This is a genomic window from Vibrio sp. QJM3NY_35, from assembly GCF_057785915.1.
In genome coordinates this window covers 2592163-3053535 of record NZ_CM173507.1, presented here as the reverse complement: position 1 = coordinate 3053535, position 461373 = coordinate 2592163, and the positions used below count along the sequence as shown (strand labels likewise).

General features: G+C 44.7%; 408 protein-coding genes, 29 tRNA genes, 7 rRNA genes, 1 other RNA gene, 2 pseudogenes and 1 riboswitch (2 of these 448 cut by a window edge). Of the genes and pseudogenes, 263 read left to right on the top strand and 184 right to left on the bottom strand.

Features of this window, described 5'->3' with window-relative positions; all coding sequences use genetic code 11:
* The 12 genes from rplF to rplQ all read left to right on the top strand — a co-directional run.
* A protein-coding gene (gene rplF / locus AC3CH3_RS13830) for a 50S ribosomal protein L6 (RefSeq protein WP_017063712.1) crosses the window boundary here: on the top strand, positions 1–456 show its 3' portion. Its footprint begins 78 nt before the window's first position; only the last 456 of its 534 coding nucleotides appear in the window; its start codon lies beyond the left edge, outside the window; it ends in the stop codon at positions 454–456.
* A gap of 9 nt (positions 457–465) precedes the next feature.
* Entirely contained in the window at positions 466–819 is a 354-nt protein-coding gene (rplR, locus tag AC3CH3_RS13825) for a 50S ribosomal protein L18 (RefSeq protein ID WP_048605977.1), read from the top strand.
* A gap of 14 nt (positions 820–833) precedes the next feature.
* Complete coding sequence (rpsE, locus tag AC3CH3_RS13820) at positions 834–1334, top strand: 30S ribosomal protein S5 (protein WP_017061307.1); 501 nt, start codon at positions 834–836, stop codon at positions 1332–1334.
* A 7-nt stretch (positions 1335–1341) separates the two neighbouring features.
* Complete coding sequence (rpmD, locus tag AC3CH3_RS13815) at positions 1342–1518, top strand: 50S ribosomal protein L30 (protein WP_004736756.1); 177 nt, start codon at positions 1342–1344, stop codon at positions 1516–1518.
* 5 nt (positions 1519–1523) lie between these two features.
* Positions 1524–1958, top strand: a complete 435-nt coding sequence (gene rplO / locus AC3CH3_RS13810; protein ID WP_004736758.1) for a 50S ribosomal protein L15 — start codon at positions 1524–1526, stop codon at positions 1956–1958.
* A gap of 20 nt (positions 1959–1978) precedes the next feature.
* Positions 1979–3313: a preprotein translocase subunit SecY gene (gene secY / locus AC3CH3_RS13805; RefSeq protein WP_004738781.1), complete on the top strand. Its 1335-nt coding sequence runs from the start codon at positions 1979–1981 to the stop codon at positions 3311–3313.
* A gap of 41 nt (positions 3314–3354) precedes the next feature.
* Positions 3355–3468, top strand: a complete 114-nt coding sequence (gene rpmJ / locus AC3CH3_RS13800; protein WP_000868186.1) for a 50S ribosomal protein L36 — start codon at positions 3355–3357, stop codon at positions 3466–3468.
* 148 nt (positions 3469–3616) lie between these two features.
* The gene (gene rpsM / locus AC3CH3_RS13795; protein WP_004738779.1) at positions 3617–3973 is read left to right on the top strand and encodes a 30S ribosomal protein S13; all 357 of its coding nucleotides are present in this window, start codon (positions 3617–3619) and stop codon (positions 3971–3973) included.
* 19 nt (positions 3974–3992) lie between these two features.
* Positions 3993–4382: a 30S ribosomal protein S11 gene (rpsK, locus tag AC3CH3_RS13790; protein ID WP_004738778.1), complete on the top strand. Its 390-nt coding sequence runs from the start codon at positions 3993–3995 to the stop codon at positions 4380–4382.
* 31 nt (positions 4383–4413) lie between these two features.
* Positions 4414–5034 carry a 30S ribosomal protein S4 gene (rpsD, locus tag AC3CH3_RS13785; RefSeq protein ID WP_004738777.1) on the top strand — a complete coding sequence of 207 codons (621 nt, stop codon included), beginning with the start codon at positions 4414–4416 and terminating at the stop codon, positions 5032–5034.
* A 22-nt stretch (positions 5035–5056) separates the two neighbouring features.
* Positions 5057–6049 (top strand): DNA-directed RNA polymerase subunit alpha, encoded by a 993-nt coding sequence (locus AC3CH3_RS13780; RefSeq protein WP_004729813.1) that lies wholly within the window; start codon positions 5057–5059, stop codon positions 6047–6049.
* 24 nt (positions 6050–6073) lie between these two features.
* Complete coding sequence (gene rplQ, locus AC3CH3_RS13775; protein ID WP_004729812.1) at positions 6074–6454, top strand: 50S ribosomal protein L17; 381 nt, start codon at positions 6074–6076, stop codon at positions 6452–6454.
* 482 nt (positions 6455–6936) lie between these two features.
* Here the strand turns inward: rplQ and AC3CH3_RS13770 are convergent, their stop codons facing one another.
* Positions 6937–7431 (bottom strand): DUF2780 domain-containing protein, encoded by a 495-nt coding sequence (locus tag AC3CH3_RS13770; RefSeq protein WP_488537349.1) that lies wholly within the window; start codon positions 7429–7431, stop codon positions 6937–6939.
* A gap of 134 nt (positions 7432–7565) precedes the next feature.
* On the bottom strand, positions 7566–8186 hold the full coding sequence (gene bamJ / locus AC3CH3_RS13765) for a BamJ family beta-barrel-assembly machinery protein (RefSeq protein WP_017107729.1): 621 nt from the start codon (positions 8184–8186) through the stop codon (positions 7566–7568).
* 213 nt (positions 8187–8399) lie between these two features.
* On the opposite strand from bamJ, the gene AC3CH3_RS13760 reads away from it, so the two are divergent.
* Positions 8400–8984 (top strand): LysM-like peptidoglycan-binding domain-containing protein, encoded by a 585-nt coding sequence (locus AC3CH3_RS13760; RefSeq protein ID WP_488537348.1) that lies wholly within the window; start codon positions 8400–8402, stop codon positions 8982–8984.
* Between the two features lie 49 nt (positions 8985–9033).
* Here AC3CH3_RS13760 and AC3CH3_RS13755 read toward each other — a convergent pair whose 3' ends face one another.
* The 10 genes and pseudogenes from AC3CH3_RS13755 to AC3CH3_RS13710 all read right to left on the bottom strand — a co-directional run bounded on the left by AC3CH3_RS13755 (position 9034) and on the right by AC3CH3_RS13710 (position 18573).
* On the bottom strand, positions 9034–9882 hold the full coding sequence (locus AC3CH3_RS13755; protein WP_488537347.1) for a DMT family transporter: 849 nt from the start codon (positions 9880–9882) through the stop codon (positions 9034–9036).
* On the bottom strand, positions 9882–10334 hold the full coding sequence (locus tag AC3CH3_RS13750; protein ID WP_102340807.1) for a GNAT family N-acetyltransferase: 453 nt from the start codon (positions 10332–10334) through the stop codon (positions 9882–9884). The genes AC3CH3_RS13755 and AC3CH3_RS13750 overlap by 1 nt, the downstream gene beginning before the upstream one ends.
* 57 nt (positions 10335–10391) lie before the next feature.
* A complete protein-coding gene (locus AC3CH3_RS13745; RefSeq protein ID WP_488537346.1) occupies positions 10392–10958 on the bottom strand; it encodes a Crp/Fnr family transcriptional regulator in 567 nt (188 codons plus the stop codon).
* A gap of 71 nt (positions 10959–11029) precedes the next feature.
* Positions 11030–12784 (bottom strand): bifunctional lysophospholipid acyltransferase family protein/GNAT family N-acetyltransferase, encoded by a 1755-nt coding sequence (locus AC3CH3_RS13740; RefSeq protein ID WP_488537345.1) that lies wholly within the window; start codon positions 12782–12784, stop codon positions 11030–11032.
* Between the two features lie 12 nt (positions 12785–12796).
* A complete protein-coding gene (locus AC3CH3_RS13735; RefSeq protein WP_488537344.1) occupies positions 12797–13234 on the bottom strand; it encodes a YHS domain-containing (seleno)protein in 438 nt (145 codons plus the stop codon).
* Between the two features lie 12 nt (positions 13235–13246).
* Entirely contained in the window at positions 13247–13996 is a 750-nt protein-coding gene (locus AC3CH3_RS13730; protein ID WP_488537343.1) for an NRDE family protein, read from the bottom strand.
* A gap of 1 nt (position 13997) precedes the next feature.
* The gene (locus AC3CH3_RS13725; RefSeq protein WP_488537342.1) at positions 13998–14540 is read right to left on the bottom strand and encodes a hypothetical protein; all 543 of its coding nucleotides are present in this window, start codon (positions 14538–14540) and stop codon (positions 13998–14000) included.
* 19 nt (positions 14541–14559) lie between these two features.
* A pseudogene (locus AC3CH3_RS13720) lies at positions 14560–15693 on the bottom strand (D-alanine--D-alanine ligase).
* Positions 15690–16277 carry a DedA family protein gene (locus AC3CH3_RS13715; protein WP_135458563.1) on the bottom strand — a complete coding sequence of 196 codons (588 nt, stop codon included), beginning with the start codon at positions 16275–16277 and terminating at the stop codon, positions 15690–15692. The pseudogene AC3CH3_RS13720 and the gene AC3CH3_RS13715 overlap by 4 nt, the downstream one beginning before the upstream one ends.
* A gap of 319 nt (positions 16278–16596) precedes the next feature.
* Positions 16597–18573, bottom strand: a complete 1977-nt coding sequence (locus AC3CH3_RS13710; protein ID WP_017076317.1) for a bifunctional 2',3'-cyclic-nucleotide 2'-phosphodiesterase/3'-nucleotidase — start codon at positions 18571–18573, stop codon at positions 16597–16599.
* A 450-nt stretch (positions 18574–19023) separates the two neighbouring features.
* Here AC3CH3_RS13710 and cysD point away from each other — a divergent pair, with 450 nt between their 5' ends.
* The 4 genes from cysD (at position 19024) to cysC (ending at position 23816) form a co-directional block, all read left to right on the top strand.
* Positions 19024–19932, top strand: a complete 909-nt coding sequence (gene cysD, locus AC3CH3_RS13705) for a sulfate adenylyltransferase subunit CysD (RefSeq protein ID WP_017076318.1) — start codon at positions 19024–19026, stop codon at positions 19930–19932.
* Positions 19933–19950: 18 nt separating this feature from the next.
* The gene (cysN, locus tag AC3CH3_RS13700; RefSeq protein WP_488537341.1) at positions 19951–21381 is read left to right on the top strand and encodes a sulfate adenylyltransferase subunit CysN; all 1431 of its coding nucleotides are present in this window, start codon (positions 19951–19953) and stop codon (positions 21379–21381) included.
* 65 nt (positions 21382–21446) lie between these two features.
* The gene (locus tag AC3CH3_RS13695; RefSeq protein ID WP_488537340.1) at positions 21447–23171 is read left to right on the top strand and encodes an SLC13 family permease; all 1725 of its coding nucleotides are present in this window, start codon (positions 21447–21449) and stop codon (positions 23169–23171) included.
* A gap of 24 nt (positions 23172–23195) precedes the next feature.
* Complete coding sequence (gene cysC, locus AC3CH3_RS13690) at positions 23196–23816, top strand: adenylyl-sulfate kinase (RefSeq protein WP_017076321.1); 621 nt, start codon at positions 23196–23198, stop codon at positions 23814–23816.
* A gap of 149 nt (positions 23817–23965) precedes the next feature.
* Here cysC and AC3CH3_RS13685 read toward each other — a convergent pair whose 3' ends face one another.
* The 7 genes from AC3CH3_RS13685 to AC3CH3_RS13655 all read right to left on the bottom strand — a co-directional run bounded on the left by AC3CH3_RS13685 (position 23966) and on the right by AC3CH3_RS13655 (position 29576).
* Positions 23966–24874: a TIGR03899 family protein gene (locus tag AC3CH3_RS13685; protein ID WP_488537338.1), complete on the bottom strand. Its 909-nt coding sequence runs from the start codon at positions 24872–24874 to the stop codon at positions 23966–23968.
* A gap of 351 nt (positions 24875–25225) precedes the next feature.
* Complete coding sequence (locus tag AC3CH3_RS13680) at positions 25226–25741, bottom strand: DUF3299 domain-containing protein (RefSeq protein ID WP_488537337.1); 516 nt, start codon at positions 25739–25741, stop codon at positions 25226–25228.
* A gap of 14 nt (positions 25742–25755) precedes the next feature.
* Entirely contained in the window at positions 25756–27015 is a 1260-nt protein-coding gene (locus tag AC3CH3_RS13675) for an ABC transporter permease (RefSeq protein ID WP_488537335.1), read from the bottom strand.
* Complete coding sequence (locus tag AC3CH3_RS13670; RefSeq protein WP_488537334.1) at positions 27012–27728, bottom strand: ABC transporter ATP-binding protein; 717 nt, start codon at positions 27726–27728, stop codon at positions 27012–27014. Before AC3CH3_RS13670 ends, AC3CH3_RS13675 begins: the two co-directional genes overlap by 4 nt.
* Before the next feature lie 139 nt (positions 27729–27867).
* Positions 27868–28602, bottom strand: coding sequence for a zinc uptake protein ZrgA (gene zrgA / locus AC3CH3_RS13665; RefSeq protein WP_488537333.1), 735 nt, complete (start codon positions 28600–28602; stop codon positions 27868–27870).
* A gap of 41 nt (positions 28603–28643) precedes the next feature.
* Positions 28644–28934 carry a DUF2607 domain-containing protein gene (locus AC3CH3_RS13660; protein ID WP_019821420.1) on the bottom strand — a complete coding sequence of 97 codons (291 nt, stop codon included), beginning with the start codon at positions 28932–28934 and terminating at the stop codon, positions 28644–28646.
* A 90-nt stretch (positions 28935–29024) separates the two neighbouring features.
* Positions 29025–29576 carry a YtfJ family protein gene (locus AC3CH3_RS13655; RefSeq protein ID WP_017078800.1) on the bottom strand — a complete coding sequence of 184 codons (552 nt, stop codon included), beginning with the start codon at positions 29574–29576 and terminating at the stop codon, positions 29025–29027.
* A gap of 253 nt (positions 29577–29829) precedes the next feature.
* Here AC3CH3_RS13655 and AC3CH3_RS13650 point away from each other — a divergent pair, with 253 nt between their 5' ends.
* Complete coding sequence (locus tag AC3CH3_RS13650; protein WP_019821424.1) at positions 29830–30030, top strand: DUF1107 family protein; 201 nt, start codon at positions 29830–29832, stop codon at positions 30028–30030.
* Between the two features lie 110 nt (positions 30031–30140).
* Here AC3CH3_RS13650 and msrA read toward each other — a convergent pair whose 3' ends face one another.
* Entirely contained in the window at positions 30141–30770 is a 630-nt protein-coding gene (gene msrA, locus AC3CH3_RS13645; RefSeq protein WP_017058899.1) for a peptide-methionine (S)-S-oxide reductase MsrA, read from the bottom strand.
* A gap of 195 nt (positions 30771–30965) precedes the next feature.
* On the opposite strand from msrA, the gene tamA reads away from it, so the two are divergent.
* The 3 genes from tamA to AC3CH3_RS13630 all read left to right on the top strand — a co-directional run bounded on the left by tamA (position 30966) and on the right by AC3CH3_RS13630 (position 36854).
* Entirely contained in the window at positions 30966–32678 is a 1713-nt protein-coding gene (gene tamA / locus AC3CH3_RS13640; RefSeq protein ID WP_488537332.1) for an autotransporter assembly complex protein TamA, read from the top strand.
* Entirely contained in the window at positions 32675–36433 is a 3759-nt protein-coding gene (gene tamB, locus AC3CH3_RS13635) for an autotransporter assembly complex protein TamB (RefSeq protein ID WP_488537331.1), read from the top strand. The genes tamA and tamB overlap by 4 nt, the downstream gene beginning before the upstream one ends.
* Before the next feature lie 67 nt (positions 36434–36500).
* Complete coding sequence (locus AC3CH3_RS13630) at positions 36501–36854, top strand: gamma-glutamylcyclotransferase family protein (RefSeq protein ID WP_019821430.1); 354 nt, start codon at positions 36501–36503, stop codon at positions 36852–36854.
* Positions 36855–36943: 89 nt separating this feature from the next.
* On the opposite strand, the gene fbp is transcribed toward AC3CH3_RS13630, so the two are convergent.
* Positions 36944–37954, bottom strand: a complete 1011-nt coding sequence (fbp, locus tag AC3CH3_RS13625) for a class 1 fructose-bisphosphatase (protein ID WP_017097551.1) — start codon at positions 37952–37954, stop codon at positions 36944–36946.
* A 270-nt stretch (positions 37955–38224) separates the two neighbouring features.
* On the opposite strand from fbp, the gene mpl reads away from it, so the two are divergent.
* The 5 genes from mpl (at position 38225) to thiQ (ending at position 43855) form a co-directional block, all read left to right on the top strand.
* Positions 38225–39583 (top strand): UDP-N-acetylmuramate:L-alanyl-gamma-D-glutamyl-meso-diaminopimelate ligase, encoded by a 1359-nt coding sequence (mpl, locus tag AC3CH3_RS13620; protein WP_488537330.1) that lies wholly within the window; start codon positions 38225–38227, stop codon positions 39581–39583.
* 38 nt (positions 39584–39621) lie between these two features.
* Positions 39622–40245: a flavin prenyltransferase UbiX gene (locus tag AC3CH3_RS13615; RefSeq protein WP_488537329.1), complete on the top strand. Its 624-nt coding sequence runs from the start codon at positions 39622–39624 to the stop codon at positions 40243–40245.
* A 43-nt stretch (positions 40246–40288) separates the two neighbouring features.
* Positions 40289–40408: riboswitch (TPP riboswitch) on the top strand.
* Between the two features lie 53 nt (positions 40409–40461).
* Positions 40462–41454, top strand: a complete 993-nt coding sequence (thiB, locus tag AC3CH3_RS13610) for a thiamine ABC transporter substrate binding subunit (protein WP_488537328.1) — start codon at positions 40462–40464, stop codon at positions 41452–41454.
* An 83-nt stretch (positions 41455–41537) separates the two neighbouring features.
* Positions 41538–43151, top strand: a complete 1614-nt coding sequence (gene thiP / locus AC3CH3_RS13605; protein WP_488537327.1) for a thiamine/thiamine pyrophosphate ABC transporter permease ThiP — start codon at positions 41538–41540, stop codon at positions 43149–43151.
* On the top strand, positions 43151–43855 hold the full coding sequence (gene thiQ / locus AC3CH3_RS13600) for a thiamine ABC transporter ATP-binding protein (RefSeq protein WP_488538180.1): 705 nt from the start codon (positions 43151–43153) through the stop codon (positions 43853–43855). The genes thiP and thiQ overlap by 1 nt, the downstream gene beginning before the upstream one ends.
* Positions 43856–43963: 108 nt before the next feature.
* On the opposite strand, the gene yjgA is transcribed toward thiQ, so the two are convergent.
* Complete coding sequence (gene yjgA / locus AC3CH3_RS13595; RefSeq protein ID WP_017058909.1) at positions 43964–44488, bottom strand: ribosome biogenesis factor YjgA; 525 nt, start codon at positions 44486–44488, stop codon at positions 43964–43966.
* A 118-nt stretch (positions 44489–44606) separates the two neighbouring features.
* Here yjgA and pmbA point away from each other — a divergent pair, with 118 nt between their 5' ends.
* Complete coding sequence (gene pmbA, locus AC3CH3_RS13590) at positions 44607–45950, top strand: metalloprotease PmbA (protein ID WP_017058910.1); 1344 nt, start codon at positions 44607–44609, stop codon at positions 45948–45950.
* Between the two features lie 105 nt (positions 45951–46055).
* On the opposite strand, the gene mgtE is transcribed toward pmbA, so the two are convergent.
* The 12 genes from mgtE to AC3CH3_RS13530 all read right to left on the bottom strand — a co-directional run bounded on the left by mgtE (position 46056) and on the right by AC3CH3_RS13530 (position 55331).
* Positions 46056–47411 (bottom strand): magnesium transporter, encoded by a 1356-nt coding sequence (mgtE, locus tag AC3CH3_RS13585; RefSeq protein ID WP_017632278.1) that lies wholly within the window; start codon positions 47409–47411, stop codon positions 46056–46058.
* 148 nt (positions 47412–47559) lie between these two features.
* Positions 47560–47835, bottom strand: a complete 276-nt coding sequence (locus AC3CH3_RS13580) for an HPr family phosphocarrier protein (protein WP_017066670.1) — start codon at positions 47833–47835, stop codon at positions 47560–47562.
* Between the two features lie 2 nt (positions 47836–47837).
* Positions 47838–48707 (bottom strand): RNase adapter RapZ, encoded by an 870-nt coding sequence (gene rapZ, locus AC3CH3_RS13575; RefSeq protein WP_488537326.1) that lies wholly within the window; start codon positions 48705–48707, stop codon positions 47838–47840.
* A 1-nt stretch (position 48708) separates the two neighbouring features.
* Complete coding sequence (gene ptsN, locus AC3CH3_RS13570) at positions 48709–49170, bottom strand: PTS IIA-like nitrogen regulatory protein PtsN (protein ID WP_004738707.1); 462 nt, start codon at positions 49168–49170, stop codon at positions 48709–48711.
* 1 nt (position 49171) lies between these two features.
* Positions 49172–49459 (bottom strand): ribosome hibernation promoting factor, encoded by a 288-nt coding sequence (gene hpf, locus AC3CH3_RS13565; RefSeq protein WP_009847742.1) that lies wholly within the window; start codon positions 49457–49459, stop codon positions 49172–49174.
* Between the two features lie 62 nt (positions 49460–49521).
* Positions 49522–50982: an RNA polymerase factor sigma-54 gene (locus tag AC3CH3_RS13560; RefSeq protein WP_019821454.1), complete on the bottom strand. Its 1461-nt coding sequence runs from the start codon at positions 50980–50982 to the stop codon at positions 49522–49524.
* A gap of 54 nt (positions 50983–51036) precedes the next feature.
* A complete protein-coding gene (gene lptB, locus AC3CH3_RS13555; protein WP_004735304.1) occupies positions 51037–51762 on the bottom strand; it encodes an LPS export ABC transporter ATP-binding protein in 726 nt (241 codons plus the stop codon).
* Between the two features lie 2 nt (positions 51763–51764).
* On the bottom strand, positions 51765–52259 hold the full coding sequence (gene lptA / locus AC3CH3_RS13550) for a lipopolysaccharide transport periplasmic protein LptA (RefSeq protein ID WP_017058914.1): 495 nt from the start codon (positions 52257–52259) through the stop codon (positions 51765–51767).
* Positions 52240–52803, bottom strand: a complete 564-nt coding sequence (lptC, locus tag AC3CH3_RS13545; protein WP_004735306.1) for an LPS export ABC transporter periplasmic protein LptC — start codon at positions 52801–52803, stop codon at positions 52240–52242. Before lptC ends, lptA begins: the two co-directional genes overlap by 20 nt.
* Positions 52800–53357, bottom strand: coding sequence for a 3-deoxy-manno-octulosonate-8-phosphatase KdsC (gene kdsC / locus AC3CH3_RS13540; protein WP_017058916.1), 558 nt, complete (start codon positions 53355–53357; stop codon positions 52800–52802). Before kdsC ends, lptC begins: the two co-directional genes overlap by 4 nt.
* Positions 53357–54328 (bottom strand): arabinose-5-phosphate isomerase KdsD, encoded by a 972-nt coding sequence (gene kdsD / locus AC3CH3_RS13535; protein ID WP_017632284.1) that lies wholly within the window; start codon positions 54326–54328, stop codon positions 53357–53359. The genes kdsC and kdsD overlap by 1 nt, the downstream gene beginning before the upstream one ends.
* 34 nt (positions 54329–54362) lie before the next feature.
* The gene (locus tag AC3CH3_RS13530) at positions 54363–55331 is read right to left on the bottom strand and encodes a calcium/sodium antiporter (RefSeq protein WP_488537324.1); all 969 of its coding nucleotides are present in this window, start codon (positions 55329–55331) and stop codon (positions 54363–54365) included.
* Between the two features lie 264 nt (positions 55332–55595).
* Between AC3CH3_RS13530 and mlaF the strand changes: the two genes are divergently transcribed.
* The 8 genes from mlaF to AC3CH3_RS13490 all read left to right on the top strand — a co-directional run bounded on the left by mlaF (position 55596) and on the right by AC3CH3_RS13490 (position 61075).
* Positions 55596–56390: a phospholipid ABC transporter ATP-binding protein MlaF gene (gene mlaF / locus AC3CH3_RS13525; RefSeq protein ID WP_019821464.1), complete on the top strand. Its 795-nt coding sequence runs from the start codon at positions 55596–55598 to the stop codon at positions 56388–56390.
* Between the two features lies 1 nt (position 56391).
* Positions 56392–57171: a lipid asymmetry maintenance ABC transporter permease subunit MlaE gene (gene mlaE / locus AC3CH3_RS13520; protein WP_008220420.1), complete on the top strand. Its 780-nt coding sequence runs from the start codon at positions 56392–56394 to the stop codon at positions 57169–57171.
* A 2-nt stretch (positions 57172–57173) separates the two neighbouring features.
* Positions 57174–57665 carry an outer membrane lipid asymmetry maintenance protein MlaD gene (gene mlaD, locus AC3CH3_RS13515; protein WP_046224439.1) on the top strand — a complete coding sequence of 164 codons (492 nt, stop codon included), beginning with the start codon at positions 57174–57176 and terminating at the stop codon, positions 57663–57665.
* Positions 57666–57717: 52 nt separating this feature from the next.
* Positions 57718–58347, top strand: coding sequence for an MlaC/ttg2D family ABC transporter substrate-binding protein (locus AC3CH3_RS13510; protein WP_120459707.1), 630 nt, complete (start codon positions 57718–57720; stop codon positions 58345–58347).
* Positions 58347–58655 carry an STAS domain-containing protein gene (locus tag AC3CH3_RS13505; protein WP_019821470.1) on the top strand — a complete coding sequence of 103 codons (309 nt, stop codon included), beginning with the start codon at positions 58347–58349 and terminating at the stop codon, positions 58653–58655. Before AC3CH3_RS13510 ends, AC3CH3_RS13505 begins: the two co-directional genes overlap by 1 nt.
* 13 nt (positions 58656–58668) lie before the next feature.
* Positions 58669–58923, top strand: a complete 255-nt coding sequence (gene ibaG / locus AC3CH3_RS13500; RefSeq protein WP_017058924.1) for a BolA family iron metabolism protein IbaG — start codon at positions 58669–58671, stop codon at positions 58921–58923.
* 8 nt (positions 58924–58931) lie between these two features.
* Positions 58932–60197 (top strand): UDP-N-acetylglucosamine 1-carboxyvinyltransferase, encoded by a 1266-nt coding sequence (murA, locus tag AC3CH3_RS13495; RefSeq protein WP_017058925.1) that lies wholly within the window; start codon positions 58932–58934, stop codon positions 60195–60197.
* Between the two features lie 152 nt (positions 60198–60349).
* A complete protein-coding gene (locus tag AC3CH3_RS13490) occupies positions 60350–61075 on the top strand; it encodes a 1-acylglycerol-3-phosphate O-acyltransferase (protein ID WP_017058926.1) in 726 nt (241 codons plus the stop codon).
* Positions 61076–61199: 124 nt separating this feature from the next.
* On the opposite strand, the gene AC3CH3_RS13485 is transcribed toward AC3CH3_RS13490, so the two are convergent.
* The 5 genes from AC3CH3_RS13485 to arcA form a co-directional block, all read right to left on the bottom strand.
* Positions 61200–61589 carry a RidA family protein gene (locus AC3CH3_RS13485; protein WP_004735319.1) on the bottom strand — a complete coding sequence of 130 codons (390 nt, stop codon included), beginning with the start codon at positions 61587–61589 and terminating at the stop codon, positions 61200–61202.
* A gap of 137 nt (positions 61590–61726) precedes the next feature.
* Positions 61727–62188, bottom strand: a complete 462-nt coding sequence (gene pyrI / locus AC3CH3_RS13480) for an aspartate carbamoyltransferase regulatory subunit (protein WP_017058927.1) — start codon at positions 62186–62188, stop codon at positions 61727–61729.
* 12 nt (positions 62189–62200) lie between these two features.
* Positions 62201–63130, bottom strand: coding sequence for an aspartate carbamoyltransferase (gene pyrB, locus AC3CH3_RS13475; protein WP_012604860.1), 930 nt, complete (start codon positions 63128–63130; stop codon positions 62201–62203).
* A gap of 266 nt (positions 63131–63396) precedes the next feature.
* The gene (locus AC3CH3_RS13470; protein ID WP_488537323.1) at positions 63397–64401 is read right to left on the bottom strand and encodes an ornithine carbamoyltransferase; all 1005 of its coding nucleotides are present in this window, start codon (positions 64399–64401) and stop codon (positions 63397–63399) included.
* Between the two features lie 156 nt (positions 64402–64557).
* Positions 64558–65778 (bottom strand): arginine deiminase, encoded by a 1221-nt coding sequence (gene arcA / locus AC3CH3_RS13465; protein WP_010435019.1) that lies wholly within the window; start codon positions 65776–65778, stop codon positions 64558–64560.
* Positions 65779–66355: 577 nt separating this feature from the next.
* Between arcA and rraB the strand changes: the two genes are divergently transcribed.
* Entirely contained in the window at positions 66356–66772 is a 417-nt protein-coding gene (gene rraB / locus AC3CH3_RS13460) for a ribonuclease E inhibitor RraB (RefSeq protein ID WP_010435017.1), read from the top strand.
* A 124-nt stretch (positions 66773–66896) separates the two neighbouring features.
* The gene (locus tag AC3CH3_RS13455; protein WP_488537322.1) at positions 66897–67691 is read left to right on the top strand and encodes a glycosyl hydrolase 2 galactose-binding domain-containing protein; all 795 of its coding nucleotides are present in this window, start codon (positions 66897–66899) and stop codon (positions 67689–67691) included.
* Positions 67692–67740: 49 nt separating this feature from the next.
* On the opposite strand, the gene AC3CH3_RS13450 is transcribed toward AC3CH3_RS13455, so the two are convergent.
* The 5 genes from AC3CH3_RS13450 to pepA form a co-directional block, all read right to left on the bottom strand.
* Positions 67741–68235: a GNAT family N-acetyltransferase gene (locus tag AC3CH3_RS13450; RefSeq protein ID WP_488537321.1), complete on the bottom strand. Its 495-nt coding sequence runs from the start codon at positions 68233–68235 to the stop codon at positions 67741–67743.
* Between the two features lie 47 nt (positions 68236–68282).
* Positions 68283–68687 carry a DUF2061 domain-containing protein gene (locus tag AC3CH3_RS13445; protein WP_017058933.1) on the bottom strand — a complete coding sequence of 135 codons (405 nt, stop codon included), beginning with the start codon at positions 68685–68687 and terminating at the stop codon, positions 68283–68285.
* Between the two features lie 219 nt (positions 68688–68906).
* Positions 68907–71780: a valine--tRNA ligase gene (locus AC3CH3_RS13440; protein ID WP_488537320.1), complete on the bottom strand. Its 2874-nt coding sequence runs from the start codon at positions 71778–71780 to the stop codon at positions 68907–68909.
* 102 nt (positions 71781–71882) lie between these two features.
* Positions 71883–72332 (bottom strand): DNA polymerase III subunit chi, encoded by a 450-nt coding sequence (locus tag AC3CH3_RS13435; protein WP_171733228.1) that lies wholly within the window; start codon positions 72330–72332, stop codon positions 71883–71885.
* A gap of 99 nt (positions 72333–72431) precedes the next feature.
* On the bottom strand, positions 72432–73952 hold the full coding sequence (gene pepA, locus AC3CH3_RS13430) for a leucyl aminopeptidase (protein WP_017058936.1): 1521 nt from the start codon (positions 73950–73952) through the stop codon (positions 72432–72434).
* 192 nt (positions 73953–74144) lie between these two features.
* Between pepA and lptF the strand changes: the two genes are divergently transcribed.
* Positions 74145–75245 (top strand): LPS export ABC transporter permease LptF, encoded by a 1101-nt coding sequence (gene lptF, locus AC3CH3_RS13425; RefSeq protein WP_017058937.1) that lies wholly within the window; start codon positions 74145–74147, stop codon positions 75243–75245.
* Positions 75246–75248: 3 nt separating this feature from the next.
* The gene (gene lptG, locus AC3CH3_RS13420) at positions 75249–76319 is read left to right on the top strand and encodes an LPS export ABC transporter permease LptG (RefSeq protein ID WP_017058938.1); all 1071 of its coding nucleotides are present in this window, start codon (positions 75249–75251) and stop codon (positions 76317–76319) included.
* A 64-nt stretch (positions 76320–76383) separates the two neighbouring features.
* Here the strand turns inward: lptG and AC3CH3_RS13415 are convergent, their stop codons facing one another.
* Positions 76384–76860 (bottom strand): RDD family protein, encoded by a 477-nt coding sequence (locus AC3CH3_RS13415; RefSeq protein WP_488537319.1) that lies wholly within the window; start codon positions 76858–76860, stop codon positions 76384–76386.
* Positions 76861–77054: 194 nt separating this feature from the next.
* Between AC3CH3_RS13415 and AC3CH3_RS13410 the strand changes: the two genes are divergently transcribed.
* The 15 genes from AC3CH3_RS13410 (at position 77055) to AC3CH3_RS13340 (ending at position 92373) form a co-directional block, all read left to right on the top strand.
* Positions 77055–77139 (top strand) — tRNA-Leu (locus AC3CH3_RS13410).
* Between the two features lie 362 nt (positions 77140–77501).
* Positions 77502–77909: a VOC family protein gene (locus tag AC3CH3_RS13405; RefSeq protein WP_017055297.1), complete on the top strand. Its 408-nt coding sequence runs from the start codon at positions 77502–77504 to the stop codon at positions 77907–77909.
* Positions 77910–77992: 83 nt separating this feature from the next.
* Positions 77993–79246, top strand: coding sequence for a cyclic di-GMP phosphodiesterase (locus AC3CH3_RS13400; RefSeq protein WP_019822263.1), 1254 nt, complete (start codon positions 77993–77995; stop codon positions 79244–79246).
* Positions 79247–79906: 660 nt separating this feature from the next.
* Positions 79907–81461 (top strand): 16S ribosomal RNA (locus AC3CH3_RS13395).
* 356 nt (positions 81462–81817) lie between these two features.
* Positions 81818–84710: ribosomal RNA gene (locus AC3CH3_RS13390) — 23S ribosomal RNA — on the top strand.
* A gap of 97 nt (positions 84711–84807) precedes the next feature.
* Positions 84808–84923, top strand: a 5S ribosomal RNA gene (gene rrf, locus AC3CH3_RS13385).
* Between the two features lie 413 nt (positions 84924–85336).
* A 16S ribosomal RNA gene (locus AC3CH3_RS13380) occupies positions 85337–86891 on the top strand.
* A gap of 66 nt (positions 86892–86957) precedes the next feature.
* Positions 86958–87034 (top strand) — tRNA-Ile (locus AC3CH3_RS13375).
* A gap of 21 nt (positions 87035–87055) precedes the next feature.
* A tRNA-Ala gene (locus AC3CH3_RS13370) sits at positions 87056–87131 on the top strand.
* A gap of 302 nt (positions 87132–87433) precedes the next feature.
* A 23S ribosomal RNA gene (locus AC3CH3_RS13365) occupies positions 87434–90327 on the top strand.
* A 164-nt stretch (positions 90328–90491) separates the two neighbouring features.
* Positions 90492–90607: ribosomal RNA gene (gene rrf / locus AC3CH3_RS13360) — 5S ribosomal RNA — on the top strand.
* 39 nt (positions 90608–90646) lie between these two features.
* A tRNA-Thr gene (locus AC3CH3_RS13355) sits at positions 90647–90723 on the top strand.
* 42 nt (positions 90724–90765) lie between these two features.
* Positions 90766–90881 (top strand): 5S ribosomal RNA (gene rrf, locus AC3CH3_RS13350).
* Together the 16S, 23S and 5S rRNA genes with 4 tRNA genes alongside form the textbook arrangement of a ribosomal RNA operon.
* Before the next feature lie 30 nt (positions 90882–90911).
* Positions 90912–90988 (top strand) — tRNA-Asp (locus AC3CH3_RS13345).
* A 989-nt stretch (positions 90989–91977) separates the two neighbouring features.
* Positions 91978–92373: a DUF2391 family protein gene (locus tag AC3CH3_RS13340; protein ID WP_017079303.1), complete on the top strand. Its 396-nt coding sequence runs from the start codon at positions 91978–91980 to the stop codon at positions 92371–92373.
* A gap of 349 nt (positions 92374–92722) precedes the next feature.
* Here AC3CH3_RS13340 and AC3CH3_RS13335 read toward each other — a convergent pair.
* The 6 genes from AC3CH3_RS13335 to AC3CH3_RS13310 all read right to left on the bottom strand — a co-directional run bounded on the left by AC3CH3_RS13335 (position 92723) and on the right by AC3CH3_RS13310 (position 95108).
* Positions 92723–92798: transfer RNA gene (locus AC3CH3_RS13335), tRNA-Asn, on the bottom strand.
* Positions 92799–92827: 29 nt separating this feature from the next.
* Positions 92828–92903 (bottom strand) — tRNA-Thr (locus tag AC3CH3_RS13330).
* A 36-nt stretch (positions 92904–92939) separates the two neighbouring features.
* Positions 92940–93015: transfer RNA gene (locus AC3CH3_RS13325), tRNA-Asn, on the bottom strand.
* A 24-nt stretch (positions 93016–93039) separates the two neighbouring features.
* A tRNA-Thr gene (locus tag AC3CH3_RS13320) sits at positions 93040–93115 on the bottom strand.
* Positions 93116–93171: 56 nt separating this feature from the next.
* Positions 93172–93247: transfer RNA gene (locus AC3CH3_RS13315), tRNA-Phe, on the bottom strand.
* Positions 93248–93482: 235 nt separating this feature from the next.
* Entirely contained in the window at positions 93483–95108 is a 1626-nt protein-coding gene (locus tag AC3CH3_RS13310; RefSeq protein WP_146458292.1) for a methyl-accepting chemotaxis protein, read from the bottom strand.
* Between the two features lie 453 nt (positions 95109–95561).
* Between AC3CH3_RS13310 and AC3CH3_RS13305 the strand changes: the two genes are divergently transcribed.
* Complete coding sequence (locus tag AC3CH3_RS13305) at positions 95562–96884, top strand: IS4 family transposase (protein WP_488537318.1); 1323 nt, start codon at positions 95562–95564, stop codon at positions 96882–96884.
* 48 nt (positions 96885–96932) lie between these two features.
* On the opposite strand, the gene AC3CH3_RS13300 is transcribed toward AC3CH3_RS13305, so the two are convergent.
* The 10 genes from AC3CH3_RS13300 to mutY all read right to left on the bottom strand — a co-directional run bounded on the left by AC3CH3_RS13300 (position 96933) and on the right by mutY (position 100403).
* A tRNA-Asn gene (locus tag AC3CH3_RS13300) sits at positions 96933–97008 on the bottom strand.
* A 56-nt stretch (positions 97009–97064) separates the two neighbouring features.
* Positions 97065–97140, bottom strand: a tRNA-Phe gene (locus AC3CH3_RS13295).
* A gap of 7 nt (positions 97141–97147) precedes the next feature.
* A tRNA-Thr gene (locus AC3CH3_RS13290) sits at positions 97148–97223 on the bottom strand.
* Positions 97224–97293: 70 nt separating this feature from the next.
* A tRNA-Asn gene (locus AC3CH3_RS13285) sits at positions 97294–97369 on the bottom strand.
* 56 nt (positions 97370–97425) lie between these two features.
* Positions 97426–97501 (bottom strand) — tRNA-Phe (locus AC3CH3_RS13280).
* A 7-nt stretch (positions 97502–97508) separates the two neighbouring features.
* Positions 97509–97584 (bottom strand) — tRNA-Thr (locus AC3CH3_RS13275).
* A gap of 74 nt (positions 97585–97658) precedes the next feature.
* Positions 97659–97734: transfer RNA gene (locus tag AC3CH3_RS13270), tRNA-Phe, on the bottom strand.
* Positions 97735–97837: 103 nt separating this feature from the next.
* Positions 97838–98971, bottom strand: a complete 1134-nt coding sequence (gene mltC, locus AC3CH3_RS13265; RefSeq protein WP_017084369.1) for a membrane-bound lytic murein transglycosylase MltC — start codon at positions 98969–98971, stop codon at positions 97838–97840.
* A gap of 69 nt (positions 98972–99040) precedes the next feature.
* The gene (locus AC3CH3_RS13260; RefSeq protein WP_004735465.1) at positions 99041–99313 is read right to left on the bottom strand and encodes an oxidative damage protection protein; all 273 of its coding nucleotides are present in this window, start codon (positions 99311–99313) and stop codon (positions 99041–99043) included.
* A 28-nt stretch (positions 99314–99341) separates the two neighbouring features.
* On the bottom strand, positions 99342–100403 hold the full coding sequence (mutY, locus tag AC3CH3_RS13255; RefSeq protein WP_473576260.1) for an A/G-specific adenine glycosylase: 1062 nt from the start codon (positions 100401–100403) through the stop codon (positions 99342–99344).
* Between the two features lie 165 nt (positions 100404–100568).
* Here mutY and trmB point away from each other — a divergent pair, with 165 nt between their 5' ends.
* Together trmB and glsB are read left to right on the top strand one after the other, a co-directional pair.
* Positions 100569–101288 carry a tRNA (guanosine(46)-N7)-methyltransferase TrmB gene (gene trmB / locus AC3CH3_RS13250; protein ID WP_488537317.1) on the top strand — a complete coding sequence of 240 codons (720 nt, stop codon included), beginning with the start codon at positions 100569–100571 and terminating at the stop codon, positions 101286–101288.
* Positions 101289–101475: 187 nt separating this feature from the next.
* The gene (gene glsB / locus AC3CH3_RS13245; protein ID WP_488537316.1) at positions 101476–102396 is read left to right on the top strand and encodes a glutaminase B; all 921 of its coding nucleotides are present in this window, start codon (positions 101476–101478) and stop codon (positions 102394–102396) included.
* Positions 102397–102512: 116 nt separating this feature from the next.
* Here glsB and hemW read toward each other — a convergent pair whose 3' ends face one another.
* From hemW to AC3CH3_RS13210, 7 genes are all read right to left on the bottom strand, one after another.
* Positions 102513–103700 carry a radical SAM family heme chaperone HemW gene (hemW, locus tag AC3CH3_RS13240; RefSeq protein ID WP_019822388.1) on the bottom strand — a complete coding sequence of 396 codons (1188 nt, stop codon included), beginning with the start codon at positions 103698–103700 and terminating at the stop codon, positions 102513–102515.
* Positions 103700–104299 carry an XTP/dITP diphosphatase gene (locus tag AC3CH3_RS13235; RefSeq protein WP_019822386.1) on the bottom strand — a complete coding sequence of 200 codons (600 nt, stop codon included), beginning with the start codon at positions 104297–104299 and terminating at the stop codon, positions 103700–103702. Before AC3CH3_RS13235 ends, hemW begins: the two co-directional genes overlap by 1 nt.
* A gap of 48 nt (positions 104300–104347) precedes the next feature.
* Positions 104348–104779, bottom strand: a complete 432-nt coding sequence (locus AC3CH3_RS13230) for a DUF4426 domain-containing protein (protein ID WP_488537315.1) — start codon at positions 104777–104779, stop codon at positions 104348–104350.
* A 28-nt stretch (positions 104780–104807) separates the two neighbouring features.
* Positions 104808–105098, bottom strand: a complete 291-nt coding sequence (yggU, locus tag AC3CH3_RS13225) for a DUF167 family protein YggU (RefSeq protein ID WP_488537314.1) — start codon at positions 105096–105098, stop codon at positions 104808–104810.
* Between the two features lie 29 nt (positions 105099–105127).
* Positions 105128–105685 (bottom strand): YggT family protein, encoded by a 558-nt coding sequence (locus AC3CH3_RS13220; RefSeq protein ID WP_010435653.1) that lies wholly within the window; start codon positions 105683–105685, stop codon positions 105128–105130.
* A gap of 75 nt (positions 105686–105760) precedes the next feature.
* Positions 105761–106579: a pyrroline-5-carboxylate reductase gene (proC, locus tag AC3CH3_RS13215; RefSeq protein WP_017077774.1), complete on the bottom strand. Its 819-nt coding sequence runs from the start codon at positions 106577–106579 to the stop codon at positions 105761–105763.
* Positions 106580–106663: 84 nt separating this feature from the next.
* A complete protein-coding gene (locus AC3CH3_RS13210) occupies positions 106664–107368 on the bottom strand; it encodes a YggS family pyridoxal phosphate-dependent enzyme (RefSeq protein WP_176680466.1) in 705 nt (234 codons plus the stop codon).
* 26 nt (positions 107369–107394) lie between these two features.
* Here AC3CH3_RS13210 and AC3CH3_RS13205 point away from each other — a divergent pair, with 26 nt between their 5' ends.
* On the top strand, positions 107395–108432 hold the full coding sequence (locus AC3CH3_RS13205; RefSeq protein WP_017062242.1) for a type IV pilus twitching motility protein PilT: 1038 nt from the start codon (positions 107395–107397) through the stop codon (positions 108430–108432).
* A 14-nt stretch (positions 108433–108446) separates the two neighbouring features.
* Entirely contained in the window at positions 108447–109556 is a 1110-nt protein-coding gene (locus AC3CH3_RS13200) for a PilT/PilU family type 4a pilus ATPase (protein WP_488537313.1), read from the top strand.
* A 311-nt stretch (positions 109557–109867) separates the two neighbouring features.
* Here the strand turns inward: AC3CH3_RS13200 and ruvX are convergent, their stop codons facing one another.
* From ruvX to metK, 8 genes are all read right to left on the bottom strand, one after another.
* Entirely contained in the window at positions 109868–110290 is a 423-nt protein-coding gene (gene ruvX / locus AC3CH3_RS13195) for a Holliday junction resolvase RuvX (RefSeq protein WP_488537312.1), read from the bottom strand.
* Positions 110291–110350: 60 nt separating this feature from the next.
* Positions 110351–110914, bottom strand: coding sequence for a YqgE/AlgH family protein (locus AC3CH3_RS13190; protein ID WP_019822370.1), 564 nt, complete (start codon positions 110912–110914; stop codon positions 110351–110353).
* Positions 110915–111018: 104 nt separating this feature from the next.
* Complete coding sequence (gshB, locus tag AC3CH3_RS13185) at positions 111019–111969, bottom strand: glutathione synthase (RefSeq protein WP_017629553.1); 951 nt, start codon at positions 111967–111969, stop codon at positions 111019–111021.
* A 9-nt stretch (positions 111970–111978) separates the two neighbouring features.
* A complete protein-coding gene (gene rsmE / locus AC3CH3_RS13180) occupies positions 111979–112710 on the bottom strand; it encodes a 16S rRNA (uracil(1498)-N(3))-methyltransferase (RefSeq protein ID WP_019822366.1) in 732 nt (243 codons plus the stop codon).
* Positions 112711–112863: 153 nt separating this feature from the next.
* The gene (locus AC3CH3_RS13175; RefSeq protein WP_488537311.1) at positions 112864–113595 is read right to left on the bottom strand and encodes an endonuclease; all 732 of its coding nucleotides are present in this window, start codon (positions 113593–113595) and stop codon (positions 112864–112866) included.
* 97 nt (positions 113596–113692) lie between these two features.
* The gene (locus tag AC3CH3_RS13170) at positions 113693–114193 is read right to left on the bottom strand and encodes a SprT family zinc-dependent metalloprotease (RefSeq protein WP_004735485.1); all 501 of its coding nucleotides are present in this window, start codon (positions 114191–114193) and stop codon (positions 113693–113695) included.
* Between the two features lie 79 nt (positions 114194–114272).
* Positions 114273–115070 (bottom strand): DUF2189 domain-containing protein, encoded by a 798-nt coding sequence (locus AC3CH3_RS13165; RefSeq protein ID WP_488537310.1) that lies wholly within the window; start codon positions 115068–115070, stop codon positions 114273–114275.
* Positions 115071–115438: 368 nt separating this feature from the next.
* Positions 115439–116593, bottom strand: a complete 1155-nt coding sequence (gene metK / locus AC3CH3_RS13160) for a methionine adenosyltransferase (RefSeq protein WP_004735487.1) — start codon at positions 116591–116593, stop codon at positions 115439–115441.
* 357 nt (positions 116594–116950) lie between these two features.
* Here metK and tkt point away from each other — a divergent pair, with 357 nt between their 5' ends.
* The 4 genes from tkt to fbaA all read left to right on the top strand — a co-directional run bounded on the left by tkt (position 116951) and on the right by fbaA (position 122770).
* On the top strand, positions 116951–118945 hold the full coding sequence (tkt, locus tag AC3CH3_RS13155) for a transketolase (RefSeq protein ID WP_050644133.1): 1995 nt from the start codon (positions 116951–116953) through the stop codon (positions 118943–118945).
* Between the two features lie 213 nt (positions 118946–119158).
* Positions 119159–120208, top strand: a complete 1050-nt coding sequence (gene epd, locus AC3CH3_RS13150; RefSeq protein WP_488537309.1) for an erythrose-4-phosphate dehydrogenase — start codon at positions 119159–119161, stop codon at positions 120206–120208.
* A 166-nt stretch (positions 120209–120374) separates the two neighbouring features.
* Positions 120375–121538: a phosphoglycerate kinase gene (locus AC3CH3_RS13145; protein WP_017059064.1), complete on the top strand. Its 1164-nt coding sequence runs from the start codon at positions 120375–120377 to the stop codon at positions 121536–121538.
* Between the two features lie 155 nt (positions 121539–121693).
* Positions 121694–122770 (top strand): class II fructose-bisphosphate aldolase, encoded by a 1077-nt coding sequence (fbaA, locus tag AC3CH3_RS13140; protein ID WP_019826255.1) that lies wholly within the window; start codon positions 121694–121696, stop codon positions 122768–122770.
* Positions 122771–122827: 57 nt separating this feature from the next.
* Here the strand turns inward: fbaA and AC3CH3_RS13135 are convergent, their stop codons facing one another.
* On the bottom strand, positions 122828–124165 hold the full coding sequence (locus AC3CH3_RS13135) for an IS4 family transposase (protein ID WP_488537130.1): 1338 nt from the start codon (positions 124163–124165) through the stop codon (positions 122828–122830).
* Positions 124166–124600: 435 nt separating this feature from the next.
* Here AC3CH3_RS13135 and mscS point away from each other — a divergent pair, with 435 nt between their 5' ends.
* Both mscS and AC3CH3_RS13125 read left to right on the top strand, forming a co-directional pair.
* Complete coding sequence (mscS, locus tag AC3CH3_RS13130) at positions 124601–125467, top strand: small-conductance mechanosensitive channel MscS (protein ID WP_029405712.1); 867 nt, start codon at positions 124601–124603, stop codon at positions 125465–125467.
* Between the two features lie 468 nt (positions 125468–125935).
* Positions 125936–126457: a TetR/AcrR family transcriptional regulator gene (locus tag AC3CH3_RS13125; protein WP_132762079.1), complete on the top strand. Its 522-nt coding sequence runs from the start codon at positions 125936–125938 to the stop codon at positions 126455–126457.
* Between the two features lie 67 nt (positions 126458–126524).
* Here AC3CH3_RS13125 and AC3CH3_RS13120 read toward each other — a convergent pair whose 3' ends face one another.
* Entirely contained in the window at positions 126525–127154 is a 630-nt protein-coding gene (locus AC3CH3_RS13120; protein WP_081230752.1) for a LysE/ArgO family amino acid transporter, read from the bottom strand.
* A gap of 142 nt (positions 127155–127296) precedes the next feature.
* Between AC3CH3_RS13120 and AC3CH3_RS13115 the strand changes: the two genes are divergently transcribed.
* Positions 127297–128193, top strand: coding sequence for a LysR family transcriptional regulator ArgP (locus AC3CH3_RS13115; RefSeq protein WP_488537308.1), 897 nt, complete (start codon positions 127297–127299; stop codon positions 128191–128193).
* A 110-nt stretch (positions 128194–128303) separates the two neighbouring features.
* On the top strand, positions 128304–129017 hold the full coding sequence (locus tag AC3CH3_RS13110; protein ID WP_123301096.1) for an oxidative stress defense protein: 714 nt from the start codon (positions 128304–128306) through the stop codon (positions 129015–129017).
* A 117-nt stretch (positions 129018–129134) separates the two neighbouring features.
* Here the strand turns inward: AC3CH3_RS13110 and serA are convergent, their stop codons facing one another.
* From serA to zapA, 5 genes are all read right to left on the bottom strand, one after another.
* A complete protein-coding gene (serA, locus tag AC3CH3_RS13105; protein ID WP_488537307.1) occupies positions 129135–130364 on the bottom strand; it encodes a phosphoglycerate dehydrogenase in 1230 nt (409 codons plus the stop codon).
* Between the two features lie 261 nt (positions 130365–130625).
* Positions 130626–131282 (bottom strand): ribose-5-phosphate isomerase RpiA, encoded by a 657-nt coding sequence (gene rpiA / locus AC3CH3_RS13100; RefSeq protein WP_017629565.1) that lies wholly within the window; start codon positions 131280–131282, stop codon positions 130626–130628.
* A 143-nt stretch (positions 131283–131425) separates the two neighbouring features.
* Positions 131426–132025: a 5-formyltetrahydrofolate cyclo-ligase gene (locus tag AC3CH3_RS13095; RefSeq protein WP_488537306.1), complete on the bottom strand. Its 600-nt coding sequence runs from the start codon at positions 132023–132025 to the stop codon at positions 131426–131428.
* 6 nt (positions 132026–132031) lie between these two features.
* A non-coding RNA gene (gene ssrS / locus AC3CH3_RS13090) (6S RNA) lies at positions 132032–132214 on the bottom strand.
* An 11-nt stretch (positions 132215–132225) separates the two neighbouring features.
* Positions 132226–132534, bottom strand: a complete 309-nt coding sequence (gene zapA / locus AC3CH3_RS13085) for a cell division protein ZapA (protein WP_004735366.1) — start codon at positions 132532–132534, stop codon at positions 132226–132228.
* Positions 132535–132842: 308 nt separating this feature from the next.
* On the opposite strand from zapA, the gene AC3CH3_RS13080 reads away from it, so the two are divergent.
* The 3 genes from AC3CH3_RS13080 to AC3CH3_RS13070 are packed head-to-tail and all read left to right on the top strand — an operon-like array spanning position 132843 to position 135855.
* A complete protein-coding gene (locus AC3CH3_RS13080) occupies positions 132843–133418 on the top strand; it encodes a YecA/YgfB family protein (RefSeq protein ID WP_019826273.1) in 576 nt (191 codons plus the stop codon).
* A gap of 23 nt (positions 133419–133441) precedes the next feature.
* Entirely contained in the window at positions 133442–134620 is a 1179-nt protein-coding gene (gene ubiH / locus AC3CH3_RS13075; RefSeq protein WP_488538179.1) for a 2-octaprenyl-6-methoxyphenyl hydroxylase, read from the top strand.
* Between the two features lie 11 nt (positions 134621–134631).
* Positions 134632–135855 (top strand): FAD-dependent 2-octaprenylphenol hydroxylase, encoded by a 1224-nt coding sequence (locus AC3CH3_RS13070; RefSeq protein WP_488537305.1) that lies wholly within the window; start codon positions 134632–134634, stop codon positions 135853–135855.
* Positions 135856–135954: 99 nt separating this feature from the next.
* On the opposite strand, the gene AC3CH3_RS13065 is transcribed toward AC3CH3_RS13070, so the two are convergent.
* The 3 genes from AC3CH3_RS13065 to ygfZ all read right to left on the bottom strand — a co-directional run bounded on the left by AC3CH3_RS13065 (position 135955) and on the right by ygfZ (position 138161).
* Positions 135955–136161 (bottom strand): DUF1107 domain-containing protein, encoded by a 207-nt coding sequence (locus tag AC3CH3_RS13065; RefSeq protein ID WP_009847660.1) that lies wholly within the window; start codon positions 136159–136161, stop codon positions 135955–135957.
* Between the two features lie 562 nt (positions 136162–136723).
* Positions 136724–137185 (bottom strand): aminoacyl-tRNA deacylase, encoded by a 462-nt coding sequence (locus tag AC3CH3_RS13060; RefSeq protein WP_029405714.1) that lies wholly within the window; start codon positions 137183–137185, stop codon positions 136724–136726.
* 4 nt (positions 137186–137189) lie between these two features.
* A complete protein-coding gene (gene ygfZ / locus AC3CH3_RS13055) occupies positions 137190–138161 on the bottom strand; it encodes a tRNA-modifying protein YgfZ (protein ID WP_488537304.1) in 972 nt (323 codons plus the stop codon).
* Between the two features lie 167 nt (positions 138162–138328).
* Between ygfZ and AC3CH3_RS13050 the strand changes: the two genes are divergently transcribed.
* The gene (locus AC3CH3_RS13050; RefSeq protein ID WP_004735374.1) at positions 138329–138589 is read left to right on the top strand and encodes an FAD assembly factor SdhE; all 261 of its coding nucleotides are present in this window, start codon (positions 138329–138331) and stop codon (positions 138587–138589) included.
* Positions 138537–138956 carry a protein YgfX gene (locus AC3CH3_RS13045; RefSeq protein ID WP_311732326.1) on the top strand — a complete coding sequence of 140 codons (420 nt, stop codon included), beginning with the start codon at positions 138537–138539 and terminating at the stop codon, positions 138954–138956. Before AC3CH3_RS13050 ends, AC3CH3_RS13045 begins: the two co-directional genes overlap by 53 nt.
* A 118-nt stretch (positions 138957–139074) precedes the next feature.
* Here AC3CH3_RS13045 and nadB read toward each other — a convergent pair whose 3' ends face one another.
* Positions 139075–140691, bottom strand: a complete 1617-nt coding sequence (gene nadB, locus AC3CH3_RS13040; protein WP_019826282.1) for an L-aspartate oxidase — start codon at positions 140689–140691, stop codon at positions 139075–139077.
* Between the two features lie 389 nt (positions 140692–141080).
* Between nadB and rpoE the strand changes: the two genes are divergently transcribed.
* The 11 genes from rpoE (at position 141081) to acpS (ending at position 150369) form a co-directional block, all read left to right on the top strand.
* Positions 141081–141659, top strand: coding sequence for an RNA polymerase sigma factor RpoE (gene rpoE, locus AC3CH3_RS13035; RefSeq protein ID WP_008223963.1), 579 nt, complete (start codon positions 141081–141083; stop codon positions 141657–141659).
* A gap of 26 nt (positions 141660–141685) precedes the next feature.
* Positions 141686–142309 (top strand): RseA family anti-sigma factor, encoded by a 624-nt coding sequence (locus AC3CH3_RS13030; protein ID WP_488537303.1) that lies wholly within the window; start codon positions 141686–141688, stop codon positions 142307–142309.
* Positions 142306–143268, top strand: a complete 963-nt coding sequence (gene rseB, locus AC3CH3_RS13025; RefSeq protein WP_488537302.1) for a sigma-E factor regulatory protein RseB — start codon at positions 142306–142308, stop codon at positions 143266–143268. The genes AC3CH3_RS13030 and rseB overlap by 4 nt, the downstream gene beginning before the upstream one ends.
* The gene (locus AC3CH3_RS13020) at positions 143265–143735 is read left to right on the top strand and encodes a SoxR reducing system RseC family protein (protein WP_488537301.1); all 471 of its coding nucleotides are present in this window, start codon (positions 143265–143267) and stop codon (positions 143733–143735) included. Before rseB ends, AC3CH3_RS13020 begins: the two co-directional genes overlap by 4 nt.
* 137 nt (positions 143736–143872) lie before the next feature.
* Complete coding sequence (gene lepA / locus AC3CH3_RS13015; protein ID WP_017059045.1) at positions 143873–145666, top strand: translation elongation factor 4; 1794 nt, start codon at positions 143873–143875, stop codon at positions 145664–145666.
* A 97-nt stretch (positions 145667–145763) separates the two neighbouring features.
* Positions 145764–146660, top strand: coding sequence for a signal peptidase I (lepB, locus tag AC3CH3_RS13010; RefSeq protein WP_048659399.1), 897 nt, complete (start codon positions 145764–145766; stop codon positions 146658–146660).
* 26 nt (positions 146661–146686) lie between these two features.
* Positions 146687–147364, top strand: a complete 678-nt coding sequence (gene rnc / locus AC3CH3_RS13005; RefSeq protein WP_017059043.1) for a ribonuclease III — start codon at positions 146687–146689, stop codon at positions 147362–147364.
* Positions 147357–148328, top strand: a complete 972-nt coding sequence (era, locus tag AC3CH3_RS13000) for a GTPase Era (protein WP_017059042.1) — start codon at positions 147357–147359, stop codon at positions 148326–148328. Before rnc ends, era begins: the two co-directional genes overlap by 8 nt.
* 102 nt (positions 148329–148430) lie before the next feature.
* Positions 148431–149159: a DNA repair protein RecO gene (recO, locus tag AC3CH3_RS12995; RefSeq protein ID WP_019826299.1), complete on the top strand. Its 729-nt coding sequence runs from the start codon at positions 148431–148433 to the stop codon at positions 149157–149159.
* On the top strand, positions 149156–149893 hold the full coding sequence (pdxJ, locus tag AC3CH3_RS12990) for a pyridoxine 5'-phosphate synthase (protein WP_019826301.1): 738 nt from the start codon (positions 149156–149158) through the stop codon (positions 149891–149893). Before recO ends, pdxJ begins: the two co-directional genes overlap by 4 nt.
* A gap of 95 nt (positions 149894–149988) precedes the next feature.
* Positions 149989–150369 carry a holo-ACP synthase gene (acpS, locus tag AC3CH3_RS12985; RefSeq protein WP_488537300.1) on the top strand — a complete coding sequence of 127 codons (381 nt, stop codon included), beginning with the start codon at positions 149989–149991 and terminating at the stop codon, positions 150367–150369.
* 109 nt (positions 150370–150478) lie between these two features.
* On the opposite strand, the gene barA is transcribed toward acpS, so the two are convergent.
* Positions 150479–153292 (bottom strand): two-component sensor histidine kinase BarA, encoded by a 2814-nt coding sequence (gene barA / locus AC3CH3_RS12980; RefSeq protein ID WP_019826305.1) that lies wholly within the window; start codon positions 153290–153292, stop codon positions 150479–150481.
* Between the two features lie 165 nt (positions 153293–153457).
* On the opposite strand from barA, the gene rlmD reads away from it, so the two are divergent.
* From rlmD to rpoS, 13 genes are all read left to right on the top strand, one after another.
* A complete protein-coding gene (gene rlmD / locus AC3CH3_RS12975; RefSeq protein ID WP_488537299.1) occupies positions 153458–154777 on the top strand; it encodes a 23S rRNA (uracil(1939)-C(5))-methyltransferase RlmD in 1320 nt (439 codons plus the stop codon).
* A 134-nt stretch (positions 154778–154911) separates the two neighbouring features.
* Entirely contained in the window at positions 154912–157134 is a 2223-nt protein-coding gene (gene relA / locus AC3CH3_RS12970) for a GTP diphosphokinase (RefSeq protein WP_029405716.1), read from the top strand.
* 255 nt (positions 157135–157389) lie between these two features.
* Positions 157390–158187 carry a nucleoside triphosphate pyrophosphohydrolase gene (mazG, locus tag AC3CH3_RS12965; RefSeq protein WP_488537298.1) on the top strand — a complete coding sequence of 266 codons (798 nt, stop codon included), beginning with the start codon at positions 157390–157392 and terminating at the stop codon, positions 158185–158187.
* A gap of 150 nt (positions 158188–158337) precedes the next feature.
* Positions 158338–159978, top strand: a complete 1641-nt coding sequence (pyrG, locus tag AC3CH3_RS12960; RefSeq protein WP_017629586.1) for a CTP synthase — start codon at positions 158338–158340, stop codon at positions 159976–159978.
* 81 nt (positions 159979–160059) lie between these two features.
* Positions 160060–161358, top strand: a complete 1299-nt coding sequence (gene eno, locus AC3CH3_RS12955; protein WP_050711946.1) for a phosphopyruvate hydratase — start codon at positions 160060–160062, stop codon at positions 161356–161358.
* Positions 161359–161768: 410 nt separating this feature from the next.
* Positions 161769–162050 (top strand): cell division protein FtsB, encoded by a 282-nt coding sequence (gene ftsB / locus AC3CH3_RS12950; RefSeq protein WP_010435786.1) that lies wholly within the window; start codon positions 161769–161771, stop codon positions 162048–162050.
* A complete protein-coding gene (ispD, locus tag AC3CH3_RS12945; protein WP_019826314.1) occupies positions 162050–162751 on the top strand; it encodes a 2-C-methyl-D-erythritol 4-phosphate cytidylyltransferase in 702 nt (233 codons plus the stop codon). The genes ftsB and ispD overlap by 1 nt, the downstream gene beginning before the upstream one ends.
* A 16-nt stretch (positions 162752–162767) precedes the next feature.
* The gene (gene ispF, locus AC3CH3_RS12940) at positions 162768–163247 is read left to right on the top strand and encodes a 2-C-methyl-D-erythritol 2,4-cyclodiphosphate synthase (protein WP_004739053.1); all 480 of its coding nucleotides are present in this window, start codon (positions 162768–162770) and stop codon (positions 163245–163247) included.
* A gap of 22 nt (positions 163248–163269) precedes the next feature.
* Complete coding sequence (gene truD / locus AC3CH3_RS12935; RefSeq protein ID WP_488537297.1) at positions 163270–164316, top strand: tRNA pseudouridine(13) synthase TruD; 1047 nt, start codon at positions 163270–163272, stop codon at positions 164314–164316.
* Positions 164317–164391: 75 nt separating this feature from the next.
* Positions 164392–165135 (top strand): 5'/3'-nucleotidase SurE, encoded by a 744-nt coding sequence (gene surE / locus AC3CH3_RS12930; protein WP_488537296.1) that lies wholly within the window; start codon positions 164392–164394, stop codon positions 165133–165135.
* Positions 165136–165762 carry a protein-L-isoaspartate(D-aspartate) O-methyltransferase gene (locus tag AC3CH3_RS12925; RefSeq protein ID WP_019826319.1) on the top strand — a complete coding sequence of 209 codons (627 nt, stop codon included), beginning with the start codon at positions 165136–165138 and terminating at the stop codon, positions 165760–165762.
* A 35-nt stretch (positions 165763–165797) separates the two neighbouring features.
* Positions 165798–166712 carry a murein hydrolase activator NlpD gene (gene nlpD, locus AC3CH3_RS12920; protein WP_061038629.1) on the top strand — a complete coding sequence of 305 codons (915 nt, stop codon included), beginning with the start codon at positions 165798–165800 and terminating at the stop codon, positions 166710–166712.
* 98 nt (positions 166713–166810) lie between these two features.
* Positions 166811–167791, top strand: a complete 981-nt coding sequence (gene rpoS / locus AC3CH3_RS12915) for an RNA polymerase sigma factor RpoS (RefSeq protein WP_017059027.1) — start codon at positions 166811–166813, stop codon at positions 167789–167791.
* Positions 167792–167931: 140 nt separating this feature from the next.
* Here the strand turns inward: rpoS and mutS are convergent, their stop codons facing one another.
* Positions 167932–170493 carry a DNA mismatch repair protein MutS gene (gene mutS, locus AC3CH3_RS12910; RefSeq protein ID WP_019826322.1) on the bottom strand — a complete coding sequence of 854 codons (2562 nt, stop codon included), beginning with the start codon at positions 170491–170493 and terminating at the stop codon, positions 167932–167934.
* A 124-nt stretch (positions 170494–170617) separates the two neighbouring features.
* Here mutS and pncC point away from each other — a divergent pair, with 124 nt between their 5' ends.
* The 24 genes from pncC to luxS all read left to right on the top strand — a co-directional run bounded on the left by pncC (position 170618) and on the right by luxS (position 189692).
* Positions 170618–171112, top strand: coding sequence for a nicotinamide-nucleotide amidase (gene pncC / locus AC3CH3_RS12905; protein ID WP_029405721.1), 495 nt, complete (start codon positions 170618–170620; stop codon positions 171110–171112).
* Between the two features lie 139 nt (positions 171113–171251).
* On the top strand, positions 171252–172289 hold the full coding sequence (gene recA / locus AC3CH3_RS12900) for a recombinase RecA (protein WP_488537295.1): 1038 nt from the start codon (positions 171252–171254) through the stop codon (positions 172287–172289).
* A 332-nt stretch (positions 172290–172621) separates the two neighbouring features.
* On the top strand, positions 172622–175204 hold the full coding sequence (gene alaS / locus AC3CH3_RS12895; RefSeq protein ID WP_048615632.1) for an alanine--tRNA ligase: 2583 nt from the start codon (positions 172622–172624) through the stop codon (positions 175202–175204).
* Positions 175205–175424: 220 nt separating this feature from the next.
* A complete protein-coding gene (locus AC3CH3_RS12890; RefSeq protein WP_488538178.1) occupies positions 175425–176606 on the top strand; it encodes an aspartate kinase in 1182 nt (393 codons plus the stop codon).
* A 92-nt stretch (positions 176607–176698) separates the two neighbouring features.
* Complete coding sequence (gene csrA, locus AC3CH3_RS12885; protein ID WP_004415691.1) at positions 176699–176896, top strand: carbon storage regulator CsrA; 198 nt, start codon at positions 176699–176701, stop codon at positions 176894–176896.
* A gap of 473 nt (positions 176897–177369) precedes the next feature.
* Positions 177370–177462, top strand: a tRNA-Ser gene (locus tag AC3CH3_RS12880).
* A gap of 43 nt (positions 177463–177505) precedes the next feature.
* A tRNA-Arg gene (locus tag AC3CH3_RS12875) sits at positions 177506–177582 on the top strand.
* Positions 177583–177626: 44 nt separating this feature from the next.
* Positions 177627–177719 (top strand) — tRNA-Ser (locus AC3CH3_RS12870).
* Positions 177720–177808: 89 nt separating this feature from the next.
* Positions 177809–177885: transfer RNA gene (locus tag AC3CH3_RS12865), tRNA-Arg, on the top strand.
* A gap of 67 nt (positions 177886–177952) precedes the next feature.
* Positions 177953–178029 (top strand) — tRNA-Arg (locus AC3CH3_RS12860).
* An 80-nt stretch (positions 178030–178109) separates the two neighbouring features.
* Positions 178110–178186: transfer RNA gene (locus AC3CH3_RS12855), tRNA-Arg, on the top strand.
* A gap of 79 nt (positions 178187–178265) precedes the next feature.
* A tRNA-Arg gene (locus AC3CH3_RS12850) sits at positions 178266–178342 on the top strand.
* Positions 178343–178400: 58 nt separating this feature from the next.
* A tRNA-Arg gene (locus tag AC3CH3_RS12845) sits at positions 178401–178477 on the top strand.
* 57 nt (positions 178478–178534) lie between these two features.
* Positions 178535–178611 (top strand) — tRNA-Arg (locus tag AC3CH3_RS12840).
* A gap of 81 nt (positions 178612–178692) precedes the next feature.
* Positions 178693–178769 (top strand) — tRNA-Arg (locus AC3CH3_RS12835).
* A 375-nt stretch (positions 178770–179144) separates the two neighbouring features.
* A complete protein-coding gene (locus AC3CH3_RS12830) occupies positions 179145–179402 on the top strand; it encodes an oxaloacetate decarboxylase subunit gamma (protein ID WP_004741884.1) in 258 nt (85 codons plus the stop codon).
* 31 nt (positions 179403–179433) lie between these two features.
* Complete coding sequence (oadA, locus tag AC3CH3_RS12825) at positions 179434–181218, top strand: sodium-extruding oxaloacetate decarboxylase subunit alpha (protein WP_029405682.1); 1785 nt, start codon at positions 179434–179436, stop codon at positions 181216–181218.
* Between the two features lie 9 nt (positions 181219–181227).
* Positions 181228–182358 carry a sodium ion-translocating decarboxylase subunit beta gene (locus AC3CH3_RS12820; RefSeq protein WP_019825842.1) on the top strand — a complete coding sequence of 377 codons (1131 nt, stop codon included), beginning with the start codon at positions 181228–181230 and terminating at the stop codon, positions 182356–182358.
* Positions 182359–182530: 172 nt separating this feature from the next.
* Positions 182531–183484, top strand: coding sequence for an NADP-dependent oxidoreductase (locus AC3CH3_RS12815; protein WP_029405683.1), 954 nt, complete (start codon positions 182531–182533; stop codon positions 183482–183484).
* A 6-nt stretch (positions 183485–183490) separates the two neighbouring features.
* The gene (locus AC3CH3_RS12810; RefSeq protein WP_488537294.1) at positions 183491–183952 is read left to right on the top strand and encodes a YqaA family protein; all 462 of its coding nucleotides are present in this window, start codon (positions 183491–183493) and stop codon (positions 183950–183952) included.
* Positions 183953–183961: 9 nt separating this feature from the next.
* Positions 183962–186820 (top strand): M16 family metallopeptidase, encoded by a 2859-nt coding sequence (locus tag AC3CH3_RS12805; RefSeq protein ID WP_488537293.1) that lies wholly within the window; start codon positions 183962–183964, stop codon positions 186818–186820.
* Between the two features lie 99 nt (positions 186821–186919).
* Entirely contained in the window at positions 186920–188488 is a 1569-nt protein-coding gene (gene gshA / locus AC3CH3_RS12800) for a glutamate--cysteine ligase (RefSeq protein ID WP_102433040.1), read from the top strand.
* Positions 188489–188498: 10 nt separating this feature from the next.
* The gene (locus AC3CH3_RS12795; protein ID WP_488537292.1) at positions 188499–189149 is read left to right on the top strand and encodes a transglycosylase SLT domain-containing protein; all 651 of its coding nucleotides are present in this window, start codon (positions 188499–188501) and stop codon (positions 189147–189149) included.
* Positions 189150–189173: 24 nt separating this feature from the next.
* Positions 189174–189692: an S-ribosylhomocysteine lyase gene (luxS, locus tag AC3CH3_RS12790; RefSeq protein WP_017056597.1), complete on the top strand. Its 519-nt coding sequence runs from the start codon at positions 189174–189176 to the stop codon at positions 189690–189692.
* Between the two features lie 111 nt (positions 189693–189803).
* Here the strand turns inward: luxS and AC3CH3_RS12785 are convergent, their stop codons facing one another.
* On the bottom strand, positions 189804–191075 hold the full coding sequence (locus tag AC3CH3_RS12785) for an HlyC/CorC family transporter (RefSeq protein WP_017629424.1): 1272 nt from the start codon (positions 191073–191075) through the stop codon (positions 189804–189806).
* 127 nt (positions 191076–191202) lie between these two features.
* Positions 191203–191997, bottom strand: a complete 795-nt coding sequence (locus tag AC3CH3_RS12780; protein WP_019825854.1) for a cytochrome C assembly family protein — start codon at positions 191995–191997, stop codon at positions 191203–191205.
* Between the two features lie 200 nt (positions 191998–192197).
* Between AC3CH3_RS12780 and ffh the strand changes: the two genes are divergently transcribed.
* The 5 genes from ffh to rplS all read left to right on the top strand — a co-directional run bounded on the left by ffh (position 192198) and on the right by rplS (position 195811).
* Positions 192198–193592: a signal recognition particle protein gene (gene ffh / locus AC3CH3_RS12775; protein ID WP_010435884.1), complete on the top strand. Its 1395-nt coding sequence runs from the start codon at positions 192198–192200 to the stop codon at positions 193590–193592.
* A 211-nt stretch (positions 193593–193803) separates the two neighbouring features.
* A complete protein-coding gene (gene rpsP, locus AC3CH3_RS12770; protein ID WP_004410028.1) occupies positions 193804–194052 on the top strand; it encodes a 30S ribosomal protein S16 in 249 nt (82 codons plus the stop codon).
* A gap of 24 nt (positions 194053–194076) precedes the next feature.
* Positions 194077–194631 carry a ribosome maturation factor RimM gene (gene rimM / locus AC3CH3_RS12765; protein ID WP_048612338.1) on the top strand — a complete coding sequence of 185 codons (555 nt, stop codon included), beginning with the start codon at positions 194077–194079 and terminating at the stop codon, positions 194629–194631.
* A 26-nt stretch (positions 194632–194657) separates the two neighbouring features.
* Positions 194658–195398 (top strand): tRNA (guanosine(37)-N1)-methyltransferase TrmD, encoded by a 741-nt coding sequence (trmD, locus tag AC3CH3_RS12760; protein WP_017061056.1) that lies wholly within the window; start codon positions 194658–194660, stop codon positions 195396–195398.
* A 59-nt stretch (positions 195399–195457) separates the two neighbouring features.
* On the top strand, positions 195458–195811 hold the full coding sequence (rplS, locus tag AC3CH3_RS12755; protein ID WP_004735514.1) for a 50S ribosomal protein L19: 354 nt from the start codon (positions 195458–195460) through the stop codon (positions 195809–195811).
* 333 nt (positions 195812–196144) lie between these two features.
* Here rplS and yacG read toward each other — a convergent pair whose 3' ends face one another.
* From yacG to nadC, 8 genes are all read right to left on the bottom strand, one after another.
* On the bottom strand, positions 196145–196342 hold the full coding sequence (yacG, locus tag AC3CH3_RS12750) for a DNA gyrase inhibitor YacG (RefSeq protein WP_019823814.1): 198 nt from the start codon (positions 196340–196342) through the stop codon (positions 196145–196147).
* 81 nt (positions 196343–196423) lie between these two features.
* Positions 196424–197164 (bottom strand): cell division protein ZapD, encoded by a 741-nt coding sequence (gene zapD / locus AC3CH3_RS12745; protein ID WP_488537291.1) that lies wholly within the window; start codon positions 197162–197164, stop codon positions 196424–196426.
* 26 nt (positions 197165–197190) lie between these two features.
* Positions 197191–197805 (bottom strand): dephospho-CoA kinase, encoded by a 615-nt coding sequence (gene coaE / locus AC3CH3_RS12740; protein WP_488537290.1) that lies wholly within the window; start codon positions 197803–197805, stop codon positions 197191–197193.
* Positions 197806–197807: 2 nt separating this feature from the next.
* On the bottom strand, positions 197808–198677 hold the full coding sequence (locus AC3CH3_RS12735; RefSeq protein WP_004735439.1) for a prepilin peptidase: 870 nt from the start codon (positions 198675–198677) through the stop codon (positions 197808–197810).
* A gap of 67 nt (positions 198678–198744) precedes the next feature.
* The gene (locus tag AC3CH3_RS12730) at positions 198745–199974 is read right to left on the bottom strand and encodes a type II secretion system F family protein (RefSeq protein ID WP_237291070.1); all 1230 of its coding nucleotides are present in this window, start codon (positions 199972–199974) and stop codon (positions 198745–198747) included.
* A gap of 14 nt (positions 199975–199988) precedes the next feature.
* A complete protein-coding gene (pilB, locus tag AC3CH3_RS12725; protein ID WP_488537289.1) occupies positions 199989–201674 on the bottom strand; it encodes a type IV-A pilus assembly ATPase PilB in 1686 nt (561 codons plus the stop codon).
* Positions 201675–201678: 4 nt separating this feature from the next.
* The gene (locus tag AC3CH3_RS12720; protein ID WP_102572177.1) at positions 201679–202128 is read right to left on the bottom strand and encodes a pilin; all 450 of its coding nucleotides are present in this window, start codon (positions 202126–202128) and stop codon (positions 201679–201681) included.
* Between the two features lie 255 nt (positions 202129–202383).
* On the bottom strand, positions 202384–203274 hold the full coding sequence (gene nadC / locus AC3CH3_RS12715; protein ID WP_488537288.1) for a carboxylating nicotinate-nucleotide diphosphorylase: 891 nt from the start codon (positions 203272–203274) through the stop codon (positions 202384–202386).
* Between the two features lie 83 nt (positions 203275–203357).
* On the opposite strand from nadC, the gene ampD reads away from it, so the two are divergent.
* The 5 genes from ampD to lpdA all read left to right on the top strand — a co-directional run bounded on the left by ampD (position 203358) and on the right by lpdA (position 211526).
* The gene (gene ampD, locus AC3CH3_RS12710) at positions 203358–203957 is read left to right on the top strand and encodes a 1,6-anhydro-N-acetylmuramyl-L-alanine amidase AmpD (RefSeq protein ID WP_488537287.1); all 600 of its coding nucleotides are present in this window, start codon (positions 203358–203360) and stop codon (positions 203955–203957) included.
* A gap of 480 nt (positions 203958–204437) precedes the next feature.
* Positions 204438–205199 carry a pyruvate dehydrogenase complex transcriptional repressor PdhR gene (pdhR, locus tag AC3CH3_RS12705; protein WP_488537286.1) on the top strand — a complete coding sequence of 254 codons (762 nt, stop codon included), beginning with the start codon at positions 204438–204440 and terminating at the stop codon, positions 205197–205199.
* Between the two features lie 62 nt (positions 205200–205261).
* The gene (gene aceE / locus AC3CH3_RS12700; protein ID WP_017108719.1) at positions 205262–207925 is read left to right on the top strand and encodes a pyruvate dehydrogenase (acetyl-transferring), homodimeric type; all 2664 of its coding nucleotides are present in this window, start codon (positions 205262–205264) and stop codon (positions 207923–207925) included.
* A 26-nt stretch (positions 207926–207951) separates the two neighbouring features.
* Positions 207952–209853: a pyruvate dehydrogenase complex dihydrolipoyllysine-residue acetyltransferase gene (aceF, locus tag AC3CH3_RS12695; RefSeq protein WP_488537285.1), complete on the top strand. Its 1902-nt coding sequence runs from the start codon at positions 207952–207954 to the stop codon at positions 209851–209853.
* A 242-nt stretch (positions 209854–210095) separates the two neighbouring features.
* The gene (gene lpdA, locus AC3CH3_RS12690) at positions 210096–211526 is read left to right on the top strand and encodes a dihydrolipoyl dehydrogenase (protein ID WP_017059440.1); all 1431 of its coding nucleotides are present in this window, start codon (positions 210096–210098) and stop codon (positions 211524–211526) included.
* A 259-nt stretch (positions 211527–211785) separates the two neighbouring features.
* On the opposite strand, the gene AC3CH3_RS12685 is transcribed toward lpdA, so the two are convergent.
* The gene (locus tag AC3CH3_RS12685) at positions 211786–212391 is read right to left on the bottom strand and encodes a LuxR/HapR/OpaR family quorum-sensing transcriptional regulator (protein ID WP_019824386.1); all 606 of its coding nucleotides are present in this window, start codon (positions 212389–212391) and stop codon (positions 211786–211788) included.
* Positions 212392–212728: 337 nt separating this feature from the next.
* Here AC3CH3_RS12685 and hpt point away from each other — a divergent pair, with 337 nt between their 5' ends.
* Positions 212729–213259: a hypoxanthine phosphoribosyltransferase gene (hpt, locus tag AC3CH3_RS12680; RefSeq protein ID WP_017059438.1), complete on the top strand. Its 531-nt coding sequence runs from the start codon at positions 212729–212731 to the stop codon at positions 213257–213259.
* A 73-nt stretch (positions 213260–213332) separates the two neighbouring features.
* Here the strand turns inward: hpt and can are convergent, their stop codons facing one another.
* Positions 213333–214001: a carbonate dehydratase gene (gene can / locus AC3CH3_RS12675; RefSeq protein WP_019824387.1), complete on the bottom strand. Its 669-nt coding sequence runs from the start codon at positions 213999–214001 to the stop codon at positions 213333–213335.
* 286 nt (positions 214002–214287) lie between these two features.
* On the opposite strand from can, the gene AC3CH3_RS12670 reads away from it, so the two are divergent.
* The 3 genes from AC3CH3_RS12670 to AC3CH3_RS12660 all read left to right on the top strand — a co-directional run bounded on the left by AC3CH3_RS12670 (position 214288) and on the right by AC3CH3_RS12660 (position 217944).
* Complete coding sequence (locus AC3CH3_RS12670; protein ID WP_017063247.1) at positions 214288–215919, top strand: SulP family inorganic anion transporter; 1632 nt, start codon at positions 214288–214290, stop codon at positions 215917–215919.
* 335 nt (positions 215920–216254) lie between these two features.
* Positions 216255–217172 carry an ABC transporter ATP-binding protein gene (locus tag AC3CH3_RS12665; RefSeq protein ID WP_017059435.1) on the top strand — a complete coding sequence of 306 codons (918 nt, stop codon included), beginning with the start codon at positions 216255–216257 and terminating at the stop codon, positions 217170–217172.
* 1 nt (position 217173) lies between these two features.
* On the top strand, positions 217174–217944 hold the full coding sequence (locus AC3CH3_RS12660; RefSeq protein ID WP_488537284.1) for an ABC transporter permease: 771 nt from the start codon (positions 217174–217176) through the stop codon (positions 217942–217944).
* 105 nt (positions 217945–218049) lie between these two features.
* Here AC3CH3_RS12660 and panC read toward each other — a convergent pair whose 3' ends face one another.
* The 7 genes from panC to sfsA all read right to left on the bottom strand — a co-directional run bounded on the left by panC (position 218050) and on the right by sfsA (position 224189).
* Positions 218050–218940: a pantoate--beta-alanine ligase gene (panC, locus tag AC3CH3_RS12655; protein WP_488537283.1), complete on the bottom strand. Its 891-nt coding sequence runs from the start codon at positions 218938–218940 to the stop codon at positions 218050–218052.
* A gap of 8 nt (positions 218941–218948) precedes the next feature.
* Entirely contained in the window at positions 218949–219743 is a 795-nt protein-coding gene (gene panB, locus AC3CH3_RS12650; RefSeq protein ID WP_017059433.1) for a 3-methyl-2-oxobutanoate hydroxymethyltransferase, read from the bottom strand.
* Positions 219744–219765: 22 nt separating this feature from the next.
* The gene (gene folK, locus AC3CH3_RS12645) at positions 219766–220251 is read right to left on the bottom strand and encodes a 2-amino-4-hydroxy-6-hydroxymethyldihydropteridine diphosphokinase (protein WP_004735459.1); all 486 of its coding nucleotides are present in this window, start codon (positions 220249–220251) and stop codon (positions 219766–219768) included.
* Positions 220248–221603: a polynucleotide adenylyltransferase PcnB gene (gene pcnB, locus AC3CH3_RS12640; RefSeq protein WP_488537282.1), complete on the bottom strand. Its 1356-nt coding sequence runs from the start codon at positions 221601–221603 to the stop codon at positions 220248–220250. Before pcnB ends, folK begins: the two co-directional genes overlap by 4 nt.
* Positions 221604–221786: 183 nt before the next feature.
* Complete coding sequence (gene gluQRS, locus AC3CH3_RS12635; RefSeq protein WP_488537281.1) at positions 221787–222662, bottom strand: tRNA glutamyl-Q(34) synthetase GluQRS; 876 nt, start codon at positions 222660–222662, stop codon at positions 221787–221789.
* 219 nt (positions 222663–222881) lie between these two features.
* Complete coding sequence (gene dksA / locus AC3CH3_RS12630) at positions 222882–223328, bottom strand: RNA polymerase-binding protein DksA (protein ID WP_004738189.1); 447 nt, start codon at positions 223326–223328, stop codon at positions 222882–222884.
* A 135-nt stretch (positions 223329–223463) separates the two neighbouring features.
* Positions 223464–224189: a DNA/RNA nuclease SfsA gene (sfsA, locus tag AC3CH3_RS12625; protein ID WP_048605721.1), complete on the bottom strand. Its 726-nt coding sequence runs from the start codon at positions 224187–224189 to the stop codon at positions 223464–223466.
* 94 nt (positions 224190–224283) lie between these two features.
* Here sfsA and hrpB point away from each other — a divergent pair, with 94 nt between their 5' ends.
* The 5 genes from hrpB to AC3CH3_RS12600 all read left to right on the top strand — a co-directional run bounded on the left by hrpB (position 224284) and on the right by AC3CH3_RS12600 (position 232616).
* Positions 224284–226677, top strand: coding sequence for an ATP-dependent helicase HrpB (gene hrpB / locus AC3CH3_RS12620; protein WP_488538177.1), 2394 nt, complete (start codon positions 224284–224286; stop codon positions 226675–226677).
* 70 nt (positions 226678–226747) lie between these two features.
* Positions 226748–228241 (top strand): site-specific integrase, encoded by a 1494-nt coding sequence (locus AC3CH3_RS12615; RefSeq protein ID WP_488537280.1) that lies wholly within the window; start codon positions 226748–226750, stop codon positions 228239–228241.
* Positions 228238–230148, top strand: coding sequence for a site-specific integrase (locus AC3CH3_RS12610; RefSeq protein WP_488537279.1), 1911 nt, complete (start codon positions 228238–228240; stop codon positions 230146–230148). The genes AC3CH3_RS12615 and AC3CH3_RS12610 overlap by 4 nt, the downstream gene beginning before the upstream one ends.
* Complete coding sequence (locus AC3CH3_RS12605; RefSeq protein ID WP_488537278.1) at positions 230148–232190, top strand: hypothetical protein; 2043 nt, start codon at positions 230148–230150, stop codon at positions 232188–232190. The genes AC3CH3_RS12610 and AC3CH3_RS12605 overlap by 1 nt, the downstream gene beginning before the upstream one ends.
* A 6-nt stretch (positions 232191–232196) precedes the next feature.
* Complete coding sequence (locus AC3CH3_RS12600) at positions 232197–232616, top strand: hypothetical protein (protein ID WP_488537277.1); 420 nt, start codon at positions 232197–232199, stop codon at positions 232614–232616.
* 468 nt (positions 232617–233084) lie between these two features.
* Here the strand turns inward: AC3CH3_RS12600 and AC3CH3_RS12595 are convergent, their stop codons facing one another.
* Positions 233085–233255, bottom strand: coding sequence for a hypothetical protein (locus tag AC3CH3_RS12595; protein WP_488537276.1), 171 nt, complete (start codon positions 233253–233255; stop codon positions 233085–233087).
* Between the two features lie 457 nt (positions 233256–233712).
* Between AC3CH3_RS12595 and AC3CH3_RS12590 the strand changes: the two genes are divergently transcribed.
* The 4 genes from AC3CH3_RS12590 to AC3CH3_RS12575 all read left to right on the top strand — a co-directional run bounded on the left by AC3CH3_RS12590 (position 233713) and on the right by AC3CH3_RS12575 (position 234877).
* A complete protein-coding gene (locus tag AC3CH3_RS12590; protein ID WP_488537275.1) occupies positions 233713–233982 on the top strand; it encodes a hypothetical protein in 270 nt (89 codons plus the stop codon).
* A 55-nt stretch (positions 233983–234037) separates the two neighbouring features.
* Positions 234038–234340: a hypothetical protein gene (locus tag AC3CH3_RS12585; RefSeq protein WP_488537274.1), complete on the top strand. Its 303-nt coding sequence runs from the start codon at positions 234038–234040 to the stop codon at positions 234338–234340.
* 15 nt (positions 234341–234355) lie between these two features.
* Complete coding sequence (locus AC3CH3_RS12580; protein ID WP_488537273.1) at positions 234356–234517, top strand: hypothetical protein; 162 nt, start codon at positions 234356–234358, stop codon at positions 234515–234517.
* A 69-nt stretch (positions 234518–234586) separates the two neighbouring features.
* A complete protein-coding gene (locus AC3CH3_RS12575) occupies positions 234587–234877 on the top strand; it encodes a hypothetical protein (protein ID WP_488537272.1) in 291 nt (96 codons plus the stop codon).
* 218 nt (positions 234878–235095) lie between these two features.
* Here AC3CH3_RS12575 and AC3CH3_RS12570 read toward each other — a convergent pair whose 3' ends face one another.
* The 4 genes from AC3CH3_RS12570 to AC3CH3_RS12555 all read right to left on the bottom strand — a co-directional run bounded on the left by AC3CH3_RS12570 (position 235096) and on the right by AC3CH3_RS12555 (position 238141).
* A complete protein-coding gene (locus AC3CH3_RS12570) occupies positions 235096–235917 on the bottom strand; it encodes an RES domain-containing protein (protein WP_488537271.1) in 822 nt (273 codons plus the stop codon).
* 338 nt (positions 235918–236255) lie between these two features.
* Positions 236256–236690 carry a DUF2513 domain-containing protein gene (locus tag AC3CH3_RS12565; protein ID WP_488537270.1) on the bottom strand — a complete coding sequence of 145 codons (435 nt, stop codon included), beginning with the start codon at positions 236688–236690 and terminating at the stop codon, positions 236256–236258.
* A 26-nt stretch (positions 236691–236716) separates the two neighbouring features.
* A complete protein-coding gene (locus AC3CH3_RS12560; RefSeq protein WP_488537269.1) occupies positions 236717–237130 on the bottom strand; it encodes a hypothetical protein in 414 nt (137 codons plus the stop codon).
* Between the two features lie 132 nt (positions 237131–237262).
* The gene (locus tag AC3CH3_RS12555; RefSeq protein WP_488537268.1) at positions 237263–238141 is read right to left on the bottom strand and encodes a hypothetical protein; all 879 of its coding nucleotides are present in this window, start codon (positions 238139–238141) and stop codon (positions 237263–237265) included.
* Between the two features lie 671 nt (positions 238142–238812).
* Here AC3CH3_RS12555 and mrcB point away from each other — a divergent pair.
* The 9 genes from mrcB (at position 238813) to AC3CH3_RS12510 (ending at position 253154) form a co-directional block, all read left to right on the top strand.
* A complete protein-coding gene (gene mrcB, locus AC3CH3_RS12550; RefSeq protein ID WP_488537267.1) occupies positions 238813–241212 on the top strand; it encodes a penicillin-binding protein 1B in 2400 nt (799 codons plus the stop codon).
* A gap of 38 nt (positions 241213–241250) precedes the next feature.
* The gene (locus AC3CH3_RS12545; protein ID WP_488537266.1) at positions 241251–243584 is read left to right on the top strand and encodes a patatin-like phospholipase family protein; all 2334 of its coding nucleotides are present in this window, start codon (positions 241251–241253) and stop codon (positions 243582–243584) included.
* A gap of 272 nt (positions 243585–243856) precedes the next feature.
* Entirely contained in the window at positions 243857–246445 is a 2589-nt protein-coding gene (gene acnB / locus AC3CH3_RS12540; RefSeq protein ID WP_029405579.1) for a bifunctional aconitate hydratase 2/2-methylisocitrate dehydratase, read from the top strand.
* Between the two features lie 298 nt (positions 246446–246743).
* Positions 246744–247112 carry a YacL family protein gene (locus AC3CH3_RS12535; protein WP_019824378.1) on the top strand — a complete coding sequence of 123 codons (369 nt, stop codon included), beginning with the start codon at positions 246744–246746 and terminating at the stop codon, positions 247110–247112.
* 239 nt (positions 247113–247351) lie between these two features.
* Positions 247352–247690: a P-II family nitrogen regulator gene (glnK, locus tag AC3CH3_RS12530; RefSeq protein ID WP_004738200.1), complete on the top strand. Its 339-nt coding sequence runs from the start codon at positions 247352–247354 to the stop codon at positions 247688–247690.
* A gap of 27 nt (positions 247691–247717) precedes the next feature.
* Positions 247718–248947 (top strand): ammonium transporter, encoded by a 1230-nt coding sequence (locus AC3CH3_RS12525; protein WP_017059420.1) that lies wholly within the window; start codon positions 247718–247720, stop codon positions 248945–248947.
* 295 nt (positions 248948–249242) lie between these two features.
* Positions 249243–250256, top strand: coding sequence for a Fe(3+) ABC transporter substrate-binding protein (locus tag AC3CH3_RS12520; RefSeq protein WP_488537265.1), 1014 nt, complete (start codon positions 249243–249245; stop codon positions 250254–250256).
* 244 nt (positions 250257–250500) lie between these two features.
* Positions 250501–252126 carry an ABC transporter permease gene (locus AC3CH3_RS12515; RefSeq protein WP_488537264.1) on the top strand — a complete coding sequence of 542 codons (1626 nt, stop codon included), beginning with the start codon at positions 250501–250503 and terminating at the stop codon, positions 252124–252126.
* The gene (locus AC3CH3_RS12510) at positions 252126–253154 is read left to right on the top strand and encodes an ABC transporter ATP-binding protein (RefSeq protein ID WP_019824376.1); all 1029 of its coding nucleotides are present in this window, start codon (positions 252126–252128) and stop codon (positions 253152–253154) included. The genes AC3CH3_RS12515 and AC3CH3_RS12510 overlap by 1 nt, the downstream gene beginning before the upstream one ends.
* A 150-nt stretch (positions 253155–253304) precedes the next feature.
* Here AC3CH3_RS12510 and AC3CH3_RS12505 read toward each other — a convergent pair whose 3' ends face one another.
* From AC3CH3_RS12505 to hemL, 14 genes are all read right to left on the bottom strand, one after another.
* Complete coding sequence (locus AC3CH3_RS12505; protein WP_019824375.1) at positions 253305–254717, bottom strand: phosphoglucomutase/phosphomannomutase family protein; 1413 nt, start codon at positions 254715–254717, stop codon at positions 253305–253307.
* A gap of 74 nt (positions 254718–254791) precedes the next feature.
* Complete coding sequence (locus AC3CH3_RS12500) at positions 254792–257197, bottom strand: glycoside hydrolase family 94 protein (RefSeq protein WP_019824374.1); 2406 nt, start codon at positions 257195–257197, stop codon at positions 254792–254794.
* A 127-nt stretch (positions 257198–257324) separates the two neighbouring features.
* Positions 257325–259271 carry a beta-N-acetylhexosaminidase gene (locus AC3CH3_RS12495; RefSeq protein WP_488537263.1) on the bottom strand — a complete coding sequence of 649 codons (1947 nt, stop codon included), beginning with the start codon at positions 259269–259271 and terminating at the stop codon, positions 257325–257327.
* 12 nt (positions 259272–259283) lie between these two features.
* Positions 259284–260168 carry a glucosamine kinase nucleotide-binding domain-containing protein gene (locus AC3CH3_RS12490; RefSeq protein WP_488537262.1) on the bottom strand — a complete coding sequence of 295 codons (885 nt, stop codon included), beginning with the start codon at positions 260166–260168 and terminating at the stop codon, positions 259284–259286.
* A 2-nt stretch (positions 260169–260170) separates the two neighbouring features.
* A complete protein-coding gene (locus AC3CH3_RS12485) occupies positions 260171–261892 on the bottom strand; it encodes a glycoside hydrolase family 9 protein (RefSeq protein WP_488537261.1) in 1722 nt (573 codons plus the stop codon).
* Between the two features lie 98 nt (positions 261893–261990).
* Positions 261991–262986, bottom strand: a complete 996-nt coding sequence (locus tag AC3CH3_RS12480) for an ABC transporter ATP-binding protein (protein ID WP_019824366.1) — start codon at positions 262984–262986, stop codon at positions 261991–261993.
* A gap of 86 nt (positions 262987–263072) precedes the next feature.
* Positions 263073–264056 (bottom strand): ABC transporter ATP-binding protein, encoded by a 984-nt coding sequence (locus tag AC3CH3_RS12475; protein ID WP_019824365.1) that lies wholly within the window; start codon positions 264054–264056, stop codon positions 263073–263075.
* Between the two features lie 2 nt (positions 264057–264058).
* Entirely contained in the window at positions 264059–265084 is a 1026-nt protein-coding gene (locus tag AC3CH3_RS12470; protein WP_102428494.1) for an ABC transporter permease, read from the bottom strand.
* Between the two features lie 2 nt (positions 265085–265086).
* Positions 265087–266073 carry an ABC transporter permease gene (locus AC3CH3_RS12465; protein WP_017633262.1) on the bottom strand — a complete coding sequence of 329 codons (987 nt, stop codon included), beginning with the start codon at positions 266071–266073 and terminating at the stop codon, positions 265087–265089.
* 169 nt (positions 266074–266242) lie between these two features.
* On the bottom strand, positions 266243–267925 hold the full coding sequence (locus AC3CH3_RS12460) for an ABC transporter substrate-binding protein (protein WP_017056650.1): 1683 nt from the start codon (positions 267923–267925) through the stop codon (positions 266243–266245).
* 699 nt (positions 267926–268624) lie between these two features.
* Positions 268625–272014 (bottom strand): response regulator, encoded by a 3390-nt coding sequence (locus AC3CH3_RS12455; RefSeq protein ID WP_488537260.1) that lies wholly within the window; start codon positions 272012–272014, stop codon positions 268625–268627.
* A 216-nt stretch (positions 272015–272230) separates the two neighbouring features.
* A complete protein-coding gene (gene rsmC / locus AC3CH3_RS12450; RefSeq protein WP_019824362.1) occupies positions 272231–273253 on the bottom strand; it encodes a 16S rRNA (guanine(1207)-N(2))-methyltransferase RsmC in 1023 nt (340 codons plus the stop codon).
* Between the two features lie 110 nt (positions 273254–273363).
* Positions 273364–274449, bottom strand: a complete 1086-nt coding sequence (locus tag AC3CH3_RS12445) for an AI-2E family transporter (RefSeq protein ID WP_004734536.1) — start codon at positions 274447–274449, stop codon at positions 273364–273366.
* A gap of 343 nt (positions 274450–274792) precedes the next feature.
* Positions 274793–276088 carry a glutamate-1-semialdehyde 2,1-aminomutase gene (gene hemL, locus AC3CH3_RS12440; RefSeq protein WP_019824359.1) on the bottom strand — a complete coding sequence of 432 codons (1296 nt, stop codon included), beginning with the start codon at positions 276086–276088 and terminating at the stop codon, positions 274793–274795.
* Between the two features lie 296 nt (positions 276089–276384).
* Between hemL and erpA the strand changes: the two genes are divergently transcribed.
* The 3 genes from erpA to AC3CH3_RS12425 all read left to right on the top strand — a co-directional run bounded on the left by erpA (position 276385) and on the right by AC3CH3_RS12425 (position 281222).
* Positions 276385–276726: an iron-sulfur cluster insertion protein ErpA gene (gene erpA / locus AC3CH3_RS12435; RefSeq protein ID WP_004734539.1), complete on the top strand. Its 342-nt coding sequence runs from the start codon at positions 276385–276387 to the stop codon at positions 276724–276726.
* Positions 276727–276997: 271 nt separating this feature from the next.
* Entirely contained in the window at positions 276998–278122 is a 1125-nt protein-coding gene (locus AC3CH3_RS12430) for an efflux RND transporter periplasmic adaptor subunit (protein ID WP_488537259.1), read from the top strand.
* Between the two features lie 10 nt (positions 278123–278132).
* Positions 278133–281222 (top strand): efflux RND transporter permease subunit, encoded by a 3090-nt coding sequence (locus AC3CH3_RS12425; RefSeq protein WP_488537258.1) that lies wholly within the window; start codon positions 278133–278135, stop codon positions 281220–281222.
* 96 nt (positions 281223–281318) lie between these two features.
* Here the strand turns inward: AC3CH3_RS12425 and shyC are convergent, their stop codons facing one another.
* Entirely contained in the window at positions 281319–282608 is a 1290-nt protein-coding gene (shyC, locus tag AC3CH3_RS12420) for a peptidoglycan DD-endopeptidase ShyC (protein ID WP_488537257.1), read from the bottom strand.
* Between the two features lie 129 nt (positions 282609–282737).
* On the opposite strand from shyC, the gene tyrS reads away from it, so the two are divergent.
* Entirely contained in the window at positions 282738–283925 is a 1188-nt protein-coding gene (gene tyrS / locus AC3CH3_RS12415; RefSeq protein ID WP_017059402.1) for a tyrosine--tRNA ligase, read from the top strand.
* 380 nt (positions 283926–284305) lie between these two features.
* The gene (locus AC3CH3_RS12410; RefSeq protein ID WP_016768990.1) at positions 284306–285151 is read left to right on the top strand and encodes a magnesium transporter; all 846 of its coding nucleotides are present in this window, start codon (positions 284306–284308) and stop codon (positions 285149–285151) included.
* A gap of 110 nt (positions 285152–285261) precedes the next feature.
* On the opposite strand, the gene dacB is transcribed toward AC3CH3_RS12410, so the two are convergent.
* A complete protein-coding gene (gene dacB, locus AC3CH3_RS12405; RefSeq protein WP_488537256.1) occupies positions 285262–286695 on the bottom strand; it encodes a serine-type D-Ala-D-Ala carboxypeptidase in 1434 nt (477 codons plus the stop codon).
* A 117-nt stretch (positions 286696–286812) separates the two neighbouring features.
* Positions 286813–287853, bottom strand: a complete 1041-nt coding sequence (locus tag AC3CH3_RS12400) for a porin (protein ID WP_488537255.1) — start codon at positions 287851–287853, stop codon at positions 286813–286815.
* A gap of 513 nt (positions 287854–288366) precedes the next feature.
* On the opposite strand from AC3CH3_RS12400, the gene greA reads away from it, so the two are divergent.
* Positions 288367–288840: a transcription elongation factor GreA gene (greA, locus tag AC3CH3_RS12395; protein WP_017059397.1), complete on the top strand. Its 474-nt coding sequence runs from the start codon at positions 288367–288369 to the stop codon at positions 288838–288840.
* Between the two features lie 127 nt (positions 288841–288967).
* Here the strand turns inward: greA and yhbY are convergent, their stop codons facing one another.
* A complete protein-coding gene (gene yhbY, locus AC3CH3_RS12390; protein WP_017063275.1) occupies positions 288968–289264 on the bottom strand; it encodes a ribosome assembly RNA-binding protein YhbY in 297 nt (98 codons plus the stop codon).
* 114 nt (positions 289265–289378) lie between these two features.
* Here yhbY and rlmE point away from each other — a divergent pair, with 114 nt between their 5' ends.
* The 17 genes from rlmE (at position 289379) to AC3CH3_RS12305 (ending at position 307655) form a co-directional block, all read left to right on the top strand.
* A complete protein-coding gene (gene rlmE, locus AC3CH3_RS12385) occupies positions 289379–290008 on the top strand; it encodes a 23S rRNA (uridine(2552)-2'-O)-methyltransferase RlmE (RefSeq protein WP_017059396.1) in 630 nt (209 codons plus the stop codon).
* A 107-nt stretch (positions 290009–290115) separates the two neighbouring features.
* Positions 290116–292083, top strand: coding sequence for an ATP-dependent zinc metalloprotease FtsH (gene ftsH / locus AC3CH3_RS12380; protein WP_050651775.1), 1968 nt, complete (start codon positions 290116–290118; stop codon positions 292081–292083).
* A gap of 88 nt (positions 292084–292171) precedes the next feature.
* Positions 292172–293002 (top strand): dihydropteroate synthase, encoded by an 831-nt coding sequence (gene folP / locus AC3CH3_RS12375; RefSeq protein WP_488537254.1) that lies wholly within the window; start codon positions 292172–292174, stop codon positions 293000–293002.
* A 21-nt stretch (positions 293003–293023) separates the two neighbouring features.
* The gene (glmM, locus tag AC3CH3_RS12370; protein ID WP_019824349.1) at positions 293024–294364 is read left to right on the top strand and encodes a phosphoglucosamine mutase; all 1341 of its coding nucleotides are present in this window, start codon (positions 293024–293026) and stop codon (positions 294362–294364) included.
* Between the two features lie 278 nt (positions 294365–294642).
* Positions 294643–294975 carry a preprotein translocase subunit SecG gene (gene secG, locus AC3CH3_RS12365; protein ID WP_017059392.1) on the top strand — a complete coding sequence of 111 codons (333 nt, stop codon included), beginning with the start codon at positions 294643–294645 and terminating at the stop codon, positions 294973–294975.
* Positions 294976–294991: 16 nt separating this feature from the next.
* A tRNA-Leu gene (locus AC3CH3_RS12360) sits at positions 294992–295076 on the top strand.
* 53 nt (positions 295077–295129) lie between these two features.
* Positions 295130–295206 (top strand) — tRNA-Met (locus AC3CH3_RS12355).
* 234 nt (positions 295207–295440) lie between these two features.
* Positions 295441–295896 carry a ribosome maturation factor RimP gene (rimP, locus tag AC3CH3_RS12350; RefSeq protein ID WP_488537253.1) on the top strand — a complete coding sequence of 152 codons (456 nt, stop codon included), beginning with the start codon at positions 295441–295443 and terminating at the stop codon, positions 295894–295896.
* 35 nt (positions 295897–295931) lie between these two features.
* Positions 295932–297419, top strand: coding sequence for a transcription termination factor NusA (gene nusA, locus AC3CH3_RS12345; protein WP_017059230.1), 1488 nt, complete (start codon positions 295932–295934; stop codon positions 297417–297419).
* Between the two features lie 22 nt (positions 297420–297441).
* Positions 297442–300132 carry a translation initiation factor IF-2 gene (gene infB / locus AC3CH3_RS12340; RefSeq protein ID WP_065676714.1) on the top strand — a complete coding sequence of 897 codons (2691 nt, stop codon included), beginning with the start codon at positions 297442–297444 and terminating at the stop codon, positions 300130–300132.
* 134 nt (positions 300133–300266) lie between these two features.
* Entirely contained in the window at positions 300267–300680 is a 414-nt protein-coding gene (gene rbfA / locus AC3CH3_RS12335) for a 30S ribosome-binding factor RbfA (protein WP_017065964.1), read from the top strand.
* Positions 300680–301633 (top strand): tRNA pseudouridine(55) synthase TruB, encoded by a 954-nt coding sequence (truB, locus tag AC3CH3_RS12330; RefSeq protein WP_086712039.1) that lies wholly within the window; start codon positions 300680–300682, stop codon positions 301631–301633. The genes rbfA and truB overlap by 1 nt, the downstream gene beginning before the upstream one ends.
* 218 nt (positions 301634–301851) lie before the next feature.
* On the top strand, positions 301852–302121 hold the full coding sequence (gene rpsO, locus AC3CH3_RS12325; protein ID WP_010436144.1) for a 30S ribosomal protein S15: 270 nt from the start codon (positions 301852–301854) through the stop codon (positions 302119–302121).
* Between the two features lie 378 nt (positions 302122–302499).
* A complete protein-coding gene (gene pnp / locus AC3CH3_RS12320) occupies positions 302500–304620 on the top strand; it encodes a polyribonucleotide nucleotidyltransferase (RefSeq protein WP_019819855.1) in 2121 nt (706 codons plus the stop codon).
* Positions 304621–304744: 124 nt separating this feature from the next.
* Entirely contained in the window at positions 304745–305668 is a 924-nt protein-coding gene (gene nlpI / locus AC3CH3_RS12315) for a lipoprotein NlpI (protein ID WP_048605659.1), read from the top strand.
* Between the two features lie 153 nt (positions 305669–305821).
* On the top strand, positions 305822–306229 hold the full coding sequence (locus tag AC3CH3_RS12310) for a MarR family winged helix-turn-helix transcriptional regulator (protein WP_017056675.1): 408 nt from the start codon (positions 305822–305824) through the stop codon (positions 306227–306229).
* Between the two features lie 88 nt (positions 306230–306317).
* Complete coding sequence (locus AC3CH3_RS12305; protein ID WP_488537252.1) at positions 306318–307655, top strand: MATE family efflux transporter; 1338 nt, start codon at positions 306318–306320, stop codon at positions 307653–307655.
* Between the two features lie 85 nt (positions 307656–307740).
* On the opposite strand, the gene AC3CH3_RS12300 is transcribed toward AC3CH3_RS12305, so the two are convergent.
* From AC3CH3_RS12300 to AC3CH3_RS12290, 3 genes are all read right to left on the bottom strand, one after another.
* Positions 307741–308619: a U32 family peptidase gene (locus tag AC3CH3_RS12300; RefSeq protein ID WP_488537251.1), complete on the bottom strand. Its 879-nt coding sequence runs from the start codon at positions 308617–308619 to the stop codon at positions 307741–307743.
* 18 nt (positions 308620–308637) lie between these two features.
* The gene (gene ubiU, locus AC3CH3_RS12295; RefSeq protein ID WP_017068227.1) at positions 308638–309651 is read right to left on the bottom strand and encodes a ubiquinone anaerobic biosynthesis protein UbiU; all 1014 of its coding nucleotides are present in this window, start codon (positions 309649–309651) and stop codon (positions 308638–308640) included.
* 178 nt (positions 309652–309829) lie between these two features.
* A complete protein-coding gene (locus AC3CH3_RS12290) occupies positions 309830–311869 on the bottom strand; it encodes a sensor domain-containing protein (RefSeq protein ID WP_488537250.1) in 2040 nt (679 codons plus the stop codon).
* A 258-nt stretch (positions 311870–312127) separates the two neighbouring features.
* Between AC3CH3_RS12290 and ubiT the strand changes: the two genes are divergently transcribed.
* The 6 genes from ubiT to AC3CH3_RS12260 all read left to right on the top strand — a co-directional run bounded on the left by ubiT (position 312128) and on the right by AC3CH3_RS12260 (position 316842).
* Positions 312128–312655, top strand: a complete 528-nt coding sequence (gene ubiT, locus AC3CH3_RS12285; RefSeq protein WP_032545250.1) for a ubiquinone anaerobic biosynthesis accessory factor UbiT — start codon at positions 312128–312130, stop codon at positions 312653–312655.
* Complete coding sequence (locus tag AC3CH3_RS12280; RefSeq protein WP_488537249.1) at positions 312639–313142, top strand: GNAT family N-acetyltransferase; 504 nt, start codon at positions 312639–312641, stop codon at positions 313140–313142. Before ubiT ends, AC3CH3_RS12280 begins: the two co-directional genes overlap by 17 nt.
* A gap of 198 nt (positions 313143–313340) precedes the next feature.
* Positions 313341–313739, top strand: coding sequence for a DNA polymerase III subunit psi (locus AC3CH3_RS12275; RefSeq protein WP_488537248.1), 399 nt, complete (start codon positions 313341–313343; stop codon positions 313737–313739).
* The gene (gene rimI, locus AC3CH3_RS12270) at positions 313732–314187 is read left to right on the top strand and encodes a ribosomal protein S18-alanine N-acetyltransferase (RefSeq protein ID WP_488537247.1); all 456 of its coding nucleotides are present in this window, start codon (positions 313732–313734) and stop codon (positions 314185–314187) included. Before AC3CH3_RS12275 ends, rimI begins: the two co-directional genes overlap by 8 nt.
* 137 nt (positions 314188–314324) lie before the next feature.
* Positions 314325–315905, top strand: a complete 1581-nt coding sequence (prfC, locus tag AC3CH3_RS12265; RefSeq protein WP_237290382.1) for a peptide chain release factor 3 — start codon at positions 314325–314327, stop codon at positions 315903–315905.
* A 106-nt stretch (positions 315906–316011) separates the two neighbouring features.
* Positions 316012–316842 carry a LysR family transcriptional regulator gene (locus AC3CH3_RS12260; protein WP_488537246.1) on the top strand — a complete coding sequence of 277 codons (831 nt, stop codon included), beginning with the start codon at positions 316012–316014 and terminating at the stop codon, positions 316840–316842.
* On the opposite strand, the gene AC3CH3_RS12255 is transcribed toward AC3CH3_RS12260, so the two are convergent.
* Positions 316839–317552 carry a hypothetical protein gene (locus tag AC3CH3_RS12255; protein WP_488537245.1) on the bottom strand — a complete coding sequence of 238 codons (714 nt, stop codon included), beginning with the start codon at positions 317550–317552 and terminating at the stop codon, positions 316839–316841. The genes AC3CH3_RS12260 and AC3CH3_RS12255 overlap by 4 nt on opposite strands.
* 96 nt (positions 317553–317648) lie before the next feature.
* On the bottom strand, positions 317649–320150 hold the full coding sequence (locus AC3CH3_RS12250) for a hypothetical protein (protein WP_488537244.1): 2502 nt from the start codon (positions 320148–320150) through the stop codon (positions 317649–317651).
* A 277-nt stretch (positions 320151–320427) separates the two neighbouring features.
* Between AC3CH3_RS12250 and AC3CH3_RS12245 the strand changes: the two genes are divergently transcribed.
* The 7 genes from AC3CH3_RS12245 (at position 320428) to deoD (ending at position 327680) form a co-directional block, all read left to right on the top strand.
* The gene (locus tag AC3CH3_RS12245) at positions 320428–320583 is read left to right on the top strand and encodes a DUF5363 family protein (protein WP_157936365.1); all 156 of its coding nucleotides are present in this window, start codon (positions 320428–320430) and stop codon (positions 320581–320583) included.
* Positions 320564–321394 (top strand): TatD family hydrolase, encoded by an 831-nt coding sequence (locus AC3CH3_RS12240; RefSeq protein ID WP_488537243.1) that lies wholly within the window; start codon positions 320564–320566, stop codon positions 321392–321394. The genes AC3CH3_RS12245 and AC3CH3_RS12240 overlap by 20 nt, the downstream gene beginning before the upstream one ends.
* A gap of 204 nt (positions 321395–321598) precedes the next feature.
* On the top strand, positions 321599–322861 hold the full coding sequence (locus AC3CH3_RS12235) for a NupC/NupG family nucleoside CNT transporter (RefSeq protein WP_017058833.1): 1263 nt from the start codon (positions 321599–321601) through the stop codon (positions 322859–322861).
* Between the two features lie 520 nt (positions 322862–323381).
* On the top strand, positions 323382–324158 hold the full coding sequence (deoC, locus tag AC3CH3_RS12230) for a deoxyribose-phosphate aldolase (RefSeq protein ID WP_010436196.1): 777 nt from the start codon (positions 323382–323384) through the stop codon (positions 324156–324158).
* 111 nt (positions 324159–324269) lie between these two features.
* Positions 324270–325598, top strand: coding sequence for a thymidine phosphorylase (deoA, locus tag AC3CH3_RS12225; protein ID WP_029405256.1), 1329 nt, complete (start codon positions 324270–324272; stop codon positions 325596–325598).
* Positions 325599–325674: 76 nt separating this feature from the next.
* Positions 325675–326895: a phosphopentomutase gene (locus tag AC3CH3_RS12220; protein WP_017068223.1), complete on the top strand. Its 1221-nt coding sequence runs from the start codon at positions 325675–325677 to the stop codon at positions 326893–326895.
* A gap of 65 nt (positions 326896–326960) precedes the next feature.
* The gene (gene deoD, locus AC3CH3_RS12215) at positions 326961–327680 is read left to right on the top strand and encodes a purine-nucleoside phosphorylase (protein ID WP_488537242.1); all 720 of its coding nucleotides are present in this window, start codon (positions 326961–326963) and stop codon (positions 327678–327680) included.
* A 127-nt stretch (positions 327681–327807) separates the two neighbouring features.
* Here the strand turns inward: deoD and AC3CH3_RS12210 are convergent, their stop codons facing one another.
* Positions 327808–328419, bottom strand: coding sequence for a YtjB family periplasmic protein (locus AC3CH3_RS12210; protein WP_076655999.1), 612 nt, complete (start codon positions 328417–328419; stop codon positions 327808–327810).
* A 109-nt stretch (positions 328420–328528) separates the two neighbouring features.
* On the opposite strand from AC3CH3_RS12210, the gene serB reads away from it, so the two are divergent.
* Positions 328529–329509, top strand: a complete 981-nt coding sequence (gene serB, locus AC3CH3_RS12205; RefSeq protein ID WP_017058828.1) for a phosphoserine phosphatase — start codon at positions 328529–328531, stop codon at positions 329507–329509.
* A gap of 110 nt (positions 329510–329619) precedes the next feature.
* On the opposite strand, the gene AC3CH3_RS12200 is transcribed toward serB, so the two are convergent.
* Positions 329620–331965, bottom strand: coding sequence for a PilZ domain-containing protein (locus AC3CH3_RS12200; RefSeq protein ID WP_488537241.1), 2346 nt, complete (start codon positions 331963–331965; stop codon positions 329620–329622).
* Between the two features lie 161 nt (positions 331966–332126).
* On the opposite strand from AC3CH3_RS12200, the gene radA reads away from it, so the two are divergent.
* Complete coding sequence (gene radA, locus AC3CH3_RS12195; protein WP_017058826.1) at positions 332127–333506, top strand: DNA repair protein RadA; 1380 nt, start codon at positions 332127–332129, stop codon at positions 333504–333506.
* A 234-nt stretch (positions 333507–333740) separates the two neighbouring features.
* Entirely contained in the window at positions 333741–335828 is a 2088-nt protein-coding gene (gene fusA, locus AC3CH3_RS12190; RefSeq protein WP_019819832.1) for an elongation factor G, read from the top strand.
* A 223-nt stretch (positions 335829–336051) separates the two neighbouring features.
* Here the strand turns inward: fusA and AC3CH3_RS12185 are convergent, their stop codons facing one another.
* On the bottom strand, positions 336052–336264 hold the full coding sequence (locus AC3CH3_RS12185) for a VF530 family protein (protein ID WP_012604684.1): 213 nt from the start codon (positions 336262–336264) through the stop codon (positions 336052–336054).
* 39 nt (positions 336265–336303) lie between these two features.
* The gene (locus tag AC3CH3_RS12180) at positions 336304–337260 is read right to left on the bottom strand and encodes a LysR substrate-binding domain-containing protein (RefSeq protein WP_019819829.1); all 957 of its coding nucleotides are present in this window, start codon (positions 337258–337260) and stop codon (positions 336304–336306) included.
* Between the two features lie 103 nt (positions 337261–337363).
* On the opposite strand from AC3CH3_RS12180, the gene AC3CH3_RS12175 reads away from it, so the two are divergent.
* Positions 337364–337570: a DUF1127 domain-containing protein gene (locus AC3CH3_RS12175; protein WP_123301051.1), complete on the top strand. Its 207-nt coding sequence runs from the start codon at positions 337364–337366 to the stop codon at positions 337568–337570.
* 92 nt (positions 337571–337662) lie between these two features.
* Here the strand turns inward: AC3CH3_RS12175 and AC3CH3_RS12170 are convergent, their stop codons facing one another.
* Both AC3CH3_RS12170 and AC3CH3_RS12165 read right to left on the bottom strand, forming a co-directional pair.
* Positions 337663–339351 (bottom strand): AMP-binding protein, encoded by a 1689-nt coding sequence (locus AC3CH3_RS12170; protein WP_488537240.1) that lies wholly within the window; start codon positions 339349–339351, stop codon positions 337663–337665.
* A gap of 93 nt (positions 339352–339444) precedes the next feature.
* Positions 339445–340188 (bottom strand): helix-turn-helix domain-containing protein, encoded by a 744-nt coding sequence (locus AC3CH3_RS12165; protein ID WP_488537239.1) that lies wholly within the window; start codon positions 340186–340188, stop codon positions 339445–339447.
* 194 nt (positions 340189–340382) lie between these two features.
* Between AC3CH3_RS12165 and AC3CH3_RS12160 the strand changes: the two genes are divergently transcribed.
* From AC3CH3_RS12160 to AC3CH3_RS12080, 17 genes are all read left to right on the top strand, one after another.
* Positions 340383–340553, top strand: a complete 171-nt coding sequence (locus AC3CH3_RS12160; protein ID WP_004734461.1) for a Flp family type IVb pilin — start codon at positions 340383–340385, stop codon at positions 340551–340553.
* Positions 340554–340710: 157 nt separating this feature from the next.
* Entirely contained in the window at positions 340711–341241 is a 531-nt protein-coding gene (locus AC3CH3_RS12155) for an A24 family peptidase (RefSeq protein WP_488537238.1), read from the top strand.
* Positions 341242–341278: 37 nt separating this feature from the next.
* On the top strand, positions 341279–342628 hold the full coding sequence (locus AC3CH3_RS12150) for a P-loop NTPase family protein (protein ID WP_488537237.1): 1350 nt from the start codon (positions 341279–341281) through the stop codon (positions 342626–342628).
* Positions 342621–343370, top strand: coding sequence for a Flp pilus assembly protein CpaB (cpaB, locus tag AC3CH3_RS12145; protein WP_019824852.1), 750 nt, complete (start codon positions 342621–342623; stop codon positions 343368–343370). Before AC3CH3_RS12150 ends, cpaB begins: the two co-directional genes overlap by 8 nt.
* Positions 343371–343378: 8 nt before the next feature.
* Positions 343379–344833 (top strand): type II and III secretion system protein family protein, encoded by a 1455-nt coding sequence (locus tag AC3CH3_RS12140; protein WP_019824853.1) that lies wholly within the window; start codon positions 343379–343381, stop codon positions 344831–344833.
* A complete protein-coding gene (locus AC3CH3_RS12135; RefSeq protein ID WP_029405622.1) occupies positions 344823–345092 on the top strand; it encodes a hypothetical protein in 270 nt (89 codons plus the stop codon). Before AC3CH3_RS12140 ends, AC3CH3_RS12135 begins: the two co-directional genes overlap by 11 nt.
* A gap of 16 nt (positions 345093–345108) precedes the next feature.
* The gene (locus AC3CH3_RS12130) at positions 345109–346371 is read left to right on the top strand and encodes a pilus assembly protein TadG-related protein (RefSeq protein ID WP_019824855.1); all 1263 of its coding nucleotides are present in this window, start codon (positions 345109–345111) and stop codon (positions 346369–346371) included.
* 2 nt (positions 346372–346373) lie between these two features.
* Positions 346374–346802, top strand: coding sequence for a TadE/TadG family type IV pilus assembly protein (locus AC3CH3_RS12125; protein ID WP_019824856.1), 429 nt, complete (start codon positions 346374–346376; stop codon positions 346800–346802).
* Positions 346802–347299 (top strand): TadE/TadG family type IV pilus assembly protein, encoded by a 498-nt coding sequence (locus tag AC3CH3_RS12120; RefSeq protein ID WP_029405623.1) that lies wholly within the window; start codon positions 346802–346804, stop codon positions 347297–347299. The genes AC3CH3_RS12125 and AC3CH3_RS12120 overlap by 1 nt, the downstream gene beginning before the upstream one ends.
* A gap of 26 nt (positions 347300–347325) precedes the next feature.
* Entirely contained in the window at positions 347326–348546 is a 1221-nt protein-coding gene (locus tag AC3CH3_RS12115) for an AAA family ATPase (RefSeq protein ID WP_488537236.1), read from the top strand.
* A 33-nt stretch (positions 348547–348579) separates the two neighbouring features.
* A complete protein-coding gene (locus tag AC3CH3_RS12110) occupies positions 348580–350031 on the top strand; it encodes a TadA family conjugal transfer-associated ATPase (RefSeq protein WP_488537235.1) in 1452 nt (483 codons plus the stop codon).
* Positions 350032–350040: 9 nt separating this feature from the next.
* The gene (locus AC3CH3_RS12105; RefSeq protein ID WP_054547542.1) at positions 350041–351006 is read left to right on the top strand and encodes a type II secretion system F family protein; all 966 of its coding nucleotides are present in this window, start codon (positions 350041–350043) and stop codon (positions 351004–351006) included.
* Between the two features lie 3 nt (positions 351007–351009).
* Complete coding sequence (locus tag AC3CH3_RS12100) at positions 351010–351981, top strand: type II secretion system F family protein (RefSeq protein WP_171308113.1); 972 nt, start codon at positions 351010–351012, stop codon at positions 351979–351981.
* Positions 351978–352982 carry a tetratricopeptide repeat protein gene (locus AC3CH3_RS12095; protein WP_019824863.1) on the top strand — a complete coding sequence of 335 codons (1005 nt, stop codon included), beginning with the start codon at positions 351978–351980 and terminating at the stop codon, positions 352980–352982. Before AC3CH3_RS12100 ends, AC3CH3_RS12095 begins: the two co-directional genes overlap by 4 nt.
* A gap of 18 nt (positions 352983–353000) precedes the next feature.
* Complete coding sequence (locus AC3CH3_RS12090) at positions 353001–354782, top strand: hypothetical protein (protein WP_488537234.1); 1782 nt, start codon at positions 353001–353003, stop codon at positions 354780–354782.
* On the top strand, positions 354775–355695 hold the full coding sequence (locus AC3CH3_RS12085) for a glycosyltransferase family 2 protein (RefSeq protein WP_048658128.1): 921 nt from the start codon (positions 354775–354777) through the stop codon (positions 355693–355695). The genes AC3CH3_RS12090 and AC3CH3_RS12085 overlap by 8 nt, the downstream gene beginning before the upstream one ends.
* A 133-nt stretch (positions 355696–355828) precedes the next feature.
* Complete coding sequence (locus AC3CH3_RS12080) at positions 355829–356749, top strand: IS5 family transposase (protein WP_488537233.1); 921 nt, start codon at positions 355829–355831, stop codon at positions 356747–356749.
* A 159-nt stretch (positions 356750–356908) separates the two neighbouring features.
* Here AC3CH3_RS12080 and chrA read toward each other — a convergent pair whose 3' ends face one another.
* The gene (chrA, locus tag AC3CH3_RS12075) at positions 356909–358057 is read right to left on the bottom strand and encodes a chromate efflux transporter (protein WP_019824870.1); all 1149 of its coding nucleotides are present in this window, start codon (positions 358055–358057) and stop codon (positions 356909–356911) included.
* 101 nt (positions 358058–358158) lie between these two features.
* Here chrA and AC3CH3_RS12070 point away from each other — a divergent pair, with 101 nt between their 5' ends.
* Positions 358159–359085 (top strand): LysR family transcriptional regulator, encoded by a 927-nt coding sequence (locus AC3CH3_RS12070; protein ID WP_488537232.1) that lies wholly within the window; start codon positions 358159–358161, stop codon positions 359083–359085.
* Between the two features lie 270 nt (positions 359086–359355).
* Here AC3CH3_RS12070 and AC3CH3_RS12065 read toward each other — a convergent pair whose 3' ends face one another.
* From AC3CH3_RS12065 to ebgR, 8 genes are all read right to left on the bottom strand, one after another.
* Positions 359356–360696, bottom strand: a complete 1341-nt coding sequence (locus AC3CH3_RS12065; RefSeq protein WP_019824874.1) for an MATE family efflux transporter — start codon at positions 360694–360696, stop codon at positions 359356–359358.
* 390 nt (positions 360697–361086) lie between these two features.
* Positions 361087–363480: an alpha-glucosidase gene (gene ygjK, locus AC3CH3_RS12060; RefSeq protein ID WP_488537231.1), complete on the bottom strand. Its 2394-nt coding sequence runs from the start codon at positions 363478–363480 to the stop codon at positions 361087–361089.
* A 15-nt stretch (positions 363481–363495) separates the two neighbouring features.
* Entirely contained in the window at positions 363496–364554 is a 1059-nt protein-coding gene (gene ygjJ, locus AC3CH3_RS12055) for a protein YgjJ (protein ID WP_488537230.1), read from the bottom strand.
* A 406-nt stretch (positions 364555–364960) separates the two neighbouring features.
* Positions 364961–366394 (bottom strand): amino acid permease, encoded by a 1434-nt coding sequence (locus AC3CH3_RS12050; protein WP_488537229.1) that lies wholly within the window; start codon positions 366392–366394, stop codon positions 364961–364963.
* Between the two features lie 573 nt (positions 366395–366967).
* On the bottom strand, positions 366968–368392 hold the full coding sequence (locus AC3CH3_RS12045) for an amino acid permease (protein WP_048605567.1): 1425 nt from the start codon (positions 368390–368392) through the stop codon (positions 366968–366970).
* Positions 368393–368568: 176 nt separating this feature from the next.
* On the bottom strand, positions 368569–369021 hold the full coding sequence (locus AC3CH3_RS12040; protein ID WP_488537228.1) for a beta-galactosidase subunit beta: 453 nt from the start codon (positions 369019–369021) through the stop codon (positions 368569–368571).
* A 3-nt stretch (positions 369022–369024) separates the two neighbouring features.
* Positions 369025–372141, bottom strand: coding sequence for a beta-galactosidase subunit alpha (gene ebgA, locus AC3CH3_RS12035; RefSeq protein WP_488537226.1), 3117 nt, complete (start codon positions 372139–372141; stop codon positions 369025–369027).
* Between the two features lie 324 nt (positions 372142–372465).
* A complete protein-coding gene (gene ebgR / locus AC3CH3_RS12030) occupies positions 372466–373449 on the bottom strand; it encodes a transcriptional regulator EbgR (RefSeq protein WP_488537225.1) in 984 nt (327 codons plus the stop codon).
* A 393-nt stretch (positions 373450–373842) separates the two neighbouring features.
* Here ebgR and galE point away from each other — a divergent pair, with 393 nt between their 5' ends.
* From galE to galM, 4 genes are all read left to right on the top strand, one after another.
* Entirely contained in the window at positions 373843–374853 is a 1011-nt protein-coding gene (galE, locus tag AC3CH3_RS12025; RefSeq protein ID WP_123326368.1) for a UDP-glucose 4-epimerase GalE, read from the top strand.
* A 288-nt stretch (positions 374854–375141) separates the two neighbouring features.
* Positions 375142–376197, top strand: coding sequence for a UDP-glucose--hexose-1-phosphate uridylyltransferase (locus AC3CH3_RS12020; RefSeq protein ID WP_488537224.1), 1056 nt, complete (start codon positions 375142–375144; stop codon positions 376195–376197).
* Positions 376198–376492: 295 nt separating this feature from the next.
* Positions 376493–377653 carry a galactokinase gene (gene galK / locus AC3CH3_RS12015; RefSeq protein WP_488537223.1) on the top strand — a complete coding sequence of 387 codons (1161 nt, stop codon included), beginning with the start codon at positions 376493–376495 and terminating at the stop codon, positions 377651–377653.
* A gap of 113 nt (positions 377654–377766) precedes the next feature.
* Complete coding sequence (gene galM, locus AC3CH3_RS12010; protein WP_488537222.1) at positions 377767–378846, top strand: galactose-1-epimerase; 1080 nt, start codon at positions 377767–377769, stop codon at positions 378844–378846.
* A gap of 219 nt (positions 378847–379065) precedes the next feature.
* Here the strand turns inward: galM and AC3CH3_RS12005 are convergent, their stop codons facing one another.
* A complete protein-coding gene (locus tag AC3CH3_RS12005; protein WP_488537221.1) occupies positions 379066–380064 on the bottom strand; it encodes a substrate-binding domain-containing protein in 999 nt (332 codons plus the stop codon).
* 197 nt (positions 380065–380261) lie between these two features.
* On the opposite strand from AC3CH3_RS12005, the gene AC3CH3_RS12000 reads away from it, so the two are divergent.
* Complete coding sequence (locus tag AC3CH3_RS12000; protein WP_017060796.1) at positions 380262–380594, top strand: tRNA-binding protein; 333 nt, start codon at positions 380262–380264, stop codon at positions 380592–380594.
* A gap of 46 nt (positions 380595–380640) precedes the next feature.
* On the opposite strand, the gene AC3CH3_RS11995 is transcribed toward AC3CH3_RS12000, so the two are convergent.
* Positions 380641–381195, bottom strand: a complete 555-nt coding sequence (locus AC3CH3_RS11995) for a gamma-glutamylcyclotransferase family protein (protein WP_488537220.1) — start codon at positions 381193–381195, stop codon at positions 380641–380643.
* A 288-nt stretch (positions 381196–381483) separates the two neighbouring features.
* Here AC3CH3_RS11995 and AC3CH3_RS11990 point away from each other — a divergent pair, with 288 nt between their 5' ends.
* Positions 381484–382668, top strand: a complete 1185-nt coding sequence (locus tag AC3CH3_RS11990) for an NnrS family protein (RefSeq protein WP_248402273.1) — start codon at positions 381484–381486, stop codon at positions 382666–382668.
* Between the two features lie 68 nt (positions 382669–382736).
* Here AC3CH3_RS11990 and AC3CH3_RS11985 read toward each other — a convergent pair whose 3' ends face one another.
* Positions 382737–383744, bottom strand: a complete 1008-nt coding sequence (locus AC3CH3_RS11985) for an adenosine deaminase (RefSeq protein WP_488537219.1) — start codon at positions 383742–383744, stop codon at positions 382737–382739.
* A gap of 354 nt (positions 383745–384098) precedes the next feature.
* On the opposite strand from AC3CH3_RS11985, the gene AC3CH3_RS11980 reads away from it, so the two are divergent.
* Positions 384099–384416 carry a DUF3622 domain-containing protein gene (locus tag AC3CH3_RS11980; protein WP_017056240.1) on the top strand — a complete coding sequence of 106 codons (318 nt, stop codon included), beginning with the start codon at positions 384099–384101 and terminating at the stop codon, positions 384414–384416.
* A gap of 202 nt (positions 384417–384618) precedes the next feature.
* Here the strand turns inward: AC3CH3_RS11980 and AC3CH3_RS11975 are convergent, their stop codons facing one another.
* A complete protein-coding gene (locus AC3CH3_RS11975; protein ID WP_017060792.1) occupies positions 384619–385665 on the bottom strand; it encodes a succinylglutamate desuccinylase/aspartoacylase family protein in 1047 nt (348 codons plus the stop codon).
* A gap of 271 nt (positions 385666–385936) precedes the next feature.
* Here AC3CH3_RS11975 and AC3CH3_RS11970 point away from each other — a divergent pair, with 271 nt between their 5' ends.
* Complete coding sequence (locus AC3CH3_RS11970) at positions 385937–386476, top strand: DUF3332 family protein (RefSeq protein WP_048664552.1); 540 nt, start codon at positions 385937–385939, stop codon at positions 386474–386476.
* 142 nt (positions 386477–386618) lie between these two features.
* On the opposite strand, the gene AC3CH3_RS11965 is transcribed toward AC3CH3_RS11970, so the two are convergent.
* Positions 386619–388091: an aminoacyl-histidine dipeptidase gene (locus AC3CH3_RS11965; protein WP_488537218.1), complete on the bottom strand. Its 1473-nt coding sequence runs from the start codon at positions 388089–388091 to the stop codon at positions 386619–386621.
* Between the two features lie 456 nt (positions 388092–388547).
* Here AC3CH3_RS11965 and vcdP point away from each other — a divergent pair, with 456 nt between their 5' ends.
* The 15 genes from vcdP (at position 388548) to pgpA (ending at position 401947) form a co-directional block, all read left to right on the top strand.
* Positions 388548–388634: a small protein VcdP gene (gene vcdP / locus AC3CH3_RS11960; RefSeq protein ID WP_004734412.1), complete on the top strand. Its 87-nt coding sequence runs from the start codon at positions 388548–388550 to the stop codon at positions 388632–388634.
* 521 nt (positions 388635–389155) lie between these two features.
* A complete protein-coding gene (locus tag AC3CH3_RS11955; protein WP_017060789.1) occupies positions 389156–390445 on the top strand; it encodes an NCS2 family permease in 1290 nt (429 codons plus the stop codon).
* 84 nt (positions 390446–390529) lie between these two features.
* The gene (gpt, locus tag AC3CH3_RS11950; RefSeq protein WP_009847475.1) at positions 390530–390994 is read left to right on the top strand and encodes a xanthine phosphoribosyltransferase; all 465 of its coding nucleotides are present in this window, start codon (positions 390530–390532) and stop codon (positions 390992–390994) included.
* An 89-nt stretch (positions 390995–391083) separates the two neighbouring features.
* Positions 391084–392337, top strand: coding sequence for an esterase FrsA (gene frsA / locus AC3CH3_RS11945; RefSeq protein WP_050619967.1), 1254 nt, complete (start codon positions 391084–391086; stop codon positions 392335–392337).
* 144 nt (positions 392338–392481) lie between these two features.
* The gene (gene crl / locus AC3CH3_RS11940) at positions 392482–392871 is read left to right on the top strand and encodes a sigma factor-binding protein Crl (protein WP_065677578.1); all 390 of its coding nucleotides are present in this window, start codon (positions 392482–392484) and stop codon (positions 392869–392871) included.
* A gap of 76 nt (positions 392872–392947) precedes the next feature.
* On the top strand, positions 392948–394132 hold the full coding sequence (gene proB, locus AC3CH3_RS11935; RefSeq protein WP_488537217.1) for a glutamate 5-kinase: 1185 nt from the start codon (positions 392948–392950) through the stop codon (positions 394130–394132).
* 66 nt (positions 394133–394198) lie between these two features.
* A complete protein-coding gene (locus AC3CH3_RS11930; RefSeq protein ID WP_488537216.1) occupies positions 394199–395449 on the top strand; it encodes a glutamate-5-semialdehyde dehydrogenase in 1251 nt (416 codons plus the stop codon).
* A 156-nt stretch (positions 395450–395605) separates the two neighbouring features.
* On the top strand, positions 395606–396055 hold the full coding sequence (nrdR, locus tag AC3CH3_RS11925) for a transcriptional regulator NrdR (RefSeq protein ID WP_004734394.1): 450 nt from the start codon (positions 395606–395608) through the stop codon (positions 396053–396055).
* A 40-nt stretch (positions 396056–396095) separates the two neighbouring features.
* On the top strand, positions 396096–397172 hold the full coding sequence (gene ribD / locus AC3CH3_RS11920) for a bifunctional diaminohydroxyphosphoribosylaminopyrimidine deaminase/5-amino-6-(5-phosphoribosylamino)uracil reductase RibD (protein WP_488537215.1): 1077 nt from the start codon (positions 396096–396098) through the stop codon (positions 397170–397172).
* Between the two features lie 72 nt (positions 397173–397244).
* Complete coding sequence (locus tag AC3CH3_RS11915; protein WP_010436361.1) at positions 397245–397901, top strand: riboflavin synthase; 657 nt, start codon at positions 397245–397247, stop codon at positions 397899–397901.
* Between the two features lie 108 nt (positions 397902–398009).
* Positions 398010–399119: a bifunctional 3,4-dihydroxy-2-butanone-4-phosphate synthase/GTP cyclohydrolase II gene (ribBA, locus tag AC3CH3_RS11910; protein WP_019824919.1), complete on the top strand. Its 1110-nt coding sequence runs from the start codon at positions 398010–398012 to the stop codon at positions 399117–399119.
* Between the two features lie 295 nt (positions 399120–399414).
* Positions 399415–399885 carry a 6,7-dimethyl-8-ribityllumazine synthase gene (gene ribH, locus AC3CH3_RS11905; protein ID WP_004741508.1) on the top strand — a complete coding sequence of 157 codons (471 nt, stop codon included), beginning with the start codon at positions 399415–399417 and terminating at the stop codon, positions 399883–399885.
* Positions 399885–400352 carry a transcription antitermination factor NusB gene (gene nusB, locus AC3CH3_RS11900; RefSeq protein ID WP_004734399.1) on the top strand — a complete coding sequence of 156 codons (468 nt, stop codon included), beginning with the start codon at positions 399885–399887 and terminating at the stop codon, positions 400350–400352. The genes ribH and nusB overlap by 1 nt, the downstream gene beginning before the upstream one ends.
* Positions 400353–400466: 114 nt before the next feature.
* Positions 400467–401441, top strand: coding sequence for a thiamine-phosphate kinase (thiL, locus tag AC3CH3_RS11895; protein WP_029405628.1), 975 nt, complete (start codon positions 400467–400469; stop codon positions 401439–401441).
* Positions 401441–401947: a phosphatidylglycerophosphatase A gene (gene pgpA / locus AC3CH3_RS11890; RefSeq protein WP_029405629.1), complete on the top strand. Its 507-nt coding sequence runs from the start codon at positions 401441–401443 to the stop codon at positions 401945–401947. The genes thiL and pgpA overlap by 1 nt, the downstream gene beginning before the upstream one ends.
* A gap of 97 nt (positions 401948–402044) precedes the next feature.
* Here pgpA and dxs read toward each other — a convergent pair whose 3' ends face one another.
* From dxs to xseB, 3 genes are read right to left on the bottom strand one after another with little or no spacing between them, the layout of a single operon-like run.
* Positions 402045–403928, bottom strand: a complete 1884-nt coding sequence (dxs, locus tag AC3CH3_RS11885; protein WP_019824925.1) for a 1-deoxy-D-xylulose-5-phosphate synthase — start codon at positions 403926–403928, stop codon at positions 402045–402047.
* 21 nt (positions 403929–403949) lie between these two features.
* Positions 403950–404834, bottom strand: coding sequence for a (2E,6E)-farnesyl diphosphate synthase (gene ispA, locus AC3CH3_RS11880; protein WP_019824927.1), 885 nt, complete (start codon positions 404832–404834; stop codon positions 403950–403952).
* A 20-nt stretch (positions 404835–404854) separates the two neighbouring features.
* Positions 404855–405097, bottom strand: coding sequence for an exodeoxyribonuclease VII small subunit (gene xseB / locus AC3CH3_RS11875; protein ID WP_004734405.1), 243 nt, complete (start codon positions 405095–405097; stop codon positions 404855–404857).
* 298 nt (positions 405098–405395) lie between these two features.
* On the opposite strand from xseB, the gene pomA reads away from it, so the two are divergent.
* From pomA to rlmM, 7 genes are all read left to right on the top strand, one after another.
* Positions 405396–406160 (top strand): flagellar motor protein PomA, encoded by a 765-nt coding sequence (pomA, locus tag AC3CH3_RS11870; RefSeq protein WP_017060778.1) that lies wholly within the window; start codon positions 405396–405398, stop codon positions 406158–406160.
* 12 nt (positions 406161–406172) lie between these two features.
* A complete protein-coding gene (locus tag AC3CH3_RS11865) occupies positions 406173–407120 on the top strand; it encodes a flagellar motor protein MotB (RefSeq protein ID WP_017060777.1) in 948 nt (315 codons plus the stop codon).
* Positions 407121–407436: 316 nt separating this feature from the next.
* Positions 407437–408885, top strand: coding sequence for a tRNA uracil 4-sulfurtransferase ThiI (gene thiI, locus AC3CH3_RS11860; protein ID WP_488537214.1), 1449 nt, complete (start codon positions 407437–407439; stop codon positions 408883–408885).
* A gap of 671 nt (positions 408886–409556) precedes the next feature.
* A complete protein-coding gene (locus AC3CH3_RS11855; RefSeq protein WP_012604639.1) occupies positions 409557–410465 on the top strand; it encodes a transcriptional regulator GcvA in 909 nt (302 codons plus the stop codon).
* Positions 410458–411081, top strand: a complete 624-nt coding sequence (locus AC3CH3_RS11850; protein WP_488537213.1) for an alpha/beta fold hydrolase — start codon at positions 410458–410460, stop codon at positions 411079–411081. Before AC3CH3_RS11855 ends, AC3CH3_RS11850 begins: the two co-directional genes overlap by 8 nt.
* Entirely contained in the window at positions 411071–411469 is a 399-nt protein-coding gene (locus tag AC3CH3_RS11845) for a DUF423 domain-containing protein (protein ID WP_004734382.1), read from the top strand. The genes AC3CH3_RS11850 and AC3CH3_RS11845 overlap by 11 nt, the downstream gene beginning before the upstream one ends.
* Positions 411466–412557 carry a 23S rRNA (cytidine(2498)-2'-O)-methyltransferase RlmM gene (gene rlmM, locus AC3CH3_RS11840; RefSeq protein ID WP_488537212.1) on the top strand — a complete coding sequence of 364 codons (1092 nt, stop codon included), beginning with the start codon at positions 411466–411468 and terminating at the stop codon, positions 412555–412557. The genes AC3CH3_RS11845 and rlmM overlap by 4 nt, the downstream gene beginning before the upstream one ends.
* A gap of 78 nt (positions 412558–412635) precedes the next feature.
* On the opposite strand, the gene xni is transcribed toward rlmM, so the two are convergent.
* The 5 genes from xni to queF all read right to left on the bottom strand — a co-directional run bounded on the left by xni (position 412636) and on the right by queF (position 420022).
* Entirely contained in the window at positions 412636–413409 is a 774-nt protein-coding gene (gene xni, locus AC3CH3_RS11835) for a flap endonuclease Xni (protein WP_488537211.1), read from the bottom strand.
* Positions 413410–413567: 158 nt separating this feature from the next.
* Positions 413568–414932, bottom strand: coding sequence for a nucleotide 5'-monophosphate nucleosidase PpnN (ppnN, locus tag AC3CH3_RS11830; RefSeq protein ID WP_060982554.1), 1365 nt, complete (start codon positions 414930–414932; stop codon positions 413568–413570).
* Between the two features lie 243 nt (positions 414933–415175).
* Positions 415176–416741, bottom strand: a complete 1566-nt coding sequence (locus AC3CH3_RS11825; protein WP_488537210.1) for a sensor domain-containing diguanylate cyclase — start codon at positions 416739–416741, stop codon at positions 415176–415178.
* A gap of 118 nt (positions 416742–416859) precedes the next feature.
* On the bottom strand, positions 416860–419118 hold the full coding sequence (locus tag AC3CH3_RS11820; protein ID WP_019824941.1) for a tetratricopeptide repeat protein: 2259 nt from the start codon (positions 419116–419118) through the stop codon (positions 416860–416862).
* Between the two features lie 58 nt (positions 419119–419176).
* The gene (gene queF, locus AC3CH3_RS11815) at positions 419177–420022 is read right to left on the bottom strand and encodes an NADPH-dependent 7-cyano-7-deazaguanine reductase QueF (protein ID WP_017060768.1); all 846 of its coding nucleotides are present in this window, start codon (positions 420020–420022) and stop codon (positions 419177–419179) included.
* A gap of 131 nt (positions 420023–420153) precedes the next feature.
* Between queF and syd the strand changes: the two genes are divergently transcribed.
* The 3 genes from syd (at position 420154) to AC3CH3_RS11800 (ending at position 423088) form a co-directional block, all read left to right on the top strand.
* On the top strand, positions 420154–420699 hold the full coding sequence (syd, locus tag AC3CH3_RS11810; RefSeq protein ID WP_017089736.1) for a SecY-interacting protein: 546 nt from the start codon (positions 420154–420156) through the stop codon (positions 420697–420699).
* A gap of 4 nt (positions 420700–420703) precedes the next feature.
* Entirely contained in the window at positions 420704–421480 is a 777-nt protein-coding gene (locus tag AC3CH3_RS11805) for a Zn-ribbon-containing protein (RefSeq protein ID WP_017060766.1), read from the top strand.
* Between the two features lie 402 nt (positions 421481–421882).
* Complete coding sequence (locus AC3CH3_RS11800) at positions 421883–423088, top strand: carbohydrate porin (protein WP_446562904.1); 1206 nt, start codon at positions 421883–421885, stop codon at positions 423086–423088.
* Between the two features lie 91 nt (positions 423089–423179).
* Here AC3CH3_RS11800 and AC3CH3_RS11795 read toward each other — a convergent pair whose 3' ends face one another.
* From AC3CH3_RS11795 to metN, 3 genes are all read right to left on the bottom strand, one after another.
* Positions 423180–423989 carry a MetQ/NlpA family lipoprotein gene (locus tag AC3CH3_RS11795; protein ID WP_019824947.1) on the bottom strand — a complete coding sequence of 270 codons (810 nt, stop codon included), beginning with the start codon at positions 423987–423989 and terminating at the stop codon, positions 423180–423182.
* 81 nt (positions 423990–424070) lie between these two features.
* Positions 424071–424754 (bottom strand): methionine ABC transporter permease, encoded by a 684-nt coding sequence (locus tag AC3CH3_RS11790; protein WP_017060764.1) that lies wholly within the window; start codon positions 424752–424754, stop codon positions 424071–424073.
* A complete protein-coding gene (gene metN / locus AC3CH3_RS11785; protein WP_017060763.1) occupies positions 424744–425778 on the bottom strand; it encodes a methionine ABC transporter ATP-binding protein MetN in 1035 nt (344 codons plus the stop codon). The genes AC3CH3_RS11790 and metN overlap by 11 nt, the downstream gene beginning before the upstream one ends.
* A gap of 207 nt (positions 425779–425985) precedes the next feature.
* Between metN and gmhB the strand changes: the two genes are divergently transcribed.
* From gmhB to treC, 5 genes are all read left to right on the top strand, one after another.
* Positions 425986–426570 carry a D-glycero-beta-D-manno-heptose 1,7-bisphosphate 7-phosphatase gene (gmhB, locus tag AC3CH3_RS11780; RefSeq protein ID WP_488537209.1) on the top strand — a complete coding sequence of 195 codons (585 nt, stop codon included), beginning with the start codon at positions 425986–425988 and terminating at the stop codon, positions 426568–426570.
* 116 nt (positions 426571–426686) lie between these two features.
* Positions 426687–427022, top strand: a complete 336-nt coding sequence (locus AC3CH3_RS11775; RefSeq protein WP_176680313.1) for an MliC family protein — start codon at positions 426687–426689, stop codon at positions 427020–427022.
* 91 nt (positions 427023–427113) lie between these two features.
* Positions 427114–428058 (top strand): trehalose operon repressor TreR, encoded by a 945-nt coding sequence (gene treR / locus AC3CH3_RS11770; protein WP_019824953.1) that lies wholly within the window; start codon positions 427114–427116, stop codon positions 428056–428058.
* A 205-nt stretch (positions 428059–428263) separates the two neighbouring features.
* Positions 428264–429688 (top strand): PTS trehalose transporter subunit IIBC, encoded by a 1425-nt coding sequence (gene treB / locus AC3CH3_RS11765; protein WP_488537208.1) that lies wholly within the window; start codon positions 428264–428266, stop codon positions 429686–429688.
* Positions 429689–429829: 141 nt separating this feature from the next.
* Positions 429830–431515: an alpha,alpha-phosphotrehalase gene (gene treC / locus AC3CH3_RS11760; RefSeq protein WP_488537207.1), complete on the top strand. Its 1686-nt coding sequence runs from the start codon at positions 429830–429832 to the stop codon at positions 431513–431515.
* 144 nt (positions 431516–431659) lie between these two features.
* Here the strand turns inward: treC and AC3CH3_RS11755 are convergent, their stop codons facing one another.
* The 3 genes and pseudogenes from AC3CH3_RS11755 to AC3CH3_RS11745 all read right to left on the bottom strand — a co-directional run bounded on the left by AC3CH3_RS11755 (position 431660) and on the right by AC3CH3_RS11745 (position 434913).
* A complete protein-coding gene (locus tag AC3CH3_RS11755) occupies positions 431660–432568 on the bottom strand; it encodes a hypothetical protein (protein ID WP_019819872.1) in 909 nt (302 codons plus the stop codon).
* 135 nt (positions 432569–432703) lie between these two features.
* Positions 432704–434221: pseudogene (locus AC3CH3_RS11750) on the bottom strand (winged helix-turn-helix domain-containing protein).
* Positions 434222–434310: 89 nt separating this feature from the next.
* Positions 434311–434913 carry a YitT family protein gene (locus AC3CH3_RS11745; RefSeq protein WP_488537206.1) on the bottom strand — a complete coding sequence of 201 codons (603 nt, stop codon included), beginning with the start codon at positions 434911–434913 and terminating at the stop codon, positions 434311–434313.
* A gap of 346 nt (positions 434914–435259) precedes the next feature.
* On the opposite strand from AC3CH3_RS11745, the gene glyA reads away from it, so the two are divergent.
* On the top strand, positions 435260–436510 hold the full coding sequence (glyA, locus tag AC3CH3_RS11740; RefSeq protein WP_004738553.1) for a serine hydroxymethyltransferase: 1251 nt from the start codon (positions 435260–435262) through the stop codon (positions 436508–436510).
* Between the two features lie 476 nt (positions 436511–436986).
* Here the strand turns inward: glyA and AC3CH3_RS11735 are convergent, their stop codons facing one another.
* The 6 genes from AC3CH3_RS11735 to tsaA form a co-directional block, all read right to left on the bottom strand.
* On the bottom strand, positions 436987–437313 hold the full coding sequence (locus tag AC3CH3_RS11735) for a hypothetical protein (RefSeq protein ID WP_008222921.1): 327 nt from the start codon (positions 437311–437313) through the stop codon (positions 436987–436989).
* Positions 437314–437541: 228 nt separating this feature from the next.
* Complete coding sequence (locus tag AC3CH3_RS11730; RefSeq protein WP_488537205.1) at positions 437542–437733, bottom strand: DUF4250 domain-containing protein; 192 nt, start codon at positions 437731–437733, stop codon at positions 437542–437544.
* A 2-nt stretch (positions 437734–437735) separates the two neighbouring features.
* A complete protein-coding gene (locus AC3CH3_RS11725; RefSeq protein WP_008222923.1) occupies positions 437736–437939 on the bottom strand; it encodes a YaeP family protein in 204 nt (67 codons plus the stop codon).
* 168 nt (positions 437940–438107) lie between these two features.
* On the bottom strand, positions 438108–438788 hold the full coding sequence (locus AC3CH3_RS11720; protein ID WP_488537204.1) for a tellurite resistance TerB family protein: 681 nt from the start codon (positions 438786–438788) through the stop codon (positions 438108–438110).
* Between the two features lie 202 nt (positions 438789–438990).
* Positions 438991–440709, bottom strand: a complete 1719-nt coding sequence (locus tag AC3CH3_RS11715; RefSeq protein WP_008222926.1) for a proline--tRNA ligase — start codon at positions 440707–440709, stop codon at positions 438991–438993.
* A 101-nt stretch (positions 440710–440810) separates the two neighbouring features.
* A complete protein-coding gene (tsaA, locus tag AC3CH3_RS11710; protein WP_488537203.1) occupies positions 440811–441506 on the bottom strand; it encodes a tRNA (N6-threonylcarbamoyladenosine(37)-N6)-methyltransferase TrmO in 696 nt (231 codons plus the stop codon).
* 125 nt (positions 441507–441631) lie between these two features.
* On the opposite strand from tsaA, the gene AC3CH3_RS11705 reads away from it, so the two are divergent.
* The 3 genes from AC3CH3_RS11705 to AC3CH3_RS11695 all read left to right on the top strand — a co-directional run bounded on the left by AC3CH3_RS11705 (position 441632) and on the right by AC3CH3_RS11695 (position 443992).
* The gene (locus tag AC3CH3_RS11705; RefSeq protein WP_008222928.1) at positions 441632–441892 is read left to right on the top strand and encodes a type B 50S ribosomal protein L31; all 261 of its coding nucleotides are present in this window, start codon (positions 441632–441634) and stop codon (positions 441890–441892) included.
* Complete coding sequence (ykgO, locus tag AC3CH3_RS11700; RefSeq protein ID WP_010436457.1) at positions 441892–442017, top strand: type B 50S ribosomal protein L36; 126 nt, start codon at positions 441892–441894, stop codon at positions 442015–442017. Before AC3CH3_RS11705 ends, ykgO begins: the two co-directional genes overlap by 1 nt.
* Positions 442018–442405: 388 nt before the next feature.
* Complete coding sequence (locus AC3CH3_RS11695) at positions 442406–443992, top strand: AbgT family transporter (RefSeq protein ID WP_010436458.1); 1587 nt, start codon at positions 442406–442408, stop codon at positions 443990–443992.
* A gap of 105 nt (positions 443993–444097) precedes the next feature.
* On the opposite strand, the gene AC3CH3_RS11690 is transcribed toward AC3CH3_RS11695, so the two are convergent.
* The 3 genes from AC3CH3_RS11690 to AC3CH3_RS11680 form a co-directional block, all read right to left on the bottom strand.
* Positions 444098–444865, bottom strand: a complete 768-nt coding sequence (locus AC3CH3_RS11690; RefSeq protein ID WP_010436460.1) for a MipA/OmpV family protein — start codon at positions 444863–444865, stop codon at positions 444098–444100.
* Positions 444866–444983: 118 nt separating this feature from the next.
* Positions 444984–445427, bottom strand: coding sequence for a YaiI/YqxD family protein (locus tag AC3CH3_RS11685; RefSeq protein ID WP_010436462.1), 444 nt, complete (start codon positions 445425–445427; stop codon positions 444984–444986).
* Positions 445428–445481: 54 nt separating this feature from the next.
* Entirely contained in the window at positions 445482–445769 is a 288-nt protein-coding gene (locus tag AC3CH3_RS11680) for a hypothetical protein (RefSeq protein WP_010436465.1), read from the bottom strand.
* A gap of 776 nt (positions 445770–446545) precedes the next feature.
* Between AC3CH3_RS11680 and AC3CH3_RS11675 the strand changes: the two genes are divergently transcribed.
* Positions 446546–447064: a GNAT family N-acetyltransferase gene (locus AC3CH3_RS11675; RefSeq protein WP_019821601.1), complete on the top strand. Its 519-nt coding sequence runs from the start codon at positions 446546–446548 to the stop codon at positions 447062–447064.
* On the opposite strand, the gene AC3CH3_RS11670 is transcribed toward AC3CH3_RS11675, so the two are convergent.
* Positions 447030–447338, bottom strand: a complete 309-nt coding sequence (locus AC3CH3_RS11670; RefSeq protein ID WP_488537202.1) for a DUF3301 domain-containing protein — start codon at positions 447336–447338, stop codon at positions 447030–447032. The genes AC3CH3_RS11675 and AC3CH3_RS11670 overlap by 35 nt on opposite strands.
* A gap of 84 nt (positions 447339–447422) precedes the next feature.
* Entirely contained in the window at positions 447423–448466 is a 1044-nt protein-coding gene (locus AC3CH3_RS11665; RefSeq protein ID WP_488537201.1) for a DUF3549 family protein, read from the bottom strand.
* Positions 448467–448553: 87 nt separating this feature from the next.
* Between AC3CH3_RS11665 and AC3CH3_RS11660 the strand changes: the two genes are divergently transcribed.
* Positions 448554–448868, top strand: a complete 315-nt coding sequence (locus AC3CH3_RS11660) for a YqcC family protein (protein ID WP_488537200.1) — start codon at positions 448554–448556, stop codon at positions 448866–448868.
* Positions 448868–449617, top strand: a complete 750-nt coding sequence (gene truC, locus AC3CH3_RS11655) for a tRNA pseudouridine(65) synthase TruC (RefSeq protein WP_029405393.1) — start codon at positions 448868–448870, stop codon at positions 449615–449617. The genes AC3CH3_RS11660 and truC overlap by 1 nt, the downstream gene beginning before the upstream one ends.
* A gap of 153 nt (positions 449618–449770) precedes the next feature.
* On the opposite strand, the gene AC3CH3_RS11650 is transcribed toward truC, so the two are convergent.
* The 3 genes from AC3CH3_RS11650 to map all read right to left on the bottom strand — a co-directional run bounded on the left by AC3CH3_RS11650 (position 449771) and on the right by map (position 453975).
* Positions 449771–450154 carry a DUF3461 family protein gene (locus tag AC3CH3_RS11650; RefSeq protein WP_004734354.1) on the bottom strand — a complete coding sequence of 128 codons (384 nt, stop codon included), beginning with the start codon at positions 450152–450154 and terminating at the stop codon, positions 449771–449773.
* Positions 450155–450335: 181 nt separating this feature from the next.
* Positions 450336–452957 carry a bifunctional uridylyltransferase/uridylyl-removing protein GlnD gene (gene glnD / locus AC3CH3_RS11645; RefSeq protein WP_488537199.1) on the bottom strand — a complete coding sequence of 874 codons (2622 nt, stop codon included), beginning with the start codon at positions 452955–452957 and terminating at the stop codon, positions 450336–450338.
* A gap of 139 nt (positions 452958–453096) precedes the next feature.
* A complete protein-coding gene (gene map / locus AC3CH3_RS11640; RefSeq protein ID WP_488537198.1) occupies positions 453097–453975 on the bottom strand; it encodes a type I methionyl aminopeptidase in 879 nt (292 codons plus the stop codon).
* A gap of 457 nt (positions 453976–454432) precedes the next feature.
* Here map and rpsB point away from each other — a divergent pair, with 457 nt between their 5' ends.
* The 8 genes from rpsB to rseP form a co-directional block, all read left to right on the top strand.
* Positions 454433–455164: a 30S ribosomal protein S2 gene (gene rpsB, locus AC3CH3_RS11635; RefSeq protein ID WP_009847420.1), complete on the top strand. Its 732-nt coding sequence runs from the start codon at positions 454433–454435 to the stop codon at positions 455162–455164.
* A gap of 138 nt (positions 455165–455302) precedes the next feature.
* Positions 455303–456148 (top strand): translation elongation factor Ts, encoded by an 846-nt coding sequence (tsf, locus tag AC3CH3_RS11630; RefSeq protein ID WP_048606678.1) that lies wholly within the window; start codon positions 455303–455305, stop codon positions 456146–456148.
* Between the two features lie 150 nt (positions 456149–456298).
* Positions 456299–457030, top strand: a complete 732-nt coding sequence (gene pyrH, locus AC3CH3_RS11625) for a UMP kinase (protein WP_017630771.1) — start codon at positions 456299–456301, stop codon at positions 457028–457030.
* A 98-nt stretch (positions 457031–457128) separates the two neighbouring features.
* On the top strand, positions 457129–457686 hold the full coding sequence (gene frr, locus AC3CH3_RS11620; RefSeq protein ID WP_017060741.1) for a ribosome recycling factor: 558 nt from the start codon (positions 457129–457131) through the stop codon (positions 457684–457686).
* Between the two features lie 98 nt (positions 457687–457784).
* Complete coding sequence (gene uppS, locus AC3CH3_RS11615; RefSeq protein WP_017063364.1) at positions 457785–458537, top strand: undecaprenyl pyrophosphate synthase; 753 nt, start codon at positions 457785–457787, stop codon at positions 458535–458537.
* A 15-nt stretch (positions 458538–458552) separates the two neighbouring features.
* On the top strand, positions 458553–459395 hold the full coding sequence (locus tag AC3CH3_RS11610; protein WP_488537197.1) for a phosphatidate cytidylyltransferase: 843 nt from the start codon (positions 458553–458555) through the stop codon (positions 459393–459395).
* A 50-nt stretch (positions 459396–459445) separates the two neighbouring features.
* Positions 459446–460654 carry a 1-deoxy-D-xylulose-5-phosphate reductoisomerase gene (gene ispC / locus AC3CH3_RS11605; RefSeq protein WP_488537196.1) on the top strand — a complete coding sequence of 403 codons (1209 nt, stop codon included), beginning with the start codon at positions 459446–459448 and terminating at the stop codon, positions 460652–460654.
* A protein-coding gene (gene rseP, locus AC3CH3_RS11600; protein WP_488537195.1) for a sigma E protease regulator RseP crosses the window boundary here: on the top strand, positions 460651–461373 show its 5' portion. Its footprint extends 636 nt past the window's final position; 723 of the gene's 1359 nt are visible here — the first part of the coding sequence; it begins with the start codon at positions 460651–460653; its stop codon lies beyond the right edge, outside the window. Before ispC ends, rseP begins: the two co-directional genes overlap by 4 nt.

Genomic DNA, 461373 nt, shown 5'->3' with positions numbered 1-461373 from the left:
AAAGGTAGCAAAGGTGAGCTTACTCGCGTTCTTAACAGCGCCGTAGTTATTGCACAGGAAGAAACCAACCTAACTTTCGGTCCGAAAGAAGGTGTTACTAACGCATGGGCACAAGCTGGTACAGCTCGCGCTCTAGTTAATAACATGGTTGTGGGTGTTACTGAGGGCTTCACTAAGAAGCTAACTCTTAAGGGTGTTGGTTACCGTGCTGCTATGAAAGGCAACTCTGTAGCTCTAACACTTGGTTTTTCTCACCCAGTAGAGCACGCTCTACCTGAAGGTATTAAAGCTGAGTGCCCTAGCCAAACTGAGATCATCATTACTGGTTGCGATAAGCAAGTAGTAGGTCAAGTTGCGGCTGACATTCGTTCTTACCGTGCTCCTGAGCCTTACAAAGGCAAAGGTGTTCGTTACGCAGATGAAAATGTGCGTACTAAAGAAGCTAAGAAGAAGTAAGGTATCACTATGGATAAGAAAGCATCTCGCATCCGTCGTGCTACACGTGCACGTCGTAAGATTGCAGAACTTGGTGCAACTCGCCTGGTAGTACACCGTACTCCTCGCCATGTTTACGCACAAGTTATCGCGGCAAACGGCTCTGAGGTTATCGCAGCTGCTTCTACTGTAGAAAAAGCGATCCGTGAGCAAGTTAAGAACACTGGTAACGTTGATGCAGCTAAAGCAGTTGGTAAAGCTGTTGCTGAGCGCGCTCTTGAAAAAGGCGTAGCTTCAGTTGCATTCGATCGTTCTGGTTTCCAATACCACGGTCGAGTAGCGGCGCTAGCAGATTCTGCTCGCGAAGCTGGTCTGAAATTCTAAGGTAGGGTTGGAAGATGGCTAAAGAACAACAACAAGCTAATGATTTGCAAGAAAAGCTGATCGCAGTTAACCGTGTATCTAAGACGGTTAAAGGTGGTCGAATCATGAGCTTCACTGCACTAACAGTAGTTGGTGACGGTAATGGTCGTGTAGGTTTCGGTTACGGCAAAGCTCGTGAAGTACCTGCTGCGATTCAAAAAGCAATGGAAAAAGCGCGCCGTAACATGGTTACAGTATCGCTTAACGAAGGCACTCTTCACCACCCGGTGAAAGGTCGTCATTCGGGCTCTAAAGTTTACATGCAGCCAGCTGCAGAAGGTACAGGTGTTATTGCCGGTGGTGCAATGCGTGCTGTACTTGAAGTTGCGGGCGTACATAACGTACTTTCTAAAGCATACGGTTCAACGAACCCGATCAACATCGTTCGTGCAACGATTGGTGCTCTAGTAGACGTTAAGTCACCAGAAATGGTTGCTGCTAAACGTGGTCTAACTGTTGAATCTATTTCGGAGTAAGCACACGATGGCAACTATTAAAGTAACTCAAACTAAAAGCTCAATTGGTCGCCTACCTAAGCACAAAGCGTGTCTTAAAGGTCTAGGTCTTCGTCGCATCAACCATACAGTAGAACTTGAAGATACTCCGTGCGTACGCGGTATGATCAACAAGGTTTACTACATGGTTAAGATTGAGGAGTAATCAGAATGCGTTTGAATACTCTATCACCGGCTGCTGGCTCTAAACCTTCTAAGAAGCGTGTAGGTCGTGGTATCGGTTCTGGCCTTGGTAAAACAGGTGGCCGCGGTCACAAAGGTCAAAAGTCACGTTCTGGCGGCTCTGTTCGTCCAGGTTTTGAAGGCGGTCAAATGCCTCTAAAACAACGTCTACCTAAATTCGGTTTCACTTCTCGTAAGAGCCTAGTGTCTGCTGAAGTTCGTCTAGCTGAGCTAGCGAAAGTAACAGGTGACGTAGTTGATCTTAACAGCCTTAAAGCTGCTAACGTTATCACTAAGAACATCGAATTTGTTAAGATCGTTCTTTCTGGTGACCTAAGCAAAGCTGTGACTGTTAAAGGTCTACGCGTGACTAAAGGCGCTAAAGCTGCAATCGAAGCTGCAGGCGGTAAAATCGAGGAATAATCTCGAGGAACGAGGTACAGATGGCTAAGAAACCAGGACAAGATTTTCGTAGTGCTCAGAGCGGCTTAAGTGAACTAAAGTCGCGCTTATTATTCGTAATTGGTGCACTTTTAGTATTCCGAGCCGGCTCTTTTGTGCCGATCCCTGGTATTGACGCAGCTGTACTTGCCGATTTGTTCGATCAGCAAAAAGGTACCATCGTTGAAATGTTTAACATGTTCTCCGGTGGTGCTCTTGAGCGTGCATCTATATTAGCATTGGGTATCATGCCGTACATTTCGGCATCGATCGTAGTCCAATTGCTAACTGTAGTTCATCCAGCGTTAGCGGAACTCAAGAAAGAGGGTGAAGCAGGCCGTCGTAAGATAAGCCAATATACACGCTACGGCACGCTTGTACTTGCAACATTCCAAGCTATTGGTATCGCAACAGGCTTACCAAACATGGTCGACAATCTGGTTGTTATCAACCAAACCATGTTTACGCTTATTGCTACCGTGAGTTTAGTAACTGGTACCATGTTCTTAATGTGGTTAGGTGAACAAATCACTGAGCGAGGAATCGGTAATGGTATTTCCATTCTGATTTTTGCAGGTATTGTTGCTGGATTGCCTTCTGCAATCGGTCAAACAATCGAGCAAGCGCGTCAAGGTGAATTGCATGTGCTTCTTCTGCTGTTGATTGCTGTATTGTCTTTTGCTGTTATTTACTTCGTAGTTTTCATGGAGCGTGGTCAACGTCGTATCGTCGTTAACTATGCGAAACGTCAACAAGGTCGTAAAGTTTTTGCAGCACAAAGCTCTCACTTGCCTCTTAAGATTAATATGGCAGGTGTTATTCCAGCGATTTTTGCATCGAGTATTATTTTGTTCCCAGGAACATTAGCACAGTGGTTTGGTCAAAATGGTGAAAGCAGCGCGTTCGGTTGGTTAACTGACGTGTCATTAGCTCTTAGCCCAGGTCAACCTTTGTATGTAATGCTTTATGCAGCAGCTATAATCTTCTTCTGTTTCTTCTATACAGCGTTGGTGTTTAACCCACGTGAAACAGCTGATAACTTGAAGAAGTCTGGTGCATTCGTACCCGGTATCCGCCCAGGTGAGCAGACAGCGAAATATATCGATAAAGTGATGACTAGACTAACCCTTGCGGGCGCTCTATACATTACTTTTATATGTCTGATTCCTGAGTTCATGATGGTCGCGTGGAACGTTCGTTTCTACTTTGGCGGCACATCACTACTAATCGTAGTGGTAGTTATCATGGATTTCATGGCACAGGTACAGACTCATCTGATGTCACAACAGTATGATTCTGTGTTAAAGAAAGCGAATCTGAAGGGTTACGGCCGTTAATTCGGTGGTAACAATTTCGATTCCATTTACGGAGTTTAGCAATGAAAGTTCGTGCTTCCGTTAAAAAAATCTGCCGTAACTGTAAAGTTATCAAGCGTAACGGTGTCGTTCGCGTGATTTGCAGTGAGCCAAAGCATAAGCAACGCCAAGGCTAATTAGCAGAAATTTTTACTTGAAATACAAGGTAGAGTCGAGTATATTCCTCGGCCTACCTTTTGCGTGCAAAAGAAGTAGTATGCCGCAGCGTATCCATAACGGGCTTTGCTGCGGATAATTCTTTTATGAACCCCTTAGGAGTGAATAATGGCCCGTATAGCCGGCATTAACATTCCTGATCATAAGCATTCTGTAATTGCACTTACTGCAATCTACGGTATCGGTAAAACTCGCTCTCAAGCTATTCTAGCTGAAGTGGGTATTGCTGAAGATGCTAAGATCAGTGAACTAACTGAAGAGCAGATCGATCAACTGCGTGATGGTGTAGCTAAGTACACTGTAGAAGGTGATCTACGTCGTGAAGTATCGATGAACATCAAGCGTCTTATGGACCTTGGCTGTTACCGCGGTCTTCGTCATCGTCGCAGTCTACCACTACGTGGACAGCGTACTAAAACCAACGCTCGCACCCGTAAGGGTCCGCGCAAGCCGATCAAGAAATAGTCGGATAAGGTAGAGTACAATGGCAAAACAACCAACTCGCGCGCGTAAGCGCGTACGCAAGCAAGTAGCTGATGGCGTAGCGCACATTCATGCTTCTTTCAACAACACAATCGTAACTATCACTGACCGTCAAGGCAACGCTCTTGCATGGGCTACAGCAGGTGGTTCAGGTTTCCGTGGTTCTCGTAAATCTACTCCGTTCGCAGCACAAGTTGCAGCTGAGCGTTGTGGTGAAATGGCTAAAGAATATGGCCTAAAGAACTTGGAAGTTATGGTTAAGGGTCCAGGTCCAGGTCGCGAATCTACTGTTCGTGCACTGAACGCTGCTGGTTTCCGTATCACTAACATTGTTGATGCGACACCAATCCCTCATAACGGTTGTCGTCCACCTAAGAAACGTCGCGTTTAAGTTTCGTTTCTAGGAATATTGGAGAAAGATCATGGCAAGATATTTGGGTCCTAAGCTGAAGCTTAGCCGTCGCGAAGGTACTGACTTATTCCTTAAGTCTGGTGTCCGTGCGATCGATACCAAGTGTAAAATTGATAACGCACCAGGTGTACACGGCGCTCGTCGCGGTCGTCTATCTGAGTATGGCGTTCAGCTTCGTGAGAAGCAAAAAGTTCGTCGTATCTACGGCGTTCTAGAAAAACAATTCCGCAACTACTACAAAGAAGCTGCACGTCTTAAAGGCAACACAGGTGCAAACCTGCTTCAGCTTCTTGAAGGTCGTCTTGATAACGTAGTTTACCGTATGGGCTTTGGCGCTACTCGTGCTGAATCTCGTCAACTAGTTAGCCACAAGTCTATTCTAGTTAACGGTAAAGTTGTAAACGTTCCTTCTTTCAAAGTAGCGGCAAACGACGTTGTTTCTATCCGCGAGAAAGCTAAACAGCAATCTCGTATTAAAGCGGCTCTAGAAGTTGCTGAACAACGTGAAAAGCCAACTTGGATTGAAGTAGATGCTGGCAAAATGGAAGGTACATTCAAGCGTATGCCTGAGCGTTCTGACCTATCAGCTGACATCAATGAACACTTGATCGTCGAACTTTACTCTAAGTAAGGTTAAAAAAAGAGAGGACACAATGCAGGGTTCTGTAACAGAATTTCTTAAGCCGCGTCTTGTTGACATTGAACAGATCAATACGACACACGCGAAAGTAACTCTTGAGCCATTAGAGCGCGGTTTCGGCCACACTCTAGGTAATGCTCTTCGCCGCATTCTTCTATCTTCTATGCCGGGTTGTGCCGTAACAGAAGTTGAAATTGAAGGTGTGCTACACGAATACAGCACTAAAGAAGGCGTTCAGGAAGATATCCTGGAAATCCTTCTAAACCTTAAAGGTTTGGCTGTACGCGTTGCTGAAGGCAAAGATGAAGTGTTTATTACACTGAACAAATCAGGCTCAGGCCCTGTTGTTGCAGGTGACATCACCCACGATGGTGATGTAGAGATCGCTAACCCTGAGCACGTAATTTGTCACCTAACGGATGACAACGCTGAGATCGCTATGCGTATCAAAGTAGAACGTGGTCGTGGTTACGTTCCAGCTTCAGCTCGTATCCATACTGAAGAAGATGAGCGTCCTATCGGTCGTCTACTAGTTGACGCTACTTACAGCCCGGTTGATAAAATCGCTTACGCTGTAGAAGCGGCACGTGTAGAACAACGTACTGATTTAGACAAGCTTGTTATCGATATGGAAACGAACGGTACTCTAGAACCTGAGGAAGCAATCCGTCGTGCAGCTACTATTTTAGCTGAACAACTGGATGCGTTCGTAGATCTTCGTGATGTACGTGTACCTGAGGAGAAGGAAGAGAAGCCAGAATTCGATCCTATCCTACTACGTCCTGTAGACGATCTTGAACTAACAGTTCGCTCTGCTAACTGTTTGAAAGCAGAAGCGATTCACTACATCGGTGATCTTGTACAGCGCACTGAGGTTGAGCTACTTAAAACGCCAAACCTTGGTAAGAAATCTCTTACAGAGATTAAAGATGTGCTTGCTTCACGTGGTCTTTCTCTAGGCATGCGTCTAGAAAACTGGCCACCAGCGTCAATCGCTGAAGATTAATCGAAAAGTTAGAAGGATTAGGTCATGCGCCATCGTAAAAGTGGTCGTCAACTCAACCGCAACAGCAGTCATCGCAAAGCGATGTTCAGCAACATGGCTAGCTCTCTTGTTCGTCACGAAGTTATTAAAACTACCGTGCCTAAAGCAAAAGAACTACGTCGCGTAATTGAGCCATTGATTACCCTAGCTAAGACAGACAGTGTTGCTAACCGTCGTCTTGCATTTGCTCGCACTCGTGATAACGAAGTTGTGGCAAAACTATTTAATGAACTAGGCCCGCGTTTCGCGGCTCGCCAAGGTGGTTACACTCGCATTCTTAAATGTGGTTTCCGTACTGGTGATAAAGCTCCAATGGCTTACATTGAGCTTGTAGACCGCCCAGCTGCTGAAGAAGCTGCTGAGTAATCTATACTAGATTCTTAATACAAAAGCCGAGCGTTCGCTCGGCTTTTTTGTGTCTGTAGAACACGGAATAGATAATCGAAATTGCACCATGATGTTTGGCACTTTTTGCTTGTCTTGTCTGCGCCATTTTTCAAAAATATCTCGTATCTCGTATCTCGTATCTCGTATCTCGTATCTCGTATCTCGTATCTCGTATCTCGTATCTCGTATCTCGTATCTCGTATCTCGTATCTCGTATCTCGTATCTCGTATCTCGTATCTCGTATCTCGTATCTCGTATCTCGTATCTCGTATCTCGTATCTCGTATCTCGTATCTCGTATCTCGTATCTCGTATCTCGTATCTCGTATCTCGTATCTCGTATCTCGTATCTCGTATCTCGTATCTCGTATCTCGTATCTCAAATCCCTTTTCTTCCACGCACAAAAAAGGGCACCGAAGTGCCCTTATTAGATTTTGAGCTAGCTATTAATAACTAACGCTTATTGCCAAACAGCTGCAAGCGAATCCATCAGGCCGCTCGTCGCACCTTGTGACTGCAATGCTTGCAGAATGATTGGCGCAAATGTTGTAACCATTGATGGATCCATACCTAATCCAGAAAATGCGCTTTCAACTGCACCTTGTGAGCTTAATAGCGATGATAGACCTGTAGACTCAAGGCTCGACATACCCGGAATTAGTGTCGCGAGTTCTTTGTTGTCGGCCGAGCCAAGTGAGTTTTGTGCAAGGGCTAACATTGAACCGATACCGCCAATAGCTTGATCGCTGGTAACAGAAGCTTGGTCGGCAACGGTATCTGCAAGCGGCGTTGTTTCGTTTTGTTGAGACCACATATTCACTGCTGCCATTAGTGCAGTTTGGGATAGTTGGGAATAGTTAGTATCTGATGATGAACTGGTTTGTTCAGAGTCACTAGTGCTAGCGCAAGAGACAACAGCAAGGCTGCTTAAAACTGTGATGAGTACTTTCTTCATTATTCGTCCTTAAGTAATAAAGTAATTTACTCTTTCACTATAAACGAAAAACGGCGATGTAGTCACATCGCCGTTGAATTATTTCAATTTTATTTGCCTATAGTATTTTGTTTTACTAAAGGTTTTTATAAAAATTAAAGAATAGCTAGAAGTTCTACTTCGAATACTAGAGCAGCAAATGGTGGGATTGCAGCACCTGCGCCACGCTCACCGTATGCTAGATCTTGAGGGATGTATAGCTTCCACTTAGAGCCAACAGGCATCATTTGTAGAGCTTGTACCCAACCTTGAATTACGCCAGTTACTGGGAATTCAGCAGGTTGACCGCGAGATACAGAGCTGTCGAAAACAGTACCGTCAGTTAGTTCGCCGTGGTAATGAACACGTACTTGCTTGTCTGCAGTAGGGATTTCGCCAGTACCTTCAGTTAGTACTTCGTACTGAAGGCCAGACTCAAGAACTGTTACTTCTGAACGAAGAGCGTTGTCAGATAGGAAAGCTTCGCCGTCAGCAGCTGCAGCTTTAGCTAGTTCTTGACGTGCAGCTTCACCACGAGTGTGTAGCTCTTGTAGTGCGTTGTTGATTTCGTCAACTTCGATAGCTGGCATGTCACCAACTAGAGCTGTTGCGATACCAGCAGCGATTGCGTCAACGTTTAGGCCTTCAAGACCAGAACCAGCAAGTTGTTGGCCCATTTGTAGACCGATACCGTAGCTAGCTTTTTGCTCTACAGTTTCAAATTTTACTTCAGACATGAAAAGTCACTCTTTTTGTCAGTACGAAAAAGGTAAGAATACCAGTATTAGCAGCGTGAAGAAACGGCTAGTCCCTGATCACTTGCGCTTTACCGTGCCCAAATCACAGCCATGTCAATTTTCTCGCTTTGGGCCTTGTTGTGACGGAAAGATCTATACTGTTGGTACTTTGGTTTTTATACTGTAGTTATTCAATGTATAGGACGCAGTGGTATGAATCGTCGTCAAAAGAAAAAACAGAAAGTTGACCACTTAGCAGAATTCAAGGATCGACTGAATCAGGTCAAAGAGAAATTGAGTTCGATCGATGTGAAGAAAATGAAAACCTCGACAGCGCAAACTTGGGGCTCATTGCCGAAGTTACACCAAAGACTGTTGATGGTGATTTCTCCGATCGTACTGATATTACTTTTTGTGCCGCTACCAGAACCTAAAGTAGATGCTACGCCAGCAACATCGCGCGTTGAGCTTGAGATAAACACCGTTGGCTTAAGCGAACAGCAAAATGCCAAGAGCAACTCATCAGAGCTGAGTAACAATAATTGGCAAGAGTACCTTGTTAAGCAAGGTGATACCTTGGCTCAGGTTTTTCGAAACAACGATCTACCACTGTCTGATTTAAATGCGCTAGTGCGTATTGAAGGAGCAGACAAGCCACTCAGTCAGATCCGTAAAGGTCAGCTTGTTCGATTTAAGCTGGCCGAGACTGGGCAGCTTGATATCCTTCAGCTAGAAAAGGGCAATACATCAGTAATGTTCTTCCGCTTGTCCGATGGTGGTTTTGGTCGTAGTAAATAAGTGCAGGCTTGAGTGATGAACTCAACAGCAAGAACGTGATAGAAAAGAGCTAAGCATTAGCTCTTTTTTTTGGTCGCTTGAAAGGGGCGAGTGGCAAGATGATCAGCATGATACCGATAAAGGTTAATGTATCTGGAATCTCATCGAACCAAATGGCGCCAATTAACGCGACAAACACTAAGCCTGAATATTCTGCTAAAGCGATTTGGCTTGAGTGTGCTTTTTGGTAGGCGGCTACTGCCAGCCCGTTGTAACTCAGTATTAGTGCCGCACTCAAGGCTATGTATCCAAGGTGTTCTAAAGACACAGGCTGCCAATACAAAAAGCATAGAATTAATGATACAGGGATGGAAAAGAGTGTTGTCCACCACAACGTCGTGACTACGGATTGTTCGCTTGGAAGTTTCCTTACTAGTACATTAAACAGCGCAAGCGTCAGTGCTGTACCCAATGCAAACAGTGCTGCCCAGTGAAATTGCGATGGTCTCAAGACAATCAATGCGCCAATAAAGCCTATTGTCGTAGCGATAACCTTGCCGAGTGCCGGTTGCTCTTTCAATAGCAACATAGAGAGCGGCAGCATCAGTAAAGGCGCGACATAAAATACTGCATTGGCGGTTGCCAAAGACAAGTGAGTGATCGCGACCACCATACATCCACTGCCGATTAGAATTAACTGACCTCGAATGAAGGTTACCTTAGCCTGCTGTAAGCGCCGTTGTTCTTGTTTCTGTTGTAGCCACAAAGGGGTGATGATGAGCAGAGATATCAACTGTCGGAAAAAAATATACTGAAGAGGTGGCACTTCACCATTCAACAGTTTTACCGCTACGTCGGAAAGCGAGGCAAACAAGTTACCTGCAATCAGCAATAGGATACCGACAGTGATATTCGACATTACTTCTCTAATCTCATATCGACGTGCGGAATATCGTCTTCCAAGTACATCTCAGAGATCGTTTTGAAGCCGTGGCTCGCATAGAAGTTTTCTAGGTGTTGTTGCGCACCAATATCGATAGTCGTGCTAGGCCAAAGAGCCTCACAGCGTGTTAACGCTTCTTTTATCAATTGATGGCCTAAACCATCACCTCTTGCCGATTGCTTCGTCGCCACTCGGCCGATGCTGGTGTTGTCGTAAGAAGTTCCTGGTGGTAACAAGCGTGCACACGCCACCAACTCTGCATCAGCATAGCCAAGCAAGTGTTCAACACCTGCGAGTGTATCTTTACCGTCGAGCTCTGGGTAAGGGCAATTTTGCTCAACGACGAACACATCTACTCGTAATTTAAGTAGTTGATAAAGCTGTTGTGTTGAAAGTTCAGAGAAAGGAATTGAGTGCCAAGTGATCATGTTTACGTCCAGAGATTATCGATGCTCTGAATGTACTATGCGCGATGAATGTTGGCATTAACTATTGTTAATTCGACCTTTAATTCTGCTCAAGCTTATCGCGGTTATTCCTAAATAAGCGGCAATTTGATTGTCGTTGAGGCGCTGTTCAAGGTCTGGATAGTGCTCACAGAAAAGCTGGTAACGTTGCTCTGGGGTATAGAGCAACATGAAGCGCTCCTTATTTTCTTTGTGCATCAGCTGCGTTTCTAACAACTTTAAATACAAAGGATTATTAGATGCACGCCACTCGATAACCGCATTCATTGGTAGCTCTAACAGTGTAATCGGTGTCAGTGTTTCAAGTAGGTAAGGGGACGCTTGGTTTTTTATCAGACTCTCAAAGCCAATGATCCAATCTTGTTCCCAGTAGAACTCTTTGCTGTATTGCTTACCGTCGTCAGTGAGGTAGCAAGCATGACATAAGCCTTCAAGCACGAAGTAGATTGAACCTGCCATCTCACCTTGGTTAATAAGGATGTGTCTGGTTGGTAGCTCAAGAGGCTTGGCGACAGCGACTAGCGATTCAATCTGACTTTCTGAGAAGTCGAAGATTTGTAGTTGTTCGATAAAAGAAGTGTGCATGAAAATAACCTAACCCAAATAAGTGCTGAAATCATCGCACTTATTTGAGTGTAGGTACAGTTCGGGCTAAATCAGCGTTGGGCGTGCTGCTTTAGGTAATCTTGAGCAAGTTCTCTACCCATGTATTTACCTAAGGTTTTCAGTGGTACTTTCTTAAGGTTCACCACAATCAAACCATCTAACGCATCATTAAACGATGGGTCGACGTTAAAACACACCAGCTTGCCATTCATTCCAAGGTATTGGCGCAATAATACTGGTAGGCCTTTTCCTTGCTCCATGCGTGCTAACACTTTAGAGAGCAGAGGCACACTCGCCAGTGACGATAATAGATGATTCTGCCAGAACACATGACTACTGGTATTGAGCGGTGAAGAAGGGGAAACCAGACTTGCCTTTTCCTCATCATAGTGGTGAATCGATAAGGTGGTTGCGATCAACAGGCGGGCATTGTGGCTGTAATCATTACTGATACTGACCGGGCCAAATAGGTGGGTGTATTTAGGGTTGCGGGACACAAAGGTCGCGATGCCTTTCCACAGCAGCAGCAGTGAGTTAAGGCTCTTTTGATAAGGTTTACTCACCACGGAACGCCCAAGCTCAATGCTGTTTTCTAGAGTATCAATGAATTCCTGGTTGTAGTTAAACAGGCTACGAGAGTAGAGCTGATCAAGCCCGTGCTTTGCGATGAGTTTGTCGACTATACCGAGTCGATACGCGCCAACCAGTTGTGCCTTAGTTTTATTCCACACAAACAGTTGATGGTAGTAAAGGTCATACTCGTCCAAATCACAGGCAAGCCCACTACCTTCTCCAACTTCACGGAAACTCTCTTCTCTGACTCGGCCAATCTCGCGCATTAAGTTTGGAATAGATTGGCTTGGCGTGCAGTAGACCTCAAAGTCCCCTTGCTCAAGTAACCTCATCTCTTCCGGAAGAGAATCGACCTCTATTGCCAACACTTCTGGCGGAATAGGCGCAATCACTTGGTTATCAAAAGAGGGTGCGTGGATTGTCGTGGTCGGACTATCTTGTTGACTCATTAGGTAGGTATTGAGTCGTAGGTAGTTGACGATATCCATCTCTTTTTCAAATGATTTTATCTCTGGATACGGAATCGATGCTCCAATCGAGATAGAGATAGTCGTTGCCTGTTTATTAAGAAGTTCACGGCCGAGTAAAGCGGTTCTTAATAGTGGATGAACACGACCTGCTTGGTAGAACAGCTCGCTATTTTTACCATTGATAAAAATAGGCACAGTGGTGGCTTGGTGACGTTTGACGAATTTCGCTACCGACTTGCTCCACTCGATGTCTGTTAGTGTCTTGGCCCCTTTACGGTAGCTCGATACTTCACCTGCTGGGAATACAATCAATAGCCCACCATCAGCCAAATGACGATTGGCATCTCGAATCGCTTTGGCATTGGTGCGTTTCGACTCTTTACTGTTAAAGACATCGACACCGATGAAAAGATCATCCAATTCAGGCAGGCGCTTAAGTAACTCATTGGCCAGCACCTTAACATCCTTTCTTACTGATCCTACGAGATCGGCAAGGATCACGCCTTCGATGGCGCCAAGCGGGTGGTTCGCCACAATCACCACAGGCCCTTCTTCCGGGATATTCTCTGTGGTGCCAGATGAAACCGAGTAGTCGATATTGAGCGCCGACAGAGTGTAATTCATGAATTCGAAGCTAGATAACTCGTTTTTACGATCTTGGTAGAGTCGGTCTAGCTTAGATAGCCCAGTTGCCCACTCGACAACAGACTCACCTAAACCAAAAGGCGTGTAACGTGGTAAACGAAAAGGACTATCAATCATAATGAAGCTACCTTACTTAATCAGCTGCGGCCAAGCTTTATCGGCTTGTTGAATATGCTGTGCACGGTCTTTCTCCCAGGTCTCCTGAATCTCTTGGTCGTAGTTGAGGTACAGCTTGTTATCAACAATTGTCCATTGATTAGGGTCACCGGGTGCAAAGTCACTTTTTGCTGAAACAGCCCAAGCGCAATAGCCACCATATTGAGGGGCATATTTTTCAGGATTATTAACAAATAAAGTCAGATTCTTTTCAGAAGAGAAATACCAGTCCGCACCTTTGTACTCTGTGCTGAAGTCTTTACTGCCTTCAATAGGCTTACCTGAAGTGAAATAAGCGACGGTATCGTAGCCATCGAGCGCCTTGCTGCTAAAGAATCCGGTGTAGATTTCGTCTGCAGCAAATACGTAAGGGCTAACAAGTAGCATGACCATGGTTAATAGTTTTCTCATGATGGACTCCATCTATAGATTGATTGCTGGTGATAAATCGAAGGTAAAACGCTGTTGATTTATCTGGCATGGTTTAATGGGTTCACAAGGCGAGCCGGGTGCGTAAAACATAGAGGCTTGGCCGTGTAGATTACGTAAGTGTGTAAAGCTCACGGTGTGCGCGTCTTCACGATGCATACAGGTCGCTAAATGAGGCTGTTCGCTGTGATGGTGAGAGTGAAACCTAAGCAAATTCTGCTGATTCTTACCTGTTTCCATAAGCTGGTCGTACTTAGCTTGTCGGTAGGCTTGTACTCGCAATAGTTCAACACCTGATGAGAATAACGGTGAATCGGTGTCGGTTATTTTTTGTTGAATACCATCCCACATGTAGGCGATAACCAAACCATTGTTCTGAGTTAAATTCGGCGCGAAAGCCAACAAGGTAAATGGAGCAAAAGAGTGCAAGTCTAGTTGATGAAATGCCTCAGAAATCTGAGTAATGCTGTGACTCGATGATAAGTTCTTGAGCAACAAACCGCGGCTGATCAAAGGGCCAGCGGGCACGGTGCCTTGATAGTTGTTGAGCAGACATAGCGAAAGTCCGAACTCATTAATACTGATCCAGCTACCACCACCGGTTGGATCGAGTGGCATGATGATATCGACGCCGTTGACTCGATATTGTTTAGGTGGCATCGCCAGTGCTCGCGTCTTTTGTTCATCACGATTAAAGAAAACTTGATAGCCATTTTCTTCAAGCAGCCAAGATACTGAACACATTTTATTGCTCCCTCAGGTAGCTGCTAGTGGTAGGGGCATAACCAAAGGTGTTGCAGGTTTCGATATCTAAAAAGGTGGTGATCACCTTGATCATCGCATAGTGATGATTGGCATGCAGGGCTGCAAAGGTGACCTCTCTTTCTAACGTTGAAGGCAGGCTGGCGAATACCTGGGTATCCATTGAAACTTCGGTTTGGATCATGATAGGCGTTTCGAGATCTCTGCGGTCTAATCGTTCAAGCCAGTTGATTACATAGTGGATCTCTTTCAGCGCAATCGATCTGTCAAATTCGACGGGGTGACCACGACGACGAGTGTTGTAATCAACGGTCGCATTCTCTTTTAAAATTAAAGCGTGAAAAAGATCGAGCGTATGACGAGTATGCTCACCAATAGAGCTTGTGACGTGAGGCTTTGCTCGTGTCAGATAGTCGCTGTCAGATATCGCTAACAAAAATTCTAGACCCTGATTTAATATTTCTACCGCTCCTGTGATACTAGGAGAGAAAGAAGTGAGGGCGCTCGGTTGGGCTATGGGGTTCATTCATGGTCCTCGTACAAAGTTAGTCAGTGGTCGGATATTGTTGAACAAGACGTCGCTCTTCTTGCCACGCAGCGAATAAGCTCTTGAAAGAAGGAGTCTTATGGCCTCGTTGTTTTTGCTGAGCGCCAATATCAAAAAGAATGCGGTATTGCAAAAGTAGCGTAGAAAATATCTCTCGCAGTGGTGTGTTGCGATCCCAGATATGCCCAGCCTCACTGCTTGCGCCATTGACCTCAAGGATCGTGAAATCCTCGCCGTTCATTAGGCTGTGCATGTCCTTAAACTTGACGTCGAGTCGGCCAAAGTGGAAGCCATCGAAGTCGTCGAATATCTCATCTAAGCGTTCGGTCAAAGCTTGGGTGATGTATTGATTGCCGTCTCGGAAGATACAGCCACGGCTATGACTACCTGCAAACGCGAGTTGGAATTCTTCACCCTCTGCGAGCACTTGATCCAATTTATCTTCATGCCTTGGTAGATATAGGTGACTAAGTTGCCCAGCACGCGGGCTATTTTCAATTAACTGTTTGAGTGTCGAGGAACCATCACCCGTTACCATTGGCGAGTATTTGAGTGTGATCGAGATGATCTCGCCTTGCTTTTTATTTGGGTAGCGCACATAGAAAACGCCAGCTTCGGCTTGATAAGGCGCCTTTTCTTACAGTAGAAAGCGAGCATTATTTGGAAAAGATTCAACATATTGCTCAAGTTGATCTTGTGTGTTGATCAGCTTAACGCCAACGCCTCGACAGCCAAGATCCGGTTTCGCCACTATGGGGAAGTTAAGATCCGATTGTGTTAGCGCACTGAGTGCATCTTCGGTTTGTTTTTTACTATTAAGATCCGTTTTGGTTAGGGTAATAAACGGAGAGATCCAACGCTGACTTGATGAGCCAGCAAGGCTTAATATTTCGTGTTTTGATTCACCTACCATGCCACTTAACTTAATGCTTGGGTTGGCGATGAGCGGCAGTGCCCAGTCAAAGTGCCGTAACCCTTGCATCAAGCTTTGAACCACTACTGGAGTGTAGAAAAACCAAGTCGGAAGGAATTCATAAGGAGAGACACTACGCGCGGTATCTTTTTCAAGCAGAGGCATACCTGCATTGATTTGATGCGCAGGGATGATGCGAATATCTTTCGGTGAACTCATGATAATCCTCTAGAGTAGGTTTTATTCATTAATCGATTACCGATAAACAGTAAAGCGATGGCACACGGGATGACGATCCATTGATATTCAGAGGCTTGCAGCCACGCTGATGTCCCTAAATAGTAGATGGTAGAGAAGACAATGCCAGTCCAGATCGCAGTAGCACTAATGACAGCGAACAAAAAAGTAGGAAGTGGAATTGCGAAAAAGCCACTTAAGGTAAAGCCAACAGTGCGAAGCCCCGGGATAAAGCGGATGACAAAAAGGCTGCTGAACGCGTTCTGACGTAATTTAGTACGAAGCGAACGAAAGTACTTATTAGTGAGGGCTTTGTAACGAACGCCTCTGAAGTAACGTCCTGATTTTCCTAGGTAATAGAGTCCCAAGTCACCAGTGGCAATACCGATGAAAATGGCAAGCAACGCATATTGAGGAAGAATGAGCCCTTGAGTTGCTAAACCAGCTGCCGTAACAATCGCCAGATCTTCAAGCAGGTAAGAAAGCGCGATGATGCCAAACATCAGCCATAGCAACGACTCCTCCCCTGAATGTAACCATGCTTGAATGCTCTCGACGCTGCTCATTAAATATCCTTATCTATCCTATAAATGAATGGCTTAATGATCATTCATTGAGTGTAGTAAATTAAATAGACAGGAGGAGCGGGGAAAAACTTACAGGTGATGGAGGATTTTTTGTACTTGCTTTGTTCGACCAGTACTGTGGAATGCGTTGTTTAAGTCAAGATTGAAGCGAAATGTTTGATATTTTAAAAGTGGATTTAACGAGAGTTTGTAGTTAAAAAACCCGGGCTTGGAGTGGGGGATCTTACATAAGAAAAGAAAAAGGCTGAGTCGTTAAACTCAGCCTTTAATAACATTAACTATTGATTAATAAAGCTATCTATTTAGTTAAGTCAATTTGGTAAACAGCAAAACCAACATCGTCAGTCGCAACACGTTTCATCGGGTATTGACCTTTTTCTTTGATGAATTCAGCCGCTTTGTCACTTGGAGATGTTTCAAAGCGAATATCTAGCTTGTTATCCGTTTTGATTGGAGCAAATGACCAATTGTTATCTGCGCTTGGGCTAACTTGACCTTGCTCTTTGCTTACGCGAGAGATGTAGTTAGCAAGAACAGTGCGGTTTTCATCTGGTGCATCAAATGCGATGAAATCTTCGCCTGTACCCGGGAACTTAGCACTGTATGCACGGTAGTTGTTGGTTGCGATCAAGAAGTCTTGCTTCATGTCGATTGGCTTACCTTGGTAAGTTAGGCCAACAATACGTTGAGACTCAGGGTTAACCACTTTACAGTTTGCATCGTATTTCGCAGGTTGTGTTACGTCGATTTGGTAATCAACACCGTCGATAACATCAAAGTTGTAAGTACGGAAGTTATCCCACTCGATCAACTGTTGTGGTGCTGTCGAGTTAACATCAACTTGGTTGAACTGACCAGCTGAACACTCAAGCCACTCTTGTACTTCGTGACCCGTTACCTTCATCGCGACTAACGTGTTCGGGTAAAGGTATAAATCGGCTGCGTTACGGAACGTTAGTTGACCTGATTCCACTTCAGTGAAGTTAGCTGGGTCATTTTTACGACCGCCGGCTTTAAAAGGCGCTGCCGCTGACAATACTGGAATACCGTCTAGGTCTGGGTCACCTTGGATGAACTGTTCTACGTAATCTTTCTGTGCAAGGTTAACAATTTGTACTGTTGGATCGTCTTGTACTAGAGACAGGAAGCTGTACATCACGTCGTCTGCTTTACCAATAGGTTGGTTAACAAACTCACGAGTACCTGCATGGTCTTTTTCTAGTGCCGTTACGATACCTTCATCTGCAGCAGCAAGCGATTTCTTCTCGATCTTGTCGTAGATAGGGCGTGCTTCTGATTGGCCTTTAACGACTTCCCACTTACCGTCTTTTTGTGCAAGTGTTAGGTCCATAACACCAACGTGGCTACCCCAACGGCCAGGCATTACTGCCGCAACGCCATTCATTGTGCCCGTTTCGTTGTCGATGCCTTGAATGTCATCAAAACCTTTACCTGGGAATACTGCATGAGAGTGGCCGAATGCGATTGCATCGATACCATCTACTTCAGAGAGGTAGAACGTTGAGTTCTCTTCGCCATTTTTGTAAGGGTCAGTTGATACGCCAGAGTGAGGGATAGCAACGATAACTTCAGCGCCTTCTGCTTTCATTTGAGGCACTAGCTCGTTAGCTGTCTCAATGATGTCACGAGCGATCACTTTGCCTTCAAGGTTCTTCTTATCCCACGTCATGATTTGTGGTGGAACGAAACCGATGTAGCCGACTTTTACTTCATGCTCTACGCCAGCAGTATCTTCGAACGTATGCGTCTTGATGATATAAGGCGTGAAGTAGTGTTCTTTGGTTTCTGCGTCGTAAACGTTGGCACTGATGTATGGGAAATCAGCATCGTTGATAGACTCTTCTAGGAACTCAAGACCGTAGTTGAATTCGTGGTTACCTAGGTTTGCAGCGTCGTAGCTTAGTTGATTCATTGCTTTGTACGCAGGGTGAACTTCACCAGCTTCGATGCCTTTGTCTGCCATGTAGTCACCCATTGGGCTACCTTGCAGCAAATCACCGTTATCAACTAATACGCTGTTGGTTACTTCGCTTTGAGCTTCTTTTACTAAAGTTGCAGTACGTGCTAAGCCGATTTTTTTCGATGGCTTGTCTTTGTAGTAGTCGTAATCCATTAGGTTGGTATGGATGTCCGTCGTTTCTACGACACGTAGTTTAATCACTTCATCGGTATCTGGTGTTGTTGTGCAGCCTGCTAAAGTCAAACCAAGACCTGCAAGTACAGCCAATGATAAAGGTTTCATTGCAACTTTCATTTTGGAGCTCCAAAGTGGATTAGTAGAAAATTCGTTGCGTAATGTAACAAAACCGAATGAAACAATGATTACAACGAATGTTAATTCGTGACTTAGATCGATTACTTTATGGTGTTCTGCAAGACGCCTCCCAAAGCTGCTCAATCAATGTACAAATGACATCGATAATAATAGTCCATTCATTTCACCTGTTTATCGATAAATCCCATCCCTTATCAGCTTTTCGAATAAAAAATGAAATTTTAGAATTTCCAGTAATATGAGAGGCTCGTCATAATGTCTATATCAAGGACGTATCAGGCAGATGAATAGCAAGGATAGCTCAAACGTAGCTTCTGTTTTCTTCTAGTGCCAATACTCCCATTCACCCAAGTGAATGAGTTAAATCCCATGCTTGGCAAGACCAAGTAATGAATTGCTCGTAACGCGAGCCTTAAAGGAAGCACTGAAATGGACCAAGAACGTTTAACCCACCTAAAACAGCTCGAAGCGGAAAGTATCCATATTATTCGCGAAGTGGCGGCTGAGTTTGATAACCCAGTGATGATGTACTCAATCGGTAAAGATTCTTCTGTGATGCTTCATTTAGCTCGCAAAGCGTTTTACCCAGGCAAGATTCCATTCCCACTATTGCACGTTGATACGGATTGGAAATTTCGCGAGATGATTGAGTTTCGTGACCGCACAGCCAAAAAGTATGGTTTTGAGTTATTAGTGCACAAGAACCCTGAAGGTATCGAAATGGGGTGTAGCCCATTTGTGCATGGCTCTTCTAAGCACACCGACATCATGAAAACTCAAGGCCTAAAGCAGGCGTTAAACAAGTACGGGTTCGATGCCGCTTTTGGTGGTGCGCGTCGTGATGAAGAAAAGTCTCGAGCCAAAGAACGTGTTTACTCTTTCCGCGACAAGAACCACACATGGGATCCAAAAAACCAACGTCCAGAACTTTGGCATACCTATAACGGCCAGGTTAATAAAGGCGAAAGCATTCGTGTCTTCCCGCTATCTAATTGGACTGAGCTCGATATCTGGCAATACATCTACCTAGAGAGCATCGATATTGTTCCACTTTACCTTTCAGACAAGCGTCCTGTGGTTGAGCGTGATGGCATGTTGATCATGGTTGATGATGACCGTATGGAGCTACAAGAAGGTGAAGTGATTGAAGAGAAAAGCGTTCGCTTCCGTACTTTGGGTTGTTACCCACTGACCGGAGCCGTTGAATCTGAGGCGAACACGCTAACAGGCATTATTGAAGAGATGCTGGTGGCAACATCCAGTGAGCGTCAAGGTCGAGCGATTGACCATGATCAGTCGGGCTCAATGGAGCTGAAAAAGCGCCAAGGTTATTTCTAAGAATCTAAGGAAAGAAAAATGAATAGTGCAGTAGAAGCCGAATTGGCTGAACTAGGGATTGAAGGTTATCTAAGTCAGCATCAGCATAAATCTATGCTTAGATTTTTAACTTGTGGCTCGGTAGATGATGGTAAAAGTACGTTAATCGGTCGCTTGCTCCATGATACAAAACAGATTTATGAAGATCAGCTAGCAGCGGTTCACTCGGATAGCCAACGAGTGGGTACGACGGGTGAGAAACCTGATTTGGCACTGCTTGTTGATGGCTTGCAGGCTGAGCGTGAGCAAGGCATCACGATCGACGTGGCTTACCGCTACTTCTCGACTCAAAAACGTAAGTTCATTATTGCTGATACCCCAGGACATGAGCAGTACACGCGCAACATGGCAACAGGCGCTTCAACGTGTGATCTTGCTGTGATCTTGATTGATGCTCGTAAGGGCGTTCTGGATCAAACTCGTCGTCACTCGTTTATTTCGAACCTGCTTGGTTTGAAGCATTTTATTGTGGCAGTAAACAAGATGGATCTGGTGGAATACTCACAAGATCGTTTTGAAGAGATTCGTGATCAGTATTTAGAATTTTCTGAAAACCTCGAGGGTGAAACTAATATTCAAATTCTGCCTGTTTCCGCGCTTGAAGGCATTAACGTTGCTGCACCAAGTAAAGAGCTTGCATGGTTTGAAGGTCCATCTCTACTAGAAGTTCTAGAAAACGTAGATATTGATCAAAAGCGCTCTGCGGGTGAATTCCGTTTCCCGGTTCAATACGTGAATCGTCCTAATTTAGACTTCCGTGGTTTTGCAGGCACCGTTGCTTCTGGTCGCGTTAGCGTAGGTGATGAAATCAAGGCGTTGCCTTCAGGTAAAACCTCGAAGGTGGCAAGCATTGTGACCTTTGATGGTGAACTTGAATCGGCGCAAGCGGGTTTGGCGGTAACACTGACTCTTGAAGATGAAATCGATATCAGTCGTGGTGATTTGATTGTGTTGGAAAACGCTCAGATTGAATCAACTAACCATGTATTGGCTGACATCGTGTGGATGACAGAACAACCACTGCAACCGGGCAAAGCTTACGACATCAAAATCGCAGGCAAGAAAACCGTCGGTCAGGTTGAAACGGTTCGTCACCAATATGACATCAACAACCTGTCGACTCACGACGTGGATGAATTACCACTCAATGGTATTGGTTTGTGTGAATGGTCATTGAACGAGACTGTCGCGCTGGATAAATATCGTGAAAGTGCCGATACCGGTGGCTTTATCGTTATTGATCGTCTTACCAATGTAACGGTTGGCGCTGGCTTGATTCGAGACCGTTTGGACTCTGTTGAACAGCAAGTAGGTAACTTCTCTGCATTTGAACTTGAGTTCAACGCATTGGTACGCAAGCACTTCCCACATTGGGATGCCAAAGATCTAAGCCAATTACTGAAGTCATAAACGACTAAGTAACAGCTTATTGAATCAGGCGGAAACCCATCGTTTCCGCCATAAAGGACGGGTATATGTGGCAACAAGGATTTGTATTAGCGATTTTGCTCGGCATCATTACTTGCCTGCTCGTTACCCGTATTAAGCCAAGCTTTATCTTTGCTGGCGCGGCGTTTATTGCTTTTATGGCTGGCATGATCGATTTGTCGAGCTTAGCCAATAACTTCACTAACTCCTCGTTACTGACTTTAATTCTTCTTATCCTCGCATCAAGTGCGTTGGAAAAAACTCGCTTAATCAGTTGGGTTAGCTGCAATATCTCTGAAGGTCGGCTAGGTACCGTGGTTGCGAAGTTGGGTATTTCCACAGCGTTACTTTCATCTTTTACCAATAACACCGCGGTGGTGGTCTCTTTGATCGGGGCGATCAAACGTAATCAACAACATGCGCCGTCTAAGTTACTTATCCCTTTGTCATACGCTGCCATCTTAGGTGGCACCCTGACATTGATCGGTACTTCAACTAACTTGATCATCAATAGCTTTGTTGAAGATGCTGGATTGCCGAGCTTAAACTTTTTCACACCTACCTTGATCGGTTTAGCGGTTTTGGTCGGTGGCGTGTTGATCCTTATTCCTCTTAGCTATTTTCTACCAAGCTACGATGATGGATCGCAGGACGATCTGCCTTACTTTTTAGAAGCAAGAGTTGAACCAGGCTCGCCTTTAGTAGGCCGAAGCGTAAGCGAAAATAACCTCCGAGCGCTGAGAAAACTGTTTTTAGCTGAAGTGATTCGAGACGGTAAAACAACGGCGTCTATTGATCCTGATTTCATTCTTCAAGCTCGTGACCGACTGTTGTTTTGTGGTGACGTTGAGAGTGTTGCGACACTGCAGGAAATCCAAGGGTTAACCCTGTTTGGTCAACATCACCTAAACGGACAAAGTTTTGTTGAGGTCGTGGTGAGCTCATCGGCAAGCTTCTGTAATAAGACCTTAAAAACTAGCCAATTTAGAGATCGCTTCGATGCGGTTGTTGTTGCTATCCGCCGTGGCCACGAGCGCCTTGAAGGTGGGCTAGGGAATATCACATTGACCGCTGGTGATACTCTAATTTTGGTTCCTGGTAAACGCTTTGAAGAGCAACGTCAGCAACACAATAAAGAGTTTGTGTTGATGAATGACCTAGACTCAAGTGCCAAGCTTGATGCTGATAAATCGACGTTTGTTTTGCTTGGCTTCGCTAGTGTCATTGGCTTATCGCTTGTCGATGCAGTACCTATCATTAAAGGGTTAGCGGGTTTTTTATTACTGCTGGTGGCATTTGGTGTGGTGCAACTCGGTGAGCTTCGTCGCCGTTTTCCGGTTGATATTGTGGTGATCGTTGGCTCTGCACTTTCTATTGCTCAACTGATGATTTCATCTGGATTGTCTGAACGTATGGGGTTGATGTTCATAGAGGCCTTCAATGGTTGGGGCGTGTTTGGTGCCTTAGTAGCGACCTACTTCATGACTCTGGTTCTTACTGAACTTGTGACCAATAATGCGGCGGCAGCACTCTCATTCCCTATTGGTTATAGCATGGCAGTAGGCTATGGCGTTGACCCAATGCCATTTATCATGGCGGTGTTGTTTGGCGCCAGTGCTAGCTTTATCTCTCCTTATGGTTACCAAACCAATTTACTCGTATATAGCGTAGGTAATTATCATATTACGGATTATTTGCGCATTGGTATTCCAATCTCGATTGTCTATTCGGGCTTGGTATTGACCCTAATTCCTTATTTTTTCCCATTTTAATGCTGTTTATTTAAAGGACTAATTATGACCGCAGTACTCAAACCAAAAGATGAGAATGTTGTGTGGCATCAGCACTCGATTGATAAAACATTCCGCTCTGATCTGAAATCACAAAAGCCAGCCGTGCTCTGGTTCACGGGATTATCTGGTTCTGGTAAGTCGACAGTCGCTGGAGCATTAGAAAATCGCTTAGCACAGCTTGGTTACCATACTTACTTGTTGGATGGTGATAATGTTCGTCACGGATTGTGTAGCGATCTTGGCTTCTCAGAGCAGGATCGTCGTGAGAATATTCGTCGCATAGGCGAGTTGGCAAAGTTGATGGCGGACGCAGGATTAATCGTACTGTCGGCTTTTATTTCTCCGCATCAAGCTGAAAGACAGTTAGTGCGAGACTTACTGCCGGAAGGTGAATTTCTTGAAGTGTTTGTCAACACGCCGCTAGAGGTGTGTGAGCAGCGTGACCCTAAAGGTCTGTATAAGAAAGCTCGCGCTGGAGAAATTCCAAACTTCACGGGTATTAGTTCTGTTTATGAGGCGCCTGAGAATCCCGAGATTAATCTACCGGCAGGTGAGAAGACACTCGATGAACTGGTAGAGTTATGTATTGACGCATTAGAGAAGCGTAATATTTTAGCCAATTGAGATCGTTGGTATGACTAAAGCTGCTCACTTACTTACTGCTTATTCACGACTTATAAGTAGTGCAGCCTTGGTTTACCGAGACAAGAAACCTATCTTCTAATTTCTCTTTATTCTTCTAAATATACTTCATTACCTACACCGTTTATTACCTAGACGGTGTAGTTAACACTGCTTTTGACTTCTGTCTGTACTGTGAATTTGTGGTTCAATAATGCAATCAGTTGGTCGTAGTACTGCATGTTAGGTTTATTCCCAAGCAAGGTACAAAGTTCATTGCCTGTTGGGCTGAATCGGTAGTAAACCAGCTTAACCCCTTTTGATATAGGCGCCAGTGACATGCTCTTACCTTGGTAAGTCAAGTGTAACGCTGGATCGAAATCAATCTCACCAGACTCTAACTCAGTCCCCAAAATAATACCCAGTTCAATCAGGTGTAATAGGCTTGAGTAGGGCAGGTTGTGTCCACCAAGGTTGATGGTGTTGGTAGTATCTCTTTTGCCAAAGTTAAATATACCAGCATGGGTTTTAAAACCGAGTAATAGCTTTCTGCTGTTATCACTACCAAAGCTACAACCCAGTGACGCGGCTCTTTGTAGGGTGAGCGCTTCTTTTGGTGTCATGTCTTTTAAGATCTGAAGCGCCTTCATCGACGTCGAGCCTGGGTTGGTGACTTCTCGTTTCAGTACTTGAGCCCATAGCCTCTGCATCGATGTATTGTGGATCTCTTGCGCCATATCGAAAAAACGGTATAGCCAGTCCTGATCTGGATCTCCTGCTGCTTCATCCTTACATGAAGAGTGTGCCAGTTTAAGAATCTGCTCTAGGTTCTTTTGACGCAACTCTTTACGTTTCTTCTCACGTAATAGTGCCCGTTCGATTAGTGTACTTTCACTTTTATCGGTTGGCTTTGCACCATGACTGATTAAGGAATCTAAGCCGAAGATTTGCGCTATGTGTAACATTCTGCTGGCACTGTCGGCGATATGAGGCTTTTTCTCATGCTTATGCTGTGTATCGCTAGCATGATCAATGATTACTGGCTGTTTGATTTCTGACATAAGAGTACCGTTACGAGACGACTTAACTGTCTAAAATGTAACTCTTTATCTTAATGGTGGCTAGATTTTACGTGCAGAGTTGAAGGTTTAAACAAAATTTTACTTTTGCTAATGATAATAAAATGTTAAATTTGTTGTAATTCTCAAGGAGGAGTTATGAATCAAGTCAATGATAACAAGCTGAAGAAACAGCTTGGCATAGGGTTATTACTCGCTACATATGTGGCTGTGCTAGCTTATCTATCTAATTACATCGCGTAAATTAGATAAACAACATCGTTATGAAACTGTTATTGAATAAGATCATTTTTTCAGTGACGGCAGCTCATCCTTGAGCCACCCTTCTAATGACTACATGTCGTCATATTCTTCAATCGCAGTGCCTTCAATAAGATAACCTGTTTGTGCTAAGTCGTGGCTTATTGACTCAGTTTTCAGCGTACCTACTAAATAAACCACATCCCATAATTGCTGGATTGGTGCACCTTTTGGGAACTTCACGTAGATGATTTGATTCGGTGGTGGTGGTGGTACGTGAATACATGCGCCAAAATACGGGACTAGCAGAAATTCAGTGATCATATTCTCATCGCCTTCCAGTGGAATCACAAAACCAGGAATCTTTACTGTGCTGCCATTTAACTCTGGGCGAACAGCGCCAATTGTCGATTGTTGAGGTTTGTCCGTACTGTCGTGGTTAACCATCGGCATGCCAAATGAGTCTAGTTGAGCTCGTTCCGATTCTGGAATTAAGTCAATCCACTCAAGTGTTAATACCGATTCGTCATTCTGAGTTGTTTCAGCGTGAGCTGTGCTGATAAATGGGAATAAAAGTAGTCCAAGTATCAGTAGGAATTTGCGTTGCATCGTAGGTTCCTAATTTAGATTCGAATAGTCATGCCATCAGACAATGACTGACGGTAAGCCCGGAAAGCGGGAATAAAGCCGATAATGATCCCTGCAATTTGTACCAGCATAAGCAGTTTCCACTCATGAGGCGTGATTGCAGATATCGATATATTGATACCATAACTTTGTTGCACAATTGGAGCAACTACTGCGATCAGGGCAAACAACACGGCAACACCCAATGTGATACCGAGGAAGGTTAGGGCACTTGCTTCACTGATCAGTAAACCAAACACATGACGAGGCCTTGCTCCCATCGCGCGCAGGATAGCCATCTCGCGACGCCTTTCTTGCAAACTAGTGAGTAGGCTACTGAGCATGCCCAATAAACCGGCGACAACAACAAATCCTGAAACAATTAACAATGCTTGTTCTGCTACAGCCATCATTCCCCACAATTCGTGAAGGGCAATGCCCGGCATAATTGCGCTCAAAGGTTCTTGACGGTAGTTATTGATTTCTCTTTGCAGTGCGAAGGTTTGGATTTTCGAATTCAGCCCGAGCATCATTGCGGTAATCTGCTTCGGTTGGAAATCAAAAGTCTTTAAGGTTTCGGCATCCGGTGTGTGTCCTAGGTTGGCACCTGACTCCCAGCCAACATGAATCGCTTCAATAGCCTCTAACGAAACATGCACGGTCTTGTCTACCGGCGTTCCTGTTGGTGCAAGTATTCCTACAATCTTGAAGGGCAGATTATCGTGACGGCTGAACGCCACATCGCTGATACCGTGTGCAAGAATGATCTGGTCACCGATTTTGTAATCCAGTTTCTTAGCGACATCGGCACCAATCACTACATCGAATAGCTGTTCAAATTCTTTACCTTGTTGGAAAGTAAGTAACTGCTTACTTCCATAGCGATAGTTTTCAAAGTAACTATGATTTGTACCCATCACGCGGAAGCCTTTGTGTGAATCGCCCAATGAGATTGGGATCGCCCACTTTACTGCGTTGTGCTGGCTAAATTCTTGGTAGCTTTTCCAGTCGATGTTGTTGGTCGCATTACCGATTCTGAATACTGAGTAAAGCAGTAGGTTTACCTGACCAGAACGGCCACCGACGATAAGGTCTGTACCTGAAATGGTATTGGCGAAGCTGCTCTTGGCTTCGGTTCTTACGCGCTCTACACCGAGTAATAGAATGACAGACACCGCCACGGTAAGAATAGTCAGAATAGCTGTGGCTTTACGATTGAGTACGCTTTTTAAGGCTAAGTGAGTAATTACTTTCATACGACAACCTTAGCTTGGTTAACGGTTTTTAAATCTATGGTTCGAGTGAACAATTTTTCGAGTGTTGGATCGTGACTCACAAAGATGAGCGTCGAGCCCGCTTGATTGGCCTGTTCTAGCAACAGTTCGATAAAGGCTTCTCGGTTGTCATGATCTAAAGCCGAGGTTGGTTCGTCGGCAATAATGATTTTGGGTTGGCCGATCAAAGCACGAGCGGCAGCAACACGTTGTTGTTGGCCAATACTCAGCTCAGTAACAGGTTTATCCATTAAGGCTTGAGGTAGCTTTAGTCGTAATAATAAATCTTGAGCGGTTGCTTGCAGGCTGTTCTTACTTTCCGTTACTTGTTGCTTGCGAATAGCTGAAAACTGGCAAGGAAGCGTCACGTTGTCGATTACTGATAAGTAAGGGAGCAGGTTAAATTGTTGGAAGATATAACCTATATGGTCGGCTCTGAATTTGTCTCTTTGACGAGGTGTAAGCTGAGTCAGGTCTTGGCCTAAGATAGAGACTTCACCTTGTTCGGCTTGGTTGATTCCAGTCAGCAGGCCTAACAATGTTGATTTCCCGCAACCACTAGGCCCTTTGATGAAAAGGTGCTCTTGGGCTTGGATATGCAGTGAAGGGATCTCTAGCGTTGGGGGCAATTCAGGCTTCCAACGAAAGCTGATATTTTCGAGTTTGACGACAAGTGATGAACTGTCAGAAGACATATTAGCTCCAATAATTAAAGCGGTGTATCTACTGGACAGTTATTCGAATAATAAATTCCCAGAGCACACCGATTTGTACAGCCAAGTAAGTGAATACTTACTTGGCTGCTTATCTACGTTTAATTCAATCTAATACTGATTAGAATCGAAAACTAATACGATCTGCGTTAAGCACTTCTTGAATTTGAGCGCTGTCAGTTAGCAGGTTTACCGTCATTGATTTTGTGTTGCTGAACTTAGAGAACCATTGAGTGCTCACCGTATCTAGCTTCGCAATGTCTGAACATTGGTAGTGATACTCAACCGTGAATTCACCGTGGCCACCTTCTGAATGGTCATGGCCTTCGTGGTCATCATGACCGTGTTCCGCATGGTTATGGTCTTTGTGGTCGTCATGATCGTGCTCAGCGTGGTCATGACCTTCGTGGTCGTCATGTTCGCCTTCAGCGTGGTCATGGCCTTCGTGGTCGTCATGTTCGCCTTCAGCGTGGTCATGGCCTTCATGGTCATCATGGTCATCATGGTCATCATGGTCATCATGGTCATCATGATCGTCTTCTAGGGTGTTCGTCACTGACTTGAACTTCAAAGTACAGCTTGCATTGTTGAAACCAAATAGTTCTTCTGGCTTGTTCAGTTGCGCGATAGCTTGTTCAAACACTTTCTTTTGCTCGGCAGTTTCTGGAGCATGTTCAAAGCCAACCACATCCGCACCAGGAGCTGTTACTTCGATAAGCAGCTCTTGCCCATCTTGAGCGATGTTCACTTCAACTTTACCGTGCACGTGTGCTTCGTGAGAGCGGAATTCTTCGTTAGCTAGAACATTCGTTGAGACAGTCATGCCGATAACAACGGCTAAAATAGTAGGTTTCATGTTTTTTTCCTGGATAAAGGTTAGTTAAAAAGTAGTGGTAATTAAGCAATCTTTACAGGAGGTGAACGTGCTAAATAGGCAAAATACAGGCGCTGTAACGAAATGACTGACTCTGTGATAGCGACAGTAAATTCTGAATGGAACTCTGGAACTTGTGGCAGTGAGTGCCCTGTAATGAACTGATTTATCGAAAACAGCTCACAATGGTGTGAAGTGTGGTGTTCTGGTGAGATATCTACGATGTGTGTCGCGGCTAACACGCTTAACATAAGCATCAGCCCAAGCAAGAAGCCTGTTTTACGTTTCACATTGTTAGGTGTGTTTTTCCACATCAGGATGATTAACCACAGAATTAAAAAAGGATACTGTTATAATATAACAATATCCTTTGGTCAGGTCTCGAAAAAGACGCGAATATCTTATTAAAGGCTCGCTTTAATCAACTCAATGACTTGAGTGACTTCTGATTCGTTTAATGCCCCCTCTTTAACAAACAATATTTTACCTTGCTTGTCTTGAACGATAATCGCAGAGCTCTCTTCTTTTAGAGCCCATGATGACGCTACCGTGCCGTCTTCATCTAGCACCATAGAAGACCATGGAAATTCTTCTTTGCTACTTTCTGCTGACGATTTAACAAAAGACCCAGTACCCCAAATCGCATCATCTTGGTTGATGATGGTCGTGGTTTGGTAGCTGTCTTCTGAGAATTTCGATGCTGTAATTGCTGCCATCAGTGGTGCGTTGAGCTCTTTCGAGCTGCTACGGCCTGCAATAGCTTGAACGACGCGAACTTTACCTAGAAGATCATTGGTTGCCCAAGCTTGATATCCGGTATTTCCGTCGTTTAGTACGATTTCACCATAGTTGCTAACATCGACAGCAGGCAGAGTTGTACCTACAGATAGGTTGTGAGCATTGGCGAAGAGTGGAGAGGCTGCGGCTAGAAAAGCCAGTAGAGTTTTGTTTTTCATTATATTTTTGTTCCGCTTATTGGTTTGCACAGGAAGTATAATATGAAATTTGAAAAATGCCTCTTTAACTTTTTTATCGTACGACGTAGAAAGAAGTTGCAGGCTTGTTACCAAAAGGTATAATGCATCAATATCAAGATGAACAATAGATTATCTTGCTGTTTGCTAAAGGAATTAGCGATTAAATGTGCTTTGAACAGCGACGCTGTTCAGGTATGTGACTGTAGTACTCAAATGGAATTGAGGTTGTATTATGTTAAGAAAATTTTCTACTTACCGTCCACATCAGGTGGCGCGTTTCGTTAAAGTCCTGTTCAAAGGCCAATTTGCTATTGAAGGTGTTGGAGAGTTTCGCTTCGACCAAGGCAAGGTGCTACTTCCTGAAGTTTCAGACAAACAAAAGCTCACTATTTTTAAAGAAGTTAACGGCACCATTGCTGCGTTGCCGGTGTAACTGAGCTTTATCGATTTGTCTTGCACCGAATAGATTAACAATGAAAAGGGCTTCCTGATGGAAGCCCTTTTTTAATGCGTGTCGTTCACGATGGTATGTCGAACGGCACTTTATTGTGGAGGGAAGCACACACCTGTTCCACCCAACCCGCAATACCCATTCGGATTTTTAGCTAGGTATTGCTGGTGGTAGGTTTCTGCGAAAAAATATTTTCCAGCAGGCAGAACTTCCGTCGTGATCTCGTTGCCTAAAGATTCAGTCATTGCTCGTTGATATTCACGTTTAGAGTGCTCAGCGATAGATTGTTGTTCTTCACTGAAGGTGTAAATCGCAGAACGGTACTGAGTCCCTAAATCGTTGCCTTGGCGCATCCCTTGAGTTGGGTCATGACGCTCCCAAAAGGTTTCAAGTATTCGAGCTAGAGAGGTTTGTTCACTATCAAATATGACACGAACGACCTCGGTATGGCCGGTTTGCCCAGTACATACTTGTTCATAAGTGGGATTAACTGTGTATCCGCCAGCGTAACCAACGGATGTTGAAATAACGCCATCCAATTGCCAAAACAAACGCTCAGCTCCCCAGAAGCATCCCATACCAAACAGGACTTCTTGTTGAGAGCCCGTGGGTGCATCGAGCAGGTCGGTTTGATTGACGAAATGGCGCTCAGTGATTCGAATTGGGTCAGCATTTCCCGGTAGTGCGGTTGCTGCAGAAACCAGTTGTTGTTTGTTTAGCATGATATATTCCTTTTCGCATACGTTTACCGCGCTGGCTTTTATTTAACGTGGGTTCATATTAACTGTTGGTCAATATTGAATAAGTCTTTAAATTAGACCGTGTTATTCCAGGATTTATTACAGACTCAATGCCTATTTAGCGGTATTATTTCTTTTCACTTATTAACGTATTGATAACTTCTTCACCAATTAAACATGATAAGAAAAACTTTACCAGTTCTGATTGGCACTCTACTGTCATCGACGCTCGCTTTCGCTGACGTTTCCCTTGAAATTAAAGGGCTGGATGGAGCGCTTGAGGATAATGTTGATGCTTATCTGAGTGCGATCCCTGAAGAAGAGTATTCGGTTTCACTAAGGTTCCAATCTCGTTTGGAATCTATGATTAAAGAAGCCCTGAATGCGTTAGGCTACTACCACCCTAAAATCACATTTACTCACTCCGAAGATGATACCGAAATGACCGTTACGGTTGAGCCGGGAGAGCCTGTTGTTATTTATACTTCAGATATCGTTCTGACGGGTGAAGCCAAAGATGACCCAGACTTTTTAGCCTTGATAGCGAAGAGTAGCTTGTCTAAAGGTTCGACTCTGAATCATGGTAATTATGACTCTTTGAAATCGTCGATACGCAACCTTGGTTTAGCGAAAGGCTATTTCGATGGGGCATATGCTCTCAGTAAGCTAGAAGTCGCCCCTGAATTAAACCGAGCTTATGTTCGTCTTCATTATAACAGTGGTATACGCTACCACTTTGGTACCACTCAGGTTACTGGTAGCCAGATTGAAGAAGATAAGGTGCAGTCACTCAAACCATTTGAGGATGGCGAACCTTACTCGATAACCAAAGTCGGTGAGTACAACCAAAACCTGTCCAATACGGATTGGTTTTCTTCTGTTTTTGTTGAACCTGATTTAAGCCAATTGGGCGAAGGCCGTGAAATTCCGATGAAGGTCAGCCTTGCTCCGCAAGCGCGTAACCAAATCGAAACAGGTATCGGTGTATCAACAGACCTTGGTGTAAAAGGCACCCTAAAATGGAAGAAACCTTGGGTTAACGAGAAAGGTCATAGCTTTAATAGTAGCCTGTCGATCTCCAAGCCCGAGCAGACGATTACCGCGACTTATAAAATCCCATTGGATGACGTACTTAATGACTACTATCAAATTAAGTACGGTATGAAGAATTTGGATAATCGAGATACCAAAAGTTTGGAGTCAAACTTAGCCTTAGAAAGATATTGGCGTCTGGATAATGGCTGGCAACGTACTGTATTTATTCGATACTTGGTCGAAAACTATGAACAAGGTTTGCAAGATGACTTAGCGCAATTCGTGTTGCCGGGTATCTCTTTCTCGCGAACTCGAACGCGTGGTGGGTCGATGCCGATGTGGGGCGATAAACAAACCATTATGGTTGAGGCTGCTGATGACACCTTATTATCGGAAACTAAGGTGGTGCGTTTTCAAGGGCAAACAGCATGGATTCGCAGCATTGGTAATAATCACCGCGGTTTAACTCGCCTTCAATTCGGCGGTAACTTTGCCGACGAGTTTGAAAAGCTGTCTCCCTCTCTAAGATTCTTTGCTGGTGGTGATAATAGCATTCGTGGTTATGGCTATGAGTCTATCTCTCCTCGAGATGAAAGTGGCGCACTAACCGGCGCAAAATACATGGCAACCAGCTCGTTTGAATACCAATACCGCTTAGTTGGAAACTGGTGGGGTGCTGCATTCTACGATATTGGTGATGCATTCAATGATAAGCCAGAGTGGAAGCACGGCACCGGTGTCGGGGTGCGTTGGGCCTCTCCTGTAGGTCCTGTGAGTTTAGACTTTGCTTGGGGCCTAGATGCGAAGAAAGGCGATGAGTTCCAACTGCACTTTAGTTTAGGGCCTGAATTATGATTAACGTTGTGGGTAAGTGCATAAAATGGACTTCGATTTCATTGACGTCTATTTTGCTATTGTTGATAGCCTTGCTCGGTTTTGTTTTGTTCACCAATCCGGGGTTGAACACCGTGCTGTGGGGCGCTGAAAAAGCATTGCCACAACTTAAAGTGGAAAGTACTAAAGGCGCTCTTTTTCCAAGCTTTACGCTTAATAATGTCCAGTTCAAAGATGATAGCCTTCATATCGATACTAAGGTTCAAAAGCTGAACTTGGCTATTAATCCACGCTGTCTGCTCGATCCTAAGCTGTGTGTCGATCGTTTAGCTATTCAAGGGTTGGACTTCGCATTTACTGAATTACCGCCAGCTTCTACAGAAGAAGCAGAGCCTACACCGCCCGTAACATCGGTGAAATCACCACTACCAATAGTGATCAACCGTATTGCTTTGTCTGATATCAAACTGAATATCTTGGGGCATGAAATTGAATGGAGCTTGTTCTCCACAGCTCTGAGTATGCAGGGTGAAAAGCTGACGGTATCGCCAACCTTGTTCAATGACCTCAAAGTTAAGCTTGCTGAGTCGACAAAAGAACCGCAAACCGAAAAGGTAGAGCCAGAATCAACCGTTAAAACAGCGATCGAGCTGCCTGAAGTCTGGATTCCTTTACAGGTTGTACTGGAGCGTTTTGACCTCAACCGTTTCACCTTAGAACAAGAAACCCCAATTGTAGTGAACCACCTTGGGCTAGAAGCTCGCGCGGGTAAACATACGGTAGATGTTTCCACTCTCGAACTCGATATGCCACAAGCAAGCGCTAATCTTGCGGCTAAGGTTGAGCTTAAAGGTGGTTACCCGTTAGATCTTTCTTTAGATGCTTTGGTGAAAGAAACCGACCTTGCTGGCCAGAAACTGTCGCTGAAGGCGCAAGGCAGCGTGGCTAAACTGCATCTAGATTCTCAGTTTTCTGAATCGATTGAGGCAAAACTGTCTGGGGATATTCAACCCCTAGAGCCAACTCTACCATTTGACCTTCTTTTAGAGGGAGGTAAAGCGCAATGGCCTCTTACCGGAAAAAGCGATTACCAAGCTGCAATTGATAAATTCAAAGCCAATGGCTCATTAGATGGTTTTAATGTGCAGCTCAAAGGCGAAGCTAATGGTAAGGATATTCCTGCGTTAGCCATCGACCTACAGGGTAAAGGTACCACTGAGCAGATTGAGCTCGAGCGTCTAAAGCTGAACACGCTAGGCGGTGAACTTAACGGTGTCGTTAAAGCGAACTGGAAGAGTCTCGTTAACTGGCAAGCTGACGTGACACTCAAAGATATTCAACCGGGCCTACAGTGGCCAGAAGCCGAGGGTAACATTAGCGGAAGCATAGTCACCTCGGGTGAGTTGACGGAAGCGGGCGGTTGGGCGATTGAGCTACCTAAGCTTGATATCGAGGGTATCTTGCGTGATTACCCGTTGGACATCGAAGGTCAGTTGTCAGCGTCGGATCGTAGTGCAAGTGGTGAGCCTAAACTGCAAACCAGCGGCTTGAGCTTGGCTCACGGTGTTAACTCGATTAAGGCTCAGGGTAAGCTTGATAAAAAGTGGGACATGGGCGTTGAGATTTTCTTCCCTGAACTTGTAAAAAGTGTCCCTGATTTGAAAGGCAAAGTGATCGGTAATATCCAACTCAGTGGTCCAACGAAAAAGCCTGAAGTCGATCTAGCTCTAAATGTGGATAAGGTAGATTGGAATAACGAAGCAACACTAGAATCCTTGTCGCTTAATGGTTCTGTGGTTCCTCTGCCATTGCCTGAAGCTCAAGCTGATCTTGAATTAAAAGCTAACAACCTAACCTATCAAGATCAGAGCGTAAAAAGCATTGATCTCACGGTGAGTGGTGGTGAGAAGAAACACACAGTGACACTTGATGTGATATCCGACATCGTGTCTACAAGCTTAGCTATTTCCGGAGAGTTGATTCAAAAGCCTTCTATCATTTGGGATGGGTTGTTAGACAGAGTCAAAATCACCACTCAGCAAGGTCCTTGGGTATTAGACCAACCTGTCGCGATAAAGGCGGATGTTGATAAACAGTTTGCCGATGTTCAAGCGCACTGTTGGAAACAATCGGGTTCGAGCGTGTGTTTGGATGAAGACGTTCGTGTCGGAAAATCGGGTGAGGCCAAGGTAGCCATCAATCAATTCGATTTCGAGCAGATTAAAGCCTTTGTGCCTAAAGAGACGCAATTACAGGGCTTAGTCAATGCGACTGCTCATGCAAAGTGGTCTGAACAAGATGAGCCTGAAGTCACGGTAAGCGTTGATATGCCGAAAGGTCAGGTTGTTCAACAAGTGGGTGAGCCAATCACACTGGGTTGGGAAAGCGTTGCATTGAATGCCCAACTGAAAGACAACAAACTGGATGCCGATTTTAAGTTGGATGTTTCCGACAATGGTGACCTGTCTGGCACGGTGTCGTTACCGGATATTCTTGCCGAAGACAAAATGGTCGATGCGGCAATTAAGCTGACCACGTTCCATCTTGATTTCTTACAACCAATTCTAGGTGAATACAGCTTATTGAAAGCCGACCTTGAGAGTGATCTTCAAGTTAAAGGCTCTCTGATGCACCCTCAAGTCTTTGGCCAATTCTCTGTTGATGGTATTCAAGTCAAAGGCGATGTTACGCCTGTTGATGTGAAAGATGGCCGCATCGACCTCGACTTTGATGGTTATAGTGCAAAACTGGATGCGAATGTCGAAACGCCTGATGGTCACCTTGATATTGAGGGAACCGGAGATTGGCAAGATCTTAAAGCATGGCACTCTAACGTTAGAGTTTTCGCGGATGAGTTGATGGTTGATATCCCACAGATGGTTAAGGTCAAGGTCGTGCCTGATATGACCATTGATGTCACACCAGAACTGGCAAAAATTACCGGTGATATTGCATTACCATGGGGACGCATTGTTGTAGAAGACTTACCACCGTCAGCGGTTGGTGTCTCTTCTGATCAAGTTATCTTGAATAAAGATCTAGAGCCAGAAAACGAAGATACGATTCCATTTAATGTCATGACCAACATTAATATCTCCATTGGTGATGACTTTAAATTGTCTGCTTTCGGTCTTGAAGGTGATTTGGTCGGTAAGCTCAACGTGGCTCAAAAAGACCAAGGTCCATTTATTACAGGTGAAGTGAACATCGTCGATGGTACTTATCAATCATTCGGGCAAGACCTGTTGATCGAAGAGGGTAAGATCCTAATGAATGGACCACCGGATCAGCCATACGTAGCCATCAATGCGATTCGTAATCCTGATAATACTCAGGATGACGTGACCGCTGGTATTCGAGTGACAGGCCCTGCGACAGAGCCGACCATCGAGATTTATTCTGACCCTGCGATGCCACAAGCTAACGCGCTGTCTTATATTTTGCGTGGCCAAGATATCGACGGTGAGTCGAGCGGTTCGATGACAACGACCTTAATCGGTTTGAGTTTAGCGAAGAGTGGTAAGGTTGTCGGCGAAATCGGTGAAGCCTTTGGTGTACAGGACTTGCAACTGGATACCGCAGGATCTGGCGATGATTCTCAGGTGACGGTAAGTGGCTACATCCTACCTGGTTTACAGGTGAAGTATGGTGTGGGCATCTTTAACTCGCTCGGTGAATTTACGGTTCGTTATCGATTGATGCAGGATCTCTATGTTGAAGCTGTTTCTGGCCTAGACAGTGCTGTGGATCTTCTCTATCAATTTGAGTTCGAGTAGAGCGGTTTAGGTCGAGAGTGTTTAGCCATTCATCGAATTGCAGAGATGAACGGCTTATGGAGGGTTTATGCAACATCTTGTGTTCGTCTATGGAACCTTGAGACAAGGCCAATCGAATCACCATTATTTGAAGGGCTGTGATTTATTAGGGAAGTTTGATACACCTAAGGAATACGCGCTTTTTGATTTAGGTACCTATCCGGCGATGATTTTGGGAAAGAAAAGTGTCGCTGGCGAGGTCTATATCATTAACGACGAAATTTTAGAGTCGCTCGATCGGCTAGAAGATGTTCCTGTTGAGTATCGTCGCGAGCAAATAGAGACTATATTTGGATTAGCATGGGTATATTTGTATCAGCTTGATCTAACAGCTAATAAAGAAATACTTTCGGGTAACTGGTGTAAGCGGAATAACGCTTAGTCGCTATATATTCTGAGTTACCAAACAAAAAGCCAGCATGTGAATACTGGCTTTTTTAATGACGCTATTTTGAGAAATGAACGAGGGGTTTAGTCTCGGTTCAACTCAAGAAACTCTTCTACTTTACGAACCATGTCTGTTGAGCCAACAAAGAAAGGTACACGTTGGTGTAGCTCAGTTGGTTTGATATCCATGATACGTTGAGCACCGTCTGAAGCGATGCCGCCCGCTTGTTCCATAAGGAAAGCGATTGGGTTGCACTCATAAAGCAGGCGCAGTTTACCTTGAGGGTGACTTTGCGTGCTTGGATACAAGTAGATGCCGCCTTTCAGCAGGTTACGGTGGAAATCTGAAACTAGAGAACCGATGTAACGTGATGTGTAAGGGCGGTTGTCGCTTGGCTCATTCTCTTGGCAGTACTTAATGTACTTTTTCACACCCGTAGGGAAGCGGATGTAGTTACCTTCGTTGATTGAGTAAATCTTACCTTCGTCTGGAATCATCATGTTTTCATGAGATAGGCAGAAGGTACCCAGTGATGGGTCGTAGGTGAAGCCATTTACGCCAGCACCTGTTGTGTATACAAGCATGGTTGAAGAACCGTAAATCACGTAACCCGCGGCTACTTGCTTGTGTCCTGGCTGTAGGAAATCTTCTTGTGTTGGTGGCGTACCGATCGGTGATACTCGACGGTAGATAGAGAAAATTGTACCAACCGATACATTCACGTCGATGTTTGAAGAGCCATCAAGTGGATCCATCAGTACAACGTATTTTGCGTTTTTGTTGAGCTCTTTATTGAAGGCGACAGCTTCGTCTTCTTCTTCACTTGCAACACCACAAACTTGGTCACGAGCTTCTAGAGCCGCTTTAAATTTGTCGTTCGCGTAAAGGTCTAGCTTTTGCTGCTCTTCACCTTGCACGTTGTCTGTACCAACAGCGCCAGTGATGTCGACTAGGCCAGCCTTGTTGATCTCACGGTTAACAATTTTTGCAGCAAGTCGAATAGACGACAAAAGGGATGATAGATCACCGCTTGCATGGGGGAAGTCACTCTGTTTCTCAACAATGAACTCACCAAGGGTGCGCATCTCAGACATGTTATTTCCTTAAACTTCTCTCAATATTAGGGGGGATTTGAGCACTGTAGATTCGGCCTCTTGAGTGGGCTTTATTCATCTAGACGCTTACCTAAATTCTAAAGGTTAGATCTTTTTAATGGTAATGAACTAAGCGACACAGATCTCACTTACTATGTCGACTAAATTTGTTTTGCATTGCCGCTCGCTTTTAATCGCCATTTAATGATAATGAGTGCAAGCCGTTTTAATTAGGCATCGTTTATTTAGCCAAGCGTTTGGAAGTAATTTATGCATATTCATATCTTAGGAATTTGTGGCACCTTCATGGGGGGTGCTGCGGTATTGGCTCGTCAATTAGGTCACAAGGTTACGGGTAGCGACGCGAATGTTTACCCACCAATGAGCACCTTGTTGGAATCACAAGGGATTGAAATTATTGAAGGGTTCGACCCTAGCCAATTAGAGCCAAGGCCGGATCTCGTGGTTATCGGTAACGCAATGAGCCGCGGTAATCCGTGTGTTGAGTATGTGTTGGATAACAACCTTAGATACACCTCTGGTCCTCAGTGGTTGCAAGAGTTCCTGCTGCATGACCGTTGGGTGTTAGCGGTATCTGGAACGCACGGTAAGACCACGACATCAAGCATGTTGGCTTGGATCTTGGAAGATTGTGGCTATGCACCGGGCTTCTTAGTTGGCGGTGTGTTGGGTAACTTTGGTATCTCTGCGCGCCTTGGTGAAAGTATGTTCTTCGTGGTAGAAGCCGACGAATACGATAGTGCTTTTTTCGATAAACGATCTAAGTTCGTTCATTACCACCCAAGAACCTTAGTGATGAATAACCTAGAGTTCGATCATGCGGACATCTTTGACGATCTTGAAGCGATTAAGCGACAATTCCATCATTTGGTGCGTACTGTGCCAAGCAATGGTCGCATTTTCTCACCTAAGCAGGATATCGCTATTCAAGATGTTTTAGCTCGCGGTTGCTGGAGCGAAACTGAATCGAGTGGCGAGCAAGGCGATTGGGATGCCAAAAAACTGGTCAAAGATGGCTCTCAATTTGAGGTTTACTTCCAAAATGAATGTGTTGGAACCGTAGACTGGGATTTGGTTGGTGATCATAACGTAAGTAATGCCTTGATGGCGATTGCGGCGGCAAGACATGTCGGTGTGACACCCGACTTAGGATGTGAATCACTGGCGACTTTCATTAATACCAAGCGTCGCTTAGAGTTTAAAGGCGAGGTGGTAGGTGTTTCTGTTTATGACGATTTTGCTCATCACCCAACGGCGATTGAACTTACTCTGGGCGGATTACGTAATAAGGTCGACACTAAGAAAATCATTGCCGTTTTAGAACCTCGTTCTGCCACCATGAAACGTGGTGTGCACAAAGAAACCCTGGCTGATTCGTTGAAGCAGGCGGATTCTACCTACTTATTCCAACCGGATAACATTGATTGGTCAGTTCAAGATGTTGCCGATGCGTGCCATCAACCTGCACACGTGAGTGATGACATGGATGCATTCGTTGCTAAAATTGTCTCAGAGGCACAAGCGGGCGACCAAATCTTGGTAATGAGTAATGGTGGCTTTGGTGGCATTCACCAAAAATTGTTGGATGGATTGGCACTCAAAGGCTAACGGCATCCACGACCTTATAATTTGAAGTAATTGAGAACATGACAAAACACGATAAAGCGATAACTCTTGCTTTCACTGGCGCATCCGGTGCGCCTTATGGCCTGCGTTTACTTGAATGCCTTTTGGCAGCCGATTATCAGGTCTACTTGCTGATTTCATCGGCAGCGCGAGTGGTATTGGCGACCGAGCATGAACTTAAGTTACCTGCTGGGCCAGATGCGGCGAAACAAGCTTTAGTTAAACACCTTGGCTGCGACCCTCAAAAGCTGGTGGTGTGTGGCAAAGATGATTGGTTCTCGCCGGTTGCCTCTGGTTCAGCAGCGCCGAAGCAGATGGTCGTTTGCCCATGTTCCGCGGGAAGCTTGGCTTCGATTGCTCATGGTCTATCGGATAACCTGATTGAGCGAGCAGCCGATGTGGTCATGAAAGAGCGAGGCCAGCTGTTGTTAGTGGTTCGTGAGACGCCATTTTCGACGCTTCATCTCGAAAACATGCACAAGCTTTCGACCATGGGTGTGACGATCATGCCTGCAGCCCCGGGTTTTTATCATCAACCTAAGTCAATTGAAGATTTGGTCGACTTTATGGTGGCGCGTATCCTTGATCACTTAGGTATAGAACAAGGTTTAGTGCCACGTTGGGGCTACGATCAACGTAATTGATCCAAACTTGATAGCTTATTGTTAAAAATCAAATTACAATCCTGAACACTCATCGGGGAGCAAACCATTCAAATAATGAATGCGAGCTGAGATCAAGCTGATGCTTGGGACCCGTAAACCTGAACCAGATAATGCTGGCGTAGGAATTGAGTTAGGAACAACCTCAACCGTTCTCCTCCCTCAAACCTGTGCCGCTCAGACCATGGAGAGCGTCCAGTGAAATTCATATTAACTACCCTTGCTGTTACTACAGCTATTTCTTTTTCTGCCTTTGCTGCAGACAACACTTTGACTGTATACACCTATGACTCTTTTGCTGCGGATTGGGGCCCTCGTCCTGCCGTTAAAAAAGCATTCGAAGAGAAGTGTGGTTGTGATGTGAATTTTGTCGCTCTAGAAGATGGCGTCTCTATCCTGAACCGTTTACGTCTTGAAGGCGAAAACAGCAAAGCCGATATCTTGCTAGGTCTCGACAACAACCTGATGGCTGAAGCGAAAGCGACGGGCTTATTGGCTGAGCATAATGTTGATACTTCATCAGTAACGCTTCCTAATGGTTGGAACGACAGCACTTTTGTTCCCTATGACTTTGGTTACTTTGCTTTTGTTTACAACAAAGAGAAGTTAGCAAACCCACCGAAGAGCCTTAAAGAGTTGGTTGAGCAGCGTGATGATCTTAAGGTTATCTACCAAGACCCACGTACATCAACACCTGGCCAAGGCATGATGCTTTGGATGAAGTCGGTATACGGTGATGAAGCAACTACAGCATGGAAGAAGCTTGCCCAGAAAACAGTGACTGTAACCAAAGGTTGGTCTGAAGCTTACTCTATGTTCCTAGAAGGCGAGTCAGATTTAGTCTTGTCTTACACAACGTCTCCGGCTTACCACATTATTGCTGAGAGCGATTCTAAGTATGCAGCAGCAAGCTTCGAAGAAGGGCATTACACTCAAGTGGAAGTGGCCGCTAAAGTTAAAGGCAGTAAGAACGAGAAACTTGCTGATGAGTTTATGGCGTTTATCCTAAGTGATGAATTCCAATCGGCGATGCCAACAGGTAACTGGATGTACCCAGTGACGGATGTTGAGTTACCAAAAGGGTTTGAGCAACTTACGGTTCCTCAGAAAGCGCTGAGCTTTAGCTCAGAAGAGATCGCCGAGAAGCGTAAGCCTTGGATTCGTGAATGGCAGAGTGCACTTACTTTCTAACTTACTTTAAAGAAATAGGCTTTCTGTATTTAAAAGTTCGTTCGATATACTTTGAGTGAACTGTTTACGGTAAAAATCAATTTATGATAAAGAAAACACCTAAGGTAGGTATCTGGGTTGCGATACTCATTACCGCCTTCGTGGTTTCAGCAGTTGGGGCATTGCTTAGCAATGCCCCTTCTCTTGATATCAGCCAAGTATGGTCCGATCCCTACTATTGGCATGTAACGAAATTCAGTTTTTATCAGGCGACACTCTCAACGGTGCTGAGTGTTGGCTTTGCTATACCTATTGCTCATGCGCTGTGTCGTAGACAATTTTTTGGACGCGCTTTATTGTTAAGGCTGTTCGCGTCGACCTTAGTCCTGCCGGTGTTAGTCGGTGTATTTGGCTTACTTGCGATCTATGGCAATAGTGGTTGGTTAGCTAAATTTTTGGCGAACTTCGATATTGAACTGCCATTCTCCATATACGGATTGAATGGTATTTTGCTGGCACACGTTTTCTTTAACTTGCCTTATGCCAGTCGCTTACTTTTACAAGCCTTAGATACCGTGCCTGCCGAGCAACATAAGCTGTGTGCTCATTTGGGTATGAGTCATTGGAACAAATTCAGGTGGGTCGAATGGCCGCGATTGAGACAACAACTGCCTCATGTATGTGGCTTAGTCTTCATGTTGTGCTTTACTAGCTTTGCTACCGTGATGGCGCTAGGTGGAGGTCCGAAATCGACCACTATCGAACTCGCTATTTATCAAGCGATTAAATTCGACTTTGACCTTCAAGCTGGTGCCTTGCTCGCGATATGGCAAATGCTGCTGTGTGGTGTGCTAGCTGTGAGTATTCAACGGCTATCTAAACCTATTTCAGTGACGGCCAGTCAGCTGTCGGAAGAGAAATATTTGGTTAAGGACAGCTGGTGGTCAAAAGCTTGGGATAGCTTCTGGATCATCATAGTCTCAATGCTGGTATTGCCGCCATTAGCTATGGTTATCGTCAGTGGAATTAACTCGCAGGCATTAACCGTACTCAGCAGCGAGCCATTTTGGGCGGCGTTAATGACCTCGGTTAAAGTCGCGTCATTAGCAAGTGTTATCGCAGTTGGTATTGGTATCTCCATACTGCTGACTAGCCGAGCATGGCGTTTACAGAACAAGAATTTTCGAGCCGATAAAATCGAGCTGATTGGCACTATTATCTTAGTGACTCCGGGGCTTGTGATCAGTACGGGGATCTTCTTATTACTGCGTTCACTCACCGATGTCTTTAGTTTAGCTTTCTTTATCGTGATTGCCGTCAACAGTTTAATGGCGCTGCCTTACGTAATTAAAACCTTGGCTCAACCTATGCTGCATTTGTCTCAGCAGTACCAGTATGTGTGTGCAAGCTTGGGAATGACAGGTTTCACGCGTTTTAGGTTGGTGGAGTGGCGAGCACTGCGTAAGCCGATGGCGCAAGCCTTCTCGATCAGCTTTATGTTGGCGATGGGTGACTTAAGCGCGATTGCTTTGTTTGGTAGCCAAGATTTTAGAACTCTGCCTTTGTACCTATTCCAATTGTTAGGCAGTTATCAAATGGAAGCTGCGGCGGTAGTTTCTGTGAGCTTACTGTTATTGAGTGTCGGCAGCTTTAGCTTAATAGAATTCTTATTTACTCGAAGATCTAAGCTCGATGCTAAAGAATTAAGGAACCGATGATGTTAGTGATGAAAGATGTGGATTACCACTATCACAGAGAGTTGTTTAGCTTTGATTTTCAAGCTGAGCAGGGCGATATTGTTGCGCTTATGGGGCCGAGTGGTGCGGGTAAATCTACACTGTTGGCGCTAGTTGCTGGTTTCATCGAGCCTACATCGGGTGAGATCTCAGTGGCTGGGCAATCGCTTATTGGTAAAGAAACACATCAGCGCCCATTGGCGATGTTGTTTCAAGAGCACAACCTGTTTGCCCACCTCACGGTACGTGAAAATATTGGTTTAGGTCTGCACCCGGGTTTAAAGCTTACCGCAACCCAAAAGCAAGCTGTGGAGCAAGCCGCAGCACAAGTTGGTGTTGCTGAGTATTTGGATAGATTGCCTGAGCACTTATCCGGTGGTCAACGCCAGCGTGTCGCGTTAGCGCGTTGTTTTGTCCAACCTCATGATATTTGGCTGCTTGATGAGCCTTTCTCTGCGCTTGATCCTTTGCTGCGTGAAGAGATGCTTAGCTTAGTGAAGCGATTAGCGGCAGAGCGAAATATTACGGTCTTGATGGTGACTCACCATTTAGGTGACGCACGCAGTATCGCGAATAAGTTTGTGTTTGTGGCGCTAGGCAAGGTGTTGGTGGAAGACTCGATAGAGGCACTGACGGCGGATCATCCACAGACAGAATTAAGCTCATTTGTTAAAGCGGGTGAGTGACGACTCATCACTCCTGTTTAATCTCTCTGATATTGAGTACGTAGAAAACAAAAAGACCTAGCATGTGCTAGGTCTTTTATTCACTCTATGAGTAAAGCGAGATAACGATTAGTCTTCTAGCTTTAGCTCTTTTAAGATTTGGAAGATCTCACGAGAAGACTTTGCAGGCTTGTTCGCTGATTTCTCTTTGTTAGCTTGGCGAGCTAGCTGACGAAGACGCTGACGGTCTGCTTCAGGGTACATTTCCATTACTTCTGAAATAGCCGCATCACCTTCAGCAACAACACGATCACGCAGTTGCTCAAGCTTATGTAGCTCAGCTGTTGCTTGTGAGTGTTTGTTACGTACTTTATCCAAAGCCGCTTGAATTGGCTCAGGATCGACATTACGCATTACTTTACCAATGTATTGAAGTTGACGACGCTTCGCTTCATTTTTAAAGCGTTGTGCATCTTTAATCGCTTGTGCCAAATCTTCAGACAGCGGAAATTTGTCTAATACAGAAGGCTTTAGACCAACAAGCTCTTCTCCCAGCTTTTGCAGGGCATCCATGTCCGTTTTCATTTCTGTCTTACTTACCCAGATGATTTCTTCTTCTGGTTCCCATGGGGCTTTTTGGTTTTTGCGAGCCATCTTTTCTGCCTATGTCACTATCTCAAACGAATATATTGCCTATTTTAGCAAGAATCTTGGGGAGAAAGCGAAATTCTTGTTATCCTACGTAATATTGACCTAAAAAATTAGAATAGATATGGATGTAAAACAGCAAGTCGCCCAGCAAAGAGTTGAGCTAGAAGCCGCAGTAGCTAAAGCGTTGGATATGGCATCAGTGAGTGCAGACGCAGCTGAGGTCGCTATTACTAAGTCAACGGGTTTAAGTGTTTCAACACGTATGTGTGAAGTGGAAAACGTTGAATTTAATAGTGATGGTGCGCTAGGTATTACTGTTTATCGCGGCCAGAAAAAAGGCAGCGCATCTACATCTGATCTGAGTGAAAAGGCGATTGCTCAAACCGTCGCGGCTGCACTTGATATCGCTCAGTACACGTCTGAAGACCCATTTGCAGGTCCTGCAGCAAAAGAATACATGGTAAAAGAAATTCCAGACTTGGATCTTTTCCACCCTGATGAACCAAATCCTGATTATGCTGCTGAGATTGCGATTGCTGCTGAGAAGCAGGCGTTAGCTTATAGCGACAAGATCAAACAGAGTGATGGCGCAAGCTACGACAGCCACTATGGCGTTAAGGTTTATGGTAATAGCCATGGCCTACTAGCAAGCTACGCTTCAAGCCGTCATAGCACCAGCTGCTGTGTGATTGGACAAGGCGCCAACGGTGAGATGGAGCGAGACTACAGCTATACCGTTGCACGTCACCGTGATGAGCTATGGACGCCTGAGCGCGTAGGTCAAGAAGCAGCAGAAAAGACCATTAGCCGTTTGGATGCGAAAAAGCTACCAACAGGCCAATACCCAATTATGTTCGCTAACGATGTTGCTACTGGCTTGATTGGTCACCTTGTGATGGCGATCAGTGGCGGTAACCTTTACCGCAAGTCGTCATTCCTATTGGATCATCTCGGTCAGAAAATCCTACCTGACTGGTTTAACATTTCTGAGCGACCACATATCTTGCGTGGTTTGGCTTCAAGCCCATTCGATAGCGAAGGTGTGTTCACTCAAGATCGCGAAATCATCACTGATGGTGTTCTGGCGACTTATCTACTGACGAGTTACGCAGCACGTAAAATGGACATGACACCAACCGGTCATGCGGGCGGTATTCATAACTGGTTCGTTAAATCGACCGGCCAAAACTTTGAGCAGATGCTAAAAGAGTTGGGTACGGGTTTCCTAGTGACTGAAGTGATGGGCCAAGGCGTTAATACTGTAACGGGTGATTACTCTCGTGGCGCTGCGGGTTTCTGGGTTGAAAACGGAGAGATCCAATACCCAGTATCAGAAGTAACAATCGCCGGTAACCTAAAAGACATGTTTACTCAGATTGTTGCTGTGGGTAACGACGTAGAAACACGTTCGCAAATTCAAACGGGTTCTATCCTGCTTGAGTCGATGAAAGTCGCGGGTGAGTAATTTGCTTCAGTTTAAACTCCAAGTTTAAACATGAGATTTAAATCTGATGCATTAAAAAAGGGAGCCAATGGCTCCCTTTTTGTATTTACCGAGTCGCTAATCAAGCTAGATAAGTATGGTTGCTAAGCCTAAGAACACCGATAGGCCAATAACATCGGTTACTGTGGTCAGTGCCATACCGCCAGCAAGGGCTGGATCGATATTCATCTTCTTCAACATCACTGGGATGGTTACACCGGCGATACCAGCGACAATCAAGTTAGTCATCATCGCCGCTGAGATGATACCTCCCAGTATCCAGTTACCTTTCCAAGCTACCACGATACCACCAATGATAACGGCCCATAACACGCCGTTTAGGAAGCCGATCGCTGCTTCTTTGAGTAGTAGTTCGCGTTTGTTACTGTCACCGATATGACCAAGTGCTAAACCACGAATCACCAGTGCAACGGTTTGGTTACCAGCAACCCCGCCCATCGAAGGCACGATAGTCATCAGAACCGCAATCGCTGCCATTTGATCGAGCGTTGCTTCAAACATGTTTGATACAGATGCTGCCGCCAGTGCTGCGAGTACGTTAGCACCAAGCCACACACTACGACGACGAGCAGATTTTACGACCGGTGCGAAGGTATCTTCGTCATCGTCCATACCCGCCATACTCATCATTGAGTGTTCGGCATCTTCACGGATAACATCAACCACGTCATCGATGGTGATACGACCAACAAGGTGCTGGTTACTATCGACGACAGGCGCAGAAACCCAGTTACGACGTTCAAACAGGCTCGCGATATCTGACGCACTGGTTTCTACCGCGATCGCTTCGTCGGCATCATCCATCACTTCTGAAACAGGGACATCAGGTTGAGTCGTTACTAGCGTGGTAAGTGATAGGTTACCGATAAGACGTTCTTCTTCATCAATAACATACAGAGCATCAGTTGCATCTGGCAGTTCGCCACGCATACGCATGTAGCGCAATACAACGTCAACATCGACATCACCACGAATCGTGATTACGTCGGTGTTCATGATCGCACCCGCTGAATCTTCAGGGTACGACAGGGCAGTTTCAACTAATGCACGATCGACGGAGTCCATTTGAGAAAGGACTTCGCGAGAAACATCGTCGGGTAGGCTTCGAAGTACGTACGCGACGTCATCGGTTTCCATACCTTCGGTTGCTTCTGCCAAGGTCTCAGGTGCCATTTTCGACACAAGAGCATCTTTGACGTCTTCGTTTAGTTCATCAAGAATTTCACCGTAGTCTTCAGGATCGGTGAGTTGCCAGAGTACGTCACGACTTTTGCGAGGGGAGGCTTCTAAAAGGTGTGCAATATCTTCAGGCTCCATGTCCTGAAGTTGTCGGCGTACGTGAACAAATCGGCCGTTTTCTAGGGCTTCGCTGACTTCTTGGAGGGTTTGGTGAGCTTGGTCGAATTCTAATTGCTCTGCCATATTTTCCTCCTATCTCATTATTCTAACAATGGTTGGAATAGTAACTTAATTCTGGGGCTTATTTAAATCATAAACTTAGATAGAAATAAGATTTAATATTGGTTGGTTCGTTGTTTGAGTCTTAGGCGTTGTGAGTGAAGCGTTTTCGCTACTCCCCCTCATCAAACTTGTCTTCAATGAGATGACAGACGGCATCCAGTGCTTGCTGTGAATCGGTACCTGCAGCTTGAATCGTAATATGTTGCCCTTGCGCTGATTCCAGCATAAGTAGCCCCATAACGCTGTCTGCTGTTGCTGTTTTATCTTCTTCGCTATGGATAGTGATGGTTGCATCAAAGCTTTGTGCAAGCTCAACCAACTTTACGGCTGCTCTAGCGTGAAGACCCAAGCGATTTTGGATCAGTACAGTTCGAGTTAATTCCATGGTTAGCCCTGTTGGTGCTTCTCTAGGGAGGCGTGTCTGATTTGAACTTGATGGCCAAGTTGCTCAAAGTACTCACCAATTTTTTGAGTTAGATAAACCGAGCGGTGTTTACCGCCAGTACAACCAATCGCGACCGTTAGGTAACTGCGATTATTCTTCTCTAACATTGGCAACCACTGTTCAACAAAGCCTTGGATCTGTTGCTTGAGCTCAAGAACTTCTGCGTGTTTTTCTAGAAAAGAGTGAATTGGTGCATCAAGACCTGTTAAAGGCCGTAGTGCTGGTTCCCAGTGAGGGTTGGGCAAAAAGCGAACGTCGAACACATAGTCGGCATCACTTGGTAGGCCATATTTAAAACCGAAAGATTGAAAGACAATGATCAGCTCTTGCTTCTCTTTGCCTTCAACTTTAAATCGAACCTTTTCGCTCAATTCGTAGAGGTTACAGTCACTACTATCAATCACAATGCAGGCTTGCTCTACGAGAGGTGTCAGGAGTGTCTTTTCCAAACCAATCGCTTGCTCAAGAGATAATTTCTCTTGGCCGATTGATAACGGGTGGATTCTACGTGTTTCGCTGTAGCGTTTGAGTAACGTCTGCTTGCTTGCGTCTAGAAATAATACGTTCACATCAATGTTGGTTGCAGACTCTAGCTGCTCTAGCATTTCTGTTACTAGCTGAGGCTCTTTTGGAAGGTTACGAATATCAATGCTTACAGCAACGTTTTGATTGATCTCGCGTACCGATTCGACGAAGTCGTTGAGCAGGTTTACTGGAAGGTTATCGACACAGTAATACCCCAAGTCTTCAAGGACTCGCAGCGCAACACTTTTACCGGCTCCTGATTGGCCACTAACAACGATTAACCGCATGTTATTGCTCGCAAGTTGGCACTTGAATCATGATGTCGTAAAGCTCTTGATCGCTTTGAGCATTACGCAACTGTTTAAGAGTCTGCTTGTCGTTAAGTCGCTCTGCCATACAAGAAAGGGTTTTTAGATGCTCTTTGCACTGTTCACTTGGAACAAGCAGGGCAAATAGTAGGTCGACAGGACGGTTATCAATAGCATCAAATTCGATTGGGTCTTGGCATTGCAGTAATACAGCAATCGCTTTATCACTGACATTCATACGAGCATGGGGAATAGCGATGCCATTACCAATGCCAGTACTGCCCATTTTTTCACGGCTCAACATGCACTCAAACAGTTCTGTTGAATCTTGACCACAGCTTTCTGCTGCGATCTGACTGATGAGCTCAAGGGCTCTTTTTTTGCTTGTGCATTGGACTGCACTTTTGGTGCAGTCCAATGAAAGTACTTCGCTTAATTGCATGTTAGTGACTACTTAGCTTTTCTTTGTGCTTGTTGAGTTGGCGGACGAGTTTATCAACCAATGAATCAATCGCGGCATACATGCTTTCATCTGTTGCTGTCGCATGGATTTCCCCCTGATTTATATGCAGGGTAGCTTCTGCGATTTGATTGATTTTCTCAACTTTTAAAACAACCTGAACACTATTGATATGATCAAAGAAGCGCTCAAGTTTGTCGAATTTGGTGTGAACATAGTCTTGCATTGAATCGGTAAGATCAACGTGATGGCCTTGAATATTGATTTGCATAGACTTTCCTTTTCAGTTAGTTGCCTGATTATAGCTGCTGAGTAAATAGCGACTAAATTAGCTTATAGCAGGCGTTTACGCTGACTCGATGGGGCAATGCCCAGAGACTCACGGTATTTCGCTATGGTACGTCTAGCTACCTGAATTCCTTGGTCAGCCAGTAAAGCAGCAATCTTACTATCACTTAGAGGCTTCGCGGTGTTTTCCGCTGCGACAAGCTTCTTAATGAGTGCGCGAATTGCTGTAGATGAACATTCACCGCCATTGTCAGTGCTGACATGGCTTGAGAAAAAGTATTTGAGTTCGAAGATTCCACGTGGTGTGTGCATGAATTTTTGAGTCGTCACACGAGAGATCGTGGATTCGTGCATATCAACAGCTAACGCAACATCATTCAGAACCATTGGCTTCATCGCTTCTTCGCCATGTTCGAAGAAATCACGTTGATGTTCAACAATGCATCGCGCAACTTTGAGTAGCGTCTCATTTCGGCTCTCTAGGCTTTTAATTAGCCACTTTGCTTCTTGCAAATTTGAACGGATGTATTGATTGTCGGCGCTGTTGCCTTTACTACCCAGATCAGCGTACTGCTGATTCACTTTTAGCTTAGGCACGCTATCAGGGTTTATGGTCACTAACCATTTGCCAAGGTCTTTAAAGACAGATACATCCGGAACCACATACTCAGTTTCATCCGGAGTAATCTTACTGCCAGGGCGCGGGTCCAGTTGTTGAATCAGTTGCAAAACTTCACGTAGTTCTGCTTCTTTCAACTTGGTCTCTTTGATAACCAATTTGTAATCACGGTTACCAAGTTGGTCAATATGGCTAGTAAGTACTAACTTAGCTTCGTTGAGCCAAGGAGTATCTTGAGGAAAGGTTGCCAGCTGCAGTAATAAGCAATCTTGCAGATTGATTGAACCGACACCTAGCGGGTCAAATTGTTGAATTCGTTTACGTACGGCTTCAATTTCATCAAGCTCGATCTCTTCATTGTCGAAGTTTTCAAGGATGTCTTCACAAGTTACAGTGAGGTAGCCATAGTCATCGATAGCATCTATTAATGCAAAAGCTATGCTTCGGTCGGTGTCAGTGAATGGCGTTAGGTCGAGTTGCCAAAGTAGATAATCGTGCAGGCTTTGAGTGGTTTCACCTTGGTAAACAGGCATGTCGTCATCAACTGCGATACCTGTATTACCGGTGTTTGCGCTGTAGACGTCTTCCCAAGTTGTGTCGATTTCTAGTTCGTTGCCAATCTCTGATTTTTCGATTAAGTCTGAACTATCAGGTAAGTCTTGCTCTGTGGCTTCAACGGTTTCTTTTTCGTCACTGCTAGGTTTTTCTTCCGATGTTGGCGTGTCTTCATTGCCTTCTTCGACATCGAGTAGTGGGTTAGATTCAAGTGCTTCTTGAATCTCTTGTTGCAAATCTAAAGTAGACAATTGCAACAAACGAATCGCTTGCTGCAATTGAGGAGTCATTGCTAACTGTTGGCCTAGCTTAAGTTGTAATGAGGGTTTCATTCAGTGTGACTTACCTAGTTATTATTCTTAGAACTCTCGATACTCTCTATATAATCATAGACGGAATTGTTCGCCTAGATAAACTTGTTTAACTTGTTCGTTATTGAGAACATCTTCAGGAGTACCCTCAGCGATCAGGTGTCCTTGGCTTACGATGTAAGCTTTTTCACACACGTCTAATGTTTCACGAACGTTGTGGTCGGTAATCAAAACGCCCAAGCCGCGATCACGCAGGTGAACAATGATTTTTTTGATATCGATTACTGAGATCGGGTCAACACCGGCGAATGGTTCATCCAATAGAATGAACTGCGGGTTTGCTGCGAGTGCTCGAGCAATCTCAACACGACGACGCTCACCACCTGACAGAGCCATACCATTGCTGGTGCGGATATGTTGGATGTGGAACTCTTCTAGCAGGTCTTCCAGCTTATCTTGGCGTTGTTCGTTGGTCATCTCATCACGGGTTTGTAAAACCGCCATGATGTTGTTCTCTACAGACAACTTACGGAAAATCGATGCTTCTTGAGGCAGGTAACCGATACCAAGACGAGAACGGCTGTGCATTGGCAAGATACTGATGTCTCGGTCATCAATGCTGATGGTACCTTCATCACGCGCAACCAGACCAACAATCATATAGAAAGACGTGGTTTTACCCGCACCGTTAGGTCCAAGCAGACCGACGATCTGGCCTGACTCTACCTGTAAGCTTACATCGGTAACAACCTTACGCTTACTGTAGGTTTTCGCTAGGTTTTTTGCTTTAAGAACAGCCATCGTTACTTATTCACTTCCGTTGGTTGTAAAACCGTTGACACTCGTTTGTTTTCACCACTGTCAGCGACTAATTTCTGAGAACCGATCTGGTAAGTGATCTTAGAACCGCGAATGATGCTGCCATCTTGAGATAGCATCGCATTTTTGGTCATGATCAGTCGGTCGGCAACAAGCTGGTAATGTAGGTCATCAGCTTCGCCGTAGAGTGTCTTACCGTCGTCAGTAAGCTGAGAGAAGGTTGCTGGCTTACCGAAGCCTTGAATCTCTTCAATCTCACCATTTACGGCGTTACGAGTAACAATAACCTTATCGGCATTGATGTTGATGCTGCCTTGTTTAAGGTTCACATCACCAAGGAAAGTTACTTGGTTACTTTTCATATCCAATTGCTGGCTGTCTGAGTCAATGTAGACAGGTTGCTCGCTATCCGAAGACAGAGCATAGACATTAGGTGCCGCAAGGGTCAAAGCGAATAAACTAAGGTGTAAGAGTTTCATATCTACCTTGAACAGAATTAAAGAGGGTCGCATTGTTGGTACCGAAGTTACCTTTCATTGCTTGCCCCTCAGTTTCAAAAAATGTACCGATCATATGGACCGGAGTCTCTGAATAAAAATCTCGGCTAGGCAGCTCAACAACCATTTTATCTGTGGTCATTGTATCGAAGCTGGCTTCTGGCAACAGGTTCTTTGCCACGACGTTGTCATAAAAAGTGACAACTTGATTCTCATCCATAATCGCGCGATCAGCGGTGACTTGCCATTCAATCGTGTGCCCTTCACGGAATACCGAAAGAACTGGGTTTTGAAAGTGCGTATCGCCAACCACTGAGTAGTGTTCTAAATATGTCGATTCAACCTGATAGCTGCGAATACCGCTTTCGTCGTAGCTAATGTTGTTCAGGCTTTTGCCACTAAACGCGGGCAGCTCCAAATTGGGAGCCACTTGTATCGTTGATGTTTGCTCTTTGTCGTACAGGTAATAGGTCGACCAAGAGGCAATAAATATGAGTATTAAATAGATAATACGAGTAAAACTCATATGCTTAAACCTTTATGCACGTCGAGTTCATTTCTTGCTTGTAAAATAAGGTCGCAGACTTCACGTACCGCACCATGACCACCGTTAATGGTTGTCACGTAGTTTGCACGCTTTGCAAGTAGCGGGTGCCCATCTGCCACGCAGACCTTCAAGCCAACTTTTTCCATTACAGGCCAGTCAATCAGATCGTCTCCGATGTAACCTGTATTTTCAGGGTTTACAGAAAGCTTATCGCAAATATCTTGGTATGCCTTAACTTTATCGTCTTGACCTTGATAAATCAGCTTAATGCCTAGAGCGGTCATACGATTCTCAACAATTTGAGATTTGCGACCCGTGATGATCGCGATTTCAATGCCTGCATTCATCAGTGATTTGATACCGTAACCGTCACGAGTGTGGAAGGTTTTCAGCTCTTCACCGTTGTTGCCCATATAGATGCGACCATCAGAGAAGACACCATCGACATCGCAAATTAGCAGTTTGATCTCTTTTGCGATGGCAAATACATCTGAGTTAACAGTGCCGTATAGAGTTTCGACTGTCTGTGTCATTACATTACTCCTGCTTTCAGTAAGTCATGCATGTTTAACGCTCCGACTAATTTACCTTCTTGGCACAACATCAGGCCATTGATGCTCTTCGCTTGCATCAAGTTTAAGCCCTCAACCGCGAGCATGTTTGGCTCGGCTACTGTCGGGTTTAGTGTCATCACATCGCCGATCTGCGTGTTATGGATATCAACGCGTTTGTCTAAGATACGGCGTAAATCACCATCGGTAAAAATACCGGCCATTTGGCCATCTTCACCAACGATGGCTGTCATGCCTAAGCCTTTCTGAGAGATCTCTAACAGAGCGTCTCGAACTAGCGCATCCGGTGCCACAACAGGCAGTGCATCACCGGTGTGCATGATGTCGTCCAGTTTCAACAGCAGTTGACGACCTAAAGCACCACCAGGGTGAGACAGTGCAAAGTCTTGAGCGGTGAAACCTCGAGCCTGCAAAAGTGCAACGGCTAATGCATCACCCATGACTAACGTCGCCGTGGTGCTGGTTGTTGGTGCTAAGCCCAGTGGACAAGCTTCTTCCGGTACTGAAATTTGTAAATGGATATCAGACAAGGTAGCCATGTTTGATGCTGGCTTACCTGTCATGCTGATGATTTTGATGTTCAAACGCTTTAATACCGGGAATAGGCTGAGGATTTCTCCCGATTCACCTGAGTTGGATATTGCAATCACAATATCGCCAGGTTCGATCATGCCTAAGTCGCCATGCGCCGCTTCACCTGGGTGTACAAAGAAAGCCGATGTCCCGGTACTTGCCAATGTTGCTGCGATTTTGTTGCCAATGTGGCCTGATTTACCCATACCCATCACAACGACTTTGCCTTTGTTGTTCAGGATAAGGTCGCAAGCTTTACAAAAATCATCATTAAAATATTGGTCTAATTGAGTGAGACCTGCAACTTCGGTTTCCAAAACTTGTTTTGCAACGCTGCGGTAATCAAATGGCTGAGACATCAAATACTCCAAGTACGGGAAGTTAAATCAACAATTAAGCCGACATGTTCATTAGTAGGTAAGCTTGGTAGGCCACGAACGTCACAATTAACACGCCGCCTTCAATACGATTCACGCTACGAGATTTTCCTAGTGCCATAACAACAAGCAGTAGCGATACGCCTAGCATTACCCAGAAGTCACGACCCATAGCGAACTCGCTCAAGATCGAAGGGTTTAGAATGCCCGGGATACCCATAACAGCAAGGATGTTGAATACGTTTGAACCAATGATATTACCCACTGCCATATCATCTTCACCCTTCATAACGCCGGCAAGTGATGCTGCAAGCTCAGGCAAGCTAGTGCCTACGGCTATGATAGTTAGACCAATGACAAGGTCGCTCATACCGAAGTATTTCGCGATAACAACGGCATTATCAACCAGCATATCAGCAGCCAAAGGCAGGATGATCAGACCAATCACGACCCACATTGCGGCTTTAGGGTTACTTACGCCCTCTGGGATTTCTGATTCTTGCTCGTCAAGGAAGGCATCACCGTTCTTCTTCTCACTGCGGCTGATTTGCAGCATGGCAAATAAGAAAGCGGCGAAAAGAACAAACAACAACACGCCTTCATAGAACCCTAAATGGTTATCCCAAAGCAGTGCGCCAGCTAATAAAGTGACACCAATCATTAATGGTAGTTCACGGCGAATCACGCCAGAGCTAATAGATAATGGCTTAATCAGCGCTGTAATACCTAAAATCAGGGCAATGTTGGCGATGTTTGAACCGAGAACGTTACCTACAGCCGTATCTGTTTTTCCATCAAGAGCAGCTGTTGCTGAAACCATCATTTCAGGAGCCGAAGACCCCATTGCTAAGATCGTCATACCGATAACTAATGGCGAGATACCGAAGTTGCGAGCAAGAGCTGCGGCGCCGTATACCAGCTTATCTGCACTCCACACCAAAAAACCTAAACCGATAACGAGAAAAACAATCGCTTCAAGAAGCATAATGGTTCCTAAAAAATTAATAAAAACGGAGGATTAACCGCTAATTTTGACCTGTTGCTAGATAAAAGGGAAGTCACTCGGCAAATTAATTACCAGTTCGTCACCAAGAAAGAGAGCTCAATAGATAATTTTCTAATGCTTTCAAATCCCTGCATACATTCCTGTTTAATATGAATTAATTGAACAGTGCTTTTAATTCTAAAGTAGACTCATTATTATTGCAGCCATAATTGGCGTTTTTTAAAGCAAGGAAACAACAAAAATATGTTGAACACTGAGCTTGTGAAAGTTAAAAACCTCAGCTTCTCACGCGGTGAGCGCGTTATCTTTGACGACATCAGTTTAGAGGTGCCTCAAGGCAAGATAACCGCAATCATGGGGCCATCGGGGATCGGCAAAACGACTTTACTGCGTTTGATCGGTGGGCAACTGCCGCCAGATGAAGGCGAAGTTTGGTTTGATGGCGACAATATCCCTGCATTATCACGTCGAAAGCTGTATCAAGCACGTAAGAAAATGAGCATGCTATTCCAGTCGGGTGCACTTTTTACGGATCTCAATGTGTTTGATAATGTGGCGTTTCCATTACGTGAGCACACTGAACTGAATGAAAAATTCATTCGTACCATCGTATTACTAAAGCTTGAGGCAGTAGGGTTACGAGGGGCGGCACAGTTAATGCCGAGTGAATTGTCTGGTGGTATGGCGAGAAGAGCGGCGTTGGCACGTGCGATTGCCTTGGATCCAGAACTCATCATGTACGATGAACCGTTTGTTGGCCAAGACCCAATCACCATGGGTGTTTTGGTTGAGCTTATTCGTAACCTCAATCAAGCGTTGGGCTTAACCTCGATTGTTGTTTCTCACGATGTGCCAGAGGTGATGAGTATTGCTGATTGGGTTTACCTCATGGCGGATAGCAAGATCATTGCTGCTGGAACACCTGATGAGTTGTACAACAATAGCGATCCGAGAGTGCAGCAATTTTTGCAAGGCGAAGCTGATGGCCCCGTACCATTTAGATTCCCTGCGAAGAGCTTAGAAAAGGATTTGTTTTAATATGATTGCTAAAACTATTGCGGGTGTCGGTAAGCGCACACTTGCGATCTGTGAGTCATTTGGTCGAGCAAGCCTGATGTTATTTGGGGCTTTGTTTGGCATCCCGCGACTAAAAAACTTCCCTTTATTAGTAAAACAACTTTATAGCGTTGGCGTTCAGTCATTGGCTATTATTTTAGTTTCGGGTCTGTTCATTGGCATGGTGCTCAGCCTGCAGGGCTATGTCGTGTTAATTGACTACGGCGCTGAGGGTAACCTTGGCCAAATGGTCGCGCTTTCACTGTTACGTGAGCTGGGGCCTGTGGTGACTGCGTTATTATTTGCAGGTCGAGCCGGTTCAGCACTCACGGCAGAGATTGGTTTAATGAAGGCAACAGAGCAGATCTCAAGCCTTGAGATGATGGCCGTTGACCCTCTTAAACGCATAATTGCACCACGTCTTTGGGCCGGGCTTATCTCAATGCCATTGCTTGCTATGATCTTTATGGCGGTAGGCATTTGGGGCGGTCAGTTAGTGGGTGTTGATTGGAAAGGTATTGATCACGGCAGTTTCTGGTCTGCGATGCAGTCTTCAGTTGAGCTTGGCCGAGATATTGGTAACAGCATGATCAAATGTATGGTCTTCGCTATCACCGTAACTTGGATCGCACTTTTCAATGGTTATGACGCGGTACCGACTTCTGAAGGTATCAGTCAGGCAACCACACGCACTGTAGTGCACTCTTCTCTAGCGGTACTAGGGCTAGATTTTGTTCTTACCGCATTGATGTTTGGGAATTAATCATGCAACAAACTCGAAAATTAGAATTATGGGTCGGCACCTTTGTTATTGCCGGAATTTGCGCAATCTTAATCATGATCTTTCAAGTCGCTGACGTAAAAGGCATAGGTTCGAACCATACTTACAATCTAAAAGCGACCTTTGACAACATTGGCAGCCTAAAAGTTCGTTCTCCAGTGAAAGTGGGTGGCGTCGTTGTTGGACGAGTTAAAAGCATTGAGCTTGATACCGAGAGCTACCTTCCTGTCGTTGAACTGTCTATTGACGGGAAATACTCACAATTTCCAGATACCTCTAGCGCTCAAATTTTAACATCTGGCTTAATCGGTGAGCAGTACATTAGTCTGGTTCCAGGCTTCATTTTTGATGATGAAGAGATGCTGGTCGATGGTGATGCAATTGAAGACACCAAGTCAGCATTAGTACTAGAAGATTTGATTGGCCAAGTGCTGTATAGCGTTGGTGGTTCTAATGACAGCGAAGCTAAGGAATAAGATGATGTTGAAAACTATTAGTCATTTAAAAGCTATTGGTTACTTGAAATCAATGTTTATGGCGGCAATGGCGTTGCTTATTTCTACCCAAGCATTTGCTGCAGAATCGATTGATCGTACTCAGCCTTACCAGATGATGACTCAAGTTGCCGAAGTGGCATTTGAGCGTTTGAAGAGTGAACAAGACAACATCCATCAAGACCCTGAGCTATTGAAGGTCATTGTGGAAGAAGAGTTGATGCCTTATGTGAATGCTCAATATGCGGCACTTAAGTTATTAGGCCCAAACTTGAAAGGTGCGGATAGGAAAGACGTGGGCGTGTTTATCGATTCATTCCGTAAATACCTGGTTTCTTCTTATGCCCAAGTGCTGACTCAATACACAGATCAGACGATTGAATTTGGTCCAGAACCAAAAATCAAAGCGGATAGCCGCATTACGAGCATCAAGGTTGATATCATCGATACGCCGCGACCAAACATTAAGCTTGAATTTAAGCTTCGCAAAGACAAGAAATCTGGCGAGTGGAAAGCATTTGATATGGTTGCCGAAGGTATTAGCCTGTTGTCGAGCAAGCAATCGGAGTGGAATACTAAGATTCGTCAAGAAGGCATCTTACAAGTTGCTGACGAACTAGAGAAATTAGCCGCACAACCGATTCGTTTTGAGAGTAACAAATAATGAGCCATTCTCAATGGCAAGCACTAAGCTCTAAAGAGTATCAACTGCTCGGTGATCTAGACCGAGACAGTGTCCCTGCAATCTGGCGTATATTGGAAAAGTGGCAAACGACGGAATCGAGCGTTGAAATTGACCTTAGCCATATAAATCGCGTCGATTCAGCAGGAATGGTGATGCTAATTCACTTATTAGAGCATGCAAAAAATCAAAACTGTCATATAATGCTCAGTTTCGTGCCAGAACAATTACGAACGTTGTTCCAATTGAGCAATATCCAGCCAATGATGGCAGAACACATAAAAAATTAGGCAGGAGCTATTTGTGGACAGCACAAAAGTACAAGAATTATTAGCAGAAGCTCTGAACCTTCAGGAAATTTTCGTGAAAGGGGAAGGCAGTCATTACGAAGTTGTTGCGGTTGATCCATGTTTTGACGGCATGAATCGAGTTAAGAAGCAGCAACTAATCTACGGCCCACTAATGGAATACATTCAACGCAATGACATCCATGCTCTTTCCATTAAGGCTTTCACGCCGGAAGAGTGGGAACGTGATAAGAAACTGATGTCACTTTAAGGTTTATGATGGAAAAGTTTCGAGTTATTGGATCGGATAAGCCGCTAAGCGGTGAAGTGACGATCTCAGGCGCAAAAAATGCAGCGCTACCTATCTTATTTGCTTCAATTCTTGCTGAAGAGCCAGTGGAAGTAAGTAACGTTCCTCACCTACGTGACATCGATACTACGATGGAACTGCTTAAGCGTTTAGGCGCAAAAGTATCACGTAATGGTAGTGTTCATGTTGATGGCAGCGAAATTAATGAATTTTGTGCGCCTTACGATTTAGTGAAAACAATGCGTGCTTCTATCTGGGCTTTAGGTCCTCTAGTGGCTCGTTTTGGTGAAGGCCAAGTTTCACTTCCAGGCGGTTGTGCAATTGGTGCTCGACCTGTTGATCTACATATCCACGGCCTAGAGCAACTAGGTGCGACCATTAAGTTGGAAGATGGTTATGTGAAAGCAAGTGTTGATGGCCGTCTGAAAGGCGCGCACATCGTGATGGATAAAGTAAGTGTGGGTGCCACCATTACTATCATGTGTGCAGCAACGCTAGCGGAAGGAACAACAGTACTCGATAACTCAGCGCGTGAGCCTGAGATTGTTGATACAGCTGACTTCCTAAACAAACTGGGTGCTAAAATTTCTGGCGCAGGTACAGATACGATTACTATCGAAGGCGTTGAACGTCTTGGTGGTGGCCAACATTCTGTGGTTGCTGACCGTATTGAAACAGGTACTTTCCTGGTTGCTGCTGCTGTTTCTGGCGGTAAAGTGGTTTGTCGCAACACCAACGCTCATCTTCTTGAAGCTGCCTTAGCGAAGCTTGAAGAAGCGGGTGCGAAGGTTGAAACGGGCGAAGACTGGATCAGTCTTGATATGACGGGTCGTGAGCTGAAAGCGGTGAAAATCGTAACGGCACCTCACCCTGGTTTCCCAACCGACATGCAAGCACAGTTTACTCTGCTTAACATGATGGCGAAGGGCAGTGGTGTTATCACTGAGACTATCTTTGAAAACCGTTTTATGCACATTCCTGAGTTACAGCGAATGGGTGCAAAAGCGGAAATCGAAGGCAACACGGCTATCTGTGGTGAAACGGAAAAACTGAGCGGCGCTCAAGTAATGGCAACGGACCTTCGCGCATCTGCGAGCCTTGTTATTGCTGGCTGTATTGCTCAAGGCGAAACCATCGTTGACCGTATTTATCACATCGATCGTGGCTACGATAAGATTGAAGATAAATTGTCAGCCTTAGGCGCAAACATTACACGATTTAGTGAGTCGAACTAACCTAGGTTAGTGGATTCATGAATCAGTAAGATGAAAACATAAAAGTCGGAACCTTGGTTTCGGCTTTTTTATAGTTGTATTTACCGCGAGTAAATCTATTGCTTATTTTTGCGCGAATAGATGAATCAACTTGGCGGTCGGTGAGGAACAAAATGATAGCAATATTACGTATTTTCGCAGTGGCGATATTTGCGATTCTTATGTTTGTATTTGGTTGTGGTTACTGCCTATTAAGTCCACGCAATCCAAAACACGTATTTACCTTTGGCCGTTATTTCGGTCGAATGTCGAAGATCTTCGGCATGAAGTTAGAGCTTCGCATCCCAGAAGATGCCTACTCTCGCGGCCAACATGTTTATGTAGCGAACCACCAAAACAGCTGGGATCTATTCACGATTTCATCAGCGGTAACGCCCAAAGTAGTGACGGTTGGTAAGAAAAGCCTAGTGTGGATGCCTCTATTTGGTCAGCTTTACTGGTTAACGGGTAACATCCTAATTGACCGTGCTAACCGCAGCAAAGCGGTAGGTACGATTGATCAGGTCGTGACGAGTCTAAAAGAGAGCGATGTTTCAGTTTGGATGTTCCCTGAGGGCACTCGTTCTCGTGGCCGTGGTCTGCTGCCATTCAAAACAGGTGCATTCCATGCTGCGATTGGTGCTGGTTTGCCTATCATCCCTATCGTATGTAGCTCAACCGGTGGCGTGAAGCTAAACCGTTGGAACAATGGTCACGTGATTGTTGAAATGCTGCCACCAATCAGCACTGAAGGCTACGACAAGTCTAATGTTCGTGAACTGGCTAACCTAGCTCGTGAGCAGATGGCTGCTAAGCTTGAAGAGTTAGACAAAGAAGTGGTTGAGCTTAATAAAAAGTAATTATCTAAGCGAAACGATGAACAATGAAAAAGGTTGCCGAATGGGCAACCTTTTTTGTATCTGATAAACGTCCAGCATTTTGCCAATTCGTTTACTAGAAACCATTTCTTCTAGAGAGAAAAACCTATTTGCGAACCGCAATAGCTTCGATCTCGATACCTACATCTTTTGGTAGACGAGCTACTTCAACACATGAACGTGCAGGGTAGTTTGCAACGCCGTGCTCATCGAAGAATTTGCCGTAAACCTCGTTTACTGTGCCGAAGTCGTTTAGGTCTTTAACGAATACCGTTAGTTTTACGATGTCTTTTACAGTAAGGCCTGAAGCTTCAACAACCGCTTGAACGTTGTCTAGAGATTGGCGAGCTTGCTCTGCGATATCAGCAGATACTTCACCAGTTGCTGGGTTTACTGGGATTTGACCAGAAGTCAGTACCATGTTGCCAAGGTCAACGCCTTGTACGTATGGGCCGATTGCAGCTGGAGCAGATTCTGTGTGAAGTACTTTAGTCATTGGTTTATTCCATCAGTTATTAGATAAAAATCAATTTTCAGTGTGCCTTCAAACTTTGGATAGGTAAAGCGTAAAATACCCCGCACAGGCGAGGTATTTGATAGTTTTTACATTCGGTCTTCTTTGCCGTATTGACGTTATCTTTCTGTCACGATCTCACGAGAGAAGACTTTTTCGCAATACTTACACTTCAATCGAATATCTTCTTTCTTTTCAAAGATCTTAAAGCTGCTTTCAACCGGTTCATTGTGAGTAATACAGTTGGTATTTGGACACTCGAACACATCGTTGATCTGCTCAGGAAGTTCTAGTGGTAGCTTCTTAACCACTTCGTAATCTTCGATTTGATTCACGGTTGCGTGAGGTGCGTAAAGAGCCAGCTTGCTCGCCTGTTCTTCAGTGATAAACACATTCTCAATCTTGAGCAGGTCTTTTCCGCCTAGTGCCGAAGAGGGCAGGTTTAGGCCAATCGTCACGCGCTGATGAGAGTTGTGCATGTCGAACAGTTTTAGCACTTTGATCCCGATATTGGCAGGGATATGGTCGATAACAGTACCGTTTCTGATTGCTTCAACTTTTAATTGAGTCTCTTTAGACATGATATCTCTCCTCTACAGCGTTTCGTTAAGAACAAGGGCTAGCAATGCTTCACGAGCGTAAACACCATTCTCTGCTTGCTGGAAGTAGTAAGCGTAAGGTGTTTTATCGACATCGACAGTAATTTCATCAACGCGAGGAAGAGGGTGCAAAACCTTCAGGTTATCGCGTGCATTTTCCAGCATCGAAGCGGTCAGGATGTATGCGGATTTGATGTGCGCGTATTCTGACTCATCGAAGCGCTCCTTTTGAACTCGAGTCATGTACAAGACATCAAGCTCAGGAATCACATCTTCCATGTCGGTCAGTAGTTGGTACTTGATACCCGCTTCATCAAGTTCTTCACAAATGTAGTCTGGCATCGCCAACGCTTCTGGCGCCACAAAGTAGAAACAGATGTTGTCGAATTTCGCTAGTGCTTGCGTCAACGAGTGAACCGTACGGCCGTACTTAAGGTCACCAACGAATGCAACGTTTAGGTTGTCGAGGCGGCCTTGTGTCTCAGCGATAGAGAACAGGTCTAATAACGTTTGTGTTGGGTGTTGGTTTGCGCCGTCACCTGCGTTAATAACAGGTACACCGTTTGAGAACTCAGAAGCCAGACGCGCTGCGCCTTCTTGAGGGTGACGCATCACGTAAGCATCAACGTATGAAGAGATAACCTGTACCGAGTCCGCTAACGTTTCGCCTTTCTTTGCCAAAGAAGTGTTACCACCACTGTCGAAACCAATCACATCACCACCGATGCGTTGAATCGCAGTTTCAAAAGAGAGACGAGTTCGCGTAGAAGGTTCGAAGAAGCAGCTGGCAACAACTTTGTTCTTGATGAGTTCTGGGTTTGGTTCAGCCTTTAGCTGACCTGCCGTTTGAACAATTAATTCTAGCTCTTCACGAGAAAGCTCTGGAATTGAGATGATGTGCTTTTGATAGAGCGAATTCGCCATGATCTTCTTCCCCACAATAATGTATTGGCCATAAAAAAGCCCCCCATAATGGGAGGCTTTAAAAAAGTGCTGAAAAGCAGAATAGACGGCCTGGTAAGCATCTTAGCTTACGAGCAATATTTGGTGTTTTCACAATATTACTATGTGTTATCACAATATTGGTTGGCGTCATTTTCACTACTCTCAGACAAATTGCCGAGAATTATACGCTTTCAATTTGTGAGCGCAAGCGATTACATCAAGCTTTTGTTTACTTTCAATATTCGCTATTGACCCAGTGTCGCAACCATTACTGCTTTGATGGTATGCATGCGATTCTCTGCTTCATCAAACACAATTGAGTAATCCGATTCAAAGACTTCGTCTGTTACCTCTAAACCGTTCATTCCATACTTATCTGCGACTTGCTGGCCGATCACGGTTTCATTGTTGTGGAAAGCAGGTAAGCAGTGCATGAATTTCACTTGAGGGTTACCAGTGAGCTTAATAACATCCATATTCACTTGGTAAGGCGTCATAACTGTAACACGTTCGTCCCAAGCTTCTGGTGCTTCGCCCATTGAAACCCAAACATCGGTATAAAGGAAATCACAGCCTTTCACGCCTTCAGCAACGTCTTCCGTTAGAGTGATTTTAGCACCTGTGCTTTGCGCGATAGCTTGGCACTCTTCGACAAGTTGCTCTTCTGGCCAGAATGCTTTAGGCGCGACAAGGCGAATATCCATGCCCATCTTCGCGGCACCGACTAACAGAGAGTTACCCATGTTATTGCGAGCATCACCTAGATAAGCAAAGCTGATTTGGTGCAGATGTTTACCGCGACCATGCTCAAGCATAGTGAGGAAATCAGCTAAGATCTGAGTAGGATGGAATTCATCGGTGAGACCATTCCAAACCGGTACACCCGCATAAGCGCCTAGGTCTTCAACAATACTTTGACCAAAACCACGGTATTCAATGCCATCGTACATACGACCTAATACACGAGCCGTATCTTTCATTGATTCTTTTTGACCAATCTGAGAGCCAGAAGGACCTAAGTAAGAGACTTGAGCTCCTTGATCAAAGGCAGCCACCTCAAACGCACATCGAGTTCTAGTTGATGCTTTTTCAAAGATCAAAGCGATGTTTTTACCGTTGAGTTTCTTCTGTTCTGTTCCTGCATACTTTGCCTTTTTTAGGTCAGCAGACAAGTCGAGTAAAAACTGAATCTCTTTAGGAGTAAAGTCGAGAAGTTTTAGAAAGTTACGATTGCGAAGATTAAAGGCCATCTCTCGCTCCTTGTGTATATAGAATCAATGAAGAACTCAGTTAAACATAAAAATGCTGTATTTGTGAGTATTTATTTTATTAAATTGATAAAAAAGGCCAGTACAATGGTACTGGCCTAGATAAGTTAGTGTGTTCGCTTTATTAAATTTTGTAGCTTAGATACCGTCTCTTTCGATAGGACAGCTCATACAACGAGCGCCACCGCGACCACGACCCAGTTCATTGCCTGGAATCGTCAGAACTTCGATACCTGCTTTGTCGTATTTCTCATTGGTGTAAACATTACGCTCATAACCGATAACCGTACCTGGTTTCACGGTAAGCACGTTGTTTGCGTCATTCCACTGTTCACGTTCAGCTTCGTAGTTGTCACCACCTGTGGTTATAATCTTCAGTTGATCGAGTCCTAATGCACCTTCAATAGCAGAAAGGTAGTTGTCAGCCTTTTCTACACGCATCTCGCCATTTTCTTTTGGCGTTAAGCGCCAGGTGTCTAAGTCTTTGCGAACAATTTCTGGGTAGACTGAGAACGTGTCGATATCCATATGAGTCATAACCGTATCAAGGTGCATGCAAGAGCGGTGCTTTGGTAAATCAATTGCAATGACTTCTTTTGCTTGACCCGATTTGAATAAACTCGCTGCTAGGTTTTCGACACCCTGTGGTTTAGTTCGCTCTGAAATACCGATAAGCACGGCGCCTTTACCAATAACTAGGACATCGCCGCCTTCAATATTTGCGTTATCGTAGTGAAGATCCTCATCACCGAAATACTTAATAAAATCTTGGCCAGCGAAGACAGGATGCCAGCGGTATATTGCTCGTAAGTGATTTGTTTCTCGTTGACGAGCAGGCATCATCATCGGGTTAAGAGAGACGCCTCCATAAACCCAACATGAGGTATCTCGTGTAAATAGATGGTTAGGGAGCGGTTCGATAACGAAATCGAGTGGGCGATGCATCTTCGGTAGCATTGAAGATGATTTGATAGGAAGCTCAGAGTAAGCTAAACCACCAAGTAGGATGGTAGCCAAATGCTCATTGTCCATTTGAGCAAGATATTCTCTCAAATCACGCGCAAATGTTGGACCATAACGAAAATCAGATATTTGAGTATTAAGCAACCATTCACGAGCTGGAGCAACAGCAAGTGTCTCAACCAGTAGGTCATGCAGTAATAACACTTCAACGTCTTGGTTACGAAGTGTTGTCGCAAAGGCATCGTGTTCTTCACCTGCGGCTTCTACTGCAAGTACATCATCAAAGAGTAACTCATGACAGTTAGAAGGGGTGAGGTGGGTGAGTGCCCTTTCAGGTCGATTTAGGAGAACTCGTCTTAATTGACCGACTTCGGAGCCAACGTACAGCTTACTCATTTTGCATCCTTACTATTAATCCAGCGTCTATTTATGACAAGCTTGATCGTAATATGCAAGTTTTAAAGCTTGTGTTAATACGAGGTGTTTCTAGAATATTTAGTGTTAAATCCCATATATATTCTATTTATTTATATTTTAATCCAAATAACAGATGTAATTCCCCAACAACCTTTTTGACGATCTATGCTCAAAACCTTGTGAGTTTGGAGTCGACTTTTGTCTGATAATAGTGATTTTTTATTCACTATTATTCATTTTTTGATTTCAGGTCGAGATTTTATGCAACTCTAAAGTTGTCAGGAGTATGCATTTTGTGTGACTAAGCACGCAGTTTTTATTCACTTTCGGCAAAGAGCGCAATAAAAATGAAATGCTAAAACACGCATGGGTTAATAATATGTTGAAAATTTGTTTCTGTGATTTTGATTTCACTTTTTTATTGGTATTGCCTTTGTTATCCGGCGAGAAACTTAACTTTATAAGCCTGATCTAGGTGGCTTTTCTGGACGATCCATGACATATTTCGTGGCAATCAAATTTGATCTTTTCATAGTCAACACTCTGGAGCAGACACATGTCTCACGAAGATGAATATCTATCAGTAGCGGAATTAATTGAATTTCAAAAGGAAGAGACTCGCGACATCATTACAGCGTTAATTGAAGATGGTAGCGATCCTGAAGCTCTATACGATATCGAGCATCACCTATTTGCTGAAGATTTCGGTGTACTTGAGAAAGCGGTTGTTGAAGCCTTCAAAATGGGCTTTGAAGTTCTTGAAGCTGAAGAGACAGAAGACGAAGATGGCAATAAGCTACTTTGTTGTGATGCGACGATGCAGTGTACTCTGAATGCAGAAGCGATTGATGAGCAAGTTGAGAAGCTTGTGAATCTTGCAGAGAAGTTTGACATTATCTATGACGGGTGGGGCACTTACTACGAAGGTGAAGATGCTATCTACCCAGATGAAGATGATGAAGGCGAAGAGTAATCTCTCCCAGTTTTAAAGAATGCCAGCTTCGAGCTGGCATTTTTTTGTCCTCAGAAAAATAAATGTCTTTATATGCATTCATTCTTTATAATGCGTTCAAAATTGATCTAGCTCAAGGAATGACATGCGGCTACCTCTCGATGGTCTTTGGCAAATTTCGCCACTGACGGATCTCTCTATCCCACAAGATGACATCACTTTTCCGGCTCCGTTAAGCTCAAAGCTACCTGATAGCTTGAGTGAAAATGAAATTGTAGAGCAAGAGTGGCACCTGATGCACGACATCGAAGTAGATGACGCTATGTTGGCGTGTCCATTTGTTGAGTTAGTGATGGCTGGAGTCGATTACTTTGCTGAAGTTCGGCTTAATGGTGTGGCTGTGTTTGATTGTGATGGTAGCCAAGCTGAATACCGCAAAGATATCCGTCCTTATATGCAGTCCGGCCGAAACCGCTTCGAGATCCTTTTCCTTGAAGAAGAGGAGAGCCTATTGCTTGAAGAGGATATGGATGACTCTGTATCTTCACAGGCTATCGCTAAATCTGATTCACGTATCGGGATTTGGCAAGCGCCATACCTGCAGTTCGTTCGAAACGTCAAGCTAGAGCAAGTTGTCACAGAGCAGATATGGCACCACGGTGGTGGCTGTGAGTTTAAAGTGGATGTTATCTATCAAACGCTAAAGGCGGGGTTAGTATCGGCATCCATCAAATTTAATGGTATGACTCTCGTAATGCCGATCGATGTGCGCGCTGAACATACTGGCGTCGTGTTCCAGGTTGAGGCGCCTATCATTTTTGATATTGAGAATCCTAACCCTAAGCATCTATACCCATTAGAAGTGGTACTTGATGGGCAAGAAGAGAGTTCTTTTGTTGCCTTGAACCCAACCTCTTGCGTCAGTAACTTTCTACGTTAACTCCGTATATTTTAGCGCTATCTTCTTTCGCTATAGCGGCGCATTCTGCTTATAACGACTTGGCCATGACAACCTCACAAGCGTCGTGGCCTGTTTCTCCCCAAGCTGACTCAAGATGCTCAAACCCAAACTTCTCATAGAGTTTGACCGCAGCACCCAAGCACTCCGTCGTTTCTAAATACATGTGTTGATACCCAAGTTGCTTGGCTTGCTTTAAGCTCAAAGCGACAATTCGCTTGGCTAGGCCATGCCCTCGAGTTTGCGGTAAGAAGTACATCTTTTGTAGCTCACACACATTGGGTTTACCTGCTAGAGGGGCAAAGCCACCGCCTCCGACGATCTTTCCGTTGTGTTCGATAACCCAGTACATTGCATTCGCTTGGCTATAGACAGAGTACATATCATCGAGTGTTGGATCGGCCACGCCATAACCTTTATCTTCTGTGAGTCCATGCTCAGCCGAAACTTGGCGAATGACTTGTGCGATGCTTGGATTGTCTTGCGGTGTAATGGGTCTAAGGGTGAACTCAGTAATTTGTTCCATGATCTGCCTATGAAAGGGTCACTAATATGTGACCCAATATATGGTGACTAAGCATGTTGGTGCAAACAGAATTGTTGCTGTGCCATTTGGTCGCCTGATTTACGTAACCAGACTTTCTCGTGGAAGTAGTAAGCAACTGTATTTAAAGTTGGCTCTAGCAAGGCCATCACACCGCCGATGAAGGCATCGCCAGTCAACAAGTAGACAACGGTAAAGGCAACACTAAAGTGGATGGTAGCAAAGCTTGCTGTTTTTAATTTGGTCATCCACTGACGAGCTTTAAGAGCAGGAACTTGAGCCCACGCCTTTTCATGAAAATAGAAGGCAACAGTATTCACTGAGGGCTCAATCATAGCGATTAAGCTACCAATTAAGATGTCGCCTGTTAGTACATAAGCGACACTAAATGCGATAGTAAAATGTAATGCAGCAAAGGTTAGTGTCTTTTTCATGATAATTACTCAATCGTTGTGTTGTTTCGATAGACCTATTATTGAGAATTATTATCATTAAGTATAATGGGAAGTAGAGATTAATTTGATAGATGAAACCTATCAATAATTGAGGCTAGAGTGAGAAGCATAGTAGTCAGAGGTATAAAAAAAGGCTGGTCACGAAGACCAACCTTTCTATTTAGAGCGAGAAGTTCGAAGCCTCTCGTTCACTCGGTTTTAAAGCGCAGCGATGGTCGCTTTTTGCTCTTCAAGCTTAACAAGAGTCTCTTGATAGCCTTCAAGCTTTTCACGCTCTTTCGCGATAACCGCTTCTGGCGCTTTAGCAACGAAACCTTCGTTACCTAGCTTACCTTCGATACGCTTAATCTCGCCGTGAGCCTTCGCTACTTCTTTATCTAGACGAGCAAGCTCTGCATCTTTGTCGATAAGACCCGCCATTGGGATCATCAGCTCAGATTTGCCAACCAGTTTAGTTGCACAAGCCGGAGTCTCTTCTCCGTCTGCTAGAACTTTAATATCGTCTAGTTTAGCTAGAGAGTTAAGAACGATTTTGTTCGCTTCGATACGAGCTGCATCTTTCTCATCAGCCACTTTGATCATTACTTCTAAGCCTTGGCTTGGTGCAATGTCGTATTCCGCACGTAGGTTACGGATAGCTGTGATGAAAGTCTTAACCCATTCGATGTCTTCTACGATCTCAGCATTGAAGTTATCTTCGTTAAACTGAGGAAGCGCTTGAGTCATAATTGTCTCGCCTTCAACGCCGTCTACTAGCGGCTTAACGCTCTGCCAGATAGATTCAGTGATGTAAGGAAGAACTGGGTGAGCAAGACGCAGTGTTTTCTCAAGAACCGTGATCAAAGTGTAACGGGTCGCTTGTTGTTGAGCTTCAGTACCCTTCCAAAGAACCGGTTTAGTTAGCTCTAGGTACCAGTCACAGAATTGGTTCCAGATGAATTCGTAAAGCGTGTTTGCTGCCATGTCTAGACGGTAGTTGTCTAGGTGAGCATTAAATTCTTTCGCTGCAACTTCAAACTGAGATTCAATCCACTTATCTGCTAGAGAGAATTCCATGTTTGCACGGTCTTCAATAGACAGCGACATGCCACAATCGTGCTCTTCTGTGTTCATTAGTACGTAACGGCTTGCGTTCCATAGCTTGTTACAGAAGTTACGGTAACCTTCAAGACGCTTCATGTCCCAGTTGATGTCACGGCCAGTTGAAGCCATAGCAGCAAGAGTGAAACGAAGTGCGTCAGTACCGTAAGGTTCGATACCGTTTTCGAAAGTTTTACGTGTTGCTTTTTCGATCTTAGCAGCCAGTTTAGGTTGCATCATGTTGCCACAACGCTTCTCTACTAGCTCTTCAAGGCCGATGCCGTCAATCATGTCGATTGGGTCAAGTACGTTACCTTTCGACTTAGACATCTTGTCGCCGTTTTCATCACGGATAAGACCTGTCATGTAAACGGTTTTGAAAGGTACTTGAGCTTTGCCATCTTCGTCTTTCACGAAGTGCATGGTCATCATGATCATACGGGCAACCCAGAAGAAGATAATATCAAAACCAGATACTAGTACTTCAGATGGGTGGAATGTTTTCAGGGCTTCTGTATCTTCAGGCCAGCCTTGTGTGCCGAACGTCCAAAGTGCAGAAGAGAACCAAGTATCCAGTACGTCGTCGTCTTGCTTAAGCACAACAACAGGCGCTAGGTTGTTCTTTTCACGAACTTCTTCTTCAGTGCGACCTACGTAAACTTTACCATCGTTGTCGTACCATGCAGGGATACGGTGGCCCCACCAAAGTTGACGAGAGATACACCAGTCTTGCACGTCACGCATCCACGCGAAATACATGTTTTCGTACTGTTTAGGTACGAATTGGATTTGGCCATCTTCAACCGCTTTAACCGCAGGTTCTGCAAGAGGTGCTGTGCGCACGTACCATTGGTCAGTCAGCATTGGTTCGATAACCACGCCACCACGGTCGCCGTAAGGGACAGTCAGGTCGTGATCTTTGATCTCTTCAAGAAGACCAAGCTCATCGAATTCAGCAACGATAGCTTTACGTGCAGCAAAACGCTCCATGCCTTGGTATTTAGCAGGGATGTCAGTTGAGTAAACATCGCTTTCTTCGCCGTTGGTTGTGAAGACTTCAGCAGCATCACGGATATCAGCGTTGAACGTTAGGATGTTGATCATTGGTAGGTTGTTGCGTTTACCCACTTCGTAATCGTTAAAGTCGTGAGCTGGTGTGATCTTCACACAACCTGTGCCTTTTTCCATGTCAGCGTGCTCATCGCCTACGATAGGGATAAGACGGTTCACAACTGGAAGTAGGATTTCTTTACCGATAAGATCTTTGTAACGAGGATCTTCTGGGTTAACAGCAACGCCAGTATCGCCAAGCATGGTTTCTGGACGCGTCGTCGCTACAACGATGTAGTCTTTACCATCTGCCGTTTTAACACCGTTCGCTAGCGGGTAGCGGAAGTGCCACATGAAACCTTTTTTGTCTTTGTTTTCAACTTCAAGATCCGAGATTGCAGTGTGCAGTTTAGGATCCCAGTTTACTAGACGTTTACCACGGTAGATTAGGTCTTCTTCGTAAAGACGAACGAACACTTCTTGAGTCGCAGCTGATAGGCCGTCATCCATAGTGAATCGTTCACGATCCCAATCTACAGATGCACCAAGACGACGAAGTTGTTGAGTGATCGTGCCACCTGATTCGCCTTTCCATTCCCAGATTTTGTCGATGAAAGCTTCACGGCCGTAGTCGTGTTTTGTTTTGCCTTCTTCAGCAGCAATCTTACGCTCAACAACCATTTGAGTTGCGATACCAGCGTGGTCAGTACCCACTTGCCAAAGCGTGTTTTTGCCTTTCATACGTTGAGCACGGATAAGCGTATCCATGATCGTATCTTGGAACGCGTGACCCATGTGTAGGCTGCCAGTGACGTTCGGTGGCGGGATCATGATGCTGTAAGCTTCTTTTGATGTGTCACCGTGTGGCTTAAAGTAGCCTTTCTCTTCCCAAGTCTTATACAGAGCTTGTTCGATTGATGTTGGGTTGTATGTCTTTTCCATAGTGCTCTTAAACGGATACTGTGAATGGTTAATCGTGGTCAAACTTCATAAGTGAAGCTTCTTGAATCTAAATCCAAAGATAGCTTTAACTATGAGGTTTGACTATGGATGTTGAATCTCGATAGTTTGTAGCTGATATCCAGCCTGACGGTAAATTTTATACCTTTCTCGAGCGAGTTGCTTAGCTTTTTCTTCGCAAGGGACGAAGTCTATCACCTGAGCAAAGGCGTTCGCAAAGGTTGTATGATTATCGGCCAGATTAATTACTAGCTGACGATTCCAATTATGTTTTACGCCTTGATAGCCAATTTCGATGTTGGTTGAATACTTCGGGCCTTCGCCAACCAAGTTGTGCGCAATAAAATCACAGGGTTCGACTTGCCAGAAAACTTCAGCAATACGCTCGGCATGCTCTTTGTCATTACAGTTGAGATAAAGTTTAGCGCCTTGTTTTGCAAAGTGCTGAGCAAGAAACAGCACATAGTGAGCAAAACCATCTTCGCTGGCTTGCGGGCTGTCTGAAGGCACAATGTAAAATGTAGCAGTCTGCATACTTAATACTCGAACTGAAAATCGTGGATATCAATGTTACTTGGTTAACAGGGTCTAACAAATAGCGCTTATTAAAAAAGGGCCCGTAGGCCCTTTTTATTATTTTGAAGATTGCTCTTCAGTCTCTTGGCCGCTGCGGTTCAATAAGAATTGGACTAGCATTGAGACAGGACGACCTGTCGAGCCTTTCGCTGCGCCTGACTTCCAAGCAGTACCAGCACTGTCGATATGTGCCCAGTGGTACTTCTTAGTGAATTTAGACAGGAAGCAACCAGCAGTAATTGTGCCGCCAGGACGGCCACCGATGTTCGCCATATCAGCGAATGGGCTGTTTAGCTGCTCATGGTACTCGTCTGCCATAGGTAGACGCCATGCACGGTCACTTGCTTGCTCAGAAGCATTAACAAGTTCGTGAGAAAGTGGGTTGTGGTTCGATAGAACGCCACTGATGTGATGACCTAGAGCGATAACACATGCGCCAGTTAGCGTAGCAACATCGACAACACAATCTGGTTCAAAACGCTCAACGTAAGTTAGAGCATCACATAGAACCAAGCGACCTTCAGCATCAGTGTTGAGTACTTCAACCGTTTGGCCTGACATTGTCGTTAGGATATCACCTGGACGGTAAGCATTGCTGCCCGGCATGTTTTCACAACCGGCTAGGATACCAACCACGTTAATAGGCAGGTTAAGCTTAGCCAGTGCTTTCATTGTACCGAATACAGACGCCGCACCACACATGTCGTACTTCATCTCATCCATGCCTTCACCAGGCTTAAGCGAGATACCGCCTGAATCGAAAGTAAGACCTTTACCTACTAATACAATCGGCTTCGCATCTGGATCCGGAGCGCCTTTGTATTCCATGATAGACATCATAGATTCATTTTTAGAGCCACGGCCAACTGCTAGGTATGATGTCATACCCAGTTTTTCCATCTCTTCTTCGCCAATGATCTTAGTCTTCACTGTCTCGTAATCGTCGGCTAAACGACGTGCTTGAGAAGCAAGGTAAGCAGGGTTTGCGATGTTTGGTGGCATGTTGCCTAGATCTTTAGACGCTTTTACACCTGAAGCAATAGCAAGGCCGTGAGAGATTGCTTTCTCACCCAGGCTCAATTCGCGACGTGTTGGTACGTTGAATACCAATTTACGTAGTGGGCGACGAGTCTCTGGTTTGTTGCTCTTGAATTGGTCAAATGTGTAAAGACCATCTTTAGTCGCTTCTACTGCTTGGCGAACTTTCCAATAAGTGTCGCGACCTTTAACGTGAAGTTCTGTAAGGAAACATACTGCTTCCATAGAACCTGTTTCGTTTAGTGTGCTGATGGTTTTTTGGATAATTTCTTTGTATTGACGTTCGCCTAGCTCACGTTCTTTACCACAGCCTACCAGTAGAACACGTTCTGAAAGTACACCAGGTACTTGATGCAGTAGTAGCATCTGGCCAGGTTTACCCTCTAGATCACCGCGACGAAGCAGTGAACTAATGTAGCCATCGCTAATCTTATCTAATTGCTCGGCTACTGGAGAAAGGCGGCGCGGTTCGAATACACCGACAACGATACATGCGCTGCGCTGTTTCTCTGGGCTGCCACTTTTTACACTGAACTCCATGCGTACTCCTACATCCTGAAGACAAATCGAACTAAATGTTAGATAATGGGTTCTTACTTGTTGGATCCTATAATGGAACTAACCTTAAAGAAGAACGCTAACACTTAGCTAAAAATTTAAAAAAATAAAAGGTTCAACGGGAAATTATAGTGATTCAATCAAAAAAACAAGTTTTGTATAGGTAATTTGAGCGTGATTATTGTTAGATATTTGATCCGCGAGACAATCAAGAGCCAATTTGCGATCTTTTTTGTTCTCTTTCTCGTGTTTCTCAGCCAAAAATTCATCAGTGTTTTAGCGGACGCCTCTGATGGTGATATCCCTGCGAGTCTTATATTGTCGATTGTTGGCTTAAATATGCCAGCGATGGGCCTATTGATGCTTCCACTCAGTATCTATATTGGTATTTTGCTTACTTTTGGCCGCCTTTACGCTGAAAGTGAAATAGTGGTCATGAACGCCACCGGTATCGGTAATAAATTCCTGATCCAATCTGCGCTCTACCTCGCTTTGATTACGGCGTCTGTTGCAGCCTTTAACTCATTTTGGCTATCTCCTTGGTCACAAGACAAAGTTGAACAAATGTATGAAGAAGTAGCCGCAGAGAACAGCGTTGATTTACTACCAAAAGGTAAGTTTGAAGGTACGCCGGATGGTTCTTCTGTCGTGTTTATCGATGATATCGACGGTAATAAGTTAGAAAATGTGTTCGTTGCTCAAATGCGTCCGCGTGATTCTGTACTGCCAAGTGTGATGTTCTCGAAGTCAGGTGATGTAAAAGAGCTCAGTGATGGTCGCCAAGTGATCGTAATGTACGATGGTACTCGTCATGAAGGCATTCCGACTCGCCTCGACTACAGGGTGACGCACTTTGAAGAATACGAAGGCCTGATTGGTCAGCGTGAAGTTGAGAAGAAAGGTCGAGACTGGGAAGCGATCCCTACGCTTGAACTGATTGGTAACTCAAATAATAGTGCGAAAGCAGAGTTGCAGTGGCGTATTTCTTTGGTACTTTGTATTCCATTGTTGACCATGCTTGTCGTGCCACTGTCTGCGGTAAACCCTCGACAAGGTCGTTTTGCGAAAATCGGCCCAGCAATACTGATTTATCTCACCTATTTCTTAGCAATCAGTGCAACCAAGTCTTCAATTGAAGAGGGGAGCATTCCTGCGGTAATCGGCATGTGGCCAATCAATGCGTTATTGTTATTTGTCGCGATTGGTGCAAACTTTATGGATAGCGTGCCAGTAAGGCGTTTGAAAGAAAAATTCAAGAATAAGAGGTTGGCTTAAGCCGTGTTTAAGATTCTCGATTTATATATAGGCAGAACCATCATCGCAACGACGTCACTGGTATTGGTGACGTTTGTTGGTCTCTCTGGGATCATCAAATATGTAGAACAGCTGAGAAAAGTTGGCCGTGGTACATACGATCTATTACAAGCGCTGTACTTTGTTTTACTGAGTATCCCTCGTGATATCGAAATGTTCTTTCCAATGGCTGCATTGCTTGGTGCGTTGATTGGGCTTGGTATGCTTGCTGCAAGTTCTGAGCTTGTCGTTATGCAGGCAGCTGGTTTCTCTAAGTTAGATATCGGCCTATCGGTACTTAAAACGGCTATTCCACTGATGATCGTGGTGACGTTGCTTGGTCAGTGGGGTGCACCGCAAGCACAGAAAATGGCTCGTGATTTAAGAACCATCTCGATTGCTGGTGGTAATATTATTTCGACGCAAAGTGGTGTCTGGGCTCGTGATGCCAATGACTTCATCTTCATTGTCAAAATCGATGACCAGAAGCTATATGGAATGAACATGTGGCGCTTTGATGAAAACAAGGCACTTAAGACCGCTATTTATTCTGACGAAGTTGATTACGTTGGAGACAACGTTTGGACGATGAAGGATGTGGAGATCACGTCTTTTGAAAACGAACTTCAAATTACCAAAGAAAGCCTACCAACTTACTCCTGGGAAACATCATTAGCTCCAGATAAGTTGGCGATAGTAACGGTTAAGCCAGAAGAGCTGTCGTTAAGTGGGTTGTATGATTATGTTTCTTATCTGAAGGCGTCAGAGCAAGACGCATCACGCTATGAATTGGCGCTGTGGAGAAAGATAACCCAGCCAATTTCGATCGCGGTTATGATGTTGATGGCACTGTCGTTTATCTTTGGTCCTTTGCGTAGTGTGACCATGGGTGCGAGGATTCTGTCAGGTGTTATTGCCGGCTTTACCTTCTATATATCCAGTGAGTTCTTTGGCCCGGTGAGTTTGGTTTATCAAATACCGCCCGCCTTTGGCGCAATAGCCCCGAGCGTGGTGTTCCTTGGAATTGCCATCATGCTCTTGAGGCGGAAACTGTAAATAGAAAAAAGGAAGGCATAACGCCTTCCTTTTTTGATCTTGATTGGAGCTAACTTAAATCACATTATCGTGCTTGTGGTAACACAACGACTTCGGTCTTTGCCCAGATATCGTGAAAGCCACGTTTTTCAGGATCGAATGGAACACATAGGTTTGCCAATCCAAAACCTGAAGTACCTAAACGAATCAGCGCCTGAGTTATAGTGATAGCTGAGCCATCTTTGTTTTGAACGCGCAGCTTCCAAGCCCTCATACCGAGAGTTTGACCAGCTCTAGTCCAGAAGAACACGAAGAAATATACCCAAACGGCCACTAAGTAAAAGGTATATGCAGGGCTCCAAATCGGATGGTTGGTTAAGAAGTCACTAACATCGGCATATCCGCTGTGGTTAAAAATGCCGAGAGCCATGAGCGCGTGCAGTAGAGCGACAATGACGCCAGCCGCCAACATTTCAATAGCGATTACGATCAGAGCGTCGTAGAACAAGGCACCAAATCGGCGCATGACTCCTGCTGGTGGCAGAGTGTTTGTTGATGTCATGTGTTATTACTTCTTTAAAAATTGAGGCGTCAGAATATAGTTTAAGGCTTAGCGTGAAAAGAGACATGACGCACAGCTTATGACTTAGTGGCGAAATTATCGGCAAACACACATGAATTCAAGTTTTTATACTTGCCACATCAGTTCGCATACGTATAATGCCAAACATCGAAAGGGCAATGCCCCAAGATAATGCCGGTATGGTGAAATTGGTATACACGACGGATTCAAAATCCGTTGCCTTCGGGCGTGGCGGTTCAAGTCCGCCTACCGGTACCAAACATAGAAAGGTCGCTTTTATAGCGACCTTTCGTCGTTTTAGGCGTTTATGAATTTGAAATCCAGCGTGTCGGCTTGGATGCAAGCCCAGTCAAGTCGCCTACCGGTACCATATTTAGACAAAGCCTTGATCAGAAATGGTCGGGGCTTTGTTGTATCTGGAATATAGGAAGTGTTGCCTTCGCGGTGGCGGCAGGGCAGGAAAGCTTCTTAATCAGTCAGATCTTTATGCTTCATCCCTAAATCTCACCGTTTCCTTTCGTAATTCAAGTTCCTAGTGAATTATTCATCTTAAATCATGATGTTACCTGTCATTCTCTTTTCTATTGTCTATGTTTAAAGGACTAACAGAGGAGAGAGATATGCTGACAGTAACCCCTTACTTGTTTTTTGATGGTCGTTGTAATGAAGCGTTGGATTTTTATCATAAGTGTTTTGGCGGTGTTGTTTTATCGAAGCAACTCTTTAGTGATGCACCACAGGTAATAGAGGGAGCTCAACCTGATTGGGTTATGCATGCTGAGTTCGAAGCATTTGGCATGAAGCTCATGATGTCTGATGGTGTAAAGGCAAAAGAACTAGAAGGGAACAACCTAGCACTCTCTCTTGTAACTGAAGACACCGCGACTCAAGAGCAGATCTTTGAAAAGCTTAAGAAGGGAGGGCGGATAATGACTCCACTCGCAGATACGTTTTGGGGAGCTCGATTTGGCAAAGTAGAAGACAAGTTTGGTATACGTTGGATGGTGCACTGTGATTCTTTAAGTTGAGCCTGTGAAATTGGATAGTGAAATTGCTGCTTGGTTTTATTAGAATTATAAATAGAGATTAATCATCAATATTATATATAAAAATGGGCAGCATAAAGATTACCGTAGATCGCATTCAGCCCGGTCTGCATATACGACTCCCCGTAAAATGGAATGAACACCCATTTTTATTCAACAGCTTTAAAATCAAAGATGACGCTCAAGTAAAAGTAATTCGACATCTTGGGATTAAGCACGTCTATATAAACCTGAGTCAAAGTGATACCTCACCTTTACCTGTTAATCACGTAGGTGAACAAGAAGTCGATATTGATTCACAGGTAAGCCTTGAAACGGAAAGAATGTGGAAAGATAAGCATGAGCGTATCGAAACCCTTAGCTCTTACCGCCGCAGGGTGAGTCATTGTGAGAGAGAGTTTGAACGTTCGCTTGCTCGAATGCGATCTGTGATGACCAAGATCCGTAACAGACCTTTAGATGCGGTAGGGGAGGTTAAGGCTCTTGTTGATGATATCGTTGAAACTCTAGTGAGCGATGATAACGTCACCTTGCACCTTATGAATGCCAAAGCGGATTTCGAAGATATTTACTTTCATACTCTAAATGTTTCGGTTGTTGCACTGATGATAGGTAAGGCCAAAGGCTATAACACACAGCAATTGAAAGACCTCTCATTCGCAGCGTTGTTTCACGATGTAGGCAAGGTCAAAATACCAGTCGCGATACTAAGAAAGCAGAGTGCACTAACGGTGCCCGAAGAGAACTACCTGAAACTTCATACTAAATACGGTGCAGATATTGTATCGGCAATTGATGACTTTCCTGAAAGTGCCAAAAAGGTGATCGCTCAACATCATGAGATGAATGATGGTTCTGGTTACCCCGAGGGCTTAAAAGAACATGAGATTGATGAGTTTGCCAAGATAGTCGCCGTGGCTAATGCATTTGATAACCTTTGCCATGGTAAAACGCAATCTCAACAAATGATCCCGTATTTAGCATTGTCCCACCTATATAAGAGCTGCAAGCATCTATATAGCCAAGATAACTTGGGGCTGTTGGTTAAGTTCATGGGAGTCTACCCCCCAGGAACCGTAGTACAGCTTTCAAATGATTCGATTGGGATTGTGATATCCGTTAACGCTAAACATATGCTTTATCCAAATGTACTTATCTATGATCCTAGCGTGCCAAGAACCCAAGCTCCGATCATTGACCTCTTTATTAAAGAGATCAAAATCGTTAATGCCGTTCATCCAAGCAAATTACCTGAACAAGTTCGAGAGTATCTAAACCCTAGGGCTCGTTTATCTTACTTTTTTGATAGTGGAGAGTAGTTATCCACAGGTCGTTGTGGATAATTTGTTCGAAACTTGGGGTGAAAGTGGTATAAATAAGCCCTTGGTTGAAATGTCTTCGCTTAACCTCTTTTTTCAATAAAAAACGCATTTATTGCTTGCCAATATGAGCGGCATCTCTATAATGCCGCCTCACTGACACGGCAGACGCCACAAGGCTTCAGCGAGAAATGTTAGTAAGGCAACTAGCTTTAAGCGATGATTCGCTCCTACTTTTAGAAAGTAGGAATTAATTCAAAATAAGTGTTTGACACTGAGAATTAAATCGCTAGAATGGCCGCCTCTTCCGAAGTGATGTAAGTCACAACGAAGAAAAGCTCTTTAACAATTTAAACCTATCAATCTGTGTGGGCACTCGTTGATGAATATCAAAACGTTATTGGTTCTTTTTCGAAAGAGCGTAATAGCAGTTACTTCGGTAACAAATGATTTCAATGAGCTGAGTGACCAATACGTTTAACTACTTGTAGTTATTCGGCACAGTCAATTCATTACCATTCTGTTCCTATTTATTTAAGAAGAGAGGGGTAATAGCTTTAGAATTACATGTTTCTGTTCTTTTTCGAAAGAGCGGTAAATATTAGTTTTGAAGTCAGTATTCGTTGAGTCACACCTATTAATTTAGGTAATCAAAATCTTAAATTGAAGAGTTTGATCATGGCTCAGATTGAACGCTGGCGGCAGGCCTAACACATGCAAGTCGAGCGGAAACGACACTAACAATCCTTCGGGTGCGTTAATGGGCGTCGAGCGGCGGACGGGTGAGTAATGCCTAGGAAATTGCCTTGATGTGGGGGATAACCATTGGAAACGATGGCTAATACCGCATAATGCCTACGGGCCAAAGAGGGGGATCTTCGGACCTCTCGCGTCAAGATATGCCTAGGTGGGATTAGCTAGTTGGTGAGGTAATGGCTCACCAAGGCGACGATCCCTAGCTGGTCTGAGAGGATGATCAGCCACACTGGAACTGAGACACGGTCCAGACTCCTACGGGAGGCAGCAGTGGGGAATATTGCACAATGGGCGAAAGCCTGATGCAGCCATGCCGCGTGTATGAAGAAGGCCTTCGGGTTGTAAAGTACTTTCAGTTGTGAGGAAGGGTGTGTAGTTAATAGCTGCGCATCTTGACGTTAGCAACAGAAGAAGCACCGGCTAACTCCGTGCCAGCAGCCGCGGTAATACGGAGGGTGCGAGCGTTAATCGGAATTACTGGGCGTAAAGCGCATGCAGGTGGTTCATTAAGTCAGATGTGAAAGCCCGGGGCTCAACCTCGGAACTGCATTTGAAACTGGTGAACTAGAGTGCTGTAGAGGGGGGTAGAATTTCAGGTGTAGCGGTGAAATGCGTAGAGATCTGAAGGAATACCAGTGGCGAAGGCGGCCCCCTGGACAGACACTGACACTCAGATGCGAAAGCGTGGGGAGCAAACAGGATTAGATACCCTGGTAGTCCACGCCGTAAACGATGTCTACTTGGAGGTTGTGGCCTTGAGCCGTGGCTTTCGGAGCTAACGCGTTAAGTAGACCGCCTGGGGAGTACGGTCGCAAGATTAAAACTCAAATGAATTGACGGGGGCCCGCACAAGCGGTGGAGCATGTGGTTTAATTCGATGCAACGCGAAGAACCTTACCTACTCTTGACATCCAGAGAAGCCAGCGGAGACGCAGGTGTGCCTTCGGGAGCTCTGAGACAGGTGCTGCATGGCTGTCGTCAGCTCGTGTTGTGAAATGTTGGGTTAAGTCCCGCAACGAGCGCAACCCTTATCCTTGTTTGCCAGCGAGTAATGTCGGGAACTCCAGGGAGACTGCCGGTGATAAACCGGAGGAAGGTGGGGACGACGTCAAGTCATCATGGCCCTTACGAGTAGGGCTACACACGTGCTACAATGGCGCATACAGAGGGCAGCAAGCTAGCGATAGTGAGCGAATCCCAAAAAGTGCGTCGTAGTCCGGATTGGAGTCTGCAACTCGACTCCATGAAGTCGGAATCGCTAGTAATCGTGAATCAGAATGTCACGGTGAATACGTTCCCGGGCCTTGTACACACCGCCCGTCACACCATGGGAGTGGGCTGCAAAAGAAGTGGGTAGTTTAACCTTTCGGGGAGGACGCTCACCACTTTGTGGTTCATGACTGGGGTGAAGTCGTAACAAGGTAGCCCTAGGGGAACCTGGGGCTGGATCACCTCCTTATACGAAGATAGTCACGATGAGTGTCCACACAGATTGATGGTTTAGATTTAGTTAAAGCCAGAGCTTTAATTAATAACGTAAGTTATTGATTAAAGCTTTTTGCTTTATGCTCTTTAACAATTTGGAAAGCTGACTGATTGATTTACTTACGAGTAATTCAATCAAATTTAAAAGTTCTCAATGTTTATCTTTCATTAGATAAACACAACAAACACATTCAAGTGTCTTGTATTCGAATCAATGTTTACATTGATTCACAATTGAGTCCGGCAAACAGTCATTGAGAATTAACCCTTCTTAATGACAACCAAAAACCTTGGTTAGTTGCCATACGCTAAGACCCTTTCGGGTTGTATGGTTAAGTGACTAAGCGTACACGGTGGATGCCTTGGCAGTCAGAGGCGATGAAAGGCGTAATAACTTGCGATAAGCCCAGATTAGGTAGTAATAACCTTTTGAGTCTGGGATTCCTGAATGGGGAAACCCACTTGCATAAGCAAGTATCCTGTTGTGAATACATAGCAACAGGAGGCAAACCGGGGGAACTGAAACATCTAAGTACCCCGAGGAAGAGAAATCAACCGAGATTCCGAAAGTAGCGGCGAGCGAAATTGGATTAGCCCTTAAGCTTTTAATGAGACAGACGAAGGCTCTGGAAAGTGCCGCAGTAAAGGGTGATAGCCCCGTAGTCGACATCTCATAATCAGTGAAAACGAGTAGGGCGGGACACGTGATATCCTGTCTGAATATGGGGGGACCATCCTCCAAGGCTAAATACTACTGACTGACCGATAGTGAACCAGTACCGTGAGGGAAAGGCGAAAAGAACCCCTGTGAGGGGAGTGAAATAGAACCTGAAACCGTGTACGTACAAGCAGTAGGAGCACCTTCGTGGTGTGACTGCGTACCTTTTGTATAATGGGTCAGCGACTTAATTTTAGTAGCAAGGTTAACCGTTTAGGGGAGCCGTAGGGAAACCGAGTCTTAACTGGGCGTACAGTTGCTAGGATTAGACCCGAAACCAGGTGATCTAGCCATGGGCAGGTTGAAGGTTGAGTAACATCAACTGGAGGACCGAACCGACTAATGTTGAAAAATTAGCGGATGACTTGTGGCTAGGGGTGAAAGGCCAATCAAACCTGGAGATAGCTGGTTCTCCCCGAAAGCTATTTAGGTAGCGCCTCGGACGAATACTACTGGGGGTAGAGCACTGTTAAGGCTAGGGGGTCATCCCGACTTACCAACCCTTTGCAAACTCCGAATACCAGTAAGTACTATCCGGGAGACACACGGCGGGTGCTAACGTCCGTCGTGGAGAGGGAAACAACCCAGACCGCCAGCTAAGGTCCCAAAGTATAGCTAAGTGGGAAACGATGTGGGAAGGCTCAGACAGCCAGGATGTTGGCTTAGAAGCAGCCATCATTTAAAGAAAGCGTAATAGCTCACTGGTCGAGTCGGCCTGCGCGGAAGATGTAACGGGGCTAAGCTATACACCGAAGCTGCGGCTACGTACCTTAGGGTATGTGGGGTAGGGGAGCGTTCTGTAAGCCGTTGAAGGTGGTCTGTAAGGGCTGCTGGAGGTATCAGAAGTGCGAATGCTGACATGAGTAACGATAAAGGGAGTGAAAAACTCCCTCGCCGGAAGACCAAGGGTTCCTGTCCAACGTTAATCGGGGCAGGGTAAGTCGACTCCTAAGGCGAGGCCGAAAGGCGTAGTCGATGGGAAACGGGTTAATATTCCCGTACTTCTTACAATTGCGATGGGGGGACGGAGAAGGCTAGGTGGGCCTGGCGACGGTTGTCCAGGTTCAAGTATGTAGGCGGAAAGTTTAGGTAAATCCGGACTTTCTTAACGCTGAGATACGATGTCGAGCTACTACGGTAGTGAAGTCATTGATGCCATGCTTCCAGGAAAAGCCTCTAAGCTTCAGATTGTAAGGAATCGTACCCCAAACCGACACAGGTGGTCGGGTAGAGAATACCAAGGCGCTTGAGAGAACTCGGGTGAAGGAACTAGGCAAAATGGTACCGTAACTTCGGGAGAAGGTACGCTCTTATCAGTGAAGTCCCTTGCGGATGGAGCAGACGAGAGTCGCAGATACCAGGTGGCTGCAACTGTTTATTAAAAACACAGCACTGTGCAAAATCGTAAGATGACGTATACGGTGTGACGCCTGCCCGGTGCCGGAAGGTTAATTGATGGGGTTAGACTTCGGTCGAAGCTCTTGATCGAAGCCCCGGTAAACGGCGGCCGTAACTATAACGGTCCTAAGGTAGCGAAATTCCTTGTCGGGTAAGTTCCGACCTGCACGAATGGCGTAATGATGGCCACGCTGTCTCCACCCGAGACTCAGTGAAATTGAAATCGCTGTGAAGATGCAGTGTACCCGCGGCTAGACGGAAAGACCCCGTGAACCTTTACTACAGCTTGGCACTGAACATTGAACCTACATGTGTAGGATAGGTGGGAGACTATGAAATTGCGTCGCTAGATGTGATGGAGTCGTCCTTGAAATACCACCCTTGTAGTTTTGATGTTCTAACGTTGGTCCCTGAATCGGGATTACGGACAGTGCCTGGTGGGTAGTTTGACTGGGGCGGTCTCCTCCCAAAGAGTAACGGAGGAGCACGAAGGTGGGCTAAACACGGTTGGACATCGTGTGGTTAGTGCAATGGCATAAGCCCGCTTGACTGCGAGAATGACAATTCGAGCAGGTGCGAAAGCAGGTCATAGTGATCCGGTGGTTCTGAATGGAAGGGCCATCGCTCAACGGATAAAAGGTACTCCGGGGATAACAGGCTGATACCGCCCAAGAGTTCATATCGACGGCGGTGTTTGGCACCTCGATGTCGGCTCATCACATCCTGGGGCTGAAGTCGGTCCCAAGGGTATGGCTGTTCGCCATTTAAAGTGGTACGCGAGCTGGGTTTAGAACGTCGTGAGACAGTTCGGTCCCTATCTGCCGTGGGCGTTGGAAAATTGAAAGGGGCTGCTCCTAGTACGAGAGGACCGGAGTGGACGAACCTCTGGTGTTCGGGTTGTCATGCCAATGGCATTGCCCGGTAGCTAAGTTCGGAATCGATAACCGCTGAAAGCATCTAAGCGGGAAGCGAGCCTTGAGATGAGTTTTCCCTGACGCTATAAGCGTCCTAAAGGGTTGTCGTAGACTACGACGTTGATAGGCAGGGTGTGTAAGTGCTGCGAGGCATTGAGCTAACCTGTACTAATTGCCCGTGAGGCTTAACCATACAACACCCAAGGGGTTTTGTGGACTCAAAGAAATACCAAACGCTTGAATGAGTTTGAAAGAGACTTTTAAATCAGTTTTCCGAATTTTAAAATTTGCTTGGCGACCATAGCATTGTGGACCCACCTGATTCCATGCCGAACTCAGAAGTGAAACACAATAGCGCCGATGGTAGTGTGGGGTTTCCCCATGTGAGAGTAGGACATCGCCAGGCTTTAATTTCGACTTTGTCTATTGAATAGACAAGTCACCATAGAGTTCTAAGTTTTCTTAGTGTTTTATGTTGACTTTCAAAGTGGAAAGCGTATTATACGCGTCCTGCTTAAGTGCTAAGGTACTGAAAGCGTTCTCTTTTTAGAGAACACGCTCTTTAACAATTTAAACCTATCAATCTGTGTGGGCACTCGTTGATGAATATCAAAACGTTATTACTTAGGTAGTAACAGTTACTTCGGTAACAAACTTGATTTCAATGAACTGAGTGACCAATACAAAGTTAAGTTTACTTAATTTTGGCACAGTCAATTCATTACCATTCTGTTGGAATGGTAATAGCTTTAGAATTACATGTTCATTTTCGAATGAATATTAGTTTTGAAGTCAGTATTCGTTGAGTCACAAAATCTTAAATTGAAGAGTTTGATCATGGCTCAGATTGAACGCTGGCGGCAGGCCTAACACATGCAAGTCGAGCGGAAACGACACTAACAATCCTTCGGGTGCGTTAATGGGCGTCGAGCGGCGGACGGGTGAGTAATGCCTAGGAAATTGCCTTGATGTGGGGGATAACCATTGGAAACGATGGCTAATACCGCATAATGCCTACGGGCCAAAGAGGGGGATCTTCGGACCTCTCGCGTCAAGATATGCCTAGGTGGGATTAGCTAGTTGGTGAGGTAATGGCTCACCAAGGCGACGATCCCTAGCTGGTCTGAGAGGATGATCAGCCACACTGGAACTGAGACACGGTCCAGACTCCTACGGGAGGCAGCAGTGGGGAATATTGCACAATGGGCGAAAGCCTGATGCAGCCATGCCGCGTGTATGAAGAAGGCCTTCGGGTTGTAAAGTACTTTCAGTTGTGAGGAAGGGTGTGTAGTTAATAGCTGCGCATCTTGACGTTAGCAACAGAAGAAGCACCGGCTAACTCCGTGCCAGCAGCCGCGGTAATACGGAGGGTGCGAGCGTTAATCGGAATTACTGGGCGTAAAGCGCATGCAGGTGGTTCATTAAGTCAGATGTGAAAGCCCGGGGCTCAACCTCGGAACTGCATTTGAAACTGGTGAACTAGAGTGCTGTAGAGGGGGGTAGAATTTCAGGTGTAGCGGTGAAATGCGTAGAGATCTGAAGGAATACCAGTGGCGAAGGCGGCCCCCTGGACAGACACTGACACTCAGATGCGAAAGCGTGGGGAGCAAACAGGATTAGATACCCTGGTAGTCCACGCCGTAAACGATGTCTACTTGGAGGTTGTGGCCTTGAGCCGTGGCTTTCGGAGCTAACGCGTTAAGTAGACCGCCTGGGGAGTACGGTCGCAAGATTAAAACTCAAATGAATTGACGGGGGCCCGCACAAGCGGTGGAGCATGTGGTTTAATTCGATGCAACGCGAAGAACCTTACCTACTCTTGACATCCAGAGAAGCCAGCGGAGACGCAGGTGTGCCTTCGGGAGCTCTGAGACAGGTGCTGCATGGCTGTCGTCAGCTCGTGTTGTGAAATGTTGGGTTAAGTCCCGCAACGAGCGCAACCCTTATCCTTGTTTGCCAGCGAGTAATGTCGGGAACTCCAGGGAGACTGCCGGTGATAAACCGGAGGAAGGTGGGGACGACGTCAAGTCATCATGGCCCTTACGAGTAGGGCTACACACGTGCTACAATGGCGCATACAGAGGGCAGCAAGCTAGCGATAGTGAGCGAATCCCAAAAAGTGCGTCGTAGTCCGGATTGGAGTCTGCAACTCGACTCCATGAAGTCGGAATCGCTAGTAATCGTGAATCAGAATGTCACGGTGAATACGTTCCCGGGCCTTGTACACACCGCCCGTCACACCATGGGAGTGGGCTGCAAAAGAAGTGGGTAGTTTAACCTTTCGGGGAGGACGCTCACCACTTTGTGGTTCATGACTGGGGTGAAGTCGTAACAAGGTAGCCCTAGGGGAACCTGGGGCTGGATCACCTCCTTATACGAAGATACCACGATGAGTGTCCACACAGATTGATTAGGTTTAGAAAGTAAAAGAGACGATATTGGGTCTGTAGCTCAGCTGGTTAGAGCGCTCGCCTGATAAGCGGGAGGTCGGTGGTTCGAGTCCACTCAGACCCACCAATATCGACTAGATACAAAGATGGGGCTATAGCTCAGCTGGGAGAGCGCCTGCCTTGCACGCAGGAGGTCTGCGGTTCGATCCCGCATAGCTCCACCATCTTTAAGTGTTTTTATTTGAAAATATTTAAAAATGGTTCATTAGTTTGAATCAAGCTCTTTAACAATTTGGAAAGCTGACTGATTGATTACTTACGAGTAATTCAATCAAATTTAAAAGTTCTCAATGTTTATCTTTCATTAGATAAACACAACAAACACATTCAAGTGTCTTGTATTCGAATCAATGTTTACATTGATTCACAATTGAGTCCGGCAAACAGTCATCAAGAATTAACCCTTCTTGATGACAACCAAAAACCTTGGTTAGTTGCCATACACTAAGACCCTTTCGGGTTGTATGGTTAAGTGACTAAGCGTACACGGTGGATGCCTTGGCAGTCAGAGGCGATGAAAGGCGTAATAACTTGCGATAAGCCCAGATTAGGTAGTAATAACCTTTTGAGTCTGGGATTCCTGAATGGGGAAACCCACTTGCATAAGCAAGTATCCTGTTGTGAATATATAGCAACAGGAGGCAAACCGGGGGAACTGAAACATCTAAGTACCCCGAGGAAGAGAAATCAACCGAGATTCCGAAAGTAGCGGCGAGCGAAATTGGATTAGCCCTTAAGCTTTTAATGAGACAGACGAAGGCTCTGGAAAGTGCCGCAGTAAAGGGTGATAGCCCCGTAGTCGACATCTCATAATCAGTGAAAACGAGTAGGGCGGGACACGTGATATCCTGTCTGAATATGGGGGGACCATCCTCCAAGGCTAAATACTACTGACTGACCGATAGTGAACCAGTACCGTGAGGGAAAGGCGAAAAGAACCCCTGTGAGGGGAGTGAAATAGAACCTGAAACCGTGTACGTACAAGCAGTAGGAGCACCTTCGTGGTGTGACTGCGTACCTTTTGTATAATGGGTCAGCGACTTAATTTTAGTAGCAAGGTTAACCGTTTAGGGGAGCCGTAGGGAAACCGAGTCTTAACTGGGCGTACAGTTGCTAGGATTAGACCCGAAACCAGGTGATCTAGCCATGGGCAGGTTGAAGGTTGAGTAACATCAACTGGAGGACCGAACCGACTAATGTTGAAAAATTAGCGGATGACTTGTGGCTAGGGGTGAAAGGCCAATCAAACCTGGAGATAGCTGGTTCTCCCCGAAAGCTATTTAGGTAGCGCCTCGGACGAATACTACTGGGGGTAGAGCACTGTTAAGGCTAGGGGGTCATCCCGACTTACCAACCCTTTGCAAACTCCGAATACCAGTAAGTACTATCCGGGAGACACACGGCGGGTGCTAACGTCCGTCGTGGAGAGGGAAACAACCCAGACCGCCAGCTAAGGTCCCAAAGTATAGCTAAGTGGGAAACGATGTGGGAAGGCTCAGACAGCCAGGATGTTGGCTTAGAAGCAGCCATCATTTAAAGAAAGCGTAATAGCTCACTGGTCGAGTCGGCCTGCGCGGAAGATGTAACGGGGCTAAGCTATACACCGAAGCTGCGGCTACGTACCTTAGGGTATGTGGGGTAGGGGAGCGTTCTGTAAGCCGTTGAAGGTGGTCTGTAAGGGCTGCTGGAGGTATCAGAAGTGCGAATGCTGACATGAGTAACGATAAAGGGAGTGAAAAACTCCCTCGCCGGAAGACCAAGGGTTCCTGTCCAACGTTAATCGGGGCAGGGTAAGTCGACTCCTAAGGCGAGGCCGAAAGGCGTAGTCGATGGGAAACGGGTTAATATTCCCGTACTTCTTACAATTGCGATGGGGGGACGGAGAAGGCTAGGTGGGCCTGGCGACGGTTGTCCAGGTTCAAGTACGTAGGCGGGTGGTTTAGGTAAATCCGGACCGCTACTAACGCTGAGATACGATGTCGAGCTACTACGGTAGTGAAGTCATTGATGCCATGCTTCCAGGAAAAGCCTCTAAGCTTCAGATTGTAAGGAATCGTACCCCAAACCGACACAGGTGGTCGGGTAGAGAATACCAAGGCGCTTGAGAGAACTCGGGTGAAGGAACTAGGCAAAATGGTACCGTAACTTCGGGAGAAGGTACGCTCTTATCAGTGAAGTCCCTTGCGGATGGAGCAGACGAGAGTCGCAGATACCAGGTGGCTGCAACTGTTTATTAAAAACACAGCACTGTGCAAAATCGTAAGATGACGTATACGGTGTGACGCCTGCCCGGTGCCGGAAGGTTAATTGATGGGGTTAGACTTCGGTCGAAGCTCTTGATCGAAGCCCCGGTAAACGGCGGCCGTAACTATAACGGTCCTAAGGTAGCGAAATTCCTTGTCGGGTAAGTTCCGACCTGCACGAATGGCGTAATGATGGCCACGCTGTCTCCACCCGAGACTCAGTGAAATTGAAATCGCTGTGAAGATGCAGTGTACCCGCGGCTAGACGGAAAGACCCCGTGAACCTTTACTACAGCTTGGCACTGAACATTGAACCTACATGTGTAGGATAGGTGGGAGACTATGAAATTGCGTCGCTAGATGTGATGGAGTCGTCCTTGAAATACCACCCTTGTAGTTTTGATGTTCTAACGTTGGTCCCTGAATCGGGATTACGGACAGTGCCTGGTGGGTAGTTTGACTGGGGCGGTCTCCTCCCAAAGAGTAACGGAGGAGCACGAAGGTGGGCTAAACACGGTTGGACATCGTGTGGTTAGTGCAATGGCATAAGCCCGCTTGACTGCGAGAATGACAATTCGAGCAGGTGCGAAAGCAGGTCATAGTGATCCGGTGGTTCTGAATGGAAGGGCCATCGCTCAACGGATAAAAGGTACTCCGGGGATAACAGGCTGATACCGCCCAAGAGTTCATATCGACGGCGGTGTTTGGCACCTCGATGTCGGCTCATCACATCCTGGGGCTGAAGTCGGTCCCAAGGGTATGGCTGTTCGCCATTTAAAGTGGTACGCGAGCTGGGTTTAGAACGTCGTGAGACAGTTCGGTCCCTATCTGCCGTGGGCGTTGGAAAATTGAAAGGGGCTGCTCCTAGTACGAGAGGACCGGAGTGGACGAACCTCTGGTGTTCGGGTTGTCATGCCAATGGCATTGCCCGGTAGCTAAGTTCGGAATCGATAACCGCTGAAAGCATCTAAGCGGGAAGCGAGCCTTGAGATGAGTTTTCCCTGGCACTATAAGTGTCCTAAAGGGTTGTCGTAGACTACGACGTTGATAGGCAGGGTGTGTAAGTGCTGCGAGGCATTGAGCTAACCTGTACTAATTGCCCGTGAGGCTTAACCATACAACACCCAAGGGGTTTTGTGGACTCAAAACTATTTGTCTCCGCTTTTTAAAAGCAGAAACAAAGTACAAACGCTTGAATGAGTTTGAAAGAGACTTTTAAATCAGTTTTCCAGATTATTTTGCCTTCAGTTTTTAAAAAACTGAAAGTAAAAGCAAAATTTGCTTGGCGACCATAGCATTGTGGGCCCACCTGATTCCATGCCGAACTCAGAAGTGAAACACAATAGCGCCGATGGTAGTGTGGGGTTTCCCCATGTGAGAGTAGGACATCGCCAGGCTTTAAATTTTTAGAGTCGTTTTTAAACGGTTCTTGAATTGCTGATATAGCTCAGCCCGGTAGAGCGCACCCTTGGTAAGGGTGAGGTCCCCAGTTCGAGTCTGGGTATCAGCACCACTATTTAGTTGATTTGATTCATCAAGTTAACAACAGAATTTGTTTGACGACCATAGCATTGTGGACCCACCTGATTCCATGCCGAACTCAGAAGTGAAACACAATAGCGCCGATGGTAGTGTGGGGTTTCCCCATGTGAGAGTAGGACATCGTCAGGCTTAAATTGCATTATGCTGAATAGACACTGCGGAGTGGTAGTTCAGTTGGTTAGAATACCGGCCTGTCACGCCGGGGGTCGCGGGTTCGAGTCCCGTCCACTCCGCCACTTATTTAGAAGCCTCGCTAGAAATAGCGGGGCTTTTTTACATCTAAATTATAGTGTTTCGCCCTTCCATCTAATGACTTCCACATAAGGTTTCCCGTAAACCATAACTCCGTCACTTATCAGAAATCCCAATCCTACGACTAGAATCACATCATTTCTGATTCCAATTGTGGTTTGATACAAGAATGACTTCAAACGCACGCAGATCTTTAAGCTTACTAATTAAATACTCGAGCCATACGACGTTGTAAGTTAGTCTAATGAGACTGTTCTGACTCAGCGCCCCAATTCAATACCTGAAACTATACAAGCATTACAACCATCCTGCTTGATCATTGCTTGGAGCCCTCCTCAAGTATTAGTTAATAGATCTTTGTCTAGGAAACCTGACTTCTGTTCTATCTGTGAATCTAGAGGATAGTTCTGGTGTGTAATTAGGACTCCATCATGGGGACTTCTGCTAAGAACGCTAGAGCCCTTAATGATTCGATTTCATGCTCTTGCTATGCATTAAACTTAAACCAATCTTAATTGTATTGAGCACCCTGTTTGAAGCATCTCAAAGGGGGAAAGCGGACTAGATTCAGTTTGAAGGTGAGAGTCGCTAGGTTGAGCTCCCCAAGTGATGCTGGAAGGATATATAAGCTAAGAAATAGACTATCCCCCGATCCGTGCAGTGATGTTTATCACCCAACTGATTGAGGTTCTCTGGTTCTAGGTACTGGTATCTTAGGATGTTTGCCGGTATTTCTTCGATTCTGATGTGCTTGTTGACTCGATATGAATTAGTTGTTTCACCGCTTTTACTCTGAACATATTGATTTCTTGCTGGTTAGTTCAAGCTATGTTTAAGTTATTACGACTAATATTAAGCTAAGAATTGTCATTTCTGTTGCTTGGTAAGAATAGAAAATTCCCCAAATCATCGGCAGATAATTTTGTGATTATTTTAAAAATAGATAAAGCCTTAAAACCTAATGGGTCGAATTATGAAATTAAGCTTTAACTTTGAAGATGCGAGCCAGATCTTTGTAGGATCTTTTGCTTTGGCCGTGCCGATTTCTTTTTCTGAAGAAGCGTGGAAGTTAGGAGAGACTTTGCCCACAGCTAACTTGCTGTTGTTGTTTCTATTGTCTGCTGTATTCCTGGGCTTTTACACGTATGAGAGTGTATTTCAGAAAGATATTGTCGCTCGGTTGCCAGTGTTTATTTTCAGAATTGTTATTGCTTATGTGATGACTGCATTGGTTGTTGCTTTGGTGCTGACTTGTTTGGACAAGCTTCCTTTATTAAGCGATCCAATTGTATCTATCAAAAGGGTAATTGTTATTTCTATGCCAGCGTCTATGGGAGCGATTGTAGTGGATAGTTTCGATAAAGAGTGAGTCGTATGCCATTTCAATTTAAGTAACCAACAGAGCCTTTCTAGAGCTTATTTGAATTCATTATTTAGCTTTTAATTCCCGCCCCCATTACGACTAGAATTTCTCAGCAGAGCACTTCTATAGATAACGAAAGTAGCCCTTCGTGATGACTGGCTTCTTGCAAGAGTGACAAGTTTGTTCTTGTGATAGCTTGAGCGGAATTAAAGAGAAAAGTCTGATTGCTTTAGAAGAGCATTAAAAGTGTTGGTTTTCGAATTAAATGAGGTAGTAAAAGGTGAGTAGACTGGTATGGATGAGTTCGGATCTTTAAATGCAAAAAGGCCGCATCAATGATGCGGCCTTTTCTAATTGGCTCCCCTTGCAAGACTTGAACTTGCGACATACGGATTAACAGTCCGCCGTTCTACCAACTGAACTAAAGGGGAATTGATTGTTTAGTCTCTAATCAAGAGAATGGTGCCGACTACCGGAATCGAACTGGTGACCTACTGATTACAAGTCAGTTGCTCTACCTACTGAGCTAAGTCGGCATCATGAATCAAAAAGCTTATGCTTGATGATTAACTTGGCTCCCCTTGCAAGACTTGAACTTGCGACATACGGATTAACAGTCCGCCGTTCTACCAACTGAACTAAAGGGGAATTATTCTTAAAGCTTTAAAGAAATGGTGCCGACTACCGGAGTCGAACTGGTGACCTACTGATTACAAGTCAGTTGCTCTACCTACTGAGCTAAGTCGGCACATAATATTTCTTTGTGCTTTACTGTTGTTGTCTAGGACACCAACAAATAAATTGTGGTGCCCGGAGGCGGAATCGAACCACCGACACGAGGATTTTCAATCCTCTGCTCTACCGACTGAGCTATCCGGGCGACGAGGTGTATTAAACGTGTTTTCGCGTTCTGGGTCAACATTAAATTGCAAAAAAAGTATCGTTTGATGTTTTTCTATACTTAGTGGATTGTTTTTGTTCGTTTGGGGCTAAAAACCTAGGTCTAGCATGCTCTAAAAGATACTGAAACTACGGTTAACTGGACTGAATAGGCACCGAAACAAAAAAAGCACGTATGAAAACGTGCTTTTATATTTAAGAATTTACTCGAGAGTTTAGTGTTTTACTTCAAACCTATTAACCCAAGCTTCTAATTCGTTAGAAAGGGAGGTGAGAGTTTGAGTGCTGTTATGACTTTCTGTCACCACATTACTCAGTTGGTTGCCACTTTCTTCGATCATATTGATACGCTTCGAAATATCGTCACTCACCTGAGTCTGCTCAGCGGCGGCTGTCGCGATTTGATGACTCATCGATGAAATAGACTCTAATGCGATAACAATCTGTTGTAGAGCTTCAGAGGCATTCTGGGACTCTGTTACGGTGCTTTCACTGGTCGTCGCACACACTTCCATAGTTTTTATTGCGTTACGAGAGCCTTCTTGAAGGTTATTGATCATTAGCTGGATTTCTTTCGTGCTTGATTGTGTTCGACCTGCAAGGTTACGAACCTCATCAGCCACAACCGCAAATCCGCGGCCTTGTTCACCAGCGCGCGCAGCTTCAATTGCCGCATTTAGCGCTAGAAGGTTAGTTTGTTCTGCAATATCACCGATGACGTCTAAGACCTTAACGATGTTATGTACATCGCTATCTAGGTTAGCGACGGCTTCACTGGCAGTTCCTAGTTGGCCTGCTAGACCTTGAATGTTATCTACCGTGTTGTGAATTAACTGCTGAGTATGTTGGCTCTGTTTATCAGCTTCGTCAGTATTACGCGCAGTATCACCCGCTGAATCAGCAACATTGTTGGCTGAAGAGGCCATCTCGGTCATTGCGGTTGCGATCATCTCTGTTGATTGCTGTTGTGTCTCTGTTAGCTGAGCAATTGCCCCAGCACGATCTTCTACGCGTTGCAGTTCGCCCCTTAATGCCAGCATTGAAGCGTCAAGGTTTGATACCAACTCAGCCAGTGACTTACTCATTTGTTGTACGGCGTGGTAGATACTGCCGTCTGTTGCCTGAGTTTCGAAATAGGTTTGAATGCGGCCTTCTGCGACTGCTTGTACTGCTTCTCTTACATCCTTAGGCTCGCCACCAAGAAGCGCTAGCATGCGCTTTATGGATGCAATCAAGCTCGATAGGATAAGACCCGCAATTACCACACAAAGGAATAGCTGCCATTGAGCGGTAGACCAGAAACGCGCGTTAACTTCATTGAAGCCGATACCTGTGCCGACAACCCAACCCCAATGTGGCGTTTTCTCTGCCATTGAAAGTTTTTCTTCAATTGTTCCATCTGGAAGTTTTTGCGTCCAGGTGTACTCAATGATCTGGCCAGTACGACTGCCAAGTACTCGTTGAATGAGTTGGCCAACGCTATTCCCATCACCGTCTTTAAAATCATTAAAGCTGGTTCCGTGTAGTTGTGGATCCAGAGGTGTCGCAACAAAGGTCATGTTTTCATCCGCAACATAAACGTATTCATTATCTTTATAGATGTTGTTACGTAGTAGGCGAGTGGCAAGCTGTTTGGCCTGTTGTTCTTCTAGAGTGCCATCAATAGCCATTTTTTCGACTTCAGTAAGAATGCTGTATGCGCTCTTAAATAGCTCAGTCACACGAGCTTTGTTGTCCATGTTACTAGCGACTCTCAATGTCCATAAACCAGTAGCAGTTAGCGCTAGCAGAGCGATCAAGATGATGCCCGATAATAAGTAAGCTTGCGTTTTTAATTTCATATTTTCCTGCGTAGCGATTCAATAATTAGTATTAGATATAATTCATCGAATCTTAATCTAAGTCGTGTAGGGCAGATATCAGAAAGATATCAAAACATGATAGAGATTAAATTTACGAAGCAAAAAAAGTAACGAGTTATCATGCTGTTTATTTTTATGTGACGATACGCGGCTAAAGGTGCTTAATTTCAGAGGTGGTTTAGTTTGTATCGAGAGGGTTTGGACGAATTCAAGGATGGGTACTGTCGAGATAGGAAAGGGGATGCTTTAACTTTATGGGGGTGATCAGGGCTTGATGTTGAGCTGGCGGCAATACTGAATAGAGTTAGAGTTAGCGTTAGCTCAAACGAAAAAAAGCCAAGTCTTTCGACTTAATGCCGATCGTTTAAGAAGACTTGAACGATCTTGCAGTTAGCAGATAATCCCCATCAACAACGTTGATGGGGATTTTTTATGCTTGAACAAGAATTAGCAATGGCACACGAGACCATTGAAGATGCCGACAATTATGAATCTGTCGTCGACGCCATTCAGATTGAGTGGATAGAACAAGCTCTTCTTGAAACCAATAAAGCGAGCATAAGACGACGCCGACTTCCCGCTCAGCAAGCTGTCTGGTTAGTTATTTGGATGGGGCTGCAACGCAACATGTCTATCAAAGAAGTATGCAGTTCATTAGACATCGCACTTCAGCCTAAACCTGAAGATAGCTGGTCTCGTGTTGCACCCAGTGTCCTAACTGATTCACGTCGACGTCTAGATGAGAGTCCGTTAGCGGCTCTGTTTCACACAACGGTAAAGGCTTGGCGCGAAGATATCCTTCAACAAGACAAAGACTTAGGGCTTAATGTTCTTGCTGTCGATGGGACAACATTTAGGTGTCAAGATTCCACAGAGAACGCTGAAGAATTTGGGTTCATCTCTAAAAAATTAAAACCTTATCCTCAACTTCGTTTAGTCGCTTTGATGTCAACAGAAACTCGAATGATTATGGGGGCAGCTTTTGATGGTTGTCATGTCGGTGAAACGACCTTAGCTAAGCGTCTATTCAATGATGTCCCCGCACATTCATTGACCTTATTTGATCGTTGTTATTTCTCGGCAGACCTTTTGTTGTCGTGGCAAGAGAGTGCGGAAAATGCTCACTGGTTAATGCCTACAAAACGTAAGCTACGCTATGAAGTGTTGGAGAAATATGCTGAGAACGACATGCTCATTTCAATGCCTATCTCTCCTCAAGCTCAACGGCAGAACCCAAATTTACCCGCACGTTGGGAAGCCAGATTAGTCCTATATCAAGAGCCAAAAGGTGAGATAAAAGGTTTTATTACTTCACTTACAGACCCTAGTAGATACTCGTTAGAAAGCCTGCTGCGTATTTATTGGCAACGCTGGGAGATAGAAGAAGGTTATGGTGAAATTAAACAGACTCAACTGCAAAGTCACGTCACTTTACGAAGTCGTTTTTCTGCCGGAGTGAAGCAAGAGCTTTGGGGCGTATTACTTGCCTATAACTTAGTGCGATTAGAGATGGTTAATATAGCTTCAGAAGCCGGGGTTCGAGCTACTAGGGTCAGTTTTACCGCCGCAATTAACCTTATTGATGCGCAATTACGTTGGCTAGCTTTAAGTCCAGACGGAACCCTACCAGTCAAACTTAAAAGAATGAGAGAAAGTCTGAGTCACTTCATTCTTCCAGATAAAAGAAAGGACCGAACGTTTCCACGTTCAGTCCTCTTTGTTCCAGCCAAATATCCGTTTAGGTTCAAGCAGTAATGCTTATCCGAACGGCATTAAAGTCTTTCGACTTGGCTTTCTTGAATGTGGCTCCCCTTGCAAGACTTGAACTTGCGACATACGGATTAACAGTCCGCCGTTCTACCAACTGAACTAAAGGGGAATTACTTGTCTTAACATCAGGTCTATAAAGACCATTATTTGTTAAGTACCAAATAATGGTGCCTCGAGGCGGAATCGAACCACCGACACGCGGATTTTCAATCCGCTGCTCTACCGACTGAGCTATCGAGGCAAAAGAATGGTGCCGACTACCGGAGTCGAACTGGTGACCTACTGATTACAAGTCAGTTGCTCTACCTACTGAGCTAAGTCGGCACACTAAATTCTTTGCTTTAGAGAGTAAACTCTCTAATTAAAACCTCATATAAAATGAAGTTCTTTAAAATGGCTCCCCTTGCAAGACTTGAACTTGCGACATACGGATTAACAGTCCGCCGTTCTACCAACTGAACTAAAGGGGAATTACTTGTCTTAACATCAGGTCAATAAAGACCATTATTTGTTAAGTACCAAATAATGGTGCCTCGAGGCGGAATCGAACCACCGACACGCGGATTTTCAATCCGCTGCTCTACCGACTGAGCTATCGAGGCAAAAGAATGGTGCCGACTACCGGAGTCGAACTGGTGACCTACTGATTACAAGTCAGTTGCTCTACCTACTGAGCTAAGTCGGCACACTAAATTCTTTATGCTTTTGTTCGTGTTGCTACTCCCTGTTAAAGAGTAATGACACCAACAAATCAAATTGTGGTGCCCGGAGGCGGAATCGAACCACCGACACGAGGATTTTCAATCCTCTGCTCTACCGACTGAGCTATCCGGGCAACGGAGCGCTATTAAACGGATTTTCTGCATAACCGTCAACACCTTTTTTGAAAATAATTAAAAAAAACGTTCGTTAGTTGTTTTTTTATTCAAAAGTGAGGCTTACGTTTTACCTTGGTTAAAATCTTTCTTGAATTTTGTTACTTTTTCTAAGTATCGACGCGACTCTTTGTTTGGGTGTTTCTTTGTCAGTGCCCAGTAAGCTTGACTAGGTTGCAATGAATTTAAGTCACGCATTGCTCGCTTTCGGTCTTTGCTGAAGGTATTTAGTACCCCACCAGTGCCACCGTTGTATGCTGAGATCATGCTGTACTCAAGCGTTGTTGGGTGCTGCACGTCCTTCAAATAACGATTTTTAAGGATGTAAAAGTACGCAGTGCCAGCATCAATGTTGTTTTCTGGATTGAATAAGTACTCAGGACTTGGTTCTCCAGGTTTCTTTTTGACAAGCTTAAAGACATCTCGACCTGCGGTTTTTGGGACTACCTGCATAAGACCATAAGCGTTCGCCCAACTCACAGCGTATGGGTTAAAACTACTCTCTGTTTTGATGATCGCGTAAATCAAGTCTTCAGGGATGTCATAACGTTGGGATGCGCGACGAACGATATCGGCGTACTTATAGCTTCGTTTGCTGGCGTGATCGGCCACCATTGGGATTTCGACGTAGTAAGCTTTTTTAAAGTCGACTTCCTTGGTTTTTAAGTTATTAGCGATCAAGTAATCGGCAAACTTGTTCGCGCGCCATGTCCATTGGATTGGCTTCTTATCTTGATCAACGACTTGGTTATAAAGGAAAGGTTGACCTTCTAACTTGATGCTTTTGGAAGAGAATAGATCGACATTCGCAGGATCATCTGGCGTCAAAAGTGTCGTCATTATTGCATTTTTGAGGTGCTTTTTAGGATCCGTTGAGGAGACGGTTTCAACTGTGATCAGGCCTTGGCTAAAGTTTACTTCTGAACGACTCAGGTAATTATCTATGTATTTCACATAGTTACTCTTACCCGCCATCTTTACTTCACTGCTGCCCCAACGTTTTTGGATATTGCCAGAAAAGCTATTAATTAAAGAATCTAACGCCCCAGTGTCTTTTTCAAATTGACCGGGTAGCTCCGCTAAATTACTGACAAATCGGTTGGTTGGTTCGTAATTAACATCATAAATGCTTTCGACAAATTCACGACTGCAGCCAGTTAACAACATGGCTGTTAGGAAGTAACTTAGCTTTTTCATAGTTCCTCATACAAAAATGACATCGCAGCGTTAACCATGATGTCATTAAAATTTGCTTAAATAAATGTCTTATTCGCTTGGTGGAGTGTAGCCATCAATAACGACATCTTTACCTTCGAAAAGGAAGTTAACCATCTCAGTTTCAAGAAGTTTACGATGTTCAGGATCCATCATATTTAGCTTCTTCTCATTGATAAGCATGGTTTGCTTGCTTTGCCATTGTCCCCAAGCTTCTTTAGAGATGTTGTCAAAGATACGCTTACCTAAGTCACCTGGGTAAAGTTGAAAATCTAGGCCTTCAGCATCTTTTTGAAGGCGAGCACAAAATACAGTGCGGCTCATAGTGGTTCCTCTTATCGCGTTCGTTGATTCAAACGTCGTCGTTCAGTTCAAAGGGTAGGCTCTCAATAAGCTGCTTTACAGGAGCTGCTAGGCCAATTTCTTCCGGTTTTGATAAGTTATACCAGAGACCTTTAGTCCCTTCCATTATCAAATCTGGTTGTTTATCTAATTTTACTAATACAGGTGTGATATCTAAGTGGTAGTGGCTGAAAGTATGTCGAAACGCAATCATGGTCTTGATCGAATCGGTTTCGTTGTCTTTGATCGAACGAAGATCTAATTGATGTTCGATCTCTGCGTTTTCATTTTGAGGGAAACAGAACAGTCCTCCCCAGATACCAGACTGAGGGCGTTGTTCGAGCCATACTTGATTATCGTGGTACAGAATCACAAACCATGTTTCTTTTATTGGCTTTTCTTTCTTAGGCTTTTTGCCAGGGAAATCGAGCTGTCTATCGAGTTTCTTAGCTTCGCACATGCTTTCAATCGGGCACAACGTACATTTGGGCTTGCTACGAGTACAAACCATCGCACCCATATCCATCATGGCTTGATTGTACTTATCAACATCTTGATTGGGAGTGTGTGTTTCTGCGTGTTCCCAAAGCTGGTTCTCGACTTTCTTTTGTCCCGGCCAACCTTCTACTGCAAAGCTTCTCGCCAAGGTGCGCTTGACGTTGCCATCAAGAATCGCATGAGGGAGTTTATGCACAGAGGACAGCACTGCAGCGGCAGTAGAGCGTCCAATACCCGGTAGCGCGTTCATTTCTTCGATAGAAAGCGGAAATTCACCACCGTATTGCTCGGCAACAATCTTGGCAGCCTTGTGCAAGTTACGAGCTCGCGCGTAATAGCCAAGCCCTGTCCATAAGTGCAGCACCTCATCTTGTTCGGCGTTCGCTAGGTCAATAACCGTTGGAAAGCGTTCTAAGAAGCGCTGGTAGTATGGAATCACCGTGGCGACTTGAGTCTGCTGAAGCATGATTTCAGATAGCCAAACGGTGTAGGCGGTTTTGTTTTGTTGCCAAGGTAATTCTTTACGCCCAAAGGCGTCATACCACTTTAATATGGCGGTTGCGAAAGGAGTCACGACATGCTCTATGCTTTGCTATTATTAGGAGTGAAATTGCACCACACTTACGGTTGGATGTAAAACAGACAAATTGTGTGGGAATTTATCCACGGAAAGACTTGCACCGGAGGCAATTCTTTGGATAATCCCCGCTTTGATTAATCAATGTGCAGGCAAAAATCAATGAGTGAAGTGACCACTAACGAATATACTGAAGACGGCAAACTGGTTCGTAAGATCCGTAGTTTTGTTCGCCGCGAAGGCCGCTTAACAAAAGGCCAAGAAAACGCGATGAACGAATGTTGGCCAACAATGGGTATCGACTACAACCCAGAACTTCTTAATTGGAAAGAAGTGTTTGGCAACGACAACCCTGTTGTACTAGAAATTGGCTTCGGTATGGGTGCATCACTGGTTGAAATGGCAAAGAATACGCCTGAGAAAAACTTCTTAGGTATTGAAGTTCACAGCCCAGGTGTTGGTGCGTGTTTAGGTACAGCTCGCGATGCTGGCGTAACTAACCTGCGTGTAATGTGTCACGATGCAGTAGAAGTATTTGAACACATGATCCCAGACAGCAGCCTGCATACACTGCAACTGTTCTTCCCTGACCCATGGCACAAAGCTCGTCACCATAAGCGTCGTATCGTTAAGGCTGAATTCACCGAGATGGTTCGCGGCAAGCTTCAACTTGATACTGGTATTTTCCACATGGCTACTGACTGGGAAAACTACGCAGAACACATGATTGAAGTGATGAAGGTTGCTCCTGGCTTCGAGAATATCGCTGAAGATGGTGATTACATTCCTCGTCCGGATGAGCGTCCGCTAACTAAGTTTGAAGCGCGTGGCCACCGTTTAGGTCATGGCGTTTGGGACATTAAGTTCAAGCGTACTAAGTAATTCTGAATCAAATTAAGTGAAGGTGAATCCGACTTAGGATTAAACCCTACACTTTATGGGATTGATTAAAGCCAACATTATTGTAATGTTGGCTTTTTTGTCTTTAGGCTTTTATTGCGATAAAGGTTTAAGAACAGAAAGTAATGTCACACCCCCTACAAAAATAACAATAAAGAAGTAAGCACACATGAAACCAACTCAAGCTATTTTGGCCGATATTTTAGATGAAGTTCGTCCCTTAATTGGTCAGGGAAAGGTCGCTGATTATATTCCTGCATTAGCTCGCGTATCGAACCAGAAACTGGCGATTGCGGTATACACCAATGAAGGTGAAGTGATTCAAGCTGGCGATGCTGATGAAGCCTTTTCTGTGCAGTCAATCTCTAAAGCTTTAAGTCTGACGTTGGCGATGGTGTTGTATAAGCCTGAAGAGATTTGGCAGCGCGTAGGGAAGGAGCCTTCAGGACAAGCCTTTAACTCGATGATTCAGCTTGAGATGGAACACGGCATCCCTCGTAACCCGTTTATTAACGCAGGTGCGATTATTGTTGCTGACTTATTGCAAAGCCGCCTGTCAGCACCAAGACACCGTTTATTAGAATTTGTACGTCAGCTATCAGGTGATACTCATATTGTGTATGACAAGGTTGTGGCGGCTTCTGAAATGATGCACAGCGATCGTAATGCTGCCATCGCGTATTTGATGCGTTCATTTGGTAATTTTGAGAACGATGTGATCCCAGTGCTCAACAATTACTTTCACGCTTGTGCGCTTAAAATGACATGTATCGACTTGGCGAAAACCTTTAGCTACTTGGCGAATAAAGGGGTATCAGTTCAGACCAAGAAAGAGATTATCACGCCAGTTCAAACCAAGCAGTTGAATGCTTTGCTTGCGACATGTGGTTTGTACGATGGGGCAGGTGAGTTTGCTTACCGTGTTGGCATGCCCGGAAAGTCTGGTGTCGGTGGCGGGATTATTGCGATTGTTCCTGGTGAAATGACGATTGCAGTTTGGTCTCCAGAGTTGGATCCTTCTGGTAACTCACTTGCTGGTACTAAGGCGCTAGAGCTGCTTTCAGAGCGAATTGGTCGTTCTATTTTTTAGAAGAAAGATGCGAGATGCGAGCACGGACTTCGTCCTATAGAACGCTTCGCTCCGAGAGGAGCTATAAAACAAAAGGGTTGACCCTAAAGCCAACCCTTACACAATACTTCCCGAATTTATTCGTCTTCTTCAGCCATAAAGGCTTCCAGCAAATCATTGAGGAATAGCTTCCCTTTTTCAGTGATCTGCCAGTGAGTGTCGGTTTCATTCAAGTAACCTAGCTCTTTAGCCCATTTGATCGTCTCTTGAATTGAGTCAAAACCAAGCCCCGTTGTATCGATGAAATCTTGCTTTGGACAGGCTTCCATTAATCTAAAGCGGTTCATAAAGAACTCAAAAGGGCGGTCTTCATTCGGCACTTCAAACTCATCGGATAGGTACGGTTTCACCATATTCTGATACGCTGCTAGGTAGCCTCTAGGGTGCTTAACCTTTGTGGTGCGAACAATGCGCCCATCAGCAAAGCTTAGCTTGCCATGAGAGCCACAGCCGATACCTAGGTAGTCACCGAAGCGCCAATAGTTAAGGTTATGCTGACATTGATAGCCGGGCTTACTGTAGCCTGAAATTTCGTACTGCACATAGCCTGCGTCTGCGAGTCTCTTATGACCTAAGTCGAAAATATCCCAAAGATCATCATCGTCAGGCAGCTTTGGCGTTTTGTAATAGAACATGGTGTTAGGTTCTATTGTTAGCTGATACCAAGATAAATGTGGAGGGTTAAGCTCAATCGCTTTGTCTAGATCAGCTAATGCTTGATCTATGCTTTGATCCGGCAAGCCGTGCATAAGATCTAAGTTGAAACTATTCAATCCGATCTTATGTGCTAAGTGAGCTGCATTTACAGCTTCATCTTGACCATGGATACGCCCAAGTCTTTCTAGCTTCTCTTGCTCAAAGCTTTGCACACCAACCGAGATTCGACTCACCCCTGCCTTTTGGTAACCTGCAAAACGTTCAGCTTCAATGGTGCCTGGGTTGGCTTCCATGGTGATTTCGATTTCTTGTTTGAACGGGATACGTTGTTCAATGCCTTGGAGTAATCGACCTATCCCTTCAGGAGAGAATAGGCTCGGAGTACCACCACCAATAAAGATTGAGTGCAGTGGACGAGGTGCGCCATTGAGTTGGTATTTTTCGATATCGGTATCGAGATCCTCAAGTAGCGCATCGATGTACTCTTTTTCAGGAATCTCGGCTTTCAGAGCGTGTGAGTTGAAATCACAATACGGACACTTTTGTACACACCATGGGATGTGTACATAGAGGCTAAGTGCTGGTGGTATAAGCGCTGTATCGTGCATTACAGAGCTTGCTCCTTGATTGCTTCGAATAGAGAAGCAAGGGCTTTACCGCGGTGTGAAAGCTGCTTTTTACGTGTAGATTCTAGCTCAGCAGATGCGCAGTTATCTTCTGGTACAAAGAATACAGGATCGTAGCCAAAGCCATTCTCACCGTGCTCTTCCGTCAGAATGCGACCTTCCCATTTACCGTGACACACCAATGGTGTTGGATCGTTTTCGTGACGCATTAGCACCAACACACAGTGGAAACGAGCAGTACGCTTTTCAGTTTCCACACCTTGCATGGCATCAAGCAGCTTTTCAATGTTTTGCTTATCCGTCGCCCCTTCACCAGAGTAACGCGCTGAGTAGATACCGGGTGCACCATTAAGGTAATCAACTTCTAAGCCAGAATCGTCAGCGATCGCTGGCAGCCCTGTCTCTTTCGCAGCATGGCGAGCCTTGATGATGGCATTTTCAATGAAAGTTGTTCCTGTTTCAGCGACTTCTGAAACATTAAACTCACTTTGTGCGACAACGTCAAAACCAAACTCAGACAGAATATCTGCCATCTCGCGAACTTTACCTTGGTTGCCTGTGGCTAAAACAATCTTACTCATGGGGATGTGGCTCTAATAAGTTAGTGAACAGAAAAGTGACGGCTGAACCTACTCTTCTATATAGAATTTTTGTGTGAATCGCAGTGGACCAGTGCCTTTCAAACCTGCGTTAACATCGATATTAAAAGTGATGTTTTCTTCGTGTGTTACAGGGAACTCAGCTAGGTAATAAATCGCATCACCTTCCTTTATTTCGCGGAAGTTAAGCGTGCGAGTGTTGCCTACAAGGTTCTTCGCTGTTCCCGTGATTTTAGCCGTTGTTGCTGGCTTGCCAAGAGAGGCTTTGTCTAACACGCTGATGTTTAGAATCGCAGAGTAGCCATTTCGCTTAAGCTTGTATTGCTTAGCGACTTGAGCCGTTAAAAATGTCGAGTTAAAAGCCGAGTAGTGAACCTCGACATCCTTGATGTTTTTAAATTGTCCTGCTGAGCTTGGTAGGGCAACAAGAGCGGTGATTAGTGCTGTAATCCATAGACGCATAGTGACTCCAATAAATAGCAAAAAGCCATCATAGGATGGCTTTGACTTCAGTTGGGATTTGACTTGGCGAGCATATTCGAACTTGCTTATGCCGACCGAGTTCTCCCTTTTCTATCTTAATTTGCCCTTTAGCGACCTTAAACTGTTTCGCTAGGTATTTCGCTAAGTGGGCATTGGCTTTGCCATCTACTGGTGGAGCAGTAATGGCAATTTTGAGTTCCTCACAATGCAAGCCAATAATCTTGTCTCGGCTTGCTTTGGGTTGGATATAGAGCCTAAGAAGAATATCGTCTTCCTCGGCCCAAACCGCTTTTGGCATCGTCAAAGTACCTGATGTTCGTACTTGAATTATAGCTGATACCAAATAGGACCAATCATGTCGCCCATTAGGAAGTTCGCAAATTGCAGAACAATGAACAGAACCAGCACGCTTAGGTCGAAGCCACCCATATCCGGTAGGATACGGCGGATAGGCATTAGCATTGGCTCAGTCAGTTGATGGAACACGTACTCGATTGGGCTACGGCCTTGGCTAACCCAGCTAAGGATTGCGCGGATTAGTAGAACCCAGAAGATTAAACCACCCGCCGCTTTTAGCAAAGATAATGCACCAAAGATCAGGAAGCTGATATCGAATACCGCAGCGCCGCCAGAGATAATTAGGTTTAGAGCAACGAACTTAAGCACACACAGCACATAAGCGAAAACAACGGTCGCTAGGTCAAGGCTGCCTATTGATGGAATCACTCGGCGTAGTGGGGCAACAACCGGTTGTGTCGCTTTTACGATAAATTGTGAGAATGGGTTGTAGAAATCTGCACGTGATGCTTGTAGCCAGATACGCAAGATCACAACCATGATGTAAAGATCAAAAACGGTCGAGATCAGAAAGCTCATCGAATTCATATTGTTTCCTTTTTCGGATTTACTTGCCGCTAGGTATAACCCGAACGGCACAATGCTTTTGTACTGTAACGAGTATTAAAACAGTTTTTCCATTTCTTCAGCTCGAGCAACCGCCGCTTGCATGGCTTTAGCTACGATGTCTGATAGTTGATGGTCGTTAAACGTGCGCAGTGCTTCTGCGGTCGTGCCGCCTTTTGAAGTCACTTGTTCACGCAGTGTAGATAATTCAGTATTTGGATTCGCTACCACCATCTCTGCCGCGCCTAATGCAGACTGCTGCACTAATTTACGAGCGGTTTCTTGGTCAAAACCTTGGTTAATTGCTTCAGCTTGCATCGCTTCCATAAACAGGAAGAAGTAAGCCGGAGCACTCCCCGCCGCCGCAATGATATTGTTGATGCCAGACTCTTGTTCAACCCAGCTTACCTCACCTACGGCTTGCATTAGTTGAGAAGCGAACTCTTTATCGCCCTGACTAACCGTTGAGTCAGCATAAAGGCCGCTCATCCCTTTACCAAGTAGTGATGGCGTGTTTGGCATCACACGAACAAGGTTCAGCTGGCAGTTTAACATCTCATTGAGTCGATTCGCATTAATACCCGCGGCAATTGAGATAACCAGTTTGTTGCTGAAGTCGATATCTTGTAAGGGTTTGCATACATCAGCCATCATTTGTGGCTTCACGGATAACACAACAACGTCTGCTTGCTCTGCTGCGGCAATATTATCGCTTGTGGTATTGATGCCGTACTCTTGCTCTAACGGCAGCCTTCTGGTGTCTGAAGGCGCTGTGGCCGTAATCTTTTGCGCTGGGTAACCACTCGCCACTAAGCCCGCTACAATCGAGCGAACCATATTTCCCGCCCCAATAAAGGCGATGTTCTTATGTTCCATATATAAAATCCTGAGCGTGTCGCTGCGCAGTTAAAGCGAAGCGATATCAATACTTATCATCGACTTTTGGTCGCTAACTATTTGCTATTTCGCGTAATTACGAGCACCGAAGATAGCCGTTCCAATACGAACCATTGTGCTGCCAGCCTCAACTGCTGCATCCATATCACCACTCATACCCATCGAAAGGGTATCTATGTTTGGATACTTTGCGGCTAGCTTGTCTTTAAGCTCCGCCAGTTGAGAAAATGCATTAAGCTGAGATTGATAGTCAGATACGTTTGCAGGAATCGACATCAATCCTCTTAACGTGAGGTTAGGAAGCGACGAAATCAACTCCGCGAGTGCAAAAACTGTCTCTTCTGACGTTCCAGACTTGGATTCTTCACCACTGGTGTTTACCTGAATCAAAACTTGCAAAGGTGGAAGTTCGCTTGGTCGTTGATCATTAAGCCTTTGTGCGATCTTATCGCGATCGACGGAATGCACCCATTGGAAGCTTTCCGCGATTGGGCGGGTTTTATTGGATTGAATTGGACCAATAAAATGCCACTCTAAATTTAGGTTAGAATGTTGTTCTGAAAAGTGTTTTACTTTATCTACACCTTCTTGAACATAGTTTTCACCAAAGGCAACTTGGCCTCCGAGTGCGGCTTCTAGAATCGCATCAATAGGTTTCGTTTTGCTGACGGCTAAAAGTTGCACGGACTCTGGAGCTCGTCCGCACTTTTGCTCAGCACTACGAATCTGTGAGGTGATTTGTTCGATATTTTGTTGAATACTACTCATAGCTGACTTTACTTAAGGGAAAATAAATGGATATCACTGAGTTACTAGATTTTAGTGTAAAGCATAACGCGTCAGATCTACATCTTTCTGCGGGTGTATCTCCAATGGTACGTATAGATGGTGAAGTAAGGAAGCTTGGAATCCCAGCTTTGAGTCATGCTGATGTGCATCGTTTGGTTTTTGAGATCATGAGCGATTCACAGCGCGGCGAGTTTGAAGAAAAATTGGAAGTCGACTTCTCTTTTGAATTACCCAATGTTGGTCGCTTCCGTGTTAATGCGTTTAACCAAGCTCGTGGCTGCTCTGCTGTCTTTCGAACTATTCCTGTCGAAATCCCGACTTTAGATCAGTTAGGTGCACCTGAGATCTTCGAAAGGATTGCTAACTACGAAAAAGGCTTAGTGCTCGTTACTGGTCCAACTGGCTCTGGTAAATCAACGACTCTTGCAGCGATGGTTGATTACGTAAATCGCAACCACAATAAGCATATCCTGACGATTGAAGACCCGATTGAATTCGTTCACACCAATAATAAATGCTTAGTCAACCAGCGTGAAGTTCACCGTGATACTCACAGTTTTAAAGCGGCACTGCGCAGTGCGTTACGTGAAGACCCGGACGTGATTCTTGTTGGTGAGCTTCGTGATCAAGAGACGATCAGTTTAGCGCTAACCGCAGCAGAAACGGGTCATTTAGTGTTTGGTACTCTGCATACTAGTTCTGCGGCTAAAACGATCGACCGTATTATCGATGTGTTCCCAGGTAGCGATAAAGATATGGTTCGTTCGATGTTGTCTGAATCATTGCGCTCGGTGATAGCCCAGAAGCTGCTAAAGCGTGTTGGTGGTGGTCGTGTGGCGTGTCATGAAATCATGATGGCAACCCCAGCGATCAGAAACTTGATTCGTGAAGACAAGGTTGCGCAGATGTATTCGATCATTCAAACGGGCGCAGCGCACGGCATGCAGACCATGGAACAAAATGCGAAGCAGCTGATGGCGCAGGGCTTGGTTGATTCGGAAGAGGTCGAGAAAAAGATCGAAATTGAAACCTCAATGTTTTAATTAAGGTGTACATAATGGAATTGAATCAAATCCTTGAGGGAATGCTTTCTCAAAAGGCATCGGATCTTTATATCACTGTCGATGCGCCAATCCTGTTTCGTGTGGATGGTGAACTATGCCCCCAAGGAGAGAAGCTGAATGCGGCTCAGGTTGCTCAATTACTTGATGCGATGATGGAACAAGACCGACGTGATGAATATCAGCAAACGCGTGAGGCTAATTTTGCGATTGTGCGTGACTTTGGTCGTTTTCGTGTCAGTGCATTCTGTCAGCGAGAGCTGCCTGGAGCGGTCATTCGACGTATCGAGACTAACATCCCAACCTTTGAGCAACTAAAGCTTCCTGATGTATTGCAAGACCTGTCAATTGCTAAGCGCGGACTTGTGCTGGTGGTTGGGGCGACTGGCTCTGGTAAATCGACCTCAATGGCTGCAATGACAGGCTATCGTAACACCAATCGATCAGGGCATATTTTAACAGTTGAAGATCCGATTGAGTTCGTCCACGAACATAAGAAATGCATCGTGACGCAACGTGAGGTTGGACTCGACACCGAGAGCTATGAAGTTGCGCTTAAGAACTCGTTACGCCAAGCCCCAGACATGATCTTGATTGGCGAAATCCGTAGCCGTGAGACCATGGAATACGCGATGACTTTTGCTGAAACGGGTCACTTGTGTATGGCAACCTTGCACGCCAATAACGCTAACCAAGCGTTAGAACGTATTCTCCACTTGGTGCCGAAAGAGCAGAAAGAACAGTTTTTGTTTGATTTGTCGATGAACCTACGTGGTGTCGTCGCTCAGCAACTTATTCGCGACAAGAATGGCAGCGGGCGTCATGGTGTATTCGAGATTCTGCTGAATAGCCCTCGTGTGTCCGACTTGATTCGTCGTGGTGAACTGCACGAACTGAAAGCAACAATGGCTAAATCGAAAGAAATTGGTATGCAGACTTTTGACCAAGCTTTGTATGATTTAGTGATAGCGGGCAAGATCAGTGAAGAGGACGCGTTCCACAGCGCCGATTCTGCTAATGACTTGCGCTTAATGCTCAAAACTAGGCGTGGTGATGACGACTACGGAACTGGGGCGTTGGCTGGAGTGAAGATAGACATGGGGTGAAAAAAACGCCTGGTTTAATTCTAGGTTAAAATCAGGCGTTCATCATATTCATCGTTCGACTGCGTCTGTATTATCAACGCTTTTTGTTCTTAGGCTCATTGATTACGCCTGCGTCAGTCGAAGTATGGTTCATATAACCTGCATTATTAGAGCTTGTCGAACTGCATGCTGATATTACTAGAGCTACGAAGATTACTAAAAAAATTTTCATAATCATTCTCACTTATCCAATTACTAATGTGTTAGACATTACGTCGTATAATTAGTATAGGTTCAAAAAATACTTTCAGTATTTAGTGATTAATTTCTTATTAACAATATTGCGCTTCAAACCAGCTCTCTAAAATGACGACTGCAGACTGGTTATCGACATTGCCCTTGCTTAATGCTTTATAGCCGCCCATTTCAAAAAGTTCGGCCCTTGCTTCTGTGGTCGAGAGTCTTTCATCATGTAGTTCAACATCGACACCAAAACGTCCTTTAAGACGGTTAGCGAACTTCTTTGCTCTAGGTGTGATGGTAGCTAAGTCTTTACCATGAAGGTCGGTAGGAAGGCCAACCACAATAAGGTTCGGCTGCCACTCCTTAATTTGCTTTTCGATATCGTCCCAATTTGGGATGCCATCTTTGGCTTTAAAAGCTTTTAGAGGGCTTGCTGTGCCCGTGACTTCTTGTCCTATCGCACTGCCGATACTTTTTGTACCGTAGTCAAATGCCATAATTGTTCGTGACATGGGGTTTCCAAATTTATCTGTGTTTGAGAGTGTCTGTTTATTTTATTTCGCTGATCTGAACTAGGCGTGACCAGCGTCTGCTGAAAGCTGAGCCGCATTAATGCCTAACATCTGCACGGCGACTTTCCAGCGGTCAGAAATCGGTGTATCGAAGATGACCTTCGGATCGGCTTCAACGGTTAACCATGAGTTCTCGGTCAGTTCGTTTTCCAGTTGTCCCGGTTCCCACCCTGCATACCCAAGTGCGACTAAATAATTCATCGGCTCATCTTCTGTGCCCAGCACCATCAAGATATCTTTTGAGGTCGTCACCGAGATTTGGTCTGTCATGTTGATGCTGGATTGATAACTGCCTTTAGGTTTGTGTAAAATAAACCCACGGTCTTCTGCGACCGGTCCACCGTTCAATACTGGCTTATCAAGACTTGCTTGGTTGGATTTCGGCTGCTCAGAATCAACCTCAACTTGTTTAAGCATGCTGCCGACAGTGACATCGATAGGGGCGTTGATCATCAAGCCCATCGCACCTTCGTCGTTGTGCTCACAAAGGTAAATTACCGAATTTTGAAAGTAAGGGTCTTTCATTCCGGGCATAGCAACCAGAAAGTGGTTCGTTAAATTCATAGAGCCTCCTGCCAGTGTGTTCCCAGTAAAGGAAAAAGAGCGGCGTGAAGCCGCTCATTGATTCTGTGCCGTTTGCGAATAGCTAAGGCTTTCTTTAGTTTAGGCTATTTAGCGTTAACGCGACGCTCGATTGCGTCCATTAATTTACCTGTTACCGAAATATCAAAAGCAGCTTCAATTTCACGGATACAAGTAGGGCTAGTTACGTTAATTTCTGTCAGCTTGTCACCGATAACGTCAAGTCCTACAAAGATTAAGCCTTTTTCTTTTAGTGCTGGTGCAACCGCTCGTGCGATAGCCCAGTCTGTTTCACTCAACGGACGAGCTTCACCCGTACCGCCGGCTGCTAGGTTGCCGCGTGTTTCCCCTTTCGCTGGAATACGAGCTAGGCAGTAAGGCATTGGCTCACCGTCAACCACAAGAATACGCTTGTCACCGTTGCTGATGTCAGGAACAAAAGTCTGTGCCATTGCGTAGTTTTGACCGTGGTTAGTCAGCGTTTCAATGATCACCGATACGTTTGGATCGCCTTCCTTCACGCGGAAGATTGACGCACCACCCATCCCATCAAGTGGTTTAAGGATCACATCACCGTGCTTCTCGCGGAATTCTTTAATCTTTTCCGCTTTACGAGTCACGATGGTTGTCGGTGTTAGTTCTGGGAACCAAGCCGTGAACAACTTCTCGTTACAGTCGCGAAGGCTTTGTGGTTTATTTACGATCAGTGCGCCGTTCTCTTCAGCACGCTCAAGAATGTAAGTCGCGTAAATGTACTCAGTATCAAACGGAGGATCTTTACGCATTAATACTGCATCTAAATCAGATAGCGCGATAGTCTGTTCTGACTTGAATTCATACCAACCGTTTGGATCTTCTTTTAGTTCTACAACCTTAGTGTCAGCAATGGCTACGCCTTGATCTAAGTGTAGGTCGTCCATTTCCATGTAATGGATTTCGTAACCACGACGCTGAGCTTCAAGCATCATGGCAAAGCTAGAGTCTTTTTTGATGTTAATGGATGAAATTGGATCCATTACGATGCCAAGTTTGATCATTTTTTTCTCCTAGCCTAGATCGCCAAAACGGACTTGTAAGGCAGTAATTGCAGTTAGAGCTGCTGTCTCGGTACGAAGTACACGTGGGCCGAGTAGCGTCTCTTCAAATTTATATTGTTCTGTCATGCCTATTTCTTCAGCGGACAGTCCACCTTCAGGGCCAATCAATAGGCGCACCTTACTGATGGGTTCTGGAAGAGTATTAATTGAGTATTTTGCACGAGGGTGCAGGTTTAGCTTTAACGCTTCACTTGGTTCGCTACACCACTCTTCAAGCTGCATGATTGGGCGAATCACAGGAACGGTATTACGACCACACTGTTCACACGCCGCGATAGCAATCTTTTGCCACTGTGCGAGTTTTTTCTCGAAGCGTTTTGTATCAAGCTTAACGCCGCAGCGCTCTGAAATTAGAGGGGTAATGGTGTTCACACCAAGCTCTACCGATTTCTGAATCGTGAACTCCATTTTGTCGCCACGTGAAATCACCTGGCCTAAATGTAAGTCTAATGGAGATTCGCTGCTGCGCTCGATGCGTTCAGTAACATTAACGGTGACATTCTTCTTTGATACTTCAGCTATCGTCGCAGGGAATTCAGCGCCACTGCCATCAAATAGAAGAACATCTTGGCCTTCTTTCATGCGGAGGACACGACCAACATGACCCGCGGCATCTTCGCCTAAAGCGAGTGAACCTAACTGATGAATGCGTTCTGGGTGATGGATACGAGGGATTCTCATGCTGGTAAACCTATAAATATGTTCATTTGGGTATTTTGTCTCTGCCTAACATGGATGCTTTTAGTCGAAAAAACAAGGGTAGAGCAAGAGTTTCAGGGGCAATTCTGAAACTCTTGTTTGAGATAGTTAGGAATGTTGATTGTACGAGCGACGTTATTTACAAGCAGGGTAAACAAATGGGTTGTGATGACCTTGGATGGCATAGATTCGCTCATCACGAGTACATTCCCACTTGTCGACAGGAAATTGCTTGTTCCACGCCATCATTAGGTTGGTTTGTTGCTTAGATAGTTTGAAACCATACTCTTGGCTCATGTAAAGATAAGTACGTGCGATAGAGCCTTTTGCTCTGTCTGGCGGCATAACTTTACGCTGCTTGAAGTTGACCTGCATTTCACACTGACCATAGCTGACACCATCCATGCCATTCCACTGACTGAAGTTGTAGTTGGAGCGATCACCGTTAACCTCGCCAATGGCCGGAGTTAGGTTGTGAAGGTCGGCTTCCATGGATTTGAATATTTTGTCATTGCGAGTGCAGTTCTTGCGCCCACCATCTTGCCAACACTGACGCTGGTGGCCAAATTGCCAAGCTGGAACCACGTGTTCCCACTCAATTCGACTCGCCCGCTTTTGTTGTTTTCGGACTTGATAGCCACAGCCATCGAGGTCGGGGATACCTTTCTTTTTGTCTTTCCAAGTAATGTCACAACCACAATAAAATGAAGTCGGGTGATCGAGATAAATCTTCACGGCTTCTTTTTTTGCTTTGGAGAAGGAACTTGGTGGAGCGGCGAAAACGCTTTGAGTTACCAGTAGGCCAAATACTATTGATAAGTAGAAAGGCACCGATAGGCCAAATGCTTTTTGAGTGGTTTTTTGCATGGAAAAAGACTGATGAAAGTATGATAAACAACAGTCTAGCACTCAAATGTTAGTTCTCTCTATTACATTTATTCGCGTTACCTTGTGAGATTAAGACTTAGCTCAATTGAAGGCCGGTAAAAGCTAAGGTTTGCTGACATTGTTGGCAACGATACGTTGATTGGTTACGGATGACTTTGTTGTGTCTTCTAATCGACAGGGGATAAGTAGTGCAATCACAGCGGTACTCAAAGGTTTTTCCCTGAACTGAGGTGATCTCCAAGCTGTGGGTGGTTCTGGCCGGTACATTGAATACCTTTTCCATCACGTATTTCCACTCATTCCCGTGGGGCCTAACTCGTCCGAAGACCTGATGTGTGATCAGATGTGCGAGTTCATGAGGCACGACTTCGCTAATAAAGGCGTCTTCATTTTCGCTGAATAGTACTTGGTTGAGTTTTATCTCGTTTAACTGGAGGTAGGCTTTTCCCGCTGCCTTTCCTCTTAACTTGTAAGTGACGGTTGGGCATGGAAATTCACGAGAAAAGTGTTGATTAGCAATAGCTAGGCATTCGCCCAGTTTCTTATTTACTCGATGTTGTTGCGGGGTGTAAGACAAGCGTTGTTAACTCCAAAAAAAAGCCTCAGCGTTTAAGCTAAGGCCTCATCATAACATTGCTCATCGATCGTGAAACGATTTAAGCGTGATGTTTCTTTTTGATGACTTCGTGGTAAGCATGCCATGTTCCGTAACCAAGTAATGGCATCGTTACAATCATACCGACACCGTAGGTCGCGAAGCCGACTAAGATACCTGTACCAATGATACCAGCCCAAACGACCATCGCAGGGATGTTTGATTTAACAGCGTTGAAGCTAGTAAAAATGGCACTCATTACATCTACACGTCTTTCCATCATTAATGGAATCGAAAATGCTGAGATGCTAAATATCAGGCTAGCGATAACCAACCCAATCACTGAACCCGTAATCAGGAATGGTGCAAACTCGCTTAATGGTGCTCCTTGTACGGAAGGGTAGAGCGCATGCAATAACGCAGCAATCCGCACCCAAAAGATCATTGCAACCATTAACACAATCGCAAAGGCCCATTGGTGGGTGGAGTTGCGAGTAATTGCTTTCATTGAGTGGAACAAACTTGGGGAATGTCCTTTCTCTCTTTCCCAGCTTGCGTCATATAGGCCTAGAGCAAGAAAGGGTCCTATCAACATATAGACTATCAAGCTTGGCATGACGACTAGGTGTGTTCCTTGCCATTGGACTAGTTGCACGATGGCGATGGCCGCAGCCATGAAACACAATCCGTAAAACGCGCTGATTATTGGCATTTTCACTAAGTCATGCAGTGCAAGCGATAACCAGTGGAATGGGGCGGATATGCTTACTTGGTTACAAGGAATGGTGCGAGCGTAATCCTGATCGCTGACCTTGTGTTTCTTATCGTGTAGTTCGGATGGGTGCACGGTACGAGGCATAGATCCCCCTAGTTAAATAACGTCCTAGTTATAATTCCACAAGGCTCTGAAGTATCGCTTACGAGAGCGTTATGGTGTTGAGCTAAACTGCTCTTTGTCATCCCAGTTATTGTTCTTGCGTACATTTAACGAGCGTTATCAGACTGAATTAATTTGAGTTAAATGTGAGCTTGATCGCCTAGGAGTTACCTTAACTATTGTCAGTAGTGCTAGAAAACACAAATTATCAGCGGATTTTTATACTAAGTGGTTAACGGTAAAGAAGACTTGGACAGGGTGTTCTAGCAGGGGAAGGTTTGGTAAGTACATAAAAATAAAGCCCTTACTAAGAAGTAAGGGCTTTAAAGAAACAAATCGCAGTGGCTAAATTATTTTAGGCCAGCGAAGTCCGCAAGGATTGCTGCTTTGTCCGTCGCTTCCCAAGGGAACTCTTCGCGACCGAAGTGACCGTATGCAGCCGTCTTTTTGTAGATAGGCTGAAGAAGGTTCAGCATTTCTTGAAGACCGTATGGACGTAGGTCGAAGTTTTGACGAACTGCTTCAATGATGATTTCGTGAGCTACTTTCTCAGTACCAAACGTTTCAACCATGATAGATGTTGGATCCGCAACACCGATAGCGTAAGACAGTTGAATCTCACAACGGTCAGCCATGCCAGCAGCAACGATGTTTTTCGCAACGTAACGCGCTGCGTAAGCTGCAGAACGGTCAACTTTTGATGGATCTTTACCAGAGAATGCACCGCCACCGTGACGAGCTGCGCCGCCGTAGGTATCAACGATGATCTTACGACCTGTTAGACCACAGTCACCCATTGGGCCACCGATTACGAAACGGCCGGTTGGGTTGATGAAAAAGTTAGTGTCTTTATTGATCCACTCAGCAGGAAGTACTGGCTTGATGATCTCTTCCATTACCGCTTCACGTAGGTCAGGTGTTGTTACTGAATCACAGTGTTGAGTTGAAAGAACAACTGCGTCGATACCAACAATCTTACCTTGGTCGTATTGGAACGTAACTTGAGATTTCGCATCTGGACGAAGGAAGTCAAGCTTGCCGCTCTTACGTACTTCAGCTTGCTTCTTAACAAGAAGGTGAGAGTAAGTAATTGGAGCTGGCATTAGGATTGGTGTTTCGTTAGTCGCGTAACCAAACATGATACCTTGGTCGCCTGCGCCTTGATCTTTAGGATCGGCTTTATCAACACCTTGGTTGATGTCTGGAGACTGCTTACCAATTGTGTTTAGTACAGCACAAGAGTCTGCGTCAAAGCCCATATCAGAATGAACGTAACCAATTTCACGAACTGTTTCACGAGTGATTTCTTCGATATCAACCCATGCAGACGTTGTTACTTCACCGCCAACCATAACCATGCCGGTTTTAACGTAAGTCTCACAAGCAACACGTGCTTTTGGATCTTGTTCCAAGATGGCATCAAGAACAGCATCAGAGATTTGGTCTGCAATTTTATCTGGATGGCCTTCTGAAACAGATTCAGAAGTGAATAGGTGCTTAGCCATGAGAGCTCCACTTTTAGTTTTTGGTGTAAATAGTTTATGGCGTCGCAAGCTAGGAAGCGCCGCCATTAAATACAGTATATTTTGTAGGTGTTTCTACATCTAGACGGCTATTCTAAATTCCAACGGTCGAATTACAAGCTCTTTTTTATGATATGTCATAACTAATCGTTTGCGTATCGATTGAGATAAGCCACTGCCAAGTGATGTAAATGTTCGAAAATTGCGAAAAATGACCGTTAAAATGCCAGTAAAACGTTTGCAGTCGCAATAGTCGTTTGAGAGAATACCCGCGCTAATAAAAATGAAAACTTTAGCAATTATCTCTTTTTTAAATCGCTTATGTACTCAGGAGCAGACATGCCTTCTCGTAAAGATCTAGCCAATGCAATCCGCGCACTTAGCATGGACGGTGTTCAACAAGCAAATTCAGGCCACCCAGGCGCACCTATGGGTATGGCTGACATCGCTGAAGTTCTTTGGCGTGGCCACTTGAACCACAACCCAGCAAACCCAGAGTGGGCTGACCGCGACCGTTTTATCTTGTCTAACGGCCATGGTTCAATGTTGATTTACTCTCTGCTTCACCTTGCAGGTTACGAGCTTTCAATTGAAGACCTGAAAAACTTCCGTCAACTGCACTCTAAGACTCCAGGTCACCCTGAGTACGGTTACGCTCCTGGTATCGAGACAACGACTGGTCCTCTAGGTCAAGGCATCACTAACGCTGTTGGTATGGCAATGGCTGAGAAAGCGCTTGCTGCTCAGTTCAACAAAGAAGGCCACGACATCGTAGACCACTACACTTATGCATTCATGGGTGATGGCTGTCTGATGGAAGGTATCTCACACGAAGCATGTTCTCTAGCAGGTACGCTTGGTCTTGGTAAGCTGGTTGCTTTCTGGGATGACAACGGTATCTCTATCGATGGTGAAGTTGAAGGTTGGTTCTCTGACGATACACCTAAGCGTTTTGAAGCTTACGGCTGGCATGTAATCCCAGCGGTAGATGGTCACGACTCTGACGCTATCAATGCAGCGATTGAAGCGGCTAAAGCAGACCCTCGTCCAACTCTTATCTGTACTAAAACTATCATCGGTTTTGGTTCTCCAAACAAAGCAGGTACGCACGACTGTCACGGTGCTCCACTAGGCGCTGATGAAATCACAGCAACTAAAGCTGCACTGGGTTGGGAACACGGTCCTTTCGAAATCCCAGCGGATATCGCAGCTGAGTGGAATGCAAAAGAAGCAGGCGCAGCGAAAGAAGCAGCGTGGAATGCTAAATTTGACGCATACGCAGCGGCTTACCCTGAGCTAGCAGCAGAATTCAAACGTCGTACTAACGGCGAGCTTCCTGCTGAGTGGGAAGAGAAAGCAAACGCAATCATTGCTGATCTTCAAGCTAACCCAGCAAACATCGCTTCACGTAAAGCATCTCAAAACGCACTAGAAGCGTTTGGTCAAATGCTTCCAGAATTCATGGGCGGCTCTGCTGACCTTGCGCCTTCTAACCTAACTATGTGGTCTGGTTCTAAGTCTCTTGAAGCAACTGACTTCACTGGTAACTACATCCACTACGGTGTACGTGAATTCGGTATGACGGCTATCATGAACGGTATCGCTCTGCACGGTGGTTTCGTACCATACGGCGCAACGTTCCTAATGTTCATGGAATACGCGCGTAACGCAATGCGTATGGCTGCTCTAATGAAAGTTCAGAACATCCAAGTTTACACGCACGACTCTATCGGCCTAGGCGAAGATGGTCCTACTCACCAACCGGTTGAGCAGATCGCTTCTCTACGTCTGACGCCAAACATGAGCACATGGCGCCCATGTGACCAAGTTGAATCAGCAGTTGCTTGGAAACTGGCTATTGAGCGTAAAGATGGTCCTTCATCTTTAATTTTCTCTCGTCAAAACCTTGCACAACAAGATCGTAACGCTGAGCAAGTAGCTAACATCGCTAAGGGTGGTTACATCCTGAAAGATTGTGCTGGTAAGCCAGAGCTAATCATCATTGCAACTGGTTCTGAAGTTGAGCTTGCAGTTGAAGCTGCTGCACAACTAACCGCTGAAGGTAAAGCAGTACGCGTAGTATCTATGCCTGCAACTGACGCGTTCGACAAGCAAGATGCTGAATACCGTGAGTCTGTACTTCCATCTGACGTAACTGCACGTATCGCAGTAGAAGCTGGCATCGCTGACTTCTGGTACAAGTACGTTGGTTTTGGTGGCAAGATCATCGGTATGACAACGTTCGGCGAATCTGCACCAGCAGGCGAACTATTCAAGATGTTCGGCTTTACGACTGAAAACGTAGTAAACACCGCGAAAGAGCTTCTTGCTTAATCATTGATTGCTAGCTTAGTGCTAACAATGAAATGAATAAAAAAACCGAGCGCTGAGCTCGGTTTTTTGTCTCTGGGATTTGTTTCTCCTAGACTCATCTCTATAAGCAACAGATCAATCTGTCATGAACAAGCTGAGTTATTCAAGTAATGCCTTTTGGGCAGGATTCAGTTATCATCTGTTGCACGAAATTTTGGTTAGATGTACGGAACTATGCTAAAAGTCGCGATAAATGGATTTGGACGAATAGGGCGTAATGTATTACGCGCTGTCTATGAAAGTGGCAAAAGCCAACAAATCAAAGTAGTAGCTGTCAATGAGCTTGCTCAGCCTGACGCTATGGCTCACCTATTGCAGTACGACACCAGTCACGGCCGCTTCGGTAAGAAAATCTCTAACGATCAAGAGCACATTTATGTCCATCATGGCATTGGTGCTGAAGACAAGGGTGAGTTTGATACCATTCGTATCTTACATCTTGCTGATATTGATCTGTTGCCTTGGCGTGACCTTGAGGTGGATGTTGTTCTCGACTGTACCGGTGTTTATGGTTGCCGAGATGACGGCCTCGCGCACATCGCTGCTGGCGTGAAAAAGGTACTGTTTTCTCACCCTGGTGCCAATGACCTCGATAACACCATTATCTATGGTGTGAATCACGACACCATCGAAGCTGACCACCGAATCGTTTCCAATGGTTCATGCACCACCAACTGTATTGTCCCTATCATTAAGGTTCTTGATGACGCCTTTGGCATCGAGTCCGGTACGATTACGACTATTCACTCTTCAATGAATGATCAACAAGTTATCGATGCGTATCACAGCGACTTGCGTCGTACTCGAGCAGCAAGCCAATCGATCATTCCTGTCGATACCAAGTTGCATAAAGGTATTGAAAGAATCTTCCCGAAATTTTCCAACAAATTTGAAGCTATATCTGTGCGTGTGCCGACGGTAAACGTAACAGCGATGGATTTAAGTGTCACAATTAATGCAAATGTGAAAGTTAATGACGTAAATCAAACCATTGTTAATGCATCCCAGTGTACATTACACAATATAGTTGACTATACTGAAGCGCCGCTCGTTTCCATCGACTTTAATCACGATCCCCATAGCGCAATCGTTGATGGTTCACAAACGCGAGTGAGCAACGGCCACTTAGTTAAAATGCTAGTGTGGTGTGATAATGAATGGGGCTTTGCGAACCGAATGCTGGATACGGTTCTTGCAATGCAAGCTTCTGAAGGCAAGAAGTAAGACCTAGAAGCAAATGTGCGGATTATTTATTTTTTAGCTTGAAATAAATACTAAGAGTCCACATATTATTAGTAGTGAAAGAATTACCAGTTGAATAATTTATAGGCTTAGCAGGGTTGCTGAGTTTCCAAAACTTTATATTTATTTAAATTTGAGAGGACAAATCATGTCTGTGATCAAGATGACTGACCTGGAACTTGCAGGTAAACGCGTATTTATCCGTGCTGACCTAAACGTACCAGTAAAAGACGGTAAAGTAACTTCAGATGCACGTATCCTTGCATCTCTACCAACTATCAAACTTTGCCTAGAAGCTGGCGCAAAGGTAATGGTTACTTCTCACCTTGGTCGTCCTACTGAAGGCGAATACAACGAAGAGTTCTCTCTAGCTCCTGTAGTTAACTACCTAAACGACGCACTAGACTGCGAAGTTAAACTAGCTAAAGATTACGTAAACGGCCTTGAGCTAAACGCTGGTGAACTTGTTGTTCTTGAAAACGTTCGCTTTAACAAAGGCGAGAAGAAGAACGAAGAAGCACTTTCTAAGCAATACGCTGCACTATGCGACATCTTCGTAATGGATGCATTCGGTACAGCTCACCGTGCTCAAGCTTCTACACACGGCGTTGGTACTTACGCTCCTGTAGCATGTGCTGGCCCTCTTCTAGCTGCTGAGCTTGAAGCGCTTGGTAAAGCAATGGACAACCCAGCTCGCCCACTAGTGGCTATCGTTGGTGGTTCTAAAGTTTCTACTAAACTAACCGTTCTAGAATCTCTTTCTAAAATTGCTGACCAGCTTGTTGTTGGTGGTGGTATCGCGAACACATTCATCGCTGCAGAAGGCCACAACGTAGGTAAGTCTCTATACGAAGCGGACCTAGTTGAAACTGCTCAGAAGCTAATGAAAGAGTGTGCTATCCCAGTAGCGACTGACGTTGCATGTGCTAAAGCATTCGACGAAAACGCAGAAGCTGAAATCAAGCACGTTTCTGAAGTTCAAGATGACGACATGATCTTCGACCTTGGTCCAGATTCAACTGCGGCACTAGCTGAAATTATCGGCAACGCTAAAACTATCCTTTGGAATGGCCCTGTAGGCGTATTCGAATTCAAGAACTTCGAAGCGGGTACAGCTGGTATCTCTAAAGCAATCGCTGAGTCTGCAGGTTTCTCTGTAGCAGGCGGTGGTGACACGCTAGCTGCTATCGACAAGTTCGGTATCAAAGCTGATGTTTCTTACATCTCTACTGGCGGTGGCGCTTTCCTTGAATTCGTTGAAGGTAAAGTACTTCCTGCAGTAGCAATGCTTGAAGAGCGTGCTAAAGCATAATTGATTTAGAAAGGCGAGATGTGAATCTCGCCTTTTAACGTTTGCTGCATATCACATTTTTTTGCTAGAATGGCGCAAGTTGTGAGCAAACGATTGCAAGTTTTTGAACTTAAGTTTTTTAATCTTAAAACGATAGAATAAATAGGACTATTTCCATGTCTAAGATCTTCGATTTTGTAAAACCTGGTGTAATTTCTGGCGATGACGTACAGAAAGTATTTGAAATCGCAAAAGAGAACAAGTTTGCACTTCCTGCTGTAAACGTTGTTAACACTGATTCAATCAACGGTGTTCTAGAAGCAGCAGCTAAAGTTAAAGCTCCTGTTGTTGTTCAGTTCTCTAACGGCGGTGCTGGTTTCTTCGCTGGTAAAGGCGTTAAACTTGAAGGTCAAGGCGCACAAATCCTTGGTGCTGTTGCTGGTGCAAAATACGTACACGCTGTTGCTGAGTCTTACGGTGTTCCAGTTATCCTGCACACTGACCACGCTGCTAAGAAACTTCTTCCATGGATCGACGGTTTACTAGACGCTGGTGAAGAGTTCTTCGCACAAACTGGTAAGCCTCTTTTCTCTTCTCACATGATCGATCTTTCTGAAGAGTCTCTAGAAGAGAACATCGAAACATGTGCTAAGTACCTAGAGCGCATGGCTAAAATGAACATGACGCTAGAAATCGAACTAGGTTGTACTGGTGGTGAAGAAGACGGCGTTGATAACTCTGATATGGACGCATCTGAGCTTTACACTTCTCCTGAAGATGTAGCTTACGCTTACGAAGTTCTAAACGCAGTTAGCCCTCGTTTCACTATTGCGGCTTCTTTCGGTAACGTACACGGTGTTTACCAAGCTGGTAACGTTGTACTTACTCCAACTATCCTACGTGACTCTCAAGCATACTGTGCAGAGAAGTTCGGTATCGCACCTAACGCTCTAAACTTCGTATTCCACGGTGGTTCTGGTTCTTCTGAAGAAGAAATCCAAGAGTCTATCGGCTACGGTGTTATCAAAATGAACATCGATACTGATACACAGTGGGCAACTTGGGACGGTATCCGTACTTACTCAGCTGAAAACTTCGATTACCTACAAGGCCAAATCGGTAACCCTAAAGGCGAAGACCAACCAAACAAGAAGTTCTACGATCCACGCGTATGGCTACGTGCTGGTCAAGCTTCAATGGTTACTCGTCTTGAGAAAGCATTTGCTGACCTTAACGCTATCGACGTACTATAATTCTTTGAATTAAGTACTCTTTAAGTTTTAAAAACCCGCTCATTGAGCCAACACCTATCATTTAAGGTGTTTAGATAGCACAGTGTAGCGAGTCTTACTAAAACGAACGGTCCTATCTTTGGGCCGTTTTTGTTTTTCGGGCAAAATATAACGTTTCACTCGCTCTCTCATTGCTCGCAGCTTTTTGGGAACCGAACCTGGGGAGGCGATAGCACACCACATTAGCTCATCTTGAATATCTCGAAGTGCCATCGTAAAGCTTATCCTAAGTGGCGAGACTTCAGCCTCTTTTGCTATTCGGCTAATCTCCAGACGGATTAAGTTATACGCGATAAGGATACCCCATATCTCTTGCTCTACACCCTCTACAGATTGACTGCGGAGCAGGATTTCATCTCCAAGCATGTCATGCTTAATCTCGCCATAGCTATTCTCGATTTCCCACCTTTCGAAGTACACATCTAATAATGATTTTAAACTGTATTTTCTATCTGTTAGAGAAGTTAGCAGCCCTTGTATATGATTGGGTTGCTGTTCAACGTCATCGGGATATAGAGTTAGCCTAGCTTTCCACGTTTCAGGGAGACTCGGGGCTTGTTTTCTAGCCTGGGGAGAGACTTTCATCTCCACAATCAGATCTCGCCCATCATCATCGAGCTGCTCGATGATTTCATATTTCACATTTGACTTTATTGGCGTCATCCAGTGGCTTGTTCCATGCTCTTGTTGCCAGTTAAGCATTAGTTCTGCGCTCAAGTAGCAACGGTCAAAAATGGTCAATGAATTCGGAACTGCTGATGAAATTAAATCTTTTGCATAGCTGATTTCACCTTTAGAACTATCCCCAAAAGCCACATCATGAATAAGGCGACTCCGTAGTGATGTGAGTGCGCACATTCGAACGATTGGGTACTCAGTGTGCCTGTCTTTTCGGTAGTAAACATATTGATAATGCTCAGCTAAGCTTGGGTTATCGTGAGTTCTAAACTGTGTGCCATCGATTGAAAATAGGCTCAAACCATTCCATTTATCACCCGCATCTTCCGACTGTGTCCAGTGCTTTGCTGTGATTGAGAATAATGACTTTAAAGGCTTAGCGGTGAGGCGTTTTCTTGCCTGAGGAATTGCACTAGGTGCAATCGTTTCACCCAATGAATTAGACAATTTGAGGTCGAGCTTATCGAGTACATCGGTAATCGGTCTATCTCGATATAGACCAATACCAACGACTAACCATACAACGAGTTCTGCGGGTAGCTTTCTACGGCGCATACTCGCTTTATTCGTTTCAGATAAAGCTTGGTTTATCCAATCTAGCGGAAGGTCTTTTTGGAACAAAGAAAGAGATTCTGGATTAGCAAAATCGTCAACATCGATTAACCAGTGTGACAGCATAAAAAAATACCCTTAAACAAAAGTGCTTAAGGGTATTGTTAACCATCTGTAGGATCGTTCAACTGATCAGGAAAATGCTTAAATGATCAGTGTTAGCTCATTGAGCGGGTTTTTTTATGTCTGATAAAAACTTGTATTAATTATGTGAAAAACCTAGCGTGCGGTGAATAAATTTCGTAGTCTTTTAGTTATCGGTATTTGTGTTTATCAGTAAGTTTTATTATTTCAAAAGCTTACATAAATATGACTTTGCAATCTGTCAAAGATAGGATATCGTGCCGAAAAACTGGACTTGGTTCAGTTTATAAAAAAGGACTTGGCTTTAATTTACTTTTAAAACAATGACTTAACAGGAATTAAACTGTTTGCTTTGTGTTTGGTAGATTTGGCTTAAGGCAGTTTAGCTCATAGCATATTACATAGAGGATGCACATTATGGCTGAGAGTTCTACAACGATTGAGACCCCGCTTGTGGATGGTCTTTCAAATGCAGAACAATGGTTAACGGATAACTCAGATTTGTTTATTCAATACGGTGTAAACATTATTTCTGCGCTCGTTATTCTATTTATTGGTAACTTAATCGTTAAAGCAGTAGCGAATAGCGTGTCTAAGGTTCTTCAGAAGAAGAAAATGGACCGAGCGGTTATCGAGTTTATCCATGGCTTAGTTCGTTACTTGTTATTTGTTATTGTTCTAATTGCAGCTCTTGGTCGCTTAGGTGTTCAAACAGCATCTGTCGTTGCTGTAATTGGTGCAGCTGGTTTAGCTATCGGTCTGGCTCTACAAGGCTCACTATCTAACTTTGCTGCTGGTGTACTTATCGTTGCGTTCCGTCCATTTAAGTCTGGTGACTACGTGGAAATCGGTGGTGTAGCGGGGTCAGTTGATTCAATTCAAATCTTCCAAACTGTTCTAACAACACCTGACAACAAAATGGTTGTGGTACCAAACGGCAGCGTTATCGGTAGCCCAATCACGAACTACTCACGTCATGATACACGTCGTATCGACCTAATGATCGGTGTTTCTTACGGTGCTGATCTACAAAAGACCAAAGAACTTCTGACTAAGATCTGTGAATCTGATGAGCGCGTGTTGAAAGAACCTGGCGTTCAAGTGGGTGTTCACACACTTGCTGACTCTTCAGTTAACTTCGTGGTTCGTCCATGGGTTAGCACTGCAGAGTACTGGAATGTTTACTTCGACCTGATGCAAGCAATCAAAGAAGGCTTGGATAAAGAAGGTATCGAAATTCCATTCCCGCAAATGGATGTACACATGAATAAAGTAGAAGCTTAATTTCTAGTTAGTTTTTATAACTATAAGCTTTTATAAGGAAAGGCGGATAACTTAGGTTGTCCGCCTTTTTTGTTGTTTTCAATATGATTCCTCTTACTCGTTAGTTGTTGTTACTGCTTCGCTTCTTTTCTTTGTATATCCCTATTTCGCGTTCTACTCGACGTTGGCCATAACGATGTTTTCAGCATCGTATACAAGGGCTTTCTTACTTCTTGTCCTCCCAAAATAGCCAATAAACATAAACCGCCAGGAATTAGAATCATCATCAGTAGTGGTCGAAGTAGGTAAGAGAAGCAAAAGATCGTGGGCAGAAATATAAGCACTTGTCCTAATCGGTTTAATAAATTCATCATGTCCGTATCTCCAAATTAAAATGAGCGCGCTCATTTTTATAATTGAGCGCGCTCAATTTGTCAAGTTAGAGCACTAAGAGTATGATCAAGCTTGATTTGAGAAGGGTGTATTTTCGTGAGTAAGAGAGAGATAACGAAACAGAAGATCTTAGCGTCTGCTTGGAAGTTGTTTGGGGAAAATGGTTATGACAACACCACAACTCGACAGATCGCTCGTCATGCGGGTGTGGCAGATGGCACGGTGTTTAGTCATTTTGAAACCAAGCTGACGATCCTTCGAGAAGGGATGCTATCGCAGTTGGAAAAGATTGGTCAGGAGGTGTTAGCGGCAGAGCAAGATAAATGTGCTGTGGATGTCGGTATCTCGCTGATTGAACACTACTACCGCTATTATTTTGATAATGTTGAGTTAAGTCGAGCGTTACTCAAAGAGGTCATTTGGGATCTAGACTATTACCGCACCTTTGATCAGGCACTGTTTCAGACGGTTAATGTCGATGCATCTATTTCTGAAAAAATGCCATTGATTATGGATAGCTATTTCATGACCTTGATAAATCACTTGAGCCAACCTGAACCAAGCCTTGAAGCTGCGTTGAGTGAGCTGAACAGTAAAATTCGAGTCATTTTAGCGTAACCCATTATAATTAATGAGTTACTGATCTCTTCTTTGGCTTGGTCGGTAGTCTTTGTTCTTTAATTGCTTACCAGTATTGCTCAATCAGTCCATTGGTAAGCACAGCAGCAATTGCGAACATCATAGTTGCTACTGCGATATCAATGCCTTTCTTAACCTTCGGTTTAGATAGCGTTGGACCTAGCTTTGCTGCGCCCAGTGACAAAGAATAAAACCAGACGAACGAAGCCAAGATGGTCCCCATAGCAAACGCAATTCTGTCGTTACCTTCAAACTGCCCGCCAATCGATCCAAGAATCACCACGGTATCCAAATAGAGGTGTGGGTTTAATACTGTCACCGCCAAGGCGCCCAAAATAACGGTGCGCTTACCACGAGCCAGTATCTCTCCTTTTGACTCCTCGCTAGAGGGCGCTTTAAAGGCGCTGCGCAGTGATAACAAACCATACACGGTTAGAAAAGCGATGCCGCCTAATGTCACCGAGGTGAGTAGCAATTCATTTTGTGACAAAATTGCACCGCCACCAAAGATACCCAATGAGATAAACAGGGTATCGAGCAGGCTACAGATTGTCGCGGTGGTTAAATGGTGGTTGCGCTTTATCCCTTGATTTAGGACGTACGCATTCTGAGCGCCAATAGGGATAATCATGCTTGCCCCTAGACCAAAACCTTGTAATAAAACCCAAAAACTCATTTTAACCTCCACTTATTTAACGATATTTACGTGCTATATGGCGAAGATACTCCGACCCTTTAAATAAGTATAATTAATGATTTTAATCTATTATTAGAGTTGCTAATGTGGTGTGGAGTTAGCTTAAAAAGGAAGCAAATTGATGCGTGGATTGGATTATAAATGGATAGAAGCACTGGATGCGGTGGTGAAACAACGTAGCTTCGAAAGGGCTGCGGAGCAGTTATATATCTCGCAGTCTGCGGTGTCTCAACGCATCAAACAGCTAGAAAAATGGTTAGCTCAGCCTGCTTTGGTGAGAGAAAACCCGCCTAGGCCAACCCCGGCAGGTAAAAAATTATTGGGTTTGTATCGCCGTGTTCGTTTGTTAGAGCATGAACTGGTGCCTGAGTTGATGAATGAAGATAGTGCGCAACCTCTATCAATATCTATTGCCACCAATGCCGATAGCTTAGCGACATGGTTGTTACCAGCATTATCGGATGTGATGAAGTCTCGCCAAGTGGAACTGAACCTCGCGATTCATGGTGAGGCGAGAACCATTGATAAGATTAAAAGTGGTGAGGTGGCTGGCGCAATCAGTTTAGAGTCTCAAGCGATCCCCGGTTGCAGTGCTGACTATCTTGGTAGGATGGATTATGTGTGTGTGGCGAGCCCTGACTTTCATCATCGATATTTTTCTGAGGGAGTAAACTACGCCACCTTAAGCAAGGCACCAGCGGTTTCTTATGACCAATACGATGATCTGCATAAGAAGTTTCTGCATGACCATTTTAATGTACCAAGGGACAGCGTGATTAATCATACGGTCGGCAGCTCGGAAGCATTTGTGCGTTTGGCGCTGTCAGGTGTTGCCTATTGCTTGATCCCTCGATTGCAGATCATCGATGAGCTAGAATCCGGTGTATTGATCGATATTACGCCCGGTTTTTTGCTGTCTTATCGTATCTATTGGCACCACTGGCAGCTTGAGAGTGGGGTACTCAAAGAGATATCTCAAGCGATATTAGGTTTTGCTCACAACCACTTACCTCAGTGAATTGTTGGTTTTTTCAGCGTCAAAGTTCTGTTAGAAGTTCTGCATCAGGATTGGCTAAACGGCAAATTGCTCTATGATGAAAGTACATTTGTTTAGCATAGGTCTACCTAATGAAGTTTGCACCAAAGATGTTAGCAACGTCTCTTACTCTTACTGCAGCGTTGAGTGCTGTGAGTTTTCCATCATTGGCTGACTCTCCATCCTTCCCGCATATTTCAACGACGGGCTACGGTGAAGTGATCGCGACACCAGATATGGCGACATTCTCTGTGAGAGTCGTGGAATCGACGATGACTGCTGAACAAGCTAAGAATACCGTTGATAAAGTGGTGACTGGCTTCCTCAATAAACTGCATCAAGCCGGTGTTGAAGAGGCGAGTGTACACAGCTCTAACCTGTACCTATCTCCTCAATATCACTATCCAAAAGATGGCAAACCAGAATTGGTCGGCTACCGAGCTTCACGTAATGTGACTGTTCAAGTGAACGAGCTAGCTAATCTTAATGAGTACATGGATATTGCGATTGGAGAAGGCATTAATCAGATCGACAACATTCAGCTTCAAGTTCGTGATCAAGCTAAGTATCAAGAGCAAGCGCGCTTAGAAGCCATCAAGGATGCGCGCTCGAAAGCGAAATCATTAGCGAGTGGTTTTGAGCGTGAGCTAGGTGATGTTTGGCGTGTCGATTACAACGCACAATCTTCTCAGCCTGTGCTAATGCGTTCAATGGCGATGGATGCGAGAACAGAGTCGAACTCTTATGAAGACTCAACGATCACCATTCGCGATCGCGTTAATGTGATCTACCAGATCGAAGAGTAATGACAGCGCTATAGAGGCTTTTGGATCATGATGATCTAATTACCTACGATAGGCCAAATACTAAAAAGGCTCTCATAATGAGAGCCTTTTTGTTTTTACTAATATCAAGTTCGATGATTAGTGAAGTAGACGAGCACGGATTGTGCCTTCGATCTCTTTCAGTTTTAGCAGTGCTTCTTGTGAACGATCCGCTTCTACATCTATAACTACATAACCCATATCAGCCGCAGTCTGTAGGTACTGACCCGCGATGTTGATGCCTTCTTCAGCGAAGATGGTGTTGATCTGAGTTAGGATACCAGGGCGGTTTTCGTGAATGTGTAGCAAACGAGACGTGCCCGTGTGTAGCGGTAGAGATACCTCAGGGAAGTTAACACTTGATAGCGTAGAACCGTTATCTGAGTATTTCGCTAGCTTGCCAGCCACTTCAACACCGATATTCTCTTGTGCTTCCTGAGTTGAACCACCTACGTGAGGTGTAAGAATCACGTTGTCGAACTGCATCAATGGCGACTCAAATGGGTCTGCATTGGTTTTTGGTTCGGTTGGGAATACGTCGATCGCTGCACCTGCAAGGTGACCAGAATCTAGAGCGCCACACAGAGCTGGAATGTCTACCACTGTGCCACGCGCTGCGTTGATAAAGATAGAACCAGGCTTCATGCGCTCGAACTCTTCTTTACCCATCATGTTCTTAGTTTCGTTGGTTTCAGGGACGTGCAAAGAGATCACATCACACTTATTCAACAGTTCCGTCATGGTGTGAACTTGCGTTGCGTTACCCAAAGACAGCTTGTTTTCGATGTCGTAGAAGTAAACGCGCATACCAAGGTTTTCCGCAATAATACCCAGCTGAGTGCCAATGTGACCGTAACCAATAATACCTAAACGCTTACCACGAGCCTCGTAAGAGTTGTCTGCACTCTTTTTCCAAATACCACGGTGCGCAAGAGCGTTCTTTTCTGGAATGCCACGAAGTAGCAATAGAACCTGACCAAGAACTAGCTCAGCAACACTTCGAGTGTTTGAGAACGGTGCGTTGAACACAGGGATGCCGCGCTTTGCTGCTGCTTGAAGGTTGACTTGGTTAGTACCAATACAGAAACAACCAACCGCAACCAGTTTTTCAGCCGCATCAATCACTTCTTGGGAGATGTTTGTGCGAGAACGGATACCAATGAAGTGAGCATCTTTAACTGCTTCAAGAAGTTCATCTTCCGGTAACGAGCCTTTGTGGTACTCAATATTTGTGTAACCAGCAGCTTGCAGTACTTCTACAGAAGAAGGGTGAAGACCTTCTAGAAGTAGAATTTTTATTTTTTCTTTTTCCAGTGAAACTTTGGCCATTGTTCTCGTCCTTAAAATGGAAAGGTTGGGCAAATGCGGCGCACGTGCTACAAAATGGCTGAAAGGGGAACAAACTCACCACTTTGTTAGGAGACAAACGTTTTCCCTGTGCGTCTTCTGAACAATAAAGTAACAAAAAAAAAATGTTTTGGGTAAGAAAATTACGGAATAAGACATAATTTTACAGGTATAAAGCAAAAAAAACGGCGCCCTTGGGCACCGTATGTAATGAAGTAACAGAAAAACTCAATCTTCTATTATTTATTCTTCGATTTTTGCACCTTCTGGTGTGCCAGTGATAACTACATCAGCACCACGGTGAGCGAACAGACCAACCGTTACCACACCAGCGATACCATTGATGATATCTTCTAGTTGTTTCGGGTTTTCGATCGCCATGCCGTACACGTCTAGGATCATGTTGCCGTTATCGGTTGTGCAACCTTCGCGGTAAACTGGGTCACCACCAAGCTTTACTAGTTCACGTGCAACGTATGAGCGCGCCATTGGAATCACTTCAACAGGCAGTGGGAATTTACCCAACACATCAACTGCTTTAGTGCCGTCAACAATACACACAAACTTATCAGAGATAGCCGCTACGATTTTTTCACGAGTCAGAGCAGCACCGCCGCCTTTGATCATGTCGCGAGTTGGGTTGATTTCATCTGCGCCATCAACATAGATGTCTAGCTTAGCGACATCGTTACACTCATACACTTTGATCTCTAGCTCTTCTAGTCGTTGCGTTGAAGCAACAGAGCTTGAAACCGCACCTTTGATTTTGTCTTTCATTGTGCCTAGTGCGTCGATGAAGTGATTTACTGTAGAGCCAGTACCTACACCTACAATGCTGCCTTCTTCAACATATTGAAGTGCTGCCCAGCCAGCTGCTTTTTTCATTTCATCTTGAGTCATGCCATTCTCCTGAATAAGGTCTTGCGCTTTGAATTGATCGTTTGCGTAATGATGAAGTTAACGTTTAGATATTGAGTTAACGTTTAGATATTGAGTTAACGTTTCTATATCGAGGTTAACGTTTGCGGCGCGATTATAGCGCTTTAATGGTCATTTTCCCATTGCCAAGTTTTACGCGGAGTCACGATTTTAGGTAAGGGAATGTCCCATTCTTCAATCGGTAAGGTATCGACATGTTGGCAATCGTGGGCCAAACCAATTGGAGTTGCGCCTTCGCCAGTCTCGAACCATTTCGCTAGGGTGCGATCGTAATATCCGCCGCCCATGCCCAAGCGATGACCATGAGAGTCAAAGCCGACAAGGGGTGTCAGTATGAGGTCGAGTTGCTGACAAGGTTTCACCAACATTTGATTAAGTTGGGGTTCTACAATGCCGTACTTATTTAAAACTGTGGGAGTGGTTGGAGAGTAGTGCAGAAACAACAGGTGTCCGGCAGAGAAGGGGTGCAATACTGGTAAATAAGTTTGCTTACCTTGCGACCATAACCATTCAATTAAAGGCTGGGTATCGAGCTCGCCATCAATCGAAATATAAAGAGCAATATGATGAGCAGACTGAATCTCATCAAGCTGCATGCACTGCTTAACGAGGTCTAAACCGGATTGAGTTTGTTGTTCGCCAGATAAGGCATTGCGTTTGATACGGATCTGTTTGCGAAATTCGCTGCGTGTGAGCGTCTTCATAAGAAGGGATACCCCAAAGTGCCGTTGAGAATAGATGGCCCTTGAACCAGCGAGTTCAAGGCGGATCAGCAATGATTACCGTAGGCTTCTCGGCGGACCGAGCATGCTCAATAGCACTCAAGTACTAACCCTTAGGGATTGCTTATCGGCTCGGGGACGTGAATCCTCTGACAAACACTCCAGGGTAAATTTTGTGTACGCTATTGCTGTCCGTGCTTAACTTTACTGAGGACATCTGAAAGTGATGTCGTGAGCTGTTCCATTCGCTCGGTCAGTGCGTTTTGTTCATCATTTGCTTCAAACTTCTTGGTTTGTAATTCGTAGCAAATATTCAGAGCTGCGATAGTCAGCAGCTTCACTTCATTGGTTACCTTAGTACGTTCAGCCATCTCTTTCAATCGATTATCAAGATCGGCCGCCGCTGCAATCAATGACTCTTCTTGCCCTGGTGGACAATTCACTCGAGTCAGTTTTCCTAATATTTCAACGTCTACCGCTTGATTACTCATGATGGATGAACTCTTTAACGCGCTATTTTAAGGCTGTTGCCCTTCGCCATTTTTTGAGAAAGAAAAAGTGCAAGTACCGATGAGGAAGCAATCTCCTCTGAGGGAGAAACTATAGGTAAACCGCTATTAAGATTCAAGCTTTTCAGAGTGACTGTTTGTAAATGAGAGCTTGAGCACACAGTAATTCAGCAAATTGAACAATTGGTAGTCAGTCATCCTTCAATTGCTGGGGATCGATGCTTACCAGAATTGGGGTGAAGTGGTACGATTATACTATCGATATAAAGAATAACTGAGCGAGCTATCTGATGAGCGAAACTACTTTACCTGACTACCTAACGGTTGCGACTGAACTTCAATCGGCAAGTCTAGCCGTAACCCCTGCTGAGATGCATGGTTTATTAACGGGTATGTTAAGCGGAGGCTTAAACCTTGCAGATAAAAGCTGGCAACCACTGATCTTCGATTACACCAATGAAGGTATGGGCTGGCCAGATCGCGCGCTAACGCTAGCGGAAGCAACACTAAAAGTCACAACCAGTGAAATCACAGGCTCAGGCATGGAACTGTCTATGTTACTGCCAGATGAAGATGCAAGCGCGAGCGTGTTTGATCTTGCTGATGGTGTGTCTGATTGGATTAACCATTTCATCTCTGGATTAGGTCTTGTTGGCGCTCAATTGAACAAAGCATCTGAAGGTACGAAAGAAGCATTGGCTGATCTTGAAGAGATGGCGAAGCTAGGCATTGACGAAGAAGATGATCTGGAAGAGCAAGCACAACTTCTAGAACACGTTATTGAGCACGTAAAAGCGTGTGCATTAACGATTCATGCTGAATTTGGTGCTCGCCCATCTGAAGATGCGGCGCCAACCATTCACTAATCGTTTGTCGGTTTGAGGTTATGATGGCTCAATATGATGTTGTAATTGCTGGTGGCGCAATGGCGGGGGCAACTCTGGCTCTTGCTTTGAATCACCTAAGCCAAGGTTCGTTGTCGATTGCGGTCGTTGAGCCTTATCAGGTTGATCATCAAGCTCACCCTGGGTTTGATTCTCGTTCGATCGCTTTGTCTTACGGCACGGTACAGATCCTTGATTCATTGCAGTTGTGGCAATCTATTGCTCCTGTCGCGACCCCGATTAAAGATATTCATGTATCAGATCGTGGACATGCTGGAATGACGGATATCTACAGTGAAGAACTGGCTGTAGATGCGCTTGGCTACGTGGTCGAGTTAGCCGATGTGGGGCGAATCTATCAACAGAAACTTGAATCAGAAGCGGCAATTACCATGCTTTGCCCTGAGTCTGTCAGTAAAGTTGAACGTGAAGAAGCGTTGACGACGATTGAACTGACAAGTGGGCAAACCATAACGACTAAGTTATTGGTTGCAGCTGATGGTGCAATCTCAACCTGTTGCCAACAGCTCAATATCTCATTGAGTGAGCACGACTTTGAGCAAGTCGCTGTGATTGCCAATATCGTGGCGAGTGAACCTCACCAAGGTCGCGCATTTGAGCGTTTTACTCACCATGGGCCAGTTGCTCTATTACCGATGAGTGACAACCGTTTATCGCTGGTTTGGTGTTTGACCCCAGAGCAAGCACAAAAAGTGATGACGCTAAACGACAACGAATTTCTTGAGCAGCTGCAGAATGATTTTGGCTGGCGACTTGGTCGACTAGAGAAAGTCGGCAAGCGTGCCAGTTACCCACTGATTCTTCGTCACCGACAGCAAAATATCTCCCATCGATTTGCTATTGTTGGCAATGCCGCTCAAACGCTCCACCCAATTGCGGGGCAAGGCTTTAACCTCGGTATCCGAGATGTGGCTTCCTTGGCAGAAGAGTTATGTCGCCAGTTGGATGATGTGGGTCGTTACAATGGTCTTGTTAACTTTAGAAAGCGTAGAGAACAAGACAGAGACGCAACGATCACGCTGACTTCAAGCCTAGTTCATCTGTTCTCAAACGATTTTATGACCGCTCGCATTGGGCGTAATCTTGGGTTAGCCGTAATAGATAACCTTCCACCACTTAAAGGTCCACTTTTGCGTCATACGCTTGGCCTAGTAGAAAGATAAGGTAATAAATAATGATGCAAAGTGTTGATATCGCGATTGTTGGTGGTGGCATGGTTGGCCTAGCGCTTGCTGCTGCCTTGAAAGACAGTGACCTAAGAATTGCTGTCATTGAAGGCAGAGCGCCTAGTGAAGGGCTGAGTGAGCTGCCTGATGTACGCGTGTCTGCATTGAGTCGTTCTAGTGAAGTGATTCTTCGTAACCTAGGGGCATGGCAAGGCATTGAACAAAGACGCGCTGCACCGTATCAAGCGATGGAAGTGTGGGAGCAAGACAGCTTTGCCCGTATTGAGTTTGACTCGACACGCTTGGCTCAGCCGAACTTGGGTCATATCGTTGAAAACCGTGTGATTCAATTAGCGCTGCTTGATCAGGTTAAGAAGCAAGACAACGTCAGCCTGTATATGCCCGCAACGTGTAAAACGATGGCGATTGGTGAAAGTGAAGCTTGGTTAACGTTAGACAATGGTCAAGCACTGACAGCTAAGTTAGTTGTTGGAGCAGACGGCGCAAACTCTTGGGTTCGTAAGCAGCAAGATATCCCATTAACACATTGGGATTACGGACACAGTGCGATTGTCGCGAACATCAAAACCACAGAGCCGCACCACAGCGTTGCTCGTCAAATATTCACACCTCAAGGCCCATTGGCATTCCTACCAATGCAACCAAGCCACATGAGCTCGATTGTTTGGTCTACGGAACCAAACCGTGCCGAGAAGTTGGTATCCATGTCGGATACTGATTTTAATAAGCAGCTAACGGCAGAGTTCGACTCAAAGCTTGGATTATGCGAAGTGGTTGGTGACCGTTTTGCATTCCCACTACGCATGCGTTATGCACGTGACTTTGCGGTAGAGCGTGTGGCTTTGGTTGGTGATGCTGCTCATACCATTCATCCATTAGCAGGGCAGGGCGTTAACCTTGGCTTATTAGACGCAGCAAGCTTAGCACAAGAGCTGTTAAAGCTATGGTCTGCGGGAGAGGACATTGGCACCAAGCGTAATCTTCGCGGCTACGAGCGCTGGAGAAAAGCAGAGGCGGCGAAGATGATAGCTTCAATGCAGGGCTTTAAAGATCTGTTTGAAGGCGATAACCCAGCTAAGAAGCTGATTCGTGGTATCGGTATGAAGCTTGCTGGCCAATTACCGGGTGCGAAAGATGAGATCATGAAGCGCGCACTGGGTTTGTCAGGTAATCTTCCTGACTTAGCTAAGCGACCAGTGACTCATAGATAGTGACATAGTGTTCTGGTAATTTATCGAATCATCATTGATACGAAAAAAGGGTTGGCATTATGCCAACCCTTTTTGTTTTTAATTCTGTAGGTAATCAGGTCATGCGTACGCGCAGCGCAGTTTCATGATTTCACTATTTATTTCTTTCACTGTTTGAAAGTGACGTTTTTCTGCTCGGTCTGGTAGCACTAGCTTACCGTTATCAAACTCAAATTTTCCTACGCCGTAAATGTAGATTCGTCCTTTGAAAAGTCGACTTACATGTTTAGCAATCATACTCGGTGTATAGCGCTTAAACAGTCTCATTCTTAATTATCCTTATATTTACCTAGCCTGCATATTATAGAAAAACTCCGAGATAATAATTGTGATAAGCATGGAGTAATATGCAGTAGAGTTGACGTTAATTAGATATTTGTGCTGTTCTAAGCACTTTCTTCAGTAAACATCTATTTTTACGTGAGCTCCTCCCCAAAATAATACTGAGTAGTGAACTACCGTGAACTTTCCTGTTCGGTATTAAGCAGTGATAATGTTACAAGTATAAGAATAGGCGGGATTTTTTTGTTTGTGTAATCAAATTGTAAATTTTGGACAAAAAAAAGCCCGTCTAAAACGGGCGAATAGTCACAGATGCATTACACAAAAGTGGATACTGATGTTACTCAGTGGATTCACTTGTACTGATTTGCTTAATAGCTAGTCAGTAAATTTACAATAACGCAAATTTAACCTTGTGACTACTTATGCTTTTATTTTGAGTAACTATTTATTAGGGGTGTGTTCTTCTTATGACGAAGTTCACACTAAAAATGTACTCAATGAAATACTTAAATGAAGTTTGCGAAGCATGATCTGATCGAAGTGATCATCGACTGATGTCAGCGACGGTCGGAGCACATAGCGCCATAAGATCATTGAGATCCAACGCAACGCCAGCCATTCGATCACCCGAGCTAATGGTAATGGTCGAGTTGTTCTGAATGGAAGGATCAAAAATGATCGGCATGTGTTTCTTTAGAGCGAGCGGACCCACACAACCCACTTTAAAGCCAGTGATCGCTTCAACATCAGCGAGCGACACGCAGGTCATTCGACGACAATTCAGTACCGAGCGTACTTTCTTGGGGTCGACAGAGCGATCGCCAGATGTACAGGCTAACGCATACTGGTTGCCCATATCCTTGAGCAGGATGCACTTCACCATTTGAGAGGCGTCGATGCCTCGCTCTTGTGCGGTTTCTTCAATGCTGGTGGTTGGCTTGCTTTGCATCAGCAGGCGATAATTCACCTGCTGTTGATCCAGCCATTGTGTAATCAGCGTTTCCACGTGGTTACTCGTCGTCAAGGCTGTACGGCAATGGCAGGATATTCCATGTTTGATCAGGTTGCGCAGCCAATCGAAGCTGAACATCATCATCCAGGTTGTTTGGTAGCACCATTAGGCCAATCGCTTGATTATCAGCAAATTGATAGACGTTGAGCAGTCGACCAGTACCACGCCAGTTTTCACCCACGCTACGCTCTAGTTCAATAGGGCTCTCTAGAGACAGTGCTTCTGCTGTCGGACCAGAAACAATGCGCATCTCACGCTTGTTCATACCGCGGTACTTGGCACGAGCAACCGTTTCTTGACCTGTGTAGCAGCCTTTTGAAAAGCTGATACCACCAATCGCTTGCAGGTTAAGCGCTTGAGGAATATGTTCGTTTTGCTCTGCTTTTGATAGGTTCGGTTGAGCATCAAGAATTTCATGATACTGCCAAAGCGATTCCGATACTTTCTCAGCAGAGCTGTTGGTGACTAAAGCTTCTGCAGCTTCTTCTGTCACAAGTAAAGCCCAGCGGTTGTCTGATACTAAAACGGCCGTACCGCCAGAAATCGCACGCACATTACCTTGGCTTTCTGAAATCGAATCAATGTATTGATTTGCAGACGCACCCATCACACCGATGACAACGTCAGACGTTTGCTCGATATCGACCTTAGAGAACACGGCGTACTTTTTGATTTCAACGAGCTCGACTTCAATCGCAGATTTAGGTTGCATGAGTGCGTAGCCACCGTTGTGGTGGAACAAACGAAAGATACTCCATACTTTTCCTTTTGCATCACAGTGCGCGCCTAATGTGGATTCATCATTAGGAAGAGTCACCACGTCGCACGTTACTTGACCTTGCAGGTACGACTTTTTGTCATCGCCTATCATGGTGATTGCACTCCAGTCTGACACGTGTGTCATCATCAGTTCTGGAAGCGATTCATTTTGTGTATGAGCGAGTGGCTGAAATGTGTTTTTCCAATCCATTTTATCTTTCCTAAGAATTTTATTTGGCTCTATGTTAATCCGGTTCTGTTTCTTTGTCAGCCTAGGTTTTTTTGTGAGCTTAGATAGGGACTGTGACTCACATAGTAGTTGCAGAGCGCATGACTTGTTACACTCCGAGAAAGAAAAATTATAGGTGAGGATAGCCAATGTACACTGCAGAGCAGAAAGCACGAATTAAATGGGGTTGCCGTCGCGGCATGTTAGAACTTGATGTAGTCATCATGCCATTTTTTGAAGAGTGTTTTGATTCATTGCAAGAGCAGGAACAGCGCGAGTTTGTTTCTCTACTAGAGTGTGATGACCCAGATTTGTTTACTTGGGTAATGGGACACGGACGCAGTGAAAACCTAGGTCATGCATCAATGGTTGATAAAATTGTCGCACACAACCTCAGCAAGGTTCGTTAAGCTCCAGCTTAACCCTTCGTATTCCGCATTATTCGCAAAAGGCACTGTTTTCGGGTGCCTTTTGTTTTTCATCGTCCTGTCTTCTATTCCACTTGCCGCCAGCCTTTATTGTTTAGCACTGCTGATCCATCTGTTTAAAACCAACCATCTGATTTTGAATAGTGCTCATGGCCGTTTTGATTATAAAGAAGATGGTGAGATCCGATTGAATGACCGACGTTATATTCTAAAGTCCGTGGATAAGATCTGGGCGCAGTTCTTTGTTAAATTGCAGTTTGAGTGTGGGCACTCGGTATTGCTTTGGCGCGACAGCTGTTGCGAGAATGAATATCGTCACTTTCTGGCGAACTTACAACGAGCGTGCTAGGTCAGCCAAAGTATTAGATAAAAGAAAGCATTAGACAAAAGAAAAGGGAGCACTCGGCTCCCTTTCGTTTAATTACTTTTCGCTGATGACTAATTAGCTAAGCACGCTTAACCCATAATTATGATTGGCGCTTCTCTGGCGTAAGAATCGTTGGGCCGCTGTCTTCTGCAAGCTCTGGATAGTCCAACGTGTAGTGAAGGCCGCGGCTCTCTTTACGTTGCATTGCACAGCGAACCATTAGCTCAGCCACTTGTAGCAAGTTACGCAGTTCTAATAGGTTATTCGAAACTTTGAAGTAGCTGTAGTACTCATGAGTCTCTTGCTGCAACATCTGAATACGGCGTAGTGCACGTTCAAGGCGCTTATCCGTTCGAACAATGCCCATGTAATCCCACATGAATAGACGTAGCTCGTGCCAGTTGTGCTGAATGATAACTTCTTCATCACTGTTGGTTACTTGGCTTTCATCCCATGCAGGCAGTTCAGCACACAATTGAGATTGGTCGATGTTCTCAACGATATCTTTTGCTGCTGCCCATGCGTAAACCACACACTCAAGCAGTGAGTTAGAAGCCATACGGTTTGCACCGTGTAAGCCGGTATAGCTCACTTCGCCAATCGCATACAAGTTAGTCAGGTCGGTTTGACCTTGCTTATTAACCATTACACCACCACAAGTGTAGTGAGCAGCTGGTACGATAGGGATTGGCTCTTTGGTCATATCGATGCCCAAGTCCATCAAGCGAGTATGGATCATTGGGAAGTGCGTTGTGATGAATTCTTCAGGCTTGTGGCTGATATCAACATACATGCAGTCGGCACCCAAGCGTTTCATTTCGAAGTCAATTGCCCGAGCAACCACATCACGTGGAGCCAGCTCACCGCGCTCATCGAAGTCCTTCATAAAGCGAGAACCATCTGGACGACGCAAGTAAGCACCTTCACCACGCAGTGCTTCCGTTAGTAGGAAGTTACGCGCTTCTGGGTGGAATAAACAAGTTGGGTGGAACTGATTGAACTCAAGATTTGCCACACGACAACCTGCACGCCAAGCGATAGCAATACCATCACCTGAGGAGACATCTGGGTTAGAGGTGTATTGGTAAACCTTTGAAGCGCCGCCTGTTGCTAATACAACAAATTTAGCGCGCACGGTTTCAACGTGTTCTTGGTTACGGTTCCAAATGTAGGCACCGATCACCTTGTCTTTTGAACCACCAATCTTATCTTCAGTGATCAAATCCAGCGCATTGTGGCGCTCGAAGATCTCGATATTTGGGTGGTTGTTGACGTTATCTTGTAGTGAGGTTTGCATCGCCATGCCCGTTGCATCGGCAGCGTGCAGAATTCTGCGGTGACTGTGGCCACCCTCACGAGTGAGGTGATATTTTGGTTGGCCTTCGGTGCTGTTTTCATCTTTATCAAATGGAACACCACCATCAATCAGCCATTGCACACACTCTTTCGCATTTTCAGCAATGAATTGAACTGTATCTTCTTCGCATAACCCAGCCCCAGCAATTTGAGTATCCTCTACATGAGACTCAATACTGTCTGACTCATCGAACACCGCGGCGATACCACCTTGTGCGTAATACGTCGATCCTTCGCTGCGTGGTCCTTTGCTTAATACAATTACTTTTGCATGTTCTGCTACGCGTAAGGCTAATGACAAGCCTGCCGCACCACTTCCTACCACTAATACATCACACTGATGTTCACGGTTTGCGTTCATAAAACTTATTAAATCCCGGGCTATAGTCGAGTTGTCCACTCTCAATTGACTTTGTCTTGTTTTAGGAGTTTGGGTAAGACTGTTATAATCTCTCCAGAGTCATCCTTAAACGCTATGCAAAATCAATATATAGACAGCTATCTAGAAATATTTAATTGCTCAATACCATTGCTTTTGCTCAAGTTTCCCCAAATTGATAGGGATAGCTATTTTTATTACATCACATTGTGAAACAATAATGGCAAATAATTTTAAGAAAGTTGGAACTTTCGGTATTTGGCTTAGTCACAATAGTGCTCTTGTAGACGGTGGTGTCAATACTACATTTCGCATAATTAGTACCCATATCTGCGAAGGTAAGGGTTATAACAATAGGAGTACCCGCTCGAATGAACGAGCAGCTAACCGATCAAGTGTTGATTGAGCGAGTTCAGAGTGGAGATAAGCAGGCATTTAACTTACTAGTGGTTAAGTATCAAAACAAAGTTTGTAATCTTATCTCTCGATACGTGAATAATTCCGGTGATGTACCTGATGTAGCACAAGAAGCTTTTATTAAAGCTTACCGCGCGATACCTAACTTTCGTGGCGAGAGTGCCTTCTATACATGGTTGTACCGAATTGCCGTGAACACCGCTAAAAATCATATCGTTGCCCAAAGCCGTAGGCCGCCAGCAACTGATGTAGATGCAGAAGATGCAGAATATTACGAAACAGGCAGCGCGTTAAAAGAAATATCGAACCCTGAGAACTTAACGCTGTCAAAAGAATTGAAACAAGTCGTTTTTGGAGCGATCGAAGCGTTACCAGAAGACTTAAAAACTGCAATGACGTTGCGTGAGCTCGAAGGTTTGAGCTACGAAGAGATTGCAGAAGTAATGGATTGCCCTGTAGGAACCGTACGTTCGCGTATTTTCCGAGCTCGTGAAGCAGTGGAAAAGAAAATCAAACCTCTTTTGCAACGCTAGAACTTGTAATAATTATGGTGAAAATAATGGCTGATAAAGAAAAGCTTTCGGCACTCATGGATGGTGAAACGATCGATAAAGCTCTCATTGTAGATCTTGAATCTGATCAAGAAAGCATGGATACCTGGCAGAGTTACCATTTAATTGGTGATGTTATGCGTGGGGATGCGCCAGAAACTCAAGATTGGAACATTGCTAACAATGTGGCAGCAGCGCTTGAAGCTGAGCCTGCACATAGTGCAATGCCGAACCCGCACCAAGTGAATGTTGAACCTACTGTTGCTCCAATTGAAGAGCAGCCTAAACCTCAGCAAGCGAAGCGTCAGCTTCCGGCTTGGTTACAACAGTTTGGACAAGTTGCCGTAGCAGCGTGTGTTTCATTGGCGGTTGTATTAGGTGTTCAACAATATGGTGGCAGCGACCCTGCAGCTCCAGAGCAGTTGCCTGTACTCCAGACGATTCCATTTGCGGGTTCTGCGGAACCAGTAAGTTTAACGCGTGACTCTGTTGAGAAGCCGGCATCGGAAGCTAACTTGCAAGAGCAGCGTAAACGCGTTCATGCAATGCTAGAAGATTATGAGCTTCAGCTAAGACTAAACAGTGATGCATCGCCAATGCAAGACGCACATCTAGAATCGGACATTGAATGAAGAAAATCCTGGTCAGTGCACTGACACTGTTCAGCTTGATGTCTCCAACAGCCTTTGCAGAGGAAACTACTGCAAAGGCCTTGTTGCATCAAATGAACGAGGCCAGTCAGCATCTAAATTACGAACTATCCTACATATTGATAAAGAAGAGCAGTATTGAACCTCTTGTTTATCGCCATGCAGTTAACGACGACCAACAACTTGCACACCTTGTTTACCTAAGCGGCCCTGTTCGTGAAGTCATTCGACGTGGCAATGAAGTTAGCTACATCGAACCGGGTACAGAGCCATTTACGATTCAGTCTGGCAGTATGGTTGCACCTGTTATTCCGATGATTAATAGAGATATCGAATCACTGAATCAGTACTACGACTTCGTAAGAGTTGGGCGCTCTCGTGAAGCGGGCAGCACTACTCAAGTACTGCGGGTCGTGCCGAAAGATGGCCTTCGCTATTCTTACGTGGTTTGGGTAGACGAGAAAACAAGCCTTCCTTTGCGTGCCGACCTTTTGGACCGTGATGGCGAAGTGCTTGAACAGTACCGCACGATCTCTTACGTGGTGAACGACAAGATTGCTGAGGCGATGGGTGGCTTGAACCAAGCTCAATTACCAAAAGTCTTATCACTGCCGGAAGGCTTAGTGAGTGAAACTAACTGGCAAGCGTCTTGGATTCCTGAAGGGTTTAAGTCAAAAGAGCTTAGCCGCTATCAAATGGCTGCGACCGATAAAATGGTTGAAAGTCAGCTTTTCAGTGATGGATTGTTTAGCTTTTCGGTTTATATCGCCGATAAAGACGAACATTCATTGAAAGGGCAATTGGTACGTCAAGGACGCAGAACCTTACACAGCTTAGTGATTGGCGATAAAGAAATTTCTGTGGTTGGTGATATTCCGCCAGCAACCGCCAAACGTATTGCTCAATCAGTTACGTTTAATAAATTGGAACCAGCGCAATGATGACCGCGCTGGCGACCGTTAGCTCGGTTGAACAAAAAGGTAAGCAATATTTTGTTCAACTGAGCTGCGAGCAACAAACCAGTTGCAGCAGTTGTTCTTCTCAAAAAAGCTGCGGAACAGGTATTGTGACTAAAGCTGTGGGTAATAAATCTTTGTTTTGGCAGCTTAAAACCAAAAGCTTAGTCAAAGCAGGACAAATCGTAGAAATTGGCTTTCCAGAAAAAAGCCTACTTCAGTCGGCGGCGATCGTTTATCTGATCCCACTTTTCATGTTGATGATTGGTGCTGGTTTTGGACAACTCTTGTTGCAACCCTTACTTCAAGGGGGCGAGGGCATTGTTATACTCTGTGCTGCACTATTTACCGCTGGTGGTATTGCCTTAGCGAAGCGGCTAGCCAAACCAATGGAAGACAAATCCAAGCAAGAAGTCGTCTTGATTCGAATCCTAGGTGAGTCTCTCGTCTAATTTATGATGCTTCTTGCCCTTAAATTGGGTAGAATCTGCCAACTTGATTGAAATGCCGCCACCAATGCTGAGTGTAGATTGGACGCGTCGCGGCTTTCTTATTATCCCTATTCAAAGAGTTTAGTCACACCAAGCCTATGAAGCACATTCGTAATTTTTCGATTATCGCCCACATCGACCACGGTAAGTCGACCCTTTCTGACCGCTTAATCCAAGTTTGTGGAGGATTAAGTGAACGTGAGATGGCAGCTCAAGTCCTCGATTCTATGGATATAGAACGCGAGCGTGGTATTACAATTAAAGCGCAGAGTGTGACTTTAGATTACAAAGCTAAAGATGGTGAAACTTACCAACTTAACTTTATCGACACTCCTGGACACGTAGACTTCTCTTACGAAGTATCTCGTTCTCTAGCGGCTTGTGAAGGCGCACTACTTGTAGTGGATGCTGGCCAAGGTGTTGAAGCACAAACTCTAGCAAACTGTTACACAGCAATTGAAATGGAACTGGAAGTAGTGCCAATCTTGAACAAGATTGACTTACCTGCAGCTGAACCAGAACGTGTTGCTGAAGAAATCGAAGAGATCGTTGGCATCGATGCGATGGAAGCGACTCGCTGTTCTGCGAAAACCGGCTTGGGTGTTGATGATGTTCTAGAAAACATCGTAACGGCAATCCCGCCACCGGAAGGTGATCCTGAAGCGCCTCTACAAGCGTTGATCATTGACTCTTGGTTCGATAACTACCTTGGCGTAGTTTCTTTGGTTCGTATTAAAAACGGTAAGCTGAAGAAGAACGATAAGATCAAAGTAATGTCGACAGACCAAGTATGGGGTGTTGACCGTCTAGGTATCTTCACGCCTAAACAAATCGATACTACAGAGCTAAATACTGGCGAAGTAGGTTGGGTTGTTTGTGGTATTAAAGACATCCTAGGTGCACCAGTTGGTGATACGTTGACGCTTGCAAAGGGCGGCAGCACTGAACGTCTACCTGGCTTCCAAAAAGTGAAGCCTCAGGTATACGCAGGTCTATTCCCTGTATCATCTGATGACTACGAAAACTTCCGTGACGCGTTAGGCAAGCTAAGCCTGAACGATGCGTCACTGTTCTTTGAACCAGAAAGTTCAGCAGCACTTGGTTTTGGTTTCCGTTGTGGCTTCTTAGGAATGCTTCACATGGAGATCATCCAAGAGCGTCTCGAGCGTGAATACGACCTAGATCTAATCACGACTGCACCAACAGTTGTGTATGAAGTTGTAAAAACAGATAAAACGGTTCTTTACGTTGATAGCCCGGCTAAACTGCCAGCGGTTAATGACCTAGAAGAAATTCGTGAACCAATTGCACGCTGTAATATCCTGGTACCTTCGGATTACCTAGGTAACGTAATCACACTGTGTGTTGAGAAGCGTGGCGTACAAGTAGACATGGTTTACCACGGTAACCAAGTTGCTGTGACGTACGATCTTCCTATGGCAGAAGTAGTTCTCGACTTCTTCGACCGTCTGAAGTCAACGTCTCGCGGTTACGCATCATTGGATTACAACTTCCAACGCTACGAGCCATCAAACATGGTACGTGTAGACGTATTGCTGAATGGCGAAACAGTTGATGCACTAGCGATCATTACGCACAAAGATATTGCTCAGTCTCGTGGCCGTCTACTGGTAGAGAAGATGAAAGAGTTCATCCCTCGTCAGATGTTCGATATCGCGATTCAAGCAGCGATTGGTAACCACATCATTGCTCGTTCTACAGTGAAACAACTGCGTAAGAACGTAATCGCAAAATGTTACGGTGGTGATATCAGCCGTAAGAAGAAACTTCTTAAGAAACAAAAAGAAGGTAAGAAGCGTATGAAGCAGATCGGTAACGTTGAACTGCCTCAAGAAGCTTTCCTTGCAATCCTTCATGTTGGAAAAGATTAACTTTATCCAGCGGTAAACGAATAATTGAAAGTGGAAGAGTAGCTCGCTATTCTTTCACTTTCGTTATTTTTAAAGAAATGAAATTTAAGGGATATCAATGGCTAATACATTTTCGCTTATCTTAGTGATCGTAACTCTAGTGACCGGCATTGTATGGGCGTTGGAAAAGTTTGTGTGGGCGAAGAAGCGCCAGCAAAAACTTGCTGACGTTGAAGCACAATCGAATGGCCTAGACGCTGAAACTAGCGCAAAAGTTACGGCTCAGCCTTGGTGGGTTGAGAACAGTGTGTCCATTTTCCCGGTAATTGCATTTGTTTTGATCTTGCGTTCATTCATCTATGAACCGTTTCAAATCCCTTCTGGCTCGATGATGCCAACCCTTTTGGTTGGTGATTTCATCTTGGTAGAGAAGTACGCGTACGGTCTAAAAGACCCAGTATGGCGCACTCAATTGGTAGAAACAGGTAAGCCAGAACGCGGCGATTCAATCGTATTTAAGTACCCACCTCAGCCAAACATCGACTACATTAAGCGTGTTGTTGGTATGCCTGGTGACACGATTCGCTACAGCAGTCGTAAAGAGATCTGTATTCAGGCGAAGGGTACAAGTAGCTGTGAACCAGTGAAACTAAGTCACGTTGAAGAGAGCCAATTTATTCAAGATGGTGTGCCTCTGATTCAGCTGAATGAACAGCTTGGAGATGTTGAGCACCAAATTTTAGTTAACCCATTACGCCGTGATCGTGTGCAAGCATATCAGCCTCGCAATGGTGTTAACGAATGGGTCGTTCCAGAAGGCCAGTACTTTGTGATGGGTGATAACCGTGATAACAGTGCTGATAGCCGTTACTGGGGCTTTGTCCCTGAAGCCAACCTTGTTGGTAAGGCCGTTGCTATTTGGATAAGCTTCGAATTCGAACGCGGTTCAGACAGTGTACTTCCAACATGGATTCCTACTGGTGTGCGTTTTAATCGCATCGGTGGGATTCATTAATCGATCAATTAACACATCGAGAGAGCATGAATTCTCCAATTGATAAACTAGAGAGAAAGATTGGCTATCAGTTTAATGATGCCGATCTTATCCACTTGGCGCTGACTCACCGCAGCGCCGCAGGTAAACATAATGAACGTCTTGAGTTTCTGGGCGATTCAATTTTAAGTTTTGTTATCGCTGATGATCTTTACCACCGTTTCCCTAAAGTAAACGAAGGTGATATGAGCCGCATGCGTGCAACATTAGTACGTGGTCATACATTGGCAGAACTAGGTCGTGAATTCGAACTAGGAGATTACTTAAAATTAGGTCCAGGTGAGTTGAAGAGTGGCGGTTTCCGTCGTGATTCTATTCTAGCGGATGCGGTTGAAGCGATCATCGGTGCTGTCTATTTAGATAGTGATACCGAGACGGTTCGCGGCATTATTTTAAGCTGGTACCAATCTCGCCTAGATGCTATTCAGCCTGGAGTATCTCAAAAAGATCCGAAAACTCGCCTACAAGAGTTTTTGCAAGGTCGAAGAAATCCTCTGCCTGTCTACACAGTGACTAATATTAAAGGTGAAGCGCACAACCAAGAGTTTACGGTTGAGTGTGAAGTGGCAGGTGTGGATAAACCTGTTATCGGTAAAGGCACTAGCCGCCGCAAGGCAGAACAAGCGGCTGCTGAAACAGCATTAGAGCAACTAAGCAATGTCTGATAACAACCAAGATTTCGATATCGATGCATTCTTTTCATCTGATAGCAAAAAAACAGGCCTACCGGAAAACCAACACTGTGGCTTCATCGCTATTGTCGGTCGCCCAAACGTAGGTAAGTCGACGCTTCTGAACCATATTCTGGGTCAGAAGATCTCTATTACATCACGTAAACCACAGACGACACGTCACCGTATTATGGGCGTTGAAACTGAGGGTGATTACCAAGCGATCTTTGTTGATACTCCTGGACTTCATATTGAAGAAAAGCGTGCCATTAACCGCTTGATGAACCGTGCAGCGAACAGCTCACTGAGTGATGTGAACCTAGTATTCTTCCTTGTCGATGGTACTCACTGGACTGACGACGATGAGATGGTTCTGAACAAACTGAAGAAGACTGACTTCCCAGTTGTACTTTGCATCAACAAAGTAGATAACGTTCAAGACCGTACTAACGTGATGCAGCACATGATGGAAGTCTCTAAGAAGATGGACTTCATTGATGTAGTGCCAATCTCAGCGAAGCAAGGTAAAAACATTGATGTACTGCGTAAGCACGTACGTGAACATTTACCTAAAGCGACACACCACTTCCCTGAAGAATACGTGACTGATCGCTCGCAACGTTTTATGGCCTCTGAAATTATCCGTGAAAAGCTGATGCGCTTTACGGGTGACGAGCTACCTTACTCGGTAACGGTTGAAATCGAACGTTTCGATTACAACCCAGATAACGATGGCTTCCACATCAATGCACTGATTCTTGTTGAGCGTACAGGTCAGAAGAAAATGGTGATTGGTAAAGCGGGCGAGAAGATCAAAACGATTGGTCGTGAAGCGCGCATCGATATGGAAGAGCTATTCGGCCGTAAGGTTTACCTAGAGACTTGGGTCAAGGTTAAATCTGGCTGGGCTGATGATGAGCGTGCACTTCGCTCGTTAGGCTACATCGACGATCTATAATATATTGAACGTCACTTTCTGAGATTAAGAAAGTTGAACTGAAGATAAATCCAAGAGAGAGTGCGAACTCTCTCTTTTTGTATCTGTAATAAGGGTAAGTGATTGAGCGAAGGGTTACAGCGATGCTTTGTGTTGCACCGTCGACCATACAGTGAGTCGAGCCTGATCTTGGACGTCTTCAGCGAAGAGTTCGGTCGGGTGACGTTGATGTCTAAAGGCGCTCGCAGCAAGCGTTCTAATTTGAAAGGTGCATTACAACCTTTTACGCCGCTACTGCTTAAGTGGTCTGGTAATGGTTCGATGAAAACCTTACGCCAAGCTGAACCCATCAGCTTGGGGCTTCCTCTCGCCGGTATTAATCTGTATTCAGGCATGTACGTGAACGAGCTTATCGGTCGCGTATTGATGGCGGAAGTACCGATGCCTGCACTTTTTCACGACTATCTTCATGCTTTAACAGAGCTGGCGCATAATGATAATCCTGAGCCAGCACTGCGCCGCTTTGAGCTGGCTCTATTATCCGCTATGGGTTATGGCGTCGACTTTTTACACTGCGCGGGCACTGGCGAAGCGATCGATCCGAGCATGACTTATCGCTATCGAGAGCAGAAAGGTTTCATCGCTTCGGTGCGTCGAGACAACCTGACTTTTATGGGCGATGAACTTATCGCAATCAGTGAACGTAGGTTTATCACTAAAGAGCAGTTAAAAGCGGCAAAACGCTTTACACGCATAGCCTTAAAGCCGTATCTTGGCGGCAAACCATTAAAAAGTAGAGAGCTATTTATGCCAACAATAGCCCTCTCTAGAGCACGGAGTATTGGAAAATGAGCTCAATCCTTTTAGGCGTTAATATCGACCATATTGCAACACTACGTAATGCACGTGGTACTAAATACCCAGATCCAGTACACGCAGCTGAAATTGCTGAACGTGCGGGTGCTGACGGCATTACTGTTCACCTGCGTGAAGACCGTCGTCATATCGTTGACCGCGATGTACGTATTCTGGCTGAAACACTTCAGACTCGTATGAATTTGGAGATGGCAGTAACGGATGAGATGGTTCAAATTGCCCTCGCTACTAATCCTGAGTTTGTTTGTCTGGTTCCTGAAAAACGTGAAGAGCTAACCACTGAAGGTGGCTTGGACGTGGTTGGTCAACTTGAAAAGATCAAAGCGGCGACGGAAAAACTGTCTGCTGCTGGCATTAAAGTATCTCTGTTTATCGATGCTGACCGTGAGCAAATTGACGCAGCAAAAGCGTGTGGCGCACCGTTCATTGAACTGCACACTGGCCATTATGCCGATGCTAAAACAGAAGAAGATCAACAAGACGAGCTGAAAAAGATTGCTGCAGGCGCAAGCTACGCGGACGATCTTGGTATCACAGTCAATGCGGGTCATGGTCTGACTTACCACAACGTCGCACCGATTGCGGCTCTTCCTGAGATCTACGAGCTGAACATCGGTCACTCGATCATGGGACGCGCAGTGTTTGATGGTTTGAACAAAGCCGTTGCAGACATGAAAGCCGTGATGGAAACAGCACGCAACAACGCTTAGTCCTTTAACTCGTCATTAGTTTAGCAGTAAGCGTTAAGCGGTTAATCAGTAGAATCGATAAAGTTAATAGATAGAAGTTTGGTAGTAGGGTAAGCATGGCTGTTGTTGGACTAGGTACAGATATCGCAGAAATTGAGCGTGTTGAAAAGGCATTATCACGAAGTGGTGAGGCATTTGCTCAGCGTATTCTTACGGAATCTGAGTTTGAAGTTTTTCAGCAGCTCAAGCAAAAAGGTCGCTATCTTGCTAAACGTTTTGCTGCCAAAGAAGCAGCATCAAAAGCGCTGGGCACGGGCATTGCTATGGGTGTCACCTTCCATGATTTTGAAATATCAAATGATGAGCATGGTAAGCCGGTGCTGTGCTTACACAATAAAGCTTTAGAGATTGCACAAGCGAGTGGCACAACATCGATTCACCTGACTATTTCAGATGAGCGTCATTACGCCGTGGCGACGGTACTCTTTGAGTCGTAATCGCTACTCATCCTGATGTTCATTAACTACTGAGTAAATAGAACAAACAAAAAAGCAGAGCTTATTACGCTCTGCTTTTTTATTTCCTTGAAATTGAGGCTAAATCAATCTATTCACTGGTTGGTTTCAAGTAGTGAATGGCCGTCGCTTGAACCTTATCTAGCTCATCTTGAAGCTCAAACAGCTCCGGTTCAATGTCCTCAACAGAAGTGCCTGAACGCAGCTCCTTCTCTATCGTCGCACAGACCGATTTTAGTCTTGGTACGCCACTGTACGAGCTGCTGCCATGCATCTTGTGGATGATGTGTATCAGCTCTTCAACTGGGTAGTCACTGTCTTCTATCGCTTTGTCTGCTGCCTCATACACCTCTGGAATAAAGTCTACGAGCATTTGCAACATATCGCGTGCGAGGTCTTCTTTATTGGCGGCTTGTTTCATCGCAGCTTGCCAATCAATGATGATGTTTGTGTGCACGCTGACTTCAGTTTCTGACACCGGAGCGTTGTCGACTTCAGCAGAGACCGCTGGGTGGTCTGGATCTATTTTTTCGATGTGCTCAACCTCAGAGGTCGAGCTCCAATGAATCAGAACCTGTTGTAAAACATGCTCTTCAATCGGTTTGGTTAGGTAGTCATCCATGCCCGCTTCAAGCAGTCGATCTCGTTCGCCAATCATTGCATGTGCAGTCACGGCAATTACAGGCGTGTTCGCATTGTTCGCCAGTTTTTTGATGTTCTGACAAGCGGTCACACCGTCCATCTGTGGCATTTGAATATCCATGAAGATGATGTCAAATGGCGTCTCTGTCGCTTTGTCTATCGCCTGCTGACCACTGGTACAACTGATGACGGTTTCTACTCGCTCTTTGAGCAGTGCGGTGATCAGTTTTAGGTTGGCTGGGTTGTCGTCGACCGCCAATACCGTAAGCGGAAGCTTCTCTTCTGAATGTGTCTCAATCGCTGGTGCAATCAAGGTTGGTGCCTGATTCGATACCAGAGTTTGCAGTAACTTCTTACGAGAAAGAGGTTTAGTGATGCACTGAACATCGACCTCTTTCATTAGTTGCTCACCTAACGCTAGCTCGGTACTTGGTGTACCAATAATCACGTTTTGAGCAATCTTCTTCGCACCTATCGCCCAACCACTCACGGTATCAAATTGATATTCTTGGTTGGCGGCTAGGTTAAGCAGAACGTAGTCATACGAGGTGGTCTCGTCTGGCATCACCGAACGATACGTTACCACTAAGCCTTCTTGAGTTAGGATTTGCTGAGTAATCGATGCCGCTTGCATGTTTGGCTCGATAAGCAGCAGTTGTTTGTCTTGCAGACACTGAGTCTCAATCAGCTCAGTCATCGGCATATCAGTCGTTGATAGTCTCAAGGTGAACCAGAAGGTGGAACCTTGGTGCAGACGACTGGTTAGGCTGATCTCTCCGCCCATTTGGCTGACCAGTTTTTGGGTGATAACCAGACCTAAGCCTGTACCACCATAACGACGAGAGATACTTGCGTCGGCTTGGCTGAAGGCTTGGAACAGCTGAGCTTGTTGACGCTCAGAAATACCAATACCCGTATCGCGAACCATGAATTGTAGCTCGATGTTGTCTTCGCTTTGTGAGCGAAGCTCAACGCTGATATCAATGTTGCCGCGCTCGGTAAACTTAATTGAGTTACCCACTAGGTTAGTCAGGATTTGTTGAATACGCAGTGGATCACCCACCACGCCTGGCGGCACTTTAGGATCGATCTTCAGTGTCAGCTCTAGACCTTTCTCATGAGCATTGGTTGCTTGAAGGTTTACTACCTCTTCAAGGCTGGCTTGGAACTCAAATGGAATGTTCTCTAGCGCTAATTTACCGGCTTCAAGTTTCGAGAAGTCCAAGATATCGTTGATGATGCTAAGCAGGTTATTTGCCGAACGTTCAATGGTTTGCAGGTAATCGGTTTGACTGTTCGATAGGTGAGTCTTGAGCATCTGACGAGTAAAGCCAATCACACCGTTCAGAGGCGTTCTCAGTTCGTGAGACATATTCGCTAAGAACTCAGATTTAACACGAGCCGCTTCTTGAGCGCGTTTTTTCGCAATGTCTAACTCAACGTTTTGAATCTCTAGTTGCTCAAGGGTTTCACGCAAGTCTGATGTGGCTTGGTCGATACTGTGCTGCATCTCGACGTGATATTCTGATAGCGATACCGCCATCGCATTGATACCGTTTTTCAGTGAGTCTAGCTCACCATGCATCTTACCTTCGATACGTACATCTAGGTGACCACGACGAATTCGGTCGACCATATTTTTCATGTGCGTGATCGGTTGAGTCACATCGTGCATTAAGCGAAACGCAAACACGCCCGATAAACCAAGCCCGAGAATCAATACCAAGAAGGCAGAGAATACTTCTTGATATTGCTGCAATCGAAGTGATGACAGATCTAACTCAATCGCAATATAGCCGATCGCTTGATTGGCTTGAGATTGACCGTTGGCTGAGTTGATGTACTGGCCTTCGGCGATGATAGGCGTCCGCAGGATCAGCGTGTTATCGAGCAGATTCGATGAGCTTAAATGCGGGATCGGTTTATCTTTGGGATAGGTTAGGCTTTCAAAATCGGGGTGGAAGTTTGAGGTTACAAATAACTCATGACGTTCATCAAACACCGCGATACTGCGCACCAGCTTAGAGTTCTTTCGATGCGCATAGCTAATAAGCTGACGAACAGACTCTCGACTTTCGAGCTTCATGCCTGATTCACTCGCAATCGCAAGTGGTTCAATGATGCTAGTACCAGTGTTAACCACCTGACCCTCAAGGTCTTGATAGCGGTTAAATGAGAAAAATGCACTCAATAGCAACCCAATAATCAGGGTTGGAGCTAGAGTTAAGGTAATTACACGGGCTCTTAAGCCATATCTGGTCATGTTCTTTAATTACATCGAGGTCTGGATATGGGAAAATAACGCACACAATGGCGGTTAAGTGAACGGTAAGCTTAATCAAAGCCGTGACGTTCGACAATGATTCCAAGACAGAATAGTGAGTCCTGGATACCAATTACTTATTAAAAGATACATTAGGCACAAGCAATGGCACGTTTTTTCCAACCAAAAAAGAAAACTCAACTCGAGACCAAGCATCAATCGGTTTTGGTTGAACGAATGGATCACAATGGCGCTGGCATCGCTTATCAAAAGAATAAACCGGTTTTCATTGATGGCGCATTGCCCGGTGAGCAGGTGGTTATTCAACTGACTGAGAGCAAAAGTAAGTTTTCGCGAGCTAAGCTCATCAAGTTATTGAAGCCGAGCGAGCAGCGTTTAAAGCCGTTTTGTAAGCACTTTAATCAGTGTGGTGGCTGTCACCTCCAACACCTTGGTTACTCTTCTCAGGTTGAGCATAAATCGCAATCTCTGACCCACCTGATGAGCCAATACCAAACGGCTGACACTGAAGTTGCACAACCTATTATTGGTGATGAAACCAGTTATCGACGTCGCGCACGTATCAGCCTATTTGTTGATAAAAAGACACAGCAGCTTCAGTTTGGTTTCCGTAAGAAGCAGAGTAAGCAGATTGAAAATATCATCGACTGTGCCGTGCTTGATCCTCGCCTCAATGTATTGCTGCCAAAACTGAAAAATTTACTGAACACTTTCAACAGCCTTACGTCTTTAGGACACGTTGAATTGGTGTTGGGCGATACTGGCCCTGTTATGGTGCTACGTCACCTTAAGCCTTTGGTTGAAAAAGATGAGCAAGCGCTGATTGCGTTAGCAAAAGAAGAAGGCGCTACGCTGTACTCGATGCCTGAAACCGATAAGTTGGTTCGCTTAGTAGGCGATGCACCTTCTTATAGCGAAACTGGCGTGACGTTACCGTTTGAGCCAAACCACTTTATCCAAGTAAACCAGAAAGTGAATCAGCAGATGGTGGCTCAAGCGATTGAGTGGCTAGAGCCTCAAGCGGATGAGCGAGTGCTCGACCTATTTTGTGGTCTCGGTAACTTCAGTTTGCCTATCGCGCAACAATCGGCGTTTGTGGTTGGTGTAGAAGGCGTTGATGAAATGGTTCAGCAAGCCACATCTAATGCAGCGTTAAACCAGTTAAGTAATACGGAATTTTACCAAGCTAACCTTGAAGAAGACTTATCTTCACAGCCTTGGGCAAAAGAGAAATTCGATAAAGTATTGCTGGACCCGGCACGTGCGGGAGCGAGTGGGATCGTTGATCAAATTTCAGCGTTAGGAGCGAAGCGTGTGGTTTATGTTTCGTGTAATCCTGCTACTCTAGCTAGAGATTCTGAGAGCTTAGAAAAACAAGGCTATCAATTAGCCAAACTGGGTATGTTGGACATGTTCCCACACACCAGTCATCTCGAATCGATGGCTCTCTTTATCAAGGCTTAGAGGCCCTTAAACAAGGCTTCAAATGAATCACAAAGGCGCAGGGAAGCCTGCGCTGATATCAATATGGTCGAACTAACTTGGAACCAGTTAGTCATATTGAATTGGGTATAAAACATAATAACTAGGAAGGCATGATGGTTGCGGTACGAAGCGCACATTTAAACCCAAGCGAACAGTTTGAGCTAGAAAGTTGGATTGCGTCATTGAATCAAGACGCAAAAACCTCGAATAAACTGATCAAAGTTTATCGTCACTGTGAAGAGCTATTAAAAGATCACGAGCAAGCGTCGCTCTTGCTTTGGCGTGGCCGCGAGATGATCGAAATCTTGGTTACGCTGTCCATGGACCGTGCCACTTTAATTGCAGCGCAACTTTTCCCCGTCGTCTCAAGCGGCGTTTTTGAGCGTGAAGCTTTTGAAGAAAGCTACGGTAAAGAAACCGTAAAGTTGATCGATGGCGTTGAAGAAATGGCGGCCTTAGGCCAGTTAAACGTGACTCTTGAAGGCAGTGCTGCCTCGGGTCAAGTTGATAACGTTCGCCGTATGTTACTGGCAATGGTCGACGACTTCCGCTGCGTAGTCATCAAACTCGCTGAACGAATCTGTAACCTTATTGAGGTGAAAAAAGCGCCTGATGCTGTGCGTCGCGCGGCAGCAAAAGAGTGTTCTAACATCTACGCTCCGCTTGCTAACCGTTTAGGTATTGGTCAGCTTAAGTGGGAAATCGAAGATTACGCATTCCGCTACCAACAGCCAGACACTTACAAGCAGATTGCTAAACAGCTGTCTGAGCGTCGCATCGTACGTGAACAATACATTAAAGATTTCGTTGACGACTTAACGGCTGAAATGAAGCGTTCAAGCATCAATGCTGAAGTCAGCGGTCGACCAAAACACATCTACAGTATCTGGCGTAAGATGCAAAAGAAAGGCTTGGACTTCGATGAGCTTTTTGACGTGCGTGCGGTACGTATCATCGCCGATCAGCTCCAAGACTGCTATGCCGGCTTAGGTGTGGTTCATACCAAATACAAACATCTACCAAGTGAATTTGATGACTACGTGGCGAACCCTAAGCCAAATGGTTACCAGTCTATTCACACCGTGGTTCTGGGCCCTGAAGGTAAGACCATTGAGATTCAAATCCGTACCAAGCAAATGCACGAAGATTCTGAATTGGGTGTAGCTGCACACTGGAAGTACAAAGAAGGTGCTTCAAGCGGACGCAGTGGTTACGACGAGAAAATCACTTGGTTGCGTAAACTTATCGATTGGCAAGAAGAGATGTCGGATTCTGGCGAGATGCTGGATGAAGTTCGTAGCCAAGTATTTGATGATCGCGTATATGCCTTTACACCGCGCGGTGACGTGGTCGATCTACCTATGGGTGCAACCCCACTGGACTTCGCTTACCACATCCACTCGATGGTTGGACACCGCTGTATCGGTGCCAAAGTAGCAGGCCGTATCGTACCGTTCACTCATAAATTATCGATGGGTGATCAGGTTGAAATCATTACTCAGAAAGAACCGAACCCATCACGTGATTGGTTAAACCCAACCACAGGTTTTGTTCATTCAGGTCGTGCTCGCGCGAAGATTAACGCATGGTTCCGCGCGCAAAGTCGTGAGAAGAACCTCGAAGCGGGTCGAGACATCCTTGAGGCGGAACTTGCGAAAGTGGGTGCAACCTTAAAAGATGCCGACCAATACGCACTGAGGCGCTTTAACGTCAACACGCCAGATGAGCTTTATGCTGGTATCGGCAGTGGCGACTTGCGCATTAACCAAGTGGTTAATCACATCAATGCGTTGGTGAATAAGCCTACGGCGGAAGAAGAAGACAAGAAAGCGCTAGAGAAACTGCTTGAGTCGGAAAACAAACCAGCACAACAGAGTCGTCCAAAGAAAGACGCGGTAGTGGTTGAGGGCGTTGATAACTTAATGACACACCTAGCTCGTTGCTGTCAGCCAATCCCTGGTGATGTGATTAAAGGTTACATCACTCAAGGTCGTGGTATCTCAGTTCACCGTGCTGACTGTGAACAGTTGAGTGAGCTAAGCCTGCACGCACCAGAACGTATTATTGATACAGTCTGGGGCAATGGCTTCGTCGGTTCTTACATCCTAACGCTGCGTGTTGAAGCACTGGAGCGTAATGGCTTGCTGAAAGACATCACCTCACTGTTCTCGAACGAGAAGATCAGCGTGACGACAATGAAGAGCCGCATCGACTATAAACGTCAGCTATCGGTAATGGATTTCGATTTGGAAGTGACCAATATTGAGATTCTGAGTCGAGTGACCAGTCGAGTAGAGCAAATTAAAGATGTCATGTCGGTTAAACGCCTAGGCTAACTTTCACGTTGCATTAGTCACTTTTACTGCGTTTACTGCGTTAACTGCGCTTTCTTGTACCATCACATAGGCGAGCTATGCTCAGGAATCGCGAAAGCTTGTTGCCTTGTTAAAGTAACAACTGCTTAGTGAAAGATGCGGAATTTAGAGAATTAGACAGTATCAACAAAGGTGAGTGGTTTTGGCTGCTCACCTTTTTTAGTTTTAGCAGACGTTATAAATTTAAAAATCAAAGACAGTAATAGGAAGAAAACGATGAATCACCCGATTGAACAACTTGAACAGATCATGACTAAGCTGCGCGATCCAGAAGGTGGCTGTCCTTGGGATTTAAAACAAAATTTTGAAACAATTGTGCCGCATACTATCGAAGAGACCTACGAAGTGGTGGATGCGATTCACAACAAAGATTGGCCGAATCTACAAGAAGAGTTAGGAGACTTGTTGTTTCAGGTGATTTTCTATAGTCAGCTAGCGAAAGAGCAGGGGCTGTTTGAGTTCTCTGATGTGGTTGATGGTATCAATGAGAAGCTAACACGACGTCACCCGCACGTGTTCTCTGATACCGAGTTTGCCAGTGATGAAGAAATCAATGCCAACTGGGAAGCGGAAAAAGCCAAAGAAAAAGCACAAGCAGGCAAAACTCAAGAAAGTATTCTAGACTCAATACCAAACTCTCTACCTGCACTTTCGCGTGCTACAAAGATTCAAAAGCAGGTCGCGAAATATGGCTTTGACTGGGACTCGATTGGCCCAGTCGCTGATAAGGTTTTAGAGGAAGTTGACGAGGTGTTGGAAGAGGCGCTTCAAGTCACACCTAACGAAGATTTGGTTGAAGAAGAGTTGGGTGATTTGCTGTTTGCGACGGTCAATTTGGTGCGACATTTAGGTAAAAATCCAGAAACGGCGCTGAACAAAGCCAATCTGAAGTTTTCACGTCGCTTTAAAGGGGTGGAACAAAAAGTTCGTCAGCAAGATAAAAATTTGACCGATTTTTCACTACAACAGCTTGATTCCATGTGGGATGAAGTCAAAGTGGCGGAGAAAAGATAACCAAAGCTTTTATCATGAATTGATTTGAAGCAAAAAATAAAAAATAGCAGTGTGATAGATTTCACGTTGTGGCGATAAGGGGCTTCTGGTATATTTTCATCCCGTCCAGAAGTAGTCCATTTCCCTCATTCAACCAATTTCAGGTTAAACATGACGACAAATTACATTTTTGTTACTGGCGGGGTTGTATCCTCTCTAGGTAAAGGTATTGCTGCAGCATCTCTTGCGGCTATTTTAGAAGCTCGTGGTCTTAAAGTGACTATGATGAAGCTTGACCCTTACATCAACGTTGATCCAGGCACTATGAGCCCGACTCAGCACGGTGAAGTGTTCGTTACGGAAGATGGCGCTGAAACAGACCTTGACCTTGGTCACTATGAGCGATTCATTCGCACCAAGATGACTAAGCGTAACAACTTCACTGCAGGTCGTGTTTACTCAGACGTACTCGCTAAAGAGCGTCGCGGTGATTACCTAGGTGCAACAATTCAGGTTATCCCACACATCACTAACTCTATTAAAGAGCGTGTTATTTCTGGCGCAGCTGGCCACGATATCGCGATCGTTGAAGTTGGTGGTACGGTTGGTGATATCGAATCTCTACCATTCATGGAAGCGATTCGTCAGCTAGCAGTAGAACTAGGCCGTGAACGCGCAATGTTCATGCACCTTACTCTAGTGCCATACCTAGCAGCTGCGGGCGAAGTGAAAACTAAGCCGACGCAACACTCTGTAAAAGAGTTGCTGTCTATTGGTATTCAGCCAGACATCCTAGTTTGTCGTTCAGACCGCAACATTCCTTCGAACGAGCGTAAGAAAATTGCTCTGTTCTGTAATGTGCAAGAAAATGCAGTTATTTCTATGCGCGATGTTGACTCTATCTACAAGATCCCTCAGCTTATTAAAGCTCAAGGCACTGATGAACTTGTATGTAAGCGTTTTGGCATCACAGCTCCAGAAGCAGATCTGTCTGAATGGGAACAAGTAATTTACGAAGAAGCTAACCCAACGGGTGAAGTGACGATTGGTATGGTTGGTAAGTACATTGAACTACCAGATGCATACAAATCAGTAAATGAAGCGCTAAAACACGCAGGCTTGAAAAACCGCCTAAGCGTTAATATTAAATACGTAGATTCACAAGACGTTGAGTCTCGTGGCGTAGAAGTTTTAGAAGGCCTAGATGCAATCCTAGTTCCTGGTGGCTTTGGTGACCGTGGTGTTGAAGGTAAGATTCTTGCTGCTCAATACGCTCGTGAAAACAAAGTACCGTACTTAGGTATCTGTCTAGGTATGCAAGTAGCGCTTATCGAGTACGCTCGTAACGTTGCGAAAATGGAAGGGGCACACTCTTCTGAATTCTGTACTGAAACTAAGTACCCAGTTGTTGGCCTTATCACTGAATGGACTGATGGCGAAGGTAAAGTTGAAGAGCGTACAGAATCATCTGACCTAGGCGGCACGATGCGTCTTGGTTCACAGCTTTGTCACCTTGCTAAAGGGACTAAAGCATACGAATTATACGGTAGCGCGACGATCCATGAACGTCACCGTCACCGTTACGAAGTGAACAACAATCTTCGTCCACAAATCGAAAAAGCGGGCCTAAAAGTATCGGGTCTATCTGCGGACAAGAAACTGGTTGAAGTTATTGAGAACCCGAACCACCCATGGTTTGTTGCTGCTCAATTCCACCCAGAGTTCACTTCAACACCTCGCGATGGTCATCCATTGTTTGCAGGTTTCGTTAAAGCGGCTGGCGAGTTCCAGCGCGGCGAGTTAGAGAAGTAAAAAGGAATACAGGTAGCTGCGTAAGTTGTGCTGCTACCTTTAAATTTGACATTTATATATTCAACGAGAAGGAAACATTCAATGTCTAAGATCGTTAAAGTTCTAGGTCGTGAAATCATCGATTCACGTGGTAACCCAACTGTAGAAGCTGAAGTACACCTAGAAGGCGGTTTCGTAGGTATGGCTGCTGCTCCATCTGGCGCATCTACTGGTTCTCGCGAAGCTCTTGAGCTACGTGACGGCGACAAATCACGTTTCCTAGGTAAAGGTGTTCTTAAAGCTATTGAAGCTGTAAACGGCCCAATCGCTGAAGCTCTAGTTGGTTCTGACGCTAAAGCACAAGCTGACGTTGACCAAATCATGCTTGACCTAGACGGTACTGATAACAAGTCTAAGTTCGGCGCGAACGCTATCCTAGCTGTATCTCTAGCTAACGCAAAAGCTGCTGCTGCTGCGAAAGGCATGCCTCTATACGAGCACATCGCTGAGCTAAACGGTACTGCTGGTCAGTTCTCTATGCCTCTACCAATGATGAACATCATCAACGGTGGTGAGCACGCAGATAACAACGTTGACATCCAAGAGTTCATGATCCAACCAGTTGGCGCTAAAACTCTTAAAGAAGGTCTACGTATCGGCGCTGAAGTATTCCACAACCTAGCTAAAGTTCTTAAGTCTAAAGGCTACAGCACTGCAGTTGGTGATGAAGGTGGTTTCGCTCCTAACCTTAAATCTAACGCTGAAGCTCTAGAAGTTATCGCAGAAGCTGTTGCAGCTGCTGGTTACGAACTAGGTAAAGACGTTACTCTTGCTATGGACTGTGCAGCATCTGAGTTCTTCGACAAAGAAGCTGGCATCTACAACATGAAGGGCGAAGGTAAAACTTTCACTTCTGAAGAGTTCAACCACTACCTAGCTGAGCTAGCGAACAACTTCCCAATCGTTTCTATCGAAGACGGTCTTGACGAGTCAGATTGGGATGGCTTCAAGCACCAAACTGAACTTCTAGGCGACAAGCTTCAAATCGTTGGTGACGATCTGTTCGTTACAAACACTAAGATTCTTGCTGAAGGTATCGAGAAAGGCGTAGCTAACTCTATCCTTATCAAGTTCAACCAAATCGGTTCTCTAACAGAGACTCTAGCTGCTATCAAGATGGCTAAAGACGCTGGCTACACTGCAGTAATCTCTCACCGTTCTGGCGAAACTGAAGATGCAACTATCGCTGATCTAGCGGTAGGTACAGCTGCAGGTCAAATCAAAACTGGTTCTATGAGCCGTTCTGACCGTGTTGCTAAGTACAACCAACTTATCCGTATCGAAGAAGCTCTAGGTTCTAAAGCTCCTTACAACGGTCTTAAAGAAGTTAAAGGTCAATAATTCCTAGCGAATTGTTAATCTAAGCTTTTTAAATGCCTCGCTTATGCGGGGCATTTTTTTGCCTAAAATTCGTCATTCCCTAGACTGACGAAGGAAGGAATAGGGAATCTCTTATTTACCTTTGACTCCATAGATTCCCAACTCAGTCGTTCCTTCTTCTTGGGAATGACGAGAGTATGTGGCTTAGGGAAGGTGCTATCTCTTTGAGTTTTTTGTCTGCAGTGATTTGTATTACCCGTCATTCTCGAGACCGACGGAGGAGGGAGTCGGGAATCTCATTGTGGATTTCGAATAACAATAATTCCCCGACTTATTGATTCCCTGACACCACATATCTCGCACCAATAAGCTCATTATGGTATATATGTGCCTTATTCTAGTTCCTTCTTTTTCAACCGGCGAAAGGTGTTATGCGAATTTTTGCTTTAGTACTGCTCATAGTGTTTGGCTGGCTACAACACACACTGTGGCTCGGTAAAAATGGTATCTCTGATTACTACGGTGTGAACAACGAAATCCAAGTTCAACAGCAAGTAAATGAAAAGCTGCATATTCGAAATGCAGAAATGTTTGCTGAAATTGACGATCTACGCCAAGGCTTAGACGCGATAGAAGAACGCGCACGTCATGAACTTGGAATGGTCAAAGAAGGTGAAACGTTTTATCGTATCATTGGTGAGGAATCCCATTAATGTCGACTCAACTTCAAAGCGTGATTGCCGTTGTACCTGCGGCGGGCGTCGGTAGCCGAATGAAGGCAGACCGCCCTAAGCAATATCTCAAGATTCACGGCAAAACAATTTTAGAGCACACCATTGAGAAATTACTGTCTCACCCACAAGTCGCTCAAATTGTCGTTGCGATCAGCGATGATGACCCATACTACCCTGATCTAGCACTCAACCTGAACCCGCAAGTGATCAGAGTGTCAGGCGGAAGCGAGCGAGCAGACTCTGTACTCTCTGCGCTAAACTATATCGCTGAGCAGCAGCTTAGTGATTGGGTAATGGTTCACGATGCGGCAAGGCCGTGTGTTCAGCTAAGTGATATCGACAAGCTAATTTCCGGTGCAATGAGCCATGATGTGGGCGCTATTTTAGCGGCTCCAGTGCGTGACACGATGAAGCGCGGTGCCCAAGGGCAGATTGAGCATACCGTTGAGCGTGCCGATTTATGGCATGCACTTACGCCACAAATGTTCAGAGCAAAGCCTCTGTGGAAGGTATTAAGTGAGGCGTTGCAACAAGGCGCTTCAATTACTGATGAAGCCTCAGCCTTTGAATGGAAAGGTTTATCGCCCGCTTTAGTGGCAGGGCGCTCAGATAATTTTAAGATTACTCAGCCTGAAGATTTAGCGCTTGCTGAGTTCTATTTAAGTCAGAATAAGGAATAAGGAATAATGAATAATGATGATTCGTATTGGCCATGGCTTTGATGTACATAAGTTTGGTGGTGAAGGTCCGGTAATTATTGGTGGTGTGAGCATCCCTTACGAACAAGGTCTTATCGCACATTCAGATGGTGACGTTGCCCTTCATGCTTTGTGTGACGCTCTGTTAGGTGCGATCGCAGCGGGCGATATTGGTCGTCATTTCCCAGACACTGACGATGAATGGAAAGGCGCGGATAGTCGTGAACTACTGAAAGATGTTTACCGTCGAGTAAAAGAACAAGGTTACGTGATTGGTAATGCCGATATTACTATCATGGCGCAAGCTCCAAAGATGGCCCCTCATATAGACTCTATGTGCCAAGCTATTGCTCAAGACCTAGAAACCAGCATTAGCAATGTGAATGTAAAAGCGACGACTACTGAGCGTTTAGGTTTTACTGGTCGCAAAGAGGGCATCGCATGTGAAGCGGTGGTCCTAATTACTAAAAGTGCGTAAGCACCAACACGAAAAGAACAGCATGTCAGATATTTTATCTTCATTGGCTTATCTAAACGGTAAACCAACTGCGAAAGCAAAACTAAAAGCAAAAGCCGAACACTTTGTCGTTAATGAAGACTTGGGTTTTGAGTTTACTGGTGAAGGCGAGCACCTAATGGTTCGTATTCGTAAAACTGGTGAAAACACGAGTTTCGTAGCAAACGAGCTGGCTAAAGCTTGCGGTGTTAAGTCGAAAGACGTGAGCTGGGCGGGTTTGAAAGACCGTCACGCTGTGACAGAGCAGTGGTTGAGCGTGCATCTACCGAAAGGTGAGCCTGACTTTTCAGCGTTCTTAGCACAATACCCAAGTATTGAAATCCTAGCGACAGCACGTCATAACAAAAAGTTACGTCCGGGCGATTTAGTTGGCAACCAATTTGAGTTGACCTTGTCTGAAGTAACGGATTGTGAAGATGTGGTAAAGCGTTTGGAAAAAGTCGCTCAAGTGGGCGTGCCAAACTACTTTGGTGCTCAGCGTTTTGGTAATGAAGGTAACAACCTATCTGAAGCTCGTCGTTGGGGCCGCGATAACGTTCGTACTCGTAACCAGAATAAGCGCAGCTTGTACCTTTCTGCAGCTCGTTCGTGGATTTACAACCTGATCCTTTCTGACCGTATTGAGCAAGATGCGTTTGCATCAGCATTGGTTGGCGATATCGTGGTGAAAGACGGCGCTCAACTAACGGTAACGGCTGACAACATTGAAGCTGTAAACCAAGACATCGCGAACGGGTCTGTTTTGATGACCGTTGCTTTGGCTGGCGATAATGCTTTACCAACGACTGATGAGTCTCAAGCTCTAGAGCAGAAACACCTTGATGCTGAACCGGATCTAATGGCTCTGATTCGTGGTAACCGTATGCGCCATGATCGCCGTGAAGCGTCACTGAAACTAACGGATTTAACTTGGGAAGTGAACGAAGATAATGTCACGCTTAAGTTCTCTCTTGATGCGGGTTGTTTCGCAACAGCGATCGTTCGCGAATTGGTTGAAGAAGTACACGTAGAAAGAAGCTACGAGCAATAACGATTCTGCTTGGAGCTAAGTCACTTGATATTGGAATTTAGTCACTTGGCATTGGAACAAAAGAAAGGATACAAGATGAAGATTTTACTCAGCAACGATGATGGTGTGCATGCTCAAGGTATTCATGAGCTAGCAAATGAATTACGTGATCTTGCTGAAGTTATCATTGTGGCACCTGACCGTAATCGCTCAGGTGCTTCAAATTCATTAACTTTAGAACAACCTTTGCGCGTTCAAGAAATTGCAGAAAATACCTACTCGGTACAAGGCACGCCGACTGATTGTGTACATTTCGCATTAAATGAACTGCTAAAGAACGATATGCCCGATCTGGTTTTAACGGGCATTAATCACGGTGCTAACCTTGGTGATGACGTGCTTTATTCAGGTACGGTGGCAGCAGCAATGGAAGGGCACTTTCTAGGCGTTCAATCGGTGGCGTTTTCGTTAGTGGGTAAAAAACATTTTAAGACAGCGGCAGCGATTGCTCGTCGTATTGTCGAACAACATTTAGCAAACCCAATCCCGACCAATCGCTTATTGAACGTGAACGTTCCTGATTTAGCCTTAGAACAACTGTCTGGTACTCAGGTGACACGCTTAGGTGCTCGTCATCACTCTGAAGATATGATTAAGCAAAAAGACCCTCGTGGTCACGATATCTATTGGCTCGGCCCTCCGGGCAAAGAGCAAGATGCCGGCGAAGGTACCGATTTTTACGCAATCGAGCATGGCTTTGTATCGGTAACACCGTTACAAGTTGATCTAACGGCACACGAGTCGTTAGGTGCGATGACAACATGGTTAGGGGAGAAGTAAGTGAGCAATCCACAAGCCGAGCGCTTAATTACTTTTCTGATTGAAAATGGCATCCGAGATCAAAAGGTTCTTGATGCTATTTACCAACTGCCGAGAGAGAGCTTTTTATCACAGGCGATGTACCATCAAGCTTATGACAATAATGCGCTGCCGATCGGACAGGGTCAGACAATCTCCCAACCATACATTGTTGCCAAAATGACAGAGCTGCTTGAGTTACAACAAGATAGCCGCGTTTTGGAGATTGGAACGGGTTCTGGCTACCAAACCGCGGTATTGGCTCAGCTTGTTGATCATGTCTATTCGGTTGAAAGAATAAAGTCGCTACAATGGGATGCTAAACGCAGGTTGAAGCAACTCGATTTCTACAATATTTCAACTAAGCACGGTGATGGTTGGCAAGGGTGGTCTTCAAAGGCGCCTTTTGATGCGATTATTGTTACCGCTGCTGCAGAGTCGATTCCTCAAGCGCTTCTGCAACAGCTGAAAGATGGTGGTCGTTTACTGATTCCTGTAGGGGATGATGAACAACAACTGTTGAAGATCGTTCGTCACGGCGATGAATTTTTATCGAGTGTTATCGAAATGGTGAGATTTGTACCTCTTGTTCCTGGTGAACTAGCTTAATAACAAGACTATTGGTGTAGGTGGATAGAGAGTCGATGCGTTCGAAGTTGTTAAAAGGAAGTACTTTACTGCTTAGCTGTGCCCTTGTTGGGTGTGCAGCGAATTCGCCTGCGCCCGTTTCAAACCTAAACAAGAATTACTCATCGATTGATCGTGGTAGTTATCGTGGCAGTTACTATGAAGTTAAAAAAGGCGACACCCTTTACTTCATTGCTTATGTCACCAATAAAGACGTTAAAGACCTCATCGGTTATAACAAGTTGTCTGCTCCTTACACTATCCACCCAGGGCAGAAGCTTAAGTTATGGCGTCCTAGCTACAACGCGCCAGCGTATGGTAAGTCAACGGTAGCGGCAGCAGCAGTTGCTGCGCCTGTCGCCGCATCCACAACGTCATCTACGGCAAGTAAACCAAAAACCACACCACAAAAGAGCAAAAACTCTAAACCGGCTCCAGCTCAAACTACCACCAAAGTGGTGAAAAAAGATCCACCAAAGAAGGTTGAACAATCCAAATCAAAGGAGTATGTTGGTTCTAAAGGTAAACAGAATGTTACACCGTCCACCAAACCAACAAGTGATAAAGTATCCAAATGGTTATGGCCAACTAAAGGGAGAGTAATCAAGAATTTCTCTGTAGGCGAACAAGGAAATAAAGGCATAGACATAGCAGGACAGCGAGGTCAGCCAATAGTATCTACTGCAGGGGGAACGGTTGTTTATTCGGGTAATGCACTACGAGGCTACGGCAATCTAGTGATTGTGAAGCACAATGATAATTACTTAAGTGCATACGCGCATAACGACCGACTATTAGTATCTGAAGGGCAAAGTGTGAAACCAGGGCAGAAGATTGCAACAATGGGAAGTTCTGGAGCCAGCAGTGTTAGGCTGCACTTTGAGATTCGTTACCAAGGTAAATCCGTTAATCCAAAACGATATTTACCTTAAATACAATATGCAAAAATTACGTATTGTATGGAGTGACATAGTCATTTAGCGACATATGAAGTTGTAATGTCATGCTAATTTCGCCAGGGGGAGGCGTTATGAGTATAAGCAATGCAGTAACCAAAGAAGAGTTCGATCTTGACCAAGCAACCACGGAACCGGAAGCTCTTGGAAAAGCAAAACGAACAGTCACTAAGAAAACCGAAGCAAAAGAAGAAGTTGAAGTTACGTCTAAAAGTTTAGATGCCACTCAACTCTACTTAGGCGAAATCGGTTTCTCACCACTACTAACCGCTGAAGAAGAAGTGCTATACGCACGTCGAGCTCTACGCGGTGATGAAGCAGCACGTAAACGCATGATCGAAAGTAACCTGCGTTTGGTGGTAAAAATTTCACGTCGTTATAGCAACCGCGGCCTTGCACTTCTCGATCTAATCGAAGAAGGCAACCTAGGTTTAATTCGCGCCGTAGAGAAGTTTGATCCAGAGCGTGGCTTCCGCTTCTCAACTTACGCGACATGGTGGATTCGTCAAACCATTGAACGTGCGTTAATGAATCAGACTCGCACTATCCGTTTGCCAATCCATGTTGTGAAAGAGCTGAACATCTATCTGCGTACCGCAAGAGAGCTATCACAAAAACTTGATCATGAACCAACGGCGGAAGAAATTGCTTCTAAGCTAGATAAGCCTGTTGGTGATGTGAGTAAGATGCTTCGTCTAAACGAACGAGTGAGCTCTGTTGATACGCCAATTGGTGGTGACGGTGAGAAAGCACTGTTGGATATTATTCCAGACATCAACAATTCAGATCCTGAGGTTTCAACTCAAGATAGCGATATCAAGAACTCACTGATATTCTGGCTTGATGAACTGAATCCGAAGCAGAAAGAAGTGCTTGCACGTCGATTTGGACTACTAGGCTATGAACCGTCAACGCTAGAAGAAGTTGGCCGTGAAATCAGCCTGACTCGTGAGCGAGTTCGTCAAATCCAAGTTGAAGGTCTTCGCCGTCTACGTGAGATTCTGATCAAGCAAGGTCTGAACATGGAAAACCTGTTCAACGTAGAAAACGACTAATTGAACGGATGATGCTTCTCTAAATAGAAGACAAATAAAAACGCTGACTTTAAGTCAGCGTTTTTTTGTTTGTGGCTTTGGTATTTCATGCCGTCTAATGAAAATAGCAGTACGGCCATAACAAGCTACTTGGTAAGAAACTAAAGCAGCTTCTTCAAGCGGTAAAGTTCTTCTAATGCTTGGCGAGGAGTTAGATCATCAGGATCAACATTCGCTAGTGCTTGCTCCACTTCACTCGGTTCAGGGATCAGGCTAAGTTGGTTCGCGATATCAACACCACTTGGCTTCGATGTCGGAGACTCAATACTCAATGCCTCGAGCTGTGTTAGCTTCGCGCGAGCGTTCTTGATCACTGCTTTTGGTACACCCGCTAACCCTGCAACTGCTAGGCCGTAAGATTTACTTGCCGCGCCTTCTTGAACTGCGTGCATAAAGGCAATGCTGTCGCCGTGTTCTACTGCGTCTAAGTGGACGTTGGCCAGCGTTGGAAGTTGGTTCGGCAGTTCAGTTAGCTCAAAATAGTGCGTTGCAAACAGAGTCATCGCATTGATCTGATTCGCTAGCCATTCCGCGCTTGCCCACGCCAGTGATAGACCATCGTAAGTACTGGTACCACGGCCGATTTCGTCCATTAGCACAAGGCTATTTGGTGTCGCGTTGTGCAGAATGTTTGCGGTTTCTGTCATCTCAACCATGAAGGTTGAACGACCCGAAGCCAAATCATCGGATGCGCCAATACGAGTAAAGATACGGTCGATAGAACCAATCGTCGCGCTTTCTGCTGGAACATAACAACCGATATGAGCCATCAGCGCAATGAGTGCGGTCTGACGCATGTAGGTCGACTTACCACCCATGTTTGGGCCTGTAATGATCAGCATCTTACGTTGATCGTTGAGGTCGATAGGGTTAGCAATAAAGGGTTCGTCCATCACTTGTTCAACTACGGGGTGACGACCCGCCTGAATTTGTACACCAGCAGACTCTGTCATGGTTGGACGACAGTAATCAAGGGTGTCTGCACGTTCAGCTAAGTTCTGTAGAACATCAAGCTGAGATACTGAAGAGGCGATATTTTGTAGGCGCTCTAGATACGGCAGTAGTAAGTCAAACAACTCTTCCCACAGCTGTTTCTCGATAGCGAGTGCTTTCGACTTAGAGTTAAGTACTTTGTCTTCGTGCTCTTTTAGCTCAGGAATGATGTAACGCTCAGCATTTTTCAGCGTTTGACGACGAACATAGTGTGGCGGCACAAGATGGCTTTGCCCACGGCTTACTTGAATGAAGAAACCATGTACGTTGTTGTAGCCAACTTTTAGCGTGTCGATGCCATGACGTTCACGCTCTTCTTGCTCAAGCTTATCAAGAAACTCGGTTGCGCCTGCTGCAAGGTCGCGCCATTCGTCTAACTCGGCATTGTAGCCTTCTGCAATCACACCACCGTCACGGATAACGACCGGTGGGTTCTCTTTGATTGCACGCTCAAGCAGCTCAGAAACCTCATCCACAGGAGAAGCATATTGAGCAAGTTGAGTTAGGTATGGGTGCTTCAGTTGCGTCAGTGTTTCAGCAAGCTCTGGCAAATATTCCATTGCTTGGCGAAGACGCGCCATATCACGTGGACGAGCAGAGCGAAGTGCTAACCGAGCAAGAATACGTTCAATATCACCAATCTGCTTTAAGGTTGGCTGTAGCTCTGTGAATAGAGCCAAATCTTTCATTTCACCAATCGCATCTAGGCGCTGATCGAGTGCAGAGATATTGCGCATTGGTTGATGTAACCAGCGCTTAAGCATACGGCTACCCATTGCTGTCGCAGTGTGATCAAGTACTTCGGCAAGGGTGTTATCAGTACCACCACCAAGATTTTGCGTGATCTCTAGATTGCGTCGAGTCGCAGCATCAAGGATCACCGAGTGATCTTGCTTATCCATCGTCAAAGAACGGATATGTGGAAGGGCAGTACGTTGGGTATCTTTCACATATTGGATCAAACAACCAGCCGCACATAGACCCAGTTTCGCGCTTTCTACGCCAAAGCCAACCAGATCGCGAGTACCAAACTGCTTATTCAATTGCTGCTTAGCGGTGTCTAATTCAAATTCCCATATAGGGCGGCGGCGGTTGCCATTACGGCTTGCCATTAGATTGACTGGCTCGAAATCTTCAGGGAACAGTAGCTCACGAGGCGAGGTTCTCTGCAGTTCTGCGGCCATTGCTTCTTCGGTTTCTGGCTCACAAAGTTGGAATCGACCGGAGGTAATATCCAATGTCGCGTAACCAAACTTACCGTTGTGATGGTAGATGGCAGCAATCAGGTTATCAACGCGCTCAGAAAGTAATGCCTCATCGGTCACGGTACCGGGTGTAACGATACGTACAACAGCTCGCTCAACAGGGCCTTTTGAAGTTGCTGGATTACCAATCTGTTCACAAATTGCTACGGATTCACCAAGTTGCACTAACTTTGCAAGGTACCCTTCAACGGCATGGTAAGGAACACCCGCCATAGGAATAGGTTCACCGTTTGATGAACCGCGTTTAGTCAGTGAAATATCGAGGAGTTGAGAAGCTTTTTTAGCATCATCGTAGAAAAGCTCGTAGAAATCGCCCATGCGGTAGAACAGCAGAATTTCTGGGTTTTCTGCTTTCAGTTTTAGGTACTGCTGCATCATAGGAGTATGTTTTTGATCGGCTTTCACAGTTAACTTCTTTCGTTTATTTCTATTGCGGCTTAGGATACGTGAAAGCGTTTCGTGCGAAAAGCGGCTGATGCGAAAAGATGCGAATCCAAATGATATGACAGTAAATAAAGGGAAGCTGATGATGCAGATGACTCAAGACCTTAGTGAACAGCTCGGACATTTACTCGCTAAACACAAACACGTGTTAGTGACGGCTGAATCTTGCACTGGCGGCGGTGTAGCAACAGCTGTCACCGATATTGCGGGCAGCTCTGGGTGGTTTGATCGCGCTTTTGTTACGTACAGCAATGAAGCCAAACAAGAGATGATAGGTGTACAACTTAAAACCTTAATTGAGTTCGGCGCTGTGAGTGAGCCTGTCGTAATAGAAATGGCGAGCGGGGCATTGCAACATTCAAACGGGACTATCTCTGTATCAATCAGTGGTATTGCTGGCCCAGGCGGCGCGACCAAAGATAAGCCTGTTGGTACAGTATGCTTCGCGTGGAAAGCGCTAAATGGCTGGGATAAAGTAGAAACGCATGTATTTACAGGCGACAGATCACAAGTACGCCAACAAGCCACGCACCATGCCCTGCAAGTTATTTATGATTACCTATCAATGGAAGGTAAGTAACATTTGTACAAATTATTTTCATACAGGTATAGACACTGTATGAATCAACAGTATAATGAAAGCCAATTAGTCACCCCTATGTGGGTTAGAAATAGATTCTAGATCGCTTGTTGAGACAACCGATTATGTGGAGATAGAAATGGACGAGAATAAACAAAAAGCGTTAGCCGCAGCCCTTGGTCAGATTGAAAAGCAATTTGGTAAAGGTTCTATCATGCGTCTTGGTGATAACCGCACAATGGACGTAGAAACTATTTCTACAGGTTCTCTATCTCTAGATATCGCACTAGGTGCTGGTGGCCTACCGATGGGACGTATCGTAGAAGTTTACGGTCCTGAATCATCAGGTAAAACAACGCTAACGCTTGAGCTTATTGCTGCAGCACAGAAAGTGGGCAAAACGTGTGCATTCGTTGATGCGGAGCACGCACTAGACCCTATCTATGCTCAAAAGCTTGGTGTTGATATCGATGCACTTCTTGTTTCTCAACCAGATACGGGTGAGCAAGCGCTTGAAATCTGTGATGCATTGGCTCGTTCAGGTGCAATCGACGTTCTTGTTATTGACTCAGTAGCAGCACTAACACCAAAAGCAGAAATCGAAGGCGAAATGGGCGATAGCCACATGGGTCTTCAGGCTCGTATGCTTTCTCAAGCAATGCGTAAGCTGACGGGTAACCTTAAGCAGTCTAACTGTATGGCTATCTTCATTAACCAAATTCGTATGAAGATTGGTGTGATGTTCGGTAACCCAGAAACAACAACAGGTGGTAACGCACTTAAGTTCTACGCATCTGTTCGTCTTGATATTCGCCGTACTGGTGCGATTAAAGATGGTGATGAAGTTGTTGGTAACGAAACTCGTATCAAGGTTGTTAAGAACAAGATTGCAGCACCATTTAAACAAGCTGAAACTCAAATCCTTTACGGTAAAGGCTTTAACCGCGAAGGTGAGCTTATCGACTTAGGTGTTAAGAATAAGCTAGTAGAAAAAGCGGGCGCTTGGTACAGCTACAAAGGCGATAAGATCGGCCAAGGTAAAGCTAACGCTGGTAAATACCTACGTGAAAACCCAGAAGTTGCTCTAGAGATCGATACTAAACTTCGTGAGTTACTACTGACTCCTGCTGTTCTTGAAGAGAAAGACGCAGAGAAAGAAGAAAACGAAGAGCTATAAGCTTACGTTTTATAGAGTGGATGTTTGAAAGAAGCATCCGCTTTGAAAGAACTTAAAGCCTCGCATATTTTATGCGGGGCTTTTTTATTGGAGCAGCTCCGTCGAGCATGTCTTTGGTCAACTCTCTTTCGTTGACTGAGTTTCTTCGGTATTAGGTCGTCAATTTAGTTCTGCTTTTCCACGGCTAGATATAGTGGAATATTCTTCATTTTATCGAATGCCTACTAAAATCCTGCCCAAGGGTGTCTTTTCTACAAGAAAACTAGTCGAAGCCTTAACCATGATCTACAATACGGCAAAATTCTAACTCGACTATTTTCAGGAAGAGCTGCATGTATATGAGCACTGATGAGGTTCGCAACGCGTTCCTTAAGTTCTTTGAGAGCAAAGAACACCAAATCGTAGACAGTTCATCGTTAGTTCCACATAACGATCCAACCCTGCTATTCACTAACGCAGGTATGAACCAATTCAAAGATTGCTTCTTAGGCGCCGAAAAGCGTGCCTACACTCGAGCAACTACGGCTCAGCGTTGTGTACGTGCGGGTGGTAAACACAATGACCTTGAAAACGTAGGTTTCACGGCTCGTCACCACACGTTCTTCGAAATGCTAGGCAACTTCAGCTTTGGCGACTACTTCAAAGAAGAAGCGATTGGTTTTGCTTGGGAATTCCTGACTGAGACTCTTCAACTGCCAAAAGACCGCCTGCTGGTAACGGTATACGAGACAGATGATGAAGCATTCGATATCTGGAACAAGAAAGTAGGTGTTCCTGCTGACCGTATCGTTCGCATTGGCGACAAAGAAGGCGGTAAACAGTTCGAGTCTGATAACTTCTGGACGATGGGTGACACAGGTCCTTGTGGTCCATGTACTGAAATCTTCTACGATCACGGTGAGCACATCTGGGGCGGCCGTCCTGGCACACCTGAAGAAGATGGTGACCGTTTCATCGAGATCTGGAACAACGTATTCATGCAGTTCAACCGTCACGCTGACGGTACAATGGAACCGCTACCTAAGCCTGCTGTAGATACAGGTATGGGTATTGAGCGTATTTCTGCAATCATGCAGGGCGTTCACTCTAACTACGAAATTGATGTATTTCAAAAGCTAATCAAAGCGACAGCGGAAGTTGTGGGTCATGACGATCTATCTAACCAATCGCTACGCGTTATTGCTGACCACATCCGTTCTTGTTCATTCCTAATCGCTGACGGCGTTATGCCTTCAAACGAAGGTCGTGGCTACGTTCTACGTCGTATTATTCGTCGTGCAGTTCGTCACGGTAACAAGCTTGGCGCACAAGGCGTGTTCTTCCACAAACTTGTGGGTGTACTGGCTGAAGTGATGGGCTCTGCGGCAGATGAACTTAAGAAACAGCAAGAGCTTGTTGAAAAAGTACTTCGCATTGAAGAAGAGAATTTTGGTCGTACTCTAGAGCGCGGCATGGTTATTCTTAATGACGCACTAGACGCACTTGAAGGCAAAGAGCTTGACGGCGAAACAGTTTTCAAACTTTACGACACATACGGCTTCCCAGCTGACCTTACTAACGATGTAGCTCGTGAACGCGACTTTACTATCGATGAAGAAGGCTTTGAGAAGGCGATGGAAGCACAGCGTAAGCGTGCTCGTGAAGCTGGCCAATTCGGCACTGATTACAACGCGACGATCAAAGTAGATACGAACACAGAGTTCTGTGGTTACACAGCAACTGAAGGTGCTGGTGAAATCTCTGCGCTATTTGTGGACGGCGAAGAGGTATCTTCACTATCGGCTGGCGACAAAGCAATCATCATCCTTGAAGAGACACCATTCTACGCTGAGTCAGGCGGTCAATGTGGTGATGCTGGTACACTAAAAACAGCGTCGGGTCTTTTCAAAGTACAAGATACTCAGAAGCTAGGTAACGCATTTGCACACCACGGTGAGCTAGTTGAAGGTGTATTTGCTAAGGGCGATAAAGTAGAAGCAACGGTTGATGCTGAGCGTCGTGCTGCTATCTCACTAAATCACTCTGCAACTCACTTACTTCACTCTGCATTGCGCGAAGTTCTAGGTGAGCACGTTGCTCAGAAAGGTTCTTTAGTTAAGCCAGATAACCTACGTTTTGACTTTTCTAACCTTGAAGCGGTAACACCGGCACAGATTAAAGAAGTAGAGCGTTTGGTTAACGCACAAGTTCGTAAGAACCACGTGATTGAAACCAACATCATGGATATCGAGTCAGCGAAAGAAAAAGGTGCAATGGCACTGTTTGGCGAGAAGTACGATGATGAAGTGCGCGTTCTATCTATGGGCGATTTCTCTACTGAGCTTTGTGGTGGTATCCACGCAAGTAACACGGGTGATATCGGCCTATTCAAGATCACCTCTGAAGGTGGTATTGCTGCGGGTATTCGTCGTATTGAAGCGGTAACGGGTGAAGCTGCTCTAGATGCAGTAGAGGCTCAGGCTAACGCTTACGAAGAGAAGCTTGCTGAATCAGCTAAGAAAGCGAAATCTCTAGAGAAAGAAATCCAACTGCTTAAAGAAAAGATGGCTGCTGCAGAAAGCGCAAACATCATGGGCAAAGTAGAAGACATCTCTGGTACTAAAGTTTTGGTTGCTGCAATTGAAGGCGCAGACAACAAGAACCTACGTACTATGGTTGATAACGCTAAAAACCAAGTAGGTAGCGGCATCATCCTGATCGCAAACGTAGCAGACGGTAAAGTTGGCTTGATTGCTGGTGTAACCAAAGACCTAATCGGCAAAGTAAAAGCGGGTGACCTTGTTAAGATGGTTGCTGAGCAAGTTGGCGGTAAAGGTGGCGGTCGTCCAGATATGGCTCAAGCGGGCGGTACTGACGTTGAAGCACTGCCAGAAGCACTTAAATCTGTGCGTACTTGGCTAGAAGAGCGTCTTTAAGCTTAAGTAATTGATACAAAGATGCCCAATCAGTTGATTGGGCATCTTTTATTTTGCCTATTGGAAGCGTGTTTAAACAAGGTTTGATTGAGATTAACCAAGAAGTCTAATGGTGGCGTTAGACTCCTTGGTTAATTTTTTATTGCTTCGCCCTGACGCGGAGTATGTGTTTTTTTGTCATATATAGACATTGGTCTTGGGAAGGTGAGGACGGGTGAAAATGCCTCTTATCGTGCAGAAATTTGGTGGAACGTCGGTGGGTTCAATTGAACGAATCCATCATGTAGCAGAAAAAATCATTGAAGCGAAAAATGAAGGGAACCAGATTGTGGTTGTCGTTTCTGCTATGTCAGGTGAAACAAATCGGTTGGTTAACTTAGCCACACAAGTTGATAGCGTACCAAACGCTAGAGAACTGGATGTGCTGTTAACGGCTGGCGAGCAAGTTTCCATGGCCTTGTTAGCAATGACGTTACACAAGTTAGGTTATGAAGCGACATCGATGACTGGCTATCAAGCCAAGATACACACGGATTCTAATCATAATAATGCAGCGATTGAGCGTATTGATACTGCCCCGATTCAAGCACTGTTAGATGACAACCAGATTGTCATTGTTGCAGGCTTTCAAGGATTCAATGCGAAAGGCGATATCACAACATTAGGTCGCGGTGGTTCAGATACTACAGCGGTAGCGCTTGCGGGTGCCTTACAGGCGAAAGAATGCCAGATCTATACTGATGTAGATGGTGTTTACTCTTGTGATCCTAGAGTCGTGAAGCAATCTCAAAAATTAGATACTTTAGACTTCCCTTCTATGGAAGAGATGGCTCGCCGAGGCGCTAAGGTACTGCACCTTCCTTGTGTTCAATATGCATGGCAGCACAACGTGCCATTGCGAGTGCTTTCAAGCTTTGAACAAGGCGAGGGCACATTGATCGCGGGTAATCAGTGTTTGAATGATATTGCTGGCATCGCCATCCAAAGAGATATGGTACGTATCGAGTGTTTGAATGAAGATTTACCGTCTTTCATTTCACATTGCCAACTGTTGGGGATCGAAGTCTGTAGTGTGATCGAGGAAACAGAACGGGCAGCACTCATTATTAAACAAGACATAAGTGCCAAATTAAAACTAGTTTTTGCTGAGAAAATCCGTAATAGTGAACAGGTTAGTTTGTTAACTGTGGTAGGAAGCCGAACACAAGAAATTGTGGTCAGTTCACATGGATTGTTGTCTGAAGGCGAAATTGATGTACAGCATCACTTATTGCAGCAGCAGTCTTTAACTTTGGTGATAGCACCAACGCAAGTCGATATGGCTGCTAACATATTACACAATGCATACATCGTAGCGCGTGAAACACAGGGTTATCCTAAAAAAGAAGTGCATTTTGGTTAAATAAACTCAATCGATAGTTTACGAAAATATAACTTTTGTTGGATAATGCTCTCGTAGCTAGATAAATTTAGAGATTACTCAAGGAGCAAAGAATGCTAATTTTGACTCGCCGCGTTGGCGAAACACTGATGATTGGTGATGAAGTAACAGTTACTGTACTAGGCGTTAAAGGTAACCAAGTACGTATCGGTGTTAACGCACCTAAAGAAGTATCTGTTCACCGTGAAGAGATCTACATGCGCATTCAAGCTGAAAAAGGTAATGGTAACGTTGCATCTGGCAACTACTAATACTTTTGCGTAGAGAAGAGGCTAGCATTGTTGCTAGCCTTTTTTGATCTTGGGGAACCGAAACACTGATTGGGACATAGATAGGTTGGATAACGGATCGGTCTCAAAGTGGTGAAGTGAATGCTTTGTGATGTTGTGAGATACAGACAAGGTTGAACAGAACGGTTGCTCTGTATTTTGTTTGGCAAAACTCAGATTTATTAGCTTCCCCTATGGCGCAAATACGCATCCCGTAGTATTGTGCCATCAGCGGTAGCACTTGCTGCTGGAGAAATTAGATAATTGTTTTCGGCTGTTTATTATTGCCAATCTTTCACCTTAATTTTTAAGGGAAAAAGCGCGATTTGAATCTTATAAGTTCAATTTGCAAGCGCTTTGATTAAATAGCAAACGGTTGAGTGTTTTTGTCCAATTTTTTTCAATAAAGTGTTTGACATATTTTCGGTAAAACGTAATATGTGCCTCCGCAAGACGGTGAGGTGGCCGAGAGGCCGAAGGCGCTCCCCTGCTAAGGGAGTATGTGGTTTGTAGCTGCATCGAGGGTTCGAATCCCTCCCTCACCGCCATTTCTTGCGAGTCTAAAATTAGCAATTTAGACAATGTAAATGTGCGTCCTTAGCTCAGCTGGATAGAGTACCTGGCTACGAACCAGGCGGTCGGAGGTTCGAATCCTCCAGGACGCGCCATTCTCTCTTCTCTTACTTGTAAGTGATTTGAGAATAATGAATTAGGTGAGGTGGCCGAGTGGCCGAAGGCGCTCCCCTGCTAAGGGAGTATGTGGTTTGTAGCTGCATCGAGGGTTCGAATCCCTCCCTCACCGCCATTCATTACAGGCCGATGGCCTTTTTTTTTCTTCGTAGCAAGAAGAATGTGATATATTTCACAACTTCATTCTTAATGAATGAACACCGTGCGTCCTTAGCTCAGCTGGATAGAGTACCTGGCTACGAACCAGGCGGTCGGAGGTTCGAATCCTCCAGGACGCGCCACTATTTAAGGGTTTATTTCTTTTAAGAATGAAAGTCCTTGTATTGACTAAGTTGATACTAAAACCGTGCGCTCTTAGCTCAGCTGGATAGAGTACCTGGCTACGAACCAGGCGGTCGGAGGTTCGAATCCTCCAGAGCGCGCCACTATTTAGGGTTTAGTTCTTATAAGAATGTGAATCCTGATATTGATAAATCGTTCGTCGAGAATTAATATCAAAAATCGTGCGTCCTTAGCTCAGCTGGATAGAGTACCTGGCTACGAACCAGGCGGTCGGAGGTTCGAATCCTCCAGGACGCGCCACTATTTAGGGCTTCTTTCTTATAAGAACAGAAATCCTTGTGTTGAGTTGTTGTTTACAGCGAATTGATACTTAAACCGTGCGCTCTTAGCTCAGCTGGATAGAGTACCTGGCTACGAACCAGGCGGTCGGAGGTTCGAATCCTCCAGAGCGCGCCACTATTTAGGGTTTCTTTTATGAACCCCTGATGTTGGGAATACCGATATCGAAAACTGCGCGTCCTTAGCTCAGCTGGATAGAGTACCTGGCTACGAACCAGGCGGTCGGAGGTTCGAATCCTCCAGGACGCGCCACTCTTTAGGGTTTCCTTGTGAACTCCTGATATTGGAAATACTGATATCGAAAACCGTGCGTCCTTAGCTCAGCTGGATAGAGTACCTGGCTACGAACCAGGCGGTCGGAGGTTCGAATCCTCCAGGACGCGCCACTATTTAGGGCTTCTTTCTTATAAGAATGAAATCCTTATATTGCTTTGTTGTTAGTAACAATGAATTGATATTAAAACCGTGCGCTCTTAGCTCAGCTGGATAGAGTACCTGGCTACGAACCAGGCGGTCGGAGGTTCGAATCCTCCAGAGCGCGCCACATTATTAAAAAAAGCCTCGTTTATACGAGGCTTTTTTTATGTCTGCTGTAAATTTGTTGCGATAATGTTAAATTTGTTCGTTGTTTAACTTGTTGTATTTAAAGTGGTTCTTGATTACTTCTTTGTTATTCCACCTTTCTCATATCAATTCCCAGAAAAGTCCCGTTTAAGTCACAGTTTAAATATCTAAAAATGACGTATTTGACAGATTTATGTGATCTGATAGGCGAATAATTAACCTTATGTGTGCGTTATCCGTAACAGAACCTTAAACAAAATTGACAAACTTTTACCAATCGAGATAATCCATGGGTCGGGATCACTATTCGCTGAAATCCTGTACGTATGTCAGGATGACGAAGAAAGGAAGCAACATGACTAATATTGGAAGCCTGCTAGGAGATGCGGCGACTCTAATGATAACGGGGATGTCCGTTGTCTTTATTTTCCTAACTATTCTAGTTTACCTCGTTCGGTTGATGTCAAAACTGGTACCAGAAGAAGTACCAGAGCCGATCGCAGCACCTAAAAAAATTCAAAAATCACAATCAAACCCTTCAGCTGTTAGTCCACAGGTAGTGGCAGCAATTTCGGCCGCGGTTCATCAATACCGTGCGTCTACTGCTAAGTAGCATTTAAAGGATTAAAAAGGAGTTTATGAGCATGTCTAAACCACTAGCTATCACAGATGTGGTACTTCGTGACGCGCACCAGTCACTATTTGCTACTCGTATGCGTATCGAAGATATGCTGCCAATTGCGGCAGAACTGGATAAAGTCGGTTACTGGTCACTTGAGACTTGGGGCGGCGCGACGTTTGATTCGTGTATCCGTTTTCTTGGCGAGGATCCATGGGAGCGTTTGCGTGAGCTGAAAAAAGCGATGCCAAACACACCAATGCAGATGCTACTGCGTGGTCAAAACCTATTGGGCTACCGTCATTACGCGGATGATGTAGTTGAAAAATTTGTTGAACGTGCCCATAAAAACGGCATGGACGTATTCCGTATCTTTGATGCGATGAATGACGTACGTAACTTTGAAAAAGCAGTGAAAGCAACGATCGACGTTGGTGGCCACGCTCAAGGTACGTTGTCTTACACAACCAGTCCGGTCCACAACTCAGATACTTGGGTTGATTTGGCTAAGCGTCTAGAGGACCTAGGTTGTCACTCACTATGTATCAAAGATATGTCAGGCTTATTAAAGCCTTATGAAGCGGAAGAGTTAATTACACGTATCAAAGCATCGTGTGACGTTCCTCTAGCGCTGCATAGTCACGCGACAACCGGTCTATCGACTGCAACAGCGGTTAAAGCCGTTGAAGCGGGTATCGACATTCTAGACACCGCTATCTCTTCAATGAGCTGTACTTACGGCCATACGCCAACTGAAACGGTTGTTGCGATGTTAGAAGGTACAGAGCGCGACACGAATCTCAAACTAGACCAAATCGAACCAATCGCAGCTTACTTCCGTGATGTACGTAAGAAGTACGCGAAATGGGAAGGTCAGCTAAAAGGCGTCGATTCTCGCATCCTGATCGCTCAAGTTCCTGGCGGCATGTTAACTAACATGGAAGGCCAGCTTAAAGAGCAAGGCGCAGCCGATCGTATGGATGAAGTTCTAGAAGAGATCCCACGCGTACGTAAAGAGCTTGGTTATATTCCTTTGGTAACACCAACTTCTCAAATTGTCGGTACTCAAGCGGTTATTAACGTGCTAACGGGTGAGCGCTATAAGAGCATCACCAAAGAAACTGCCGGTCTGCTGAAAGGCGAATACGGCCAAGCACCTGCGGAAGTAGATGCTGAACTGCAAGCGAAAGTTCTGGATGGTGCAGAGCCAATCACTTGTCGCCCTGCTGACTTGCTCAAGTCAGAAATGGATACGCTGACTACGGATCTTTTAGAGAAAGCGAAATCAGAAGGGATTTCTCTAGCTGAAGATACAGTAGACGATGTCCTGACTTACGCACTCTTCCCACAAGTGGGTCTTAAGTTTCTTAAGAACCGTCGTAACCCTGAAGCATTTGAACCAGCACCAACGGTAGAAGTTGCGACTCCAGTTGCTGCAGCTCCGGCTCCTGTGTCTGGTGGCATCGAAAGCTACAGCGTGAAGGTGGATGGTCAAGTTTACGATGTCGAGGTTGGCCCACAAGGTGAACTAACATCTGTTGCGCCATCAGCAAAACCTGCTCAAGCGGCTCAGGCTGCACCTGTAGCAGCTTCTGACGCTGAAGCGGTTCCAGCCCCATTGGCGGGTAACATCTTCAAAGTAAATGTTCAGGCGGGTGCTGAGGTTGCTGAAGGCGACGTTCTGCTTATCCTAGAAGCGATGAAGATGGAAACGGAAGTTCGTGCTGCTCGTGGTGGTATCGTTCAAGAACTGAATGTTAAAGAAGGCGATGCAGTTACTGTAGGCGCTCCACTACTAAGCTTAGCGTAAGGGAGTACCATGGAAGGATTGATGACCTTATGGTCTGAAACAGGGATTGCTAACTTCGAGTTCGGCCAGATCTGTATGATGCTGGTCGGTTGCTTGCTGTTGTTTTTAGCAATTCGTAAAGGATTTGAACCGTTACTTCTACTACCGATTGGTTTTGGTGCTGTATTAGCAAACATCCCAAATGCTGGGTTTACTGATCCCGGTGGTTTACTGTACTACGTTTACTACATTGGTATTGAAACGGGTATTTTCCCACTGCTGATCTTTATGGGTGTTGGTGCGATGACGGACTTCGGTGCGTTGATTGCGAACCCTAAAACATTGTGGCTAGGGGCTGCGGCTCAGTTCGGTATCTTTGCAACGCTATTTGGCGCGATCTTGTTGAACTATGTTCCAGGAATGGAGTTCTCGATGGCCGATGCTTCGTCAATTGCGATCATTGGTGGTGCCGATGGCCCAACTGCGATCTTCTTGGCGAGCAAGTTATCTCCGGATCTTTTAGGTGCCATTGCCGTAGCGGCTTATAGCTACATGGCATTGGTTCCTATTATTCAGCCACCAATCATGAAAGCGTTAACGTCTCCTGAAGAGCGTAAGATTAAGATGGCTCAACTTCGTCACGTTAGCAAAGCAGAGAAGATCCTCTTCCCGCTTGCTGTACTGCTGATGACGATTTTGTTCCTACCTTCAGCAACACCTCTAGTGGGTATGTTCTGTCTGGGTAACTTGATGCGTGAAGCGGGTGTGGTTGATCGCCTATCGAAAACAGCGCAAAACGAACTGATTAACGTTGTGACTATTTTCCTTGGTCTCGGTGTTGGTTCTAAGCTTCAAGCGGATACTTTCTTGAACTTAGAGACTCTGGGTATTCTTGGCTTAGGTGCGGTCGCGTTCAGTATTGGTACTGCGGGTGGTGTATTGATGGCGAAGGTTCTAAACCGCTTCTCGAAAGAGGACATCAACCCATTGATTGGTGCAGCTGGCGTATCAGCGGTTCCAATGGCGGCACGTGTTGTGAACAAGGTAGGTCTTGAAGCAAACCCTCAGAACTTCTTGTTGATGCATGCAATGGGCCCGAACGTAGCAGGTGTACTTGGTAGTGCGGTTGCGGCGGGTATTCTATTAGCGCTAGTCGGTTAATGGATTACTTAGGTCATGTATCGTTACGTTAATTGGTCGTCAATTTACGAATGAGCGGTTAACTTAGCCTTATTAAATGGTTTATAGTCAAAGGGATGCTTTCGCATCCCTTTCTTTTTATTAATTAGGGTGCTTGCTCACTAGGGCTTTTATCAATCAAGGAAATGTGGAAATGGAAAATAAACAGATTGCGATTACTCAATTCGGCGGCGTCGAAAACCTTAGTATTCAAACCAGTGCTATTCCTGAGCCTAAGGCTGGAGAAGTGGTGGTTAAAGTTTCCTTTTCGGGCATTAATCCGATTGATGTGAAAACCCGAGCTGGCCTTGGTTGGGCAGCAGCACAAAACAAAGACAACCTCCCTTGGGTGCCGGGATACGATATTTCCGGTCAAATTGTCACGCTAGGCGATCAAGCTGAACGTTTTACCGTTGGTGATAACGTGGCAGGCTTTATTGGTTTCCCACTGCAAGGTGGCGGCTACAGCCAATATGTATGTGTTCCAGAAGCGGCACTCAGCATGGTTCCTGATTCTGTCACCTTAGAAGCGGCAGCGGCATTACCACTTGCTAGCCAAACAGCAGCACAAGCACTTAATAAAGCCGAAGTGAAAGAAGGCGATCGCGTGCTTATTTTAGCGGGCGCGGGCGGCGTGGGTCACCTTGCAGTTCAAATTGCAGTGGCAGCAAAAGCCGAGGTTTACACCACCTGCAGCGAAGCTAACCTCGATTATCTTGCAACGCTAGGCGCTCATGCGATTAACTATAAGTTTGCACCAGCATCGGAGCGAGTTTCTGATGTTGATGTATTGATTGATTTGGTCGGTGGCGATACCGCTCTTGACGCATTGAAGTGTCTAAAAGATGGTGCGCGAGTAGTGACAGTGCCAACCTTATCTGCAGAACTTATCTGTGAGAAAGCAACACTATTGGGCTTTACGGCATCAGGTATGTTGGTTGAGCCAAACCCTGAGCAAATGGACACTATGCTGTACATGGTTAGTGTCGGATTGCTCAAAACAGAAGTTCAAGGTATCTACCAGTTAGACGAGGCGCAGTCGGCTCATCTGCAGGTTGAAACCGGACACACCAGAGGCAAGGTGCTACTTAAAATGCAAGAAAGTTGATATGCAGTGCTAGAATTCTTTAACTCCCTTTTTGAAAATATTGCGCTGTGGTTCTCGGACTCAGCGCTGTGGGTACTCTTCATCAGTGGCTTCTTGAGTGCCACGTTACTACCCGGTGGTTCGGAAGCTAGCCTTGTGGCGGCTTTGAGCTTAGATCAGTTTTCAACCTCATCTATCATTTTGGTGGCGACATTAGGCAACACCTTAGGCGGCCTGACTAACTATTGGATTGGTTTGTGGTTGCCTAATCGAACTCAATCTGAAAAGCATGGTCATAAGGCTATGACTTGGCTGAGCCGTTATGGTTACTGGACACTGTTATTTAGTTGGTTACCGATAATTGGTGACCCTTTGTGTCTAGCCGCGGGTTGGCTAAGAATGAAATTCATCCCTAGCGTTATTTTGATAGCGATTGGCAAAGCTGCTCGCTATAGCTTACTTGCTGCTATCTACTTCGGTTTTTTCTAAGGAGAACCTATGAAAAAGGTTTTACTTGGTACATTTTCTCTTATCGCCATTGCTGGCTGTTCTTACAATGTACCTAGCTCAACGCCCTTCTTTTCCTCGTTACCTGAAGGTGTCACTCTGTTAGAAGAGGTTAAGCCTTCTAAAGATAAAGTGGTGATTCCTTACACCAAGTATCAGCTTGAAAACGGCCTGACAGTTATTCTTTCCCCTGATGATTCCGATCCGTTGGTGCATGTTGATGTAACTTATCACGTCGGTTCAGCACGTGAAGAGATTGGTAAGTCGGGCTTTGCTCACTTCTTTGAGCACATGATGTTCCAGGGTTCTGAGAACGTTGGTGACCAACAGCACTTTAAGATCATTACCGAAGCGGGTGGTTCGTTAAACGGCACGACCAACCGTGACCGCACCAACTACTTTGAAACTGTTCCTTCTAACCAACTTGAAAAAATGCTGTGGTTAGAATCTGACCGAATGGGCTTCTTGTTGGATGCAGTTTCTCAGAAGAAATTTGAGGTGCAAAGAGGCACGGTCAAGAACGAGCGAGCGCAGAGCTACGAAAATCGTCCTTACGGCTTGATGTGGGAACGCATGGGCGAAGCGCTTTACCCTGAAGGTCACCCTTACTCTTGGCAACCAATCGGCTATGTTGAAGATCTTGACCGTGTTGACGTGAATGATCTTAAAGCGTTCTTCCTGCGTTGGTACGGTCCAAACAATGCCGTGTTAACGATTGGTGGTGATATCGACGTTGATGACACGCTAGAGTGGGTTAACAAGTACTTTGGCCCAATCCCTCAAGGTCCTGAAGTGAAGGCGGCAGAGAAGCAACCTGCTGTTCTAACAGAAGATAAATACATCACCTTAGAAGACAATATTCGTCAGCCGATGGTGCTGGTGGGTTGGCCAACAACGTATCGCGGTGAAGAGACGCAAGCTTCACTGAATGCATTGTCTAACGTGTTAGGTTCAGGTACCAACAGTTACTTATATCAAAACCTCGTAAAAACGCAGAAGGCCGTCAGCGCTGGCTCTTTCCATGATTGTGCTGAGCTTGCTTGTACCATGTACGTGTATGCGATGGGCAACTCTGGTGAGAAAGGCGATTTGACGGTTCTCAATAAAGAGCTGATGGATACCCTAGAGCAATTCTCGAAAGAGGGCGTTGAGCAAGAGCGTTTAGACCAGATCACTGGCATGGCAGAAGCGAATGCTGTTTTCGCATTGCAAAGCGTTAAAGGTAAGGTGTCGCAACTCGCGTCGAACCAAACCTTCTATGGTCAGCCTGATCGCATTGAATCTCAACTCGATCAAATCCGAGCGGTGACGCCTGAGAGCGTAAGTCAAGCCTACCAAGATTTCATCGAAGGTAAGCACAAGGTTACCTTGAGCGTGGTTCCTAAGAAAAAGCTCGATTTAGCGGTTCGTGAGGCGACTTTTGTTACACCTCCACGTACTTTGCCTGAATACAGCAAGGTGACAGAGGACCAACTGGATTTCAGAAAGGCACCGAACGCATTTGATCGCAGCGTAATGCCAGAAGTGAACTTTGGTGTTGAGGCTACTATGCCTGAGTTGTACCGCATGCACTTTGCAAACGGCACGGATTTAATTGGTACCGTGACCAGTGAAACGCCGACAGTACAGCTACAGATTCAACTTCCAGCAGGTGAGCGTTATGTTCGCAAAGGACAAGAAGGCCTAGCGAACCTAACGGCTTCGATGATGGAAGAAGGCTCGACCAAACGAACCGTTGAAGAGTTACAGGCGACCTTAGATAAACTTGGTAGCAGCGTGAGCATTAGTGCGGGCAGCTATACCACAGATATTTCAGTCTCGACGCTAGAGAAAAATTTGCCTCAAACCTTAGCGATTGTGCAAGAGGTTCTATTCGATCCTAAGTTCGATGAGCAAGATTTCGAGCGCGTTAAGAAACAGATGCTAGAAGGCGTTGTCTATCAGCATCAGCAGCCAAGCTGGATGGCTTCTCAAGCAACCCGTGAAGTGCTGTTTGGTGACAGTATTTTTGCTCGTGCAAGTGATGGTACTAAGGAATCTCTATCGAAATTGACCTTAGACGATGTGAAAAAATTCTATGCGCAACATTACACACCAGAAGGTGCCAATATTGTTGTTGTGGGAGACATCTCGAAGAAAGAGGTAGGGAAACAGCTACAATTCTTTGAACAGTGGCAAGGCGATGCGGCACCACTAACGCGTCCACAGATCGTCAAAGAGCTTTCAGGTCAGCACCTGTATTTGGTCGACAAACCGGGTGCGCCGCAAAGCATTGTTCGCTTGGTGCGTAAAGGCCTGCCATTTGATGCGACGGGTGAATTGTATTTGAGCCAGTTAGCTAACTTTAACTTAGCGGGTAACTTCAATAGCCGTATCAACCAGAACCTGCGTGAAGACAAGGCCTACACTTACGGTGCAAGCGGTTACTTCGCAAGTACTAGAGAAACTGGCGCAGTGGTATTTAGCGCGCAGGTAAGGGCGAATGCGACGGTTCCATCGATTCAAGAGTTTATTAATGAGTTGAACGAGTTTAGTCAAAGTGGATTAACTGACGAAGAGGTGAAATTTATGCGCCTCGCCGTCGGTCAACAAGATGCGCTTAAATACGAAACGCCAAGTCAAAAGGCTGGGTTGTTGAGTAATATTGTCGCATTGAGCCTTGATGAAGATTACCTACAACAGCGTAATCAGATAGTTGAAACGGTTTCAAAAGAAACCTTAAACGAGCTATCGAAGAAATGGTTCGACCCGAATGATTATCAAATAATCGTTGTTGGTGACGCGACTTCGCTTCGCCCGCAATTAGAAAAGTTAGATATTCCAATAGAAGAGCTTGAAATCATTCGTTAGAGTACACATTAAAGGGGGAGGGAAGAGACTCTACTTTTCTCCTCCAACCTAATTTATGATAGTTCTAATCAGAACAATATAAGATAAGTGAACTGAATTTTGACTGATTTTGCTGCGCGACTAAAGCAAGTTGCAACCAACCCTAAGACCTTCTCTCAATTCGGTCGTGGTGTTGAAAGGGAAACATTACGCTACACGGAAGATGGGCACCTTGCTACTGGGCCGCACCCTGAGGCTTTGGGATCTGCGTTGATGAACGAATGGGTAACGACCGATTTCTCTGAGTCGCTACTGGAATTTATCACGCCTGTTTCTAACGATGTTCCGACGCTTTTGAATCAGTTGTCTGATATCCATCACTTCACGCAAACCAAGTTAGACGGCGAAAAGCTATGGCCGCTTTCTATGCCTTGTTACGTTGGCAGTGAAGATTACATTCAACTAGCGCAATACGGCACCTCTAACAACGGTAAGATGAAGACGCTATATCGTGAAGGCCTAAAACGTCGTTACGGTAGCTTGATGCAGATTATCTCTGGTGTTCATTTCAACTTCTCTTTCCCAGAAAGCTTTTGGGATAGCCTGTTTGGAGAGCAAACAGAAGAAGCGCGTTGTGAATCTAAGTCAGATGCTTACTTCGGTTTGATTCGTAACTACTACCGCTTTGGTTGGTTAATCCCATACTTCTTCGGTGCTTCACCTGCGCTATGTTCTTCTTTCATCAAAGGAAGGGAGACAAGTCTGCCTTTTGAAAAGATTGGCGAGACACTGTATCTACCAAAAGCAACGGCACTGCGCTTGAGCGATCTTGGTTACACTAATAGTGCGCAAAGCGTATTGAAGATTGGTTTCAACAGCCTAGACCAATACCTTGAAGGTTTGAATCAAGCGATTCGCACACCATCAGAAGAGTTCGCTGAGATTGGCACTAAGGTTGATGGTGAATACCGTCAACTCAATAGCAATGTGCTGCAAATTGAGAATGAGCTGTATGCTCCAATCCGTCCTAAGCGTGTGGCGAAGAGTGGTGAGAAACCATCTGAAGCGCTCGCTCGTGCTGGTGTTGAGTACATTGAGGTTCGTTCTTTAGACGTAAATCCATTCAGCTCAATTGGTATCAATGAGCAGCAAGTTCGCTTCTTGGACCTATTCCTTACGTGGAGTGTACTAACAGACTCTGCCGAGATGGATAACTGTGAACTTGAGTGCTGGCGCGATAACTGGAACAAGGTGATCTTAGAAGGTCGTCAGGTTGGTTTAGAGCTGCAAATCGGTTGTCATGGTGAGCGATTGTCTCTGCAAGATTGGGCGAAGCGTGTCTTTAAAGACCTACGCTCTATTGCCGAGATGATGGACGCTGAACAAGGTGGTCGTGCATATCAAGAAACCTGCGATACGCTTGAAGCTTGGATTGATAACCCAGAGCTGACCATTTCTGGCCAGTTGCTAGAAGAGACTAAGAAGTTAGGTGGCTTAGGTAAAGTGGGCTGTACGTTAGGTAAAACGTATGCAGAGCAGCACAAAGCACACCAATACAAAGTATATTCAGCTGAGTTGATGGAAGCAGAAGTTCAACGCTCTGTGACTGCTCAGCAACAAAGTGAAGAAGCAAGCACTCAAGATTTTGATAGCTTCTTAGCGGATTATTTTTCGTATTTAAAAGCATAGCGAGACTTTGGTGGAAAGGAAGCAAGCCTTATTAGGTCAGCCTACTCGTGTGAGTAGTCAATGGTTACCTGTAGTGACTGTTGGTGTTGTCTCTAGCCTATTGGTTGGATGTGCAACGCCACCGCCAAAGCAGCAAGATAATTTGTGTAGCATCTTTCTAGAACACCCTTCATGGTATGAAGATGCATTGGATATGCAAGAAGAGTGGGGCACTCCGATCAACGTTGCGATGGCTTTTGTGAAACAAGAGAGTAGCTATCGTCATGATGCGCGCCCACCCAAAGATTACATTCTTGGCTTCATTCCGTGGGGGCGTGTAAGCAGTGCCTATGGTTATGCACAAGCACAAGACCCTGCTTGGGAGGACTTCCAAAAAGCGACCAATAACGGTGGTTCAAGAACCAACTTTGATGATGCATTGATGTTCATCGGTTGGTATACCAGCGAGACGCGTCGTCAATTGGGCATCTCACTGTGGGACCCGTATAACCAATACCTGGCTTATCATGAAGGGCGTGGTGGTTATAAGCGTAAATCATACAACAGCAAACCATCTTTAATTAAGGTGGCTCGCAAAGTAGAACAACAAGCAAAAGATTATGGCTGGCAACTTAAACAGTGCCGCAAAGAACTGGAAGACAATCGAAGTTGGTTTTTCTAAAGCCAACCGTCATGGAGAAGAGCAATGCCTTTATTAGATAGTTTCACTGTTGATCACACACGCATGAACGCACCAGCCGTTCGTGTTGCTAAAACAATGCAAACCCCGAAAGGGGATACCATCACTGTGTTTGACCTGCGTTTTACTGCGCCAAACAAAGACATCCTATCTGAGAAAGGTATCCATACTCTAGAGCATCTATACGCAGGTTTCATGCGTAATCAATTGAATGGTTCAGATGTAGAGATCATCGATATCTCACCGATGGGTTGTCGTACAGGTTTCTATATGAGCCTGATTGGTACGCCTACAGAGCAACAAGTAGCTGACGGTTGGTTAGCAGCGATGCAAGACGTACTGAAAGTTGAGAACCAGAATAAGATCCCTGAGCTGAACGAATACCAATGTGGTACCGCAGCAATGCACTCATTAGATGAAGCGAAAGAGATCGCGAATGCGATCATCGCTGCAGGTATTTCTGTAAACAAGAATGATGAGTTGGCACTGCCTGAGTCTATGCTGCAAGAGCTTAAAATCGACTAATCATTTTTCACCTTGAGTGTGGTGAGTTAGATATAAAAAGGCCCGGTTCAATGAACCGGGCCTTTCCGTTTTTTCTGTAATGACTTAATACCAAAATACTATCTTGGACTGTTACCCGTTAACGATTTGCGGAAACACTCGTACCAGCTTGATGCGGTTCTCTTCGAGTTCGACAATTTCCATTGGGTGACTGGCAACCTGAACACTGAGGTGACTCTCTGGAATATCTTCAAGGTGCTCCAATATCAAACCATTCAGCGTTCTTGGGCCATCGGTAGGCAATGCCCACTGTAAGCCTTTGTTGATATCTCGGATATTGGCGCTGCCTTCAATTAAGAAGCTGCCATCGCTTTGCGGCGTGATCTCTTCAGATAAGCTTGGTGCAATTGAAGTAGTAAACTCACCAACGATTTCTTCCAAAATATCTTCCAAGGTAACCAAGCCGTTGATGTCACCATATTCATCAACAATCAAACCAATGCGCTGTTTATTGCGCTGAAACTTCAGCAGTTGAATGTTAAGTGGCGTCGCTTCAGGAATAAAGTAGATCTCATCTGCCGCGCGCAGCAGGGTCTCTTTATTGAATTCATTCTTTTCAAGCATTAAGCGATAAGCTTCACGCAACCTAAGCATACCAACCACTTCATCTATTTGGTCACGGTACAGCACCACTCGGCCATGAGGCGAGTGGGTTAATTGACGAACGATAGATTTCCAGTCGTCATTGATGTCGATACCAGTAATCTCATTACGCGGCACCATGATGTCGTTCACGGTGACATGTTCCAAGTCCAGAATAGACACCAACATATCTTGGTGACGTTGAGGAATTAGGCTACCTGCTTCATTTACCACGGTTCTAAGCTCTTCTGAGCTTAAGTGGTCAGTTGCATCATGGCTGGCTTTGACACCTAAGATACGAATGAAGCCGTTGGTAATGAAGTTAACTAAAATCACCAATGGTGATAGTACCTTCATTAACACCATTAAAAGGATACTACTGGCGTAAGAGACACGTTCAGGAAATAGAGAAGCGATGGTTTTTGGTGTTACCTCGGCGAATACGAGGATCACGAGAGTCAGGGTACCAGTAGCGATAGCCACACCGATGTCCCCGTAGATGCGCATACCAAGAATAGTAGCGATCGCAGATGCAAGAATGTTGACGAGATTGTTGCCGATGAGAATGAGGCCAATCAATCTGTCTGGGCGGTTCAGAAGTTTTTCTACACGTTTGGCACCTTTATGACCCGTATTGGCCAAGTGCTTTAAACGGTAGCGGTTCAAGGACATCATGCCCGTTTCGGAACCAGAGAAATAACCAGAAATTACAATGAGACACGCGAGTAGCGCAAATAAGATACCCGTTGATATGTCGTCCAAAACTATTCTTTTCCTATTTGTGTATCTTGATTAATTTATGACCGAACATGGTCGAGATGTCAATTGAATCTAACGGACTCAATATTTTAAAGGCAAGGTGTGTGAGACCTTGCCTTTATTTTTCAGACTAGTTCAGGATAATTTCCTGAACGAAGCGGCTACCGAAGTAGGCTAATGTGAGCATGCTGGCACCGGCCAGTGCGAACCAAGTGACTTTTTGTCCACGCCAACCTTTCTGATAGTGACCCCATAGAAGGATGGAGTAGATAACCCAAGCGATAAAAGACAACACAGCCTTGTGCGCTTTTCCTTGAGCAAACATATCTTGTACGAAGATAAGGCCTGTCAACAAAGTACCCGTTAATAAGCCATTACCAATCAGAATGATCTTGAAAAGCTGTCTCTCCACCATCATTAAAGGAGGTAGGTTAGGGTTTATCACTAAGGCTTTTTTCTTTTTAAGTTTGTGATCTAGCCACGCGAGTTGCAGAGCGTATAGCGCACCGATAGTCAGTGTTGCGTATGAGAATAGAGCCAAAGAGATGTGCACGAGAAGTTTTGGATCATTCTCTAGATGTTTGATGAAGGTGCTTGGAAGAAAAGTAGCAGCCATCAAGTTCAGTGCCGCGAAGCTATAAACGACGGGCAAGATAAACCACAAACGAGTTTTGAGCATAGCGCCGCTCATAACCACAGATATGATTAAACTGATTAATGAAGCAACGTTCAAGATACTGAGGTTTTGGCCACTGGCATTAAAAATCAAATCGCCAAGCAACCAAGCATGGAAAGCTAGAGCAAGTAATGCGCTGATAAACACCGTTTTTACACGGATTCCTGTTTGGTGCACGAGACCTGGAATGATCGTGGAAATCGCCATTGTATAGAGAAAGGCTGCTGCGATCGCAATAAGACTGTCCATGGTATCCATTTAAATGATTACTAATTGGCGAATTATACCTCGCATCGCTCTTGGGGGCTATGGCGAACCTCATTCAATTCCAAGTGAATAATGTCTCACATCACAAGCACGGACGATTAACGCTCTACAACGGGTATGACTCTAATCCGCGCTAATGTATACTCACAGTAATAGTCGCAGTTTTGAGCGAAGAGAAAACTATGTTTGATAATTTAACGGATCGTCTATCCAAAACGCTGAAGAACATCAGCGGTAAAGGTCGTCTGACCGAAGACAATATTAAAGAGACGCTGCGTGAAGTACGTATGGCGCTACTTGAAGCCGACGTTGCTCTGCCAGTTGTCCGCGATTTTGTTAAGCGCGTAAAAGAAGGCGCTGTGGGTGTTGAGGTTTCTAAGTCTCTAACGCCTGGTCAAGAATTCATTAAGATCGTTCAAGCTGAACTTGAAGCGGTGATGGGTGAGTCTAACGAGGCTCTTAACCTAGCAGCGCAGCCGCCAGCCGTTATCTTAATGGCGGGTCTACAAGGTGCGGGTAAAACCACATCGGTAGGTAAGCTATCTAAGCTTCTAACTGAGCGTGACAAGAAGAAAGTCTTGGTTGTATCTGCCGACGTTTACCGTCCAGCGGCGATCAAACAGCTTGAAACATTAGCAAGCGATGTTGGCGTAGACTTCTTCCCATCTTCAGCTGATCAAAAGCCTCTTGATATTGCAAACGCTGCCATTGATCACGCAAAGAAGAAATTCTACGACGTGCTACTTGTCGATACTGCTGGTCGTTTGGCTATCGATGAAGAGATGATGGGCGAGATCAAAGAGCTTCATACTGCAATTAAACCAGTAGAGACACTGTTCGTTGTTGATGCAATGACAGGTCAAGATGCTGCGAACACTGCAAAAGCCTTTGGTGATGCACTACCACTAACTGGTGTTATCTTGACGAAAGTTGATGGTGATGCGCGTGGTGGTGCTGCTCTGTCTGTTCGTCATATTACAGGTAAGCCAATTAAATTCTTGGGTGTTGGTGAAAAGACTGACGCACTAGAACCGTTCCACCCAGATCGTGTTGCTTCTCGTATCCTAGGTATGGGCGACGTACTGTCTCTTATTGAAGACCTACAGAAAAACGTTGATACCGAGAAAGCAGAGAAGCTAGCTAAGAAGTTCAAAGAGAAGAAAGGCTTTGACCTTGAAGACTTCCGTGAACAACTTGGTCAGATGCAAAACATGGGCGGCATGATGGGCATGATGGATAAGCTTCCAGGCATGTCACAGCTACCAGATAACGTTAAAGATAAAGTTGATGACAAGATGTTCAAGCAAATGGAAGCGATCATCAACTCTATGACTATGAAAGAGCGTCAACGCCCTGACCTAATCAAAGGCTCGCGCAAAAAGCGTATTGCCGCTGGTTCAGGTACACAGGTACAAGATGTAAACCGTATGCTTAAGCAGTTCACCCAGATGCAGAAGATGATGAAGAAAATGCAAAAAGGTGGCATGAAAGGCATGATGCGCAACATGCAAGGCATGATGGGCGGCGGTGGAGGTATGGGCGGAATGGGTGGTGGCTTTAACCCGTTTGGTCGATAATCTACAAATGTAAGCTTTAGCTACGTTACTTTTCATAGTGTTAGCCGTGTCACAGAAAGTGTACGGCAGCTATGTTGGTGAAAAAATAGCTAAAGCCCTTGCATTGCACCGGAATAAGAGTAAAATTCCGGGGCTTTAATTTGGCACGAGACCCCAAGCTATTACTTATACTTGGGGTTAATTATTTTATTAAGAAAGCAAAGAGGACGACATGGTAACCATTCGTTTGGCACGTCACGGTGCAAAGAAGCGCCCATTTTATCAAATCGTAGTTGCGGATAGCCGTAACGCTGCAACTGGCCGTTTCATCGAGAAAGTAGGTTTCTTTAACCCTACTGCTCAAGGTCAAGAAGAAGGTCTACGTCTAGACCTAGATCGTGTTAACCACTGGGTTGGTCAAGGCGCATCTCTATCTGATCGTGTAGCTAAGCTAGTTAAAGACGCTCAAAAAGCGGCTTAATTCTTTTTTAAAGAGAAATAGCTTATGTCGATGAAGGGTAAAGAAACTATGAGCGAGCAAAACAATAGAATTGTCATGGGTAAACTTGGGTCTACCTATGGTATTCGTGGCTGGCTTAAAGTGTTCTCCTACACAGACAATGCTGAAAGCATATTTGATTACAGCCCTTGGTATTTAAACCTAAAGGGTAAGTGGGTTGAGTACAAAGTTGAGAGCTGGAAACGTCATGGCCAAGGTTATGTATGTAAGCTAGCGGGATTAGATGTTCGTGAAGACGCGCAACTGATGACTAACTTTGAAATTGCTATTGACCCTGCTTCGTTACCTGAATTGTCAGAAGATGAATTCTACTGGCGCGAATTGTTCGGTATGCAAGTTTTTACTACTAAAGGTTACGACCTTGGTAAGGTCACTGACCTATTAGAAACTGGCTCGAACGATGTTCTAGTAATCAAAGCAAATCTTAAAGATGCTTTTGGCCAAAAGGAACGGTTAGTACCGTACCTTGAAGAGCAAGTGATCAAGAAAGTTGATCGCGAAGCTCGCCGGATCGAAGTTGACTGGGATCCTGGATTCTAACTCCAAATTACAGAGCGAGAGAACACATGTGGGTTGGCATTATTAGCCTTTTTCCTGAAATGTTCCGTTCTGTTACTGATTTTGGAGTAACAGGTCAAGCGGTTAAAAAAGGTCTTTTATCTATTGAGACATGGAATCCTCGTGATTTCACTCATGATAAACATCGCACTGTTGATGACAGACCTTACGGTGGTGGTCCTGGCATGTTAATGATGGTTCAGCCTTTGCGCGACGCTATCACAACGGCCAAGCAAGCAGCACCGGGAAAGACGAAAGTTATCTATCTTTCACCTCAAGGTCGTAAACTCGACCAGAAAGGTGTTGAAGAGCTGGCAACAAACGAGAATTTACTTCTTATTTGTGGTCGCTACGAAGGGGTAGATGAGCGCATCATTCAATCTGAAGTTGACGAAGAATGGTCGATTGGAGATTTTGTGATGACGGGTGGCGAACTGCCAGCCATGACGTTGATTGATTCAGTATCTCGGTTTGTTCCGGGTGTACTTGGAGATTTCGCTTCAGCAGAAGAAGATTCTTTTGCAAATGGTTTGCTAGATTGTCCCCATTATACGCGCCCTGAGGTGCTAGACGATAAAGATGTGCCATCGGTACTCAAGTCTGGAAACCATAAGGACATTCGTCGCTGGCGATTAAAACAATCGTTGGGCCGAACTTGGCTAAGAAGACCAGAACTCCTGGAAAACCTAGCTCTGACTGACGAACAGGAACAATTACTGGCTGAATTCATTAAAGAGCAACGCTCTTAACGAAAAGCAAGCAGTAACCTATTAAATTTAGTATCAGTTTATTCTAGGAATTTATACAAATGAGCAACATCATCAAGGCTCTTGAAGAAGAGCAACTAAAATCAGACCTTCCTAAATTCGCACCAGGTGACACTGTTGTAGTTCAGGTTAAGGTAAAAGAAGGTGACCGTGAGCGTCTACAGGCTTTCGAAGGCGTTGTAATCGCTATTCGTAACCGTGGTCTACACTCTGCATTCACAGTTCGTAAGATCTCGAACGGTGAAGGCGTAGAGCGTGCGTTCCAAACTCACTCTCCAATGGTTGATAGCATCGAAGTTAAACGCCGTGGTGCAGTACGTCGTGCCAAGTTGTACTACCTACGTGAGCGTTCTGGTAAGTCAGCTCGTATTAAAGAGAAGCTTACTAAGAAGTAATTCTTTTTGCATTCTATCGATAAAAGCGGAGCCATTTGGCTCCGCTTTTTTGTGCCTGTTATTTACAGCTTAGCAAGTAAGAGAGCACCAACTCGCTCTCGAGGATGACGAACCAGACCGAAACTCATATTTAACCGTCATTCCCTAGACTGACGAAGGAAGGAGTAGGGAATCTCTACTAGCGCCGTGTTATAGACAATAAAAAAGGATTGACGTTAAACGCCAACCCTTCAATCATTTTTCCGAATCTCGAATCTCGAATCTCGAATCTCGAATCTCGAATCTCGAATCTCGAATCTCGAATCTCGAATCTCGAATCTCGAATCTCGAATCTTAGTACTGGTCTTCCGACCAACCATCGCTATCCGACATGTCTGGTGCGCCAGCGATGCTGTTCTCTTCGTCTGCCCATTCACCGAAATCAATCATCTGACATTGCTTGCTGCAAAACGGGCGGTGCGGGCTTTGTTCGCCCCATTCAACGTCAGTATTACATTGAGGGCATTTAACGATGGTGATTTTCTTCGACATAGTGATTCTTAATTTGAAGGTGTAATAATAGTGAGTTTAGGCTCGAGTGAGGACTCAAGCCAAACTATAAAAGGAAATTAATTAGGTGCAGATTGCCAATTCAAATTCGATGTCTTGAGTACAGGCTTGTCCTGTTTCAAAGCTCATGAACTTAACGGCAAAACGGTTTTTATGCCCAGAGATCATCGGGTAGGCACCGTATTGCATTGGAATAGAAAGGCGAAGGATATTCGCTTCATCAGCATCGCTCTGGAAGAAGCCCGCGCGAGCAATTTGCTCTTTAAAGTGACCAGTCTCTCTAGTGAGCTTTAACCATAGTGTTAGCGCTTCATACAAAGGCTGTAGGCTATCCATCCAAGCTTTGGCATCTCGCATTCTCTTATCAAGAGGAAGATGCAGCCAATAATGCAGTGCGGGTAAATCAAAGCAGCATGAGCCACCTGGTAAATTAAAGCGTTGACGTATGGCACTCAAGAAGCGGTCTTCTTTAAGTGACTGCCCAAAACGCTCCGCCTGCATCAGTTCACGATAGATGTTACTAATATCGTTGAGTAGTGAAGTCAGCATCTCTTGATCGACACCTTCAACATCTAACCAACTTTTGTAGGTTACACGCTGCTTCTCAATATCTTTTGCGAGTTCACTCTTGAGTTGGATCTGTTCGAAGATTTCAATCAGATCAAAGATGGAACGGAAAAAGAGTTGATACTGTTGAGCATCGGAAAATGTAGAAGACAAGTGCAGCTGCCTCAAGAGTGATTCAACTCTTAAGTAGATGCGTGTTTTCTCATTTAGAGGATGTTCAAATTTGTGGGTGATCATCGAGCAAACCTTCATTCAACATTATTCTATTCTGACCCATCTACAGTACTGATTGCCAGATACTTTTGATGTAAATCTGTGATTTGAGGCAAAAGTTCTTGGTTTTTAGTATGGTTTTTAATCACGTCATCTGCAACTGCTAAGCGTTGTTCTCTTGAAGCCTGTGATTTTAAAATTGCTGTAACCTGTTCCCTAGAAACATTATCACGACTCATCGTACTCTCTATTTGCACTTCTATTGGCACATCAACGATTAATACGCGATCGGCCATGCTTTGCATTTGGTTTTCAACCAATAGCGGTGCGACTAATAAACCATAAGGGGATGTAACTTTAGACAGGTCACTGTCAATTTTGTTACGGATCATGGGATGAAGCAGGTCATTGAGCCATTGTTTCTCTGTGGGATCCGAGAAGATTAGCTCACGCAGCTTACTTCGGTTAAGTGATCCATCTTCAAGCAAGATCGTCTCACCAAAATGGTCGGTAATCTGCTTTAAGCCGTCACTGCCTACTGCGACGACTTCGCGTGCAACGATATCAGCATCGACAATATCAATATTAAAATGTTCATTGAAGAGGTTAGCAACCGTGGTTTTTCCACTGGCGATACCACCGCTTAATCCGATAATGATTGCCATGGTTAAATTCCTAGTACAGAAGTGAAATACCAGCCCATGATGTCGTTGCCCCACATCAAACTCACCCAACCCGCAATCGCAAGGTAAGGTCCAAATGGAAAGGCTTTATCTATACCTTGTTGTTTCAAGCGAAGTTGAATCAATCCGAAAACTAAGCCGACCAGTGAGGATAGAAGAATGATCATTGGGAGATGTTGCCAACCAAGCCAAGCGCCAAGCGCAGCCAGAAGTTTGAAGTCGCCGTAACCCATGCCTTCTTTGCCTGTTAACAGCTTGAACAGCCAATAGACCGACCAAAGTGCTAGGTAGCCTGCCATTGCGCCAATCACGGAATCTTGAAGCGATACAGGGCTGATATTAAACAGAGCTAACGCGATACCAGACCAAACTAAAGGCAAGGTAATTTGGTCAGGCAACAGCATAGTATCGAGATCGATAAAGGTTGCGGTAATCAATGCAAACGTGAAAAAAATCAAAGCAATGGCGTAGTAACTGAAACCAAAGTGGCTCGCGACTACGGTACAAAGTATCGCCGTAAGCAACTCGACCAATGGATAGCGAGCGCTAATTGGGTTAGCACAGCTATGGCACTTGCCTTTTAAGAACAGCCAACTTAATACTGGAATATTGTCGATGATTCTTAATTGGGTTTTACATTTCGGGCAGGTAGAACGAGGGATACTGAGATTGAACTTTCCCTCTGGCGCTGGAATTTTATATTGAGAGAAATACTCCGAGCACTCTTGTTGCCACTCTCGTTCCATCATTATCGGTAAACGGTGGATGACTACGTTGAGGAAGCTGCCGATAAGAAGGCTAAAAATGAAAGCTAATACGGGGAATAGCCAAGGATAGTAGTGAAATACTTCCATAGTGTCCTTTACCACTTAATCAAGGTGAGCAGAGGTTGGCTGCTCATGGGTGTTTAGTTGCTTTTAACTATCCTAACACACTCATAAGATTAAAGATCGGTAAGTACATCGCGACAACAAGTCCGCCAACTACGGTGCCTAAAAATACGATGATCAGTGGCTCTAGAATCTTACCTAGGTTATCGACGGTGTTGTCTACTTCGAACTCGTAAATGGAAGCGACTTTATTGAGCATATCATCAAGATTTCCGGACTCTTCACCAATCATCACCATCTGCAAAACCATCTCCGGGAAGGCATTGGTATTGCGCATTGCAATGTACATCGGCATGCCAGCAGCAGTCTCACGGTGAACCTCGATGATTGCCGATTCATAATGTAGATTACCCGCCGTTTTAGCCGTTGTTTTAAGGCTGGTTAAGATAGGAATCCCAGAACTAAAACTGGTTGATAGCGTTCGGCTGAACTTTGCAATTGATGCCTTAGTGATGACAGCACCCAAGATAGGGAAGCGTAAACCAAGACGACTGGTTGAAAGTCGAATCGAGTAAGATCGCTGACGCAGTTGCTGAAAAGACAGAATTAATAAAACAATACCGATCGCAGTATAAAAACTGTAGGCCTGCATCCAGTGGGAAAGATAAAGCACTTGCTGAGTGAACCAAGGTAAGTCTGCTCCGAAACCAGAAAACATCGATTCAAATTCCGGGATGACCATGGTTAGCATTAAGTAGGAAACGGTAAGGGCGACCGCTACAACCATTGCTGGGTAGATGAGAGCCTTTATAACCTTGGATTTTAGTTGCTCACTCTTTTCTCGATAGGTCGCCAAGCGTTCAAATACTTGTGCAAGGTTGCCGGAGAGTTCGCCTGTCGCGACCAAGTCGGTATAGAGATCATCAAAGTGGCGGCTTGCGGTTCGCATCGCTTTTGAGATTGGCGTGCCGGCTTCTACACCTTTGCAGATGTGCGATAAAATCGATTTCATTTCTGCTTTGCGGTGATTGTCTGACACTAACTTGATGGCTTGAACGATGGGCACACCAGTAGCCAACATGGTAGCCAGTTGGCGAGTCAAAATAGTGATATCTTTGGCTTTGACTCGATGGGTTAAACGAGTGATTGCTGAGATGCTTTTCTTTTTGATTTTCTTAATCTGAATATGCTGCTCTTTGAGCTTCTCTCGCACTTCTAATTCGGTGAGCGCTAAGCTCTGCCCTGATACTTTCTTGCCAGAACTATTGATTCCCTTCCAATGGTAGTTTTTTAGTTGTGATTGTTTGCTTTTACTACTCATTTTCGCTCCGTGAATTATAGGTATAGAACACGTTGTAGCTCTTGATAGCTGGTGGTGCCTTCAAGCAGTTTATCTAGTCCTGACTCTTGTAAAGTTCTCATGCCTTCCCGGCGCGCTAAGTTTTCAATGGCTAACGCGTTCGGTTTGTCAATCAGGCTGCTTTTTAGCTGCTCGCTAAACGGCATGACTTCATAAATACCGACTCGCCCTGAGTATCCCTGATTACACTCATTACACCCTTGTGAGTTGGCTTTGTAGATGATTTGGCTATTGGGAATAGAGTGGCGTAGAAATATATCAGGTGAGTCATCAGCGGCTTTACAGTGGTCGCACAATCGTCTTGCTAGTCGTTGGGCGATAATCAGGCTTAATGATGAAGCAAGATTAAAGGGTTCTATCCCCATATGAGCGAGTCGAGTCACGGTTTCTGCGGCGGAGTTGGTGTGGAGGGTTGAAAGCACTAGGTGTCCGGTTTGCGATGCTTTGATCGCGATCTCTGCGGTTTCTAAATCTCGGATCTCCCCAACCATCACCACATCGGGATCTTGTCGTAAAAATGATCGCAATGCTTCAGCAAACCCAAAACCGATTTTGGGTGCGACTTGAACTTGATTGATACCACATAGATTGATCTCTACCGGATCTTCAGCTGTTGAGATGTTGCGCTCCGTGGTGTTAAGCACTCGAAGGCCAGTATAGAGAGAAACCGTTTTACCGCTGCCGGTTGGCCCTGTCATTAAGATCATTCCTTGCGGGCGTTTTAGGGCATTGAGGTAGAGTGCTTTTTGATCCTCGCTGTAACCGAGCTTATCGATATCGAGATTGGCAGCGCTGCTGTCTAGAAGACGAAGAACGATCTTTTCTCCCCATAATGTTGGCAGCGTCGATACACGTATATCAATCGCCAGTTCGTCATTTAAGCGCAGTTTGATACGACCATCTTGAGGCAAACGACGTTCGGCGATATCGAGTTTGGCGAGAATCTTCAAGCGCGCCGATAGACGACGACTTAAGTGAGAAGCGGGCTGTTGGATCTCAACAAGAATGCCATCGCAACGCAGGCGTACGCGGTAGTTTTCTTCATAAGGTTCGAAGTGGATATCCGATGCGCCTTTACGTGCAGCATCGACTAGAATCTGATTGATAAAGCGACTGACAGGGGAGTCATCTTGGCTGAGGTCTTCAATCGAAGTTATCTCGTCATCAGATATCTCAACAAGGTTAGCGAGCTCATCTTGGGTGATCTCTTTGCGCTTGGAATCTTGTCCGGAAATAGAACGTCCATACAGCTTTCGTATTGCGCCTTCTAATTCAGAGTAATTAGCGACAACCAATTCAATCTGTAATCCGGTCGCAAAGCGGAAATCGTCTTCAGCTTGTAAATCCGTAGGGTCGGCAGAAGCGAGTGTGAGAGTTGAACTAGAAATTGAAATTGGAATAGCGCGATACTTGGTGATCAGCTCACGAAGCCCTAGTTGTTCACACAAGGTTTCGTAGTCAGTATTGGCCAGTTGCACTAACGGCAAACCGAAGATGGTTTTAATGTTGTTTGCTAAGGAATCGCCGCTGAAGAAATCAAGAACGAGCAAAGCTTCAGGTGTCGAAGCTCCTGAAGCGTGTACATGTTCCGCAACGGCTTGTTCTTGAGTCAGGTTAAGTAATCCTGCCTGACGAAGAATCGTGGGGAGGTTGGTGAGCACTAGTTTAGTTGCAACCCTTCACATCACTTGCAGTAATACTTACAGTGGATGGAATATTAGAAATAGTACATTTCCATCCATCACTTGCCCTTACGAATTTAGCTGTAGCAGAGTTCAATGATGATTTGCTTCCGTAGGTGAATACTAGTGTTCCATTAGCTCCACTTACAGCATCAATTGAAAGTGCACCTAATGAACTCATATTAGCATTAGCGCCGATATCGCTTAGATTTGCAGTTGCAGCGGGGAAGCTACCAGTGTTTTGGATATGTAAATCGGTATTGGTTAAGAGAGATCTGAGTGTAGCGACCCCAGAAGCTGCGTCAGCCTTAATCGCTTGCTCTTTGTATGCTGGTATTGCAATTGATGCCAATACACCAATGATGGCAACAACTATTAATAGCTCAATTAACGTAAAACCTTTCTGATTTGTTCTTTTACTTTTGTTATTCATTGTTCTATTCCATTGTTTAGTTTGTTTCAGCGCAAGCACTGGTTGATGGAAAGAATAGAAGTCGGAATGGGGAAGTGGAATGGTGTTCAGGTTTGGCCGCGAGTGGTTTCGTGTTTATTAGTGTGGTGTTTCATATGGTGCGCAAAATTATGCGACCAACTTAAATAAGTGATTGAAATACTGATAATTTAGGTAATAAAAAAGGCACTGTTATCAACAATGCCTTTGACGGAAATATATTTACTATTCAGTTAATTACGCTTTAAATCTCATGGATAGGTCCATCGCTTTTAGATGCTTAGTCAGTGCACCAACAGAGATGTAATCAACACCCGTTTCAGCGAACTCTGCAATAGTGTCTAAAGTTACATTGCCTGAATTTTCTAATGCTGCGCGGCCAGCGTTGATTTTCACGGCTTCACGCATCATGTCTGTGGTGAAGTTGTCTAGCATGATGATGTCTGCGCCAGCGCTGATCGCTTGCTCTAGCTCTGCTAGGCTTTCCGTTTCAACTTCCACAGGTTTACCTGGGTTCAGCTCTTTTGCCGTCGAGATTGCTTTCTCGATACCGCCACATGCGATGATGTGGTTTTCTTTGATTAGGTAGGCATCGAAAACACCGATACGGTGGTTGAAACCGCCACCACAAGCCACTGCGTATTTTTGTGCGCTACGTAGGCCTGGAATCGTTTTGCGAGTGTCTAACAGGCGGCATTCTGTATGCTTGATTTTGTCAGCGTAGATGGCTGTCGTAGTCGCACAACCCGATAGCGTTTGAATGAAGTTCATGGCATTACGCTCACCAGTTAATAGTGCGCGTGCTGGGCCTGTTAACGAGCAAAGCGTTTGGTTTGGTTCAACTTTATCGCCATCTTCTACGTTCCACTCGATAGTCACTTCACCGCCCAATTGCTTAAACACTTCGTCAGCCCAAGCTTTACCACAGAACACACCGTGCTCACGTGTAATGATGGTTGCGCTGTTGATTGCGTCTGCTGGGATTAGACTTGCCGTGATATCAGCCGCTGGATCTAACGTTCCGCCTAGATCTTCTTTGATGGTCTCAGCCACTGAGCGAGTGATCTCGAGAGGCAGTTGCTCTTTTAAGTAGTCAAGGCGTTGGTGGCTGTTATGTGTGTTTTTCATCGCAAATCTAATCTTGAAAGGGAGTGGGAATGGAATGATACTCTTGCTTAACTTCAAATTAAAGAGGCTAGCGTGACTGCTCTATGGGTAAGGTCACATCTTATTGTGCTAGCAGAAAAGAAAGTGAGACCAAGATGACGATCAGCTTCAACGGATGGTATGACAACGCTCGGCATGTTCCTTCCCCGTATTTTGATGTTAGACCTAGCGTCGACGATATCTCTCTGCTGGTGGTTCACAACATTAGTTTACCTCCGGGGCAATTTGGTGGGCCTTACATCGAACAGTTTTTTACGGGCAAACTTGACCCAGAAGAACACCCGTTTTTTCAGGTGATTCACCAAATGGGTGTGTCTGCACACTGCTTGATTCGTCGTGATGGTGAGGTTGTGCAGTTTGTTTCGTTCCTTGATAGAGCTTGGCACGCTGGCCAGTCCAGCTTTGCCGGCCGTGAAAGGTGTAATGATTACTCGATTGGTATTGAACTGGAAGGCAGTGACTTTGTGGCTTACACCGAGCAGCAGTATCAAGCGCTTACCCAATTAACGGAAACACTTGTATCGAGCTACCCTCAAGTTACCACTGAACGAATCACAGGCCACCAATATATTGCGCCTCTGCGCAAAACCGATCCTGGCTTGGTTTTCGACTGGCAGAAATTTAAAGAAAAGCTCAAGGGCTAAGCCTCAACTTTAGATAGCCTTACTGCTGTTAGGCGTTGAATAGTCAACGCCTGGCATAATGACTTGTGAATTTTTGTTGTTGCTATGTAAAGAAAGTGGTGGAGAGGAGAGCATCAATAAATCGAGAGTGTGACGAGCTTATCAAACGCTAATTTATTAAAACTTATGAACAGAATTTCCATCCTAAATGTGCGCTTGGTTTGATTTTTAAACAAGTGGCACTAATGTTTCTGAAACAATTCATTTTTATCCTGAAACTTTCTAGCACGAAACCTCCCCAAAAGTATTACCCCTGTAAATGGTAAGACCAATTTAGTTGCTGTTTTAAATTTCATTTGTTAAATCATGGTTAATTCATGCTGTGTTCTATGATGCAGGTCAATTTTGCACTGGACAGTGGCGTTTTAATTATGTTAATTTCTGCCCAACTTAAAATTGGTATTACCAATTGTCAGCGAAGAAAAAGAAGAACAACAAACTATGGCTTATCAAAGGATTCGTCAGCCAAAACTCTCGGACGTTATCGAACAAGAGTTAGAAAGGTTGATAGTGGAAGGAACACTGGCTCCAGGGCAGCAGTTGCCGCCTGAGCGCGAACTAGCGAAACAGTTCGATGTGTCTCGTCCTTCAATCCGAGAAGCGATACAACGTTTAGAAGCAAAACGCTTGCTTACTCGCCGTCAAGGTGGAGGTACGTTTGTTAGCGAAAATATCTGGAAAAGCTTTTCAGATCCTTTGCTTAATTTGTTGTCGTCCCATTCTGAAACCCAACTAGACTTGTTGGAATCGCGTCATGCGATGGAAGGGATTTCGGCTTACTTTGCGGCATTGCGTGGCACTGATGAAGACTTTGCTCGAATTCAAGCATGCCAAGAAAAAATTCACGGCGCGCAAGATAAGGGTGATATTGAAGCCGAATCTGCAGCAGTGATGGCTTTTCTTATTGCTTTAACAGAGGCAGCGCACAATGTGGTGTTATTACACATTGTTCGTAGTTTGGCTCCGTTACTCGAACAAAATGTCTTAGAAAATTTAAAGCTGTTGCATCGTCGTAAAGACGTTGTGGAGAAAGTGAGTATACATCGAGCTAACATTGTAGATGCGATCGTTTCAGGGCTGCCAGAACAGGCGCGTGAAATGTCACATTCTCATTTAGCTTACATCGAAGAAACATTGATGGATTTGACCAAAGAAGAATCGCGCCGCGAACGTTCTTTACGTCGAATCCAACAGGGTAAATAGCCGTAATACTTCGGCTATTTACGTGTTTAGTAGAATCCAACTAACAAAAAGGATAGATCGCCATGTCTGACATGAAGCATGACGTTGATGCTCTGGAAACTCAAGATTGGTTAGAAGCTCTTGAGTCAGTAGTACGTGAAGAAGGTGTAGAACGTGCACAGTTTTTACTAGAACAAGTTCTAGATAAAGCGCGTTTAGATGGTGTTGATATGGCTACAGGCATCAACACAAACTACATCAACACAATTCCAGCAGCACAAGAGCCAGCTTACCCTGGTGACGTAACTCTTGAGCGTCGTATTCGTTCGATTATTCGCTGGAACGCAATCATGATTGTATTGCGTGCTTCTAAGAAAGACCTAGACCTTGGTGGTCACATGGCTTCTTACCAGTCAGCTGCAGCGTTCTACGAAGTATGTTTCAACCACTTCTTCCGTGCTCCAAATGAGACGGACGGTGGCGATCTAGTTTACTACCAAGGTCACATCTCTCCAGGTATCTACTCTCGTGCATTCGTTGAAGGTCGTCTAACTGAAGAACAGCTAGATAACTTCCGTCAAGAAGTTGATGGTAAAGGTATCCCTTCTTACCCGCACCCGAAACTGATGCCTGAGTTCTGGCAGTTCCCGACAGTATCTATGGGTCTTGGTCCTATCTCTGCGATCTACCAAGCGCGCTTCCTTAAGTACCTTGACGGCCGTGGCCTGAAAGAAACTTCAGCGCAACGCGTATACGCGTTCCTAGGTGACGGTGAGATGGATGAGCCAGAATCACGTGGTGCTATCTCTTTCGCTGCGCGTGAGAAGCTAGACAATCTATGTTTCCTAATCAACTGTAACCTACAGCGTCTAGACGGCCCTGTAATGGGTAACGGTAGCATCATTCAAGAACTTGAAGGCCTATTCAAAGGCGCAGGTTGGAACGTTGTTAAAGTTATCTGGGGTAGCAACTGGGATTCACTACTGGCTAAAGACACGACTGGTAAGCTTCTTCAACTAATGAACGAAACTATCGATGGTGACTACCAGACATTCAAATCTAAAGATGGCGCATACGTACGTGAGCACTTCTTTGGTAAGTACCCAGAAACAGCTGCACTAGTTGCAGACATGACTGATGACGAAATCTTCGCTCTTAAGCGTGGTGGTCACGATTCTTCTAAACTGTTTGCTGCTTTCAACAATGCGAAAGAAACAAACGGTAAGCCAACTGTAATCCTAGCTAAGACTGTTAAAGGTTACGGCATGGGTGACGCAGCTGAAGGTAAGAACATTGCACACGGTGTTAAGAAAATGGACATGACTCATGTTCAACACCTGCGTGATCGCCTAGGCCTAGAAGACCTACTATCAGATGAGAAAATCGCTGAACTTCCATACCTAAAACTGGAAGAAGGTTCTGCTGAATACGAATACATGCACGCTCGTCGTAACGCTCTACACGGTTACACACCTGCACGTCTTCCTAAGTTTACTCAAGAGTTCAAGGTTCCTGAGCTAGACGCATTCGCACCTCTACTAGGTGAACAGAAGCGTGATATCTCTACAACTATGGCTTACGTACGTACGCTAAACATCCTTCTTAAAGATAAGAACATTGGTAAGAACATCGTTCCTATCATCTGTGATGAAGCTCGTACATTCGGTATGGAAGGTCTATTCCGTCAGGTTGGTATCTACAACCCACACGGTCAAGAATACACACCTGAAGATAAAGGCATCGTTTCTTACTACAAAGAAGCAACGTCTGGTCAAGTTCTTCAAGAAGGCATCAACGAACTAGGTTCTATGGCTTCATGGGTTGCTGCTGCAACTTCATACAGCACAAACGATCTACCAATGATTCCGTTCTACATCTACTACTCAATGTTCGGTTTCCAACGTATTGGCGACATGGCTTGGTTAGCAGGCGACCAACAAGCTCGTGGCTTCCTATTAGGTGCTACTGCAGGTCGTACAACGCTAAACGGCGAAGGTCTACAGCACGAAGATGGTCACTCGCACATTCAAGCGAACACGATCCCTAACTGTATCTCTTACGACCCAACGTTTGCTTACGAGCTAGCGGTTATCATGCAAGACGGTATCCGTCGCATGTACGGTGAGAACCAAGAGAACGTTTACTACTACCTAACAGTAATGAACGAGAACTACGCAATGCCAGCAATGCCAGAAGGCGCTGAAGAAGGCATTCGTAAGGGTATCTACAAGCTTGAATCTCACGCTGGTGCTAAGGGCAAAGTTCAACTAATGAGCTCTGGTACTATCATGAACGAAGCGCGTAAAGCCGCTGAAATTCTAAGCGAAGAGTACGGCGTAGCATCTGACGTATTCTCTGTAACGTCGTTCAACGAACTAACTCGTGACGGCCAAGCGGTAGAGCGTGACAACATGCTTCACCCAGAAGCTGAAGAGAAAGTACCGTACATCACGACTGTTCTTGGTAAAGAACCTGCAATCGCAGTGACTGACTACATGAAGAACTACGCTGAGCAAGTACGTGCGTACATGCCAACTGAGTCTTACAAAGTACTTGGTACAGATGGTTTCGGCCGTTCTGACAGCCGTGCAAACCTACGTCGTCACTTCGAAGTTAATGCTGGCTACATCGTAGTTGCAGCGCTAACTGAACTGGCTAAACGTGGTGATATCGAGAAGTCTGTTGTTGCTGAAGCAATTGCTAAGTTCGATATCGACACTGAAAAAACTAACCCGCAATACGCATAAGACTGGCATTAAGGTAGGTAAATACAATGACAATCGAAATTAATGTACCAGACATCGGTGCTGACGAGGTTGAAGTAACTGAGATTCTTGTAAACGTTGGCGACAAGGTTGAAGAAGAGCAGTCACTGATCACTGTTGAAGGCGACAAAGCTTCAATGGAAGTTCCTGCGTCTCAAGCGGGTATCGTTAAAGAAATCAAGATTTCAGAAGGTGATTCTGTTTCTACTGGTTCTCTTATCATGATCTTCGAAGCGGAAGGTGCTGCAGCAGCACCGGCTGCGCCAGCAGTTGAAGCGGCGGCACCTGTTGCAGCTGCTCCTGCAGCGGCAGCTGAGCTTAAAGAAGTTCACGTTCCTGATATCGGCGGTGATGAAGTTGAAGTAACTGAAATCATGGTAGCTATCGGCGACGCAGTAGAAGAAGAGCAATCTCTTCTTACTGTTGAAGGTGACAAGGCTTCAATGGAAGTACCTGCACCATTCGCTGGTATCGTTAAAGAAATCAAGATCGCTTCTGGTGACTCAGTATCTACTGGTTCTCTAGTGATGGTATTTGAAGTGGCAGGTTCTGGCGCTCCAGTTGCAGCAGCTCCTGCTCCAGCGGCGGCACCAGTTGCAGCGGCTCCAGCAGCATCCGGAGCGCCGGCCGCAGCTGAGAAAGAAGTAAACGTTCCAGATATCGGCGGTGACGAAGTAGAAGTTACTGAAATCATGGTAGCGGTTGGCGATACAGTAGAAGAAGAGCAATCTCTAATTACTGTTGAAGGCGACAAAGCTTCAATGGAAGTGCCTGCACCATTCGCTGGTACAGTAAAAGAAATCAAGATTGCAGCTGGCGACAAAGTGTCAACAGGCTCTTCAATCATGACTTTCGTTGTTGAAGGCGCAGCTCCAGTAGCAGTAGCGGCTCCAGCACAAGCAGCAGCTCCGGCAGCAGCACCTGCACCTAAAGCAGAAGCAGTAGCTCCAGCAGCTGGCGACTTCCAAGAGAACGGTGACTACGCGCACGCTTCTCCAGTTGTTCGTCGTCTTGCTCGCGAATTTGGCGTTAATCTTTCTAAGGTTAAAGGTACTGGTCGTAAGAGCCGTATCCTTAAAGAAGACGTTCAGTCTTACGTTAAAGATGCACTTAAGCGTCTAGAGTCTGGTGCTGCAGCATCTGGCAAAGGCGGCGACGGTTCTGCTCTTGGTCTACTACCGTGGCCAAAAGTTGACTTCAGCAAGTTCGGCGAAACTGAAGTTCAGAAGCTTTCTAAGATTAAGAAAATCTCTGGCGCTAACCTGCACCGTAACTGGGTAATGATCCCTCACGTTACACAGTGGGACAACGCAGACATCACTGAGCTAGAAGCATTCCGTAAAGAACAGAACGCAATCGAAGCGAAGAAAGATACTGGCATGAAGATCACTCCACTTGTGTTCATCATGAAAGCTGTTGCTAAAGCACTAGAAGCATTCCCTGCATTCAACTCGTCTCTTTCTGACGATGGCGAAAGTATCATTCTTAAGAAGTACGTAAACGTGGGTATCGCTGTTGATACACCAAACGGTCTAGTTGTTCCTGTCTTCAAAGACGTGAACAAGAAAGGTATTTACGAGCTATCAGAAGAGCTAATGGCTGTTTCTAAGAAAGCACGTTCTGGTAAGCTAACAGCGGCAGATATGCAAGGCGGTTGTTTCACAATCTCTAGCCTTGGTGGTATTGGCGGTACTGCATTTACTCCAATCGTAAATGCTCCAGAAGTAGGTATCCTAGGTGTATCTAAGTCTGAAATTAAGCCAGTTTGGAATGGTAAAGAGTTCCAACCACGTCTACAGCTTCCACTGTCTCTATCATACGACCACCGTGTGATCGATGGTGCTGAAGGTGCACGCTTCATTACTTTCCTAAACAGCGCACTATCTGACATTCGTCGTCTAGTACTGTAATTGAGAAAGTAATTATTAAGGTGACTTTCGGGTCACCTTAATTCTTTATATAAAGACTATTTTTAGAGAACAGTTTCCTGCATTTCTCATAATCTGATAGGGAATTGTTGTCTAGCTCACAGGCTAACTTAAAGCTACTTTCACACTGTTAACATCTCTGTAAAATGTTTCCTGTTTGAAAGCCCAATAATTTTAAGAACATCTACTCAGCCTGTTAGGGATAATGACTACAAGAGGTCACAATGAGCAAAGAAATTAAAGCCCAAGTTGTTGTACTTGGTTCAGGTCCTGCTGGTTACTCAGCGGCATTCCGTTGTGCGGATTTAGGTCTAGAAACAGTACTAGTTGAACGTTACAGCACTCTTGGTGGTGTATGTCTAAACGTTGGTTGTATTCCATCAAAAGCACTTCTTCACGTTTCTAAAGTAATTGAAGAAGCTAAAGCGATGGCAGAGCACGGCGTTGTATTCGGCGAGCCACAAACGGACATCAACAAGATCCGTATTTGGAAAGAAAAAGTAGTTGATCAACTAACTGGCGGTCTTGGCGGTATGGCTAAGATGCGTAACGTTACTGTTGTTAACGGTTTCGGTAAGTTCACTGGTCCTAACAGCATTCTTGTTGAAGGCGAAGGCGAAGCAACAACTGTTAACTTCGACAACGCAATCATTGCTGCGGGTTCTCGCCCAATCAAACTTCCTTTCATCCCACATGAAGACCCACGTATTTGGGATTCTACGGATGCACTAGAACTAAACGAAGTACCTGAAAAACTGCTTATCATGGGCGGCGGTATCATCGGTCTTGAGATGGGTACGGTTTACCACTCTCTAGGTTCTAAAGTTGAAGTTGTAGAGATGTTCGATCAAGTTATCCCTGCTGCGGATAAAGACATCGTTAAAGTCTTCACAAAACGTATTAAGAACAAGTTCAAGCTAATGCTTGAAACTAAAGTAACAGCAGTTGAAGCGAAAGAAGATGGTATCTACGTTTCAATGGAAGGCAAAAAAGCACCAGCTGAAGCTGAGCGCTACGATGCTGTTCTTGTTGCTATCGGTCGTGTTCCAAACGGTGCACTTATCGACGCTGAAAAAGCGGGTATCGAAGTTGATGAGCGTGGTTTCATCAATGTTGATAAGCAAATGCGTACAAACGTTCCTCACATCCATGCGATCGGTGACGTTGTTGGTCAACCAATGCTTGCTCACAAAGGTGTGCATGAAGGTCACGTAGCTGCTGAAGTTATCTCTGGTAAGAAGCACTACTTCGATCCTAAAGTAATCCCATCAATTGCGTACACTGAGCCAGAAGTTGCTTGGGTAGGTAAGACTGAGAAAGAAGCGAAAGCGGAAGGCATCAACTACGAAGTTGCTACTTTCCCTTGGGCTGCTTCTGGTCGTGCAATTGCTTCTGACTGTGCAGACGGCGTGACTAAGATGATCTTCGATAAAGATACTCATCGCGTAATCGGTGGTGCTGTTGTTGGTACTAACGGTGGTGAACTTCTTGGCGAAATCGGCCTAGCAATCGAAATGGGTTGTGATGCAGAAGATATCGCACTTACTATCCACGCTCACCCAACTCTACACGAGTCTGTTGGTCTAGCTGCGGAAGTATTCGAAGGTTCAATCACTGACCTTCCAAACAAGAAAGCAGTGAAAAAGAAGAAGTAATTCTTCTTTAGTCACTCGCTAATGTTTTTAAAAGCCGCTGATTCGTCAGCGGTTTTTTTATGTCTGAAGTAAGGCGCAGGAACGTTTCACTCCGAGATGCGAAGAGCCATTCCATTCTACAAAAAAGGGTTGACCGCTTAGGCCAACCCTTAAATTATTTACTCGAATCTCGAATCTCGAATCTCGAATCTCGAATCTCGAATCTCGAATCTCGAATCTCGAATCTCGAATCTCGAATCTCGAATCTCGAATCTCGAATCTACTTATAAATGCACAGCATGTTCAAGTAGCTATCCGTTAAGCTTGAAAGCTCTTCTGGCGTTTCTACACGTTTCGCTTGGATGAATAGCGAGTAGCAAATGCCGTGGAATAAGTTCGCTAGATGTTTAGGGTCGTGATCGTCACAAACTTCGCCACGCTCAATCGCTTTGCTAAACATGTTTTGTACTAACATTTGGTTAGTGCGGTTAGTTGTTACGAATAGCGGCCATACTTCATCACGAGTCGAAGCGCTCCATTCGAACCACACATTTAACCAATGGCTATCTTGAGCCACTAACGTCACCATTTCAGTCGCAATATTATGTAGGTTTTGTTTTGCGTGAATATCCAGATCGATATTGTCTGAAAGGAAGTTAGAGAATTGGCGTACAACGTGATTTAGTACTTCATCAACCAGATCTTCACGGGTAGGGAAGTAGTTAAATACAGTTGCGACAGACACCTGAGCGATGTCTGCAATATCAGCGTGTCCACCACGACCGATACCGCGGCGAGAGAATACCTCAAGAGCGATTTCCATCAATTGAAGTTTTCTTTTTAAAGGTGAAAGCCTAGTTCTAGGTCTCTTAGATATTGAGTCCATTTTGTTTTCCTTGCCAACGAAATTTTTATATTAATGATTTTATTATTATTTAAGCCAAGATGAGTGTAATGGTGCATATGCGAATGGTCAATCCTTTCAGCTTGTTTTATAGACAGTTACATCAAACTTGATACATAAAGCGTGATCAGCATTGATGTGAAAGGAGACGAGTATTGGATAAGGCACCAGCGCACATTTCGTTGAGAATCTGACAGTAAATTCGAGCCATAAGGTGGTGTGGGTATTTGAGCAGTGCTAGACTTACGCACAAAATTGAGCGACACAACTGACGAAACTGTCAACATTCGTCGCAATCACCAAATAGAATGAGAGCAGTATGAAGCATACAGTTGAAGTCATGATCTCTGAGCAAGAAGTTCAGGATCGAGTGAACGAACTAGGCAAACAGATCACGGAACACTACAACGGTAGTGAAGATCTCGTTTTAGTTGGCTTATTGCGTGGATCTTTTGTCTTTATGGCAGATCTTGCTCGTGCTATCGATTTAACGCACCAAGTTGATTTCATGACCGCGTCTAGCTACGGCAACGGCATGGAAAGCTCACGTGATGTTCGTATTTTGAAAGACCTTGATGATGATATTCAAGGTAAAGACGTTCTACTCGTAGAAGATATTATCGATACGGGTAACACGCTGACTAAAGTGAAAGAGATTCTAAGCCTACGTGGCCCTAAGTCTATCGAAATTTGCACGCTACTAGACAAGCCTTCTCGCCGTGAAGTGACTGTAGATACAAAGTGGATTGGTTTTGAAATCCCAGACGAATTCGTTGTTGGTGTTGGTATCGACTACGCACAAAAATATCGTCACCTACCATACATCGGTAAGGTAGTACCTCAAGAGTAATCATTACGCTTGTCGGTTAGAAGTCATTAAAAAGCCCGCAGATGCGGGCTTTTTGTATTTATTACGGAAGGGGCTAGCTTTGTTGACTAAGCAGAGGCGTTGTTAAGATCTTATTTAATGCCTCTAAGTGACTGTTCTCTAGGGTATCATTACTTGAGCAACGTACGCCAAGGTCTTGCAGCTTGCCATCGCCAATACCATAAACCACACCGTGGATTTCAACTTCTTGGCCACGCTCCCATGCACTTTGCATGATGGTTGAGTTGCCTAGGTTATAAACTTGCTCTGCGACGTTAATTTCGCATAGCTTATCACCCCATTGCTCACGAGGCAGCCCCTCGATTTGCTTACGGTATTTTAGGTAGTTGTCACGGATGTGAAGTAACCAGTTATTGATAAGGCCAAGTTTAGGGTTATCAATCGCCGCGTTAACACCACCACAGCCATAGTGACCACAGACAATAATGTGTTTAACTTTGAGTACATCGACGGCGTACTGTACCACTGAGAGGCAGTTTAAGTCGGTATGAACCACTTGGTTCGCTACATTTCGGTGAACAAACAGTTCGCCAGAATACAAACCAGTGAGACGCTCGGCCGGAACACGGCTATCTGAGCAGCCTATCCATAGAAAACCGGGGCTTTGACCCTCTTCAAGCGTTGTAAAATACTCAGGTCGTTGAGAGCGAATTTCTTCTGACCATTTAGAGTTGTTTTCAAAAAGCTGTTTAATCTCTGGCATTTTGCGTCTTACATCCCTTAATTAAGAATCTCAACTATACACAATGTTACAAATTCAATCTCGTAAAAACTGTGTCAAATAGTACTCATCTGACGTGTACTAGTCGTTAAAATCATTAACTTAGTGTAGAAGCTATGATCTGGTTATAAGACATGAATAATGTGATTGAATTAACACTTTCTGAACACTTGATACATTTGTTAAAGTGATAAGGTTTGTCATTTCATCATCAGGAAGGTGTGTTTTGTTTGGAAGTCGTTTTACGGATATCAATCTCAAAGGGGATATGTTTGGCGGTGTGACTACAGCCATCATCTCGCTACCTTTAGCGTTGGCATTTGGTGTTGCTTCTGGCGCAGGTGCTGAAGCTGGTTTGTGGGGCGCCATTATGGTTGGCCTATTTGCAGCATTGTTTGGTGGTTCGAGCAGTTTGATTTCTGAACCTACCGGCCCGATGACGGTGATCATGACTGCCGTAATGACGAGTATGGTGGCCAAATATCCTGAAACGGGCATGGCCATGACCTTTACTGTTGTGATGATGGCTGGTGCATTTCAGATATTACTTGGCACGTTAAAGCTAGGAAAATACGTTACTTTGATGCCATATAGCGTGATCTCCGGATTTATGTCGGGTATTGGCGTTATTCTAATTATTTTGCAGCTATCCCCTTTATTAGGACACGCCGCACCTTCTGGTGGGGTAATGGGCACGCTCTCTGCACTTCCTGATACGCTAGCAAACTTAAAAGTGAGTGAACTGTTTTTAGGTGCATTGACGCTCGGTATTCTTTTTGGCTTCCCCGCTAAGTATCGTAAGTATGTACCCGCTCAACTGGTCGCTTTGGTTGCTGTGACACTCTTGTCCGTCATTATTTTTGATACCGACTCTATTCGCCGTATTGGTGAAATCCCAGCGGGTTTGCCTTCTCTCGTTATTCCTACGATCAGCGCTGAACAGTTCACGACTATGGTTATCGATGCTTTGGTGTTGGGTACGCTTGGTTGTATTGATACGCTTTTGACCGCGGTAATTGGGGATTCACTGACTCGTAAAGAACATGACTCAGACAAAGAACTTCGTGGCCAAGGCATTGCCAATATGATCTCTGGCCTGTTTGGTGCGTTACCTGGCGCGGGTGCCACTATGGGTACCGTGACTAATATTCAGGTGGGAGCGCGTTCTCCGCTTTCAGGCGTTATTCGAGCCTTAGTACTTGCGCTAGTGGTATTGGTTGCGGGTGGCTTAACAGAACCGATCCCTATGGCAGTGCTGGCTGGTATCGCGATGTATGTTGGTTTCAATATCCTAGATTGGAGTTTTATCCAGCGCGCGCACAAGGTCAGCTATGCGGGCATGGGTGTGATGTACGGCGTGATGTTACTGACTGTGTTTGTCGACTTGATTATTGCTGTTGGACTGGGCGTGTTTATCTCGAATATTCTGATTATTGAAAGATTGAGCCGAGAGCAAGCCAGACAAGTTAAGGCGATCAGTGATGGTGATGATGAAGATGATATTCCATTGACCGATAGCGAACGTCAGTTACTCGATAGTGCCAATGGTAAGGTGCTGTTCTTCTATCTTTCAGGGCCGATGATATTCAGTGTCTCAAAGGCGATTTCACGTCAACACTCAAGTATTTCTGACTATGAAGCGATGATTCTAGACCTGACAGATGTCCCTATGATTGATGTGACTGTTGGCCTAGCGCTAGAGAATGCGATTAAAGATGCATTGGATGCGCAGTGTGAGGTGTATCTACTGTGTCCTAATGAGAATACTCGTCAGCAACTAGAGAAGTTCCACGTGATTGACCTAGTGCCTGAATCCAACACTTATCGATTCAGATATGAAGCCCTGACGGCAGCAACAAGCTATGTCGACAGAGATGAGCATCAATTTGAGTCAGTTTAATTTTTCAGTAATAAGCTGATATGAATGACCTGATATGAATAAGCATAGACGCTCACTTCAAGACTGATCATTAATGCCGTTAAGTGAATCACTTAGCGGCATTTTTATATTTACTGAACATTGATTTAGTCTTCAGGGAGCCAAGACGCTTATTTGTTTTCGAAAGAAACTCTCACACGATATTTGTATTAATCGTCAATCAACGATAAACTTGTTTGCAAAATGGCCGAGTAAACAAGTTTGGGTTAGTTTTCTGCTAGCTCGTTTTAAGCATTACTCTCTTCCTCAAGCTCGGTCGTCTACATCTTATCTATAGCAAATGGCAGTCTATCTCTATGTATGCATTAGAAATTGAGCAATTAAGAAAAACTTATGCTGGGGGCTTCGAGGCTCTGAAGGGCGTTAGTTTACAAGTAGAAAAAGGCGATTTTTACGCACTACTTGGTCCCAACGGTGCAGGTAAATCAACCACCATTGGTGTTATCTCTTCACTGGTAAATAAAACGTCGGGCAAGGTTAAAGTGTTCGGCTACGACATTGATACCGATCTGGAGTTGGCGAAGCAGAACTTAGGCCTTGTACCTCAAGAGTTTAACTTTAACCCGTTTGAGACCGTTGAACAGATCGTGCTGCAGCAAGCGGGTTATTACGGCGTGCCAAAAGCATTAGCGAAAGAGCGAGCGAAAAAGTACCTATCTCAACTCGATTTGTGGGAAAAGCGTGGCGAACGTGCGCGTAACTTGTCTGGTGGTATGAAGCGTCGTTTGATGATCGCGCGTGCATTGATGCATGAACCTCATTTGTTGATCCTTGATGAACCAACAGCAGGCGTTGATATTGAACTGCGTCGTTCGATGTGGGAATTCCTAAAAGAGATCAATGAGAAGCAGGGCATTACCATTATCTTGACCACGCACTACCTAGAAGAAGCAGAAATGCTGTGTCGCAATATTGGCATCATCAATCGCGGTGAGCTGATTGAGAACACAACAATGAAAGCGCTGTTGGGCAAATTGAGTGCGGAGACCTTTATTCTGGATCTGGAAGAGGGCACGACTGAACCTAAGCTTGAAGGCGTGAATAGCCAAGTGATGGTCAATGGTTCACTAGAAATTGAAATCGACAAGAACCTAGGTTTGAATACCATTTTTGCTCAATTGAGCGAGCAACAGGTTAAAGTCCTATCTATGCGTAACAAAGCAAACCGTCTAGAAGAGCTATTTGTGAGTATCGTCCGTGAGGGGAGTAAATAATATGTACAGCCTATATTGGACAGCTTTTTGCAGTTTGTTGACCAAAGAGATCAATCGCTTTACTCGTATCTGGGTGCAAACTCTGGTGCCGCCAGCGATTACCATGACACTTTACTTCATCATCTTCGGTAACCTGATTGGTGCGCGTATTGGTGAAATGAACGGCTTTAGCTACATGGAATACATTGTTCCCGGTCTGATCATGATGTCGGTGATCACCAACTCATACTCCAACGTTGCTTCGTCGTTCTTTAGTGCCAAATTCCAGAAGAACATTGAAGAACTGCTCGTAGCACCTGTTCCTAACTACGTGATTATCGCCGGCTTCGTAATGGGTGGTGTGGTTCGTGGCTTGTTAGTGGGCACTATAGTAACGTTCGTGTCGTTGTTCTTTGTCGACCTACAAGTTGACCATTGGGGCGTGATCATGGCGACTGTATTTTTAACATCGGTAGTATTCGCTCTGGGTGGCTTGATTAACGCGGTATTCGCACGAACGTTTGATGATATCTCTATTATCCCAACCTTTATCTTAACGCCGCTGACGTACCTTGGTGGTGTGTTCTACTCGATCAGTTTATTGCCTGAATTCTGGCAAGGTGTATCGAAGTTGAACCCTATCGTGTACATGGTAAACGCGTTCAGATATGGCTTCTTGGGTGTGTCTGATGTGGGTATCGTGACGTCGTTTGGCGTATTAGGCGTGTTTATCGTGCTGTTGTATGGCACTGCACACTACCTAGTGACAAAGGGTATTGGCTTACGTAGTTAATACCTAGTTAGCCAGAATTGCAGGCAAAGAAAAAGGTCGATATTACATCGACCTTTTTTGTCTCTTTCACTTGTGCTTTTGCTTTGTGTTTAGAGAAGAAAGCGATTACTCAGCGGTTTCTTCTCTCACTTCTTCTTTGGTTTCCGTTACCAAGTCGAGAACTTGGTTGTCGATAAGACGAGTCTTACCTAGGAAAGCTGACATCAAGATAACCGCTTGAGTCGATTCTGAAGTGATGGCTTGCAGCGTTTTAGCATCGCAAATGAAAATCTCATCAGGTTGTAGGTCTGCAGCACGAAGTTGGTCGGTTGCATCTTCAATTACTGATGCGTAGTCATCGCGACCACCACGAATAGCACTGCTGATCCAGCGCATAGTACGCGCTAGAACTGGTGCTCGTTGGCGTTCGTCAATCGTTAGATTGCTATTGCGAGAGCTCATTGCCAAGCCGTCCATTTCACGAACGGTCGCAACGCCCACAACTTTAATGTCTAACGCTAAGTCAGTGGTCATCTGGCGAATAACAGCAAGCTGCTGGAAGTCTTTTTTGCCGAAGCATGCAAAATCTGGCTGAACAATGTTAAACAGCTTGGTGACAATCGTCGCTACGCCACGGAAATGACCTGGACGAGATGCACCTTCAAGCATGTGAGATATGCCAGGGACCTCAACAAACGTCTGTTTGTCTAATCCATCTGGATACATCACCTCTGGCGTTGGTGTAAATACCAGCTCAACGCCTTCGCCAGTTAGTTTGCTTAAATCTGCTTCTAACGTGCGAGGGTAGTTGTTTAGGTCGTCGGCGCGGTCAAACTGCATTGGGTTTACAAAGATGCTTACCACAACGATGTCTGCCAGTTCTCGAGCTTTCTTTACTAGAGTTAGGTGGCCTTCATGCAGGTTTCCCATTGTCGGTACAAAAGCAACCGTACGTCCATCACGCTTAAACTGTTTAATCTGCTCACGAAGAGCCGCTATTTCAGCAAAAGTTTGCATACTTACTCCTAAGCGATTGTATGAGCTTCATCAGGGAAGCGCGCGCTCTCTACTTCTTCTTTGTATAGAGCTACTGCCTTACGCATATCACCGGTTTCTGCTAGGAAATTCTTAGAGAACTTCGGCATGTAGTTCGCAGAAATACCGAACATGTCATGCATAACCAAGATCTGACCATCGGTAACATTGCCGGCGCCGATACCGATAACCGGTACGTCACAAGCTTCTGTAATTCGTTTTGCCAATGAAGCTGGCACACATTCAAGTAGAACGATTTGAGCGCCTGCGTTTTGCAGAGCTAGCGCGTCAGCAACCATTTTGTCGGCTTGCTCGTCGTCACGACCTTGAATTTTGTAACCACCAAAAATGTTCACAGACTGAGGTGTTAAGCCTAAGTGTGCACATACTGGTACTGCACGTTCTGTTAGCATCTTTACAGTATCAACCAACCAGCTTCCGCCTTCGATTTTTACCATATTCGCGCCAGCACGCATCAAGGTAGCTGCGCTTTCACAAGCTTGCTCTGGCGTCGCGTAGCTCATGAAAGGCATGTCAGCCATAAGAAGGCAATTAGGGCTACCAGCACGCACTGAGCGAGTATGGTAAGCAATATCTTCAACGGTGACAGGTAATGTATCGTTATGGCCTTGTAGAACCATCCCTAGTGAATCACCGACAAGCAGTACAGGCATCTCTTGGCTTTCGAATAATTGAGCAAAGCTCGCATCATAAGCTGTCGACGTCGCGAATTTACGGCCTTCACGTTTGCATTTGATCAGGTCGTTAATGGTTACTTTTTTCATTGGTTTTCCTTAATGCGCTTGGCTATTGTTGCCAAACATTGAGCCCGTTCTTATCTACTATTTTCAGTAGTTCTGTCAGCTCAGTCCCATCAGGGAGTTGTAAACTTGGTGCGATTTCAGCAAGCGGGTAGAGTACAAACTCTCGTTCTTTCATTCCGTAATGAGGAACGATTAAGCGCTCTGAATCGATCACCTCATTGCCGTATAACACAATGTCGAGGTCCAAGGTTCTTGGCCCCCAACGCTCGTCTTTACGGACGCGCCCTTGCTCTAACTCGATTTTTTGAGTGCAATCAAGCAGTTCAATTGGCGTTAATTCGGTTTGGATAGCGACTACCGCGTTGATGTAGTCCGGTTGATTTTGCGGCCCCATTGGAGTGCTACTATATAGCTGAGAGGTCGCAATAAACGTTGATCGCGGTAGGCTTTTTAGCGTTTCGATAGCCAAATTTGCTTGGCTAACTGGGTCGGCAAGGTTGCTGCCGACCGCAATGTAAGCCGTTATCATTCTGATTGCTTACTCTTTTTGTTTCGGTAAGTCTTACGGCGACGATGGCCTGACTTTGATGGTGCTGCAACGTCGTTAGCCATCGCTTGACGCATGTTGCGACCGGCTGTTTGATAACGCTCCCACCATTTCGCAAGTTCTTTAGTTTCGCCACCTTCAGTCTCACCACGCATTTCTAGGAAATCGTAGCCTGCACGGAACTTGTTGAGCTCCATTAGACGAACAGCGCGTTTACCGTTGCGACGAGGCAGTCGAAGTTGCAGTTGCCAAACTTCGCGAATGGTTGCGGTGTGACGACGAGGAATAGCAATAGACTTTACTTGCTGATCAAGAATGATGTTACTCGCTTCCATGATCGCGTCGTAGTGCGCCATACCCTGTTCAGCGACAAGTTTGTCTGCCAGCTTGTTCATTGGGTACCAAAGCATCGCTGCGAACATGAATGCTGGGTTTACTCGCTTACCATCTTCGATGCGAAGATCGGTTGAATCGAGAACCAAATCAAGCATCTGCTCTGTGTGAGAGTCGTAATCTTCTGTGAAGTATTCCGCTACAGCTGGGAACATCTGTTGAAAGAGGTTGTACTCGCGCATTAGGTGGTAGGTTTCTAAACCGTGACCTGATTGCAGCAATTTCAGAGACTCTTCGTAAAGACGCGCTGCTGGGATATCTCTTAGAAGGTGCGCTAACTCTTCAATCGGGTCAGCTGTGTCTTCTTCAATATCGAAATCCAGTTTAGCGGCGAAGCGCATTGCACGTAGCATACGTACTGGGTCTTCACGATAACGCGTTTCTGGATCGCCAATCAGGCGGATCAGTTTATCTTCTAAATCTTCTACACCACCCGCGTAATCGTGGATGCTGTAGTCAGCAATGTTGTAGTACATCGCATTGATTGTGAAATCACGACGCTCTGCATCTTCATCAACACTGCCATACACGTTATCGCGCAATAGCATGCCTTCTTTCGATTGTGCAGACACGTTTTTCGATGGTTCTTGGTGGTGGCCACGGAAAGTTGCCACTTCAATGATGTCACGACCAAACATGATATGTGCCAAGCGGAAACGGCGACCGATAAGGCGACAGTTTCTGAAGAGGTGTTTGATTTGCTCTGGCGTTGCGTTGGTCGCAATATCAAAATCTTTTGGCTGAGAGCCTAATAAGATATCGCGTACACCACCACCGACTAGAAATGCGTCAAAACCCGCACCATTCAGGCGATATAGCACTTTTAGTGCGTTGTCGCTGATCTGCTTGCGTGAAATATTGTGCTCTTGACGAGTATAAATATTCAGAGCTAATTCGTGGAATCCGCGTTGTTCGCTTGGGGTATTGTCGTTTGTATTCATTAGTTTAGAACAAAGTAGGTATCGCCAACTTTGTTTTTCTCTTAGTCCAAAGTGGTAGTGCAGAGTTTAATTGCGGCTAATAATAGCTTAGCGCGAGCCATTTGAGAACATCGTCTGCTTAACCACAGTGGTTGGTTATGGCATTTTTATGTGTCGTTTTTGCTATTTGCCGTGAGTTTCGAGCTAATTACAGTGCTCTTTTTGTAAACTATCAGGTAACTGACTGACGTTCCATTGTTGGCAGCCCCACAATAAAATCTCATCCATTGAAGCCTCACAAAGGGCTGTCGGGATATCAAAACCTAAGAATCGCATCGCGTTGAGTAACGTTGGTTTTGGATTGTCGAGATTGATTGCGGTGGCATGGTTCTGTTTTGACAGTTTATTCCCCAAGTTATCGGTTGCCAATGGTAAGTGCAAGTAGCTCACTGTTTTTTGCTTGAGCGTCTTGTACAAACTGATTTGTCGACCTGTTGGTTCTATCAGGTCTGCGCCTCTTACGACTTCCGTTACTCCTTGTTCGATGTCATCAAGGACAACGGCCAAGTTATAGGCAAACAATCCATCTCTGCGTTTAATAATAAAATCTTCTTCAGCTAATGCTTTAGGGATTTGAATCGTGCCGTGGCGCACATCATCAAAGGACTCTACAGGAAAATCCATGCGCAAGCGCACCGCTTGTTCACCTGAATCGATTAAGCCTGCATCTCGACAGTGACCATTGTAAAAGCCACCCAAAGCCTTTATCTGCTTACGAGTACATTGGCAGTAGTAGGCTTGTTTATCAACGACCCATTGATCAATTTGAGCTTGATACATGTCGTGACGCTGGCTTTGATAAACGACTTCACCATCCCAAAATAGATGGTAAGCCTCAAGCGTCTTAAGAATCAGGTCTGCAGCGCCGGCCATTTCTCTTGGTGGATCTAAGTCTTCCATACGAACCAACCATTTTCCTTGGTTAGATTTTGCTTGGAAGTAACTACCAAGAGCAGCAACAAGTGAGCCAAAATGAAGAGGACCTGACGGTGATGGTGCAAAGCGCCCGATATAATTCATGAGTGAACAACCTAATCTAAATGGTACCGCAGTAGCCGGTTCTTAAGACGTTTAACAAAAGCTTTAATGCGTAGAACTAAGCTTCAATCTATAGGAAAAAGGTTTGATGTATAGAACTAAGGCTTAAAGCTGCTATTTACTATCAAGCGTGTGAAATACTTCGCTTGGATAACAAACAAAAAAGGGAGCCAAGGCTCCCTTTCTTTATATCTGCAAGAATTAACCTTGCATCTGTTTCTCTTTGATTTCTGCAAGTGTTTTACAGTCAATACAAAGATCAGCAGTTGGACGAGCTTCAAGGCGACGAATGCCAATCTCGATACCGCAAGAATCACAGAAGCCGAAATCGTCTTCTTCGATCTTGTCTAATGTCTTCTCAATTTTTTTGATAAGACGACGCTCACGGTCACGGTTACGTAACTCTAGGCTGAATTCTTCTTCTTGAGAAGCACGGTCAACTGGGTCTGGGAAATTTGCTGCTTCGTCCTGCATGTGGTGCACAGTACGATCAACTTCTTCCCTGAGCTGGTTGCGCCAAGCTGCTAAAATTTTTGTAAAATGTTCCGTTTGCTCAGGTGACATGTACTCTTCACCTGGCTTTTCTTGGTACGGTTCAACACCTGCGATGGCTAGGATGCCTAGCGCTTTTTTCTTAGATTCTGGCATACAGCATCTCCTATTTACACCTAGTCAACTGCAAAGCAGCTAATTTTAAGGCGGGTATCTATAGCAGAAAGAACGAATGGTGGCAAATACTCTTATTCAAACTTGCAATCAATGTGATTAGTTCAGCATCTTTGCTTAGCTATTGATAAATTCAACAGCTTGTTTTAGTTGTATTTGAGTATTGCTGAGCTCTGCTTTATAGCAAAGCACTTCAACTCCAGCGTCTTGTGCTTGTTTTAGTAATAACGAATATTTGGCGTCTATATGGTGTGCCGCAGACACTTTTTCAATACCTGAATGTAAAACAGTGAATAAAAGTACGGCTCTATTTCCAGATTCGACCATTTCTGTGAGTTCACGCAGATGTTTTTGGCCTCTGGTGGTGACCGCATCAGGGAAAAAGCCTTGCCCTTTAGTTGACGTTTCTTGCTCGTCGAGCAAAGTGACGCTTTTTACTTCGATATAACAAGGCGGCTTTTCGTTATCTTCAAGCAGAATATCAATGCGACTATTCTCACTGCCATATTTCACTTCGGTTCGTAACGCGTTATAGCCTAAGAGTTCAACTATAGTATTATTTTCAATTGCTTCCACTGCCAACTGGTTTGCTCGCGCAGTATTTACACAAATTCGGTGACCTTTGTCTGTTTCTGAGATCTCCCAGCTGTTTGGGTACTTTCTTTTTGCATTATCGGAGGTTGAGTACCACACCGTATTGCCAGGAGTCGCACATCCTGTCATCGCTCCAGTGTTAGCACAGTGGATAGTACGCTCGCTGCCGTCGGGAAGTTGGATATCAGTGAGAAAGCGTTTATAGCGTTTAATAAGAGTCGCTGGCTCTAATGGGGGATTGAACTGCATATTACTTATTTAGACAGGTAGGTTTTTATGTACAATGTTGCCAACATTACACCACAAGGTTCTCCCATTGCCACAACTGCCCATAGAAGCTGTGATGCCAGATCTGCTCGCTGGCGTAGAAACACACACTCAACTTATTCTAAAGGCCGCTCCCGGTGCGGGTAAGTCAACATTCTTCCCTTTACAGTTAGTTAAGACCAACGCCGTTCAAGGTAAAATCATCATGCTTGAGCCGAGGCGCTTGGCGGCAAGGAATATTGCCACTTACTTAGCGAGCCAATTGGGAGAAGAGGTGGGAGATAGCATTGGCTTTAGAGTTCGTGGTGAATCTAAAACCAGCAGTGCGACTCGCCTAGAGATTGTTACCGAAGGGATTATGACGAGAATGATCCAAACCGACCCTGAATTAACTGGGGTTGATATGGTGATCTTTGATGAATTTCATGAGCGCAGCATTCACGCCGATACCGCATTGGCGTTTAGCTTAGAGATCCAAGACGCGCTGCGTGACGATCTAAAAGTGATTGTGATGTCGGCAACCTTAGATCAACAAGCTCTGCAAACTTTGCTGCCGAATGCCAAATACGTTGAATCACAAGGTCGCACCTTTCCGGTCGATTTCCGTTATCAACCTCTTAACGCCAATGAATATCTAGCCCCTAAAATGGCCAACGTGATTCGCTCTCTGATGGAGAAAGAGTCAGGCTCACTTCTCGCCTTTTTGCCGGGCGTTTCTGCTATTAAACAGGTGGAATCTCAACTGGAACAACTCGCCAGCGATATCGATGTTTGCCCTTTGTATGGGCAACTCAGCTTTCCTCAACAGCAGAAAGCGATCGCGCCATCAGAGAAAGGGCGTCGAAAGGTGGTGTTAGCCACCAATATTGCTGAGACTTCTTTGACGATTGAAGGTATTCGACTGGTGGTCGATTCCGGGCTTGAACGTGTGGCGAAGTTCGATCTGAAAACCGGTATTACTAAGCTTGAGCAAGTGAAAATCTCGCAATCTTCAGCTGAGCAACGAGCGGGTCGTGCGGGACGAATTGAAGAGGGCTTGTGCGTTCGTTTGTACAGCGAAACGCAGCTGATGCAGCAACCTGCTGTACCTGAGCCTGAAATTCTACATTCAGATCTCTCTTCGCTGGTGGCTGAATTGACGCAGTGGGGCGCTGCAAATGCAGACGAGTTGCAATGGCTAGATATTCCGCCACAAGCTTCAGTGGAACAAGCCAAGCAACTGCTGCAAAGCCTTGAGCTATTAGATAGTAATGGCCAATTTACGGCGCTAGGTAAGCAGGCCCAGCGTTTAGGCCTTGAACCACGTATCGTCAGCATGCTGATAAAAGCGCAACAAGGCAGCCCAGCATTGCTGAATGCTGCGATTGTCGCCGCCGCTTTACTTGAAGAGCCTGAACGCAACGTCACTGATATTCAGCATTCGTTGCACCGGCTTAAACAAAGAAAGCATTCGAAAAAAAGCGTGGTGATGCAGCGAGCGAAAAGTCTCGCCAGCAAACTCAATCATCACTTAGATTTGTCACAAGCTGACGAATCATTGCTACCATTAGTGCTTTGTTTTGCGTTCCCGGACCGGATTGCACAAGTGAGAAGCGCGACCAGCAGTGCTTTCCTTCTAGCGAATGGCCACGGTGCTGAGGTTCGTGACGATGATCCATTGGCGAACAATGACTATATCGTAGTGATTGATTTGATGCGCAGCACAGGGCGAGCCAGTCAAATTTTCTTAGCCACCGCAGTTGATATTGCGCAGCTAGAAGCTCAATTTCCAAAACTGTTTGTGCGTTCCGATTACGCCGATTGGGATGAGAAGCGTGGTCGCTTAGTTGCCGAGCAGCGAGTGTCTCTGGGTAAACTGATTATCAGCACCAAAGCTTTACCTGAGCCCGATTCGAATCAGGCGAGCCAAGCGCTGCTCAACTATGTCGCTCGATGCGGGCTGGATCGATTACATTGGACACCTTCGGCTAAACAGCTGGTTGAGCGTGTACGCTGTGCTCAGCTTTGGATGCCTGAACATGATTGGCCAGCGATGGATGACGCGAGTTTGGTTGAACATATTGATGAGTGGCTATCACCCTATCTGAATGGCATTAAGTCGGCAAAAGGGCTGACTAGTGTTTCGATTGAGCAAGCACTGTCGGCGTATCTCGGTTGGCCTCTGAATCAAGAGATTGACCAGTGGCTGCCAACACATTATGTGATGCCTACAGGCAGTAAAAAAGCGATCCGATACCAGTATCAATCTGAACCCGTGATCTCGGTTCGAATGCAGGAAGTCTTTGGTGAACAAGATTCGCCATTGATTGCGCAAGGGCGTAAAAAAGTCGTGCTTGAGCTACTTTCTCCAGCACAGCGACCACTGCAAATTACTCAAGATTTAGCTGGCTTTTGGGCTGGCGCGTACAAAGAAGTACAAAAAGAGATGAAAGGCCGTTACCCAAAACATAACTGGGATTTGCCAGATTGACTGGGCACATGACATTTCCATATTGACACTTATGTGCACCTAGTTTAATGTTAACTCAGGTGCGTAAATTATGGATAATGACATGGACAGGTCGGAGCTAAAACGGAAGGCAAGAGCGCGGACAATACTACTTGAAGAATTTAAGTATGCCGATGCTGATATTTCATTAGATAGGTTAAGTCCTAATAGCGATCCTATTCGTGTGGAAGAAGAAACGTACTTCATTGATAACCCACACGATGTCATGAACACAGATGGTACGGTTTATCATTTCCCCGTTTTGTTTCATGAAGATATGACTCCTTTCCATGAGGCAAACCTATTCTTATTGAGTCTGGTTACAGATAGAGCCGAGAGCTACGGGCGAAAATCAACGTCACACAAACGTACAGATGACATTAGGCGCATCGCATCAATCTTGATTGAATACAAGTTGTTCTGCGAACAGAGTGACTTGGATTATCTTGATCTATCTCAGAGACGCTTAGTCCAGCGTCCGACCCACAAGTATTACAAGTATCTCTGTGATGAAAAAGACGAAGGAAGAATGTCAGGGGACAACCTTAATCAGCACACAAAAGCTGTATATGATTTCTATAAATACCTAGCTGAACAGGGTATATATGGGGTTGACCTCGAACGAGTAGACAAGACAGCAGACGGAACTTACTACAGGCCGGATTCAAGAGGGATAACAACAGCACACAAGTATGTTCGCCGCAGCCAAACCGTGACGACGCCAAATCAAGCAACTCCTTTGACTGAAGGGTATGTAAACGATGAGGGTGAACCTCTCAGACCTCTCAATAAAAATGAGCAAGAAATGCTTCTAAAGGTGCTTCAATCCGATAACTTTAGGCAGGATGAACGCCTTATGTCCTATGTGGGCATGTATACCGGAGCAAGAAAGCAAACCATTCTGACTATCAGAATGAAGCATCTAGAAAGGTTCAAGGAAAAGTACCTTAGAAAAGATAACACCTACCTATTAAATGCGGGGGTTGGAAATGGTATCGATACCAAATTCAACAAGCCGCAAGACCTATATATACCTAAAGCTCTCGCCGAACAGATTGTGATCTATGCGCGCTCTCCTCTTGCTGCGAGGAGGCGTAGAAAGTTTATCGAAAAAAACGGGCATATTCTTAATGACGAAGATATGTACCTGTTCATAAGCGATAAAGGTGAATGCCACTACATGGCTAAAGATGACCCCCGATATCGTAAAGTAAAGTCAAAACCGGAGGGTAAGAAGGCAAATGAAGTAGCTAAAAAGATATTGGCTTTAACACCGGATGAGTTTCCTTCTGACTTTGTTTTCCACTGGCTAAGAGCCACATTTGCATTGAAGTATTATTATTCCTTGATGCCTTTAGTAGCAGAAGGCGTAATACAAGTTGGTGATGAGATTTCAATGGTTCAACGAAGAATGCATCATGCCAACAGAGAAACAACTGAGGATTATCTAAAGTTATTTATGAGCATAGACTATCGTCGTGCGGCCCAGAATGAGTACGAAAGTATCCTGTTCGATGATTTTGACTTAGAAGTTGTTGGTTCATGATGTCGTCAATGATAAAGAGGGATGTGTTCTTCACTGAATACAATGAGTTGGATGGGGACTACGCCAGACCTGATTTATGTGTAATTAGAGGGTTAAGAAAACGTGGTCTTGATATAGGCTCCCTCTGTTACTCCAATAGGGAACGAGTCGTTAATTCAGCAAATAAAGACGGGATTCTCAAGGTAGAGCCTAAGTCATTGGTTAAATCAAGATGCTTTCTTGTTAACAAGTTCATTGAATCTCTTACCTTGAAGAACTACTCGAAGCAAACAGTGTTCTCCTATTGCCGTGATTTAAAATTGGTAATTAACTGGCTTGATGACCATGGTTACTCAAACGCATTTGATAGTGTTGATGATGCGTATAAGTCATATTTTGAGTTCTTCAATCTTAATAAAAACCCAAACGCAAATTCGAGTACCAGATGGGCATCTTCTACTCAAGAGGTGTTTAGGTCTTTGATAAGGTTGGTTTTTGATAAAGAGTCATCAATAAAAATTGTTTCTTCAGTGCCAGTTCTTAAATATGTGAAGCCTGAGGAAGATTCTTGTAGTCGTTCAGATGTGAAACAGATAGTCAATGTTAGTTTGAACTTAGCATACCAATTAATGGATCTTGTTGTTAATGAGAAAGAGTTTCCTTTCTTAATTAAGATGGATAGCTATAGCTCATTTCTATTTCAAACAAAGAGAGATTTTATTGTTACGCCATTTTCTGATAGTAGAAATAGAGTATTTAACTATGAAGATGGTTGTTTTAATACTGCTGAGGAAGTTAAGCGACTTTGTGCTAAAGATGGAGTTGAAGTAAAAACTCATACAGCTAATAAATTGATTAAATCATCTCAGAGTAACATGGACGAGGTTAATTCTAATAGTAGACATGAAATGAGGCTTATCTGTGCTTCATTGTCTCAGATGGCGTTTATAAAAATATTCTCTCTTATGACTGGTAGTTATGAGAGTGAGATCCGGAAGCTAACACTATCTGACGTTGAATCAGCCTATAGAGATATTCTAAATAATAATTACAAGGTAATTAAATCAAGAGCTAAGAATATTCCTATCTTATATGTCCTCGGTAAAGATGGAATGAAAATAATGCAAGATTACTTGAGGTTGCGAAAGTGGATACTAGATGGTAAGCAGTGTAAGTATTTGTTTTTCAGAATGGAGCATAATGGGAAGTACACAGGTGGGTATTCTCAGTTAAAGGATTCATTTTTATATAAGTACATGCGTAAGATTAAGGGGAGATATGTTAGAAGTGATATTAAGAACATATCACCAAGAGATGTAAGAAAGTATAAGTCTGACATTTTAAGTCAGCTAAGAGTGCACATAGATACCAGCGCCAATCTTCTGAATCATAAAGTTGAAACTAACTTAAAACACTACGCAGTAACAAGGCCAGAAAAACAACAACAAGAATTCACGGATTTTTTTGAGGCAGCGAAGGCCGCCGCAAAAATAATCCCAGTCAAACAAATTAAAGAGTATCAGAGAGATAATGACACTCCGTTGCCTACAGGACATTGCGATGACTTTAGCAAGCCAGAGGCTTTGGGCACTCCGATAATTGAACCCAATTGTAAGACTCAGTATGGGTGTCTTTACTGCAAGCATTACTGTGTTCATGCGGATGAGGAAGATCTAAGAAAGTTGTTTAGTCTACTTTTCGTAATTGAGGAAGTTATGGAAAATGCACCTAACTTTACGCGTTCTGAAGACTTGCTTAATGATTTGAGTCTGAGAGTGAAATATTTAATTGTTGAGATGTCATCTCTCAGCAAAAAACTATCTTCGCTCATAAAAGAAGTTGAGTATGACGTTATGGAGTTGGGCAACATCACGGACTTTTGGGAGTACAGAATGCAGCGCTATGAGTCATTAGGAGTGATAAATTAATGGAATACATAAACACATTGTTCATCAATGAACCTATGCAAAACGTAGAGCCAGATAGGTTCACCTTAATTGAAAAGTTTATACCACAAGATGAATTTGTTTTGTGCCGGAACAGTAACGGTGAGCCTACTGCAATATATGGTTCTATGACTTGGGATTTTGTACCATATCGCACATCTCCCTCGACCCGTGCCATTATGTGCTTCGAAGGGATTGTTAATGAAGAACACGGAGAACTCTCTCTGGTTTTAATTGATGAAGTGAAGCAAATTATGTTCTATTTAATGTATCATGTTCCTGCGGGTAAGTTCGGTACATTGCAAATATCAACATTAATGGGTTATTTCTATGCTCTTCGACAAGCATGCTATTTTTGTTTGTCTCAGACGTCTAATCCATTAATTAAATGTTTGACGATTAAAGAGCTAGTTGGCAATTATGTGTATCATCAAGCTTTTACTGATACTCAGGGCGGTAAGAAGTTCTGTAAAGTATGGCCTGCGTTATTAAATAGGCTTCGAAATAAGTCGAAGACTCTAATCGACATAGTAATTTCTGACACGCCAGTCCTTTCACCGAGTAAGAACGAAATAGAACAAACCCCGATAATACCTGAGCGATTGTATGTCGAACATATAAATTTTTTTGTTAATAGGGTTAAGTTATTACATTCGAGAAAGGATAGTTTAGCTGCTGCTGTTCTTGATATGGTGCCTGAACACTCTGGTTATACACATTCTAGGCTTAAAAGGTTATATGGCAAGAAAAATGAAGATAGATGGCCTGATATATATGATGATATTATTGAAAGGCATGGGTTATTTGATTTAATTGTAGTCTATTACAATGCCGAAAATAAGCATCAATTTGTAAGAGTTATTCATGATATATACACTGAGATGAGGCTGGCTATTCATTTTTTTACAGGTATGAGAAAGGATGAACTACTTAGGACATTGAATGACTGCATAAAAAAAGAAGTTGTCTCACCCGAATATGTAGATAAAAAGAGTCAAGTCACCAAAAAGGGTCGCTCAGTGAATATTATCCGACTGAAGTCAACCACCACAAAGTTCACTGGCTATAAGCAAGACTCAGCATGGATAGCAACACAAGAAGTAGTCGAGGCTGTAGAGGTTCTGGAGACTATAAATAAAAGCCTCCTAAGTCTTTATGATTGTGACTTTGATGAACTGCCTCTCTTTGCAAATCCATCTTTAATTACAAGAAGAAAAGGAGCCGTAGCTGAGACAACAGAGGGTTCAAAGCGCGTACAGCGACTTACTGAAAGGATAGGATTAACAATAACAGAAGAAGATTATCGATATCTGTGCGACAGTAACCCGCTTATTGACTATTCCACTAAGCCCGAATACCAAATAGGTCAACTTTGGCCGCTGAGGACGCATCAATGTCGTCGCTCCCTTGCCTTTTATGCTGCTAGTAGTGGTCATGTACGGATCAATACATTAAGAAAACAGTATAAGCATCTAACCCGAGATATGACCAAGTATTATGCTAAAAGCTTTGAACGCATTAAGTCTATATTTGGCTATTACGACCCAGAAACTCAAGAATACAAGCTTCCTGAAGGGCATGTAGCTTTTGAGTTTCAAGTAGCTGCCCCTATTAGTCAGGTCGATTTATTGATGGCTGACACAATAGATTCTGAGGATGTACTCTTTGGAAAAACAGGGGGGTATATTGAGAAGAGTAAGGAAAAAATCAAGAGTGGCGAGGTCGACATAAGGCTTGTTCGGAACGACACCCTCAAAAAAGTTGAAAATGGCGAAATTGCGTACCGTAGAACGTTACTTGGAGGCTGTACCAAAGTCGGAGGTTGTGACTGTGCAATACTTGGTGAGTTCTCAGATTGCTTCTATTCTGACTGTGCTGTTATCAAGGAAGGTAATGTCCGCGAGCAGATAAAGTCGTTAGAAAAAGAGATGGAAAAATACGATAGAGATTCAGGTGAGTATCTGATGCTAAAACAGGAGTTGGATGCATCATTGAGATATTTAGAACAACGTATACAGCGGTAGGTAGATATGGCTAGCAAAGGAATTGAGTTGTGTAAGGAAGCCTTTGAGCGAATCAAACGTGGCGAGGCTAGGGTTGAGAGGTTTAAAGGAATAGCTCAAGAGAACGTGACCGCTTCAATAGTCAGTCAGGAGGCAGGGTTCGATTCAGGCTACTTAAAAGGCAGTAGGGCTGCACATCAGCCTTTGATATCTTTAATAAATGCGTATAAGTCTGCCGCACCCAGTGAAACGTTATCCAAGAGCGAAGCGGTTAGAAGGGAGAAGGCTAAAACGGATAACGCAAAATCATTACAATCAACTGCTGAAAGCTTACTGTTTGACGCCTTAGGGAGAGAGTTAGTGCTGGTGAGAAGGCTAAAAGAGCTTGAGAAAGAAGTCGCTGAACTAAAGAAGGGAAGTAGCAATATCTTGGATTTTCGTCAGTAAAGTAATCTGCCCTGATTTGCCGGAAAAGTTCGTCTCGACCTTTCAATTTTTGGTGGTCATTATGCCCATTATGTTAAATAGGTTTTTTTATTGCATAAAACGGTTCTTCCATCGCAGATTTACGTTGAACCCTATAGAGTTGCACGTAAAACCAACAAGGGGATGCTGTTTCTCGATTACAAATTATGTTTCGTTTCGAAAGATAATTTGAAGAAAAATGGACATAAAACGATTCAGGTGGAATTTGGGTGAAATGCCTAAAAGTGTATTTTTGACATGGTAGTAGGGTCGCCTTCAAGTGTTAGCACCACCTGAGGGAGTTCTTCATATCAGACATAGTATTACTTGGATGGCGGGATAAATGGAACGGCTTCCATCCTTAGCGACGCCTTAAATGGCTCAGCCGATACGAAACCTCTCTATGCTATCAAGCTAGAGAGGTTTTTGATTTATTACGGCCATCCGACTTCAATCATTGGTTAAGTCCTCTTTTGTCAGAGCTAACAGAACACCTAGCTGATCGTCATCAGGCTCTATGTCCCCACTAACAACCCGCTGAGCTATAACCCACAGAATCTGCTCACTAGAAACCCCTAAAGCCTGCGCCTTGGCAGCCAACATCATCTCAAAATTCATCATGCAAATCCTCAATATATACTGTATATTTATACAGTATAATAGAAGTAATTTGTTGCGTGTTCAATGACCTCAATTCGTTACAGACACAACTATCGGCTAATAACCCTGACGCCATTAGGTATTATTGGGAGACCTGCTGTAACAGGTGATTGTATACCAGCCTTACTGCGGGATGGTGAGTTACACTACGCGCCCTATTTTGGCTCCATGGATGCTGGGCTATCCATTAACCGAAGACGGGTAAAGCTCGTTGGCATAGTGGCGTGGTCGCCAGATGTGGATGGGGTTGGCACATGGCATGAAATACCTGCCAGTGGGTATATTATTGGTGTTTATCAGAACGGTGGTTACTACGTAGCCTTGGAGAACGGAGAACCAATTTACTTTCCCATATAGGAAAGCTTGAACAAATTAAGGGCTATTTTTTTTCTACATAGGAAAATATGAGGAGATAAAAATGGAGAGAGTGAGGCAATTGGCGAAATGGGGTGCAACGGATGAGCAGGTTCTTCGAATTACAGCAGTAGTCGAACAGTCCGATATTGACTACATTCGAGAGGCATTGTTGGTAGCGTTTAGTAACCCGATAAATCAAGATGATTTTATGGGTAAGCGGAACCACAATGCGCCATTTAACGGCATGACGCCATTAGCATATCTAACAGAAGACCCAACAAGGGTAAAACGCTTAGCAGAGCATATACTAACGCTGGGTTCGCCATGGTGAGCTGTTGGGACACTATTAGGCATAGTATTGACGCCACGTAAAATTAGAGGTGACAATGAAAGATCTAACAAATGAGATTGCACTTCTCGATGAAAATGCCCTTCATGAATTTCGTATCGATGACGTGCGTTTACAGGGAGATAGAGCGGAGTTTCTAATGACCATCATTGCGTCACAGGACAATGTCGTATTGAGTCGCTGGAGAGTTGTTTGTGAGGATTGTCTAGGGATAACGGTAAGTCGTAGTGATATACCTCGTGATTATCGGATGAAATATGGTTTAATGATGATCGGAAAATCAAGTATTAAAGGCAGATATTTTAACGCTAGCAAAATTGACCACACAACCACGCCATAAAAAGGAATGATAGCTATGACAACACAAGGAGAGGAGATGCAACTTACAAATGCTCAGGTAGAAATCCTATTGCATCTCGTACAAAGTGAGATGGCTGGCTTTTGTGGGGATGTAGGCTATCAGGAGCTATTTCAGATACGGAAAATCCTAGAGGCGAAAATTAATAAAGAAGATTAAGCGCAATCATGCGAACCACAGTTACATGCAGGGTTGTAGTGCACTTACTGATTAATGGAGGCTAGGAGAATGGCTGACATAAAAAAAATGGTGTTACGGTTGTTTAGCCTCTGGGGGCTAGACAGCACAGAGCAATCTATTTTGCTGGGCATTATTGATGAAGACAAGTCGGTAAACATAGCGTTATTACAGATTCATGCCATGTTGAAACTGTTGTATCCAGACCACCCTGTTCGCTATGACTGGGTGTTGCGGTCTAACAGTCGCCTAGGTGGAGCTATGCCTATAAATGTCATGTTAGGAGGGGCTAGCGGCATTCAACAAATTAGGGAACTACTTAAGGCTCAATTGCTTCGATAATGTGTACTGACTCATACAGGATCTGACACCTTTGATGGTGAAGCGTGACCTAGTCCGTACAGACTGCTCTTTGTGCCGCCAAAGTTTCTTCTGGACAGAAGTTTGTTACAAGTTTTACTAAAATAGGTACTGTTACATAGTTTCGGATACACTGCTTAACTCAATTCCGGATAAAAATGGAGCACAGGTACTCTTTAAACAGTACGAATTTTTTAAAGTCACCAAATGATAGTTCCATCTTGAAGGATATTCTTGGGCTTTTTCAATAACTCAACGTCGAATAGACCGTAGGAGTATGCTTTTTTGACTTTGATAAGAGTGGTATACGCAAGACCAAGCAGGCAATCAGCTTTATCACATGGAAGTGCAATGTTTAGCCCACTATAGCTAGCAACACTATGGTACATAATGCCATCTAGTGATCTTTGCTTCTCAAACATCAATCTTGCTAATGTTCGGGAGTGGATGTAGTCATCTTGTGAGGCTTGAGGGTTGGTTATTATCTCATCAAAAAACATGTCAGGATACAAATATGCCATTGCTTTTTTTCGATCTTCTTTTTCTAACTTTTTCACAAGATTATCTAGAATTTGAGTGGTTCCCTTAGGTAAAAAACTCCCGCCACCTCTTGAGGCTTTGTACTTTTCACCAATGATTCCAACACGTACAGGCTTATCCTTCGGTTCGAAAAAACTAATCTGAACTACATCCCCTTCTTTGGCTCCAATTTCAGCTAACGCAACGTCAGTGGTGAGGCTTAAATATAGGAATGGGTTACCTTTTTCATTGATACGACCGACACTAGTTAAATGTCGCGGAGGGTAGTAAATTTCTGATGTGCTGTTAAACCCTTGACCACTTTCAGCAACCCTTGCTCTAACGAATGGCCTCTCGTAGTTAAAGCTAAAGTTAATTATGTCATAAAATTTGAGTGCGTAATTTATGCCATCCCTGATAAATTTTTCAGAATGGCTAGCTTTAATATCCACAGCTAAATTGTGCATGTAATCCAAATCAAGAACCCATTTTTGCTCTGTCACATCTTTTCCTTCTTTTTCTTCATCTTAATAAGGTTTGAGATTAGAGGATGTAAGTTTCAAACCTTATCATTCATTGAGTCATAGGTGCATTGAAAGCATCTTATTTCATATCTAAGGTACTAGAATAATTAAGGTAAAGAGTTAATCGTACAAATGTTAAGAGTGTTAGCTCTAAGAGGTTTCGGCGGCATTTTCGTGTTTCATGCCCCGTCAGCAAACCTCTGGACAGAAATCGTTTCTAAATAACTTGTGTCAGATTAGAAAAGTATCTTGAAATCTTACAGATAAAGAGTGCGCTAGAAACTAACCTATTTACATAATAACCTTTTGTTATACAGCTATTCCGCTGCTAGCAACTGATCTAATTTTTTCTTTGCGTAGTGCTCTAATAGTTTCTGCCCACCGTCAAAAATTGACCTGAACGGTGCATCCTTAAGCTCTGTCGATAGCTTATTAAGTATCTCTTTATTAGTTAGCGATTTAGAAAAGTCATGACCCTTTTGAGTAAGGCGGAACTTCTTGTTTTGTGAACGATAACTGCCGTCACCATTGAGCAAGATACCAATTGTGGCTAAACCTAAATTGTCTCCGTTGACGTCACTTATGAGATAACTGTCTAGCATGAGTTGAATATGAAACAAAAAACTGTCATCCAGCATTGGCGAACCAACTTCGATACCAGCCAAATCAAACTCTTCTAGCCCCACCATTGCTGTGTCGGATTCAAGAAAAACAGAACACAACTTTGACATATATTCCAAATTTATCTGCATATTACCTCTTGTTTTATAAAGCCTTGTTATAACTTTCTCAAGGAGTCCCCAAAATTTTCACGGATACCAGCTTCTTCAATTGAATATTGATAGGTAACATAAAATGCTGCCGCAAACATAGCTAGAGCCGCCAAAAATGAAAAGTTTGCAACTAAAGCTAAGACTGCAACGATAAAAGATAGAAGGCTCCACGTATGAAACCGTTGAACGCCGACATATTCAGAATCCAACGCAGTACCTTTACCTGCTAATTTGTTATTGAATGCGATAAAAGCAATAACACTATTCAAACTTAGGCTAATGGCAAAGGAAAACGTCGATAATTCAAGAAGAAACGATTTGGAAACATCAACATTCCCGCTCAAAATAGCCATAAAGTAGGCGAAAGATGCCGCAGAAAAACCAGAACTCAACCAAATATAGCCGTCATATTTCTTCACTGTTGTAAATTTCTCCCGAGAGTTATAACACTCCATACTAAACTAAGTACATAGTCCGCTATTAGTGAAAGTAGGTCAATTAATGGCAAAAGAAGCGTGTCCTAAATCTTGGGTTAGCAAACAATGGGGCAGTTATGTGTTCATAAAAAGCACGATTATTACTGCCAGTATGAGAAGCAATATTGGTAGCTTTGAGGCGGTATTGTTTTTCTTGGACTCCTTAGGTGGCGTCTCCACAACATTAAAAGTGGATGCGATGTTTGTAGCACTTGAAGGAGTTCCTTTTTGTTCTAAGCTATCTCTTATCTCATCATCTTCTTTGAGTTCATCTTTGTAACGGTTAATCACCGTATCTAATGACACATTCAACAATGTACAATAGGTCTTTGCTGTATTGGTGCCTTTAACCAATTCATAAACTTCGCTTGGCTCAGTAGTTAGCTGGTCAATCAACATGTATTGCGGTCTGCCGATTCTATGCTCCAATAAGTAACCGTTAATAGATCGCTCACGCCCATAGCCAGTGACCAAAAGCCCAGCTACCAACTCTTCCAAAGGTGTTTTATCTTGGCTTTTTTCTCTTTGTACTTGCCTAAGCATAGACTCATAGACCGAATAGACTAGATCCCAATCTTGCTTTTCGGTCGCTTCAGCTAGGTTAGTATGAGACTCTCTCCATCTAGCATCTGCAATTGGCACATAGACTTCATCAACATTCCATTCTTTTGCTAAATTTTTACGTGAATTTAATACGCCCTTATTAGCTTCATACCATTCATGCCACCATCCATCGGCTAGCGCTTTCAGTTCTTCCAACAGAAACAAATCGCCCTCACGATAGAGGCGTTGATCACTAGACAATGGCTCTTTTCTTGGGTAAATGGGCTTCTTACAAGATTTACACTTTGCTTTACGTTTAGATACTTTCTCTAGCTCGTAGTTACAGTAAGGGCAATGTGACGTAGTACCGCAATTAGCTGCTAGCACTTTTAACTGTTCTTTCCTTTTCATAAAACGCTACCCAAGAATCTAAATAAAACCAATAATATATCACCATCTTACATTAGAAAATGTTGGTCAATATGATCGTGCTTGTTTAGTGGAGAGCAAGAACTCTAAGTAGGGAAGGGGCAATGCTGAACTTGCGACTGGTCTGTTCAACTAGTGCGTAGGTATTGGTTGCTAGTGTATAGCTGAAGCTTACCTCGTTGAACACCCCCAATACATCATAAACCGATTGGAAATACGGGACTTATCCACCTTTGCTTAAATTAGGTAACACCCTGTTTTTGTTTTCGTTCAGGTGTTAGAAAAACTAAATTATGTGGAAAAAAGGTAGTTTACTTGGTTTTACCTTGGGCTGTTTGTCCAAATGACCATAGCCACGTAAACTACTCAACTTTATATATTGATGATTGGCATCGACGGCAGTAACGATTGTTTGTTTGACGTATAGTTGTCAATCTAAGTGACTTTTACTGTCAATGTAACGAGTAAGATAGTCAATGGTTTTCCAGTAACTATTTGTCAATCTAAGTTGGCGGTATTTTTGTATTTTTATAAGAAATTAAGGGTTTTGGAGGGTTGTCAATGCCTATACATTTTCATGTTACAAATCATCCTTGGCCGGATGACCCTGCTAACCATGTAGCAACCACTAAAACCAAACGACAGTTGAATCGATGATGACCAAAATGTTAACGCCAAAAAAGGCACCACCTAAAAAAGCGCCAACAAAGAAGTCACTCGCGACCAAAGCCAAGCCAAGAAAACCAAGAGCGGCTGCGAAAAAGACCAAACCTAAGGCTAAGAAGTCAGGTCAAAGAGGTTGGTTGAAGATCCTGTGGGGTATTTCTTGGAAAGCGGGCATAGCGCTCGCGGCATTGCTGTTGTTTGTCGGTATTTATCTTGATTCTGTGGTCAAGCAGCGTTTTGAAGGTCAGCTGTTTGATTTGCCAACCGTGGTTTATGCGCGAGTACTAGACCTGTCTCCTGGAACTCCAGTGAGTTTGGTTCAGGTTAAGAATGAGCTCGATGTACTTAATTATCGTAAGGTGAACGCGCCTCGTCACCCGGGCGAATACTCCTCTTCTTCAACCAAGATTGAAATGATTCGTCGTCCGTTCGAGTTTGTCGATGGACCCGAAGCGGATCGTCATGTGATGCTGCATTTCAACGGTAACGAGTTAACTCGAATTCAGTCGTTAGAGAAGAAAGGCGACATGGGGTATTTGCGTGTTGAGCCGAAAATGCTGGGCATGCTTGAGAAAAGCAACGACGAACAACGACTGTTCTTAAAACGTAACCAATTCCCAGAAGTGATGGTTGATGCGCTACTGGCGACCGAAGACAGAAATTTCTATCAACATGATGGGGTTTCGCCATTGGCGATCGCTCGTGCGATGGTGGTGAATGTTAAAGCCGGGCGCACGGTACAAGGTGGTAGTACGCTGACTCAGCAGTTGGCGAAGAACCTGTTCTTGTCCAGTGAACGTACATTGTGGCGTAAGGTTCGTGAAGCCTACATTGCGCTTATCTTAGACCATCGTTACAGCAAAGATCGTATTCTAGAGGCTTACTTAAACGAGGTTTACCTTGGGCAAAATGGCGGGCAAGCGATTCATGGTTTCGGTTTGGCGTCTCGCTTGTACTTCGGTCAACCTATTCAAGAGCTCCGTATTGATCAGCTAGCACTGCTTGTCGGTATGGTAAAGGGACCTTCGTATTACAATCCGGTTCGTTATCCTGAGCGTGCTAAGACTCGACGCGATTTGGTTCTTCGTTTATTGATGCAACAAGACATCTTAACTCCGCGACAATACGAAGAGGCGGCGAGTCGTGATTTGGATATTCAAGACAACCCACGTATTGCTAGCCGTCAGCCCGCTTACTTCCAGCAAGTCAATATTGAGCTTAAGAAGTATGTCGGCGATCGATTTGAAGCGAAAAAAGGCATTCGAGTTTTTACCTCTTTGGATCCGGTTTCCCAAGACAAGTTAGAGAAGTCGATTGCACGTAAGGTGCCTGATTTATCGAAAACCGCAGGTAACAAACTGGAAGCTGCAGCTATTGCCGTGGATAGAAATACCGGTGAAATCCGAGCTATGGTCGGTGGTAAACGTACTGGCTACGATGGTTTTAACCGTGCCTTGAATGCGAGTCGTCCTATTGGTTCTTTGGTTAAGCCTGCAATCTACTTAACCGCCTTAGAACAACCCCAAAAATACACATTGGCGACAACACTGAAGGACACGCCACTGAGCTTGAAAGGCAGTAAAGGCAGCGTATGGAGCCCAAGAAACTTCGATCGTAAGTTCCGCGGAGATGTGCCCTTGTATGTGGCGCTTTCTAAGTCTTACAACGTACCTACCGTTCGTTTGGGCATGCAGTTAGGCATTGATAGTGTCTCGGATACGATTGAAAAGCTGGGTGTCGATAAAAATGAGATTCGCCCAGTGCCGTCGATGTTTTTGGGTTCGTTCTCACTGACTCCGTTCCAAGTAGCGCAGATGTACCAAACCATTACCAACTCTGGTCGTATCGCACCTTTGTCTGCGCTTCGCTCAGTTGTTGATAACGATGGTGAGGTTTTGTATCAGTCGATTCCTCGTGTATCACAAAGCGTCGACCAGCAAGCCGCTTGGTTAACAACCTATGCAATGAAACGTGGCGTATCTGAAGGTACGGGTCGTTTCCTACAAGGTCAGTTTGCATGGGCAGGATTAGCTGGTAAAACGGGCACTAGTAATGACAGCCGAGACAGTTGGTTCGTGGGCGTAGATGGCCGTGAAGTGACGACCATTTGGCTAGGGCGTGATGATAATAAGCCGACTAAGCTTACTGGTTCGAGTGGTGCGTTACGTGTTTATGCCGATTATCTCAAACAGAGAACACCCGAGCAGTTATTGCTGCCTTGGCCGACAGGAATTGCTACCGCTAACTTTACTCGAACTTCTCAAGGGGCTTTAGAGTTTGATTGTGATGGCGCAGTCAAACTGCCAGTTTGGGATGAGGATGGGAACATTAAAAAGGGTTGTGAAAGTCAACCAAAACAGTGGCTAAAGAAGCTTTTTCAGTGGTAAAGTCGTAACAAGAAAGAATGACAAGGACAGTTAAAATAATGATTTCTCGTTGGTTAGTGAGTGGCTTAGGCATTGTCGGTACTGTGATCAGTTTTCAGCTGTTTGCATCCACCGAGACACAGGTTGATCAATCTCAGCAGGCTGAACAAGCTCATAAAAGACCAACCGTTGCTGTCGTTCTTGCTGGTGGTGGGGCAAAAGGTGCAGCTCACATTGGTGTGCTTAAAGCTCTAGAAGAGATGCAAATCCCGGTTGATTATATTACCGGTACCAGTATGGGCTCATACGTTGGTGGTCTTTATGCGACAGGGATGAGCGCAGACGAGATCGAGAGCTTTATTTATACGGTCGATTGGAATCGCGGTTATCGTGATCGCGTTAACCGTAGTGATCGCCGTGTACGTGACAAAGAATATGAAGACCGCTACCAACTGAACACCGATCTCGGCTTAGGTTGGGGCGAAATCAAAGCAAGGAAAGGGGTGGTTCAAGGTCAGAATATGTTGCGTATTCTACGTGAGACCACAGGTAACCTCTCTCCGCTCGACTCTTTTGACCATCTTGCTATTCCCTACCGTTCAGTCGCAACTGACATTATCGAACTTGAAGAAGTGGTCATCGATCATGGTCACCTTGTCGATGCCATGATGGCCAGTATGTCGGTACCCGGTGCGCTTCCCCCTTATTCGCTAGATGGTCGAATGCTGGTTGATGGTGGTGTCACCAATAATATGCCAGTCGACGTTGCCAGAGCGATGGGAGCGGACATTGTCATTGCGGTGGATATCAGTACCAATTACAAAGGCAAAGAAGACTTCACGAATTTTCTAGCGGCAGCTGACCAACTTTCTAATTATCTGGTTCAACGCAGCACTCAGGAGCAAGCTGAAACACTGACCGATGATGATGTTTTCCTACGCCCTGATGTTGGGCAAATGGAGACGACAGAATTCGATAAAATGCCGGGTGCCTACCAAGCCGGTTATGACGCAGCGATTCAGAATAGCTCTGAGCTTTCTAAGCTGTCACTCTCTAACGCAGACTATCAGCATTATATCGAGGACAAACAAAAAGCACGCAGACAGCTGAAGCACGGCGATAAGACCGTCGTTGACCGAGTTGTTATCAATAACAATACCCACTATTCCGATAAGCTGATCGAAAACCGTTTAAACCTAGATTCCGGTAAGATCTTAAAGACCAGTGAAATTGAATCTAAAGTGCAAGACCTCTATGCACTGGATAGATTTGAGTTGGTCACTTATGAGTTTGATAATGTTGACGGTGAAGAGCAACTTACGGTGAATGTGGATGAAAAGTCTTGGGGGCCAAACTACCTCAACTTTCGTTTCTTTCTTGAAGATGATTTCTCTACTACTAGCCAGTACTCGATCGGTGTCTCCGCCAACTTTACCGATATCAACTCGCACGGTGCAGAGTTAAGAACCAATATCGAGATGGGTACGGATAAACGAATTGAGGCCGAACTCTACTCGCCATTCTTTTCGAGTCAAAAATTGTTCACTTCTGCATCGGTTGTTTATAGCAAGGAAAACAGAAATCTACCGGTAGATATTGACGATATTGAAGAGCCGACACTGGACGTAACGAAAGACTACTTTCCAATGACCTATAGCGAGTATGTCGGTGAATTAGCGTTAGGCTATCAACCTACCTTATGGCAAGAGCTGAAGTTTGGTGTTCGTTATACTGATGGGGATGTTGAGGTGGCTTCTTTACCTTCGTTAGGTAATGGTGGTTACACGCGTATTGGTGGATTTATCAATTATCGATTGGATACTTTGGATAACTTCAGCTTGCCAGCTGAAGGTTATTTTGTTGATTTAGAATACCTTGTTTCTCATGATGACTTTCAGAATGATAGCTCGATTAACGAAACAGAGTTGACGTCTGAGAGCGATACGGTTTATGAGTTTTCGGCTAATTTAATGGCAGCAAAGAGTATCGAGAAGCATACTTTAGTCGCAAAGCTCGATTACGGTATTGCAGAGAGCAAAAATTCGATTTTCCCTATTGATCCCAAAGAGCTTGGTGGCTTCTTAAACCTATCAGGTATTCCAAGGAACAGTATGATTGGTCAGAACTTGGCGTACACCAGCCTTATTTATCGTTATAAGTGGTTTGAAAATGACTTCGGCCTCTTTGAATCACCATTCTACGTGGGTGCATCCATTGAGCATGGTGGTGTTTGGTCGAACAATGATTTGAGTATTGATGAAGCGCCAATGTACACCGCGGGTTCTGTTTTCGCAGGTGTCGATTCACCAATCGGGCCGATCATTTTAGCTTATGGCCGAACCGAAGATAATTTCGATTCGGTGTATCTGATTGTAGGTACGTCCTACAAATAATCATGCGCAGAGTCGCCATTTAAGTGCGTAATTAGGCAAAAATAGTGGGACTTTCGTCTTAACTTGCTATGTTGGTCAAAATGATAAGATTTTAATTTAACGTTAAATTTGCTATTCTACCGCCCACAGTTTGGCCTCTATGACGCCGCTCATCAATACAAATTGAATGACAAAAATGGCAATGGAGAGCCAAGTTTCCAAGGATGTTCACTTCTTTATTTTACTAACAATTATGAAGGGAAGAAGTGAACCGCAATGAGAGGAAAAAAGTCGTGCTTGAAGCCTACCGTAAACACGTCGAAGAACGTGCTGCCGAAGGAGTTGTTCCAAAACCACTAGATGCTGAGCAGGTAGCTGGCCTAGTTGAACTTCTGAAGAATCCACCTCAAGGTGAAGAAGAAATCATTCTTGACCTACTAGAAAATCGCATTCCACCGGGTGTAGATGAAGCCGCTTACGTAAAAGCTGGCTTCCTTACGGCTATCACTAAAGGTGAAGTAGCTTCTCCACTAGTAAGCAAAGCAAAAGCTGCAGAATTGCTTGGTACCATGCAAGGCGGCTACAACATCGAATCTCTAGTATCTCTACTAGACGATGCTGAGCTTGCTCCAATCGCTGTTAAAGCTCTATCTCATACTCTACTGATGTTCGATGCGTTCTATGACGTAGAAGAGAAAGCGAAAGCTGGCAATGCATCTGCACAACAAGTGCTTCAATCTTGGGCTGATGCTGAATGGTTTACAGCGAAAAACAAAGTAGCGGAAAAGATCACCGTTAAAGTATTTAAAGTTACCGGTGAAACGAACACCGATGACCTATCTCCAGCGCCTGATGCATGGTCACGTCCTGACATCCCAGTACACGCGAAAGCGATGCTGAAGATGGAACGTGATGGCATTACTCCAGATGAACAGGGTAGCGTTGGTCCAATCAAACAAATTGAAGAAATGCAAAAAGATGGCATTCCACTGGCTTACGTTGGTGATGTTGTTGGTACAGGTTCTTCACGTAAATCGGCAACAAACTCAGTACTTTGGTTTATGGGTGAAGATATCCCATTCGTACCAAATAAGCGTACTGGCGGTGTTTGTCTTGGTGGTAAAATTGCACCAATCTTCTACAACACAATGGAAGATTCAGGCGCACTACCCATTGAACTGAACGTACAAGATATGAACATGGGCGATATCATTGATATCTACCCGTACGAAGGTGTTGTTCACAAGAACGGTTCTGTGATTTCAAACTTTGAGCTAAGCAAAGTACTTCTTGATGAAGTGCGTGCTGGTGGCCGTATTCCACTGATCATCGGTCGTGGTCTAACGGGTCGTGCTCGTGACGCTCTAGGTCTAGAAGAAACGGATCTGTTTGCTAAACCAATCGACCCATCTGCATCTGATAAAGGCTACACGCTAGCTCAGAAGATGGTTGGTAAAGCATGCGGCGTTGAAGGTGTGCGTGCTGGTCAGTACTGTGAACCTAAAATGACGACAGTCGGTTCTCAAGATACGACCGGTCCTATGACTCGCGATGAGCTTAAAGATCTGGCGTGTCTTGGTTTCTCTGCAGACCTTGTAATGCAGTCTTTCTGTCACACATCGGCATACCCTAAACCAGTCGATGTAAACACTCACCATACGCTACCTGATTTCATCATGAACCGTGCGGGTGTTTCACTTCGTCCGGGTGATGGCGTTATTCACTCATGGCTAAACCGTATGCTTCTTCCTGATACTGTAGGTACAGGTGGTGACTCGCATACTCGTTTCCCTCTAGGTATTTCATTCCCTGCGGGATCTGGCTTAGTAGCATTTGCTGCGGCAACTGGCGTTATGCCTCTTGATATGCCTGAATCTATCTTGGTTCGCTTTAAAGGTGAAATGCAGCCGGGTATCACGCTACGTGACCTAGTACATGCAATTCCTCTTTACGGTATCAAGCAAGGTCTACTAACGGTAGAGAAAGCCGGTAAGATTAACGAATTCTCTGGTCGTGTACTAGAAATTGAAGGTGTTGAGCACTTATCTGTTGAGCAAGCATTTGAGCTTTCTGATGCATCTGCTGAGCGTTCTGCTGCAGGTTGTACGGTTAAGCTATCTCAAGAGTCTATCGATGAGTACCTGAACTCGAATATCGTTATGCTTAAGTGGATGATTGCTGAAGGTTACGGTGATGTTCGTACGATTGAGCGTCGTATCACAGCAATGGAAGAGTGGTTAGCGAACCCTGAGTTGCTATCTGCTGATTCAGATGCGGAATACGCGCATGTTATTGAGATTGATCTTGCTGACATCGATCAACCAATCCTATGTGCACCAAATGATCCAGATGATGCTCGTCTTCTTTCGGACGTTCAAGGTACTGAGATTCAAGAAGTGTTCATCGGTTCTTGTATGACGAACATCGGTCACTTCCGTGCTGCAGGTAAGATGCTAGAAGAGTTTAACGGCTCGCTAAATACTCGCCTATGGGTGGCTCCGCCAACGAAGATGGATAAAGACCAACTGACAGAAGAAGGCTACTACGGCATCTTCGGTCGTGCTGGGGTACGTATCGAAACTCCTGGCTGTTCACTATGTATGGGTAACCAAGCTCGTGTTGCTGATGCTTCGACGGTTATGTCGACGTCAACGCGTAACTTCCCGAACCGCTTAGGTAATGGCGCGAACGTTTATCTGGCTTCTGCTGAGCTTTCTGCTGTTGGCGCGATTCTAGGTCGCATCCCAACGAAAGAAGAGTACTTAGAGTACGCTGAGAAGATTAATGCAACGGCTGCTGATACATACCGTTACCTGAACTTCCATAAAATGGGTCAGTACACGGAAAAAGCAGACACGGTTATCTTCCAAGAACCAGCTTAGTTCCTCGTTATATTTGTAGCTGCAGCGTTGTTGACTGCGTACGTTCACCGGAGCGCCGGCCGCCCTAATCACATAGAGCTTCTATGCTCATAGGGATGAACGAACTTGTCGCCTAACTGCAACTCCAACTATTTAGAGGAACCCAAATGATAGAACGTCTACTTCGGTAGGCGTTTTTTTATGTCCGAATACTGGACGACGAGCGACTCGATCTCTTGATGACTTCGCTATATACTCTCGCCTCATTTTTGCCACAACCCTTTTATTGAGCCTCTTTTTATTAGAGCTTTGGAGTCTTATGGAATTCGAATTTACTAGAAACACTCTAATGGGTGAATACTATGTGAAATGCAGCATGGGCCATGAGATTGTTGGCCGTTGGCTTCAAGAAGAGATCGGTAAAGATAAGCAAAAATTAGATCATGTGATGGCGTTGATTGAGCAATCTCGACAGGACTTGAGCAATGAAGTGACGTTGCTTGGCAAAGAGATTAGCCTTGCGATTAATGAAGACGAAGTAACGATTCAAGAAAACGTGTTAGCGCATGAGCAAGAGATGGAAGAGGGCAGTGAGTTCGACTTCTATAACTGTGAAAGCCAAGCAAGCTGTGGAATCGACGATTTCGAACTGCTCATCGAACGCTGGATGGATTTTTTAGGTTACTAGTCGCTAATACCTATTTGTTAGTCACTCAGAGCTTTGCAGGCTCCGTTGCCCAAAACTGGAGCAACAATAGTGCAACGCATTAAGATAGTGAAAAGGCCGCACCATATTGGTGCGGCCTTTTTCGTTATTACGACCTTATTATATTAATGTTGTTTAAAATCAATAATTTAACTTTTTGGCACGCTACTTGGATTGTAATAAGAGAATTAACGGATTAAGTAAGAATTTAAGGAACGAATATGAAATTAATAAATGCCATTGTTAAGCCATTCAAATTAGACGATGTACGCGAAGCGCTCTCTGATGTGGGTATTGAAGGTATGACTGTTTCTGAAGTGAAAGGCTTTGGTCGTCAGAAGGGACACACTGAATTGTATCGTGGTGCAGAGTACCAAGTGGATTTCCTACCAAAAGTTAAGCTAGAGATTGCTACCCAAGCTGAGAATGTTGACCGAGTTGTTGAAGCGATTAGCCAAGCGGCACACACCGGAAAAATCGGCGACGGCAAAATTTTTGTGTATGACCTAAGCCAAGCCGTACGAATTCGTACTGGTGAAATGGATGCTGAAGCACTTTAAAGAATTACAAGGACTGGAGACTTTAATATGGAACTTACAACAACAGTAACGGAACTACGTTACGCACTAGACACTTTTTTCTTCCTCATTTCAGGTGCGTTGGTAATGTGGATGGCAGCAGGCTTCGCGATGTTAGAAGCTGGCCTAGTTCGTTCAAAGAACACCACAGAAATTTTAACTAAGAACATCTGTTTGTACGCAATTGCTTGTACAGCTTTCTTAGTGGTTGGTTACAACATCATGTATGTCGACAACGGTGAAGGCGGTTGGTTGCCATCATTTGGTACTCTAATTGGTACACAAGGTGAAGGCGCAGACCACTCACTAGAATCAGACTTCTTCTTCCAGGTAGTATTCGTTGCAACAGCAATGTCTGTAGTATCTGGTGCGGTTGCTGAGCGTATGAAGCTTTGGTCATTCCTAATCTTCTCTGTAGTACTAACAGCGTTCATTTACCCTGTTGAAGGTTACTGGACTTGGGGCGGTGGTTTCCTATCAGAAGCGGGTTTCAGTGACTTCGCAGGTTCAGGTATCGTACACATGGCTGGTGCAGCAGCAGCGTTAGCTGGTGTTCTGCTACTCGGTGCTCGTAAAGGTAAATACGGTAAGAACGGTGAAATCTACCCGATTCCTGGTTCAAACATGCCACTTGCAACGCTAGGTACATTTATCCTTTGGTTCGGTTGGTTCGGTTTCAACGGCGGTTCTCAACTAATGGTTTCGGATTTTGAGAACGCGACAGCAGTTGGTCAAATCTTCCTCAACACCAACGCAGCAGCAGCAGCGGGTGCAATCGCAGCATTACTAGTATGTAAAACAACTTGGGGTAAAGCAGACCTAACAATGATTCTTAACGGCGCGTTAGCTGGCCTAGTAGCAATCACTGCAGACCCTCTATCACCATCACCTCTATTTGCTGTAGCGATTGGTTCGGTATCTGGTGCATTGGTTGTATTCAGCATCATCGCTCTAGACAAAGCTAAGATTGATGATCCAGTAGGTGCTATCTCTGTACACGGTGTATGTGGTTTCTTCGGTCTAATGGCTGTGCCACTAAGCAATGCTGATGCAACGTTTGGTGCTCAGCTAATGGGTGCAGCGGTCATCTTTGCATGGGTATTCGGTGCTAGCCTAGCAGTATGGGCAGTGCTTAAAGCAACAATCGGTATCCGAGTAACGGAAGATGAAGAACTTGAAGGTATGGACATGCACGATTGTGGTGTCGGCGCTTACCCTGAGTTTGTATCAGTAAAATAATCAACAGTCGTCGCCTAATCTGAATGGGTTAGGTTAGACAAAGAAAGCCCCGCAACTCTTGTTGCGGGGCTTTGTTGTATTTACGGTTGCACAATATATAAACACGAACGTTGAAGTTAGGCTCATTGTTTAAGGGGAATGACAAGACACAAAGTTGAAATGGTTTGTTACAAAAGTGAGAGTTTGAATGGTCTGAGTAGACGGATTTTTTGTTGGTCGTCATTGTAATTATGTTAATGATGAATATAATAACGCAACTGATAGACATTATCATTTCGATATAAAGGATTTTACAATGAAGAAACTGCTAACACTTTCAGCTCTAGCGTGTGGTGTAATTGCCCCGACAGCAATGGCTGCGGAAGAAATAAACGTATACTCTTACCGTCAACCTTTCCTTGTTGAGCCAATGTTCAAAGAGTTCACAAAAGAGACTGGTATTAAAGTAAACGTTAAGTTTGCTAAAAAAGGTTTAGCAGAGAAGTTAGCTCAAGAGGGTGAATACAGCCCAGCTGACGTTGTCTTAACTGTAGATATCAGCCGTCTATCTGAATTAACTAAACAAGGTCTAGTTCAATCTGTAGAGAGCGATGTACTTGAAAAGAACATCCCTGCTCAATACCAAGATACAGATAATGAGTGGTTTGCTCTAACAACTCGTACACGTAGCGTTTATTCTTCACGTGACCGTGTTGGTCGTCTAGGTGAAGAGTTCACTTACGAAGATCTAACTAAGCCTGAATTTAAAGGCAAAATCTGTACTCGTAGCGGTAAGCACCCATACAATGTTTCTCTAGTATCTTCGATGATTGCTCACAAAGGTGAAGCTGAAACGAAAGAATGGCTAGAAGGCGTAAAAGCAAACCTAGCACGTAAGCCTCAAGGTAACGACCGCGCGCAAGTTAAAGCGATTAAAGAAGGTCTATGTGATGTTGCTCTTGGTAACAGCTACTACCTAGGTAAGATGGTTAATGATAAAGAGCAAAAAGCTTGGGCTGACTCTGTTTACATTAACTTCCCTAACCAAGAGACTACAGGTACTCACGTAAACATCTCTGGTATGGCAATGGCTAAATACTCTCCAAATGAAGAGAATGCCGTTAAGCTAATGGAATTCCTATCTGGTAACACAGCACAAAGCATGTACGCAGAAGTGAACTACGAATACCCAGTGAAAGCAGACGTTAAACCTTCTGAGCTTGTTGCTTCATGGGGTGAGTTCAAAGCGGATACTGTTTCTCTAGATGAAATTGCAAACCACCACGCGGCTGCAATCAAGCTATTGGACGAAGTTAAGTTCGATCTATAATTTATTACGGTAGGCTTCGGCCTAAGTAAAATGACAACCTCAAGTCGCCATTTTGGCTACTTGGGGTTGTTTGTTATTGGAAAATCACTTTTTGATACAAAGCACCCCGTTGATCCCTTGAGTTATTAGCATCTCACCTTGAAGTCATTAGAGTATATGGGTATAAATAACCCCACCATTAAAAGGATATGAGATGTATTTGCAAATGCATTTGTGTTTCATTAAGCCTCGTTGTAGTTAGGCGATGAAAGAAAAGAATTATTTATGGAACACCAGTAGCGGCATTATTGCTGTATTACTGGTCTTACCGATCTTAGCGATTTTTACGACGGCTGTTGGAGAAACAGATGAGCTATTTTCTCATCTGATGTCCACAGTGATGCCTACCTATGCCTACAATACGGTGGTTTTAGTCATAGGAACCATGTTCCTGTCTTTAGTTTTTGGTATTCCGTCGGCTTGGGTTATGGCAATGTGCCGTGTTCCGGGAGAGCGTGTTTTACAGTGGGCACTCGTCCTGCCACTAGCCATGCCAGGCTATATCGTTGGCTATATCTTTACTGATTGGTTCGACTTTGCTGGCCCTGTTCAGGTTCTACTGCGAGATCTTACTGGGTGGGGACCCGGTGAGTATTGGTTCCCGGATATTAGAACCTTATCTGGCGCTATTATTGTTCTATCTCTCGTTCTCTATCCTTATGTTTATTTGCTGTGCCGCGCGGCATTTATGGAGCAAAACGTCTCCTTATTGCAATCCGCTCGTTTGCTAAAATGCTCACCTTGGGAAAGCTTCCGTCGTATCTCCTTACCACTTGTTCGTCCATCAATGGCGGTCGGTTTATCGCTTGTTGCTATGGAAACCATCGGTGACTTTGGTACCGTGAGTTACTTTGCAGTAAACACTTTAACGACTGCGGTTTATGATACTTGGCTAGGCTACTCAAGCTTAACGGCAGCAGCGAAAATCTCGGCAATTATGCTGGTTATCGTGATCCTACTGTTGAGCTCAGAGCGATACAGTCGCCGTAAGCAGAAGCTATTCCAGAATCAGTTCAGCAGCCGCGAAGATTTTCGTTACGACCTTTCTGGTTGGAAAAAATGGCTGGCACTATTCTGGTGTTGGGGATTAGTTTGCGTTGCGTTCTTATTCCCTCTTGGCCAGCTCATTATTTACGCCTACAAATATTTTGCTCAAAGCTGGACCCCTGAATTCAGAGAATATGCCATCAACAGCCTTTACGTTTCGGTAGTTGCTGCGATTATTGGCGTGATTATCGCGATGATTGTTAACTTTAACCAACGCGTTAGCCCGAGTAAGAAAAATCAGGCTTACATGCGTATTGCTTCGATGGGCTATGCTGTTCCAGGCACAGTGTTGGCGATTGGTGTGATGGTGCCTGTGCTGTTCATGGATCATTTAGTTAATGATATTGCTAAAGTGATGGAGTGGGGACGTCCGGGGCTGATTTTCTCTGGCTCTATGTTTGCGCTTATCTTTGCCATGGTGGTGCGTTTTTCTGCGGTGGCGATTGGCAGTATTGAAAGTAGCTTGAGTAAAGTATCTCCTTCATTGGATATGGCTTCTAAAACCATGGGTTGCAATACCAACCAGATGTTACGTCGTGTTCATTTACCTTTGATTAAACGCGGCGCGCTGATCGCTGGTTTATTGGTGTTTATCGAATCAATGAAAGAGCTAAATGCGGCATTGCTGCTGCGTCCTTTCAACTTCGAAACATTAGCGACCTATGTTTATAACTATGCCTCAGATGAGCACCTCGAATTGGCGGCGATGCCTGCTGTATTACTGGTGTTAGTAGGTTTAATTCCTCTGATCATCGTAAACCGTTCCTTGGAGCAGAAACACTAATGAGTTGTGCATTATCAATTAAAGATCTGACTTGTAAATATGAGTCGCAAACCATCTTGGAAGCGCTCTCGTTAGAAGTTGAGCATGGTGAAATTGTTTGTCTTCTTGGTGCAAGTGGCTGCGGAAAAACCACCTTACTTAAGGCGATTGCTGGCCTGCTTCCATTGAGTAGCGGCGTAATGAGTTTGAACTGTCAAACCATCGATGATGGTGATAATTGGTTGCCACCGGAGCAACGAAATATCGGTATGATTTTCCAAGACTACGCTCTGTTCCCGCACCTGACGGTCAACCAGAACGTTGGCTTTGGACTAAAAGAACTCTCAGAGCAGAAAAAGAAAGAGAAAGTTCAAGAGATGTTAGAGTTGGTTCACTTAGATGAGTATGGTGACCGATACCCGCATCAACTTTCTGGTGGTCAACAGCAGCGTGTTGCGATTGCCCGATCTTTGGCATACAAGCCTGATTTACTGCTATTGGATGAACCGTTCTCGAACATCGATACTCAGGTTCGTCATGAGCTGATTTCTCAAATTCGTAAGATCTTTAAGAAGCAGGGTGTGACAGCTATTTTCGTAACTCACAGCCGCGAAGAAGCGTTCGCGTTTGCAGATAAGATGGCAGTAATGAACCATGGTGTGATTGAACAATATGGTTCGGCCTCTGAGTTGTATTTCCACCCTTCGAGTAAGTTCGTTGCAGACTTTTTGGGCGGCGGTAGCTATCTCAATGCGCAGCGTATTTCAGGAAATGAATTTGAAACAAGCTTAGGCCTGATAGAAGCGAAAGCACAAACTCAGATTGAAGTGGGATCGGAATGTTCGTTGTTACTAAGACCGCAGCAGATCCAAGCAAGTTATGAGCAAGACAGCGCTATTTCAGTGCTAGAACAGCAGTTTATGGGCGATCACTGTCGTTATGTAATCGAAGCGCATGGTCAGAAGTTATTAGCAACCTCGTCAGAAGCGCTTGAAGTTGGTATGCCGGTCAACGTAAAAGTGGATACCAAAGGCGTATTGGCTTTTTAAAGAGATATAACGCGATACTAATCGTTGCAAGAATCGCGATAAAAAAGCCCAGCACTTCAATCAAAGTACTGGGCAAGAGTTCTTCACTTATAGGCTTTAACAAGGCAGTGATTTGTTAAGCCCCATACAAAACTGCTGCACTCTATAAGCCTATAGAGAGAGGAAGTCTTTCACTTTTTGAAGAACACGTTCTGCAGTGTCTTTATCTTCCATTTCTGCGAAGATTCGTAGTAACGGCTCTGTTCCTGAGAATCGAGCAATTACCCAGCCGCCATTCTTGAAGTACACCTTGGCACCATCTTCATAGCTGACTCTTTCAATTTCGTATTCAAATTCAGGCAGTTGCTTCTCGACGTAGATCTTAGTGTAGAGCGCTTCTTTCTCTGAAGGTTTAAACTTACAATCGCCTTCCGCGGTGTAGGCATAGCCATATTTAGAGTAAATCTCATCAAGTAATTCAGACAGCTTCTTGCCTGTCACACTGATCATCTCAACCAGTAAGCTTGAAGCAAATACGCCATCCTTACCTTTGATGTGACCACGAATGGTTAAACCACCCGAACTTTCGCCACCAATCAGAGAGTCATCGGCCTCCATTTGCGAGCTGATATGCTTAAAGCCTACAGGAACCTCAAAGCTCTTCTCACCATGATCTGCCGCCACTTTATCCAGTAGATGTGTGGTTGCGATGTTACGAACGACAGAGCCCTTCCAGCCTTTGTATTCCAGCAAGTAGTAGTAAAGTAGGAGTAGTACTTCGTTAGGATGAATGAAGTGACCTTTCTCATCGATGATCCCCAAACGGTCGGCATCGCCATCAGTACCAATACCAATGTCATAGCCTTCTGCTGCAACTAAGTGCTTCAAGCGATAGAGCGTTGCAGCATTTGGCGACGGCATTAAGCCACCAAAATCTGGGTTTTTGCCATCGTTGATGACGTCGACATCACAACGACCGTTGATTAGAACCGTTTGCAGAGCGTTTTTCGCCACACCAAACATTGGGTCGATCAGTACGCGTAGGTTCGCTTTCTTGATCGATTCAATATCGATGGCATTAATGATGGAATCAACAAAGGCGTTCATCGGGTTGATGATCTCGATCTCTTTGTCATTCAACGCTTGTTCGAAATCGACACGAATAACATCTTCGTTGGTTAGGGTTGCGATTTGCTGTTCGATCTTCTCTGTGATGATCTCATCGGCATCGCGGCCGCCTTCAATGAACACCTTAATACCATTGTAATCAGCGGGGTTGTGAGAAGCGGTAATACATGCCGAGTAGGTGCAGCCCATCTCTTTCGCTTGGAACATTACGATAGGAGTTGGAACGAATTTATCGATGAAGCTTACTTTGATGTTGTTCGCCGCAAGTACTTCTGCAAACCAGCATGCGGCTTTATCTGAAAGGAAGCGGCGGTCATAGCCGATTACAAACCCATTCTTGGCTGCATCTTCGTTGTTGATGATGTTAGCGAGTGCTTGCGCTACCAAGCGAACGTTCTCTCTAGTGAACTCCTCACCAATGAAAGCGCGCCAGCCACCTGTACCAAATTTAATCATTAGAAAATCCTTTTAGTCTCATTGTCTCAAGCCTGTAAAGACTTGAGACAAGAGCTGTTCGTTAAATTGCGTGACTAGCCTAGAACAACGACAACATCGTTCACGCTGCCTTCTGCTTGTACTGGGATGGCGCCTTCAACTGACTCACCATTGATAGTGATAGAGGCAACGCCTTTGCTTACTGCATTCGGGTTTTGCACTGTGATGTTGTAAGTTGCGCCACGCCATTGACGAGTAACCTCGAACTCTGGCCAGTCAGTCGGGATACAAGGATCAACCGTTAAGCCTTCAAAGCCTGTACGAACACCAAGAATGAAGTTGGTTACCGCGAAGTAAGCCCAACCAGAGGTACCCGTTAACCAAGGGTGGTTTGCACGACCATGGTCTTGGTGATCTTTACCCATGATGAACTGCACGTACGAGTATGGTTCTGCGTAACGCGTTTCAATCATGTCGTTTTGGTTGTAAGGGTTCAGTGCGTCGTAGAACTTCATCGCGCGGTCACCACGACCTAGTTTCGCTTCTGCCACCCAGGCCCACGGGTTAGGGTGAGAGAAGATTGCGCCGTTCTCTTTTACGCCTTGGTAAACGCGAGTTACGAAGCCGATATCATCGTTTGGTGTTGCAAATGAAGGAGAGTTTAGGTGTAGGCCGTATTCAGAGAAAAGGTTCTCATCAACAGCGTCCATCGCTTTCTCACCGCGTTCTTGAGAAACAGCACCAGATAGAACTGCTAGCGTGTTTGACTCAAGGTGCACACGGCCTTCAGCTTGTTGAGCGGTACCGATCTTGTCGCCATTTTTAGTCAGACCACGGATGTACCAGCCGCCTTCGTTATCCCAAAGGTGCGTTTCACACGCTTCGCGAACGTTAGCTGCCATTTCTGTGTATTTCGCAACGTCAGCATCGTTATTGCGGAACTTAGCAAGATCTAGGAATTCTTGTAGCGCCCAGAAGTGTAGGAATGAAACCATTGAAGATTCACCGCCACCTAGGTTCAAACAGTCATTCCAGTCAGCACGAAGACCTTTACAGATACCCGTTTGACCCACGTATTCAGCAGAGAAGTTCAGTGCCGCTTTCATGTGTTCGTAAACTGTCGCCTCGCCACCGTCTGCGTATGGAATCACTTCATCGAAGAAGTCGTGTTCACCGGTTTCCATCACGTACTTGATGATGGTCGGAACGATCCATAGGTGGTCATCAGAACATGTGTCTTCAATGCCGTGGATCTTGTCGTCATCTGACGGTGTTGGAACAACCGTTGGTGATTTTGATGGCTCAACGTCGGCTTTCTCTGGATCGAACCAGTCTGGATCGAACAAGTGTAGACCGTAGCCCGCTTTCACTTGTCCGCGAAGCAGGTCGATAATACGCTTCTTGGTCATTTGTGGGTTGGCATGAGGTACTGAAATAGCATCTTGCGCCGTATCACGGTAACCAAGACCAGTACGACCGCCAACTTCGATGAATGATGCAAAGCGTGACCAAACCACACAGGTTTCTGCTTGGTACAGCGTCCACGTGTTGATCATTGTGTCTAAGCCTTCGTTTGGCGACTTAACTTGGAATTTGTTGCAACGCTCGTCCCAGTGATCTTTGATGCCTTGGAAAGCGGCGTCTACGTTTGCTGTGTCTTGGTACTTCTCACGTAGGCGTTCACCGTTGCCTTTACCGATACCGAGTACATACGCAAAGCGAACTTCTTCACCGGGTTGAATCGTAAATTGCTTGTGCAGAGAACCACAATGGTTGTAACAAGTTTGAGCGCTGTTAGAACACTTACCGTTTTCAACCGCAATTGGATTTGCTTCATCACGGTACATGCCAAGGAAGTTGTCACGTTGGCCATCGTAGCTGTCTGGTGAGAAAGTTGAAGCTAGGTAGTAGAAGCCTTCAAAGTCATTAGTGTTGTAGTACAGGTCGTATTCCAGAACACCTTCTTGGTAAGACGTGCCAGCAGAGTACAGAGACATCTGATGGTTTTGATTGTCTGATTGAATGTGGCTGAAAGAGAACTCAACAAACGAGAAAGTGCTGATAGTACGAGGCTTATCAGTGTTGTTCTTTAATACAACGTCCCAAACTTCTGCATCTTCACCCTTAGGTACGAATAGCGTTTTGGTCGCTGTAATACCGCTGTATTCACATTTGAACTTTGAGTATGACAACCCGTGACGAACTTCGTAATTCGCTTCATCTAGGCTCTTTGCCACTGGCTGCCAAGAGATAGACCAGTAATCACCTGTCTCATCATCACGCAGGTACACATAGTGTCCAGGACGGTCAAAGGTGCCGTTTGGACGGAACTTAGTAACACGGTTGTATTCCGGAGAATTGTAGAACGAGTAACCGCCCGCATTGTGCGAAATCACGGTACAAAACTTTTCAGTACCTAGGTAGTTTGTCCAAGGTGCTGGTACATCAGGGCGAGTGATGACGTATTCGCGATTGTCGTTATCGAAATAGCCGTATTTCATTGTCATTTCCTTTTTAACAAACTGCATCTATGCAGCTAATTTTTAAATAGTGATGCTGAGTCGTATCTAACTGAGCACCTTAATTTGATTCAGCAACCACTCGATGTGAGTGTCGCTTTGGTTTGTTTTATTGAGCTTTCCAAGGGTTGCGATAATCAACATTGAGTCTGTCGAGTAATGGCAGATGCCCCTTTAGGCGAGATAGGTAATCTAGCCAGTTTCGGTTGTTTTTATGTGTCCAACATCCTTCAGCTAAAGCGCTAATTCTTGGGAATACCATGTAATCCATACGCTTTTGGTTGGTGACGATCTCACACCATAGAGCACACTGAATTCCGCGGATCCGCTTACGAATTGGGTCGGTGTCGGATATTTCAGCAAGCGCTTCGTAGGTATAAGCTTGTTCTAATGGGATAACGGCAGCCCAATCTACGCCCGGTTCTTCCGGTGCATAATCTTGGGTCATGTCGAGATAGGTAAATTGTGCCGGTTGCAGCACCACATCAAAGCCTTGGCGAGCGCAATTCACTGCAGCTTCTTCACTGAGCCACGAGTAGATGATGGTCTCTTTACTGACTTTGTTGCCGTGCTGTGCTTCTTCCCAGCCGACCATGCGTTTGCCGAGTTGCTTGAGTTTGTTTTCGGCATAGCGGAATAGGTGACCTTGCAAGTCTTTGCTGTCTTGGTACTGGTGCTCTTTCATCAGAGCTTGAGCAGCAGGGCTGTTAGTCCACACGCCCGGTGGTACTTCGTCTGCGCCCATGTGAATCAATTCGCTAGGGAATAGCTCTGCGACTTCTTCAATAACCGCATCTAGAAATTGATAAGTGCCTGGTAAACCTGGGTTTAGCACGTTGTCGTTGTAGTGCTGAATGCTCTTGTATTGAGTGGTATCTGCTTGCTCTACCAGTATTTCAGGCAGTGATTTGATGGCGGCGCGGCAGTGCCCTGGGATATCAATCTCAGGGATTACCGTGATGCTGCGCTGTTCTGCGTATTCAATGACTTCGCGAATCTGTTGCTGTGTGTAGAAGCCACCATAGTTCTCGGAAATGTGGGTGTATTGCGGTTCTAATGCATGATCAGGACCACGCCAAGCGCCAATTTCAGTTAATTGAGGCAGGCTCTTAATCTCGATTCTCCAACCTTCATCATCGGTTAGGTGCCAATGAAAAACGTTGAATTTGTAGTGTGCAAGTTGGTTGATTAAACGCTTCACTTGCTCCACTGAGTGGAAGTGACGAGCGCAGTCCAACATCATGCCGCGGTATTTGAAACGAGGTTGGTCGGCTATTTGGCAACATGGTACAGAGAAGTTTTCGGCATCCTGTTGTTGAACCAATTGAATCAAACTTGCCACAGCGTGTACAAAGCCAGATTGGCTGCCTGATTCAATAATTATCTGTTGTTCAGTAATGCGGAGTTTGTATTCGGCTTCATCTAACGTCGGGTTGCTGCGAAATAGAATGTCGCCGCTTTCGTCTTTTGAAAGCTCAGCTGAAAGCGCGTTCGAAAGAGACAACTCAAAGGTCAATAGCAATTCTTGCTGGAACCAAGAGACTGCCTTATCAGCAAGATGAGATTGAACTTCAATTCTGCAGTCGTTATTTAGCGCGAAACTACCTTGCTGAAATTCGATCTGATTCGGTTGAGGAATTAATGCAATCTCAGCAGCGTTCACTTCAGGTATCTGATTGCGTTCACGGTATGGTGAAGCCAGAACAATTGGTGATATTGCGACAGGCAGTACCGATGTTTCACCTTGGTGATGCGTTTGGATAAAAGCATCATTTAGGCCGTCAGAATAGAAACGGAATGGGGCGCTTTGAATGCTGAATTCAAGGTAGTAATGGTTGTTCGCCTTTAACACTGGCGAACTTGGTTTGAACGAACAAAAACTACCAACTTGAGTAAGTTCACCCTGCGATAAACTCTCCTGAAGGATGAATCGGTCAAACGCAAAATGCAGTGACCAATCAGTTACATCAAGATCACTTAAGTTATGTACCGTAAGGCCAAATCGGCAGTTATTTTTTTGTTCAGAAAGAACAGCTAAGTCGATGCGGTAATTCATATAACTTCCCTGCTAAGCCTGTTGATACAAGTTGTGTTGTGATTTACCCGCAAACATCAATGCGCCTTCAATAGCGTCGAATTGAGGTTTAACGATCCATTGTTGTACCGGTGGTGATAACCAGTTGAGAATACGCTCTGCGATACTTCCCATTAAGCACACCTTGTCAGCGCCTTTGCGATGCAGTGCTAACACAAACATTTCGATATCAGCAGCGGTTTGTTTGAGCATCTCGATAGCTAGCTCATCGCCTTCGTTAGCGAGTTGAAAAATGACAGGTGAGAACTGACCGTAGTCTTTTGGAATAGCACCTTTTGACCATTCGACGATGGCATCAACATCATTGCCAAAATGGTTCATCACGTGTTGAGTCAGTGGTGTCTTGTTGCGAATACCGTCTTCTGCAAGCAGGACTTGTTGAATTAAGCGAAGTCCCATCACTGCGCCACCACCTTGATCTGAAATCGGGAATTCACGACCGCCAACCACATGTTGCTCGCCGTCTTTTAGGTAGATTCCACAAGAACCCGTACCACCAATCATGATTGCGCCGTTTTGGCCGTTGTGAGCACCAATGCAAGCGCCATAAGCATCGGTATTTAGCGTCACACTTGCGAAAGGGTGTGGTTGAGCCATGAAGTCGAACCATGCTGATTTTTGCTCAGCGCCAGCCAATGCTAGGCCAACATGCATATTAGAAAAATCGTTAGAGTTAAGTTGCCCTTGTTGTGCCGCTTTTGTAATAGCATCAACAATAGAGTTCATCGCAACATCCACGCCCAATAGGATGTTGGCACTGCCACTTTTTGCTTCACCAATCAGCTTGCCTTGGTCATCACGAATACGAGCGCGACAAGACGTGCCTCCACCATCAATACCTACGTAGTAAAGCGTCATAATTATTGCTCCTTACGCTGTGCTAGGTAGTTGAATTGCGCAGCGGTTGCCAATAGGAACCAAGCGCCGTGAGGGATCCATTGTTCACCCCAACGCCAGTTTTGAAGCATGTCGTCTTTTTGAGCTGGCGGATTGAATGCGATGTCTTGTTCGTCTTCGAACCCAGCCGTGATGCCATTACAGATACCTCCTTTGGCATTGAAGAAACCAAGCTGAGGTAGGTAGTCTGGGTTGTTATGGCCATGACCATCGAGCATGCACATGTGGTATGGGTTGAGGCCCAAGATCCAATCAAGGCTATTTTGTGAAAGCTGGATTAAACGCTTTTGCTGTTCGCTATCTTTAATGTGCGGTTGAACTAGGTAAGCCATGGTTGCGAGTGAACCAAGGCGAGCATTTTCACCTTGCCACCAGTAACCTGTCTCGTTCTGTTGAGCGACGAAGAAGGCATCACGTTTATCACCATCGACAGATTTAACGTACTGTCTTGGGTAGCCGAATGGGTTGGTGACCTTGTCGGTGATGTTGATTTCGAACTGACAAGCTTGTTCAACAACTGTGCGCGCCTGTTCTTTTAATTCAGCATCGGTTTCGTTGTCGATGTATTCACATAGTGCAATCACAGGAAGACCGGCTTCAGCTGCATGAAAGTATGGGCGAGAGCCATCAGAATTTGCAGACCAGAAGTTCTCAAATGAATTATCTGACTGTTGGCGAGAGATTAAACGAGTCGCCCAAATTCTTGCTTCTGTTAGGTATTGCTGGTCTTGTGTTACGCGATACAGCTCATTGGCTGCGATTAGGGCGCAATACTCATCGATGATGTTCTCTTCACCATCGTTTAGATACTGGAGGTTGTACTCTTTTAGATGCCAGTAACCCTTAACCGCCGTTTCAAGGTAGGTGTGGCTAGAGTAGCAGCCTGAGACTTCAAGCTCAGAAGCTGCGGCTAATGCTGCGATAGCAACGCCGGCACCTTGTCGATAGCCAGCTTGTAAATCCGTTGATTTATGACCTTCTTGAGTCGCATAAGCGCAGATATCGCGCTGATTGATATCTTTGCTCCATTTGTCGAATACCGTCATGTAGAAGTATCCGTCAGCGTCTTGCATTCGCACCAAAAAGTCAGCACCGAAAAGCGCCTCTTCCGTTAGGCGTGTCATGGAGAATTTCGGGAAGTCTGGATTATGGCTAGTCAAGCGTACGCTTTTTAGCATGTTCCAAACCACCATTGGAATTTGTTGTGGGTTTAGGTAGTTGCCGTAAGACAAGTGGCTAAAATATTTACTGACATCACCTGATGCGTCATACCATCCACCGTGGACATCGACGTATCTGTCGGTACCTAGAATTTGTGCTTGTCGATCTTTTTTGTCGAAAATACCGCCACAGCGCTGTGACTTAAAGTAATGAAGCACATCAGAAAATGTTTGATTCATTAATAGGTTGCAGCCAATCTCAAACACTTCTGAACGCAGGTTGTCAAAGCGCAGGTAGTAGCGACCAGATTCAGTCACTGAACTGAAATCGATAGTGAAGAATTGCCCTTGATGCCAATTTGCTACGCGGCCTTGTTTAACCACATCAAAACTTCCGACAGTCATATGGTTGTCTGCACAGACGAGTAGAGCCGTTGTGCTAGAGAGGCGAGCTTTCTTAGTTTGTAAGATAGCTTGCTTGGGGCCTGTGGACTCATAGCCAATATGGTTGGTCAATAACAGCATCAATATTCTCCGACAGTCCTAGTTTCTATTGGCTAGGTACTTGAATGTTTTGGATATAATTAGTTAGGGCCCGCAGACCCTAACTTAGGTCTTATTGTTTAGCTTTCGTGTAGGTAACAACGTACAAAGTGGTTCTCTGCTAATTGAGTCACTCCAGGAAGTTGCTCTTTACACTTGTCCATTGCGTGGGTACAACGGCCTGCAAATGGGCAGCCTGCTGATACAGGTGTCCAAAGAGGAATCTCACCTTTGTTACCAGCAAGTTGATCGTGGATTGATTTCTTAGGATCTGGCACTGCCGAAACCAGTAGCTGAGTGTAAGGGTGTTGAGGGTTAGCAATAACGTCATCGGTATCACCCCATTCCACCATGTGTCCTACGTACATTACTGAAAGATCTTCAGCGATATAACGCGCAGTTGCGATATCGTGAGTGATGTAAAGCAGAGACATTTGCTTCTCAAACTTCATCTCTTCCATCAGGTTCAAAACACCCGCACGAATCGATACATCAAGCATTGATGTTGGTTCATCGGCTAGGACAACTTCTGCTCCTACCGCGATATTGCGGGCTAGGTTTACACGTTGACGCTGACCACCAGACAGTTGGTGAGGGTACTTTTTCGCCGTCTCTTTTGGCGGAATTAGACCTACTTGCTCTAAAAGATCGTAGACACGCTCTTCTAATTCTCTCTTGTTGCCCGGAGATACTTTCTTGTGGATCAACAGTGGTCGAGCAATGTGGTGGAAGATGTTATGTGTTGGATTCAGAGAACCAAACGGGTCTTGCCATACCATCTGCACACCTTCACGGTAATGCATAAGATCTTTTCTGCTCGAGATCTCTTGGATATCACGGCCTTTGTATTCGATCGTACCGCCTGAAGGCGCGTACATTTTTGCGATCATTTTGGCGGTTGTTGATTTGCCTGAACCAGACTCGCCAACCACTGCTAAGCCGCGGCTTTTGTACATCTTGAATGACACGTCGTTAATCGCACGCATCATCGGGGTTTGAATGGTGGTACTGCTTATTGGGAAGTCTTTTACAACATTCTTGCCTTCTACCAATAATTGACCGAAATCTTTGCTCATAATTGTCTCCAGAATCCTTATTCGCTTTGCTTGTTTTAGGCGGTCGAGCCGCCTTGTTGGTTATTCACGCTGAGTCAGCGTGCAAGCTATAGCTTCCTTTGTACTATTGGGTCACCGTACAGGTGGCAGTTAGACAAATGCCCAGGGTCGATAGAACGCAGCTTAGTTGGCACCTTAGTACACGTTTCATGTACACGGTCGCAACGAGCTTGGAAACGACACCCTTCAGGAATTTCTAATAAGTTCAGAGGGTTGCCTGGAATACCTGTCAACTTTGTCTTTGGCCCTGTCAGTGGAGGGAAAGAACTTCCCAGCCCTTTGGTGTAAGGGTGGTAAGGGTTTTCTAGGATATCTTGTGAGTTAGCCACTTCGATTAGCTCACCTGAGTACATGATGCCGATGCGGTCAGAGAACTCGACCATCAACGACAAGTCATGGGTGATGAACAGAATTGAGAAGCCAAATTCTTCTTTCAGTGCGTAGATCTTTTGCAGGATTTCGCGTTGCACAACCACATCAAGTGCAGTTGTCGGCTCATCCATAATTATCAGCTTTGGATTCAGTGCTAGCGCGATAGCGATAACCAAACGTTGACGCATGCCGCCAGAGAATTGGTGAGGGTAGTCACTCAATCGGCTTGGGTGAATATCTACGATTTCAAGTAGACCTTCAGCACGCTGCTTAGCTTGTTCACGAGTCATGTTCGTGTGACGCATGATTACGTCACAGAACTGCTCTTCCATCGGTAGTACAGGATTGAGTGCGTTCATCGCACTCTGAAATACCATCGACATCTCGCTCCAACGGAACGCCTGCATACGGTCATCACTGTATTCAAGGATGTTCTCACCGTTGAAGATAACCTCACCACCACTGATGTAAGCGGGCGGCTTATGAAGACGCATAAGAGAGAAAGCGACCGTTGATTTACCACAGCCAGATTCACCAGCTAGGCCGAATACTTCACCCGGAGCGATATCGAAACTTACGTTGTTACACGCACGAACATCGCCAGACTCTGTGATGTAATCTACGCATAAGTTGCGGATAGAAATTAGTGGTTCAGACATGATTATTTATCTCCGCTCCAAAGTGCATTTTGTGGTGGTAGTTCTGGTTCACGTTCTTCTTTGTCTTGAGTTGCTAGTTTTTTCCAACGCTTCATGCCTTTGTGAGAGCGCAGTTGCGGGTTAGCAATTTCATCGACAGCAAAGTTAAGCAGAGCAAGACCAGTTACGAGTAATGTCAGTGCGATACAAGGAGCCAACAGTTCCCACCAAGCGCCAATAAGCATTGATGAAGAGGTTTGAACGTTGTAAAGCATGATGCCCCAGCTGATTGTGTTCGGGTCACCAAGACCTAGGAACGAGATGGTTGCTTCCATCATGATTGCGTACATCACAGAACCAATGAAGCTTGCGCCAACGATAGAGATAAGGTTTGGCAGAATCTCTACGAAGATGATACGGAATGAAGATTCACCCAAAACTTCAGCGGCTTTTACAAACTCTTTTTCACGCAGAGCTAAGGTCTGGGAGCGAACAACACGGGCACCCCAAGCCCAGGACATAAAGCCGATAACCAAGGTTATGGTGAGTGGCCCTGCCTCACCGATAAAGGCTGCTACTACGAACAGTAATGGGTATTGAGGGATTACCAGCATGATGTTCATTGCGGCGGTTAGAACGTCATCGACACGGCCACCGAAGTAACCTGCAGAAACACCAATAACAGTTGCGAGTAAACATACGGTTAGACCCGCACCAAAACCTACAGCAAGAGATACGCGTGCGCCGTATACCACTTGAGACCAAACATCACGACCCATACGAGTTGTACCTAGTACGTGGTCTGCCTTTTTAGACATGATCAGTGTACGACGGTCATCTGCTAGGTTTTGAGCAACCCAGCCATCAGGGTTAGTTTGTGCAGACTTCACCACGAAACCAGGGTATTCGTGTGGGTTGCCTGTACGCTTGTCTGGTACATGTTTGGTGATCAATGGAGCTGCAATCGCGCCAAGAATAAAGATACTTAGGATGATGACGCCTGTTAGGGCCATCGGGTTACGCCAAATGAGTTTTAGAAAGTCTTTCATGATTATTTACCACCCTTACGAAGACGAGGGTCAAGAACAACGTAAAGCATGTCTGCAACTAGGTTAAAGAACAGCATGAATAGCGTCATGATAAGCAGCTGACCTTGCAGTACTTGGTAGTCACGAGCGTTAATTGCGTTGAAAAGTACGCTGCCCAGACCTGGGTAGTTAAAGATGATTTCAATAATTAACTGACCACCGATTGCCATACCTAGCGACATTGAAAGGGCTGTCACACTAGGTAGCATCGCGTTACGAGCTGCGTAGTTGAATACCACTCGGTTTTCGCTTAGGCCTTTGCCTTTCGCCATGGTGATGTAGTCTTCGGCTAGTAGGTTGATCATGTTGTTACGCATGTTTACTAGGAAGCCACCAATTTGAACAACAGAAGCACAGAACAGTGGTAAGAAGGCGTGGTAAGCGACATCTTTAATGAATGCCCAGCTTGTCCAGTCAGGCATAGTACCTGCGGTGTAGGCATAACCGGTTGGGAACCACTTCAAGCCAATTGCAAAGGTAAATAGTGCAATCATTGCGATAACAACTTGAGGAACGGCTTGTAGAATCAGCATCCCTGGAGTTACGAAGGCATCGTACTTACTGCCGCGTTTCCACGCTGCGAAAATACCTAGGATTGAACCAATCGAGAAAGAAAGAATAACTGCGGTGCCGGCTAAGAAAAGCGACCAACCGAATGCTCCACCCAACAGTGTGTTTACAGAAAGTGGGTAGAATTGAATTGATGTACCTAGCTCCCAGCTAAGAATGTTCTTCATGTACGCTACGTATTGAACCAGTAGACCGCCATCAACGAAGCCTAATAGTTCTTTCATTGCAGCAATACGCTCTGGAGTAACTTGTACAGAAGCGTTCGCAAACATCATGGTAACTGGGTCACCAGGCATTGCTCTTGGAATAATAAAGTTTAACGTCGCAGCAACTAATAGCGCGACAAAATAAAATGACAAACGTCTTAAAAAATAACCCATAACTCACACCTTACTCACCCAGATTGTTTCCCTGTTTCTGGATTCAGGTCGCTCCTAGCGAAATTTGGAACGAAAAATCCCCTGACGACTAGCGCCATACTTTCAATTGAGAGTGTGAGGATTTTTATAAGCGGCGTAAGAGGTTACGCCGCAAGGATTGAACGATTACTTATTTAACTGGTTTTAGGTCCAGTACATGAAGTAGACGCTCTGGAATACCAGCCCAAATGTTTGGACGGCCTTTTGGATTTTCTTCGTTCCACCAACCAGTGAAGCGAGTTGTGTTGTATTGGTACATGTAAGCACCAGACATCACAGGGATTGTCACTTGGTCTGCAGCGATGATTTGCTGGATACCGTGTGCAATGTCTAGCTGCTCGTTCTTATCAGCTGTTTTATAGAAGCTGTTTAGAAGACCATCTAGCTTGTCGTTTTTGTAGAAGTGCATTGCGAAACGAGGCATACCATCACCAGATTGTAGTGATGAGTTGTAAGCACTGTTCCAGTACGTGTATGGATCCGCACCGTGGAAGTAGTTTGTGTATGCTACGTCGTATGTACCTTCAAGCATTGCTTGGTTGTAAACAGAGAAGTCTGGTGTACGAGCTTTTGCTTTAATACCGATTTCGTTTAGCTGTTCTACCGCTAGTTGAACTGTGTTGTTGAAGTCAGTCCAGCCGTTTGGCGATTGAATCATTAGTTCGAAAGACTTACCTGATGGAGTGTCAACAAAACCATCTTTGTTTACATCTTTGAAGCCAGCGTCAGCAAGAAGCTTCTTCGCGCCTTCAGCGTTGTAAGTGTTGAAGCCTTTGTACTTGTCGTGAGTTTTTTCATCAGACCAAGCTTCAAACGCGTAGCCAAGACCCGATGCGAAATCGTTCACAGTACCGCCACCGTAGAATGCGATGTCGATGATAGTTTGACGGTCAAGAGCCATAGAGAAAGCACGACGGAAGTCAACGTTGCTCAATGCTTCATGCTTCGCAGCATCAGGGTGCTTGAAGTTAACGATGAATGCCTGTGTGCCTGCTGGCGGGTACCAGTAGTGGTGTTTAGGGCTAGCTGCTGCGTATGTACGATCGATATCTGGAACGAAAGAAGACGTCCAGTCCATTTCACTGTTTACAACTTTACCTAGGAATTGGTCGTTGTTCGCAATTTGTGGAACACGTAGACAGTCAACATCTAGGTTGTCTGCATCCCAGTAGTTCGGGTTTGCACACTGGATGTATAGCTGCGCTGTAAACGTATCGATTTCTGTAAATGGACCAGAACCTACCGGGTTCTCATTGGTAAACGTTGATGGATCTTTAACGTCTTTCCAGATGTGCTTAGGTACTACAGGTACTTTAGCAATCTCGTAAGGTACGTTTGAGTTTGCTTCTGTTAGTGTGAACTTAACTTGGTTGTCGTTCAGTTTTTCTACAGAAGTTACCCAAGAGTTGATACCAGATTGGTCAAGCTCTGGCTTCTCTTTTACAAGGTTGAAAGAAAAAACAACATCATCAGCAGAGAAAGTTTCTCCGTCAGACCATTTAACACCCTTACGAATGTCGAAAACAACGCTCATCAGATCATCTGACATCTTGAAGTTTTCAGCTAGACGGAACACTGGAGTGTTACCGTGCATTTCGTTAAATACTACTAGCGGCTCATACATGAAGTCAGTTGTAGTATGTAGGTTAGTAGCACCAAGGTACGGGTTAAAGTTACGTACGAATGTAGTGTACTCTTTCGGGTGAACGGTCAGTTCACTGCGTTCTGCAGCTGTTGCTACTGATGCAAAACCTGTTGTAGCAGTTGCAATAATTGCTGTTGCTATTGCTGTTTTTTTTATATTGGCAAGCATAGCTGTTCCTTACTATTTGCTTTCATTTCACTAATGGATTGAATGTTATCTGTCGCTAAATTGTTTAGTAGATACACACTCTGGTTAAAGGCCTACCTCTTCTTCGTTGCTCCAGATTCATCGTTGATTCTGAGAAGTGGTAAGAGTGGCCTGTAGGCCTTTGGCAGGAGTAAGAAAACACCTTATCGATGAATTAATCAAACTCGTTTCCCGTCAAAAACGTTAAAAACATCCAACTCCACGTCAGTAACGTCAAAAATGGGCGGTTTGATGGTTTTTTGCGCGCAATTGTTAGGGTGATGTGACTCGCAATTGAATTTGTGTTGGTAATTAAATGTTAGTGCTTACTTACTTTTTGTTCTTTTAATTATATAGCCTTGTTCTGTTTTAATGTAATTGTAGATCTTGGTCACTTGCTCGTTTTACGTTAAATTTCTCTAGAAAATTAAATCTGCCGTTCTGTTGTGACTCGCTTCTCAAACTGCAACAAAGAGTCGGAGAACTGTGAAATTCAGCCAAGAATAAGCTTCCAAATAGCGATTGAACTGGTGATTGTTTAAGCTTGAGTAACGTGTCATTTTGCTTGTTTAATGCCGTAAAAGAAGTGCATTTGAATGGACGTTATTGTGCTTTGATTGTGAATGATCTCCACAAAAAAGCCCACGCTAGGTGGGCTAATAGAGTGATGTTAGTTCAGGATTAGCTGGTCAGTAACTTCTGTAGTTTGTCTCTGAGCATCTCAATGTGCGTTCTCTCTGGTGTCTGTTCTTTACAGTGTTCAAGTATGAATTCGATAGAGCTCAGTACCGTTCGCCAGCGAGGTGTTTTCGGTAGGGTTTCTACGCGTAGGTATTTATCTAGTGTTCGAGTCTGAAGGGTACTTCGGTCTAAGTAAACGCGCCATAAGCCACTCTTCTCTGCAAAAGCAAACTTGGTTTCACCAGTAACTGACTCCCAGTAGATGATGGCATTAGTCATGGCATCGACCAGTACCTCACGCATCAACTCTTGTTTGTTTTTACCTTCACCGGTTGCCTTGTCTGCAAGGCGAGTAAATTCACCGCCAAGTTCCTTAAGCTGTTGTAACTTATCTTTGTCGCCTTCAAAAGCATAGCTTGAAAGTGCCTCTACTGCAGTCTCAAGGTTATTGATTCGGTTTGAGTTAACACCACCACCAACATTAAAGATATACATGGTGTCGAGCCCTGAACCTTCAGGTAACTTAAGAATATCACTCGGTATACGCTGACGTGTGTCATCTATATAGATATCAATATCACCACAGTAATGCGCTTGTTCCACCTTAAGATATTTAGGTGCAATGATCTCGTCGGCCATAGAGCGCTTAAGTTGTTCTTGCCCACGCCTAAACAGTTTCGCTGCCGCTTCGTTGGCAAAGCGAATACGCTGATCATCACGAATACAGATGATGGCTTCTGGAGCCGACTCTAACTGTTCTAGCAAACGTCCTTGAGTTTCTAGCAGGTTAGCTTCAACCATAGCTCGGTGTTTGAGCTCAAGTTGCAATTGGTCATTCTCAAGGCGTCTCTGCTCGGCTTTACTTGCTGATAAGTGAGCCGTAATTCGCGCAGCCAGTTCCTGTTTGTTGAACGGCTTAGATAAATAATCATTGGCACCTGCTTCGAAACCGCGTACACGGTCTTCTGCTTGGTTGAGTGCCGTCAGCATGATGATTGGCAATTGTGCGTGGTCATATTGCTTACGCAGCGATTCACACACTTGATAGCCGCTCATTCCTGGCATCATGATATCGAGCAGAAGCAGCTCTGGCTTCTCTTTCTCAATGAGTTCAATGGTTTCAGGACCGTCACATGCAGTACGTACTCGATAACCTTCTAACTTCAAGAAGCTGTCTAATACTCGCAGGTTAACCGGCTCATCATCGGCGATAACCAGTAACGGGCCATCTGGGTTTTCACTGATAACGCTGTTTTCTTGTTGGCTGTTATCTATTAAATCGGGCGCTTGGAAGTGTGAGTAGTGACCTGATTCGTTGTAACTATCCAGCTCATCTTGAGTAGCTAGGGGCAGGGTGAAGCTAAACGTAGTGCCAAGCATTGGCTGGCTGCTTACGTACAGTGAACCACCCATTAGCTCGATTAACTGACGGCTGATCGATAATCCAAGCCCCGCGCCTTGGCGGTAGTTACTCGCATCTTGACCTGCTTGAATAAGAGGTTCAAAGATATGTTCAAGATATTCCGCAGGTATACCTTGCCCTGTATCAACAACCTGTACACGAATGTTGTCGTCGATAACGCTTGCAGAGATAACAATCTTACCTTCTGAAGTGTACTTGATAGCATTACCAACCAAGTTATACATCACTTGCTCAAGTCGTTGAGGATCGGATGAAACCAGCCCTAAATCGCTTGGAACTTGGTTAATAATACGGATTGGCTTATTGCCCAATAGGTGATGAGATAGCTCTAGTACAAGGCTGGTGGCTGCCGACAAATCAACAGCTGATTTCTTAATATCTAAGCTGCCATAGCGCATTTTGTGATAATCAAGCAGATCATCAACCAAGGTTGCTAACCGCTGACCACTATTGATGATGATGTCCAACTGATACTTCTGGTTTGCAGGAATAGGGCCGTTCGCACCGGATATCAACGCCTCAGCGATACCAACCATGCCATGCAGTGGTGTTCTCAATTCGTGTGAAGTCGTGGCTAAGAACTCATCTTTCAGTTTGTTGGCCAGTTGCAACTCTTCGTTTTGCTTTTGAATGGTCTTCAGGTTGTCCTCAAGTTCATCGTTTTGGCTTTTGATGAGCTGCATTTTTTCACGAATAGAGCGCTGCATTCTTTCGAAACTCACCGCAAGACGGCCGATCTCATCTTTTCGCTCGGTATTGATCATGGTTTCATCAAGATCACCCGCCGATACTTTCTCGGCAGCCCACGTCAGTTTAAGTAGTGGGGATGTGATGAAGTTAGACAGATAGTGCGATGCAACGACTACGAGAATGATCGCGGTTAGCATCACGATCACGAAGATCTTTTCTAACTGATGAATACGGGCAAACGCCTCTTTCTCTGGTAGTTCAACCACTAAAGCCCATGTTGCGTATTTCAGCTCAATTGGCGTATATGCCGCGATGATAGCTTGATCTAGGGTGTTGTCGAAGGTGCCAACCGCCGTTTCACCAGCCAATGCTTTATCGACAACATCTAAGCTCAAGTTGATTGATTCTTGTGAATGGGCAAGGCTACGAGGCAGGTGATCATCACCCACAAGCAGCGTTTGAATGTTCGAACTCTTGTTGAGATCCGCAATCAGCTTAGTAATGCCGTTGATTGGCAGCCTAAACATGGCGTAACTGTGTAGGTAGCCTTGTTGAACAATAGGTGCACCTAACCATGCGGTCTGTTTGCCATTCTCGTCTTTAAAGTCAGAAACGATAACCGGCGTGTAATCTTCGTTAGATTTGCGTCGGTCGGTTACGTCTTTGGCTAGTCGTTGAAAGGTAATACCTAGGTTGGAATCCTTGTATTTGCCAGTCAGCAAGTTGGTGCCGTAATCGTCATTTTTAAAGACGGAATAAGCGACGTTACCGTTGATATCAACTAAGAGAATATCGTCAAAATCGGAGCGTTTAAGCAGTTCTAGGTAAGCATTATGGTAGCGCTTGTGGAGCAGGCGATAACGCTCGCTGCCAATAAAGCTGCTGGACTCTGGAAGAATCGACGTTTTGATTTGATCGCCAGACCCCTGAATGTAGCGCTGCTGCGCATTACCGCGAGCCTCGTCAATATCTAACCCCAATCGTTGGAATGCATTGATCAAACCATAAAATCGCCCGCCACTGGCATTGGCCAATTCTGAGCGAACAAAGCCCATCACTTGGGATTCTTGAGCTTGTAGGTAATCGACAATTTGCTGTTGCTTAGTATCACGAACCGAAACAAGGTGTGAGGTGCTTTGTTCCTGAAGATCCTGACTGTGCGATTGGAGGAAAAATATCGCGATAAGTGTCACTGGGGTAATACTGAGGACAAGAAATGCCAGCATTAGGGTATTTTGAAGGCGCTTAAACTTCTGCTTACGATAGAATCTAAACATAAATTGGGTACTACTTTCCTTTGATGTACTGCTAAAAGGGGCGAAAACAAGTACAGAGAATAGAATTAACGGGTTCCAATTTAACGAAATTAACGAGTTTTTTTACTTTGACAAGTAAGTGGTATTTAAAGCGTGTGCAAAAGCTCATTTTTATAGAGTTTTGACAAAAATATGAACAGACAGCGCAGATAATGACCCTGCGCTGTACTAAAGAGGTTATTTGTTTGCGTGATAGATCGCGAATTTAGTGGTCTTATTTAGAGTCGCGCATTTTCCAAACGCTTGTTCAATAATTGGAATGTATTTTAAGAAACTGTTCGCAACAATAATCATCTCACCAGAACGCTTCAAATGCTTAGGAGCCTGAACAAGTAAGGTCTCAGTCGCGCTGTAGCTAGTGTCTAAACCTGAATGGAATGGTGGGTTACTGATGATGAACTGGTAGTCTTGTGCAGTATCAGAATAGACATCTGACGCGAAGACTTTACCCGTTAAACCATTCGCTTCTAGCGTTGCTTGGCTTGATGCCACTGCAAATGCACTGATGTCGCACATTTCTAACTCGATATCAGGATTACGAGATGCCATTACCGCGCCCAGTACGCCTGCACCACAGCCAAAATCCAGTACCTTGCCTTTTAGTTTTGGCAGAGTATCCAGCAGAAGTTGGCTACCGACATCGAATTGACCGTGACTGAAGACGCCAGGAAGGCTTTTTACCGTCAGAGGTTGTTCATCAATGTTAACCGTGTAGGTTTTAAACCAGTCTTGTAGGTTGAACGCTTGTGGTTGCTCGAAGCATTGACCCCAGTAGAAAGAGCAACGACGCGCTGAATCGTATTTAACAACTTTGCCGTAAGGAGCAAACATCTTCTCGATGCTTTTCACGCCTGAACGGTTTTCACCAACCACGACGATCTCGGTATCTTTGCCTAGCTTGGCAAATAGCATCGCCAACAGAAATTCCGCTTCCGCTTTGGCTTTTGGCCAGTACAGCATCACTAAGTCGGCTTTGGTCTCTTCGGTAAACTCCGCACCATAAAAACGTTGGATGGTGTTGCAGCCTTCTAATTGACGGTAGTAGCTGTAATTAGAAGTAAACACAGAGACAGATTCACAATGCTTCGCTAACTCAACAGGGAACAAGTCTTCTGCCTCACCGGCAACTAAAACATGTTTGCCTTCAAAGTAGGCGAGTTGGCGTTGAGCAATCTGGCTTGGGGCAATATAAGCTGACATAGGACACTCTGTTGAATCGTTAGCAAAAAATGAGGGCGGATTTTCGCATAATCCGCCCAAAGCTTGAAGTGTTTAATACTCGTTCGGCAACCAAGTTGTCGAACCGTTGATTAACTCTTGTCTTGCTGGTTTAAAAAGTCCTTAAACTCTTCATCGTAGATGTTGAAAAGGACAATGGTAATCGCAAAAATCAGTGGGCCGTAGATAAGACCAATTAGGCCAAACAGTTGAATACCGCCCAATAGTGAGAAGAAGATCATTAGGGTATTCATGCCTGCACTGCCTTGCATTAGCAGTGGACGTAGCAGGTTATCAATTGAACCAACAATCGCTACACAGTAAACCGTTAGGAAAATCGCCCACGTGGTATCACCCGTTAGGAACAAGTAAGTTGCTGCTGGAATCCAGATTAATGCGGTCCCCACAACTGGGATGAAAGAGGCAAAGCCCATCATGGTGCCCCAGAATAGACCTGGGAAACCGGCAATCCACATACCTAAACCGCCAGCAAAACCTTGCGCGATGGCAGTTAAGAATGAGCCCATTACTGCTGATTTAGATACTTGCTCTATCTCTGTTAGAAGTTTGTCTTCTTGGCTACGAGACAGCGGCAGAATATGACGAACCACACTGATGATTTTGTCGTGATCTCTTAATAAGAAGAACAAAACGAACAGCATCAAGAAGAAATCCATCAAGAAATTGGTCGCGTCACCTAAGATTTTCGCACTGATACCAACTAGCTTAGAACCAAAGCTGGTCGCAAACTCACCGACTTTTTGTGCGATGGCTTGGGGCTCAATGTTGTCGAAAGGCAGGTAGTTATTCACAAATGATAGCGCTTTGACCACTAACGGGTGAGCAAACAGAGTCTGAATGCCACCGTGGGTCACCCATTGGTAAGTATTCTGAGAGAACAGAGAACCTTGCTGAACAATTGCTGCGAATACTGCCAATAAAGGGATAACAATAATGAAAGTCAGAATCACACAAGACAGCAGAGAGACGATGTTTTCTTTATTCGGTAGCTTTTTTTCAAGCCACTCATGGATTGGGAACATCAATAGTGAAATGATAAAGGCCATCACGATAGAGTTAACGTATGGCTCGATAAGTAGGTAACAAGCATAAGCCGCCGCGAGTAGGGCGATGATGATCACCCAGTGGCTGGTATTGATTTTGAGTTTTTCTGACACGGTAATGGTCTCTATATTTGCGTTCTGAGTTTATAATGGCTGCAAAACAGAGAGTTAGCAATGAGGAGTTTTGATAATGGGATGCTGTAATAAAGATAAGAAATGCCAAGACGAAGAGCAGCAAACAAAAAAAGAGCTCCCTTGGTTCAGAATGTTCCTTGGCACTTTGATGTTGTTGGTTTTTCTTTTCTGGGAACGTTAGTCGCTTTTGGTTCAGTTTTAGCCTTAGTCGACGGCTAAATAATCTGTCATATTTGTGGCTGGTGAGCGCGATATATAAAAAAGGGCTGCATTTAATGCAGCCCTAAATTCAATCGGTTAGCGACTTATAAAGTGCTTTCGATTATTTGCTTTCAGCAGCAATGATCGCAAGAGAACGGTCAGCAGCTTCTAGTGTTGCATCAAGTTCTTTTGAACCATGAGCAAGAGAAGTAAAGCTTGCTTCGAATGCTGAAGGTGCAAGGTAAACACCGTGATCTAACATTAGGTGGAAGAAGCGCTTGAAGCGTTCTACATCACACTTAGTTACATCTTCGTAGCACGTCACAGTTTCTTGGTCAGTGAAAAAGAAACCAAACATACCGCCAACTTGGTGAACTAGCATTGGGATGCCGTGCTTGTCAGCAAGTTGCTTGAAGCCTTTTGCCAACTGCTTAGTTTTTGAAGCTAGACGCTTTTCGTTGCCTTCTTCTCGTAGAAGGTTCAAACATGCGTAGCCAGCAGCCATTGCCACAGGGTTACCTGAAAGCGTACCTGCTTGGTAAACAGGGCCCGTTGGTGCGATGTATTGCATCACGTCTTTACGGCCACCGAAAGCACCCACAGGCATGCCGCCGCCAATCACTTTACCAAGACAAGTTAGGTCTGGCTTGATGTTGTAGTATGCCTGAGCACAACCTTCAGCAACGCGGAAACCTGTCATTACTTCATCAAAGATTAGCAATGCATCCTCTTGGTCACAGATTTCACGTAGACCTTCGTGGAAGCCTTCGACAGGAGGGATACAGTTCATGTTGCCCGCTACTGGCTCAACGATGATACAAGCGATCTCGCCTTTGTTTGCTGCGAAGATTTCACGTACTGAATCTAGATTGTTGAAGGTTGCTGTTAGCGTTAGTTTCGCAAAATCAGCAGGTACGCCAGGAGAGCTTGGTTGACCTAAAGTCAGTGCGCCAGAACCAGCTTTTACAAGTAGGCTGTCTGCGTGGCCGTGGTAGCAGCCTTCAAACTTAAGAATCTTGTCACGACCAGTGAAGCCACGAGCAAGACGAATCGCACTCATTGTTGCTTCTGTACCTGAGCTCACCATACGTAGCTGTTCCATCGATGGAACCATTTCAGATACAAGTTCAGCCATTTTGATTTCAGTTTCGGTTGGAGCACCGAAGCTAAGGCCGCGTTGAGCTGCTGCAATCACAGCATCACGAATAACAGCGTGGTTGTGACCAAGGATCATTGGACCCCAAGAGCCAACGTAGTCGATATACGCTTTACCATCAGCATCAAAAATAAGTGGGCCGTCAGCGCGTTCAACGAAGATTGGAGAACCACCTACGCCATTGAATGCACGAACTGGAGAATTTACGCCACCAGGAATAGTTTGCTGTGCTTTTTCGTATAGCTCTGCTGATTTGGTCATTGATATATCCTCTTTTGACTGTCGGACCAATTGGCACGCATTGTACCTATCCACAATCCAAGTAGGAATGCTTTCGCCCAGATAATCACCCGAATCTGGTTGTTTTGTGTGGTTACACGTTTTAATTGTTAGATATTGGCGAGTTTACAGCAGTAAAAGGAGCGATCCTGTGGTGAATACTTGAACGTTTCAGTCAGGTATTAGATAATCACTGGAATATAAGAAAATACTCAACAACTATGGTCTCGAATTAGATTTGTATCATGTTGTTTTTGACACAGGTAAGAGAGGTTGTCGTGAGCGAAGTAAATATCCCATTGTCTTTTTCTGATGCAGCAGCTACACGCGTACAAACGCTAATTGCTGAAGAAGAAAACCCAGAACTAAAACTGCGTGTATACATTACAGGTGGCGGTTGTAGTGGTTTCCAATACGGCTTCACATTTGATGAAAAAGTAAATGATGGCGACACTACTATTGTAAACAGCGGTGTTACGCTGGTTGTTGACCCAATGAGTCTACAGTACTTAATGGGCGGCATGGTTGATTACACAGAAGGCCTAGAAGGTGCTCGTTTCTTTGTGAACAACCCGAACGCGACAACCACATGTGGTTGTGGTGCATCATTTAGCGTATAGCATGAGTTGAAAATAGCTTGAGCTCAAAGCTGCATTAGAAACATTTCAAACGCCGAACTTATGTTCGGCGTTTTTGTTTTTACTTAGTAACTTATTACTTTTCAAGGCATTCCTCTCACTTTTAGTACACGGCATATTTTTTAAACTGTCGATAGCGTCCAACTTCGTTGAGGATTGGTCTGTTAAGGTTACCTTTGTGCATAAGGAAGTTGCACATCACGGTATTAAGCCAACTAGCGCGCCTGAATTACATCGGACAAAAGGATTTGTTATGCCCACTCTATTTTCTAACTCACCACTTTTTCAGAAATTGAAGCAGCCGTGGCTGGTTTCTCTGACTCTAGTCGTGTTGTTGTCGATCTGGCTTGGCTTAGGAGTCGGGCAAGCGGAAGAGTCGCCGGCAAAAAAGGCGACAGAAATTCCGTTGGCTAAGGTTTCCTTTCAAACATTTACCTCATCACCGACCTTTAAAACGATTGATCTTTATGGAAGAACGGCGCCCGATCGGCATGCTCGTCTAGGTGCAGAAGTCGCGGGCAAGATTGTCAGATTGAACGTTGTTAAGGGGGATATGGTTAAAGCTGGACAAGCCATTGCCCAGATAGATAAGGGTGATTTAGAGATTCAACTAGAGCGAGCATCTGCGTTATATCGCTTGAAGCAGAAAGAATTCAAAGCGGCGCAATCTTTGAAGAAAAGAGGGCTGCAAGGTGAGATAGCTTATACCACCGCTGAGGCTTCATTAACGGAAGCAAAAGCCATGAAGCGCAATGCGGAACTGGCTTTAAAGAATACTGTGATTACTTCGCCTTTTTCGGGTGTGGTTCAAGATTTGATGGTGGAGCTTGGTGACTTTGTTGGGGTTGGCGACCCGGTCGCGGGCGTGATTGACCTCGATCCTTTGGTTATTGAGGCCGATGTCAGTGAGCGTCATATCCAACACTTGTTAGTCAATCAATCTGCTTTGGTTCGCTTGTTAGGGCGAGAAGAAGCGGAAGGCCGCTTACGCTATGTTTCTCGAATCTCTTCTGCTGCTACCAATACCTTCCCAATAGAGATTGAAATCGATAACTCCAAAGGCCTATTACCTGCAGGTGTCAGTGCCGAAGTAAAACTCAACCTAGAAACTAGAGACGCAATCAAGATAACACCGGCGATGCTGGCATTGGATGAGGCGGGTAACCTCGGGGTCAAAACCTTGGTTTCTGTTAGTGACTCACCAACGGTGAAGTTTGTAGGCATTCAGCTAGTAAAGGCCGAACAAGATGGAGTGTGGCTCACTGGGCTGGGTCAACGCGTCGATATCATCACCGTAGGCCAAGGTTTTGTGCGTGATGGTGATTCTGTGATTGCTGTTGAGCAAGGTGCTGAACCCTCAAATGTAACCGCAGAGTAGGAGATTGCCGATGTATTCAATTATTGATGCAGCCTTGTCTCGTGCTCGAACAATGCTCTCCCTTTTGGCGTTAATCCTTGTAGCCGGTGTCGTCACCTATATCACGATCCCCAAAGAATCGAGCCCAGACATTACTATCCCGATTATCTATGTCTCTGTTGGGCACCAAGGTATTTCGCCAACCGATGCCGAACGCTTATTGGTTAGGCCGATAGAGCAAGAGCTGAGGTCGATTGAAGGCGTAAAAGAGATGACAGCAACCGCAGCAGAAGGGCATGCCTCTGTGGTGTTGGAGTTTAATGTTGGTGTCGATCTCACCAAAGCAATGGCCGATGTGCGTGACGCGGTTGATCTGGCTAAACCAAAACTGCCAGAAGACAGTGATGAGCCAACCGTAAATGAGGTGACGCTGGCTTCAGAGCAACCTGTTCTGTCTGTTGTACTATTCGGTACCGTTCCTGAGCGCACCATAGTGCAAATTGCCCGAGAACTTGGAGACAAATTAGAAAGCTATCGCCAAATCCTTGAAGTCGATATTGCAGGCGATCGCGATGACATCGTCGAGATCATTGTTGATCCGTTATTGATGGAAAGCTACAGCTTAGATCAAGCGGATATCTATAACCTGATCGCTCTGAACAACAGAGTAGTTGCCGCTGGCTTTGTTGATACTGGCTACGGACGTTTCTCTGTCAAAGTCCCTTCGGTGTTTAACTCCTTAAAAGACGTGCTTGAGTTACCTATTAAAGTGGATGGCAAACAGGTGGTCACTTTTGGCGATGTCGCCACGGTTCGTCGAGCGTTTCGAGATCCTGAAAGCTTTGCTCGTTTAGATGGCAAATCTGCGGTGGTGTTGGATATCAAGAAGCGTGCTGGTGAGAATATCATCGAAACCGTTGAGCTAGTCAAAGCAGTAATGGCAGGCGCTCAGCAGCAAGCGGAATGGCCAAACAATCTCTTGGTCAAATACACTTGGGATGAATCTAAAGATGTGAAGATTATGCTTAATGATCTGCAAAACAATATCTTATCCGCCATCATTTTAGTGGTGATCGTGATCATCGCTATTCTTGGTGTTCGAACCGCGCTATTGGTCGGAATTTCAATTCCTGGATCATTCCTCACGGGGTTGTTGGTGTTGTCTGTGTTTGGTCTAACCGTCAACATCGTGGTGTTGTTCTCTTTGATCATGGCGGTGGGTATGTTGGTTGATGGTGCGATTGTGGTGACCGAGTTTGCCGACAGGCGAATGCAAGAGGGTGAAGGGCGCAAAGCCGCTTACCGAGATGCTGCGAAACGGATGGCGTGGCCAATAACCGCATCCACAGCCACAACCTTGGCTGCATTTGCTCCGTTGCTGTTCTGGCCTGATGTGACGGGCGAATTCATGAAGTTCTTACCACTAACTCTGATCGCTACGTTAACTGCTTCGTTAATTATGGCGCTGTTGTTTGTCCCTGTATTAGGCGGTTTGATTGGCAAACCTCAATACGTATCGTCTAAAAGCCAAGCTCGAATGGTTGCACTGCATAATGGTGACTTTTCACAAGCCACTGGCTTAACCAAGGCGTACTACCACACACTGTCGATTGCGATTAAGCACCCCTTTAAGATTCTCTTCAGTGCGATATTACTCGCGGTTGCAGTTGGTTTTACTTACTCAAAAGCAGGTCTTGGGGCTGAATTCTTCCCTGAGGTTGATCCGCCATTCTTTAATGTCAAAGTTCGTTCTCATGGTGATCTGTCTATCCAAGAAAAGGATGACATTATGCGCGATATTGAACTGATGATGCTCAATCATGATGAGTTCGATACCGTTTACACGCGTACTGGTGGTGACGACCAGATTGGTTTGATCTCAATTACGCCTGTTGACTGGCAATATCGCCGCAGCGTTAAGGCGATTATTGATGAGTTGAAGGTACAGACCGATCAATACGCTGGTGTTGAGATTGAATATAAGTTTCCTGATGCAGGGCCTCCGGTTGAGAATGACTTAGTGATTGAGCTGTCGGCAAGAACGCCAGAGCAACTTAATCAGGCGGCAAAGATCGTAAGAAATTGGGCGGATGGCAATCAAGCACTGACCAATATCAGCGATACCGCGAGTAAAGACGGCATCGATTGGAAGGTGGATATTCGCCGCGACGATGCCGCCCGCTTTACTGCTGATGCGACCTTAGTGGGTAATACCGTTCAATTTGTGACTAATGGTCTCAAGATTGGTGATTACCTGCCTGATGACTCTTCAGAAGAGGTCGATATATTGGTGCGTTACCCGAATGATAAAAGGGATATCGGACGCTTCGACCAGCTGAGAGTCAAAACACCTGCAGGCTTGGTGCCGATCACCAACTTTGCTCAGATTGTTCCCGACCATAAGCAAGATACGATTAAACGCCTTGATGGTAAGCGTGTGGTGAACATCATGGCGGATATGGAAGAGGGTTATAACCTTGCACTCGAGCTGCCAAAGATTGAGCAAGCGTTGAGTGAATTGGGGCTACCGAGTAGCGTAGAATTTCGTATCCGTGGTCAAAATGAAGAACAAGAAAACTCTTCCGCCTTCTTACAAAGTGCTTTCTTGGTTGCTTTGGCGGTAATGGCTTTGATTTTGATTACTCAGTTTAATAGTTTCTATCAAGCGTTTTTGATTCTTAGTGCTGTGTTGTTTTCAACTGTTGGCGTGTTTGTTGGTCTGCTTATCTTCCAACGCCCGTTTGGCGTCGTGATGTCTGGTATTGGGGTGATCGCACTGGCAGGTATCGTGGTGAACAACAATATCGTGCTGATCGACACCTATAACCAGTTGATTAAAAGAGGCTTGGATAAGCGAGATGCGATTATAAGAACCGGTGTGCAACGTTTAAGGCCTGTAATGCTGACTACGGTCACCACAATTTTAGGCTTAATGCCGATGGTGCTAGAGATGAATATCGACCTGATTAATCAAAAGATAGAATTCGGCGCGCCGAGCACGCAATGGTGGTCACAGCTCGCGACTGCTATTGCTGGTGGGCTGGCGTTTGCCACGGTACTGACCTTGGTACTGACGCCTTGTTTGCTGATGTTAGGGCGAGATAAGAAGCCTGAAAAATAGTAGATACAGTGGTTCGATGAACATAAAAAAGAGCGCATTGACGGGCGCTCTTTTCGTTGGTTTATAGGGCTATTAATCTAATTGGTCGCTAGTAGCCTAATTAGTCGCTAGCAACTGGCCGTATCGTTTAAGGTTATTCAGTCGAATCTCTGAGTTGGCAATAAAGGTTGCTTTTGCTTTACCCGTTAACGACTTAGATTGAGGCAATTTCACGGTGCGCGCATTCTTATGTACGCCATTAACCAAGAATTCATAGTGTAAGTGCGGGCCAGTTACACGACCTGTGCCACCCAAAGTACCAATGGTTTGGCCTTGTTTTACGCGCTGACCCGTTTTCACCATACGTCGCTTCATGTGCAGGTACTTGGTGATGTAGGTGTTGCTGTGTCGGATGAACACATAGTTACCATTGAATTGGTTGTAACCCGACTTCTGAACGATACCGTCACCAGCCGCCCAGATAGGCGTGCCAACAGGGGCTGCGTAGTCAGTGCCGCGGTGAGCTCGAACCTTACCGGTTACTGGGTGTCTCCTGGTTGGATTAAAGTTCGATGTTACGCGACGAAAATCAATTGGTGAGCGCAAGAACGCTTTCTTCATTGCTCGACCATTTTCATCGAAGTAGTTGCCGCTCTTATCATCCAATACCGCGGTAAATGAATCGCCTTGGTTTTTGAATACGGCTGCGATGATCTTACCGCGACCAACCACTTCACCTTCAACTACTTTCTCTTGGTATAAAATTTTGAAGCTGTCGTTCTTACGAATATCTAACGCAAAGTCGATATCCCAACCAAAGATGCCCGCCAGTTCCATAATTTGGTTTGCGGTTAAACCTGCGCTTACGCCAGCGTTCCAGAAGTTAGAGGTGATGTTGGCTTCGGCATAATTGTATTGGTATGCCACTTCTTTTTTGTCGAAACTTGATGAGAAAGAATCGCCAGATTTAGTAATCTTGAAGCTTTCAAATGCACTAAGTTGTCTTTTTAACTGAATAAGGTCGTTGTTTTCATCGAAGCCGAACTGCAAGACATCACCAGGTCTTAGATTAGACAGCTGCTTCTTAATATCATCATTGGTATTGAGTAGCGTGATCAGTAGGCGGTATGACAGGCCAATACGTTCAAATAAAACAGAGGTGCTTTCGCCAGAGCGAACGGTGTATTTCTCCCAATTGAGTACTGCCGTCGGTGGAGCGTCACTTGAGCTAATAAGCGCATCGGCATTGATAGTCAGTGGGTAATGTTTCCCCACAACTAAAGCGCCCGAATCGTCACGTAAACTGTTGACGTCGGGGAGTAAGAAAATCGCGACGAAAATTATGGCACTAAAAAATGCGATAAAAGCCCGGTGCAAAATAGGAAGGCGTGCAAAAATAGACAACATGTTCCGGTTCGTTCTGTAAATATTATGAAAATCGACGACGGAATAGTGTAACTGGTTTCAAAATACATCGCTATTCAAGTAAGATGTCTAATTAATGTATTTTTGCCAAATCTGTGGGAGTGAACAAGAATGGCGAGTATTGAAGCTGCACTAGCCGAGATCAAACGTGGCGTAGAAGAACTGATTCCAGAAGACGAACTGATTGCAAAACTAAAAGAAGGTCGTCCTTTACGCATTAAGCTGGGTGCCGATCCAACAGCTCCAGATATCCACCTAGGCCATACGGTTATCTTTAACAAGCTTCGTGCTTTCCAAGAGCTTGGTCATGAAGTGACATTCCTTATCGGTGATTTCACTGCAATGGTTGGTGACCCATCAGGTAAAAACTCAACACGTCCACCGCTAAGCCGCGAAGACGTATTGAAGAATGCTGAAACTTACAAAGAACAAGTATTCAAGATTCTAGATCCTGCGAAAACGCAAATTCGTTTCAACTCTGAATGGCTATCTGAGCTTGGCGCTGAAGGCATGATTCGTCTTGCTTCTAACCAAACTGTTGCTCGTATGCTTGAGCGTGATGACTTCAAAAAGCGTTACGCTGGTGGTCAACCGATCGCAATCCACGAATTCATGTACCCACTTCTACAAGGTCACGACTCTGTTGCATTAGAGAGCGACGTTGAGCTTGGCGGTACTGACCAGAAGTTTAATCTTCTAATGGGTCGTGAACTGCAAAAAGCAGCAGGTCAAAAACCACAAGCGGTACTGATGATGCCACTACTTGTTGGTCTAGACGGTGTTAAGAAGATGTCTAAGTCTGCGCACAACTACATCGGTATCAGCGAAGCACCAAGCGAGATGTTTGGTAAGATCATGTCTATCTCTGACGATCTAATGTGGAGCTACTACGAGCTACTGTCTTTCCGTCCTCTTGAAGAAGTTGCGGAACTGAAAGCTGGCGTTGATGCAGGTAAGAACCCGCGTGACGTTAAAGTGCTTCTTGCTAAAGAGATCATCGCTCGTTTCCACAGTGAAGCAGATGCTGAAGCCGCTGAGCAAGAGTTCGTTAACCGTTTTGCTAAGAACCAAGTACCTGATGAAATGCCAGAATTTGAATTCGAAGCAGGCCTGCCAATTGCGAACGTTCTAAAAGAAGCAGGTCTAGTAAACTCTACTTCTGATGCGATGCGTATGATCAAGCAAGGCGCTGCTAAGCTTGAAGGCGAGAAGATTGAAGACAGCAAGTTTGTACCTGAAGCAGGTACTGCAGTTTACCAAGTAGGTAAACGTAAGTTTGCTCGTATTACTATTAAGTAATAACGCACATCAATAATTGAACAAAAGGCATCCACGGATGCCTTTTTTATTGACACAAAGTTGACGAAGTTTTTAAACGTGCATTGCTACACTATGCGCGCTGTCAAATTGACAGTAATTCTGGAGATTTTTATGAACAATACCGACCATCCTCCTAGTTTGAATGGAGAAGAATAACCTGTCTCGGTATTGATCTATTGTCCTGCCGTTCAGGTAGGGTATCTTTGTTTTTTCCCCTCATTCTTTTCCACACACTAGATTCTAACAAGTAGACACATTAGCGCTTTAAGCTATTGATATATTAGCTTTAAGCTTTTGGTGCACTCGCTATAGGCTATTTGTTTTGATGGTCGTTACCTTTGCCAATCGGGAGATTCGCCATGACGGTAATGAACAACACTTTTTTATCTATTGAAGCTCTGTACTCAGAGAAAGACATCCAAGCTGTATCTAATGCCTTTCAACAGTACGGACGTGAGCAACAAATTAACCTTTTAAACCGAATGCCGCTCGAAGATGCGGTGTTAGTGCTGGGGCAATGTTCTCTTAGTACGATTCAGACTTTACTTAGTGAGCTAGAAGAGCAGGGCTTTGAGAAGCGCTCTCGACATCTAGCTCACCAACTAGGGCTGATCTACTCAGAGGTTGAACCGCAACAAGGTTACCTTTCGACTGGAGTGCTAAGCCATGTAAGGCAACGTATCGGTTGGATTATTGCCTTAGCGCTGCTGGGTATAGTCTCTGGACTTATCATTGCTCAGTATGAAGACATTCTTAGCCAGCTAGTACTTCTGGCGATCTATATGCCGGTAATCGCTGCTGCGGGTGGTAATACAGGCACACAAGCGGCGACTTTGGTCATTAGGGCCTTAGCCACAGGGGAGTTGAAGAAACGCCAGTGGGCGAATGTTCTTTGGAAAGAATTTAGAGTCGCGATTTGCCTAGCACTTGCGATTGCCTTGGTGATGATTGGCCGCATATTACTGTTCAGTGATAACCAATCAACGGGTGGTTACGACATTAATATGATTGCTTACGCGATTGCTGTCGCTCTGTTTATTCAAGTGACAATATCAACCGTGTTAGGCGCTGGATTGCCGATTGTTGCTCGGTTATTTAAGTTAGATCCTGCGGTGCTGGTGAGCCCAGTCTTAGCTTCTATAGTGGATATTTCAGGGATGTGGATCTACTTCACGGTGGTGAATTCATTCCTAGGAATCGCTTAAAAGCTGATAAAAATAGCTAAATACATCAGAGAAACAAAAATGGCGCTGAAGATTTAAGGTCTTCAGCGCCAGTTTTATTGTTTAAGTAGAAGTTTACACAGAGCTAAGCATTACTTAGATTTGCTTTGTGTTTGACTGAACTCGACCACATCTTTGTAGAAAGCACGCTCAAACTGGGTGATAGGTGCTTCTACTGGTTTGTCTGGATCTTGTTCTTCAGGGAAGTAATCACGGACAAATTGCACAAACAGAGAGTTTGGTTTTCCCGCTTTATCTAATCCGTATCCCGCCATGTTGTAACTGCCGTATAGAGAACCACTCTTGGCGATAATGTTGCCTTGAATCGGTGCTTTTCTCATGCTTTGACGGTATTTGAGCGTTCCATCAGTGCCAGATGTAGGCATAGCCTCAATCAGGTTGAGCTGTTGATCGTTTTCCCAGATATAACGAAGCACTTGAGCCATGGTCTGTGATCTCATTCGGTTATTTCTGGATAACCCTGAACCATCGACTAGCTGCGCTTTGCTGAGGTCAATACTAGCCTTGGTCAGCAGTATCTGTTTTATTGCTTCAGTGCCGTTATTGAAGCTGCCCGGTTGAACATAGAATGTCGCTCCTAGCGTTTTAGTTAGATTATCTGCGATAAGGTTATCCGACTTCTTGAGCATGATATCGAGCAGTCCAGGAAGTTTCTCTGAGTTATGACTAGCGACTAACGTGGTTTTGTCTGCTTTAGCTTTTTTACCAATAATCACATCACCTTTTACGTCTATTTTCAGTTCTTTGAGGAGCGATGTAACGACTTGATAGGTGTAAAGTTCTGGGTTTTGAATCGCGAACTTGAGTGGCAGTGGCTTTTTACGCTCAACTAAGCAGCCAGAGAGCTTATAAGCGTTATCTGGTGTCGTGATGAGTTCCAAGTCGCATTGTGTCGCCTTCTGCCCAGAGCGAGTTACCGTGGCAGCGGTGGTCGTCACGTCTATCGGATAGTGAGCGGGAATATAGACACGAGTGCTGCCGTTATCTTTTGTATAAATAGAGGCTTGTGCGCAGTTGCTGTCCAAGGTCATTGCACTAGAAGGCGCGCTGTAACAAACCCCTAGAATGTCCCAAGGCCAACCCACCGCTCGCTGATAGCCCGTAAAAGTCGAGTTATCGAGGTATAAGTTGCCCTTTATGGTTCTTGATTGAGACTTAGCGTATTGAGCCAAAAGGCTTTTAAGCTGTTCTCGTTGCAGCGTTGGGTCGCCACTAAATGAAATGATAGAGTCATTCCCAGAACGAGCGATGCTGGTCGTGTAGTGAAAGTCATCCCCTAACTCCAACTTAGCCGCTAACGCTGTCACCAGCTTTAAAGTACTGGCGGGTGGATAGAAGCCATCACTGTTGGAATTCATTTTGTTTGAATCGCCTCCCAGGGATTCCAAAATCACACTGGTGCTACTGCCATCAGGCAATTTATCTAGGGGGGCGTAAGCGAAAGCGTTAACTGAGAAAGCGCTAATGGAAAAACTACATACAAGTAGTGTGGATAGAAGGCGCATAGAAGATTTCTTGGATGGCTGATGTTTTCAGTATACAGATATAAAAAACGCCCGCTAGATAGCGGGCGTTTTGATTCTTAATTAACTAATTAATCAATTAGATAATCAGAATTAGAATTAGAAGTCGTAACGTAGACCAATCGCTAGCTCGTCTTCAGCTTGTGCTTTAGTTGCACCACGGTTAACTACAGTATCAGCTGTACCGAACTTGTCACCTTCAGAGATAAGGTTGAAGTTGTACGAGATGTAAGTACGGAAGTTAGGCTTGAAGTAGTAAGTCGCATCAACAGCAACGTTATCAGCTGATGTATCACCATCTGTTTCTGCGTTGTTGTACGTTAGCGTGAATGCAGCTTGGTCTAGCGTGTAAGCCGTTGCGAATTCGTAGCCAGTGTAGTCGCCGTTGTCTTTCGATAGTTCACCGTCTGTGAATACACCAGCAAAGTATAGAGCTTCAGTACGGAAAGATGCCGCTAGCATGTATTCGTTTTGCTCTGCTTGATCAGCGTAACCTGCACCTAGCTTAACGCCAGAATCGCCGATTGCGTAGATAGCAGATAAAGAGTAGCCGTCTTCACCGTTGTCGCCGTATACATCAACATCACCTGCGTTGTTGTCAGTTTCAGTACGGTCAGCGAAGCGGTAGCTTGCTTTAACTGCTAGGTCTTGGAATTCACCTTTGTAAGAAAGCATGTTGTCTGTACGGTCAGCCGCTGCAATTTTGTATGCTGCTGAGTTACCGTGGTAAGACATGATATCGGTAAAGTCAGTGATAACGCCTAGCGCACCGTCGTTTTTACCGTAAGTTACTTCACCGAATGTACCGCCGATACCAGCGTATGTGTAACGGTGATCGATATCGTCACCGCCAGTATTGTCGTTCGCGTTATATTCTGCTTCGTAGAAACCAACACCGTATAGACCGTCTTGGATTTCAACTTTACCTAGGAAGTTCAGACGTACACGAGTGTTGTCTTGTGCTTTGCCATCTTTTAGAGATAGACGAGCTTCCGCACGACCACCGATCTCTAGAGAAGTGCCGTTTGAGCTGTATACAGATGTACCTTCGATACCACCAGCTTGTTTACCGTCGGCTGCTACTGCGTTAGTAGCAAGAGCTGCAGCAGATACAGCAAGCGCGATCATAGTCTTGTTCATGTTATTATTTCCTAATTACTGTCCATAGAAGTTTTATCAAGGATTTGAACCCTTTTGTGTATTGCCTGTATTAGTCAGGTTTCATAATCATGATTAGAACAGAAGTCTGAAAAATGCCAGTGCAATCCATGGGTTACTTTTTACCTCTAAAGTTCCATAGTTAGTTAGTAAAATGATATAAAACCAAAAAATGAACACTGTTTTATTATATCTCTTGTTGTTTAAGTGTTTGTTTTATTGGGGTTTTTATGAAAGTGTGATCTGTGTTTATTTTGTTTATTTTTTGTTTTTTTAGGTATTTAGCTCTCTACTTATTGATGAGAGAGTTATTATTCATTTTTGTGATGTCTGTAATTTAGACCTAGATAAAGCTTTTATAACGCAAAGTGGAATAAAGGTGATTTAGCCATAAAGTTTGTTTACACTAAGCCAAATCGTTTTGTTTCTATCACCCAATAAATGCGTTGGGTGTATTTATGTTGGCCAAAGAAAGCTTTGGCATAGAGGTAAAAAATGGAAAAGGTTCCAATGACAGTACGTGGCGCTCAACAGCTACGTGACGAATTAGATCGCCTACTTAAGCTACGCCCTGTTATCTCAGCAGCTATTGGTGAAGCACGTGAACTAGGTGACCTGAAAGAGAATGCTGAATACCACGCCGCTCGTGAAGAGCAGGGTATTTGTGAAGCTCAGATCCGTGATATTGAATATAAGCTATCACTGGCTCAGATCATCGATGTAACGCAAATGGATAATACAGGCAAGATTATCTTTGGTACGACAGTGACACTGATTGATGTAGATACCGATGATGAGTTCCGCTACCAAATCGTTTCAGAAGACGAAGCAGACATCAAAACGGGTCGCATTTCTGTGAAATCGCCAATTGCTCGCGGTCTTATCGGAAAAATGGAAGGCGACGAAGTCATGATCTCTACCCCTGGTGGTGACAAAGACTTCGAAATCGACAAAGTAGAATATATCTAATTGAATTTTCTTTGTTTCTGATAAGTAAAAAGGTCGCTAAATGCGACCTTTTTCGTTTCTCACGCTACACTAAAAGATAAGCGCTGTGGCTTCCTATTAGTGAAGTTAGCATTTATGTTAAGCTCGCTTATTTACGTGGAATCTCGATTTTACGTGCTTCTGACTGACGGAACAGTACTAGAACTTTACCGATAGTCTGTACTTTCTCAGCTTTAGTTTCACGTACAATTGCATCGATAATCAGTTGTTTAGTATCACGGTCTTCTGATGCAACTTTAATCTTGATCAGTTCGTGGTGGTCTAGAGCTAATTCGATTTCCGCTAGAACAGCTTCAGTAAGTCCATTTGCGCCCATTAGCACAACAGGTTTTAAACTGTGAGCTAGGCCCTTTAGATGCTGCTTTTGTTTGGTACTTAGGTTCATTACGCGGCCAATTTTCTTTACTATTAGGGTTGAAAAAACCTATTTTAACGCCATCTAAAGCTGAAGACTATAATTTATTCAGCAATTAGTACTTTCCTCCAATTTAGGTATCCAATGAGCAAACAGAAACACTCGGCCAGTTCAGGCCGTTGGTTGAAGGAACACTTCGACGACAAGTACGCAAATGAAGCAAGAAAGAAAGGCTATCGTTCACGTGCTTATTTCAAAATGGAAGAGATTCAAACGAAAGATAAATTGCTGTCTCCTGGGATGACCATTGTGGATTTGGGTGCAGCACCTGGCGGTTGGTCTCAATATGCTGCTAAGATTGTTGGAGACAACGGACAAATCATTGCGTGTGACTTGTTACCAATGGATCCGATTGCTGGTGTTAGCTTTTTACAAGGCGATTTCCGCGAAGAAGCTGTGCTAGATGCCTTGTTGGAACGTATACAACCAAACATGGTTGATGTCGTGATGTCAGATATGGCACCTAATATAGCAGGCAACAATTCTGTGGATCAGCCAAGAGCTATGTATTTAGTTGAATTAGCTTTGGATATGTGTCGACAAGTTCTAGCTACCAATGGTAGTTTTGTTGTAAAAGTATTCCAAGGCGAAGGGTTTGACCAATACGTTAAGGACGTCCGCGAGATGTTTAAAACAGTAAAAGTTAGAAAACCCGACTCTTCTCGAGCTCGATCTCGTGAAGTGTTTATCGTAGCCACTGGTTACAAAGGTTAACGATTCTCTTCCAAGAGTGAGAGTTAACAACATGGCTACAGGTTACAAACTGTAGTACCCTACCTTTAATTACAATTAGTTATCGAGAGGCTTACACCTTGAGTGACATGGCAAAAAATTTAATTCTGTGGCTTGTTATCGCGGTAGTGTTGATGTCGGTATTCCAGAGCTTCGGCCCTGGGGAAAGTAACGGCAGAGCAGTAGATTACACCACGTTTGTACAGGAAGTTGGCCAAGGCCAGATTCAAGACGCACAGTTCAATAACAGCGAAATCACTTTCACACGTCGTGGTGGTGGTTCTAAGTATGTAACTTACATGCCTGTTTATGATCAAAAGCTTCTTGATGACTTAATTAATCAAAACGTAAAAGTTCAGGGTACACCACCTGAAGAGCAGAGCCTGCTTGGCACTATCTTCATCTCATGGTTCCCAATGATCTTACTGATTGGTGTATGGATTTTCTTCATGCGTCAAATGCAAGGCGGCGGCGGCGGTAAAGGCGCGATGTCTTTCGGTAAGAGTAAAGCTCGAATGATGAGCGAAGAACAAATCAAAACGATGTTTGCTGATGTTGCTGGTTGTGACGAAGCAAAAGAAGACGTGAAAGAGCTTGTGGATTACCTTCGTGACCCAAGCCGCTTCCAAAAGCTAGGTGGTAAGATCCCGACAGGTATCCTGTTGGTTGGTCCTCCTGGTACTGGTAAAACATTGCTTGCAAAAGCGATTGCTGGTGAAGCGAAAGTACCGTTCTTTACTATCTCTGGTTCTGACTTCGTTGAAATGTTTGTTGGTGTTGGTGCATCTCGTGTGCGTGATATGTTCGAACAAGCGAAAAAAGCAGCACCTTGTATCATCTTTATCGATGAAATCGATGCTGTAGGTCGTCAACGTGGCGCGGGTGTTGGTGGTGGTCACGATGAACGTGAACAAACACTGAACCAAATGCTGGTTGAGATGGATGGTTTCGAAGGTAACGAAGGTATTATCGTTATCGCTGCGACTAACCGTCCAGACGTACTAGACCCTGCATTACTTCGTCCTGGTCGTTTTGACCGTCAAGTTGTGGTTGGTCTACCGGATGTACGTGGTCGTGAACAGATTCTTAAAGTACACATGCGTAAAGTTCCATTATCAGGTGATGTTGAACCATCGCTGATTGCTCGTGGTACTCCAGGCTTCTCTGGTGCAGATCTTGCGAACCTTGTGAACGAAGCGGCGCTATTCGCTGCTCGTGGTAACAAGCGCAATGTATCTATGGTTGAGTTTGAACTTGCGAAAGACAAAATTATGATGGGTGCAGAGCGCCGTTCAATGGTTATGTCTGAAGAAGTGAAAGAGTCAACGGCTTACCACGAAGCGGGTCACGCAATTGTTGGTCGTTTGGTGCCGGAACACGATCCTGTGTACAAGGTTTCAATCATTCCACGTGGTCGTGCGCTTGGTGTAACTATGTACCTTCCAGAGCAAGATCGCGTAAGCATGTCTCGCCAACATCTAGAATCTATGATCTCTAGTTTGTACGGTGGTCGTCTTGCTGAAGAACTTATCTACGGTAAAGACAAAGTTTCGACTGGTGCGTCTAACGATATCGAACGTGCAACTGATATTGCTCGCAAGATGGTTACGCAGTGGGGCTTCTCTGAAAAACTGGGTCCTCTCCTATATGCTGAAGAGGAAGGCGAAGTTTTCCTAGGCCGCGGTATGAGCCAAGCGAAACATGTTTCTGACGATACGACTAAGCTGATCGATGAAGAAATTCGTATTCTAATCGACCGCAACTATGCTCGTGCGAAGCAAATTCTTGAAGAGAACATGGATATCATGCACTCGATGAAAGACGCGCTAATGAAGTTTGAAACGATTGATGCAGGTCAGATTGATGACTTGATGGAACGTAAAGACGACATTCGTGAGCCAGCTGGTTGGGGGGATCAGGCGAAAGCAGAACCTGCAAAGGAAGAAGCTAAACCTGAAGCGAAATCAGAAGACGCAACAGCTGAACCAAAAGCTGAAGAGTCGAAAGTTGAAGAAGTTAAATCTGAAACAGATGATGCTCAAAACAAAGATTCTTAATTGCTAAGCTTTAAATTAAAACCCTGAGTACGCTCAGGGTTTTTCTGTTTATAGCCCAAGATGTTTTTACCTTTAAGACCCGCCTTCCATGATATTAAAAGTACATAATAAAACGCTCGTTTTAGACCGCCCACATGTGATGGGTATTCTCAATGTTACGCCTGACTCTTTCTCTGATGGCGGAAAATTCAATTCATTAGATAATGCTCTACTGCAAGCAGAGCGAATGGTTCAAGCTGGTGTTAGCATTATTGACATTGGTGGTGAATCAACTCGCCCGGGAGCACCTGACGTACCTTTAGAAGAAGAACTCGCTCGCGTTATACCTGCCATTAAAGCAATTCGCGCTAAGTTTGATGTGTGGATCTCCATTGATACCAGTAAAGCTGAAGTGATGCGCCAAGCCGTTGAAGCGGGGGCTGATTTGATCAATGATGTGCGCGCACTGCAAGAGCCCGGAGCTCTGGAAGCGGCCGCCGATGCTAATGTGCCAGTTTGCCTGATGCACATGAAAGGTCAGCCAAGAACCATGCAAGCTAACCCTAATTACGATGATGTCCTAATCGATGTTGAAGCGTTCTTAAAAGAAAGGGTGGAGGCTTGTGAGGTTGTTGGTATCTCAAAAGAGCAGCTGATTCTAGACCCAGGTTTTGGTTTTGGTAAAACCATCGAGCACAATTACCACCTATTAGCGCACCTTGAAAAATTTCACACGCTTGGGTTGCCAGTCTTAGCGGGGATGTCGAGAAAGTCGATGATCTTTAAGCTACTAGACAAAGCTCCAGCAGATTGCATGGTTGCTAGCGTCACTTGCGCTACCATCGCTGCAATCAAAGGTGCACAAATTATTCGCGTTCACGATGTTGAAGATACATTGGAAGCGATGAAAATAATCGAAGTGATGAATAACAATCACTAATCATAATTAAGGAAAATCAATATGTCTGATAAGAGACGTTACTTCGGCACAGATGGTGTACGTGGCAAAGTTGGCCAGTACCCGATTACACCTGATTTTGTTCTGAAGCTTGGCTGGGCTGCGGGTCGTGTTCTTGCGAAGCAGGGCACAAAGAAAGTCATCATTGGTAAAGATACTCGTATCTCTGGCTACATGCTTGAGTCGGCGCTAGAAGCTGGCCTCGCTGCTGCTGGTCTTCAGGCTACGTTTACTGGCCCGATGCCAACGCCTGCTGTTGCTTACCTAACTCAAACCTTCCGCGCTGAAGCCGGTATTGTTATCTCTGCATCGCACAACCCATACTACGATAACGGTATCAAGTTCTTCTCTTCTGAGGGAACAAAACTGCCGGACGATATCGAGTTGGCAATTGAAGCTGAATTGGATAAAGACATCGAATGTGTTGACTCATTCGAACTTGGTAAAGCGGTACGTTTGAACGATGCGGCTGGCCGTTACATTGAATTCTGTAAGAGCACATTCCCAAATCATATGACGCTTGCAGGAATGAAGATTGTTGTCGATTGTGCACATGGTGCGACTTACCACATTGCGCCTGCTGTATTTAAAGAGCTGGGTGCAGAAGTTATTGCGATTGGTGTTGAGCCAAACGGTACTAACATTAACCACGAAGTCGGTGCGACGGATGTACGTGCTCTGCAAGCAAAAGTGCTTGAAGAAAAAGCGGCATTAGGCCTTGGCTTTGATGGTGATGGTGACCGTATCATCATGGTTGACGAGCTAGGCAACAAAGTTGATGGCGACCAAATCGCTTACATTATTGCTCGTGATGCACTGCGTCGCGGTGAGTTGAAAGGCGGCGTTGTTGGTACACTAATGACCAACCTGGGTATGGAAAACGGCCTTAAGCAGCTAGGTATTCCGTTTGTTCGTGCTGCTGTTGGTGACCGTTATGTAATGGAACAGCTTCTTGCTAAAGGCTGGAAGATCGGCGCTGAAAACTCGGGGCACGTTATCCTACTGGATAAAGTGACGACGGGTGATGCTATCGTTGCTGCTCTACAAGTGTTGGCTTCAGTTGTTGATAGCGAAATGACACTGAATGAGCTGTCTCAAGGCATGACGTTGTACCCTCAAGTTCTAGAAAACGTTCGTTTCAGCGGGGATTCAAACCCACTAGAAGCCGAAGCGGTAAAAGCAGCGGTTGTTGAAGTAGAAGCTGAGCTTGGCGAGAAAGGTCGTGTGCTATTACGCAAGTCTGGTACCGAGCCACTACTGCGTGTCATGGTTGAAGGCGAAGATGCAGAGCTTGTTCAAGCGTCTGCGCTTAAGATTGCAGATGCAGTAAAAGCAAACTGCTAATTTAACCTTTTACTTAGCCGGCGCAGCGAATAGCGCCTGTGATTAGAAGTGATTGAGTTATATCACGGTCAAAAGAGACGTAAATGAGTTTTGTGTCGCTTTTGACCTTTTTTTGACCATTCACTTGGTAAAGGCTTATTTTTTAGCAAATTCTCCTTGTCAGCCATCGTCGCATTCGCTAGTATTGCTCGGCCTTCAGTTAGGAGGCCGCTAGCCTTGTTCTTGAAAATAGTTTTTTGAACGGCGCTGGCTCAACAATTAGGAACATAGGTGGAAAAATGTTTACAGTTCTACTTGTGATTTACCTGTTGGCAGCGCTTGGTGTAATTGGCCTAGTGTTGATTCAACAAGGTAAAGGCGCAGATATGGGAGCCTCTTTCGGTGCTGGCGCTTCAAACACTGTGTTTGGTGCTGGTGGCTCAGGAAATTTCCTTACCCGAATGACTGCAATTTTTGCAACTACATTTTTTATCCTTAGCTTAGTGCTTGGTAATATGTCTACACATAAAACTGAGTCACAATGGATTGACCCGACCCAAGGTCAGGTAATTCAACAAGCTGATGATGCAGTGAGTGAAGTTCCGGCGCAAGGCGACGAAATTCCACAATAATCTGTAAAGATTTGATGCCGAGATGGTGAAATTGGTAGACACGCTAGCATGAGGTGCTAGTGCCTTAGGGTGTGAGGGTTCGAGTCCCTCTCTCGGCACCATGTTTACAAACTTGTAAAACATCTTGTTGGGCGTATAATGCTCGCAAGTCGGACGCGGGATGGAGCAGTTTGGTAGCTCGTCGGGCTCATAACCCGAAGGTCGTCGGTTCAAATCCGGCTCCCGCAACCAATTTCAATGCTATTATATAGCTTGTATTGGTAGCAAGTTTGCACAGTGTGAACCTCACTGTGAGTTAAGTGCGATATCGAATATGATGGCACTTAACATATAAGGGTCCAGCAACAAAAACCCCGGCTTATACGGGGTTTTTTGTTATCTAAGCATTTGTAAATGTATTTAGATAATGTTTGCTTGGAATTTAAATTGGGCTTTGAGCCCTTTTTTTGTTTCTGGAGTGGTTAAATGACTGGTTTAGAAAGACAACTTACTGAAATGCTTGACGCTCCAGTAGCAGCATCAGGTTATGAGTTAGTTGGATTAGAATTTATTCGTGCTGGTGAGCACTCAACGCTACGTATTTACATCGATTCACCAAACGGTATCAATTTAGATGATTGCGCTGAAGTTAGTCACCAAGTAAGTGCCGTAATGGACGTTGAAGATCCAATTTCAGTGGCTTATAACCTTGAAGTGTCTTCACCTGGTTTAGAGAGACCACTGTTCAAAGCAGAGCATTACCAACAATTTATTGGTCACGAGGTAAGCATCGTTTTGAAAATGGCTGTCGGCAACCGTCGTAAATGGAAAGGTGATATCCAATCTATCGAAGGCGAGACAGTGAAAGTATTGGTTGAAGGACAAGAAGAAGAATTCGTCCTGAGCAATATTGCGAAAGCTAACCTGATCCCTAAATTTTAGTTCTCCTAGAGAGAAGAGCTTAAGAGGCTAGATTAATGAACAAAGAAATTTTGGCGGTAGTAGAAGCTGTTTCAAATGAGAAAGCAGTTCCTCGTGAGCGTATTTTTGAAGCGCTTGAAATCGCGCTTGCAACGGCAACAAAAAAGAAAAGCGAACTAGAAATCGAAGTTCGTGTTGAAATTGACCGTAAAACGGGTGATTTCGAAACTTTCCGTCGTTGGGAAGCTGTTGAGGAAGTTGAATTCCCAACAAAAGAAATCTCTATTGAAGCTGCAAAGTACGATGACCCAGAGATCGAACTTGGCGGTTTCATTGAAGATGATATCGAATCAGTAACGTTTGACCGTATTACGACTCAAACGGCTAAGCAAGTTATCGTACAGAAAGTACGTGAAGCTGAACGCGCTCAAATCGTTGAGCAGTTCATCGATAACGAAGGCGAGCTAGTAACTGGCGCAGTTAAGAAAGTTAACCGTGACACTATTATCCTAGACCTTGGTAACAACGCTGAAGCGGTAATCCTTCGTGATGACCAACTTCCTCGTGAAAACTTCCGTCCAGGTGACCGTGTTCGTGGTCTTCTTTACGCAGTTAAACCAGAAGCTCGTGGTTTCCAGCTTTTCGTTACTCGTTCGAAGCCAGAAATGCTAGCTGAACTATTCCGTGTTGAAGTGCCTGAAATTGGTGAAGAGCTAATTGAACTTAAAGGTGCTGCACGTGACGCTGGTTCTCGTGCTAAAATCGCTGTGAAAACAAACGACAAACGTATTGACCCAGTTGGTGCGTGTGTTGGTATGCGTGGCGCACGTGTACAAGCTGTTTCTAACGATCTTGGTGGTGAGCGTATTGATATCGTTCTTTGGGATGATAACCCGGCTCAATTCGTAATCAACGCAATGGCTCCTGCTGATGTTGCTTCAATCATCGTTGATGAAGATGCACACTCTATGGATATCGCTGTTGAAGCGGATAACCTAGCACAAGCGATTGGCCGTAGCGGTCAAAACGTACGTCTAGCTTCTCAACTTACTGGTTGGGAACTGAACGTAATGACTGTTGCTGATCTCGAGAAGAAGCACCAAGAAGAAGCAGTTGCTTCTATTGAAAACTTCATGAAGCACCTAGACATTGAAGAAGACTTTGCTCAAATGCTTGTTGAAGAAGGCTTCTCTACGCTTGAAGAAGTAGCATACGTTCCTGTGAACGAGCTTCTTGAAGTAGATGGTCTAGACGAAGGTATCGTTGAAGAACTACGTAACCGTGCAAAAGACGCACTGACTACTCTAGCGCTAGCGAAAGAAGAAACTTTCGACGGTGTTGAGCCTGCTGAAGACTTACTTGCACTTGAAGGTCTTGAGCGTGAAATGGCTTACAAGCTAGCAGCAAAAGGCGTTGCGACACTGGAAGACCTAGCTGACCAAGGCGTTGATGAACTAGAAGGCATCGAAGACCTAACTGCAGAACGTGCAGGCGAGCTAATTATGGCTGCGCGTAACATCTGTTGGTTCGGCGACGAAGAATAATTCAGCAAGGAGAGAAAGCGGTATGACACAATTAACAGTTAAAGCACTGAGTGAAGAGATTGGTACGCCAGTTGACCGCTTAATTGAACAACTTGCTGATGCAGGCATGAAGAAAGCAGGGTCGGATCAAGTGACTGATTCAGAGAAGCAAACATTGCTAACGCACCTTAAAAAGGAGCACGGCGATACTTCAGGTGAAACAGAACCGACTCGTTTAACTCTTCAACGCAAGACCCGCAGCACGCTAAGTGTTGCCGCTGGAGGCGGTAAGAGTAAGGATGTTCAAGTAGAGGTACGTAAAAAGCGTACTTACGTGAAGCGCAGCACTATTGAAGATGAAGCGAAACGTGAAGCTGAGGAAGTAGCTAATCGTGAAGCGGAAGAGAAAGCACAACGCGATGCTGAAGAGCAAGCGAAACGTGATGCTGCAGAGAAAGCACAGCGCGAAGCCGAAGAAAAAGTAACACGTGAAGCGGATGCAAAACGTGAAGCTGAAGAGAAGGCTCAACGCGCACAAGCTGAAAAGGCTAAAAAAGACATGAATTCAAAAAATGCAGACGCTAACGCACAAGCGAAAAAAGAAGCGGATGAACTTAAAGCTCGTCAAGAGCAAGAAGCAACTCGTAAAGCAGAAGCTGAAGCAGCTAAGCTTGTTGAAGAAGCTCGTAAGTTAGCAGAAGAGAACCAAGAACGTTGGTCTGAAGAAGAGAAGAAGAAGAAAGAGCAAGAGAAATCTGCGGATTACCATGTGACTACTTCTACTTACGCTCGTGAAGCTGAAGATGCGGCAGATAAGAAAGATGAGAAAGCACCTCGTCGTCGCAAGAAGAAAGCAGCTCCTGCTAACCAACCGGCAAACAACCGTGGTGGTCGTAACCAACGTGGTCGTGGCGGTAAAGGTAAGCTTGCTAAACCAACGTCAATGCAGCAAGGCTTCGATAAGTCAGCAACTGTTGCTAAATCTGACGTTGCTATCGGCGAAACTATCGTTGTTTCTGAACTGGCTAGCAAAATGTCAGTTAAAGCAACTGAAGTTATCAAAGTAATGATGAAGATGGGCGCTATGGCGACTATCAACCAAGTGATTGACCAAGAAACAGCACAACTTGTTGCTGAAGAAATGGGTCACAAGGTAATCCTACGTAAAGAAAACGAACTTGAAGAAGCAGTACTAGCTGACCGTGATAGCGATGCTATCGCTGAAGGTCGAGCTCCTGTTGTTACTATCATGGGTCACGTTGACCACGGTAAAACTTCAACACTTGATTACATTCGTAAAGCACACGTTGCTTCTGGCGAAGCTGGCGGTATCACGCAGCACATTGGTGCTTACCACGTAGATACTGACAACGGTATGATCACTTTCCTTGATACTCCTGGACACGCGGCGTTTACCGCTATGCGTGCTCGTGGTGCTCAAGCGACAGATATCGTTGTACTTGTAGTTGCAGCAGACGATGGCGTAATGCCACAAACAATCGAAGCGATCCAGCACGCGAAAGCGGCAGGCGTTCCTCTGATTGTTGCTGTGAACAAGATCGATAAAGAGGGTGCAAACCCAGACAACGTTAAGAATGAGCTAGCTCAATACGACGTTATCCCTGAAGAATGGGGCGGTGAGAACATCTTCGTTCACATCTCTGCTAAACAGGGTACAAACATCGATGGTCTTCTAGAAGCAATCCTTCTTCAGTCTGAAGTTCTTGAACTTACAGCGGTTAAAGAAGGCATGGCGTCTGGTGTTGTTGTTGAATCTCGTCTTGATAAAGGTCGCGGTCCAGTTGCAACAGTACTAGTACAGTCTGGTACTCTAAACAAAGGCGACATCGTTCTTTGTGGTCAAGAGTACGGCCGTGTTCGTGCAATGCGCGATGAGAACGGTAAAGACATCGAAACTGCAGGTCCATCTATTCCTGTAGAAATTCTAGGTCTTTCTGGTGTTCCTTCGTCAGGCGATGAAGCGACTGTTGTACGTGATGAGCGTAAAGCACGTGAAGTTGCGAACTACCGTCAAGGTAAATTCCGTGATGTTAAACTAGCTCGCCAACAAAAAGCGAAACTAGAGAACATGTTCGCGAACATGACGGCTGGCGAAGTTGCTGAGCTTAACGTTGTACTTAAAGCTGACGTTCAAGGTTCTGTAGAAGCGATTGCTGACTCTCTACTGAAACTGTCTACTGACGAAGTTAAAGTGAACATCGTAGGTTCTGGTGTTGGTGGTATTACTGAAACTGATGCAACTCTTGCTGCAGCTTCTAACGCTATCATCCTTGGTTTCAACGTTCGTGCTGACGCAACTGCGCGTAACACGGTTCAGAACGAAAACCTAGATCTACGTTACTACTCAATCATTTACCAACTGATTGACGAAGTTAAACAGGCGATGGGCGGTATGCTTGCTCCTGAATTCCGTCAAGAGATCATTGGTCTTGCACAAGTTCGTGACGTATTTAAGTCGCCTAAACTTGGTGCAATCGCTGGTTGTATCGTTACTGAAGGTACGATTAAGCGTAGCAACCCAATCCGTGTACTTCGTGAAAACGTTGTTATCTACGAAGGTGAACTAGAGTCACTTCGTCGCTTTAAAGATGACGTTCAAGAAGTTAAGAACGGTTACGAGTGTGGTGTCGGCGTTAAGAACTACAACGACGTTCGCGTTGGTGACCAGATCGAAGTATTCGAAATCGTTGAGGTTAAACGTACTCTAGACTAATCAGTCTGTACGACTCGACATATTGACTAAGGTTACTAACATTACTAGTAAAGGTAATAAGTAATCGGTTGTTGAATACACCATGGGGGGCTGGTAATTACCAAGCCCCCCATCTTTCTAAGTGAGAAAAGAAAATGTCAAAAGAATTTAGCCGCACACAACGTGTGTCTCAGCAGCTTCAAAAAGAGCTTGCGCTTATCCTACAACGTGAAGTTCGTGACTCACGTATCGGTATGGTAACTATCTCAGACGTAGAAGTGTCTCGTGACCTTGCTTACGCAAAAGTGTTCGTGACTTTCCTATGTGTTGGTGAGCAAACTCCTGAATCATGTCTTAAAGCTCTTAAAGAGCATGAAGTGCCAGTTCGTATGGCTCTTGGTAAGCGTATTCGCCACCGTCTAACGCCTGAAGTTCGTTTTACTTACGACAACACACTAGTAGAAGGCATGCGTATGTCTAACCTAGTAAGTGAAGTTCTGAACGACGACAAGCGTAAGCAAGAAGAAGCTGGCCGCACTGACGAAACTCAGTCTAAGGGCGAAGAGTAATGGCTCGCCGTCGTAAAGGTCGCCCTATCAACGGGGTAATTCTATTAGATAAGCCGACTGGCATTTCGTCTAATGATGCACTGCAAAAAGTAAAGCGTATTTACTTTGCAGAGAAGGCAGGGCACACCGGTGCTCTGGATCCTCTTGCGACTGGCATGCTGCCAATTTGTCTTGGTGAAGCAACGAAGTTCTCTCAGTTTCTTTTAGATTCTGATAAGCGCTACGTTGTTATTGCTAAGCTTGGTGAGCGTACCAATACTTCTGACTCTGATGGTGAAGTGGTTGAGACACGTGATGTTAACGTGACTCAAGAACAGCTTGAGCGTTGCATTGCGAGCTTCAAGGGTGAAACCGATCAGATACCATCAATGTTTTCGGCATTGAAGTATCAAGGTAAGCCTTTGTACGAATACGCACGTGCAGGTATCGAGGTTCCTCGTGAGTCTCGTAAGATCACTGTGTACTCTATTGAACTGCTTCGCTTTGAAGGCGATGAAGTTGAAATGGAAGTGCATTGTTCGAAAGGCACATACATCCGCACAATTACCGATGATCTTGGTGAAATGCTCGGTTGTGGTGCTCATGTGACCATGCTTCGTCGTACTGGTGTAGCAAAGTACCCATACGAGCGTATGGTGACTTTGGAGCAGTTAAACGAGATCCTAGAGCAAGCACAGGCGCAAGAAATTGCACCGAAAGAGCTGCTTGATCCACTGCTGATGCCAATGGACACTGCCGTTGAAGATTTACCAGAAGTAAACCTGAACGCGGAACTGACTGACCTAGTTCAGCACGGTATGCCAGTTCAGGTTTCTGGTGCGCCAACTGAAGGCACTGTTCGCATGACTAGTGGCGAAGAGAAGCTGTTTGTCGGCGTTGCTCAGATTGCTGAAGATGGCCGAGTTGCACCGAAGCGTTTGGTTGTTTTCAGAGATGAAGAGCCACAAGCGTAGCGCTGAAACCGAATTAGGTATTAGTGTTTAGCCTTGAAAGGCGAGCAAATAAGACAGAAAGCGAACGCCTAATTTAGGTGGTTCGCTTTTTTCGTTTTTAATGGGTTCGATTGTTATTGCACCAACTGACAAACTTCCCTATAATCCTCGGCTCGCGTAGCGGCTGAATCAGAGATTGGCTGCTACAAATATAAACTTACTCTTATCAGGAGAGAATTATGTCTCTGAATGCAGAAACTAAAGCAGCAATCGTTGCAGAATACGCACAATCTGAAGGCGACACAGGTTCACCAGAAGTACAAGTAGCACTACTTACTGCTTCTATCAACCACCTACAAGGTCACTTCAAAGCGCACAAACACGATCACCACAGCCGTCGTGGTCTACTACGTATGGTTTCTAGCCGTCGTAAGCTTCTTGATTACTTGAAAGGTAAAAACCTTGCTCGTTACCAAGACCTAATCAAGCGTCTAGGCCTACGTCGCTAATAGCGATGTCTGCAAAGACAGTTTGAAGAAAAGGAGCATTTATGCTCCTTTTTTTGTGCCTGTAAGAAAATGCTAGACCGGATGCTCAGAATATCATCTGGCTTTTTCTGATAGGAAATATATCTCCTAATAAAAATAGTTTATACTACGCCCGCCTATAGCGTTTTCAGCGTTTGGCAATCAACCTCTCAAGAGATTACAGTCACAGATGTCGGCCAATAGGTCGCGACTATTCAAAGGCGGATTTGGTCCTAATTCGGCGTATGAACTCATACAAAGAGTCACCATCCTAAGTCCCTTTTCACTAGTCGCGATTGGTAATGTCTTGAGTCATTATTCACTTAATCTAAAGTCTGACTTTAGAGCTAAGGATATACAATGTTTGAAAAACCAGTTGTAAAATCGTTCCAGTACGGTAACCACACCGTTACTCTAGAAACGGGCGTAATTGCACGTCAAGCTACTGCTGCTGTAATGGCGACTATGGACGATACTTCAGTATTCGTTTCTGTTGTTGCTAAGAAAGAAGCAGTTGCAGGTCAAGACTTCTTCCCACTAACAGTAAACTACCAAGAGCGTACATACGCTGCGGGTAAAATCCCTGGTGGTTTCTTCAAGCGTGAAGGTCGTCCATCTGAAGGCGAAACACTAACAGCTCGTCTGATTGACCGTCCAATTCGTCCACTTTTCCCAAGTGCGTTTAAAAACGAAGTTCAAGTTATCGCTACGGTTGTTTCTATCAACCCTGACGTAAACCCAGACATGATCACTATGATCGCAACGTCTGCTGCACTTGCTATCTCTGGTGCTCCATTCAATGGTCCTATCGGTGCTGCACGTGTTGGTCACATCGACGGCGAACTAGTTCTTAACCCATCAAATACTGAGCTTGAAAACTCTAAACTAGACCTAGTTGTGTCTGGTACAGAAGGCGCAGTACTTATGGTTGAATCTGAAGCAGATAACCTGTCTGAAGAAGAAATGCTTTCAGCTGTTGTTTACGGTCACGACCAACAACAAGTTGTAATCAAAGCAATCAACGAGTTTGCTGCTGAAGTTGCAACTCCATCTTGGAACTGGGAAGCACCAGCAGTTAACACTGAGCTTAAAGCTCAAGTTGCTGAACTTGCTGAAACACGTTTATCTGACGCGTACCAGATCACTGAGAAAATGGCTCGTTACGAGCAAGTTGGCGCAATCAAGAACGACGTTGTTGAAGCTCTAATCGCACAAGACGAAAACCTAGATGAGCGCGAAATCCGCGGCATGCTTGGTTCTCTAGAGAAAAACGTAGTACGTAGCCGCATCATCGCTGGCAACCCACGTATCGATGGCCGTGAAAAAGACATGGTTCGTGCGCTAGACGTACGTACTGGTGTTCTTCCACGTACACACGGTTCTTCTCTATTCACTCGTGGTGAAACTCAAGCACTTGTTACTGCAACGCTTGGCACACAACGTGATGCTCAAATCATCGACAGCCTAATGGGTGAGAAGAAAGACAACTTCCTTCTACACTACAACTTCCCTCCATACTGTGTAGGTGAAACTGGTTTCGTTGGTTCTCCTAAGCGTCGTGAAATTGGTCACGGTAAGCTTGCTAAACGTGGTATCCAAGCAGTAATGCCTTCTGTTGAAGAATTCCCATACACAGTTCGTGTTGTATCGGAAATCACAGAATCTAACGGTTCTTCTTCAATGGCTTCTGTATGTGGTACATCTCTAGCGCTTATGGATGCTGGTGTTCCAATCAAAGCTTCTGTTGCGGGTATCGCAATGGGTCTTGTTAAAGAAGGCGACGATTTCGTTGTTCTTTCTGACATCCTTGGCGACGAAGATCACCTAGGTGACATGGACTTTAAAGTAGCAGGTACTAACGCTGGTATCACTGCACTTCAAATGGACATCAAGATCGAAGGTATCACTAAAGAGATCATGCAAATTGCACTTAACCAAGCGCAAGGTGCACGTAAGCACATCCTTTCTGTAATGGATGAAGCTATCTCTGGTGCTCGTGAAGATATCTCTGAATTTGCTCCACGTATCCACACAATGAAAATCAGCTCTGATAAGATCAAAGATGTTATCGGTAAAGGCGGCGCAGTTATCCGTGCTCTTTGTGAAGAAACGGGTACTACAATCGAAATCGAAGACGATGGCACAATCAAGATTGCTGCTACTGAAGGCGCAGCTGCTAAAGAAGCTATCCGTCGTATCGAAGAGATCACAGCTGAAGTTGAAGTTGGCCGCATTTACCAAGGTAAAGTTGCTCGTCTAGCTGACTTCGGTGCATTCGTTACTATCCTTCCAGGTAAAGATGGTCTAGTACACATCTCTCAAATTGCTGACAAGCGCGTTGAGAAAGTGTCTGACTACCTAACTGAAGGTCAAGAAGTTCCTGTTAAGGTTCTTGAAATTGACCGTCAAGGCCGTGTACGTCTAAGCATGAAAGAAGCAGTTGAAACGCCAGCTGAAGGCGAAGCACCTGCTGCTGAGTAATTCTCAGTGTGTCGATGGTGATATCGCTTTTTAGTGATTTCTAACCTATCGTCAACAAAGCATGTTATAAAGGGGAGCATATCGCTCCCCTTTTTTATTGCGGTCATAACAGGAGTAATTATTTGTGAAATGGTTTCAAACCGCGAGTATGTGTTTACTGCTTGTACTAACAGGTTGTGCGACAACATCAGATAACACCTCACGTTGGGTTTATCCACCGATGGCTGTGCCACTGCAACCAAGCGTTCAGCAAGAAGTTCAAATTGCACGTCTTAGTCAGTTATTACAGCGCCCTGATTTGAACGATGAAGTTCGAGCTAAGATGCTGTTTGAACGTGGTAACTACTACGACAGTGTTGGCCTGCGTGATCTCGCGCGCCTTGACTTCAACCAATCTCTTTCATTGAACCCTGCTCAACCTGATATCTTCAATCTTTTGGGTGTTTACTTTACGCAGGTAGGGGAGTTTGATGCGGCTTATGAATCTTTTGATTCTACGTTAGAGCTTGATCCTGCAAACTCTTACGCAGAAAGAAACCGCTCTATCGCGCTTTATTATGGCGAGCGTTACGACTTAGCCAATGAAGAAATGATGAAGCACTATGCTGATGATCCTAGCGATCCATTTCGCGCTCTTTGGTTGTACATCATTCAGCATGAGCTAACGCCAGAACAAGCTAAGCTTGATTTACAAAAACGTTATGAGAGTCGTGATGAGCAGTGGGGCTGGGTATTAGTTGCGATTATGCTTGATGACATCACTGAAGAGCAGGCTTTCAAGGCGATCTTAACCGGTACTCGCGACAACACGCTACTTGCGCAGCGCCTAACAGAGACGTACTTCTACCTTGCTAAGCGTTACCACATGAATGGTGACTACGCGAATGCGATCTCTTTGTACAAGTTAGCGGTTTCTTTTAACGTGTATGAATACGTAGAACACCGTTACTCTTTCTTAGAGTTAAGCCGTATCTTCACCACGCTTAAAGCTGAGCACTTAGCACAAGTTAAGTTAGCTGAGGCCGAAGAAGAAGCTAACGCTAAGTAAGCAACACATTTTGATTCCGAAAAGCCGCTGCCTGTCAGCGGTTTTTTTATGCTCCTTTTTTATGATCTTCATCTCGTTTTGATTGCTTTTTATTTAAACAACACTAAAATAGTTAGCCTTGCTAACTAAATGCTATTCTTTGATTAGGTGAGTATGCTGAACCAGAATTTAGAAAAGATTGAGCGCTTCGCCTCTAAGATATGGCGCACTCAGGTAAATGAAGATCCTATTTGCCAATTGAGCTTCAATGAGTATGACTATTTGAAGGTCATCCAAGCCTCTCCTGAACCGATCCGATTGACTGATCTGGCGATTGAGATGCAGGTGACCAAGCCTTCAGCAACCACTATGGTTCAAAGGCTAGAGAGAAAGGGGCTTGTGGAACGTAAAGCTTCGCTCGAAGATGCGAGATCTAAGTTGGTCGTACTGACCAGCAAAGCGGAAGTCGGCTTAGAAGAAGAAAGTAAGATCTATCAGGTCATGGCACAGATACTGGAAAGTCGTTTGTCTGAGCAAGAATCTCAGCAGCTAAACCTATTATTAAATAAAGCTTTGAAGTAAATATTTAGATATTTAGTTAGCCTTGTTAACTAATTTTTCGAGTCATACCTTGTTGATATGCGACTCACAAATGAAAGTAGAGTAAGAAATGAGTAACTCAATTAGTCGTCAGTTTTGGCGATACACAATCCCTACTGTGGCAGCCATGTTGGTTAATGGCCTGTACCAAGTGGTGGATGGCATCTTCATCGGCCGCTATGTGGGGGCTGATGGTCTTGCAGGTATCAATGTTGCGTGGCCAGTGATTGGTTCGATTCTCGGTATTGGTATGTTGGTGGGTGTGGGCACAGGTGCGCTTGTCTCGATTCGCCAAGGTGAAAAAGATACTCAAGGCGCTAAGCAGATCTTAGCAACGGGCTTAACCTTGTTGTTAGCGATAACGCCTATTGTCTCTGCATTGCTGTTCTTGTTTGCTGATAACTTCTTGCTTTGGCAGGGCGCTGAAGGGCGAGTGTATGAACTTGGTCTGCAGTACTTACACATTCTGATTGGTGCCAGTGTCTTCACGCTAGGTTCGATCGCGATGCCGTTTCTACTGCGTAACGATGACAGTCCGAACTTAGCGACGATACTGATGATCGTTGGTGCGGTGATTAATATCGTGCTCGATTACCTGTTTATCGCTCTCTATGGCTGGGAGTTGATGGGTGCAGCATTAGCAACAGCGATTGCCCAGTTTGTAGTAACGGCTCTCGGCTTGGCTTACTTCTTCTCGCGTCGAGCAAACCTACGTTTACGTTGGAATGAGTTGAGATTGAAGCTGGATGTGATTCCACAAATCTTCGCCATTGGTACATCAAGCTTCTTTATGTACGCTTATGGTTCGATGATGGTGGCGTTGCACAATGCGTTGTTCTCTCAATATGGCGACCAGTTGATGATCGGTGCTTACGCGATTTTGGGCTACATCGTGACGGTTTATTATCTCACGGCTGAAGGTATCGCCAACGGCATGCAACCATTGGTGAGCTACAACCATGGTGCGCGTAACCAAGTGAACATCCGTAAGTTACTTAAGATAGCGATGATGAGTTCGGTATTGATTGGTGTGGCGTTCGTGCTGCTTTTGAACGCGTTCCCACGTGAGTTTGTATCAGTATTTAACTCAGACGATCCTCAGTTAGTTGAGTACACCGTGTTGGGTATTCGACTTCACATGTTTGCCTTAGCGCTGGATGGCTTCTTGGTAGTCGCAGGTGCTTACTACCAGGCAGTGAACAAGGGCAGCAAGGCGATGTTTGTAACCATAGGCAATATGCTTATTCAGTTACCTTTCTTGTACATTATGCCTAAGTTGTACGGTGTGCCGGGGATCTGGATTGCGTACCCACTGTCTAACATCGCGCTAAGTGTGGTGGTGATGGTGATGCTCTACAAAGATCTAAAGAAGCTCGATGCCTCACCGATGGAAACAGCGACGGCATAGGTCGTGTTTCTTAAGTCGAATTAAAAAGGTCTAGCGAATGCTAGACCTTTTTTGTACCTGTTACTGGTTAGTCCAATGCGAGGAACTAGATGTTCTTAACGTCTAAACCTGCAAGCTGATGCCAGTAGCCATTGCATTGGCGGCTTTCAATCTTTATCGGTTTTTGACCTTGCTCGTTCGCTCTGAAATTATTAATTTCAGAGAAGGTATCGATACCGAGTGGGCTTAAACGAACTACATCAACCAGGTCATGCATGTTTGGCAAATCGTTGACTAGGTTGTAGCAGTAGCCTGATTGCGTCTGGATGCCATTAAGGTTGAAGACTGATTGGCCTTCTTGGCTTTCTACTTGTAGCCCTGTTGGGTACTTGATACAGCAGGTTTCGCAATCGTCTTTAGCTTTGTTTTCAGCGCGAGCGGTAAAGCAGCGTGCCGAGTAAGCAAGCGGCAGGTAGCCGTGGCTAAACACTTCAACTTCGAACTTGTTAAGAATATTTAGCTCTTCACACTGGGTCATCACGTTGCTTAGCCATTCGCGAGAAAGCTCAACCGGCATACACCAACGCGTCATACCTTGTTTCAAGAACAGGTTCAGCGTGCGTGCGTTGTAGGTGTTTACTGCAGGGCCAACCACGAAAGGTACTTTGCTTTCGCTGGCTAGTTGAATTGCAGATACATCATTAGCTTCGATAGCAAAGTCACCGTTATCAATGTACTTCTTCATGATGTTGACTTCGCTTGGCGCTTCGAGCAATGCCATGGTCGAGAGGACAACTTGCTTACCTGAAGTAGACAGCTCTTTAGCAATGTCCATCCAGTGTTTCGCTTTCATCTCACGACGCTTTGAACACACGGCTTCACCTAGGTAGATGATGTCGGCAGAGCTTGATTTCGCTTGCTCATAGAAGCTTTCAACGTCTTGTTTTGGCCAAAAATAAAGTAGAGGGCCTAATGCGTATTTCATTGAGTTCTCCATTTGGCTCTATTGCCATTTACGGTGATAAGCGCCAAGCGTGGTTTGTGTACCTTCAGATACATTCGCCAGTGTCGCATTCCAAGCTTGTTCCACTTGGTATTGTTCTGGGTTCGCTAAGTAGCGATCGATAGCTGCGCGCCAAGTGCGAGTGACTTGTTCAACATAAGCAGGGCTACGTTGGCGACCTTCAATCTTCACTGAGGCAACGTTTGCCGCGAAAAGCTCAGGCAACATGGATAGCGTGTTGAGGCTGGTTGGCTCTTCAAGTGCGTGATAGCGCTTACGTTCACCATCGATCTCGGCTTCAAAGCGGCCTTTACACAGCGTTGGGTAACCTGCGTTTTCACCTGCTTCGTACTTATCAATAAGGATTTCGTTCAAGCGAGATTCGAGGCCAGTTTCTGTTTCTTGCCAGCGAACGTATTTTGCCGGAGAACAAGCACCAACAGTATTTGGTGATTCGCCTGTCATGTATGAAGAGAGGTAGCAACGGCCTTCTGCCATGATACACAAGCTACCAAAAGCGAATACTTCAAGGTCAACGTCAGAAGTGATGTTACGAGAAAGCTGTTTGACCTGATGAATCGACAACACACGCGGCAGTACGACACGCTTAACGTTGAAGTTTTTATGGTAGAAGTCGATAGCCGCCGCATTGGTCGCAGATGCTTGCACTGACAGGTGCAGTTCGAGATCTGGATACTTATTTGCTGCGTACTCAAGCACCGCGATGTCTGCGATGATCAGCGCATCAACACCCAGAGCTGCGGCGTTGTCTACGGCATTGGTCCAACGGTCGAAGCCATTTGGGTGAGCAAACGTATTTAGGGCAACATGAATTTTCTTGTTGTGGTCATGCACATACTGCACAGCACGATCGAGCTTTTTACCCGCAAAGTTTAGGCCTGCAAAGTGTCGGGCATTGGTATCGTCTTTGAATCCGATATAGACAGCATCCGCACCACAATCAATAGCGGTTTTCAAAGCAGGTAAGTTACCCGCTGGGCATAAGAGTTCCATTTGCTCACTACCAGTAGAATTAAGTTGATGCGAGCATTTTATGAAGAATTGTGAATGACGGAATTGATGTAAGGCAGGTTTAGATGGATAAATCTGCTTTTACTCCGTTTGAGGTACTGACGAATCGTGGTTTTGTGTATTGGTTTCGCTTAGGCGGTAAGGTATTTGAGTCGTTTAATTAGTTCTTATGACGGCGGTTTTGGGCAAACAACTCTTCGACATCTTGTTTGGGTTGCGGACGATAGAAGTGGAAGCCTTGAATCGAACTACAGTTGAGGTTAGACAGCAAAGTCGCTTGTTCACTGGTTTCGACACCTTCTGCAACCACGGTCAAATCGAGAGATTTACCTAGGTTGATGATGTTTTCAATTACGGTGATTTGCTTTGGTAGGGTATCGATATCAGAGATGAAAGCACGGTCTATCTTAAGCTCATCAATTGGGAAGCGAGCAAGGTAAGACAGTGAAGAGTAACCGGTACCAAAATCATCAATGGAGAGAGCAAAGCCAAGTTTCTTGATGGCGTTAAGCATTTGAAGTGTGTGTTCACTATCACTCATTACCGCGCTTTCCGTTAGCTCAAACGTAATCGCACTTGGGTCAAGCTCGGTCGAACACAGCAATTTTTCCATATAATCAATCAGCTTTGGATTACCAAACTGTTCTGGAGATAGGTTGATCGCGACACGACCTGGAAGGATACCTTGCATCTTCCAGCGCTTAACCGTAGCAAATACTTCACGCATTACCACTCGGCCAAGTTGTTCGATAAGACCAGCTCGCTCCGCTACAGGAATGAACGCAGCAGGACTGATATAACCTTCGACAGGATGCTTCCAACGTACCAGAGCTTCAGCGCCGTTGATAGTGAAGTCACGCGCATTGACCTTAGGTTGATACCAAACCTCAAGTCCATTCTGTTGCAGCGCTTTTTGTAGCTCTATCTCGAGCCACAGTCGCATGCGCGCTTCTTTGTTCATCTGTTCGTTGAACTTGATTAGGCGGTTGCGACCACGATCTTTCGCTTCATACATTGCTGTGTCTGCATTTTGCAGCAAGATGCGAGCATCAGTACCATCTTGAGGAAAGCTCACGCTACCAATTGAGCAGGCTAAGCGTTTGCTAAAGTGGTGAAGATCGAAGGGTTGGTTGATCAGGGATATGATCTTTTCAGCGAGCATTTCAGGTGTTCGCTGATGTTCAGGTTCTGGCAAGATAATACCAAACTCATCCCCGCCTAAATGCCCAATCACGGCCTTACGAGGCAGTAGGCGTTTAAGGCGCGAAGCGACCTCTTTTATCACCTTGTCACCGATGTGATGACCAAGTGAGTCATTGATATTCTTAAAGTTATCAATGTCTAAGTAGAGCATCACCACCGGCGTATCGTTGTGAATGAACTGCTCAAGACGCTTAGTAAACCCAACTCGGTTGTAGAGCTTAGTCAGTGCGTCGATGTAGGCATCTTCACTGTTTGCCGGTGTATATTGTTTTGCGGTTTCTTGTGCGTCTTGGATAAGCACCAACTGAGTATTACTTCCAAGAACAGTGGTGGAGTCGATGTTGAGCTGAACCTTACGTTCAAAGCCGCATCGGGCACCCGTTAAGCAAACCAAACCAGACTCAGAAATAATAGAAGTGAGGTTATTATTGAAAACTGTTTTGGTTTGTTCATCGATAAATAGGCGTCCCAATTCTTCGCCAATTAACTCTGTGGTTGAGTTAAAGCCAAGCAAGCGAGCTGCTGCTGGGTTAGATGACAAGATGTAGTCACTTTCAACGAGCAGTAATCCGTCTGGGAGTAGTTGAGATAGCTTGTGGAATTTGGCTTCGGATTCTTCTAAAGAACGGACAAGTACTTGGTTTTCTGATGTGTCGAAGGCGTGAAAGACGATGTAGTCGGTTTTGTTGCCGTTGGTAAGCGGAGATAGGCTGAAATGAAGGCTGGTATCGAGGTCAGTTTCGTTGAGGGTGACTTCGGCCTCAATCGTTTCGCCATTGAATGCACGCTCATAGTAAGGCTTAAGATGTTGGTAGAATTGCTCACCTAATGTTTGGCGGTCATTCATGCCAGCAAGCTCGGTTTTACTCAAACCAGCAATATCGCAGTAACGCTCATTAACCATAAAATAGTTATGTTGGGCGTCAAGTACCGCAAAAAAGAACGGACTGTTTGCTGTTAGCTGGGTAAACCAATGTTGTAGTTGCTGGGGAGGCATCAAAGTACTACCAATTCTCCAAGAGCTTGAATATTCACTATCGATAAATATTTATTACTTTTTGTGTGGCTATCGATATTTACCTGTGAGTGCAGCGATCCGCTGTAATTCTCATGACCTGAGTTACTATAACTGTGATTTTCAGGATATTAAAGGTCGAGTATCAAACAGAAGTTAATTTGATACATAACAGTAACTGAGATCTCAACATCATCTAAGATGCATTCCATATTATTGACAAAGTTACGGATAAGTCACGTGATAAACAAGATTCGCACTCAACTAGTTCAAAATGCCGCATCAATTTTGCGATCTCCAGTCCAGTTATTGCCTAAAACAGTACAAAAAAGAGCCTTATTGGAGGCGCTTAAGAATGTCTTCAAGGAAGCTTTAGAGGACGGTGACTTTGAGTTTTTAGAAGACAAATGGCTGAAAGTCTCAATAAAAGACATGGGGTTAAGTTGGTGTATTAGCTACAAAAATGAGCAACTGGTTGTAGCTGATAAAGAGGTGGCTGAAGATGTAAGCTTTAGCGGCAATCTTAACGATCTTGTGTTAATTGCGGGGCGTAAAGAAGACCCAGATACGCTTTTCTTCCAACGTAGACTGTCTATTGAAGGCGATACCGAGCTCGGTTTAGAAGTTAAAAACTTGATGGATAGCGTAGATTTGGACTTATTGCCGACTCCTATGAAAACTTTGTTAAATCAATTAGCTGATTTTGTGCAGAAGGGAGTACAATCCCCAGATACACAAAGTGAGGTAATGAATGCTTATTCGAACTGAAGCACCGGCAGATATACTTGTCATTGATCGTTTATTGAAATCTGTTTTTGAAACAGATGTAGAAGCTAACTTGGTTATGAGCTTGCGTGAGAATAGCCATTTAACGCTATCGTTGGTGGCTTGTTCTGATGAAGGCGAGGTGGTTGGTCACCTGATGTTTAGCCCTATCACTCTTGATGGCGAGGATCATAACTGGCAAGGGCTTGCGCCTCTCGCTGTGAAAGAAGAGTTCCGCAACCAAGGTATTGCCAAATCTCTAGTTGAAGATGCGTTTTCCACTTTGGTTGATTTTGGTTACCCAGCTTGCGTTGTGCTTGGTGATCCTGCTTATTACAGCCGCTTTGGTTTCAAGGCTGCGAGCGAGTTTGGTCTGCGTTGTGTTTGGGATGTGCCTGAAGGCGCTTTCCAAGCGATTGAGTTGGTAGACGGTGCGTTTGCTGGACATGCTGGTGAGATAGCTTACAGCCCAGAGTTCAACGACTTATAAGCTGATTTATCACGCAATAAGATACAAACTGTTTTAGTCTAAATAAAGGAGCTTGATGCTCCTTTATTTTTTGTTAGTATCAGCCCAGTTCTAATAAGCGCTCTTTCAATAGAGGCAGCTTTCACAGAACTAGTTCTAACAAACTTCTGGTTTCAATAAACTTTGGCTCCAATAAACTTAAGGTTACTACCGCTAGATATGTCACAAACACACGCGCAATACCTACAAGAGATGGGCATTAGCCAATGGGAGCTAAGTCACCCAGAGCGTTTAGCGGGTTATGAATCTGAATTGACTCCGCTCTCGAACGGTTGCAAGTTACTGTTGGTTTCGCCTGAAAAACCTCAGGAAGATCTCGCCGTGATGTTTGAGCGAGTACTCAAAAGTATCAAGCTCGACTTATCTCAGGCTTTACACCTTCAACCGCAACACTTGTCTACTGTGGATTTAGGTTCGGTTGAGTGGGTATGGTTTGCTGGTTGCGAGTCGCCTCAAGAGCTGAAGGCTAAAACACTTCAATCGCCATTACTGTCTGACATTAACGGTAACAACCAACACCGCCGCGACTTATGGCAACAAATTTGTGCTTATGACTAATCAATTTTTACCGACTTCACAACAACACCTAGATGCCATTTGGAAGATAGAGCAGGCCGCGCATTCTCACCCATGGTCTGAAAATATGATCCGAGATCTTGATAGTCGAGGTGCTTGTCATCATGTTCTTGAAGTCGATGGGCAAGTGGTCGGATACTTCTTCGCGCAAAACATCGTTGGTGAAGTCACATTGCTTAATATTGCGGTAGACCCAAGCCAGCAAGGCAAAGGGTATGGTAAGGCGTTAACTGACCACTTCCTTGATATGTGTGAGCAAGCTGACGCAGAAAGCGCTTGGCTAGAAGTTCGCGAAAGTAATGTGAATGCGTTTAATCTTTACGAAAAGGCCGGTTTCAATGAAGTTGATCGTCGTCGTAACTATTATCCAACCAAGCAAGGCAACGAAGACGCCATCATTATGAGCTATCTTTTTATGTCTTTTAGCTAAGCTGAGAGTACACGAAAAATAGGGTGTAAACTGACCCTTTAGAAAGTGACACGCTTTCTGTATAATCCGCACACAGAATTCAAGGGCAAGTATTATCTACTTGCCCTTTTTACGCTTTAGATCAGCAAAGGGCGACTATGTCTTTCCAACAAGAAGTGAGCAAACGTAGAACGTTTGCGATTATCTCTCACCCGGATGCGGGTAAAACCACGATTACTGAAAAAGTTCTTTTATTCGGAAACGCGATTCAAAAAGCGGGTACCGTAAAAGGCCGTGGCTCTAACCAGCACGCTAAATCTGACTGGATGGAGATGGAAAAAGAACGTGGTATCTCGGTAACTACGTCGGTAATGCAATTCCCATACAATGATTGCCTAGTAAATCTACTAGATACTCCAGGACACGAAGATTTCTCGGAAGATACGTACCGTACGCTAACAGCGGTTGACTCTTGTTTGATGGTTATCGATGCTGCGAAAGGTGTCGAGGATCGTACTCGTAAACTAATGGAAGTAACGCGTCTACGTGATACGCCAATCGTAACGTTTATGAACAAACTTGACCGTGACGTTCGTGACCCAATGGAAGTGCTTGATGAAGTAGAGAGCGAGCTAGGTATGGCTTGTGCTCCTATCTCATGGCCAATTGGTTGTGGTAAAGAGTTTAAAGGTGTTTACCACATTCACCGTGATGAAACGATCTTGTATGAATCTGGCCACGGCCATGAGATCCAAGAAGTTCGCATCATCAAAGGTCTAGATAACCCTGAACTAGACGAAGCTGTTGGCGAAGATCTGGCGAGCAGTGTTCGTGAAGAGCTTGAATTGGTTATTGGCGCATGTCCTGAGTTTGATCTCGATTTGTTCCTTGCTGGTGAACTAACGCCTGTTTACTTCGGTACAGCATTGGGTAACTTTGGTGTTGACCACATGCTAGATGGTTTGACTAAGTGGGCTCCGGGTCCTCAAACTCGTCAAGCTAACGAGCGTGATGTTGAAGCGACAGAAGAGAAGTTCTCTGGCTTCGTCTTTAAGATCCAAGCAAACATGGATCCAAAACACCGTGACCGTATCGCATTCATGCGTATCGTTTCGGGTACTTACAACCAAGGTATGAAGATGAATCATGTTCGTACTGGCAAGAACGTAAGTATTTCGGATGCGGTAACTTTCATGGCGGGCGACCGTGCGCGAGCTGAAAAAGCGTATGCTGGTGACATCATTGGCTTGCATAACCATGGCACAATCCAGATTGGTGATACCTTTACTCAAGGCGAAAGCTTGAAGTTCGCTGGTATTCCCAACTTCGCGCCTGAGCTATTCCGTCGTATTCGTCTACGCGATCCACTAAAGCAGAAGCAACTTCTAAAAGGTTTGGTTCAGCTTTCTGAAGAGGGCGCAGTACAAGTATTCCGTCCTATGCAGAACAACGACCTGATCGTTGGTGCGGTTGGTGTACTTCAGTTCGACGTGGTTGTAGCGCGCTTGAAAGCGGAATACAACGTAGAAGCTATCTACGAAGGTGTTAACGTTGCAACAGCTCGCTGGATTGAATGTGATGACGCGAAGAAACTAGAAGAGTTCAAACGTAAGAACCAAGCTAACCTAGCGTTAGATGGTGGTGATAACCTGTCTTACATCGCACCTACAATGGTGAACTTGAACCTAGCTTCTGAACGTTTCCCTGACGTTCAGTTCCGAGCGACGCGCGAGCACTAATAGCGACAGTTCCACATAACACTGTTGGATAATAATAAAGCCGAATTGCTTCTAGCATTCGGCTTTTTTGTTACACTAAGAGTACACCGTTTTGATGGAGTAAAGCGTGTTTGATCTCAATTTAGTAAAGCCATTCCTCTCTGTATATCAACAAAGATCGATAACCAAAGCTGCCGAATCGTTAGAGCTAACTCAACCTGCGGTCAGTGCTGCAATCAAGAGGTTTGAAGCGGTAGTTGGCTATGCGTTGTTCGTAAGAGTAGGGCGATCAATAGAGCCAACCTCAATGGCTCACAAATTGGCTGGTCAATTATCTGATGCTTTAGAGTTGATGGAAGGTGCAGTATCAAGAAAGCGTGATTTTACTGTTTATATGCCAGCTAACTTATTGCATAAAATGCCAATGCTTCATGGTGTCCAATTAGTCGAATCACCAATTTCCGTTGATAACGTCGTTGAAGATATCCGGTTAAATAGAGTCGATTTAGTGGTAGATACCGGTTTACAGAAACAAGCTAGCTTATCTTCTGAATTTGCGACAACAGATAGACTGTTATTGATGAGCGATCCCGAGGTTAGTCAGTTTGGTGAGCAGATTTCCATGGATGAGTTTCTTGCAGCACGGCATGTAACCTTAAAGTTACTTCGTCAAGATACTCAAATAGTCGACTTTCTTTCCGAAAAGAGCTTCACACGTGATGTGGCAATTGAAGTTCGCAATCTAACTAACTTGATATTGGCAGTAAAAGGAACTGACTATATTGCTGCGGTTCCGGTTAGCATGATCCATTTAGCAAAAACCATCGGTTTACAAATTCATGAGCCTCCATTTTCGATGCGTCCCATGGAGTTTGAGTTTTTCTATCACAAGAAGTATCAAACTAATGGGCAACATCAAGAGTTGCGAGAGAAGCTTAAACAGCTACTAAATAGCTAGAAATCGAAGGCTAAACCGAATTCCACATAGTTTTTGTTTTCAGGGTATATGGTGTAGGTAACGGACGGTTTTACGTACTTCAAGTTAAAGAATACAGCTACCTCGTGATAATGAATGTTGGTCCTAGTTTCATTTCTGATATGTCTAGGTCTCGTAGCAGTATCATCTTTAATGTAAAAATCTTGGGTATCTTTTTGGAATCCGATTTCTTGGTTGAATTTGTAAAGAAAGTCAGCATATTGAATCGGGCTCCACAGAGCGCCTACACTATAATCGAATGTGTCAGAGGCTCTATATTCGACGCATAAGTTTGGAACACAAGCATCGAAATCTCTATCCATATAGTTGTAGTTGATATCGCCAAGCAGTGTCCAATTTTCATGAATCAACGTAGCAACAAAAATGCCTGTTGTGATCTCATGTTCGCTGACTTTTACGGTGTTTTCAGTGTAGTACGTATCCCCTTGCCAGAATGAATATCCCAATCCTGCCTGCCAGTATTCTTGAGTATCGACCTCTCCAAAAACGCGCAATTTATCGGTGATTTGGTAGTTTATATTAAGTGTGGCAACTGTTTTTTCGTTGTCTGGATTTTGAGATAAGCTGACGGAAAAGATATCTGTAAAACGCTCAATAGATTCAACAAGAGTGTCATTTGCAGATGAATGAAAAGGAAAGGTGGAAGCAAGTATTAATAGAAGGCGTTTCATATTCAAATTCCGAATCGCTTTCCTTAGCTAGTGAGTAAAAACACCCGATAATAGCGTTCACTATTATCGGGTGAGAGGATTTAACTTGGTTTTAGATTAACCGCGTAAACGTTGTTGAATAGCGGATTTAGCTTTCTGTAGCTTGGTTGGGTCGATAGATTGCACTCTGTCTTTTACGTTGTTTTTAACCGCTGGAGGGAGTGTTACATCACCTCGGTCATTTATAACAATACCGTTCCCAAAAGTGACTGTTCCATTTATTTCATCTATGTAGCCTTCACCCACAATATTTCCGTGGCGATCTTTGATGTGAACGACACCACGGTCATCAGCTTCAGCTATATAGTCAGTCGTATGAGATTTACCATTTACCGTTACAACAATGTTGTCACCTTCTAACCCAGCTGAAATAGTTGGCTTTGCAGGGGCGTCGATTTGTGGCATATCAGCAGGTTTTAGGTGCTCATCGATGAAGTCTTTAGCTGCAGCAATTTTAGAACCGTCGAAGTGTTTCCAATCACCACCATTAATGCTGACATGAACACCACCATCGTGTTTACGCTGGTCGTTAACTTCAACGGTTTTTACACCGTCTTCAGTCACTTTCTCAAAGCGGTAGAAGTCTTGAACACCCGCGCCAATGTCGACACGAGTCCAACCCTCACCGACAATGCCGTTGCCGTATTCTGGGTCAGACAGTTGAGGCATATCAGCAGGCTTTAAGTGCTCATCGATGAAGTCTTTAGCTGCAGCAATTTTAGAACCGTCGAAGTGTTTCCAATCACCACCATTAATGCTGATATGAACACCACCATCGTGTTTACGCTGGTCGTTAACTTCAACGGTTTTTACACCGTCTTCAGTCACTTTTTCAAAGCGGTAGAAGTCTTGAACACCCGCGCCAATGTCGACACGAGTCCAACCCTCACCGACAATGCCGTTACCATATTCTGGGTCGGACAGTTGAGGCATATCAGCAGGCTTTAAGTGCTCATCGATGAAGTCTTTAGCTGCAGCAATTTTAGAACCGTCGAAGTGCTTCCAATCACCACCATTAATACTGACATGAACACCACCATCGTGTTTACGCTGGTCGTTAACTTCAACTGTTTTTACACCGTCTTCAGTCACTTTCTCAAAGCGGTAGAAGTCTTGAACACCCGCGCCAATGTCGACACGAGTCCAACCCTCACCGACAATGCCGTTGCCGTATTCTGGGTCAGACAGTTGAGGCATATCAGCAGGCTTTAAGTGCTCATCGATGAAGTCTTTAGCTGCAGCAATTTTAGAACCGTCGAAGTGTTTCCAGTCACCACCATTAATGCTGATATGAACACCACCATCGTATTTACGCTGGTCGTTAACTTCAACGGTTTTTACACCGTCTTCAGTCACTTTTTCAAAGCGGTAGAAGTCTTGAACACCCGCGCCAATGTCGACACGAGTCCAACCCTCACCGACAATGCCGTTACCATATTCTGGGTCGGACAGTTGAGGCATATCAGCAGGCTTTAAGTGCTCATCGATGAAGTCTTTAGCTGCAGCAATTTTAGAACCGTCGAAGTGCTTCCAATCACCACCATTAATACTGACATGAACATCACCATCGTGTTTACGCTGGTCGTTAACTTCAACTGTTTTTACACCGTCTTCAGTCACTTTCTCAAAGCGGTAGAAGTCTTGAACACCCGCGCCAATGTCGACACGAGTCCAACCCTCACCGACAATGCCGTTGCCGTATTCTGGGTCAGACAGTTGAGGCATATCAGCAGGCTTTAAGTGCTCATCGATGAAGTCTTTAGCTGCAGCAATTTTAGAACCGTCGAAGTGTTTCCAGTCACCACCATTAACGCTAATATGAACACCACCATCGTGTTTACGCTGGTCGTTAACTTCAACTGTTTTTACACCGTCTTCAGTCACTTTTTCAAAGCGATAGAAGTCTTGAACACCCGCGCCAATGTCGACACGAGTCCAACCCTCACCGATAATGCCGTTGCCAAAGTCAGGTGTATCGCCCCAATCAGGAATATCTAAGTCTGGATGGCTAACTTGATCTACTCGGTAAAGCTCGTCTCCATTGATTCCTACTATAAGTTTGCGATCGTTCACGACAATGGTTGCTGTACCATCGTTGTTAAGTGTCACATTGCTTGAATCAACATAAACCTCTTGCCCTGCAAGAGTCACAATATATCCACTGTCATTATCCGCGACTTTCCATGTACCAACACTGTCCATTGAAGTAGTGACTGGAAGCTCTGGGATTGTATTACCGTTGTCAGATGAACTGGAAGATGAAGAACTACTTAACAGCCCTGCAACCAACGCAGCCGAAGCTGCACCAACAGCAGCCCAAGTACCGTTTGATTGTTTTTCATAGGCTACGTCATCTAATGTTGCCGTAGTGCCTGGCGTTGCATTGGCGTATTGTTCGTTTAACTTATACTGAACAGAAGCATCAACAGCTTTCATTTGTCCATCAATAAGCTGAAGTGTTTGTTGGTTGGCTAGCTCAACGTCAACTTGGTAAGGTGCAGCAAAAGTGGGTGCAGCTAACACGCTAGAAATTGTAATGGCTAAGAGTGATGCTTTCATAAAGTAGGATCTCGTTATTTAATGGAGCGTCTTGCTATCAATGCCTCCTTGGCAAGTGCGTTTATTATTTGCTGTGGTGAGATTTTCAACAATATAGCCAGCTAGTGTTGATGCATAAATTTGATTTATACATTTATCTTTTATAGGTTGCTTATTGAACTTAATTATTATTTGTATGTGTAGAGTTGTTTTTATTTATGATTTGGCTCTCTAGGAGTTTGTGTGGATATAAGCGGATTAGAGCGTGTTGTTTTAATTTCAGAGGCTTGAGGTAAGTATGTTCAGTTGGATAAAAGCTTGGATTAAGAAATACGATAAGTGGTGTGAAGAGCTTGGATTAACGCCTGAGAACAAGCGCAGCTGCGTGGCTTATCGTCGTGATCCCCAAGGGAAACAAACAGAGAGTAGGGAAGATGACACAGCAAATAAGTGACTTTCCGCTGTTTGATACTCATTGCCATGCGGATTTTGAGGCGTTTGAGCAAAATATTGTAATTGATCAGGGAGCTACACCTGATCAAAGTATTGATAGCTATCTTAAAGAAGCGAAACAAGCTCAAGTCGAGAAGATTCTTATTCCTTCTATTGGCCAAAGTAACTGGAGGAAGCTCGATAAAATCGCCAAATCTTACTCTAATGTTTACTACGCCTTAGGTTTCCACCCTTACTTTTTAGAGCAAGCCAATGACGAGCAATTCTCAGATCTTCGACAATTACTCTCATCAAAAAGCCGTCAATGCGTTGCGATAGGAGAGTGTGGTCTCGACTTTTTTGTCGATGTCGAGCGGGAGAAACAAGAACGCTTTTTCATCCAACAAATGGAGCTTGCGAAGGCATTTGAGCTGCCTTTGATCATCCATGAGAGGAAGTCTTATAACCGACTTATTGAACTATTAAAGCAGCACAAGTTCACTTTTGGTGGGGTGATTCACGGCTTTTCAGGGAGTGAACAGCAAGCTTTGGCGTGGATCAAGCTCGGTTTCTATATTGGTGTCGGTGGAACGATTACTTACCCAAGAGCACAAAAAACACGCACAACCATCGCAAAACTGCCTCTTGAATACTTGGTATTGGAAACGGATGCTCCGGACATGCCCATGTATGGAAACCAAGGAAATGTTAATCATTCCAAACATTTAGTTACGATCTTAAATGAACTTTTTTTGCTTAGAAAAGAGCCAAAGCAATCGATTGCAGCGCAAATTTGGCAAAATAGCCATCGCTCATTCGGTATATGTGAATAAAATCGAAGGTTTTTGTTTATCGTTTGCGTAAATTGCACTGGGCTTGTGATTTGGCTCACATTTGTGTGTGAATGGTACATGAATCTTCTACGAAAGTGTGAGGACGGCATTACTTTATTAGTGGTCGCATGAGTATAATTGCCTCCGCTTTATAGCCCCATTTTGTAACACGCCAATAAATAACTAATAAGGAAGTCATAAACTATGAGCCTGTTTATGAGCCTAGTCGGAATGGTTGCACTGATCGCAATCGCAGTACTACTATCTGACAACCGCAAAGCTATTAATCTAAGAACAGTGGGTGGCGCTTTCGCTATCCAATTCGCACTTGGTGCATTCGTACTTTACATCCCTTGGGGTCGTGATCTACTTGCAGGTTTCTCTGCTGGTGTAGCAAACGTGATCGACTACGGTAAAGACGGTACTGGTTTCCTATTCGGCAGCCTAGTTAACTTCTCAGTTGACGGTATCGGTTTCATCTTTGCTTTCCAAGTACTACCAACTCTGATTTTCTTCTCTGCACTTATCTCTGTACTTTACTACATTGGTGTTATGCAAATTGTAATCAAAGTTCTTGGTGGTGGTCTTCAGAAAGCTCTAGGTACTTCTCGCGCCGAGTCTATGTCTGCAGCAGCAAACATTTTCGTTGGTCAAACTGAAGCACCTCTAGTTGTTCGTCCATTTGTTCCTAAAATGACTAACTCTGAACTATTCGCAGTAATGTGTGGTGGTTTGGCTTCTGTAGCTGGTGGTGTACTAGCAGGTTACGCATCTATGGGTGTACCTCTAGAGTACCTAGTTGCAGCGTCATTCATGGCAGCACCTGGTGGTCTACTATTCGCTAAAATCATCAAGCCTGAAACAGATACGCCAGATGACAATATCGCTGACGAAATGGACGGTGGCGATGACAAACCAGCTAACGTTATCGACGCAGCAGCAGGTGGCGCATCAGTTGGTCTACAACTAGCACTTAACGTTGGTGCAATGCTACTAGCATTCATCGGTCTAATTGCTCTAATCAACGGTATCCTAGGTGGCATCGGTGGTTGGTTCGGTATGGAAAACCTAACTCTAGAACTTCTTCTAGGTTGGATCTTCGCACCGCTAGCATTCATCATTGGTGTTCCATGGGAAGAAGCAACTATCGCTGGTTCTTTCATTGGTCAGAAGACAGTTGTTAACGAATTCGTTGCATACCTAAACTTCGTACCATACGTTGGTGAAAACGCTCAAGTTGTTGCAGCAACTGGTCAAGTTATGTCTGAGAAGACTCAAGCTATCATCGCATTCGCACTATGTGGTTTCGCAAACCTTTCTTCAATTGCGATTCTTCTAGGTGGTCTAGGTGGTATTGCACCAAGCCGTCGCCACGACATCGCACGTATGGGTGTTAAAGCGGTAATTGCTGGTACTCTATCTAACCTGATGGCAGCAACAATTGCTGGCTTCTTCCTGTCTTTCTAATTAGTTAGAAATCGATATATAGACGCCATAATAATATCGCCCCGTAGCAAGAAATTGCTGCGGGGCTTTTTTGTTTTTAGGCCTGCCGTTTTTAGTATATGCACGCGCTTATGCTTAGATTCGATGTAGGGTCTAGAATGTTTTTTTGAGATACAAACCGTTTGCGTTCTAAGGAGCACTACAATTTATTGATGGATACCTATAATGTATAAGCTAAAGGGATAGGGTGTCTCTGTTGGCAAGAAAGTAACCTCGAAATCAACTCGAACGTTATTCTTCTGGGATTAAGCCAAAATTAGCGATACGCTATAGATGTTAGACACAACATGACTGATTTGTTGTGCCATAGACCAATCTGGTACTGTGCGGTGACAAGGATTGCAATTGGTAGCGAAAGTTATCAAGTCTTCAGGGAACCAAGTCCGTTCATTTGTGGCTACTGAGCATTACTAAAATATCCATCTATACTGGATGGAGGGCGAAGTAGTTAACTATTTGAATATATTGATCGGAGATAGAAATGAGCGATTTAAAAGCAGCAGCTCTACGTGCACTTAAACTTATGGACCTAACTACGCTAAATGACGATGACACTACAGAAAAAGTAGTGGCGCTTTGTCATGACGCGAAGACTGCAGTAGGCAACACCGCTGCAATCTGTATTTACCCTCGCTTTATCCCAGCAGCTAAGAAAGCGTTGCGTGAGCAAGGTACTCCAGAAGTACGCATTGCGACTGTAACTAACTTCCCTCATGGTAATGACGACATCGAAATTGCTGTTGCAGAAACAAAAGCAGCGGTAGCGTACGGCGCAGACGAAGTTGACGTAGTATTCCCATACCGTGCTCTTATTGCTGGCAACGAAGAAGTTGGCTTTGAGCTAGTTAAACAGTGTAAAGCAGCTTGTGGTGACATCACGCTTAAAGTGATCATCGAAACAGGTGAATTGAAAGAAGAAGCACTGATCAAGAAAGCTTCTCAAATCTGTATCGAAGCAGGTGCAGACTTCATCAAAACTTCAACAGGTAAAGTGCCAGTAAACGCGACTCCAGAGTACGCGCGCATGATGCTTGAAGTTATTCGTGACATGGGCGTTGCTAAAACAGTTGGTTTCAAACCAGCTGGTGGCGTACGTACTGCTGAAGATGCAGCACTATACCTAGCAATGGCTGATGAGCTATTAGGCGCTGAGTGGGCAGACAACATGCACTACCGTTTTGGTGCTTCAAGCCTACTAACTAACCTTCTTAATACATTAGAAGTGACAGACCAAACTGCTGATCCAGCAGCATACTAATATCCCAATCGGGTGTAACAAGATTTAGTCTGTTTGGTGGAGTGGCGTTAAGCCACTCCATATTACCTCTTTCCCCTACAAACCATACTCACTAGAGTTTGGGAGGCACTAATGTATCTACCTCAAGAAATTATTCGCAGAAAACGTGACGGTGAAGTCCTAACAGCTGAAGAAATTAACTTCTTCATTCAAGGTGTGGCTAAAAACACGGTTTCTGAAGGCCAAATTGCAGCATTCGCAATGGCTATCTTCTTTAACGAAATGACAATGCCAGAGCGTATCGCACTAACGTGTGCAATGCGTGACTCAGGCATGGTGATTGACTGGAGCCACATGAACTTTGATGGCCCAATCGTTGATAAACACTCTACTGGTGGTGTTGGTGACGTAACTTCTCTGATGCTTGGCCCTATGGTGGCAGCATGTGGCGGTTTCGTTCCAATGATCTCTGGTCGTGGTTTAGGCCACACTGGCGGTACGCTAGACAAGCTTGAATCTATCCCTGGCTACAACATTACACCAACCAATGATGTGTTTGGTGCAGTAACGAAAGATGCTGGTGTAGCGATCATCGGTCAAACAGGCGATCTAGCACCTGCTGATAAGCGTGTTTACGCGACTCGCGATATCACAGCAACAGTTGATAACATCTCGCTAATCACGGCTTCAATCCTATCTAAGAAGCTGGCCGCTGGCCTTGATTCTCTAGTGATGGATGTAAAAGTAGGTTCAGGCGCATTCATGCCGACTTACGAAGCATCTGAAGAGCTAGCGAAATCTATCGTTGCAGTAGCAAACGGTGCGGGTACGAAAACAACAGCAATCCTAACGGACATGAACCAAGTACTGGCTTCTTCAGCGGGTAACGCAGTAGAAGTTCGTGAAGCGGTTCAATTCTTAACAGGCGAATACCGTAATCCACGCTTGTTAGAGATCACTCTAGCATCGTGTGCTGAAATGTTGGTGCTGGGTAACCTAGCTAAAGATTCAGACGAAGCGCGCGAAAAACTGATGGCAGTACTGGATAACGGTAAAGCAGCAGAGTGCTTCGGTAAGATGGTAGCGGGTCTTGGTGGTCCAGCTGATTTCGTAACGAACTACGATAACTACCTAGAAAAAGCAGACATTATTAAGCCAGTGTACGCGCTAGAAAGCGGTGTGGTATCAGCAATGGATACTCGTGCAATTGGTATGGCTGTGGTTGGTATGGGCGGTGGTCGTCGCGTAGCAACTGACAGCATTGATTACGCAGTCGGTTTTGATCACTTCATTCGCCTAGGTGAAGTAGCAAGTGAAGATAAGCCATTAGCAATGATTCATGCTCGCAACGAACAACAGTGGCAAGAAGCTGCAACAGCATTACAAAATGCAATCACTGTGGGCGGAGAATATACAGCAACGCCAGACGTTTACCGTCAGATTCGTTCTGAAGACGTGTAAATAACAGATATCGGTATGCCTCGCGTATACCGATAAACAGAGTTCTGGTGCAAAGAGCAATAAGTTGGTGAAGAAAATGAAAAGAGCATTTATTTTAGTTTTAGATTCATTCGGTATCGGTGAAACAGCGGATGCGGACAAATTTGGTGATGTAGGTTCTGACACTATGGGCCACATCGCAGATCATTGTGACCAAGGTCTTGCAGACAATGCAGATCGTAAAGGTTCACTGACGTTGCCAAACCTGTCTAAGCTAGGTCTAGCGATGGCTCATAAAGAGTCTACAGGTCGTTTTGCTCCTGGTATGGATGCAGACGCTGAGATCATTGGCGCTTACGGTCACGCTGCTGAGCTGTCTTCTGGTAAAGACACGCCATCAGGTCACTGGGAAATCGCAGGTGTTCCTGTACTGTTTGACTGGGGCTACTTCACCGACAAAGAGAACAGCTTTCCAAAAGAACTGACTGACCGCATCCTTGAGCGTGCAGGCCTGTCTGGTTTCTTAGGTAACTGCCACTCATCTGGCACGGAAATCCTAGATAATCTAGGTGAAGAGCACATGAAGACTGGCCTGCCTATCTTCTATACTTCTGCAGACTCTGTTTTCCAGATCGCTTGTCACGAAGAGACATTCGGCCTACAAAACCTGTTAGACCTTTGTCAGATTGCTCGTGAAGAGCTAGAAGACTACAACATTGGTCGTGTTATCGCTCGTCCGTTCATTGGCCCGGGCAAAGGTCAATTCGAACGTACTGGTAACCGTCGTGACCTTTCTGTTGAGCCACCTGCAGCTACCATTCTTCAGAAGTTGGTTGATGAGAAGGGCGGTAACGTTCACTCAATCGGTAAGATCTCTGATATCTACGCGGGTTGTGGCATCACTCAGAAAACCAAAGCAACAGGTATCCCTGCGCTATTTGAAGCAACCAAAGAAGCGATCAATGAAGCGGGCGACAACACTATCGTGTTCACTAACTTCGTTGATTTCGACTCAGCTTACGGCCACCGCCGTGATGTTGCTGGTTACGCAGCGGCACTTGAGTACTTCGATGGTCGCATCAATGAAATCATCGATATGATGAAAGAAGATGATGTGCTTATCCTAACGGCTGACCACGGTTGTGATCCTACATGGCCAGGTACAGACCATACTCGTGAGCACATCCCTGTGATTGTTTACGGTCAGAAGGTGCCAGCCGGTTCTTTAGGCCGTCGCGATACGTTCGCTGATATCGGTCAAAGCTTAGCGTCTTACTTTGGTACATCGCCAATGGGACACGGTACAAGCTTTCTATAATAGTTAACGAAGAGAGAGGGAAACCTCTCTCTTCTTTTTTTGTTTTGAGATTAAGGATATTTTCAATGGCTACTCCACATATTAATGCTGAAATGGGTGATTTCGCTGACGTAGTTTTAATGCCAGGCGACCCGCTACGTGCTAAATACATCGCTGAAACCTTCTTAGAAGAAGTGGTTCAAGTGTGCGACGTTCGCAACATGTTTGGTTACACCGGTACTTACAAAGGTCGTAAGGTTTCGGTAATGGGCCACGGTATGGGCATTCCATCTTGTTCTATTTACGCGACTGAGCTGATCAAAGACTTTGGTGTGAAGAAGATCATTCGTGTGGGCAGTTGTGGTGCAGTGAGCGAAGATATCAAAGTGCGTGATGTGGTGATCGGCATGGGCGCATGTACTGACTCTAAAGTGAACCGTATTCGTTTTAAAGATCATGACTTTGCGGCTATTGCGGATTACAAAATGGTGCGCGCGGCAGAAGATGCAGCCAAAGCTCGCGGTGTCGGCGTAAAAGTCGGTAACCTGTTCTCGGCTGAGCTGTTCTACACGCCAGATCCAGAGATGTTCGAAGTAATGGACAAATACGGCATTGTTGGCGTAGAGATGGAAGCAGCTGGCATTTATGGTGTATGTGCTGAATACGGCGCAAAAGCTCTAACGATTTGTACTGTTTCTGACCACATCAAGACTGGTGAGCAAACGACATCAGATGAACGTCAAACGACTTTCAACGACATGATGGTTATCGCACTAGACTCAGTGTTGCTTGGTGACCAAGAATAATATTGATTTGCCTTAGCTTGATAAGTTAACTGATAACAAAAAGCCCCGTTGCTACCTGAGCGTCGGGGCTTTTTATTGGATTGCGGTATTTATTCTGAGTCTAGTATTTATTGTCAGCCTAGTGTGTCTATGAGCTTACATTCTTCAACAGTAAGTTCTCACCAGACTTAGTCGGTCTTCTGCGAATCAGCATGATGAACAACACGCCACTCACAAACCCCATCAACACCATACCGATCATGTAGCGATCACTTTTACGGTAGTGGTGATCAGAAATCGCCGTCATCTTCCCGGTTTCAAAAGTCACTCGAATAAAGCCGATGATCGTCTTCTCTGGTGAATAAATAGGTTCAACTAATTGTTGTCTGCCGATACTTGCTGTTGAAAGTGGCGTATCTAAGCCAAGAACCTCACGTACCGAGAGGGCTTTTTCGCTCGAAGCCAGTCGAATACCCTCTGCATCATAGATGGTGGTATCGAACACCAGTCTGTCTTGAGATAGCTGGTTAGTCAGATCAAGTAATCGCTCTTGGTCTTGTTGCGTGATCATCTTGCTGGCTGAAAGTGATGCCTGAGAGATAAGCAGCTTGGTAAGAGTTTCCAACTGTTTTGCTTGGATCTTCTCGTTACCTTTACTGATCACGACCGTATTTTTAATCGTTACAACGAACATGGTAGCCAATAAAATGAGGGCTAGCATTCGTAAAGCGTTACGTATTGAGAACAATGATTCATTCATGTTTCACGAAGCCTGAAATAAACAAATGTTATGATTAAGACATATTGAGACTTGCGTTTTCAAATTGCAATAGGTTAACGTTTAGCATAGTTAATTAGGAATCATACACATGGACGCTCAGAAATATCTGCCGATAAAAAGGCATACGACATTATTAACTCGACTCCCCGAGACTCGTTTCGCTTCTCAACTCGCTAAATCCAAAGCCAATTGGATTGTGTTTGGTGAGTACCTATCTCCACAATCTTTCGATGACATCGACTTTTTCACTGGCACTTACAACACCATCCTCGATACGTGGAAGGTTGGGCATTATGAAGTGGCTTTGATGTCAGGCAACCTAACACCAGCACACGAAGAAATCCTCCAAGCGCTAAAGCTTGATTATGCTTGCCTTAGCGAGGTCCCAGACTTATCTAAGCCAGGTTTGATCGTGATGGATATGGATTCCACAGCGATTCAAATTGAATGTATCGATGAGATTGCCAAATTGGCTGGAGTGGGAGAGTTAGTCTCTGAAATCACCGAACGAGCAATGCAAGGCGAGCTCGACTTTGAACAGAGCCTACGCCAACGAGTAGGAGCACTGAAAGGTGCGGATGAGTCGATATTAGAGCAAGTGCGTCAGTCATTGCCATTCATGCCAGACTTGGTCGGACTGGTGAATACTCTGAACAAACTTGGTTGGAAAACGGCGATTGCATCAGGTGGTTTTACTTACTTCTCTGACTACCTGAAAGATACCCTTGATCTTGACCACGCTCAGTCAAACACGCTTGAGATCGTCAATGGTAAGTTGACGGGTGAAGTGTTAGGTGATGTTGTTTCGGCGCAGACCAAAGCGGATATCTTGGTAGAGTTGGCTGAAGAGTACGAATTGGAACTGCATAATACCGTTGCCGTTGGTGATGGTGCCAATGACTTGGTGATGATGGGCTCTGCAGGTTTAGGCATTGCCTACCACGCGAAACCAAAAGTAGAGCAGCAAGCTCAAACCGCTGTGCGTTACGCTGGTTTAGGCGGGGTGCTATGCATCTTGTCGGGTGTATTGGCTAAGCAACAGAAGATCAGCTGGCAAGCGAAACCTTAAGGCTTGCTTACTAGCTTCTACTAGCAGCAAACTATAATAGAACACGGATACAAAAAAAGCAGGCGATGAGCCTGCTTTTCTATTTTCAAATCCAGTAAATGGATGCTGACCTAACGAGTCAGCTCTAATCGAATCAACACTTCATCTGTGATGTCTTCAATCTCACCATAGCCAATAAAAGCGGTGATCTCGTTCTCTAGTTTCTTAGCTTGATGCATGCTGATGCGTGAAAGCTCTTCTAAATCCGATTGGAATAAACTTGTTAGCGGATTAAAGATAGGTGCCGTAGTGACTCGCAATACATACACATCACCCAAGTGCTGCGCCTTCTTAATGAATAAGATGCGCTCTTTTGCTGAGGCGAAATCTTTGACCAACTTGGTATGCACAGATTGGATCTTGTCGCCAAACTTTACCGCAGCAATATACACGTCATGGTGTTTAGGCTCTGCGCCTTCGATTCTTTTCAGTGGTTCAGCCAGCAATGAGCTAGTGTGACCCTTAAAGATCGGCTCTAGTGAGAACTTTTGGTTGTGTCCAAGCTTAGCCAGTAACGTTAGGTGCTTATTCAGTGGGAAGTTCACACCAATGATCTTACAACGCAGCGTTGAGCTTGGCTTATCAATGAAGATGGGGTTACTGACCATCTTACTCAGCAATATATTGTGCAACGATTCGAGCAACGAATTGGTTGGCAGTATCTCTTTCTTCTTAATCAGTTTGCTTTGATTTTGATCGATAAGCCCGTTAAGGAAAGCGATGGTTCGCATTGTCTTGGCATTCTCAGCAATAACCAATTGGACGTTTCGGCCATTCGGGCTTACACGAATTACATGATAAGGCACTGTGCTCAGTGGCAAGTTTTTATCATAGAGCTGTAGCTCATTGAAGTTGACCAATACTGGGTCATTAATCTTGAGTACCATTGGGTGTTCAAGGGTAATGCTGAGCCCACGCTTCGAAATGTCTAAGGTGTGTCCGTTCGCTGCTGCACCATCTTGTGAAGTCAGTTGTAACGGTGATTTAAACTGGTATCTCGGCTCTTTACGACGAGTCTGAGAATCAAAATAGATACTTTGAATGTTCCCAACCACAGTACGCGGGTGACGGAAGCGGTTCAATTCACGGCTTGGAATACGTGGCTTTTCACTCAGAAGATAATCAGCTGCACTTTCGTGATCGCCGATCTCTTGCAAGATTCCGCAATGCGTCAGTTGAGCTGAGCTTTGAGCTAGCGTATCCGAGTGTTTAGCTAATGCTTGTCGCTCGGTGTCTGACAGTTCGAAAACCGAGAACTTGAACGCCTTCCAACTTTTACGTTTGCCACCGATGTGCCAGAACAGCTGTCTTTGTTCACGAGAGGCTTCAGGCAGCATCATTGAATAGAACAAAGTCTTGTTTTGGTGTTCATGGGTAAACGAATAGATGACGTTACTGGTTCCCTTCACTCCTGGTTTCGCCAGCAGGTTCATACGTTGTTCGTTGAACAGGGTGCCCAGTGCTTGTTGATTTCGCTCGTCGTGCCAATATTGCCATAACGGATGGTTGTTATCTGTCAGTAGGGCAAGCTTGAGTTCGCTGCCGCTGAAAAACAGGGGAAGATTACAAGTATGCTTTAGATAGGTGTGTTCGATTCCTCGAGTACGAGTTCGAATGATCCTATCTTGATTCTCATGGCTGGTTTTCTTGCTGGTGCTATTTAAAGACTCATCGAGTAAGCGAGCCACAATATTGTTGTCGCTTACCTTAATGGTTCTTAGAAATTTGACCGCGTTGTTCTCATAAGATTCGTCGATACCCAAAACACGAAACTCAACCGCTTGGTTAACATCGTTTTCTTGGGACTTTTCGATAAGCTCTGAGAACTTAACGCTGATGATCTCGCCGAGGTTGTATCGAAAGGCGCTCGGCACCTTGAACTTTGCACCCGACGGGGAGATATCAACCGTGACACCGTGTAGGCTTTGACCTTTCGATGTGGTGATCTCGACCTGCGAGCTAATCTTGAGTCTGTTCTCTTGGCGCTTTAAGTCGTAACCTAGGTTAATAGCTTCCGCTTCATACGGGCTATTGGCGCTAGTAATGTCGTGGTTACCTTGAGAAGACGTTTTAACAACGCTCAGAGGCTGAGTTCGCGGAGTCATTACTAACTCCCATGCGCCTTCTGTGTAACCTTTAAACTTTTTAGTACCACGTTGATACGCGTTTAACGCGATGTCATCGAGCCAGTGCTTACGACCGTCTAACGTGAACTGACGACATTCATTATCAATGCGCCCACGTAAATCAATGCTCTTTGTACACGGAGCCATGATACGATTCAGTTCCATTTTAACCAGCAGTTTTAGAGACGGAGATTCGCCTTCTGTCATTTGAGAAAGAAGGAATTCGAAATCTTCGGCGTGGTAGGCCGGGATAAGACGTTCTGCTACAGATAGAATTTCAGATTGCTGCATACTTTTCTTGTTAGAATGGACGGTGCATTTATGTTATCGACTAGTTTAAATCGATCTTTAAGTATTAGTGGTATGACTGCAACGTTTATTTTCACCCGTACGGTCAAATAAGTCACAAATTGACAACATCATTGTGTAACTGAGTAAATTATTGAGGTTTTATGGCTAAGGCAAAACGAGCTTATGTGTGTAATGACTGTGGTGCTGACTTTCCACGTTGGCAGGGGCAGTGCAACGCATGTGGTGCTTGGAACACGATTACAGAAGTTAGGTTAGCCGCTTCACCTCAAGTAGCGCGCAATGAAAGATTATCTGGTTATGCAGGTGCAGTAACAGAATCGAGCGTTCAGACATTATCTGAAATTAATCTGCAAGAAGTACCACGCTTTAGTAGTGGCTTCAAAGAGCTCGACCGCGTACTCGGTGGTGGTGTTGTCCCTGGTGCTGCGATCCTGATTGGTGGTAACCCAGGCGCGGGTAAATCAACACTATTATTGCAGACCATGTGTCAGCTCTCTTCTCAACTGCCGACTCTTTATGTAACAGGTGAAGAATCTTTACAGCAGGTTGCAATGCGTGCCTCTCGACTTGGATTACCAAAAGAGCACCTAAAGATGCTCTCTGAAACCAACGTAGATAAGATCTGTCAGGTTGCTGAAAAAGAACAGCCAAAGATCATGGTTATCGACTCCATCCAAGTTATGCACGTTGCTGATGTTCAGTCTTCACCGGGCAGTGTTGCTCAGGTTCGTGAATCGGCAACCGCATTAACGCGCTACGCAAAACAGAATAACGTTGCTGTGTTCTTAGTGGGACACGTAACTAAAGACGGCACCTTAGCCGGGCCAAAAGTGCTTGAGCACATTATTGACTGTTCTGTTCTATTGGATGGCGGAACCGATAGCCGTTTTAGAACACTGCGCAGCCACAAAAACCGTTTTGGTGCGGTCAATGAGCTTGGCGTGTTTGCTATGACAGGCCAAGGACTAAAAGAAGTCAGCAACCCATCGGCTATCTTCTTGTCTCGTGGTGAAGAAGAAACCTCGGGCAGTTCGGTGATGGTTGTGTGGGAAGGGACTCGTCCATTACTTGTTGAAATTCAAGCGCTGGTGGATTATTCCCAGCTGGCTAACCCGCGTCGTGTCGCTGTCGGCCTAGAGCAAAACAGGCTTTCGTTGTTATTAGCGGTGCTGCATAAACACGGCGGCTTACAAATGGCTGACCAAGATGTGTTTGTGAATGTCGTTGGTGGTGTTAAAGTAACCGAAACCAGTGCTGATCTTGCGTTGGTGATGGCTTTACTTTCAAGTTTCAGGGATCGCGCATTGCCAAAAGATGTGGTGGTATTTGGAGAAGTAGGCCTAGCGGGTGAGATTCGACCGGTACCGAGTGGGCAAGAGCGTCTGAATGAGGCATTTAAACACGGCTTTAAGAAAGCGATCGTACCGGCAGCAAACATGCCTAAAGGTGGCATTCCTGGAATGCAGATCCACGGCGTGAAAAAATTATCGGAAGCAATTAATGCTTTTGATGAGTTGTAATTGAGCTCACTTCAGCTACTCTATACAGCAGAAATTCAGTCTAACTTGGGCGCGATATTCGCTCTAAGTTAGCACTAAACTAAACAGTCACTTAGATTGTTTCCATAGATTGCCTTTTTCTATATGTTAGAAAAAGGCAAAGTTTTTTAGTCCCAAATGCATGCAAAGCTATCAGTCTTCACAGATTGTGATATACTCTGCGCGCATTTTATATCCTATTAACAGAGTAAGACAATGGCAGATTTATCGAAATACAGAAACATTGGTATTTTCGCGCACGTTGATGCGGGTAAAACAACTACCACTGAGCGTATCCTTAAGCTAACTGGTCAAATCCACAAGACTGGTGAAGTACATGATGGCGAATCAACGACTGACTTCATGGAACAGGAAGCTGAGCGCGGTATTACTATCCAATCAGCAGCTGTAAGCTGTTTTTGGAACGATCACCGTCTAAACGTTATCGATACTCCTGGACACGTTGACTTCACAGTTGAAGTATACCGTTCTCTTAAAGTTCTTGATGGCGGTATCGGTGTATTCTGTGGTTCTGGTGGTGTTGAACCTCAATCAGAAACTAACTGGCGCTACGCTAACGAATCAGAAGTATCTCGTCTGATCTTCGTTAACAAACTAGACCGTATGGGTGCAGATTTCTACAACGTTGTTGACCAAGTTAAAAACGTTCTAGGTGCTACTCCTCTAGTTATGGTTCTACCAATCGGTCGTGAAGACGAATTCGTTGGTGTTGTAGACCTACTAAGCCGTAAAGCATACGTTTGGGATGACACTGGTCTTCCTGAAAACTACGAAATCACAGATGTTCCTGCGGACATGGTTGATGACGTTGAGCAATACCGTGAAGAGCTAATCGAAACTGCTGTAGAGCAAGACGATGACCTAATGGAAGCTTACATGGAAGGTGAAGAGCCTTCTATCGAAGACATCAAGCGTTGTATCCGTAAAGGTACTCGTGATATCGCATTCTTCCCAACGTTCTGTGGTTCTGCGTTCAAGAACAAAGGTATGCAACTTATCCTTGATGCTGTAGTAGATTACCTACCAGCACCAACTGAAGTTGATCCTCAACCTCTAATGGATGAGAACGGCGAAGAAACTGGCGAACACGCTATCGTTTCTACAGATGAAACTTTCAAAGCGCTTGCATTCAAAATCATGGATGACCGCTTCGGTGCTCTAACTTTCGTTCGTATTTACTCTGGTAAACTGAACAAAGGTGACACGATTCTTAACTCATTCACAGGCAAGACTGAACGTGTTGGCCGTATGGTTGAGATGCAAGCTGATGACCGTAACGAACTAACTAGCGCACAAGCTGGTGACATCATTGCGATCGTTGGTATGAAGAACGTGCAAACTGGTCACACTCTATGTGATCCTAAGCACCAAGTAACGCTTGAGCCAATGGTATTCCCAACTCCAGTAATCTCAATCGCTGTATCTCCAAAAGATAAAGGCGGTTCTGAGAAAATGGGTATCGCGATCGGTAAAATGGTTGCAGAAGATCCATCTTTCCAAGTTGAGACTGACGAAGAGACTGGCGAAACTATCCTGAAAGGTATGGGTGAGCTTCACCTAGACATCAAGGTAGATATCCTTAAGCGTACATACGGCGTTGATCTAACTGTAGGTGCTCCTCAAGTTGCTTACCGTGAAACTATCACTCAAGCAATTGAAGATAGCTACACGCACAAGAAGCAATCTGGTGGTTCTGGTCAATTCGGTAAGATCGATTACCGTATCAAACCAGGCGAAGCAGGCTCTGGCTTCAAGTTCAACTCTGTAGTTGTGGGCGGTAACGTTCCTAAAGAATTCTGGCCTGCAGTTGAGAAAGGCTTCGCATCTATGATGGAAAACGGCGTACTAGCTGGCTTCCCAACTCTAGACGTTGAAGTTGAACTTTTCGATGGTGGTTTCCACGCAGTCGATTCATCTGCTATCGCATTTGAAATCGCAGCGAAAGGTGCATTCCGTCAATCTATGCCTAAAGCTGGCGCGCAACTTCTTGAGCCTATCATGAACGTTGACGTGTTCACTCCAGACGATCACGTTGGTGATGTTATCGGTGACCTTAACCGTCGTCGTGGCATGATCAAAGATCAACAAGCTGGCGTAACTGGTGTTCGTATTAAAGCTGACGTACCTCTTTCTGAGATGTTCGGCTACATCGGTCACCTACGTACTATCACTTCTGGTCGTGGCCAATTCTCTATGGAATTCGCACAATACGCACCATGTCCAACTAACGTTGCTGATGAAGTGATTGCAAAAGTTAAAGCAGAAAAAGAAGCTGGTAAGTAATTAGCCCTTTTCTCAATTAGCTAAAAAAGCCCCGCAAGTGAAAGCTTGCGGGGCTTTTTATTGCTTGTAACATACTGCGAGATGCGAGATGCGAGATGCGAGATGCGAGATGCGAGATGCGAGATGCGAGATGCGAGATGTGAGATGTGATATGGCCCCTAAAAAGTAGGCACAGGGGTTGTCCCGTATTTAATCAACACGGGACAGATGAAGTAGGGAGAGACTAACGCTTTAAGTCGATGTAAATCTGCTCTACCTTGGTACGTGCCCAATCTGTTTTACGCAGAAACTTTAAGCTCGATTTAATGCTCGGGTCTTTTTTAAAGCAGTTGATGTTTACCATGTAACTCAACTCTTCCCAACCGTAATGTTCAACCAATTCAGTCAGTAGCTTCTGTAGAGTGATACCGTGAAGTGGATTATTGTCTTGTGTCATGAGATTTACCCGTCATTTATTTGCTCTCAGTATATCAGCTTAGCCATCAGAGTTTCCCGACCATTTCAATGAGAAGTCGGTATCGACGATATTGAGCATTTCCCTTCCTTTGTTACCAAACTCACTGACCTGCGTTTCTATCCATTTGGAGAAGCGTTGAATCTTATCGCGATGAAAGTATCCCGGCGGCGCACATAAGAAATAGTTGTATTTTGGTCTTAGCGCTGTATTACCAATTCTAACTAGCTTCCCTTCTTGCAGGTATCGATACACCAAACTGTGTTTGACTAAAGCGACTCCTTGAACAGAGAGTGCACCTTCTAGTACAAAGTGGGAGCCATCAAATTGCAACGTGGTGTGACCGCCTTCAACGCCTACTTCATTTAGCCATATTGACCAATCCATGTCTGGCCATCGGTCTTCAATTAGCTCGGCTTTGTGCAGGTCCTCGACACTGTATATTCCATACTTCTCCTGATAGAGCGGATGACAAACAGGATATAACACTTCATCCATTAGCCAGCGCGACTCTAGGTTTGGGTAGTTACCGTGCCCATAGCGTATACAGATATCGATACTCGAATCCTCAAAGGTGATCAGCTTATTGGTAGGCTCAATCAACATAGAAAGGTCTGGATGTCTCTCTCTGAAATCCCCAATCCTTGGCACTAACCAATGCTGGGCAAAAGATGGAACGGTCGAGATCGACAGCTGAGTGGGATTAGGGTCTTGGTTTATTTGTCTTACCCCATCTTGAATATGGGCAAAGCCTTTCTTCGCTTGTAGGTACAGTACTTCGCCTTCATGAGTTAATACTATTTTTCGGTGTTGGCGAATAAAGAGGTCAGCTCCTAACCACTCTTCAAGTTGGCGAATTTGTTGGCTGACTGCTGCGGCTGTGACAAATAGCTTTTGTGCTGCCAGCTTAAAACTGCCTGTTTCAGCTGCCGTATAAAAATAGTAGATCCCTTGGAATGGTGGGGTGCGTTCTCTCACATTAGTTTTCCTTAACTGAATGCCAGTATCTATCGTTTGTCGACGTTGCTCTGTTGGTCGATTATTGACCATAACAAAGCAAGAGATCAACAGGAGAAAGGCTATGAATACGATCACAGTAACAGCAAATACCAACCATTCACTTTTGTCATCGTTATCAACTAAGAAATTCTATTCTAAATTAGGCATGTACTTTCAAAATCGTAGAACCAGAAAGCAGCTGTCTGAGCTACCAGAGTATTTGTTGAGAGATGTCGGGATTACACAGGAACAAGTTGATAAGGAACTGAAGAAATCGTTTTGGGAGTGAGTGGGAGTGTTAGGGGAGGGACTGGCTAATCTAAGGTTGAGCGTACTTTGCTGCCAAAAAAAGGAGCCGTAATGGCTCCCTCTCGATTTTGATTATTCTTCCCAAACCACCAATTTATCTTTCGGCCAGTTATGACCGACTTCATGGTATTTCTGCTCTAGGATATGTCGCTTGATTTTGAGAGTCGGGGTTAACACGCCATTCTCAATGCTCCATGGTTCCTTAATCATCAATACACCTTTGATCTTCTCGTGTGAACCGAGCTGCTCGTTCATTTTCTCGATAACGCGTTTTGTCGTTTTCTCATAGCGATCCCTATCGAAATTAGGGAAGTCATGCGGTACCACAAGTAGGATTGGACCTGGTAGGCCAAGCCCTATCAAACACATCATTTCTACGCGGCTGTACTCAAACAGTTTGTTTTCGATTGGCACTGGAGCAACAAACTTACCTTTAGCGGTTTTAAAGGTATCTTTCTTACGCCCACGAATCGTTAGGTAACCTTCGCTGTCGATATCGCCGATATCACCAGTATGTAGCCAGCCATCTGAGTTAAAAGATTCTTGGGTTGCAATATCATTCTTGTAGTAACCAGAGAATAAGCCTTTGCCTCGAACTAGAATCTCTTCATCTTCAGCTATTTTGAGTTCGATCCCTGGACCTGCATTACCAACCGTACCGATTTTATCGGCTCTGAATGGGTAGTTGAGCGTGCTGTAGGCGAAAGACTCTGTCATGCCCCATGCCTCGGTAATGTGTAGGCCAACACTCTCATACCATGCGAGTAGAGCGGGTGATACAGGTGCAGAACCACACCCAAGAACGCGAGCTTGGTCTAACCCTAAACCATCAGCAAGCTTCTTCTTAATGATGTTGTTGATAAACGGAATCTTCAGAAAGAAGTTCAGTTTCTTCTGTGGCAATTTGTCTTGGATTCGCTGCTGGAACAGAGTCCATAAGCGAGGAACTGAAATAAACAGTGTAGGGCGATGCATTTTCACATCATCAATAAAGGTGTCTAAAGATTCAGGGAAAGCCGTAACCACGCCCCCCATCACTGAAGAACCAAAGATGTAAACGCGTTCTGTAATATGAGCAAGCGGTAGGTAAGAAAACAGGCGATCGCCAGGTTGGATTCCAATATGGTCAATCAACCTTTGAACAGACCAAGTAAACGCGCCGTAGGTGAGCATTGCGCCTTTTGGTAGCCCTGATGTACCCGATGTATAAACAAGTGACATCAGCTTATCGTCGTGATGCTGAGGGCGTTTGGTTGATGGTTCATGTGTCTCAATGAGCTGTTCGAAAGTGTGTTGGCACTTCGCTGCGCTGTCGTATGGCAGTGAAATACTCACCAAGCTCGGATTGTCATCAAGTACTTTTTGAGTAGCTTTAGGAGCGTCAAGCTTACCCGCAATCACAATTTTACTTTCACTGTGTTCAATACAGTACTGAATGGTATCTGCACCTGCTGTTGGAAAGATTGGGACGCTGACAAAATCTCCTAACATCATGGCAAGATCGCAGATGAACCACTCTGCACAGTTTTTTGATACGAGAGCGACTCGATCGCCAGGTTGGGCTCCGAGTCCTTCTAATGCTGACGCCAGTTTCAGTGCTTTGTCGGCTACTTCTTTATAAGTAAATTCGACAAATTGGCGGTTAATAATCTGTTTCAAATAGACTTCATCTGGGCGTTCTTCTGCCCATTTTAAAATCATATCATTGGGTGTAAGGAGAGCTGTTGCTTGTTCTTGGCTAAACTCGTTAGGCTGAATCATTGTCTAACTCCATGTTTTTCGCTAAGTTATTTTTGGTTATTTTTGTTAAAATCATGTTAAATGTACCATGATTTTTTCTTTTAGGGAGTAAAATTAGCGTTTTCTGTTATCTGTGCAGGCACGCCTGTAACTTGCTGGGGTTACTCCGGTCCTTTTCTTAAAAATTCTCGAAAAATATGACACGTCCTTGTATCCACATTGATAGGCAATTACAGCAATTTTTGATTCGGTATCCGCCTCAATCAATTTTTTGGCGAGTAGAATGCGTTTATCACAAACAAAGTCTCTAAAGCTTACCCCAAAGTGTAGATGAAACTTTTTCGAAAAGTAGGTTGTAGAACAATGACACTTCTCAGCGATCTCGGTTTCTCTAATTTCTTTGTTGATGTTGTTCATGACAAAGTTAACGACTTCTGAAGTAAACAACTTTGCAGGTAATTGATTATTGTTATTTATGTTTCTGTCGAGATCGAAGTGGGATTCGAAGATATGCTGTGTTTTACTCTTAAGCTCTTCGAAAGTACTGGTCAGATGATTACTGTTTGTTTCGATAATGAAAAATATATTCTTATGATTTCGAACGATATTAGGTAACGAGTCTGAACAAATAATGACAATTCTCTTGTTTAAGTTTTCACAAATAGATAATGCCATTGTAAGTAGTTGAAGTTTATCCGGTCTATTCAAGATAAAAAATACCAGTCTGACATCTAAGTTACTGATTACAGATATATCTTGCTTACAATTCTTAATGGGGAAGTAGTGGCTTATTTTATTGATAATAACAGCATTAAATTCACTGTCTTTATCTGATAATAAAGGTGTGACTACTTTCATATAAATACCAACTCTATTTCATATTAAATTGTGAGTTAAAAAATAGATAAATTACGAAGCATAATAATTAGATTAGAAGTACCACAAAAAAGTGCAAGTAAATGGCAAGAAAATCCTAACCTAATATATCTCTCACCTCTAGATTTAGTTTACAGGTAAACAAAGCCTGATACGCAAATCAAGGAGAGGTTCTCATGGATAAGTTTTTGAATAATTGTAAAGAATTCATGAAAGATGAAGAAGGGTTGACTGTAATCGAGTATGTAATCGGTGCAGCTTTATTGGTATTAGGTTTAACAACCGTATTTTCTGGTTTAGGGACTACACTCGCAGCTAAGCTAAACACAATCGTTAATGGCTTATGATCGGAAAGGAGTGAAGCAGCAAAGAGGGTTGACTTCGGTTGCCTACATTATCGCTGCTGCGTTACTTGTCATTGCTATAGGATTGGTTTTTTCTGGGATGGCAACAGCCTTACTTAGCAAAATCCAGAGCATTTTTTCGAGTGTATGAATTAAATGTATGATTAATGAGCCTTCAGTTTTTTGGGCATTGCTAATTGCAGTTTCGGTATACGATGTTGAGAAACATCGTATACCAAACAAAATATTGATATTGTTTTTGTTTGTGTACTTTTTATCAATGTTTAACCGCAATTACACCTTTGATGCTTTTTTAATGTCCTTCGTTGGATTCGTGGTGTTTTTTTGTTTTGGATTACTCTTATATTTTTTAAGAGCTATGTCTGCAGGAGATGTGAAGCTATTAGGTATTGTAGGGATGTATCTTGGGTGGGGACAATTACTTGATGCATCGTACTTTATCTTACTTTCTGCTGGAGTGATCGGGACTTTCTACTTGCTATATAACTTTTCCAACTCGAACAGTCTTAGTATCAAAGGCTATTTTGAAAATAAGCTAATTGTGCTTGGTGGAGTAGCACCAGTATCAAATGAAAGTACTAGTTTGCACGCTAGGTATTCAAATAAGGTGACAATGCCTTTTGCACCCTCTGTTGTTATGGGATTAGCGATGTATAGCTACTTTACTTAAACCTGTTGTTGGTTAGCTTTGTGGAGAGGAATAATATATGGATATTATAGGGCATACTGCTCCAACAACTTTGAAGCCTCAAATTTCAGCCCCTACCGTTCCGACATCTCTTGATATGTTGGGTGTTCCTGAAGTTGTTATTGAAAACCTCGTACTCAAGCACTTGTCTGCTTATCCTAAATCGGATGTGTTAGAGCTTTCTAATTATTTGTGTGTTGTTACCCATATAGTGGAAAGTGCTTTAGCTGTTTTGAGGAAGAAGTCATTAATTGAGGTGTTTCAACCTACCTCAGACCTTTCTCTTTCATCAGTCTCCCATAGTCATGTCCGTTACTCCCTTTCTGAGAAAGGACTTGAAGAAGCTGATCTTGCCTTTAAACGTGATGCTTATTTAGGGCCCGCCCCCGTTTCGCTTGACCAATACAGTGATGTGGTCAAACAGCAAGACCTGAGAGTAGAGCTAGTCACTAGACCACATGTCGAAGCTGCTCTGGATGATGTATATGGTGTCGACAAAATGATTTCAGTGCTAGGGCCTGCAATCAATTCTGGACGTGCTTTGTTGTTATATGGGCACGCTGGTACTGGTAAAACCTTTGTCGCGAGCCGTATTGTGAATGCTTTGCACACCTCTGTATTTATTCCTTATGCAGTCTATGCATTAGGTAACATTATCAAGGTGTTCTCGGCGCAACATCATAAACCGTTGGATAGTAACGGCAGCGATCAAAGCATTTCCCTCAAAGATCAGTACGACAAGCGTTGGCTTAATTGTGAGAGACCGAATATTCAGGTGGGTGGTGAGCTTACTATGGATATGCTTGAAGTTAATCATTCAGAAAATAGTCGAGTCTGGTTAGCACCAGTTCAAATGATGGCAAATAATGGGATCTTTATCATTGATGACCTTGGTCGTCAGCCCATGCCGGTGGATGCGCTTCTTAATCGTTGGATTGTACCGATGGAGTATTCCTTCGACTATTTGTCGCTGCCTAATGGTCAGCAGATAACGATGCCATTTGTATTAACTCTTGCCTTTTCTACCAATCTAAACCCCAAGAAAATAAGCGATCCTGCCTTTTTACGTCGTTTGGGTTACAAGATTGAATTCAAGCCACTTAATCAGCGAGATTATGAAGCTTTATGGATGAGTGTCGTTGCTGATAAAGAGGTAGAGCTTCAAGACGGGTTTTTTGAGCGTTTGTCTCAAATGCACACGCTTCTAAAAGTGCCACTTTTCCCATGTTTACCGAAAGATCTCGTTGGTATAAGCAAAGACATTCTTTCGTTTGAGCAACTCCCACCTGTTATCACATTCGATATTCTTTCCATGGCATGGGAAGTTTATTTTACCTCTGATGGACACGAGGAAGAGAATAATGAATAAGAGTCAAGTTTTCCTACTGTTTTTACTGTCCGTAGTATTCGGCTTAGCGGCTGTATTTTTTGCTAAGCAGTGGATGGATGATCAAGTTCAGCCAACCGTTGAAGTTGAAACGGTCGAGCGTCACCCCGTTGTTGTCGCATCACAAGAAATTGAAGCCGGAACTATTATCGAGGATCAGTTTTTAACCACCAGATTGATGGAAGTTGATTGGATTAATGAAAATAACTATTCGGATAAAGCAGAGCTGATTGGCAAGGTTGTTGCGAATACTGTCTATGCGGGAGAGGTGCTTCACAAGTTACGATTTACTGTACCAGGAGAAGGGTCAACGCTTGCAGCTCTTATCCCTGAAAATAAACGTGCGGTAACGATACGTGTTGATGATGTTATTGGTGTGGCGGGTTTCTTATTACCGGGTAACAAGGTTGATATTCTCAATACCGTTTCTTACGGAAAAAATTCTGCCACGACTCAAACAGTATTAAAAGACATCAAGGTTTTGGCTGTCGACCAAACGGCTAAGACGAAAGAAAACAGTCCGATTATTGTACGAGCGGTAACACTTGAGATGACGCCGAAAGAGGCAGAGAAACTTCTCACGGCTAAAAGCAAGGGCGATATTCAGCTGACTTTGAGAAACCCACATGAAGTTGAGAAAAAAGTGGTTCGTCGATATGTGCCTAGACCAAGTGTCACCATTATCAAAGGTACAGAAACATCTAATGTGCGCGTCAAGGATTGAGGTGAAATATGAGAATATTAATTGCGTGTGTTTTGAGCCTGATTTGTATTTCGACGGCCAGTGTTGCGGCGTTACAAACGGGAAAAACAGTCACGGTTCCACATCATAAATCTACGCATGTCGTGCTGTCGGGAAAAGCGGCGAAGGTTTCTCTTGGTGATCCTGAAGTTTTAGATATTGTAATTTTAAAATCAAATGAAGTGTTTTTAATTGGTAAAAAATTAGGTGCGACAAACCTAATGGCTTGGGACTCTCGAGGTCGGTTAATTGAGTCTATTAACATTGAGGTTACTCATGATCTTAATAGCCTCAAAGCTAAATTATATGAGTTCCTTCCAGATGAAACTATCGAAGTCCACAGCGCACAGAATCGTTTGTTGTTGAGCGGTCAGGTGAGTAATCAACAACAAATGAATGTCGCGATGCGAATTGCAGAAACGTATTCATCTGGGCAAACCGCTGACAAATCAAATGAAAGTGGTAGCGAGCAAGCCGCTGCTACCGGTGTTATCAATTTGATGTCCATTGGCGGGGCTCAACAAGTCATGTTAGAGGTGACGGTTGCCGAGGTGCAAAGAAGCTTGGTGAGAAAGTTTGATGCAAACTTCCACTTCTTCCAAACCAGTGGGTCTGACTTTTCTTGGGGGGCGTCTTCAGTCCCTGCTGGTGTGTTAGGTGCAACCCCAATTTTCAATATTCCTACCTCTACCGATTACGGCATTTTAGGTTCTTTCATTGATAGTAATACATTGTTTACTTTCGCACTGGACGTAGCAAAACAAAACGGGGTCGCTAAGGTATTGGCTGAACCGAACTTAACCGCATTAAGTGGTTCTAAGGCTGAGTTTTTAGCTGGTGGGGAGTTTCCAATTCCAGTGCCTGATGAGGATGGTATTACAATTGAGTACAAAGAGTATGGTGTGGGTTTAAAGTTCATCCCAACGGTACTCAGTGACAAAAAAATCAACCTAAACTTAGCGGTTGATGTGAGTGAAATTGCCAATAGTAGCTCGTTAACGATTGATCCTGGTACTACCAATGCGACTTACTTTATCCCTCCAATTACACGAAGAAGTGCGTCATCGACGCTTGAGTTAGCCGACGGTCAGACCATCGGTATTGCGGGGTTGTTGAGTGAGAATGTTAGGGACATCAGTAACAAGATGCCAGGCTTTGGCGATGTGCCGATTTTAGGTCAGCTTTTCAATAGCCAAGAGTATGTATCTGGTGAAACAGAGCTCGTTATTCTTGTTACTCCTCGACTCGCAAAGCCTATTGATCGAACGAAAGTGACGTTACCAACTGATGCCTTTGTTGACCCTAATGACTTGGAATATTACTTATTGGGTCGAAGCGCTTATATAGCTGAACCGTCTGAGTCTGATTCAGAACAGTCTCAAGCTTCACAGGATATATCACCGACCGATGGTGGTAGCGAAGGCTCATTTGGGCATGATTTATAAGGAGATAGATATGATTAGAATAATGATGGTCTTTCTCGTGATGGTGTTAGTTGGCTGTGCAAATGATGCTCGTTTAGGGCACTCAGTCGCACTGGTGAAAACAGAGCAAACGTATAACCCTAATGCGACCCAAGAGAATTTACTCGAAGTACCTGATGGTACAGGGGAGCGGATGCAGACTGGTTACGACAGATATGTAGGCAGAGGTGAAAATGATCTGTCCGGAAGTAGTAGCCAGATCTTAGAAGATTTTAACTAAATCTGGAGGTACTCACATGTTGTATCGAGTATCACAAAGCCCGAAAAAACAACAAGGCTTAGTTGCGGTGATGATTACTGCTGCCTTGTTGGTTTTTCTAGCTGTCTCAGCGCTAGCTGTAGACATAAACCATATGGTCGTGAATAAAACGCGCTTACAAAATGCTGTCGACTCTGCAGCGCTGGCTGCCGCAACCATATTAGACAATAGTAAAGATAAAGACGCTGTAGACGCAGAAGTGGGTACGGCACTTAATGCCATGGCGGCTTCAACTGGGAACCAAGAAATTGATTTCTCTACCGCTTCTATAGGTATTGATTATTCCAATGATCCACAGGACTTTACTGGCAGCGCAACTTTTGGTGCAAATGATGATGTTTATGTGCGTGTTCGCGTAGATGCACTAGAAATGGACGAATTCTTTATTCAACTGTTTGGCCTTGAAAAAGTGGTATCGGCAAGTGCTGTCGCAGGACCGAGTTCAGGCCTCGCTTATAATAATGTTGTACCCATTGGAGTGTGTATTGGTGATGGTACTTCTGATAATGATGTTAATGAAGATGGTTATCATGACGAAACCGGTGAAGAGATAACCAATGTTTTCGGTTATGAAGTTGGAACCGTTCACGCCTTAAAGGTTGGAGACAGTAGTCTATCTGAAATGGGTAATGGTAATTATCACCTGCTGGACTTTGGTTCTGGTGGTAACACTATCAAAGAAGGCTTAGGTGGTAGTTATGATCAGCCAGTTAAAATTGGTGAAGATATCACAACCAAACCTGGCGGCACGGTTGGTCCGACAGGTGATGGCTTAAATACTCGCTTTGGTGATTATGGCGGTGGATTATCGGCATCTGATTACCCTTCAGATTATGTGACCACAGAACCTACCAATGAAATAACGATTGATGCCAATACCGGAGAGATCACTTTCGATGATAGCTACGATTACGCTCAATATAAGTTAGATACCAATGCCTGTATAGCAAGTGGCGGTTCTGGGTGCGCATCTAATGGTGTTGCTTGGCGTCGTATTTTACCTATACCTATGGTGGACTGCTCGGGTAAAAGTGGCGGCTCTACCGACTTTACAGTGAATAAAATTGGCTGCTTTTTCTTGTTGCAAAAAGCACCAACTAACAACTCAGGTACACCAGCCGTTTTTGGTGAGTTTATACATTCTTGCAGTGTTACTGGTGGCTCTAGTAGTAATCAGTCGACAACCGAAGGAGCTTACAGGATTGTTTTGTATAAGGATCCTGATAGCGGGGAGTCGTAATTATGACACTATCTAATAAACATCAACGTGGTTTTGCTGCTGTAGAGATGGTCATTGCGACCCCTGTGTTACTGTTTTTTTTGGGGTTGGTGATCGAGCTTGGCAATATTTTGATTCACTACAATGTTATCTCTAAATCTGTACAAAATGGCGCACGATATGCTGTTAGTGAGGTTTACGATACCAAAGGTGGCACTATTGCCCCAACGTTGGAGATTCAAAATGTGGTGGTTTATGGCCAGAGCAGCGTAGGGACGGCAGTGTTATCTACATTGACGACATCAGATGTAACGGTAACACCACCCTCTATTGACAGCTATGTACGAGTCAGCGTGACATATGACTATGTGCCGTTGTTTTTGTCTATTCCTTTATCCGCCACAAGTTTTTCTATTCCGTTAAGTGTCACTTCGGTGATGAGGGTACTGTGATGAAAAGGTTTAAAGGACGTGTCAAAGGGCTTGCCATCATTGAATTCACTTTAGTCTCATCGTTAATTTTTCTACTGCTCTTTCTCATTTTAGCGTTGGGTGCCTATATATTTTCGCTACAAATGGTCAGTGAGGCGACGAGGAAGGCCGCTAGGTTAGCGACAGTCTGTTACGTCCTTGATAGAGATAATATTGCGGGAATGGTGGTGAATGATATTCCTCTTGTTGGGTTTACTAATGCGAATTTAGAAGTAGCTTACTTAGACGCGAGCGGTAGTGAAATTACGTCTGGTTACGAGACTAATCCCGGATTTGGCACCATTAAATTTGTGCGTGCTAGGGCTACGGGTTATGGCATTCAGTTAATCAGTAACCTAAGCTTTCTAGGAAATAATGGATTTCTTGCAGCCCCTGCGTTTGAAACAATACTGCCAGCAGAAAGCTTAGGGGTGGTAAGGGCTGAAGCTGGCACAGACATCAAAAATCGGTGCCCATAAGCGGTTATTTAAAAGGAGATGAATATATGGGGGAAGCGATCAAAATAACGCCTAATGAAAACGATAAGGATATGACGCGTTTAAGAACGAATCTAAAGATTTGGTTAGTCTACAGCACTGACGCCTTTCATTCGCATATGACTCAAGAGCTAAAAAAATGCCGAAATGTTCATGTGACGTCGTTTTCTCTTGCGGCAATGAGTGAGGAATACTTAAAAAGTGCGGATGTTCCAGAGCTTATTTTCGTTGAAGCTCACGGGAATTGGGCGCAAAAAATGGTTGAGTTGCAAGGGTATGATTTGTCTTTAGAAGACAAGGACTTGTCTTTAGTTGTGCTCGGTGATGAAAGTGATAATGGGTCACTAAAAATCGCACTGCGTTTAGGCGCTTCAGATTTTTTGTCTCACAATGTGACCCTATCGGACCTACTACCACTCTTGAAGAAAACGGCCTCTGAAAAGCTTGAGAACTCCAGTTACGGAGAATTTATCTTGTTTTTGAACACTAAAGGAGGGATGGGAGCAACCACCTTAGCGTTAAATACTGCCATTGAGATGGCCACGCAACATCCTAATGAAGTACTTTTGCTCGATATCGATCTTCAATTTGGCGTGATACCTGATTATTTGAACATAACTCCCACTTATAGTGTTTCGGATGCGATCAACAGTTCTAATGATTTGGATGAAATGTCTTTGGGGTCATTGGTAAACAAACATGAATCGGGTCTGCATGTTCTAAGCTTTAAGCATGAAAATAACGCAGATGATTTCGAACAGGCTCAGAAAATTGGCAGATTACTTCCAATTCTGCATCGTTTTTACCCTTATGTGATCATTGATCTGTCTAGAGGCTTAGACCACGTGTTTGCATCAGCAATATCACCTGCGACGAAAGTACTTTTGGTTTTACAACAGAGCCTAGTGTCAGTAAAAAACACAAGTCGACTAATTAAGTCTCTGAAGTTTGAGTATGGCTTACAAAGTGACTCAATAGAGGTCATTCTCAACCGTTATGAAAAGCGACATTCAATTAAGTTAAAAGATGTAGAGCAGGCGGTGGGTAATCACAATATCCATCTTATGCCTAACGATTTTAAAGTTGCGCTGGAGAGTGCCAACTTGGGGCAGCCGTTAGTTCAGTCGAGAAAGAAAAGCTCTATTACTCGCTCTATCATTGATTTGTCTCATGTTCTATCACCACCAGAACAGGAAGAGAAAGGGTGGCTGAAAAAGTTGTTTTCATAATGGGTTGATGAAAAGTAAACACGAGGGATTGTGATGTTCTTTAAACGAAAAAATGTAAATCCAGAGTTTGAAAAAAAAGTAGAACAGATTTCGCATGATTCAGAAGATGCCAATCCTGTTGACCGTTTATCCAATATTGAGGCGTCTAGTCACTCTCGAAATACGGAAGCGAGCGTTGAAAAGGAGAAGGCGATTGATGAGGCTCGAAAGGTTTTAGAGCAGGAGCTATCAATCAAACACTTCTTTCATAAGCAGCTGCTGGAGACTCTAGATTTAGGGTTACTTTCTAGCTTGGAGAAAGAGCGCGCTAAGCTCGATTTACACGAAGCCATCGTACAGTTAATGGCTGAAGATGGTAGCCATGCATTGAGTGCGGAAGGGCGCAAGCGGGTTATCAAGCAGATAGAAGATGAGGTTTTTGGCCTTGGTCCGTTAGAGCCTTTATTAGCTGATCAAACCGTGTCAGATATATTGGTCAACGGCCCTAAAAGTGTTTACGTCGAACGCCGAGGCAAATTAGAAAAAACACCGTATACGTTTTTAGATGATCGTCACTTAAGAAACATTATTGATCGTATCGTCAGTCAGGTTGGTCGTCGTATCGATGAAGCATCACCTATGGTAGATGCCCGCTTAGTTGATGGTTCCCGTGTTAATGCGATTATCCCGCCTCTCGCACTCGATGGCCCTTCAGTTTCGATTCGTCGTTTTGCCGTCGATCGTTTGACGATGGATAACTTAATTGGTTACGACTCAGTCTCGCCTCAGATGGCTAAATTTGTAGAGGCTGCGGTGAAAGGTGAGCTGAATATCTTGATTTCAGGAGGGACGGGGTCAGGGAAAACAACCACACTGAATATCTTTTCTGGTTTCATTCCGCGAGACCAAAGAATTATTACCATAGAAGACTCGGCAGAATTACAACTGCAACAACCACATGTCATTCGCCTAGAAACCCGTCCTGCGAACCTAGAAGGGAAGGGAGAAATCAGCCAGCGCGAATTGGTTAAAAATACCTTGCGTATGCGACCTGATCGAATCGTGGTTGGGGAGGTTCGTGGTAGCGAAGCCGTTGACATGCTAGCGGCGATGAATACCGGTCATGATGGATCTCTTGCTACCATTCACGCGAATACCCCTCGTGATGCCTTAAGTCGTGTCGAAAACATGTTCTCAATGGCAGGGTGGAACATATCAACCAAAAATTTACGAGCTCAAATTGCTTCGGCTATCCACCTTGTTGTTCAAATGGAACGCCAAGAAGATGGTAAGCGTCGTATGGTGAGTATCCAAGAGATTAACGGCATGGAAGGTGAGGTGATTACGATGTCGGAAATATTCCGTTTTCAACGGAAAGGTATTGATGAAGATGGCAATATTATCGGTTATTTCACTGCAACAGGGGTTGTGCCCCAATACCATGACCAGTTAGTCAAACGTGGACTCGACCTGCCTTTCGAGCTCTTTAGTGAGACCAAAGGTTAAGGAGGGAATATGGATAATGTAAGCGTTTCATTAGCCCTATTGTTTATCGCAGTACTGTTTATTTCTCAGGCGTTGTTGTTACCTGCTGCGGGCAAGAAAGCGAAACATAAAGAGTTGTCTCGCCGCTTAAAAGAGACACAACGTAATATCGATGCAGAGAGTTTGTCATTACTCAAAGAACACTATAACAAAGAACTGTCCCCGCTAGATCGTAAGCTCATCGTTATCTCTTTTTTCGGTGGTTTGAAAAAAATGTTGGAACTAGCCGGTATGAAAGTGGCGTTAAGCCGGTTCTTACTTATTGTTTCTCTTTGCGCTGTATTGCTCTCATTGATATCGATAATGACCAACCAAGTATGGTTCATCAGTGTGGGGGCGTTCATTTTTGTTTGGGTTATCGCCTATCTATTTGTGCAAAATCGAGTGACTTACAGAATGGCTCGATTTGAGGAACAACTTCCTGAGGCTTTGGATATTATTCGACGCGCATTGCAAGCAGGACAACCGCTCGTCCAATCATTCAATGAAGTTGGCGAAGAACTTCCAGATCCAATCGGTATTGAATTTAAAAATACCTATAACTTACTTAACTATGGTTATGACTTACGCTTGGCGATTCTACAGATGACAGAACGAGTACCAACCGTCTCAATGCTGGCATTTTCTAGTGCCGTAATGTTGCAAAAAGAGACTGGGGGTAACCTATCTGAAAACCTGCAAAAGGTATCTGAAGTACTTAGAGCGCGTTTTAAACTGGAAAGGAAAGTCAGAACGCTCTCTGCTGAAAGTCGTTTATCCGCATGGATCTTAACGTTATCCCCATTTGGTTTGTTCTTCGCCTTAAGGGTCGCTAGTCCCGAGTATATCGAGCCACTCTATAAAGATCCCCGTGGCCTATCCATGGTGAGTGTCGGTATTGTTCTTTTGGCTATCGGAGCCTTGTGGATTAAAAAGATCATTAGCATAGAGATTTAACCTATGGAATTACTCAATATTGAAGTTTGGAAGCAGATGTTAGCAGAGTTTGGGATCAGCTCTCAGATGGTTATCTATTCGATGATTTTGCTTACAACAGTCTTGTTAACACTAACGCTTGGATTTCTATTTTTAGGAGCTCGTTCTCCTTTGGACAAGAAACTGAGACAGATATCAGAAGACGGGGCACCGACTGGCAGAAAATCATACGACTTCTCCAATACGTTAGAGTCATTAAGCCCTTTTATAAGTAAAGGTAATAAAAAAGATAATGAAACTTACTCGGAAAAGTTGATGCATGCCGGGTTCCATGAGAAGAGCTCGTTATCGGTTTTCTATGCGTTGAAGGTTTTATCTAGCTTGATAGGTATCGTCGCTGCTTTTATGGTTTATTACATAGCGTTGGGTGGAGACTACAATAATTTACTTATCATGACCTGTGTTTTTCTTGGCACATTCACACCTAATATTATTCTCAGTAAGCTGCAAAAAGAGCGTCAGAAAAAAATAAGAAACGGTGTCCCTGATGCACTAGATCTTCTTGTTGTATGTACTGAATCTGGGCTTGGTTTTAATGCGGCTCTTGGTCGTGTTGCATCAGAGCTCTATGTCTCTCAGCCGGAGCTCGCGGATGAACTAGAGACTGTATTTGCTAAAATCCAAGCGGGCGTCACTATGCCTGATGCGCTTAGGCAACTTATCGAACGAACCGGTTTAGTGGAATTGGAAGGCTTGGTTTCTTTGCTTTCTCATGCATCGAGAATGGGTGGAAGCTTAGCGCAAACGCTCCGTGACTATACTGAAGATTTTAGAGATAAGCGACAGCAAGCCGCTGAAGAAATTGCGGCGAAAATACCGACTAAAATGTTATTCCCTATGTTGATATTTATTTGGCCTTGCTTTTTCATTGTCGCACTTGGCCCTGGACTCTTGATCGTAATGGACGCATTAACTGCGCCGGGAGCAAGTTTATGATGTTATACAATAAGTTTCTTCTACTACTATTGCCAATTTTGCTACTTGGTTGTGCTTCATCGGATGAGCCGACCAATCAATTTGATGCAGAATTGTATTCGGGTAAACCAATCGATTCTTTAACTAGTGATGATCCACCGCTAAATGAAAAAGAAGCAATTATGCGCGGTGACATTGCTCTGCGAGACAACAATATAGACTTGGCTTTATATGAATATATACGCTCTTTGTCCTTCCCTGAAAAAGAGTTTCACGATAAAACCTTGTTCACTATTGGCCAAATACATTCGTCTCGCGGTAACTATGCGTTGGCCGAGAAAGCTTACCTAGCAGCGCTAGATTTTAATCCTGCCCACACCGAAGTATTGGAGCAGTTAGGTGTTTTGTATACCAAGCAACGCCGTACCGATGAAGGTCGAAGCTATTTCTTTAAAGCGATTAATTCAGACCAGGTTCGTTTAAAAAGCAGCGAAACTATCCAAAATTACCAAGCGTTGAGTCAAAGTGAAGTGGCCAGTTTGAAGGTAGACAGCATGTCTCCAGCATTGGCTTATATGGGGATTGGTGTACTGGAAGATGTTGACGGAAAGCATCAGATCGCACAAGAGTACTTCAAAAAGTCACTGACGATAGATAAAAGCTCAGTCAAAGCTTTGTTGAATATGGGCTACTCCCACTACATGTATGGTAACTACAAGGAAGCGTATCAATATACGCGTTCAGCCTTAGAGTTAGAACCGAATAATGAAAAAGCTCAGAATAATCTAGCACTTATTTATTTAGCCTCTGGGGATATTAAAAAGGCAACCAACGTGTTCATGAGGCACATGGATGCCCCGGAAGCGTTGAATAATGTTGGCTACTTCCTAATCTTACAAGGAAAACCTGATCAGGCGGTTCCATATCTACAGCAAGCTATCGATAAAAAATCATCTTACTACAAAGTAGCAAATGAAAACTTAAACAGAGCACTAGCGGAAGTGAGAGAGATGGAACAATAGTGAATTGATTTTGGCTTAATGAAAAGGATATTCATATTGCCTAAAAGTGAGAGTTTTAACAAAGACATCATAGCTATTTCTGTAATTTGGCTCGTATGTGCCATTTTTATATTTATTTATAAGTGGGAGAGCATTTCAATACTCAACCTGAATGACAATGACGATTATATGCGTTTTGTTCAGTTTCAGGAGTGGATGAGGAATGGTCATTGGTACCTAGAGCCAATGAGTAACTTTAATGCCGATGACGGTATTATTATTCATTGGTCTCGATTTCCTGATCTAATGCTCTCTTCAGTCGCTTTCCCATTGATATTTATGGTTGATGATAGCCTTGCTTATACTATCTCGATTTCTATTGTCCCTTTGCTTTATTTATTGTTCTTCGCATTATCGTGCTTTTACCTATGCGAACGTTTCTTAGGCGCTAAGTACCGCTTTATCAGCACGATGTTTGCTATTTTTTCTCCTGCGATAATACACTTCTTACCTGGTTCTATTGACCATCATAATATTCAACTTATTTTGGCAACGCTCTTCTTATCAGTAACACCGACTTCTATCAACAACCTAAGGCAATCATGGCGAGTGTATGCTCAGGCCGTTTTCGTGTCTCTATCTCTATGGACTGGGATGGATAATGTTTTGTTGTTTATGATTTTCTTAATTATTTATACTGTGTATTACTGCTTCGTTCGTGACGAGTGGTTTAGTTATGTCTCTAAGTTATACGTAACTTGTTCGATTTTTGGAGCTTGTGCTGTTTTATTAAATAGGCCTTATGATGAGTTCTTTGCTTTTAAATATGATGAAATCTCATTCATTCTCATTATTCTTTTTTTTAGTGGTTGGGTGTTTGTCAATGCTTACAACAGATTGAATAATAATAGAAAAAACTTAACTCAAAGATTTTTATTATTTGTTTTTCTTGGTTTGTTGTGTTTACTTCCGGTTGTTATTCTTTACCCCTCACTGACTAGTGCTTTGTTTATTGATTACCCACCGATACTAAAGCTGTATTGGCTTGATCAAGTTGCCGAAGCTAAATCTGTCGCAACATACATAGCAATGAATGGCTTTTTTTCAGTGGATAATTATTTGTTGCTATTAGTTCCCGCAATGTTGTATCCATTCTTTCGAAATAAAACCCCCCACTGTGCAATCTTGTATCTCATTTTTATGTTTAATTTAGCCCTTGCGATGTTTTGGCAGATTAGAGTGATGAGGTTGTGTTTTGTTTTGGCGGCACCTTTTCAAGCATATTTTGTAATTAAAGTGTCTGAATACGTTAGGTATTCACTACTGAAAGTGCTGATTATTTTCTCAGGTACTCCATTGGCGTTAGCGTTTGTCATTCTCGCTTTATCTCCAGCAGAGGAAGTGACTACCAAACTTGATAAGACCGATAAGTTACCAGTCATCTTTAAGGTGCTGAAAGATAACGGTATCAACTCTCATACAATTCTTTCAGGAATAGAAACAGGTGCACCTGTATTGGCCAAAACGAACAACACTATAATCGCCGCGCCTTATCATAGAAATATTGTGGGTAACCAATTTTTAATCGAAGTGATGTTAGAAGAGGACATGCTTCTAGCAAGAAACAAAATAGTCGATAAAAAGGTTGATTATATATTGATCGGTAATGACCCTCATTTAACTCTCCTAAAGGACTCTGGAAGCGAGGACTCTTTAGTTAGGAGACTTCATGGGGATAATATTCCGGCTTGGTTAGACGTTACATATGATGGAATTGAGGATGGTTATCGAGTTTTTAAAGTAAGGAGTGAGCATGAATAAACAGAAAGTCGCAGTATTACTCCCATGTTATAACGAAGCCGGAGCCATTGGTGAAACGGTCACGTCTTTTCAACAAGCCTTACCTGATGCATCCATTTATGTTTATGACAATAATTCAACCGACAACACGGTCAACGAGGCGTTACAAGCAGGGGCGATTGTGCGACATGAGCCGCGCCAAGGTAAAGGGGAGGTTGTGAGGCGGATGTTTTCTGATATCGACGCCGATATCTATGTGATGGCTGATGGTGATGATACCTATGACGCCTCAATATGCCCCGAGCTGATCGACCAACTAAATAATGAAAAGCTCGATATGATCATTGGCAGTCGCGAGCGAACTTCAATGGCTTATCCCAAGGGACATATCCTTGGGAACAAGATGTTTTCATCTCTGATTAACTTAGCATTCAATGCGCAATTGAATGATGTGTTTTCTGGCTATCGAATTATGAGCCATAGATTTGTCAAAACCGCACCTATCTTCAGCGATGGTTTCCAGATAGAAACAGAACTTACCGTGCATGCGTTACACCATAATATGTCAATCAAAGAAGTCTCGACTCAATACCAATCTAGACCTGAAGGGACTACCAGCAAACTGAACACCTTGAGCGATGGTCTCAAGATTCTAAATTTTATCTTGTTCTTATTGAGAGATGTAAAGCCGATGTTTTTCTTTGGCTCTCTCTCGATATTGCTAGGTTTTATTTCATTGATCTTGGGTATCCCCGTCATTGTTGATTTTGTTGATACAGGATTGGTTGAGAGGCTACCTACAGCTGTTTTGTCTAGCTCAATAGCTTTGATCGCGGTGATGTCTTTTTTCTGCGGTTTGATACTCGATAACGTATCACGAGGTAGGCGAGAGATGAGAATACTCTCTATTTTAAGATTTAAGGACGATGAATGACTTAGCTGAGATATTTGGCTAAGAGATCAATCCTCGAGAGCATGAGCTTTGAGAGGCTTTGTTGCGTAATTCAATGGAACTAAATCAAGAGCCTACGATCTGATCAGCTACGTTCACTCCTTCTCGTAGCTCTATGCCTAAACCTCGTTACAAAACAACCAACTGGAAGCAATACAACCAATCACTTATTAACCGTGGCTCTCTGACCTTTTGGATTGATGAAGAGGCAATAAACGGGTGGGCGCAAAGCAAACAGAGTAAGCGCGGGAGGCCACGTCGGTTCAGCGATTTAGCTATCACGACAGCGCTCATGGTGAAACGAGTTTTTTCTATGCCACTGAGAGCTCTGCAAGGGTTTATCGACTCAATATTTAGGCTTGCCCATGTTCCATTAAGTTGTCCGCATTACACCTGCATCAGTCGTAGAGCAAAGCAAGTTGAGGTCTCATTTAAGACTAAAGCGAGAGGAGCAATACAGCACCTGGCCATTGATGCAACTGGCCTAAAGGTTTATGGCGAAGGTGAATGGAAAGTCAAAAAACACGGGACAGATGGCAAGCGTAGAGTTTGGCGAAAGCTGCATATTGCCGTTGATACAAGCACTCATGAAATTATCGCAGCCGAGCTAAGTTTATCGACGGTTACAGATGGAGAAGTCCTCCCGAACTTACTGAAACAAACACGCCGAAGTATCCTTGAGGTGTCTGGTGATGGAGCTTACGACACGAGATTGTGTCATGCTGCTATTAAGATTAAGGGAGCCATTGCGCTTATTCCCCCAAGAGAAGGGGCAGCCTTCTGGGAGCGTGGTCATCCTCGAAACCTCGCCGTGGGTTGCCAGAAGTTATACGGCTCAAATAAGTATTGGAAAGAGCGGTATGGGTACCACAGACGTTCACTATCAGAAACAGCGATGTATCGAGTAAAACAGTTACTAGGAGGACGATTGAGCTTAAGACATTACAATGCGCAGGTGGGTGAGACTTACGCGATGATAAAAGCGTTGAACAAGCTTACTGGGTTAGGTATGCCTGAAACTTGTCGTATTGACTAAGAAACACACGAAATGGGGTAGCTCTATCTATAAATTTAATTACGCAACAAAGCCGCTTTGAGATGGAATTACCAACTATATAGCGGGTGATAGGTAGATTAAATTATGAAAGACGAAAGTAAGAAGCAAGCGACTTGCTCACTTCTTACTATAAATCTTTTAGACTGCTAAACCTGTCATTGCGCCAAAGACCATGAATAATCCGACAAGTCCTACAATAGGTAACTTCACGGTTTTCAATAACCACACACCAACAATGATCAGAGCGAAGTCTATGCCGCTGCTTACTGCGCTTGTGAAGATCGGTTGATATAGCGCTGCCAACAATAAACCGACAACCGCCGCATTCACACCAGTAAGAGCGCCTGCCACCAAAGGTTTGCTTGCAATCGCCTGCCAGTTCTTCAGTACACCCAGTAGCAATAAGAAGCCCGGTAAGAACACAGCAATCGTTGCGAGTAGTGCGCCTGTTATCGGTGCCGATGGCATCAATACATAACCTAGGTAAGTCGCAAGTGTAAACATAGGCCCTGGTACTGCCTGTGCTGCTGCATAACCTGTTAGGAAGGCATCTTGAGACAGTTGGTCACCAATACCATTTTGTAGCAACGGAAGTACCACGTGGCCGCCACCGAATACTAAGCTACCAGCTTGGTAGAACAGGCCAAACACTTCAATATCTTGAGAGTAAGCACTGAATAGAGGCAGACCAACCAGCAAAGCAACAAAAATCACGAGAGGTGTTACCGATATTTTTTGTGTTGAAGGTGTCGTTTTTAGCTCTTGAGACGTCAAGAACTTACTACCAACCATCGCTGCAAATAGAAGCACTAAAACTTGAGGCCAGATGCCTGGAATCAGTAGCAGGACAATCGCGGTAATCACACATAAGGCGGTCGCTATCTTCGATTGGCAAAAGTTTTTGTACATACCAAAGGTTGCATCAGCGACAACCACTACTGCTAATAACTTAAGCCCGTGAATGATTGAATTGAAAAGTGGTGCTTCCAATAGCTGATTGCTCACCAACGCCAATATCAGCATCAGAATCACAGATGGGGAAGTGAAGCCGACAAATGCAGCAATAGCACCTGTTAGTCCACCTTTTTTGTAGCCAACCGCAAAGCCAACCTGACTTGAACCTGGGCCCGGCAGAAATTGGCTAAGAGCGACAATCTGCCCGTACTCTTCGTCGGACAACCAATTTAGTTTCTCAACAAAGGTTTTACGGAAGTAGCCGATGTGTGCTGCTGGTCCACCAAAGCTAATCCAGCCAAGCCAGAAAAAGGTTTTAAAAATTGAAAGCATGATCGATTCCAGATAAATGTTTAGCGTAATTTAGGTGGAGTTAAACTATGATTCAAATTAATTGTTTTAATTATAACTATGAATGAAATGGGTTGTTTGGCATGGCTGATTTTAATTGGAAAGGGATCGACCTTAACTTGTTGATTTCAATGCAGGCTTTGTATAAAACGAATAGCGTGAGTAAGGCTGCTGAGCGTTGTTATGTCAGCCAATCTGCGATGAGCCATAGCTTACAAAGGCTACGAAAGTTGTTTGATGACCCTTTGTTTGAGCGTGTAGGTAGCAAGATGGAGGCGACCGACCGAGCCATTGAACTATCAAGTACCGTGGACGCACTACTGAATACCATCCAGTCTGAAGTTCTGTTATCTAAATCGTTTGATGCAGAGACTTATAAAGGGACTTGGAAGATTGGTCTCACTGATTATACCGAGCAGATGTTCGCTCCAATATTGTTTGACCTGATTAAGCAATCCTCTCCTTATTCCCAAGTAGCGTTGTTCAATGTAAACCGGAGTAACTACCAGCAAGTCTTTGACGATGCCAAGCTTGATATGACGATAGGCAGCTTTGGTGAGGTACCAAAGCAATATCGAACAAAGCATTTATACACGGAGCAACATGTTTGTTTACTTGATCAATCGGTTCTAACTATTGAGGAGCCGATGTCGCTAGAACAATTTGTTGCTGTCGAGCACGCGCTCGTTTCCCCGGCAGGGGCTTTAAAGACGGGAGTGGATACTCGTTTAGGTGAACTCGGTTTAAGCCGGAAAGTCGCGATATCTTCCAGTAACTTTTTAACTGTTAAGCGGCTCATTCGTGGCAGAGAACTATTGTGTATTGTCCCTAAACTAGTGGCGCGCAAGGATATGGATAGTGAAGAAACCTTACTAGCTGTGAAGCCACCAATTGATGTTCCAGATTTTGATATCCAGCTTGTTTATAGGAAGGCAAAGCATTTAGATGATAAAAATAAACTACTTAGAAAGCTGATTACTAATGCGATCTCATCTGTGATTTCCGAATAGTTTATTGTGTCGGTTAATCGTCAAATTCATATGAATTAATTTTAGAAAAATCCGGTTTATTATAAGAACCCGACTATACTTAATTTACGACTTAAAGCAGTCGTAAAGAATAGGATTTTTGATTTACCTAAGTAAAAAAATTGGTTATATCTTCATGATATAGCTTAAAAATCTGCCAGGCTAAACGGGCTTAGTTGGTCTTAAAAGCGCTAGCTCCCCCTAGCGCTTTTTTCTTTTGGTCGAGATAAATTTAGACGTATCAACAACAACCTAAAAAGAGAATCGAGTCCATTTCTTCGCTCGCCAGCGATAGGCCATGATGATTCCACGGAACCACTCGTCCATCGCTATTGCCATCCAAGCCCCTAATACGCCATAACCCCAATGCACGCCAAGCAAGTAGCTCATGGCAACCCCAATGCCCCACATGCTGAGAATACCCATTTTGATCGGGAATTTAATGTCGCCAGCGGCCTTTAGACAAGAGATAAAGATCAGGTTAAATACTCGGCCAGCTTCAAGAATGATGGAACCTGCAATCAGCGCGGCAGTTAGCGCAACGATCTCTGGATCTTGCGTAAACAGATCGAGAATTTCGAAACGGAACACATAAACCATGCAGGTAATCGCAGTTGAGGCGATAAAACCAACCACAAAGTAGCGTTGCACGCGCTTGGTGATCTCGTCGATCCAACCCTTGCCAATGTAATAGCCTGTTTGGATTTGGCTGCCTTGACCAATCGCCAGTGCAAACGCAAAAGAGAGGCGAGCGATGTTTTGTGCGTAAGTAAACGCAGCCAGTGAAGAGGTGCCCATCTGCACTACAAAGAAGGTAATGCTGATCTGAGCCATGTTATAAGAGAGCACTTCTCCTGCGTTCATCGAGCCGATCTTAATGATTTTTTGATAGATGGCTTTCGGCACAGATTTAAACTGCTTCACTGGTAGATCTATCCCTTTGCTTCTGACCACACCAATTAAGATCAACATCCCGATCACTTGGCTGATTACAGTCGCGGTCGCAACCCCTTGCACGCCGTATACAGGCAAACCAAAAGGTTGATATAAGGCACAATAGTTGCCGAATACGTTGATGACGCCAGCAATCATGTTGATCACCATTGGTGACTTTGAATAGCCATGACTGCGCAGAATAGTAGTGAGAACCACACCAATGGTTACATTGAAGGTGAGAGCACCACTGATGAATAGGTATTCTTGTGCGTATTGCTCGACTTGAGGTTCGAGTTGATAGAGCGGGATAAAATATTCAGCAACAAGAACGGCAATCACACTCAGTAGCACACCGGCAATAATGGCCAGAATGATGCTCGCTACGCCCACGTGAGCGCTCTCTTGAGTGCGGGAGGCACCGTTGTACTGCGCGATTAAAATCCCTGTACCACTGCTGACCATAGTTGAGACAATGATCAGGAAAAAGGATATCTGAGAAATAACACCAACGGCAGACACGGCTTTGTCCGAGTATCCCGATAACATGAATACATCACTGGTGTTGAGTGCGGTTCTTAAAAGAACTTCGATAAAAATTGGCCAGGTGAGCGCAACGATTCCCATACGTTTGTTTAGGGTGGAATCAGCATTAGGCATTTAGGTTTTCTCAAAAAAGGGGTAGGCAACACTATAGTCTAGCGATTATTTAGTAAACGACTATCAAATTAATGTCCGGAAGGCTAATAAGGATAAATAAAATTCGAATAAGTCTTCATAACCCAATATTTCAGTGAGAGTGATGAAATTTTTGAGTGGGATTTCATAGCAAGAGCACTCTTTTTTTTTGTGAGTAAAAGGTTGCCCGTGTTAGCGGAGTACAGCGGATTAAGTAAAAGGATCATGGTAGGCCAAATGGTCTAAGTGCTTGTTGTTCGCTTATTTTGCTTCAGGTGTAAAAAAGGCACTCAGCGAGATACTGAGTGCCAAAGCCTGAAATTTATGAGGTTATCTTTTCATTGAATTTCAGAAGACAGGTATAGGTTTAATTTACTCTGCGTCAGTAAAGAAATCGTTGTAAAGCATGTACAAGTGAGCTGCACTCCAAGAGAAGTTTGGCGCACCTTGTTGCTCACCGTTCAATGGATTGTAGTTCTCACGGATAGGGCCGTCTTGCACCAAGCCATCGGCGTGGTCGAAGAAAGCGCCTGTCATTTCAATCGCATCATCACGGTAGCCGTAGCTGTCCATACCTTTAAGGCCGAAGTAGAACTGGTCTACCCATACGCGTCCACGCCAGTAAATATCTGGGCCAAATGCTGGGCTAGAAAGCGCTGCCGTACCCAGTGGAACGTAGGTGTTGAACTCTGAGGTATCTTTCATCACAGAAACCACCGCATCGGCGTGTGCTTGTGTTGCTGCGCCATTGAACAGTGGTGACCAACCTTCAGGGCCTTTGCCACGTTCTACAATCGGTTTACCTGCACAGCCATTGGCTAACGGTTTATCTTCAATGCGGATGTCGTAGTAGAAGTTCGTGCCTTCATCGAACATACAAGTGTTGATGTAGTTCGATAGGTGTTCAGCCTTTTCACGGAACTCTTTTGCTTCTGCGTCTTTACCTAGAATGTCAGCCATTTCTGCTAGGTACTTGTTATCGCTGTACATGTAGCTTGCTTGGTCGACAGATTCTTGCAGTAGCGAGTAGCCTAGCAGTGTGCCGTCTTCAGCGCGGTTTTGAGCGAACTCAACATCCCAATCGCTGCGCTCACCACCGTTTGCAACGTATGCGTCTAGCTGGTCTTTATCAATGAAGCCAAATGCGGCTGCATCGTCACGGCCTGATTCCCAAGATGCAGCCGTTTGTGCGGGGCTCTCGATGTAATCGTAGTTGCCTTCTGCTACCACTTTATCCAGTGCTGCTTGTCCTATAACTGTTTCGTGCTTATCGCCACGAACCACGGTGAAGTACATTTCACCTTCAGGTGTGTTGTGTGCTTTGTCGCGAGCAGCGCCATACTCTGGCACGCCATTGCCGTTGTTGTCACGGTTGCGTAGCCACCAGTCGTGGTATGCCACTAACTTTGGATACATCTCTTCTAGCCAAGCTTCATCGCTGGTAGTCTTATAAACTTCCATTACCGCCCATGCTGCTAGGCTCGGTTTGGTGTTACGCTCATTCCAGTTACCGCCGTCGCCGCCACGTTCTGGGCTTAGGTTGTAAGCGAGTAGATCTGGCACGTAGCCCTCATCCCAAGGGCGAACGGCATCGTCGGCTTGGATTTGGTAAGCGAACATTGCACGGATGTTATCTTTCGCTACGTCTGGGTTGAAGTGAGCCATTGCGTAGGCTTGTTTCCATGTGTCCCACGGCCAAGTTTGGTTGCCCGAGAACCAACGCGCCGTTACTGATGGTGTTACAGAGTCAAACTCCATCGCACCTGCAGCGCCGCGCCAGTTACCGTTTAGGGTTTCCATCGCCTTAACCGCAACACGCTCTTGTTCTGGTGTTGCGTTCGGGTTGGTTAAACCCATCTCAAGATAGCCTTCCCAACGCTCTGCTGATGCAGCTAAGAAATCGGTAGGGTTTGCCATGATCTTTTTGATTTCGGGCTGTTCTGCTTGCGCTTCTTCTGCCGTTAGAACATGTGAGTATGTGGTGTAGATAGTTGTCGATACTTCAATGTTTGCCGTTGAAGTAAACGTTAGGCCATCCACTTTAGTTTGCGTTGGAATCGATTTGTGAACTTGGTACTCAGACTCACCTGAAGTCAGCAGATCCCAAGTTGAACGCACTTTACCAAAGGTGACTTTCAGGCCATCGTCGGTTGCGACGATTTGACGGTCATACTCAGGGTAAGTTTCAGCGATTGTTTTGTCGGTTTGTGCCACGCCTTCTTTCGCGTGTGTCTTCTCTAGCAGTTCACCATCCCACACCAATTCAACCGGTGAGTCGGTAGTGATTTTGGTTTCTAGCAGAGAGGTACGGTTTGAAGCAAAACGCATCGTCATTTCTACGGTCACATCGTCAGATTTTAGCGTCTGAACCAATGCGCCCGGTAGGCTGTAAGCTTCCATAGTGAAAGCCACTTTTTTGCCGTCTTTGAACACGCTTAGGCGGTCGAAGTTATCAGCCATGAAGTTGATGTATTCTTCGGTAAGCAGTGCTGTACCTGGGAATCCGCCCATGCCTTCTGCACTGTCTGGCAGTAGGTGACCGTGCCATACACCTAGGTCGAAGAATGGGTTAAAGCGTTGGTGGTCATCGAAGTCGTAGTCACGCATGTATTCAGGTGAGCCAGTACGGTCGATAACGTTCTTAAATTGGTTGGCTTGCAGTTGCTCTGTGTCAGAGCCTGAGCCAGAGATTGAGTTTGAAGCACAACCAGTAACGACAAGGGCTGCACCGATAGCGAGAGCTGCGAATGATTTATTCAGTTTCATGATCAATTCCTGTTATTACCAGTAGAAGTATTGCATTGCGAACACCTGAGCGTCGCCGATTTCAGTGTCGCTACCTACGCCAAAGCGGCTATCGAAAGCAGTCGCAAACGCGCCGTTGCCGTATTCATACCAAACGCCCGCGTTGATGTAAGAGGTGATTTCTTTGTCGCCGTTGTCACCATCAAAGTTTGCGTAATTGTAGGCTGCTGAAAGGTAAACGCCCTGAGCTGCTTCGTACCAAGCACTGGTTTGAATACCGGATTCGCTGCCAAATGATTCTTGGTTGCCTTTATCTGTGTCGTGCCAAATACGAGTCGCAAAGTTTTTGTATTCAGCACCCAATAGCAATAGTTCACCGCCATCGTTGTTACGAACTTCACCACCACCCATTAGAGTTAAGTCGTCGGTCAGATCGTATTGAAGGTAACCATTGACCATGGCGTTCTTATCTTTCCATTGGTCTGCGAAGCTGTCGTATTTACCGAAGTGAACAAGAGCATCGTCTTCAGAGAAGTCAGACTCTGGCGCGAAAGAAACGCTATAGCGAAGCTTACCTTCTAGGTTTTGAATCTTCACACCAAGGTGCACGTCTCGCGTGTTTGAGATCGCGTAGCCGTATTCAACCGTAGGGTCACCCCACCATTGAACGTCATCTAATGAAGAGTCCATACGACCAATCATGAATTCTGTTTTGTTGTCGGTGCGGTAGCCAGCGTAAAAGCGGTTGAAACCACCTTCAAAGCCGCCCCAGCCGTGGCCCGTTGCCCAAGCATTGCCTTCGTCGTCAGCTTGTACTGTCCAGCCTTCCATGTAAGCAAGACCGAACCAATTACCGTGCTCGATAGCCAAGCCTGCTTCGATGTAAGTACCGTCTGCATAACGGCCTTTGTCGTCGCCTTCTAGTGTAACGTGACCACCAAGGCCAAGCTCACCATAGAAGTTAAATAGGGTTTCTGTTTTAGGGGGCTGAGTGTCGCTGTGGTTAGCGGCTGTTTCATCAGCGTGGGCATTAGCCGTTAGAGCAGCAAGGATACAGCTTGTAATAATGGTGGTTTTAGTAAAACTACTTTTCATTTTAATCACTTCTGTGTCGGGTTATAAATGAAGGTTCGCAAGCAGTTCTGACTTCTAATATGGGGTGCTCTTCAAGGCGTGCTGGTCAGGTCACTTACGATCGCAAAACCGATATTAATGATAATTTTGATGTTTAAAATTAATTCAGTTTAAAAGTGTGATCTATTTTTAGTAAATATTTACTTTGTTTTTATTTTGACTTTAAGTTGAATGTGTAGAGGCATGGCTAAGGTGATAGCTATTCAATCTATGAATCATTTTGTAGGCGGTTCGATTGTTGACTCGAATGTCTTGTTTCTTGAAGGCTTTGGTGAAATTTAGGTGTTGAGTGGGAATGTACCGACAAATAAAAAGGCACTCACCAAATGGGAGTGCCTTAAGTTTTCGATCAGATCGTAGGGTAAAACTAAGCGTTCGCCGGTTCAGGCTTTGCTTCTAGTTTTTTCTCTTCTGGAGATAAGCTTTTCTCGTATTGACCGTACTTCCACCATGCGTAGCCAAGGAAGATTACTATCCCGCCCACGTTGTAGAAGATGATGGTCATGATGTCTGCGCCTGTTGGGAAGGTAGAGGCGAAGAAACCAACGGTGAAGATAGCGATAAGAATCGATACTGCTGTAATACCGACCGTACGAGAACCCATGCGGAAATCACGAGGAAGGTGGTCCAGTTTTACGCGCAAGTGAAGGTAAGCAATCATGATGAACAGTGGCGGTAGCATAGAAGCTGCTGCAGTCATGTTGATGATGGTACTCATCAAGTCTTGAACGGTGTCAGACGCCAACGTTGGGATGAACATCAGTGGAATCACGATGAAGAACTGAACCCATGCCGCGCGCTCTGGAACGCCTTGTTTGTTAAGTGCGACAGTTTTCTCGCCGAAGATGCCTTTAGGGATTTCAGAGAAGAAAATCTTAACGGGTGTTGCCGTCCACATCAGCAGAGAGCCCAACATCGCCGTGAATGAAACCACACCAACGAAACGGTTCATCAAGATTTCAGAAAGTCCAAAGTGTCTTGCTAGCCCTTCAAATACCTGAACAGAGCCGCCTGTAAATTTAAGTTCTTCTCGCGAAACAAACACGTTCGCTAATACCGATCCTACTGAGTAAAGCGCACCGATGAAGATACCTGCGATGATGATGACTTTAACGAAAGACTTGTGGCCGCCTTTGATGTCGTTAACGTAAACCGCGACCGATTCTGCACCGCCTGCCGCCATGAAGATCCAAGTGATTACGCCAAGGAATGCCCAGTTGAAGCTTGGTGTCATCGCTTCAATGGTGATTGGATCAGCTGGCTCGATACCACCGATCAAAGCACCGCCTGAAAGCAGGATGTAAGACAGAGTCAGCAACAACATCAATGATGATGTTAGTGAGGTGATTGGGCCAAGTAGCTTCGCGCCGTTGTTAGAGATATGAGTTGCGACCGCAAATAAAATGGTACTCAGAATTGCGGTGGTCATTGGCGTGAAGATGTACTCGAAACCTAAGAACGCATAAGACGCGTAAGCGATGATTCTAGGCAGCAGAGAGGTGAAGAAGAACAGGTTAACAAACCAGTAGGTGTAAGCTGAAATAAACGCCCAGCGGCCGCCTAGAGAACTTTTAACCCAAGAATAAACACCCGCTTCAGAGTCTTTATTCAGTGACACAAACTCTGCAACGATCAAACAAAATGGCACAAAGTAAAAGATGGTTGCTAGAAAGAACATCGGAGCCGAGGAAAGGCCGATCTCGATGTTGTTATTAATGATGTTATTGAAGCTGTATACCGCCGCGAAGGTCATAGACAGTAGGGCAAATTTGCCTATCGTACTGCGTTTATTTTCGGACATGATGTTCTCCGGTGAATCACGTTGATGATCGTTATAACTTGGTCCTAGAGAGGGAAGCTCTAGGCCGCACTTTTATTGTTATGTTGGTTTGGCAAACACCCGCTTTGTTTAGTCAGGGTTGGCTCATTGTTGTTTTTATAGATTTACGATCGGACTTCTTTGGGCTTTTTCTCTCTGGAATTTCAGTAAAGTTATTACCAAAACAAAGAGTTAAAGATTAAGAAGTTCATTGAAGAGATTGCTGGTTTCATGAGCGAGGATTTATAAGGCTTGTAGGGGCTTTTTGTCGCTTTTTTTATATGAATCAGTTTGTCTCTTCAGCAAGAAGATTAAAGATTAAGCGGCGGGAAGTTAATCGAAATTGATCAAATATGTGACCTTGAGTAAATAAATTTAGTTAATTTTTTACCTTGGTTTTTATTCGAGTTTTATTACCGATTAATTGGTGTTTTTCGTGAACTGAAACCTTGACGGAACGCCGTTTTAATTTCTAGATTTTGCTTTTAATTATCTGATTTAAAACAAAAAAAAGCGCCTTAGTAGGCGCTTTTAAAGTTGGGGGAATGCAGAGCGCTACGATTGCTTAGCTGTTTCTAGCTTTGCGTCTTTACCTGCCTGCTTTTTTTCAAAGCGCGAGATCCACCACCAAGCGAGACCAGAGAATACCGCGGTCATGAATACGTTGATAAAGAAGGCTTGAACTAGGTCAACACCTGTTGGGAATGCAGATGCCGTCATACTCACAACGAAGATGCCGATAAGTACAGATACAACAGCCATACCTTGCACTCGAGTACCCATGCGGAAATCACGCGGTGTGTCGTCATGCTTCAAGCGGAATACAAAGTACGCCACCATGATGAAGATAGGCGGAAGCATTGCTGTACCAGCCGTTAGGTTGATTGCTGTGTTCATCATGTCTTGTACTGATTCAGAGCCGAAGCCGTTCACCACAAGCATCACGAATACAAACGCGAACTGCCACCAAGCTGCACGTACTGGTACGCCGTGTTCGTTAAGCTCTGTTGTCTTCTCACCGTAAACACCTTTAGGGATTTCAGAGAAGTGAATTTTTACTGGAGCTGCTGTCCACATCATCATCGAACCGAACATAGCAACGAATAGGATAATACCGACGAAGCGACCCGTTAGAGATTGTGAAATGTCGAAGTAGTTTGCCATACCTGTGAAGATTTCAACCATGCCGCCAGCGTAGGTCAGTTCATCACGAGCAACGAATACGTTTACTAGAAGAGAGCCAACTGCGTACATTGCGCCGATTGCGATACCTGCACCAATGATAACCTTGATGAAAGACTTGTGACCGCCCTTAACATCGTTTAGGTAAGCGGCTGCGGTTTCAGCACCACCGGCTGCTTGGAAGATCCAACACATGATACCTAGCGTTGCCCAGTTGATGGTCGGTGTCATTGCTTCAAGCGTGATTGGTTCTACTGGTTCATGGTTGCCGCCCAGTGCCATTAGTGCGCCGATAACGTAGATTGCAAACAGGGCGAATACGCCGTAGGCCACGATCTCGGCAATCTTACCTAGCCAGCTCGCGCCTTTGGTTGAGATGTGTGTCGCTGCTGCAAACAGAGCAATCGAGATAGCCGATGTGACGACTGGCGAGAAGGCGTATTCATAGCCCAACATCGCGTAAGACGCATAAGCGATTACGTTTGGTAGCAGAGATACAAACCAGAAAAGGTTTACGAACCAGTATAGGAACGAACCTAGGTAGGCTGCTTTTGAGCCTAGCGGTTTTTTAAGCCAGTCGTACATGCCTGACTCAGAATTTTTATTTGCAGATACGAATTCAGCAATGATGAACACGAATGGAATGAAGTAAATAAGGGTGGCGAGCAAAAAGATAGGAGCAGAACTCAATCCCAATTCGATGTTGTTGTTTACAATGTTGCGAACGTTAAATACCGCTGCAAATGTCATGGAGAGTAGGGCAAATTTGCCTAACTTACCGCGTACAGATTCAGACATAGTGTCCTCCAAGGGTCACGTAATTATAGTCGTTATATCTTTAAGCTTCCTTGTAGGGAAGAAGCATAAAGGCGTTTGCAGTGTGGCTGAGTCTTGAACGGCAAGCTTCAGTCACACTGTGAATAGATCTTGTTGTTGCTACTTTCGGCTGTTTGGCTTCGGTAGCTTGTTTTCGGTTACTTATTGAGGAAGTAACCGTCTTCAATGGTCACTTTCAGCACCACCTTGCGAACTCGGTTATCACCGTGGAAGCGGTAAGCTTTGCTGTTATCAAAGATCGCCACTTGGCCTTCAGATAACTCACGAGTTTCACCGTTACCCAGTAGGTGTTCACGGTCGGTTTCATCGCTGTAAGCTTGGGTCTGTTCAAGTTGAGACTTATCAGCAAACTCAACCGTTTCACGACCTTCCAAGTAGTAGTGCACATCAAAGTAACGACGGTTGCCGATGAAGTTTTCTGTGCTACGAGCCACACCGTCTTCAATCATGTAAGCCAGTGAGTCACCAATCGAATACATCACGCTATCTTTAATGTTGCCGATGTTTTCAATCGCTTCTACACAGCGTTGCCATTTACGACCGTCGCGGTAAACGACTTTAAATTGCTCTAGGTTGTCTAAAACGATCATCGCTTATGCCTCGTTCTGTTGTGGTTGAGTTGTTGGCGTATTCGCCGTGAAGAACTCATCACCAAAGTTGTGATTGATTAGGTGTTGTGCGTCGCAATCGCCTGCTTGGAATGGAATCAGAGTTAAGCCGTAGCGGAACTCATCCATGTACACGCGGTAAGAATCCAATACTTCGCTGCCCCAAGAGTTTGAACCTAGGCCCATCACTTGGTGGTCTAGATTTAGGGTGATGTAACCGCTCTTCTCTAGTTCAATCGTATGCTGTGCTTGATGCAGGTTTTGGTTGGTGTAGAACCATGCGCTGAAGTTGATTTCTTGCTGTGGTTTCACCGCAATACCATTGCCAGCACGGCTTGAAAGCGCAGCCCAACGAACGTGTTGGCGGTTGCCGTTGTTTTGTGGGAACGGGTAGTTCTCGAACATGTCAGCCACGGTTGATTGGTAAACATCAATCATGTTGGCTTGCTTGCTGTCCTGGTAGTTCTCTTCAGGGCCGCGGCCGTAGTATTGAACTTGGTCGAAGTCGCCGTTGATACCCATATCGAAACCAATCACTGGAATCACGTGAGGGTAATCACCGTAACGCTCGCCGCTCAGTTCAACGTTTAGCTGACCTTCAGCACTGATCTGGTAGCGATATTCACAGCGCATGCCGAAATCGAATACCGGTGGAGCAATGATGCTGGTGGTCGTGATCTCTACCTTGCCGTTTACCTGTTCAACGTTCACGCATTCAAGGTCAATGCTACGGAAATGTTCCTGCATGATCTGCAGGTGTGCAGGTTCCCAGTAACCATCGTGCTCTTGCTTATGGTTATCGATCATTGGCTTGAAGAAGTTCAGCTTAGGCTCAGACTTAATCAGCTCCTCGCCATTCACTAACCATGACGTCAGCTTGCCGTTCACTTTTGAGAAATTCAGAGCAAAGTTGTGGCCTTTGATTAGGTAAGCTAAGCGAGACTCTTCAACATTCAGTGCCGTCGCATTGTTGTTAGTGAAGGCTTCAAGTTGTGCTGTGTTCTCTTTCACTTGGAACTGGTAAACCGCGATGTCGTGGTTCGCCTCGCTGTATGAAGTACGAGAATCTTTGCGCACCGTAAAGTTGACAAACACTTCGCGCTCATCAAGCTGTGGCAAGTTAAGCGTTAGTTCACGGCTAGAGTTCTCAGCCAGTTCTTCAACCTTGATGTGTTGTACGGCAATGGTTTCACCCTCAGCGCGGATTTCCGCAGTGATGGTGTAGTCATCGATATTTGAGAACCAAAGCTTGTTGTCTACTGTGAAGGTGCCCGTTTGTGCATCGAAATCGCGAAGCTTCACAGGGGCAATCACTTGCTTGTACTCTTTCAAGCCTGGGCCTGGCGTTTGATCCGGGTAGATCAAACCGTCCATGCAGAAGTTGTAGTTGTTCGGGTAGTCACCGTAGTCACCGCCGTATTTGTAGAACTCTGTGCCTGCTTCATCACGCGCTAGAATGCCGTGGTCACACCATTCCCAAACATAGTGACCTTGAATCGCATCGTGCTTGTAGAACACGTTTTGGTACTCGGTTAAACCGCCCGGGCCGTTACCCATCGCGTGTGCGTATTCACAGATGATGCGTGGCTTTTCGTGTGGGAATTCACCGAAGGCATTCATCAATTGAGCGCGTGAGTACATGGTTGAAATGATGTCGACCACTTCAGCGTCACGGTCTTCTTCGTAGTGAACCAGACGTGTGTCATCAATTGCTTTTGCTGCATCGTACATAGAACGGATGTTGCAGCCGTAACCAGACTCGTTACCCAGTGACCACATGATGATAGAAGGGTGGTTCTTTTGAGCGTGAATATGACGCTCGATACGCTCAACAAACACAGCTTCCCATGCTGCATCGTTAGTGATGCGGCTTAAGTCGCCAACGTTAGCAAAACCGTGTGTTTCAACATCGGTTTCGCCCATCACGAACAGACCGTAGATATCACACAGTTCGTAGAAACGTGGGTCGTTCGGGTAGTGCGCTGTACGTACTGAGTTGATGTTGTGTTGCTTCATCAACACTAAGTCTTTTTCTACGCGATCCATGCCAACAGCACGACCTTTTAGGTGGTCGTTGTCGTGGCGGTTCACACCATGCAGCATCACGTATTTGTTGTTGATGTAGAACAGACCATCACGAACTTTAATGTCACGGAAACCAACGCGTTGTGGGATTACTTCTAACACTTTTCCGTCAGCGTCTTTCAACGTCAGCAGCAGTTGGTAAAGGTACGGGTTTTCAGCATTCCATTGAACTGGGTTCACCACATCGATAGAGAATTGAGTATTCGCATTGCCATCGACATTTAAGTTATCTAGTGAGCCTTGCGAGATAACTTGGCTGCCATCAAGCAATGCGTACTCAAGGGTTGCGTTTGCCGCTGCTGCTAGGTTTTCTAGTTCCACTTTGCACGACAGGGTAGCGCTTTGGTAAGCGTCGTCAAAATCAGTGCGAACGGTAACATCTTGAATGTGCAGGTGTTCTTTACCGACAAGGTAAACGTCACGGAAGATACCGCCCGTCCACCACATGTCTTGGTCTTCAATGTAAGTGGAATCGGCCCACTGCATCACGCGGATAGACAGTAGGTTGTTGCCTGCTTTTACGTGGCTAGAGATATCGAATTCAGCCGTTAGGCGACTGCCTTTGCTGAAGCCAACATATTCGCCGTTTACGTAAACTTCGAAGTAAGTTTCAACGCCATCAAATTTGATGATGGTTTGTTTCTCGTCCCAGCTTTCGCCAAGGAAGAAAGAGCGTTGGTAAGCGCCTGTTGGGTTGTCTGATGGTACGAAAGGTACATCAATTGGGAATGGGAAACCTTCATCTGTGTATTGAAGATCGCCGTGGCCTTCCATTTGCCACATGTTTGGAACCGTGATGTTGCCCCAGTCGCTCATTTCCTGAGAATAAAACTCTTCAGGAACCAATAGCGGATTGGTGAAGTAGCTGAAATTCCATTGGCCACTCAATAGTTGGAAGTGGCTGCTCAGTTCACGCTGAAACGTTTTTGCATTTTTTTCTGATGCGTATGAGAAGAAGTATGCACGCGGTGCCATACGGTTCTCATGTAAGTTCAGGAAGTTTTCCCAGTTGTTCACGTTGCCTCTCTCTCGGTCTAAATGCAGTTGGCTGACCGACGTTCTTATGCGTAATTGGGTCGTAGTGAATACGAGTATTTTTGGACTGAGGTAATTATTAGTAAAAGTTTTACTAAATGAAATTGGTGAAAACGTTTTACTTTAACTTCATCACGTTTTTTATGGTCTTTTTACGGTGCTGTGTGATCCACTTAAAAGAATGCCATTGGCTGTTTTATACAGCAGGTTAAAGAGGGGGATATGTGTCGATTGGTGTATGTGATAGGCACAAAAAAGGCCACCTTCAACAAAGGCAGCCTTTATTTATCTACTTGATCTATTTAACTATTTTGTTGTATCACGCAGCTTAAGTTTGCTTGGTACATAGACGCGTAATGGGATAGTTCGGCCGTCGCGTACTTTCTCAATCAGCAGGTTAACGCCTTGAATTCCCATCAGTTCAGAGTGAATACGAACAGTTGATAAAGATGGGAAGGTAAATTTAGCTGTTGGGATGTCGTTTACACTGATCAGTGCAATATCTTCAGGAATGTTTAATCCGTGCTCATGAACTGCTCGTAAAACGCCAATTGCGATGGAATCTGACGCAATAAACAGGGCTTTAGGGTAGTCGCCCGTCGCGAGCATCTGTTTTGCAAGCTTGTAACCTGAAGAGCTAGAGAAGTCACCGCGGTAGATGTCTTGCTCACTGACAACGTTCTTGAGGCTGCCATATTCTGCGAAGGCCACTTCACGAATATCTGGGGTGTTGACGTCATCTTGGCCACCAATAAAGCCGATGCGCTCATAACCTTGGTTGATAAAGAAGTTGGTGATCTCTTTGCTGATCAAAGCCAGGTCGATATCGACAGAGTCATAAGGTTCTGAGTGATCGGTAAAATCGACATAACAAATATTATCGCTCAGTTTTTTAGCTTGCTCGATAACCTCTGGTGTCATTCGACCCACCAATAAAACACCTGTTATCGGCGCTGAGTTGATTTGTATTTTACTTTCATAACAGTTGGTTAGCTTGATTTCCATCTTTTCGCATTGGGTTTCAATCCCATGGCGAATCGATAGGTAGTAAGGGTCGTTAACCTCAGCTTCTTGCTTGTAGTTATACAGGGCTAGGAAGTGATGGTTTTGTTTTTTACTACTAACGGTTTTTCGTGAGCTGCTGGTTTTGTATTCCAACTTCTCTGCAATTTCAAAGATACGCCTTTTGGTCTCTTCCTTGACGCTTAATGTTGGATCTTCATTGAGAACCCTTGAAACTGTAGCCAATGAAACATGTGCTTCAGTCGCGATATCTTTTAACGTTGCCATACTCACTTCCTGTTATTGGAACATTGCGCTGCTTTGAAATTGGTATTTAGTAAAAAAGCAATGCACCTCTTTATTCTACAGACCTATTGTAATCAAACTGGAAGTCATTGCATTAACTTTTAGTAAAATAAATGCTCAACTCATCTGTGATGTCTCAAATCTGACTATCTATAATTATCTTATTAAAATTCAATGAATTAGAAGTTAACAGCTATACGTTATCTCTATGCCATGTTCAGTACCAATGATTAAAGTTAGTGTAAACGTTTACACTTCGTGGTTTTGATCACAGAATTATAGTCAAAATGGCTGCTACTATTTCTGGCATACGGTGCTACTGAGCTGAATGCCAGTTCGAGTTAGCCAACGAATGACGACAAAGAGAGGTTGATTGTGAAAGTACTGGTTACGGGCGGCATGGGTTACATCGGAAGTCATACATGCATTCAAATGATACAGGCAGGTATGGAGCCAATCATTGTTGATAACCTTTGCAACAGCAAAGAGCTAGTGCTGGAACGAATCGAATCGTTAACTGGTAAGCGACCAACGTTTTATCTTGGCGACATTCGTGACCAATCTTTTCTAGATAGTGTGTTTTTGGAAAACGATATCCAAGCGGTGATTCACTTTGCTGGCCTGAAAGCGGTAGGGGAGTCGGTGGCTAAGCCTTTGGAGTACTACGATAACAACGTCAATGGTTCACTAGTGTTAGCTCGATGCATGAAGAAAGCGGGTGTGAAAAGCATCGTATTTAGCTCTTCGGCTACTGTTTATGGTGATCCAGAAGTAGTGCCAATTACTGAAACTTCACCAACTGGCGCGACCACCAACCCTTATGGTCGCAGCAAGTATATGGTGGAAGAGTGCTTAAGCGATCTATTCAACGCGGAGAACGATTGGAGCGTGACTTTATTGCGTTACTTCAACCCAGTAGGCGCACATCCATCGGGCACCATGGGTGAAGATCCACAAGGTATCCCAAATAATTTAATGCCGTTTATTGCTCAAGTAGCTGTTGGTCGTCGTGAAAAACTGGCTGTTTTTGGAAACGATTACCCAACAGTCGATGGCACAGGCGTTCGTGACTACATTCACGTGATGGATTTAGCGGATGGCCACGTAGCTGCATTGAAAGTGGTTGGCGAGAAGGCTGGCCTACACATTTACAACCTAGGTACGGGCAAAGGCTCAAGTGTACTTGAGATGGTTGAAGCCTTCGCACAGGCATCGGGCAAACCGGTTCCTTATGAACTTTGCCCACGCCGCGCTGGTGACATTGCCGAATGTTGGGCAAGCACAGAAAAAGCTGAGCGCGAACTTGGCTGGAAGGCGACGCGTAGCGTGATGGAAATGACGGCGGATACGTGGAACTGGCAGTCGAATAATCCCAATGGTTACTAAGACACTTTTAGGTTATTGAGAAAAGAGAGATTCCAGATATCTCGTCCCTCGATTCTGGAATGACGAATGAGTTAAAGGTTATTGAGCGCTATAGGCTGTTAGCTGATGCACCGAACTATAGAGCTCTGGAAAAACGTCTAAAACATAGAAGTTTAGAGACTGAGTTTAAGCGATGAACTTAAACGTCATTCCCTACAGCGAGGAACGAGCGTATAGGGAATCTCCTTGTAGAAGAATTATTCGTCTTGGTGAATTGACCAAGACACAAAAATTAAGAGCAATGTAAGTATGTCAAAAGTTGAATTTAATCCAGTAGACCATCCGCACCGTCGTTATAACCCATTAACGGGTCAGTGGATCTTAGTATCACCGCACCGAGCAAAACGCCCTTGGAGTGGGCAAGACGAAAAACCATCGACAGCGCAGCTTTCTGCGTACGAGAAAGAGTGTTTCTTGTGCCCAACCAATACGCGTATTTCGGGCGACGAAAATCCAGATTACGACGGCACTTATGTATTTAGTAACGATTTCGCGGCGTTGATGCCTGACTCGCCTGACGCTCCAGAGTCTGACAATCCTCTATTTAAGACTCAAGGTGTTCGAGGGCTGAGCCGCGTTATCTGCTTCTCGCCAGACCACAGCAAAACACTGCCGGAACTACCGGTGAACAAAATTCGTGGTGTGATTGATACCTGGAATGAGCAGATAGAAGAGTTAGGTAAAGAGTACCTATGGGTTCAAGCATTTGAAAACAAGGGTGAGACCATGGGCTGCTCTCAGCCTCACCCACACGGCCAAATTTGGGCGAACAGTTTTTTACCAAACGAGATTGAACGTAAAGAAAAGCTTCTAAAAGAATATTTCGAGCAACAGGGCTCAAACCTATTAGTGGATTACGTTGAAGCTGAAATGAAAGACGGCTCTCGCACTGTGGTTGAAACGGAACATTGGATTGCCGTAGTGCCTTACTGGGCAGCGTGGCCATTCGAAACTATGTTGCTGCCAAAAACGCACATTCGCCGTATGAGTGAACTGACTGACGAGCAGCGTGATGACTTGGCACTGGCGATCAAAAAGTTGACGAGCCGTTACGACAACTTGTTCCAGTGTTCATTCCCTTACTCAATGGGTTGGCACTATGCGCCGTTCTTTGAAGAAGGTACCGACATCGACCATTGGCAACTGCACGCGCTTTTCTACCCGCCACTACTTCGCAGTGCATCAGTTCGTAAGTTCATGGTGGGCTACGAAATGCTGGCGGAATCGCAACGCGATTTGACCGCAGAACAAGCGGCGCAGCGTCTTCGTGATTTGAGTGATGTTCATTACAAAGAGCAGGAATAGCCTGTTTCGTTGATAGTAAAACTAATCGATAACTCGGTTACTAAATAAAAAAGCGAGATTCCTAATATCTCGTCCCTCGATTCTGAAATGACGGCAGGTGAAAGGCCTATAAGTTTGGAGCTTAAGAGCTTAAGTTTTTAGGAGCTTAAGGTTTTAGAAGCTTAGAAGCTTAGAAGCTGATGTTGTCATTCCCTACCGTGAGAGACGAACGAGATAGAGCATCTCAAAGAATTAAAGTGGTGCCGTAAAGGGGCCACTACCAATTGATTAAAGAGTTTAAGCAGAGAGTTTACTTATGTCTGATCTAATCCAAAACGTGAAAGCATCTTTTGAGCAAGTCCTTGGTTACCAAGCGACTCACATCGTTCAAGCACCAGGTCGTGTGAACCTGATTGGCGAGCACACTGACTACAATGACGGTTTTGTTCTACCGTGTGCCATTAACTACCAAACGGTAGTCGCAGCGGCTAAACGTGACGACAACATCGTACGTGTAGTATCAGTGGACTACGATAATGCGGTAGATGAATTCGATATCACGCAAGAGATTACCTTCCAACAAGACAAGATGTGGGCTAACTATATTCGTGGTGTGGTGAAGTGCTTAAAAGGTCGTGGCTTTCAATTTACAGGTGCAGATATCTCTGTAACGGGTAACGTTCCTCAAGGCGCGGGTTTAAGTTCTTCTGCGGCACTGGAAGTAGTCATTGGTCAAACGTTTAAGGTGCTTTATAACCTAGAGATCACGCAAGCAGAAGTGGCGCTGAACGGTCAGCAAGCAGAAAACGAATTTGTGGGTTGTAATTGCGGCATCATGGACCAAATGATCTCGGCGGAAGGCCAAGCAAACCATGCCATGCTTTTGGACTGTCGTAGCCTTGAAACTCAAGCGGTTTCAATGCCTGAAGATATGGCTGTAGTTATCATCAACTCGAACAAGAAACGCGGCTTAGTCGACAGCGAATACAATACACGTCGTGAACAGTGTGAAGAAGCGGCTCGTATCTTTGGTGTTCCAGCACTTCGTGATGTGACTATTGAACAGTTCAAAGCGAAAGAGTCTGAGTTAGATGAGATGGTTGCGAAACGTGCGCGTCACGTGATAACCGAAAATGACCGTACCGTTGAAGCGGCTCAAGCTCTGCGCACTCATGATATGAAACGTATGGGTGAGTTGATGGCAGAATCGCATGCATCAATGCGTGATGACTTTGAAATCACGGTTAAAGAGATTGATACGCTGGTGGATATGGTTAAAGAAGTGATCGGAGAGCAAGGCGGTGTGCGTATGACGGGCGGTGGTTTCGGTGGTTGTATTGTGGCTTTGGTTCCACCTGCATTGGTTGATGAAATTAAAACAACTGTGGAGCAGAAATATCAAGCGGCGACGGGTCTAAAAGAATCTATTTATGTGTGCCAAGCGAAAGACGGCGCCGGCTTAATTGAAGTAATCTAACAGCTTCGAGACTTAATATAGAGCTTACCAACTAAAAAGATCATGGTAGGCCAAATACTAAAGCCTTTACCTCAAACGTAGAGGCTTTTTACTGGCAGTAGAAGGAATTTAGAATGACACAAGCGCAGAACCTGCATCAATCCATGACAGAAACTGCAGCCTATGATGGCCAACCTGCTCAGCTTGTCACGCTGTCGAATGTACACGGCATGGAAGTGACATTCATGGATATTGGCGCAACGTGGTTGAGCTGTATCTTGCCAGTAAAAGGAAATAGAAGAGAAGTGCTATTGGGTGTTAACTCAATGGATAATTTCGAGAAGCAAGCCAGCTATATGGGCACAACCGTTGGCCGTTATGCTAACCGCATTGCCAATGGTCGCTTTAAAATTGATGGTCAGAACTACAAGCTGGAAACCAACCAAGCGGGCAATACCTTGCATGGTGGTCCGAACGGTTTTGATAAACGTCGTTGGAATATTACCGAGAAAACTGAAACGTCAGTGGTGTTTACTCTTGAGTCTGCTGATGGCGACCAAGGATTTCCGGGGAATTTGAATGTGTCGGTGCGTTATGACATCACCGAAGACAATCGAGTTTCCATTAATTACTCTGCAACCACCGATAAGCCAACCGTGGTTAATCTAACGAATCATGCTTACTTTAATCTACTTGGCGCAGAAGCCGGACACGATTGCTTGTCACACATTGTCAGCATCAACGCCAATCAATTCTTACCGACCAATTCGGTAGGTATCCCGTTAGGCAACCTTAAATCGGTGAAATCGACCAGCTTCGACTTCAATCAGCCTATGATGATCTCAGAGCGTTTGTTGGGTGATGAACAGCAGAAAGCAGCAAAGGGTTACGATCACTCTTTTTTATTGGCTGACGGCTGCAAGCGCACTCAATGTGCCGCTACCGTAACCTCACCAGATGCGCTCGTCACACTAAAAGTATTTTCAACCAAACCTGCGATGCAGCTATACACCGGAAACTGGCTTGGTGGCACACCAAACCGAAGTGGTGGCAGCTATCAAGACTACGCTGGTTTGGCGCTAGAAACCCAGTTCTTACCTGACTCTCCTAACCACCCAGAGTGGAAGCAGGACAGTTGTATTCTCAAGCCTGAACAAGAATATAACTACAGTACCTGTTACCAGTTTGAATTTTCGGGGGATTCTTCAAACTAGTACGCTCTAGCTCAAAACGGTTACGCCAATGTCTTTTGCTTGTGAATAGGACGATGTGAATTATCGCGTTGTTCTTGGGGGATGAGCAAAAGTGGCGCTCAACAAGAGTGCGGTTTATTAAGCGCGATTGTTGAGTATCCGAGTAAGGTAGGAAAGCCCTAACAGAAGCGATTCTGTTAGGGCTTTTTTTTGTTTATTGCTTGGTGAGTAGACTAGAGCTTAGACTTTCTCTACCGAATTACGGCGTACCAAAGTCGGAGAGAACATCATTGGCTCAGTTGAGGTGTTTTCACCTTTGGCTAGGTGCAACGCGAGTCGTGTCGCTTTCTCTGCCATCATCTGAATTGGGTAGCGAATGGTGGTTAGCTTTGGATGAACATAGCGGGCAATCAAGCCATCATCGAAGCCGATGATCGACATTTCGTCCGGCGCTTGAATACCGTTTTCATCAAGGACAGATAAAGCACCTGCTGCCATGTAATCGTTGTATGCCACAATACCGGTGATTGGCAGTGATTTAGTCAAAAGGTTAGTCATGGCGTATTCGCCACCGTCACTGGTGGGTGCTGAGTATTCAATATAGCTGTCAGAGAGCGCAATTTTGTAATCTGAGAGTGCCGCTAAGTAACCTTGGATACGTTCATCGGCATCTTCAATGCTATGCGATGAGGCGATACAGGCAATATTCTGATGACCATGGCGGATCAGATATTCAGTCGCAAGATACGCGCCTTTTTTGTTGTCCAAGAAAATACAACGGTTGGCAATCTCTGCAATATAACGGTTGATCAGCACTAAGCCTTTGACTTCTTTTGCATAGGCAATCAGTTCTTCGTCTGTCAGGCCTTTTGAGTGGATCACCAAAGCATCGCAACGGCTGTTAATCAGTAACTCAATCGCTTGTCTCTCTTCTTCACGATCGTGTGAGCCATTACCTACAAGGATATGTTTTCCGTTCTCACGAGCGACATTATCGACAGCCTTAACTAGCGTGCCAAAAAAGGGATCGGAGATGTCACCGACCAATACACCAACAGTGTTTGTGCTTTGGCTTACCAGAGCGCGAGCATTGGCATTCGGGCGATAGCCGAGTTTAACCATCGCTTTAGTTACAGACTCTACCGAGCTTGCACTCGCCTTGGGAGACTTGTTGATCACTCGAGATACGGTTGCAACAGAAACACCAGCTTCCTTTGCTACATCTTTAATTGTTGCCATTTTTAACCTCTATACATTGCTGCATCTATTTAACACCGACAATGATAGTAAGGCAACGAAACTCTCATTTTACTTCCAGTAATGAGATCTTTACCGCTTGTAATTATTAGGCTTAATGCTAGTGTAAACATTTACATTTTACTTAATTTTAGTAAATGATTTAATGAGTAAAAACAAACCAATATAGGAAGTGAGAAATGGATACTGTCTCTTATGGTGACTTTGCTAAGTTAGAAATGCGTGTGGGTAAGATCATTGAGGTTGTGCGTCATGAAAACGCCGACAAGCTCTACATCGTGCAAGTGGATGTTGGTGATAAGACGCTGCAAACGGTGACCAGCCTAGTCCCTTATTACACAGAAGAAGAGTTGATGGGTAAGCAGGTTGTTGTTTTGTGCAATCTAGCGAAGGCGAAGATGAGAGGCCACACTTCTGAGTGCATGTTGCTATGTGCAGAAACGGAAGATGAATCTGAAAGTGTATTGCTAACACCTGAACGTGCGATGCCAGCAGGTATTCGTGTCGTTTAAGCTCATTTTAGGTTGGTGAGTCAATGTGTTCACCAACCTAAATCAACTAGCTGCGCACGGTCAGTATCAAGCCATCAATCACACTGTGGTGGTGATCGGAAACCCCAGCAAGGTTGCCGTATTTAGGCTGGTGGCGATCATTTTCTAATGGGTGATGCCAACCTTGTGTGTGTTGAACAAAGTGCGCTGCAAAGCTTTCAGACACCTCTAAACATCCTGCTAATACCGTATCGACGTAGGTTTGAACGATAGGGCTGTTTTCGCAAGGTGCTTCAATCTCGTCTTTGATGTAAACCCAGATCGGTTGATCCTGTTTGAATTCATCTTGGCTTTCTATCTGAGAGGCCTTTAATTCGATACGGTGATAACCACGCTCACGGCGATCAAACTCAGCCAGTGCAATATCATCCACCTCAAGCAACACACCATTCACTTGTCCCTCGCCGAGATTGACGATCAAAGGTGATAACACATAGCTGTCATCGATCTTGCTCCAATGGCGAATTAAGCCATGAACAATCGCAGGGATCGCTTGCCCTGTCTGACCGGTAAGCTGGCGTGAAGATGAGTTGATTAAACTGCCATAACCAAAAATATACATCGCATTCCTTGTCTGAGTTGTTCCATTTAAGTCTAGTCTTACTATATGTGGCGAGATACCAAAAGTCAGTAAGTTTCTATTTATACACCTATATGTCTTTATGACTCTTTTGGTTGTGTTTTTTTGACTTGTTTATTGGCTATTGAATCTCGTGAGTCGCTGTTTTTACTGGTTTTATCTAATTGGCGCGTTTCATGCAATGTGATCTGCATATTGCATCGATTCCGATGCACACCAAATTTGGTTTAGGTAATACCTTGGCTGCTTATCTGAGAATTAGGAGCGAGTTTGTTAAATATCACAGATAAAAGTGTAGAAGACGCGATTCCAGCCTACCTGCGTTTAGGCTTTCGACCTTTCTTCTTTTTAGGCAGTCTCTATGCCGTGATCGCGATTGTCGCTTGGGTCATCATGTTCCAAAACGGTCAGCCAGAAATGCTAAAAGTACCGGCGCTTTGGTGGCACGTGCATGAGATGCTGTTTGGTTTCTCAATGGCGATAGTAGTTGGTTTTGTGTTAACGGCGGTACAAACGTGGACGGGTGTCAACGGCACCAAGCACTATCGATTAGCAGCCTTGGTTGGCTTATGGCTTGCACCTCGTATTCTGTTTTGGACACCCGCTCCGTTATGGCTGATCTCGTCGGTTGAGGCGCTGTTCTTAATCTTCGCCGCCTACGAAATTGGTTTCCGAGTCGTGAAGTCGAAAGGCTGGAAGAATCTGTTTTTTGTGCCGCTGTTTATATTGGCTATCGTGGCGAACTTTGCTAGTTACGCGACCATAAAGGGCATGCCTCCATTCCCATCATCTGCAGTTTGGCAGGCTATGTTGTGGTGGTTTACCTTGCTGTTATCAGTGATGGGTGGGCGAGTGATCCCATTCTTCACAGCACGTCGTTTTGATTTTGAAAAAGCTCAGCCCTTGGTTTGGTTGGAATGGCTAGCGAACCTACCTTTGGTTGGTTTATTTGTGTTGAGCTTCTTCCCATTGACCTTTGCTCAAGTCGGCAATGAGTTGATGGTATTTGCAGGTGTGACTCAGTTGGTGCGCTTTATCCGCTGGAAACCTTGGACAACGCTATCAGAACCTTTGGTGTGGTCGCTGCATGCGGCTTACCTATGCATCCCTCTCAGCTTGCTGTTACGCGGTTTATTAGACAACCCGTTCGCGAGCCACAACATGCTGCACTTGTTTGCGATTGGCGGTTTGAGTGGATTAATTCTGGCGATGATTACGCGCGTGACGATGGGGCACACGGGTCGTGCCATCTATAAAGGGCCAAGTATGGCTTTGGCGTTCTCGGCTATTTTTATCGCGGCACTCGTTCGTAGTTTAGGTGTGACATTCTTCCCAGCGTATTTATTTGAGATGGTTAACATCAGCGCCGGTTTATGGACGTTAGCGTTCGGGCTGTTTATCTGGAAATTTGGGATGATGCTGTTAACGCCAAGGGTGGATGGTCACCCGGGCTAAGCCAATTAATTATCGATTGATACAGAAAGGGAAGCTCAGAGCTTCCCTTTTTTAATCTTGATAACTCATTAAGTAGTCGCAGCAAGGTATTGGCGTACCTGTGTGATGAGATCTTCTTTGGCGTGAGGTGAGATAAAACTGGCTTCGATGGCATTAATACTAAACTGCGCTAATTCGTTTTTCGTCAGTTGATGAGCATTGGCGACCGCGAGGAAGTTATCATTCATATAGCCGCCGAAGTAAGCCGGATCATCGGAATTGATGGTGACGCACAGCCCTTTTCTCAGCAATTCGACGATGTTGTGCTCTTGCATGCTCTCAAACACCTTGAGTTTGGTATTCGATAGCGGGCAGACGGTCAGTGGTGTACGTTTTGCTATTAGCTGTTCCATCAAATCTTCATCTTCTACACAGCGAACGCCATGATCAATTCGGGTAATGCCTAACAAGCTCACTGCGTCGATAATATTTTGTGCTGGGCCTTCTTCTCCGGCGTGCGCGACAGTCAGAAAGCCTTGGTTGATCGCTTCTTGGAATACATGTTTAAACTTCTCTGGCGGATTGCCCTGTTCTGATGAATCTAACCCAACGGCAATGATCTTATCTTTATAAGGAAGGGCTTGTTTGAGTGTTTCAAAAGCGCTGTCTTTATCAAGGTGACGCAGAAAGCACATGATCAGTTGGCTGCTGATGCCAAGCTCTTGCTCCGCTTGATTCAAAGCTCGAGTGATCCCGCTTACGATGACTTCAAAGGCAATGCCGCGTTCAGTGTGAGTTTGAGGGTCAAAAAAGATCTCAGTATGCACCACATTATCTTGCTGGCACTGGAGTAGATAAGCCCACGTCAGGTCGTAGAAATCTTGCTCATGAATCAGTACGTTTGCACCTTGGTAATAGATGTCGAGAAAAGACTGAAGATTGTGGAACTGGTACGCGTCTCGAACTTGATCTGGGGTCTCAAAAGGAATCGACACGGCATTACGCTTGGCGAGTTGGAACATCAGCTCTGGCTCTAGTGTGCCTTCTATATGTAAGTGCAGCTCAACTTTGGGTAAATTTTTGATGAAGCTATCCATAGCAACTCCTTAGCTATTTTAATTATGAGCGGAGTAGGTGAGACAGTAGAGTCTATAAACCTGAGCAAGCAGGTATCTCTTTCATTTATCTCTGTTTGAGCATAGTTCATTTCATTGTTGTCGATAAAATAGGACAGAAGTTGATGGTGAACCGAGAGTTATGAACCGATTGAAATCAGGCGCAAACGATTTGCAGCATTGGAGTGTGATCCGCTGCAAATATTTGCAGCAATATTCATTGATTTGTGCTCTAATACCGCGCTTACCAAGGGATGGTGTTAAAAGATGCTCACTTAGATGGAGTTATCAAAGTTGACCGATCCCTTAATGATCTCCCTTAGGAAAAAATAGAACATGTCTAAGAACAAAAAATTTGATATCCGCCTTACAGAAAAACGCAACGGTTGGTGTGCAGAGATTACTCGTCAAGTAACGTCTCGCAGCACTACAGTATCTAAGCGTGAGTCTGGTTTCGAAACTGAAGCTCTAGCACAAGAGTGGGCAGAGAAAGAGCTAGCATCTTTCATCGCTAACCAAGCTGAACGTAACGAGCGTAAATCAGAGCAGCGTAAAGAGCGTGATGAATTACGTCACACTAAAGAGCTTAAAGCTGAGCAAGCACGTGAAGCGCGCGCTAAAGCTCGTGCAGAAGAGCAAGAAGACGCTGAGTAATTCAGTGCATGACTAATTTATAGATCCCTTAATTTTAAGATAAGGGATTTGTGAAAAAAAAGCCCCGATACAACTTTTTTCTTTACAGTTAAAAGTGTATTGGGGCTTTTTAGTTTGTGGAGTTCTGTTTTATTGTGTTTAAGAGCTCGGTTTGGCTTCTCGCTTTTAACGTCGAGCTCATAAACTGTTAAGCATTGTCCGATCAGTTATTCAGCGCAGTTAGCCAATCATCTTCTGCCACTTCTTCAATGTAGCTTTCTACTGATTGTCCGACTTCTTCATCGTCTTGCTTGAAGTAAGCGATGTGGAACACAGCATCACCTTCGTTGACCAAAGGCAGAGTTTGCTGACCAATCACGATACCGCCTTTGGTTGTGATCACTTGGCCTTCTTGATGACCCAATGGAGAGCTGATGTAAGCAAGGGTTTGTCCTGCTTCAACCTGTTCGCCAAGTCTTACCATGTTACGCAAAATACCGTCTGATTCAGCGCGGATCCAGCTGGTGGATTTACTCAATACTGGCTCTGGTAACTTCTTACGGTTAGGGCGCAGCATGCCGATTTCTTTCATCACTTGATGCACGCCAAGGTAACCCGCACGAATCGCTAGGTGATCAAAACGCAGCGCTTCACCACCTTCGTAAGTTAATACAGGAATCCCCAGCTTTTCCGCTTCGCTACGCAGTGAACCGTCACGCAGTGGAGAATCAATGATCACGGGTGTTGCGAATGCTTTTGCGATACGCAGTGTTTCAGGGTTCGATAGGTTTGCACGAATCTGTGGCAGGTTGGTACGGTGAATCGCGCCCGTGTGCAGATCCAGAATGTAATCACAGTGCTTTGCCACGTTCTCGAAGAAAGTGTAAGCGATACGTGATGTTAGCGATCCTTTCTCACTACCTGGGAAGCAACGGTTTAGGTCGCGACGGTCTGGTAGGTAACGAGATTTATGGATAAAGCCAAACACGTTAACGATAGGCACAACAATTAATGTCCCTTTCAGTTTCTTTGGATCAATCGCATTGGTCAGTTGTCGTGCAATTTCAACACCGTTTAGCTCATCGCCGTGGATAGCCGCATTTACCATCAGTGTTGGGCCTGCTTGGCGACCGTGAATAATTTCAATCGGGATCGAAAGTGGAGAGTGCGTGTAAAGCTGAGCAGCTTGCAGTTCAATCTCCATTCGTTGTCCTGGCTGAACAGTATAACCAAGTAATTCGAATGGTTGATTAGGTTTTAGTCTTGCCATTTAGGTTGTTCTCAACATGGTGATAATTCGTTAACACGGAATGTATCAATCGTTGATTTTTAGTACGAATCAATCGCTTTACGGTGACGACAAAAGTTTTTTATGAAGGGGCTTATGAATTGGTTTCAGTTTTTTATTTGGTTAATTGAAGGGTGTTTCAAATTGTGAATTTTCTGACAATACATTGATTTAGCGCTGATATTTGTCATTTGGTTCGTTGGTATTATCCACCGCCATTTTTTGGCGGCCAAATTCAAATATCGAGATCAAAATGAAAAAAACAATTTCAAAAGTTGTAGCACTAGCAGTGGTATCTGTTGCTTTGTCTGGCTGTGTTGGTAGCAACGCAGTAACGGGTTACCTAATGAAGTTCAACCTTAAAGCGGTTGATAACCGTTACGCACGTGGCGGTTTGAACTTACTGTTGGCACCTGCGTACGGTCTAACGGTTGCAGCGGATTACCTAGTATTCAACTCACTAGAGTTCTGGACAGGTAGCAACCCACTAACGGGTGCTCCGCACATCTTTGATACTAAGGTTGATACTTACCTTGATATTAACCATCAGCTAGATCCGTCTCTAACAGAAGCACCGGTAGGCCCAATCACTAATGTAAATATGATCGAAAAAGGTCAGATGCAGCAGATTGATGAAAATACAATCCAAATGGATATCACTTACCAATCTGGTGAGCGAGCGACACTAATCGGTGTTCGTGATGGTGAGATGGTAACGTACTTCATCGATGGCGAAGTGGTTGCACAAACTTCAATTGATGAGCTAGAGAACTACGCAGCTTCACGCGCTTAATTTTTTTGCTTATTACAAAAATTAGATACAAAAACAGGTACTCAATGAGTACCTGTTTTATTTTGTCTCGAATAAACGGCATTTACTGAAAAGTACTATTTATTGAAAAGCACGGTTCATTGAACAAACATAGCTTATCGAATTATGCTTTTTCTGGGATGGCTTCAAGCAGTGCAACCATTTGGTTCCAGAATAGCTCAACGGTGTCGATCTTCACTTTCTCATCAGGAGAGTGCGGGAACTTGATCGTTGGGCCGAAAGAAACCATATCCATATTCGGGTAAGGTTCTTTGAATAGACCACACTCAAGACCAGCATGGATAACCATGATGTTTGGCTTGTGCCCGTAGATACCTTCGTACATGTCGCGGAAGATGTGCATGATTTCTGAATCTGCGTCTGGCTTCCAACCTGGGTAAGCGCCAGAAAACTCGATGCTCGCGCCTGCTAGTTCAGCAACAGAATTCAGCATGCTTTCAACTTGGCTACGGCCAGAATCGATCAAAGAGCGAATCAGGCAAAGTACAGTGATTGAGTTTTCTTCTGTTGTGATAACACCAACGTTTAGAGATGTTTCAACAACACCTTCAATCTCGTCGCTCATACGAATCACGCCGTTTGGCGCAGCGTTTAGTGCAGCGATAAAGCGAGCTTGGTCAGCTGCTGCAAGAGCGCCCATTTCAACCGAAGCTTCTTCGTTGAAAGTAACAATGCTGTCTTCTACTTTACCTAGCTCAGTTGAAAGAAGCTCTGTGTAGTCGTTGTATAGAGAAGCCAGTTTCTCTTGGTTTGCAGCAGGTACTGCAACCGTTACGAAACCTTCACGAGGGATCGCATTACGTAGGCTCCCGCCTTTGAATTCGACGATGCGTAGGTCTAGCTCTTTCGCGTGACCCGCTAGGAAGCGAGCAAGCAGTTTGTTTGCGTTTGCACGGCCTGTGTGGATATCACAACCAGAGTGACCGCCTTTTAGGCCTTTTAGCGTTAGCTTACGTGTTACGAAGTCAGCTGGAATCGCGTTACGAGCAATTTCAAATGTCATTGCGCCGTCGATACCGCCAGCACAACCCATGTACACTTCGCCTTCTTGCTCTGAATCGGTGTTAAGAAGGATATCGCCTTCTAACCAACCCGCTTCAAGACCGAAAGCACCAGTCATGCCTGCTTCTTCATCTACTGTTAGTAGAACTTCGATAGGACCGTGCTGGATTTCGTTTGAAGCAAGAACCGCTAGGCAAGAAGCCATGCCCATGCCGTTATCAGCGCCAAGCGTTGTGCCTTTAGCTGTAACCCACTCACCATCAATGTATGGTTGAATTGGATCTTTAGCAAAGTCATGAACTGTGTCTTCGTTCTTTTGTGGAACCATATCGATGTGAGCTTGTAGCACTACACCTTTTTTGTTTTCCATACCCGCCGTTGCTGGCTTTTTGATGAATACGTTACCCGTTGGGTCACGACGTACATCTAGGCCTTGCTCTGTTGCCCAAGCAATAATGTATTGAGCAAGCTCTTCTTCATGCTTAGAAGGGTGTGGGATTGAGCAAATCTTATCGAAGAACTGCCAGATAGGGGCAGGGGATAATTTACTGATCTCAGAATGGAATTCAGACACGGATGACTCCTTTTTTATTTAATAACCATATATTTAGGTTTTGTATGGGTAAAAACCTAGAACAAAAATCTAAAATATGGGTCTGTTTTGATGGCAACAGCATACCACTTGAGCGTTTTGACGAGTAGCGGTTCTAAACCTCAAATAGCTCAAATTTTGAATGCGATCTTGTCCATCTGATCATGATTAAGCACCTTGATGCTTATAAATGGCGCAAGCAAACGTTTGTTTAATCCTGTTCTGTAATTTTATTACAAAAATAAGTTTGCAAAATGACCGTAAATAGCCAAAAGTGTGACGTATAGCAAAAAATACTTGTAATCTTTTTTCTTTAGGGTATATTAATAACCAACTTCTGAGATGAAGAGTAAATGCTCAAAGGATGAGTCCGTTTTATCGCCTCCAAGGAACCGAGAAATCAAATTCGTTTTTTATTGATTTATTAAGGTGATAGTTATGAAAGGTTTACCATCTGCAATGTTCTGGATTAACAGCTCTGTTTACACTAGCAACTTTGCATACCCTACAAGCTTTGGTTACTAATACCGTAAGCATGTGACTCGAACAGTTTTGTTCACCCCTATATATTGGAATTCTTTTACAGCCCTTTTGGTTGACAGATTCTACCGCCACTCAGTTTTGAGTGGCGTTTTTTTTGCCTGCTACTTTTCCAAACCGCTTTATCTCGTCTCTTTTCCTGCTGCTCTGCGTGGTTGTTTTTTAAGCGCCAAAATATCAATTTGCGCCTTATTACTGATCCTGTTGAAAAATACACAACTCTTGTGGGTTTGAATTCAGAATTTAATGGCTAGATTCTCTATCAAAATAACCGATGGTCGAAAAAGTAACCAAGATTTTTCATTGTGCTTAATGGGCTTAATTAACTGTTTATTATGATTATTCCTTGGTAATTACTGCGTTTTTAATCGCTTTGTTTCATACGGCATTCTGATAAATATCGATTAGAGCCTTAATTCTATCTGGAATTTGTTATTTGATAACTTTATAATCCACAGCCAATCGATTACGCAACCGTTTACTTTTTACCCTTATAGGATTCGATAATGTTCGAAAAGCTATTCAAACTCAGTGAAAATGGCACCAATGTGCGCACTGAAATCATCGCAGGTCTAACAACCTTCCTAACAATGGCTTACATCATTTTTGTAAACCCAATGATTCTAGCTGATGCTGGTATGGACCATGGCGCTGTATTTGTAGCAACCTGTTTAGCGGCTGCTATTGGCTGTTTCATCATGGGCTTTGTTGCTAACTACCCAATTGCTCAAGCTCCAGGCATGGGTTTGAACGCATTCTTTACCTACGCTGTTGTAATGGGTATGGGTTATACGTGGCAAGTTGCTCTGGCAGCGGTTTTCGTATCAGGCGTAATCTTCATCTTCTTAAGCATCTTTAAGATCCGTGAATGGATTATCAACTCGATCCCTATGTCTCTGCGTGTTGGTATCTCTGCAGGTATCGGTCTTTTCCTAGCGTTTATTGCGCTTAGCAATGCAGGCATCGTTGTTTCTAACCCAGCAACTAAAGTTTCACTGGGCGACATTACCGCGATTGCTCCTATCCTAGGCTCACTTGGTTTCTTCCTAACGATTGCTCTTGTTCACCGTGGCGTGAAAGGGGCAGTAATGATTGCGATTCTAGCTATCACAGCTCTTGGCATTGTTATTGGTGACGTTCAATACGGCGGCATCATGTCGACACCACCAAGCCTTGCTCCGACATTCATGCAGCTTGATTTCTCTGCTGTATTTGAAATCGGTATGATTTCAGTGGTATTCGCATTCTTGTTCGTCGATTTGTTCGATACAGCGGGTACTCTGGTTGGTGTTGCAACGAAAGCAAACCTAATCAAAGAAGACGGCAAACTACCTCGCTTGAACAAAGCACTGCTTGCTGACTCTACAGCAACATCTATTGGTGCACTGCTAGGTACATCAAATACTACTTCTTATGTTGAGAGTGTTGCGGGTGTTGCTGAAGGCGGCCGTACCGGTCTAACGGCTGTTGTTGTTGGTATCTTATTCCTACTGGCTCTTTTCTTCTCGCCACTTGCAGGTATGATTCCGGCTTACGCAACATCAGGTGCACTTTTCTATGTAGCAATTCTGATGATGTCTGGCCTAGTTGGCATTGATTGGCGTGATCTTACGGAAGCAGCACCAGTCGTGGTAACATGTTTGCTTATGCCGCTGACGTACTCTATCGCTGAGGGTATCTCACTAGGTTTCATCGCTTACGCTGCAATTAAGCTGCTAAGTGGTAAAGGTCGCGACGTTTCACCTGCTGTGTGGGTAATGTCGGCTATCTTTATTCTTAAATACATTTTCGCTTAATCGTCTAGATTTCTGCTTAATCGCTGAAGAGGCTATGTTTGAGATAGCCTCTAATAACATGACAAAATTATTAGGTTTTATACTATGAGCAACAAATTCGTTATCACTTGGGACAACATGCAGACTTACTGCCGTCAACTTGCTGAAAAGCAAATGCCAGCAGAGCAGTGGAAAGGCATCTGGGCTGTAAGCCGTGGTGGTTTGGTTCCTGGTGCAATCTTGGCTCGTGAGCTAGGTATTCGTCACGTAGATACGATTTGTATTTCTAGCTACGACCACGATCACCAACGTGATATGACAGTAGTTAAAGCACCTGAAGGTGATGGCGAAGGCTTCCTAATCGTTGAAGACTTGGTTGATAGTGGTGACACTGCACGTAAGCTTCGCGAAATGTACCCTAAAGCGAAACTGATCGCTGTATGTGCAAAGCCATCTGGCGCTGATTTGCTAGACGAGTACATTGTTGATATCGCTCAAGACACATGGATTGAGCAACCTTGGGATACTAGCCTAAGCTACGTTGAGCCAGTAAATCGCAAGTCAAAATAAGCGTAAACTTAGTTTTTTGAGAAATGACCCTTTATAGGGTCATTTTTTTTTATATTATTAGTGACAACCATTTCTTATTAAGTATCCCAATGTCTGAACCAGAAGAAACGAGCTCGAACCTTTCGGAAACTTTGTTTGTAAAGCACAAACAGGCGAAAGAGACCTCAATGTTGACACAATACATGCCAAGCTCTGAAGCGTTATTGGATGAGAAGCGTGAACAGCAAAACTCATCATGGTACCGAAACCTAAGACGTCTTCAGTGGGTATGGCAAGGCGTTAATCCAATAGAGCAAGAAGCGGTATTGGCTCGCATCGCGTCATCAGATAACTCTCGTACAATCGATGAGTGGCTTGATACGGTCATGGGTTACCGAAGTGGTAACTGGGCATACGAATGGACCAAGCTGGGTATGCAGCATCAAAATCGTTCTAATGAGAAGAGCGGTGAAGAGATGGCTGAAGAGCTGTTTTCAGCATCACTGTGCTTTAGTATTGCGGGTTACCCACATCTCAAGAACGACAACTTGGCAGCTCAGGCTCAAGTGTTGGCCAACGCAGCCTATTCTGAAGCTATCAAGCACACTAAGTTGATCGTCAAACAGATTGATATTCCATACCAAAACAAGAAGATCAAAGCGAACTTGCATCTAACCAAGACAGACAAACCACAACCGGTTGTGATTGTCAGCGCGGGTCTCGATAGCTTGCAAACCGATATGTGGCGCCTGTTTAGGGATTATTTAGCACCTAAGAACATTGCTATGTTAACGGTAGACATGCCATCAATAGGGCACAGTGCACATTGGCCATTAACAGAAGACTCATCTTGTCTTCACCAAGCGGTGCTGAATGAATTGCCTAACATCCCATGGGTCGATCACCACAAAGTCGGCTTGTTTGGTTTCCGCTTCGGTGGCAATGCGATGGTGAGACTATCTTTCCTTGAGCAACATAAGATTAAAGCGTGTATATCTCTTGGCGCGCCAATTCACGATATCTTTGTTCATGCCGACAAACTGAAACAGATGCCTAAGATGCATCTAGATGTGTTGGCTTCGCGTCTTGGTAAAGGGGCAGTTGATATCAATAGCCTTTCTGGGCAGTTGATGGCGTGGTCACTCAAGGTACAAGGTTTGCTGTCAAACAGTAAAACCAGCGTTCCTATCTTGGCATTGGCTCTGGAAGGTGACCCGGTTTCACCACCAATGGATAATCAACTGGTTGCTATTTACAGTGATTACGGAAAAGCGAAGAAAATCAAAGCTAAGTCAATTACACAAGGTTATGAGCAATCCCTCGAATTGGCGATAAAGTGGCTTGAGGATGAATTATTTAGATGACATTTCTCCTAAATTAGTTAAGCATGAAAAGTGTACAAACTAAGTACCTGATACTCAGAGATAATTTATAAAATCCAAATGCGTAGTTTCTACGTATAACAGTCTGAGTAACGTCATTCTTAACATTGAAAATGGAGATTCAATATGTCAGAAGTGACACAACAACCTACGCATTATCGCTTGTTAAACGTTTTAAAGGCTATTGGGCCTTATTTGAGGGAGCCACAATCAGAAGATGGTCATTACATTTTTGATTGCTTGTCTGTATGTGTGAACGATAAAAAATCACCAGAAGAACGCGAGTTTTGGGGCTGGTGGCTGGAATTGGATAAGTCGGAAGAGGGATATTCGGCGAAGTACAATATCGGTAAGTACAACATCGATGGTAACTGGGATTCTTTGCCGTTACCTAAAAAGGCGGTCGCTGAGGTCTCTCGAACTCAAGAAGCCTTCCACAAAAAACTGGTTGATGAACTTCAAAGTAAGTTTGAAATCAGCATCCAATTAGACGAAGAGTCTGTCGAATTCGTCTAATTTTAAAGGTTACTCTTCTATATAAAGCAAAAAGGTGCGATTTCGCACCTTTTCTGCTTGTGAATTCCCCTTTTGATTGCTAAAACATCACCTCTTATTTGTTTTATCCATAAAAGACTTCATGACAACAAATCATCAAAGCGGGACAACAACACAGCGTAAAACTGTCGTTGTTAAACTGGGTACCAGTGTCTTAACTGGTGGAACATTGGCATTAGACCGCGCTCATATGGTTGAGCTGGTTCGTCAATGTGCTGAATTAAAAAAACAAGGCCACTCTGTGGTTATGGTATCGTCTGGCGCAATTGCAGCAGGACGTGAGCACCTTAGTTACCCCGCACTTCCCAACTCAATGGCGAGTAAACAGTTGCTTGCGGCAGTTGGGCAAAGCCAGTTGATTCAAGTTTGGGAGTCTTTGTTTGCTATCTATGGCCTTAAGATTGGCCAGATGCTACTGACTCGTGCTGATCTCGATGATCGCGAGCGTTTTCTTAATGCACGTGACACGATCAACGCACTTGTTGAACACGATATTATTCCGGTAGTAAACGAAAACGATGCAGTAGCCACCAACGAAATTAAAGTGGGCGACAATGATAACTTGTCGGCCTTAGTAGGTATTTTGTGCGGCGCTGATAAGCTTTTGCTACTAACAGACCAAAAAGGCCTGTTTACGGCTGACCCTCGTAAAGATCCAAATGCTGAGCTCATCAAAGAAGTGAAAACTATTGATGACACACTGCGTAAGATCGCAGGCGGCAGCGGTACGACATTAGGTACCGGCGGCATGGCAACAAAACTGCAGGCGGCTGACATTGCTCGTCGCGCAGGCATCGAAGTGATTATTGCGGCGGGCAGTGCTGAAAATGTGGTGTTTGATTCACTGAGTGATACCCCACAAGGCACACGTTTCTTGCCTTTAGCGGAAGCGCTTGAAAACCGTAAACGCTGGATTTTAGCGGGCCCTGCTTCAGCAGGTGACATCGTGGTTGACGACGGCGCAGTAAACGCAGTCAACACCAAAGGCAGCAGCTTGTTGGCGAAAGGGGTTGTTCGAGTTAAAGGCGAATTCTCTCGTGGTGAAGTTACCCAAGTCACAGACAGTAAAGGCAAAGTAATTGCGCGTGGTATCGCCAGTTATTCAAGCCAAGACCTAGCAAAAATTGCAGGCAAGCACAGTAAAGATATTGGCGACATTCTTGGATACGATTATGGGTCAGAAGTCATTCACCGTGACGACCTTGTTGTAATCCAAGAATAGCTCGTGATGATAAGGCGAATCGCCTTTTTGCATCCAAAGACAGACAGAATTTAGGGAGAGTTAAACGTGGATTTAACTAACATGGGTATCGCAGCAAAAGACGCTGCTTTCCACCTAGCGACCGCATCTACGGCGCAAAAGAATAAAGCATTGGCGATCATCGCTGATGAGCTAGAAGCAAACGCAGCAACGATTTTAGAAGCGAATGCGAAAGATATCGAATTAGGTCGCGAAGCGGGTTTAACTGACGCACTGCTTGATCGTCTACTTCTTAATGAAGAGCGCTTAACCGGTATCGCTAACGATGTGCGTAACGTGATTAGCCTGAATGACCCAGTTGGCAGCGAGATTGACAGCAAAGTACTGGAAAACGGTATGTCGCTGTCTCGTCGTCGCGTACCACTTGGTGTGGTGGGTGTTATCTATGAAGCGCGTCCAAACGTAACCATCGATATTGCAGCTCTGTGTCTGAAGACAGGTAACGCAAGCATTCTACGTGGTGGTAAAGAGACGTTTTTCTCGAATATGGAACTGGTTAAAGTTATCCAGTCTGCATTAGAGAAAGCGGAGCTTCCAGCCGCTTCTGTTCAGTACATCGAGAAGCCTGATCGTGAACTCGTTTCTCAATTGCTTAAACTGGACGACTACGTGGATATGATCATTCCTCGTGGCGGCGCTGGCTTGCACAAGATGTGTAAAGAGAACAGCACCATTCCAGTTATCATCGGCGGCTTTGGTATCAGCCATATCTTCGTTGATGAAAGTGCTGATCTTGATAAATCTGTCGATGTGGTCGAAAACTCTAAAGTTCAGCGCCCATCAGCGTGTAACTCGTTAGATACACTGCTAGTGCATGAAGCGGTTGCTGAAGCTTTCCTAACTAAGCTGAAACAGCGTTTAGCAGGTAAGGTAACCTTGGTTGCAGATACCAGTGCAAAATCACTGCTAGCGGATTTTGAAGACCAACGTGATGCGGTTGAGGGCGACTTTGACACTGAATGGCTAAGCTACACGCTCGGCGTGAAAGTGGTAGCGGATGTGACAGAAGCGATTGACCACATGCGTGTACACAACGCGAGTCACTCAGACGCGATCATGACTAACAGCCTAGAGAGCTCAGAGCGTTTCATTAACTCTGTTGGTTCTGCAGCGGTTTATGTGAATGCATCAACACGTTTCACTGATGGCGCACAGTTTGGTTTAGGCGCTGAAGTCGCCGTGTCTACTCAGAAATTGCATGCTCGCGGCCCAATGGGTTTAGAAGAGCTGACAAGCTACAAATGGGTAGGTAAAGCGAACTATTTGGTCCGCGGTTAACGCTGGTCGTTAATTTTACTCCTCAGCTCATTTTTGAAATGGCGATCGAGTAGCAATAATCAATGAATCACCACACAAAAGGGCCTTAATTGGCCCTTTTTCTTTCCTAACGTTTGGCAATTCCGTTACACTGATATTCAATTATTTGGAGGTGATATGCATTGTCCTTTTTGTTCAGAGAACGACACTAAAGTAATCGATTCAAGACTGGTAGCCGATGGCCATCAGGTACGTCGTCGCCGTCAATGCCTTGCATGTAGTGAACGTTTTACTACGTTCGAATCGGCAGAACTTGTGATGCCTAAGGTCATAAAGTCGAATGGAAACCGCGAACCATTTAATGAAGATAAAATGGTGGGTGGTGTACAGCGCGCCCTAGAAAAACGCCCAGTGAGTGCTGATGCGATTGAACTTGCGATCAGTACGATTAAGTCACAACTCCGTGCAACTGGTGAGCGTGAAGTACCAAGCGAGATGATTGGTAATCTTGTGATGGGCCAATTGAAAGAACTGGATAAAGTGGCGTACATTCGTTTTGCCTCTGTTTACCGCAGCTTTGAAGACATCCGAGAGTTTGGCGAAGAAATCGCTAAATTAGAGGATTAACTCCTCAATCATGTCAAACTTTACTCCCCTAGATTTTCAAATGATGTCGCGTGCTATTCAGTTAGCAAAACGCGGCATTTACACTACTGCACCAAATCCGAATGTGGGTTGTGTCATTGTACAAACCGAAGGTCAGATCGTTGGCGAAGGTTTTCATGCCAAAGCTGGCGAACCTCATGCTGAAGTACATGCCATGCGAATGGCGGGCGACAAAGCAAAAGGTGCGACGGCTTATGTCACGCTAGAACCTTGCTCTCATTACGGTCGAACGCCGCCTTGTGCTGAAGGTTTGATTAAGGCTCAAGTAGTCAAAGTGATTTGTGCCATGCAGGACCCAAACCCAAAAGTCGCAGGTCGTGGTATCAAAATGTTACGCGATGCGGGTATTGAGGTTGAAATCGGTTTGCTAGAGCAAGATGCTCTCGACTTGAACCCTGCATTTATCAAGCGTATGCAAACTGGCATGCCATTCGTTCAGTTAAAGATGGCCGCTAGCCTTGATGGCCAAACAGCATTGGAAAATGGTCAAAGCCAGTGGATTACATCGCCAGAAGCGCGTCGTGATGTTCAGAACTACCGAGCAAAATCAGGCGCTGTGTTGTCAACTAGCCAGACGGTGATTGAAGACAACGCGTCGTTGAATGTTCGTTGGGCAGAGTTGCCAAGCAGTATCAAAGATCATTACGCTGAAGACGAGCTGCGTCAGCCGATTCGCGTGATTCTTGATCGTCAAAACCAACTGCGTCCTGAGCTCAAGTTATTCCAGACTCCAACATCAGTGTTGAGAGTTGCCGAAGCGTCTGCTGATATTGAAGTCGCAACTACAGATGCTGGTCAGCTCGATTTGCACGATCTGATGCGTCAATTACCTGCGAATCATATCGACCATATTTGGGTCGAAGCGGGCGCAACATTGGCAAAAAGCTTGATTGAAGAGCAGTTGGTGGATGAGCTAATCCTCTATTTAGCACCTAAACTTATGGGCAGTGACGGACGAGGTTTGATGGGCGCATTAGGGCTCACTTCAATGTCTGAAGTTATTGACCTAGAAATTAAAGATGTTCGACCGGTTGGTGTGGATATTCGCATCGTTGCGAAACCCGTATTTCGAAACTGATAGTAACGAAACCATAGTGGAAATAGTTACTCCAACTGCATACGTGTCGTTGACAACAAAAAGAGTTTTAAAATGTTTACAGGAATTGTAGAAGCCGTAGGTACATTGAGTGCAATCACTCCCCGCGGAGAAGACATCACCGTAACGGTTAATGTTGGTAAGCTTGATATGGCTGACGTTAAGTTAGGCGACAGTATCGCTACCAATGGTGTGTGTTTGACAGTTGTTGAGTATAACGACCACAGCTACAGTGCAGACCTTTCGCTTGAGACCCTGAAAAAGACGGGTTTTGTCGATTACCAAGCAGGCGATAAAGTTAACCTTGAGAAAGCAATGTTACCAACCACGCGTTTCGGTGGACACATCGTGTCTGGTCACGTTGATGGCGTGGGTGAGATTGTTGAGCGTAACCAAGTCGGTCGTGCAATTGAGTTCTGGGTTGAAATGCCAGCAGAGATCTCAAAGTACGTAGCTCAAAAAGGTTCAGTCACTGTTGATGGTATTAGCCTAACGGTGAACGATTTACGCAAAAATGCCTTTAAGCTGACTATCGTTCCTCACACCTCTTCAGAAACGACCATCGATCAATTCAATGTTGGTCGTAAAGTGAATCTAGAAGTTGATGTATTAGCGCGTTACATGGAGCGTTTACTGCAAGGTCAGCAACAAGAGTCTGAGCCTGAATCTCGATTGACGATGGAATTCTTACAGCAGAATGGTTTTGCCTAACCGTTGAGACAAAGTGCGTCAAGCGAGACTTTGTAAAGCGAAGCAATATCATCAGGTTTAAATAGTGTCGGTTCTAGGAAGCAGAACCATTTCAAAGGATATAGAACAATGCCAATTAGTACTCCTCAAGAAATTATTGAAGACATTCGCCTAGGAAAAATGGTTATCCTGATGGATGATGAAGATCGCGAGAATGAAGGCGATCTGATCATGGCAGCAGAACATGTCACGCCAGAAGCGATTAACTTCATGGCGATGTATGGCCGCGGCTTAATCTGTCTGACGCTAACCAAAGAGCGTTCAAGCCGTATGGGTCTAGCCCCTATGGTTCAAGACAACAATGCACAGTACACCACGAACTTTACGGTTTCGATTGAAGCGGCTGAAGGTGTAACGACGGGTATCTCTGCATCAGATCGGGCAGTGACGGTTCAAGCGGCAGTGGCGAAAGATGCAAAAGCGGCAGACCTTGTTCAACCTGGTCATATTTTCCCACTGACAGCGCAAGATGGCGGTGTTCTGACTCGCGCAGGTCACACAGAAGCAGGTTGTGATTTAGCACGTCTAGCAGGCTGTGAGCCAGCATCTGTTATCGTTGAGATCTTAAACGACGACGGCACCATGGCTCGTCGCCCAGATCTTGAAGTGTTCGCAGAAAAGCATGACATCAAGCTAGGCACCATTGCAGACTTGATTGAATACCGCAACAACACAGAAACAACGATTGAGCGTGTAGCACAATGCCATTTACCAACAGAGTTTGGTGATTTCGAGTTGGTGACTTACCGCGATACAATTGATAACCAGATCCACTACGCGATGCAAAAAGGTGACCTATCTGAAGGTGCTCCTTTGGTACGTGTTCATCTGCATGACACGTTCACTGATCTGCTTCATTCAGACCGTGGTACTGAACGCAGCTGGTCGCTAGATAAAGCAATGAAGCGCATTGGCGACGAAGGTGGTGTGTTGGTTATTCTTGGCAACGAAGAGTCGTCTGACTCTTTGATTCACAAAGTGAAGACATTCGAAGCGCAAGACAAGAACGAGCAGCCAACTATGGCGAAGAAGCAGGGTACCTCGCGTCGTGTTGGTGTCGGTTCTCAGATTCTTCAAGACCTAGGCGTGCACGATATGCGTCTGCTTTCTTCAAGCTCTAAGCGTTACCACGCATTGGGTGGTTTTGGTCTTAACGTTGTTGAGTACGTTTGCGAATAAATCATGCGTCAGCGAGCAGACGTTTCTCCGTTTGTAGCGACATAGTTTACCGATGATTTCAGTGGCTCTTTTGGTGATAAGTTTTGCCAAAAGGGCAAAGTAGCCAAGTTCGACTCAAAACGTGTTCAATACACAAACTTGGCTCCTCGCTGTTCCTATATGCTTGGGATCAGCGCTGCATTATCATCTTTACATTGCCGGTGTCTGTTCTTCTAAATTACCATTAGATATTGCTCACAGTTTTGTGCTAGAATCCGGCGATTCTCACTTGATGAAAATAGTTAAAGGAAGGCTTATGAAAGTGATCGAGGGTGGCTTCCCAGCGCCAAATGCAAAAATTGCTATCGTTATTGCTCGTTTCAACAGTTTTATTAACGAAAGTTTACTTTCTGGTGCAATCGATACTTTAAAGCGTCATGGACAAGTAAGCGAAGACAACATCACTGTTGTTCGTTGCCCTGGTGCAGTAGAACTTCCACTTGTAGCGCAGCGCGTTGCAAAAACAGGTAAGTTCGATGCGATTGTATCTCTTGGTACAGTAATTCGTGGCGGTACACCTCACTTTGACTATGTTTGTAGTGAATGTAATAAAGGTTTGGCACAGGTGTCTCTGGAATATTCTCTTCCAGTAGCGTTTGGTGTTCTTACTGTTGATACGATCGATCAAGCTATTGAACGCGCAGGAACCAAGGCTGGTAATAAGGGTGCAGAAGCAGCACTTAGCGCACTTGAGATGATCAACGTTCTTTCTGAAATCGATTCCTAATGGGGGCCAGTGTGAAACCAGCCGCACGTCGTAACGCACGTCAATTTGCTCTACAAGCAATTTATTCTTGGCAAATTACTAAAGAAAATATTGCTACCGTTGAAGAACAGTTCTTATCTGGTGGTAAGTATGATGAAGAAGAGCATCATGCTGCAGAGCCTGCTCTTGCTATGCCAGAAACAGACGTTGCATACTTCCGCGACCTATTAACTGGTGTTGCTCTTAGCCACATGGAACTTGATAGCAAGCTTCGTCCATTCGTATCTCGCCCTATGCAAGATCTGGATTTGATGGAACTAGCGCTTCTACGTTTAGCTATGTACGAGATGACTCGTCGCGAAGATGTACCATACAAAGTGGTTATCAACGAAGCTATCGAGCTTGCAAAAGTATTTGCAGCAGAAGACAGCCATAAGTTTGTTAACGGTGTGCTTGATAAAGCTGCACCGCACGTTCGTAAGAAATAAGACGTTCGTATATTGAATCTAAAGGTCAGCTTTTATGCTGGCCTTTTTTGTAACTAAATTTCTGTAATATCCATAATTACGGCGATTTTTATGAGACTAAAGATAGGGCATGTGATGTCTGGCGAATTTAACCTGATTGAAAAATATTTTGTAAATCGACAACCACAACGTAAAGACGTTCTTCTGGCTGCTGGCGATGATTGCGCTTTGGTCAAAGCGCCGGGCAATGTTGAGATAGCGATCAGCACAGACACCTTAGTGGCTGGTACCCATTTCTTAGCTGAGGCGAATCCGGCTTGGGTGGCGCACAAGGCGTTGGCTTCCAATATCAGTGATCTTGCCGCTATGGGCGCAACGCCGGCGTGGGTCTCTTTTGCTTTAACTATGCCTGAAATCGACGAAGCATGGCTTGCTCCTTTCTGTGACTCTTTTTTTAAACTCGCAGACTACTTTGGTATTCAGTTAATTGGTGGCGACACCACCAAAGGCCCACTAAGCCTGACACTGACTGTACAAGGCTTTGTTCCTGAAGGGCGAGCGCTGCGCAGAGATGGCGCTAAAGTGGGTGACTGGATTTACGTAACAGGTAACCTAGGTGACAGTAAAGCTGGCCTAGAGGTGCTACTTAACCCAGAGCAGAACAAAGCGAAGCCCTATGCTGCTGAGCTAGAAGAGAGACATTATGTGAGCACTCCACGAGTGTTAGCGGGTCAGGCGCTAGTGAACCTTGCTTCATCGGCGATTGATATCTCTGATGGTGTTATTGCTGATTTAAAACATATCCTTAAGCGTTCTCAAGTTGGCGCGAGTATTGATGTAAGCACGCTGCCTATCTCTGCAGAATTACGTCAGTTCGCTCCTGATATCATTTCAGCTCAGCAGTATGCGCTAACGAGTGGTGAAGAGTACGAGCTGTGCTTTACTGTACCAGAAGAGAATAAAGGGTCGTTGGAAAGTGCTTTGTCACACACAGGTACAAAAGTCACCTGCATTGGCCAGATAAGACCTGTAGAATATTTTGAATTACACAATAATGGTGAACCACTAAGCTGGAACTTAACTGGTTACGATCACTTTAAGGTTAATTGATGACAAACCCACTTTCTCTTATTTCTCTTAAAAACCCTTGGCATTTCTTAGCAACGGGTTTTGGCAGTGGCTTATCGCCTATTATTCCCGGCACAATGGGCACGCTTGCGTCAATTCCGTTGTACCTATTGTTGGTTCAGTTACCGTTTCCTGCTTACGTTGCCGTGGTGGTGGTAAGCTGCATGATTGGTATTAAGATCTGCCAAGTAACGTCTGACGATATGGGCGTGCATGACCACGGTTCTATCGTTTGGGATGAGTTTGCGGGCTTTTGGATCACCATGAGCTTAGTGCCTATGTTGAATATCCCTGCTGATGACTGGAAGTGGCTGCTGACTGGTTTTGTGCTTTTCCGCTTCTTTGACATGGTGAAACCATGGCCGATTGGTTGGTTAGATGCACGAATTCACGGCGGTTTAGGTATCATGATTGACGATATTGTAGCGGGTATTATGGCGGCTATTTCGTTGTATGCCGTGGCACATTTCGCTGGTTGGTTAGTGTGAGCTAACTGAAAGACCAAACTAATTAGCAGATACTAAAAAGGTTGACCCTAGGGCCAACCTTTTTTGTTTGCGGAGCTTACGAGCTTACGTATTAAGGCTATTTAGCAAGGTAGTCAGAGATAGACTTCTCAATACCTTTCGCGTCCAAACCAAGCTCTTCATGCAGTTCGCCTTGCGTACCTTGAGCAATGAACTTGTCTGGTAGGCCAAGGTTCAATACTGGCATCAGCAGTTTCTCTTGCATCAAGAATTCAATCACACCTGCGCCCGCACCACCTGCAATCGCATTCTCTTCGATAGTTACCAGAACATCGTGGTCAGCAGCAAGTTGTTTGATCAGAGCTTCATCGAGTGGTTTCACAAAGCGCATATCTGCAACCGTCGCATCGATGGCGTCAGCGGCTTGAAGTGCACTCTCAAGGAAAGTACCGAAGCTTAAGATAGCGACTTTCGAGCCATCTTTTGCTTTTTCGCTTTCGCGAACGATACGACCTTTACCAATCTCAAGAGCGGTAAACTCACTTTGAATCTCAGTACCCATGCCATTACCGCGAGGGTAACGAACGGCACTTGGCCCCGTGTGCTGGTGGCCGGTGTAAAGCATTTGGCGACATTCGTTCTCGTCGCTTGGTGCCATGATCACCATGTTTGGAATGCAGCGCATAAAGCTTAAGTCGAACGCACCTTGGTGTGTTTGACCATCGGCACCGACAAGACCTGCACGGTCAATAGCGAACATAACCGGTAGATCCATGATTGCCACATCGTGGATCAGTTGATCGTAGCCACGTTGTAGGAAAGTCGAGTAGATAGCCACAATCGGCTTATCACCCGCAATCGCCATACCGGTTGCTAGTGTTACAGCGTGTTGCTCAGCAATCGCTACATCAAAGTACTGTTCTGGGTACTCTTTCGAGAAACGCACCATACCAGAACCTTCACGCATTGCTGGCGTTATCGCCATTAGCTTAGGATCTTGAGCGGCCATATCACACAGGAAGTCGCCAAAAATCTTAGAGAAAGTTGGTTTAGAGCTGGTGCTCTTAGGCAGACTTGAATGTGCAGGATCGAATTTAGGTACGCCATGGTAGCCAATTGGATCTTTCTCAGCTGGCTCGTAGCCTTTGCCTTTCTTGGTCATGATATGCAGGAACTGAGGGCCTTTAAGATCTCTCATGTTCTTCAGCGTTTTAATCAGCTCATTGACATCGTGACCATCAATTGGACCAATGTAGTTAAAGCCTAACTCTTCGAACATGGTGCCAGGGACTACCATGCCTTTTAGATGTTCTTCTGTACGACGAACCAGCTCTTTAATCGGCGGAACGCCTGATAGCACTTTCTTGCCGCCCTCACGAATTGACGTGTAAAGACTGCCAGAAAGAACTTGAGCTAGGTGGTTGTTTAGCGCACCTACGTTTTCAGAGATCGACATCTCGTTATCATTCAGGATAACCAGCATGTCATTGTGAATATCGCCTGCGTGGTTCATGGCTTCAAATGCCATACCCGCAGTAATCGCGCCATCACCAATCACACTCACGACTTTACGGTTCTTGCCTTCTTTCTTAGCACTGATCGCCATACCAAGTGCAGCACTGATCGACGTTGAAGAGTGACCAACAGAAAGGGTGTCGTATTCGCTCTCTTGACGCCATGGGAATGGGTGCAGTCCATCTTTTTGACGGATAGTTGACAAGCGGTCGCGACGACCTGTAAGAATTTTGTGCGGGTATGCTTGGTGGCCAACATCCCAAACCAACTGGTCAAAAGGCGTGTTGTACACGTAATGCAGAGCAACGGTTAGCTCCACTGTACCTAAGCCTGACGCTAAGTGACCGCTTGACTGGCTCACTGAGTTAAGAAGATAGGTACGTAATTCATCACAAAGCTGTGTAAGCGTCTCTTTTGGAAGTAGACGCAAATCCTCTGGCTTATCAGCCAAAGCAAGAGTTGGGTACTTTGATATATCAAGAGTCATAGGTAATGCGCGCTTATTGTCTTAGTTCTTGCGCTCGATGACGTATCGGGCGAACTCTTCGAGTGACTGGGTATTGTATGGGATTGCAGCCAAAGCTTGAAGCGCTTCCTGTAGCAGAGTTTGCGCTTTTTCTTGAGCGCCCTCTAAACCTAACAAAGAAGGGTAGGTGCTTTTGTTCAATTCTTGGTCAGAACCCTGTGGTTTACCCAAAGTTTCAGTATCGCTAGTGATATCTAAAATATCATCTTGAACCTGGAATGCTAATCCAATGGCATCGGCGTACTTGTCTAATTGAGGCATCACTTCAAACGCTTTTTCACCAGCAGCAAGCGCACCTAAACGAATCGCACATTTCATTAGCGCGCCCGTTTTATTGCGATGAACTTCTTCTAACTCTTCTAGCGTGACAGAGCGGTTTTCAGCTTCAATATCAAGTGCTTGTCCAATACACATACCTTGTGCACCAGAGGCTTCAGCTAGGCGTTGAATCATTTGAACGCGATTGCTTTCACCGTCAGCACTTAATGTACCTTCCGCAAGTATAGTAAACGCGAGAGTTTGTAGTGCATCGCCAGTTAAAATTGCCGTTGCTTCATCGTATTTGATGTGACAAGTCTGATGGCCACGACGCAGTTCATCGTCGTCCATTGCTGGAAGGTCGTCGTGAATCAGAGAATAGGCATGAATACATTCGATTGCAGATGCTGGAGTGTCGAGTTCTTCAGCGGTGCAGCCGAGCATTTCCCCTGTAATGTAGACAAGAAATGGACGTGCGCGTTTACCGCCTAAAAGTAACCCATAACGCATCGCGTTGATCAGGTTCTGATTTTGGTGTGGTAGGCGATCAAGCCAAAGGTTCAATTGCTCGTTATTACGTGCTTGATAAGACAATAAAGTCTCGATCATAGGGGATCTCATACAATTCGTTATTCTGGTTGTGGGTTAAAGTCACTAAGTTCTGCGTTTTCATCATTTTGCAGTAGGATGCTAACACGCTGTTCAGCATCATTTAGTTTGCTTTGACCGGCACGAGCGAGGGAGATGCCTCGTTCGAACTTTTTCAGCGCATCATCTAAAGCTAGATCACCATTTTCTAGTTGATCAACCAAGCCATCAAGCTCTTCGATTGCTGCTTCAAAGCTCATATTTTCAGGTTTCTTAGTAGCCATAATAAATCTGCGTTTGGAAAGATGAACGAACGTTACCCTAGGCCGCTGAGATGGTCAAATGTAACCAAGAAATTTTGCTAGAAAGTTCGTTTTTAAGGGGCTTGAACGCACTTTGCTTGAATAACCTTAGCTTTATCGAGTTTATGCGCTACGTATAAGAGCAAAGTAAGCCAATAGTTGGGATTCAAAAACGAAAAGTGTGATACTTAGGCCAAGAATTTACTAAAAGATCTTATAGTCTTGCCGATACAAAGATTATCGTCGACATAGAGCTACAAAAAAGCATGAGGAGTGCTCAGTGGATTTAGCAACCCTAATAGGTTTGATTGGTGGATTTGCCTTTGTAATTATGGCAATGATCCTAGGTGGAAGCCTCGGGATGTTCTATGACACGACATCCATTTTGATCGTAGTTGGTGGCTCAACCTTTGTTGTTCTAATGAAGTTCACCATGGGACAGTTCTTTGGTGCGACTAAAATCGCAGGCAAAGCTTTTATGTTTAAAGCGGATGAGCCTGAAGATCTTATTGCGAAAGTTGTAGAGATGGCTGACGCTGCTCGTAAAGGTGGCTTCTTAGCACTTGAAGAGATGGAAATTAACAACAGTTTCATGCAAAAGGGCATCGACCTATTGGTGGATGGCCATGATGGTGATGTGGTGCGTGCTGCACTGCAAAAAGACATAGCATTAACCACAGAACGTCACGAGCAGGGCGCGAAAGTGTTCTCTGCATTCGGTGATGTTGCCCCTGCGATGGGTATGATTGGTACCTTGGTTGGCCTGGTAGCCATGCTTTCGAACATGGATGATCCTAAAGCGATCGGTCCTGCGATGGCGGTGGCACTTTTAACCACACTATATGGTGCGATTCTTTCGAACATGGTGTTCTTTCCAATTGCTGACAAACTTGCGTTACGTCGTGACCAAGAGACACTCAACCGTCGTTTGGTGATGGATGGCGTATTAGCGATTCAAGATGGCCAGAACCCACGAGTTATTGATGGTTACCTCAAGAGCTACCTGAACGAAGGTAAGCGCACGATTGATGGTGAACCGGCGTAAGAGGAGTTGAAGATGGATGAAGAGAATCCATGTAAATGTCCTCCTCCTGGGTTACCTCAATGGATGGGGACATTTGCTGACTTGATGTCACTGCTGATGTGTTTCTTCGTACTGCTGCTCTCATTCTCTGAGATGGACGTCCTGAAGTTCAAACAGATCGCTGGCTCGATGAAATTTGCGTTTGGTGTACAAAACCGCTTGGAAGTGAAAGACATTCCTAAAGGCACCAGCATCATTGCACAAGAGTTTCGACCTGGTCGTCCAGAGCCGACACCGATTGATGTGATCATGCAGCAGACGATTGATATTACGCAGCAAACGCTGGAGTTTCATGAAGGTGAATCTGAGCGTGCTGGCGGTACCATGCGTGATCAAGGCAAGATGACCGGAGGCAAGTCGCCAGAGGTTTCGACTCACGACAATCAAAACTCTGAGTCAGACCAACAGCAACAACAAGCTGAAGCTCAATCGCAAGAGATGGAAACCTTAATGGAAAGCATCAAGAAGGCGTTGGAGCGAGAGATAGACCAAGGCGCGATTGAAGTTGAAAATCTTGGCCAGCAGATTGTGATTCGAATTCGTGAGAAGGGTGCATTCCCATCAGGTTCTGCTTTCCTACAGCCTAAGTTCCGACCTTTGGTGAGACAGGTAGCTGAACTGGTTAAAGATGTTCCAGGTATTGTTCGAATCTCAGGGCACACCGATAATCAACGTCTTGATTCCGAGCTTTATCGCTCTAATTGGGACTTGTCATCACAGCGAGCAGTGTCTGTTGCTCAAGAGATGGAAAAGGTGCGTGGTTTCTCTCATCAACGCTTGAGAGTACGTGGCATGGCGGATACCGAACCAGTCGAGCCGAACGATACTGAATGGCAACGTAGCCTCAACCGCCGCGTTGAAATCAGCATCATGCAGGGCGAACCGCTTTACAGTGATGAAGTGCCTGTTATTAATGAATAGCCTATACGTGTACACACGGTAGCATGCAGATAGCATCGAAAGCCCAACCTTATAATGAGGTTGGGCTTTTTGTTTGCTGGTCTTCAATGGTTCTTTGCGGTATTTATGTCGTTTCGAAACCTGCTACTGTTAATAACAAGCGGTTTAATGATGGTGTTGCAGCAAGCACTCTTTTCCTTGCTTCACTTTCTCATGTATAATTCGCGCCCTTAGATTTAGATATGATCTATTCTTGCTTCAAGTGCTGGGTAAATTCTCTAATTTACTTGGCGATGAGCGTTTTCAAAATTTTGAACATTAATGTTGTGAAAGTACTATGAAATTTATTGTTAAGCCCCATCCGGAAATTTTTGTAAAAAGTGAATCGGTGCGTAAGCGCTTCACAAGGATTCTAGAGTGCAACATTCGTAACGTTATTCAACGTCGCTGTGAAAGTGTTGCGGTATTCAACCGTCGCGATCATATCGAAGTGACGTCTGAGAGTGACCAGTACTACGCTGAAGTGTTAGAGGCTCTGACTCACACTCCAGGTATTCACCACTCTCTTGAAGTTCAACAGTCTGAGTTCAAAGACTTGCACGATATTTACGAGCAAGTACTAGAACGCAGCCGTGCTGATATTGAAGGCAAGACTTTCTCTGTACGTGCTAAGCGTCGTGGTAAGCATGACTTTACCTCTATTGAACTTGAGCGCTACGTAGGCGGCGGTCTAAACCAAGCAGTTGAGTCAGCGAAAGTTCGACTTAAGAACCCTGATGTAACCGTTAAGGTTGAAGTGGCTAACGACAAGCTAAACCAAGTTCTAGCTCGTCACAAAGGCCTAGGTGGCTTCCCTCTTGGCACTCAAGAAGATCTACTAAGCTTGATCTCAGGCGGCTTTGATTCTGGTGTTTCAAGCTACCTGCACATCAAACGTGGCTCTAAGGTTCACTACTGTTTCTTCAACCTTGGTGGCCCAGCGCACGAGATTGGCGTTAAGCAAGTAGCTCACTACCTATGGAATAAATACGGCTCATCTGCAAAGGTGAAGTTCATTTCTGTAGACTTTGAACCTGTGGTTGCTGAAATCCTTGAGAACGTAGAAGACGGCCAAATGGGCGTTGTTCTTAAGCGTATGTTCATGCGTGCTGGTGGTATGGTTGCAGAGCGCTTCGGTATTGAAGCTCTAGTAACAGGTGAAGCACTTGGCCAGGTTTCTAGCCAAACGCTAACTAACCTTCGCCACATCGACAACGTGACAGACACTTTGATTCTTCGTCCGCTTATCAACTGGGACAAAGAAGACATCATCGACCTTTCTCGTATCATCGGTACTGAAGACTTCGCTAAGGTAATGCCTGAGTACTGTGGTGTTATCTCTAAGAAGCCAACCGTGAAAGCGAAGAAAGGTAAACTAGAAGCAGAAGAAGCTAAGTTTAACTTTGAAGTGCTGGATCAAGTAATCGAGAACGCTCGTGTTATGGATATCCGTGACATCGAGAAAGAGAGCCAAGAGCAAGCACCAGAAGTTGAACAAGTTCAAGCGGTTGCTGAGGACGCTATTGTTCTTGATATCCGTAGCCCAGAAGAAGAAGACGAAAGCCCGCTAGAGATCGATGGTGTTGAAATTAAACACATCCCATTCTTCAAGCTTTCGACTCAGTTTGGCGATCTAGACCAAGCGAAAGAGTACTTGCTGTACTGTGACCGTGGTGTAATGAGCCGTCTACAGGCACTTTACCTACAAGAGCAAGGCTTCCATAACGTTAAGGTTTACCGCCCATAGTGGTGTGTTGACCAACCGTTAATCATTTTGCAAAGCCGCTTACTGAAAAGTAAGCGGCTTTTTTATTTTCTATTGTGAATGATTTACAGTAGTCAGACAGAGGCGTGAGTTTGGGCGTGCTATCGTCATGCTCAGCTTTGAAATTTTGATTGATAGAAAGAGTGAGCTCTAAACGGGTTTATAAGTGCTGAAGAAGTGTGAGTATCTTGAAGTATTCTGTTACTTTTTAGTGCAACTCAATGGTTCAGTTTGTATGTGTTCAGTTGATTATTTGAGTGGGTGTCTGATTCTGTGATTAGCGATGAAAAATAATAAAGATTAATTAGCACAGCTATTGATAAACTTGTCGTTACATTTCTTTAGACATAAAAAAACACCGCCCATAAGGCGGTGTAAACAAATTTGACAGACAGGTCAAAATAAATACAGGAAGTACATGTCTCGTTTCAGTATAGAACTGCAACAAAACATTTGGTAGAACTCTACCCAACTCGAAAAGAACGAGTTTGCAAACACAACATCGCAGGAGCTAAGCCAATTGATTCTAGAGAGAATCAAGCCGTTCAGGCTAGCTGCTGCGGGATGAAATATAGAATTTCTCTGGCCGCTAGGCAATGGACAAATTATAATGTTTCAGATAAAAAAAACTAATGCTTATTTAGAGAGTAACTATGTCTCGTCGATTACCCCCATTAAACTCGCTAAGAGTGTTTGAAGCAGCAGCTCGACACTTGAGTTTTACGCGTGCCGCAGAAGAGTTGTTCGTTACTCAAGCGGCGGTCAGCCATCAGATCAAAGCGCTTGAAGAGTTCCTGTCTTTGAAGCTGTTTCGCCGAAGAAACCGCTCTTTGCTGCTGACTGAAGAAGGCCAAAGCTACTTCTTAGATATCAAAGATATTTTCACATCACTGGCAGAAGCGACAGACAAAGTGCTTGAGCGAAGTGAGAAGGGCGCATTGACCATCAGTTTGCCGCCGAGTTTTGCTATTCAATGGTTGGTACCAAGGCTCGCTGACTTTAATCAGCAAGAACCTGATATTGATGTAAGGATCAAAGCCGTTGATATGGATGAAGGCTCGCTGACCGATGATGTAGACGTGGCTATTTACTATGGCCGAGGTAATTGGTCGGGGCTCAGAGCCGATAAGCTTTACCAAGAATACTTGATCCCTCTTTGCTCACCTTCTGTGCTGCTAGGAGTAAAACCATTAGAATCTCTCAGTGATTTGGCATGTCATACGCTATTGCATGATACTTCGCGAAAGGATTGGAAACAGTTCGCTAAGCAAAATGGCATCGACGGAGTAAACGTTAATCACGGTCCTATCTTCAGTCACTCTACCATGGTGCTGCAGGCAGCGGCTCACGGCCAGGGCATTGCTCTAGGTAACAACGTGTTGGCGCAGCCTGAAATCGAAGCCGGTCGTTTGATTGCGCCTTTTGATGAAGTGTTGGTGAGTAAGAACGCCTTCTATGTGGTTTGTCATGAGAAACAAGCCGACATGGGTCGCATTGCTACTTTCCGCGACTGGATGCTAGCGAAAGCGCAAAGTGAACAAGAGGACTTACTCGATGAATAACGTCATCATTGATGGTGAAGACAATCCGATCACCTTTATCTTTGCCCATGGTGCTGGAGCAGGCATGGATCATGAGTTCATGCAGTCGGTAGCCAAAGGGTTAGCCTTTAAAGGGATACGAGTGATTCGTTTCAACTTCCCTTACATGATTAAACGTGCTGAAGATGGTAAGCGTCGCCCACCTGACAGAGCACCTAAGCTACTTGAAGCCTACCAAGAGATTATTGAGCAGGTTGATGCCGATAAGCTTGTGATTGGTGGTAAGTCGATGGGTGGGCGTATGGCGAGTCATTTGTCTAAAGTTGATAAGGTGGCCGCAATGGCATGTTTAGGCTTTCCTTTCCATCCACCAGGTAAACCTGAGAAGTACAAAGGTGAGCATCTGGCTGAGTTAGCAAAGCCGTGCCTCATTTTACAAGGTGAGCGCGATACCTTTGGCAAGCGTGAAGAGTTTGCTGACTTTGAACTGTCCGATTCTATTCGGGTTGAATTTATCCCCGATGGCGACCACAGCTTTAAGCCGCGCAAGAGCTCTGGTTACACAGAGCAGCAGAATATTGCCTTAACCGTTGAGAAGCTATCGGCGTTTATCAAAGGGGTACTCGATGAGAAGTAAGTATTTACTCACGTTTGCAGGTATCTCTGGCGCGATTGCTGTGATGCTTGGTGCATTCGCCGCTCATGGCTTAAAAGCGATCTTGCCTGAGTATCTTTTGGGTGTGTTTGAGACGGGTGTTCAGTATCAGTTTATTCATACTCTAGCGATATTGGCATGTGGTGCTCTGTTACAGATGAAACTTGGCGCTAAATCACAAAAATATTTTTTCATTGCGGCAATTTGCTTTATCATCGGCATCCTTTGTTTTAGTGGCAGCCTTTATGGGCTAGCACTGACAGGAATAAAATGGTTTGGCCCTATAACACCGTTTGGTGGTCTACTATTTATCATTGGTTGGGGAGTCTTCTCCTTCGCTGCTTTGAATATAAAAGAGGTAACTCAGTGAAACACGTACTACTTTATTGTCGCTCTGGTTTTGAAAAAGAATGTGCTGGCGAAATTCAAGACAAGGCAACACAACTGGAAGTGTTTGGTTTTCCTCGCTTAAAGAACAATACAGGCTTTGTATTGTTTGAATGTTATCAAGCAGGCGAAGCCGATAAATTGGTCAAAGAGATCGACTTCCAATCGCTGATCTTTGCTCGTCAAATGCTAGCAGTGGCTGTTGAAATTAAAGACCTGCCAACCGATGACCGTATTTCTCCAATTCTTGAGGCGCTTTCTGAGAAAGAAGGTTTCCCTCGTTGTGGTGATATCCGTATTGAAACGCCAGACACTAACGAAGCAAAAGAGCTTTTGAAGTTCTGCCGTAAGTTTACTGTGCCGATGCGTCAAGCGATGCGTGGTAAAGGCCTGATGACAGCGAAAGATAACGCTAAGAAGCCTGTGCTTCATTTATGCTTCATCGCTCCGGGTCACTGTTTTGTTGGTTACTCTTACCCAACGAACAACTCACAGTTCTTTATGGGTATCCCTCGTCTAAAATTCCCATCAGATGCGCCAAGCCGTTCTACATTGAAGCTAGAAGAAGCATTCCACGTATTCATCCCTCGTGATGAGTGGGACGAGCGTCTGGCTCCAGGTATGTGGGGGGTTGATTTAGGTGCGTGTCCAGGTGGTTGGACTTACCAATTGGTTAAGCGCTCGATGTTCGTTCACTGTGTTGATAACGGCATGATGGCAGACAGCCTAATGGAAACGGGTCAAATTAAGCACCACATGGTGGATGGCTTTAAGTTTGAACCAGACCGTAAGAACGTGACATGGATTATCTGTGACATGGTTGAGAAGCCAGCTCGTGTTGCACACCTTATGGGGGAGTGGATCATTAAAGGTTGGGCGAAAGAAGCATTGTTCAACCTTAAACTGCCAATGAAAGGCCGTTACGATGAAGTTCTGCAAGATATCGAGAACCTAAAACAGTTTCTGATTGATAACAAAGTTAAATTCAAGATGCAGGCTAAGCACCTTTACCACGATCGTGAAGAGATCACGGTTCACATTCAGGCGCTTTCAAATATTTCACCGCACTAAATTTAAGTTAGTGTGTCAGTGATAAAAAATGCTCCTTTAAGGGGCATTTTTTATATCAATACCGTCGATTCACAGGACTTAAGCGTTCGCTTCGTAACGAATGTCTTGCAGGTTGAACCCTAAATCAATATCGGTTTTGAGTGCTGATACTTGTTTACATACACGAGCGGATTCGATGTGTTCGTCGAACTTCTTACGATATTTTTTCGGCAGGTCTTCTGCTTGATATGCTGCTTCGATATCTGGATACGAATTTAATATCTCTTTGGCCGCTTTGGGGCCCACACCAGGGATTCCCGGTACTTGGCTAGAGCTTACGCCCGTTAATCCCCAGTAATCCGCCAGTTGTTCAGGTTTAACGCCAAACTCAGCTTCGATAAAGGGTTTATCTAACCAGCGGTGCTGGAAGTAATCTCGGATCTGAAGCGTTGGTGACAACAGTTGGCAGTAGCCCTTATCCGTCGAGACGATGGTGACGGTTTCTCCGTGGTCAGCCACTTTCTTTGCCAGTGTTGCGACGAGATCATCCGCTTCATCGCCATCAGACAGCAGTGAATCAATGCCTAACTCCCACCAAGCTTGTTGAATAGCATCAAGGCCTTTCATCAATGGTTCTGGCATCGGTTTACGATTCTGCTTATAAGCAGGAAGCACATCTTCGCGCCAGCCACGGTCTTGTAAATGGTGATCAAATACCGCGATGATGTGGGTGGGCTTAGATTCAGTAACAATCTTATTGAGAGTGCGAGTAGTGGTGGTGATGGTTCTTGCTATATCGGTTGGATCCGGCTGAACAGAGTGTACGCGTCGGATGAGGTTTAAGGCATCGATAATAACAAGATGGATAGACATAAGTTTCCACTAAATAGGCAATAAAAGGGGCTGCTAGCCCCTTATAGTAACGTATCACTTGGTGAGTTGAAACGTTAGCGACGTAAACGTCATAAGCTGATTAACTTTATGCCTACCAATTGGTTATCACTCACTTAGTTACTCGTTAATGAGTGTGCCTAATCGCTCGGTGCGATTTTATAGCAAGGCACGTAGTCCGTACCACCCGGTAACTTCATTCGATGTTGCTCAACAAAGTCATTCAGCAGTTGGTCCATCTTGGTCATTAGCTCTTTGTCGCCATCAATTAGGAATGGGCCGTGCTTCTCGATCTCGAGAATACCCTCTGCTTTGACGTTACCTGCGACAATGCCTGAGAACGCTTTACGTAAATTAGCGGCAAGGCTCTCTGTTTTTTGGTCCATATGAAGATCAAGCGCCGCCATAGACTCGTGTGTTGGGTCGAATGGCAGTTGGAACTCAGGCTCAATATGCAGTGACCAGTTGTAGCTGTACGCATCGCCTGTCTCTTTACGGTGAGAGCGCACATCTGGCATCGCTTGTTTCATGATTTTCGCAGCGCGTGCTGGATCATCAATCACAATCTCATAATGTTTCTGCGCATCAGGCCCTAGAGTTTCACCAATGAACTTATCGATTGAGCGGAAGTAAGCTTCACTCTCTTTCGAGCCAGTTAGGACAATCGGCATTGGCTGCTCGGCGTTATTCGGGTGCATCATGATCCCTAAGATGTACAGCAGCTCTTCTGCCGTGCCTGGGCCGCCTGGGAAAATGATGATGCCATGCGCCATACGAACGAATGCCTCAAGACGCTTCTCGATATCTGGCATGATCACAAGTTCGTTCACGATTGGGTTTGGTGGTTCAGCTGCAATGATTGAAGGCTCGGTAAGCCCCAGATAGCGATGATCGGTGTAACGTTGCTTAGCGTGACCAATTGCGGCACCTTTCATTGGGCCTTCCATCGCACCCGGTCCACAACCGGTACAGATATTCAGTTCACGTAGGCCAAGTTCATTACCCACTTCGCGAGTATATTGGTATTCAGTGGCATTAATTGAGTGACCACCCCAACACACGATCAGGTTAGGCTCGATGCCCGGCGTAAGTGCGCCTGCATTTCTCAGAATACCAAATACGAGGTTGGTAATGTGGGTGGCATTAGTTAGGTTGAGTCGTTGGTTATCGGCTAAGTGCATGTTGACGTAAACAATGTCACGCAACACTGAAAATAGGTGCTCTTGAATACCCTTGATGATTTCACCATCGACAAAGGCATGCTCTGGTGGGTTGCTCAGCTCGAGTTTGATACCACGCTCACGTCGCACTACCTCAACATCAAACGATTGATACTTGTCGAGTAACTCTTTGGAGTTGTCGGTGTGGCTACCTGAGTTGAGTACCGCTAACGTACAGTTACGATACAGTTGGTACAGATCACTAGACGCGGTTTTCTTAAGACGCTCAACCTCAAGTTGAGAGAGTAAATCCATGCTACCGGCAGGGCTGATATGAGTGATCATAGTGCCTCCTTGTTGAAAAGAGCAGGGGACGTTGAAGTGACCCTCTGGCTCGAGAGTGAGAAGCAAACGTTGAAAGTGTTTGGTTAAAGGTGGGAGAGAGTTAACCAGACGAAACGGATACGACAGCGTTGCTTGCCAAGAATGCTTGTTAAGCGAATGTTAATCATTAGCTTAGCAAACATTGAGGGAAATGGTATGTGATAAGTATTTGAAAAAATGAAATAAATTAAATCTAAGGTTGGCTTAGTGCCAAACAAGTTGGTTAGTACCGCGTTGCTTTGCTTTGTTTAGCGTCTTATTGAGTCTCTCTAATACTTCTTCTGGTGTATCTGACTCTTTAAACTGAGTGCTTGCCGCACACAAGGTAATCGTGATTTGTTGGTCACGGAACTTAAAGGGCAAACGACTTACTTGAGTTTGGATGTTTTGAATGACCTGGTGGCAATATTCATCAGTTTGCTCAGGCAGCAATAAGACAAATTCTTCACCTGAAAAACGAGCCACAGTATCAGTGGTACCTGCTTCTTTGGTGATGGTTCTTGCGATGATTTTGAGTGCTTTGTCGCCCGCGGTATAACCAAAGCTATCGTTAATCGCTTTGAAGTTGTCGATGTCGAGCAGCACTACTCTTAATGAGTGTTGCGCACGAATCCAGCGTCGATACTCAAGCTCTAAGCGATCAGTAAAGGCAGTACGATTGTAAACCTTAGTAAGAGGGTCAAGCAGCATTCGCTGAGCCTGATCTTCCAAACGCTTACGGTAATCTTGGGTCACTTCATAGAGTGAATCTAACTGAGTCTTTCCGTAACACATTCTCTCTATCAGAGCTTGTTCTTTTTGCTCTGCGTGGTTCAGCCTTTCCGAAAGAGAGGCGATTTCACTGAGTAGCGGATTAATCGAAAGCTTTAAACTATCAATATCTTTCGCTTTATCTACCGAGCTTTGGCTTCTAGTGACAAGTTCATTTAACTCAGAGTTCAGACCTTGGCGGTGCTCAAAGTAGCTCTGGCTCTGGTCGGCATTTTGGTCTGCCGTTTTGATGCTGGACGCTAGAGAAGAGTTAAGCTGGTCGATGAATTGTTCAGATTTTTTACGTTCTAGGTTAGTGCCTTCAATAACCAGTTTGAGGATCTGAAGTGTTAGCTCAAGTAGGTTTTGTGTAGAAACACCAAGCAGCAGCTTTGCTCGAATATCGGTAAGCAGATCACCCGATTCACCCTCGAAGTCGAGTTCAGTGATCAGATGTTGTAATTCGTTTGATAGGTCGGAAAGGAGCTCTTGTTCCGGAGAGTGCGCAGCGTCGGCAAAATGGGTGCGTGAGTTATTCGCCATAATCTTTATGGCACGCTCATAAATACCGAGAAGTTTCATGGCATGGTCGACTTTCTGACTGCCATTGCATTCGGAGAAGCTAAGTAAGTTTCGTAGGTCGCGTTTGAGCTGTGCTGGAAGGCCAGTTATGCGCTGCAGCGTTTCCCCACTGTGCTTAATGCTATCGTCCAGATATCCGTTCTGTTTATCCATAGCCAACGTTTTCTGCTTAAGCATCCTTTCTAATACTGCCAGCTTTGGGATCATCGAGCTAATGTCTTTTTGCTTTTCTAGCTCTTCCCTAAGGGCAATGAGGTTTTCATCTAAATGGCTGTTACTGCCAACACATGCATCACTTAAAGATGTGACGATACGCTTTAGAACTTTTTGTTCTCTAATAAATTTGAACGAGGTGTCTCTTTGCGTCAAACGGACTTGCTCCAACTGAAATTTCAGCTGGTGGAGTTGCGCCTGAATGTCTTTTTCAAGAATGCCCATAGATGTATTAATTAGCGCCGCGTAGACCGATCTCGATCATTTTGATGAAATTCCGTTACATCGATAATAACAAAACTAAAAATAAGGTCACGACTTGCAAGTCTTAACCGCTCGCAAATCAGTCATCTTTTAGCATTTTTTTGATGTTGTCCTCATTCTGGTACGACGATTGTATTTTTATTAACCCTTGATTAATCGCATGTTTACACGCTTCTCTTATGTTACCAGTTGCAAGGCTTGCTGCTGGTGCATTATCGATAGCTTTTAGATAGACCCATTGGCTACTGCGCTCTTTGAGACTGATCTCACGAGCTAGATTGGTCGACATCAACAATACGTCGAGCAGCTCTTGATCGTTAATTGCAGTGTAAGCGCGTGGCAAGAATGGGTAGTCAGCGATGCCCATACGGACCGTTCGGTTGATGTTTCGCTCTGTTTCGAAGTCATTCACCCAAGATTGAATCTTTCTGAACACGGCTTCCGGCGACAAATCACGGTCTGAGTTAGGTTCGATATAAAGCAGGTTCGCGTCCGAGAAATGGTAGACACGAGCAGGGCCTTCAAGCTTAGATTTTAGAAATTCACCGAAAGCGTCTTCGAGCTCTAGACCCGCTTTGTAACCGTTCTGCGTATACATATTTCGTAGAAACGGTAAATCAATCATCACGAAGCGTAAGCGGTCGTTGAGTGGTTCATGAATGAGCTCGCCAAGTTGCCATTGTTCGAAGGTTTGGCTGGTTTGTTCCAGCGAGTTAGAGAGCTTCGCATTGAGCATTCTTAAGTTCGGAAGCTTTGAACGTGAGTGCGTAAATAGGTCGGTGCGCAGTGAGTCCACTTCTTTGGCTAAGGTTTGAATGAGATAGCCACGGCGCAGAACAAAGAAGAACAAGACAATGCTGAACAGGAATAGGGCGAACGATATTTTTTGGAACTTACGATGCTCCAGTTTGTATTGCTCTAGCTCTTGCGCTTGGCCTGCGTAGTGCAGGGTTTGTTCGGCAAACTCTTTTTGTTGGCGGAATGCGTCTTCCCCAACACGGTTGAGTTTTTGCTGCTCTAAAGAGACAAGGCTGTTGTATTGCTTGAGATTTGCCAATGCTTGCTGTGGACGACCTGCCTGTTCATAACCCAAAGAGAGTAAATAGTATGAGCGTTGCGAAAGGCGCATGTTCTCTATCTGACGCGATATCTCAAGTGCACGTGTCGCATGCTTTATCACGTCTTCGCTTTCTTGCAGGTGATACGCCAACCCTGCCGATAGCAGCGCAGCTCGACCTTCCAGCTTTGGAATGTCGGTATATTCCAGCAACTCAAGGGCACGGGTTAGGTACTGTTCTGCTAGAGGGTAGTTATAAAGGCGTAAGTAGGTTGCCGATAGACTTAGCCTGATATCAATGACTTGGTGGATGTCTCGGTCAGTACTCTCGTGATCTAGAACATTGAAAAAGTGTACAAGGGCTAGGTTGTATTTACCTTGGAAGAAGTACACATCACCCATCTTTTTAAGCACTTGTGCTAATACTGGGGAGTTTTCAAAGTTGTCGTAAAAATCAGCGGCTTGAGATAGGTGTTCTAGTGCTTTATCGAGTACTTGTCGCTCAAAGAAAAGCTGCGCCAGTAAGCGGTTTACCTTAGCCAAACGAGAGCTTAAGTTGCCTTCTACCGACTTCCAATAGCCATACAACAACTCAGATAGCGCGTGGTTGTACTCTTTGTGGTTCAGGTAAAACTCACCAACCGAGATGTGGTAGTCAATGGTGACTTTTTCAGAGTAACGTTGGTCGAGATAGGTCTTCGCTTCTTGGTAGAACTTTTCCGCTTCATCGATCTTGTTATCATAAGAGGCGATATCGGCTTTCAGCATGATCAAACGATAGGTGATGCCTTCCGTTAAGCGTAAGGTTTTATTCACCGACTCTAGGTTTGTTTCAATATTGGCCAGTTCTGCCTTTGCTTTGGCTGACTTTCTGTCACTTAGCCAAAGTAAGCGTACTTTTAGGATTTCTAGATCCAGTTTTAGGTAATCAAGCTTATAGGTTTTCGCGAGCTCAGAGGCCTTGTCGATGTGTTGAATTGCAATGCGAATGTTGCCAAGGTTGTACTCGGCTTTCGCTAAGATTTTGTAGGCATCAATGCTGCTGTTTGGCGTTCGAATTGAAGAGTCTGTCTCTTCGCGAGAAATCGCCGAAGGGCTTTTCTCGCGTTGATCAGAAAGGACACGCAGCGTTAGGTAGCTGTTGGCCATTTGTTTTGCTTGGCTCGGCTCGATCTCAACCAAGTTATTGGCTTCATTGAGTAGCGCCGACGAATAAACTGACGCATTGACCGATGTGCTTAAGCTTAAAATAAATAGACTAACAACGTATAACCAACGCATTTCAATGTCCCTTTAAAGATTTGGTAGGTTCAAATAAGTGTGGGTGGTTCTCGCCTGATTATTGGCGAGCCATACGCTTATTGTGGCTTGGTCTATCTTGCTCTGTTGAACGGTATGGGTTGATATCCAGACCACCACGACGTGTGTAACGTGCGAATACAGTTAGCTTCGAAGGTGCACAGTATTTCATGATGTCAGTGAAGATACGCTCAACACATTGTTCGTGGAATTCATTGTGCTCACGGAAAGAAACTAAATAACGTAGCAGAGCTTCACGGTCAATTTGCTTACCAGAATATGCGATCTCAACGCTGCCCCAATCCGGTTGATTTGTGATCAAACAGTTCGACTTCAATAGGTGACTATGCAGTGTTTCTTCAACGTCTTGTTCGCCAGCAGCGCCTTCAAGCAATGATGCTTCAAAGTCGTAGCTAGTGATTTGGATGTCTTGGTTATCGATACAGTCACCTTCCATCGTCACGATAGGTTGGTTGGTGTAATCGGTTACAGAGTTTACATTCACAATCACCGTTTCGCCTGCACATGCCGACAAATCTTGGGTCAGGCGCTCAGTGACTTGATCCCAGTTTTCAAATTGAGTCTGGTTGTAGCTGTTCAGGTACAGCTTGAAAGATTTTGATTCAATTAAATTTGGGCTGGTTGCTGGGATGAAAACTTCACCGACAGCCACTTGTGGTAGGCCATTGGTGTTCAGCCACGAAAGCTCGTACATCGTCCAAATATCATGACCAACAAAAGGCAGCTCGCCGTTTAGCGCAAGATCATCGCGATTCAGGCTACGAGGCACTGGTTGCAATAAACTTGCATCGTATTGGTTAGAGTACTCAGTTTTTTGGCCAAGGGTTAAACCCGCTAGCTCTTTTGCGTCAGAATATTTGCTCATACTTTCGTTTCAAATTCGATTAGAATGGGGTCGATTTTACTGAATCCCCCTTACCCTGTCATTAAGTCATCGCTTAATCAGCGCGGAAAGGGCTCGGATTCTATTTATTATTTTGTGTTTAGGAGATTTTCATGACTCAACGTGCTCAAGACGCACTACTTTCTTTTAGTCAGCGATACGTTGACGCGTGGCAGCAGCAACACCAAAGCTTACCTCGTAATGAGGAGTTGGTGGACATCGTATCGCCATGCGTAGAAGAAAAGAGTGGCGATGCCGTGTTGTGGAAGCACTATCCACGTGAGCAATTCGCGGATTTCACCAACGTTGAAACCGGTATTGAGTTGACTCTGCATGAAGACATCAAGACTTTCTACGGCGCACAATTCAGCGCAGATATGAACGCAACTTTCGATGGTAACGAATTGACTCTGTTACAGATTTGGAGTGATGAAGACTTCGAATGCCTGCAAGAAAACATTTTAGGTCACCTAGTAACTCAGCGTCGTTTAAAGCTAAAACCAACGGTTTTCATTGCCGCGACCGATGCAGAGCTGGATGTTATCTCTATCTGTAACCTAACAGGTAACGTGATTTTGGAGCGCTTAGGCACCAAAAATCGTGATGTACTCGCCGAGACATTGGCAGAATTTTTAGAAAAGCTACAACCAGCGGTATAAATAGATGTACGTACTAGAACTTCAATTTGAGTGTTTTGATAACACAACGGTAAGCGCTGTCGACAAGGCTGTTAATGGCTTAATGGATGCACTTCGTTATAACGGACAAGTGTTAGGTCGTGAGTTCCCAATCGTGATGGGCGATGGTGAGTTCTATGTTCGCGTTGTGTGCCCGGAGCAAGACAGTTTGCACCCGCGTAATCATTCAGACTTTGTGAAAGTGTGTTTTGATCGCTTGTCTAACGCGAGCCTACTAGCGCCTAAAATGCGTTTGCTAGGTCGAGATCTGAACTCAGAAGAAGTGGCAGAAGATGAGACGCCAAGCTGGCAGGTGTTATACACGACATTCGTGCATACCTGTTCGCCGCTGCGCAGTGGCGATAGTTTGCTGCCAATCCCTTTGTATCGCAATCCACCTACCTTCAATGGCGACCATAAAGCCGTATTGAAATGGCAGACAGAATGGCAAGCCTGTGATGAAGTGCAAATGGGTGGGGGTTGTCGCGCTGAACATGCAACGCTAACCGAGATCAGTGACACTAAGAGTGTGCTGTTTAAACGCGGTTGGGGTCTAAGAGGGCGCATTGAATATCTGACTAAGGTTCCAACCTACTACTACTTATACCGTGTCGGTGGGATCAGCCTGAAAGATGAAAAAGAGCGCAAATGCCCGCAATGTGGTGGTGAATGGCTGCTTGATGCACCAATCCACGATATTTTCTATTTCAAGTGTGATGATTGCCGATTGGTGTCAAACATCTCTTGGGATCACCTGAAGTAGTCTTTTTGTGGTTATTTAAGCGTCATGCTTTAGATATCGGAGCGCTATTTAGTGCTCCGATATTTTTTTCTTTTTATATTAAATGTTTAGCACCTTGTATCATCCCCGATGCCGTGACTTCGTTACCTGTCTTAGCTCGATCTTTATTACTCTCTTATCGTTACCCTTTTCCCCTTTAAATACGTACAGAACGTGATATTCAGCTCTTTCTGTAGCGCCAATATATTCATTGAAATAATCCAACACCCATCAACTTTCAGTTACTTCAATAGTTAGCCTGATCACAATAATCAATCAGTTCTCTTTCAATTTATATTCTGCTTAATATAAATGGGATCGATCCCATGGGAATGTTCCCATTTTTAAATAATAACCTGATTCTAGATCTGAAAGGAATGGACGATGAAACTGTTACCTATTGCTGCTGCACTCTCTACTGCTTTACTTACCCCTAATTTATACGCTGATGAAACCACGCCATTGGAGTTCAATGGTTACATGCGCGGAGGCGTTGGCCTGAGTAATGAAGGCGGCTCAAACAGCAAGTGGGAGGTGAGTAAAGTTGGCCGACTCGGCAACGAAAATGACCTGTATGGTGAGTTTGGCTTTAAGAAAGAGGTGTATGCTGAGGACGACGTTTCATTTTTAGTTGATTCCATGTTGTCGTACTGGCAAGGCCAAGATGAGAATGCCGCGGATAAAAGCGTGGATGTGGTGCAATTGAATGTTCAGGCGGTGGGGCTTTTTGAAGATAAGGACATTGGGATTTGGGCGGGTGAGCGCTACTACCAACGTCATGATGTGCACATCGTTGATAATTACTACTGGGATGTAAGTGGTATTGGTGCCGGCGTTGAACACATCAACCTAGGCCCTGGTAAATTATCGGTGGCTTTGATTCAAGACACGGTGACTGGCGATGTGTTTGATGGCAAAGAAACGACGGCCATGATTGCTGATATACGTTATGCAGGCATTCCATTGTGGAACAATGCGGATCTTGAGGTCGGTATTGATATGAACTTCGCCAATGAAAAGCAAGGTCAAACGGTGGATGCGGATGACAGCGTAATGCTAACGGCGAGCTTGAATCAAAACCTATCAGGCGGTTTCAACAAAACCATTCTGCAGGTTGCTAACTCTGGTTATGCCGAGCAGATGACGACTTTTGGCACGGGTAAAGGCATTGTTCGAGATGCAAACAACAATGACGCCGATGGCTTCCGTTTGATTAACTGGGGCGTGCTTGCGATTGGCGAGAATATTGAGTTTGGCCACACTGTGCGTTATGCCGCGTCAACCGGTGTGGGTGCTAATAATAGCGATGATGACTCTTTCAGTGCCGTCATTCGTCCGCTTTATAAGTGGGACAAACGCATGCGTACCATTCTTGAAATTGGTGGTTTTGTAGAAACGATTGATAACAAAGATGGGGCAGGTGGTAAATTCACCATCGCTCAGGCTTGGGTTCCACAAGTGGGTTTCTGGTCTCGTCCTGAATTCCGTATCTTCGCTACTTATTTAAATGATGCTGAAAACGACAATGCCTTCGGTGAAGGTAAAAACAGTGAAATGAGCGTTGGTATGCAAGTGGAAGCTTGGTGGTAAGTCGACCTTCCTGGTAAATCCTAACCAATAAAAAGGGGCTGACGTTATGTCAGCCCCTTCGGGTATCTATACAGTGCTGCAGTCTAGTTGATTACCAACCTTTAACTACGCCACCTTGGAAGATATCAGAAGCTGCGTTGTACACTTCTTCAGTTTGGTAAGCTTTAACGAAGTTTTGTACGTTTTCAGCGTTTAGGTTGTCTTCACGAGAAACGATTAGGTTTACGTAAGGAGAATCTTTGTCTTCAACGAATACGCCATCTTTTTGTGGAGTCAGGTTGATAGAGCTTGCGTAAGTTGTGTTGATGATAGATAGAGCAACATCATCAAGAGAACGTGGCAGTTGAGCTGCGTCTAGTTCAACAATCGTTAGGTTCTTAGGGTTACCAACGATGTCACGAACTGTTGCTAGAAGACCAGCACCTTCACGAAGCTCAAGAAGACCTTGTTGCTCAAGAAGAAGTAGAGAGCGACCTAGGTTTGTTGGGTCGTTTGGTACAGCAATACGAGCACCGTCTTGGATTTCGTCTACCGATTTCACTTCTTTAGAGTAACCCGCAATAGGGTAAACAAACGTGTTACCAGCGATAGTTAGCTTGTAGCCACGGTCAGCCACTTGCTGATCTAGGTACGGTGCGTGTTGGAATGCGTTGATGTCGATAGAACCATCATCTAGAGCTGCGTTTGGTGTTACGTAGTCTGTGAAAGTTACTAGCTCAACATCTAGGCCGTATTTCTCTTTCGCTACTTTAGCTGCCACTTCAGCAACTTGAGCTTCAGCACCTGCCATTACGCCAACTTTTACTTTAGAAGTATCCACTTCTTTATCACCACAACCTGCTAGAACTAGCGCGGAAGCTGCTGCTGCGATAGTTAGTAAACCTTTAAGGCTAAATTTCATAATAATCTCCTTTTAATAAATCTATTTAATTTGGTTCAGACGACTCTTGTCTTAGATAGTTTGCGTTTTAACGCTGAGTCTTTATCTGTGGTCAACGCGGCGAACTAATGAATCACCGATTGATTGAATAATTTGTACTAGCACAATCAACATCACTACCGTTACAGCCATGATGGTCACATCGTAACGGTGGAATCCGTAACGAATCGCGACATCACCTAGACCACCACCGCCTACAGTACCTGCCATTGCCGAGTAGCTCACCAGCGTCACTAGCGTAATCGTTACTGAGTTGATAATAGTCGGTAGTGCTTCTGGAAGCAGAACCTTATTGATGATTTGTGTTGGTGTTGCGCCCATCGATTGAGCTGCTTCTACTAGACCTGTTGGTACTTCAAGTAGTGCACTTTCGATAAGTCGAGCTACGAATGGGATAGCGCCAATTGTCAGTGGAACAATCGCTGCTGTTGTACCGATGAAGGTACCAATCAGCATCTTAGTCAGTGGGATAATCGCAACCATCAACACTAAGAAAGGCACTGAACGACCGACGTTCACAATCGCACCTAGAATCTTGTTTACTTTGGTGTTCTCTAACAGGCCACCTTTTTTAGTCGTGTGTAGAATCACGCCTAGTGGAATACCGACAGCGAAGCCTACAATGCCAGCGACAGCAACCATGTAAAGCGTTTCGCCTGTTGCGCCTAATAGAAGGTTACCGTTAAGGCTGATCCAGTCAGCAATCTCGTTGAAACTAAAGGACATAACCAAGTACCTCTACTTTTACATTGTTGTCGCGTAGGAATTGGATAGCAGCATTATCATCTGCTTCATTACCGAACAGCTCAGCGACCATCATGCCGAACTTTACACCGCCGGCGTAATCAAGGTCAGAGCTTAAGATGCTGACATCGATATTGAATTTGCGGGCAATCTGAGTCATCAGTGGAGCATCGACCGTAGCACCAGTAAACTCGAGGCGTACCAGCGGGTAGCTACTGTTTACGCGAGTCTCTTGCAAGCGTGCTTGGTAATCTTCAGGAATCGTCAGATCCAAAGTTGAGCGAATAAACTGATGTGCTAGCTCTGTCTTAGGGTGAGCAAAGATGTCACCGACTGTGCCTTTCTCTACCAATTCACCGCCGCCAATGATCGCGACTTCATGACAAATGCTTTTAACTACATCCATCTCGTGCGTAATAAGCAGGATGGTGATGTTCAGCTTGCGGTTGATTTCACGCAGTAGCTCAAGAATCGATTGAGTGGTCGCAGGATCCAATGCGCTGGTCGCTTCGTCACATAGCAGTACTTTCGGATCAGAGGCCAGTGCACGAGCAATCGCCACACGTTGCTTTTGACCGCCACTGAGGTTTGCTGGGTAGGTGTCACGCTTATCGGCAAGGCCAACCAGTTCAAGTAACTCACTTACTTTCGCTTCAATAATCGCTTTATCTTTACCAGCAAGTTCTAGAGGCAGTGCTACATTGTTAAATACAGTACGAGAAGACAGCAGGTTGAAGTGCTGGAATATCATGCCGATGTTACGGCGCGCTTCGCTAAGTTCTGATTTGCTGAGTTTTGTTAGGTCGATACCGTCAACAATCACTTCACCAGAGGTCGGAGCTTCCAACATATTTACACAACGGATTAGGGTACTTTTGCCTGCACCTGAAGAGCCGATGACTCCAAAGATTTGACCTTGAGGAATGTGGAGGTTGATATCAATTAAGGCATTGATTTCTTTAGTGCCTTGATAAAAAACCTTGTTGACTTGATTCACTTTAATCATAGAGAAACCCGTGCAGGTAGAACAGAATAATATGTCGATAGCTCGCTCGATTTACAGACGATGCTATGGTGTTCTATGATCTAAGTCAATAGATATTTTTACGTCTAGACGGCTAAACGTCGATTGTATGGCTAAGCTGGAAACAAATCGTTAACGAACGCAAAACTAAATAGATAGTGATGAAGCAAATAAAGCGTGTAATAATTAATGATTAATAGAGAGTTGATAGAGAAAAAAATTTTGTCTAAACCTGCTGTTTTTTTAGATCGTGATGGTGTGATTAACGTTGATCACGGCTACGTACATGATGAGCATGACTTTGAATACATCGACGGTGTGTTTGAAGCGGCGAAAGCGTTTAAAGATATGGGCTATTTATTGGTGCTAGTGACTAACCAGTCAGGCATTGCTCGTGGCATGTTTAGCGAAGACCGTTTTCTTTCTTTAACGCAGTGGATGGATTGGAACTTTGTTGATAATGGTGTCGAGCTCGATGGCATTTATTACTGTCCTCACCACGCTGAGCACGGCATTGGTGACTACAAGCAAGATTGTGAATGTCGTAAGCCAAAGCCAGGCATGTTCATTTCTGCTCGTGACTTTCTGAAGATTGATATGGCTAACTCTGTGATGATTGGCGATAAAGCTGAAGACATGATGGCAGCAGAAGCCGCAGGTGTTGGCACTAAAGTATTGGTAAGAACCGGTAAGCCAATCACTGAAAAGGGTGAAGCGCTAGCTAGTGTGGTACTTGATAGCATTAAAGATGTACCTGCTTTCTTAAAAGGCTAAGCGTTTATTTGTCACTAAGGTATTTACCTATCACTAGGCACTTACTTATCAATAAGGTTTTCCTAACCTGAGACTAAACTAAGTGTCATTGACTATATAAAGATGAGGAACGAAGTATGAAAGCTATGTTGGTAGCATCTCTATGTACGGTAGCATTGGTCGGGTGCTCTAAATCAGCAGCCCCTGATAGTGCAGCATCGGATAATCAATTCGTGACTTATCAATGTGAGTCTGACGTCTCGTTTGATGTGGCTTACCTTAGTAATGAAAAAGCAGTATTACGTTTACCTGATAACGAGTACCAATTGACTCAAGTACCGGCAGGTTCAGGAACCAAATACATCCTAGATGATGGCACTTCAGAGATGATTAACAGCATCACTTTGCGTACTAAAGGTGACGACGCACGCCTCGAACTTGGCCGTGTGGTCTATCGTAATTGCCAAAAGTAAGTCATAGTAAGAACTGCTATAATTTACAAACAGTTAAGTGAGGGAACCTACCCTCACTTTTTCTTCCCTTCCCTTTAACGTTAGACTTTTTATGAGCAAAAAACTTACTATTCTCGATATTGCTAAGCTGTCCGGTGTTGGTAAGTCAACCGTATCTCGCGTTCTGACCAATGATCCTAAAGTGAAACCTGAAACCCGTGAAAGGGTGGAAAGAGTAATTCAAGAGTCTGGGTACACGCCTTCAAAGTCTGCGCAATCGATGCGAGGTGGCAGCCAAAAAGTCATCGGCGTGATCATTTCTCGTTTAGACTCTCCCTCTGAAAACAAAGCCGTTAGCACCATGCTAGCTGAATTGTATCGAGCGGATTACGATGTGGTGATCATGGAAAGCCAACTCGACAGAGACAAAGCCAACGAGCACCTTCAGGTTCTTAAGCGTCGTAATGTGGATGGCATCATTGTGTTTGGCTTTACGGATTGTGATATTCCCGCAATCGAAGCGTGGGAGCACAAGGCCGTGGTTATTGCTCTGGATACCGAGAACGTAACGTCGATTAACTACGATAACCAACAGGTGATCAATAGTGCGTTAGCGCATCTGTCGGATCAAGGGATCTCAGATGTCGGCTTTATTGGTGTTGATCCTAGCGATAAATCAACCGGTGAGCTGCGTCTTAAGGCTTATCTCGATTGGTGCGAAAGCACTGGAGTGATTGCGAACTATCGTACTGGTCAGCTTCATCATGAAAGCGCTTATCAGCTGGTGGATGAGGTACTGACTCCTACAACTCAAGCACTTGTTTGTGCCAGTGACACATTGGCTCTTGGCGTGATCAAGCGTCTTCAAGAACTACAACGTGAAGATGTGGTCGTAACAGGCGTTGGTGGTAATGATCTTCTCTCTTTCTTGTTCCCTCGCGTCTTTAGCATTGACCCTGGCTACCAATCTGCAGGTAAGCTAGCGGCTAATCTATTGATCTCTCAGCTTTTAGGCAATTCAGAGATCTCTCATCACACCCAATCTCCAATTCTATAATCCACCCAATTAAGCGAAATCGAACCGCTTAGATTAAAATTAGAGTGTGATCTCTTTCAATTAATGGGACTGTTCCCATTTTAATTTATCATTCATGAGGGCATTATAATAACCGTAATTGGGAATGTTCCCATAAATCTAAGTCTTGAGTGGTTATCGCTGCATGGTTTAGATGAGTAATTGAATGAAACCAGGGTGGGGTAGTATGAGTAAGATAGCGAAGCAAGACGTTGCGCGTCTTATCGAGTTAGTCGGTGGCAAAGAAAATATTGCGAGTGTCAGCCATTGTCTGACTCGACTGCGTTTTGTATTGAACGATACAGAGCAAGCGAACAAAGCAGAACTAGAAAAGCTGAAACTGGTAAAAGGCTGCTTTACGAACGCAGGTCAATTCCAAGTCGTGATTGGCACAGAGGTTGATGAAGTGTACGCACTTCTGATTGAGCAAACGGGTAACGAGGCGTTATCAAAAGATGAGTCTAAGCTTGCTGCTCGTCAGAACATGAACTTCCTTGAACGTGGTATTTCCCATTTAGCCGAAATTTTCGTACCACTGCTGCCTGCCATCATAACTGGTGGTTTGATTCTTGGTTTCCGTAATGTGATTGGCGACATTCGCATGTTCGACGGCAAAACCCTCGTTGAAATCAGCCAATTCTGGGCAACCGTTCACTCTTTCTTATGGCTGATTGGCGAAGCGATTTTCTTCTTCTTACCGGTTGGTGTGTGTTGGGCGACGGTTAAGAAGCTTGGCGGAACCCCTATTTTGGGTATCACGCTCGGTGTGACCTTGGTTTCTCCGCAATTGATGAACGCTTACATGATAGGTAAATCGGTACCTGAAGTGTGGGACTTTGGTTTGTTCGTGATTGAGAAGGTTGGTTATCAGGCACAGGTGATCCCTGCGATGCTAGCGGGTGTGGCTCTGGCGTTCATTGAGACTAACCTTAAGCGTATTGTTCCTTCTTATCTGTACCTTGTTGTAGTGCCATTTGTCTCGATTATTTTGTCTGTGATTCTAGCGCACGCTTTCATTGGCCCATTTGGCCGTATGTTAGGCGATGGCGTGGCATTCGCGGCTAAAGCAGCAATGACGGGTGATTTTGCGATTCTTGGTTCAGTAGTATTTGGCTTCCTATACGCACCTTTGGTTATTACAGGTATTCACCACACAACCAACGCAGTAGACCTACAACTGATGCAAGACTTAGGCGGCACGCCAATCTGGCCTTTGATTGCGCTATCAAATATCGCACAAGCTTCAGCGGTTGTCGGCATCATCATCTTAAGCAAACGCGAAGGTGAACGAGATATCTCGGTTCCAGCTGCAATCTCTGCCTATTTAGGTGTGACGGAGCCAGCGATGTACGGCATTAACCTTAAATACAAATTCCCAATGCTGAGCGCAATGATCGGCAGTGCCGCAGCGGCTGCAATCTGTGGTAGTGCAGGTGTGATGGCGAATGGTATCGGTGTTGGTGGCTTGCCGGGCATCTTATCGATTCAACCGCAATATTGGTCTGTTTACTTAATCGCGATGCTGGTGGCGATTGTACTACCCGTCACGTTAACACTGTTCTTCTATAAACGAGCACAGATGAAAGGCGAGCTAGAAACCGCCAACGCGTAATGCATTAAATAAGCGATGACTCAAAAGTGAGCCATCGCTTTTTCTCTTAGTTATAGCTTTTTCTTTTAGTTATAACGGCTATTCGACCATGATTCACATGGTGATTTTTATTTTATATTTTCTGGTAAGTGAGTGTTAGAGATGGCGATGACTGAGCATGATGAAAGTTGGTGGAAAACCGCAACCATCTATCAAATCTACCCAAAGAGCTTTTGTGATAGTGGCAGTAAAGGTACTGGCGATATCAAAGGGATCATTTCAAAACTGGATTATCTTAAACACTTGAGTGTGGATGCAATTTGGTTAACCCCAGTTTACGCATCCCCAATGATCGATAACGGCTACGATATTTCAGATTACTACGCGATTAACCCGCAATTCGGCACCATGGAAGACTTCGATCTATTGCTGGCTGAAGCGCACCAACGTGGTATCCGTATCGTGATGGATATCGTGGTAAACCACACCTCAACAGAACATGCATGGTTTCAGTCGGCATTGGGTGACAAAAACAGCCCATACCGCGACTACTACATATGGAAAGATCCTGTAAACGGCCAAGCACCAACCAACTGGCAGTCTAAGTTCGGTGGTAATGCATGGGAGATGGATGAGGCGACGGGTCAGTATTTCCTACACCTATTCGCGAAAGAGCAGGCCGACCTTAACTGGGAGAACCCGGTTGTACGCGAAGAAGTGAAAGATGTCATCAGCTTCTGGGCTGAGAAGGGCGTTGATGGCTTCCGCTTGGATGTGATCAACCTAATTTCGAAACAGCAAGACTTTCCCAATGATGATATCGGTGATGGTCGTCGTTTTTACACTGATGGCCCACGAGTGCACGAATACCTGAAAGAGATCAGCGAAGCGGTATTCCAGAAATACGGCAGCGTGACAGTAGGCGAGATGTCTTCAACGACACTCGAGCATTGCCAGCAATACTCAAACATTGATAACAGCGAACTATCGATGGTGTTTAACTTCCACCACCTTAAAGTCGATTACACCAATGGTGAGAAGTGGACTAATGCACCATTTGATTTCTTACAGCTCAAGTCGGTCTTCAATCATTGGCAAACAGGCTTGAACGGCAAGGGTTGGGGCGCACTATTTTGGTGTAACCACGACCAACCGCGAGTGGTGAGCCGTTTAGGTGATGATCAGCAGTATCGTGTTGAGTCGGCCAAGATGCTGGCTGCGTCTGTACATATGATGCAAGGCACGCCTTATATTTATCAAGGCGAAGAGATTGGCATGACTAACCCAGGTTACACCGAGATCAGTCAATATCGTGATGTCGAGAGCACCAACATGTATGACATCATGGTTAACCGTGATGGTGTGGCGCATCAAGATATGATGGCGATTTTAGCGCAGAAGTCTCGCGATAACTCTCGTACACCAATGCAATGGAACAGTGAGCCTTACGCAGGATTCTCACAAGCTCAGCCATGGCTTGATGTAGCGAATAATTACTCTGAGATTAACGCTGAGCAAGCACTTGAAGACAAAGACTCTGTTTTCTATTTCTATAAGAGCTTGATTGAGTTACGCAAACAAGTACCAGTGATTACGGATGGCAGTTATCAAGATCTACTGCCTGAACACTCATCCATTTTTGCGTATGTACGTGAGCACGAAGGGCAAACTTTGTTGTGTATTAACAACTATTATGGTGAAGAGGCAGAATGCGTTTTACCGGAACGTTTTGATATGACTAAGGCGAAGAGTCTGTTGTCTAACTATCAAGTGAGCGAGAGTTTAGTGGCGTCTCATCATCAAGTTTTGCGTCCTTACGAGACTCGTATTCTCTTGATTGAAGGTTAACCTTGTTTCATTTTAAGAAGCCTGATTCTTATTCCCCTTAAAGGGTTGGGCTTTTACAAAGGCTTTGGAGAGCTCCCCAAAGCCTTTTTTATTGTTTTTAGCTAGTCAGCAGTTACGCTCAGGTTCAGTGAATCTAAGTCAGGGCTAGCTAATCGAAGTCAGTGACGCTGCTGATTCTTCGATCGTAGATTGTTCTACAGACATCAATTCAATCTGTTCAATTAAGCCGATGCTAGGGTTGAACCAGCGCTCTGATGATGTGCCAAATTCTGCCGAATCCATACCTACACAGCCAATGTAGTAAGTGTTTTTCTCCGTAAGATTCGCAGCTTCGACCGATTTACCCGAAACAGTGAAGCTTTTACGAACACCAGTCTCATTAATTTCTTGCTGCCAAGTGACTTGGCATGAGGCGGTAGATGGTAAGTTTTCAACCCACTTGTGATCCTCAAAGTCACTCAACATATTCGCGACAGCTTCGGCATCTAACGTCATTTGCAATGAAACGGTCTCCTTACTGATATCAATGATTGGGTTACTCTCTTTTACGTCAGCACCTTTTAAACGGAAAAGAGGGCTGCTGTGCATAACGGTTGTGATGTATTGGCTGCCAATAAAGTAGGCATTGGTGATTTCGTGCAGACCGCGGTCAGGGCCTGCAAAATAAATGCTGCCGTCTTCTTCTGTACCTTCAACATTCGTCATTATGTCTTCAGAAACATAAAATTCGGTGATGCCGTAGTTGATTAGGTCATTGATAACTTGAACTACTGCTTCATTGCCAGTCTCCTCTTCTAGCCCTGCAATGATGAGTTCACCGCTTAAAGGAGCGAAGTTCATTGTCATCACGCCTTCAGTCTGACCATCTTTGGTAAATGAGTAGCTCAATGTTGTTTCTGGTTTAGGGGAAAATACAGAGCTCGCAATTGGGTAATCCGCCTGATTGCTTGGACCTTTATTACCATCTGTTGAACCAGAAGAAGAGCCACCTCCGCCGCCACAGCCATAAAGAGCAAAGAGAGAAGTCGCAAGCAGCGTCATGGATTTTTTCATGTTGAGCATTCCTAATATAGTTGGCCGAGAGCGGCCTGATGTTTTTAGGAATGCTATTGGTGAGAGAGTTAATAGGGCAAAAAATGAAGATACATAAGATCTTAATTTATATTTAAGTTTTTGTTTTTAAATGTTTTATATTTTTTGTTCGGAAAGTTGATGGCCGACATTCGTGCAGTAGTTAAGCATCAGGTTTTCCCACTGCTTAATGATAAGTGGCTCTTTGATGCTCAATTTTAGATTTTTCCAAGGCTGGAGACAGGTCGATTTCGACTCAGGTTTGGATAAGCGAGCAAACAATTCTTCAGAAGGTACCACTCGCAATAACGCGACTAAGGATTCCATGTAATTGAGGCGAAACTTATCCATGTCTCCTTGCTTGTAAGCGATATGAGAAATCATCATATAGACCAGTGCGTTCTCGATAGTCGAGTTACCCGCAGTATTGGTCAGAAATTCCTTCGCAGTTTGCAGGTCTCTTAACTTGAAGTGAATAATCCCAAGCCAGAGTTTTAGCTCGTCGGGAATCAACTTAAAACGTGTTTGCACTAGGCTAGTGAAGCTAATAAGACGCTGGTGGTCGGTCTCAAACAGAGCCAGCTGTCGAGCAAGCAAGGTTGAAGTCATCACGTTGAGTGGCACGCTATCAAGTTTCAGCGTTTCTCCGTTTAGCAAGCGGCTCAGCTCTTTATCACTGACAGACCACTCTGGTGATAGCGGAGCAGGTAAAGCGAAGTAGTTCGCTAGCTCTCTATTTATCTCCATCAAGTCTTCACTGAGGTTATCTATCTCTATTGAGTAGACACCGCGGAAAGCAAGTTTCCCTGAGCTTGGGTAAATAAGGCTGACTTTAGCCGCAAGGCGTGTATCGACTTCCTGATCTTTCAATTGAATATTGAGCAGGTAGTCACTGGTGCGCATGTTTTTGGCGCCAGGAAAGAAGGGCGTGCTGTCTATTGGGTCTACGAAGTAACTTGGTGCGTCTTGATTTGCTAAGTCGGTATAAGCGTATTCAATTTGCTGTTGAAGCAGTAGCGCTTTAACGGCTTTGCGATGCGTTCTCGCATTGTCTCCAATGGCATCGATACGGTTTAGCAGTAGCTCGACCTTAGGAATCAGCCTCTGTGTTCGTTCAAGCTCTGAGGCTTGGTTTGAAGAGTGCCAAAACATATAACCTAAAGTCGTAGTGCTTATCAGCAGCACAACAGAGAGTGACAGTAACAAAAGATTAAACGGTGATGTCTTTTTACTCGCTTGAGGCTGTTCGGTTATCTCACGGGTTTCGGGTTGTGCGTTAGCCAAACTCACAGAGTTAGGGTTTAGAAAGTACCCTTTGCGTGGGTAGGTGACCAAGATTTTAGTCGCATCACTTTCTGGTAGGTACTTCTGCAGCACAGAGCGCAGTGTACTGATCCTGTTAGTAAGCACATTCTTCGAGATGAAGTTACTTTGCCAAACCTACTCTATGATCTGCTCAGCTGCGAGCGGTTCACCCACGCTCGTCAGAAACAGTTCGAGTAATTCAATAGAACGAGGTTCTAGATCGATGACCTGCTCGTTGCAACTTAAGACACGTGTCGCGGGATTGAATTCTAAACCTTCGATAGAGATCGAGGTTTGAGTGTCTTTGGCACTAGAGAGGTAATCTTGCATAAGAAAAGAGAGGGCAGCTTATAAAAGCTAAATACTAGCTGTTTTCGTTATGAAAAACAGCTAGTAATTTATTGATTGGATAGCTGGCGCTAAGACGCGTAGTTCACTGAATAACGCGTAGGCTTGTGATTCATCGCTAATACGATGTTCAATACCGCAGTGCCCAATACAGAAACTGCAATCACCCAAGGCGATACGAAGAAGAATGATGCAAACAGAATACACGCATCAATAGCCATTTGGGTTTTGCCCACTGAGATACCGTAGCGATCTTGAATGAACAAGCACAAGACGTTGAAGCCACCCAAGCTTGAGCGATGACGGAATAAGATCAGCATACCTAAGCCCATTAACAGGCCGCCTGCAACAGCGCAGTAAATCTCATTATGAACTTCTAACGAGATCACTAAGTATAAATGATCGGCAAACACAGACACTAAAGCCCCTGATATGGCACTGCTGATTGCGAAGTGACGGCCAAATCGTTTCCATGCTAATAAGTAGAATGGGCAATTAGCAATAAAGTACAAAATACCAAAGGTTACTGGCATAAATTGACTCAAAAGCAGAGCCAAGCCAGTAGTGCCACCAGTAAGCAGGTCTGCTGACTGTAAAAAGAAGACGCCTAACGCCACTAAAAACGTGCCAGTGAGGATTGCTACCCAATCTTCTTTGCGTGAGTGTTTTTCCATCGTTTTTATAATTACCTAACCAATAAAGGCGTGCATAGTAGAGAAAAACTTAAGCTTTCGGTAGCTAGAGGGGCAAAATTAAGGTAAACCTATGTAATCTGCGTTTTACAGGGTGTAAATCGTAAAATTGACAGTAAGGAACATCTTTGGTTGGATAAGCCCAATAACCATGATGAATCTTATTTGTGATTATGAAAAAACTGCATGATAAAATTGCAATTAGCTCTTTATGACCTAGATCAAATTATGTAGAATGCGTCACATCAAAACGGTGACGGAAACGTTTGCTTTCGGTCGTTGTGTGGTTTTTTGAAACTTTCAGTACAATCTGAGTCAGGAGATACAGATGCTTAAGCGTGACATGAACATTGCTGATTACGATGCGGATCTATTCGCAGCTATCCAAGAAGAAACTCTTCGTCAGGAAGAGCACATCGAACTTATCGCTTCAGAAAACTACACAAGCCCACGTGTAATGGAAGCTCAAGGTTCTCAGCTAACAAACAAATACGCTGAAGGCTACCCAGGCAAGCGTTACTACGGTGGTTGTGAGTACGTAGACAAAGTTGAAACTCTAGCAATTGAACGTGCATGTGAGCTGTTTGGTGCCGAGTACGCGAACGTACAGCCTCACTCAGGTTCTCAAGCAAACAACGCTGTATACATGGCGCTACTGAACGCAGGCGACACAGTTCTAGGTATGAGCCTAGCGCACGGTGGTCACCTAACTCACGGTTCTCCAGTAAACTTCTCTGGTAAGCTTTACAACATCATCCCTTACGGTATCGACGAAGCAGGTCAAATCGATTACGAAGAGATGGAAAAGCTGGCTATCGAGAACAAACCTAAGATGATCATCGGTGGTTTCTCTGCTTACTCTCAAATCTGTGATTGGAAGCGCATGCGTGAAATCGCTGACAAAGTAGGTGCTTACCTATTCGTAGATATGGCTCACGTAGCGGGTCTAATCGCAGCAGGTGTTTACCCGAACCCAGTTCCACACGCGCACGTTGTTACAACAACAACGCACAAAACGCTAGCAGGCCCACGTGGCGGTCTAATCCTTTCTAACGAAGGCGAAGACCTTTACAAGAAGCTGAACTCAGCAGTATTCCCAGGCGGTCAAGGTGGCCCTCTAATGCACGTTATCGCTGGTAAAGCAGTAGCGTTCAAAGAAGCTCTAGAGCCAGAGTTCAAAGAATACCAAGCACGTGTAGTTGCTAACGCAAAAGCAATGGTTGCTGAATTCCTTGAGCGTGGTTACAACATCGTTTCAGGTTCTACAGAGAACCACCTGTTCCTAGTTGACCTAATCAACAAAGACATCACAGGTAAAGAAGCTGACGCAGCACTAGGTGCAGCAAACATCACAGTAAACAAGAACTCAGTACCAAACGACCCACGCAGCCCGTTTGTAACGTCAGGTATCCGTATCGGTTCTCCTTCTATCACTCGTCGCGGTTTCTCAGAAGCAGACGCGAAAGAGCTAGCAGGTTGGATCTGTGACATCCTAGATAACATGGGTGATGAGTCTGTTATCGAAGCGACAAAAGCAAAAGTGCTAGAAATCTGTAAGCGTCTACCAGTTTACGCTTAATTTTTCTTCGTAGTAATTTGAACTTCGTTGTCGAGCATGCTCACTTACATTCGTAAGCTCTGCGTGCTCTCCTAGAATTTCAAACGACTACTTTGAAAAACAATGATATTTGAGGCTCCTGTTGGGAGCCTTTTTTATTGGTTTGGTAACACTTAGAGAGTGAACGAGTTTCTGTGTCGCACATACTCATTTGCTAGCGCAAACTCCGTGTGAGCTCCTTGAACTTCGCTCATCTACTTTGAAAAATGCTTTTAAAGGTCTCTTTTGGGGCCTTTTTGTTTTAGGGAAGGGTGCTGAAAACTCTATGTCTTTTCCTTGAACTAAAGCTATTTGATTGAAAAATGATGATTTTAAAGGCTCCTTTTTGGGAGTCTTTTTTGTATCTGATGGTCAGCTGATGAGAATCAAGAGAAGCGGGTATTAAAAAGGGCTAATGCTTTCACATTAACCCTTTTTATTTGTTGTTTGTGTTGGTTCTACTTTTTGATGCTAAGTAGGGTGCCTGATTTACACTTGAACGAGTAGTAATGACGGCTTTCATTAAACTTACCTAAGCCTTCGCCATCGCAGTAGTCGATGTTGATGTCACGCATTACTTCTAGTGTATCTTCGCTGTTCAAAGCGAATTTAGAGCCATCAGAACAGACGATACGTACTCTTTCATCGTGGCTTACAGAGTAAATATCGACTTCGGTATTACACAGCTCAAAAGAGGCTTCACGAAAGTTGTCTTGCTGAGTATTTGAAGCGCAACCTGCAGTAAGCGTTGCAGCGAACACTGCCAAAAGTCCGAGTCTTTTCATTGTTAATCCTTCGCTATCATCAAGTTGGGTGATGAGTTTTTATATGCTATTTGAGGTAGCCTATACAACTACACGCTACGATTCAAGGCGCGTTCTTAGAGTCTAAGGTATAAAAAGGGAGTAAGGAGGAGATAATTTATATTCTGCAGGCTGTTTTGATTGAAATACTACACCTATAAAAAGACCAACATTGAGTTGGCCTTTGTCTATAAAGCTGAGTTTACATCACTATCTAAACTGTTTTGCTTCTGGCTGGTATTCAAAACCAGCAGATTCGAGCTTGGCGATTAAGGCTGCTTTGTCGATTTCGTAGAAGTTAACCACTCGGTCCAAGTCTCCGCCGAAATCGTCACGTAGCTTCATGTTGACGATGCTCATCAACATAATAGGATCCATCTTTTCAAAATTAGCGAGGTTCATAATTAGTCCTCGAAATCTGAGATGAGTAGGTTAGCAGCGGCAAAGGCTGCACGTTCGCGAGCTTCTTTAGGAAGAGACTCATCCGCAGCAAGGTCGTTTAAGGTTTTTACTGCGCAGGTAATCGCTTTAGGGATGTAGCCTTGGTCGCCACTGCCAATTTGAGAGTACAGTTCACGTACCAAATCACAACAATCGTATACTTTCATTTTTATACCTAACCAAATGATAACTGATCTCAATATACACATAGAGATAAGCAAAAACAAAGCGGATCTGACGAAGATCAGAGTTAGTTTGTCCTTGCTCAATATCTCATTTTATTGCGTTTCAGTTTGTCACTTTATTAGGTGGCTGATTAACCAGTGATTGACTAACTAGCCCCCGACTTGCTGCTCAAGTTGGTATTTCACTTCATCTGCAAGGTTGAGTTGCTTGGCGAGCTCTTTGAGATAAGCTTTTTCCATGAAGTTCTGCTCGTCGGCCACAATCAAAGAGGCCAAGTAGATTTCACTGGCTTGTTGCGGTGAGCTTGCGAGTTGAGCGATTTCGCTTGGGTCGAGCGGTTTGTGCAACTCTTCAGACACTAACTTAGTCAGCTGATAATCCGCGCCCATGCTTTCGACAGCTTGTTCAATTTTAGCCATTTCTTGCTCATCGACATGACCGTCCGCTTTAGAAGCCGCAATCATAGAGCGTAGAATAAGTAGGTTGTGACAAGCGTCTTGTTCATCAAAAGTGGCTTGCGGAGATGAATCCGGCGTACCTTGTTTGGCTTGGTAATCGTTATATACCTTATATGCCAATGCACCAAGCGCTGCTGCTCCACCAATGCCCACGGCCTTCTTGCCAATCTTCTTAGTTTTCTTTGAGCCCATGAGAGCCCCTAGCAACCCGCCACCAACTGCTCCAGCTCCCAATGCGCCAAGTGTACTTTTGCTGCCTTTACTGCCTTGTGCAAGGCTACCCAAACCAGATGAGCTTTGTGAAAGTTTCTGAGTACCTTGTTTAACAAGGTCAGACTTAAGTGCTTGGTTAAGTAGGCTTTTAAGATCCATCGATACCTCCAATGGTAAACGCGTCTAATGAGTTGATGAATCTAATATACGTATTTAAAGATGAACCGGGGATTAACTTACGTTATTTACTTTATCGAGAAATGAGAGAGTGAGTGAGGGTGAATTGGGGAAATAAAAAAGGCCGCCAGATGGCAGCCTTCTATTATTTGCTTTGCAAGATCACGTACTTTGCAGAGTTTGCTTATTTAGCAAATTGAGAAGTAACGTGTTCAACGATTGAATCGATAGCAACCGCTTCTTTAGTACCAGCACGACGGTTCTTGTACTCGAAGTTACCTTCTTTCATTGAGCGATCGCCGATCACGATAGTGTGAGGGATACCAATTAGCTCGATGTCAGAGAACATTACGCCTGGACGCTCTTTACGGTCATCGAATAGTACTTCGATACCCATAGCTGTTAGTTCAGCGTATAGCTTCTCAGCCGCTTCTTTAACTTCTTCAGACTTGTGCATGTTCATAGGAACGATAGCAACTTGGAAAGGTGCTAGTGCGTCAGGCCAGATGATGCCGTATTTGTCATGGTTCTGCTCGATTGCAGAAGCAACAACACGTGATACACCAATACCGTAACAACCCATCTCAAGGATAACGTTCTTACCGTCAGGACCAAGCACGCCACAGTTCATCGCTTGTGAATAAACGTTACCTAGTTGGAAGATATGACCAACTTCGATACCACGTTTAAGCTGAAGTGTACCTTGACCACATGGGCTCAGGTCGCCTTCGATTACGTTACGTAGGTCTTCTACTTGAGCAAGCTCAACGTCACGACCCCAGTTGATACCGAAGTAGTGCTTACCGTCTACGTTTGCACCCGCGCCGAAGTCGCTCATTACAGCAACAGAGCGGTCAACGATGAATGGTAGCTCTAAGCCTACAGGGCCAAGTGAACCTGGGCCTGCGCCAACGAGTGCGCGAATTTCTTCTTCAGAAGCCATCTCTAGTGGAGAAGCAACTTGTGGAAGGTTTTCTGCTTTCACTTCGTTCAGTTCGTGGTCGCCACGGATGATTAGAGCAATGATGTCTGCATCTACTTCATCAGAAGCTTTAACGAATAGAGTCTTAACGGTTTTCTCGATTGCTAGACCGTGTTGCTCTACCAATTCTGCGATAGTTTTCGCGTTTGGTGTATCAACCAGTTCCATCTCTTGAGTTGGTGCAGCAGCTTCTTCAGTTGGAGCTAGTGCTTCAGCTTTCTCGATGTTTGCTGCGTAATCAGATTCTGTAGAGAATGCGATTAGGTCTTCGCCGCTTTCAGCGAGTACGTGGAACTCTTGAGAACCACTACCACCGATAGCGCCTGAGTCTGCTAGTACTGGACGATACTCAAGACCCATGCGGTCGAATGCATTACAGTAAGCATCGTGCATCGCTTGGTAAGACTTTTCTAGGCCTTCTTTGTCGATGTCGAAGCTGTACGCATCCATCATAGAGAATTCACGAGCACGCATAACCCCAAAACGTGGACGACGCTCATCACGGAACTTAGTTTGAATCTGGTACAAGTTCAGTGGCAGCTGTTTGTACGAGTTTACTTCGTTACGAACTAGGCTAGTGATTACTTCTTCAGCTGTTGGGCTAAGAACAAACGGACGAGAATGACGGTCAGTAAAGCGCAGTAGTTCTGGGCCCATTTTTTCGCTACGACCAGTCTCTTCCCATAGCTCAAACGGCTGCACTACGGGCATTAAAGTCTCAACTGCACCTGCATTATCGATCTCTTGGCGAACGATGTTTTCGACTTTACGCAGTACACGCAGACCGGTAGGTAGCCAAGTGTATAAACCTGAAGCTAGCTTACGGATCATACCTGCACGTAGCATCAGCTGGTGGCTGATAACTTCTGCGTCGTTTGGAGTCTCTTTCAGAGTAGAAAGAAGATAATTACTGGTACGCATTCTATGGTATCCGTTTCATCATTAATAAAAGTAAATTCACTGCAGCAATTGGCGGCAGCAAATCTGATATAGCCGTATATAATATCAGCCTATTTGGGATCTCAAAAGCGTTCAATGTCAGTTACATTGATGAAAAGTGTTTCAACAACGAATTTCACGTTAAGATCGAACAAATTTACCGCATATTCCTTGTTGTCTGGCTTGCCTTTCTTATAGGCAGGACGAGGATCTTGGCCTAATACCTCTTTGATCACCTGAATGATATGACGCGCTTGCGGATGCTGTGCCAGCTTGCTTTGTGCTTGTTGGGAAAAGTTAACCTCTAACACCTCTGGCTCTTCGGCGGCAAACCCTCCCAGTGCATCCGGAATGGAATCGGAGTAAGGGATGTAAGGCTTGATGTCGATAATGGGTGTCCCGTCGACTAAATCAACACTGCCGAGGTCTAGCCAAGTTTGCCCCTTTTCTTGAGATACACCTTTTAACTCCACTGCTGACATGCCAATTCCGTTGGGTCTGAATGTGGCACGAGATGCAAAAACTCCAATACGTTCATTCCCACCCAGTCGAGGTGGTCTCACCGTTGGCTTCCAACCTGCTTCAAGGTTTTTGTCGAACAGAAATAACAGCCACACATGACTGAATTGTTCAATGTTACGAACCGATTCGAGGCAGTTTGCCGCGTCAACAAGCCTGACTTTAGAGGTTGATGTCGGCACCAACCTAGGCTGTCTTGGTACCGCGAACTTCTCTTTATAGGGGGATTCTATAAAGCCAATAGGCTCAATGGAGTACATAGGTAGAAGGTCTCTAATTACGATTTATGGTCGGAAAATATCATAAAACGACTTGTTTTTCTTTTGATAATAATTATCATTTTGAAATGTTATAACGTATCAAATGATAATTTAGGGGAAAACAGATGAAACCAAATATCCATCCTGATTACCGCACTGTGGTTTTTCATGACACCAGTGTTGATGAATACTTCTTGATAGGTTCAACCTTGAAAACAGACCGTACGATCGAATGGGAAGATGGCAATACTTACCCTTACTTCACTATCGAAGTGTCTTCAAAGTCTCATCCTTTCTATACCGGAAAACAGAGAGTGCTACATAAAGAAGGTCGTGTTGCTAATTTTACTCGTCGCTTTGGTCAATTAGGTAAGGGAGCTAAATAATGAAAGTTGTTAAATCACTTAAAAGTGCGAAAAGCCGTCACCCTGATTGCCAGATAGTTAAGCGTAGAGGGCGTCACTATGTGATCTGTAAATCCAATCCAAGATTTAAAGCGGTTCAAAAATAACCGTCAATATGATGTGACATGTGTGTAAAAACGAGGGGAAAGTCAAACTTCATTCATTTGTCTGTTTTTCTTTTCCTTCGAGAGGAACTTAACCGGATATCGAGTGTGCATTTAACGTACGATGTATTTTATTTTCAAGTGAATCAATGGGTTATGTTGTGAGTTATATTTCTAGTGAATGCGTTGTTGTAAATTATAAATCTAGTTTTTGTGTTTAATATAGATTTATTTGCTAATTAATTGTTCAAATAGAGTTAAAAATCGTCGTTTGTTACACACTTTGTAACATTTTGAATTTCTAATTGATATTTTTGTCGCGTACCCTTCGCTGGCAATTTGAACATCTTTGTCACAATTGCACAGGAATCACTACACAAGGAGGGAACAGATGAGTTCATCTGCTTCAATAAAAAACAACGCACCAAAAAAACCTATTTTCACACGCTTTTTAGACAGCGTTGAATATTTGGGGAACCTTTTACCCCACCCAATCACTCTTTTTGCTATCTTCTGTGTCGCAATCCTAGTTTCTTCAGGTATTGCTGGTTACTTTGAAGTGTCTGTCATGGACCCTCGCCCTGAAGGTGCTAGTGGTCGTGCTGCTGATGGTATGATCCACGTTGTAAGCTTACTTAATGCTGAAGGCTTACAACTCATCGTAACGAATCTAGTTTCGAACTTTGTTGGCTTTGCGCCACTTGGTACTGTACTTGTTGCAATGCTAGGTGTTGCGATTGCTGAACACTCAGGTCTATTATCTGCGGCAATGCGCGGCATGGTAATGGGCGCATCTCAGCGCATGGTTACTGTAACCGTGGTATTTGCCGGTATTATCTCTAACACGGCTTCAGAGCTGGGTTACGTAGTACTTATCCCTCTTGCAGCAATGCTTTTCCACTCATTGGGTCGTCACCCATTAGCAGGTCTAGCGGCAGCATTTGCTGGTGTATCTGGTGGTTATTCTGCAAATCTACTTATCGGTACGGTTGATCCACTGCTTTCTGGTATCACAGAAACAGCAGCACAAATGCTTGATCCATCTTACTCTGTTGGCCCTGAATCAAACTGGTACTTCATGTTTATTTCGACCTTCTTTATCTCGATTGCCGGTGCATTGGTAACAGAGAAGATTGTTGAACCTAAACTGGGTAAATACAATGTCGAAGACGCGTCTGAAGATCTTTCAAATGACTCAATGGGTAAGCTTACTGCTATTGAGAAGAAAGGCCTTAGATTGGCGGGTGTCGCTGTATTAATCGTGAGTGCGCTTTTAGCTTGGACTGTTGTTCCTGCTGACGGTGTTCTACGTTCAGAGGCGGGCACGATTTCAGGCTCTCCATTCCTGAAAAGTATCGTCGCGTTTATCTTTGTATTCTTTGCTATTCCTGGTTTTGTTTACGGCAAAATTACCGGTTCAATGAAGAATGACCGTGATGTGATTAATGCAATGGCAACGTCGATGTCTTCAATGGGCATGTACATCGTTCTTGTATTCTTTGCTGCACAGTTTGTTGCTTTCTTTAAGTGGACGAACTTTGGTCAAGTGGTTGCTGTAGGCGGCGCAACATTCCTTCAGGATATCGGCCTAACGGGTCCAATGTTGTTCTTCGCATTCATCCTAATGTGTGGTTTCATTAACCTGATGATCGGTTCAGCTTCTGCACAGTGGGCAGTAACAGCGCCAATCTTCGTTCCAATGCTAATGCTAGTAGGCTACGCACCTGAAACGATTCAAGCGGCTTACCGTATCGGTGATTCAACAACCAACATCATTACACCAATGATGAGCTACTTCGGTCTTATCCTTGCCGTAGCAACTCGCTACATGAAGAACCTAGGTATCGGTACACTGATCGCGACAATGTTGCCTTACTCAATGGTATTCATGTTTGGTTGGAGCATCTTGTTCTACCTATGGGTATTCGTATTCGGTCTACCAGTAGGTCCAGGCGCTGCAACGTACTACACGCCTTAGTGAACAGTGATAGGCGAACATTTCAATTCGCTTATTAACTGAATAAAAGACGAGATACCCAAGAGCCTGCATCAATGCAGGCTCTTTTTGTTTGAGTCAGTAAACTTACAATCCCGCAAACCGATAGGTAACGCCTAGTTCGAATGACCAGCCCACGTCTCGTTGTATCAACGCGCTGTCGCTGTCATGATGAATTAGGTCTGCTCGAGCGATACCAATCCAAGTTGGCGTGAACTCATAAAGCCCGATTAACCCTGCTTGATAGACAAAGGTTGAGCCCGCATCAAATTGGTTTAGTCCCGAAGCTGATGACTCGGTGTTAGAAATACCATACAGGTGATTGGACAGTTTCTTGTCTCGATAATCGACTTCTAGGTAGGGCGTAATGGTGAATGGCTGCGTCCAGGTTTCTAACGTTCTGCCTAAGTGAAGCTGAACTTCGTAGCCATCATGTTCTGAAGTTACATCGTGTAAGTAGGTGAGGCGTGCACCTACTGTTCCTAAGGTTATCCCCAGCTCTCCATTACCATCTCTGTCTTGAATGCCGTTAGGTAGGTCCACAAAAGTGTCTGACACCTCAGCAAAGCGCCAATTTCCAGATAGCCCCACGTAAGGCAGTAGTTGCCAATTGGCTAGGCTACCATCGATAAAGCCTTTCGGACCGGAATAGAATAGATTGGGTGTTGCGCCAAATCGAGGGGCACTTTTAGTGGAGAAAACACTTTCACCATAGGTGATGCTGCCTCCGATGATTCCGTACTCTTGATCAGCAAAGTGTTTATCGGCAAAGCCTTCAGCAAAGTCTTCATCGGCAAAAGAAAGTTGGGTGCTGCCAAAAACAATGGATAATGAGAGGGCGATTCGACGAATCATAAGCAATACTCCGTTATTGTAATAAATATCAAGAACGGAGTATGTCGATTAAAATTTCATCGGGGCTATATCGACTAAGTGACGATTTCTAAAGTTGTCGTCATTAGAAATACTGCGTTTAGCGTTTAGCTAGTAGGCGATCGAGGTGGTTTGCGAACTCACGACGGTCGGTTTGAGAAAGGGTGCTTGGTCCGCCAGTTTGAATGCCACTTGAACGCATGGTATCCATAAAGTCACGAATGTTGAGACGCGCTTTGATGGTTTCTTTTGTGTAAAGCTCGCCACGAGAGCTTAAAGCAAGCGCGCCTTTGGTGATCACTTCATCGGCGAGAGGGATATCGGAGGTAATCACTAAATCACCGGGTGCAGTGCGTTTTACGATTTCATCATCTGCAATATCAAACCCGCTTGGTACTTGAATTGAGTGAATGTTGTTGCGTTTAGGAACGGGTACCAAGTGGTTTGCCACGAAGGTACATTCCACACCTGTTCGCTCAGCTGCGCGTACGATTGTTTCTCGGATAACCTTAGGACAAGCGTCCGCATCAACCCATATCTTCATAGTGTTCTATTTCTCTATTAGCTTATTTATCAGTTAACTTATTGCTCAGTTAGCTTATTGCTCAGTTAACTTGGCTTCAAGCATGGCAACGCGAGCGGTAAGTTCTACAATTTGCTTTTCTAGTTGGCTAACACGATCGAGTGCTGGCGCTTCTTGTGTCGCGACTTCCACTTTAGGGACGCGATTGGCCGTTTTCCAGCTTTTGATCGTCGTGATCAAAGCGGGCATTGGAACTGATGTGCTCATACGAGCTTTAACTAAAGCAACTGTCGGCTCTTTCCCTTGGGCTTGCAGTCCTTCAAGCACCGATTTTAACTCTTCAGACACATCTTTTGTGAGCATGTTGACCTCCATTTTTAGTATTTTTTCATTTTACTCGCTCCAGTGCGCGATAGCGAATCATAAAAGCGCCTATAGCTTGTGAGAGATCTCTTACAAAGGCTGTGAGACAACACGAATATATCGCTAGAGAGATTGATGTGCATATGGTTAAGATTTTGAATTTTAAGTGTTTTATTTAATTAACAACTTGGTTGAATTAAAAGTGTGATGAAAATCTATTGTCCGAAATCTTAAATCGCGTAAATTAAACCTTGTCGGAAGGATTCTGACACGGAACAGGAAAGCACCAAGGATTTGGTTATCTTCAGGATGAAGATTTGGTTACTTAGGATTGAGTGATCAAGCTTGGAGCGCAAGGACATTGTAGGGATACAGACAGTTAACAGGAAGTTAGCTGCAACGGAATGACAATGGACACCTTTAGGATAAAGGGTTGGATTAGCATCAGGACGATGTAAAGGACACCGCTCACGGAACAAGTGATGTGCGCTAACTAGGATTGTTAGCTTTCAGGAAGATTGGACACCGCTAGGACGGCGAAGTAAAGGAAAGAGCTGAAGGATTACAGCCACTATTATGGACGATGCATGGAGCATTAATTAGTAGCCGGACTGCTGCGAGTAAGACCCTAGCCCTGACACTTCGGTGTCGGGGCTTTTCTTTTCTGGGCCTTTATTTATTTCGGTGCTTTGTTATCTGAGCGCTTTTTATCTAATAGTTTTATCTTAAAGCGTCACATCTGCTTTTCTGCTAATGGTCAACACAAGGAGTGTTTTATGACGATAGCAACCTCAAGAACGCTGTTGGTACCTTATACTGAACAGTTAGAACTCGACTTTATCAAGTTAAATTGCTGCCCCATTAATCGTGCCGAAATGAATGGGCCTCATTCTGTTGCCTCTGCGAAGCACCTTTTTCAAGAAATACTGCAAGATAACGTCGGCTTCTGCCGCGCGATCATCCACAACCAAACCCGTGAATATATTGGGCATGTCTTTGTTTCATCAGAAGAAGGTAAGCGTGAGCTTGGCTTTATTTTGGATAAAGAATACTGGAATCAAGGTTTTGCTAGTGAGGTGTTAAAACCTTTCTTTAGTTTGGTGTGCTTTGAAGAGCGTCTAACGAATGTTGTTGCGACTGTGAATGTCGGCCACAACCCATCTATTAAGCTATTAGAAAAATTAGGTTTTGCATTTAAAGAGACCAAACAAGATCAGTTTGGCCCTTATCATGAATATCGTTATACCGAGTATTGCGACGTTACATTCTATGAGGCTGTAGCTCAAACCGCATAGAACGGAAACCCACCATAGTCAGTTTCCCTTGGTACAGGTCATCACCCAACGCCGAAAACTCGAATTGGTACACGGTGTGCCAGCGCCAAATGGTGGTGAGCTCATGGCGCATCTTCAGTTTATGACCACTAAAGGCGACACTTAATAATTGCAAATCGAGTTCTTTACACTTTCTCGCAATGGCTGTTTTTGCTAACTCAGATTGCCTGCGTTGCTGCCAAAACAGAAAGCAAAAGAAGCACAGAAACAAAATAGCCAATAAGTTATCTATCATTTAATCCATACTTCCTTTTATCTCTTTCTTCCAATTGTGACTTTAGTGTTAGGAGCTATTGAGTAGATCTACTCTTTAGTTAGTCTACTGTTGAGCTTTAGTTGCTTGTTGCAATTCAACCAATGCATTAGCAAGCTCTGGTGATGGATTCGAGTTCAACAATGGTAAAAATACCATTCTTAGTGTCGGAATCATCACTAAATCTGCAAATAGCTGATTGAATAGGTTTTGATTACCTGTTTGTGCGAGACGCAGCAAAAATTGCTCAGCAATAGTTGGATCTTGTAGGGCACTCCAACTTCGACCAGCTAAACCAATTAATACTTCTTGATGACTTAAACGTGGGCTAGCCAAAACTTGGGTAATCACAGCATTCGTTGTATTTTGCTCTGCACCTGAAAGGGCACGAACTAATGCTGAAAGTAAAAACAGATCCGGTTCTTTACTTGAGATTTCATTCTCTGCCATCTCTTGCAAGCGTTGAGCTAGCTTGTCATTGATTTGCGTATGCTCAAGCGCTCCTAGTGTTGCATAAAGAGGCTCTGATGGCAGTTTATGAAGAGCCTTACGAATAGTGACACCGTTTTGTTGGCTGCCTAGGCGAGCACACATATCGGTGATGCCTTGAAGACCAACCGTTTTCCAGTTGTCCCAACCTAAATCGCCAGTGAAGTAGTGTTGAGCGTGTTCGTAGTATTGGCTCGTCGCCAGGTCTAAACCTGCTCTTACTTGGCTATGGAACACGGCCATTTTGTCTTCTGAAGGCTTGAAAGTATATGGGTTGTTAGACAGCTTTTGTTGTTGCTCTTCGCTGATCTCGCCGTTTAGACGTGTACCCATCGCTTCGATAACAAACTTAAGGAAGTTGCCTACATCGCCTTGATGCAATAGGCCTCTTTCGTCCAGCTTGAACTTTAGGAACCAAATCCAAGGTTGCTTGTGTTCGTTCCAGTAACTAATGGCTAAGTGAGCTTGTTTCTGAAGTGGAAATGGGTACGGCTGTTTCCCTTGCTCAACATCAGAGAATAAGGTGTTGTCGATCTTCTGAATACGGCGACCTAGGTCGTAGATATCGTATTGGCAACCGCTATTCTTTAGTAACTGAGTGAGCGTGTGAATGGTTTCCATAGTAATAAAGCTCCTAACTTTCTTTCCTAAATAGATGGTACTCTATGCCCCAATTTCAAGGTCACTAGATAAATAACTTGGTGAAAAATGACAGCTGCCACAAAGTTACCTCCTTTACTTCAACAATTAGAACAACAAATGCGCCAATGTTCGCTGTGGAGTGATGTTCCACCTTCGGACGAAGCTCTGGCCAGTGTTGAACCTTTCGCGATTGATTCGTTACAACCGGAAGAGTGGTTGCAGTGGATCTTCCTCGTTAAGATCAACGCAATGATGGATGCACAAATGAGCTTACCAAAGGGCTTTGCTATTCATCCTTACTTTGGTGAAGTATGGAAAAATGAGGCAGACAAGGCCGAACTGCTAGTGACGATTCTGAGCATTGATGAGGTATGCGCGTAATGTTAGAGATCATTTATCAAGATGAGTATTTTGTCGCGGTGAATAAGCCCGCTGGCATGCTAGTGCATCGTTCATGGTTGGATAAACACGAAACGCAATTTGTTATGCAGACATTGCGCGATCAAATTGGTCAGCATGTCTTTCCATTACACCGCTTAGACAGACCGACATCGGGTGTGTTGGTGTTTGCGTTGTCGAGTGAGGTTGCTTCACAGGTGATGCCAATGTTCGCTAATCATGAGATGCAAAAAACCTATCATGCGATTGTCCGTGGTTGGATAGAAGAGGGCGATACGCTCGATTATGCACTTAAGGTTGAGCTGGATAAGATCGCAGATAAGTTCGCGAAAGAAGACAAAGAAGCACAAGAGGCAGTGACAGTCTATGAACCGCTAGCAAAAGTAGAAGTGCCATATTCAACAGGACGTTTTCCTACGAGCCGATACTGCTTGGTTGAGATGATGCCAAAGACAGGTCGCAAACATCAGCTGCGTCGTCACATGGCTCATCTAAGACATCCGATTGTCGGTGATACTTCACATGGTGATGGTAAGCACAATCGACTGTTCCGTGATGATTTAGATTCGCACCGCTTGTTGTTGCACGCTTCTGAGCTTCGCTTTATTCATCCTTTCACAAAAGAAGAGTTGGTGATGAAAGCCAACCTAGATGAAACTTGGTTAAGGTTGTTTGAAACCTTTAAGTGGGATACTCAATTAATCAATTCTCAAACGTGCTTGTCTAAGTAAGTCACACGCGTTTTAGTAATTACGAGTCTAAGTGAATAAAGAAAATAGAATAAAAAACAAAGGGCTGATAGTGAAATCAGCCCTTTTTGTATCTGCATAACCTTAACGGCATAACTAATGTTGGTTAGTTAACAGTAATAGTTAGTCGCGGGATCATTTTAGCTTTTCTAGATCGGCTTCGATCTCAGCGATCTTACTTGATACCACTTTCTCTAGATGGCGTAAGTCGGTAAGGATCTTCTGTTTCACATCCACTTCAGCCGTTGGCGTCGGTTTGGTGATCTTGTTGAGCTCATCAATCACAAGAGTGAGGTTGCGGTTAATCTCTGTCACTTCTTTGTATTGATTATTGCCACCGCTAACAAGCACACTTTTTACTTGTCGTGGGTACTTAAATTTAACGCTTTTCGCGAACAGTTCACCTTTCTGCTTACGAAAGTAAATCTTCAGGATATCTTTGTGCGCTTCTTGGCGAAGGGAGTAACGTTCAATCTGTTTAGGTTCGTGGATACCTAAGCCAGTGAGGTTTGGATACATAAGCGACCTCTAGGTTATGAATGTAATACTTTTATGTAATTGACTTGATCAATGTAGCAGCCTAACGACGAGCTAGATAGTTGATATCTGTGAATTGATTGTAAGTTGTGGGCAAGATCGCTCTCTATCTTTGCCCACACTTATTTGGTTATTAAACCTGCTTTTAGACTGAATTCGCTTTCTAAGGTGCGAGTTCCGAAACGTGCTCGGTTAATCTTTCTCTTAGTGCCTGCTCTTGCTCTTCAGATAGTCTTCCACCGGCTTCACTGGTCAGAATAAACAAATCCTCAGCTCGCTCACCTATGGTGGTGATTTTGGCACCATGTAAGTTGATGTCTAGTTCCGCGAAGGTTGCACCTACTTGAGCCAATAACCCCGGCGTATCAAGGGCTCTTAACTCCATCAAGGTACGTTTTTTGCTCTTGGTTGGTAGGAACTCAACTAAGGTTTTGACCTTAAAGTGTTGCAAGTTACGTGGCGTGCGACGCGTCTTAATCTTAGTCGGACGGCCATCAGCCAATACATGAGTCAGATGTTTAGCAACGGCTTTGTGTCTTGCTTCATCAATCGCTTCGCCGTGTTGGTCTAGTACGATAAAGGTATCCAAAACATGACCATCTTTGCTGACCATGACCTGCGCGTCATGAACGTTAAAGTTACGTCTGTCGAGTTCGGCAACCACGGTCGCAAACAGTGCCGCTTGGTCTTTACAGTAAACGAACACTTCTGTGCCACCACGCGTCGCTTTCTTACTGATCAGCACTAACGGTTGGCTTGGGTCTTCTAGGCGAAGTAAGTGCTCACAGTGCCAAGCGATTTGTTTATGTGTGTGACGCAAAAAATAATCGGCTTTGAAGCGTTGCCATAACACTTCAATTTCACGAGCAGTGAAGCCTTCTTTACGCAGCAGTGCTGATGCCATTTGTTGATTGTGGCGAATACGATCTCTGACATCGACTGGGTTTTCCAATCCGCGTCGCAGTGCTCGCTGCGTTGAGTGGAATAGCTCTGCTAACAGCGTTCGCTTCCAGCTGTTCCATAGCTCTGGGTTAGTTGCACAGATATCGGCAACGGTTAAACAAACCAGTAGCTCGAGTGATTCTTCATCACGAACCTTTTTTGCGAATTCAGTGATTACATCAGGGTCGTAGATGTCACGGCGTTGAGCGGTCACAGACATCAACAGGTGGTTTTGTACCAACCACGCGACTTGTTTTGCTTCAGGTTTTGATAACCCGTGTTCAATACAGAAAGAGTAAGCTTCAACAGCGCCAATTTCTGAGTGGTCTCCACCGCGGCCTTTGCCGATGTCGTGGAAGATAGCCGCCAGAATCAGCAGCTCTTTCTTCTGTACGCGTGGGTAGACTTCACAACAGATAGGGTGCTTGTCGTGGTTCTCAATTTGGCCAAAACGGTTAATGTGCTTGAGCAGGCGAATACTGTGCTCATCCACAGTGTATACGTGGAATAGGTCAAACTGCATCTGGCCAACGATCTGGCTCCACTGCGGTAAGTACGCTGAGAGCACGCCCAGCTTATGCATTAAGCTAAAGGCTTTGTGTAGTGCATTTGGGTGGCGAACTAGATCCATGAACTTGTCACGAGCTTCAGGAATCGTATGCAGGAAGCGGTTCAATCGACGACGTGCCGTTCGCAATTGTCGTAATGTTGGTGGGCTTACCCCTTCGATAGTCGAGTCATTAGCGATATGGATAAACATATCGAGAATCGTTTCTGGTCTAGCTTGGAATAGGGCCGGCTTGCGTGCTTCGATCAATGACCCTCGGCGTTGGAAGTCATTGTCGAGAATCTCAGCTTCTTGGGTCTGGCCACCATTGATGATTGCTTGATCGAACAATTTAAGCAGCATTTTGTTGAGCTCGGCTACGCGACGAAGGGTTCGGTAGAACTCTTTCATCATCATCTCAACACCACGGTTACCTTCGCCAGTGTAACCCAGGTGTTCAGCAACTTGAGCTTGATGGGCAAAGGTGAGGCGGTTGTCGTAACGGCGCAGCTCTATGTGCAGTGCAAAGCGAACTCTCCATAGGAAATCTTGGCACTCCACTAGCTCGCGATATTCAGCATCAGTTAGAAAGCCGTACTTGCTCATTTCCAGCAGAGATGTGGCACCAAAGTGGCGACGCGCCACCCAGCTAAGGGTATGGATGTCTCTGAGTCCGCCTGGAGTCGATTTGATATCGGGTTCAAGGTTGTAAGTGGTGTCGTGGTAGCGAGCGTGACGCTCTCTCTGCTCTTGAATCTTAGCCTTGTAGAAGGTCTCACTTGGCCAAAATGAATCAGAATGAATCTTCAGTTTCAGTTCTTGGAAGGTGTCTTCACTGCCGCACAATAAACGCGACTCTTGCAGGTTAGTTGCAACGGTTAAATCATCAATGCCGATCTCAAGACATTCGGCAATCGTGCGCACCGCGTGGCCGACTTCTAATCTTAGATCCCAGAGTAGGGTGATGAATTGACTGACTTTCTCGCCGAGTGCTGGTGGCAACGTTTTTTGCGAGACGATAAGAATATCAATGTCGGACAAAGGGTGTAGTTCGCCACGACCATAACCGCCCACAGCGACAAGTGAAATATGAGGCAGTTTGTTGAATCCGAAATTTTCCCACAAACGATTGAGAAGTAAATCCATGTATTCGGAGCGCAGTAGAACCAAATCGGTGACGGGGTGGTGGTTCAGAAATTCATTTTTTTGATACTGCGTGAAGATTTCGAGCTGATTTTTTAATTCGCAGATTTCAATTTGTTCGTCATTGAACGTAAGAGGGCATTGATAAGGCATAGTCTGCTATCCGTGCAAGCAAATGAGAATAGTAAACAATTTAACAGAAGCTGATGGAAAATCGAAATTGAGTGGATAAAAAAATATCCTCGACAATGCGAGGATATTTTTAAAAGGCTGATGCGTTTAGTTCGGTGAACTAAGCGTTCTTCATGATACGTGGGATTGTATCATCGCTGCGCAGTGTTAGTACTTCACAACCAGTATCAGTTACAACCAGAGTGTGCTCCCATTGAGCCGAGTTCTTGCTGTCTGCTGTGTATACTGTCCAGCTATCTTGGTCATCAAGACGGCAGCCAAACTTACCCGCGTTGATCATTGGCTCGATAGTGAAGCACATACCTGCTTTTAATACAGTGCGGTCGTTGTTTTTGTAGTGAACGACTTGTGGGTCTTCATGGAATTCAGCCCCAATGCCGTGACCACAGTAATCTTTAACAATTGAGAACTTAGCGCGTGGGTTGTTCTTATTGTTTGTTTTGATGTACTTCTCGATAGCAGTACCGATTTGGCCAAGTTGAACACCTGGCTTAACTTGGCGCATGCCTTCGTAAAGCGCTTCCTGAGCAACCATGCATAGACGCTTGTTTGCTGGTGAAACTTCACCCACAAGGAACATCTTAGAGGTATCGCCATGGTAGCCTTGCGGACGAACGCTTAGGTCTGCGTTTTCGTCATCAGGGATGATTACTGTGATATCAACGTTAAGAATGTCGCCATCTTTTAGTACCGCAGGCTTAAATTGACCTGTGCTACCAGTTTCGTCTTGTGATGCTGGAATACCGTGGCACACAATGTGGTTGATAGAGGTACAGATTGACTTAGGGAAACCGTGATAATCAAGTGGTGCTGAGTATGCGCCTCTTTCTAGAGCGTATTCATGACAGATTTTGTTCAGTTCTTCTGTCGTGGTACCTACTTGGATATGAGGTTCAATCATCTCTAGAATTTCAGAAGCCAGCTTACCGGCAACGCGCATTTTTTGAATTTCTTCAGCAGTTTTAATTTTTACAGCCATTGCATATCTCTTAATTTGGTAGCACCTAAGTGTGCATATTGGGGCTATTCTAGCAGTGCAGCATTTTAGCGCAACATTCTGATACCCATATAATGCTGGTGGATACTACTCAACCTGAGTGATTTACGTCCGGTCTATTAAGATAGAAGTGAATGAATAGCGACACTATTTTTAGGTAAATTTCGCCGATAAGGATCAGTATAGCAGTCGCCATTTTTAGATTTTTTTCTAGCCATAGATAGACAAAATATGGTATAAAGCGCGCCGGACATCAGGACTGTTTTCTCCAATTGGCGAAACAAGCTTTGTGTCCACTAACTTATTTCTTTAAATCACACACATTCCGACACATGTTCCGGGGTGCCTCAACAACACAGATAACGGCTGAAAAGTGGTTAGTTGTTAGGGGTCGGATTCATGGGGGATGTGGAGGCCTAACCCCATAGAGGATTTTAAAATGGCAACTGTATCAATGCGCGATATGCTTAAAGCTGGTGTTCACTTCGGTCACCAAACTCGTTACTGGAACCCAAAAATGAAGCCATTCATCTTTGGTGCTCGTAACAAAGTACATATCATCAACCTAGAAAAAACTGTACCAATGTTCAACGACGCTCTAGCTGAAATCGCTAAAGTTGGCGAGAAGAAAGGTAAAGTTCTTTTTGTTGGTACTAAGCGCGCTGCATCTGAAGCTGTTAAAGAAGCTGCTATCAACAGCAACCAGTTCTACGTTAACAACCGCTGGTTAGGCGGTATGCTAACGAACTACAAAACTGTTCGTCAGTCTATCAAGCGTCTGAAAGAACTTGAAGCGCAAGCTCAAGACGGTACTTTCGACAAGCTTACTAAGAAAGAAGCTCTAATGCGTACTCGCGAAATGGAGAAGCTAGAGAAATCTCTTGGTGGTATCAAGAACATGGGCGGCCTTCCAGACGCTCTATTCGTAATCGATGCTGATCACGAACACATCGCAGTTAAAGAAGCAAACAACCTAGGTATCCCAGTTTACGCTGTAGTTGATACTAACTCTAACCCAGACGGCGTTGACTTCGTTATCCCAGGTAACGACGATGCAATCCGTGCAGTACAGCTTTACCTAAACGCTGCTGCAGACGCGGTTAAAGAAGGTCGCAACAAAGATGTTGCTGCTGTAGCTGCTGAAAAAGACGGTTTTGTAGAAGCTGAATAATAGCGGCTCTGAGCCATATTTAGTTCACATTAAGCGGTCATAATCGATGGCTTAACGGACTGAATACAGTCAATATCAGGGGCCAATTAATTAGGCCCCTGTTTTTTATCTTTTTTAGAATTTACTGAGGAATAGAGAATGGCAACTGTAACTGCAGCTCTAGTTAAAGAACTTCGTGAACGCACAGCTGCGGGCATGATGGAATGTAAAAAAGCGCTTGTTGCTGCTGAAGGCGACATCGAGCTAGCAATTGAAAACATGCGTAAATCTGGCGCAGCAAAAGCAGCTAAGAAAGCTGGTAACGTTGCTGCTGAAGGCGCAATCATCATCAAAGAAGCAAACGGCGCAGCTGCTCTTCTTGAAGTTAACTGCCAAACTGATTTCGTAGCTAAAGATGCAGGTTTCCTTGCATTCGCTAACGAAGTTGCTGAAGTTGCTCTAGCAGAACGTCTAGAAATCGCTGATCTTCAAGCTAAATTTGAAGAAGCGCGTATCGCACTAGTAACTAAAATCGGTGAAAACATCAACATCCGTCGCGTACAATTCGTTGAAGGTGTTGCACTAGCTTCTTACCGTCACGGCGAGAAAATCGGTGTTGTTGTTGCTGGTGAAGGCGAAGCTGAAACTCTTAAGCACGTTGCAATGCACGTTGCTGCATCACGTCCTGAGTTCCTAAACCCAGAAGACGTACCAGCAGACGTAGTTGAGAAAGAAAAAGCAGTTCAAGTTGAAATCGCTATGAACGAAGGCAAACCAGCTGAAATCGCAGAGAAAATGGTTGTTGGCCGTATGAAGAAATTCACGGGCGAAATCTCTCTAACTGGTCAAGCTTTCATCATGGAGCCTAAGCAAACTGTTGGCGCTATCCTTAAAGAGAAAGGCGCTTCAGTATCTAACTTCGTACGTCTAGAAGTTGGTGAAGGCATCGAGAAAGCAGCTGAAATGAGCTTTGCTGACGAAGTTGCAGCGGTACAAAAAGGTTAATCCTTAGCGTATTGTTTGAAAAGAGACCGTGGCAAATGCTGCGGTCTTTTTATGAATAGTGAATTATTTTTTAGCTGTTATGAATGCAAACTGAGCTATTCAGTTTTTATCCATGACTGTTAATCATCAACTCTTTGGAAGGTAAACTCCATGACTACGAACCCTAAACCGGCGTATCAACGTATTCTGTTAAAACTTAGCGGTGAAGCACTACAAGGCGAAGAAGGTTTTGGTATTGACCCGACGATCCTTGATCGTATGGCTCAAGAAGTGAAAGAATTGGTTGAACTAGGTGTTCAAGTAGGCGTTGTTATCGGTGGCGGTAACCTTTTCCGTGGTGCAGGCCTTGCTGAAGCAGGTATGAACCGCGTTGTTGGTGACCACATGGGTATGCTTGCAACGGTAATGAACGGCCTTGCAATGCGTGACGCTCTTCACCGTGCTTACGTAAACGCACGTGTAATGTCTGCAATCCCTCTTAAAGGTGTGTGTGACGACTACAACTGGGCAGACGCAATCAGCCAACTACGTCAAGGTCGCGTTGTGATCTTCTCTGCTGGTACTGGTAACCCATTCTTCACTACGGATTCTGCTGCATGTCTACGTGGTATCGAAATTGAAGCTGACGTAGTTCTAAAAGCGACAAAAGTAGATGGTGTATTTACTTCTGACCCTGTAGCAAACCCAGACGCAGAGTTGTATGATACGTTGTCTTACAACACGGTTCTTGATAAAGAACTTAAAGTAATGGACTTGGCTGCATTTACGCTAGCACGTGATCACAAAATGCCAATCCGTGTATTTAACATGAATAAACCAGGCGCACTACGCCGCGTGGTTATGGGTGAAACTGAAGGTACATTAATCAGCGACGCTGACTAATTTTTCGGGCTTACTGAGGTGTTATACTTTGGTAAGCTTATCCTTATCACTCCAAATAAAAAGCTTTCTTGAAGAAAGAACATAATCAAGGTGAAATTGTGATTAACGAAATCAAAAAAGACGCTCAAGAGCGCATGGTAAAAAGTGTTGATGCACTAAAAAACAGCCTGCAAAAGATTCGTACAGGTCGTGCGCACCCAAGCCTACTTTCTGGTCTTACTGTTGAGTACTACGGTGCTCCAACGCCTTTGACTCAAGTAGCTAACGTTATCGCTGAAGATGCACGTACACTAGCTATTACAGTGTTTGATAAAACACTGACTCCTCTAGTTGAAAAAGCAATTCTGACATCTGACCTAGGCCTAAACCCTATGTCTGCTGGCACAGTTATCCGTGTTCCACTTCCTCCGCTAACGGAAGAGCGTCGTAAAGACCTAGTTAAAATCGTTCGTGGCGAAGCTGAAGGTGGCCGTGTTGCTATCCGTAACATCCGTCGTGACGCGAATGGCGATCTAAAAGCACTTCTTAAAGATAAAGAAATCTCTGAAGATGAAGATCGTAAAGCACAAGACGAAATTCAAAAGCTAACTGACGCTGCGGTTAAGAACGTAGACGAAGTTCTAGCTGTTAAAGAAAAAGAGTTGATGGAAGTTTAATTTTCCATATTCTTTTCTTTCCGGAAAAACGCTGTACTCACGGTGCAGCGTTTTTTTATGCTACTCTGTTCGACTATTAGAATTTGATTCACTCTTTTATGCATAATTCTCAAGCGTTCACAGACTCTCTTCCTAAACACATTGCTATCATCATGGATGGTAATGGTCGCTGGGCAAAAGCTCAGGGCAAGCCTCGCGTCTTTGGCCATAAAAACGGTGTTCAAGCCGTTCGTAAAACTATCTCTTCTGCAGCCAGACTTGGCATTAAAGCTGTTACTCTTTTTGCGTTTAGTAGCGAGAACTGGCGTCGTCCTGAAGAAGAAGTCGGTATTTTGATGGAACTGTTTATTTCAGTGCTGTCGAGTGAAGTAAAAAAGCTTCATAAAAATAATCTACAACTTCGTGTTATTGGTGATAAAAGTCGTTTCAATGATCGACTACAAAAGAAGATAGAAGAAGCAGAAGCTTTGACTAGCACCAATACCGGTATGGTTATTAACATTGCGGCTAACTACGGCGGTAAGTGGGATATTCAACAAGCAATGACCTCTATTGCTCAACAGGTAAAGTCTGGCGATATTAATGTAGATGACATTGATGAAGCTATGATTACACAGCACCTGACGATGGCAGATATTCCTGAGGTTGATCTACTTATCCGTACCAGTGGCGAATGCCGCATTAGTAATTTTATGCTTTGGCAGTTGGCTTACGCCGAAATGTATTTCACTGAACAATTCTGGCCAGACTTTAATGAAGACAGCTTAGTAGAAGCTGTGACTTGGTTTGTTAACCGTGAGCGTCGTTTTGGATGCACTGGTGAGCAAATTAAAGCTCTGATGGACAGTTAATAAGGATTTTTTGGTTTGAAACAACGAATTATTACGGCGTTGATTTTGGCTCCCCTAGTTATTCTAGGAATTTTCGAGTTATCACTTCCCACGTTTATTCTTTCATTAGCGGTTATTTCGCTATTGGGATACTGGGAGTGGACTCAATTTGTTGAAAGCAAATCGCGTTATCTAGCGTTGATTCCTACGGTTGTGGTAAATGCTGCAAGTTTTGCTTTTATCCCTTTTGATGCATTTAGTCTCAATAATTTATCGAGTGCTCACTACGCCATTCTAACGATTGGTTCGATTTGGTGGGTAATCGCGAGCGGCATGGCTGTGACTTATCCTAAGTCTATGCCAGCATGGAAAGATTCCTCTCTTCTTCGTCATGTCTTTGGTGTGCTGACTCTGCTGCCATTCTTCTGGAGTGTGGTTATCCTGCGTGCTAATGGTATTGATGTAGACCCTTACCACGGTGCGAAATTGGTGATGTTTGTTTGCTTGCTCGTGTGGGCTGCAGACAGCGGTGCTTATTTTGCAGGAAAGAGCTTTGGTAAACGTAAAATGGCGCCAGCAGTAAGCCCTAACAAGACCATTGAAGGTTTAATTGGCGGTATTATTACTGCAGTGATCGTGGCTTGGATCTTCGCTGATTTATTTGATATCCAATTCACCAGCCCGCTTCACATGATTGTTATTACCCTTGTGACCGTCGTTATCTCTGTTCTTGGTGACCTTGTTGAAAGCATGTTTAAGCGTGTTTCTGGGGTGAAAGACAGTAGTAATCTGATTCCTGGTCATGGTGGTATACTTGATAGAATAGATAGCTTAACGGCTGCATTCCCTGTCTTTGCTCTGCTTTATTTAGCATTCTAATTAAAAGGGCAGTGATTCTGCCCTTTATTACATTTCTACGGTCATATGTGATGCGAAATCTAACTATCCTTGGCGCTACCGGCTCGATTGGTGCAAGTACACTAAAAGTCGTTGAGCAAAACCCAGATCTCTATTCAGTGGTTGCACTGGCTGCTGGCTCGAATGTTGAAAAGATGCTGGCGCTAGTTGAAAAGTGGCAACCAAGCTATGCTGCTATGGCTTGCCCTGATGCAGCGTCTCAACTGACTGAAGTGTTGTCCGCGAGTTACCCTAACGTAAAAGTGCTTTCAGGCACTGAAGGCATGTGTCAGGTTGCTTCTCTAGAAGAAGTGGACACGGTAATGGCTGCGATTGTTGGTGCCGCTGGTTTACTTCCTACTATGTCTGCGGTTAAGGCTGGTAAGCGTATCTTGCTTGCTAATAAAGAAGCCTTGGTAATGTCTGGGCAGTTGTTTATCGACGCCGTAGAAAAATACGGTGCAGAACTACTTCCTGTCGACAGCGAGCATAATGCTATTTTCCAATGCCTTCCGCAAAACGTACAAACCAACCTAGGCCGCTGTAATCTTGAAGAAAACGGCATTAACCATATTCTTCTGACTGGTTCTGGTGGTCCTTTCCGTTATACCGATGTGGCTGAACTCGAATCAGTGACTCCTGAACGCGCAATTGCACACCCTAACTGGTCTATGGGTCCTAAGATCTCTGTCGATTCTGCGACTATGATGAATAAAGGGCTAGAGTACATTGAAGCGAAATGGCTATTTAATGCTTCTCAGGAACAGTTAAAGGTCATCATTCATCCACAGTCTGTGATTCACTCTATGGTCCAGTACAAGGATGGCTCTGTGCTTGCTCAAATGGGCGAACCGGATATGGCGACGCCAATCGCTTTAACGATGTCTTACCCTGAGCGCACAGAAGCGGGTGTGAAGCCTCTGGATTTCACCAAAGTGGCCGAGCTGACTTTCTTAGAACCAGACTTTAGCCGCTACCCATGTTTAAAATTAGCAATCGAAGCGTGCTACTTAGGTCAGCATGCGACAACCGCAATTAACGCGGCAAACGAAATTGCAGTCGATGCTTTCTTGAACAATCGAGTGAAGTTTACCGATATTGCAGTCATTAACGAGCATGTTATGAGCAAAGTATGTGAACAACATAACTCTGAGGGCTTAGACAGCTTGGAAAGCCTTCTCGAGCTAGATAATATGTCTCGTCAAATAGCCAATCAATTTATTAAAGAGCAGCTAGCATGAGTGGAATTTTGTGGAACTTCGCATCCTTTATTGTAGCGCTTGGTATTCTGGTCGCTGTTCATGAGTTTGGACACTTCTGGGTTGCTCGTCGCTGTGGTGTGAAAGTTGAGAAATTCTCGATTGGTTTTGGTAAATCAATCTGGAGCAAAGTTGGCCGTGATGGTACGGAATACAGTTTGTCAGTCATTCCATTGGGCGGCTACGTTAAGATGCTTGATGGTCGAGTTGATGACCTTTCTGAAGACGAACAACAATACGCTTTTGATAAGAAGCCATTATGGAAAAGAACGGCGATAGTTGGTGCAGGCCCTGCGTTTAACTTTATCTTTGCCGTCTTTGCGTATTGGCTAGTATTTTTGATTGGCGTGCCGGCAGTTAAACCTGTAATCGGTGAAGTCACTCCGCAATCTATTGCTGCACAAGCCGGAATTGAAACTGGAATGGAACTTAAATCTATTTCAGGAATCAAAACCGCAGATTGGGAATCAGTCAATATGGGTTTGATATCACATATAGGTGATCAGTCCATGACTGTAACGGTTTCTTCTCAAGACGATATCGGCTTTGAGCAGCAGATGACATTGGATATTTCTGACTGGTCATTTAACCCAGAAACTGAATCGGCAATGACAACGCTTGGTTTTAGACCGTACTCTCCAGAGATATCGACCGTACTGGCTCAAATCATTGATGACGGTGCTGCATACGATGCAGGAGTA

Coding starts and splice junctions, on each gene's coding strand:
- rplR (WP_048605977.1), top strand. CDS start 466: ATGGATAAGAAAGCATCTCGCATCCGTCGTGCTACACGTGCACGTCGT.
- rpsE (WP_017061307.1), top strand. CDS start 834: ATGGCTAAAGAACAACAACAAGCTAATGATTTGCAAGAAAAGCTGATC.
- rpmD (WP_004736756.1), top strand. CDS start 1,342: ATGGCAACTATTAAAGTAACTCAAACTAAAAGCTCAATTGGTCGCCTA.
- rplO (WP_004736758.1), top strand. CDS start 1,524: ATGCGTTTGAATACTCTATCACCGGCTGCTGGCTCTAAACCTTCTAAG.
- secY (WP_004738781.1), top strand. CDS start 1,979: ATGGCTAAGAAACCAGGACAAGATTTTCGTAGTGCTCAGAGCGGCTTA.
- rpmJ (WP_000868186.1), top strand. CDS start 3,355: ATGAAAGTTCGTGCTTCCGTTAAAAAAATCTGCCGTAACTGTAAAGTT.
- rpsM (WP_004738779.1), top strand. CDS start 3,617: ATGGCCCGTATAGCCGGCATTAACATTCCTGATCATAAGCATTCTGTA.
- rpsK (WP_004738778.1), top strand. CDS start 3,993: ATGGCAAAACAACCAACTCGCGCGCGTAAGCGCGTACGCAAGCAAGTA.
- rpsD (WP_004738777.1), top strand. CDS start 4,414: ATGGCAAGATATTTGGGTCCTAAGCTGAAGCTTAGCCGTCGCGAAGGT.
- AC3CH3_RS13780 (WP_004729813.1), top strand. CDS start 5,057: ATGCAGGGTTCTGTAACAGAATTTCTTAAGCCGCGTCTTGTTGACATT.
- rplQ (WP_004729812.1), top strand. CDS start 6,074: ATGCGCCATCGTAAAAGTGGTCGTCAACTCAACCGCAACAGCAGTCAT.
- AC3CH3_RS13770 (WP_488537349.1), bottom strand. CDS start 7,431: ATGAAGAAAGTACTCATCACAGTTTTAAGCAGCCTTGCTGTTGTCTCT.
- bamJ (WP_017107729.1), bottom strand. CDS start 8,186: ATGTCTGAAGTAAAATTTGAAACTGTAGAGCAAAAAGCTAGCTACGGT.
- AC3CH3_RS13760 (WP_488537348.1), top strand. CDS start 8,400: ATGAATCGTCGTCAAAAGAAAAAACAGAAAGTTGACCACTTAGCAGAA.
- AC3CH3_RS13755 (WP_488537347.1), bottom strand. CDS start 9,882: ATGTCGAATATCACTGTCGGTATCCTATTGCTGATTGCAGGTAACTTG.
- AC3CH3_RS13750 (WP_102340807.1), bottom strand. CDS start 10,334: ATGATCACTTGGCACTCAATTCCTTTCTCTGAACTTTCAACACAACAG.
- AC3CH3_RS13745 (WP_488537346.1), bottom strand. CDS start 10,958: ATGCACACTTCTTTTATCGAACAACTACAAATCTTCGACTTCTCAGAA.
- AC3CH3_RS13740 (WP_488537345.1), bottom strand. CDS start 12,784: ATGATTGATAGTCCTTTTCGTTTACCACGTTACACGCCTTTTGGTTTA.
- AC3CH3_RS13735 (WP_488537344.1), bottom strand. CDS start 13,234: ATGAGAAAACTATTAACCATGGTCATGCTACTTGTTAGCCCTTACGTA.
- AC3CH3_RS13730 (WP_488537343.1), bottom strand. CDS start 13,996: ATGTGTTCAGTATCTTGGCTGCTTGAAGAAAATGGCTATCAAGTTTTC.
- AC3CH3_RS13725 (WP_488537342.1), bottom strand. CDS start 14,540: ATGAACCCCATAGCCCAACCGAGCGCCCTCACTTCTTTCTCTCCTAGT.
- AC3CH3_RS13715 (WP_135458563.1), bottom strand. CDS start 16,277: ATGAGCAGCGTCGAGAGCATTCAAGCATGGTTACATTCAGGGGAGGAG.
- AC3CH3_RS13710 (WP_017076317.1), bottom strand. CDS start 18,573: ATGAAAGTTGCAATGAAACCTTTATCATTGGCTGTACTTGCAGGTCTT.
- cysD (WP_017076318.1), top strand. CDS start 19,024: ATGGACCAAGAACGTTTAACCCACCTAAAACAGCTCGAAGCGGAAAGT.
- cysN (WP_488537341.1), top strand. CDS start 19,951: ATGAATAGTGCAGTAGAAGCCGAATTGGCTGAACTAGGGATTGAAGGT.
- AC3CH3_RS13695 (WP_488537340.1), top strand. CDS start 21,447: ATGTGGCAACAAGGATTTGTATTAGCGATTTTGCTCGGCATCATTACT.
- cysC (WP_017076321.1), top strand. CDS start 23,196: ATGACCGCAGTACTCAAACCAAAAGATGAGAATGTTGTGTGGCATCAG.
- AC3CH3_RS13685 (WP_488537338.1), bottom strand. CDS start 24,874: ATGTCAGAAATCAAACAGCCAGTAATCATTGATCATGCTAGCGATACA.
- AC3CH3_RS13680 (WP_488537337.1), bottom strand. CDS start 25,741: ATGCAACGCAAATTCCTACTGATACTTGGACTACTTTTATTCCCATTT.
- AC3CH3_RS13675 (WP_488537335.1), bottom strand. CDS start 27,015: ATGAAAGTAATTACTCACTTAGCCTTAAAAAGCGTACTCAATCGTAAA.
- AC3CH3_RS13670 (WP_488537334.1), bottom strand. CDS start 27,728: ATGTCTTCTGACAGTTCATCACTTGTCGTCAAACTCGAAAATATCAGC.
- zrgA (WP_488537333.1), bottom strand. CDS start 28,602: ATGAAACCTACTATTTTAGCCGTTGTTATCGGCATGACTGTCTCAACG.
- AC3CH3_RS13660 (WP_019821420.1), bottom strand. CDS start 28,934: ATGTGGAAAAACACACCTAACAATGTGAAACGTAAAACAGGCTTCTTG.
- AC3CH3_RS13655 (WP_017078800.1), bottom strand. CDS start 29,576: ATGAAAAACAAAACTCTACTGGCTTTTCTAGCCGCAGCCTCTCCACTC.
- AC3CH3_RS13650 (WP_019821424.1), top strand. CDS start 29,830: ATGTTAAGAAAATTTTCTACTTACCGTCCACATCAGGTGGCGCGTTTC.
- msrA (WP_017058899.1), bottom strand. CDS start 30,770: ATGCTAAACAAACAACAACTGGTTTCTGCAGCAACCGCACTACCGGGA.
- tamA (WP_488537332.1), top strand. CDS start 30,966: ATGATAAGAAAAACTTTACCAGTTCTGATTGGCACTCTACTGTCATCG.
- tamB (WP_488537331.1), top strand. CDS start 32,675: ATGATTAACGTTGTGGGTAAGTGCATAAAATGGACTTCGATTTCATTG.
- AC3CH3_RS13630 (WP_019821430.1), top strand. CDS start 36,501: ATGCAACATCTTGTGTTCGTCTATGGAACCTTGAGACAAGGCCAATCG.
- fbp (WP_017097551.1), bottom strand. CDS start 37,954: ATGTCTGAGATGCGCACCCTTGGTGAGTTCATTGTTGAGAAACAGAGT.
- mpl (WP_488537330.1), top strand. CDS start 38,225: ATGCATATTCATATCTTAGGAATTTGTGGCACCTTCATGGGGGGTGCT.
- AC3CH3_RS13615 (WP_488537329.1), top strand. CDS start 39,622: ATGACAAAACACGATAAAGCGATAACTCTTGCTTTCACTGGCGCATCC.
- thiP (WP_488537327.1), top strand. CDS start 41,538: ATGATAAAGAAAACACCTAAGGTAGGTATCTGGGTTGCGATACTCATT.
- thiQ (WP_488538180.1), top strand. CDS start 43,151: ATGTTAGTGATGAAAGATGTGGATTACCACTATCACAGAGAGTTGTTT.
- yjgA (WP_017058909.1), bottom strand. CDS start 44,488: ATGGCTCGCAAAAACCAAAAAGCCCCATGGGAACCAGAAGAAGAAATC.
- pmbA (WP_017058910.1), top strand. CDS start 44,607: ATGGATGTAAAACAGCAAGTCGCCCAGCAAAGAGTTGAGCTAGAAGCC.
- mgtE (WP_017632278.1), bottom strand. CDS start 47,411: ATGGCAGAGCAATTAGAATTCGACCAAGCTCACCAAACCCTCCAAGAA.
- AC3CH3_RS13580 (WP_017066670.1), bottom strand. CDS start 47,835: ATGGAATTAACTCGAACTGTACTGATCCAAAATCGCTTGGGTCTTCAC.
- rapZ (WP_488537326.1), bottom strand. CDS start 48,707: ATGCGGTTAATCGTTGTTAGTGGCCAATCAGGAGCCGGTAAAAGTGTT.
- ptsN (WP_004738707.1), bottom strand. CDS start 49,170: ATGCAATTAAGCGAAGTACTTTCATTGGACTGCACCAAAAGTGCAGTC.
- hpf (WP_009847742.1), bottom strand. CDS start 49,459: ATGCAAATCAATATTCAAGGCCATCACGTTGATCTTACCGATTCAATG.
- AC3CH3_RS13560 (WP_019821454.1), bottom strand. CDS start 50,982: ATGAAACCCTCATTACAACTTAAGCTAGGCCAACAGTTAGCAATGACT.
- lptB (WP_004735304.1), bottom strand. CDS start 51,762: ATGGCTGTTCTTAAAGCAAAAAACCTAGCGAAAACCTACAGTAAGCGT.
- lptA (WP_017058914.1), bottom strand. CDS start 52,259: ATGAAACTCTTACACCTTAGTTTATTCGCTTTGACCCTTGCGGCACCT.
- lptC (WP_004735306.1), bottom strand. CDS start 52,803: ATGAGTTTTACTCGTATTATCTATTTAATACTCATATTTATTGCCTCT.
- kdsC (WP_017058916.1), bottom strand. CDS start 53,357: ATGACACAGACAGTCGAAACTCTATACGGCACTGTTAACTCAGATGTA.
- kdsD (WP_017632284.1), bottom strand. CDS start 54,328: ATGTCTCAGCCATTTGATTACCGCAGCGTTGCAAAACAAGTTTTGGAA.
- AC3CH3_RS13530 (WP_488537324.1), bottom strand. CDS start 55,331: ATGCTTCTTGAAGCGATTGTTTTTCTCGTTATCGGTTTAGGTTTTTTG.
- mlaF (WP_019821464.1), top strand. CDS start 55,596: ATGTTGAACACTGAGCTTGTGAAAGTTAAAAACCTCAGCTTCTCACGC.
- mlaE (WP_008220420.1), top strand. CDS start 56,392: ATGATTGCTAAAACTATTGCGGGTGTCGGTAAGCGCACACTTGCGATC.
- mlaD (WP_046224439.1), top strand. CDS start 57,174: ATGCAACAAACTCGAAAATTAGAATTATGGGTCGGCACCTTTGTTATT.
- AC3CH3_RS13510 (WP_120459707.1), top strand. CDS start 57,718: ATGTTTATGGCGGCAATGGCGTTGCTTATTTCTACCCAAGCATTTGCT.
- AC3CH3_RS13505 (WP_019821470.1), top strand. CDS start 58,347: ATGAGCCATTCTCAATGGCAAGCACTAAGCTCTAAAGAGTATCAACTG.
- murA (WP_017058925.1), top strand. CDS start 58,932: ATGGAAAAGTTTCGAGTTATTGGATCGGATAAGCCGCTAAGCGGTGAA.
- AC3CH3_RS13490 (WP_017058926.1), top strand. CDS start 60,350: ATGATAGCAATATTACGTATTTTCGCAGTGGCGATATTTGCGATTCTT.
- AC3CH3_RS13485 (WP_004735319.1), bottom strand. CDS start 61,589: ATGACTAAAGTACTTCACACAGAATCTGCTCCAGCTGCAATCGGCCCA.
- pyrI (WP_017058927.1), bottom strand. CDS start 62,188: ATGTCTAAAGAGACTCAATTAAAAGTTGAAGCAATCAGAAACGGTACT.
- pyrB (WP_012604860.1), bottom strand. CDS start 63,130: ATGGCGAATTCGCTCTATCAAAAGCACATCATCTCAATTCCAGAGCTT.
- AC3CH3_RS13470 (WP_488537323.1), bottom strand. CDS start 64,401: ATGGCCTTTAATCTTCGCAATCGTAACTTTCTAAAACTTCTCGACTTT.
- arcA (WP_010435019.1), bottom strand. CDS start 65,778: ATGAGTAAGCTGTACGTTGGCTCCGAAGTCGGTCAATTAAGACGAGTT.
- rraB (WP_010435017.1), top strand. CDS start 66,356: ATGTCTCACGAAGATGAATATCTATCAGTAGCGGAATTAATTGAATTT.
- AC3CH3_RS13455 (WP_488537322.1), top strand. CDS start 66,897: ATGCGGCTACCTCTCGATGGTCTTTGGCAAATTTCGCCACTGACGGAT.
- AC3CH3_RS13450 (WP_488537321.1), bottom strand. CDS start 68,235: ATGGAACAAATTACTGAGTTCACCCTTAGACCCATTACACCGCAAGAC.
- AC3CH3_RS13445 (WP_017058933.1), bottom strand. CDS start 68,687: ATGAAAAAGACACTAACCTTTGCTGCATTACATTTTACTATCGCATTT.
- AC3CH3_RS13440 (WP_488537320.1), bottom strand. CDS start 71,780: ATGGAAAAGACATACAACCCAACATCAATCGAACAAGCTCTGTATAAG.
- AC3CH3_RS13435 (WP_171733228.1), bottom strand. CDS start 72,332: ATGCAGACTGCTACATTTTACATTGTGCCTTCAGACAGCCCGCAAGCC.
- pepA (WP_017058936.1), bottom strand. CDS start 73,952: ATGGAGTTCAGTGTAAAAAGTGGCAGCCCAGAGAAACAGCGCAGCGCA.
- AC3CH3_RS13415 (WP_488537319.1), bottom strand. CDS start 76,860: ATGACATCAACAAACACTCTGCCACCAGCAGGAGTCATGCGCCGATTT.
- AC3CH3_RS13405 (WP_017055297.1), top strand. CDS start 77,502: ATGCTGACAGTAACCCCTTACTTGTTTTTTGATGGTCGTTGTAATGAA.
- AC3CH3_RS13400 (WP_019822263.1), top strand. CDS start 77,993: ATGGGCAGCATAAAGATTACCGTAGATCGCATTCAGCCCGGTCTGCAT.
- AC3CH3_RS13340 (WP_017079303.1), top strand. CDS start 91,978: ATGAAATTAAGCTTTAACTTTGAAGATGCGAGCCAGATCTTTGTAGGA.
- AC3CH3_RS13310 (WP_146458292.1), bottom strand. CDS start 95,108: ATGAAATTAAAAACGCAAGCTTACTTATTATCGGGCATCATCTTGATC.
- AC3CH3_RS13305 (WP_488537318.1), top strand. CDS start 95,562: ATGCTTGAACAAGAATTAGCAATGGCACACGAGACCATTGAAGATGCC.
- mltC (WP_017084369.1), bottom strand. CDS start 98,971: ATGAAAAAGCTAAGTTACTTCCTAACAGCCATGTTGTTAACTGGCTGC.
- AC3CH3_RS13260 (WP_004735465.1), bottom strand. CDS start 99,313: ATGAGCCGCACTGTATTTTGTGCTCGCCTTCAAAAAGATGCTGAAGGC.
- trmB (WP_488537317.1), top strand. CDS start 100,569: ATGAGTGAAGTGACCACTAACGAATATACTGAAGACGGCAAACTGGTT.
- glsB (WP_488537316.1), top strand. CDS start 101,476: ATGAAACCAACTCAAGCTATTTTGGCCGATATTTTAGATGAAGTTCGT.
- hemW (WP_019822388.1), bottom strand. CDS start 103,700: ATGCACGATACAGCGCTTATACCACCAGCACTTAGCCTCTATGTACAC.
- AC3CH3_RS13235 (WP_019822386.1), bottom strand. CDS start 104,299: ATGAGTAAGATTGTTTTAGCCACAGGCAACCAAGGTAAAGTTCGCGAG.
- AC3CH3_RS13230 (WP_488537315.1), bottom strand. CDS start 104,779: ATGCGTCTATGGATTACAGCACTAATCACCGCTCTTGTTGCCCTACCA.
- yggU (WP_488537314.1), bottom strand. CDS start 105,098: ATGCCAAAAGCGGTTTGGGCCGAGGAAGACGATATTCTTCTTAGGCTC.
- AC3CH3_RS13220 (WP_010435653.1), bottom strand. CDS start 105,685: ATGAATTCGATGAGCTTTCTGATCTCGACCGTTTTTGATCTTTACATC.
- proC (WP_017077774.1), bottom strand. CDS start 106,579: ATGGAACATAAGAACATCGCCTTTATTGGGGCGGGAAATATGGTTCGC.
- AC3CH3_RS13210 (WP_176680466.1), bottom strand. CDS start 107,368: ATGAGTAGTATTCAACAAAATATCGAACAAATCACCTCACAGATTCGT.
- AC3CH3_RS13205 (WP_017062242.1), top strand. CDS start 107,395: ATGGATATCACTGAGTTACTAGATTTTAGTGTAAAGCATAACGCGTCA.
- AC3CH3_RS13200 (WP_488537313.1), top strand. CDS start 108,447: ATGGAATTGAATCAAATCCTTGAGGGAATGCTTTCTCAAAAGGCATCG.
- ruvX (WP_488537312.1), bottom strand. CDS start 110,290: ATGTCACGAACAATTATGGCATTTGACTACGGTACAAAAAGTATCGGC.
- AC3CH3_RS13190 (WP_019822370.1), bottom strand. CDS start 110,914: ATGAATTTAACGAACCACTTTCTGGTTGCTATGCCCGGAATGAAAGAC.
- gshB (WP_017629553.1), bottom strand. CDS start 111,969: ATGATCAAACTTGGCATCGTAATGGATCCAATTTCATCCATTAACATC.
- rsmE (WP_019822366.1), bottom strand. CDS start 112,710: ATGAGAATCCCTCGTATCCATCACCCAGAACGCATTCATCAGTTAGGT.
- AC3CH3_RS13175 (WP_488537311.1), bottom strand. CDS start 113,595: ATGCAAAAAACCACTCAAAAAGCATTTGGCCTATCGGTGCCTTTCTAC.
- AC3CH3_RS13165 (WP_488537310.1), bottom strand. CDS start 115,070: ATGCCTCGTACCGTGCACCCATCCGAACTACACGATAAGAAACACAAG.
- metK (WP_004735487.1), bottom strand. CDS start 116,593: ATGGCTAAGCACCTATTCACTTCTGAATCTGTTTCAGAAGGCCATCCA.
- tkt (WP_050644133.1), top strand. CDS start 116,951: ATGCCTTCTCGTAAAGATCTAGCCAATGCAATCCGCGCACTTAGCATG.
- epd (WP_488537309.1), top strand. CDS start 119,159: ATGCTAAAAGTCGCGATAAATGGATTTGGACGAATAGGGCGTAATGTA.
- AC3CH3_RS13145 (WP_017059064.1), top strand. CDS start 120,375: ATGTCTGTGATCAAGATGACTGACCTGGAACTTGCAGGTAAACGCGTA.
- fbaA (WP_019826255.1), top strand. CDS start 121,694: ATGTCTAAGATCTTCGATTTTGTAAAACCTGGTGTAATTTCTGGCGAT.
- AC3CH3_RS13135 (WP_488537130.1), bottom strand. CDS start 124,165: ATGCTGTCACACTGGTTAATCGATGTTGACGATTTTGCTAATCCAGAA.
- mscS (WP_029405712.1), top strand. CDS start 124,601: ATGGCTGAGAGTTCTACAACGATTGAGACCCCGCTTGTGGATGGTCTT.
- AC3CH3_RS13120 (WP_081230752.1), bottom strand. CDS start 127,154: ATGAGTTTTTGGGTTTTATTACAAGGTTTTGGTCTAGGGGCAAGCATG.
- AC3CH3_RS13115 (WP_488537308.1), top strand. CDS start 127,297: ATGCGTGGATTGGATTATAAATGGATAGAAGCACTGGATGCGGTGGTG.
- AC3CH3_RS13110 (WP_123301096.1), top strand. CDS start 128,304: ATGAAGTTTGCACCAAAGATGTTAGCAACGTCTCTTACTCTTACTGCA.
- serA (WP_488537307.1), bottom strand. CDS start 130,364: ATGGCCAAAGTTTCACTGGAAAAAGAAAAAATAAAAATTCTACTTCTA.
- rpiA (WP_017629565.1), bottom strand. CDS start 131,282: ATGACTCAAGATGAAATGAAAAAAGCAGCTGGCTGGGCAGCACTTCAA.
- AC3CH3_RS13095 (WP_488537306.1), bottom strand. CDS start 132,025: ATGAAGACGCTCACACGCAGCGAATTTCGCAAACAGATCCGTATCAAA.
- zapA (WP_004735366.1), bottom strand. CDS start 132,534: ATGAGTAATCAAGCGGTAGACGTTGAAATATTAGGAAAACTGACTCGA.
- AC3CH3_RS13080 (WP_019826273.1), top strand. CDS start 132,843: ATGAGCGAAACTACTTTACCTGACTACCTAACGGTTGCGACTGAACTT.
- ubiH (WP_488538179.1), top strand. CDS start 133,442: ATGGCTCAATATGATGTTGTAATTGCTGGTGGCGCAATGGCGGGGGCA.
- AC3CH3_RS13070 (WP_488537305.1), top strand. CDS start 134,632: ATGATGCAAAGTGTTGATATCGCGATTGTTGGTGGTGGCATGGTTGGC.
- AC3CH3_RS13065 (WP_009847660.1), bottom strand. CDS start 136,161: ATGAGACTGTTTAAGCGCTATACACCGAGTATGATTGCTAAACATGTA.
- ygfZ (WP_488537304.1), bottom strand. CDS start 138,161: ATGGATTGGAAAAACACATTTCAGCCACTCGCTCATACACAAAATGAA.
- AC3CH3_RS13050 (WP_004735374.1), top strand. CDS start 138,329: ATGTACACTGCAGAGCAGAAAGCACGAATTAAATGGGGTTGCCGTCGC.
- AC3CH3_RS13045 (WP_311732326.1), top strand. CDS start 138,537: ATGCATCAATGGTTGATAAAATTGTCGCACACAACCTCAGCAAGGTTC.
- nadB (WP_019826282.1), bottom strand. CDS start 140,691: ATGAACGCAAACCGTGAACATCAGTGTGATGTATTAGTGGTAGGAAGT.
- rpoE (WP_008223963.1), top strand. CDS start 141,081: ATGAACGAGCAGCTAACCGATCAAGTGTTGATTGAGCGAGTTCAGAGT.
- AC3CH3_RS13030 (WP_488537303.1), top strand. CDS start 141,686: ATGGCTGATAAAGAAAAGCTTTCGGCACTCATGGATGGTGAAACGATC.
- rseB (WP_488537302.1), top strand. CDS start 142,306: ATGAAGAAAATCCTGGTCAGTGCACTGACACTGTTCAGCTTGATGTCT.
- AC3CH3_RS13020 (WP_488537301.1), top strand. CDS start 143,265: ATGATGACCGCGCTGGCGACCGTTAGCTCGGTTGAACAAAAAGGTAAG.
- lepA (WP_017059045.1), top strand. CDS start 143,873: ATGAAGCACATTCGTAATTTTTCGATTATCGCCCACATCGACCACGGT.
- lepB (WP_048659399.1), top strand. CDS start 145,764: ATGGCTAATACATTTTCGCTTATCTTAGTGATCGTAACTCTAGTGACC.
- rnc (WP_017059043.1), top strand. CDS start 146,687: ATGAATTCTCCAATTGATAAACTAGAGAGAAAGATTGGCTATCAGTTT.
- era (WP_017059042.1), top strand. CDS start 147,357: ATGTCTGATAACAACCAAGATTTCGATATCGATGCATTCTTTTCATCT.
- pdxJ (WP_019826301.1), top strand. CDS start 149,156: ATGAGCTCAATCCTTTTAGGCGTTAATATCGACCATATTGCAACACTA.
- acpS (WP_488537300.1), top strand. CDS start 149,989: ATGGCTGTTGTTGGACTAGGTACAGATATCGCAGAAATTGAGCGTGTT.
- barA (WP_019826305.1), bottom strand. CDS start 153,292: ATGACCAGATATGGCTTAAGAGCCCGTGTAATTACCTTAACTCTAGCT.
- rlmD (WP_488537299.1), top strand. CDS start 153,458: ATGGCACGTTTTTTCCAACCAAAAAAGAAAACTCAACTCGAGACCAAG.
- relA (WP_029405716.1), top strand. CDS start 154,912: ATGGTTGCGGTACGAAGCGCACATTTAAACCCAAGCGAACAGTTTGAG.
- mazG (WP_488537298.1), top strand. CDS start 157,390: ATGAATCACCCGATTGAACAACTTGAACAGATCATGACTAAGCTGCGC.
- pyrG (WP_017629586.1), top strand. CDS start 158,338: ATGACGACAAATTACATTTTTGTTACTGGCGGGGTTGTATCCTCTCTA.
- eno (WP_050711946.1), top strand. CDS start 160,060: ATGTCTAAGATCGTTAAAGTTCTAGGTCGTGAAATCATCGATTCACGT.
- ftsB (WP_010435786.1), top strand. CDS start 161,769: ATGCGAATTTTTGCTTTAGTACTGCTCATAGTGTTTGGCTGGCTACAA.
- ispD (WP_019826314.1), top strand. CDS start 162,050: ATGTCGACTCAACTTCAAAGCGTGATTGCCGTTGTACCTGCGGCGGGC.
- ispF (WP_004739053.1), top strand. CDS start 162,768: ATGATTCGTATTGGCCATGGCTTTGATGTACATAAGTTTGGTGGTGAA.
- truD (WP_488537297.1), top strand. CDS start 163,270: ATGTCAGATATTTTATCTTCATTGGCTTATCTAAACGGTAAACCAACT.
- surE (WP_488537296.1), top strand. CDS start 164,392: ATGAAGATTTTACTCAGCAACGATGATGGTGTGCATGCTCAAGGTATT.
- nlpD (WP_061038629.1), top strand. CDS start 165,798: ATGCGTTCGAAGTTGTTAAAAGGAAGTACTTTACTGCTTAGCTGTGCC.
- rpoS (WP_017059027.1), top strand. CDS start 166,811: ATGAGTATAAGCAATGCAGTAACCAAAGAAGAGTTCGATCTTGACCAA.
- pncC (WP_029405721.1), top strand. CDS start 170,618: ATGCAGATGACTCAAGACCTTAGTGAACAGCTCGGACATTTACTCGCT.
- recA (WP_488537295.1), top strand. CDS start 171,252: ATGGACGAGAATAAACAAAAAGCGTTAGCCGCAGCCCTTGGTCAGATT.
- alaS (WP_048615632.1), top strand. CDS start 172,622: ATGTATATGAGCACTGATGAGGTTCGCAACGCGTTCCTTAAGTTCTTT.
- AC3CH3_RS12890 (WP_488538178.1), top strand. CDS start 175,425: ATGCCTCTTATCGTGCAGAAATTTGGTGGAACGTCGGTGGGTTCAATT.
- csrA (WP_004415691.1), top strand. CDS start 176,699: ATGCTAATTTTGACTCGCCGCGTTGGCGAAACACTGATGATTGGTGAT.
- AC3CH3_RS12830 (WP_004741884.1), top strand. CDS start 179,145: ATGACTAATATTGGAAGCCTGCTAGGAGATGCGGCGACTCTAATGATA.
- oadA (WP_029405682.1), top strand. CDS start 179,434: ATGTCTAAACCACTAGCTATCACAGATGTGGTACTTCGTGACGCGCAC.
- AC3CH3_RS12820 (WP_019825842.1), top strand. CDS start 181,228: ATGGAAGGATTGATGACCTTATGGTCTGAAACAGGGATTGCTAACTTC.
- AC3CH3_RS12815 (WP_029405683.1), top strand. CDS start 182,531: ATGGAAAATAAACAGATTGCGATTACTCAATTCGGCGGCGTCGAAAAC.
- AC3CH3_RS12805 (WP_488537293.1), top strand. CDS start 183,962: ATGAAAAAGGTTTTACTTGGTACATTTTCTCTTATCGCCATTGCTGGC.
- luxS (WP_017056597.1), top strand. CDS start 189,174: ATGCCTTTATTAGATAGTTTCACTGTTGATCACACACGCATGAACGCA.
- AC3CH3_RS12780 (WP_019825854.1), bottom strand. CDS start 191,997: ATGGACAGTCTTATTGCGATCGCAGCAGCCTTTCTCTATACAATGGCG.
- ffh (WP_010435884.1), top strand. CDS start 192,198: ATGTTTGATAATTTAACGGATCGTCTATCCAAAACGCTGAAGAACATC.
- rpsP (WP_004410028.1), top strand. CDS start 193,804: ATGGTAACCATTCGTTTGGCACGTCACGGTGCAAAGAAGCGCCCATTT.
- rimM (WP_048612338.1), top strand. CDS start 194,077: ATGTCGATGAAGGGTAAAGAAACTATGAGCGAGCAAAACAATAGAATT.
- trmD (WP_017061056.1), top strand. CDS start 194,658: ATGTGGGTTGGCATTATTAGCCTTTTTCCTGAAATGTTCCGTTCTGTT.
- rplS (WP_004735514.1), top strand. CDS start 195,458: ATGAGCAACATCATCAAGGCTCTTGAAGAAGAGCAACTAAAATCAGAC.
- yacG (WP_019823814.1), bottom strand. CDS start 196,342: ATGTCGAAGAAAATCACCATCGTTAAATGCCCTCAATGTAATACTGAC.
- zapD (WP_488537291.1), bottom strand. CDS start 197,164: ATGATCACCCACAAATTTGAACATCCTCTAAATGAGAAAACACGCATC.
- coaE (WP_488537290.1), bottom strand. CDS start 197,805: ATGGCAATCATTATCGGATTAAGCGGTGGTATCGCCAGTGGAAAAACC.
- AC3CH3_RS12735 (WP_004735439.1), bottom strand. CDS start 198,677: ATGGAAGTATTTCACTACTATCCTTGGCTATTCCCCGTATTAGCTTTC.
- AC3CH3_RS12730 (WP_237291070.1), bottom strand. CDS start 199,974: ATGAGTAGTAAAAGCAAACAATCACAACTAAAAAACTACCATTGGAAG.
- AC3CH3_RS12720 (WP_102572177.1), bottom strand. CDS start 202,128: ATGAATAACAAAAGTAAAAGAACAAATCAGAAAGGTTTTACGTTAATT.
- nadC (WP_488537288.1), bottom strand. CDS start 203,274: ATGAAAAACACACATAACAGCCACCAACGCCTTGACTACTTAAAAGAG.
- ampD (WP_488537287.1), top strand. CDS start 203,358: ATGGGTAAGGTCACATCTTATTGTGCTAGCAGAAAAGAAAGTGAGACC.
- pdhR (WP_488537286.1), top strand. CDS start 204,438: ATGGCTTATCAAAGGATTCGTCAGCCAAAACTCTCGGACGTTATCGAA.
- aceE (WP_017108719.1), top strand. CDS start 205,262: ATGTCTGACATGAAGCATGACGTTGATGCTCTGGAAACTCAAGATTGG.
- aceF (WP_488537285.1), top strand. CDS start 207,952: ATGACAATCGAAATTAATGTACCAGACATCGGTGCTGACGAGGTTGAA.
- lpdA (WP_017059440.1), top strand. CDS start 210,096: ATGAGCAAAGAAATTAAAGCCCAAGTTGTTGTACTTGGTTCAGGTCCT.
- AC3CH3_RS12685 (WP_019824386.1), bottom strand. CDS start 212,391: ATGGACTCAATATCTAAGAGACCTAGAACTAGGCTTTCACCTTTAAAA.
- hpt (WP_017059438.1), top strand. CDS start 212,729: ATGAAGCATACAGTTGAAGTCATGATCTCTGAGCAAGAAGTTCAGGAT.
- can (WP_019824387.1), bottom strand. CDS start 214,001: ATGCCAGAGATTAAACAGCTTTTTGAAAACAACTCTAAATGGTCAGAA.
- AC3CH3_RS12670 (WP_017063247.1), top strand. CDS start 214,288: ATGTTTGGCGGTGTGACTACAGCCATCATCTCGCTACCTTTAGCGTTG.
- AC3CH3_RS12665 (WP_017059435.1), top strand. CDS start 216,255: ATGTATGCATTAGAAATTGAGCAATTAAGAAAAACTTATGCTGGGGGC.
- AC3CH3_RS12660 (WP_488537284.1), top strand. CDS start 217,174: ATGTACAGCCTATATTGGACAGCTTTTTGCAGTTTGTTGACCAAAGAG.
- panC (WP_488537283.1), bottom strand. CDS start 218,940: ATGCAAACTTTTGCTGAAATAGCGGCTCTTCGTGAGCAGATTAAACAG.
- panB (WP_017059433.1), bottom strand. CDS start 219,743: ATGAAAAAAGTAACCATTAACGACCTGATCAAATGCAAACGTGAAGGC.
- folK (WP_004735459.1), bottom strand. CDS start 220,251: ATGATAACGGCTTACATTGCGGTCGGCAGCAACCTTGCCGACCCAGTT.
- pcnB (WP_488537282.1), bottom strand. CDS start 221,603: ATGAATACAAACGACAATACCCCAAGCGAACAACGCGGATTCCACGAA.
- gluQRS (WP_488537281.1), bottom strand. CDS start 222,662: ATGAATTATATCGGGCGCTTTGCACCATCACCGTCAGGTCCTCTTCAT.
- dksA (WP_004738189.1), bottom strand. CDS start 223,328: ATGCCAGAATCTAAGAAAAAAGCGCTAGGCATCCTAGCCATCGCAGGT.
- sfsA (WP_048605721.1), bottom strand. CDS start 224,189: ATGCAGTTCAATCCCCCATTAGAGCCAGCGACTCTTATTAAACGCTAT.
- hrpB (WP_488538177.1), top strand. CDS start 224,284: ATGCCAGATCTGCTCGCTGGCGTAGAAACACACACTCAACTTATTCTA.
- AC3CH3_RS12615 (WP_488537280.1), top strand. CDS start 226,748: ATGGATAATGACATGGACAGGTCGGAGCTAAAACGGAAGGCAAGAGCG.
- AC3CH3_RS12610 (WP_488537279.1), top strand. CDS start 228,238: ATGATGTCGTCAATGATAAAGAGGGATGTGTTCTTCACTGAATACAAT.
- AC3CH3_RS12605 (WP_488537278.1), top strand. CDS start 230,148: ATGGAATACATAAACACATTGTTCATCAATGAACCTATGCAAAACGTA.
- AC3CH3_RS12600 (WP_488537277.1), top strand. CDS start 232,197: ATGGCTAGCAAAGGAATTGAGTTGTGTAAGGAAGCCTTTGAGCGAATC.
- AC3CH3_RS12595 (WP_488537276.1), bottom strand. CDS start 233,255: ATGATGAATTTTGAGATGATGTTGGCTGCCAAGGCGCAGGCTTTAGGG.
- AC3CH3_RS12590 (WP_488537275.1), top strand. CDS start 233,713: ATGGAGAGAGTGAGGCAATTGGCGAAATGGGGTGCAACGGATGAGCAG.
- AC3CH3_RS12585 (WP_488537274.1), top strand. CDS start 234,038: ATGAAAGATCTAACAAATGAGATTGCACTTCTCGATGAAAATGCCCTT.
- AC3CH3_RS12580 (WP_488537273.1), top strand. CDS start 234,356: ATGACAACACAAGGAGAGGAGATGCAACTTACAAATGCTCAGGTAGAA.
- AC3CH3_RS12575 (WP_488537272.1), top strand. CDS start 234,587: ATGGCTGACATAAAAAAAATGGTGTTACGGTTGTTTAGCCTCTGGGGG.
- AC3CH3_RS12565 (WP_488537270.1), bottom strand. CDS start 236,690: ATGCAGATAAATTTGGAATATATGTCAAAGTTGTGTTCTGTTTTTCTT.
- AC3CH3_RS12555 (WP_488537268.1), bottom strand. CDS start 238,141: ATGAAAAGGAAAGAACAGTTAAAAGTGCTAGCAGCTAATTGCGGTACT.
- mrcB (WP_488537267.1), top strand. CDS start 238,813: ATGATGACCAAAATGTTAACGCCAAAAAAGGCACCACCTAAAAAAGCG.
- AC3CH3_RS12545 (WP_488537266.1), top strand. CDS start 241,251: ATGATTTCTCGTTGGTTAGTGAGTGGCTTAGGCATTGTCGGTACTGTG.
- AC3CH3_RS12535 (WP_019824378.1), top strand. CDS start 246,744: ATGGAATTCGAATTTACTAGAAACACTCTAATGGGTGAATACTATGTG.
- glnK (WP_004738200.1), top strand. CDS start 247,352: ATGAAATTAATAAATGCCATTGTTAAGCCATTCAAATTAGACGATGTA.
- AC3CH3_RS12525 (WP_017059420.1), top strand. CDS start 247,718: ATGGAACTTACAACAACAGTAACGGAACTACGTTACGCACTAGACACT.
- AC3CH3_RS12520 (WP_488537265.1), top strand. CDS start 249,243: ATGAAGAAACTGCTAACACTTTCAGCTCTAGCGTGTGGTGTAATTGCC.
- AC3CH3_RS12515 (WP_488537264.1), top strand. CDS start 250,501: ATGAAAGAAAAGAATTATTTATGGAACACCAGTAGCGGCATTATTGCT.
- AC3CH3_RS12510 (WP_019824376.1), top strand. CDS start 252,126: ATGAGTTGTGCATTATCAATTAAAGATCTGACTTGTAAATATGAGTCG.
- AC3CH3_RS12505 (WP_019824375.1), bottom strand. CDS start 254,717: ATGATTAAATTTGGTACAGGTGGCTGGCGCGCTTTCATTGGTGAGGAG.
- AC3CH3_RS12500 (WP_019824374.1), bottom strand. CDS start 257,197: ATGAAATACGGCTATTTCGATAACGACAATCGCGAATACGTCATCACT.
- AC3CH3_RS12495 (WP_488537263.1), bottom strand. CDS start 259,271: ATGAATTACCGCATCGACTTAGCTGTTCTTTCTGAACAAAAAAATAAC.
- AC3CH3_RS12490 (WP_488537262.1), bottom strand. CDS start 260,168: ATGACGCTTTACTACGTAGGTATTGATGGTGGAGGCACGTCTTGTCGC.
- AC3CH3_RS12485 (WP_488537261.1), bottom strand. CDS start 261,892: ATGCTGTTATTGACCAACCATATTGGCTATGAGTCCACAGGCCCCAAG.
- AC3CH3_RS12480 (WP_019824366.1), bottom strand. CDS start 262,986: ATGAGCAAAGATTTCGGTCAATTATTGGTAGAAGGCAAGAATGTTGTA.
- AC3CH3_RS12475 (WP_019824365.1), bottom strand. CDS start 264,056: ATGTCTGAACCACTAATTTCTATCCGCAACTTATGCGTAGATTACATC.
- AC3CH3_RS12470 (WP_102428494.1), bottom strand. CDS start 265,084: ATGAAAGACTTTCTAAAACTCATTTGGCGTAACCCGATGGCCCTAACA.
- AC3CH3_RS12465 (WP_017633262.1), bottom strand. CDS start 266,073: ATGGGTTATTTTTTAAGACGTTTGTCATTTTATTTTGTCGCGCTATTA.
- AC3CH3_RS12460 (WP_017056650.1), bottom strand. CDS start 267,925: ATGCTTGCCAATATAAAAAAAACAGCAATAGCAACAGCAATTATTGCA.
- AC3CH3_RS12455 (WP_488537260.1), bottom strand. CDS start 272,014: ATGTTTAGATTCTATCGTAAGCAGAAGTTTAAGCGCCTTCAAAATACC.
- rsmC (WP_019824362.1), bottom strand. CDS start 273,253: ATGTCAGCTTATATTGCCCCAAGCCAGATTGCTCAACGCCAACTCGCC.
- hemL (WP_019824359.1), bottom strand. CDS start 276,088: ATGACCAAATCAGCAGAGCTATACGAAAAAGCACAGCAAACTATTCCT.
- AC3CH3_RS12430 (WP_488537259.1), top strand. CDS start 276,998: ATGCCCACTCTATTTTCTAACTCACCACTTTTTCAGAAATTGAAGCAG.
- AC3CH3_RS12425 (WP_488537258.1), top strand. CDS start 278,133: ATGTATTCAATTATTGATGCAGCCTTGTCTCGTGCTCGAACAATGCTC.
- shyC (WP_488537257.1), bottom strand. CDS start 282,608: ATGTTGTCTATTTTTGCACGCCTTCCTATTTTGCACCGGGCTTTTATC.
- tyrS (WP_017059402.1), top strand. CDS start 282,738: ATGGCGAGTATTGAAGCTGCACTAGCCGAGATCAAACGTGGCGTAGAA.
- AC3CH3_RS12410 (WP_016768990.1), top strand. CDS start 284,306: ATGACGGTAATGAACAACACTTTTTTATCTATTGAAGCTCTGTACTCA.
- dacB (WP_488537256.1), bottom strand. CDS start 286,695: ATGCGCCTTCTATCCACACTACTTGTATGTAGTTTTTCCATTAGCGCT.
- AC3CH3_RS12400 (WP_488537255.1), bottom strand. CDS start 287,853: ATGAACAAGACTATGATCGCGCTTGCTGTATCTGCTGCAGCTCTTGCT.
- greA (WP_017059397.1), top strand. CDS start 288,367: ATGGAAAAGGTTCCAATGACAGTACGTGGCGCTCAACAGCTACGTGAC.
- yhbY (WP_017063275.1), bottom strand. CDS start 289,264: ATGAACCTAAGTACCAAACAAAAGCAGCATCTAAAGGGCCTAGCTCAC.
- rlmE (WP_017059396.1), top strand. CDS start 289,379: ATGAGCAAACAGAAACACTCGGCCAGTTCAGGCCGTTGGTTGAAGGAA.
- ftsH (WP_050651775.1), top strand. CDS start 290,116: ATGGCAAAAAATTTAATTCTGTGGCTTGTTATCGCGGTAGTGTTGATG.
- folP (WP_488537254.1), top strand. CDS start 292,172: ATGATATTAAAAGTACATAATAAAACGCTCGTTTTAGACCGCCCACAT.
- glmM (WP_019824349.1), top strand. CDS start 293,024: ATGTCTGATAAGAGACGTTACTTCGGCACAGATGGTGTACGTGGCAAA.
- secG (WP_017059392.1), top strand. CDS start 294,643: ATGTTTACAGTTCTACTTGTGATTTACCTGTTGGCAGCGCTTGGTGTA.
- rimP (WP_488537253.1), top strand. CDS start 295,441: ATGACTGGTTTAGAAAGACAACTTACTGAAATGCTTGACGCTCCAGTA.
- nusA (WP_017059230.1), top strand. CDS start 295,932: ATGAACAAAGAAATTTTGGCGGTAGTAGAAGCTGTTTCAAATGAGAAA.
- infB (WP_065676714.1), top strand. CDS start 297,442: ATGACACAATTAACAGTTAAAGCACTGAGTGAAGAGATTGGTACGCCA.
- rbfA (WP_017065964.1), top strand. CDS start 300,267: ATGTCAAAAGAATTTAGCCGCACACAACGTGTGTCTCAGCAGCTTCAA.
- truB (WP_086712039.1), top strand. CDS start 300,680: ATGGCTCGCCGTCGTAAAGGTCGCCCTATCAACGGGGTAATTCTATTA.
- rpsO (WP_010436144.1), top strand. CDS start 301,852: ATGTCTCTGAATGCAGAAACTAAAGCAGCAATCGTTGCAGAATACGCA.
- pnp (WP_019819855.1), top strand. CDS start 302,500: ATGTTTGAAAAACCAGTTGTAAAATCGTTCCAGTACGGTAACCACACC.
- AC3CH3_RS12310 (WP_017056675.1), top strand. CDS start 305,822: ATGCTGAACCAGAATTTAGAAAAGATTGAGCGCTTCGCCTCTAAGATA.
- AC3CH3_RS12305 (WP_488537252.1), top strand. CDS start 306,318: ATGAGTAACTCAATTAGTCGTCAGTTTTGGCGATACACAATCCCTACT.
- AC3CH3_RS12300 (WP_488537251.1), bottom strand. CDS start 308,619: ATGAAATACGCATTAGGCCCTCTACTTTATTTTTGGCCAAAACAAGAC.
- ubiU (WP_017068227.1), bottom strand. CDS start 309,651: ATGGAACTCTTATGCCCAGCGGGTAACTTACCTGCTTTGAAAACCGCT.
- AC3CH3_RS12290 (WP_488537250.1), bottom strand. CDS start 311,869: ATGCCTCCCCAGCAACTACAACATTGGTTTACCCAGCTAACAGCAAAC.
- AC3CH3_RS12280 (WP_488537249.1), top strand. CDS start 312,639: ATGCTTATTCGAACTGAAGCACCGGCAGATATACTTGTCATTGATCGT.
- AC3CH3_RS12275 (WP_488537248.1), top strand. CDS start 313,341: ATGTCACAAACACACGCGCAATACCTACAAGAGATGGGCATTAGCCAA.
- rimI (WP_488537247.1), top strand. CDS start 313,732: ATGACTAATCAATTTTTACCGACTTCACAACAACACCTAGATGCCATT.
- prfC (WP_237290382.1), top strand. CDS start 314,325: ATGTCTTTCCAACAAGAAGTGAGCAAACGTAGAACGTTTGCGATTATC.
- AC3CH3_RS12255 (WP_488537245.1), bottom strand. CDS start 317,552: ATGAAACGCCTTCTATTAATACTTGCTTCCACCTTTCCTTTTCATTCA.
- AC3CH3_RS12250 (WP_488537244.1), bottom strand. CDS start 320,150: ATGAAAGCATCACTCTTAGCCATTACAATTTCTAGCGTGTTAGCTGCA.
- AC3CH3_RS12245 (WP_157936365.1), top strand. CDS start 320,428: ATGTTCAGTTGGATAAAAGCTTGGATTAAGAAATACGATAAGTGGTGT.
- AC3CH3_RS12240 (WP_488537243.1), top strand. CDS start 320,564: ATGACACAGCAAATAAGTGACTTTCCGCTGTTTGATACTCATTGCCAT.
- AC3CH3_RS12235 (WP_017058833.1), top strand. CDS start 321,599: ATGAGCCTGTTTATGAGCCTAGTCGGAATGGTTGCACTGATCGCAATC.
- deoC (WP_010436196.1), top strand. CDS start 323,382: ATGAGCGATTTAAAAGCAGCAGCTCTACGTGCACTTAAACTTATGGAC.
- deoA (WP_029405256.1), top strand. CDS start 324,270: ATGTATCTACCTCAAGAAATTATTCGCAGAAAACGTGACGGTGAAGTC.
- AC3CH3_RS12220 (WP_017068223.1), top strand. CDS start 325,675: ATGAAAAGAGCATTTATTTTAGTTTTAGATTCATTCGGTATCGGTGAA.
- deoD (WP_488537242.1), top strand. CDS start 326,961: ATGGCTACTCCACATATTAATGCTGAAATGGGTGATTTCGCTGACGTA.
- AC3CH3_RS12210 (WP_076655999.1), bottom strand. CDS start 328,419: ATGAATGAATCATTGTTCTCAATACGTAACGCTTTACGAATGCTAGCC.
- serB (WP_017058828.1), top strand. CDS start 328,529: ATGGACGCTCAGAAATATCTGCCGATAAAAAGGCATACGACATTATTA.
- AC3CH3_RS12200 (WP_488537241.1), bottom strand. CDS start 331,965: ATGCAGCAATCTGAAATTCTATCTGTAGCAGAACGTCTTATCCCGGCC.
- radA (WP_017058826.1), top strand. CDS start 332,127: ATGGCTAAGGCAAAACGAGCTTATGTGTGTAATGACTGTGGTGCTGAC.
- fusA (WP_019819832.1), top strand. CDS start 333,741: ATGGCAGATTTATCGAAATACAGAAACATTGGTATTTTCGCGCACGTT.
- AC3CH3_RS12185 (WP_012604684.1), bottom strand. CDS start 336,264: ATGACACAAGACAATAATCCACTTCACGGTATCACTCTACAGAAGCTA.
- AC3CH3_RS12175 (WP_123301051.1), top strand. CDS start 337,364: ATGAATACGATCACAGTAACAGCAAATACCAACCATTCACTTTTGTCA.
- AC3CH3_RS12170 (WP_488537240.1), bottom strand. CDS start 339,351: ATGATTCAGCCTAACGAGTTTAGCCAAGAACAAGCAACAGCTCTCCTT.
- AC3CH3_RS12165 (WP_488537239.1), bottom strand. CDS start 340,188: ATGAAAGTAGTCACACCTTTATTATCAGATAAAGACAGTGAATTTAAT.
- AC3CH3_RS12160 (WP_004734461.1), top strand. CDS start 340,383: ATGGATAAGTTTTTGAATAATTGTAAAGAATTCATGAAAGATGAAGAA.
- AC3CH3_RS12155 (WP_488537238.1), top strand. CDS start 340,711: ATGATTAATGAGCCTTCAGTTTTTTGGGCATTGCTAATTGCAGTTTCG.
- AC3CH3_RS12150 (WP_488537237.1), top strand. CDS start 341,279: ATGGATATTATAGGGCATACTGCTCCAACAACTTTGAAGCCTCAAATT.
- cpaB (WP_019824852.1), top strand. CDS start 342,621: ATGAATAAGAGTCAAGTTTTCCTACTGTTTTTACTGTCCGTAGTATTC.
- AC3CH3_RS12140 (WP_019824853.1), top strand. CDS start 343,379: ATGAGAATATTAATTGCGTGTGTTTTGAGCCTGATTTGTATTTCGACG.
- AC3CH3_RS12135 (WP_029405622.1), top strand. CDS start 344,823: ATGATTTATAAGGAGATAGATATGATTAGAATAATGATGGTCTTTCTC.
- AC3CH3_RS12130 (WP_019824855.1), top strand. CDS start 345,109: ATGTTGTATCGAGTATCACAAAGCCCGAAAAAACAACAAGGCTTAGTT.
- AC3CH3_RS12125 (WP_019824856.1), top strand. CDS start 346,374: ATGACACTATCTAATAAACATCAACGTGGTTTTGCTGCTGTAGAGATG.
- AC3CH3_RS12120 (WP_029405623.1), top strand. CDS start 346,802: ATGAAAAGGTTTAAAGGACGTGTCAAAGGGCTTGCCATCATTGAATTC.
- AC3CH3_RS12115 (WP_488537236.1), top strand. CDS start 347,326: ATGGGGGAAGCGATCAAAATAACGCCTAATGAAAACGATAAGGATATG.
- AC3CH3_RS12110 (WP_488537235.1), top strand. CDS start 348,580: ATGTTCTTTAAACGAAAAAATGTAAATCCAGAGTTTGAAAAAAAAGTA.
- AC3CH3_RS12105 (WP_054547542.1), top strand. CDS start 350,041: ATGGATAATGTAAGCGTTTCATTAGCCCTATTGTTTATCGCAGTACTG.
- AC3CH3_RS12100 (WP_171308113.1), top strand. CDS start 351,010: ATGGAATTACTCAATATTGAAGTTTGGAAGCAGATGTTAGCAGAGTTT.
- AC3CH3_RS12095 (WP_019824863.1), top strand. CDS start 351,978: ATGATGTTATACAATAAGTTTCTTCTACTACTATTGCCAATTTTGCTA.
- AC3CH3_RS12090 (WP_488537234.1), top strand. CDS start 353,001: ATGAAAAGGATATTCATATTGCCTAAAAGTGAGAGTTTTAACAAAGAC.
- AC3CH3_RS12085 (WP_048658128.1), top strand. CDS start 354,775: ATGAATAAACAGAAAGTCGCAGTATTACTCCCATGTTATAACGAAGCC.
- AC3CH3_RS12080 (WP_488537233.1), top strand. CDS start 355,829: ATGCCTAAACCTCGTTACAAAACAACCAACTGGAAGCAATACAACCAA.
- chrA (WP_019824870.1), bottom strand. CDS start 358,057: ATGCTTTCAATTTTTAAAACCTTTTTCTGGCTTGGCTGGATTAGCTTT.
- AC3CH3_RS12070 (WP_488537232.1), top strand. CDS start 358,159: ATGGCTGATTTTAATTGGAAAGGGATCGACCTTAACTTGTTGATTTCA.
- AC3CH3_RS12065 (WP_019824874.1), bottom strand. CDS start 360,696: ATGCCTAATGCTGATTCCACCCTAAACAAACGTATGGGAATCGTTGCG.
- ygjK (WP_488537231.1), bottom strand. CDS start 363,480: ATGAAACTGAATAAATCATTCGCAGCTCTCGCTATCGGTGCAGCCCTT.
- ygjJ (WP_488537230.1), bottom strand. CDS start 364,554: ATGAAAAGTAGTTTTACTAAAACCACCATTATTACAAGCTGTATCCTT.
- AC3CH3_RS12050 (WP_488537229.1), bottom strand. CDS start 366,394: ATGTCCGAAAATAAACGCAGTACGATAGGCAAATTTGCCCTACTGTCT.
- AC3CH3_RS12045 (WP_048605567.1), bottom strand. CDS start 368,392: ATGTCTGAATCTGTACGCGGTAAGTTAGGCAAATTTGCCCTACTCTCC.
- AC3CH3_RS12040 (WP_488537228.1), bottom strand. CDS start 369,021: ATGATCGTTTTAGACAACCTAGAGCAATTTAAAGTCGTTTACCGCGAC.
- ebgR (WP_488537225.1), bottom strand. CDS start 373,449: ATGGCAACGTTAAAAGATATCGCGACTGAAGCACATGTTTCATTGGCT.
- AC3CH3_RS12020 (WP_488537224.1), top strand. CDS start 375,142: ATGTCAAAAGTTGAATTTAATCCAGTAGACCATCCGCACCGTCGTTAT.
- galK (WP_488537223.1), top strand. CDS start 376,493: ATGTCTGATCTAATCCAAAACGTGAAAGCATCTTTTGAGCAAGTCCTT.
- galM (WP_488537222.1), top strand. CDS start 377,767: ATGACACAAGCGCAGAACCTGCATCAATCCATGACAGAAACTGCAGCC.
- AC3CH3_RS12005 (WP_488537221.1), bottom strand. CDS start 380,064: ATGGCAACAATTAAAGATGTAGCAAAGGAAGCTGGTGTTTCTGTTGCA.
- AC3CH3_RS12000 (WP_017060796.1), top strand. CDS start 380,262: ATGGATACTGTCTCTTATGGTGACTTTGCTAAGTTAGAAATGCGTGTG.
- AC3CH3_RS11995 (WP_488537220.1), bottom strand. CDS start 381,195: ATGTATATTTTTGGTTATGGCAGTTTAATCAACTCATCTTCACGCCAG.
- AC3CH3_RS11985 (WP_488537219.1), bottom strand. CDS start 383,744: ATGGATAGCTTCATCAAAAATTTACCCAAAGTTGAGCTGCACTTACAT.
- AC3CH3_RS11980 (WP_017056240.1), top strand. CDS start 384,099: ATGTCTAAGAACAAAAAATTTGATATCCGCCTTACAGAAAAACGCAAC.
- AC3CH3_RS11975 (WP_017060792.1), bottom strand. CDS start 385,665: ATGGCAAGACTAAAACCTAATCAACCATTCGAATTACTTGGTTATACT.
- AC3CH3_RS11970 (WP_048664552.1), top strand. CDS start 385,937: ATGAAAAAAACAATTTCAAAAGTTGTAGCACTAGCAGTGGTATCTGTT.
- vcdP (WP_004734412.1), top strand. CDS start 388,548: ATGAAAGGTTTACCATCTGCAATGTTCTGGATTAACAGCTCTGTTTAC.
- AC3CH3_RS11955 (WP_017060789.1), top strand. CDS start 389,156: ATGTTCGAAAAGCTATTCAAACTCAGTGAAAATGGCACCAATGTGCGC.
- gpt (WP_009847475.1), top strand. CDS start 390,530: ATGAGCAACAAATTCGTTATCACTTGGGACAACATGCAGACTTACTGC.
- frsA (WP_050619967.1), top strand. CDS start 391,084: ATGTCTGAACCAGAAGAAACGAGCTCGAACCTTTCGGAAACTTTGTTT.
- crl (WP_065677578.1), top strand. CDS start 392,482: ATGTCAGAAGTGACACAACAACCTACGCATTATCGCTTGTTAAACGTT.
- nrdR (WP_004734394.1), top strand. CDS start 395,606: ATGCATTGTCCTTTTTGTTCAGAGAACGACACTAAAGTAATCGATTCA.
- ribD (WP_488537215.1), top strand. CDS start 396,096: ATGATGTCGCGTGCTATTCAGTTAGCAAAACGCGGCATTTACACTACT.
- AC3CH3_RS11915 (WP_010436361.1), top strand. CDS start 397,245: ATGTTTACAGGAATTGTAGAAGCCGTAGGTACATTGAGTGCAATCACT.
- ribBA (WP_019824919.1), top strand. CDS start 398,010: ATGCCAATTAGTACTCCTCAAGAAATTATTGAAGACATTCGCCTAGGA.
- ribH (WP_004741508.1), top strand. CDS start 399,415: ATGAAAGTGATCGAGGGTGGCTTCCCAGCGCCAAATGCAAAAATTGCT.
- nusB (WP_004734399.1), top strand. CDS start 399,885: ATGGGGGCCAGTGTGAAACCAGCCGCACGTCGTAACGCACGTCAATTT.
- thiL (WP_029405628.1), top strand. CDS start 400,467: ATGTCTGGCGAATTTAACCTGATTGAAAAATATTTTGTAAATCGACAA.
- pgpA (WP_029405629.1), top strand. CDS start 401,441: ATGACAAACCCACTTTCTCTTATTTCTCTTAAAAACCCTTGGCATTTC.
- dxs (WP_019824925.1), bottom strand. CDS start 403,928: ATGACTCTTGATATATCAAAGTACCCAACTCTTGCTTTGGCTGATAAG.
- ispA (WP_019824927.1), bottom strand. CDS start 404,834: ATGATCGAGACTTTATTGTCTTATCAAGCACGTAATAACGAGCAATTG.
- xseB (WP_004734405.1), bottom strand. CDS start 405,097: ATGGCTACTAAGAAACCTGAAAATATGAGCTTTGAAGCAGCAATCGAA.
- AC3CH3_RS11865 (WP_017060777.1), top strand. CDS start 406,173: ATGGATGAAGAGAATCCATGTAAATGTCCTCCTCCTGGGTTACCTCAA.
- thiI (WP_488537214.1), top strand. CDS start 407,437: ATGAAATTTATTGTTAAGCCCCATCCGGAAATTTTTGTAAAAAGTGAA.
- AC3CH3_RS11855 (WP_012604639.1), top strand. CDS start 409,557: ATGTCTCGTCGATTACCCCCATTAAACTCGCTAAGAGTGTTTGAAGCA.
- AC3CH3_RS11850 (WP_488537213.1), top strand. CDS start 410,458: ATGAATAACGTCATCATTGATGGTGAAGACAATCCGATCACCTTTATC.
- AC3CH3_RS11845 (WP_004734382.1), top strand. CDS start 411,071: ATGAGAAGTAAGTATTTACTCACGTTTGCAGGTATCTCTGGCGCGATT.
- xni (WP_488537211.1), bottom strand. CDS start 413,409: ATGTCTATCCATCTTGTTATTATCGATGCCTTAAACCTCATCCGACGC.
- ppnN (WP_060982554.1), bottom strand. CDS start 414,932: ATGATCACTCATATCAGCCCTGCCGGTAGCATGGATTTACTCTCTCAA.
- AC3CH3_RS11825 (WP_488537210.1), bottom strand. CDS start 416,741: ATGGGCATTCTTGAAAAAGACATTCAGGCGCAACTCCACCAGCTGAAA.
- AC3CH3_RS11820 (WP_019824941.1), bottom strand. CDS start 419,118: ATGCGTTGGTTATACGTTGTTAGTCTATTTATTTTAAGCTTAAGCACA.
- queF (WP_017060768.1), bottom strand. CDS start 420,022: ATGAGCAAATATTCTGACGCAAAAGAGCTAGCGGGTTTAACCCTTGGC.
- syd (WP_017089736.1), top strand. CDS start 420,154: ATGACTCAACGTGCTCAAGACGCACTACTTTCTTTTAGTCAGCGATAC.
- AC3CH3_RS11805 (WP_017060766.1), top strand. CDS start 420,704: ATGTACGTACTAGAACTTCAATTTGAGTGTTTTGATAACACAACGGTA.
- AC3CH3_RS11800 (WP_446562904.1), top strand. CDS start 421,883: ATGAAACTGTTACCTATTGCTGCTGCACTCTCTACTGCTTTACTTACC.
- AC3CH3_RS11795 (WP_019824947.1), bottom strand. CDS start 423,989: ATGAAATTTAGCCTTAAAGGTTTACTAACTATCGCAGCAGCAGCTTCC.
- AC3CH3_RS11790 (WP_017060764.1), bottom strand. CDS start 424,754: ATGTCCTTTAGTTTCAACGAGATTGCTGACTGGATCAGCCTTAACGGT.
- metN (WP_017060763.1), bottom strand. CDS start 425,778: ATGATTAAAGTGAATCAAGTCAACAAGGTTTTTTATCAAGGCACTAAA.
- gmhB (WP_488537209.1), top strand. CDS start 425,986: ATGATTAATAGAGAGTTGATAGAGAAAAAAATTTTGTCTAAACCTGCT.
- AC3CH3_RS11775 (WP_176680313.1), top strand. CDS start 426,687: ATGAAAGCTATGTTGGTAGCATCTCTATGTACGGTAGCATTGGTCGGG.
- treR (WP_019824953.1), top strand. CDS start 427,114: ATGAGCAAAAAACTTACTATTCTCGATATTGCTAAGCTGTCCGGTGTT.
- treB (WP_488537208.1), top strand. CDS start 428,264: ATGAGTAAGATAGCGAAGCAAGACGTTGCGCGTCTTATCGAGTTAGTC.
- treC (WP_488537207.1), top strand. CDS start 429,830: ATGGCGATGACTGAGCATGATGAAAGTTGGTGGAAAACCGCAACCATC.
- AC3CH3_RS11755 (WP_019819872.1), bottom strand. CDS start 432,568: ATGAAAAAATCCATGACGCTGCTTGCGACTTCTCTCTTTGCTCTTTAT.
- AC3CH3_RS11745 (WP_488537206.1), bottom strand. CDS start 434,913: ATGGAAAAACACTCACGCAAAGAAGATTGGGTAGCAATCCTCACTGGC.
- glyA (WP_004738553.1), top strand. CDS start 435,260: ATGCTTAAGCGTGACATGAACATTGCTGATTACGATGCGGATCTATTC.
- AC3CH3_RS11735 (WP_008222921.1), bottom strand. CDS start 437,313: ATGAAAAGACTCGGACTTTTGGCAGTGTTCGCTGCAACGCTTACTGCA.
- AC3CH3_RS11730 (WP_488537205.1), bottom strand. CDS start 437,733: ATGAACCTCGCTAATTTTGAAAAGATGGATCCTATTATGTTGATGAGC.
- AC3CH3_RS11725 (WP_008222923.1), bottom strand. CDS start 437,939: ATGAAAGTATACGATTGTTGTGATTTGGTACGTGAACTGTACTCTCAA.
- AC3CH3_RS11720 (WP_488537204.1), bottom strand. CDS start 438,788: ATGGATCTTAAAAGCCTACTTAACCAAGCACTTAAGTCTGACCTTGTT.
- AC3CH3_RS11715 (WP_008222926.1), bottom strand. CDS start 440,709: ATGCGTACCAGTAATTATCTTCTTTCTACTCTGAAAGAGACTCCAAAC.
- tsaA (WP_488537203.1), bottom strand. CDS start 441,506: ATGTACTCCATTGAGCCTATTGGCTTTATAGAATCCCCCTATAAAGAG.
- AC3CH3_RS11705 (WP_008222928.1), top strand. CDS start 441,632: ATGAAACCAAATATCCATCCTGATTACCGCACTGTGGTTTTTCATGAC.
- ykgO (WP_010436457.1), top strand. CDS start 441,892: ATGAAAGTTGTTAAATCACTTAAAAGTGCGAAAAGCCGTCACCCTGAT.
- AC3CH3_RS11695 (WP_010436458.1), top strand. CDS start 442,406: ATGAGTTCATCTGCTTCAATAAAAAACAACGCACCAAAAAAACCTATT.
- AC3CH3_RS11690 (WP_010436460.1), bottom strand. CDS start 444,865: ATGATTCGTCGAATCGCCCTCTCATTATCCATTGTTTTTGGCAGCACC.
- AC3CH3_RS11685 (WP_010436462.1), bottom strand. CDS start 445,427: ATGAAGATATGGGTTGATGCGGACGCTTGTCCTAAGGTTATCCGAGAA.
- AC3CH3_RS11680 (WP_010436465.1), bottom strand. CDS start 445,769: ATGCTCACAAAAGATGTGTCTGAAGAGTTAAAATCGGTGCTTGAAGGA.
- AC3CH3_RS11675 (WP_019821601.1), top strand. CDS start 446,546: ATGACGATAGCAACCTCAAGAACGCTGTTGGTACCTTATACTGAACAG.
- AC3CH3_RS11670 (WP_488537202.1), bottom strand. CDS start 447,338: ATGATAGATAACTTATTGGCTATTTTGTTTCTGTGCTTCTTTTGCTTT.
- AC3CH3_RS11665 (WP_488537201.1), bottom strand. CDS start 448,466: ATGGAAACCATTCACACGCTCACTCAGTTACTAAAGAATAGCGGTTGC.
- AC3CH3_RS11660 (WP_488537200.1), top strand. CDS start 448,554: ATGACAGCTGCCACAAAGTTACCTCCTTTACTTCAACAATTAGAACAA.
- truC (WP_029405393.1), top strand. CDS start 448,868: ATGTTAGAGATCATTTATCAAGATGAGTATTTTGTCGCGGTGAATAAG.
- AC3CH3_RS11650 (WP_004734354.1), bottom strand. CDS start 450,154: ATGTATCCAAACCTCACTGGCTTAGGTATCCACGAACCTAAACAGATT.
- glnD (WP_488537199.1), bottom strand. CDS start 452,957: ATGCCTTATCAATGCCCTCTTACGTTCAATGACGAACAAATTGAAATC.
- map (WP_488537198.1), bottom strand. CDS start 453,975: ATGGCTGTAAAAATTAAAACTGCTGAAGAAATTCAAAAAATGCGCGTT.
- rpsB (WP_009847420.1), top strand. CDS start 454,433: ATGGCAACTGTATCAATGCGCGATATGCTTAAAGCTGGTGTTCACTTC.
- tsf (WP_048606678.1), top strand. CDS start 455,303: ATGGCAACTGTAACTGCAGCTCTAGTTAAAGAACTTCGTGAACGCACA.
- pyrH (WP_017630771.1), top strand. CDS start 456,299: ATGACTACGAACCCTAAACCGGCGTATCAACGTATTCTGTTAAAACTT.
- uppS (WP_017063364.1), top strand. CDS start 457,785: ATGCATAATTCTCAAGCGTTCACAGACTCTCTTCCTAAACACATTGCT.
- ispC (WP_488537196.1), top strand. CDS start 459,446: ATGCGAAATCTAACTATCCTTGGCGCTACCGGCTCGATTGGTGCAAGT.